Genomic DNA, 461,373 nt, shown 5'->3' on the forward strand with positions numbered 1-461,373 from the left:
AGCGCGCAACGTCAGCACCCTCCGGTTCGGTCGCACCACGCGACACAACACCCTGGCGCGGGGTGGAGCAGCCGAGCGAACAAGCGCAAGCGCCGTTCGCAACTTAAGAACTCCGGGCTGCGCCGCAGCCCGGACACGGTTGGCGCGGGGTGGAGCAGCCCGGTAGCTCGTCAGGCTCATAACCTGAAGGTCACAGGTTCAAATCCTGTCCCCGCAACCAAAATCAGCCCGCTATGTCAACGACATGGCGGGCTTTTTGCGCTTAGCCAACGTTGCGTGAGAACGCACGTCAGCACGATGTCAGCATAGCTTGTGTGCTGTGAAGCGCCTTCACGGCCCTCGCAGGTAACGAACTTCGTCCCGTCCGTCTGCGTCACCGTTGTGAACACGGGGCGGCGAAGCGGTGTCCCGACCGTGTATTATTTTTCGTTCCAGCTATCGTTGGCGCGCGTGGCGTAGAGCCCCGCTGGCAGCTTGCCGTTGTCCCAGCCGCCAAGCCCGCGCAGGCTGGTGAGGTGGATAGGCTCACTGCGGAACGGGATAAGGCCGTCAAAGCGCTGGAGCCGTTCGCAAAGGCAGCTCGCATCAAGCTGTGCAGAGACTGGCGTGATGACCAGCGCAATGCTCAGGCCGACGTGAGCGTGCACATCATCTTTGGGCATATCGCGCCGCCGAAACGGTTCTCGCCTCGATCCGCTCACGCCCGGAGCCCAGCCACGGTGAGCGTTCCTGATCCGCCTTCGTTCGCCCAGAATCGTGCCAGGCGATATGCCCGGGAGCTGCGGCCCTCGACGTCGGCGCAGATGAAGGCCAGGCGGACGCCGGCGGCGTCGAGGACGCGAAGGCCGCCGGGATGGACTCGTAGGACAAGGGCGGTGGGAAGCGGCGGGGCATGCGTTTAGTGTTCCATCTGTAGGCGGTGAGGATGAGATGGCGGCCGTAGATAAATTCCTCGAATCTTGTGTGAAGTACGCGGTCGCATCAACGGCGACCCCCGATGACGTTGAGCTCCTGCTGATCCGCGCACGGAAGTTGCTGGAGCATGCAGAGCTTGAATCGGAGTATCCGACCGTCAAGTTTTTTGGAAATTGGTGTGCGCATCCCAAATTGAGGACCGTCGATGACTGCACAGGCAGATTGCAGCTCGTGATTGATCAAATAGAGCAGGCCGCATCAGTTGATCCTATCGGAGGTTCGGACTGCGAATCAGCATTAAGGTCCGCATTGGGTGGCGGAGCTCTAATCCTGGAATTGAAGAGCTTAGTGAAAAGATTTGGCGACGGTATGTTAAGTCGCGCGTTCGACAGCCGACTTGAAGTCCCGACCGAGTTCACCGGAATGCTTCTGAAAGCTATTCAGCGCTCTGAATTAATTTTGCCTTCCGCTAAATTTCAGGCAGCGGTGGATCGTACAATCAGTGTAGGCAGCCGAATCGTGGTTCAATCCGCTATTGTAAAGAAGAACGAGAGTTCTCTCCGTGACGACAACCTGCATCTCTTTATCATGTTGCGTTTTGCGCAGCGTCCAATTCCTGATGGTTCGATAGAGCTAATCGTACCGATTTTCTGATAGCATTGACCACTCGCCATCTCGGCTCCGGCCCAAAACGCAAAAAGCCCGCCGCGGCCGGAGCCGGGCGTTTTGCTGGGTGATTTGGCGAGCGATATCGGTGTAGGTCGATCCGGCATCCGTCGACCGCTGCCACCGGTATCGGATCTGAGTCGGCTTCACCGCCTGCGTAAACTGCGGCAGCACAACGCGGATGATGTCGCCGACCGTCTTGCCGTTACCGGCATTGGTTTAAACGCCCGCACTGGGCACGACCTCGATGGTCGGCACGCATGATTCTGGAAATTTGAACAACCGGTGCCTTGCCCAATCGCGCGATCACCCCGCCAGCCGAGAATCAGTTACGCCTCGAAACCGGCCGATTGGGTTGAAACTGAAGCGAACGCTGATGGCATATTTGGAATATCGCCCGCTTAAAACGTTGTACCACTACACCTCGGTAGCCGGGTTCAGCGGAATAATCGCATCAGGGTACTCACGCTGTCTTATATGCGCGCTCCGCCGCGCCCGATCACAGTCTGATCAACTCGAACCCCCGACATCCTCGGTGTAAACGGCACGCCCTGTTGGGGCGATCGTCCAAACGCGTTGCCGCTCCTCGAACAGCGAGGAACGCGTTTACACCTGTTCACGGTGATTTAGGTGGGTTTCTGGTGGATCCACCAGATATTTGACCGTCTTGCTGCGCCAAGGAACCTGCTCTTCCCCAAGTAGTTACATCGGCGGTTACGGTGGGGCAGTGTATGACACGAAAACTCGGGTTTGCGCTTTTGGTTATTGGAGAGCTGCTTTTTTTCACGATGGTCCTTCTGCTCTCAGGGCCTTTCTGACCTGCTAATCGGGGCGTAACTCCTGTCCCTACAACCTTCGCCATTACCGCCGCAATCCGCCGCGCTGCGTCCCGGGTGAGGTCGCCGGCACGGAGGCGCTGTTAAGCCTTGCAAGACTAAGTCGTTAACGTCGCCAGCCCCGGTACTATCCGCCTGATTGCATAGACGAAGGCAACACTTAGCACGAAGGCCGCTACGACTCCTGGAAGCGGGGCGCGGTCGATCAACGGTCGGGCTGCTGTCAGGAACAGCGGGTGACAGAAGTAGACACCGAGCATGCATTGGGAAACCGAATCCAAATTAAGGCGCGGCGGCCAAAAACGTTCTATCATCAGCGCAAGCAACACCATTGACAGTCCGATTACATAAGTGATGCCCACGCCAGTGAATCGAAAGGCGGGTCCGGCAACAAGGGCGACCACCGGAACTACGTACAAGAACCGGGCAACCGGGCTAGAAAAGCTCAGCCCCAGCAAGCCTCCAAGCAAAAGCGCCGGAATAGAATGAAGATATTGGCTGAGTGGGGGGCCAGCTTCTATCGACCACGGTCGCCATGTTGGGACCGCGGTCATCATCACTCCTGCTGCTGCGGCCAGACCGTATGCCAGCCAATCGTCGGGGAGTGGTTTTACCATTGGAAGAGCCAGCAAAGCTGCGGCAGCCCACGGTACGTACCAGAGGTGAGGACTTGGCCCGGTCAGCAGCTTCTCAACTGCATTGTCGCCGAACGGAAAAATCTCGCGCCCCCTCGCCAGATTAATCGCCGCAAATATGACGAACCAGAATAACCAGGGCACGATTAGCTGTGTGAGTATTCTGCCAGGCTGCGCCGGTCGATTGCGGTTCGGACCGAACTCAAAAAACGCCGTTAGGGAGAGAAAGACGATCAGACCGGAATATGCTAGATCGTGCCCAGGGATATTTGAGTGAAACCAGACGATCATAAATGCAGCCCATATCCTGAGTGCTTCTATTGCTTGAGACCTTCGCATACTTGTTGCTCTGTAAGCGTGGCGGCGTGGCTGTAAGCATCCAGCACACGGTGTGGGCGTCCCCAATTCACCACTGCGGCAACGTGCATATCAAGAGATCTCACGACTTAGTTCGATTTTGCCCATTAACAGCTAAACAGTCGCCAGACGGACGCCGGCGGCATCGAGCACGCGGAAGCCGCCCGGGATGGGGTGGACTAACCAGGGTGGCGGGAAGCGGCGGGTCACGTCGCAGGCGAACTAATCGCGGCATCGGTGCACGTGAGGTGTATTCTTGGCTTTGGGAGCGGATCAACGGCGTGGGCTCATGGGTAGAGAATCCTTGGGTAGCTGCGATCCTATTCACGGTCGAGCGCGCCAACTTTGACGCGAGGGCCGCTGCATGACCCGCACTCCCGCCGAGATCGCCGAAGCCGGCCGCCACCTGCGCGCGCTGATGACGCCATGTACGAGGGCCGCTCCGTCCGGAATCCGGAGGAGTTCAAGGCCGACTTGGCTGCCCTGCAGGTCGCCTGCGAGGTGCTGGAGCACCGCCAAGGTGATCTCGAGGAGCGGCGCACATGACGACCGCCCTCGCCATCCTGGCCGTCATCGCTGCTGCCACCTTAGCGGCCTAGGCTGTGTTCCGGCGCCACGTACCGCACTGCCCCTGCGACGCCTGTATGACCGTCTTCCATGGTGGAAGCCGCTTCTATGATCGGTAGCCCCCTCACGGCTGAGCCGCAGCAGAGTATTTCTGATGCCCCTTCGTGCGCCCCGCAACGTGCCAGGTGACGTGCCCGTGGAGGGCGCGGCTTGCCGGATAGGTCTCACCCCCGACGAGTTCGCCGGCAACACGCTCAGCGCAAGCAATGCGCTGTTCGAGACCTATGCACCCGCGGACGTGACGTCCCTCGCCGACGTCGCTGACGCTCGCCGGAGGGGCCGCAACAAACTGCGCGACGGGAACGAATAAGGCGCAAAAAAGTCTAAACCGTCGGTCGAGTTTAGACCCGCGGCGGTTTGGGGCCGAGACAACGACAATCATTTATCTGGCGAAAGTGGTGGGAGAGACGGGGCTCGAACCCGCGACCTCCGGCGTGACAGGCGGGCGTTACAACCTCCGCTTCTGACGAGGGTGGCGACGTGGCCGAGATCACGGTGTAGAGGGTAGATCCTTTAAGGATGCAGGCACATTGGTGCTTCGGTAGAATACCTAGTGCCGACCCGACCCTTCGCAGGGGCTCTCGAGCACTAACGACCCTAACTGGCCAGAACAACGTGAGGCAAAATGGTGATACTCCCGCGCCGCGACTGGATCCCCCTGGCCAAAATGTTCCCCTTTGTCCAGGGCGCACCTGCATCTCAGGGTAATTTACATGCGCTCGGAGAAAGCATTTTCAAAGAGTATGCAACTGCTCTGGTGCAGGTTGGGGCGTCAATCAAGGCCGACGAAGTCATAATCGAGTTTCCGCTCAGTTCAACGCTGAGGATCCGCAGGATGGGCGATCCCGTCTTCCAAATCGACGACAGGTTTGACAAAAAATTTCGCGTGATTGGTACGACCCCCGAAGAGCTAAGGGAAACCAAGAACACAATCGGCTTTGCACAATATTGCCCAGATCAGAGTCAGGCGCAAACATTAGCTGGCCAGCTTTGGGCGCAGTGGAACTACGAACTTCAGCGGTGTGTGCGTGACTTGCAATGGGCAGTTTTGTGCCGGCAATCGCCAACTGGCTGTTTTCGACTTTTACCCCCAGACAGTTGGGCTCATTTCGAACTCACTGATTTACGGTCTGGTACGTTGCGCGCGTCATCGGGCGAACTCGCCTATTCGACCCATTTTGTGCCGCTTAGATGGCCCGAAGAGCTGGCCGTTATAGCCGAAGAGCTCGCAATCTTTGGTTCGCCCGAAATATCAGCGACGGATGAGCTACCGACAGGGCCGAAGGAGGAGCCGAACGATGGCACCCCGCAACCTGCGGCGGCCGGCATATTGGACCCCGCGGCTGTGAAACAACACCATACGTCGAGAGAAGAGAAGGAATATACGCCCCGTCTGACCGCCTACATGGTCGAAAATGAGCCGGTCCTTTCCAAGAAGAAGATCCGCGAGCTAACCGGGGGTGACCGCCTATCGAACGCTGCATTTGAGCGATCTTGGGATGCTGCAAACAAGGCTACATGTAAGGGCTTCTCCTCTCCGGGAAGGAGGCCGAGCCGTGGCGATTTTGGTGCTGGAGCTCAATCGCAAGAGACCAATTCGCCGGCCAACGAAAAATGAAATCGAATCCCCAATAATCGGCCGTGGGCTATTAAAGGTAATTTTCAGCCGGTACCTCCAGAGCGCTTGAGCAGTTCGCTCGTGCCTAACGGAGGTCGCTTATGGACCGGAATACAGAACGGGCGGCTGACCGCCTTCTGAACGAAAGCGAAGTTGCGCAGCTGCTTGGCGTGAGCAGGAGCTGGCTGGCAAAAAGTCGGCTTATCGGGTCGGGGCCACGCTTTATTAAGTTGGGCCGCTCCGTCCGCTATCACGCTTCGGCCATCGCAGATTACGTGCGCTCCCGCTCCCGAACGTCGACCTCCCAGCTGTACTGAGTAATAATGAGCACGTACGCGGGGTATCGCGTGTGCCAGTGTAACAGCAGTCCATAAGAAAACGCGACGCGAAACGAATATATTTTCCCAAATATAATGATTAGTACAAAGCACAGATATACATATAGCCTGTACACGTGCCACATAATACCGTAAACGATGTACGGGAATGCTGGTCCACGACCGTCAACGCCCGTGCAGATGGAGGACATCCTAATGGCCATTCGGTGTAAGAGGTCTCCAGCTCAGTTCGAGCTATTTCCCTCAAGCGAGCTCATTAAAGCGAGCCGCGACGGCTTGGAGCCGGTGGTCGCCCCTATGGCGGAGATGCGCATGGAGGTCACTCCGGTCACGTCTGAAATGGCTGAACCGCTCCCAGTTGATGCCGCGCTGGGCGGAGACGAGCCGGCTGTCGCGATCCGGCCCGGGGAGATGCACGAGTTGAGCTTCGCCGGTGCGATCGAGCTCCTCGCAGCGGCGGAGAGCCCGTCCAAACAAACGCGCGGGCATTGGATCACATCGCTGCGCTCGATTGGACGCTACCTGGACAGCCCGCTGAGTACGATACCTGCTCGGTGGATCGCCGTGCGGATTCGAGTCGACAAGCTTCATTTCACGCCGCTCGGATGCGCTCGGCAGACGCTGGCGAACCATCGGTCAAATGTCAGAGCTGCGCTGAAATGGCTAGCCGGTGAACATGAACTCCCAACTCGAGGTGCCCCGTTGATCCCAGAGTGGAAGCGAATTTGGGATTCCATACCTGATCGCCCCACTCGCGGCGCACTGTCCACTTTGTTTCGTTTCTGTTCAGCCCGGCGAATTGCGCCTGAGGCGGTGACCGAGACCGTCCTCGATCAGGTGATGCGCTACCGCGCTGAGACAACAGCATTGGATGCGTCTGACAAAGCACGTAGAAAGATGGTGCGCCTCTGGAACCAAGCGCGCGAAAGAATTGACGGTTGGCCTGAGGTTACCTTGGGTGAGCCCGCTCTAGTCAGACACCAGGGGCCGAGCTGGGATGAATTCCCTCAGTCGATCCGTGCCGAGATCGAAGGTTACTTGGCTGGTCTGACGCGTGTGCGAAAAGACGAAGCCGGCCGTCGGCGCAAACCCGCAGCAGCCACCACCATCAGAGTGGAACGTGCCCGTATTGTAGCAGCCATTCGGAAAGCGGTGATGCTCGGCGAACCTATACATGAGCTCGTCTCCTTTGCAGCCCTACTCACGCCAAGGCGGGCACGGTTGATCCTTGAGGCTTATGCCGGGCGAGAGGTCGGCAAAACGCCGGTGTACGCCATCGATCTCGCGCGAATGTTCTACAAGCTCGCCCATGCCTCGACGCATGTGGCACCGTCTCATCGTGACGAACTGAAGGAGATATGGAGCTTACTGCAGGAGGAGCGCGTTGGAGGGCTCACGCCTAAGAACCGGGAAATCGTGCGCCTCGTGCGTAGCGACAAATTTGTCAGAGATCTAAACAGCCTGCCCCGTAGTCTGATGACAAGAGCGCGCGCTGCGAAGAGCCACGCTCCAGTCAAAGCGGCTGCCCTCGCGCAAGTCGCAGTCGCCATCGAAATTCTGCGTTTCGCCCCCGTTCGTATGCGTAATCTATGCTCGATCGTGATCGGAACGAATTACGTCAAGCCGGCTGGGCCGGGGGAACCCGCTCTCATCACCTTTCCGCATTACGACGTGAAAAATCGGGTCAATCTCGATTTCCCGCTTACGCCGGAGACTACGGCCTTCATCGATGAGTACATTCATGAATATCGCCCTGTGCTGCTGCGCGGTCAGAACGGGGACGCCCTCTTTCCTGGCGGGGGTGACTCGGAATGCAAGTCCACAACAACATTGTCACAGCAGATCACAGACATAATCTTCAAGGAGATTGGACGTCAAATAACTCCGCATCAATTTCGACATATCGCAGGGGCTCTGATCCTTCGCGCGCTTCCCGGCAACTATGAATTCGTCCGCCGCGTCCTGGGCCACAAGAACGTGCAAACGACCATGAATTTCTACGTTGGGCTCGAAACGGCCGAGGCGAACGCTCGGTTCTCGCGGCTAGTGTCCTCGCTTCTAACCTAACAGGGGGGCACGCCATGAGCCGCAGCAATACCCACGCCAATACGTCGCTCCCGTTTGACTGCTGGCCGTGTAGAGACCGGGATCAATGGCTTCGCGCCTGTGAACCTCGAATCCGTCTTGAAAGGGGAGGGCGGCTTGGTCATCTCGCTCGCGTCTCGCGCCAGGACCTCGAACGTCGCTATGGATATTTCCTGTCGTTCGTCCAGCGATCCGAGCCGCTTTCCGATCACTTGACCCCAGCGGCCTACGTTACCCCGGCCCGTGTGCAGGCATACTTTGAACATCTGCAGAGATGCGTTTCCAGCGTCACCTTGGCTGGGAATATCAGGAAGCTCCATAGTGCGGCCAAGGCGCTGGATCCTAGCCAAGACTTCGGATGGCTGGCTGAACTTGCGCTCGATCTCGAGTTTATAGCCGAGCCAAAGGACAAGCGCGCTCGGATTCGGGAATCTCACGTGCTTGTAGAGGCAGGTTTGAGCCTGTTTCAAGGAGCGCTTCTTACACGTCCCAGTATCGTCAACGCGAGGATGGCGCGCGACGGCCTTATGATCGCCTTGCTTGCTCATTGTCCCATTCGCCTCAAAAACTTCGCGAACCTCACAATCACCCGTAGTTTTCGGCGCGAAGGAGAGCACTGGACGATCATTCTCGCGGCGAAAGATACGAAATCACGGCGTGCTGATGAACGGCCCGTTCCGACCGATTTAACGCCCTACATAGAAAGTTATCTGGAACGTTTCCGGCCACTACTTTTAGGCAGTCTGCTGGAAGAGGAGCGCGGGACTGACCCAGGCGCGTTGTGGATCTCCCGACAGACAGGCCGGCGTATGAGCTACAGTGGAGTGGAAAGGGCCATCATCGCGCGAACGCAAGAAGCGCTTGGGATTGCGGTCAGTCCGCATTTATTCCGTTGCGCAGCCGCTTCAACGCTTGCAGTACACGCCGGGCAAGACCCGCATCTGGCCAGTGCGCTGCTGCAGCATACTGACGCTAGGATCACTGAGATGCATTACAATCGGGCCTCTTCCGTCCATGCAGTTCAGGCATACGCCCGTCTGATCCAGGATCTCAGGTAATCTCAATTCCGCGCGCCAAGAAAGGTCGGCCGCGCCAGAGTGCCCGAAGGCCCGCTCATGACCCTTAGCCGACATCAGCTCGCCGGGTCGATTTGCTGCACGACTAGGTTGAGCAATGCAAGATAGCAGGTTCGCTAATCAGTTTCCATTAGCGCATCCGCATTAACGGACCATGGGTAAGTCGCGCCCTTGTGGCCGGGCCGCGATCAACGAACATTGCTTTGACGCGAAGTGTTCGCCGAATGCACGCGGGAATGCAGACCCGAGTTCGTTCGAACCTGAGGGCATGGCCATGACGAGAACGCCCGCGGCCCGAGAGCACGCCAGCCTTGAAGCGGCGGGCTCCAGCGCATCTCTGAGCGTTGCACAGCTGCACCGGCTTGCCCGGTTGCAGTTACGGGCACAGCGCCCCGCAGATGCTGTCAGCGTGTTGGACGAGGCTCTCGGGAAGCAGGATCTGCCCGGCCTTCGCCTGCTGCGAGCTGAAGCGCTCCTCGGGTGTCGTCAGCCGGATGCGGCAGCGCGCGAACTCGATCGCGTGCTGGCCGCGCCGCTCCTGAGCGACCGTGACCTCTGCAGGTGGGCGGAATTGTCGCCGCTGCGAGAAACCGCGCCGGACCGCGTTGTCGCTGCGCTCGGGGCCCGGGCGCGCCAGCCGGGTTGCGCGTGGACGGTGCGCCTTTGGTTCGCCCGGGCGCTACACGCCGCGAACAGATCGGTGGAAGCCGCTGAGGAACTTCGTTCCTGCCTGTCTTCAGATCCGGAACAGGCCTGGATCTGGTACGAGCTCGGGGCTGTTTTGCGCCACCTCGGCGAGCAGACTAAATCGCAGGCCGCGCTAAATAAGGCTCGATGGCTCGCCCCGGAAGAGGCGCGTATCCTGCGCATCGCCGGGCAGAACCATCGCCACACGCGCGATGACGAGCCGTTTGGCTACGCTCAGCGGGCGGAAACACGCCTTGCTTGCTATAGCGCGGCCGAGCGAGTGGAAGTGCTTTATGCAAGCGCCAAGGCGCTCGAGGATGTGGGTGATCTCGGGCCGGCTTTTGATCGCTATGCGGCGGCCGGGCGTGCGCAGAAGCAACTCACGCCATGGCCTGAAGCAATCGAACGGCGGCGCCTCGATTTCCTCAAAAGCGTCGTGACGCGCCACTACATCGCGGCCAACCGAGACAACGGCCTGGCGACAACCAAACCAATCTTCGTGTTTGGAATGCCTCGTTCCGGCACCAGCCTCACCGAGGAGATTATTGCGCGGCATTCAAACGCGTATGGAGCCGGGGAAACGCCGCTGGCGGCAGAAGCGCTGCATGGCGTCATGCTGGCCGGCAGGAGATTGGCGACCACCGGCGAGCCGCTTTCGCGGACCGACGCCAGCTTTGAAGAACGAGGTCGACGCTATTTATCTGGCGTCGAACGGATCGCCGGGCTGGGACCGTCGCGCATCGTCGACAAGATGCCTGGAAACTACGCTTGGCTCGGCCTGATCGACCTCATGCTACCGGGCAGCTTCTTCGTGCATTGCCGCCGCCACCCCGCTGACGTTTGCCTCTCAGCCTACAAGCTCTACTTTGGAGGCCAGCTACCCTACAGCTATGACCTGCGGGATCTTGCGCGCGCGTACAAATTATACAGCGAGACCATGGCGGTCTGGGACCAAGTGCTGCCTCCAGGTCGCATCATCGACGTTTGGTACGAGGATCTCGTAGAGAACCCCGATCTGGAAGCCGAGAGGCTGGTCGGCAGCCTTGGTCTTGAACAAACGGGAGACTGTCTGCGCCCGACACAGACGCCGCGCAGCATCCGCACGGCGAGCGCCACCCAGGCGCGGGAGCCCATTTACAAGCACGCCATGGGGCGCTGGCGCCAGGTTAAGGGCTACATAGAGCCCCTTCTGGATGAACTCGGGGACGAGATCGCCACCTACGAACGAGAGGCTGCGCGGCGCCGATGTGCGCCCGGGTTCAAGCGGGCGGACTGATCATGATCTCGTTCGTGAACTTTCTGCTCGGGCGCGTTCCGATCCGGGTCGTCGTTCTGGACGACCGAAGCGGGGCCGACGACGGCCCCGCGGCGACCCTTCGATGCGAGAATGACATCGCGGTGGTCGGGCGCTCCGGGCCAGGCCGGCACATCGTCGAGCTCATCAGAAAGGTGCGGCCGGACGTCGTCGTGGTTGACCTCACGGCGCCCGGCGCGCGCCTGGCCACGATCGCCCGGCTGGCGGCCAGTTGCCCCGAAGCGTCGGTGCTGTTGTTGGCGCCCGCGATCGGTCCGGAACATATGGAGGCCGCGTACCAACTCGGCATCGGAGGCTGCCTGCTGGACAACAGCAAAGCCGAAGATCTCGGCAAGGCCATTCGGCGGATCGCCCGTGGCGAGCAGGCTAACGACGCCTAGGTCAATGAAGGCGGGCCGGCCGGTCCGAAGCGATGTCTGGGCAGGCGAGGAACTCGCCCCTGAACACCGCCCGAACGGTGGCGGCGAGTTCGACCGCGCTCATGCCCTTCTGTAGGTAGCCGCCGGCGCCCATCTGCACCGCCATCTGGATCTGATCCGGGTCCGCCACGACCGTCAGGAGCAGAATGGTGACTTCAGGACAGGTCGAAGCGAGGCCAGCGACCACCGCTAGCCCGCCTCCGGGCATGTTCATGTCGAGGACGACCACGTCGGGCCGCAGGTGCGACACCATCGCGAGAGCATCCCGCGCGGTCCCGCACTGGCCGATGACCTCGATGTCGGGCTCGGCTCCCAGAACTTCGGCTACGCCTTCGCGAAACGGCTCGTGGTCGTCCACAATGACCACGCGGATCAGGGGAAACCTCATGCTTCAGCCTCACCTTCCAGGGGCATGACGGCAGTCAACCGCGTTCCGCGGGTTCCGATGCGGCCGACCGTGAGCGAGCCGCCCAGGCTGTCGACCCGTTGCCGGATGCCTGCAAGTCCAAGACGGCTGCCCGCCCTGACCGCATCTTCGTCGGAGATGCCGGGGCCGTCGTCCTCGACCACGACTGTCACGTGACCCTCGTCCGCCGCAATCAACACGCGCTGACCCGCCCCGTCGGCATGCCGATAGGCGTTGCTCAGGCCCTCCTGGACAATGCGGCAGAGGCATGTTTTCAGAAACGCGGGCATTTCCGTCGGAACACCCGTGATGGAAAAATCAACCGCCGTCCCGGTTCGACGTTGATGGGCGTCGACGATGAAGCGGAACGCATCCGCGGGAGGAAGATCGCGGATTTCAGGCATCATGAGCCCGGAGCAGACGTTACGGACTTCGTTGAGCGCGTCTTTCAGCACGTTCTGGATGGATTTGACGTCCTGATCCTGGGGTTTCAGTCGCAACAGGGCTAGGCTGATCAACTGGGCGGGCCCATCGTGCAGGTCCGATCCGAGCCGGTTGAGCAAGCGCTCGTTGTCCTCCGCGGCGCGGCGGGCAGCGCGCTGCCGGTCGCCGCGAAGCTTCTCGTTGTCTTGCAGCAGGGTGGACAGCTGGCTGACGCGCGCACGCAAGTCGGTGCGTTGCTCCTCGATGAGCCGGCTTCCGCGCGCCACGATCCAAAACAGCGCCCACATCATGAACAGCGCCGCGCCCGCTGTCATCAGCCAAGTAGAGATGCGAGCGGCGCGCGTCTCGGCGTCAATCGCTTCGGCGTTCTCGTAGAACTCGGCAACCGCCATCACGCGTCCGGCAGAATCGTGAACCGGTGCGTAGATCTCGAGCAACGGCATCCCAAGTTGCCTCTCGAAGACGCTCTCCGGATCGTCGAGGTCGTCGAATTCCCAGGATAACTGCCCCTTGAACGCCGCGGCGAGAGGGCCCGTTTCGACAAAGACCTGGCCTTCGGCCTCATGGTGGCTGCTGTAGAGGATTCTTCCGCCAGGGGCCCAGATCTTGAGCGCGACGACTCCGCGCTGCGCTCCTGCGGTTTCCTTGGCCGCGTCGAGATTGCGGCGGTCGATGTCGGACAAAATACCATTGGCGGTGTATCCAAGTAAATGCGGCGCGATAACACTGTTCATGTAAACGGCCGCGGATGCGGTCGAGGCGTGGATGACGCCGGCCTCGATCGTCCGTGTAACCCACGCTCCCAGAGCAAGCATCCCGAGCAATGTAACCGCGAGATTGACCAGGATGAACTGGCGGACGAGGGTCAATGACCGCCATTGCGTCTGCAACAGGCACCGCCATGTTATCGTTCCAGAGGTGGCCCTTGCTAGCCAAGATTGCATCTGGCGGCTTTCTTCACAACTCAGATATCGGGCTAGCGCCGTTGTTGCAGCGCAGCAATTACTTGTCGATAAGTGATAGATGCTCTCTGGCTCTCACGCTTCTACCTCTTACGATGTATCACTGTCCTTAACGACCTTAGCAGTCGTCGTGTTGATAACGTTTAAAAATGATGTATCGTCAAATGTAATCTGAACTGCTCGTCAAGCTGGAACCCCATCCGGAAGATGAGCGGGGAAACCGGGCGAAAGTCCCGGCAGACACCCATGAGGGCAGGGGAGCGGGGGCGCCATGTCTGAAGTTCTGGACTTTGCCAATCGGCAACTCCACGAGGACAATGGTGCGCGGCAGGCCGCGTTCGCATTCGACTCTTTGATTGATCCATCGCCCCAGCTCACTTTGTCCTTCGAACTCCAGGCGCTCGAAAAAACGCTCCGGGCCGCGCTGATTGTCGTGGACGAACAGGGCACCATCCGTGGGTTGACGAAGCGCGCCGGAGCCCTGCTGGTCGGCCGGCTCGGCTTCGACCTTCGGGACGGGCGCTTACGCCTCGAGCGCGCTTCGTTGCAGCGCCGGTTCGTAGAGTTGCTCGCAACGATGCGAACAGTCGACCCTGACGCCCCCCTGACCGTGCTCGGCGTACCGGATAGCGACGGGCGGGTCCGCTACGCGCTCAAAGTCATGCCGCTGGCCGGTCTTAACGGCGGCGGGGCCGCGCTTCTGGCCATCAGCGACCTGTTGAACGAGAACAATGTCGCTAGGCGTACAGTCGCGACGTTATTTGGATTGTCGGAGCGCGAAGCCGAACTGGCCGACTACTTCTCACGAGGCCTGAGAATAGACGAGATTGCCCGTGAGATGGGCGTCACGCCCAATACTGCGCGTGTGCATCTTCGGAGCGTCTTCAACAAAAGCGGATGCTCCAGCCAAGTTGAGCTCGCACGTCTCATCGCCTTCATCCCTTGAGCGACCGACCCGGGGATTCGGGTCATTGCGGCGCCGGCCGCGCGCTGGGCCACGCACTAGCACGCGAGCCGCGCCACGACTTCGATTAATCGATTCAGATTAGCTGAACTGCATTAACACGCGACAGGTAAGTGAAAGTGTTGCTCCGATAATGAATTAACGCTCTATTCATTTTCTGAGTAACGCAAGCAACAGTGCCAGCTGAACGAAAGCCGTCACTGAAGCAGATAAGCCACCGCCGCGTAACAGCGGGCAGACCTTCATTGACGTCGCCGGCGCTCTCTGTGCGTCGGAACGAACCTCGCGGCCCTTCGCGAGGGTCGACGGAGCGCGATGGTCCGCAGGACGCGCCACTGCCGGGTCCTCCCGGTTCCCACACCTTGCCTGAGAAGCCTTTTCGACCCCCCACATCCGCCCGCACGAACTCACACCCAAGCGGTACAAGCCGAGTTCAAGCAGACGCCGCAGGATGAACACAGTCAGGGAGCGCATCATGCCGACGATCAAGCCCTTCGAAATCACCCTGAACGACGTCAACTTCCTGCTCGATCAACTGCGCCGGACAATCAAGGTCGTCGGCTATGACGCGCAGGGGCGGCCGATCTACGGGACCGAAGACGGCGCCGGCGTCCACCAGCTCGGCATTTTCGGAAGCTTCGATCCGCTGACCGTCACCGTAACGGGCCTGGATGGCCTGGTTGCGCCGGTTTATCTGGGCGCCCGCGATGCGGCGGGCCTGCGCGTGCTGTCGGGCATTTTCAACAACCTGACGGGATCGACCGGCGCTCCGGGCGCCTGGCTTTGGGGTTCGGCGGAAGACCCGTTCCCGCGTCTGACACAGGCTGAATACGACCACTATATCGACCAGGTCACCAGCAACCCGGCTTTGGACACCTACAAAGCCATGCATCCGACCTACGTTGCGGTCGCCGACAACGCCGCGGGCTACGCGGACCAGATGGCGACTGTGATCGACTACACGCCGCGGATGATCACCCAGACGATCAGCACTTCATTCAGCGGAGCCGAAGCCGCTGTCGGGGTTGGCGCCGCGAGCGTCTCGGCCAGCGCAGCCGGGTCGACCGTCTTCGGTTCGGGCGAGCTTCTGATCGTCTCGATCGGCGGCAAACAAACCGTGTTCGAGTTCGTCTCCGGCGCGGCGCCGGCCGCCAACGGGGACCTCGTTTTCGTGAGCTCGGACGGAACAGTCGCGGACGTGCTGGCGCGCATCCAGGACGGCCTGCGAGCTCACAACCTCGACCCGAACGCCACGGTCGGTCTTGACCAGAGCGGCGCGCACGTGCAGGTCCAGCTCAGCGATCCCAGCCTAGGCGACCTGACGATCGGCGACTACGCCGGCTTGGGGCTGGGCGGCTCGTTCAGCCCCGCGCTCGACGCCTCGAGCGCGCTGCTGCGCGCCGGGGTGGCCACGGACACGTTCCACGAGACGATCACCAATCGCGACGGCAGCACCGAAGCGGTGAGCGAGACAATCGTCCGCAACCAGAACACGCTCCCCGGAGATCCGTCCACGAGCGGTATTTTCACCCTGTTCGGCCAGTTCTTCGACCACGGCCTCGATTTCATCGACAAGGGAGGGCAGGGCTCCAAGGTCATCATTCCGCTGGCGGTCACCGACCCGTTGTACCGGGCGCCCGGGGCCAACGGACCCGCCGATCCCGGCGTCACCACCATGACGATTTCGCGGGCCACGCCGGACGGCTACACGGTCCTGGACGGCCACGGCCGCCAGCTCTCCATCGCCGGACAGGACCGAATCTGGGGCACGGCCGACGACCTCAAGGCGCCCGGCGCAGATGGCGTCTACGGGACCGCCGACGACGTGCAAGGCGCGATGACCCGGCCGGCCGCGACGGTCTACACCAATCATACCTCGCCCTATATCGATCAGAGCCAGAGCTACGGCTCCGACGAGCAGATCACCAGCCTGCTGCGCGAATGGGTGAAGGATCCGAACACCGGAACCTGGCGGCCCGGCGCCCAGCTGTTCGATGGGCACAAAACGGTCGCGTATGCGAGCTCGACCTTCAACGAGCTTGGGAGCGCGACCGATGGAACAGGCCGCGGCCTCACGAACCGGACCGTTCCGACGCTCAACGAGCTGCGCCAGCATGTGATCGACACAGGGCGCGACGCGATCACGTGGGACGACGTGAACAATTACCGCGAGCGCGACGCCTCCGGCAAAGTGCTGGACGGGGACGCGGCCCGCACAGGCGTGCAAGCCGTCTATACCGGGCAGGCCCTGCTTCTCGACATGAACCCGGAGTTCGACGCCGCGCATCTGCGGCCGTCCGACAATGCAATGGTCGCCACCAGCGTGAACGCCGCCATCGACGCGCTCAGCGCATCGTTGGGGGCTGCAGGGACGCTGTCGTGGGTTGGGGACGTTCTGACCCTGCACCTTACCCAGCCGGTCGGTCCCATGCCGGTCGGAACCTATACGGGCGCCTACGCGATGGCGCCTTGGGTCAATTTCGCTAATTTCAGCATCACCGCGCCGGATGGCGCGCTCTACGAGGCCACCAGCCAGATCCTGCTGGCTTCCGTGGGCGCGCACTACGTCGCGGGCGACGGGCGCGCCAACGAGAACTTCGGTCTTACGTCCCTCCACCACGTCTTTCACGAGAACCACAACGTTCAGCTTGTGAACCTGGAGAGCGAGATCCTGCAGGGCGACGTCCATGCGCGCCATGGCTTCCAGGAGCTCGTCGTCGCGGCTCCCAACGCGGCTGTTTCGGGAGGCGCGCACATCGTCGGCCCCCATTACGAAGACGCGCTCGGCAATACGGTTGCGGCGAACGCGGCGGGCGCGACCCTCGTGGCGTCGCATTTCGAGGACGCGAACGGCAACTACAGCACGGCGTCCGGCGCGATCGCTTGGGACCAGGACAAGCTGTTTAACGCCACCAAAGTCATCAACGAAATGGAGTACCAGCACGTCGCCATCGACCAGTATGCACGTCTGGTGACCCCCGACCTGCCAGAGTTCGTGACCTACGATTCCACGATCAACGCCGACATTTCGCTCGAATACGCCCAGGCGGCGTTCCGCTTCGGTCATTCGCAGCTGCGCGAAACGGTGGACACCATTGACCCGAACGGCGTCGTGACGAAGTTCGCCCTCGAGGGCGCCTTCCTCAACCCGGACCAGTTCGCCAAAGTGGGCGCCGCCGACATCCTGCGTGGCATGTCGGAGCAGGTCTCCAACGAGGTCGACGAATTCGTGACGCCGGCCATGCAGCAGGCGCTGCTCGGCCAATCTCTCGACCTTGCGGCCATCAACATCGCGCGCGGTCGTGACCTCGGCGTGCCAACGCTTAACGAAGCCCGCAAGATGCTGCACGACGCCCTTGTGGCTGAGCGGCAGGCAGACCCGACTACGCCGCATCACTCGAACCTTATCGTGGACGCGCTAAATCCCTACACGAGCTGGGCCGACTTCGGTTCGCAGATGATCCACCCGGATTCTCTGGTGAACTTCATCGCCGCCTACGCGTTCGACGGCGACCTGGGGAAAGCCGAGGCATTGATCGGCCTGCAGGCTGGGACGATCGCCAACGGCGACCCACAAGCAGAGGGCTTCCAGCTCCAAGACGCGATCGAATTCCTCAACAACAGCTATCACGGAACGAACGACGCTCTCCTCAAAGGGCAGGCTGCGTTCAACGATATCGACCTCTGGATTGGCGGCCTCGCCGAGGTCCACGTCTTCGGCGGCCAGCTAGGCTCGACCTTTAACGCCGTCTTCGAAGACCAGATGGAACGGTTGATGGACGGTGATCGGTTCTACTACATCTATCGCCTGCAGAACGCGCTGGCGATCGACACAGATCTCGGCCACGCGGTGATCGACGAGCAGTTCAAGGACATCATCGAGCGCACCACGGGCGTCCTACACTTGAACGGCGACGTGATGGGCTACGCCGACAGCTATATCGAGCTCGGCAAGACCTTCGTAGCTGGTCAAAATCTTTTGGCCTACAAGGGCGAGCAGATCCACAACGTCACCGGCGCGCTTGTTACTGCCAACCAGGGCGACATCAAGTACGAAGACGTGGGCGGCGTATGGACGCCGATCAAGGCGACGGCGGAGTCAGCCCATAACTATGGCGGCCTCATCGCAGCCTATGCGGCTGCGCATCCGGGCGCTCCTGTCGGCATCTATTCCGGCCCCGGCGCCGGGATTGCCGGCAACGGCTCGATCGTGACCAAGTCGAACGCAGATCTCGGTTTTGTCGACCATCAATACATGCTCGATATCCGGCCGAACCTCGGGGAGAATGACGACGGCACGGCTAATCAAGGATTCGACTCTCACGAAGTCCTCTCGGGCACCGACTACGACGACTACATCCAGACCGGAAACGGCGACGACACGGACTACGGCGACAAGGGCAACGACATCCTTGACGGCCAGGGCGGCGCGGATCACCTCTACGGCGGCGACGGGCAAGACGTGCTCTACGGCGGCGATATCTCCGACTTCCTGGACGGGGGCGCCGGAGACGACATCGTCTATGCGGGCACGAGCTCGGGCGCGACCGACATCGTGATCGGCGGAGCCGGCAACGACAAGCTCTATGGCGAAGCCGGCATCGATGAACTTCACGGCGACGACGGCGACGACTACATCGACGCGGGCGGCGACACCGATCTCGCCTATGGCGACGCCGGTAACGACATCATGTTCGGCGGGGATGGACCGGACGAACTGCGCGGCGGAACCGGCAGCGACATTCTGAGCGGCGGCTCCGGCGCCGACGTCCTGAAGGGCGAGTCCGGCGACGACATCATGATGCCGGGGATCGGCCAGAGCGCACAGCAGGGCGACAGCGACGAAGCGTTGGGCGATGTCGGCTTTGATCTGGTGTCGTTCCAGGATCTCAACGTCGCGTTCGACGTGCCGGCCGACCTGCGCAACCAGAACCTAACCGCGGCCGGCGGCGCCGCGCCCTTCAACCCGTTCAACGTGCTCATCGCCGACACTGAGGGGCTCGTCGGCACCAAGTTCGACGACAAAATTATCGGCGACGACAATGCGAACTGGTTGATTGGCGGGAGCGGAAGCGACACCTTCGATACGCGCATTCCGGACACAACCGGCAGCATCGGGGGCGGTGGCAACGACGTCTTCATCGGCGACAGCCTCCGGCTCGATACGCTGATCGGCAAGTATGCCGGTTACACGGATGGCGCATTCGACGCCAACGGCAACGCGATCCATGGTTATCTGGGAACGCTTACGGGCGGCCTGCTGGACAGCGCCGCCCTGAAGGATGCGCAAGGGGCTCCGGTCTTTGAGAAGCACTTCACCGAACTACTTCAGACGAAGGCCTTCCAGGATTTCACCCTTGGCCAGGACACCGGGACCAAGGGTCTGGCCGATACGGTGAACTTCACCGGCAAATGGAGCGAGTACACGATCGCGGCCGTGACCTACAACGCAGGCAACTCGGACGGCCAAGTGGTCGCCTACAAAATCACGGACAATGGCGGCCTGGTGGACGACGGCCAGGGCAACCAGATCGCCCGGACGAATGACGGCGTTGATCTCGTGATCGGGGTCGAATACCTGCAGTTCAGCGACAGGACGGTCTCGCTCGTCAACAGTGCGCCGGTGCTGGACCTGCACGCATTCGACACGTCCGACGTGCGCGACAGCTTCTCGACGGCGAGCTACGCGAACCAGAACGGCTCCGCCAACTGGGCGACGAACTGGGCCGAGACCGGCGACCCGACCACTGGGAACATCGCCAACACAGGCCAGATCAGGGTGGCCAGCAACGCGCTTGAATTCAACGACGGCGGCGCCGGAGCCTCGATCCAGCGCAGCGTCAACCTGGCCGGCGCCACCTCGGCGACGCTCACCTTCGATGTCAACCAGCCCTTCGCCAACAGGTTGGGTGCCAACGAGTCGGTGGCGGTCCAGTTCGCAGCCGACGGCACGAACTTCTCGACCGTGCAGACGATCTCCGGGACGACGCCCGGCGGGGCGATCTCGCCGATAGCGCTGGTCGGACCCTTTACGGCCAACGCCGCGGTCAGGTTCGCTGTTACGGGCGGAAACAGCAGCGGTGGCGTCGTCCGGGTCGACAACATTGACGTGGCCTGGACCAAGCCAGCGGATGACGGAGGCTCCAAGGACTACGCCGTGACCTTCACGGAGGGTGGCTCACCGGTTGCGATCGCCCTCAATCCCAGCATCGTTGATGACGGCACGGTGATCCATTCGGCCAAGGTCGTGCTCACCAACATGCAGGTGGGTGACGCCTTCAACCCTCACGCGATTCAAGGCGACAACATCACGGTCACAACCGACAACTCGGTCGCGGGCCAGATCACGCTGAACCTGACAGGGGACGACACGCTCGCCCACTACCAGGCCCAGCTCGCCGCCGTCACGTTCAGTAACGGCTCCAACAGCCCCAGCGCGGTGGACCGCGTAATCCATGTCAGTGTCAATGACGGACTGCTCGACAGCAACGTCGCAACCACGACGGTTCACGTCACGCCGGTCAATGATGCTCCGGTAGCCGGGGCCGACCGGATCATCTCGAATATCGGGAACGTCGCGAATGGCATCGTCGTGCCCGACTGGGCGCTGCTCGCCAACGACAGCGACACAGACGGTCCGAACCCGCTGGTGATTTCGGGAACGAGCAATGCCAACAGCCTCACGGCGGCGCATGGGGCGTCATCTGTGACGATCACCGACACCGGCTTGACGGGCGGCAATCCTAATGGTGGCTCGTTCAGCTACACGATCACGGACGGTGGAACAGCCCCGAACTCGGCGACTGCGGCCGTGACCCTCACCCAGCAGGTCGGCGCGACGCTGACCGGCACCAACAACAATGACGTCCTCATGGACAGCGGCACGGCTCACACCATCTCCGGCGGCCGCGGAGACGACATCGTCTTCGCCGGCGCTGGCGACGACACGATAACGTGGACTGCGTCGGGATCTGTCACGCACATCGGCCCACTCACGATCCCGCTCGTCGGCGTTGATGGTCACGATTACATCGACGGCGGGTTGGGAACAGACACCTTCGTTCTCAACTCCACGGTCACTGGTAATGACCCGACGGCTCAGGCTAACGCGAATGTGGCGGAAGTCTTCGACATCTACACCCGGGCGGCTGCCGGGACGCAGTTCGGCGTGTTGAACGCGGCCACGGAAATCGTGGTGACCCGCAATGGCGTGGTCGCGGCGGAGCTGGCCAATGTTGAGGAGCTGAGGATCAATACAGGCCAAGGTCTCGACACCGTCAACATACACGGCAACTTCGACCCGACGCACTTGGCCACATCGACGATTACGGTGAACGATGCGGACGGAGGCGACACCGTCAACATCGCCGAACTCAGCTCCAGTCACCGAATCGTCTTCAACACGAACGTCAACGGGCACGTGGTCGGCGACCTCCGCCCGCAGGACGTGGTCAACACCTCGGAATCGCCCAACGGCGGCAGCGGCGAGCCAACTGGCTCGAACGGCGGCTCGGACGGCGGTTCGGGGGACGACGAACACGCGGCAGGCGGCGGTCAGACCGGCGGCGGCCAAACGGGCGGCCAATCCGGCGGCGATCACGCCGGCGGCGCGGACGACGGCTCCGCCGGTGCCGTAGCGGCCCTGCTGGGCACGGCCGAGGCCGACCTCCTGGTGGCCCGCGGCGACTCGGGAACCGTCATGGGCCTAGGCGGCGACGACCTCATCGTCGGCACAGGCGGCGCCGATGTCATCCAGGCTGGCGCAGGCGACGACCTAGTCCGGGCCGGAGTGGGCGACGACGTGGTCATGGGCGGCGCTGGTAACGACGATCTTTTCGGCGGCGCGGGCAAGGACCTCGTCATCGGCGACGCCGGCGACGACAGGCTGTTCGGCGACGTAGGGGACGACGTGCTAGAAGGCGGCGCAGGTCACGACGTGGTCTATGCGGGAGCGGGCAATGACCGCATCATCGCGCAGGCCGGAGACGGCGACGACATCTACTGGGGCGAGGCGGGCAACGACAGTCTCGATTTCTCGGCGGTGGCGGCCAACCTCAAGGTCGACCTTGGCTCGGGCGTCGACCAACATGGCGGCGTGATCAGCGCGTCCGGCGAAGTCGACACCATCTTCGGCTTTGAGAACTTCATCGGCGGTTCGGGCAACGACGTTATCGTGGCGAACGCTGCCGTGAACGTCCTGGATGGCGGAGGCGGCCAGAACACCTTTGTGTTCCATGCGGTCGCGGACGCCAGCGGCGACGTGATCAAGGGCTTCCAGCCGGGCGACGTGATTGACCTGTCGGGCATCGACGCAAATGCGGGGGTCGCCGGCAAGCAATCCTTCGTTCTGTTCGCGGGAACGACGTTCACGTCGGCTGGCCAGGTGATTCTGACGCACGAGACAGTGAACGGCGAGGACCACACGGTCTTGGCCGGAAGCACGACCGGCGGGCCGGAAGCCGACTTTAAGATCACGCTGGTCGGCGACCATGCGCTGACGGCCGCCAACTTCCACAACGCGCCCTGACGACCCGTGGCGGGGGTTCTTGGCCCCCGCCCATCCCCGTCGGCTCTTTGGAGCTTCCCCGTCTCTCTCTCCCGGATGAGCCTTATGGCCACTCAGCGCAATCGCAAGACGACGGAACCCGCCGAGCTTGCCAAGCAGGTCGGCAGCGTCCGCGGCGTCATCCTGGTGCTCTTCGCCGTGTCGGGCGTCATCAACCTGCTCGCCCTGACGGGTTCGCTCTACATGCTGCAAATCTACGATCGTGCCATCCCGAGCGCGAGCATTCCGACCTTGGCCGCGCTCTCGCTGCTGGCGATCGGCCTGTATCTCTTTCAAGGCGTCTTCGACACGCTCCGCAGTCAAATCCTCGTGCGTCTGGGCGCCCGGGTCGACGCCCGCTTGGCCCCCCTTGCGCACCAAGTCGTCATCGAGATGACGCGATACGGCCACTCCGCCGCTGAAGCCCAGGAGCGCGGCCGCGACGTCGACACCCTTCGCAGCTTCCTGTCGGGTTCGGCGCCCATCGCGCTCTTCGATGTTCCGTGGATCCCGATCTTTCTCGGATTCGTGTACCTGCTCCATCCATGGCTGGGCTTGTTGACCATCGGCGGCGCGCTGGTCCTCTGCACCATGACGCTGCTGACGGAACTCCTGACGCGCTCGTCGACGGCCAAGCTTCACAAAACCGCCGTCCGGCGGAACTCCCTCGTAGACGCGCATGCGCGCAACGCCGACATACTCAAGGCGATGGGCATCGCCGGCCACGCCGTCTCGCGCTTCGGCGAAGCCAATGCCGAGCACCTGAGGGTGCAAACGCGCACCAGCGACATCGTTGGGACTTTTGGGGCATTGTCCAAGGTCACCCGCATGATGCTGCAATCGGCGTTGCTGGGGTTGGGCGCGTATCTCACCATCAAGGGCGAACTCTCAGCGGGCAGTATTATCGCGTGCTCAGTGTCCTCGGCGCGCGCGCTGGCGCCGGTCGACCTCGCCATCGGTAACTGGAAGCTCATCGCCGCCGCCCGGCGGAGCTTCCGCCGCCTTAAGCATACGCTCGCTGCCGCGGAGGAGACCGACAAACGGTTGATCTTGCCGGCCCCCCACAAGACCCTCCAAGTCCAGAACATGACCGTGGTGGCGCCGGGGGCCGGCGCGGTGCTGGTCAGCGACGTCACCTTCGAAATGAAAGCGGGCCAGGTTTTCGGGCTGGTAGGCCCAAGCGGCGGCGGCAAGACATCGCTCGCGAAGGGGTTGGTGGGAGTGTGGCCGCTGCTACGCGGCCAAGTCCGCCTCGATGGCGCCGATCTTGACCAGTGGAGGAGCGACATCCTCGGCCCGCAGATCGGCTACCTCCCTCAGGAAGTCTGCATGCTGGAGGGAACCATCGCGGAAAACATCGGCCGCTTCGATCCGCATGCGGCCGACGCCGCAATCGTCGCGGCGGCCGAGGCTGCCGGCGTACACGCCATGATCACGGAGCTTCCGGAAGGCTACCAGACGGAGCTCGGCCCGAACGGCATGGCTTTGTCGGCCGGACAGCGCCAACGCATCGGCTTGGCGCGCGCCCTGTATGGGAAGCCCTTTCTGGTCGTCCTTGATGAACCGAACTCCAACCTCGACTCGGACGGCGAGGCCGCTCTCGGCGACGCCATCGACGGCCTCAAGGAGCGGGGTGCGGTGGTGATCGTCATCGCGCATCGGCCGCGCGTGCTGCAGTCCGTCGATCTCGTGGGTGTGGTTCGCGGCGGAAAGCTGGCCGCTTTCGGTCCACGCGACGAGATCATCAAGGAGACCTCGAACTCCATCCCGTTCCGGCAGCCTGCTCGGCGTCAGGCTGTGGCGACGATCTGAGGGAGGCGGCGATGACGGATGAACTCAGGCTAGGCATCCCGAACGACGCGGCAGCGTCAGCGCCCAAGCGGAAGTTCGACTACGAGGATCAGCGATCTACGATGCGCCTGACGATCCTCCCGGCCGTGGCGCTTGCCTGGTTGGCCCTGCTGAAGTCGATCTTCGGCCCCGAAGCCGAGAAGGATCATCATCCGTCCCCGCATGGAGCCTCGCAGCCGTCCGGACAGGCGGCGGCGGGCGACGACCCGGACCATTCGACCGGGCCCGCGCCGAAACTCGCGGCGGCGCCGGCCGCACTGGAGCCCGTCCAAGTGACCGCCGTGAGCCTTTCGTCCTTCGGCGGCGAGAACTTTGCGCCACCCCCCGATCTGCGGCTTGTTCGCACCGGCGGCTTCGCCTCGGCGGCAAGCCTGCCGTTCCTTGCGCCGGTTCGCGGCCTCACTGCCGCCGGCAACGACAACGCAGCCGCGCTTGACCGGAATAGCGGGGGAGGCGGCGTCGCTTCGCCGTCGGCGGGGATTCCGTCCCCGCGCGGCGGCTCCGATCGCCCCTCGGGCGGCGGCCCGAGCCAGACCGCCCCCCATCCGGGAGGTGGGGACGGATCGGGCGCGCCTGTCGGATCGTCCGTTGGCGGAGCGACGGGCTCAGGCTCGACCGGCGGCTCGTCGGGTGGCGGGACCGGCTCGTCCGGCAGCTCCGGAGGCCATGCGGCCAACCAGCGCCCGGTGATCGCCGGGCCGGTCTATCTGGATGACGGCTGTGTCAACCATATTTCGCTCATCGGTCTGGCGAGCCTGCTGGGCCACGCCATCGATCCCGACGGGGACGTTCTGCATGTGGCCCAATTGGAGGCGAGCGCGGGCTCCCTGGCTACGGTCGACGCCGAGACATGGGTTTACACCCCCGAGCCCGGCCAGGACGGGACAATCACGTTCACCTACGCAGTGAGCGACGGCGTCGACGCCGCGGGGGCGACCGCCTTCCTGTCGCTCGCACAGGTAGGCAACGGCGAACTCGCCGGCACGGACGACTCCGACGTGTTTATCGGAACGCCGCAAGCCGATGTGATCGACGCCCGCGCGGGCGATGACATCGTCTACGGGCGGGAGGGAGCGGACGTGGTCTACGCCGGAGCTGGCTCGGACCACGTCGCAGGCGGCGGCGGCGCGGACGTGCTCTGGGGCGGGGCGGGCGACGACGTGCTGATGGGCGGGGACGGCGACGATATCCTGTACGGCGAAGGCGGAAACGACGTCCTGATTGGCGACGCCGGAAACGACATCCTGTTCGGCGGCGACGGAGCCGACCAGCTGTTCGGTGGCGACGGCCATGACCAACTCGATGGTGGTTCGGGCGACGATCGCCTCGACGGCGGGGAAGGGGCCGACCTTTTGCTCGGCGGCGACGGAAACGATCAGCTCGCCGGCGGCGCCGGGGCCGACACTCTGGATGGCGGCGCGGGGAACAATGTCATTGCGGGCGGAGCCGGCGACGACGTGATCCTGGTCGTTGCGCAGAACGGACGCGACATCGTCGACGGAGGCGACGGCGCGGACACGCTGCGGCTTGACGCGCTGGACGGCCGGGTGACCGTCGACCTCGTCGCGGGCCTGCTGCTCGCCGACGGGGCCATCAGGGTCGAAGTCGCGTCCGTGGAGAACATCGACTGTGGCGGAGGGCCGACTGTCGTGATCGCGAACGACGTCGTCAACGTCATCGGAGGAGGGCAGGGCGCTGATTTCTTTCGGTTCGACACGCTCGAGGCGCTGACCAACCACGGCGCGGGCTCCGACACTATCGAGCGTTTCGACGTCGGCGATCGCATCGATTTATCGCGCCTCCTGTCGTTCGACGACGACCACCCGCACGCTCTTCTGACGTTCGGCGGGCTTGCCGGAGCGGAGTTGCAGCCCCTTGACACCGTCACGTTCCGCTTCGAGGCCGGGCCGGACCAGGACGAGCAAACCGTTGTGGAGGCGCGCCTGGAGGACGACTCGGGACCCAGCTTCGCACTGCTCCTGCAAGGCCACCACGATCTCACCGCCGCGAGCTTCGTCCTCGACCAGGACGATGTCGCCCGCATCGTATTGGTGGAAGCCAACCATCAATCCACATCGCCTGGAGCCTGAGCCATGGGTCACACTCCAAAAATGAAGCACAGCGGCGAGCCCGGAGGGCTCCGCTCCAGAGTGGTGGTGGCGGGCGTGACCGCGCTTACGCTCACATTCGGCTTTGGAGCCTGGGCCTACCACGCGCCCATGGGCGGAGCTGTGATTGCGCAGGGCAAGGTCGCGGTGCGGTCGCAGGTCAAGCTCATCCAGCATCGGGACGGCGGCATTGTGTCCGAGATCCTGGTGCAGAACGGCGACTACGTGCATTCCGGCGACGTGCTGATCCGCCTTGACGAAACGCAGACCCGCGCCGAACTCGGCGTGTTGCAGACCCAGATCGCCGAGGCGCTCGGCCGCAAGGCTCGCCTCACTGCGGAGCGCGACGGCGATGACGCCGTCGTGTTCGACGTGAGCCTTGCGTCCGCCACCAACGGTGCAGCCGTGATGAGCGGCGAAAGCCGCCTGTTTCGTGAAAACCGCTCCGTTCGTGAAGCGCGCCGGGAGCAGCTGAGCGCTCAGATCGAGCAGTTAGAAGAGCAGATTCGGGGCATGGCGGCGCAGCAAGCCTCCAATGAATCCGAGCGTATTATAGTCAAGGAGGACCTTGCCAGGCTGGCTCCCTTGTACGAGCGTAAGTTCATCGAGATCGCAAAGCTGCGCGCAACGGAGCGCGACCTCGTGAAAGTTGAGGGGCTAAAGGGCGAGATCTCCGCCAATATCGCGCGCGTGAGAAGCCAGATCAGCGAGACGCGGATCAAGGTGATCGAGCTGGACCAGCAGGTCAGGACCGACTCGCAGCGTGACCTGCGCGATCTCGAAGGCCGCATCAACGAGTTGAGCGAGCGCCTGATCGCAGCGCGGGACAAGCTGTCGCGCATGAGCCTGACGGCGCCCTGCAACGGCTACGTCAACGACCTTAGCGTCCACACCATCAACGGTGTGGTTTCGCCCAAGGAAAACCTCATGACCATCGTGCCAGACGACACTGAGCTGGTCGTCGAGGCGCGGCTCGCGCCGGCGGACATCGATCAAGTCGCCGTGGGCCAGCTGGCGCGCATGCGGTTCACCGCCTTCAACCAGCGCACGACGCCAGAAGTTCAGGGCGCTGTCGCGACGATCGGAGCGGCCTCAACCGCGGATCCGGCCACGGGCCAGTCGTATTACCTGAGCACAATTGCGCTGAAGGACAACCTGCGCACGGTCGAAAACCGGCCGGTGGTGCCCGGCATGCCGGTCGAGGTCTTCCTGTCCACGGGCGAGCGGTCAGCCCTGTCTTACCTCATCAAGCCCTTTTCGGACCAGATGGCGCGCGCCATGCGTGAGCGCTGAATCATGAACTACCGACGGCGATCGCCGCGACGCATTGAGAATAGGGGAGCGATACGGTGAGGAAGATCCTTCTCATGGGCTTGCCCGGATCGGGCAAGACGACGCTGGCGAACGCGCTGGCACCAAGGCTCAACGCGGTTCACTTCAACGCCGACGCGGTGCGCCAGGAGATCAACAAGGACCTTGGCTTTTCGGTCGGCGACAGGATCGAGCAGGCGCGGCGGATGGGCTGGCTCTGCGATCAGGTTGTTAAGGCCGGCGGCTACGCCATCGCGGATTTCGTGTGCCCGACGGCCGGAGCTCGCGAGGCGTTCCAGGTGGGCGGAGACGCAACGATCGTGTGGCTGGATCGCATTTCGAAGAGCCGCTACGCGGATACAAACCAGTTGTTTGAGGCACCGCATCCCCATCACGTGCGCGTCTCCGCCGACGGAACCCCCGAGCACTGGGCAGAGGTGATAGTCCGCATGCTGAGGCCCGTTTTTGACCCGCAGAAACCGACCGCGCTTTTCGTGGGGCGATATCAGCCGTTCCATGAGGGTCATCGCCGGCTGATCGAGGAAGGTCTGCGACGCGTGGGCCAGGTTTGCATCGCCGTTCGGGCCACCCACGGGACCTCGATCAAAGACCCGCACGATTTCGAATACATTCGCGCTCGCATCGAACACGGCCTTCGAGCCTACGAGGGCCGCTTTGTCGTTATGCCCGTACCGAACGTTTCGCACATCTTCTATGGACGAGACGTTGGCTACCAAATCGAGCGGCTCGAGCTTGACGCTGTTACGGAAGCGATATCTGCAACACAGATTCGGTTGCGAGAAGCGACCAGATCGCCCTTGGAATGCTTTCTGGGCAACGCTTAGCGAGATCTGCGTCACACGGACGATCCCCTGAATGAGAAGCCAGACACCCGGCGCCTTTTCGGCGTAAGTCGCGCCCGGGCGAGCAAGCAGGGTTCGCGCGTGGCGCAAAACCGACTGCAATGGACGCCTGCTGGTGACCCACAGCGGATTTTCGTAAATGATCGCTCGAGCCGCGCAACAAACGACTTACCGCTAGCCAGCGTTGAGGCGGGACTGTTCTTGCCCTCCGCAGCAAGAGGTCAGACGTTCGGATCGTGTCGGGTAAGCCGATCATTTCGGTGACTTAGGCATCTTGAACCAAGGCACCCCACGGGACCGTCCCGCACAATTGGCTCCTAGTACCCGACGGGCATCGTGGCACCAACGACCGGTGCGGCAGTTGCGCGCCGGTTGGTCCGTGCAAAATCTACCGATGGTCGTTGCATTCTGATTTTCGCCTGCTTTAACCCGTCGGCAAACTCGCCGATTGGTCTAGGAAGTCCGCATCAGTTAACCTCAGACTCACGCGTATGATTGGACCAGCGTCCGAGATCTCGTCCCAGCAAGTGGAACAGATGGCCGAACTCTTGGAGTGTACGGACGAGCAGATCTTCGCCGCGGTCGATGGAGCGTCGCGCCTGGCGAAAGGCACGCAATTCACGCCGATCGTGTCCAAGGCATCTGGGAAGATCTGGAAGGCTTCATCCGCGAGGTGCGGGCTGGCGCTTGAGCGCACCGGCCGCGGCTGTATGCGCCCACTGCGATCTAGCTGGTAAAGCTTTCCAGGTCTGCCGGCACGTCGCCAACTCGGATTAACACGACGGCGTCGTCGAACTCGCCGATCGAAGGATCGCCCGATCGGGAGAACGCTACAGCCCCTCCGTGCTTCTTTGACAGCGCGTTCGCAGCTTGCATTGCGGCGCCCGGGCTCTGGAACTCGGCGGCCTCGCCGGCGGCCAACTCGCCTTCCGCGTCGCGCGTGAATGGCAGCGCGACGTAGTAAGTCACGCGCTTGCCGGCCGCCGCCGAGTCGGCCCGCTCCTCGGTCTTTTTAACCATCGCTCTCCGCTCTGCTCAGTCCCGGACCGAACGACTCCCACCACCTTCAGTCGTGTAGTGTGGCTTGGCCCAAAATCGGCGGTGGTCGCCTGTCAGGACGCTGGAGAGGTTGTCCAAAAGGGTCAGCAACTCACGGCAGGCGTTCGCTCCCTCAGAGCCGATCGGAGCGCGCGTGAGCGCCCGGACAGCTGCTGAGCGGCACTCCTCCACCGCCCGGAGGAGCTCATCGGTCTCTGCTTTCGATAGCGCGCTCCGCCGTGTCCTCAAGGCCGCCCCACGATCCGGATTTGGCGGCCGCGAACGAAGCCGGCCGAGACACTTGCCTCGCGATCGTCGGCCAAGGTCGCTAGGTCCTCCAGCAGCGCCTTGATCGCAGCCCGGGTGTCGCCTCCGAACTCCGCCATAATCGCGTCGACGTCAGCCTCTGTGGGATATGTCGGCACTGCGGGCGGCGTGGCGGGGGTCGACATCGAGTCGCTCTCTGAGTTGGAACAAAAAAAGAACATCAGGCGGGCGGCCGGGAGTCAATGACGTGGTAATATGAACAGTAGCGGTTGTGGAAATCAGCCCTGCTAGATGCCGACCAATGCAGCTAGCCGCACCAGAAAGAAAGATGCATTTACGGTATCAAGCGCCGCAGGTGGAAGCCGCCTCACCTCTGGCCTGTGGGGCGCGAACTTAGTCATCTCCCGCCAGACTGCCGCTACGAAGCAGCAAGAGTAGGATGAGCAAGCTCCGGTGGCGCTGATCAGGCAAATAGGAACATCCCCGTCGAGCAAGGCTGGCGACCCTAAGCCGGATGAAAGGGCTGCGAGTCCGGTTCATACCCGAGGAGCAAAAGTTCTCTCGGCGCCAAGCACCGTTCAGTCTGCGGCCAGTTTGGTCCGGCGATCCGCGCAGCCGACTTCTGCTTGGCGCTCTCGCAGATTTGGCCCGCACTCTTCGCTAGGTCGAACCCCGCCTTGACTAGTCGATCGTAAGATTTGCCAAAGGAGGGGTGGAAGAGGCTCGTGAACTCCCGAGCCATTCTTCACTTTTTCGGTGCGGGCAGCGATCTACCAACGTTAGGCGGCAGCTAGGAAAGTCGGCGCGTCCGATCGGTGAGTTCGATTTCTTCGACGATCTTGAGCACCATGCCGAGACGCGCAACATCACTTGCAGTCATCTCGTCGGCAGGTCGTCCGGCGACCGTGGCGATGTAGTTATGAAACGAGTTCACGATCTTGGTGATCGCCTGAAGCCGCTTGCTCTCTGATTGAAGAGCCCTGGGCAAATCGAACGACTGCTTCGCATCTCCAAGCAAGACGCGGCTTAGGCTGTCGAGGATTGCTGTGTCCGACTGTGCCGGTCGAGCGCTCGACTGGATCGACGCTCCATTCTGCACTTGCTCGGGCTTTATCGTGCTCACATCGTTCATCGCTTTACCTCGGTGGACAAGTCACCCGTAGTGACCGGTCCAGAATGTTAGCGACAAGGTCCGGTTCAGAAAACTATAAGCTTAAAAAATGATTAATAAGATTGCTCCAAACACGCTGTCGTGTCCTTGATAGCAGCTTAACTCGGCACGCTGGTACGTTTAGGCGAGTAAACGCCACAGGCCCTAACGCTTGTTCCCCGGCCAGTTAGCACACGCTCGCCGTAGGCGCCATTAGGCCCACAACGCTGGTGTTCCCCGCAATCCACAGGGCCTGCATCTTGCAGCGCCCTTGCATCTCAGGCGTAGTCTTTCTCCGATCGGAAGTGAGCCAGAGGTCGACGATGAACATCCAAACCACTGCAGTGGTGGATTGCGGGAAAATCGCAGAGGTTGCCAGGCTCGTCGGATTGCTTATCGATCAAGGCGTCTTGGATCGAGTGAACGCGCTTCAGTATTTTGATCGCGCCGCGGCCGCAGCATTAGACAGCGATGTCGGCCCATACGGATCCTTTGCATTGCAAGCGGTATCAGACCTACTGCGCGGCGCTTCTGAAATCAGTTGCGCTAACTGAACTGTCGGCCGTCAGTTTTACATCGTTCACCGATTAATAAAACCGTGAGCGCAACCAACCGGAGACGTGGCAGTTCAGCCTCCAGCATATCAGTGCTTATGGGAGGAATTTATGAAAGCCATTCTGTCGGCAGCAGCGCTCTGCGCCCTTATCCTTCCCGGCCCCGCCTCGGCCCAAAATAGCGGTGTGGCCGCTGGCGCAACCACGGGCGCCGTAGGCGGTGCGATCGTTGGCGGACCCGTTGGCGCGGTCGTGGGCGGCGTTGCCGGCGCAATCGTTGGTGGCACACTCGACACCGCCGATCGCCCCAGGGTTCAGGAATACGTCGTCCAGCAACGCCGTCCCTCGGTCGTCTACGATCAGGATGTTGCGGTCGGGAGCGCTCTTCCCCAGACTGTCGAGACTTACGAGGTGCCTGACACGGTCGTGACCACCACGAAACAGCGGACCGGATGGCACTACGCGGTAGTGAATAACCGGACCGTGATCGTGGATAATAAGACCCGCAAGATCATCGAAGTTCTGAACTGACAGTCGAGCGGGGCGAACAGTGCGGCTCGCCCCGCTCGATTCCCGAGCAGCTGTCGGTCGCTATTCGATAAGCTGGGGCACCATCTACCGGCGTGCTCGGCAACGGCTTAAGAAGCTTTCTTCGGCCGACCGCGCTTGGCGGGCGCCGTGACCGGCTCAGCTGCCTGGCGGCGGTTGACCCCGAGCGCCATCGACTTGGCCCGCCGCCGACCGTGCTGCCGCGAAGTTCGGCGCGACCATCGGGTAATCGTTCGGCAGCCCCCACTTGACGCGGCAGTCGGCCGGGCTCAGGCCGTACTTGGTCATCAGGTGGCGCTTCAGCCGGGTTACTCTTTTTTCTCCTCTCGTAAGAACTCCTTCCCTAAAGCGGTTGCTTTGATCCGGACAGTACCTAATAGCTCTGCAGCTCCTCGGCGTATTTCGAAGACTAACGGGAACTCGGACCCGGAGAATATACCTCCGCCCTCCTCGACCATTCAGCCACTAGGACCCTGAGGGACCGGATCTTCCCGCAGACCTCTGCCGACAACCATGAGGGTGTTGTCTAGCAGCGGCCGCTGCAGCCGCAAGGCCTCCTCGGCCGGCGCTGTTAGCCAGGCTTCCCACTCTTCCGACGTGGTCAAGATCGCCGGCATGGCCTTCGGGTGGACGGCTCCGACCTCGGCGTTGGCATCCGTGGTCAGAAACCCGAACAGCTCGTGCGGCCCCTCGATCGGGTTGGCCTTGGTGCCCCGCACGCCATGCCAGCCCGTCCAGATCCCTGCAAAGAACGCCAGCGGCCGGCTCTCATCAAAGGCGAACCAAGTCGGCGTCTTTCGCGGCTTTGTGTCCTCGTACTCGCAGAAGGATGTGAACGGGACCAAACAGCGGTTGGCCTGCTTCAGCCAGGCGCGCCAGTGCGGGCTCTTCGTGTTCCGGATGTTGGTCACGGGCTGGCCGCCATAGGCCGGCGGGCAGGGCATGCCCCAGCGCAGCGTAGCGAGCTCGCGCGCACCGTCTGGCGCATTGCGCACCACCGGCGCCATCTGGTCAGGAAAGATGCCCGGCAAGCTCGGTAGGTTACCCGTGCTGTCGCGCAGCGCCCGAGTGAGCTCCAGGATCGCGGCCTGGTTCTTGGTCATGCTGTAGAGATTGCACATGACCCGCAATGTAGCCGCCGCCGCGCTTTCCGCGCTACCCAGCGCACAACCACAATCAACCGAGCTTGCCGGCTCCGCTTGATTGTTATCTGCTCGCATCGCGTCGGAGAGGGCCGACAATGCGCAGCCCATGTGAGATCCTCAAAGAAGCTTGGGATGAAGACCTTCCGGCAGCTGAAATGCTTGACCTAGTCTCAGAACAGCTTCGACGATGTGGCGGGGAGGTCGATCGTTCAGACTGGGCGGGGCTTTCTCAATCCGAAAAACTCGCGCGGTTGAGGATAGCGTTGCACAGCCTCGAACAGACGAACCTCCAATAAAGATCGGTTGTGGCTGCTCGCGGCCCAAAAGCTAAGCTTAGACATCAGATCTCTTAGACTATCTTCCCTTCGGCTCGGGCGGCGTTAAAGCATTGGTCCTTTTTAGACGTTTTCGGCTTCTCGGACCCGGCTAGCTGTTTCGGCTGTGTCTCGGCAGGCGTCGCCTTCTCAGCCTCAACGCTACACTAAGGCACTAATCAACGTGACGACGTTGCTCGGCCGCTTCGCGGTCGGCTCCGCGACGACGGTGGCGCAAGCCTGCTTGGGTTTCAGCATCTCGACAACCGTCGTCCAGCGCCGGCCGACTTTGTATTCGGCTGGTTACCTCGCAATCCCCGCTAACCGGGCGAACTGAAAGTCCGCCTCCGGGGAGGAGCTAAGGTCTGGGCGCTGCGCGAGCTGGCCTGCCTGAACGAGCGGTCAAAACGCATTTCAGCCCCTTGGCTGTTGCCGCGTCGTGTGTTCCCAGAACGACGGGTTGCCAAACGCGGCGCGCAAATGTGTGACGAGCGCCTTGATCTTGCTGGAGGTGGCCCTGTCAAGCGGGTGCGCGACAAACAGCTCGGCGCCCTGCGGGGCAGCGCCGGCGTCGATCACGACCAGTCGTCCGGCCGTCAGGTCCTCGTGCACCATGAAGCTGGGGAGGAGAGCGATACCGAGCCCTGCGAGGGCGGCGCTGCGCATCATCAGGCCGTTGTTGAGGCGCAGCGCCGTGCGAGGCCTGATTACGGTGGCGCCGTCCGGTCCCTCAAAGCGCCAGTCGGCCCCGCGGCGGCTGTAGAGGATCGCCCGGTGGACGGAGAGGTCCTCCAGGCAGGCCACCGGCCCCGCCTCTGCGAGATAGTCGGGCGAGGCCACGAGATGGCGCATGCTTGACGCCAACCGGTGCGCGATGAGGCGCCTGTCGAGCACAGGCCCGTGCCGGACCACCGCGTCGAAGCCGTCGGCCGCGGGGTCGACGAAGTGGTCGTCGAGTTCGAGCGAGAGTTCGATGCGGGGATGCTGGCGCATGAACGCGAACAGCGGCTCGGCAAGGCGCAGGGCACCGAAACTTACCGGGGCAGACAGGCGCAGCGGGCCAATGAGTTCGCTGCCCTGCTGAGCCAGCTCGGCGACCGCGTCCTCCGCATCTGAGAGCAGCCGCCGCGCTCTGGCCAGGAAGATGCGGCCGTTCTCGGTCAGGGTCGATCGACGGGTGGTGCGCTGGACGAGCTGCGCGCCGAGCGTCTGCTCCAGTTCTGCGAGACGTTCGCTCACGACCGACTTGGCGAGCCCGAGGCGCTGGGCGGCGGCCGTGATCGAGCCGGCTTCCGCGACGCAAACAAAGGCGGACACACAATCAAGCTTCAGCACTGTTCGGCCTTTCCGAACGCCAGGATCGCCGCACGACGGCTACCGCAGACGATGGCGGAGGCGCAGCTTGGTGTCGAGCGTCACCCCCAGCTCCCGGAGCCCCTCATGCACGCCCTGATCATGCTGACACTGGCCGCCCTTGCGGGCAGCACTCTCCTGGTCTCGCCGGCCGCGGCGCAGCCCGCGCCATTCCCATCGGATTTCACGACGGGCGACATCCCGACCAACGGCACGACCTTACACGTCAGGACAGGAGGGCAGGGACCTGCCGTCGTGCTCCTGCACGGCTATGGCGAGACCGGCGACATGTGGGGCGAGCTTGCGGCCGATCTTGCGCGCGACCATCGCGTGATTGTGCCGGACCTGCGCGGCATGGGCCGCTCAGCCAAGCCAATGGCCGGCTATGACAAGAAGACCCAGGGCGAGGACCTGGCCGGCGTGCTGCGCGAGCTTGGCGTGGATCGCATCGACCTCGTCACGCACGATATTGGCAACATGGTCGGATACGCCTACGCGGCGCAGCATCGCGATCGAGTGAGCCGATTCGTGCTGATCGACGCGCCGTTGCCCGGGGTGGGACCCTGGGAGGAGATCCTCAAAAACCCGCTGCTCTGGCATTTCCGCTTCGGGGGTCCCGACATGGAGCGCCTCGTAGCCGGGCGTGAGCGGATCTATCTCGACCGGTTCTGGAACGAGTTTTCCGCCCATCCAGATCGCTTCAGCGAGGGATCGCGGGCCCACTACGCCGCCCTTTATGCCGCCCCCGGCGCGATGCATGCGGGGTTCGCTCAGTTCGCCGCGTTTGATCAGGATGCAGTCGACAACAAGGCCTTCGTTGCTCAAGGCAAGCTTGACATGCCGGTCCTCGCGGTCGGCGGCGAGAAGTCGTTTGGTCTCGCGATGGCGCAGGTTATGGCTTTCGCGGCCAGCCGGGTGACGGGCGATGTTGTTCCCGATGCAGGCCACTGGATTATGGAAGAAAACCCCAAGGCGACAGTAGCGCTTGTCAGCGCCTTCCTGCGCAAAAACCCCTGACGCGGGCTGCCGCGAAGGCCGCGCAGCGCTTCCTGAGCGGCCCGGCCGGCTCACGATCGCCTTCGATCGATTACGAGAAAAGGTGTGTGGGCCGACGAAGTACACGAAGGCGAGCGCGGGGCGTACCATCAAGCTTAGAGGGTGCGATCTCGTTCGGCTCCGCGCCGCTGACGTGGCGACCGGTGGAGCAGTTAGACCTCGGTCGACCGTCATCCAGCAGAAGACGGGCCGTCCCGTGCCGTTCGAATAAACTGGATCAACCAGGGCCGCGCTCGCAGCATGTCTTGTGGCTCGGCGTCCCGGGTCCGGAGATTGGCTTTGGCCCAGCCGAAGCCGAGTCACGGGAGCTAATCTGTTTGGATCTGCAGCGCCGAGCCTATCTGTCGGCCGGCACGATTTAGAACATCACGAACGGGGGAGTCCGCAAGATGTGCATAGCGCAAAGTTGTTTGTGACTGGCTATGCCCTAGCAGCTTTCCGATAATCGGAAGACTTGCACCATTTCCTGCAGCGAGAGCAGCAAACGAATGGCGAAGGTCGTGTATTCGGATGCCAGTTAAGCCGGCGTACCGCACCACAGTCCGCCACGGCCGGTTCAAGTCGGCTCGAGGCCGCCCGGCAATCGCACCGGGGATGACGTATGAGCCGTGACGCGGCAGCTTCTCCAGTATCCTCACGGCGGGAGCAGGCAGCAGAACGTGCTTGCGACCTGTTTTCCCGAAGACGGTAAAAAGACCACGCTGCAGGTCGATATTGCTCCATTCAGCATGCAGGATTTCACGAAGGCGAGCGCCTGACAGAAGTAGCAAGCGTAGAGCCGCCGCAGCAAAGGGATCGATCCGCACAGTTGGGGCGGATTTTGGGACATGTTTGCTGGTGGGCTTGGTCGCATCGATGCGCATCGGCACGCCCGTGGTCTCTGCGACACTTATAGCTTGTCCCAAGCGAACAATTTCATCGAGGCCAAGATAGCGCTCACGCTTGGTCTCTTTGAATGCGCGGACCCCGCTACATGGGTTTGTTCCGGTTAGCCTGAATTGGGCAGCCGCTGCACGCCAAAGCGTTCCAATCAACTCGACAACCCTGTTAGCAGTCGACGGCCGGGTTCTGCCGATTAGTTGGTGCAAATGTCCAACATCCCGCTCTGTCAGGTTATCGATCCTGACACTTCCCAAGCTGGGCGCGATATGCACTCGCAAGTATGAGCGGTAGTTGGCCACTGTGCGAGGCCGAAGCTTAGCTTTTTCCGGGTGAGCTTTTGCCATTGCGGCCGCGTCGTTGAGAAACACGTCTGCGAAGGCGGACAACGTGGGCATAGTCCGAGCGATCGCTCGGTCACGAGCGGGATCCTCTCCCATTCGCACACGAGATTGGAGTTCCTGTGCTGCCTGCCGGGCAACGGTTGGCGTGAACATTCCATGCCGCCCTATCGACATCCGTCGCCAGGGTGCGTTCCGCGATCGGCCGGCCCGGTACTCGAAGAGGTAGGTCAAAGATCCGTCGCGGTTTAGCCGGACGACGAAGCCTTTCAAGGTGTCGTCTCTCAAGCTTCCGGGCTGAGCCGATGCAATCAGGATGTCGACAGTTCGCTTCGATATGGTCGGCATGTCTCGTTCCGCAACAGCGACAGCAGCACGGTGTCAGCACCGCACTTTCGCGGTCAGTCTAAGCGGAGGAACGGCGGAGGCAAGAAAATCTAAGAGTGACAAAGAATTATGAACATCTGGCTATCTCGGGGAATGGCCCGGAATGTCGGACATTCATACTCATAACCTGAAGGTCACAGGTTCAAATCCTGTCCCCGCAACCACCTTTACCGAACGCCGCAACGGCTCATCCAACGCCGCCCTTCCCGGGGCGGCGTTTGTGTTTGTAGCTACCGCCACCATGCTGGCGATCTCGCCAATGAGCTCGATCTCAACTCCGCCGCCCTCGCGCGGGTGGATGACGACGTTCTCGATCAGGCTTCGCAGGATATCGAACGCTTCGGCTCGCGTCTCCTCGCGATGCAGCGCCTCGTGCAAGGACGCCACCTTCAGCCGGTAGACCTCGGCGAGGTTGGGGTGGAGCCGCACAGGATTGGGGGCAGGCGCAGCGAGCTGCCGGGCGATGTCAGCCTTCTCGGCTTCCAGCGCGTCGAGCCGGGCTTGCAGGCCGGGGGCGCGGAAGCCCTCCGCCAAGGCCGTGATTAGTCCGTCGAGCAGCCTGTCTACCTCAAGCTGGCGCCTCTCCAGGCGCGTCCGCTGGGCGGAGTCGTGGGCGCGTCCACGGTTGAGCTCTTCGGTCACAGCAGCGATGAACTCGGCCACAAGCTCCGGCCGCATCAGGTTGTGCTGCAGCGCCTCGATCACAATTCCCTCGAGGGAGGTGCGCCGTACACTCTCCTTGTTGGTGCAGAGGCCGTGGCGGGTCGCCCGGGCGCAGCGCAGGTAGTCTCGCCCGACAGCCGCCAGCGCATGGCCGCAGCAGCCGCAGGTGACGAGCCCCGTTAGGATGTGCCTCGGGCGGCGCTTCTCCCAGAACCGGCTTTCCCGAACGGCTTGGCTCGCGTCCGAGGCCGTGATGTCGGTGAGGCGCTGGGCGATGGCCTGCCAGAGTTCATCGGGCACGATGCGGAGCTCGGGTACGGGCTCGACAATCCACTGGCTGGGCGGGTTTGGCCGAGAGATCCGCTTACCCGTCGCGGGGTCCTTCACGAACTTCTGGCGGTTCCAGACCAGCCTCCCGGCATAGAGTTCGTTGCGCAGAATGCCGGTTCCCCGTGCAGCGTGCCCTCGGATTGTCGTGTCGAGCCAAGGGCCGCCATTTGGACCTGCTACGCCTGCTTCATTCAGGCTCCGCGCGATCGCTCTGGGCGAGGCGCCATGGGCAAACTTCTCGAAGATGCGGACGACCACGTCCGCTTCGGCTGCGTCGATGACTCGGCCCCCGCGAATAGGCTCGCCCCGGGCGTCGCTCTCCTTCACGACCTGGTAGCCGAAGCATCTGCCACCGGCCGAACGCTTCTGCTCGACGCGCCCCCGCAGCCCGCGATGGGTCTTGGCTGCAAGATCCTTCAGGAAGAGCGCGTTCATCGTGCCCTTGAGGCCGACATGCAACTCGCTGATCTCGCCCTCCGCGACCGTGAACAACTTCACGCTCGCAAACGTCAGGGCCTTGAACAGCGCGGCCACGTCTTCCTGGTCGCGTGACAGGCGATCCAGAGCCTCGGCGACCACGATGTCAACGATGCCGCTGCGAACATCTGCGAGGAGCCGCTGATACTCAGGCCGGAAACGGCTCGAGCCGCTCTGCGCTCGATCCGAATACGCGGATGAAACCGTCCAGCCGCGGTCGTCGATGAAGGCTCGGCACAAGCTGATCTGGTCGGCGATCGACCTTTCGCTTTGATTGTCTGACGAATAGCGGGCGTATATCGCTGCGCGCATTTGGAAGTCCCAGTGACGACTCATCGTGCGCTACTGCCGATGGGAGATGACGCTCCAGTCCGGATTGCCAGATCCCAAACCTGATTGAGCCTTTAACAGACCGCCCGGTTCTGGCAGCAGCAGGTTCAGGCATTTTGGCTCTCACCAACCAAGGCGGGATATGGCCAGACCGAAAATTCCGAGCAAGGCAGCAACAATAATTCCAGCTACAACCTGAATTTTGATTTCGCGCCACCACGCGCGCTTTGTCGGCGGCGCCGGCGTGCCGGAACCAGCGTTCAGGTTTCCGTGCCCTTCGACGCTCCCGACGTCTTCTAGATTGGCCAAGCTGCCTCCCGCCAGATTGGTGTTGTTTGAGAGGTTGACGTTGCCAGAACGCCGGATCCGGTACATGTCGCTCATGGCTTACCCTTTGTTGTCGAGGTCGAGCGAAGGTACCTTGCTATCTCAGAAGGCCTAATTCGCAGCTCGTCATGCGCCGTGAAGTTTCCGACATGATCAGCCACGACAACAGGCTCCTCGCTTTCGTAAGTGTTTCTTCGAAGAAGAACATTTCGGCTGTCTAAGAAATGGTTGGCAGAGCCAGGGCCAAACGTGCAGTCTTCGACTACAACCAGTCCTGCGCCGTGAGCTCGCGGCCCATCCGCGCTCATCTGGATTGATCCAAAGGGGAGGGCGGCAGCCTCGTTTCTCAATAGCTCGTTCACTTGCGAAGGTTTTTCTTTCATCAGCAGGCCTCGCTTTTGCCCATCCGATTCGCCGAGCCCTCATCACGACGGAGCGGAACACCCGTCCGCCATTCATCGGGCGTCGCTGATTGTCACGGCGTCGTTCACACCGAGAACAGCGACTCAAGCACGTTCTGATATTTACGTGCGCTTTGGATAGCACGGGCCTGATTGTAGTGCTTCTCGGCAACGGCATCGTTGTTGCCCAACACGGTCGCAACATCCCGCACATTTCCGGGACTGTCGACGGCGATCGCCGTCGCGCCTGCGTCGCGGAACCAGTGGGGCGGGATCTCGGCCCCGAACGCATCCTTGGTCCGCTTTCGGATGCGATAGTGCAGGGGAACTTCATTCATTGGCTCGCCCTGCCGCGAGATCCAGATGCGGTTAGTTGGCATCGGAACTTTGCGGCTATCCACGCTAAGAAGGACCGGCCGATGGCGCGACAGGTACAAGGTAACGGCCTCGGCCAGATCGTCAGGTAAGGCGAAGTGCCGATCCCGCTTGGACTTCATCTCGGCCCCCGGGAACTGAAGGCCCATCACAGATCCGTCATGCGTGAAATGGCCGAGGGTAAGCCCGGCGAGATTGCGCAACCGGAGCAGACGTCGAACGAGCAATACGACGCACAGCCCATCCCTGAAGCTGGTCGCCCGTTGAAGCGGGGTGGAACTGTCGTTTTCAGCCGCTCGGATCAGCGACCAGCCAAGTTCCTCGAGCTCGCGTGCGCTGCGCAGCCGGGCCAGCTTGTTGCGGACCGGCTTCGGCCTGCGGCGCACACGCGCGCGAATGTCTCTAAGCCAATTCCAATTCTGATCTGGGTCCAGCACCCGGCACGCGTCGTAAAGCTCCTGCACCCGGCACAAAACAGTGTAGTCGGCCTTCTTTTTCGTCCGCAGATCGGTGATGTAGGCGACGACCAGCTTTGGATGAACCAATCGGCCGGGGGCCCTATCCACCTCCGCGCCCGTGCTCGAGAGCCATCGCAAAAAGTAGCCCCAGCCCTTGATCGTCTTGCGCCGGGTGGATGGCCGCCAGAGTGCGCCTTCGCCGCCCGCCGATCCGAGGTCGTCCTCGCCGCAGGCTCTCTGCCAGGCTGCCTGATGCTGTCCCGGCCATTCGCGGAGCTTGAGCCCTAAAATGCGCTTGCTCATGGCGCGTCCTCCTGCCGGTAGGAGTCGAGCAACGCGTCGTAGCGCCGGAATGCGTCCTCCTGCTCAATGGCGCAGTAGAAGCTCACCGTCGTGCGGATAGATTTGTGCCCCAGCAGCACGCGCACAGTCTCGAACTCCCCCGGATGCTGGCGGAGGAAAATATATGCGGCAAGGTGCCGGAATAGATGAGCGTTCATCTCAAGCCCGATCGTTTCTGCCAGGGCAGTTTGGACTGCCAATCCAATATAGGCCGGCGATTTTGACCCAGCCCGTCGCGGCCTGCTCCTGGAAAGAGGCAGGGCGTTTCGACTTCGGTCAGCAGCGGACGGTATCGGGCCATATACAGGTCAAGCAGTTCGATCAGCCAGCCTGGGAGGGGAAACTCAAGATCCTTGTCGTTCTTCACCTCGTGGGCCGGGAGCACGATGTGCACAGCCCCCTGTCGTCCGGACCGCGACCAGCTGAGGTGCCGGTCGAGCCGCAGGCTAGCGAGGTTTTTTTCTCGCATCGGCGCGACGAGCAGGATGCCGATCGCCAGCGCCCGTTCCATCCGGGTTGCGTCGACTGCATTCGGTGGCCGCAGCCTTGCTTCCGCCATCAGGTCTCGCGGCACCGCGACTAAGCGCGCCATGTTGGCAGTATCCTTGAACTGCCGCAGGCGGCGCTTGTTCGTCTCGGTCATGCCGCTGCCGCGCGGGCGTACCTTGCCGGCCATGCGCCGCAACTGCTCCAGCTCGGCCTCAGGCCGATTGCGCCGCCGTGCGACAAGCCGCAGCGCTGCAGCGATGTTGGCCATCTGCCCGCTCTTTTTCACGCCGTGCCGCTCGCGCAGCCGCCTGAGAATGGCCCGCGCGGCGGTCGGCTGAGCGAGGTCTTCCAGACCTCGGATGCTGTGCACCGGCGTCCCTGCTTCCACCAACGCGGTCGCGGCCTGCAGCAGCTGCGCTCGCCGGTTGCGGACCGAGAACCGGCTCATCTCTTCGGTGTCAGACTCGTCGAGCAAGTCTGGTTCGGCGAGCGTGTCGAGAAGACCCTCCAGCTCCTGCCGGAACGAGGCCGGCATTTCATCCAGGGTCAGGGCGCGGTACCGGAGGGTTTTGGGGACCGGGAGTTCCGCTTCGGGCCAACCGGCGATCGCGCCCCGGCTCTTGTTCCAGGCCTTGGCGACCTCGCGATGCGCCTGCTTGGGGCGGTCAACTTTGCTCGCAATCAGATGTGACCCGAAGCTGTGGAAGAGCTCCGGGTCGACGCTCTCCGGATCGCGATTTTGCCGATCACAGAACGCAGCGAACTGCCTCAGGAAACAGCGGTCATACCGGTTTCGCACATTGGCGAGGAGATCCTCCCACGTATCGCTCAGAGGCGCCTTGCTGCGCTTGCGCGGGCGCGCTTGCAATCCGGCGAGCTGCAGGGCGCTGTCGAGCAGCTTGCAAAGATGCCTCCACTCGCGCGCCGTCAGGGCGACGTGGCGGTGGTCGATGCTCGCCATGCGGTTGCGCAGCGCCAGCGGGTCTGCGGCGATAGTCTCGGCCGGTTGGCCGAGCATGCTGGCGAGCTGGTCAACAGCCCGGCAGCAGTCCTGGGCGCGCTGGTTCGACACCCGCTTGGAGGCGAGCACCGCGCCTCGCACATCGGCCAGGGTGAGCGGGCGGAATCGGCTTGGAGAGGGAGGCTGCTGCATGGGGGCGTTGTCCTGCGTTTCGCGGCGGTTGTCGGTCGCCATCTTGCAGGTCGAGTTCACGACGGATTGACTGTCTGAGTGCTGCCCATTGTCGTGGGCCCCGGGTGGGCAGGCCACCTCTTGTTCAAAAAGGTCCCGCTGAGCTGGGCGGAGCTCCGCTGACTCACGTGCCCTCTTCGGGCCGGCGTCTTGACGCGTCTTTTTTGCGTTCTTCGTGTTCGTCACGAGGCGCTCCTGCGATGTCCAGTTGATGGTCCTTGATGGCGGATCGAGCCAGCAGACGGGCGAGGCTGCGGAGTGCTTCACCTGCGAAGGAGCTGCGCCGTACGGCTTTGCGTTTCGCACGGCGGATGGCATCCACGGTGGATCCTCAAAATGATGAGCGGTAACACCCCTATAACTGACCCACAGTGGCGAGTCCAGAGGAAGTATAAGTGACATTACGCCACTAACGACCGACCCGTAAGTCAGCAGTCGCACAGAAGCGACCTTGTGAGAGCGTGCTAAAATACACATAATATAAAGATTGAAGACTAGGAATACAGAATCTAAGCAGAACGCAATCCTGAGAAGTAATAGGATCGTACATTCGGGTATGGTCCGTATACGCGCCTAACCAGAGAGATGCGCCTGCAACAGACGTCAGGGGAGATCGTAGGGGACGGTGAACTGGGGGGTGGTAGTCGAGCGAGTGCGCAAGGCGGAGCGGCGTCCGACTCCGTCGCGTGTGGATTGGATGAAGCCATATTGGCGCCCGAGCACCGGCGGGTGGCACATCCGTCGAACCGTGAGCGCAACTGCAGGTGCGCTCGCGCGCTTCATTCACTCCCGGTTCAGCCGCGCAATCCTCTGATCGATGCCGGGAACTCTGAGCTGGTCCGTGGAGCATCCCGTACCTGGAGTATGCGTCGTGCCCCGATCGCCGCTGAAGACCCTGGCCCCGTTTCTTATGCTCGCCGTTGCCCTAGCTTCAGGCGTCGGCGCGCCTCCGGCCGCTGCCCAACAGACTGAGAAGCGCATTGCACTCGTCCTCGGCAACGCAGCCTACCCGGCTGGGGCCCTGTCCTTTCCCGCCAACGATGCCGGGCTGATGGCGCAGACCCTGCAAGCGTCTGGGTTCGACGTCGTCGGCGCCCGGGACCTCGACGGGGACGGATTGCGCAAGGCGCTGCGCGATTTCGTCGACAAGGCCTCGCAGTCGGGGCCGGAGACGGTGGCCGCCGTCTATTTCTCTGGCTATGGGCTGCAATTCGAGGGCGAGAACTATCTTGTTCCCGTCGACGCGCAGATCGCCCGTGCCGGCGACGTTCCCATCCAGGCGATCCGGGTCGCCGACCTGCTGCGCCCGCTCGCGTCGGTGCCCTTGAAGGCGCGTATCGTGGTCCTCGACGCCGCCCGCGAGAACCCCTTCGCCCGCTCCGGTCCGCCCCTGGCCGGGGGACTCGCTTTGATGGATGCCGATCCCGGCATGCTGGTCGCGTTCAACGCCGCGCCCGGCAGCGTCGCCCCGCCGCTCCAAGACGCCTACGGCCCTTATGCCCGGGCCCTGGCCGAGATGATCCGCGAGGGCGGGCTACCGCTTGCCGATGTCTTCGACCGAGCGCGCCTGCGCACGAGCGAACTCACACAGGGTGCGGTGGTGCCGTGGGATGCGGACCGCGTCACCGCGCCGTTCCTGTTCCTCGAACGGACCGCCGACGCGCCGGTGCCGAAATCGGCCGCGGACCTGTCGCGCCTGCGCGACGGGCCGATCCGCGATCTCGACGCTCGCGACGCCTACCAGGCGGCGCTCGGCCGCGACACAATCCAAGCCTATCAAGACTTCCTCGCCGCTTATCCTCAGGACCCGATGGCGCGGCGCATTCGACCGCTGCTAGCGGCGCGGCGGGAGGCGCTGATCTGGCGCCGGACGTCGCAGGTCGGGACAACGCGAGCCTACTGGTCCTATCTGCGGCGCTATCCGCGCGGTCCGCATGCCGGCGAAGCCGAACGGCGGCTCGGGCGGCTCGCCGCGGCCCTGCAACCGCCGCCCGGCTTCGAGGTGCTGGACTATGACGTGCCCCCACCGCCGCCGGACGAGTTCGTGTATTTCGAGCGCCCGGTGCTGATGTTCGCAGACCCCGTCTACGACCTGCCGCCGCCTCCGCCACTGGCCTATCTGGAGCCGATCCCGGCCTATTTCGTGGACCTGCCGCCGCCACCACCTCCGGTCGAGTACTACGTGCTTCCGCAGCCGATCTACGAGCCCGTGCCGGTGTACGTGGAGCGGCCCGCCTACGTCGCGCCGCCGCCGCTGAACCTGATCACCTACAACATCCACAACACGGTCATCGTAAACCCGCAGGCTAACACGATCGTGGTGCGCTCGCAGGCCGGCGAACCGCTGCTGCCTTGGGCCGGAGCTGAGGCTGTGGGCATCGTGCCGCGGACGGCGCAAGCCGCTCCCGCCACCTCGGGAGCAGGACAGGGGCAGCCAAAGGTCCCTATGCCGGGCGCGCCGGCCGCCTCCGGGGCCGCAACGGGCATCGGCCCAGGGGCCGCCGCCGTTGCCGGCGCGGCCGTGGCTGCCGGAGCCGCAGCTGCCGCCATGCGGGTGGCCTTGCCGCCCTCGGTCGCCGCCAAGGCCCCACGGCCCGAGGCTCCAACGCCCGCGGCACTGGTACCACAGGGCGGAGCCGGCCCGCAGCCGGCGGCGCAAGTTTCGGGCGGGGTCCGACCCGGAACGCCCGGCGGGCTACCAGGTACGCCCAGTCTGGGTGCGCCCCTGCGAGGTGCCCCCATGTCCGGCCAGCCTCTGGTTCCCCGCCAGCCTGTCACTCCGGGCCAATCACCTGTTCCAGGCCAAGCTGCAACTCCCTCCCAAGGCCAGCATGCCCTGCCCTCGGCCCTGCCGCCCCTGCCGGGCCGGCCTGGCGGTAGCCCTGATGCCCTGGCCAGCCCCGGCCGCCTCGGCTCGGCCGGTTTGCGAGGCCAGAGGGCTAGGCCGGGCCCCGCCAACATGGCGCCGGCGGCGCCCTCGCTCGGGGCCGCATCAAACGGCGCTGCGCTGCAGCCTCTAGCAGGTGCCTCACAACCCGCTCCCGCCGTTCTAAGAGGGCGTCAGGCAGTCTCCACAGGTCTGGGCGGCCGGTTCGCGCCACCCGTGGGCAGGCCCAGCCAGGCCGACATCGCCCCGTCGCGCCGCAGGCCTGCGACCGCGACTGCTCCGCAGGAGCGGGTCGCAGCGCCGCCCTCTCAGCAGCGCGGACCGGCCGGAAGTCTCGCACCCGTGCTGCGTGCGCCGGCCCCGCCCCGGGCCGAGCCGCCGCCTTTGCGGCAGCTCCCGCCGTTTGCCCGGTCCGAGCGGCCAGCCCCGGCGCAGATGCGGGCACCGCCGCCGCAGATAGTTGCGCCCCGGCCTGCCGCTCCGCCCCCGCCCCAGGTCCGTGCCCCCGCGCCGCCGCAGATGCGGGGTCCTGCTCCCCCGCTGCAAATGCGGGCGCCCGGGCCGCCACCGCAGTTGCGGACGCCTTCACCGCCTCCGCAGGTCCGCAGCCCCGCGCCGCGCCAAACGGAATCGAGGGGTCCTGCCAGCCGGCCACCCTGTGGCGGCCCCGGCCAGCCGTCATGCCATTAGGCCGGGAGCGCCGCGGTTGACCTTGCGCGTGCTTGGTGAAACCCGCCCCGCAGCGCGGGACGAGTCCTCGACCCGGCCGCTCGTTTGAGAGCGGGGTTCTACATGAATCCGGCGCGCGGGAGTGAGTGCGCTTCCATCGGCGAAAGCGGTGGTCTGATAGGGCGCTCGGGGCTTGGGGGCTGGCGCGCAGCTGCCAGCGGCTCGTGGTGCTCGACGCACGCGTTGGCGCGCTGTATGACTCTCGCCAACTTCGCACTCGCCCCTTAGGACACCTAACTTTCGCCGTGCGCCATTTCGGAGCAGACTGGGACATTGAAACCCCAAGGAGGGGATCATGAAAGCGTCGGCTCTGAGCTTTCAGGCGGCTGTGCTGCTGGTGCTGGTTGGAATGGGCTGGGGTATAGTCATGGCAGCTGCTGGCGACCATTCAACCATGCCAGCACATGCGCACCTCAACCTGCTCGGTTGGGTGTCTTTGTTTCTGTTCGGGATCTTCTACCACCTCCATCCGGCGCTAGACCGGAACCGGCTTGCGCAAGTGCAAGTATGGGGCTGGATTGCAGCAACTGTGGTCATGACCATCGGAGTCGCGCTGGTTCACACCGGAAGGTCGGCCGGAAACCCGATCGCTGCGGTCTCAAGCTTGGCCATTTTTGCCGACATGCTGCTGTTCGCGTATCTGGTTTGGCAGCGAGACAAATTCGGCTCGACATCGCCGGCGCTGGCGCCCGCGGAATAATCTGCGGTCGGACCTCACGTCTGTCTGGCGAAAGGGGGCGGGACGCACATAATCCCGCCCACTGCGCTCAGTTCAGGACTTCGATGACCCTACGAGTCCGATTGTCCACGATCACAGTCCGATTGTTCACCACGGCATAGTGCCAGCCCGACCGCTGCTTGGTCGTGGTCACGACGGTGTCGGGCACCTCGTAGGTCTCGACGGTCTGCGGGAGAGCTGTCCCGACCACGACCTCCTGATCGTAAGCGACTGACGGCCGGCGCTGCTCAACGACATACTGCTGGACGCGGGGGCGGTCGGCGGTATCGAGCGTGCCGCCCACGATCGCGCCAGCGACGCCACCCACGGCCGCCCCAACTGGACCGCCAACGATAGCGCCGCCCACTGCGCCCGTCGTCGCACCAGCTGCAACGCCGCTGTTCTGGGCCAATGCGGCGCCAGGGATGATAAAGGCGCAGAGCGCCGCTACAGACAAGATGGCTTTCATGACTTCCTCCCATTGCACTATGTGCCTAGGCTGAATGCCCGCTGGGCAGGATCGTTGCGCTCACGCTTCGAATTAAGGGCGCAAGGTGGATAAACGGACGATGAACAGTGTTTTCGGCTGCTGTTCAGGCTCGCTGGGTTATCAGGCTTACAGCGGAGGATTTACAATGGCGCTGAAATCTCTAGCGAGTGCTGCTCTGGTTGCCCTGACGTTGGCATCGAGCGCATTCGGCACATCGACAGAAGCTGCCGCGCGGAACGGTCGAAATGCGGCGCTCTTTGGAGGACTTGCAGCCGGTGCTCTTGTGGGGAGCGCGTTTGCAGGCAGCAGCAGAGCTTATGCCACGCCTGCTTATGGCGCTCCGGCATATGGCTACTACGGCCGGCCCGCCTACTATGCCGCCCCTGTTTATGCGCCGTCCTGCTACCGGGAGCGGCAGCCCGTATATGACGACTGGGGCGATCTTGCTGGCTATCGCGTGGTTAGGGTCTGCGATTGAAGACCCTTCGTTTGACCTCTTCGGCCTGGCGGTCCTTGGCGCTGATCCAGCTTATGGGCTGGATTAGTCCGCCGGGGGCTGTCTACGCCCAAGCGAACGCGACTCCCGAAGTCCGCGAACTCTCGCAATATCTGATACGGGAGAACATCGCGGGGACCTACTGCAGCGAGAGTGCAACCGGGCCGATGCCCGGGTTCACGAGAGACGCAACCGAACAGGCTTGCCAACATGTCCGTCAGGAAAGCCTGCGTGGGTCGGGCGCAAGCGGGGCCGCGGGGATTCCACGGCAAGATTGATCAGGTTAAGCCATGGATCCCAGTCCATATCGGCTCGCCATCTAGAATGACTTAGAAGCGCCGCGGCGACCAGCCTCGCCGCGGATCTTTCACTCTACGTGGTAGCAGGCAGATCACATCCCCGGCATAATGGCGATGTCGCGCACCTGCATCGTGCCGACGCCCTCGATCTTGCCGTGGGCGGTGGCCTTGCCGGTGGCGAGGTCGACCCGGTAGAGCGTGTCGGCGGCCATCAGCCAGCCTTCGCTCTTGCCGGCCGAGTCGGTGACGATGTCGAAGGCCGCCTTGTCGGCCGCGACGCCGAGCTTGCCGACCGCGCCGAGCACGCCGTCGTTCGGGGGAGCCTGCTTCACCAGCGCGCCGATCGTGCCGTCGATGTCGTACAGGGTGGTCTCCTTGGCGCCCTTCATGGAGTTGGTGTAGGCGCCGGCCACGATCTTGGGCGTCTCGCCCTTGTGCATGTCGGCCTCGGCGAACTTCAGGTCGCCGTCCTTGGTGACCTTGCCGTCCTCGACGTTGATGCGCAGGTTGGCGCCGTTGGAGCCGATCACGCGCAGGCGGTCGGCGACCGGGTTGAAGTCGACGGTCATCATCACGTTGGCGGGCAGCGGCATGTCGAGCTTCGACTTGGCGGTCGGCTTTCCGGTCTTGGTGTCGATGGTCCAGATCTGGCCGTCCGAGGCGAGGCCGTAGAGCATGCCGTCGGCGGGGCGCACGTCGATGCCGAGCAGGTTGGCACCCTCCACCTTCACGGTGCCGGTGACCTTCTTGGCGGCAATATCTACCATCGCGAGGGTGTTTTCGCCGATCAGGGCAACGGCGGTCTGGGCCTGAGCGGCGCCAGAGAAGGCCGCGGTGGCGAGAAGCGCAGCGAACAGCGTCTTGGTTGTCATCGTGTTTCTCCCGTTGTCTCCGGCTTATTCACCGGGCTGACGGAGCGGGTACACCCCGGCTTTGGCGGCGGATGCAGCGCGCCGGGAGTTTATTTCGCACTCACATTTCTTGCGGAGCACAAGCTCGGGCGGGAAGTGCCATAACCGAACAACCGAACACCTAAAGGGGCGCTGTTCCGTGCAGCCACGGTAGGCGGTACTGGCCGCCGCGAGCCTGAAGATCGCTGACGATCAAACCTGAGACCGGCATCAGCGTTGGCTTAGCTACCAAAAACGCGTGAAGCCTTGAAACGAAATGAGCCCGCCGGTGCGCTGTCGGCGGGCTCAATACGCGCAGGTACACTGGAGGGGACTTTCCTGCAGGGCCAAATATGGCCTGGCATCGTTAATGTTCAGCTACTACGCGTCCCGGCGCTCCGACCGGGAACTTGCGCCCATGCCAGCCGTCTTATCCGAAAGGAGAACGGCAATGCGCGCAGCTTTGGTTCTGGTGGGTTTGCTTCTGATCCCCGTGACGGCGCGGGCCGCGAGCTTTGACGGGAACTGGTCAGTGTTGCTCAGCACAGACAAGGGAGCCTGCGACAAGGCTTATCGCTTCCCGGTGACAGTTGTGGACGGAAAGCTCACCTACGCGGGCCAGTCTGGCGCGACCGCTCAGGGTGGGATTACCGGCTCGGGCAAGGTATCGGCCACGTTTACGCAGGGACCGGATACGCTTTCGGCCACAGGCTCGCTGAGCGAGTTCGCGTTGCGGAAATCCCGCACATTGACGCTCGGATCCGCCGCCGCATGGAGCGCGCCGTGGAACTGCTGATTGCCGCCCTGGACGCGATTGATGCCCACGGCGAGGACCTAGAGGAAGGCGGCGACATGGAGCCCAACTTGGCTGGCTTTCACATGGCCACCACGCTAGACGTGCTCGACTGCGAGCTGGACGAGGCCGCGCGGTTCTATTGACGGAACCCCGAGCCGCCCGAGCTCGTTATCGGGTCAAGTTTGGATTGATCATCCATGTATCGACCAGCCCCGCAGCATGCCCCCGCTGCGGGGCTTTCCCTTTTACTGACACCCCACTCGTCGCGCCAACGCCGTTTTCATGACCTATGAGCAAGCGATTATCGTTTCGCGACCTCAATGGATGTTCCCGCCGCATGATGACGCTGAATATCAGGCTCTTTGATCTCCTGAATGCGTCGGCTGACGCTTCCTCCATCGTCGTCGCCTGGGCGAAGCTGATCGCCTCGGGGTTAGTCTTCGCGGTCGCCATCCTCCTGACGGCGTTGTGGGTGTGGGGCGATCCTCGGCGACGCGGCGGCTTGGCAGCCACTGCGATCGCTGCCGCGCTGGCGCTGGTCTCAAATCAGATTGTGGGTCTGCTCTGGTATGAACCGCGCCCATTTATGGTCGGACTTGGCCGCACTCTGATGGCGCATGTGCCGGAAAATTCGTTTCCAAGCGACCACACTACCTTCATGCTGACAGTGGGCTTCGCGCTGATCGCAACGCGAGCCGCCCCAACCTGGGGCAAGGTGGTCAGTGGCATGGGCGTGTTGGTGGCCTGGTCGCGCATCTACCTCGGCGTTCACTTCCCCATCGACATGCTGGCGTCTGCGCTGATCGCATGCCTCTTTGGCGGGGTCTCCGTCCTGCTGTTGCGGCCGGTTCACCGCTGGATCCTGCCCATCGCCACGCCGCTTTATGAGGCTTCGTTGCGCGTACTGCACCTGCCGCCCCGCATGTTTCCGCGGTCGTCATCGGGATCATGACACCCTTCACTGCAACGCCAAATCCGACAATCAGAAAAGCGATCCCGCGATCCATCTGGGCGCTCGGGTTCGTTTCCATGTTCATGGACATCTCGTCCGAGATGATCCACGCGCTACTGCCCATCTACATGGTGTCGGTGCTCGGCACGTCAGCCGTTGCGGTTGGTCTCATCGAGGGTATCGCCGAGGCGACAGCTAGCATCACCAAGTTGTTCTCCGGAGCGCTCTCGGACTGGCTTGGGCGTCGCAAGCTCCTGGCCGCGATTGGGTACGGACTGGCCGCCATCACTAAGCCGGTCTTCCCAGTGGCTCCGGATCTTAGCTGGCTCGTCGCGGCTCGCTTTATTGATCGGATCGGCAAGGGAATAAGGGGTGCGCCGCGGGATGCCCTTGTCGCCGACCTCGCGCCACCCGAACTCCGCGGCGCGAGTTTTGGCTTGCGCCAGTCGCTCGACACCGTAGGGGCCTTTGCCGGGCCTCTTCTGGCCATTGGCTTGATGTGGCTGACCGGAAATCATTTTCATTTCGTGTTCTGGGCCGCTGTCGTTCCCGCCTTAGTGTCGGTCGGCGTACTGCTTTTTGCAGTAAGGGAGCCTGACCGGCCGCCGGGAACACGCCAAGCCCGCATGCCTTTGCAGCGTGAAGAATTGCGGAGGTTAGGCCCTGCCTATTGGTGGGTGATTGCGATCGCAACAATGTTCACGCTCGCCCGCTTCAGCGAAGCCTTCCTCATTCTGCGTGCCCAATCGATCGGCCTGCCGGTGACGTTGGTTCCGATCGTGCTGGTGCTCATGAGTTTCGCCTACTCGATTTCGGCCTATCCCATTGGCGTTTTGGCTGACCGCATGGATCGGGTGACGATCCTGCTCCTTGGAATGGCCCTCTTGGTCCTTGCTGACTTAGGCTTGGCATTTACCACAACGCTCCTGGGCGTTGGCGTTGGCGTCATGCTGTGGGGCCTGCACATGGGATTCACCCAAGGGCTTTTTGCGACCCTCGTTGCCGACAGCGCGCCTGCAAGCCTGCGCGGTACGGCGTTCGGGATGTTCAATCTGGTGACTGGCCTTGCAATGTTCCTCGCCAGCCTGATTGCGGGAGTGTTCTGGGATACAGCGGGCCCGGAAGGGACATTTCTCGCCGGAGCTGGGTTTGCGTCCCTGACGATCATTGGCCTGATCGCCTTTGGTGGCAGGCTAAGGTAGCGGGCGGGAGTCGACGTCCCGCCCGCCTGATCTCAGTTCAGGACTTCGATCACCTTGCGAGTGCGGTTGTCCACGATCACGGTCCGATTGTTCACGACGGCGTAGTGCCACCCTGTCCGCTGCTTGGTCGTAGTCACGACGGTGTCGGGCACCTCGTAGGTCTCGACGGTCTGCGGGAGGGCCGTCCCGACCACGACCTCCTGATCGTAGGCGACTGACGGCCGATGCTGCTGAACGACATACTGCTGGACGCGAGGGCGATCAGCCGTATCGAGTGTGCCGCCCACGATCGCGCCAGCAACGCCACCCACGGCCGCCCCGACTGGACCGCCAACGATCGCACCACCCACTGCGCCCGTCGTCGCACCAGCTGCGACGCCGCTGTTCTGGGCCAAAGCGGCGCCAGGAATAATAAAGGCGCAAAGCGCCGCTGCGGACAGAATGGCTTTCATGACTTCCTCCCATTGCACACTGATGTGCTGGAGGCTGAATGCCCTGATGCGTTTTTTGTTGCGCTCACGCTTTGAATTGGCGGGGCGAGGTTAAAGGCGTCGCCTTCCAGGCAGCCAGCGGCGGCTAGAAGGGGCAACGGTCCACGCCCCAAATGATTGGTAGACCGGGTAGGTTCAGCCTCGGAGGCGCGACGCTATGGCTTGGGAGAACGTTTGGAAGGGAAAGATCGCTGATCGCGATGTAACAGTTGACGTGGAAGACGGCGACCGCAGTTTGCGCGTCACGGCCGTATCTTCGGAGGCACCTTCGGAAAACGCCAAAAAGGCAGAACCAAACCTGATCGAGATCTTCCCCGCCTCGCCAGACGAAGCCATGGAAGAGCTTCTGCTCGACATGCAGTTCGATGACGAAGCAGCAGCTGAAATCATGTCCAAGATCCCGCCTGGCCTGTGGTCTGAGCACGCCAACGTGCAGGAAACACCTGCAGTAGGGTGACCAGACAAGGAGCATCGCTATGGCTGACCAGACCGCGAAAGGCGCTCAGACCGGGAATAGCTGGAATCCGGGTAGCGAGAGCCACCTCGCTTATCTCGCCGGGGTGTACGGGATTACAGCCGCCGAAGCTGAGGTGCTGTTCAAAGAGCACGGCTCCAACCGCAAGGTGCTGGATATAGCCGCTGCGAAGCTCACGGGCCGACCATTCAAAAATTCACGAAAGAGGGGCCGGGTGTCGCCCACTCAGACAGAGGAGAGAATGGCGGCCACCGACGAAGCTGCCCGTTCAATGATCGAGAGCGAACGCCACACGATCGCGGCAAGAACCCAGGCTCTTCGAGAGAAGAGATTGAGCCGGCCGTAATGAAATTGGTCAAAGGAATTATGAGAAAGGCTCTCCCATCTTTTAGCGGGGGGGCTAAGGGTGCCTTGAGCCGCTCCCGAGCGTAGTGATCCATGGAAACAAGCCTCTGCCCACGGCAAATCATCGGAGCTTGAATCAAAGCTCTCACGAAATGCTTCGTTCGCGGTCGCGTGCTTTTGGCAAGCGTCGTAGAATGTGAGTCCCTCTACCTCGGCGACGAATTCAACCACAGGCTAGGAGGCGATTTTAGCGGAACGCCCTAGTGGGGCCACACCTCCTCGCAACTCGGCGTTTCGCTCCTCAAGAGCAACTTTGATATGGCGAATCAAATCGCCGACGGCTTTCTCAATCGCCTGCCGCCGGATGCCGGCGTCGTCAGCAGTAACCAAGCACTCGAAAGACAGACGACAAGCCTCGGCATGCACGAGGTTGGACGGTGTGGTGGTCTCGGGCAGCCGCTTATCAAGCCATTGTTTCAGAAACTTCTGTGCAAGGCTGGTCACCTCTGGCCGCGGCTTCGTCACGTTCAACTCCATCTAATACTGATCACATCCCCGCCGCGACCGGCCTGTTTGCAGCGGAAGGACCGGCTCGGGCAGCCTTGGCCACCTGATCTCGGACTTACTCTGGATGAAACCCCGCGGACCGGGGCTGGGGTTGCGAGGCAGCCGGAGCCTTGTCTTTCATAAGCGGAATAGCGAAAAACAATGCAGCTAAGCCGGCAAGAACTGCACCCGCAATGGTCCATCTCCTCGTCGACCGAGCAATGACCTCGGTTCTAACGGCTTCCTCCGCTAGGAACGCATAAAGGGCGATCGTAGCCCCGGGTTCATTCGATGGAGTGACTGGCTCGTCCATCCAGAGGACCCTCTATGCAGCGCAGCCGCCGTTTGGGCCCGACATCTAGCCCAGGAAGCCATCCGCTTAACAGCGCTGGGATCCGGCAGCACGCAAATGCAGCGGCCGCCGGCGTCCGAGCCAGCGGCCGCCTCGCATCAGAACTTGTAGTTCAGGCCGACGCGGACGACGCCCGCATCGTTGTTCTTGCGCGTGGAAACGATCACACGATCTCCGGCGCCGTTGAACACCTCGGTGTTGTTGTGGTTGCCGCGATCGATGTTGACGTAGAGACCTTCGATCTTGGCCGTCCAGTTCGGGGTGAAGGCGTATTCCACGCCGCCGCCGAGGGTCCATCCGGCTTTCACATCGCTGTTCCGACGGAAGAAGTCATTTCCACCGAAGCCCGCATAGGCCAACCCGCCTGTCACGTAGATCAGGGCGCGGTCAACCGCGTAACCGATACGGCCGCGGACGGTCCCGAAAACGTTGTTCGAGTTGGAACGGCCGACCCCGACCGGGTTTCCGAACGCGTCGACGTAGACGACGCCGACGTTGCGATGATTGCGGCCGATATCGGCATAATCGATGTCGGCTTCAACGCCGGCCACGATCTGTCCGAACTGCCAGTTGTAGCCAGCCTGGACGCCGCCGATGAAGCCGGACGTGTCACCATTGCTGGTTGATGTCGTCACGCCCGTGACGGTGTTCACGAAGGTGGTGCTCTGGTTTTTGGCGAAAGCGCCACCCGCGTTCAGACCGATGTAGAAACCGGTCCAGGTGAACACCGGAGCGTAGACGATCGGCGCCATTGGAGCGCCCTTCGAGGTGGGGAGGTCGGCAGCAAAGGCGCTTGAAGCGGCGACAAGGCCAGCTGCCGCAAGAGTCAGGGATCGCATCATGAGGAGGCTCCTAAGGGTAGGGGCGTCAATCTGCGCCCGCTTTCCAAGTGTGGCTAGCGTAAAAAAGCAACACTCGCGTATTCATGCCGCCGTATGCGGCGGCATGCTTGCCAACCGCGCAGAAATTGCCGACACTTCCGTCTGTCTTCTTCCGGCTTGAGCCCCTGAGGAGGATAAGACGGCCGCCGTTTCGCATCCGGCGGCCGTTTTGTTTGGGATTTCGTATAGTTCATGTCTTGGATATTGGGAAAAAGTATAATCGCGAAGCCACCAATTGCCGGCAAAGCTGCAAGTGAAGTTTGCGGCAGCCACGATCCAAGTCGCGGCAATCTGTCTGACGGGAGCCCTGCTGACTGGGCAATCTCGTCTGGTCGACCCTGCAGCTTGAGAAAATTTGTATCGGGCAGAAAGATCCGGACTCTCAGAATGTTGCGCCGTCGGTTCGATCGCCCGTCGAGGGCGCGTAAAGCTGTAAGATCATCGCGGCTTCATGTAATCACGCGTCAGCGGCAACGATCCCGCCGTCTTGGCGATCTGGATCTGGAAGACCACCAGCCCTTCGTACAGGAAGGCGCACTCGGCCGCCGCGAGATAGAATTCCCACATGCGGCAAAACCGTTCGTCGTACAGCGCCGCCGCGTCGGCGCGTCGAGCCTGGAAGCGTCTGGCCCATTCCCGCAGCGTCAACGCGTAGTGCTTGCGCAGAACCTCGACATCGGTGACGACCAGTCCGGCCTTCTCGATGTGCGGAATGATCTCGGATAGCGAAGGAATGTCGCCGCCCGGAAAGATGTACTTGTCGAGCCAGGGCGTGACGAAGCCCGGAGCATCCGACGAGCCGATAGTGTGCAGCAGCATCACGCCGTCTGGCGCCAACAGCTCGGCGACCTGCCGGAAGAACACTCCGTAGAACCCGACGCCGACATGCTCGAACATGCCGACCGACGTGATGCGGTCGAAGCGCTCCTTCAAATCGCGATAGTCTTCCAGCCGAAACTGCGCCCGGTCGCCGAGGCCGAGTTGCGCAGCGCGCGCTCGCGCGACGGCCAGTTGCTCGCTGGACAGGGTGACGCCGAGCACATCCGGCTTCCTGGCGTCCTGCGCCAGCGTTAGGGCCGAGCCTCCCCAACCTGAGCCGATGTCGAGCACGCGCATGCCGGGGCCGAGATCGAGCTTGGCGACGATGCGGCGCTTCTTTTCGGCCTGCGCCTCCTCGAGGGTGGCGGAAGGATGGGGAAAATACGCGCAGCTGTATTGCAGATCGTCATCGAGGAAGAGGCGGAAGAGCCGTGCATCGAGGTCGTAGTGATGGGCGACGTTGGTGCGAGAGCGCCGGCGAACGTTGTTTCGCGCCAGGCGGCGCAGCCGAAAGCGAGCGAAGTCGACCGCCCGCATCAACAAAGGGGGCGAGCCGGATTCCGCGTTGGCGTATATCACGCCGAGGAGGTCCCGGATCGACCCCTCTTCCAGAGCGAGCCGTTCGGACATGTAAAGTTCGCCGAAGCGCAGATCGGGATCAATCATGAAGGCCCATTGCGCCCGCGCGTCGGCGAAGCGAAAGGCGACCGCTGGCCCCGAACCATCGCCAAAACGCTCGCTGCGTCCCGACGCGAAGGTCACGGTGAGGGCGCCGGAGCGTATGGATTTGCGAAGCGCGGATGCGAGGATGGTTTCCATGATTGGGGTCCAAGCCGAATTCGACGACGGCGGCGCGCCGGCGTCAGTCTCCCGCCACCGCGCGGGTGACGCTGATGCCGAGCTTCTTCACGCGATGCCAAAGGCTGCGTTCGGTGATGCCCAGGATCTCGGCCGCCCGGACCTGCACGCCGTCGGTCTGCTTCAGGGCGGCGATGATGCGCTGGCGCTCGAACCGGGCGCATTCGTCGTCGAGGTCCATCGGAAAGACGATGTCGCCGCGCGAGCCGCTGGGGCCTTGGGTTTGCCCGATATAGGGCGGCAGATCCGACGCCTCGATCACGTCGCGCCTCGCCGAAAGCACCGATCGCTCGACGCAGTTCTGCAGCTCGCGGATGTTGCCCGGCCAGGGATAGGCGCACAACGCGCGAACAGCGTCCGGCGAGAAGCTAAGTCCCTTCTTACCGAGCGCCGGGCCGAACTCCGCGACGAAGCGGTCGAGAAACAGGGGGATGTCCTCCCGCCGATCGCGCAGCGCCGGCAGCGGAATGGCGAAGACGTTCAGGCGATAGAAGAGATCGCCTCGGAATTGGCCCGCGGCCACCATCTTCTCGAGATCGCGGTTCGTCGCCGCGATGATGCGCACGTCGGTGGTCTTGCTCAGGGTTGATCCGACAGGCTCGTAGACGTGGTCCTGCAATACCCGCAGAATCTTGGCCTGCAGGGCGAGCGGCATGTCGCCGATTTCGTCCAGAAACAGCGTCCCGTTGTCCGCCTGCCCGAAGCGGCCGACCCGGTTCGCGACCGCGCCCGTGAAGCTGCCCTTCACGTGGCCGAAGAACTCGCTTTCCAGCAACGCCTCGGGAACCGCCGCGCAGTTGACGGCCACGAACGGGCCGGCGCTGCGCGGACTGTTGAAATGGATGGCCCGCGCCACGACTTCCTTGCCGGTGCCGCTCTCGCCCGTCAGCAGGACGGTGGTCTTGGCGGCGCAGACTTCGCTGATGGATCGGAGAACCGTCTGGAACGCGGGCGACACGCCGACCAGGGTGTCGAACCGATGCCGCCCCTCCAGTTCCTCGCGCAGGCGGGCGTTGTCGCGCAGGGCGTCCTGCAGGCGGAGCGCGTTGGAGAGCGTCGCCGTCAGGTCGTCCAGTTCGATAGGCTTGTCGATGTAGTCGAACGCGCCTTCCTTGATCACCGCGACGGCGTCGCGCACGCTGCTATAGGCCGTCATGATCACGAGCGGGATCTTATGGCCGCGCCGCGACATTTCGGCGAGGAGTTCGCGCCCGCCCATCCCGGGCATGCGCAGGTCGCACAGCACCAGGTCGACGGGGTCGCGGTCCAGCGTCTGCAGCGCCGCCGCCCCGCTCGAGGCCGTTAAGGCGCGGTAGCCCATCTGCTCCAGCATTCCCGCCAACACGTCGAGAAGCTTCGGCTCGTCATCGACGATGAGGATGGAGTGGGTCATGCGGGCGCCGCGTCATGTTCGGTTGCGGTGGGAAAATTCAGCTCGAACACCGCACCTGTGGGGCCGCCCTTGTAGGCGACGGCTCCGCCATGCGTCTCCATCACGGCGAAGACCTTGGCGAGGCCCAGCCCCGTTCCGGTGGCTTTCGACGTGACGAAGGGGTCGAACAGGCGCGGCGTGATGTCGGCCGGCACGCCGGGGCCGTTGTCGGTGAACACCAGCTTCACCGAGGCGCTATCCTGGCTCTGGCGGATCGAGAGCTTGCCGCCGCCCGAAAGCGCGTCCAGGGCGTTGAGGATGAGGTTCAGCACGGCGTCGTAGATCTGCCCCGGGTCGCCGCGCACCACAGCGTCGGGCGCGTCGTCGATCAACGAGATCGTCACTCCGCGGCGCTCGGCCACTTGCTGCACGAACGCGATCGCGCGCTCGACGACGTCGGCCGGCTTCAGCAGAACGGCGGCCTGGGGTGTCTTGGCGAAGGACAGGAAGTCGCGGATGAGCGCATCGATGCGGCGCACTTCCTCCACCACATAGCCGAGGCGCCGAACCTCCGCCTCGTTGAGGCTCGTCGAGCGTTGCAGGAGCTCGGCCGTGGTCTTGATGATGCCGAGCGGATTGCGCACTTCATGCGCGAGCCCCGCCGCGACCTCGCCCAGCGTCGACAGGCGCTCCTGGCGGCGCAACCGCGCCTCAACGTCGCGAAGGCGCGAGAGTTCGCGCGTCATCTTGTTGAACGCGTCCGACAGCTCCGCGACCTCGTCGCGGCCCGCCACCGTGACCTGCTGCTCGAAATCGCCGGCCGAAACGGCGCGCACGCCGTTCGCCAGCTTCAGCAGCGGGCGCACGAGCTGGCGCGACAAAACGAGGGCGCCCAGCACAGCCAGCGCCGAGCCGACGATGAAGATGGCGACGAAGATGTTGGTCCTGTTCACCCAGCCGGCGATGCCGATGTCGGACCGAAGCCCGCAGAAGATCACGCCCAGCAATTGCTGCTTCCCGTCGAGCAACGGCGTGTAAACGCCCATGAAGCGGCCGCCCTCGGCCGCGCGCCTGAATACGTATGGCTCACCCTTCACGAGCGCCTCGGCGAGGGCCGGCCGCAAGGGCCTGTCGACCTGTGCGCCAAGAGCTGACGAGTAGAATTGCACCAGGCTGTCCCCCTGACGGTAGTACAGCCGCATCTCGAAGGACTTCAGCGCGTTGATGTTGCCGATGTAGTTCTCGTCGATAAAAATTCCGAGCATCAGGTAGAAGCGAGACCCGCTGCGTTCGAACGGCCGCAGCGCCCCGGCCATCAGCATCGGCCTGCCGTTGATCCGCACCGTGTAGAGGTTGGCCTCGGCGCCGATCGGGGCCTCCTCCAGGCCAGAGACCTGGCGCGAGGCGAAGACCGCCTTCTTGTCGGCGCCATAGACCACCAGGACGTCGTAGCCGAGAGCGTCCATCAGCTTCTGAACGCTGGACGGCAGGGCCGTGGCGGAACCGTCCGCGACGGTATCGATGCTGCCCTGTTCGATAATGCTGTCGGCGATGCCCATCGCCTCCCGGCGCTCGTCCAACATGTTGCCAAAAAAGAAGCGGGACGTTTCATAGAGCCAGACTTGCAAGCTCGACTCGAAGGTGTTGACCACGAGCTGGGTGGCCAGCTCCGTGGCGACCAGCATGGGCGCGACGCTGACCAGCATGAAGGCGATGATCATCTTCAGCCGGATGGATCGAAAGCGCCCGAAGCTGCGCACCTCAATCGTCCTCCGTGCCGAGCAGGACGATGCCGGCGATGATGATCGCGACGCCTGCCCAGCGGAGCGCGCCCACATGCTCCCCAAACAGCACGGCCGAGGCGGCCGTCACGCTGACATACACGATCGAGGTGAGCGGGAAGCCGAGGCTGAGCGGCATGCGATCCAGGATCGTCATCCAGGCGGCGAAGGATCCAAGATAGCCGATGACGCCGATCCATGCCCAGCCATTGGCTGCGGCGGCCCAAAGCCAAGCCTCCGGCGGCATGCCCTCCATGGCCGAGCCGGCCGCCTTGAGGGCGACCTGCGCGAGGGTTTCGCACACCACGAGGAACGTCCAGGCGACTCCAGCCAGGATCGACGGCCTATGGCCGCCAGCCTCGATGCGCTGGTTCATGTCTGGCGCTCCATGAGGCTCGCGATGGCCGGATCGAAACGGTCGAGCCTCACGATCCGCGCCACCACGCGAAGGCAGGCGTTGATGACGCGATTGCGGTGCCGGAACAGCAGCCAGTTTGGCGACAGCCTGCAACCCAGCCTCAATTTGGAGACATAGAACGCCTGTCCGCTTTGATACGTCGGAATGCCGCGCTTCGCGCAGTACTCGATGTTCTCTATCCAGCTGATAAAATAGAGATTGTAGCGTCGCGCTGCCGGGTAGTGCATGCCGATGTACTTGTCGACGAGGTGGGTCGGCGTCTCGATCAACAAGTTGAACGCAACCAGCGCGTCTCCGGCCCAATACAGTACGATCGTGGCGTTGGGCATGTGGCGCAGCACCGCCGCGAAGTAGTTCGGCGGCAGGTGCTCGAATTGCAGGTCGCTATGCGCGACCGTCTCGGCGTAAAGCGCGCCAACGGCCTCGACTACGTCGTCGACGCATTGGCGCCGTTCCACCCGGAGGTCTTCGCGTACGCGCATCTTGCGGCGGAGGTCCTTGCGCGTAGCACGGCTCAGCGTCGCCAGATATCCGTCGAGGCCGCCGGCCGGCATGTCCAGCATGCCGGTGGGCAGGCCAGGGATCGGCTGGTAGCCGCGTTCGTCCGTGATCCGTCGCCAGAGCGGCATGTCGCGCTCGCCGGCGTCCTTGACGGCCATCAGCCCGCAACCTTCGGCGTCCGCCATGGCCTCGAAGGCGTCCAGCATCAGCGCCAGCAACTCCGGCTGACGCTCGGGCGGCGCCGTCGGCGCAAAGCCGATGTGGCAACGCTCCGCGACCGGTGACCCCAGGGCCGCGAGCCGCAACGTCATCAGCCAGGGCAGCGCGCGGCTGAGCATGCGGGTGATGCGCTTCAACCCGCCCTGTACGGTGGTATCGAGTTCGTAGCGGGTGAGAAACGCCGGAACCACGGCCAGCACCTCGCCCTGGTCGCGTAGAACGACGTATCGCCAGTCGAAGCCTGGCGGCCCTGCCTCTTCCACGGCGCGATAGAAGGCCCAGGTCTCGGCTTCGCCCGGGAAGCAGCGATCCCAGTCTTCGCGAGCGACCGCCGCGATGGACCGTTCTATCGTGGTGGTCGCGGAGGGTCGCCTCATCGCCCTTGCACCCGACGCAGCGGGATGGAGCCATGCCGAGCCGCCTGATGGGGCGCGTGGCGCCCCAGGAAGCCCAGCGAGTGTTCGATCAGCCGGCCCTTGTCCAGATCCAGCGTCACCATATGGTAGCTGTCATCCAGAATGATCTTCTCGACATTGCCGCCGAGGCGGCTCGCCAGGTAATCGGCATTGCGGAGGCTCGTCATGTCGTCCTCGCGCGCATGAACCACCAGCGTAGGCGTCCGTATGGCGGGCAGCGCCTTCTTCACGCGCGCGATCAGCTGGTGCAATTGAACGAGGCTGCCGCCCGGAGTGGCCGCGTTCCCCGCAGCCGCGCTGTCGCCCTGCTGCATGGAGCGCATCAGGCGCCCACGCAGACGGTCGTCCTTGATTCCGTAGGGCGCGCTTTCGACAAAGCGGATCCATCGCGAGAACCCCAAGGCAAGCGCTGGCTTCAGGAAAACGCGCGTGCGCGGAATGGCCCAGCCATCGTAAAACAACGTGGTTGAGTACAGGAGTAGCCCCGCGACCTCGCCCGGCCGGTCGTGCGCGAGCTTGAGCGACAGCAGCGCTCCCATGGAAAGTCCGCCCACGAATACGGTCTGATGGCGCTCGCGAAGCCGGTCGAACGCCCGTTCGACGCTCCGGCTCCAGTCGCGCCAGCCGGTGCGCAGCAGGTCGTCCTCGGAACCGCAGTGGCCCGCAAGCTGCACGACATGCACCGTGTATCCCCGCCGCGCAAAGGCCTTAGCGACGCTGCGCATTTCGGAGGGCGTGCCGGTGAGCCCATGGATGAGCAGCACGGCGGTGGGGCCGCCCTCGAGTGTGAAGCTGTTGTCGTTCATGTGGTTAATCCGTTCCGGCGCTGACGCACACCAGCGCCACCCCTAGGGTGATGACGGCGGCTCCGAGCCAGCGCCTGCCGGAGACGCGCTCGCCCAGAACGAGGCGGCTGGTGGCCAGCACGCCGCAATAGGCCAGCGCGGCCACCGGAAAGGCAACGCTGAGCGGCGCCATGGAGAGCACCGCCACCCACAGCAGGAGTTCGACCCCGTATGCGGCGACACCGGCGAGCGTCGCCGGACTAGTGACGACCCTGCGCCAAAGCGGTCCCTCAGCGCTGACGAGCCCCAGCTTGAAGGCCGTTTGGCCGGCCACATCCAGAACGATCGTCAGACCCAGCAGAAGTGCGAGGATGGGGCTCACAACACGTGCTCCAGCAGGTCGAGCAGCCGTGCATTAACAACGGCGTTGATGGCCGTGGAAGCGGGCGGACGCCGTGGCTGGTCGAGCAGCGACTCTGTCCATTTCATCGGGTGACGATGTTGGGCGGGCGAGTAATCACCACAGATGTCAACGCCGGCCATTCTCCGCTCGATCGCGAGGCGAGATATAGCGCGTTCAAGGAATGCGAGTGGAAGCGCCCCTTGGTCCCAGTTGGTTGCTGCGTGTTCCGGCGCGAGGACGTCCTTGTCGATGGTGAGCCAAACAGATTTTGTCGGAATGGCTTCAAAGATCTCTCTAATCGCGAGATCCCAATCCTCATTGACCATGTTGCGCCAGTGAAGGCGACCATGCTCGACCACATGACCAGGGATTGGCTTAGCGGGGTCGCTCAGTTCCGTGGGTGAATGGTACCATGGATGGATCTCCAGGCGGCCTGAGCGGAGCGCACGCAAGTTGCAGCCAGCCTTGTCGAGGTTGGCCAAATCTCCGCTACAGCACCCGATAGTCACCACGCGTACAACGTGCGGCATGGCCAAGACCGCATTAACCCATGAGCCACAATGGCGACGGGGAAAGGTCCAGGCCCAGTCGGGGTGGTTGTCGAAGTGCACGACCGTGAGCGGCTCGCCGCGGCGCTCGAGCAACGCCGCCGTGAGATGGTGGTAGTCGCCCGAGCCGAGCAGGAAGATTTCCGGCGCGTCCGCGGGGGCCGGCAATCTCGCCTTGAAGGCTTCAAAGTCGGGCTTCCAAGCCCAGAGCCGCAGCGCTCTCCCCAGGTCGCGCATCTCGAGCGTCGTGGCTGATCCGGCGTGCAGCCGGGCGAGCACGGGAGCCTGCTCCAGCGCGGACCCGTCGAGGTCCAGAATCGTCACCGTCGGCGGCGGAGCGGCGCGGTGGAAGAGTTGTGGGCGCATCACGACGCTGCCCTCATCCGCCACTGCGCGAAATGCGCCTCCAAGGCGCGTCCGAGATCGTCGAAGCTGGTGAAGGCTACGTGCGGCAGGCCGAGATTTCCGCAATGGCGCAGCAGCGGCGACGGCGCCTCGGCGCCTTGCTTGGCGAAGACAAGGTCCGCACGCTCTGCCACGCACATGTCCGACCGCCCGTCGCCGATCACCACCGTGTAGCGCACCGGGGCCGAGCCGCCGGACCAGCATTTGCAATGCGCCGCGCCATTCAGGCATCGCGCGTCGGCGAACGGCGTCGCGAGCGACCAGCGGCCGTCCTCGCCGCGCAACAGCCGATTGGCCCGGATGGGAAGGTCCAGGCGGCGTTTGCCCAGGATGCGTCGGATGGCGTAGTCCAGCCCGTCGCTGACGATCTCCAGCCGAAGACCCATGCGGGCGCAGCCTCGGGCGAACGCGACGAAGCCGGGCTCCACGTCGATCCGGTCGAGCAGATCGTCCAACTCGCTCCAGCCGCAGCGCATCAGCGCGACCTGCCGGCGCATGCACTCACCCGAGCCGATCGCGCCCGAGCGCCACAGCTCCTCGACGTGCAGCCATTCCGGAGCGGCAAGTTTTGACAGAACAAGATCGGTGACGTCTTGCGCCGTGATCGTGCCGTCGAAATCGCACAGCACGCGGACGCCGGGGCAGGGCGATCCGGAAGGTTGGTTAATGACCATACAGGCTCCATGGCAACCCACGTGCCAACTTACCCGAACCCGAAAGTGACTGTTCTAACTGTGGAAATAAATTGGATTTGCAGCAGGGCACGCGTCGGACCTCCAAATTTTGGAGGTCACTCCCAATAACCGTGCTCGGATCGAGAGACGGAACGAACTAGAATGCCGACCACCGCTCCTTTGCGCGAGCGCCTGATAACCTGTGCGTTTCGAGATGTCCGTGGGTCACCGTCACCTCCTGCCGTTGCTCGCCTGCTGGATGATGAGCGCGCCCGCCTGGGCGGCTGATACGCCGGCGGTGACGAGTCCGCAGCCGGCGGCGGAGTGGATCGTCACGCTGGGCGTCTCGGCGGCTGTCGCCCCGCGCTACGATGGGGCCTCCTTGTATGGCCCCTATGCGCTGCCCTCGTTCAGCATCCGCCGATCCGATGAGGCCGCCGGCTTCTCGGCTCCGGACGACGGATTCGACTACACGCTTCTGAGCGGCGAACGCTGGGCGATCGGCCCGGTGCTGAACCTCAGAGGTGGACGCTACCTTGCCTCGGATCGGCGGCTTTATGGCCTGCGCGACGTGCCCTGGACGGTCGAGGCCGGCGTCTTCGCCGAAGTCTGGCCGATCCAGAACCGGCTGCGGACGCGTCTCGAGATCCGGCACGGGTTCCGCGGCCGGGCTGACGGTTTCGTCGGCGACCTGTCGGTCGACTGGGTGGAGAAGTTCGGGAGGTTCACGTTGTCGGGAGGGCCGCGGATGTCGTTCGCGGACGCCGACTACATGGACGCCAATTTCGGCGTGCTCCCCACGGAGGCGGCCGCGAACATGCGCGTTCGGGCGTTCGATCCCGGCCCGGGCGTCAAGTCGCTGGGGCTCGCGGCCGCCTTGAGCTACGCGTGGTCCGATACGTGGACCACGACGGCATACGCCCGCTACGACCGCCTCGTACGCGACGCAGCCGCGAGCCCGATCGTGCGACGCTTCGGGTCGCGCGATCAGTTCACGATTGGAACCGAGCTGACGTTTTCCTTCGCGGTCGGCCGGTGAGCCGGCGCAGCCTCACACGCGCCGGCTGAGCTCCGCGGCGACGTCGCGAGCCGCGTCGAGCGTCGCCTCGATGTCCGCGGTCGTGTGCGCGGACGAGACGAACAGGTTTTCGTAGGCGCCCGGGTGAAACAGGACGCCGCGAGCCAGCATGCCGCGCCACCACAGGTCGAAGAGACCCTGATCGGCGAAGCGCTCGGCGTCGCGATAATTCCGGATCGCATGCGTGGTGAACCACACCTGCATCAATGGACCGATCCCGACGACCCGGGCCGGGAGGGCCGCGGCGTCGAACACTGCCTGGAGGCCGTGGCGCAGTTGATCCGACACGGCGTCGAGGTCGCCGTAGAAACGGGGCCGCGCGAGAATGTCGAGCGTCGCGTTCGCGGCCGCGACCGCGATGCCGTTGGCCGTGTAGGTGCCCGCCATGGAGACCCGGCCGTCGCTGACGAGCGCCATGATCTCGCGTCGACCGCCCAGCGCGGCAACCGGAAACCCGCCGCCGAGCCCCTTGGCGAATACGGACAGGTCCGGCGTGACGCGCAAGCGCTCCTGCGCTCCCCCCAGCGCCAGCCGGAAGCCGGTGATGACCTCGTCGAAGATCAGGAGCGCGCCGGCCTCCCGGGTGGCCTCCCGCATGGCTTCGAGGTAGCCGGGCTCAGGAAGGATGCACCCCGTGTTGCACATCACCGGTTCGGTGAGCACCGCCGCGATCTCGTGTCCCTGGGTCTTCAACACCGCCCGCAGAACCTCGGGATCGTTCCAGGGGAGTATGATGAGGTTCTGTTCGACGCCTGCCGGCAACCCGGGCCCTTGGGCGACGGGACGCGGGCTCGAATCCGGCCCGGCGGCCGGGATGCTGGGGTGCTTGCTCCAGTACACGCCGTCGGAAAACCCGTGATACATGCCCTCGAAGCGCACGATCTTGCGCCGCCCCGTGAAGGCGCGCGCCAGCCGGGTGGCGTAGAGCACCGCCTCGGTGCCGGTGTTGCACAGCCGCACCTGCTCCACGGAGGGAACCGCCGCCACGATCTTGTCGGCCAGGGTTGCCTCATCGGCGGTCGGCAGCGCAAACACGGTTCCGCGCGTTTCGATGAAGTCGACCACCGCCCGCGTGACCTCCGGCGGCCGGTGGCCGAGGATCATCGGGCCGAGACCCAGCAGGTAGTCGGTGTAGACGTTGCCGTCGACGTCTTCGAGCTGAGATCCCGAACCCTTCGCGACAAACAGCGGGTAGGGCGTCCATCCCGACCAGGTGGCCCGCGCGGTGCTGTTCACCCCGCCGGGGATGACCTTGGCGGCGGCGTCGAAGAGCGCACCGCTGATGGCCGTGCGGGGGTGCTTGGGTACGAAGTTCATGAGCGTCTCTCAGCAGTCGACCAATCCGGGACGGCCAAGGCGCAAAAGTATCCAGCGCAGTTGGCCATCGGGTTAGGGACCACTTGGCAATCCCCATGCCACGCGGCGCTAATCAGAAATCCTTCGCTGGTGGAACGACATAGTTACCTTACGTGTGTTTGCAGCTTCGCCCGGAACATCAAATTTTGTAGCCGCCATCAAAGCACGGCGTACTCCGGTTCGGCGGGCCTATATACAAATTCCCAACATTGTGTCGGCGCAAATACTGTTTACGTAGGTGCATCGCTTTGCGAGCTTGGTGGTCGTTGGACTCAAGACTCACACGAACTAGTCCGCGCGTTTTTCGCGGAACTCCCTCCAAGGACCCCGCCTTTGCAAAACACGGCTCGAACCTTGCACCGCGCGTTGTTCTGCGCCGGCCTGCTGGCCGCGACGCTTTCGGCGGGCCCAACCCGCGCCGCGCCCCCGGACCCGATAGTCGGTGTGTGGGAGCAGGTTGACGAGGATGGCGACGTCGGCGCCCTCATCGCTTTGAAGGAGCGTGGCGGCACCATCGAGGGCGTGATCGTGAAGCTCTTTCCGGCCCCGGGGGAGCCTCCAAATCCGGTCTGCTCCGCCTGTTTGGGCGCCCTGCACAACGCCCCGCTCCTTGGCCTGACGGTCGTCGACGGTCTCCGGCGCACCAAGGAGCGCTACGAGGGCGGCTCCATCCTGGATCCCGATACGGGCGAAACCTACCAACTCACCGCCGTGCTCGCAGCGGGAAACCGCTCACTGCAGGTCCATGCCTACCGGGGCGTTTCGCTGCTGGGCCGAACGCAGCAATGGCGGCGCGCCGCGAACCAGCCGCGATCTTAGTGGCGGACCAGCGGTCTCGTCAGCGATTGAGACAAACCAAGATGGTCATCGGCCACGGGCGCGCTTTGCAACGGTACTGGTATGGCTTGAGTGAGGCAGCATTTTACAACGTCGAGTGCGCGTTGCATCACCAATACAAGATCGATCATTGATAGCATCACGGGCCCGCAGCACGCCATTTCTACTTGGCATTTCATATGCCTTGATTCACATCTTGATGGAAACAAGAACTGCACCTGCCGCGATGAGCGCTACACCAAGCCAGTTTAGCGCAGCCAGACGCTCGCCAAGGCAGGAAGCTCCTAGCACGACTGTGAACACGATGCTGAGCTTGTCAATGGGTGCGACCCGGGCGGCATAGGAGCGACATTGGACCCCGGTCTACATCGACTTCCATGTCGATGATCTTGAGGCTGCCTGGGCTAAGGTGCCTGATGTTAGCGGCAAGTGCGAGCAGAAGTTCGAGGTCCTGCGACCGCGTTTGCAGCGACCCCTAGCGATCCCTTCGGCAATGCGTTCTGCATTATTGGACGACAAACCGGCGAGTAGCGCGCCAGTTCGCCTTCTCCCACGTTCACTTGGGCCGCTTTGGTGCACTGGTTGCCCACCTCATGCAGGCGATCATGCGATACGGGATTCGACTTCCCTGCTTCGAGGCAAGAGCGCCACGAACGAAACGACCCCGCTGCGGCAGCGCTAAGTAGCGAGGAATGAACCGTTTTCAACCCGTTGGGGCCGATCCAATTACCAAGATTCTAAGGGGACCGTCAGGATGCCACTGAAGAGCAGGAGCACGCTGAGGGCAAGACCGATGGTGGAGTACAGGAGCACCGGAAAGAAACCGCGGGCCTCTGCAGCACGCTCAGCGTCAGTCGTGGTGATCTGGACAAATGCAATCGTGGAACCCACGGCGTTAGCGCGCATGGCGTCCTCCTTGTGCTGAAGATTAAGCGCGCGCCTCCTTCGCTAAGTGAGCACCTTAAAAATCGCGAATATCGGATGTCTACTCAGGCGATCTGCACTCCTCCACGTCACCAGGCCGTTTTGGGGCGCACAGAACGAAGCAGATCAAACGCGCCAAATCCCCAAGTGCCGCTAATTGGAAAGCTCGTTGATTCAGGCGAGCGGTTGATCCTCGACCACTGCTTGTGCGCTCTGTGGTGTCAAATGATGGCGCAGTCGCGTGCAGGTCGCCCGCATGTCACGATGAAAGTTTCAGGCCTACACCTTCGCGGAATCGTGGATGTTGTGCCTCGGGCTTGCCTATGTCGGCGCCAAGGCTCGGCGAACGCTGGGATTAGGACCCGACGCTTCGGGCCTGGTTCTATCGTTGCGATGCCGCCATCCTGACGTTTGTCGTGGATTCAACAGCTTGGCTGATCTGGCGCCGGCTCAAGCGCCGCTAGTATGACGCCCGTCGTCCAACTCGCCTCGTTTTTGCAGGCGTGCTGCTACCCATGCGCAAAGAAGCGCCCATGCGGAGCCGACGCACCAGCCGGCAAGGACGTCGGTTGGCCAATGCACCCCGAGCGCGACGCGGCTGATACCGACTAGGATTGTCAACGTGACCCCAATGGTTAGGTAGTAGCCTTTTAGCACCGGACGCGGCTCGATCCTGGCAAGCAGCGCCGCGATGGTCAGGTAGGTCACCGCGGCGAGCATCGCGTGGCCGCTTGGAAAGCTCGCCGTAAAGACCTGCGGCGCGCCTGGGATCAAGCCCGGTCGAGCGCGCTCAAACAGCATTTTGAGAACGGTGCTTAGGATTTGCCCGCCTACAACTGAACCGAGGACCAGGGCGACCGCACGCCAGTTGCGGGCCATGGTGAGAAAGCCAACGACCGCGATCGTAACAATCGCCAGCACCACGGTGCTGCCCAGGCTTGTCAGATCCCGCAGCATTTCGGGCAGCCATGCAGGCCCAAGCAGCAGGCCGGGATCCGCTGGTTGGCGCAGCAAAAGGATCAGTCGGCGGTCGAACGCACCTGTGTCGCCCTCCATTACTTCCTCGGCCAACAGCCCGAACATGAGGACTAGGCCCGCGATGGCCAGCAGGGTGAGAAGCCAGCGCGCCTCACGCCGGATCATGCCGGCCTCCCGCTTGCTAGCGCCGATCCAATGTCGTGATGCTCGGAGCCAACACCGGCGTGGAAGCGTTTCCCCAGCATCACTTCATCCGTTGGCGCGAACGCCCCAAGTCTTCTCACCGATTGTTCGTTCAACGTCGCCTCCACTTACATGATCGAAGCTCATCGAATGGCAGTTCCACCCTTTCACGCTCGCCCGCCGCAGGTCCCCTCCGTCATCGAACTCAGGCTCGCGTCGACCGGTTCAGACAAAGTAGCTCGCCAACGCCGCTTTACTGGGATGAAACCCACCGATACGTTGACGGTCCTGCCCCTGTTGGGCCGCGGAAGGCCTGAGAACAAAGGCCATTTGAGGGAGGCTTACATGCGCAATCCCACCGGGGCCATTCTGGCCATGCTCTTAGCTTCGCCTGCATGGGCCTACGACGGATGGCATCTCGAAAAAGCGATCCCCGTTGCGAGCGGAACCGCGGCTTTCGACTACATCACCTTCGATGCTCAGGGTCAGCGCGTATTCGTCGGCCATCGCAAAGATGGCTTGCAAGTCGTTGATGTAAAGACTGGGGCGTTGCTGGCGACCGTTCCAGGCACACCCGCGGCAAGTTCTAACGGTGCCGTGTTGATCCCAGAGCTGGACCTCGGCGTATCAAATAATGAAAACGGTACTCTGACCCCGTTCAAGCTGTCGACGCTTCAAGTGGGCGAACCGGTCAAACTAGGCGAAGAACTCGATACCAGCCATTATGACCCGTACACGAAACGCTTGTTCGTTAATATGTCTGCGGATGCATCGGGATCCGAAATAGCCGTGCTCGAGACCCCGTCGCTTCGCAAAATCGGATCAATCAAGCTTGCCAGCAAGAAGCTCGAACATGCCGCCTTCGATGAAGCCGGAACGATGTTCTTGGCAGCCCGTGATCTCGACCTCGTCTATCGCATCGACACGACGGCGATGACAGCCACGGCGCAGTGGCCGACGACCAACTGCGGTCAGGCCAACAGTACGGCGTACGACGTCGCCAACAAGCGCCTGTTTGTCGCCTGCCGTGGCAACGACAAGATCAAGCCATCGTTGATCGTCATTGATGCGGGGACCGGCGCCGTGGGCTTTAAGGCCGAGATCGGCGGCGGTAACGATGGTCTCGTGTTTGACCCAAAAACCAAAAGGATCTTCGCGGCAAACGGGCTCAGCGCCAATCTCAATGTTTTTGAGCAGGTCAGCGCCGATGATTATAGGCCCGTGGAAGCGCTAGGCACACGAGCGATGGTCAAGGTGCTTGCCTATGACCCCGAGGAGCAGAAACTTTATTCAATGACTGCCGAAGGGGCTGCCGATTTTAGTAAAAAGATCAACACAGCGGTGAGTCCCTTCTATCCAAATACATTCAGACCGAACACCTTCTCGGTTTTAATCTACTCAAAGTGATCGGGGTCTCGACTGAACCGCGAGCGCAACGATGTCGGCGGTCAGACGTGGGTAGAGCACCCCAAACGGGCAAATGTCTGCTCCGGAGTCACGAGCGGTCTTTCAGTTTGCACCTACTCTGAATCCTCAGCGCCGTTCGGTTAAGGTGGTTGCGCGTCCCCGCAACCAAAATCCGCAAATTCGACAAAAAACGCCGCCCCCAAAGGGCGGCGTTCTGCGTCGGGACGATCACAAACCACCCCTGGCGCTCCCTTGCAGGTTTGCTGTAATCGCCACCGGCCTGCGTCGGTCCATTGGCGACACGCGCGATCATGCTACCCGGCATCTCGCCCGCGCTGATCTTAGGAACAAGCTTGGAAGGCGAGCTGCTGGCCGTCGAAACCAAAGCCGCCGCTGGGCGACCCGCGCTTCAGAAAAAGCGTCGCAGATGTGACATGACGCTCGCGCGGACATTGTCGATGTGCTCGCGCATGGCGTCTTGCGCGCGCGATGCGTCCCGCGCCGTGATGGCGTCGATGATGGCCAGATGCTCGCGCACCCCCGGTTCGAACCGCTCGGGAACCCGCCCCATGTCGAAGATCCTCGTCTTCTTGCGGAGATCTTCGATCAGTTCAGCGAGCAGGCGCGACCCGGCCAGACCCGCGATGATCAGGTGGAGCCGGTCGTCCACCGCGACATGTTCGGCGGGCGTTGGCTCGACGCCGTCTCGAAATTCGGCGATGCGGGCCGCTACTGCGCTCAATTCGGGAGATCCGCCGGTCTGGGCGGCGCGGCCTGCGGCCTCCACCTCGAGAAGCCGCCTGATATGCAGGACCTCGATGAAGTCGTCGACCGAGAGCCGACGGACGACCGGGGTCGCGCCGGCGCTGCGGAGCACCAGTCCTTCGGTCATCAGGCGCATGGTTGCTTCGCGCACAGGCGTGCGCGAAACGCCGAGGCGCTCTGCAAGCTTCTTTTCCTGCAACGACGCGCCGGCGGGCAACTCGCCATTGAGGATCATGTCGCGGAGCCGCTCATAGGTCGTGTGACCCAGCGTCGAGATCGTGCCCTGATCGGCGGTCACCCATCCACTCCGCTTTTGAGGGCGTCCGTGCATCGCAGAAGCGCGCGCTTGCGCCGCCCTGTTCTGCACCTACCCCAACCTTGGCTTTCCCTCTCGCCATCCCGAGTGTATACACACTGTATGTCGAAGTCACGCAGGCTCGGCTGCAAGACGGCGGGTCTGCAAGGCGCTGAAGCCGAAGCGGAAGGGCGCGTGTTGCGGCGGCCATGCATCCGGAGTCCATGATGGCCGACATGCTTTACGACACCGTGATCCGCAACGGCGTCATCGCAACCGCCACTGACGTGTTCAAGGCCGATCTCGCCATTACGGGCGAAACGATCGCAGCCATTGGCGCGACGCTTCCGCCGGGCCGGCGGGAGATCGACGCGACCAACAGGCTGGTCCTTCCAGGCGGCGTCGACGTGCACTGCCATATCGAACAGTTGTCCGGCGGCGGCCTCATGAACGCCGACAGTTTCGAGAGCGCTACGCGCTCGGCCGCTTTCGGCGGCACCACGTCGGTGATTTCGTTTGCGGCCCAGCACCGCGGCGCGAGGCTCAGCACAGTCGTGGAGGACTATGCGGCGCTGGCCCGGCGCGGGGCGGTGATCGACTACGGTTTCCATCTCATGGTCGCCAATCCGGACCAGCAGACCGTTGAGCATGACCTGCCGGCGCTGATCGAGGCCGGGCACCGCTCCGTCAAGGTTTTCATGACCTACGACGCGGTCCAGGTGAGTGACCAGCAGCTTCTTGACGTCATGCTGGCGGCGCGCGGCGCCGGGGCGCTCGTCTGCGTGCACGCTGAAAATCACGGCGTCTTGAAATGGATGAGCGAGCGGCTGGTCGCCCGCGGCTATGTTCTGCCGAAATTCCACGCCGTGAGCCATCCGCGTGCGGCCGAGGTCGAGGCCTTCCATCGCCTGATCGCCTTCTCGGAGTTGCTCGACCAGCCGATCATGATCTTTCACGTCTCCACTGCTGAGGGCGCGGCCGTGATCCGCGACGCGCGTGGACGCGGGGTGAAGATCTTCGCCGAGACCTGCCCGCATTACCTGCTGATGACGGCGCAGGATCTCGACCGGCCGGGGCTTGAAGGGGCCAAGTGGATCTGTTCGCCGCCCCAGCGCACGGCCGCCGACCAGGAGGCGCTCTGGCGAGCGCTGGCCCTCGGCGACCTGCAGGTCCTGTCGTCCGATCACGCTCCTTATCGTTTCGATTCGAGCGGAAAGCTCAGCGCTGGCGACAACCCGACGTTCAAGCAGATGGCCAACGGCATGCCGGGCCTGGAACTGCGGCAGCCGCTCCTGTTTGACGCCATGGTGTCGCAAGGGCGCATGGGGCTCAGCAAGTTCGTCGAACTCACCGCGACGGCTCCGGCCCGGATCTATGATCTTCCGGGTAAAGGCTCGCTGGCGATCGGGGCGGACGCCGACGTCGCGATCTGGAATCCCGAGCGTCGCGTCACGCTCGCAAACGACCTGCACGACAATGCGGGCTACAATCCCTTCGAGGGCCGCACCGTCACGGGCTGGCCCGAAACCGTGTTGCGGCGAGGCGAGGTGATCGTCGCGGAGGGCGTCATCAACGCCGCGCCGGGCTCGGGACGTCTCCTGCTGCGGCCCGCGGGCGAAGCCACACGGCCCACCGGCCGGCTGTCGGCGGAATTCGATCCCGCACGGAATTTCGGCGCCGATCTCTACTGAGGCAGCGGCTTGGAGCGCTCCGCCATGAGCAACACGATCTACGTCATCAATCCAAATTCCTCGACCACCGTCACCGACGCGATCGACCGGGCTTTGGAGCCGCTGCGCACGCCGCAAGGGCCGGCGATCGCCTGCCTGACCTTGCCGGATGGCCCGGCCGGGATCCAAAGCCAGCGCGACGTGGACGGCGTCATCGGGCCGCTTCTGCGGCGAGCCGGCGACCTCGAAGAGGAGGCGGCGGCTTTCGTGATCGCCTGCTTCAGCGATCCAGGCCTCCACGCCTTGCGCGAGCAGAGCCGGCGCCCGGTCTTCGGCATCGCGGAAGCCGGCGTGTTGACGGCGCTCACCCTGGGGCAGCGATTTGGCGTCATCGCAATCCTGCCGACCTCGATCCCCCGGCACCTGCGCTACTTCGGCGCGATGGGGGTGATGGGCCGCTTCGCCGGCGACCTCTCGATCGGGCTGGGCGTGGCGGAACTGGCCGACGAGGCGCGGACCTACGAACGCATGAGCGCCACGGGCCGCGCGCTGCGGGACGCCCACGGCGCCGACGTGATCGTGATGGGCTGCGCCGGCATGGCTCGTTATCGCCGGCGGCTGCAGGATGAGCTTGGCGTCCCGGTCGTGGAGCCGACGCAGGCCGCGACCGCCATGGCGCTCGGTCGCGTTCTTTTGGGCGATCGCTAGACGCCGTCACCATGCTCGAGATTGGAATCCGATGCCTTTGATCACCGAAGCGGCAGCAGGCGTGTTCGTGATCGCCGTCACTCCGTTCACCCCGCAGGGCGCGATCGATTACGCCAGCCTGGACTCGATGGTGGACTTCTACCTCGAGAAGGGCGCAAGCGGCCTGACCTTGCTGGGCATGATGGGCGAAGCTCCGAAACTGACCGGCGCTGAATCGCTCGCCGTGGTGAAGCGCGTGCTGGCGCGCGTGGGCGGGACCACGCCCATCGTGGTGGGCGTCTCGGCGCCCGGCTTCGCGCCGATGCAGGAGCTCGGCAGCCAGGTGATGGACGCCGGGGCGGCGGGCGTGATGGTGGCGCCGCCGTCCAGCGTCAGAACCGATGACCAGGTCTACTCCTACTTCGAGACGGCGGCCGCGATGCTCGGCGACACGCCCTTCGTGTTGCAGGACTATCCGCTTGCGACCGGCGTGCAGATCTCGACGGCCGTGATCAACCGCATCGTGCAGGCTCTGCCCACCTGCGTGATGCTCAAGCATGAAGACTGGCCGGGGCTGAACAAGATCGGCGCCCTGCGCGCCGCCAGCGATCGGGGCGAGGCGCGCCGGATTTCGATCCTGTGCGGCAATGGTGGGATCTTCCTGCCGGAGGAACTGAGCCGTGGCGCCGACGGCGCGATGACGGGTTTCGCCTACCCGGAGATGATGGTCGAGGTCTGCAAGGCGCATGCGGCCGGCGACGTCGAGCGGGCCCACGACTTGTTCGACGCTTACCTGCCGCTGGCCCGCTACGAGCTGCAGCCGGGGCTGGGTCTGCAGATCAGGAAGCACATCCTGGCGCGCCGCGGCGTGATTGCGTCCGCAGCCTTGCGAGCGCCGGCCGGCCGACTTTCGCCCGGTGATCTCGCCGACATTGAGCGCCTGATCGCGCGCCAGGAGCGCAAGCTGGCCGAGCTGGGCTGAAGCGTCAGCCCATGAGACCGGCCGACGCTCAGAGCGGGGGGAGGGCGCGGATGTCGACGACGCCGTCGCGGCGCATGCTCCAGCCGGGATGACGGCCGCGCAGGCCGATGACCCGGCGATGATTGTAAAGATAGAGCCAGGGCGGGTCCTGCTGGAGCAGCCGGTAGCATTGCCGATACAGCTTTTCGCGCGCCTCGGCGGACACCGTCCCGCGCGCGACGTCGATCAGGCGTTCCACAGCCGGGTTGGAATATCCCTCCCACCAGGAGCCGCGGACGCGGGAATCGATCTTCTCGTGCAGCACCCGAAAGACGCTCATCGGGCTCGAGTCGAACACGCAGACATCATGGATCGCCTTGAGCCTCACCTGGTTGGCGTAATGCACGCGATCGGGCTCGATATGGCGCTTGAAGCGAACGCCCAGCGGGGAGAGCTGCTCTTCCACGGCATCCGCCAGGGCCTGTGCTTCGTCGGGCAGTCGCGTCGGGCAGTACAGGTTCAGGGTGAGGCCGTCCCCATGACCGGCCGCGGCCAGAAGCCGGCGCGCTTCGGCAAGGTCCTGCGTAAAGGGGGGCGCGTCCGGGTCGGCGCCGTAATGCGCCGGGCTCACGAAACCATGCAGGGGCTGCCCGGCGCCGCCGAGCACGTCGTCCACTAGAGCCTGGCGGTCAATCGCCAGATTCAGCGCGAGGCGGACGCGAGGGTCGCTGGCCGGTCCTGAGGCTGCGTTGAACATCATGATCAGCGCGGTCGGAGCCAGGTGCTCTTGAACCGTGAACGACGACGCCGGGAGCTCAGACAAGGCCGAGCGTGGCAGGCCGTTGGCGATGTCGACCTGTCCGGTCCTGAGCGCCTCGGCGCGGCTGGCCGCTGTTTCGCCCCTCACCCATGTGACGCCATCAAAGGTCGGCTTGCCGTCGAAATGGCCCGGATTGGCGCGCAACTCGATGCGCTCGCCCGGATGGTAGGCGTGGAGCCGGTAGGGGCCGGTGCCGACCGCGCGGCGCGCAAGGTCGTCCCCCGCGGCCTCCACGGCGCGCGGCGAGACGATGTGCCCGTAGGCCAGGATGTCGAACAGATCGGCGATGGGCTGCGCCAGCGTCAGCGCCACCTCGTAGCGGCCGAGAACCTCCACCTGCAGCCCGGCGAGATACTGCGCATAGACGCCCGGCGCCCCCAGCGTCGCCCCCATGTCGGGGCGGGCCATGCGCAGCAGCGCGTAGCGGACCGCCTTGGCGTCACAGGGCTCGCCGTCATGGAACAGCACGCCTTCGCGGAGGCGGAATTGGTAGCGGCGCGCGTCCTCTGAGACGGTCCACTCCGTGGCGAGCGACGGCCCGTAGCCGCCATCCGGGGTGCGCCGGACCAGCGTGTCGAAGAGCGCGCCGAACACCGTGAGGATGTCGTTGGCGTCCGTGCATGCATGGGGGTCGTCCAGCGCGACCCGGCCCTGGCTGATCGTGATGGTGGTCATGCGTTGGCCTCCAGGGTGGGCGCGATTGCGGTTGCGTCGTGCAGGTGGCAGGCGACGGCCTGTCCGTCGCCCTGCTGCCGCAACACGGGACGCTCGGCGGCGCAGCGATCGAAGGCGAGAGGGCAGCGTGTGCGAAAGCAGCAGCCGGAGGGCAGGTGAAAGGCGCTCGGCACCTCGCCCCTGATCTCCTCCGCGGCCGCCGCGAGGGGCGCGCCGAGCACGGGCGCGGCCGCCAGCAACGCACGCGTATACGGGTGTTTGGGCGTGTCGAAGATCGCTTCCGTCGACCCGGTCTCGACCATGAAGCCGAGATACATCACGCCGATCCGATCGCTGATGTGCCGCACTACCGACAGGTCATGCGTGATGAACAGGTAGGAAAAGTTCATCTCGTCCTTCAGATCCATCATCAGGTTCAGGATCTGGGCCTGGATCGAGACATCCAGAGCCGAGACAGGCTCGTCCGCGATGATCAGCTCGGGCTCCACGGAAAGCGCACGCGCGATGCCGATGCGCTGGCGCTGGCCGCCCGAGAACTGATGCGGGTAGCGGTCCGCATGCTCAGGCCCGAGGCCCACCTTGGCGAGCAGCGCAAGGGCCCGGTCCTTCGCGTCCCGCACCTTGCCGGGCGCGTTCTCGAGAAAGGGCTCCATCACGATGTCGCAGACCCGTTGCCGCGGGTTCAGCGAGGCGTAGGGGTCCTGGAAGATCATCTGCATCTTGCTGCGGATCGGCCGCATCCGGGCAAAGTCATGGCCCGTGATGTCTTCTCCGTCGAGGACGATGCGTCCGCCCGTCGGCTGGTGGAGCTTGATGACCGTTTTCGCAAGCGTGGATTTCCCGCATCCGCTTTCGCCGACGATGCCGAGCACCTCGCCACGGCCGATCGACAGGCTCACCCCGTTCACCGCATGGACGATGCGGCGGGGCGCCGACAAGCGACCGTCTCGCCAGCGCAGCCGGTCGAAAAAGCCGCCGCTTGCGTCGAAGCGTTGCTGGAGATCATGAACCTGGAGTAGCGGGGCCATTAGAGCTTCGCCTCCAGCGGGAAGTGGCAGGCCGCGGCGTGGCCGGGCGCGAACTCGGCCAGCACTGGCTCGACTTCCCGGCATAGCGGCTGAGCGGCGCTGCAGCGCGGCGCGAACGCGCAGCCGGGCGGCAGGGCGCGGATGTTTGGGACTGAACCGGGGATCTGGTGCAGCCGCCGGCGCGATCGGTCGTCATGCGGAATCGAGTCGAGCAGCCCGCGCGTGTAGTGGTGCGCCGGCCTGCGGATCAAGCGCGCCGTCGGCCCCCGCTCGACGATGCGGCCGCAATACAGCACCACAACCTTGTCGGCCATCTGCGACACGGCCGCGAGATCGTGTGTGATCAGGATGAGCGACGCCCGGGTCTGCTCCACCTGCCGCTTCATCAGCCGCAGCAACTGCGCCTGGATCGTGACGTCGAGCGCAGTGGTCGGCTCGTCGGCGATGAGCAGGCGAGGGCCGGCGATCATCGCGATCGCGATCACGACGCGCTGGCGCATGCCGCCCGAAAACTGGTGAGGGTAGCTGTCGAGACGCTCCTCGGGCTGCGGGATGCCGACGTCGCGCAGCATCTCGACGCAGCGCGCCCGCCTTTGGCCCGCCGGCATGTCGGTATGGAGCCGCAGCATTTCTTCCAGCTGGTTGCCCACCGTGTACAGCGGGTTCAGCGCCGTCATCGGGTCCTGGAAGATCATCGCGATGCGCTTGCCGCGCACGCCGCGCATCCGGGCCTCGTCGAGCCGCAGCAGGTCCTGCCCCTCGAAGCGGATTTCGCCCGCCTCGATGCGGCCGGGCGGGTCGATCAGCCCCATGATCGAAAACCCGATCATGGACTTGCCGCCGCCTGACTCGCCGACCAGCCCGAGGATCTCGCCCAAAGCCAGGTCGAAGCTGACGCCATCGACCGCCTTCACCACCCCGGCGAAGGTGTGGAAATAGGTTTTCAGCCCGGTGACGGACAGCAACGGCGTGGCCGTCGGCTCGGCGGACGGGAGCGGGGTCATCGTCATTTCAGGCGCGGGTTGAGCTCGTCGCGAAGGAAATCGCCGAGCAGGTTGATGCCGAAGACGATCAGCATGATGAACAGGCCTGGGAACACCGAGATCCACCACAGCCCGGAGAACAGCACGTCGAAGCCGTTCTTGATGAGCAGGCCGAGGGAAGGTTCGGTGATCGGCACCCCGACGCCCAGAAACGACAGGGACGCCTCGATCAGGATGAACGTGCCGACCTGGATCGTCGCCACGACGATCAGGGGCGTCAGCACGTTGGGCAGGACGTGGCGCAGGATGATCTTGCGGTTCGGCAGGCCCGACACGCGGGCGGCCTGGACATATTCCTTTTGCGATTCCCGCAGGGTCGAGCCCCGCACGATGCGCGCATACACCACCCAGCCCACCGAGATCAGCGCGATCAGAACCTTGTCGGCGCCGGTTCCGAACGCCGACATCAGGAAGAGGGCCGTCAGCACCGACGGAAACGACAGCTGGATATCGGCGATCCGCATGATGACGCTATCGAGCTTGCCGCCGTAAAAGCCCGCCAGGAGGCCCAGCGCAGCGCCGAGCACGCACGAGCCCAGCATGGCCGTGAACCCGATGAACAGCGATATGCGGCTGCCGTAGACGATGCTGGCGAGGACGTCGCGACCCTGGCCGTCGGTTCCGAGCAAGTATTGCGGCACGCCGCCCTCGAGCCAGACAGGCGGCTTGAACGAGTCCATGAGTTCGAGCTGCGCGACGTCGTAGGGATCCTGCGCGACAAGCCAGGGGCCGATCGACACCATGACGACAAACATCGCCACGATGGCCGCGCCGATCATGGCCGAGCGGTTGTGCCGGAAACTGTGGAAGAGCTCCGACGCGGCAAAGCGCTTCATGACCCCTGGAACGGTGTTCATCGGGCGGGCTTCACTTGACCTTGATGCGCGGATCAATGACCGCATACAGGATGTCGACGACGAAGTTGACGACCACGAACATGAACGCGACGAACATCAGGTAGACGACGATCACCGGCCGATCGCCACGGTAGATCGAGTCGACCAGCAGCTTGCCTATGCCGGGCCATGCGAAGATCGTCTCGGTCAGCGTCGCGAACGCGATGAGGTCGCCCATCATCAGCCCGAACACGGTCACCAGCGGGATCAGCGCATTCTTGAGCCCGTGCTTGAACAGCACGCCGCGCCGGTCCGCCCCCTTGGCGCGCGCGAACTTGATGTAGTCCTGCTTCATGACCTCCATCATCTCGGCGCGGATGATGCGGATCAGGATCGCGAGCGTGCCGACCGAGAGCGTCAGCGCCGGCAGGATGAGATGGCGAAAGCCTTCCCAGCTCAGGAAGCTCACGCGCAGGCCAAACAGCTCCTGGGTCGGTCCCCGCCCCGAGGAGGGAACGAGCTGCAGCTTCACGGCGAAAACGTAGATCAGCACCATGCCAAGCCAGAAGCCCGGCAGCGAGATGCCGACCAGCGAGCCAGCCATCACGGCATGGCTGCTGGCCCGCTCCGGGCTCGCGCCGGCGTAGACGCCGAGCGGGATGGCGACCACGAGGGCGATCGCCATGGCGAGGATGACGATCTCGAGCGTGGCCGGCAGCCGTTCCAGGATCAGCTGCATGGCGGGCTGGCGGAACACGAAGGAGCGCCCGAAATCGCCCCGGACGAGGCTCGACAGGAAATGGCCGTATTGGACGAGATGGCTGTCGTTCAGGCCGAGCAGCCGGCGCGCCTGGGCGATCTGCTCCTCGGTCGCATCCAGCGGCACCATCATGTAGGTGGGGTCGCCCGTGAAGCTCATCATCACGAAAACGAGCACGGACACGGCCCAGAGGACCACGACGATCTGGATCAATCGCTTGGTGAAGTAGCCGAACACGATTGAGTACTCACGGGAGTGGCCGAACGGGCGGCGGCGGCGAACGGCGGGCCAATGCGGCCCGCCGGAAGACGATCAGATCACCGGCGAAACGACGTCAGTTTACGTCCATCTCGTAGGCCCAGATGAACTTGTCCATCCGCGGCACGACCTTGACGTTCTTCTTCGCCGCGTAAATGTCCTGCTCGTAATGGAGCGGGATCATCGGGATTTCGCGGGCCGCCACTTGGGTGGCTTCCTTCAGAAACGCGTCACGCTGCTTGATGTCGGCGGTGGCGTCGGCCTTGTCGATCCAGCTGTCGAATTCGTCGTTCGCAAAGGAGCCGCGGTTCGCCTGGCCGAACCCGGGCTTCTTGCCCCGGCTGTACATCAGCGTGCTGTACATGTTCCCGGCGTCGCCTGAAGGCGTGTCCCACCCGCTCATGATGAAGCTCGACTTGTCCGACGGCACGCGAATGTAGCCGAAGAAGTTCGAGCGCGGCATCAGGTTGAGATTGAGCTTCACGTTGATGCGCGCCAGCATGCCGGCCAGCGCCTGCGCGATTGCGCCGTCGTTGACGTAGCGGTTGTTGGTGGTGTCGAGGGTCATCGCAAACCCTTTCTCGAAGCCCGCCTCCTTCATCAGCGCCTTCGCCTTCTCGACGTCGAAGGGATAGAGCTTGCGGAAGTCGAGACCGGGCACGTAGCCCAGGTGCGACGAGGGAACGTACTGCTCGCTGGGCGTCGCGAAGCCATTCATCACCACCGTCTTGATCGCCTCGACGTTGATGGCGCGCACCAGCGCTTCGCGCACCCTGCGGTCGCGCATCGGGTTGGTCGGCAAGTCGATCGTCGGCGACTTCTCGCGCGTGTCGATCGCGATCACCATGTTGAGCAGGCTGGGCCGCGTGACGACGTCGTAGGCTGCGTTGGCCTTCACGCTGGCGACGTCGCGCACCGACAGGTCCTGGATCACGTCGACGCCGCCCGTCAGCAGCGCTGCGGTGCGGGTGGCCGGGTTGGTGATCGGCTTGAACGTGACGGTGTCGATCTTCGGCTTTCCGCGCCAGTAATCGGCATGAGCCGTCATCGAGAGGCGGTCTTCCTTGACCCATTCGGCGAGCTTGTAGGGACCGGTGCCCATGGGCTTCAGGCCCATCTGCTCGTCGCCCATCGCCTTGGTGTACTTCTCGTTGACGATCAGCACCTCCGCCAGCGCCATGTGCAGCACCGCATAGGGCTTGGGCGTCTTGATCTCCACCGTGTAATCATCGATGGCGCGTGACGAGGCGATGTTGGCGACGAGGTTCGACATCAGCGCCTTCTTCAGGCGCTCGAACGTGTAGACCACGTCGGAAGCCTTGAGTTCGTCGCCGTTGTGAAACTTGACGCCCTTACGCAGCTTGAACACCCAGGTGGTGTCGTCCACGATCTGCCAGCTTTCCGCCAGCCCGGGCTCGAAGCCGAGCTCCGGCGTCCGCGACACCAGCGGGTCGTAGAAGTGGTAGAACATGATGTTGCCGGTGAGCTCGTTGGCCGCGTGCGGATCGAGGATCACGGCGTCCGCGGTCAGCGCTATCGTGAGGGACTTGCCCTGCGCGTGAGCGGCTCCGGAAAGCGCCACGCCGCTCATCAGGGCGAGGGCGAAAAGATTGCGGCGCGTCAAGCCCGCGAGGCCGTTCTTCATCATCTTATCGCTCCCCTGCGCATGGTTCGGACGTAGTCAGTGGCCCGCTCACTCGAGCGCGGACTGGATCTCGAGCTGGTACCCTTCCGGGTCGTCGAATACGAAGGCGCGGATCTTGAGTTGGGCGTTGCTGCGCGGTTCGCGCAGGCCGGAAGGTCCGACGCCCAGGATGTAAGCGTACCACGCGTCGACGTCGGCCACGCGCATGCAAATCTGCACCGGCTTGATGTCGTTGGCGCGATGGCTGCCGCGGCTTTCGTCGACCAGCCCGATATAGCCGTTGGCCGTGACCTTGTAGATTTTCGACCAACCCTGGTCGATCTCCAGCGTGAGGCCGATCACGTCTTCGTAGAAGCGCATCGCGGCGGCTAGATCACGATAATAAAGAAAGGTGATCAGCTTTTCAGTCGCCGAGTGGGGCGGCCGGTCGGAATTTGTCATCGGTCAGCCCTTCTTCGTCGGAGCGAAGCGTCCAGAGCCCAAGCTCGTTGATTATGCCGACGGTATACAACACGTATTCCGTGTCAAGGCGAGGTCGTTGCAATCGCTCCGGAGCCGGCCGGGCCTGGCCAAAGAAACGCGTGAGAATACAGCGCACAACACGCGTCACACGAATTGTCGGGGCGTTGAACCTGCTATAGCGTCAACGACACAGCGGGGTGTTCAAGCCCTCTGCAGGGAGGATCTTCATGAAGAATATCAAGCCGTTCAGGCTGGTCGCAGGCCTTGGCGTGGCGCTCGGTTTGGGGCTGTTGGCATCCGCGCCCGCGCAGGCGCAAGCCACGCTCGACGCCGTCAAAAAGCGCGGCAAGGTCTTGTGCGGCGTCTCGCCCGTTGCGGCCGGGTTCTCCTTCGCGGATGACAAGGGCGTGCGGCGCGGGTTCGACCAGGACGTCTGCCGCGCGGTGTCGGCCGCGGTATTCGGCGATCCGGACAAGGTCGAGTCAGTGCCTCTCAGCACCAATGTGCGCTTCCAGGGGCTGCAGTCCGGCGAGGTCGACCTTCTCTCGCGCCAGACCACATGGACCTTCTCGCGCGACAATTCGCTCGGGCTCGATTTTGGACCGATCGTCTTCTACGACGGCCAGGGCATCATGGTTCCGGCCAAGCTCAACGTGAAGAGCGCGGGCGAACTCGGAAGCGCCGTGGTCTGCGTGCTGCCCGGCACCACCACGCAGCAAAACCTCGAAGACTACTTCCGGCCTCGGAACATCAAGTACGAGGCGGTCGTTTTCGAGAATTCGGACGAGTGGCGGAACGCCTACTTCACCGGCCGCTGCGACGCGATCACGACCGACCGCTCCGACCTCGCGTCCGTGCGCGCGGTGGCGCCCAATCCCAAGGATCACGTCATCCTGCCCGAGACGATCTCCAAGGAGCCGCTGGCGCCTGTCGTCCGGCAGAACGACGCGAACTGGCGCGACATCGTCACCTGGTCGTTCTTCGCCATGGTGGCGGCGGAAGAGTTGAAGATCACGCGCGCCAATGTCGACACCTTCCTGACCAGCAAGGATCCGGAGGTGCAGCGTTTGCTGGGCGTCAGCGGAGACCTCGGCAAGATGCTCGGGCTCGATGCGAAGTGGGCCTACAACGTGATCAAAGGCGTCGGCAACTATGCCGAGATGTTTGACCGCAACGTGGGACCCGACACCCCGATCGGTCTCACGCGCGGACCCAACAAGCTCTGGACCGAAGGCGGCCTGCTGTATTCGCCGCCGTTCCGGTAAGCCGTCCCGGAAGGCCTGATCAGGCCTTTGCGATCAAGCGGGCAGGCGGCACACATGCCGCCTGCCGTCCCGTCCTGTCCATCCCCGCCCTGATGAGCCGAGCGAGCACGCCGCGATGACGCGACTGTTCTACGACCTGCGTGTGCGCGCCATCCTGTACCAGGTGCTGGCGGTCGCGTTCGTCGCCAGCGTGGCGTGGTACTTGGCCGCGAACGTGTCGCAAAAGCTCGCTGAGCAGAACATCGTCACCGGCTTTGGCTTCCTGAGCCGCGAAGCCGGCTTTGTGATCAGTCCGAGCTTCATCGACTACAAGCCCACTGACAGTTTCGCCCGGGCGTTGCTGACCGGCATACTCAACACGATCTTCGTGTCTGCGCTCGCCGTTGTGTTCGCGACCATCCTCGGACTCATCGTCGGCGTCGCACGCCTGTCGGGCAATCCGTTGCTGAGGGCGCTGGCCTTCGTTTATGTCGAGGCGCTGCGCAACGTTCCGCTGCTGCTGTATCTTTTCCTTTGGTACGGGCTGATCGTCAATTTGCTGCCGCCCGTGCGTGAGGCCATCGAGCTGATGCCGCATGTGTTCGTCTCGAACAGCGGCGTCACCATCCCGGCGATGAACTGGACGCCGTCGCACACCAAGGTGCTGCTGGCTCTCATGGCCGGCGTGGTCCTGGCGATGACGGTCCGGCGGCGCATGGTCGCTCAGCGTGTCTCCACCGGCGTGGAGCGACGCATGTGGCCCTGGGTGCTGCTCGCCTTGCTGGGGCCGGCTCTTGTCGCCCTGCTGCTGTTTCGGCCCGAGATCACGATCGAGTACCCGGAGAAGGGGCGGTTCCGGCTCGCCGGCGGCGCGCATCTCAAGCCTGAGTTCACCGCTCTTCTGCTGGGCCTGACCCTCTCGGCCTCTGCGGGCATCGCCGAGACGGTGCGCTCCGGCATTCTCTCCGTGGGCAGGGGACAGTGGGACGCCACGAAGTCGCTCGGGCTGGATCGCGGCATGGCCCTGCGCCTCGTGGTTCTGCCGCAGGCGCTGCGGGTGATCATCCCGCCGCTGACCAGCGCCTATCTCAGCCTGTTCAAGAACTCCTCGCTCGCGACCGCCATCGGCTATCCCGACCTCGTCCTCGTGACCAACACGACCATGAACCAGACCGGTCAGGCGGTGGAAGGGATCGCGATCATGATGTTGGTCTACCTCAGCATTTCGATCACGATCTCGCTCTTCATGAACTGGTACAACGCCCGCGTCGCGCTGAAGGAGCGTTGAGCCATGTCGCAGACCGAACTCATGGCGACCGCGCCGCCGCCCAGGCCCGGCTTCTTTCAACGCTCCGTTCAGCCGCTCTTCGGCACGCCGCTCAACGCGGTGATCACGATCGTCTGCCTTTGGCTGTTCTGGATTGTCGCCAAGGCCGCCTGGGGATGGGCGGTGACGCGCGCCGTCGCGGAAGGTGGCGGCGCAATCTGCCGCGCCGGAAGCGGGATCTGCCTGCCGTTCCTGGCCGCCAAAGCGCGTTTCATGATCTTCGGCGTCTACCCCTATGACGAGCACTGGCGTCCTGCCCTCGCGATGTTGGTGTTCTTTGTCGCGATCGGCGTCTCGATGATCCCGCGGTTCTGGGGGCGTTGGCTCCTGGCCGTCTGGGCGTTCGCTCTGGTCGCCGGCATGGTGCTGATCGCCGGCGGCGCCTTCGGGCTGCGGCCGATCCCCACGACTCAGTGGAGCGGGCTGCCGCTCTCCTTCATTCTCACCGCCGTGGGGTTGGCGCTGGGTTTTCCGCTCGGCGTTGTGCTCGCGCTGGCGCGAGCGTCGAAGCTGCCGGCCATCCGCGTCATCGCGGTGTTCTTTATCGAGGTCATCCGCGGCGTGCCGCTGATCTCGATCCTGTTCATGGCCACCGTGATGCTGCCGTTGTTCATGCCGACCGGCGTGACCGTCGACAAGCTGCTCCGCGCCCAGGTCGCGATCATCATCTTTGCGGGCGCCTATATCGCGGAAGCGGTGCGGGGCGGGCTCCAGGCCATTCCGCGCGGCCAGTACGAGGCTGCGGCGTCTCTGGGCCTGCACTACTGGCAGGCGATGCGGCTCATCGTGCTGCCGCCGGCCCTGAAGATTGTCATCCCGCCGCTGGTCAACATCTCGATCGGCTTCTTCCAGGACACGACACTCGTGACGATCATCGGCCTGCTCGACTTCCTGTCGACGGTCCGCACCGCGATGCTGGACCCGGAATGGGTCGGCGCCGCCGTGCTGGAAGGCTATCTGTTCGCGGCCACGATCTACCTCGTGTTCTCGTACGGAATGGGAGCCTACAGCCGCTATCTCGAGCGCAGGCTGAGAACGGGGTTCGACTAGCGCCGCCCTTTGCGTCGCCGGCTGGATCAGCCGGCTCGCGCCGCCCGGATTTCCTTGGCGAAATCCATGGCCTGGTAGGTCCAGTAGGTCATCTGCGCAACAGCGGCGCCGACCGGGCCGCCGGCCCAGTTCAGCCCGAACGGCGCGAAAAGCTTGTAGCGGTCGCTTGCGCCCAGGATGCCTTCGGCGACGACCCGCCCGCCGACGGCGGTCGTATTGAGGCCATGCCCGCCAAAGCCGAAGCAGTGCCAGACGTTTGGCGTGGTTTGCCCGATCATCGGCATGAGGTGGCGGGCATACGCCATCAGCCCCGACCAGGCTGCGTCGACGCCGATCCCCGCGAGGCTCGGATAGGTCGACACCATGGTGGCCCGCAGCATCTCGGCCAATCGCGCCGGCTCGCTCGTGCGCGTCGTGATGCGCCCGCCCCAAAGGAGCCTGCGACCACCATCCACGATGCGGTAGTAGTCGCCAGCGCGCCGGTTATCGCTGATCGCGTAGGGCACGCCGATGACCTCGGCGATCCGCTCCGGGGCAGGCTCCGTCAGCAGCACATAGGTGGCGATCGGCAGCATCGCACGGCGCAAGCGCGGCGACACGTCCCCCGTATAGCCTCCCGTCGCGAACACCACGTCACGCGCCTGGATCCGCCCGCCGGACGTCTGCAGCACCTTGGTCGCGCCATCCAGGTCTGCGCCGGTCACCGGCGAGCCTTCGAAGATCCGCGCGCCCAGCGCTTCGCAACCGGAAGCCAGGGACAGCGCATAATCGAGCGGATGAAAATGGAACGCCTGCGGATCGAACAGCGCTTCGTGATACTTGGTCGATCGGAGCACGCCGCGAACCTGCTCGCGATCACGTAATTCCAGCGCGTAGCCGAAGTCGCGGGCCATCTGCTCCTGCCGCGCCTTCAGGGCCGGGGCGGCGGCATGGCGCATCACGCTCAGCTTGCCGTAGGTCGCGACATTGTCGGTCGAGCCCAAAGCGGAGAGGCTGTCCTCGACGATCCGGACGCCTTCGATCGAGAGCCGATACAACTCGTGCGCCGCCTCCCGGCCGGCCATCAGCGCGATATGGGAGAGGCTCGTGGCGTAGCCAGGCCCGACGAAGCCGCCATTGCGGCCCGACGCTCCCCAGCCGATGCGCTGGGCCTCCAGAATGGCGACGCTCCGACCGGCGCGGACCAGTTCGATCGCGGCGGTCAGCCCCGCAAGCCCGCCCCCAACGATCGCCACGTCGACGTCGACGACCCCGGTCAAACGCGGCCGCAACGACGACGGACGACGCGTGCGGGAGTAGTAGGAATCAATGTATTCGGTCATAACACCACTATAGGTGCACATTGGCCGTCTCAGCCATGGGCGCCGCTGCGGGCGTGGGCTTGAAGCTCAGGGCCGAGCCCATGGCGAGCCGCCGCGGGCGTCCCGCAGGGCGGCGCCGCACTGGGTCTTTTCACACCATCGAACAACGGAACTCCGATGAGCGAAACCGCCGGCGTCACTGTTTTCCGCAACTGCGATTGGCTGGTCGCCTGGGACGGGGCGGCCAAATCCCACGTCTATCTGCGCGGCGCCGATTTCGCGTTTTCGGGTCAGGACATCGTGCATGTCGGCAAGGGCTATGACGGGCCGGCCGCGGAGGAGATCGACGCTCGCGACCTGATGATCATTCCCGGCTTCGTGGACGTTCACAGCCATCCCGGGCACGAACCCGGCTGGAAGGGGATGCTCGAGGAGCTGGGTTCGCCCAAGCTCGGCCAGAGCTCGCTGTACGAGTTCATGCCGGTGTTCCAGGTCGGCAAGGAATACACGCGCCCGTGCCTGCGCGTAGCCGTGTCCGAACTTCTGAAAAGCGGCGTGACGACGATCTGCGATCTCGGCCGCCCGCGCGAGACCTGGGCGGATGAATATGCCGAGACCGGTATCCGCGCCGTGCTGTGGGGCATGTTCCGATCCGGACCGTGGAAGACCACGAACGGCCACTCGGTCGAGTACGATCTCGATTTCGTCGCCGGCGACAAGGCCCTGAAGGACGCCATCGAGATCGCCGACAAGGCGTCACGGCATCCGTCGGGTCGGATCACGGGCTTCTTCGGTCCGGCGCAGATCGACACGTGCTCCGAGGGGCAGATCCGCGACGCCCTTGCGGCCGCCCGCGAGCGGAACCAGCCCATCCAGATCCACGCGGCTCAGAGCATCGTCGAATTCCAGGAGATCGTGCGTCGCTATGGGGCGACGCCCGTGGAGTGGCTCGACCGCATCGGCGCGCTGGGGCCCGATACGATCATCGGGCACTGCATCTTCCTCAACGATCACCCGTGGATCCACTATCCCCACGCCAACGACTTCGAGATGCTGCGCGACTCCGGCGCCATGGTGGCCCATTGCCCTGTCGTGTTCGCGAGGCGCGGCATCGCGCTCAACACGCTGTCGCGCTATGTGAAGGCCGGCATCCGCTGCGGCATCGGCACGGACAGCTTCCCGCACAACATGCTCGATGAAATGCGCATGGCCTGTTACGCGGGACGCATCATCGGCGGCAGCTTCACCGCCTCGACGACGCACGACGTGTTCATGGGGGCGACCGCCACCGGCGCGGACATGATCCGCCGGCCCGACCTCGGCCGGCTGGCGCCGGGTTGCAAGGCGGATTTTTCCGTCGTCGACATGCGCAACCCTTACATGCAGCCCGATTACGAGCCGATCCGCAGCCTCGTGTACTCGGCCAACGACCGGGCCATCCGGGACGTCTATGTCGATGGCCGCCAAGTGGTGAAGGCGGGCGAAGTCATGCATTTCGACATCGCCGAGGACATCGAGCTGCTCCGGCGGGCTCAAGGAGAGGCGATCGCGGCGGCTCCCGGCCACGACTGGGCCGGCCGAAGGCTCGATCAGCTGAGCCCGCGCGTGTTCCCGATCAGGGACTGAGCGGCAGGGACAAGGGCGCCAGCTTCGCCAGCGGCCGGCGCTGCGGGTCGCCCCGCTCCGCCGCCCGGCAGGCGCGCTTCTGCGCATCCTGCAGCTGGCGGACCGCGCCCTCGACGTCCATCGTCAGCACGCGGTGGTCTCGCACCACCGGCTGCCCGTCGATGAAGACGTCGCGCACGGCGCGCTCGGCGGCGCAGTGAATGAGGTTGCGAAGCGGATCGTGCACCGGCTGCATCGTTGGCTGGTCGAGATCGACCAACACGAGATCGGCCTTGGCGCCAACCGCGATGCGGCCGATGTCCTCGCGGCCGAGCGCCCGCGCGCCGCCCGTGGTGGCGATGTCGAACAGGGTTCCGGTATCCAGATCGAAAACCGATCCCGCCGCAACGCGCGAGCAGATCAGGGCTTCGCGCATCTCTTCCAGCATGTTGAACGGATAGCTGTCGGTGCCGAGCCCGACATTCACGCCGGCGCGGCGATACCCGCCGAGCGTTTGCAGCGTCATCCCGGAGCGCGCGAACGTCACCGGGCAGTGGGCGACATTTGTGCCCGAGCGGGCCAGTCTGGCGAGGTCGTCGCGCGTGCGCTGGCGCGTCCAGCCGTGGTGATCCAGGAAAATGCAGTGCCCGATGATGAGATCCGGGCCGAGCAACCCCAGCCGCTCCATCATCTGTGGCGCGGTCTCACCGGTGCGGCGCAGCAGCTCTTCGTGCTCGGCCATGGTCTGCGCGCCGTGGATGGTGATGCGGGCGCCTCTGTCGCGCGCCGCCGCCACGGCTTCCTGCAGCAGCGCCTCCGAACAGGTCTCGATCTGAGAGGGGGCGACGACGCCATCGAGCCGACCGGAGGGATGGGCCTTGGCCTGATCCACCAGGTTCAGCGCCTCCTCGTAGCGGGCCCGCCCGCGAGCCATGTCCCACTCGAAGTCCAGCCGGTGACTTCCTTCCATCCGCCAGGCCGCCTCGCGGAAGCCCGGCGCGAGCCAGGCCCGGATGCCGCTCTGAGCGGCGAGCGACAGCCAGTGCGGATGGAAGCCCGCGATGTCGAGGCAGCTGGACACGCCCGAGCGCAGCAGGTCGGCCAGCATCACGATCTGGCAAGCGTCCTTGGCGTCGGCGTCTGCATCGATCAGCGCCGAAAACTCATAGAGCGCATTGCCCCACAGCGCGGCCGTCCCGACATCCTCAAACAGGCCCTTGGCGATCGGCTCGTCGCCTGAATGGCAGTGAATATTGACGAGTCCCGGCATGACCATGCTGCGCCGGCCGTCGATGACTGCATCGGCCTGACCCGCATAGGCGGAGCCGACATGGGTGATCGTCCCGTCACAGAAAGCGACGTCGACGCCCTGCCGGTAGCGATGCTCGGTCTCTCCGTCGGCGCGGGTGACGGCCCAGGCGCAATTGCGAATAACGGTGACGGGACCGGGCATGCTGGTTGCTCTCGAAGGGTTTCAGGGCGCGGGCGACCTTCGGCGAAGCTGCGGCTCCAAGTCAATTGCGGCCGTCGCCAGGGCAGGTGAGGGACCGGGCGCATCCATCGCCGTCTGGCGCGCCATCATTGTTGGATGCGCTCCAGCGTCCATATGGCGACTCGCGACGGGGCCGGCAGAACGGACGCGTTGCTCTCCGTCGCCCGAGATCTCGCTGTTCGGTTGGAGATGGCTCCCGCCTGTCGGGAATTGCCGGCGTGAGAACGCGCGGTGAAGTTCTGCGTCATCATCTCATCCGCACAGCGTCCGCGTGCTCCGGATTTCCGGACGTTCGAGCCCTGACGGCCAGACGATCCGAGAGCAGACGGCGCCGCTGCCTCATCATGACCTTTTTCGTCCGCAAACCTTGCGTTGATTCGGGAGGAATATTCGTCCGTTAATGGTGGGGGTATGATGAAGGATCTTAGCGGTTACAAGCTGACGTTCAGCGACGATTTCAACAGCCGCAGCATTTCTCAGACCGGCGCGGCGACGAAGTGGTCGGACATCCGGCCAGAGTGGCGGTATGACGCCAATTCGGACATCGGCTTCGGCAGGTCGTCCTTCTTGGACGCAGCCTCGGGCTATGATCCGTTCAAGGTCGCCAACGGCGTGCTGACCATCACGGCGCAGCCGGACAAGACGCCCTACGGTTATCCGGGCAGCTGGGAATCCGGCTTGATCCACACGCGGGGCGAGTTCGCGCAGACCTACGGCTATTTCGAGATGCGGGCGGACATGTCCGACGTGAAGGGCGCCTGGGACGCGTTCTGGCTCATGCCCGTCACGCCGGCCAACAACAAGCCCGGCTGGCAGGAACTCGACATCGTCGAGCACTACGGCAAGTACACGCCGGGCGTTTATAGCTGGATTCATACCACCGATTACCACCCCAACCCCAACGAGACGCTGCAGGTCTTCAGCAATCACCCCGACCAGACGCAGGGTTTCCATACCTACGGGATGGACTGGAACGACAAGACGATCGGCTTCTACTATGACGGCCAACTGATGGGGACGCGGGCGACGCCCAGCGACATGCATGGCCCGATGTACCTCCTGGCGAACCTCGCCGTGGAGGATGGCGCCGACCCGGCCGGTCCGCCGCTCCATATGCAGATCGACTATATCCGCGCCTATTCCAACAACCCGAACGCGACGCCCGAGACGCCGCCCACGTCTCAAGTTCCAACTGAAGGCGCCGACAAGCTTTCCGGACAAGGCGGCAACGATGTCATCGACGGAAAGGGAGGTGATGACGTCATCAACGGCATGGGCGGGAACGACACAATCTTGGGCGCTGGCGGCGCGGACACGCTGTGGGGTAACGAAGGCAACGACTCATTGAACGGGGGAGGTGGCAGCGACGTCATGTATGGTGGCGTCGGCAACGACACCTACATCGTTCATGACGTCGGCGACAAAGTCGTTGAACTCGCGAACGAAGGGTTCGATTTGGTTCGGAGCGGCGTCACGTACTCGTTGGCCGCGAATGTGGAGCGACTCGAGATCATCTACGCGGCCAACGCGGATGGATATGGGAATACGCTGGACAACCAGCTGACCGGCAACGCCGCCGCCAACCAGCTGCACGGCGGCGCCGGCGCCGATATGCTGGACGGGAAGGGCGGCGCCGACGTGCTCTTCGGGGACGCCGGCAACGACATCTTCCGGTTCTCCACTGCGCCGGCTGCGGGCAACGTCGACACGATCGCGGATTTCGCAAACGCGGCCGGCAACAACGACACGATCCATCTCGAGAACGCGATCTTCACCGCGCTTACCAAGGCGGGCGTGCTCTCGGCGGCGTCGTTCGCCGCAAACGCGGCCGGCGTCGCCCAGGACGCCAACGACTTCGTGGTCTACGAGACCGACACCGGCAAGCTCTTCTACGACAGCAACGGTTCGGCCGCGGGCGGGGCGGTGCAGATCGCCACGCTTGCCAATCACCCCGCGCTGACGGCCGGCGACTTCTGGATCGTCTGACGGTGCGACGCGATCGGCGCCCCGCGCGCCGGTCGCCTTTCGGCTGCGGCCAGCCCTACCGACCCTGCGGCGGACATCGCGCCTCCGCGGTGGCGATGCGCACCGGCTCCGTATAACCCTTCAGCGGGACGGCCCCGAGGTCGCGAAAGCGCGTGCGCGCCAGCGTGGCCAGCACGGCCGGGTCCGTCCCGGGCGCGGCCCGCGCCTGCTCGAGCGTTTCGGCCGCGATCACGATCGGGACGCCGTGCGGGTTGCACAGGCCCTCCAGCCGGGCCGCGAGGTTCATGGGGTCGCCGATGGCGCTGAAGTTCGTCTTCTGCTTGGAGCCGTAGTCCCCTACGAAGGCGAGCCCGCTCGCCACCGCGGCCTTGAAGCGCAGCCCCTCGCCGCCGTCTTCGCCCGGCAGCGCGTCCTGCTCGATCAGCTCGATCGCGGCCGCCACCGCCCGGGCGGCGTGGTCCGGCTGTTCGCCCACCCCGTTCCAGAACGCGATCACGGCGTCGCCGTCGAACTTGTCCAGCGTCGCCCCGTAGCGGTCCAGCACCGCCTGCGCGGCCGCAAACTTGGCGTTCAAGGCCTGGATAATGGCGGTCGGCTGCCGTCGGCGGCTCTCGCAGAACTGGATGAAACCGCGCAGGTCCGCGACCAGCACCGAGATCGGCCGCTCCTCGCCGCCCACCACGTCGTCCCGCCGCAGCGCCGCCGCCACCACCTTGGCGGGCAGGTAGCGGCCAAACGAGCGCCGCAGGTCGGCCAACGCCAGGTCGCGCCGCACCGCCAGCGTCATTGCGCCCATGAACCCCGCCGCGCTCACCAGCATCAGCGTGTGCCCGAGCGGCAACCACAGGCCCAACCCGCGGACGGCCAGCGCGGCGACGCCCAGAAACGCCGCCGCGAGCCCGACGATCGCGGCGACCACCCCGGCAAACGCCACCGCGGTGGTGGAGAACAGCGTCGGCCGCTCGGCCGGCATCCGGGCCAGCCGGCGGCTCAAGCCCAGAAACACCAGCACGGCGGCCGCCGCCATCAGTCCGCTCGCGGCCGCCCGCGCCGGCGGGTCCGCCAGGCGTGGCGTGCGCGCCGACGCGGCGCTCTCCACTGCGGCCGCCTGCACGAGCACGCCCGGCGCCACGTTGCGGTCGCCGAAATCGAGCGTCAGCCCGGCCGGTGCGCACGGGTCCGCCGGCGCGGCGGCGGCAGGCTGGCGCATGAACCGGTCCGGCCCGCGCCGCAGGTCCTCGCCCACGATGCCGGTTCCGATCAGCACCACGCGGTTGCGGAGAGAGGCCTGCAGCCGCCCCAACCCGTCCGCGGACGCCAGACAGCTCTCGAAGCGCCGCACCGTGATCACCGGCGCGGTGCGCAGCGGCGCGCCCGGAAACAAGAGCACGCGGCTCTGCTCGCGCACGCTGAGGTCGTCGTCGTCGTTCGCCGCGAGGCGGTCCGCGAAGCCGGCCTGGATCTCGCCCGTCGCCAGCCGCAGCCGCGTCGCCACGCTGCGCACCACGCCGTCCTCCTCCGCCTGGAGGTCCACAACCCCGACGCCGCCCGGCCCGACAAGGTCGCGATAAGCCTGCGCCGGTCGCACGGTCGGGTAGGAGCCGATCACGACCCGGTCGGTCTCGCGTTCCAGCAGGGCCCGCAGCGGAGCGTCGAAGCTGCGCAGGTCCGCGCCCGCGATCGCGAGGTCCGCCGGGTCGAGCGCCAGCACGAGATCAAAGCCCACCTTGCGCGCGCCCAGGTCCAGCGCCCGGCGGCCGAGCTCGGCCAGCTGTCGATGCTGCAGCGCGCGCGGCGCCAGCGACCAGGGCGGCCCGTCCAGCGTCTCCTGGTCGATCAGCAGCACCACGGCGTTGGGCCACGCGCTGGCGGCGTCCGGGTGTTGCAGCAGCGCGGCCGAGAGGTCGTAGAGCGGCGCGTTCGGCCCTGAAAGAGGCGAGAACGGTCCAGAGAAACCGCTCCAGCCGCCTATCGCCGCGCAAGCCGCCACGAGGGCAAAGCAGGCTGCCGACGAGAGCGCGCGCTGTCGCCAGAAGGGCTTGCCGAGCGCCGCGCCTGTGGTCATGGAACGCTGGCGCCTCCTATTTCGGCGAGGCCGGCGGCCGCACCGATCGCAACAGCACGCCGCCCGTTTCGCTGGGGGAGGCCGGCGGCGCGCATGCTCCCATGGGGGCGATCCGCGGCCCGTCGCCATCGGCGTCGATGCCGCCCTGGCCGACATGCACGGCGCCCGCGCCCTCCACCCGGAACGTCTTGCTGGCGCCTTCGTGGCAGAACGCGAAGCCTTCCCGGGCGCGCAGCACCACCATCGCGCCCGCCGGAAGGGTTTGCATCAACGCCATGGGGGCGAGGCGGCCATCGGCCAGCACCTGAGGCTTTCCCCGGAGCGCCGAGACATAGCCGGCCGGCTGCTCCTGCGCGCAGGCCGCGCCAGGCGCGACCAGGCCCGCCGCCAGAAGCGCCAGGCCGGCCAGCGGCGGGCCATGTCCAGACCATCTCGAGCCAATCATGCAGCCCTCCTGCGGCGACGCGTTCGGCGACCAAGCGAGAGCGCCAGCATAGCGCAGACAGCAGCCCGTGCGGTGCCGAAAGACACGCTGTAGTTGCAGGCCGACCGTGTGCGCCCGCGCACGTCGCGGGCCGTCGACGAATTGCCGGGGTTCCGGTTCGCGCTTACGCTTTCGGCTCCGCAAGACGCGCCCCGTCGCGCCTGCGATGCGGGCTGGATGTGATGGCGATGATCAGGATCCCATCGCGGAGCGCCGGCGCCACGGTCGCTCTCGTCTGGTTGATGTTTCTGGCGCTCGCATGCGGTTCCGCGATGGCGGACCGGCGCGTCGCGCTCGTGATGGGCAACGCCCACTACGGCAAGATCAACCGGCTCGAAAACCCGCTCAACGATGCGCCCGACCTCGCCGAGGCGCTGCGCAAGCTCGGCTTCCACGTCATCCTGCGCACGGACGCCGACAAGGGCGGCTTCGACCGGGCCCTTTCGGAATTCGCCCGCAAGGCCGCCGGCGCCGATGCGGCGCTGTTCTACTACGCCGGCCATGGCATCCAGTACCAGCGCCAGAACTACCTGCTGCCGATCGACATCGAGGTTGAGGACTACAACGACGTCGAGTTCCAGGCCGTCAATGTGGCCCGTGTCATGTCGGCGCTGGAGCGCTCCAGCGGCGTCAAGATCATCGTGCTGGACGCCTGCCGGGACAACCCGCTCGATCGTCGTCTTACCCAGGCGAGCCGCGCCGTCTCGGCCTCGCGCGGGCTCGCCCGGATCGATCGCACCGAGGGGCTGGTGATCGCCTACGCGACCGCGCCCGACCAGGTCGCGCAGGATGGCCGCGGCCGCAACAGCCCCTTCACGGAAGCGCTGATCCGCCGTTTGGCCGAGCCTGGGCTGGAGATCGCCACGCTGTTCCGCCGCGTCACGCAGGACGTGTATGAGCGCACGGAGGGCCGCCAGCGGCCCGAAGTGTCGATCTCGCTGCTGGGCGACTATTTCCTGAATGGCGGCGAAACCGACGCGCTCGCCTGGGCGCGGGTGCGCGAGTCGTCCGATGCGGCCGAATTCCAGGCGTTCAAGGCCCGCTATCCCAATTCGCCCTTCGCCCGCGAGGCGCAATACCGCCTCGACATGCTGGACCGCTTCCGCAAGGTCGAGGAACAGCGCGTCGCGTTCGAGCAGGAGCGGGCCCGCGAGCGCGAGCGCGCCCAGCGAGAAGCCCAGGAGCAGGACCGCGTCCGACTCGAGGCGCAGCGCCGCATCTTCGCCCGACTGGAAGCCGACGCCGCCCGGGACGCCGAGCGGCGCGCCGCGGAGCGCCGCGAGGAGGCCCGCCTCGAAGCCGAGCGGCAGGCCGCCGAGAAACGTGAGGCCGAGCGCCAGAGCGCCGAAAAGCAGGATGCGGCGCGCGAGGCCGAAAAGCTCGCCGTGCAGCGGCGCATTGAAGCCGAGCGGGTTGCGGCCGCTCGGCGCGAGGCCGAGCGTGTCGCCGCCGAGGACCTCGCCCGCCGCGAGGCCGCACAGCGAGAGGCCGACCGTCGCGAGGTGGAGCGCATCGCCGCCCAGAAGCGCCTCGACGCCGAGCGCCAGCGGGCCGCCGACGCCGAAGCCGATCGCCAGGAGGCGCTGCGCATAGCCGAGCAGAGCAAGGAGGCTCTGCGCCGCGAAGTCGAGCAGCTTGCCGCCCGCCGCCGGCAGGACGGCGACCGCGTCGCCGACATTGGCGCCGCGCCGGTCGCGCTGGCCGATCCTGCGCCCGGCCTCTCCCGCCGCTTCGACGCCGGCCTCACGGAGGCGGAGCGCCGCGAAGTCGAGCAACGCGCGGCCGAGCGCCGCCAGGCCCTTGAGGCAGACCGACGCGAACTCGCCCGCCTCACCGAGCTGCGCAAACACGCAACCCCGCGTGAAGCGCGCCGCCTCGACGCCGCCATCCGCAAACTCCAGTCCGCCCTCGCGGCCCGCGACAAGCCCGCTACGGCCCAGACGCCCTGAGCGCTTGCTTGGCGCGGGAGCGGCGCCCGCCGCCCGAGATCCTCGCCGTCATTGCGAGCCGGAGGCGAAGCAATCCAGCCTAAGGGCCCGGCATCAGGCTGGATTGCTTCGCTGTCGCTCGCAATGACGGGGAGAGTGGCGCCAACAACCCGGCGCCCCGGGGCCGAACCCACCGACAATCACGGCTCCCGCGCAACCCGCATGCCGTTGGTGTAGAAGCGCACGTCGAAGTCGTATTTGTAGCGCGAGGCGGAGCGCACGTAGCGTTGGTCGGTGTTGAAGGAGCCGCCCCGCAGCACGCGTTCGGGGCAGCGGGGGCGGGTCCAGGCGGAGCCGTCGGCGGGCGCGCCCTTGTAGCTGTCGTTCCAGCAGTCCTCGACCCATTCTGCGACGTTGCCGGCCATGTCGAAAAGCCCGAACGCATTCGCCGGGAAGCTGCCGACCGGCGCGGCCGCGGCGGCGGGTTCGGGGTTGCAGCCCCCGCACTGGGCGCGGCCCTTTTCCATGGCGACGCCCCACGGATAAGCCGTGGCGCCGCCGGCTCGGGCTGCGTATTCCCACTCGCTCTCGGTCGGCAGACGATAGGTCTTGCCGGTCTTGCGAGACAGCCAGGCGACATATTGCTGCGCGTCGTTCCAGTCGAGGTTCGACACCGGACGATTGCCGCGCCCGGCGCCACGATCCGGCGGCGCATAGGAGCAGCCGCCATCGGCCACGCACGCGTCCCACTCGGCGAAGGTTACCTCGTGCACCCCGAGCAGAAACGGCTTGCGGATCGTGACCGCGTGCACAGGACCCTCGAACGGGAACAGCTCGGTCGATCCCATCGAGAATGACCCCGGCTGGATCGTCGCCAACGGGGGGCAGCCGTCGCAATCCTGCACCACCGCGGGCGCGGGTTGGCGGCCTGGCGCTGCGGGCGCGGCCTGGCGCGGCGGGTCGCCTTGGCCGGGCTTTTCGACCTGCGCGGGCTTGTCGACCTGGCGAGGCGCCGCCGCGGGAGCGCGCGAGGGCGCGGAGGGCGCGGCAGGCGCCGCGGCCGCGCCTTCCAGCTCGCGCAACCTGGCCCGGGCCTGCGCGGCGAACCGGCCGTTCGGGTAGGCGTCCAGGTAGGTCCGGAAATCCGCCGCCACGTCCGCGCCCCGGATGGAGTTCCAGAACCGCGTTTCGAGCGTGTCGTCCGGCGCCGGCGCCGCGCGGGGCGCTTCGGCCGGCCTGCGCGCCTGGGCGTCGGCGCGGTCGCACCCAATCCAAAGCAACGCTGCGGACGCGCCGAGGACGCCGCGCAGGATCAGGACCGCGAGACCGGCTCTAACGCACATAGACCGTGATCTTTTTGGAGAGAACGGGCGGCGTGTGGGGGATGTGGTCATGGTCGCCCACGACGAGCTGCAGCGTGTGCGGCCCCGGCGGCAAGGTGAGCAGCACTTCCGTCTGGCCGTTGCCGAGGTGGATGTGGTTGTAGTCCGACGGGATCGGCCGTGTGAGGTCCAGGGGCTCGGCGTCCACCAGCAGGTGGTGATGGCCGGTGTTCGCCTTCGTGACGCCAGCGGGAGCCACGCCCATCTCCTTGAGCCCGATGCGCACCGTGAATCGCTGTGGAACATGGATGCCGTCCAGCGGGTAGTGGAAATAAACGGCCGCGCCGGGCGGGGAGGCCGTGCCGGCGGCCGCGACCACGGCGCTCAACCCAAGCCCGGCGAGCAGGCCCAGAAGCGCGACAATCCTTCGTCCCATCGCGGTCATCGCCATGCTCCCTCAGCGCCGGCGCTTCTTGGACGCAGCTTTGGCCGCGCCCCCCTTGCGGGGCGCCATGACGGTCACTTCGATCCGCTCCGTCATCACGGGCGGATCGAACGGCACGTGCTGCGCGTCCGCGAGAATGAGCTGCAGCGTGTGCCTGCCCGGCGCGAGCGAGATCTTCTTCTCGGTCTGCCCGTTGCCGAAATGCAGGTGCGCCGGATCATTCGGGATCGGCTGGTCGAGCGGCGGCGTCTCGACGTCGACCAGCAGGTGATGGTGGCCGGTGTTGGCCTTGGCGACGCCGGCGGGCGCCACGCCCATGTTGCGCAGGCCGAACCGCACGGTGGTGTTCGGGTAGATGGTCGCGCCTTTGGGCGGATAGATGAAATACACGGCCGCGTCGGGCGGCGCCGGAGTGCGGGTGGGAGCGCCGGCGCCCGAAGTCGCCTGAGCGAGCCCCGGGGCCGCCTGTGCGACCGCGGGGGCCGCGGGCCGGTCGGGCGCGCGCGGCTCCTCGGCGACGACGCGGATCGCCTTGGAGAACACCGGCGGATCGTGCGGCACGTGCTCGTGGTCGGCCAGCGCGAGTTGCAGCGTGTGGGGACCGGGCGACAGCGTCACCTCGGCCGAAGATTGCGCCTTGCCGAAATGCAGGTGGTTGGGATCGTTCGGGATTTCGCGATCGACGTCGGGCGGCGGAGCGTCGATGATCAGGTGGTGATGCCCGGTCGCGGGCGCGCTCGTGCCGGCGGGCGCAAGCGTGATCCCGGCCACCCCGAAGCGGATGGTGGCGCGCGTCGGGATTACGGCGCCGTCGTCGAGCCCCTCGAAGAACACGGTCGCGCCGGGCGGGGAAGGCGTGCGGGCCCGCTCCACCGTGGCGGCGTCGACGCGGACGTGCAGCACTTCCGACATCACGGGCGGATCGTGCGGCGCGTGGTCCTGGTCGCCGAGCACGAGTTGCAACGTGTGCTCGGCGGCCGGCAGGATGATCTCGGCTTCGGTCTGGCCACGGCCGAAATGCAGGTGATTTGGATCGCTCGGAATCGGCTGGTCGGGCGCCGGCGGGGGAGCGTCGATCACCAGGTGGTGGTGGCCGGTGTTCGGCCGCGCAACGCCGGCCGGCGCGATCTCCATCTTGTCGATGCCGAACCGCACGGTTAAACGCGACGGCACGGTCGCGCCGTCCTTGAGGTCGACAAAGAAAACCCGCGCCTCCGGCGGCGAGGCTTTGCGCTGCGGCTGCTGGGCGTCGGCCGAACGCGCCGCGAGGGCGGCCAGCAAGGCGACGAGCATGCGAAGGGACGCGTGGGTGAGCATCGCCGACCTCCGATGGCCGCAGGACACAAAATGCTCGTCTGGGTTGAAAGTTAACAAGCCCGGACGGGCGAAACAAGGCAAGCTTGAGCGTGTGGTCCCGCGCCCATTCTGCTCCGGGCCGGCAGAACCAGGTGTGAGGTTGCGCACATGCGCGCCTTGGTTGCAGCGTCAGGGCTCGGGCGGGGCGTCGGCGTTGCGCGCCTCCAGCAGCCGCCGCTCCACCTCGGCGGTCCGCTGGATCTGCGCCTGCAGCAGCCGCAACCCGAAATCCGGATACTCCAGCACCAGTTCGGTGAGGACGTCGCGGCGGATGCGCAGGGCGCGCACGGGCGTGTTGGCGGTCACGGTGGCGTTGCGGCGGCCGCGGGTGAGCGCGCCCATCTCGCCCACGATCGCGCCCGGCTCAGTGACGCCCAGGCGCAGCGCGCCCGCGTCCCCCTGGATCCACACGGTCGCGTCCCCGGACAGGAGCACGAGCGCGTCGTGCGCCTCGTCGCCCTGGCGCATGAGCACATGCCCGGGCGCGAACGCCACGCGCTCGCCCGTGAACGCGAGCAGCTTCAGGCGCGCGGTCTCGAGCGAGGCGAGCATGGGCACGGCGCGCAGCGCGCGCACCTCCTCGCTCATGGCCTCCGGGCGGGCGGGCGCCGGCGCGCTCTCGCGCGCGCCCGCGCGGACGCGGGCGCGGCCGGTCCCGAGCTCCACCGCCTGCGTGAAGCCCGCGCGCTCCACGCCCGGACCGCACGCCGCCACCAGCGTGCGCCCGTGCATGAAGGCGCGGATGGCCGCGAGCGCCTGCGCGCCGCGCACATCCCCGTAGGCCTGCAGCGCGCCGTCGAGCACGAGCACGGCCGGGCGCTTGAGCAGGCAGCGCCCGAGCGCCAGCGCGGCCCGCTGGGTCGCGTAGAGCTCGCGCCCGCCCGGCCCCACGGGCTGGTCCAGGCCCACGTCGAGCACGACGCGCGTCAGCCCCGTCTGCGCGAGCGCGCCCTCCAGCGCCTCCGCGAGCCGCTCGCCCGCCGAGGGCGCCTCCGAGACCACGCGCCCGAACAACAAATTGTCCCGCAAACTCGCCCCGGGCGTGTAGGCCGCGGGGTCGTAGACCGGGAGGGTGACGCCCGCCGCCGCGGCGGCTTCGGCGACGGCGGGTCGCGCCGCCAGGATGCGGGCCCGCAGGGCGTCGTCGAGCAGGCCCAGCCGGTGCACAGGCTCGCAGTAGCGCAGCGCGAGCGTCAGAAAGTTCAGCCGGTCCTCGGATGTGGCGCGCCCCAGCCCATGCCGCTCCAGCGCACGGCGGTGCCCGTCCAGCGCCTCGGCCGACATGAAGGCGAAGCGCTGCACCACGAGGCTCTGCGGCCCGAAATCGGCGAAGATCTCCACCATCGTGGCCGCAAACCCGCGCCCGATCGCCTCCAGGGCGTCCCCCAGCTCCAGCCGGTAGAGCGTGACGGCCAGAAATGGCGCGGCCTCCGCAGCCGCCTCCGGCTCGGGCAGGGGCCCGAACAGCAGGTTCTCGCGGATCGACAGGCGCTCGCCATAGCGTTCGGGGTCGAAGCTCTCCACCAGGTCGGAAGCGTTGGCGGCCGCCAGCGCCTCCGCCAGCGCGTCCCGCGCGGCGACGATCCGGGCCGCCAGATCGGGTTCTGCGGCCGGGTCGATCCTGGCCGCGAGCCCGGCCCGGCGCATGTCGGCCTCCAGGTCCACCACCCGCACCACCCGCAGCACCGCCTCGCCGAGCTCCTCGAGCGAGCTCACGCCGGCTGCGTCCAGGTCGAGCCATTGCGCGTCCCCGCCGCGGCGCAGCCCGTAGAGCAGGTTGTCCCGAAAGCTCCCGGCGAACACGGCCGGGTCCGGCCCCGCATAGGCGAACAGCCGGCCCAGCGTGGCGTCGTCCATCTGGTCGAGCCGGTTGTCGCCGTAGGAGACGTGGCCGGATGCCGGCTGGCGCCGTCCCGCCAACGCGGATGCGAGCGCGCTGGCGAGTTCGTGCGGCCCGAACAGCGCCGCATGGTCCCCGGGAGCGATGCTGAGCGAGACCTTCTCGGAGCCGGGTTCGCCCGGCGAGCCGCCAAGCTCCACCGCAACGGCCGACAACACCGCGCCGGCGGGCTCGGCGGGCGTGAGTGCGCCCGTCGCCGCGGGGGCGTCCAGCGCCGGGAACTGCTCCACGACCTGCTGGAACTTCACCTCCACGTCCATGCGCTGCTGATCCCAGTCGATCAGCTCCTTCACGGGCGGGGGCAGGTCGCGATAGGCCGCGATCACGGCGACGAGCTGGCCGATGGCGAGTTCGCCGTGCAGCGCGAAATAGCCGCCCAGCGAGTAGAACAGGAATGGCGTCGCCTGCGCGAGCAGGTTGTTGGCGAACTTGGCTGCGAACTTGCGCCCGTAGAGGCGGTAGCGGATCGAAAACAGCTCCTCGAGCCGGCCGGCGATGCGGCTCATCTCGTAGGGCGCGGCGCCGTGGTTGCGGACTTCGTCGAGCCCATCCACCACCTCGCCGATGCGCCCTGCGAGCGCGCGTGACTGCAGCTGCCGCATCCGCCCGAGGCGCAGCTGCTCGCGCCGTAGCCGCGGGATGATCACCGCCTGCACGCCCACGAGCGCGCCGGCGCAGACGCCCAGCGGCAGGCTCTGGATGAGAATAAACGCCAGCGCGGTCGCGGCCTGCCCGAACAGGAAGATGGGCTGGATAAAGGCGTCGCCCACGAACCCGCCGACGGGCTCCACCTCGTCCTTGATGATGGTGGCCGCCTCGGAGGCGCTGATGCGCCGTCCCGCGTCGGGCGTGCGGGCCACAAGCGCGGCGAAGAGCTCGAAGCGCAGACGCTGCAGCACGCGTTCGCCCAGCGCACCCTTGCGCATGTTGATGACGTATTTGAAGGCGCCGTTCACCAGCACCAGAGCGAGGAACAGTCCAGACAGGGCGAACAGGTAGGAGGTGCGGTCGAACTCGATTCCGGGAAACAGAACCGCGCCGCTCCAGGGCGATACGATGCGAAACAGGGGCGCGGTGGCGGACGACTGAAACGCCCGGCCCTGGATGGCGTCGGTGACGATCAACTTCGGCACGTCCAGCGACGCGTAGTAGAACGGCATCGAGAGCAGCACGACCGCCAGCACGCGCAACTGCTCGCCGCGGCTGCAGCGCCAGATATAGGCGAACAGACGCTCGCGCTGGGGAGTGGCCGGCTGCACCGTGATCGCCCTGATTCGCCCCGACCGCCGCTCGGGCGCCGGTGCGTCGAGATTAACCGCGGCGGCGGGCGAGCGCCATGTCCAGGCCGTGTAATGACGCACAGCGCGCGGTTTAGTTAAACCCCGGCACGCGCGAGGCCCATGCCCCCGGACGCCACGCGTCCCTTTTGCTGTGCCGATCCGCACAGACCAGGATCAACAAACCCTCGATTGATCCGGCTCTTCCCGAGGGATGTCCGGAGATGCGATGCGGGCGGCAGGAATTAGCTTGGCTGGCGTGCTCATCGTCGTCGTCGCCCGCTTCATCACGGCGGTTCGTGGGCTTTGGGACGGCGTCGCGCCGACCGACGAGCAGCGGATCTATTTCGCCAACCACGCCAGTCACGGCGATTTCGTCCTGATCTGGACGGTGCTGCCGCGACGGATGCGCTTTGCGACCCGACCGGTCGCCGGCAGCGACTACTGGCTCAAGTCTCGCCTGCGGTGGTTTATCGGGTGCGACGTATTTAACGCAGTACTAATCGACCGCGAGCGCGTCAGCCGCGCCAACGACCCGATCCGGATAATGACCGACGTATTGGACCAGGGATTGTCGCTCATCGTCTTCCCCGAAGGCACCCGCAACGCGACCGAGGCGCGGCTCCTGCCGTTCAAGAGCGGGCTCTATCACCTCGCAAAGGCTCGCACGGACGTGCCGCTGGTCCCGGTCTGGATCGACAACCTCAACCGGGTGATGCCGAAAGGCGAGTTCGTGCCCATTCCGCTGATCTGCACGGTGACGTTCGGAGCCCCCCTCCGGCTGGCCGCCGCGGAACGAAAGCAGGATTTTCTGGCCCGCGCCGAACAGGCGCTGCTCGCCCTGTCGCCAAAGGCGACCGCGCCATGACGATGCCGCATCGTGACCTCCTCGTCGTGCTCGCCAGCCTTCTCGCCGTTCTGATCGTGGCGTCCGCGATCGGCTACGCGCTCCATCGCAGGTTGTCGCCGGACGGCCAGAACGCCGTGGTCGAGAACCTGAACGACCGGATCCGGGCCTGGTGGATCATGGTCGTCCTCATGGGTCTGGCGTTGATCGGCGGCAAGACAGGCGTGACGCTCCTGTTCGCGTTCTGCTCCTTCGCGGCTCTGCGCGAGTTCATCACGCTCACCAACACGCGCCGCGCCGATCATTGGGCGCTGGCCGCCGCGTTCTTCATCGTGCTGCCGGTGCAGTATTATCTGGTCTGGATCGACTGGTATGGGCTCTACGCGATCTTCATCCCGGTCTATGCCTTCCTGCTGATGCCGATCATCGCGGCGCTGCGCGGCGACACGGACCATTATCTCGTGCGCATCGCCGAGGTGCAGTGGGCTCAGATGATCTGCGTCTTCTGCACCTCGCACGTCCCGGCGCTGCTGACTTTGCAGATCCCCGGCTACGAGGGGCGCAACGTCCTCCTGATCGCGTTCCTGGTGATCGTCGTGCAGATGAGCGACGTCCTCCAGTACATCTGGGGCAAACTTCTGGGCCGCACCAAGATCGCCCCGCGCCTGTCGCCCTCCAAGACTGTGGAAGGGTTTGTCGGCGGCGCGCTCAGCGCCACGCTCATCGGCGCGGCGCTGGCGTGGATGACGCCGTTCCGGCCGCTGGAGGCCGCCTTCCTGTCGCTCGTGATCGTGCTGATGGGCTTCTTCGGCGGACTCGTGATGTCGGCGATCAAGCGCGATCGCGGCGTCAAGGACTGGGGCCACCTGATCGCCGGCCATGGCGGCTTCATCGACCGGCTCGACTCCGTGGTGTTTTCCGCCCCGATCTTCTTTCATCTCGTCCGTTACGGCTGGTCGGCCACATGACCACATCGCGCCGCGGCCTGATGGACAGCAGCGTCGTGCATGTCGCTTTCGCATTCTTGGCGATGGGCGGCTGGGCGGCTTTCGCCAACCGGGCCCATCCGACGCCGACGTGGCTGCAGGCAGGCTTGATCCAGGGCGCGCTGTCGGCCGCCATCACCCTGCTGCTGAAACGCGCGATCGAGCGGTTGGCCGATTGGTTCGAAGGGCCTGTCGGGCTCGTCGCCCCGCCGCTGGTCGCCTTGATCGTCTCGGCCTGCGCGCTGACCACGCTTCACGCGCTGGGCAGCACGCCCGAGATCGCGCGCACGATCGCCTTGCCGCTCACCGTTTCGACGAGCTACGCGGCGCTCTACAACCTCGCGCTCTGGCGCGCAAAGAGGGCCTGACCGGTGGCGGTGGACAACAACAGGAGACCCCTCGCAAGCCGGAACTCTGGCTGGGCCCGAGCCGTCGCGCGGCGCCTGAGCGCCGCATCCATTACCCCGAACCAGATCTCGGTCGCCAGCATCGCGATGGCGGCGGTCGCCGGCGCAGCGTTCAGCCTGACCGGCTTTGTCCAGCCGTGGCCGCGCGCCGGGTTGCTCTTGGTTGCGGCGCTGTTTTGCCAGTTCCGGCTCCTCTGCAACCTGTTCGACGGCATGGTGGCGATCGAGGGCGGCAAGCAGGCGCCCGACGGACCGTTCTGGAACGAATTTCCCGATCGGGTCGCCGACATCCTGATCCTGGTCGGCGCCGGCTACGGCGCCGGCGCTCCGGCCCTCGGTTGGGCTGCGGCCGCCATGGCGGTGCTCACCGCCTACACGCGCGAACTCGGCCGGGCCTGCGGGCTTCCGGCCGATTTCTCGGGTCCGATGGCCAAGCAGCACCGCATGGCGACAATCACGGCAGCCGCGATGCTTTCGCTGTTTGAGCCGCTCTGGCTCGGGCGGGGAGGGGTTCTGGTCGTCGCCCTGGGAGTGATCGCGGTTGGTGCGGCGATCACGGTCGCCAGGCGGGCCAACAACACCGTGCTGGCGCTTCGCGGGCGCTGACGGCCAGCTCGCTTCATACACCCTCGATCCCCTCATCCTGAGGAGCAGACCCGCTTGGGTCTGCGTCTCGAAGGACGAGGGACTCCAGCCTGCACGACGGATCAGCCTCCTGGACCCCCTCGTCCTTCGAGACACATCGCCAAGGGGCGATGTTCCTCAGGATGAGGGGTGTTGAGGATTTGAATGACCGGGCAGGGGCGGCGATTGTCCGTGCTCAAAGAGCCAACACCGTGGTGCTCCAGCTTCGCAGCCAGCAGCTTACGGCTATCTAGCTTCATACACCTTCGATCCCCTCATCCTGAGGAGCAGACCCGCTTGGGTCTGCGTCTCGAAGGACGAGGGACTCCAGCCTGCACGACGGCATCAGCCTTCTGGACCCCTCGTCCTTCGAGACACATCGCCAAGAGGCGATGTTCCTCAGGATGAGGGTGTTGAGAAACGGTCAGGCTCTCACAAAAACGCCGCCCAGGAGGGCGGCGTTTTGCGTCGATGTCAGCCGTGCAGGCGCGCAGACGCCCGCCCGGACGATCTCACTTCTTCGTCTTGCTGCCGATTTCCTCGTCCCAGCGACGGAAGGCCACCACCATCTTGTCCGGCGTCAGCGGCAGCTCGATCGGGTTGTCGGCGATCAGCTTGGCGTATTCCGGCCGGCCGAACTCGCGGATCACGTCCTGGCTCTTTTGCGGCGCCAGCTCGAGGCCGACATTGCGGACCGCCGGACCGGGATAGAGGTAGCCCTCGTCATACGCGAAGGCCTGGATCTTGGGCTGCAGGATGAAGTTCATCATGTCCAGCAGCACCGCGAAGCGGTCGGCCGGCACGCCCTTCGGCACCGTCATGAAGAACGCGTCCGACACCCAGTGGAAGCCCTTCAGCGTCGCGATGGCGGCGGATTTCGGCACGATCCCGAGCGCACGCGGATTGATGTCCCACCCGGTGGTCGAGATGATGATGTCGCGCGAGCCCTCGCCGAACTCCTTCATGGTCGCGCCGGTGCCGGTCGGATAGTACTCGACGTACTTGTTGAGCTCCTTGAGGTAGGCCCAGGTCTTCTCCCAGCCGTTCACCGGGTCGGCCGGGTCCTTGTCGCCCAAGAGGTAGGGCAGGCCCATCATGAAGGTGCGGCCCGGGCCCGAATTGGCCGGCCGCGCATACATGAAGCGGTTGGGATTGGCCTTCGCCCATTCCAGCAGTTCCTCGGCCGAGCCCGGCGGCTTGGCGACGCGCTCGGGCGCGTATTCGAGCAGCGGGCCGGACGGGTAGTAGGCGCACACGACCGCAAAGCCCTGGCCCTGCGCCTTGAACAGCCGCAGCGCGGCGGGCTCGTAATTCGCTTCGATGCCCGGGAACGACGCCTCGTGCTCCGGAAACAGTTTGGTCCAGAGGCCTTGGTCGAGGCCGGCCGCGAGCCCGTCGCTGCCGGTCAGGATCAGGTCGAGATCGCTCTTGCCGGCGTTCTGCTGCGCCTTGATCTTGGCTGCGAGCTCGGGCGCAGGGGCCTTCACATAGGTGATGCGCGAAACGACCTCGGGCTTCGCGGCCTTGTAGGCGTCGAACCCCGGCTGCAGCAGCGCGAGCGCGCCGCCAACGTCCATGATGGTGATCGCCACCGGCGATGTCGGCAGCGCCGGCCCGGCCGCCCGCGCGCCGGTGGCGAGCAGCGCCGAACCCGCGATGCCTCCAAGGACGTCGCGCCGTGAAAATGGCCCCTGCATGATGGTGATCCCTCCCGTTAAGATTGGCAGTGTGTGGCAGTCCCAGGCCGTGATCTAGCCCCCGACCACGACCGATCCGTTCAACCGAACCTCGTCGACCGCGAGCGTCGGCGACCATGTCACTTCGCTTGGCGGCTCCACGACGCCATGTCGGCGCATCGCCGGCGCGAGCAGCGTGCGCGGATGGGTCGACGCCATCGCGACCGCCTGCTCGGGCGTCGCCAACCCCCAGCGCACGACATTGCGGACGGCGCCGTCGAGCGTCAGGCAGGAGCCCGCCAGATAAGGCGTGCCAGGCTGGCTCACGCGGCCGTCAGCTGTTTTTTCCACCGTCATGCCAGCGAAGGGGTAGAGCCCGGGTGGCGAGGCCGCGGCCGCAACCGCGTCCGTGACCAGGATGGAGCGCTCTAGCCCCTTGGCGCGCAGCATGACCTTCAGGGCCGCGGGCGCGAGGTGCACGCCGTCGGCGATGAAATCCGCCCAGAGCCGGTCCTCGGCCAGTTGCGCCACGATGGGGTTGTCGAACTTGTGCTGCTGGTGGGCGACGCCGTTGCCCAGATGCGTGGACAGCGTGGCGCCGGCCTCGGCCGCCTGCGCGACCTCGGCGGCCGTGGCGTTGCTGTGCCCGATCGCGACCACGATCCCGGCGTCGCAGGCCCAGCGCGTGAAAGCGTTGTCGGGGTCGCGCTCCGGCGCGACCGTCACGAGCAGGATGGGGCGGCTCAGGCTGGCCTGCAGCGACTGGACCAGAGTGGGGTCTGGCGGCGTCATCGCGGCGGCCGGGTGACAACCCTTGTAGCCGTCCGCCGGGTTCAGGAAGGGGCCCTCGAGATGGTAGCCGAGCGCCATCGCGGGCCCGAGCCGGCTCCTCGCAACGGCGGCGTCCAGCGCGGCGAAGCGCTCCGCGAGTTCGTGAGGATGCGCCGTGATGATGGTGGGCAGGCACGCGGTGACGCCGGTGGCCAGCATGGCCTCCAGCGCATGGTCCAGCGCCTCCGGGGTGAGCGCGGCGTCGTTGAAGTCGACGCCCGCGAAACCGTTCACCTGGATGTCGAGGAGCCCTTGCGAGCGCATGGTCAGGCTCGCCGCGGCGGGAACCCGGACGAGAGCTCGGCCGCGGCGGGAGGGTCAAGATACGCAACCGTATCGGGGTGGCGCTGCAGGATGGAGGCCGGCACATCCGGCGTGACCGGGCCCTCCAGCGCGCCGCGCACGGCCGCGGCCTTGCGCGCGTCCAGCACGGTCAGGACGATGAGGCGGCTCTTGAGGATCTGCCGGATGCTCATCGACACCGCCTGCGGGGGCACGTCCTCCAGCGTCGGGAACCAGCCCTCGCCGAATTGCTGGCGGCGGCAGGCCTCGTCCAGATCCACCACGATATAGGGCTGCTCGGTCTCGAAATCGGCGGGCGGGTCGTTGAACGCGAGGTGGCCGTTCTCGCCGATGCCCGCGAAGCACACGTCGATCGGCGCGGCGGCGACCAGCCCGGCCAGCCGCGCCAACTCGGCCTCGATCGCAGGCGACTCGCCGTCGACGAAGTGGAACGCCCCCAGCGTCGGCAGCCGCCCGGTGAAGCGCTCGCGCAGGTAGCCGCGGAAGCTCGCGGGGTGGCTCTCCGGCAGTCCGATATACTCGTCGAGGTGGAAGCCCGTCACCTTCGCCCAGTCGATGTCCGGCTCGCGCACCAGCGCATCCAGCATCTCGAACTGGCTTGCGCCGGTGGCCACGATCACGCGGGCCTCGCCGCGATCGCGGATCGCGGCCCGGATGGCCGCGGCGCCGGTGCGCGCGGCCTCTTGCCCCGCGAGAAGCTTGGATGGGGCGATATAGACTTTCAAACGACGGCTCCCTTCGGAAAGGAGCCATGACGGCTCGTTTGAACCCGTCCTGTCAACCGCGCCGCCGCGCATGGCCCCCCTGCGGCGGCTGCCTCCTTTTGCGCCACGACCAGGCCGTGTTGGGGGCGCAATTGCATCGTGAAGATGTTAAACGACTAATCGGAAAAATTGTGGTCGTGGACGGCGCCCCTCGCGCCGCGCCCGCTGCGTCATCTTCAAGGAAGCGTCGCAGCCCCGCTCAGAGGCCGCGCGTCGGTTTGTCCGCCAGGAGACGGTTTTTGAACGACAGGGCGGAAGACCCTTTCAACAAGGCGGCGAGGCTCGCCGCGTTGCGCCGGTACGGCATCCTGGACACCCCTCCCGAAGAAGCCTTCGCGAGCGTCTGCCAGGTTGCGTCGCGGGTGTGCGACGCACCGATCGCGGTCGTGAACCTGATCGACGATGAGCGCCAGTTCTTCAAGGCCGAGATCGGCCTTGGCGTGCGCGAGACGCCCGTCGACGTTTCCATTTGCGCCCACGCGATCCTGCAGCGCGACCTTTTCGTCGTGCCGGACACGACCAGGGATCCGCGCTTCGCCTGCAACCCCCTCGTCACCGGCAACCCGCACCTGCGGTTCTACGCCGGCGCCCTTCTGGAAACGCCCGAGGGCGTGGCGATCGGCACCATGTGCGTGCTGGACTACAAGCCGAGGCCTGCGGGGTTAACGGCCGAGCAGGCCGAGGTGCTTCGCGCCCTGGCCCGGCAGGTCATGAGCCTTCTCGAGCAGCGCCGCCTGATCGCCTCGCTGGCGGAGCGCGAGGCCGAGCTGGAGCGCCTGCACCGGATCGCCCGCATCGGCGCACTCCATGTGGACCTGCGCGACGGCTTCAAGAACCAGCGGTCGCCCGAGTACCTTCAGATCCACGGGCTGCGCCCCGAAGATGCGGACGAGAGCCACGCTGATTGGGTGCGACGCATTCATCCGGATGATCGCGCCCAGGTCGAGCAGGCCTTTGTCGACGCGGTTCGCGGCCAGAACACCGAATACGAAGCCGAATATCGCATCATCCGACCCAGCGATGGCGAGGTTCGTTGGATCGCGGCGAGCGCCACCATCGAGCGGGACGCGAATGGCCGGGCTCAGCGCCTTGTCGGCGTCCACCGCGACGTGACGGATCGCAAGCAGGCGGAAACCGCGAACGCGCAGCTCGCCGCGATCGTGTCTTCGTCCGTGCATGCGATCTTCAGCATCTCGGCGACCGAACGGCGGATTCAGACCTGGAACCAGTCGGCCACCGACCTCTTCGGCTACACGGCCGCGGAGGCGATCGGCGCGCCCGTGAGCCTGCTTGTTCCGGATGACGGCCTCACGGCGTCCGAGAACGAAACCGGCGTGTTCGACCTGGCGATGCGGCACGGGCACATTGACCTGGAGACCGTGCGCCGGCGCAAGGACGGCAGCCTCGTGGAGGTGGCGGCCAGCGCGGTTCGGATGCAAGGCGCCGATGGGCGGGTGCTCGGCGTCTCGGTGATCTTCCGCGACATTACCCTGCAAAAAGAGCAGGAGCGCGCCTTGCGGGCCAGCGAGGAGCGCCTGCACCTCGCGCTTGACGCATCCGAGAGGATCGGCACCTGCGTGTGGGAGATCCAGGCTGATCGCGTGGTCGCGGACGCCCGTTTTTCCCGCTTCTTCGGCGTCGAGGAGGCGCAAGGGGCCGCCGGGATCCCGACCCAGGCCGTGTTCGACGCCATCCACGACGAGGACCGGGCGCGGGTGATGCGCGAACTCGCGGCGGCCGTCGAAAAAGCCTCGAGCTACGAAACCGAATACCGGGTGACCCAGAAGGACGGAAGCGTGCGCTGGGTCGCGGCCCGCGGCCGCTGCCAGCCCGACGCCTCCGGACGGGCCATGCGCTGTCCCGGAACGGTGGTAGACATCACGGACCGCAAGCAGGCCGAGGAAGCCCGCGAGCTGCTGACGCGCGAGCTGAGCCACCGGATCAAGAACATCTTCACGGTGGTGAACGGCCTCGTCACGCTTTCGTCGCGTGGCCGTCCCGAGGCGCAGAACTTCGCCGCGGGCCTGCGGGACCGGCTCTTCGCACTCGCCCAGGCCCACGAGTATGTTCGGCCTCACAGCCCGGAAAGCGCCTCCACGATCGGCGGCGAGACGATGTTCGGCCTGCTCCGTCTCCTGTTCGCGCCTTACCTCCAGGAGGGGCACGCCCGCGTGGAGATCCACGGCGACGACGTCGCGATCAACGAGAAGAGCGCGACGGCGCTCGCGTTGATCCTGCACGAGCAGGCCACCAACGCCATGAAATATGGCTGCCTCAGCGTCGAGACCGGGCGCGTTCTCGTCACGGGGAGGATCCAGGACGGCGTTTACCGGCTCACCTGGCGGGAGGTCGGCGGTCCCCCGGTCGCAGGCGCGCCCCAGCACACGGGCTTCGGCACCGTCCTGGCCGCACGCAGCGCCGCCGGCCAACTCGGCGGCGAGCTGCGTCACGACTGGGCCAGCGACGGGCTCGAGGTGGTTTTCTCCGCGCCGATCGCCAATCTCGGCTGAAGGCGCTACCGCGCCCCCGACGCCCGCGGATTGACCTGGAAGAACTCGATGTCGCTCGCCTCGCCGGCGCGCGGCGCGATCGTCTGTCGCGGCGCGGGCCGGGGTCGGACGGCCCGCGCGGGCTTGCCGTTTTGCGCGCCGGGCGCCGCCGCGGCGGCGTTCGCGGGCGGAGCAGCCGGTCGATCCAGGCGGCCGAGGCGGACTGTCACCGACACGATCTTCTGCCTGACCGGGTCGTAGGAGCACTCATAGCTCACCCGCACCCATTCCTTTTGCGGGCTCTGGAAGCGGATGGAGTCGCCCCTGTAGCGGATGGCCGGGTGCTCGGCGTCCGGTGTGTCGCCTTGCTGGAAGATGCCGCCGAAAGGCCTGTGCAGCCAATCGAAGTCTATTGGCGCCTGCGCCTCGATCTGGGGCGCGCAGGCCTGGGCCGCCCTGTCGTTGAAGGCTCGCACGCAAGTGGCGTCGCAATCCGGGCGGGCGGGGGAGGGGCCTGTGGAAGCGGCGGGCGGAGACGCGGGAGCAGGAGCAGGAGCCGGAGGCGTCTGGGCGAGCGCCGCGCCCGACGCTGACGCCCAGACCCACGCGAAAACGGAAACAAACGCGAGCCGGCGGCTGGGCCGGACAGTGTGAGGCGAGCGCATCGGCGGAGGTCCCTGGAGTTTCGCAGCCGTCATGGCGGCTCTGACAGCGGGCGGAGCGGCGATTTGACCTGGTCGACCCTGACGCCGTCCCGGCGCGCGCCCGCATGTGCGCCGTCCTGCGTCTTCTCGCGGTGGGCCTGGCTTGGTCGCCCGCTTTCCGGCCCGGCGGCCTTGAGCAGCGCGTCCGGTATGCGGCCGGGTGCGACGGGTTGTTCGGAGGTCGGCTGAAGCCGCTGGTCCTCTGCCCGGTCGAGGCAGTCGCGCAGCGCAAGCGGCTCGGTCAGACGCGTGCAGTCATGCGCCGTGCCGGGCTTGGCCTGGGCGAGAACGATCGCGCCAGGAACCGGTCCAAGACCTTGTGCGGACGCGGGTGGGCAGTGCTGGAAGCCGAACGCCGCGAGGGCGAGACAAAGATGCGAGGCGCGGCGCAGCACGAAGGTCCTCCCGGAAACTGGGCGCAGCCTATGAATGAAGGCGTTAAGCCGCAAGAGCCAAGTCTTTCAAGTCCTAACCAAGCGAACGTACTCAAAGTCGATTCGGGAATGCTGCAGCGCACAACAGAAATACTGTCTATATGGTAAAAATGCAGAAAAGACGACATTAATCAATTAAAGCGGGTTGGGACGGACAACGCTTATCGAAAACTGTAGACAATTTTCTTTGCCAGTCATGACAATTGCAAACGACGAACAATTTCTAGTCATTCGCGGTAGTTCGAACGTATTAGATGTTAAAAATAGCCTAACAAAACGTATTGCCAGACAAATCCAACTCTCCTAGCGTCATTAAGTTGCCGTTAAATTCATCCGTTGGGCTCAGGGCTGCGGGGAAGGCGCGCAACAAGAGAACGACGCGTCACGCGTCGCGTTGGTGATCAGGGAAGGGTTAGTCCTATGTCTAGGAAGTATTTGCTCGTAACGACCAGCCTCGCCGCCTCGCTCCTGGCGACGGCCGCCATGGCGGACAACAACACGGTTTATCTTAATCAGACCGCCGACTCGCAGAGCGCCACGATCAGCCAGAGCGGCAACGGCAACGCCGTCGGCGCCAACGGCCAGGCCTTCGGCCAGGGCGGCGGTTCGGGCAACACCCTCACGGTCAATCAGACGAATACCGGCAACTCGATCGGCGTCGCCACGAGCGGCTACCAGTCGGGCAACAATAACCTCGCCAATGCGTACCAGGATGGCGTCGGCAGCCGCATCGAGATCAAGCAGAGCGGCAGCAACAACGGCCAGCACGGGACGACGACGGGGTGGGACTGGACCAATTCGTCCGATTATGCTCGCCTTGCTCAGGATAGCTCCGCTAACGGCAGCGTGATCGAACTCACCCAGAACGGAAACGGCAATGCGTTCGACGTTGGCCAGGGCGGCGCGTCGAATGGCGTCTCGGTGACCCAGACCGGCACCCTCGGCCAGACCTTCGTGCGCCAGAACGTCGGCCAGGCCGGCTTCCATAACAGCTCGGTCGTGGTCAACCAGGATACGAGCAACAGCATCAACTACGTCAACGTCAATGCGCAGATTGGCAATAACCTGCTGATCAACATCGCGCAGTCCGGCGGCCTGCAAGGAGCGGGCGTCGACCAGTACGGCACGGGAAGCTCCTTCGTGTCGAACCAGAGCGGACTCGGCAACCTGATCGGCTACACTGGACCCAACCTGCTGCTCGGAACCGACCATGTGGTCACGCAGTACGGTGACGGCAACCAGATCTTCAATTACCAGTCAGGAAACTACAACGTCGCCAACGGCGGCCAGAACGGCAATTCGCTGTTCCTGTCGAACACCCAAGGCGGCAGCGGAAATTCGCTGCAGTTCAACCAGACCTACTCCAACAACCGCGCCTATAACGCCCAGTACGGCACGAACGGCTCCGTCTCCGTCACCCAGACGGGCGGCGACGGCAACATGTTCAACAGCGTGCAGCACGGCAATGCGCTTGGCGCTTCGGTGACCGCTTATCAGAACGGCACGATCAACCAGATCATGACCACCCAGTATGATGGCGCCAACACGGCTCTGCTGAGCCAGACCGGCTACAACAACAGCATCACGGGCACGCAGAACAACTCCGCCTTCGGCCTCGCCAACGTGGCGAACGTGACGCAGTCCAACTCGAACAACGTCGCCAACTACAACCAGAACGGATCGGGCAACCTCGCCACGATCACGCAGCACTAACAGCCTCGGAGGAGGGCGGGTCCAGGATCCGCCCTCCTTTTTCGTCGGGTTTCTCGGTCGGAGAACGTCGATGCCAGTGCTCGCCGCGCCGCCGCCCCCGATCGTTACATGCGCGATCGAGCGGAAAACTGTGGATCAAGGATTGCTTTTCCAGGGCGTCCTGAGAGCCGCAAGCCCGGTGGAGGGCTCGTATCTCCTGACGGTGATCAAGACCAGCGCGTCCGGATCAGCCAATCTCAAGCAAAAGGGAACGTTTTCGGCTTCAGCAGGCCAAATCGTGCCGCTCGGTCGCATCGGCCTTAACCAAGAAACAGAAGTATCGATTGATGTTCGTCTGACGCTTGACATAGCAGGCCAAGAAATAGTTTGCTCACAATACACGGGCGGAAACGAATGATAAAGATCAATCAAAAGCTGGCTTGGGCGGCTGGTCTTGTCACGTCGATGGTGGCGATGGCTGATTGCGCCTCCGCGCAAGTCTATGTGGACCAGATCCAGCCGACGTCGCGGTCCGGCGCCCGGTCTTCCACCCATGTCTATGCGCCAGCGCCGACCTACGAGGCCGGCCACTTCGGCTCCGCCGCTCCGTTGTCCGCTGTCCAGTCGGGGCAGGATGGAGCGTCGATTGGCGCCGCCCAGCGTTCAACCGTTCAGCAGACCGGGACCCGCAACACCGCCGCAGTGGTCACCTCCGGCGAAGGCAATGTCACCAGCCAGGTCCAGAACGGGCGCGACAACATCTCGAACCTTTCGGCCACGGGTGCGCAGAACACCCTCGCCACAGTCCAGAACGGCGCAGGCAACAGCGCCAGCGTCGCCGTCGCGGGCAACAACAACTCGATCTCGAATACGCAGATCGGGGCGGGGTCCAGCTACACGCTCCAGCATGTCGGCAACGGTCAGTCGATCGCGGTCACGCAGGTCAGGTAATCGCAATGACACGCCATTTTTTCAAAACCTGCGGCTCGGCCGTTCTTCTGGCGGCGTTGCTGGCCAGCGCGCCCTCGCATGCGGGCAGCCTCGTCTATCAGCCGGCGAACCCGAACTTCGGCGGCAGCCCGCTGAACGGGTCCTACCTGAACTCGCAGGGCGCGCTGCAGAATTCCGAGATCCAGCGCAAGCAGTCGCTGCGCAGTCAGGCGACGGCAGCCGGCGCCTTGGGGGCCCAGACCCCCGGGCAGATCTTCGCCCGTCAGTTGCAGAGCCAGCTCTACGGTTCGCTGGCCAACAAGATCACGCAAGCCATCTTCGGCGAAGGCGCCCAGCAGTCCGGCACCTTCGCGTTCGAGGGCACCACGATCAACTTTGTGCGCGTTGGCCCGAACGTGCAGCTCACCATCAATGATGGGCAGAGCGTCACCACCATCACGGTGCCGGCGGGCATCTGATCGTCTCCAAGCAATGCAGAGCCGTCATGGGCGCGTGCAGCGGCGCGCCCAAGGGGTTCTTTGGCCAGGAACAAGTACGAATGCGCGTTTTGAGTGGGGCCATCGTTGTCGCCGTCGCGGCTTTCCTGGGCGGCTGCGCCGCGCCGGGCATGCCGGACGTTCTGGAGCAGGCGCCGACGCTGACGCCGAAAACGGCCGTGCGTCTCAGCCTCGAGCAGTTGCCGGCTCCGGACCGCAAGGTCTATGTGGCGCTTTATGCCTTTCCGGACCTGACCGGCCAGAACAAGCCGAGCGACACCATCGCCGAATACTCGCGCGCCGTGACTCAGGGCGGCGTCGCCTTCGCGGTGGACGCCTTCCGTCGCGCCGGCAAGGGCGCGTGGTTTTCCATCGTGGAGCGCAGCGGGTTGCCGAACCTCCTGCAGGAGCGCCAGCTCATCCGCGCGACGCGCCAGGAGTTCGAGGGGCAGGGCGCACGGCCGCTGCCGCCCATCAAGTTTGCCGGCCTGATCGTGGAAGGCGGCATCCTGGCCTATGACGCCAACACGATGACCGGGGGGGCGGGCGCGCGCTACCTGGGAGTCGGCGGCGACGTGAAGTACCGCCGCGACATGGTGACGGTCGGCATGCGCATCGTCTCGGTGCAGTCGGGCGAGGTGTTGAATTCCGTGACCACCACCAAGACGATCTATTCGATCGGGATCAGCGGCAGCGCCTACAAGTTCGTGGCCTTGAACAAGCTGTTCGAGGCCGAGGCGGGCGTCACCCGCAGTGAGCCGACCCAGTTCGCGGTGCGCCAGGCGATCGACCTCGCCGTCTACGCGACCGTGATCGAAGGCGCGCGGCAGGGCCTGTGGCGCTTCCAGGACCGCGCCGCCGGCGCGCGGCTGATCGAGGACTACCAGCGTGAGAACGGCCTGACGGACGGCGCTGACGAGGTCGTCGCGGCGGCGGGCTGATCACGCAGTTCTCTGCCCGGCGTCGCCAGCCTTCGGCTGCTCGGCCAGCAGGGGGGCGAGTTCAATGCTGCTCGGGAACGACGGCACGGTGCCGGGGCGCGTCACCGCGATGGCGGCGGCGGCGGTCGCGGCCCTGATGGCGCGGTCCGGAGCGGCGCCGCGGCAGAGCGCGCCCACGAAGACGCCGACAAAGACGTCGCCGGCGCCGGCCGTGTCCACGGCCTTCACGCGTGGCGCGGCCACCGGCGTCAGCACGCCGTCCCGCGCCATCACGGCGCCGTCCCGGCCGAGCGTCACGATCGCGATGCGCCCCGGCGCGAGCGCGGCTGCGGCCGATCGGGCGTCCGCCCCGGTGACCTGGGCGGCCTCCACGGCGTTGGCGATCACGATGTCGAACAGCGCAAGCGCCTCGGCCATGTCCCACGCGATCGGGGCCGTGTTGAGCGCCGTTCGCGCCCCGCGTTCCCGCCCGAGGCGGGCCGCCGCCATCGTGACCTCGCGCGTGAGGTTGCCCTGCAGCAGCAGGATGTCGCCCGCCCGGAGATCGTCCAGCGCCGCGATGGCGTCAGCTTCCGCCAGGCCACGCGCCGCGGCGGCGCTGCTCACGATCATGTTTTCGCCGCCGGCCGCGACCCAGATGGCAGAGTAGTCCGTGGGCGCGGCGCTTTCCATCCAGCGCGCCGCCAGCCCCGGCTCGGCCGCGGCGGCCGCGGCCAAGACGGCGGCGTCGGCGTCCCGGCCGAGCGGCGCGACCAGCACGGTTGCAGCCCCTGTGCGTGCGCACGCGACGGCCTGGTTCAGGCCCTTGCCGCCAGGGCAACGGAGCAGGCTGTCGGCGAGCAGCGTTTCGCCAGGCGCGGGCAGGCGCGGGATGGTCTGGATGCAATCCAGCGTCGCATTGCCGAGAACGAAGACGCGGCTCACCCGCGCGCCTCGCGCACGACCTGCATGAAGGATTTCACGCGCGCCAGGTCCACCTCGTTCCACCAGCCGCCCTCGTGCTTCAGCGCGCTGGCGACGATCACGGCGTCCGCGAACCCCAGGATGGCCGCGACATTGTCCGGGTTGACGCCGCTGCCCACCATCACGGGCAGCGAGCTCGCGTCGCGCACGGTTTCGAGCTCGTCCAGCCTGGCGCTGTCGCCCGTGCGCTGGCCGGTGACGATCACCGCGTCGGCGTCAAAGAACTGGGCGTCGCGTGTGAGTTCGGTGAGCGAGCGATCCGCCATGATGGCGTGCGAGCCGTGTTTGACGTGCACGTCGGCGAACACCGCGATGTCGCGCGCCCGCAGGGTGTTGCGGTAACGCGCCGCGAGGCCGGCCTTGCCCTCCATGAAGCCCTCGTTGGACACATAGGCGTTGGCCCACTGGTTGACGCGCACGAAGCTGGCGCCCGAAGCCTTGGCGACCGCGATGGCCTGCACGGCCGCGTTGGCGAGCACGTTGACGCCCACCGTCAGCCCGGCGGCGCGGCGCACCCGGTCGGTCATCACCGCCATGGCGGCGGCGGTCTCGGGGCCGAGCTCCTCGGGCTTGCTGAACGGGATGTCGCCGTGGTTCTCGACGATCAGGCCGTCGACGCCGCCCTCGGCGTAGCGCTGCGCCTCCGCGCAGGCGTGCTCGTAGATGCGCTCCACGGGCTCGCCGTCATAATTAGGCGCGCCTGGCAGCGGCAGGGCGTGGATCACGCCGATCACGGCCTTGCGGCGGCCGAAGAGCCGCTCGACCACGTTGGATTTCGGCTTGAAGACGGACTGGGACAACGCAGGCTCCGGGGTGAGGCGAGGGGATCGGGCTGGGGTTCAAGCGATGACTTGATTGGGCGATGACGCCGGGTCGGACGCGAGCGCCACGGCCTGCTCGGACAGGCCGACGCCGGCCAACGCGGCCAATTCGGCCGCGGCGGGGCGGATTTCCTGCGCGCCGAAGCTGGTGCCGGCGAGCGAGCCGGCCGCGCAGGCGACGCGCGCGCAAAGAAGCGGAGCGCAGTCGTGAAGCCACAGCGCCAGGAACGCGCCCACGAAGGCGTCGCCCGCGCCGGTCTTGTCCAACATGGCGACGTCCGGCGCCGGGGCGCGCCGGGCGCCCGCCTGGCGGGTCACCACCGCCGCGCCCTGGGCGCCCAGGGTCAGCGTCACGACCTGCGGCCACGCGCCTGCCGGAGCGTTGGCGGCGCGCGCAGCGAGCCACGCGAGCGCGTCGTCGGGAGTCTCGGGGCAGCCCGGAAGGGCCGCCAGCGTCTCGCGATGCAAGAACAAGGCGTCCACGCTCGCAAACAGCTTCTCGGCGTTGGCGGCGGTCCAGTCCGGCGGCAAGCCGGTCGCCTGAACGCTGGTGCGGAACCCCTTGCGCCGCGCCTCACGCAGCGCCTCGATCTGGATGGGGGCCTGGAAGCCTTCGAGATGGAGGCACCACCTGAGGCCGTCCGTCTCGGTTTCGTCGACGAAGCGCCGGACGTCGACCTCGGCCAGGCTGGAGGGCTCGTTCACGATGGTGCGGCGGCCGTCCGCCTCCACGAGCACCAGCGCGCGGTCGAGCCGCCCCTGACGGCGCTCGCGCGAGGCGATGAGGTCCACCCTCCGGGCCGCGAGCTCCGCCGCCGCCCAGTCGCTCTCCTGGTCGGCCCCGATGGACGTGATGATGGACGCCGCCACCGGCCACGGCCCGCCCACCCCCGCCGCAATCGCCGCCACGTTCGCGGCGGGGCCGCCGATGGATTTGAGGATGCCGCGCGCCTGCAGGCGCTCCTCGCGCTCGGGCAGGCGCGGGATGCGCGCCACGTAGTCCACGCTCACATACCCGACCGTGGTCAGGCGCGGGACGCTGGCGTCGGCGCGCGGGGCCGAGCGCTTGCGCGCCGTGAGCGAGCGCGCCGTCTCGGCGGGCGCATAGTCGAGCGCCCGGATGGCGGCGAGCACCCGGTCGCGCGTCTGCGGGCGCACGTACACGCGCGCGTTCAGCACGTGCGACACGGTCGCCTTGCTCACGCCCGCGTGGCGCGCCACGTCCGAGATGGTGGGCGGGCCGCCGCTCACGCCGGCGCATCCGGGCTAGCCGCGCGCCCTTCGGCGCGGGCGGCGCGCAGCAGCGCCATGCGGGTCTGGAAGGCGGGCGAGGGCGCGCCCTCGGGAGCGGGGGCGGTCTCGGGCCCGAGCTCGGCGGCGCGGATGCAGGCGGCGAAGCGCGCGCCGTCCGCAAAGGCGTCGAGCGGGGGCTCGGCCGCCCGGCAGGCCGCGACCGCATGAGGGCAGCGCGATGCGAACCGGCACCCGGGCTCGCGCCCATAGGGGCTCGGCGGCTCGCCCGTCGCCTCGGCGCGCTCGCGCCGCCCCGCCGCATGCGGCCGCGGCGAGGCGGCCAGGAGCATGCGCGTATAGGGATGGCGCGGCGCGCCCAGCACGGCGGCGGCCGGCCCCGTCTCCACGAGCCTGCCCGCATAGAGCACGCCCACATGCGATGCGAGATGCCGCACCACCGCCATGTCGTGGGAAATGAACACATAGGCGACGCCCAGGCGGGCGCTGAGGTCGGCGAGAAGGTTGACGACCTGCGCCTGCACGGAGAGGTCGAGCGCCGAAACCGGCTCGTCGCAGACGATCAGCTCCGGCTCCACGGCGAGCGCCCGCGCGATGGCGACGCGCTGGCGCTGGCCGCCCGAAAAGGCGTGCGGGTGGCGGTCGGCGTGCGCGGCCGAGAGGCCGACCATCTCCAGCAGCTCCACGACGCGGTCCTTGACCGACCCGGCCGGCCGCAGGCCGTGGAGCCGGATGGGCGCAGCGATGGCGTCGCCGACGCGAACGCGCGGGTCCAGCGACGCGAACGGGTCCTGGAAGATCATTTGAGCCCGGCGACGGAAGCCGCGCAGGGCGGCCGGCCCCAAGGCGCGCACGTCCTGCCCGTCGAACAGGATCTCGCCCGAATCGGCCTCCGTGAGCCGCAGCAACATGCGGCCGATGGTGGTCTTGCCCGATCCGCTCTCGCCGACGAGCCCGAACACCTCGCCCCGGCCCACCGTGAAGCCGACGTCCTTCACGACCTGCGCTTCGCGCGGCGCGCGCAGGAAGCCGCCGCCGGAGCGGTAGATCTTGTTGAGCCCACGAACTTCGAGCAGCGGCGCGGTCATGCGACGTTCCGTTCCAGCGGGGCGCGCCAGCACGCGACCGCATGGCCGGGCGCCAGCTCGGCCAGTGGCGGGTAGGCGGCCCGGCACTTTTCCACCGCAAACGGGCAGCGCGGCGCGAAGCGGCAGCCGGTCGGCATCTGCCCGGCCGCGGGCGGCTGGCCGTCGATCGCGGTCAGGGGCCTGCCGACATCCTCTTCGCGCGGCAGGGCTGCCAGAAGCGAGAGCGTGTAAGGGTGCTGGGGATCGGCGAAGAGGTCGGCGCGGCTGCCGCTCTCGACGATGCGGCCCGCATACATCACCGCGATCCGGTCGGCGATCTCGGCCACAAGCGCGAGATTGTGCGTGATGAACAGCACCGCCGCGCCCAGTTCGGCGCGCAATTCGTCCAGCAGATGGAGGATCTGGCTTTGGATGGTCACGTCGAGCGCCGTGGTGGGCTCGTCGGCGATCAGGAGGGCAGGGCGGCAGATCAGCGCCATCGCGATCATCACGCGCTGCCGCATGCCGCCGGACAGCTGGTGCGGATAGGCGTCGAGCCGCGCCTCGGGATCGGGGATCTTCACCCGACGCAGCATCGCGAGCGCAACTTCGCGCGCCTCCTTGCGGCCGAGGCCGCGATGCGCCTCCAGGATCTCGGTCATCTGGTCGCCGACCGACATCACCGGGTTCAACGAGGTCATCGGCTCCTGGAACACCATCGCGATGCGGTCGCCCCGCAGCCGGTTCATGGCTTCTTCGGACGCGCTCGCGAGGTCTTGCCCATCGAACGCGAAGCGATCGGCGGTCAGGCGCGCTCCGGGCGGCAGGAGGCGCATGACCGAGAGGGCCGTGAGGCTCTTGCCTGAACCTGATTCGCCGACGAGGCACAGCAGCTCGCCCGGCTCCATCGCGAGGTCGACGCCGTCCACGATGGCTGGGCCGCCGAAGCCCACTCGGAGGCCATGGACGTCCAGAATGCGACCGCGGCCGGCCGCCGGCCGGGGCGCATCGTTTGTGAGGTGGAGGGCGGAGCTGTCCGGCGCCATGCGGGCAAGTTTCTCGCGCTTGAAGTGCATCGACCGCATTGACATCCGCGGTTGCATTTTCGAGTATCAGAACCATTGAACCGGTTCAAGGGCGCATCGAACACCATGGGACGCTACCTTCTGGGACGGCTCGCCAGCCTTCTCCCCATTCTGTTCGGGACGTCGCTGGTCGCCTTCCTGCTGATCAGGCTCGTGCCGGGCGATCCCGCGGTGGCGCTGCTCGGCATGGAGGCGGACGACGCCGCCATCGCGGCGCTCCGGGCGAAGCTCGCGCTCGATCAGCCGCTGTGGATGCAGTATTTTTCCTGGGCGGCGGCGCTCCTGAAAGGCGACTTCGGCCGCTCCATCCAGGGAGGCCGCGAGGTGCTGCCGCTCCTGGCCTCGGCGCTGGGCCCCACGGCGCTTTTGTCCGCCGCCGCGCTCGCGATCTCGCTCGTGATCGCGATTCCGGCCGGCGTGATCGCGGCCACCCGCCGCAACACGGCGGCCGACTACGTGGCGTCCTTCGTGGCCCTGTGCGGCCTGTCGCTGCCGAGCTTCTGGCTCGGCATCCTGCTGATCCTGACCTTCTCGATCACATTCCCGATCCTGCCCGCCTCCGGCTACGTGTCGCCGCTGGCCGACATGGGCGGCTTCCTTCGCTCGCTGGTGCTGCCGGCGCTCACGCTGGGGGCCGCGCTGGCGGCCTCCACGATGCGCATGACGCGCGCCTCCATGCTGGAGGTGCTGCGCGCCGACTATGTGCGCACCGCCCGCGCCAAGGGCATCGCACCTTCGCGCGTGATCTGGCGGCACGCCTTCGGCAATGCGCAGATCCCCATCGTGACGCTGCTCGGGATCCAGATGGGGCAGCTGCTCGGCGGCGTCGTCATCACCGAGACCGTGTTCGCGTGGCCGGGCATCGGAAAGCTCACCGTGGACGCCATCTTCGCCCGCGACTACCCGGTGGTGCAGGGCGCGGTGTTGCTCACCGCGACGCTGTTCGTGCTGATCAATCTGGCGACCGACCTCATCTACACGCTGATCGACCCGCGCATGAGGGTCGCATGAGCGCGGCCGTGATGGAGCCCACGGTCGCGACGCGGCGCGCCTCGCTGGGCCGGGCGCTCGCGCAGGACCCGCGCGCCACGCTCGGAGCCGCGCTGGTGCTGCTCGCCGTGGTGCTGGCCGTCGCCGCGCCCGTCTTGGCGCCGTTCGACCCCGAACTGCCGGACTTCACCGCCATCCTGTCGGGGCCATCGGCCACGCACTGGTTCGGCACCGACGACCTCGGCCGGGATGTGCTGTCGCGCATCATCTACGGCGCGCGGGCCTCCATTCTGGTCGGCGTGTTCAGTGTGGTGGGCGCGTTGATCGTCGGGGCCGTGGCCGGGCTGGCGGCCGGCTTTTTCGGCGGTTGGACCGATACGCTGATCATGCGCGTCATGGACGTCGTGTTCGCGTTTCCGAGCATTCTCCTGGCGCTCGCCATCACGGCCGTGCTCGGCCCGAGCCTGCAGAACGCCATCCTGGCCATCGCGGTCGTGAACCTGCCGGTGTTCGCCCGCATCGCGCGGGCGCAGACCATGGTGGTGCGCGAGCTCGAATATGTGGACGCGCAGCGGGCCCTTGGATTCGGGCCGTGGGCTATCTTGGCGCGGACGATCGCGCCCAACATCGCCGCGCCGCTGATCGTGCAGGGCTCGCTGCTGTTCGCGTCCGCGATCATCACCGAATCCTACCTGTCCTTTCTGGGCCTCGGCGTGCAGCCGCCGGCCCCGACCTGGGGCAGCATGCTGCGCAACGCCATCGGCTTCCTCGACATGGGCCCATGGCTCGCCTGGTTCCCGGGGCTCGCGATCTTTGTCGTGGTGCTCGGCTTCAATCTGCTCGGCGACGGCCTGCGCGATCGCTTCGATCCGCGCGAGGTTCGCTGAACCGCTTTCACACTGGTCTGGAGGGACTTGACGATGCTGAGACGTACATTTTGCGCCGGAATGGGCGCGATCCTGGCGATAGGGCTGGCGCAGCCGGCGGCCGCGCAGGACAAGAAGGCGCTCACGGTCGGCATCGTGTCGGACCCGGTGACGCTCGACCCGGCCCAGATGGCGTCGTTCTTCGAGCTGTCGGTGCAGTACAACATCCACGAGCCGCTCGTGCACATGACGCCCGATCTGAAGATCGAGCCGGGCCTCGCCAGCGTCGCCACGCCCGACCCTCTGACCTACGTGTTCACGCTGAAGCCGAATCTCACCTTCCATGACGGTGCGCCGATCGACGCCGCCGCCGTAAAGGCGAACTTCGACCGCATGCTCGACCCGGCCGTGGGATCGCCCCGCCGCAGCGAACTCGGGCCGGTCGACTCGGTGGAGGTCACCGGACCGCTCGCCGTCACGATCAAGCTGAAGTCCGCCTATGCGCCCTTCCTGCAGGTGCTGGCCAACCGCGCCGGCATGATGGTGTCGCCGGCCGCCCTGAAGTCGCTCGGGGCGGACTTCGCCACCAAGGCGGTGGGGGCGGGCCCCTACAAGGTCGTGAGCTGGACCAAAAATTCCGAGCTCGTGCTGGAGCGCTTTCCCGGCTATTGGCGCGGCCCGGCCCCGATCGAGCGTGTCGTGTTCCGGCCCATGGCCGACGAGACCGTGCGGGTGACGAACCTGCGCTCCGGCACCGTGCAGCTCGTCGACGGCGTGCCGGCCCAGACGGTCGGCCAGCTCACCCGCGAAGCCTCGCTCAGCGTTAAGCAGACCGACGGGCTCGGCTTCAACGCCTTTTCGTTCAACACCACGCGGTCGCCGTTCAACGACGTCAAGGTGCGCCGCGCCTTCGCGATGGCGATCGACCCCACGGCCGTGCAGAAGGCCGTGTATTTCGGCACGGGCGCGCCCGCCTACGGGCCGATCCCGCCCTCCATCGGCTGGGCCTATGACAAGAGCGCGCCGCGTCCGAAGGCCGACCCGGCCGCCGCCAAGAAGCTGCTGGCCGACGCCGGCGTGACGGCGCCGGTCGCGGTTTCGATCACGGTCACGAACTCGCCCGCGCAGGTGCGCACCGCCGAGGTGCTGCAGGCGCTCGCCAACCAGGCCGGGTTCAAGGTGGACGTGAAGCAGATCGACGCCACGAGCCTGATCACGGTGTTGCGCCAGAAGGACTTCGACCTGTGCATGTCGCCCTGGTCGGGCCGGTCCGATCCGGACGGCAACATGTTCAACTACTTCACCAAGACAGGCCCCAACAACTTCGCCGGCTACAGCAGCGACGCCGTCACCGACCTGCTCGTGAAGGCCCGCGGCGTTCCCAGCCAGGACGAGCGCGCAAAGCTCTACAACGAGGCCGAGAAGCAGATCGCCGCCGATGCGCCGATGCTGTTTTTGACCTTCCCGGCCACCATCCAGGCCTCCGTCGCGGGGCTCGACTGGATGCAATACCCCGACGGCGCCCTGCGGCTGCAGTTCGCCAAGTTCAAGTAAGCGCTACCGACCAAGAGTTTTTCCGGCCCGCCCCTGCGAGCGGGCCGGAGAGGCCTGTCCGATCGAGGAACCATGTCCACGAAAAAGATCCTTCTCGCCGGCGAAAGCTGGACCTCCACGGCCGTTCACATCAAGGGCTGGGACCAGTTCGCCTCCGTGACGCACCATCGCGGCGCGGACCCGTTCATGGCCGCGCTGTCGGGCGGCGACTACGAATTCGAGTACATGCCCTGCCACATCGCGGCCGAGCAGTTTCCCTCCACGCCCGAGGCGTTCGACGCCTATGACGCCGTGATCCTGTCCGACATCGGCGCCAACACCCTGCTGCTGCCGCCGGACGTTTGGATCCACTCGCGCCGCTTCCCGAACCGCCTGAAGCTGCTGCGCGACTATGTGCGCCGCGGCGGCGGGCTCGTGATGGTGGGGGGCTACCTCAGCTTCCAGGGCATCAACGGCGCGGCCCGCTTCCGCGGCACGGCCGTCGAGGAGGTCCTGCCGGTTTCGATCCACCCCTATGACGACCGCATCGAGATGCCCGAAGGCGTCGACCCGGTGGTGACGGGAGCAGGCGCCGGCCACCCGGCGCTGGGCAACGTCTCGGGCGGGCTGCCTTACGTGCTGGGCGTCAACGAGGTCGTCGCCAAGCCCGACGCGCAGGTGCTGCTGGCGCTCCCGGACGGGGAGGGCGGCCACCCGCTGCTGGCGGTCGGCCACTACGGCGAAGGCCGTACGGCCGCCTGGACCACCGACATCGGCCCGCACTGGCTCCCCAACGAGTTCCTCGCCTGGGACGGCTTCCGCCCGCTCTGGACGGGCCTGCTGGACTGGCTCTGCGCCGGGAAACGGTAACGCCCTTGGGCGGGCCTCCCAGCGCCCCTCATCCTGAGGAGCATCGCCTCCTGGCGATGCGTCTCGAAGGACGAGGGTCTCCAGAGCGCACCACCTGTCAGCCTCTTGGACCCCCTCGTCCTTCGAGACGCAGGCCCAAGACGGCCTGCTCCTCAGGATGAGGGAATTGTTGGTTTTGCCGACGGGCTGACTGGTCGCCCTCGAGGCTTTGCCGGAGGTCTCGCCGCCATCCCTCCACCGTCATCCCCGGGCTTGCCCCGGGGATCCACGCGCTGGGCTCCCGCGTGGATGGCCGGGGCAAGCTTGGCCATGACGGCGAGGGGTGGTTAGTGCAGGGATAATGCGGTTGGAGTTGGCTGCAACGCCGATGCCACCCGCCTGTCATTGCGAGCGCAGCGAAGCAATGCAGCCTAAAAGCCGGGCCGTTAGACTGGATTGCTTCGCCTCTGGCTCGCAATAACGGCGGGTAAAGCCCGCTTCAGTCGTTAGCGGCCTGGATGGCCGCGATCACGGCGGCGGTGACGTCGGCCGTGCGGGCCTTGCCGCCGAGGTCGGGCGTGTGGAACTGCGGGTTGGCGGTGACGCGCTCGATGGCGGTCATGAGCCTGCCCGCCGCCTCCGGCTCGCCGAGATGCTCCAGCATCATCACGAGCGACCAGAACGTGCCGATCGGGTTGGCGACGCCCTTGCCCATGATGTCAAAGGCCGAGCCGTGGATGGGCTCGAACATCGACGGGAACACGCGCTCGGGGTTCAGGTTGGCGGTCGGCGCGATGCCCAGCGACCCCGCCAGCGCGGCCGCGAGATCCGACAGGATGTCGGCGTGGAGGTTGGTCGCCACGATGGTGTCGAGCGTCTCGGGCTTGATCACCATGCGCATCGTCATGGCGTCCACCAGCATCTTGTCCCAGGTGACGTCCGGGAAGCCGGCCGCCACTTCCGTGGCGATGTCGTCCCACATTACCATGCCGTGGCGCTGGGCGTTGGACTTGGTCACCACCGTGAGCAGCTTGCGCGGCCGCGAGCGGGCGAGCTCGAACGCGAAGCGGATGATGCGCTCCACGCCCGCGCGGGTGAGGATGGAGACGTCGGTCGCGACCTCGAGCGGCAGCCCCTTGTGGACGCGCCCGCCGACGCCGGCGTACTCGCCCTCCGAGTTCTCGCGCACGATCACCCAATCGAGCTCCGGGCCCTCCACCTTGCGCAGCGGGCTGGTGATGCCGGGCAGGATGCGGGTCGGCCGGACATTGGCGTACTGGTCGAAGGGCTGGCAGATGGCGAGCCGCAGTCCCCACAGCGTGATGTGGTCCGGGATCTCCGGATGGCCGGCCGAGCCGAACAGGATCGCGTCGTGGTTGCGGATCTGCTCGCGGCCGTCGGCCGGCATCATCGCGCCGTGGCGCTTGTAGTATTCGCCGCCCCAGTCGAAATGGTCCACCGCGAAGCCGAACGTGCCGTAGCGCTGCGCCAGCGCGTTCATGACCTCGACGCCGGCCGCGATCACCTCCGTGCCGATGCCGTCGCCCGGGATGGCCGCGATCGAATAGGTCTTCATGGTGAAACTCCGGGGGAGGGTGCGGCCGCGGCCGTGCGCGAGGGACGGGCGGAGCTTAGTGACGCGCGCGGCGAGAGGCTAGGCGTGTTCGGCGAACCCGCGCCGTCAGGGCCGGCACAGCACGAAGCCGGTGAAGCTCTTCGCGCGGTCGGCGAGGTCGGCCGGACGCAAGGCGGGCGCATCGGCCTGCGGGCGCTCGAGCTGGATGCCCTGCGCGTCCGCGAAGGCGCTCGCCACGCCGGACTTGATCGCGAAATTGACGTTCTGGGGGATGTCGTCGATCGCGGCCGCGAGCTTCACGGCGTCCAGCTTGGCCACCACGACGCCCACCACCGCGCCGGTTTCGTCCAAAAGCGGCCCGCCGCTGTTGCCGGGCTGAACCGGCGCGGACACCTGCAGCATGCGGCTGTCGTCCTTCAGGCCCGCCAGCGCGGTCACGTTGCCGAGCGTGAAGTTGCCGCCCGTGGTCAGCAGCCCGGTGAGCGGAAAGCCAAAGGCCGCGACCTGTTCGCCGAGGCGGATGCCGCCTCGCACGCTTGCGAAGCTGGCGGGCTTCATCTCGGCCTTGACCAGCGCGAGATCGTTGGCCTGGTCCTTGGCGACCACCCGCGCCGGGATCTCGCGCGCCTCGCCGAGCGAGACGGCCAGCGATCCGCAGCCGTCCACCACATGGGCGTTGGTGATGAGGTGGCCGTCCCCGGTCACGAAGAAACCGGAGCCGCTCGACGGCCCCTTGCGAGGCGGGGGCGGCGCGACGGGAGCGGCTGGCGGCGGCTTGGCGGCCATGATGATCGGCGCCGGCGTGGGCGGAGCCCGGTTGAGGCCAAGAGACGCGGCGCGGAACAGGTCCGACATCAAGGTCGAGAGCCGATCCCCGTACACGCCCTCCGACGGCGCCCATGTGACGTTGAAGCCGAGGATGCCGCCCCGGAAGGCGTGAAACCGCGCATAGGAGCCAAGCTCGCCCTGGCCGGACGACACGACGAAGAAGTCGTTGCGGAGCACCTTGTAGTTCACGGTCGCGGGCGGCCGCACCGCGCCCACCACGGCCCCGTAGGCAGCCGGCAGGCTCAGCGTCGGGTAGAAGTCGTAGCTGATGCGCAGCGAGCCGTCTTGTCGCTGTAGGACCACGCCCGAATCCGTGTATCGCCGGACGAGCCCGAGCCCCTCCGGCGTCCAAAGCGGGGCGCCTGCAACGGGGTGGTTCAGGGCCCGCAGACCCCACCGTTGCAGCACGGGCGCGGCGCGCGAGCGCAGCGCCGACCAGTCGTCGCCCAGGATCATGCCGGTCGGCGCAAGCTGGTTGGCCCGCTGGAAGGTCTGGATCGCATCATAGAGCCGCTGGCTGAACTGGTCCGTGCTGACGGCTGGCCACGCTCCGGCGGCGATCATCTGCATCTGCAGGTCAAAGCGCTCGGCGTCAGAAAGCCGGTTGAAGGCCGCCTTGGCGTCGTTGAACGGCAGGGGACCGGCTGCGGCGGCGCCTGCTGCGCCGATCGGCAACGAAACGGCCGGCGCGAGATAGCCGGCCTTGACCAGATGATCCCGCAGCGCGATCGGGAACGGGATCCGCCGAAGGCTCTCGGCCGGGCACTTCGCCACGGGCTCGCCCGTCACGCATTCCTGCGGCCCGAAGTCACTGGCCCGGTCATACGAGCCGAGCATCCGCGACCAGGCTTCCTCGTGCTCGCCGAGCCGCGCCTTGGCGGCGACCCAGCCCGCCAGGAAGCCGTTGCTGCGCCACAGCTCGGGGTTCTCGCCGGCGCGCCGCTCCATCCACCTCAGGTCGGAGCGAAGATGGTCGCGAAAGCGCGGGTCGGTCGTGACGTCCCGGAGAACGCCGTTGTCGAGCCGGTGGATCATGTCCGGCGCAAAGGAGCCCGCATAGGAATCAAACGCATAGAGAAAGCTGTTGTCGACGCCGATCATCTCGGCGGCGCCGTCGCCATCGAGGTCCTCGAACGCAAAGCCGTCTCCGTCGAGCGTCGGAGCGTCGATGCTGCGCCAGCGTCCATCAGCCGCCTGCGACAGGATCTTGGTCACCGTGCAGCAATGCGCGCCGCCCCAGAAGTAGCTGAACACGACCTGCGGCCTCGGCGAACTCCGGTCCAGCGTCACGAGCTTGGCGGCGGAATGGATCTGCTCCGACGCGTTCTCGTCGATGCGAGCCGTGATGGCGGTTGCGCCGGCGATGCGCACGGCCGCGGTCGGGATGCGATCGGAACCCTGGCCCGGAACGCTGTCCAGAACCACCGTGAGGTCGCCGCGCTGCAGGGATACCGGCGTCAGTCCGTCGAGCTTGGCCCGCGCGAGGATCGGGACCGGCGGCGCCGTCCAGATCGTCTCCAGATAGGCGTCGCCGCGCGACAGATAGAGGTCGTTCGGCAACCGCCAACTATCACCGAGCTGGCGCTTGGCCTGGTCCAGCGGGCCAGCGATCGGCCCCGCGATCACGGCCAGCCATCCGTTGGCCGACCGCGCCACCCTGACGCCCGGGATCTCGCGGCCGAACCGGCGGGCCATGTCGATCGCCTCGTCGGGCGCCTGCCGCGAGGCCAGCACGGCCCAGCGATCCTTTCCGGTCAGCGTCAACGGGCCGGCGACCGCCCCGGACGCGCACAACAGGACGGCGGCGACAACTCCCACGATCACGCGACGCATCAATCGGTAAGCTCCCCTGCACCGAAGCAAGACTTACCGCCGAGAGACGCTCAATTCCTAGCAACGCTTGCGTTTGAGATTACTGCGCGGCTAACGGGAATGCTGCGAGCGAACCGGCGATGCCGCTGGCCGACACGTCCCTGACGGTGGCGACGGGTTTGCGCGCCGAGTTGACCGGCTTCTCCGGCTCACCCTGGGGCCAAAGTTCCACCACGATGCGCGGATGGTGTTCGCAGCCAGCCGGCGCGTGAGCGCCGGCGCGGCTTCGGCCCGCGCGGGAGCGCTGAATGTTTCTCCCGCTTGGCGCGGGCATGGGAATTAGTTTGATGACGGATCGTCGAGAATGATGACGCTGAAAAGAGCTCTACCCAGCCTTCCGCTGGCTCTCCTGTTTCTGGGACTACCGCCGGCGCTTGCCGAAACGCCGGACCGGGGCCGCCTCGACGCCGCGGCGCGCGCCTTTATGGAGCGCACGAGCGCACCCGGCCTCGCAATCGGGGTGGTTACCCCGGCGGGCGCGCAGGTGCTTTCCTACGGGGTGGCCTCGAAGGAGACCGGCGCGCCGGTCGACGAGCGCACCGTTTTCGAGGTCGGATCGATCAGCAAGACGTTCACGGTGACGCTGGCCAGCTACGCCGCGGAGATCGGGGCGCTGAAGTGGGACGCTTCACCTGGCCAATACATCCCCGAACTCAAGGCGACGGCCCTTGATCAGGTATCACTCCGAAACCTCGCGACGCACACCACCGGCGGCATGCCGCTGCAACTGCCCGACGAGGTGAAGACCGACGCGGGCCTCATGGACTACTTTCGCAAGTGGAGCCCGCCTTCGCGGCCCGGAAGCGTGCGCACCTACGCCAATCCGAGCATCGGTCTCCTCGGCGTCGTGACGTCGCGTGCGCTCAAGGGCCCATTCGCGCAGGTAATGCGAGAGCACGTCACGGGGCCGCTCGGGCTTCAACACACCTTCTACGACGTGCCGGCGGCCGAGCAGCAGCACTATGCTCAGGGCTATACGCGGGACGGCAAGCCCACCAGGGTCTCGATGGCTCCTCTGGCCACGGAAGCCTATGGCGTGCGAACCACCGCGAGCGATCTGTTGCGTTTCGTGGCGGCGCATCTCGGGCTGGTCGATGCGTCTCCGGTATTGAAGCGCGCCTTGTCGGCCACGCAGGTTGGCCAGTTCCAGGCCGGGCCCATGACACAGGCGTCGATTTGGGAGTGGTATCCGCTTCCGGTTTCCGATGAGGACCTGGCGGTGGGGAACGGCGACCCCATGGTGCTCAAGCCCAGCCAGGTCACGCGCCTGGATCCGCCGCGGGCGCCGCCGGCCGATAGTCTCGTCACCAAGACCGGGGCAACCAACGGCTTCGGCGCCTACGTGGCGTTTGTTCCCGGTCGCCAGGTCGGGATCGTCATCATGGCGAACCGCAACCATCCCACGGCCGCGCGGCTAGACCTCGCCAAGCAGGTCTTCGCGGCGCTGAATGTGCAGGGACTTCCTGCTCGGTAGACGCATCGACAGGTGGACAGGCAGACCACCGGCGCCGACGCGGCAGCCGGTGGTTCAGCGCGTTCACGCGGTTGCCTCGAAACACTCAGATCCTCTCCGCCCGGGGCCGCAACGAAGGGCCGCCGCCCGGCGGACGCCCACTCACGCTCAGCCGGGTGGGGTACGGTCGACCCGATCTGGCGTGTCCGACAGTTCCTCCAGGATCGGGCACACCGGCCTCGCATCCCCATGGCAATGCCCGGCCAGATGCCTCAACGTGTCAGCCATGCTCCGCAGTTCGGCGATCTTCCGCTCGAGTTCGGCGACATGCTCCAGCGCGACGGCCTTGACGTCGGCGCTGGCCCGGCTCTTGTCGCGCCAGAGCTGGAGGAGCTCGCTGGTCTTGTCCATCGAGAAACCAAGGGAGCGGGCGCGCTTGATGAAACGGAGCGTGTGGACTCCTTCTGTCCCGTAGACGCGGTATCCGGCCTCCGTGCGGACGGCCGGCGCGACGAGCCCGATTGATTCGTAGTAGCGCACCATCTTGGCAGACAGACCGGCGGCGGCGGCAGCTTGGCCTATGTTCATCGCGTCCTCCGTCGTTCGAATGTACCCCTCATAAAGGTTCCCATCGTGGGAAGGTCAAGGTCCGCCCTGCGTGACTGGCCCGGCGTCGGACGCTCACCGGAAGACGCTTGACCTTCCTACGGTGGGAAGGTCCACGGTTCGCGCACACCTCACGAAGGAGCGACGCCGTGTGCGGATGTGGATGCGGGATGACGGCCAATTCGAAGGCGGCGATGACGCACGTGGGAGCCGAGGTCGTTCGCGTGAGAGACATGCGGTGCGGGCGCTGCGTCGCCGCGATCACGGGTGCGATCCAGGCGAAATGGCCGTTTGCCGCCGTGAGGGCAGACCTCGCCGGCGAGACGATTTCGGTTTCCGGAATGGAGGTCGGCGCCGACCTGCGGGGCGTGATCCGGGCCGCCGGCTATACGCCCGCAGGCTGACCGTTGTGGCGTGGGCCTGCTTGGCGGGCCCGCGCGGATGTGAGACAACCAGCCCCTTCGAACCCCGTTGCTTCGAGCCCCATGACGAGCTTCGCGACATTGCTGCTGACGATCGCGCTGGCGCTGTACCCGCTGTCTGGCGGTCGTGCGATGGCGACCGGAGCGCCTCATGCGCAGGCGGTGGCGGCGCAGGCGAAAGCCGCGGTCCAGGGCGCCGATGCGCACGTGCGCCATGGCGGCGGCGATCATCGGGAGTCGTCCGCTGTCAACGCCGACGCAGCCGCCGTTCATGTTCATGCCTCGCCCGAGGATCACGGCTTGCAGCACGCGGCGGAGAGCCCGTGCTCCGGGGATCACGGCTCGTCGAGTTGCTGCAGCGTAAGCTGCCACGCCATGGCGCCTCTCGCGGGGGCCGCCGTTCCTGCCCAACGGCATGTCGTCATGCTCATCGGCGTCGCCACCTTGCCGATGCCGCACGGCGTCGGGTTCGACGGGCTCCTGCGTCCCCCAAGACCGGCCTGACCGCCCGCGGGCGACAAGCCCGCTCGCCGGGCCCCTTGCGGGCCCTCGGTCTTCCTCGACGTCCTGAACCATCACCGTGCCACTGAGCCCGGAGGTGGAGGCGTCCTGTCCGGTACCACCATGCCAAGACTGTCGCCTATCATGCTGGCGGCGATGGGCCTTGCGGGCTGCGCGCCCGCTCCGCCGGCCTATCTGGCCGCGCCCATGATCGCCACGCCCTCCGTCCGTCCAGTGCGGGCCGACCCGGTCACGGCCGGCTTAGGACGCTTCGAGATCGTCGAGCCGAAGGGCTGGGACGCGCTGAACCGGAACGTCACGCCGAAGGGAGGCTCACATGCGCCGTGAGCCTCGGACCCTGGCCCGGGCGATCGGCGCCGGCGGTCTTTCCCTGCTGTTGGCCGGATGCGTCAGCGCCGGCCCTGATGGCGGCCTCGGCGTCGTCGACGCCGTCGCCCGCAACGAGCTTGGCCGCGGTGTCGTGAAGGTCTCCACCGACGCCGAAGCCGCCGTAGCCGCCCAGGGCGTCTGGGCGGCGCTGAAGCGCCCGCTGACGGCCGACGCCGCCGTCGGTGTCGCACTCGCAAGCAACCGCGCGCTGCAGGCGGCTTACAACGAGCTTGGCGTCTCCGAGGCGGCTTTTCTGCAGGCCAGCCTGCCTCCCAATCCAAAGATCGGCCTGTCCCGCCTCGGCGGAGGCCTTGAGCTCGAACTCGAGCGCAGCCTGCTCGTCAGCCTCTATGCGCTGGCGACCCTGCCGGTCCGGCGCGAGATCGCGGGCGACCAGTTGCGCGCCGCGCAGATGCGGGCGGCCGATGCGACCCTGAAGCTCGCCACGGATGTTCGCCGCCAGTACTGGCGGGCCGTTGCGGCGAACCAGCAGGCGGCGACGCTCCAGCAAGCCAAGGTCACCACGGACGCGGCCGCCGAACTCGCCCGCAAGCTTGGTGAGTCCGGCGGTATGAACAAGCTCGACCAAGCCCGGGAATACGCGCTCGCGGCCGAGCTCGACTCGCAGCTCGCCCGAGCTCGGCTCGCGCAGCGTCTTGAACGTGAGCGCCTGACCCGGCTCCTCGGCCTGTGGGGGCCGGAGATCGATTTCCGGCTCCCGTCCGCCTTGCCGCCTCTGCCCAAGTCCGTCCGCTCAGCAACCGACGTTGAAGCGCGGGCGCTCGCCCGACGCGTCGACCTGCAAGCGGCCAGGCTGGACCTCGAGAGTCTCGGCAAGTCTCTCGGGCTCACCCAGGCCACCCGCTTCACGACCGACCTGGAGCTTGCCGGCAACAGCAAGTACGACCGCCAGAAGACAGTCACGGAAGACGGCGGGATCGCGAAGGAGAAGCTCAACCGCCGAGGCCTCGCGATCGAGTTCGAGATCCCGCTCTTCGACTTCGGCCAAGCCCGCACGATCGACGCCGAGCAGCGCTACATGCGGGCGGCCAACCTGCTCGCGGCCAAGGCCGTCAACGTCCGCTCCGAAGCGCGCGAGGCCGCGATGGCCTGCCGAGGAACCTGGGACATCGCCCGGCATTACGAGGCCACGGTGCTGCCCCTGCGCAAGCAGATCCAGGACGAGGCGCTGCTCCAGTACAGCGGAATGCTCGTCGACGTTTCCAGCCTTATCGCCGACGTGCGGGCCCGGATTCTCGCCCAGGCCCAGGCAATCGACGCCCGCCGGGACTTCTGGATCGCCGAGGCCGAGTTGCGCGCGGCCCTCGCCGGCGGCGGAGCGGGAGCCTCGTCCGGCTCCGCGTCAGCATCGCCGGCCGGCGCCGAACAGGCTGCCGCCCATTGAACCCGAGAGAGATCGCCATGGACATCTCCCGCAGAAACGTCATTCGGGCCGGCAGCGGCCTCGTCCTCACAGGGGCCACGATGGTCAGCGGCCGCGCCCAGGCCGCCGCAATCCCCGAGGCGCCGACCACGGGAGACGCGACGACGCAGCAGCCCGTCGCGCCGACCTCGGGGCCGGACTACCAGCCCGTGGTCACCCTGAACGGCTGGACGCTACCCTGGCGCATGAACGGCGACTGGAAGGAGTTCCACCTCGTCGCCGAGCCCGTGGTCCGCGAATTGGCGCCCGGCATGAAGGCCCACCTGTGGGGCTACAACGGCCAGTCCCCCGGCCCGACCATCGAGGCGGTGGAAGGGGACAAGGTCCGCATCTTCGTCACCAACAAGCTGCCGGAAAACACGGCCGTGCACTGGCACGGGCAGCGCCTGCCCAACGGGATGGATGGCGTGGGCGGACTCACGCAACCGCATATCCCGCCCGGCAGGACCTTTGTCTACGAGTTCCAGCTGCGCCGCAGCGGCACCTTCATGTACCACCCGCATTCCGACGAGATGGTGCAGATGGCCATGGGCATGATGGGGCTCTTCATCGTGCACCCGCGCGACCCCGCCTTTCGCCGTGTCGACCGCGACTTCGCATTCCTGCTGAACGCGTTCGACATCGAGGCCGGAAGCTACGTACCGAAGGTCAACACCATGCTGGAGTTCAATCTCTGGTGCTGGAACAGCCGTGTCTTCCCCGGCATCGACCCGCTCGTCGTGGGCAAGGGCGATAAGGTGCGGATCCGCTTCGGCAACCTCACCATGACCAACCACCCGGTCCACCTGCACGGCTACGAATTCAAAGTCTCGGGGACGGATGGCGGCTGGGTGCCCGAGGCGGCCGCCTGGCCCGAGGTGTCCGTCGACTGCGCGGTCGGGCAGATGCGCTCGTTCGACTTCGTCGCCGACGAGCCGGGCGACTGGGCGATCCACTGCCACAAGTCGCACCACACGATGAACGCCATGGGCCATGCCGTGAAGACCTACATCGGCGTCGACAAGAAGGAGATCGCGCAACGGCTCAAGAAGCTCGTGCCCGGCTACATGCCGATGGGCTCGAACGGCATGGGCGAGATGGGCGCGATGGAAATGCCGCTGCCCGACAACACGCTGCCGATGATGACCGGCTTCGCCCAGTTCGGGCCCGTCGAGATGGGCGGCATGTTCTCGGTCGTGAAGGTCCGGGAAGGCCTCGCGAAGGGCGACTACAAGGATCCCGGCTGGTTCAAGAACCCGGCCGGCGCCGTAGCCTATGAGTTCAAGGGGCAACTGCCGGAGCCCGTGCGGTCCGGCAAGCAGGCCGGCGCCAAGGGCGCCGTGGAGTTCTCCGCCGTCGATCCGCGCACCAGGCCGGCCGGCGGCGGCCACGACCAGCACTGACAAGACCAGTCAACCAGACCCGCGGAGATCGATCGTGACAAAGCATATCCTGGCGGCCGCATCTTTGAGCGCGGCGCTCCTGGCCGGAACGGCCGCATGGGCCGGCGGCGGGCAGCCCGGCCACCATCATCCCGCCGGCGCTTTCGGGCGCCCGGGCGATCCCAAGAAGCCGGCCCGCGTTGTCAATGTCGTTATGAAGGACGGGGAGACCATGGCCTTCGTGCCGAACCGCATCGAGGTGCGAAAGGGCGAGCAGGTCCGCTTCAAGCTCCGGAACGACGGAGCGTTGGACCACGAGATGGTGCTCGCCACCCTCGAGATGAACCTGAAGCACGCCGAGGAGATGAAGAAGAACCCCGACATGGAGCACGACGATCCCAACGCCAAGCGCGTGGCGCCCGCCAAGACCTCGGAGATCCTCTGGCGTTTCGACAAGGCCGGCGCCTTCGACTTCTCGTGCCTCATTCCCGGTCACCGCGAAGCGGGCATGACCGGGTCCGTGATCGTCAAGTGAACAGGAGATTGTCCATGGCCGCCATCAAGACCACCCGCACCGTCCTCGCAGCCGCGGCCGCGCTCGGCGTCGCGCTCGCGCCCGCCCTGGCCCAGGAAACCCCCAAGGTGAAGGGCGCGGTCGAGAAGATCGACGAGAGCGCCGAGAAGATCACGCTGAACCACGCGCCCATCCCGAACCTCGACATGGGCGAGATGAAGATGGTCTTCAAGGCGGGCGACAAGGCCATGCTCAAGCAGGTCAAGAAAGGCGACAAGGTGCTCTTCACCGCTGACCGGGTGAACGGACAGCTGACCATCACCTCCATCGCCAAGTCGAAATAGGGCGCTCCGGGCGTGCTGCCGGACCGGCCGGCGGCGCGTTCCCGGGCCGTGGAACGGGTTGACCTTCCCATCATGGGAAGGTGCAGGGTGGCGCAAGCAACTGGAGGACCAACGATGAGCGACGCTCGCGACCACCACCGCCACGCCCACGACCATGCCGGAAACGACCACTCGGCGCATGCGCACGGCCCCGCCTGCAACCACCCGGAACACGCGCACCATGACCACGCCGCCACAGCGCCGCGGCCGGGTATCGTGAAGGACCCGGTCTGCGGCATGGATGTGGACCCCACGACGGCCAAACATCGGGCGGAGCACCAGGGCCGCCCCTATTTCTTCTGCTCGGCCGGGTGCCGGACGAAGTTCGAGTCTGACCCGGCCAGGTATCTTTCGCCCGCCTCGGTGCAACCGGCCGAGCCCGCGCCCGAGGGCGCGATCTACACCTGCCCAATGCACCCGGAGGTCCGGCAGGTCGGGCCGGGCAGCTGCCCGATCTGCGGCATGGCGCTCGAGCCCGTGGTGGCGACGGCCGACGCTGGCCCGAACCCCGAGCTCGCCGACATGACCCGGCGCTTCTGGATCGGGCTCGCCCTGGCGCTGCCGGTCTTCGCGATGGAGATGGGCGGGCACCTCTTCGGCCTCGATCACATGATCGCGCCGCAGGTCTCGAACTGGGTCCAGCTCGCGTTGGCGACGCCCGTGGTGCTCTGGGCGGGCTGGCCGTTCTTCGAGCGGGGCTGGCATTCGGTGGCGCACCGCAGCCTGAACATGTTCACGCTGATCGCCATGGGGACCGGGATCGCCTGGGTATATTCCGTTGTCGCGACCCTCGTCCCGGATGTCTTCCCGCTTGCTTTCCGGGAGCATGGCGCGGTCGCGGTCTATTTCGAGGCGGCCGCCGTCATCACCGTCCTTGTCCTGCTCGGCCAGGTGCTGGAGCTCAGGGCCCGCGAGAGCACGAGCGGCGCGATCCGCGCGCTGCTCGACCTCGCGCCCAAGACCGCGCGACGGATCCGGCCCGACGGCGCGGACGAGGAAGTCGAGCTCGACCAGATCGGCGTCGGCGACCGCCTGCGCGTGCGGCCGGGCGACAAGGTCCCGGTTGACGGAACGGTCGTGGAGGGCCGCAGCGCCGTGGACGAGTCCATGGTGACCGGCGAATCCATGCCCGTCACCAAGACCGCGGGCGACAAGGCCATCGGCGGCGCGGTGAACCAGAGCGGAGCGCTGGTGATCGAGGCCGAGAAGGTCGGACGCGACACGATGCTGTCGCAGATCGTCCAGCTCGTCGCCGACGCGCAGCGCAGCCGCGCCCCGATCCAGCGGCTGGCGGACCAGGTTTCCGGCTGGTTCGTGCCGGCCGTCATCGCGGCCGCCGTCCTCGCCTTCGCCGCCTGGGCGATCTGGGGGCCGGAGCCGCGCCTCGCCTTCGGGCTGGTCGCCGCCGTCTCGGTCCTGATCATCGCCTGCCCCTGCGCGCTCGGCCTCGCCACGCCCATGTCGATCATGGTCGGCGTCGGGCGTGGCGCGCAGGCCGGCGTGCTGATCCGGAACGCCGAGGCGCTCGAACGCATGGAGACGATCGACACGATCGTCGTCGACAAGACCGGAACGCTCACCGAGGGCAAGCCGGCGGTGACCGCCATCGTCCCGGCGCAGGGCTTCGACGAGGCTGAGATCCTGCGGCTCGCCGCCAGCGTGGAACGGGCGAGCGAGCATCCCCTCGCGCAGGCCATCGTTCGCGCGGCCGACGAGCGCGGGATCGCGACCCTGCCTGTCTCCGACTTCGACTCGCCGGTCGGTCGCGGCGCGATCGGCAAGGTGGACGGACACACCGTCGCTCTCGGCAACGCGGCCTTCATGGCGGAGAGCGGCGTGGACGTCTCGGCGCTCGCCGAAATGGCGGACGAATTGCGGGCCGACGGCGCCACGGCCATCTTCGTCGGCGTGGACGGCCAGTTGGCGGGCACGCTCGCCATCGCCGATCCGGTGAAGTCCTCCACTCCCGAGGCGCTCGCCGCCTTGCGCAAGGAAGGCGTTCGCATTGTCATGCTCACGGGCGACAACCGGACAACCGCGCAGGCCGTGGCCAGGCGGCTCGGCATTGCCGATGTCGAGGCCGAGGTGCTGCCGGAGCAGAAGAGCGCGGTGGTGAAGCGCTACCGCGACCAGGGCCGCGCGGTGGCCATGGCAGGGGACGGCGTCAACGATGCGCCGGCCCTCGCGGCGGCCGACGTAGGCATCGCAATGGGGACTGGGACCGATGTCGCGATGGAGAGCGCCGGCGTGACGCTGCTCAAGGGGGATCTCACCGGCATCGTGCGTGCGCGGCGCCTTTCGCGGGCGGTGATGCGCAACATTCGCCAGAACCTGTTCTTTGCCTTCGCCTACAACGCGGCCGGCGTGCCGATCGCGGCCGGGGTGCTTTATCCGACCTTCGGCATCCTGCTCTCGCCCATCATCGCGGCCGCCGCGATGGCCCTGTCCTCGGTGAGCGTCATCGGGAATGCCGTTAGGCTCCGCTCGGTGAAGCTCTGAACCGGGTCGTGCGCCCTTCCAAGGAGATCTCGACATGCCTGTCACTCGTCGCAACGCCCTGGCGGCGATCGGATCCGTGGTCCTGGCTTCGCCCTCATGGGCGCAGGGACGGCCGCCCATGCTGGTCCACAAGGACCCGAACTGCGGTTGCTGCGCGGGATGGGTGAAGCATGTCCGGGCCGCCGGCTTCACCGTCGATGTGCGGGAAACGGCCACCCTCGACGCGGTGAAGGCGCGGCTCGGCATCCCGGAGCCTCTCGCATCGTGCCACACCGCCGAGATTGGCGGCTACCTCGTGGAGGGACATGTGCCCGCGGCGGAAATCCTCAGGCTGCTCGCCGAGCGACCGCGGGCGCTCGGCCTCGCCGTACCGGACATGCCGTTGGGCTCCCCAGGAATGGAGGCGCCCGGCGCGAAGCCGGACGCCTACCAGGTGATCCTGTTCGGACCGGGCCAGCACGTCTACGCCCGCTACAGAGGCGCCGAGCGGATCTGAAAGTCTGGCCGGTCGCCCTTACTTTCAAGGGAGGCTATCCATCGTGGCGCGGATCGATGCGCTCTTCGCCAAGACCGCCGAAGGCGAAGCGGCGCGGGCCGGCCTAGACACGTTCCGCCGCGCGCTCCTCAAGGCCGCAGTCACGGGCGAGCCGACGGAGGATTGGCGGGAGGCGCGTAAAGGCGGTGAGACTGGGCACGATCTCCTTGCGCTCGTTGCCGCCGAACTTGGTTTCAGAAAGGCGTTTAGGGCTAGCGGCTGACGCGACCACTCCGAGTCGTTCGACACCTTTGACCCTCCGGCCTTGCCCTATGGCTGGGTTTGCGCGCCTCTGGTCAGATCTGTGAACTGAATACTGACAGTGACCATAATCCCCAAAAGCGAGTGCCAGTGGGCATGCTGCATCCAACAGCACAGAATGTGAGGCGAAGCCAAGGAAAGATTGATGCATGTAGCTTCGTTAGTGCTCATAATTACAAAGAAACATCTACACGGCACAAGCCAGTATTCGGTTATGGCGGCGTTAAAGACGCGATTAATCTAAATAATCAGTGAAATCGGCATTGTAAAACGAACTTGGGCGTTTACCAAAATTCTGAAGTCGACGCCATCGATCTCGATCCAGAGATTAATCGGTCCCGAATTCTCGCCTGAACGCCAAACTACAACAGCCTGTAAAGAAAATAGCCAGCGCGAAGCTCCGCATCGCTTGCCGCGCCACAACGCCGTTAACGAGCAAGCGTTAGGCGATAAATCTTGTACCCCGTATCATCCTTTTTCATTAAGTTTGAAACGTATGGATGGTTATGAAACGCGCAAATCTCATGTCAGATTTCATCCGTGGCGTGTGCGTGATGGACGATCAATATGTTCTCGATTGCTGTCGTTGATGATCACCCGCTTCTCGTGGAAGGCATTGCGGCGTTGATGGTCCGCAAAGGCGGTTTCTCCATAGCGGAGACTGGTTCCTGCGCCGCCGATATCGAGGCGATCGCCCTCCGGTTGCAGCCTGACGCGATGATTGTAGACCTCAACATGCCGGGCGAGGTTTTTGGCGCAATCAAACGTGTCGTGGACGCTGCGCCCGGCGTTAAGATCATTGTTTTCACCGCGTCGACCAGCGCCGACGACGCCGTTAGGGCGCTCGATTCTGGTGCTAGCGCCTATGTCTTGAAGGGAAGTCCGGCGCAGGAGGTCATTGAAGCGATCGCCTCGGCGACGCGAGGGGAGATTTACATTACTCCCTCGTTCTCCACGCGGGTCATCGGCGCACTTCAAAATCGCACGCGGGAGAGGCGTGAGGAAAGCGCGCGCCTGACAGTGCGGGAGGACCAGATCGTCCGCCTGCTGCTATGCGGCAAGCAGAACCGCGAGATCGCCATTGCGCTCAGCTTGAGCGAGAAAACGGTCAAAGGGTACATGAGCAATCTGATGCAGAAGCTCAATGCGCGAAATCGCCTCGAGGTGGTGATCGCGGCGCAGAGGTTGAGCCTTGCACCGGGGACACAAACCCCGGCTCCCCAGCCGGCGCCTGTCCGCGACCTCGTCGCGTCCTGAAGTTAGCTCAACGGTTCAATGGCAATCGGGCCACAACCCTGACGCCGCCCTCTTGACGGTCGTTGATGCTGATTGACCCGCGCAGCGCGCGCACGCGGGTCTCCATGCCTCTCAAGCCCAGCCTGGATCCGCCAAGCTTCGCGTTTGGCTGCACCGCCGGCCCAAGGCCTTCATCCTCCACGACGACCGTGAGCGTCTCACCTTCAACAAGGGCCGAAACGGATTGGCCCCGCCCTCCGGCATGCTTGTAGCCATTGGTGAGGGCTTCCTGCACCACGCGGTAGCAACAAACGCGCACGGCGGTCGGCGCGGGGGGGCCGAGCGGGGGAATGTCGCGCTTCACGCGCGTGCCCGTTTGCTGCTCGTGCCGAGCGATTGCGAGTTCGATGGTGCCGGCGGTCGTCAGGTCCTCGACCTCGGGCAGCACCAGGCCGGCCGAAAGGTTGCGCAACTCCACTAACGCTTGCTGGATCAAGCTCGAAAGATCCCCGCGGGTGTCGGCCAAGGCGCGGCGCAGGGATGCTTCGTCAGGCTGATCCGCGTCCGGCAGTTTCAGCATCATGAGGCTGAGGATCTGTATGGGGCCATCGTGAATATCCGCCCCGATATTGGATAGGTAGTTCTCGTTGAGAAGCGCAGCGTTTCGGCGCTCGCGATCGGCGCGCCGTCGTAGGACGTCGTTGCGTTTGGCCAGTCCGGCTGCTCGCGCCAGATTCGTTTCAAGCAACGCCTGCTGGGACGCGATCATTCGACTGGCTCGCTTCACGATCACATGCAGCAGGACGACGATGACGAGCGCCACATTCAGGATGAGCAGCCAAGTCGTATAGCGGACGCTGGCAATCTCCTGGTTCAGAGACTCGCTATACTCATAAAACTCTCCGATCGCCGCCACTTCGCGCGTGCGTGGAGCGTAGATTGGTGCATAAACCTCGATCAGCAACGAATTTGGCGGAGATGGAGCACTTCCAGAGTGGTCGTCGTCGTTTGTATCGACGATGACCTGGCCATCCCGCACGCGCCTCAGATCGGCCTCATCGAGGCGCGACGGCGGATCCGAAGGGTTGGTGCTGAAAATTAGCCGGCCGTCGCGGCTCCACAGTTTGATCTTGGCCACGCGGCGTCCGAGCTTCGTGTCCGTGAGCAGATTCCTGATCTTTTCGCCGCTCTCGGGCGAGAGCCCGGTCTCGGGATCGACGCCATCGATGAAGGGCGCCAACAGGCTCTCCAGGTAGGTGGCGCCCGTTTCGGCCATGGCTTGGGTCCATCCGGCTCGGACGCGCTTCTCCACCCAGTACCCCAGCGTCAACATCGAGAGTCCCACGGCCGCGGTGGCCGCCAGGAAGAACTGGCGTTCGATGCTGAGCGAATTCCAAGTCCTGAGAGCCCGGGCCACCGGCGGCACGGACCAAAGTCGGTGTCGCGCTGCGTCCAAAGACCTGTCGTCGGCGCCCCCATTGGGCCCGAACTTTTGCACGACTTTCACATCTACAAGATCCGACATGTCGGACGGAATAATGTGAAGACAGGCATTAAGTTTCGGTGAAGTTCACAAAGTCTTCGCGAGCTCGCCGTGACTGCAACGAGCCCACTAGTCACTTCGGACTATGTCTCGAAACTACAAGGCGTGAATGCCGCGGCCAGGACGCGAAGTTCGGTCCAGCCGATGGCCCACACCGACGGAGGGGGAACAAGCGATGGTCAGCCTCATCAAGCACGATCTGGAATTCATCCTGAAGCAGATCCTGATCGCCGAGCAGAACGCGACGCACATCGAGAATGGCCAGATCGTCGCCGGCACTCCGTTGACCGATCTGATCGAGGATCCGCATCTGCCGTATGGCCTGCGGTACGTCGATGGACGGAACAACAACATCGTTCCTGGGCGCGAGAACTATGGCGCGGCCGACCAGACGATGCCCCATCTGCTCGACCCGGTGTACCAGACTGCCGACCCCTCGATCGACATTGACGGTCCCGGGCCCGCCCAGGGCGGCCAGCCCACGAGCTACGCGCAGAACAGCGGCTACGTCTTCGACGCCGACCCGCGCATCATCTCCAACCTGATCGTCGACGAGACGCTGGACAATCCGGCCGCGATCAGCGCGGCGCTGCTCCAGGCCGGCTATTCCGGCGCGGCGGTCACGACGGCGTTGAGCCAGGTCATGACCCGCTACGCCGATTACAAGGCGTCTGTCGTGGGCGCCGATGACGCGGCCAAAGCCGCCGCCTTCACGGCGCTCAAGGCCGACCTGAACGCCACGTTCCAACTGGAATTCGATGGAACGTCGCTCGTCCTGCCGAACGTGTCCCCGGACGAGGGACTGTCCGCGCCGTTCAACTCGTGGTTCACCCTCTTCGGTCAGTTTTTCGATCACGGCCTGGACCTGATCAGCAAGGGCCAGAACGGCACCGTGTTCATCCCGCTTCAGCCGGATGACCCGCTCTATGTGCCGGGCGGCCACTCGAACTTCATGGTTCTGACCCGCGCGACGAACCAGCCCGGCCCCGACGGCGTGATCGGCACCGCCGACGACGTCAAGGAACACGTCAACACCACCACGCCCTGGATCGACCAGAACCAGACCTACACGTCGCATCCGTCGCATCAGGTCTTTCTGCGTGAATATGCGCTGGTGAACGGGCAGCCGCTGGCGACAGGCAGGCTGCTGGACAGCGCCAAGGGAGGGCCGGCGACCTGGGCGGATACCAAGCTGCAGGCCCGCGAAATGCTGGGCATCGACCTGACCGACGCCGACGTCGGCAATGTGCCGCTCCTGGCCACCGACGAGTATGGCGAGTTCCTGCGGGGACCGAACGGCTTCGCGCTGGTGGTGATGCGCACGGGAGCCGGCGCCGACGGTATCTCGGGCAACGCCGACGATACGACGACGCTGGTCGAGGGCAATCCTGCCGCTCCCATTAGCCTCGCGAACGCGGTGCGCACCGGTCACGGCTTCATCGACGACATCGCCCACAGCGCCGTGCCGGTGATCGCGAATGGCGTGCTCATGGCCGATGCGGATTCGGATACCGGCAACGCCATCGTCCCGGACGCCCAGGGTCGCAACCCCGTCTACGACAACGAATTGCTGGACCGCCACTTCATTACCGGCGATGGCCGCGGCAACGAGAATATCGGGCTCACGGCCGTCCACCATGTGTTTCATGCGGAGCACAACCGTCTGGTTGATCAAGTCAAGCAGGTGGCGCTTGACAGCGGAGACCTCGCATTCCTGAACGAGTGGCTGCTCGTCGACGTCGCCGCGATGCCGACGGCCGACCAACTCGCCTCGCTTCGATGGGACGGCGAGCGCCTGTTCCAGGCTGCCCGTTTCACCACCGAGATGCAGTACCAGCACCTCGTCTTCGAGGAGTTTGCCCGCAAGGTTCAGCCGGCGGTCGATCTGTTCGTGTTCAATTCCAATACGGACATCAACCCTGCGATCGTCTCGGAATTCGCGAACGTCGTGTACCGCTTCGGGCATTCGATGCTCACGGAATCGATCGCCCGCATCAATCCAGACGGCTCCAGCGACGACATCGACCTGTTCGAAGGCTTCCTGAATCCAATCGCCTTCGACGAGATCGACGCGAACGCGGGCGCAGCCGCGATCATCCAAGGCATGACGCGCCAGACCGGCAACGAGATCGACGAGTTCGTCACCAATGTTTTGCGCAACCAGCTTATCGGGCTGCCGCTCGACCTGCCGGCGCTCAACATCGCCCGGGGTCGCGACACCGGCGTACCCGGGCTGAATGCCGCGCGCGAAACCTTCTACGCCCAATCCGGCAGCCAGTGGATGAAGCCCTATGAGAGCTGGGTGGACTTCGCCCAGAACCTCAAGAACCCCGCGTCGGTGATCAACTTCATCGCCGCCTACGGCACCCACGCCTCGATCGTCTCAGCCGCCACCCTGGAGGCGAAGCGCGACGCAGCCATGGATCTTGTGCTCGGCGGAGGCGCGATCTCGGACGCGGACCGCCTCGCGTTCCTGAGGAGCTCCGCGGCGACCAGCGGCGTGAACGCGATCGACTTCTGGATCGGCGGCCTCGCCGAGAAGGTGATGCCCTTCGGCGGGATGCTCGGCTCGAGCTTCATGTACGTCTTCGAGGCGCAGATGGAGAACCTGCAGAACAATGACAGGCTCTACTATCTGACGCGCACGCAGGGCTTGAACCTGCTGAATGAGCTGGAGGCCAATTCCTTCGCGTCGCTCGTCAAGCTGAACACCGACGTAGGCCAGAGCGGCATGCACGTGCCGGCGGACCTTTTCGCCCGCGTGGACCATATCCTCGAGGTGAACCAACAGTTCCAGCTTGAGGATGACCCGACCGGACAGGATCCCGTGCTGGACGCCATGTTCCCCAAAGTGGAGCGCGGCGACCATTTCATTCGCTTCCATGGCGGTGAACACGTCGTGCTCGGCGGAACGAACGAGAACGACACGCTGATCGGCGACGACGGCGACGACGCCCTGTGGGGCGACGGCGGCGATGACGTTCTGGACGGCGGCGCAGGTGTGAACCGCATTCACGGCGGCGCCGGCAACGACATCATTACCGATGGCGGGGACATCAGCTTCCTGCATGGCGAGGAAGGCGACGATGTGATCTCCGCCGGCCGTGGCGCTGGCGAACTGATCTTCGCCGGCCCGGGCCAGGACGTCGTGATCCTTGGTGACGACGGCAAGGAAGCGTTCGGCGGAACAGGGGACGACTTCATCCTGGGCGGCTCGGGCGCGGACGTGCTCTTCGGCAACGAGGGCGACGACTGGCTCGAGGGTGGCGATGGCTTCGACGTCACCGCGGGCGATAACTCCGAGCTGTTTTTCAACAGCTCCGTGATCGGCCACGACGTGATGTTCGCCGGCCAGAACGAGCATGATTTCGACGGCGAGTCCGGCGACGACATCATGGTCCAGGGCGAAAGCGTCATGCGCAACGAGGGCATGTTCGGCTTCGACTGGGTCACCCACAAGGGTAACGCTCTCGCGGCGGACATCGACCTCGGCCGGCCGATCTTCACCACGGACCAGCTCGACATCCTTCGCAACCGCTACGACCAGGTCGAAGGCGCTTCCGGCTGGAACAAGGACGACGTGATCATCGGCGACGACCGGACCGGCGGCGCTCCGGACGTGGTGAACGGCGCGCCCGTGCCTCCGGGGCAGAACGAGACCACCTTGGCCATGCACGAGCTGACCCAGGCTGGCGTCAACCGGATCGCTGGTCTGCGCAACGTCGTCGGTGGGGTGGATGGAACCGACCCCAACGCAATCGTCTATGCGGAAGGCAATATCCTGCTCGGCGGCGGCGGCAGCGATCGCCTTCAAGGCAAAGGCGGCGACGACATCCTCGACGGCGACTCCTGGCTCAATGTGCGCATCAGCATCGTGGACGAGCAGGGCCAGCAACTCGCCACCGTCGACAGCATCGCGGCGACGGTCACCGGCGCTCTCATTCCCGAGTGGAATGGCCGCACCCTCCAGAGCCTCATGCTGTCTCGCGACATCGTTCCGGGCCAGATGCGGATCGTGCGCGAGATCCTGGACGGCGACGCCTCCAACGCGAGCATCGACACCGCCATCTTCAGCGGCGCGCGGGCGGACTACACGATCACGCGCAACGCGGATGGGACCGTCACCGTAGCCCATACGGGTTTCGTCGCAGGCGCGGATCCGCTCGTGACGACATCGGACGGCATTGACCGGCTGCGCAATATCGAGCTTGCCGAATTCGCGGGCGGCGAATTGCTCGCTCTTACCAACGTCGCCGCGGCGGGCCAGCCTGTGATCAGCGACACGACGCCCACCGAAGGGCGCCAGCTGACGGCCAACATCAACGACATCAGCGACCTGAACGGGCTGCCGGCGACCTTCAACTACCAATGGCAGGTCTCATCGACGGGCGCGGCCGGGACCTGGACGAACATCGCCAACGCAACGGGTGCGAACTTCACCCCGGCTCAGGCGCAGGTCGGTCAGTTCCTGCGCGTGGCCGTCAGCTTCACTGACGGCATGGGCTACGCCGAACAGACGTTCTCTGCCCCAACGGCCGTTGTCGGCGATCTCATCAACGGCAACGCCGCCGGCACGACCCTGAATGGCACGCTCGGCGCCGACATCATCAATGGCGGCGGCGGCAACGACACCCTCAACGGCGCGGGGGGCGACGACACCCTCTCGGGAGACGCGGGCGCGGACGCCGTCAATGGCGGCGCTGGCGACGACACGATCGTCTGGAACGCCTCGCTGCTGGTGCTCAACGATGGCCGGGACGCCATCGATGGCGGCGTGGAAGGTCCGGTCGGCGACACCTTCATCGTCAATGGCGACCTGCTGCGGACGGAAACGTTCAGGATCTACACGCGGGCTGCCGCCCAGGCTGCGGGCATCCCTTCCGCCGTCGGCACGGAAATCGTCGTCACGCGCACGATCACCAATTTCGGCGTCGCCAGCACGGCGGTGATCGCGGAACTGCGCGAGATCGAGGAGATCCAGGTCAATACCCTCCTGGTGTCTGCAACCAACCCGCCGACCGGCGGGGCGTCGGCGGGCGATACGATCGCGGTGATCGGCGACTTCTCGACCACCAGCCTGAAGCTGAACACGATCACCATCAACGGGTCGGCTCAGGACGACACGATCGACATCAGCGCGCTGAGCTCGGCGCACCGGATCGTGTTCACGTCCAATGGCGGGCACGATACGATCGTGGGCGTGCTGCGGCCGCAGGATATCGTCCAGCTGGCTCCTGGGGCCGCGATCGAAGACTACGCGGCCACGCAGAACGCGAACGGAACGACGACGCTCAGCAACGGCTCCCACTCGATCACTTACGCATCGTCCGGCTCCCCGACATTCGAGGAGACGCCGGCCGAGAACGGATCGGGCGGTGGGCAGGGAGGCGGCGGATCTCCCGGCGCTTCGTCCGGCTTCACGCTCACGGCGAGCGATCTGGCCGGCCTGAAAGCCATCGTCACCGGGCTGGCCGACGAGGAAAGCGAAGGCGTGGTTGGCGTGCGCGATCTCAGCGGACACGGCAACAACGTCGCAAATCCGGACTTTGGCGCAGCCGACGAGCCGTTCATCCGCATCACGGATGCGCACTATGGCGACTTCGACGCCGCAACGGGCAACTATGCCCTGAATCCGATCTTCCAGGGGCTCGATCCCCGGGCGATCAGCAACGTGCTGGGTTCGCAGGAAGCCGATCTTCCGAAAAACGCGGCCGGCCAGAACACCTTCTTCATGGCCTTCGGCCAGTACGTCGACCACGGGCTCGACTTCCTTCCCAAGGGCGGGAACGGCGTGATCGAAATCGGCGGACCGGGCGCCGTGCGGGCTCCCGGCGCCGACAACCCGGCGGACCTCACCCGCGGAACGGTGGCGGATATCGTCGACGGCGCTCCCCAGCACACGAACCTGACGTCGCCCTACGTGGACCAGAACCAGGCCTACGGCTCGAACGAGCTCGTTGGCCAGTTCCTTCGCGAGGGAGACGGCCATGGCGGCATCGGCGCAAAGCTCCTGGCGGGGCAACCCGATCCCTCGAACCCTGCCTTCAACCTGCTGCCCACCTTGCGAGAGCTGATCCAGCACCATTGGGAGAACAACACCGTCTTCCACTCCACCGCTCTGTCCGGCGGGCAGATGGCGTTCCGGGACGCATTCCCGGGTCTGGTCGGGCTCGACGGCGCCATTGACGCCACGAAGGTCGCCCCGATGGCGGCCAATTTCCTGGGCACGGGCCATTCCCTGCTGCTCGACAGCAATCCCTTTGTCAGCCTTCTCGACCACTACGTGGCTGGCGATGGGCGGGCGAACGAGAATGTGGCGCTAACCGCGGTCCACACGATCTGGGCGCGGAACCACAACTTCCACGTCGAGAACCTGCAGGCTGCCGGGTTCGACGGGACGCCGGAAGAATTGTTCCAGGCCGCGAAGGTCATCAACGAGGCGGAATACCAGCGGGTGGTCTTCACGGAGTTCGCCGACGCGCTGCTCGGCGGGATCAAGGGTGACGGCGATCACGGCCACAGCGAATACAATCCCGACGCGAGCGCCAGCATCTCGCACGAGTTCGCGGCGGCGGCCTATCGCTTCGGCCACTCGCTGATCTCGCAGACGATCACAGTGCTGGACGCCAGCGGCCAGCCCAAGCAGGTCGCGTTGTTCGACGCCTTCCTGAACCCGACCGACGACGCCGCGGCCTTTACTGTCCCGCTCTCGGCGCTGCAGGCGCAGGGATACACGCCCCAGCCTGGCTACGAGCAAATGGGTGTGAACAGCATCGTCGGCGGCACAGTGCTGCAGCAGGCCGAAGAGGTCGATTTCAACGTCGTGAACGCGATCCGCAACGATCTCGTGCGCATCAACGCCGACCTGTTCGCATTCAACGTGGCGCGGGGCCGCGATGTCGGCCTCGGGACGCTGAACCAGGTCCGCGCCGACCTGAACGCCTCGCAGAACCCCTACGTGCAGGAGGCGCGCGGCTTTGCCGGCGACCTCAGCCCCTACGCGTCCTGGGACGATTTCCAGGCGCGCAACGGCCTCAGCGACGCGGTGCTGAGCCAATTCAAGCAGGCCTACCCGGATCTGGTGCTGAACAGCCCGGCGGAGATCGAGGCGTTCCAGGCCGCCAACCCGGACATCGCCCTGGTTGACGGCCACATCGTGAAAGGCATCGACCGGGTGGACCTCTGGGTCGGCGGCCTCGCCGAAGCGCACATCAACGACGGCGTGGTCGGCCAGACCTTCTGGGTCGTTCTGCACGAGCAGTTCGACCGCTTGCAGGAAGCAGACCGGTTTTACTATCTCGACCGGCTCGACAACTTCGAATTCTACGAAAATATCGTCGATGGCCAGAACTTCTCCGACATCATCGCTCGCAACACGGGCCTGACCAACTTGCCGGAGAACGTCTTCGAGGTCAGCGACGAGGATGATGGCGGGGTCGGCCAGGGCGACGGCGGCAGCCTGCCGGGCGGCGATCAGGGCGGCGACGGCGACAACGATGGCGGCGGCTCTTCGGGCGAAGAGGACGACGGCGAGACCGGGGAATCCGATGGCGGCGGCCAGAGTGGCGGCGGCGGAACCGGCGAGGAAGAGACCGACGAGGACGAGACTGACGACAACGACACTGACGACGACGAGACCGAGAATTCGGGCGGCTCGGGCGAAGATCAGGAGGATGACGACGACGACCAGGACAGCGAGGGCGAATCCGGCGGCCCCGGCGGCTCGGGCGGCCCAGGCGGCTCGGGCGGGCAGGGAAGTGGCTGCGGAAACCACGACGACGATCAAGAAGGGCCGCCTCCGGCCACGAATGGGGCGCGTGGGTTGCGCACCGGCGCCGCGCAGCCGGACCTGCTGGTGGGCGCCTCCTCCGCCGATGACATCATCGGCATGGGCGGTGACGACGTCCTGATCGGCGACGGGGGCGACGACGCGATCTCGGGCGGCGACGGGGCTGACTTCGTCAACGCCGGCGATGGCCGCGACGTGGTGTTCGCCGGAGCTGGCGACGACCAGGTGTTCGGCGGCTCGGGGGCGGACATGCTCTATGGCGACGCCGGAGCTGATCGCATCTTTGGCCAGGATGGAGCCGACCTCATCACGGCCGGAGAGGGCGCCGACACGGTGTTCGGCGGCGCCGGCGACGACGTGCTCGTCGGTGCGCCCGGCGATGGCGACGACCTCTACTACGGAGACGACGGCGACGGCGGAACCGGTGTGGACACGCTGGATCTCTCGGCCATCACCGCCAACCTCCGTGTGGATCTCGGCGGCGGACTCAACGGCCGGGGCACCGCCTCGAGCGCTCAGTCCGGGGTGGACACGCTCTGGAGCATCGAGAACGTCGCCACCGGCTCAGGCCAGGACACCATCACGGCGAGCGACGCCGAGAACGTGATGGAAGGCGGCGGCGGCGCGGACACGTTCCGGTTCACAAGCGCCGCCTCCGCGGACGGCGACACGATCGTCGATTTCGAACCAGGCGACCGGCTCGACTTCAGCGGCGTCGACGCGAATGCGGGCGTCTCTGGCAATCAGGCTTTCGCCTTGGCCAGCGGCGCGGCGTTCACGGCGGCGGGGCAGCTGATCGTGTCCCATGAGACCCGCGACGACGGCGAGTTCACGGTCATTCACGGCAATGTGGATGCGGATCTCCAGGAGGACTTCCGCCTGGAACTGAAGGGCGTCCATACGCTCAACGGATCTAACGTCACGCTCTGACGACGAGACGGGCGGCTCCACGGGCCGCCCGTCGCTCTCACCAACGGGGGGTGATGCGCCATGAACCAGTCGAAAACGCTCCGCGATGCGAGGCGCAGGGATGCGGCTCAACTCACCAAGGGCTTCCGGTCAGTCTTCCTGTACCTGTTCGCCATATCCGGCGTCATCAACGTCCTGGCGCTGACTGGCTCCTTTTACATGCTGCAAGTCTACGACCGGGCGCTGACCAGCGGCAGCGTCCAGACGCTCGCGGCCTTGTCCGTCCTGGCGATCGGCCTGTACCTCTTCCAGGGCGGCTTCGACATCATCCGCTCGCAGGTGCTGGTGCGGGTGGGCGCCCGTCTCGACCAGGCCATTGCGCCGATCGCCCACCGGGTGGCGATCGACATGCCCCGTTATGGCTTCTCCACCTCGGAAGCCCTGGAAAGGGGACGCGACGTGGACACGGTCCGCGGCTTCCTGGCGGGACAGGGGCCCGCCGCGCTCTTCGATCTGCCCTGGATCCCGATCTATCTCGCGTTTGTCTACGCGCTCCATCCCTGGCTCGGCGCTCTCACCTTCGCGGGGGCGTTCGTGCTGACCTTGCTGACGCTGGCCGGAGAAATCGGCTGCCGTCGCCTCAACGCCACCACCCGGCAGACCGGCATCGCGCGCAACAACGTGGCCGAGTGCAATGCCCGCAACGCCGAAGTCCTCAAGGCGATGGGCTTCGCCAGCCGGGCTGTCGCCCGCTTTGACGCCGCCAACCAGGAGCACCTCTCCGTACAGACACGCGCCAGCGACGTGAGCGGCAGCTTTGCGGCCATCTCGCGCGTGCTGCGCATGGTGCTGCAATCCGCGATCCTGGGAATGGGCGCCTACCTCACCATCAAGGGCGAGCTTTCGGCCGGCGCGATCATCGCGGCCTCGGTCGCGTCGGCGCGAGCGCTGGCTCCGGTCGACCTTGCGATCGGCAACTGGAAGGGGTTCGTCGCGGCCCGCGCCGCCTTCGCCCGCCTGCGAGACACCGTTGTGGCGCTGACCAAGTCGGCCGAGCCGCTCCAGTTGCCGACGCCGCACCGTTCGCTCAGGGTCGAGAAGCTGACCGTCGCGGCCCCCAGCACCGGCCAGGTGCTTCTCAGCGACGTGTCGTTCGAGCTTCCCGCCGGCTCCGCGCTGGGCGTCATCGGGCCGAGCGGGGGCGGGAAGACGACGCTCGCTCGCGCGCTCACGGGGGTATGGTCCCCCCTGCGCGGCGCTGTGCGCCTCGATGGCGCCGAGCTTGCGCAATGGCCCGAGGACAGCCTGGGCCGGTCGGTCGGCTACCTGCCGCAGGACGTCAGCCTGATGGACGCGACCGTGGCGGAAAACATCGCTCGGCTCGACCATGATGCTGACCCGAAGGCCATCGTGGCCGCGGCGGCCGCCGCCAATGTGCACGAACTCATTGTGCAATTGCCTGAAGGCTATCAGACGGCTTTGGGTGTCCAGGGCGCCGCGTTGTCTGCGGGCCAGCGCCAGCGGATCGGGCTTGCCCGTGCGCTCTACGGCGATCCCTTCCTGGTCGTCATGGACGAGCCTAACTCCAATCAGGATGGCGAAGGCGAAGCCGCCCTCACGACGGCCATTGAGGCCGTCAAGGCGCGCGGCGGCGTGGCGGTCGTGATCGCGCATCGTCCGAGCGCCCTGACGGCGGTCGACTTCATCGCCGTGATCAAGGGCGGAAAGCTCGTCACCTTCGGTCCCAAGAACGAGATCCTGGGTGCAGCGGCTCCGCGTCCGGTGCGCTCCAACACGCAGCCTTTCGCCCGCCCGGTCTCCCCAGACATGATGCAGGTGCCGGCATGATCACGATCCTAGGCTTTGGACGAAAGATCGCTCCAGAACGTGCGCCCGGCGAGATCTATCGCGCCCTGCACGAAGAGCCGCAGGCGTCGCGCGCCGCGGGCGTGTTCGCGCTCGCGCTGGCGGCTGCGACACTCTACGTGCGCAGCCTGATGGGCGAAGCGGCCGCCAAGCCGATCCCGCCCGAGGCGCCGCAGGACGCAGACCAACCCGGCTCTTCTCCGACGCCCGCTGAGGGAGATGAGGAGGCGCCGGATCAGGCGCCACGGGTGGGCTCGTCGTCGCCGCCGCCCGAAGAAGCTCCTTTGGAAACGCTTGCTCCTGACGGCCCGGCCTTCGACTTCGGGAAGCTTGACCCGGCGCCGACGACGCCAGGATCTTGGGAAGCCGCAATGAGGCGGAGCGCCCTGAACGACAACGGCTCGGTCCTCCCCACGCAATCCGAGGCGTCCAGGCTCGGCGCCGAGCAACCATCAAGGGCTGGCGCGGGGGGAGGGGGAAGTGGCGGAGAAGGCGGGGCGAGTTCTGGTAGCGTTTCGGGCGGAAGCGGGGACGCTTCCGCTGGCCCCCCCGGCCAGCCCACATCGCGCAACCGCGCTCCACAGGTGAACTCGCCCGTCCGGTTGGCCGACATCGGGGGATGTCAGACGGTGCTGATTACGGCCGCAGCGTTGCTTGCCGGCGCCACGGACGCGGACGGCGACACCCTGACCGTGCGGGCGCTCGCGGCATCGGGCGGACGCATCGATCCGGTAGAGGGCGGTTGGCTGTTCACGCCGGAGGCTGGTTCGTTCGGCCCCGTGACGTTGAGCTACGACATCAGCGACGGCGTGGCTCGCACCCCACAGCTCGCGCGGTTCGAAGTCCTCGAATTCATCGAGTTCGTCGGCGATGCGGGCGAGAACATCCTCGTCGGCAGCGTCTGCGCCGACCGGATCGACGCGCGGTCCGGGGACGACCTGGTTGATGCGAGGGGAGGCTCCGACATCGTGCTCGGCGATCTCGGAGCGGACCACATCGTCGCCGGCGCCGGTAACGACACGGTCGACGGCGGCTCCGGGGATGACCTCATCTTCGGAGGCGACGGCGACGACGTGCTCTCCGGGGGAAATGGCGCTGATCGGATCTATGGCGAAGCCGGCGCCGACATTCTTCAGGGGGGCGCCGGAAACGATGTGCTTGACGGCGGCGGCGGCGACGACCAGCTCGATGGCGGCTCCGGCGACGATGAACTGCTCGGCGGCTCTGGCGACGACGTGCTGGCTGGCGGCGAGGGGAATGACAGCCTGTCCGGCGCCAGCGGCCTCGACATGCTGGAAGGCGGCGGGGGAGCCGACACTCTCGACGGCGGCGACGGCGACGACATTCTGCTCGCTGGCGAGGGACAGGACATCGTGGTGGGGGCTGCCGGAGCCGACCGCCTGTTCGGGGGAGACGGCGCAGACAACTTGGACGGCGGCTCTGGCGACGACGTGATCGACGGCGGCGCCGGGGACGACACTCTCGCGGGCGGAGATGGCCGGGATGTCCTGATCGGAGCCGCCGGAGCCGACTCCATCGATGGCGGCAAAGGCGATGACGTCGTGATCCTGCGCCTCGACGGTGATCATGACACCGCGGACGGCGGCGACGGCCTTGATACGCTCGATTTTTCTGGCGCAACCGTGGCCGTGACGGTGGACCTGGCGCATGGCAGGTCTTCTTCCGGATCCGGTTCCGGGAACGACGACGTGGTGCTCAGCTTCGAGGTTGTGGTTGGTGGCTCCGGGGATGACCTGTTTATCGCGGGCGAGCTGTCAGTCACCCTCGAGGGCGGTTCGGGCGACGACGAATTTCGTTTTGACGGGCTGCGCGACGCCGGGGCACGGCCGTTGATCCATCAAATCCGCGATCTGGAAGCAGGCGATCGCATCGTGATCGACCAGTACCAGTTTCGTGAATTTCTGGAACAGCTCGACGATCAGGCCGGACTCGCAAGGTCGGAAGAGAACGAGGATCGCAAGTTTGTCCTGGCCTACGGCGAGCAGGATGACGCGAACCGGCCCTTCCGTTTCCGGCAGGAAACCAGCGGGCCCAGTGAGAAAACCTATCTCGACGTCTTCGCCGACAACGGCGTGGACCACACGTTCACCGTCGAGATGAATGGCGTTCACAAGCTCTACTACGTTTGACGCCGCGTCATGCACGCGAGTGGGGGATAGTCATGACCGTTTCTGGAGCCTCAAAAAGTCCTCGCCGCTCTCGTTTTCGCTTAGCGCCCCACGTTCTTGCCGGCGCGGCGTTGTCCGCGGCGCTGATCGCAGGTTGCGGCGGCTGGGCGGCGGCTGCGAAGCTGAACGGCGCTGTCGTCGGCCAAGGGGCCGTGAAGGTCGACCAGAACCTGAAGGAGGTGCAGCACCGCGACGGCGGCATCATACAGGCGATCCTGGTGCGGCCGGGAGATCAGGTTCGCGAGGGACAAGTGCTGTTTCGCCTCGAGGATGTTCAGACGCGCGCGGAACTGACCATCACCCTCTCGCAACTTGCCGAACATCTTGGACGGCGCGCTCGGCTGTTGGCCGAGCGCGACAACCTGGACGAGGTGACCTTTCCCCCCGCGCTACTGACGATGGGTGGAGATGCGAGCCAGATCATGCAGGGCGAGGCTCGCCTTTTCGAAGGATCGAAAGCCAATCGCGACAGCCGCAAGGAACAGCTGCAGATCTCGATAGTCCAGTCGGGCGAAGAGATCAGGGGCCTGCAGGCTCGGCAGTCAGCCAAGTCCGAGGAGCTGCGGCTCGTTGAGCTCGAGCGGAACAAGGTCCTCAGCCTGTTCGAAAAAGGGCTGATCGAGGGTACGCGGGTCCACAACGTCAACCGCGAATGGGCCCGCCTGTTGGGCGAGGCCGGCGAACTGGAGGCCTCGCTGGCGCGCGCGAAGCTGCGCATCAGCGACGCGAAGCTGCAGATCATCGCCGTCGATCAGACGGCGAAGACCGAAGCGCAACGAGAATTGCGGCTGGTGGAAGCCAAGCTGACCGAACTGGTCGAGAGGCGGTCCGCCCATGAGGACCGGCTCACCCGCATGGAGATCCGGGCGCCCGTGGCGGGCATGATCAACGAGCTGTTCGTCTTCACGGTGGGCGGCGTGATTACACCAGCCGCCCGGCTCGCGACCATCGTTCCGGATGGCGCGAAGCTGATGGTCGAGATCAGGATCCCGCCCGCAGATATCGACCAGGTCCGCGCCGGCCAGCCGGCGCGCCTGCGTTTCTCCGCCTTTGCGCGCAACACGACGCCCGAGTTGCCGGGCTCGCTGGCCCATGTTTCGCCCGCCACGTCGCGCGATCCGTCCACCGGGGCCACCTATTACGTCGGCGATGTCAGCATCGACGACCTGACGCAGCTTGGCGATCGCCGGTTGCAGCCAGGCATGCCCGTGGAGGTGTTCGTCGTCACGGAGGAACGGACAGCGCTGTCCTACCTGCTGAAGCCGTTCATGGATCACGCCGCGCGCATGTTCCGCGAACGATGATCGATCGTGAGCATATCTGCAGTGGTGGCGTAAGTAGAAGCTTGTGGAAGGGAGTCGGCTGGAGCGTGCAGCGTTAGCTCGCTCGCAAGCGCCGTCTTGCAGATCCCGCAACTCGGCGATGACAGCAGTGTCGGGTTGCGATCGGCGCGGCTTTCCGTTGGCGCGGGGCCGGCACTACGCCGAGGGGGCGGAACTGGTCACAGCGGCGGGCCGTAGCCAGACCACGTGAGGATCAGCGGGTCCGTCGAGGTTGTCTCTCTCGAACAGCGCCTGGACGTAGTCAGACAGCGTCGATTTTTATGCCGCGCGAAAAATATCGATAAAACAGTTTACGCGCCGCACATAAGCGATATGCTGCCCCTGTTCTGCAGGATGGTAACCGGAAGCAATCCGGCCGGTTGCAGGACAGGAAATGCAATCGAGGTGCACGCCATGACCTTTCTCTCGCTGATCAAAGGAGCGCTCGCGGGCGCTTGCCTGACTGGAGCGCTAATCGCGCCCGCCGTCGCGCAGACCACCAAGGTGAGGGTCGCGCTGGGTGACACAATTTCGGTTGAAACGCTCGCCTATGTGGTCGCGCTGGAGCGCGCCAAGGATCGCGGCGTCGACTATGAGCTGACCTCGTTCGCCAAGGAGGACCTCGCGATCCAAGCGGTCGTGAACGGGCAGGCGGATCTCGGGATCGGGACGCCCTATGCGGTTGCGCAGAAGTCCAAGGCGCCGTTGCGCGGCGTATTCCAGGTGACCCGCCTCGTGTTCTTCCCGGTCGCCGAGAAGTCTATCAAGACTTGGAAGGATCTCGACGGCCAACCGATGACGTTTCATGCGCGCGGCACCGGCACAGAAGCGATCGGCAACATTCTTGCCGAGCGCAACGGCATCAAGTTTGGCCAGCGCAACTACGTCGCGGGTTCGGAAAATCGCGTGATCGCGATGATGAACGGCCAGATCAAGGCGACAATCCTGGACCTCGCCAACAAGAACCTGCTGATGAGCAAGGCCGGCGACCGATTCACCGTTCTGCCGGGCTTGGACGAGAAGGCGAGCGACGAGATCCTGTTCGTGAAGTCCGACTGGATGGCGCAGAACGCCCAGAAGGTCGACGTGATCGTCGAGGAGTTCGCACGGTTCTGGAGCGAGCTGGCGGCCAATCCGGCGGTCGCCGACCAGGAGCGGCAGAAGCGCGGCCTGCTCAAGGACGTGCCCAAGGAGTTGCTCGCCGACGTCACCAAGTTCTACGCCGAGGCGGTGCAGAACGGCGTGTTCGACAAGACCGGCGGCAGCCCGACGGCCATCAAGGCCGACTTCGTGTTCTACACCCAGGCCGGGCAGATGACCGGCAAGCCGGAAGAGCTCAAGGTCGAGGACTTCTGGGATTTCGGACCCCTGGAGCGGGCTCGCAAGAAGATCGGCAGCTGAGCCGGCCTCCCGCCGCTCGGCCGCGCGAATGCGGCCGGGCGTCCCCGCTGTCAGCGTTCTGACCGCCAACCTGTTCCTCGAGCCAGCCGGTATCGCCGTATGACGCCGACGACCCGTGAGTTCGTTCCCGCCGCCGTCCCGTTGGGCAGGCCCGCTTCTTCGCCGCATTCGCTTCAAACGCTGGCGAGCAACCCCTACGCGCTTCGCATCGTGTCCTTCGCCATTGTGGCGCTCGCCTGGGAGTGGGCCGGACGCGTTCCCGTAAGCCCATCTTTCCCGACATTTGGCGAGACCGCGGCTGCGCTGTTTTCCATGCTCGCCGACGGCTCGCTGCCCGCCGCTTTCGCGAACACGCTTGTTCCTCTGGCGATCGGCATCGCGCTGTCGTCCGTGGTCGGCGTCGCGATCGGCGTCGCGATGGGGCTGAACGAGAAGGTCGAGTGGTTCGGCGTGCCGATCTTCATCGTCCTCCAGGCCGCGCCGCTGGCCGCGCTCGTGCCCCTGCTGGTGCTCGCCTACGGCATCGGGGTGACCACCAAGGTGTTCGTGGTCTGCATCATGGCGATGCCCGTGATCGTGCTGAACTCGTTCAAGGCGGTGCGGCACACGCCGCACTCGCTGATCGAGATGGGCCGCAGCTTCATGGCCAATCGGCCGCAGCTGATCGGCAAGATCATCCTTCGTTCGGCGACGCCGGTGATCTTCGCCGGGCTGAGGCTGGGCACTGCCGCCGGCTTCGTCGGCGCGATCCTGGCCGAGCTGCTGGTGACCCCCACGGGCGTGGGCGACATCATCACCTACAGCCAATCCACCGCTGACTACCCGCGGATGTACGCCGCCATTGCGGGCGTCATCATCGTTTCTGTGCTGTTCATCGAGGGCCTGGGATGGGTCGAGCAGCGCTTCCTCCGGCCCGAGAAGCGGAGCGCATCATGATCGGGTTGCAAGCACAAACAGCCGCGCCGCCGCTGGCGGCCGACGCCGCCCCCATCGTGGAGGTGCGCGGACTATCAAAGATCTACCCGGGCGGCGTGGAAGCGCTGAACGACATCAGCCTCAGCTTCCCGGAAGGCGAACTGACCACGCTGCTCGGACCCTCGGGCTGCGGCAAGACCACCCTGCTGAAGATCATCGCGGGGCTGCTCCAGCCCACCGGCGGCGAGGTGCGGGTGCGGGGCAGGGCGGTGACGGGCCCCGGCCCGGAGCGCTCCTTCGTGTTCCAGGACTTCGCCCTGATGCCGTGGGCGACCGTGATCCGCAACGCCGCCTTCGGGCTCGAGCTGCGCGGCGTCCCGCGCTCCGAGCGCGAGGCGGTGGCGGAGAAATACATCGCGTCGGTCGGCCTGAAAGGCTTCGAGACGAAATACCCGCACGAGCTTTCGGGCGGCATGCGCCAGCGCGTCGGCCTCGCCCGGGCGCTCGCCGTCAACGCCGACATCGTCATGATGGACGAGCCGTTCTCGGCCGTGGACGAGCAGACGCGCCGGCAGTTCCAGGAGGACATGCTCCGGCTCGTCGCCCAGGAGCGCAAGACGTTCCTGTTCGTCACGCACAGCATCGAGGAGGCGGTCTACGTCTCCAATCGGATCGTGCTGCTGTCGCGCCGCCCGAGCCGCGTGTCGGAGATCATCGACGTCAACCTGCCGCGCGATTCCGAGCCTGACCAGATCCGCCGCCATCCCGCCTATCTCGATACCGTCGAGGGGATCTGGCAGACCCTGAAGCGCTACCTGGACTGAGGCAGGCGATGATCATCAACGGAACGCGCGTCCCGGCCGTCTTCTCGCTCCTGATTTGGGCTGTGTTGTGGGAGATCGTCGGGCGCCTTGGCCTCACGATCCTGATCCCTCCGCTCTCCACCACGATCGAGAAGCTCGTCGAGATTGTTGGCACGCCGGGTTTCTGGGACGCGCTGGGGCTGACGCTGAAGACCTTTGTGATCGGGAGCGTGATCTCGATCCTGGCGGGCATTCCGATCGGCATCCTTATGGGTCGCCTGCCTGTGCTGGACCGCTTGCTGCTGCCCTGGGTCAACACCTTCATCAGCGCGCCCTTGTCGGCGCTGGTGCCGGTCGTCATGGCGCTGTTCGGCTTCGGCGAAACGACGATCATCCTGACCGTGGTGCTCTTCGCCATCTGGATCATCATCCTGGATGCGCGGGCCGGAGCGCACGCAATCTCGCCGTCGCTGGTCGAGATGGCCCGCGTTTATGGCGCGACCAACTGGCAGGCCTTCAGCAAGATCTTCGTTCTGTCGGCAATGCCCGAAATCCTCACTGGAGTGCGGCTTGGGCTGTTGCGCGCCGTGAAGGGCGTGATCATCGGCCAGCTCCTGGTGTCGGTCGTCGGCTTCGGCCGACTGTTCGAGATCTACTCGTCGAATTTCCTCATGGAGCATATGTGGGCGCTCCTGCTCGTGCTCTTCGCGCTCGCTTCCGCCATCGACACGGCCTTCGGGCTCATCGAGCGGCGAGTCGAACACTTCGCTTCTTCCCGCAATTGACCACAACGACGGAGCCTGTCGTGCAGTACGTGATTTCGCCTCCTCCCGTTCCGACCCTGCCGGTAGCCGGGTCCGACCAGCAGTTCCCGGTGCGCCGGATCTACTGCATTGGCCGCAACTATGCCGAGCACGCCATCGAGATGGGCCATGACCCGAATAAGGAGCCGCCGTTCTTCTTCCAGAAGAACCCGGACAACATCGAGCTCAGCGGTGAATTTCCGTATCCGCCCAAGAGCAGCGACGTTCATTTCGAGATCGAGCTCGTGGTGGCGCTGAAGAGCGGCGGCGCGAACATCCCGGTCGACCAGGCGATGAACCACGTGTTCGGCTACGCGGTCGGATTGGACATGACCCGTCGCGACCTTCAGGGCGAAGCCAAGAAGCTCGGTCGGCCATGGGAGATCGGCAAGGCGTTCGAGCGCTCAGCGCCCTGTGGGCCGCTCGTGCCGGCTGACCGCGTCGGCCCGCTGACGCAGGGTGCGGTGACGCTGGAGGTCAATGGCGAGCTGCGGCAGAAGGGCGATATCAACCAGATGATCTGGAAGATCCCCGAGATGATCTCGTACCTGTCCGACTACTTCACGCTGGCTCCGGGCGACCTGATCATGTCCGGCACCCCGGCGGGCGTGGGGGCGGTGAAGAAGGGCGACCGGATGCGCGGCGTCGTCGAGGGCGTGGGCGATATCACCGTCACGGTGGTGTAAGCCGCGTCGGGCCGGAGCGCTCGTCGCTTCGGCCCGCAGCCGCCGGGCCGCTAGGGCAGGGCGGGATCGCGCAGGCGGGACCGGATTGGGTCGAAAGCCGCGCTACGCAAGGTCTTGTTCGACGATCGACTGGGTCTTCCGGTAGTGGTTCTGCAGCAGCCCGACCGCGCGCTCCACGTCGCCCTCGACCGTGGCGTCCAGAATGGCGCGATGTTCGTCAGGCCCCTGCCGCTGCGGATAGACCCGGGCGGCCGCCAGCTTGCGATAGCGATCGGCTTGGTCGCGCATCTCGGCGCAGAACGCCAGGAGCCATGCCGAGCCGCAATTCGAAATGAGTGCGTGATGGAAAGCCCGGTGCCGCTCTTCCCACTCCGGATTGAACGTGTATGCGCCGTCGTCGAGCGACCGCTTGGTGCGGGACAGGCGATGGAAGGCCAGCACCAGCGCCTCTTCCCATTCGGTGGAGCGGTTGGCGATCGACTCCCGCAGTGCAATCGACTCCAGCCAGCAGCGGGTCTTCACCAGTTCGGCGAATTGCTCCCGACTCACCGGCGCCACCAGGAACCCGCGCTGGTCGCGCCGCACGACGAGGCCATCCTGCGACAAACGGTTGAGCGCTTCCCGAACCGGGCTGGCTCCGATGCCGTAGCGCTCGCAGACGAACTCGATCCGAAGCTTCAGACCAGGAGCGAGCGAACCCGACAGGATGTCGTCGCGGATGCGCTCATACACGGTGGTGGCCGTGGTCCGGATGATGGCTTGATGATTCATGACCAGGTGCTTCTTGGCTCAGCGTCCGAGACTTGCATAGCACGCCGGGCTGCCGCCCGAAATATCGAGATTTCCGGATCATTGGCTGGTTTATGATTTTTTCCTGGCCAAAGACGCGCTGGCCTCGCACGGCGGCCAGACAGCGGAAATGTGGCTGAACCAATTCAACCAATGGCCGTGTTTAATAGTCTAATTGGTTGACACGGCGCACCCCGCAAAGGGACACTGGCGCCAACGAGGCTGGGAGGATCGACATGAAGCTCGCGACCGTGTCGCACGAGGGCGCAACCTTGCCGGTCGCCCTGGATCCAGAGCGCGGGCAGATGACGCCGCTTGGCGTGGGCTCCATGCTCGAATGGATTCAGGCGTCGTCCGCCGGTGGAGCCAAAGCGCCTGCCGGCCAGCCCCTCGCTTTGACGGGCGCTCGGCTGTTGGCGCCGCTTGTGCCCCCTCGCAACATCTTCTGCGTCGGTAAGAACTACCGGGAGCACGCCCGGGAATTCGCGCAGAGCGGTTTCGAGGCCGGCGCCGTGCAGGGCGCCGAGATCGACGCCTTCCCGGCTGTCTTCACCAAGCCCGCGAGCTGCATCGTTGGCCCGGACGATCCCGTCGACCTGCATGCCGGCGTCACCAGCATGGTGGATTACGAGGTCGAACTGGCGGTGATCATCGGCCGGGGTGGGCGCGACATTTCCCGCGCCCGGGCCTTCGACCACATCTTCGGCTACACGATCATCAACGACGTGACGGCGCGTGATCGACAGCGAAACCACAAGCAGTGGTTCCTCGGCAAGGCGCTCGACGGCTTCTGCCCGATGGGTCCCTGGATCGTCACGCGCGACGAGATCGACGCCGAGAACGTCGAGGTGAGCTGCTGGGTCAACGGCGAGCTCCGCCAGCACGCCAATACGCGTGACCTGATCTTTGACATTCCTGGCCTGATCGAGACGCTCTCGGCCGGCATGACGCTGCTGCCCGGCGACATCATCTCGACGGGTACGCCGGCCGGCGTTGGCATCGGGCTGAAACCACCCCGCTTTTTGCAGAGCGGAGACGTCGTCCGGATGAGCATCCAGGGCATCGGCGAGCTGAGCAACAGGTTCAAATAGTTCGGAGGCGACATGCAGGACGGGATGGCGAAGAACGTGCGCAGGCTCGGCCAGCTCGACATTCCGGGCGGCGGGCAGGTCGTGATGGACGGCAAGGGATACGCATATGTGGGCCACATGAAGCCGCCCTACGGGACGAGCATCATCGACGTCTCCAACCCTTCCGACCCCCGCATCGTCTCGCAAATCCGGCTCGACGACGACCGCTCCCATACACACAAGGTGCGGGTCGCGGGCGACATCATGATCACCAATGTGGAGCAGAACGAGCGGCACCCGAAACGCCGCGCCGCCCGCTTGCGCGCACTGGAGCAGCGCTGGCTCGCGGAGCGAGGCGCGCCGGCTTCCGACGCGGAGCTTGCAGCCGAACTCAGGCTTAAGCCCGAGAGCCTGCCGGCGCTGCGCAAGATCGAACCGCAGCCCTACCATGACGGCGGCTTCAAGATCTGGGACATCTCGAACCGAGCCCAGCCCCGGTTCCTGGCCTATCAGCGCACCTTCGGGTTCGGCGTCCATCGCTTCGATATGGACGAGAACTACGCCTACATCTCCACCGAGATGGAGGGATATCGCGGCAATATCCTCGTCATCTACGACATCCGGAATCCGGAGCGCCCCGCGGAGGTGTCACGCTGGTGGATGCCGGGCCAGCATGAGGCGGGTGGCGAGACGCCGTTCTGGCGCGGCGAGAGCAACCGCCTTCACCACGCCATGCGGGCCGGCGACGAGCTCTGGGCGGCGGTCTGGTATGCGGGCGTGCGCCGGATCGACATCTCGGACATCCGCAATCCCCGGACGGTGGCCGAGTTCAACTACCATCCGCCAACCCCGGAGCCGACCCACACGATCCTGCCGGCGCTGACGCCGATCGGGGGACGGCGGATCGCCGTGGGGGTGGACGAGGAGCATGATCACACGCCCGGCCAGCCGCACGCACATTTGTGGATCTTCGACGTGTCGGACGGCGAATTCAGGCCAATTTCGACGTTCCACGTCTCCGAACTGGACAGCCCCTATGCGCGGGAGGGGCGCTTTGGCGCGCACCAGTTTCAGGAGCATATCGACGGCACGTTGCTGTTCTGCGCGTGGTTCTCCGGCGGCCTGCGGGTCGTGGACATCGCCAATCCGGAGGAACCGCGCGAGGTGGGGCATTTCATCCCGGAGCCCCGAGCCGGACAGAGCAGCCCCCAGACCAACGACGTCGACGTGGACGCCAGCGGCGTGGTGACGCTGATCGACCGCAACCAGGGCTTCGACGTGCTGGCGTATGAGGGTTGAGCGGAGGGGCGGCGGCGGCCGCCTCACTCCTCTTCGGCGCGGCCGAGCAGGTTTCGCCCGACGCTGGTGAGATGCGCCCGCATGGCCTGGCCGGCGCGCGCGACGTCGCGATCCTCGATGGCGGCCACAATGGCCTCGTGTTCGGCGAAGCTGTGGTGGTCCTCGCTCGGGCGCTGAGGCGAGGCGCGCAGCCGGCCCCAGTTCACGGCCTGGCGCACTGCGCTGAGCGTATCCAGCAGGCTGAGCAGCAGCGTGTTCTGCGTCGCCGCGCCGATCACGCGGTGCAGACGGGTGTCGAAGCTCTCATATTGACGCCAGGTCTGGGCCTGCCGGCACTTGCGCAGCAGGCTGTGCATCTCTGAAATCTGCGCCGGCGTCGCGTTCAGAGCTGCAAGGCGGGCGATTTCGGGCTCGATGGCGAGGCGGGTCCGCATGACCTCGGCCGGATTGGTGAGGCGAGCCATGCTGGCGACATCGGCGGCCGGATCGGCCGGCCGGGCGCCCAGGAAGGTGCCCTTGCCGACATGGCGCCAGAGTTGGCCCTCAGCCTCGAGCTTGGCGAGCGCCTTGCGCAGCTCGGCGCGCGTGACGCCCAGCGCCTGCGCCATCTCGCGCTCGGGAGGCACGCGGCCATCATCGAGCGTGTCGGCCTGTGTGAGAAAGGCCCGGATGCGCGGCAACACGTCGGACGGGCGGGCCTCTGAAGGGGCCCGTTTCGCGCCGGCATCGTCCATGTCCTCGGCGACGCTCATCTGGTCTCTCTTTTCGTGTATCCGGCGCTGTGAACCTGCCGGATCAGATCCCAAGCCCGCGTAGCTGTTTTTCGGGATACCGGGTTCCCGCCGCCGCCCCTGGCGGGAAGGCGGCGTTCAACGCCGAAAGCTCGTTTTCGTCAAGCCCGAGCTCGATGGCGTCGACATTCTGCCGCAACCACGTGCGCCGCTTGGTGCCCGGAATCGGGATGATGTCGTCGCCCTGGGCGAGCAACCAGGCCAGCGCGACCTGCGCGGGTTGGCGGCCGCGCCGCGCCGCGACCTGCTCGATCGGGCCGAGCAGCGCCAGGTTCTGCTCGAAATTGCCGTCCTGGAACCGCGGATGGGCGTGGCGCCGGTCAGTCGGGATGAGGTCGTCGCGGGACCGGAAGGAGCCGGTGAGAAAGCCCCGACCAAGCGGGCTGTAGGCCACCAGGGCGATTCCGAGCTCCCGCAGGCACGGCAGGATCTCGCGCTCGGCGTCGCGGGTCCACAGCGAGTATTCCATCTGAACGGCCGCGAGCGGGTGCGTCGCATGGGCCCGCCGGATGGTGTCGACGCCGGCTTCGCAGAGGCCGATTTGCCGGACCTTGCCGCTCTCCACCAGCCGCGCCATGGCCCCGACGGTGTCCTCGATCGGCACGGCGGGATCGATCCGGTGCTGGTAGTAGAGGTCGATCACGTCGGTGTTGAGCCGGCGCAGGCTGGCGTCGCACGCCACTGCGACGTATTCGGGCCTGCCGTTCACGCCGCCGCGCTCGCCGTTCGGGCCGCGGATATTGCCGAACTTGCTCGCGATCATCGCCTCGCCCCGACGCCGGCCCAGCGCCGCGCCGAGAAGCTCCTCGTTGCGGCCGGCCCCATAAGCGTCGGAGGTGTCGAACAGCGTGACGCCGAGATCGAGCGCAAGCCCAATGGTGGCCGTCGACTCGGCGTCGTCTGGCGTGCCGTAGTCCGAGGTCATGCCGGAACAGCCGAGCCCGATCGCCGATACGGCGGGGCCGGACAGGCCGAGGCGTCGCGTGAGCATCGGGCTTCCTCCTGCGTAATCTGATCATCAAACCAATGTCAGCCAAGTGCAACCAATTTCTCTTTTGTAGACTTTGGTTGACAGGGGGAGGGTGACGGGAAATGATCTCGTCAAAATCAATAAGCCTCGCGGGGAGTGAAGCCGCCCATGAGCGTCGCCGATCATGCCGGACAGGGACAGGACGGCTCCGCCTCGCGGGGCCAACTCGCCGCTATCCCGACCCTGAAGGGCGGCGGGCGGCGCGGGCTGAGGCTCGAACATGTCGTCATGGTGCTTGGCGTGGCGCTGCTCGCCATCTTGGTGGTGCTACCGCTCGCGACGCTGATGAAGAGCAGCATCTGGGGCGAGGACAGCCCGACGCTGGAGCACTTCCGCGAGGCGCTGGAGGGCCGGCTCTATCTGACCGCGCTCTGGAATTCGCTCGTGCTGGGCTTCTGGACCGGGCTGTTCAGCGTTGTGATCGGGGTTCCGCTCGCCTGGGCGGTGAGCCGCACCGACGTGCCCGGCAAGAAGCTGATCAAATTCACGGCCAGCGTCGCTTATCTGTCCCCGCCGTTTCTGGTCGCCATCGCGTATGTGAACCTGTTCAGCCCCAATGCGGGGCTCGTGAACGTGTTTTTCCGCGACGTCGCCGGAATGCCGTTCCTGACCGTCAACGTGTTCACGATGACCGGCCTGGTGCTCGTCACTGTGCTGCACACGTTTCCGTTCGTGTACCTGCTCGCCTCCAGCGCCTTGCAGTCGGTGGACGCTTCCTATGAGGAAGCGGCGCAGATCCTGGGTGCGGGCAAGTTCCGCACCGCGCTGCTGATCACCGCCCCGCTGGTCGCGCCCGCGATCCTCTCCGGCGTACTGCTGGCCTTCGTCAACGCCATCGCGCTGTTTGGATCGCAAGCCATCATCGGCCTGCCCGGTCGCATCGTGACGCTTCCGACGCGGATCTACTCGCTGTTCGACTATCCCCCGCAATACGGCTTGGCGTCGGCGCTTTCCCTGATGTTCGTGCTGATCACCGTTGCGGCGCTCTTTTTCCAGCGAAGCTATCTCGCGAAGCGGTCCTTCGTGACGCTGGGCGGCAAGGGCTCGCGGCCGCAACTGATCACGCTCGGGCCGCTGCGCTGGGCCGTGCTGGGCTTTTGCATCGTCATCTTCATCCTGGCGGTGGTGCTGCCCTATGGCACGCTGCTGGCCGTGTCGTTCTCCAAGTCCTGGGGCCTGAACTTCTGGAAGGGCCTGACGCTCGCGAATTACCGGTTCGTGCTGTTCGAATACGACATCACCCGCCGCGCGATCATGAACAGCCTGCTGCTTGCTGTGCTGGCGTCAACCATCGCGGTGCTGCTGGGCTCGGTGATCAGCTGGATCGACCTGCGCACCAAGGTTCCGGGCCGCCGCCTGCTCGACTACATCGCGCTGGTCCCGCTCGGGCTGCCCGGCATCGTGATGGCTGTGGCGCTGATCCAGTTCTGGCTGGCGCTGCCCTTCGCGCTCTATGGCACCCTGGGCATTCTGCTGCTGGCCTATGTGGGGCGCTACATCCCGCTCGGGGTCCGGGCCGCCAATACAGCCTTGCGGCAGATCGATCCGTCGCTGGAAGAAAGCGCCCGCATTCTTGGCGCCGGGTGGGGCGTGACCATGCGCGAGATCACGCTGCCGCTGATGGGCCCGGGCCTGTTCGCCGGCTGGCTGCTGGTGTTCGTGCCCGTCGTGCAGGAGCTCAGCGCATCGATCCTGCTGTTCAGCTCGAGCTCCATCACGCTCGCGGTGGCGATCTACAACCTCTACGAGACCGGGTACACGGAGCCCGTTTCGGCTCTCGCCCTTGTCAACATGATCATCATCGGAGCGGCGATCTGGCTGGCCAGCCGGGTTGGGCAGGGGCGCTTCGGCGCCCGCAGCGAAGCCGCCGCGCAAGGTGCGTGACAGCAACGCCCGGCCTGCGGCCGGGCCTCGGGAGCCGAGCATGGCAGGGATTACCATCCGCAACTTGACGAAGAGCTACACGGGCGACGCCGCCGCGGCGGCGCTGACCGACTTGTCGCTCGACATCGCCGACAACCAGTTCGTGACGCTGCTGGGTCCGAGCGGCTGCGGCAAGACCACCACGCTGCGCGCCATCGCGGGCTACATCACGCCCGATCGCGGCACGATCCACGTCGACGGGCGGCTGGTGTCGTCGCCGGGGTCCGTTGTCCCGCCCGACTCGCGCGGCATGGGCATGGTGTTCCAGAACTACGCCGTGTGGCCCCACAAGACGGTGTTCGAGAACGTCGTCTTCGGTCTCAAGATCCGCAAGATGTCGACCGCGGACGCCCGCGACCGGGTCGCGCGGGCGCTGGACCTCGTCAACATGACCGGGCTCGAGGGGCGCTACCCCAACGAGCTCAGCGGCGGCCAGCAGCAGCGCGTGGCGCTCGCCCGCAGCCTCGTGGTCGAGCCCGAGATCCTGTTGCTGGACGAACCGCTGTCGAACCTCGACGCCAAGCTGCGGGAGCGCATGCGCGTGGAGCTGAAGCAACTGCAGCGGCGCACCGGCATCACGTTCATTTACGTTACACACGATCAGGCCGAGGCGCTGGCGCTCTCCGACCAGATTGCCGTGATGCACGGGGGCAAGCTGCAGCAGTTCGGCACGCCCTTCGAGGTCTACGCCAAGCCGTCCAACAGGGTCGTGGCGGATTTCATGGGGCTGGTGAACATCGTCCCGGCGCAGCTCGACGCCGTGGCGGGCGGTCGGGGTCACATTGCGGGGCCGCACCTGGCGCTCGAACTCCCGGTGCCCGACTGGGCGAAGGCCGGTGATGACATCGAACTCGCAATCCGTCCCGAAAACATCGAGATCAATACCCGGGGCGCGGACTCTGCCGCCGCGGTCGCAACCGTCACCGAGCGGACGTTTCTCGGCAACATCAACGAATATTACGCGACCCTGAACTCCGGGCAGGTGCTGCGGGTGCAGACCCATCCGCTGCAGCAGTTCGCCGTGGGAGACACGGTTGCGGTCACCATCGACGCGAGCCAGTGCAGCATCTTCATGCGCGCCGGCGCGCCCGCCTCAACATCTCGCGTGCAGGGATAAGTCATGGCCATCGAAGAGACCGTCGCCGGAGTGGAGCACTGGACCAAGAAGGGCGACGTGAACCTGTTCCTCTGGGAGAAACGCGCGGTGACGCCGGGTGCGCCCCGGGGCACCGTGCTGTTTGTCCACGGTTCATCGATGGCGTCGCAGCCCACATTCGACCTGAAGGTTGAGGGTCGCCCGGACTCCTCCGTGATGGACTGGTTCGCCAAGCAGGGCTTCGACACGTGGTGCGTCGACATGGAGGGCTATGGCCGGTCCGACAAGAACCGCCCGATCAACTCGGATATCGCCAACGGAGCCGACGACCTTGGCGCAGCCAGCGACTACATCCTGAAGACCCGCAACTGCGGCCCAATGCTGGTCTACGGCATCTCGTCCGGCGCGTTGCGTGCCGCGGCTTTCGCAGAGCGGCATCCGGACCGGGTCAAGCGGCTTGCCCTGGACGCGTTCGTGTGGACCGGGGAGGGGGCCCCGACCTTGGTCGAGCGGCGCAAGAAATTGCCGGAGTTCCAGGCCAAGAACCGGCGGCCGATCGACAGGGCCTTCGTCCACAGCATCTTCAACCGCGATCATCCGGACACGGCCGAGCCGAAGGTCGTGGAGGCGTTCGCGGACGCGATTTTGTCTCTGGACGACAGCGTGCCGACCGGCACCTATGTGGACATGTGCTCGCGGCTGCCGGTGGTCGACCCCGAGAAGATCACGGTTCCGACCATCGTGATGCGCGGCGAGTTCGACGGCATCGCCGGCATGGACGACCTGTTGGCCTTCTTCAAGAAACTGCCGAACGCCGACAAGTGCTTTTCGGTGATGGCCGGCATCTCGCACGCGTCGTTCCAGCAGAAAAACTACCTGATGGCCTACCAGATCCTGTTCAACTTCTTCACCCAGCCCGAACCCGTTTACCGGGGCGATCATCACTGACTGCCACCGCCTGAGCGCCTCGAAGAAGGGCGCCGCCGCCGACAAGGGAGGATGCCGTGACCCGTTCAAGCCGTAGATCCGTGCTCGCAGGCGCCGTTGCGCTGAGCCTCGCCATGATGGCGCCCGCCGCTTACGCGGCCGACGTCGACATGGCGGCCGCCAAGAAGGAAGGCAAGGTCGTCTGGTACACGTCGACGCCGATCGAGACGGCGCAGAAGATCGCCAACCTGTTCGAAGCCAAGCATGGCATCAAGGTGGAGCTGTTTCGCTCGGGCGGATCAGCCATCCTGCGCCGGTTCCAGCAGGAGATGCAGGCGGGTCGCATCGCGTGCGACGTGCTGACCACGTCGGATCCGGCTGCGTCCGAGCAGTTCGCCCGCAAGGGCGTGTTCGTGGCGTTCAAGCCCACCGACTTCGACAAGGTGCCCAAGGAGGCGCGCAACGAGGACGGCTACTTCGTGGCCCAGCGCCTCAACATGATGACGATCTACATGCGCTCGGACAAGGTTGCGCCGGCCGACCAGCCGAAGACCTGGGCGCAGTTGGTCGATCCCAAATACAAGGGCAAGCTGGTCACGACCGACCCGTCCTTCACGTCGCTCCAGCTTTCCGTGATCGGCATGATGTCGAAGAAGCTGGGCTGGGATTATTTCGAGAAGCTCCGCCAGAACGACATCATGATCGTGCAGGGCAACCAGCAGGTCTCCGACAACATCAAGCGGGCGGAGCGCGTGATCGCGGTGGGAGCCAGCGATTCCTACGCGGCTGACGACCGCAAGGATGGGCATCCCATCCTGACCGTGTATCCCGAGGACGGCACCTTCATGATCCCGTCCCCGACCGCGGTGGTGAAGGGTTCACCGAACCCGAACGCCGCAAAGGCCTTCGCCGACTTCATGTTGACGATGGAGGTGCAGAGCCTGTTTCCGGGCGACGGCGGCTACGCGGCGCGTCTCGACGTGCCGGCCCCTGACGGCAGCCCGCCTCTCTCGAGCCTGAAGATCTCGGCGGTCGACTATGATTTCATCGAGAAGGAAGGCCAGCGGATCAAGAAGAAGTTCACCGAGGTCTTCCAGTAGGAGCTGAGCACATGTCCATGACGACGCGTCGCCTCGGGACCCTCGAGGTCTCCGCCATCGGGCTCGGCTGCATGAGCATGACGCCGATCTATGGGGCGCCGGATGAAGGCGAGGCCATCGCAACGCTGCACCGGGCCGCCGAGCTCGGTGTGACGCTCGTCGATAGCTCGGATGCCTACGCTTTCGGCAAGAACGAGGAGCTGGTGGGCCGCGCGATAAAAGGGCGGCGCGACCGCTACGTCGTCGCGACGAAGTTCGGCAATGTTCGCCATCCAGACGGCAAGCAGGAGGTCGTGGGTCGGCCGGACTACGTGCCGCAGGCCTGCGAGGCGAGCCTGAAGCGTCTGGGGGTCGACGTCATCGACCTCTACTACATCCACCGCATCGACACCTCGGTGCCGATCGAGGAGACCGTTGGCGCGATGGCGCGCCTTGTCGAGCAGGGCAAGGTGCGCCACCTCGGCATCTCGGAAGCCGCCCCGCAGACGCTGCGGCGCGCCCACGCGACCCACCCCATGGCGGCGCTCCAGACCGAGTACTCGCTCTGGACGCGCGACGTGGAAAGCGAGCTGCTTCCGATTTGCATGGAGCTTGGCATCGGCTTCGTCGCCTATAGCCCGCTGGGGAGGGGCTTCCTCACCGGGACGGTTCCGACGCTCGACGTGCTTGGGCCGACTGACCGGCGCCGCGACATGCCGCGCTTTCAGGGTGACAACATCGGCCACAACCTGCAGCTCGTGAATAAGCTGCAGGAGCTTGCGCGGAACGAGAACTGCACGCCGGCCCAACTGGCCATCGCCTGGCTGCTCTCCCGGCGTCCCCTCGTGGTTCCTCTACCGGGCACGAAACAGCGCCGCTGGCTGGAGGAAAACGTCAAGGCCGTTGCGTTGGCGCCCTCAGCCGAAACGCTCGCCGCCCTGGACTCGGCGTTTCCGGCGGGAGCCGCAAAGGGAACCCGGTACCCGGAGCCGCAAATGAAGCGGGTTGGCCTCTGATTCCCCGATGATGTGCTATGCAGCATCGCTATACCGCAGTGCAGCATTCTGCGGTATAGGCCTCCGTCTCACGGCCAAGCGCCGTGCGCGGAGATTGGACGATGACGTTTTACACCCTGCATCGCCGCAGCGAGCTGCGCAGCGATTTCGTCGCCCGCCTGCTCGCGGGCCTGCGCGCTGCCTCCGCCAGGTTCGCCAAGGGCTCGCCCGAGCCTTCGCCGACGCCAGCGGCGCACGACCTCGGCTCGCTGCAAGCCTTTGCGATGATGCTAAGGAACTAAAACCTCACCGGCCGGCCGCAGCCGGTATCGATACTCCCACCGCGCCCAAAATGAAGCCGGCGCGCCCGCCGCGTCGGCGCTCATCGGCTTCGTCTTGGACGTCCCGGGGGCCATCAGCTGAGTTCGCGTCCGGAAATCGTTTGATTTCGGAGTGCGCGTGATGGCGAGCAAGCGTCCCGCGACGGGCGAAGGCGCATTCGAGGGGCCCGAACACGCGGAACTGCCGCCATGCGCCGGAGGCCTCGGCCCGCTGCGGCTGAAGTGCGAAGGCAGCTTCTTTGTTGGCATGGGGGCGCGGACGGTCGATGCTCCGTATTACGGACGTACCGGGCTGGCCGGCCCCGGCGAAATCTCCGTCGGGCAGATGTATGTGCATTACCGCTGCCCGGAGGTCGCCACACGCCCGCCGATCGTTCTCATCCACGGTTCGAACCACACCGGCGCAACCTTCGAGACGACGCCGGATGGCCGGGAAGGTTGGGCGACCCTGTTCGTGCGGCTGGGGCATCCGGTCTATGTCGTGGACCAGGTCGGCCGCGGTCGCTCAGGCTTCGATCCGACGCCCTTGAACGAAGCGATCGATCAGCGCGATCTGTCGCTCACGCACAAAGCGCCGCTATACGCCCGTGCAGGCGCATGGGTGAACTTCCGTTTCGGGCCTCGATATCCTGAACCCTTCCCAAACACTCAGTTTCCGCTCGATCATCTCGACCACTACATGGCTCAGCTCGTGCCCAATGCGGAAGAACTCGCGGCAGGCCGCTCGGGCGAGGCCACCATCGACGCATTGGTCAGTTTGCTCGAGCGTGTTGGACCCGCTGTCCTGATCACACACTCCCAGGCCGGACTTTATGGGTTAGAGGTGGCGAGGCGCTGTCGGGATGGCGTTCTGGCGCTGGTCAGTATCGAGGGTGGCTGCGCTCCGATCGATGAGGCGACGGCAACAGCGATGCGGGAGATCCCCTTTCTCTCCCTTTGGGGCGACAACAGCAGCGGCGCGGCTGGCGCAAATGGCGACGCCCGCCGCAACGACGCGCAAAATCTCGCGTTCACACTCGCCGCGGCGGGAGGCGACGCGACGCACAATGTTCTTCCTGACCACGGCGTGTTCGGCAACACGCACATGTTGATGATGGACCGAAACAACAGCGACCTCGCCGACTTCCTGTCCGCCTGGATAGTGCGGGCGACCTGACATTCGGTCGAGTCGCTGATCTATTCACGTCCGTTTCTCACGACGCTCCCGCGCGTGATTCGAAACTCTCGATCCGTTTTGAAAACGACAAGCGATTTCGGCAGGCCGATGCGAAAACGCCAACCGCGGCCGTGCCGCTCGAAGGGTGTGTCCCACTCATATGGCAAAACGGGGCGCGGGACTCCCACCCAAATCTGAAAGCGCAGGATTTTGGTTGTTACTAGCCGGAAATTGGCTGGGGGACCTGGATTCGAACCAAGATTAACGGAGTCAGAGTCCGCTGTTCTACCGTTGAACTATCCCCCAACGGGCTTCGCCGGAGAGCGCGGGGCGCGGTGGCGAGCGGCGTGTGAATAGCCGAGGGGGAGGGGGTTGGCAACCCCTACGGCGGCGAAATGGGCGGCGATTTCCGGGCGGCTGGATCTAGACGCTGGCGAAGCGGTCGAGATCGGCCGCGAGGCGCTTGGCGAGTTGCGCCGCAGGGGGGCTCATCTGGCGGGCGGCCGGCGTGAGGAGGCCGATGCGCAGCTGGTTGACGCCGGGCGACGTGAACGGGCGCCACACCAGGTCGCCGTGCTCGATCTCGTGCAGGAAGCCGAGGCGGGTGAAGAACGCGATTCCCATGTTCAGCATCACGCAGAGCTTCAGCATCTGGATCGAGTTCGACAGCACCTTGGGGGCGATCGAGGCGCGGAATGCGATGTAGTCGGGATCCGCCTCGGCCGCTCGGGGCAGGGGGCCGGGCTGGGTGAAGATGTTGAAGGGCCGGGTTTCCTCAAACTCGATTTGCAGCCGGTTCGCGAGCGGGTGGTCGGGCCGCATCACGACGCCGATGGGCGCCGCAACCTCGGCGAGAAAGCGCACGGTCGGGGGAATTTGGGCGGTTACGAAGGTGAAGCCCATGTCGGCGTCACCGGCCGCCACCGCCTGCGGGATGTCGGCGGGCTGCAGCGCCAGCGCCGAATAGCTCACGGCCGGGAAATCAGCCCGAAACCGCACCAGCGCGCGGGGCAGGAAATCCACGAGCAGCGAATCCAGCGCCGCCACCGAGACATGGCCCGAGCGCGCCTCGCGCAGGTCGTCGATGTCGGCGCGCAGGCGGTCGAAATCGTGCAGCGTGCTGGTGACGTGCCGCAGCAGCAACTCGCCCGCCACCGTGAGCCGCATTCCGCCCGGCAGGCGATCGAACAGCGGCGTGCCGAGCTCGTCCTCAAGCTTCAGGATCTGCCGGTTCAGCGCGCTGGCGGCGACGTTGAGCGAAATCGCGGCCTTGCGGATCGAGCCGACGCGGGTGACTTCACGAAAATAAAACAGCGCTGCGGCGTGCACGACGGTCCCGATGGCGTCTGCGCCGACCTGGCGCGCGGGCTCAGTGTAGCGGGACCTGCGACGGGCGCGCTACAGCATGTCGAGCGGCCGTTTGCGGCGCGGGGGCGGATAATCGCGGTCCAGCGCCGCGCAATCCTCCGCGTCGAGCTCGAGGTCGGCCGCGGCCCGGTTCTGGCGAACGTGCTCCAGCGTTCCGGCCTTGGGGATCGCGATCACGTCGTCGCGGCGCAGCACCCAGGCGAGCGCCACCTGGTAGGGCTTCACGCCGTGCTTGCGGGCGACGGATTGCAGCGCGCCGGTCTGGGGCAGCGAGCCCTGCTCGATCGGGCTGTACGCCATGGTGGGAATGCGCTTCTCGGCCAGACGCGGCATGAGCTCGAATTCCGGCCCGCGCCGCACGAGATTGTAGAGGATCTGGTTGGTCTGGCAGCGCGCGCCGCCCGCCTCCATCAGCTCCTCCATGTCCGACGTGTCGAAGTTGCTGACGCCCCAGCCGCGGATCTTGCCGGCGGCCTGGAGGTCCTCGAACCCCGCGATCGTCTCCTCGAGCGGAACGTCGCCGGGCCAGTGCAGCAGATACAGGTCGAGATAGTCGGTGTTGAGCCGTTTCAAGCTATTTTCGCATGCCCGCGCCATGGCCTTGCGGCCGGCGTTTTGCGGGTAAACCTTGCTGACCAGGAACACGTCCTTACGCACGCCCTGGAGCGCCTGCGAGAGCAACTGCTCGGTCCGGCCCTCGCCATACATCTCGGCCGTGTCGACCAGCGTCATGCCGAGCTCCACGCCGAGCTGGACTGACTCGATCTCCGAGCGCCGCCGTTCGGGCTTCTCGCCCATCCGCCAGGTGCCCATGCCAAGGCTCGGAACCGTTGTTCCGTCCGGGAGCACGAGAGTGCGGATCATCGAGACCTCCGATCGTGAACGCGCCGCCGCCGCGAGCACGTGAAACTGAAACGGGTCAACTCCAACCGTCCGCCAAAGTTGCCCGATTCCGCGCCCGAGAAGCGAAGCGATGTTCCGCTATCCCGGATTTCGATGAGGCCGAGCGCTTGTGTCGGATCTATGGACGCGCGCGGCCAAGTCCAAGTCTCCGGACTGGATATGCCCGTCGAAATTGCGGGCGGGACGGAACGACACCGCGGCTCTCCGGTTTGCAGACGCACAGCAATGGAGGCCTTCTCATGAGCGACATCGCGCAGTCTTTTTCCAGCGACACGAGCGCACCCACCAATGTGGGCGGGGCGGAGCGGGCGCTGTCCACCATCGGCGGCGCGCTGATCGTCATCGACGGATTGCGCAGCGGCAGCACCTGGGGCGCGTTGCGGGCGCTGGTGGGAGCGGTTCTGATAGCCCGCGGCGTCGGCGGCCACTGCCCCGCCTATGCGGCGCTCGGCATGAACACCGCCGAGGACGATACGCAGGCGAAGCGCCTCGGCGGACAGATCTGAGGGCGCTATGAGCTTTTTTATGACGAGCCCGTTGTTCACCAACGGGCAGGCGATCCCCGCACGGTTCACCCGCAACGGGGAAAACATCTCGCCGCCGCTGGTCATCCAGGGCGCGCCCGAGGGCACGCGCAGCTTCGCGCTGCTCGTGGAGGACTCGGACGCCGAGGGGTTCGTCCATTGGGCGGCATTCGATTTCACCGCCGAGCACCTGCTTGAGGGAGCCGGTGCGATCGAGCCGCAGATGCGGCCGCCCGGCCTCAAGCATGCGCTGAACGGCTTCGGCCGCGCGGCCTATGACGGCCCGCAGCCGCCCGGCGAGGACAGCGTACACAACTATTACTTTCGCCTTTTGGCGCTGCCGGTTGAAACGCTGGGATCCGCGGAGGGCTGCGACGCCAGGGAGATGTGGCGCGAGGCGCGGGCCAAGCGGTTGGCGGAGGTCGATCTGATCGGCCTCTACATGGGCACGCCGCTCTAGAAGCCTGCGATTTCGTCGTATTTCGGCGTCCGCAGGCATGGACGAACGCCGATGACCCTGTAATCTCGCTTCGACGCCGGCAAAAAGGCGCGAAGCGAAGAACAGGGAGTTGAAGATGACGGAGTTTTCCCGGCGCGGTCTGGCGCGCCTGGCCGCGGGGCTGTCGATCGTGGCGATCGGCGCCACCGCCGCGCTCGCGCAGGGCCCGACCTTCTTCCGCATCGGCACCGGCGGCACCGCCGGCACCTATTATCCGGTGGGCGGCATGATCGCCAACGCGGTATCCAGCCCGCCGAACCTGATCCTCACCGCGCAGGCGTCCAACGGCTCCGTCGCCAACATCAACGGCGTCGTGAGCGGCCAGCTTGAATCGGGCTTTACGCAAGCGGACGTCGCCGCCTGGGCCTATACGGGCACGGGGCTGTTCGAGGGCAAGCCCAAGGCCGAGGACCTGCGCCTCATCGCCAATCTGTACCCTGAGAGCATCCACTTCGTGGCCGCCAAGAGCGCCAACGTGAAGTCGATCGCCGACCTCAAGGGCAAGCGCGTTTCGCTGGACGAGCCGGGCTCCGGCACGCTGGTTGACGCCCGCATCATCCTCAAGGCGTTCGGCCTGACCGAAGCCGACATCAAGCCCGAATACGTGAAGCCGAACCAGGCCGCCGACAAGATGCGCGACGGCTCGCTGGACGCCTTCGTGTTCGTGGGCGGCTACCCGACCAGCGCCATCGCGGAGCTCGCCGCCACGGGCGGCGGCGTCGACATCATCCCGATCATGGGGCCGCAGGTCGACGAGTTGCGCAAGCAGTACAGCTTCTTCGCCGAGGACGAGATTCCGGCCGGGACCTACAAGGGCGCGGACGCCGCCAAGACGCTGGCGGTCGGCGCGCAGTGGGTCACCTCCGCCAAGGTGTCGGCCGACACCGTTTACGCGATCACCAAGGCGCTCTGGGCCGACAAGACCCGCGCGGCGCTCGACGCCGGCCACGCGAAGGGAAAGATGATCCGCAAGGAAACGGCGCTGGCCGGCGCGGGCGTGCCGCTGCATCCGGGCGCCGAGAAGTTCTACAAGGAAGTCGGGCTGATCAAGTAAGCTCGTCTGAAGGCGGCACGAAGCCAGCCGTCCTGCCCGGGCTCGTCCCGGGCGGGACGCTCGAGAGATCGTGCATCGCCGCTACGGTTTGGCGGCCGACAATCTGCAATCCCCCATCGCGGCAAGAGGATCTGCCTTGACGACCCAAGCCATGAGCAGCCATCCCGCCGTTCTTGAAGACGATCCGCTGAAGCTCGAGGAGAAGTTCGACCCGGAAATCCATTTCCGGCCGCTGCTGCCCGCCACTGCGGTTCTCGTGGCGGGGCTGCTCTTCACGCTGTCCTGCTTCCACTACTACACGGCGGGCTTTGGCCTGCTGGCCGAGACGACGCACCGCGGCGTCCACATGGCCTTCGTGATCGGGCTCATTTTCCTGGTCTTCGCCGCCCGGGGTAGGGACCAGGACCGCATCGCCCCGCATGCGTGGTTCCGGCCCGGCGGTATCCTGCTGATCGACTGGGCCCTGGCGCTCGCGGCCGCGGCGGCAAGCCTCTACGTGCCGTGGATTTTCCACGACCTCGCGTTCCGGGTCGGCAACCCCACCACGATGGACGTCGTGATGGGCACGGTGCTGATCGTCGTGCTGTTGGAGGCGACCCGCCGTTCGGTCGGCATCGCGCTGCCGCTGATTGCGGTCGGAATGATGATCTACGGCTATTTCGGCCCCACGATGCCGGGCATCTTCAAGCATCCGGGCGCGACCTGGAGCGGGCTTGTCAACCACCTCTATCTCACCAGCCAGGGCGTCTATGGCGTCGCGCTCGGCGTTGTGGCGACCTACGTGTTCCACTACGTCCTGTTCGGCGTGCTGGCGACGCGCATCGGCCTCGGCAAGCTCTTCATCGATCTCGCGTCCTGGCTGGCGGGCGGCTTCGCGGGCGGGCCAGCCAAGGTGGCGATCTTCGGCTCGGCGCTGTTTGGGATGATTTCCGGCTCCTCCATCGCCAACACCGTGACGGTGGGTTCGCTCACCATTCCGGCCATGATCCGGATGGGGTACCCCAAGCACTTTGCCGCGGCGGTGGAATCTACGGCCTCCACGGGCGGCCAGATCACGCCGCCCATCATGGGCGCGGCCGCGTTCCTGATGATCGAGTTCCTGGGCGTGAGCTACTCGACCATCATCCTGGCCGCGATCGTGCCGGCCTTCATGCATTTCTTCGGCGTGTTCTGCCAGGTCCACTTCGAGGCCAAGAAGAAGGGCATGCGCGGCCTGACACGCGAGGAGCTGCCCGACCCCGTCCAGACCATCCGCGAGGGCTGGCAGACCGTGATGCCGCTCGCCGTGCTGCTGCTGGTGCTGTTCAGCGGCTACACGCCATACCTGGCGGCGTTCTGGGGCATCACCGCCTGCATGATCGTGGGCGTCGGCCGCTCGCCGCTGATCACGCTCGGCAGCTTCGCCGCCATCGTGGCCGCCACGGCGGCCGGGCTGCTCACCAAGTGGATCTTCATCGGCCCGATGGCGGCCGCCGTCGCGGCGCTGCTCGTCTGGTCCTGGCTGAACGGCCCGGAGCGGCGCGCCCGCGTGGCCGACATCGGCGACGCCTTCGTGGTCGGGGCCAAATACGCCATCTCGGTCGGCGCGGCCTCCGCCACGGTCGGCGTCATCGTGGGCGTGATCACGCTCACGGGCGTCGGCTTCAAGATCTCCTGGATGGTCACCCAGATGGCGGGGCAGATGGGCGACGCCGTGCTGTCCGTGCTGCCCGCCGGCCTGTTCACCCCGCAGGGCGCGACGCTGTTCTTCACCCTGGTGCTGACCGCGATCGTCTGTATCCTGCTCGGCTGCGGCGTACCCACCACGGCGACCTACATCATCATGGTGACGGTGGCCGCGCCGACGCTTGGCATGCTGGGCGTGGCGCCGATCGTGGCGCATTTCTTCGTGTTCTACTATGGCGTGCTCGCCGACGTAACGCCGCCGGTCGCGCTCGCCGCCTACGCGGGCGCGAGCATGGCGGGGGCGGACCCGTTCAAGACCGGCAACACGGCATTCCGGCTGGCGCTCGGCAAGGCGCTGGTGCCGTTCGTGTTCGTGTACGGCCCCGCGATGCTGATCGTCACGCAGGGTTTCACCTGGACGGATTTCGCCATCACGACCTTCGGCTGCATGGCCGGCATCGTGATGCTCTCGGCGGCGTTCAGCGCCTATATGTTCGCGCCGCTGCGCGGCTGGGAGCGCATCCTGCTCGTGGCCGCCGCCATGCCGACGGTGGCCCCGGGCCTGCCCTCCACGCTGGTCGGCCTCGCGATGGCGAGCCCGGTGCTGCTGCTGCAGTTGCGCAAGCGCTCGACCGCCGCCGCCGCGGTAGCCGCCTAGCGGCGCAGAACGAGAACGTTGCCGGCCAGCACCAGCACGAGCCCCATGGCGGCCGGCAGCGTCCAGACATAGCCCTCGAACACGGTCGAGATCGCCAACGCGAAGACCGGGAACATCACCGTGGAGTAGCCGGCCCGGGCAGCGCCGATGCGGCCGAGCAGGGTAAGGTAGGCCGCGAACGCGACCACGGACGCCACCACGGCGAGCCAGACGAGGCCGCCCAGATAGGGCAGGGTCCACTCGATCACGAAGGCGTCGCCCTTGATCCAGGCGAAGAGCCCCAGCGCGGCCGAGCCGTAGAGCATGCCCCAGGCCGAGGCCGGTATCACGGCCACGCCCTGCCGCTGCACCCAGCTCGACAGCATGTTGCCCGAGCAGAAGAACAGGGTGCCCAGGATGCAAAGGCCAAAGCCGATCTGCGCCGACGCGCCGAAATCGGCGCTGAGCAGCCGCGGCGCGAACATCAGGAACACGCCGCCGAGCCCGAGCGCGGCCCCGGCCGCCACCCGCGGCTCGATGCGCTGGCCCAGGATCGGCCAGGCGAGCAGCATGTTGAACAGCGACGCGGTGGAGAACACCACGGCGAGCAGGCCGGAGGGCGTGGAAAGCCCGCCATAGTAGAAACTCAGGAAGTTGCAGCCGAACAGCAAGAGCCCGAGCCCGGCGAAGCGCACATGCATGGCGGCCGGATAGGCGAGGCGCGCGCCGCTGGCCCGGGCCCAGACGAACATGATCGCGCTCGCCAAGGCGAAGCGCCACATCACGGACACTTCCGGGCTGACGACGCCAAGCTGGTAGCGGATCGCGATCCAGCTCGTCGACCAGGCGAACACGACGGCCGCGTAGAGGCCGAGATCGAAGCGCGACAGGGCCAGCCGCGTTCGGGGCTGGGCTGCGGGAGGCGGCGCGGAAGCGCCAAGCGGGGCGGCGGTGGTCGGAGCTGAACTCATGGCGGCGCAATCTATCGGCGCCGGGGCGCGCTGACTAAGCATAGCTTCTGATGCGTCCCATGCGCGCCCGTGATGCAGGCGCGCCTCAGGCGGAATCGGGTTGCGGCGTGTGCCGGGATGGGGTGTGCTCGCCCGCCATGGACGAGCTATCCGATCTCCCCCAGGACGAAGAGCTGCAGCAGCCGGACCCGGTCGAAGCCGCGTTGAGGCCCGTCGCCACACTCACGGCCACGCAGGCGCGCCGGATCGCGCTCGCCGCCCAGGGTTTCGCGCGACCGCGGCCCGACGAGGCCACGCGCACGCATTTCGACGCCATGACGGCCCGGCTCGGCCTGTTGCAGATCGATTCGGTGAACGTGCTCGCGCGCGCCCATCACATGCCGGCCTATTCGCGGCTGGGCCCCTACGACGTCGGGATGCTGGACCAGGCCGCCTATGGCGGGCGGCGTCGCAAGCTGTTCGAATATTGGGGCCACGAGGCCTCGCTGATCCGCTGCGAGCACCAGCCCTTGCTGCGGTGGCGCATGGCCAGGGCCGAGCGCGGGGAGGGGACCTACACGGGCATCGCCCGCTACGGCCGGGAGCATCCCGACGCCGTGAAGGCCGTGTTGCGCGAGGTTGAAAAGCGAGGCAGACTCGCCGCACGCGACCTCGGCGAAGAGCGGGGCGCCGGAACGTGGTGGGGATGGAGCGACACCAAGCGGGCGCTGGAGTGGCTGTTCTGGGCCGGCCTGGTCACCACCGCGACGCGGCGCGGCAATTTCGAGCGCGTCTACGATCTCACCGAGCGCGTTCTGCCGCGCAAGGCGCTGGACGCGCCGACGCCGAGCGAGCCGGACGCGCATCGCGAACTCCTGCGCATCGCCGCCCGGGCGCTCGGCGTCGCGACCTCGCAGGACCTGCGGGACTATTTCCGCCTTGGCCCGTCAGCCTCCGCACGCCTTCCCGAACTGGTCGAGGAAGGCGCGCTGCTGCCGGTCGCCGTGAAGGGCTGGAAACAGCCGGCCTATCTTTCATCCGACGCCCGCAAACCGCGCGCCGTGGCCGCGCAGGCCGTCGTTTCGCCGTTCGATCCGCTGCTCTGGCACCGAAGCCGCACCGAGCGGCTGTTCGGCGTCCGTTACCGCATCGAGATCTACACGCCCGCGCACAAGCGCGAGCACGGCTACTACGTGCTTCCCTTTCTGCTCGGCGACCGCATCGTCGGCAGGTTCGACCTCAAGGCCGATCGGGCCGCCAAGCGCCTCATCGTGCAATCCGCCCACCTGGAGGCGGGCCAGCAACCCGGCCCCGTCGCGGAAGCGGCCGCCGACGAGCTCCACCGGCTGGCCGCCTGGCTCGGGCTGTCCACCATCGAGGTAAAGCCCAAGGGCGACCTTGCAGCCCACATCGCGCTCTGACCGGATTGCAACTTTCCCCAACCGGCCTCGTTGGACGGCGAACAGGAGGCTGCATGAACGCGCTTCTCGGCGCTTCGGTGATCCCGTTCGAGGACCTGCTCTGGCGGCTCGGCGCGGCCGCGCTGTTCGGCATGCTGCTCGGGATCGACCGCGAAATCCGCGGCAAGTCCGCGGGCATCCGCACGCACATGCTGGTGGCGCTCAGCTCCGCGACCACCATGCTGATCGCGCTCGAGCTGTTCGAGGAGTTGTCCGGCGCGGGCAAGAGCCCGGATCCGACCCGCGCCATCCAAGGCCTCGCCCAGGCGATCGGCTTCATCTGCGCCGGCGTGATCTTCGTGGCCCGCGGCAATGTCCGGGGCCTCACCACGGCGGCCAGCCTGTGGATGACGAGCTCGGTCGGCATGGCGGCGGGCGCGGGCATGAACCGCATCGCGGTGACGGCCGTGGTGCTGGCTCTGCTGATCCTCACGGTGCTCTGGGTCGTCACGCGGGCCTTCGAACCCTGGCGAAAAGCTGACGGCGGCGACCGGGACGACTGATCCGCGCCCTTGACCGACGCAGCGACGGCTTGTCTCTTTGCGGACATCGGATCGCAAGGGGGCGCGGATGACGGAGCGGACGGCCACGGTGGGCGAGGAGCCCCGCGGCGAACTCACGGTGCGCACCATCGCGATGCCGAGCGACACCAACGCCAATGGCGACATCTTCGGCGGCTGGGTGATGTCACAGATGGACCAGGCCGGCGGCATCGCGGGCGTGGAGCGCGCTCAGGGGCGGGTCGTCACCGTCGCGGTGGAAGCTATGACGTTCATCCGTCCGGTGGCGGTCGGCGATGTGCTGTGCGTCTACACGGCGGTGGACAGCGTCGGCCGCACGTCCATGAAGATCCACATCGAGGCCTGGGCGCGGCGCTTCCAGACGCGCGTACGCGAAAAGGTGACGGACGCGACCTTCACCTTCGTGGCCATCGACGACGACGGCAAGCCGCGCACGGTGCCGCCCGTCTGATCAGTAAGGCAGCCCGACATAGTTCTCCGCCAGCGCGGTCCGGGCGGCGCGGGAGCCTTCCAGATAGATGAATTCCGCCTCCTGCATGCGCCGGTCAAAGGAGTTCTGGTCGGCGAAGCGATGCAGCAGCGAGGTCATCCACCAGGAAAAGCGCTCGGCCTTCCAGATGCGGGCCAGCGCACGCGCCGAGTAGCCGTCGAGGCCGGCGCTCGAGCGTTCGCCATAGTGCTCGGCGAACCCCTGTGCGAGATAATGCACGTCGCTGGCCGCAAGGTTCAGGCCCTTCGCCCCGGTCGGCGGGACGATATGCGCCGCGTCGCCGGCCAGAAACAGCCGCCCGAAGCGCAGGGGCTCGGCCACGAAGCTGCGCAGCGGGGCGATGGACTTCTCGATTGATGGCCCGGTCACCACATGCGCGGCCGCCTCCGGATCGAGCCGGGCCCGCAATTCGTCCCAGAACCGCTCGTCCGACCACGCGGACAGGTCTTCATCCGCGCCGCACTGGACGTAGTAGCGGCTTCGCGTGGGAGAACGCATGGAGCAGAGCGCGAAGCCCCGGTCATGCCCGGCATAGATCAGTTCGTGCGAGCAGGGCGGCACGTCCGCCAGCACGCCGAGCCAGCCGAACGGGTAGACGCGTTCAAACGTCTGCAGGCTCCCCTCCGGCAAGCTCGCCCGGCTCGGGCCGTGAAAGCCGTCGCAGCCCGCGATGAAATCGCATGCGAGCTCCTGCGCCCGCCCGCTTTCCGTCCAGGTGACGCGCGGGCACGCGCCGTCGAAATCGTGCAACGCGACGTCGTCGGCCTCGTAGATTGTCACAAGGCCCGCGGCCTCCCGCGCCGCCATGAGATCGCGCGTCACCTCCGTCTGGCCATAGACGGTGACCACCTTGCCGACGAGGTCCTTCAGGTCGATCCGCAAGCGCCGGTTCGCGAAGCCCAGCGCGAACCCCTCATGCGACAGCCCTTCGGCCCGCAGGCGCGCATCCACGCCGGCTTCGGCGAGCAGGTTCACGGTGCCCTGTTCCAGCACGCCGGCGCGGATGCGCGACAGCACGTAGTCCTTTGACTTGCGCTCCAGGATGACCGTTTCGACGCCCGCCTTGTGCAGCAGCTGCCCCAGCAAGAGCCCGGCCGGGCCTGAGCCGATGATCGCGACCTGTGTGCGCATGGTTGTCCTTGCCTCGACGCATGGCGCCGGCGGATGGCTCAATTCTCGGCAAAGTGCAGCCCGTCGCGTCGCCGCGCAAGGGATCAGCCTGCCAACTCCCCCCGATACGGTGAACGAGCGCCCCTGGACGACAGCGGCGGAGCTTTTGGGCGGGTTCTCGCATTGCACGCGGGCGCGCTATGATGGCCGCCTTGTAAACCTGAGGAGTGCCGCTCGTGCCGCGCTATATCATCCTGGACAACGTCACCGGCTCCATCGTCGCCGATACGCTCGATCTGGACGGCGCCCCGCGCGAGGAGGATCCGCTGGAAGCGGTGAAGCGCTTCGACGGGCTGACCCTGGAAGACAAGCGCAGCTATGCGCTGGAGCATCCGACCGCCGCCCTGAACGAAGCCGTTGGCTACATCGTCTATGTCGCGCCGGACGACTATCCCAAGATCAAGGACGGCCAGGACCAGGACGTCATCGACGCGATGATCGCGGCCTGCGAGCCCGTGGCCTTCGTGGAAGTCCGGGAACTCTGACCTAACGCTGCAATCTCTCCAGCCTCATTGATCGCCCGCAATGCGCTCCGCTGCGATTGCGGCCAGCATCCTCCCCGGAAACCTGACCAAATGGGGAGGGCGCCATGGCGTTCAAGGATATTCTCGTGGAGTTGGCGGCCGGTCGTGGCGGCGACGCCACCCGGGCCTTCGCGCTGGGGCTGGGCGCGTCCACCCAGGCGCATGTCACCGGGGTCGCTCCGATCGGCGACATGGACGCCGGCTACCTCCTGGCCGAAGCCGGGGCGGTGATGCTCTCCCGGTCGCTCGCCGAATCAACCGAACGGGCCAATGCCCTGCGGTCGAGCTTCGAGGCCGACGCGGCCGCGGCCGGCGTGCGCGCCGAAAGCCTGAACCTGAAGCTTTCCGCCCAGCACGGCGACAGGGTGGCGGCTCAACTCGCCCGCCATTTCGACATGACGATCGTGAGCCAGCCCCAGGACGACAAGGCGCCGGACGAGCCCTCCATTCTGGAAGCCGCGCTGTTCGGCTCGGGCCGGCCCGTGCTGATCGTGCCGTATATCCACCGGGACCCGCCGCGGCTCGATCGCGCCGTGCTGGCGTGGGACGGCAGCCGCGAGGCGACGCTCGCTCTCGCCGGCGCGCTGCCGCTGCTGGTCAGGGCCGCGAAGGTCGAGATCGTGACGATCAACCGCGACAGGCACGTGGACTTCCCGGGCTTCAACATCGCCCGCCATTTGGCCCGGCACGGGGTCAACGCCGAGCTGAAGCGCGTGACGACCGAACTCGATGTCGGCAACGCGCTGCTGTCGCATGCAGTGGACACGCGCGCGGACCTCCTCGTGATGGGCGGCTACGCTCACTCCCGTTTCCGCGAGTTGGTGTTTGGCGGCGCGACCCGCACGGTGCTGGAAAGCATGACGCTGCCGGTCGTGATGGCGCACTGACCACCCTCCGGATTGCACCGGATTGCGGAAGCCGCCGATCAGGCGTTCCGTTCTCGTAAGGTCGCCATGTCGCTTCACGCCGCCAGCCAGCTTCGTCGTCCCGCCCGCAAAGGGTGGCGGGCGCTTGCGTCGTCGCCCGCCGCGATCGCCTGCGCGGCGATTGGCGGCCTGACGCTTCTCGCCTGGGCAGCCCTGCTTGGGGAGGCGCTGCGCGGCGGCGGCTTGCTCGACGCCTTCGTGGGCGCGATCTGCCGCCCCGTCGCGCTAGACGGTCTCGGCGTCTGGAGCGCGGCCGGATCCTTCGCGTGGTCCGCTGGCCTCTGGATGGCGATGGCGGTCGCCATGATGCTGCCAACCGCCGCGCCCTTGGCGCTGGCCTATGCGCAGATCGCCACAGATCGCCAAGCACAGGGGCGCGAGAGCCCATCGCCCGCCATCCTCGTCGCCGGTTATCTGAGCGTCTGGATATTGGTCGCGCTTGGCGCGGCGCTGCTCCAGACGGCCGTAGCCTGGGGGTGGCCACGGCTCGGCGTGCCGCCGCAGGCCGCCGGCGTTCTGGCTGGCTTCGCAATCGGCGCGGCGGGGCTCTATCAGTTCAGCGAACTCAAGCTGCGCTGCCTGGACTTTTGCCGCCTTCCCGCGGCGTGCCTGGACGGCAGGGTGACCCATCGCCGGGCGGACGTGTTCCGCCTCGGGCTGGAACAGGGCCGCGCGTGCCTCGGCTGTTGCGGCGCGACCATGGCGCTGATGCTGCTCGCCGGCGCGATGAACCTGCTCTGGATGAGCCTCCTCGCGCTCCTCAGCACGGTCGAGAAGCTGACCAGCGGCACGGCCGCGCCGCGCCTGATCGGCGTCGGGCTCGTGCTCGCCGGGCTCGCCGCCGCGGTCGGCGCCGTGGGCGTCGAGCCTCTCTGGCGCGCGCTGGCGGCCCGCTGACCAGCTCCCCCGGACCATACACAACCGTGCGCAACTCGCGGTAAGCTCTGGCCAGACCGCCCACGGTGATGTTTTATCCCGGCAGGTTCATTCCCGCCCGGCGGGATGGAACCGTCCCTCCGGGCCGCCCGTTCGCGTCGGTCCAACTCGGATCGGTGTAGACGCGTGGAAACGGAAGAACCCGTAAGCAATCGGCCAAAGCGAAGCTTTGCGGAGCGCCTTCCCGCGTATTTCGTCCATTTTTTCACCGCCTCGGGCGGCGCTCTGGCGTTTCTCGCCCTGCTGGCCGCAATTGACAAGGACTTCTCCCGCGCCTTTCTCTGGCTCGGCGTCGCCCTGATCGTCGACGGCGTGGACGGCACGATCGCCCGCGCCTTGCACGTCCGCGACCGGCTTCCGAACATTTCGGGCGACGTGCTCGATCTGGTGATCGATTTCACAACCTACGTGTTCGTGCCGGCCGCCATCCTGGTGTTTTGCGGGTTCTGGTCGCGCGAGATCGCCATCGTCTGGGCGATCGTCATCATCGTGTCGGCGGCGCTGTATTTCGCCGACCTGCGCATGAAGACGCCGGACAACTGGTTCGCGGGCTTCCCGGCTGTCTGGAACGTGATCGTCTTCTATCTGGTCGTCTATCACCCGCCGGTCTGGACGGCCTCCGCCATCATCCTGGCGGCCGCGGTCGGGCAGGCGCTCCCCATCGTGTTCGTTCATCCGTTCCGGGTGCGGCAGTTGAAGCCGCTCACGCTGCTGATGGCTGCCGTGTGGGCCGTCGCCGGCTTCGTGACCATCGCCGAAGACCTGCTGCCGGATCGCCTTACGCATGCGGTGCTGTTGATTTGCGCCGCCTATTTCACCTGCCTGGGACTGGTGCGACGTCGGCCCAAGGGGCTCGCCGACACCGCCTGAGGCGCTTATCCAAGGAGTTGACGCACGATGCTGGACTGGCTGACGGACCCCGCCGGCTGGGCGGCCCTGCTGACCCTCACCGCCATGGAAATCGTTCTGGGCATCGACAATGTCGTGTTCATTTCGGTGCTGGTGGCGCGCCTGCCGGAGGACCAGGCCAAGCGCGCGCGCGGCATCGGCCTGCTTCTGGCGCTGGTGTTCCGGGTCCTGCTGCTCTCGGTGCTCACCTGGATCATCGGCCTGACCAAGCCGGTGCTGACGGTTTTCAGCCTGTCGCTCTCGTGGCGTGACCTTATCCTGCTGGGCGGCGGCGCCTTCCTGGTCGCCAAGGCGACGCATGAGATCCACGCCGGCCTCGAAGGCGATCACGACGCCGACGGCAAGGCGAACGCCCCCAAGGCGTTCGTGGGCGCCATCGTGCAGATCGCCGTGGTCGACCTCGTGTTCTCCATCGACTCGATCGTCACGGCCATCGGCATGGCCGACAACCTGTCGATCATGGTCACGGCCGTGCTGCTCTCGATGCTGGTGATGTATGTGGCGTCCGGGCCGGTTTCGGCCTTCATCGCCGCGCACCCGACCACCAAGATGCTGGCGCTGTCGTTCCTGATCCTGATCGGAGCCTCGCTCTGCGCCGAGGCCACAGGCTTCCACCTGCCGCGCGGCTACATCTACGCCGCCATGGCCTTCTCGGCTTGCGTGGAGTTCATCAACATCACGGCCTCGCGCCGCATGAAGCGCCGCCGGGCCACCGCCAAGGCCGCGAATCCGCCGCCGGACGCGTGACCGGTCAGGCAGCCTCGGCTGGTTCGTCGGCGGTCGGCGGGCGCGTCGCGTCCGCGACCGTGTCCACATAGGTCACCAGCGGCTCGCCGGCGCCGTGCTCGATCAGCACCTCCCGCACAACGGGCGGCGCCCCGGCCGCGAACACGCGCGCGCCGGAGCGGCCGGCCTTTTTGGCGAAGCTTGCCAGCGACTTCGCCGCCGTGGCGTCGGCGAACGGAACGCGGCTCATGTCGAGCACGAACACGCGCGGCGTCTGGCCGATGCGGTCCAGCACCGCAGCCACCTCGGACGCCGCGCCAAAAAACAGCGGCCCGGCGATCCGGTAAACGAGCACGTCGGGGTCCTTGCCCGGCCCCTCGTAGTCCCCGCGCGGCGACGCCGTGTCGGCCTCGTCGGCATCGATGAGGCGGGTATGCGTCTCCACTTCGACGAGCTCGGCCATGCGGTGCATGAACAGGATCGCGCCCATCACGACGCCCACCGCGATCGCCTCGGTGAGATCGCGGAAAACCGTCAGGAAAAACGTCGCCAGCAGCACGGCGGAATCGCCGCGCGACGTGCGCAGGATGGCGGCGAATTCGGCCCGCTCGGCCATGTTCCACGACACCACGGCCAGCACCGCCGCCAGCGCGGCGAGCGGGATGAAGGCCGCCAGCGGCGCCGCCACCAGCATCAGGGCGAGCAGCACGAGGGCATGGATCACGCCCGCGATCGGCCCATGCGCGCCGGCGCGGACATTGGTCGCCGTGCGCGCGATGGTGCCGGTGGCGCAAATGCCGCCAAACAGGGCCGAGCCCATATTGGCGAAACCCTGCGCCACCAGCTCGCAGCTCGAGCGATGCCGACGCCCCGTCATGCCGTCAGCCACCACGGCCGACAGCAGCGACTCGATGCCGCCTAGCACCGCGAAGGTGAGGGCGTCCGGAAAAGCTGCGGAGATTTTCTCGAGCGACAGCGGCGGCAGGGACGGCAGCGGCAGCGTGCTCGGGATGCCGCCGAACTTCGAGCCGATGGTTGCGACCGGATGGCCGAGCCGCGCCAGGAGCGCCGCCAGCAGCGACGCAAACGCGATCGCGAGCAGGAAGCCAGGCCAGTGCGGCCGCAGGCGCCGCAGCGCCAGAATGAGCCCAATTGACCCCGCCGCGATCACGACCGCCGCGGGCGTCACCGTTCCGCTCGCCGCCGCGATCGCTTCGAGCTTGGGAATGAAGGCCGCGGGCTCGCGGCCGGGCAGCGTGAGGCCGAACAGGTCCGTGAGCTGGCTGGCGAAAATGATCACCGCGATGCCGCTGGTGAAGCCCACCGTGACGGGGTGCGGGATATACTTGATGTAGGCGCCGAGCCGCATGAAGCCCATGACGGCCAGCAGCACGCCCGCGATGAGAGTCGACAGCAGAAAGCCGTCGAAGCCCTGCCGCTCGATGCTGGCCGCCACCACGACAATAAACGCGCCTGCCGGCCCGCCGATCTGAAAGCGGCTGCCGCCCAGCAGCGAGATCAGCAGCCCGCCCACGATGGCGGTGAACAGCCCCCGGTCCGGCGTGGTTCCGCTCGCCTTGGCGATCGCCATGGAGAGGGGAAGCGCCACCATCGCGACGGTTGCGCCCGCAATGGCGTCGGCGCGGAGCTCGCGGGCGCCGTAACCTTCCCGCAAAACGGAAACGATCTTGGGCGTGAACAGCTCGGCGAAGGACGGCGAGCGGCGGCGAAGGGGTTGATGCATGGCTGCGACCGAATAGAACCGGCGAACGCCGTCGGCGGCGCAAGCGCACAAAATACACGCGCGACTTGTGAAATGAGCATGCCAGACTCGAAGCCGGTTGCCGAGTCAGGGCATCTCCGTAAGATGCCCGCATTATTGGGAGGATTCTGATGGTCAAGGCCATTCGCGTGCACAAGGTCGGCGGCCCCGAGGCTCTGTCCTACGAGGACGTCGAGCTTCCGGCGGCTGGGCCTGGCGAGGTCCGCGTCAAGCACCGGGCCATCGGCCTGAACTACATCGACGTCTATGACCGCTCGGGCGTGTACCCCGCCCAGACGCCCTTCATTCCGGGCAGCGAGGCATCCGGCGACGTGGTCGCGGTGGGCGAGGGCGTCACCGAGTTCAAGGTCGGCGACCGCGTCGCCTACACGGCGCGGCTTGGCGGCTATGCGGAGGAGCGCAATGTCGCCGCCAAGGTGTTGGTGAAGCTGCCCGACGCGATCGACTACGAAACAGGCGCCGGCATGATGCTGAAAGGGCTGACGGCCCAGTATCTGCTCCGCCGCACCTACAAGGTGCAGAAGGGCGACACGATCCTGTTCCACGCGGCCGCGGGCGGCGTCGGCATGATCGCCTGCCAGTGGGCCAACCATCTCGGCGCGACCGTGATCGGCACCGTGGGCAGCGCCGACAAGGCGAAGCTCGCCAAGGACAACGGCTGCCACCACACCATCCTGTACCGGGACGAGGATTTCGTCGCGCGCGTGGCCGAGATCACGGGCGGCAAGAAGTGCCAGGTCGTCTATGACGGCGTCGGCAAGCAGACTTTCCCGGGCTCGCTGGATTGCCTGCGCCCGCTCGGCATGTTCGTGAGCTTTGGCAGCTCGTCGGGCGCCATCGAGGCCTTCAACATCGGCATCCTGGCCCAGAAGGGCTCGCTGTTCGCCACGCGGCCTACGCTCTTCACCTACACGGCTGAGCGCGCCGACCTCTTGGCCATGTGCGACGACCTCTTCGCCGTGATCGCGTCCGGCGCCGTAAAGATCCCGGTGACGCAGCGTTTCGCCCTGAAGGACGCCGCCGAGGCGCATCGCGCGTTGGAGGGTCGCGACACCACGGGCGTGACGATCCTGACGCCTTAAGCGTCCACCGGCGGGGTCGGGCGCCCAGGATGGCGCCCGACCTGCATACGAACTCTCGAGCGGGTGGGGCGCAGCGCACAATGGCGGGGGCATCGGGGCGGGAAGACCAGCGCGACGGGCCGCCGCTCGTCAGCCTGCGCGGAATCGTGAAGCGGTTCGGCACGCTGACCGCCAACGACCATGTGGATCTCGACATCAGGGCCGGCGAGATCCACGCCTTGCTGGGCGAGAACGGCGCCGGCAAGTCGACGCTGGTGAAGATCCTGTTCGGCCTCCTCCAGCCCAACGAGGGCGAGATCCGCTGGCAGGGCCAGCCGGTGACGCTGGCCAACCCGGAGGACGCCGGCCGGCTCGGCATCGGCATGGTGTTCCAGCACTTCTCGCTGTTCGACAACCTGACGGTGGCGGAAAACATTGCGGTGGCGCTGCCCAAGGGGGAGGACATGCGGTCCATTGCGGCCCGCATCGCGTCTGTCGGAGAGCGCTATGGGCTGGCGCTGGAGCCCGGCCGCCCGGTCTGGACGCTCTCGGCCGGCGAGCGCCAGCGCATCGAGATCGTGCGGGCGCTCCTGCGCGAGCCGCGCCTGCTGATCCTGGACGAACCCACCTCGGTGCTCACGCCGCAGGAGGCCGACACCCTCTTCGTCACGCTGGAAAAGCTCGCGGCCGGCGGCTGCGGCCTCCTTTACATCACCCACCGGCTCGAGGAAGTGAAGCGGCTGTGCAGCGGCGCCACCGTGATGCGGGCCGGCAAGGTCGTGGCCGCCTGCGATCCGCGCCAGGAGAGCGTGCGCCGTCTCGCCAGCCTGATGGTCGGCTCGGAGGTGATGGAGGTCCGCGCCGCCGCCGCGCACCAGCTCGGGCCGGTGCGCTTCGAGCTGAACAAGCTGTCGCTTGCGCCGGACGAGATCCACGGCGTCGCCCTGAAGGGCGTCGACCTCGCTGTGCGGGGCGGCGAGATCGTCGGCGTCGCAGGCGTGGCCGGCAACGGCCAGGCCGAGCTCTTCGCCGCCATGTCGGGCGAGTCGCGCGCCGAAAAGGCCGGCGCGGTGCGCATCGACGGCGCCGATGCGGGCCGCGACGACATCGACGCGCGGCGCCGGCGCAAGGCGGCCTTCGTGCCGGAAGAGCGCAACGGCCACGCCGCCGCGCCCAGGCTGACGTTGTCCGAAAATGTCGTCCTGTCGAGGCACGCCACCGGCGGCGTAGCCCGCCACGGCCTCGTCGACGCCAGCGCCGCCAAGGCGGTCGCGGCCGAGATCAGCCGCGTTTTCGACGTCCGGAAGGGCAGGGTGGACCCGCCCGCCGGCACGCTCTCGGGGGGCAACCTGCAGAAGTTCGTGGTCGGCCGCGAGATCCTGCGGGAGCCCGGCGTGCTGATCGTCAATCAGCCCACCTGGGGCGTCGACGCCGGCGCGGCGGCCACCATTCGGCAGGCGCTGATCGATCTTGCGGCGCGCGGCGCGGCCGTGGTGGTGATCAGCCAGGACCTCGACGAGATCTTCGCCATCGCGGACCGCATCGCGGTGATCCATGACGGCCATCTCTCGGCGACCTACCCGGCGCGCGAGATCGATCGCGAGAAGATCGGCCTGCTGATGGCCGGCACGGCCGAGGAGCGCCCCCATGCGGCTTGAACTCGTCCCGCGCGGGGACGTCTCGCCCTGGGCGCGCGTGCTCGCGCCGGTGGCGGCCGTGATCGCAGCCGTGCTGATCGGCGGCGTGGTGATCGCCGTCATGGGCCGCTCGCCGGCCGCCGCCTTCCAGGTCTATTTCGTCGACACGCTGTCGGAGAGCTGGGGCCTGCAGGAGATGGCCGTGAAGGCCACGCCGCTGCTGATCATCGCGGTCGGGCTCTCCTTCTGTTTCCGGGCCAGCCTGTGGAACATCGGCGCGGAGGGCCAGTTCATCATCGGCGCGCTGGTCGGCTCCATTCTGCCGCTCTACACTGCGGGCTCGGGCGCGGGGTTCTGGGTCATCCCGCTGGCGCTCGTGATGGGCGCATTGGGCGGGCTCGCCTACGCGATGATCCCGGCGCTTCTGCGCGTGACGTTCGGCGTCAGCGAGATCCTGTCCAGCCTGATGCTGGTCTACGTCGCCGACCTCGTGCTCGACTACCTGGTGCGCGGCCCGTGGCGCGACCCGAAGGGCTTCAACTTCCCGCAGACGGTGAACTTCGACGCCACGCTGCCCTTCTTGGCCGACGGCGGCCGGCTGCATGCCGGCGTGCTGCTGGGGCCCGTGCTGGTGCTGGTCGCCTGGTTCGTGATCAGCCGCACCTTGTTCGGCTTCGGCGTCCGCGTGGCCGGCGAAGCCCCCAAGGCGGCGCGCTTCGCTGGCTTCGACGCCAACCGCATGGTGCTTGCCGCCTTCGCGATCTCGGGCGCAGCGGCCGGTCTCGCGGGCGTGCTGGAGGTGCTGGGCCAGATCGGGCAGCTCAAGCCCGGCATCTCGTCCGGCTACGGGTTCACGGCCATCACGGTGGCGTTCCTCGGCCGCCTGCATCCGCTCGGCATGGTGTTCGGCGCGCTCGTGGTGGCGTTGACGGTGATCGGCGGCGAAAGCGCCCAGATCGCCCTGAAGCTGCCGCTCGATCTCACCCGCACCTTCCAGGGCGTGCTCCTGATGTGCGTGCTCGCCGCCGACGCGCTGGTGTCCTACCGCGTGCGGATCGTCACGATGGCGAGGGCTTGACATGGACATCTGGCAAGCGGTCCTCATTACGGTGATTACGGCGGCGACGCCGCTGCTGATCGCCGCCCTGGGCGAGTTGGTGGTGGAACGCGCCGGCGTGCTCAATCTCGGCATCGAGGGCATGATGGCGGTGGGAGCCGCCTGCGGATTTGCGGCCGCCACGTTGAGCGGCTCCTCGGCGCTCGGCGTGCTGGCCGCCATCGCGGCCGGCGTCGCGCTCTCGGCCGTTTTTGCGCTGCTGACGCTGGGTCTCGCAACCAACCAGGTCGCGACCGGGCTTGCGCTCACCATCGTGGGCCTTGGCCTGTCCGGGCTGATCGGCGCCGGCTTCGTCGGCACAAGCCGCGAGGCGATCCCGGCCATTCGCATCCCGGGCCTCACGGAGCTTCCGGGCGTCGGGCGCCTGCTCTTCGGCCAGGACCCATTCGTGTATCTCTCGCTCGCGCTGGCGATCGCGGTGCTGTGGTTCCTGGGCCGCAGCCGGGCAGGACTCACGCTGCGCTCCATCGGCGAGAACCACACCTCCGCGCACTGGCTCGGCCTGCCGGTCATGCAGGTTCGGCTTCTCGCCATCCTGTTCGGCGGCGGCTGCGCCGGGCTCGCGGGCGCCTATCTGTCACTCGTCTACACGCCCTTCTGGTCGCCCGGCATGACGGCCGGCCGCGGCTGGATTGCGCTGGCGCTCGTGGTCTTTGCCTCCTGGAAGCCGCTGCGCGTGCTGTTCGGCGCCTACCTTTTCGGCGGCGCGACCGTGCTCCAACTGCACGCACAGGCGGCCTCGCTCGGCTTCCCCTCGCAGGTGATGTCGGCTTTCCCTTACGTGGCCACCATCGTGGCGCTCGTGATCATGTCGGCCGGGCGGCGGAAGGCCGCCGCCGCGCCGGGGTCGCTGGGGACGTCCTTCGTGCCGGATCGCTGATCCGATTGATGTTTTCGGGGAAGACCGGGTCGGGTACGGTTCAACCTGCTTATTGATTACCCGGGGAGTGGAGACGAGAATGCGCACATTGTTCAAGGTCGCCGGCGCGATCGCGGCCGGGCTGGCCACGCCGGCCGCCGCCGCCGACAAGCTGAAGGTCGGCTTCATTTATGTCGGCCCGATCGGCGATTTCGGTTACAGCTACCAGCACAACCAGGGCCGCCTCGCGGTCGAGAAGGCGCTCGGCGACAAGGTCGAGACCACTTTCCTGGAGAACGTGCCGGAAGCCGACTCCGAGCGCTCCATCGAGCAGCTCGCCCGCACCGGCCACAAGCTGATCTTCACGACCTCCTTCGGCTTCATGGAGCCGACCGTCAAGGTGGCTAAAAAGTACCCGAACGTGCTGTTCGAGCACGCCACCGGCTACAAGCGCGACAAGAACCTGGCGACCTATTCGGCCAAGTTCCACGAAGGCCGTTACGTGCAGGGCGTGATCGCCGGCAAGCTGACGAAGTCCAACACCATCGGCTACGTCGCCTCGTTCCCGATCCCCGAGGTCGTGTCCGGCATCAACGCCTTCATGCTGGGCGCGCAGTCCGTGAACCCGGCCATCAAGGTCAAGATCGTCTGGGCCAACACCTGGTTCGACCCCGGCAAGGAAGCCGACGCCGCCAAGGCGCTGCTCGACCAGGGCGCGGACATCATCACCCAGCACACCGACAGCCCGGCTCCGCTGCAGCAAGCCGAGGCCCGCGGCAAGCTCGCCTTCGGGCAGGCGTCCGACATGATCCGCTTCGCCCCCAAGGCGACGCTGACCTCCATCGTCGACAACTGGAACGACTACTACGTGGCCCGCGTGAAGGCGGCGCTGGACGGAACCTGGAAGTCCGAGGACACCTGGGGCGGCTTCGCGGCCAACATGGTCAACATGGCCCCCTTCACCAACATGCCCGACGACGTCAAGAAGCTGGCCACGGACACGGAAGCCGCCATCAAGTCCGGCGCGCTGAACCCGTTCAAGTGCCCGGTCGTCGACCAGGACGGCAAGACGGTGGAGTGCAAGGGCGGCGCGAACCTCTCCGACGAGCAGGTGCTCGGCATGGCCTTTTACGTGAAGGGCATCGACGACAAGCTGCCGAAGTAAGGCGGGCACGTCATCGCGGAACGCGAAAGGGCGGCCGAGAGGCCGCCCTTATGTTGTTCCGATAGGCGGCGAGCGCTTTAAACCGCCACCCCGTGCAGGTCATAGGCGTCCGCCCGCTCGACCTTCACGGTGACGATGTCGCCGGAGCGCAGCGGCCGGCGGCTCGCCACATAGACGTTTCCGTCGATCTCCGGCGCGTCCCACTGGGAGCGGCCCTTGGAGACGGTTGGGCCGGGCTGGTCGATGATGACCTTGATCCGCCGCCCGACGCGCGAGGCGATGCGCTTGGCGCTGACCGCCTGCTGGCGCGCCATGAAACGGTCCCACCGCGACTGCTTCACCTCATCTGGCACGACCGGAAGGCCGAGGTCATTGGCGGTCGCGCCCGTCACGGGCTCGTATTTAAAGCAGCCGACGCGCTCCATCTTGGCTTCGTCCAGGAAGCTCAGCAGCGTCTCGAAGTCTTCCTCGGTCTCGCCCGGGAATCCGACGATAAAGGTGGACCGGATGGCGAGGTCCGGGCAGATTTCGCGCCAGGCGCGGATGCGCTCCAGCGTCTTGTCCTGGTTGCCAGGGCGGCGCATGGCCTTAAGCACCGTCGGGGAGGCGTGCTGAAACGGAATGTCGAGATAGGGCAGAACCTTGCCCTCCGCCATCAGCGGAATGACCTCGTCCACATGCGGATAGGGATAGACGTAGTGCAGCCGCACCCATGCGCCGAGCTCTCCCAATTCCTTGGCGAGATCGTAGAAGCGGGTGCGCACCTCGCGGCCCTGCCAGGGGCTCGGCGCGTAGCGCATGTCGACGCCGTACGCGGAGGTATCCTGCGAAACGACCAGCAGCTCCTCGACGCCCGCTTTCACGAGCTTTTCCGCCTCGCGCAGCACGTCGCCGACTGGCCGCGAGGCAAGGTCGCCGCGCAGCTTGGGAATGATGCAGAAGGTGCAGCGATTGTTGCAACCCTCTGAAATCTTGAGATAAGCGTAATGGCGCGGCGTCAGCTTGACGCCTTGGGGCGGCACCAGGTCCATGAAGGGGTCGTGCGCCGGCGGCACCGCCTCGTGCACGGCGTTGACCACGCTCTCGTAGGCCTGCGGCCCCGTGATCGCCAGCACGCCCGGATGCGCCGCCCGGATCTGCTCGGGCTCGGCGCCCATGCAGCCGGTCACGATCACCTTGCCGTTCTTGGCCAGGGCGTCGCCGATGGAGGCCAGCGACTCAGCCTTGGCGCTGTCCAGGAAACCGCACGTATTGACGATGACGGCGTCCGCGCCTTCGTGCGTCTTCACCAGCTCGTAGCCCTCGGCCCGTAGCTGCGTGATGATCCGCTCGCTGTCCACCAGCGCCTTGGGGCAGCCGAGCGAGACGAAGGAAATGCGGGGCTGAGCCGTCATGTCGGTCCGCGATGTTGGAAAAGGGATGGGCCGGCATCGCGTCGCGCGGCCGGCCCTCGGGCGTTCTCATACTCCCGCGCGGCTCTCGCGGCAAGGCGGACGCGCCGCGCCGCCAAAACGGTGAAGCTCGGCGACGATGTGCGCTGGCGCACATGCAGATCTCGCCGTGATGGATTGAACACGGTTCTCATCTTCTGACGAGAACCAAGGCTTAGTTTCTTGACCGTGGGCGCAACTGTCAGAAAAGTGCAAAACAAAGCGGCACAGCTGGTGCGCGTGTCAGGCGCGTGTATCCGATTGTGTCAGCCAGCTCTTCCGGCTTTGCTGTTGAAGCCAGGCCGGGCGCTTTCGGGGTGGTGAACATGTTGCGTGGGGCTGTCACCCTGCTTGGCGCTGGTCTCGTTTTGTTTGGCGATCTCGAAGGCGCCAATGCCCAGCAACCGGCTCCGCGGCAGGCGTCCGCGCTCGGGTCCATCGTGGCCAACAAGGGCGGCGAGGAGCTCCGCTTCGTGCGCGAGGAGGGCTGGCGTCCGGCCGAGGTCAGGCAGGACCTGCTTGGCGGCGACACGCTGCGCACCAACACCATCGGCAATCTCGGCATCCTGTTCTCCGACCAGACGCAGATCCGCGTCGGCCCGCGCTCCACGCTGGTGCTCAACGACATCGCGTCCGGCGACAAGCCCACAACGGTGGAGCTCCCCTCCGGAAATGTCTGGGCCCGCGCGGCCCGTGGCGGCACGGGCGTGGTCGTGAAAACGCCGGCGGCGGCCGCCACCATCCGGGGCACGGACTGGTCGCTCTCGGTGGAGGGCAACCGCACCTCGCTGATCGTGCTCGAAGGCGTCGTCGAGTTGTCCAACCCGCAGGGCTCCGTCACGGTGCGCCAGGGCGAGGGTGCGGTGGCGACGCTCGGCTCCGCCCCCACAAAGATCATTCTGGTGCAGCGCAAGGAGCGGGAGCAGATGCTCCTTCACCTGAACCTGCGCGACGCCTTCAACTGGATGCCGGCGACGCCTCTGCAGGGCCCGGCGCTCCGGGCCGAGCGAACCCGCATTGCCGCGACCCCGCCCGAGTGGCGCACCGCCGAGCAATGGCTCACGCTCGCGGAGGTTTCCCTCGGCCGCGACACCCGCCAGAACGCCGCGCTGGCGCTGGACCAGGCAAAAGCGCGCGGCCTTTCGGGCGGTCAGCGTGCGCGCGCCACATTGGTGGAAGCTTCGCTTGCCGCCATGGGCCGGCGCTGGGCCGAGGCGGCCCGGCTGTTCAAGGCCGCCGAAACGGGCGTCTCCGGCCGGCGACGCGTCACGGCCGCGTACGGCGCCTACATCGCGGGCTCGCTCGCCGATCCACGCAAGCGCCTGCCGGAGCCGCGCATCGACTCGCGCGACGGCTACGGCGCGATGGTGCGGGCCTTCCTGTCCGGCTTCACCAAGGACTTGCAGGAGGCAGCCCGCCAGGGCGAGGCGGCCGAGCGCGACCATCCCGACGATCCGCTGCTCACCGCCTTCTCGGCCCAGGTCGCCTATGCGCTCGACCGCCGCGACGGCATGCGGGCGCGCGTCGACAAGCTCGCCAGGCTCGATCCCGACGATCCGCTGGTCCTGCTCACGCGCGCTATGCTGAAAGGCGACGTGGACAGCGACCTCGAAGGCGCCCAGAAGGACTTGGAGCGCGCCGCCGCCGAAGCGCCGGGCGACGCCCAGGTCTGGAACGCGCTCGGCCTCGTCCATGACGCCCGCGACGCGCCGCTCGAATCCGAGGCCGCCTTCCGCCGCGCTATCGCGGTCGATCCCGACGATCCGGTCGCGTACGCCAATCTGGCCATCCTGCTGCTCGACCAGAGCCGCGTGGACGAGGCCGCCGTCCTGGTCGACAAGGCGCTGGAGATCGATCCGTCGCTCTCGGCCGGGTACACCGCCAAGGGGCGCGTGTTGCTGCAGCGCGGGGACAGCAAGAAGGCGATCGAATATTTCCTGGCCGGCACGGCCGCGAATCCGTCCTACGGCAACGGCGTGCTGGCCGCCGCCGTTGGCTACTACATGGACGGGCAGGTCGATCTGGCCCTCCAGCAGTTCGACGCCGCGGACCGGCTCGACCCCAACGACCCCATCACGTCGCTGTTTCGCACCGCCATCGCGATCGACCAGTACCAGGCCGACGACGCCATCGAAAACGCCCGCGAATCCGTGCGCCGCTTCCGGGCGCGCGGTGGCTACTACTCGCCCTTGGCGGTCACCAAGTCGGGCGGTTCCTACATGGCGGACGCCTACAGGCTGATCGGGCTGGATGGCTGGGCGCGCTTCTATGGCGACCGGGTTTTTGATCCCTTCACGGCCAGCGGCTATTTCGACGCCGCAAACGCCCGAACGCTGCCCTCCATCGCCAACACTGTGCCGGACTTGCGTAACGAGGCGTCCAGCGCCGACCCGCAGGCGATGAGCCTCATCATGCAGGGGTTGTTGTTCGATCCGCTCGCGGTGGCAGGCCGGGCAGGGCGCATCGATGTTATTCGCCGGCCCTTCCTCGATACCGAGGTGACGGCCGGCTCGTTCTCGCGCGACGGGCGTACGGGGTTCCTGTCCGGCGTCACCGTGCAGGGTTTCTCGAATCTGCCGTTCCCGACCTCGTTCGTGGCCGCCGCCAACAGCTTGCGCACGCCGGGGCCGCGGGCCCGCGAATGGGACACCGGCCGCAGCGCCAGCGTCTTCGTCGGCGCGACGCCGACGCCGCAGGACCATGTCGTCGGCTTCGCAAGCTTCGCCGCGCAGGACCCGCGCTTCGATTCCAGGCTGCAGGGCCCGAACGGCCGGCAGGTCGACTCGGCCGCGACTGGCCAGGTGGCGCTGGAGTGGAGCCACACGTTCTCCCGCCGGAACGTCGTCAATGTCGCTGCCTTTGGCGGCTCGACGAAGACCACCGCCGGAGCGACGGTCAACACCGAGATAGACCTGTTTCGGGTCGGTTTTCCGCTCCCGGCCGTTTTGGCTGACGTGCAGCGTCGCCGAACGTCCTACGGAACGCTGGCCGTGAATCACACGATCGGCGCGGACGACTTCACGCTGCGCTACGGATTTGAGGGAACGACGGGCCGGATCACCGGGTATGAGACCGTCGATGGCCGCTTCGACTTTTTCGGGCTGGCGACCGTCGGGCTCACCGGCGCATCGCGCGAAAACGCCAGCTTCCGTTCCGGCTTGGCCTATGCGGACGCCTTCTGGCGGCCGTCCGACCGCTTCGAAATGCAGGCAGGCCTCTATGGCCGCGCCACCACCACGCAGGCGCGTGGCGCAGGCGACGTGGTCGGCAACACGTTCTTCGGCTCGCCGCTGGACCGCCCGTTCGTGGACCGGGACCGCCGGCTCGCGGCGCCGCGCATCGGCTTTGCGTTATCGCCGATCGAGGGCCATTGGCTTCGCGCCGCCTACCGGCAGGACATGGACCCGCCGACCACTCTCACGCTCAGCCCGGTCAACACGGTCGGGCTGTTTCCCCAGGCGCTGCCCACCAGCGTCGGCAGCCGCACCGACTCGGCGATCGCCCGCTGGGACGCAGAGTGGACGAAACGCTTCTTCACGGCCGTCGAATACCAGCGCCAGAAGGTGACGGACCTCAGCTTCGACATCCCTTATTCGCAGAACACGCTGGGCGTGGAACGCGCGCGGATCGATCGCGTGACCGCCACCGCGAACCTCTGGCTCGGCTACGGCGTGGGCGTTTTCGCCTCGGTGGGCGGGGCTGACAGCGAGGTGACGCGCGGTTTCGGAACGGGCCTGCCCGTGCCCTTCGTGCCCGAGCGCTTCGCCCGCGCGGGCGTCACCTTCGTTCATCCGTCCCGGATCAAGTTCACGCTGGCCGAAACGGTCGTGAGCCGCCGGCGCGGCGACCTCGCGGGCACGCGGCTGGACGACTTCGCCACCACGGATGCGACACTGAGCTGGGAAACCCAGGACCGGCATCTGCAGGTGGGCGTCGGCGTGTTCAACATCTTCGACGAAAAGGCCGAACGCGTCAGCGGCGTGGTGGGCGCGCGCCGCACGATCACGGCGACCGCCACGGCGCGGTTCTAGCGATGGTCCGATCCCGCCTGCCGCTGCAGCGGATCCTGCGTCGGCGGGCCGGACCCGAGGGCGCGGGCCGCCCGCATCTACTGGCGCTCGCGCTGGCGGCCGCCCTTGGCCTCCTCTTCCTGCTGGAGCCGTTCCGGCTCGTTGAAAATCGGCTGTTCGACATCCTGTCCACGGTCGCGCCGCCCATGCCGGAGGAGCCCGGCGTGGTGATCGTCGCCATCGACGAGCCGTCCTTCGCCGAACTCGGTCAACGCTGGCCCTGGCCGCGCGCGCTGCACGGAAAGCTGATCCGGACGCTGCGGGAGGCCGGCGCCAAGGCGGTCGCGGTCGACATCCTGTTCGCCGAACCATCCGGCGCGCAGGACGACCAGGCGCTCGCGGCTTCCATTGGACCGGACGTGGTGCTTTCGGCCGAGGAGGCCGTGATCGCCATGCCGCAAGGAGTGCAGACGAGCCGCGTCGAGCCCTTGCAGGCGCTGCTCGACGCCGGCGCGCGCTCCGGCTCCACCTCAGTCGACCTCGACGCCGACGCTTACCTGCGCCGCCTTCCCGAAACGCCGGACAGCTTCGCCGCCAGAGCGCTCGAGGCCGCCGGGTTTCGCCCCGTGACGCCGCAGGAGGGCGCGCTGATCCAGTATTTCGGACCGGCGCGGACCTATCCGACCATCTCCTACTACCAGGCGCTGGAGCCGGAGCGCTTCCTGCCGCCCGGGCGCCTGCGCGGCAAGACCGTGTTCGTCGGCCTCAGCCTCAGCCACTCTGCGACCGCCAACAGCGGCGCGAGCGACGCGTTTCCAACCGCCTACACGGTCCGTGACAAGACGCTGACGTCGGGCGTGGAGGTGCAGGCCACGCTCTACGACAATCTGCGCACCGGCCTGTTTGTGACGCCGCTGCCTTGGGCGATGACCTTTCTGGCGGGGCTCGCCTTCGCGGCCGCGGCCTCGCTCGTGTCCGGCCAGCGCAGTTCGTGGCGCACGGCCCTGATCGCGGCCGTGTGGTTCCCGGCGATCGTGGCGCTCTCCTGGGTGTTGCTGCGCCATGGCCGCGTCTGGGCGCCGCCCGCCCTGCCGCTCGCGACCTCGCTGGCCGCCTTCGCGAGCCGGGTCGGCCTCGACTATGCGCGCGAACGCCGGTTGCGCCGCGCGGTCTCGGACGCCTTCTCGCGCTATCTTTCGCCCGCCATGGTGGACGAACTGTCGCGCAACCCGCAGGCGCTGCGGCTCGGCGGCGAGCGCCGGACGCTCACCATCCTGTTCTGCGACGTGCGCGGCTTTACGGAAATCTCTGAACGCCTGCGCGAGCAGCCCGAGCGCCTGACGAGCCTCATCAACCGGTTGCTGGAGCCGCTGTCCGCCGCCGTGCTGGAACAGGGCGGCACCATCGACAAATATATCGGCGATTGCGTAATGGCGTTCTGGAATGCGCCGCTCGCCAGCCCGAACCACGCCGTCCGCGCCGTGCGGGCCGGAGAGAGCATGCTGCGCGCCGTGGATGAGCTCAACGCCGTGCTGCTGGCCGAGGAGGGGCCCGGGGCGCCCCGCTTCGCCGTGGGCGTCGGGGTCAATACGGGCGATTGCGTGGTCGGCAATTTCGGCTCGCCCTGGAGGTTCGACTACTCGGTCCTGGGCGATCCCGTGAACCTGGCGTCGCGCATCGAGGGTCTGTCCAAGGCGTTCGGGGCGCCGCTGCTGGTCGGCGAGGAAACCGCCAAAGCGGCGGCCGCCGACTTCGTTTTCATCGAGCTCGATCGCATCGCCGTGAAGGGCCGGCAGGAGCTGTCGCCCATCCTGGCCGTGGTGGGCGAGCGCACCGTGCTCGGGCCGGCGGCCGACGCCTTCGTGCGCGATCATGCCCGCCTTCTGGACGCCATGCGGACCGGCGAATGGCGCGAGGCGCTGGCCCTGGCCACGCGGCTGCGCGGCGAACACGCCCATCTCGCCGGCTATTTCGACCGGATCGAGGCGCGCGTGCTCTCAGATTTCGGCGGGGAAGCCTGAGGCTTTAGCCCGGCGGAATGGTGGCGACCATGGACGGACGCGCCGCGAAGGTCTCGTACCAGGCCGCGAGCCGATCGTTGCCGTTGCGCCAGGCCATGTCGCCGAAGCGGAAATCGAGGTAGCCCAGCGCGCAACCGACCGAGATTGAGCCGATGGTGATCTCGCCCGTGAGCTCCTCGATCCAGCGTTCCTCGAGCTGCGCCACCGAGGCCACGATCTTGCCTTTGGCGCCGTTCAGCCACGCGTCCCAGCGCAGCGCCTCCGGGCGCATCGTGGTCTCGTAACGGGCGAGAAGCGCCGCGTCCGTCATCTCGTCCGCGAGGGACTGGAGGCTGAGCGCCGTCCAGCGCGCCTTGCCGGCGGGCGGGAACAGCTTGGGGCCATTGATGGCGTCGATGTATTCGGCGATCACGCGGCTGTCGAACACCGCCGAACCGTCGTCGAGGACGAGCGTCGGCACTTTTCCGGCCGGGTTCTGCGCCACGATCTCCCGGTTGGGATTGACAGGGCTCGCCTGAGCCGGAACCAGCGTCAGCTGGTCGAAGAGCCCGCGTTCATGCGCGACGATGACGACCTTGCGCACGAAGGGGGAGGTCGCCGCAGAATAGAGTTTCATGGATGTCCCGAGTTCCCGAGGAAAGCGGGCGCATTCTCACGGGTTTGCGCACAAAGTAAATCGCCGCCAAGCAATTCGGCGGCGCTCCCCGCGGCGTGGCCGGGACGCTCAATGCATCGAGCAGAGATCCGCCAGCACGATGTCGGTCATCCGCTCGTGCAAATGCGTCAGACGGCGCTCGAAGGCCAGCCGCTCGCGCTTGCGCTCTTCCTCGAGACGCCTGCGCATCTGGCCGCGCGTCGTCTCGGGCCCGTCGAGACGCGCGAGGCGGGCGCGTTCCTGCTGGTAGCGCAACTCGATGTCGGCCAACCGGCCGAGCGTCTCCTGCACCTTCGGCAGGAGGTCGGCGGGGTAAAAGATGGCTTCCTTGGCGGCGCGCTCGGGGCCGCACGGCATGATCCGCGTCATTGGTGGCCTCCACGATTCTCCCTGTTTGAGCAGAGTACCGTGCGACTGTGACGCTGGAAAGACACGAACGCATTTTATTGCGAAATCGTAAGCCCCGACATCTTGACAGAATTGAAACGTTCAAAATCGAACGAGCGTTCCAAGCCAGAGCGGCGCGGCGCGCTTGTCGACCGTTTCGGCCGTTTCAGGCCCGTTCAGGCTCTGTCGGAGGCGCGATACTCGGCTGCCCGGAGCAGATCGAGCGGCCGCCAGGGCTTCGGCAAAAACGTCACGGCGTCGTCGGGCCGACGCGGCGGCTGCCGCCCGGAGGTGACGATCACCCGGACCCAGGGCCAATGCTCGGCGCAGCGCTGCCCGAGCGTGAAGCCGTCGAGGTCGCCCGGCGTATTCACGTCCGTGAACAGGATGGCGATTTCCTCGGGACGCGAGCGCATGTAGTTCCACGCCTCGTCGGCGCGCTCGAATTCCTGGACCCGCAACTCGGCCTCTTCAAACAACGTCGCGGCGAGCGAACGAAGGTCTGCTTCGTCCTCGACGACAACGATGGTGTTCGGACGGATTGCGCGTCCCATGGTGCATCTCCTGTGCTTGTCCAGAGGTGAGGCAACGGGTCGCGGCACGGGTTGTTCCCGAGATGCTGAACTTTTCCAGCAGCTTCAAAGAAGCGAGGATTCAGCTCGGATTCGCCGCTCCGGCGGGCGTTTGGACCCGCTGAAAGATTGGCGTCACCCGCGCGAGAACGGCGACCGGGATATGGCATGCGATCATGTGCCCGTCCGGCGCCGCCTGCTCGGGCGGCGGCGTCTCGTCGCAGACCGGGCCGAGCTTGCGCGGGCAGCGGGCCGCGAAGCGGCACCCGAGCGGCACGTTAATCGGGCTCGGCGGTTCGCCCTCGAGCCGCAGATGCTTCTGCTTGACGGTGGGGTCAGGCACCGGCACGGCGGCCAGCAGCGCCTCCGTGTAGGGATGATAGGGCGGGGAGAAGATGGACGAGACCGGCCCCATCTCCATCACCCGGCCGAGATACATCACCACCACCCTGTCGGCGAGGTGGCGCACCAGCGCCAGGTCGTGGCTGATGAAAACGATGGTCGCCCCGTTGCGCGCCTGGATCTGCAAGAGCAGGTTTACGATCGCGGCCTGCACGGAAACATCCAGCGCCGAAACCGGTTCGTCCGCGACGAGAAGCTTCGGGTCGCCCGCAAACGCGCGCGCGATGGCCACGCGCTGCTTCTGCCCGCCCGAGAGCCGGCCCGGTCGCTGGCGCGCGAGATGCGGCGAGAGCCGCACCATGCCGAAAAGCTCCTTCACCCTGGCGTCGAGGTCCTTGCGCGACTGGGCGATGCCGAACTTCTTCAGGGCGCGGCCGATCGAGAAGCCGGCCGTATGCGACGGGTTGAGCGTGGCGTCCGGGTTCTGGAACACCATCTGGACGGCGGCGAGCTGCTCCAGCGTGCGCTTGTGGGCGGGCATGCGCGACAGGTCGTCGCCGAGCACCATGAGCTTGCCAGCACTGGCGTCCTGCAGCCCCGCGAGAATACGCGCGAAGGTGGACTTGCCGGAGCCCGACTCGCCCACGATGGCGAGGATCTCGCCTTTGTTGGCTTGGAACGACAGATCCTCGTTGGCGATCAGCTGGCGCGAGGAGCCGAAGCCCATGAAGGCGTTGCCGAGGTCGTAGACCTTGGACAGGTCGGCGGAGCGCATCACCTGCTCGACGCCCGGCGTCGCCGGGGCGACATGCTCGGCGTCGGTCTTTTCGAACTGGTCGAGCTCGCGCCAGCGCACGCAGCGTACGCCATGGCCTGGCCCGGCGGGCTCTTCCGGAATGGGCGCGACGCCGCAGCGCGGCGCGTCAAAGCCGGCGCAACGGGGACCGAAGCTGCAACCCCGCGGCCGGCCCGCGAGGGAAGGGGGCTGCCCTGGTATCGGCAGGAAGGTGGTCGTGTGCTTGTCCGTGTCGAGCCGCGGCACGCAGGCCAGCAGACGGCGCGTATAGGGGTGGCGCGGGTTGGCGAAGAGCTCGTGAACGGGCGCCTCTTCGACGAGGTCGCCCAGGTACATCACACCCACCCGGTCGCAGACCTTCGCGATCACGCCGAGGTTGTGGGAAATGTAGAGCAGCGTGGTGCCGTACTTCTCTCGCAGCTCATTCACGAGGTCGAGCACGGCCGCCTCGACGGTGACGTCGAGCCCGGTGGTTGGCTCGTCCAGCAGCAGCAGCTTCGGGTTCGCGAGCAGCGCCATCGCGATCACGACGCGCTGCTTCTGCCCGCCGGAGAGCTGGTGCGGATAGCGGTCCAGCACGGCGTCGGGATCGGGCAGGTGCACGTCGGTCAGGATCTGCCTGGCTTTGGCTCGCGCCGTCTTGGCGTCGACGCCTTCGTGCAGCATCGGCACTTCGATCAGCTGCTTGCCGATCGTCAGGGTTGGATTAAGCGCCGCGTTCGGGTCCTGGTAGACGATGGAGCAGCCGCGGCCGCGGATCCTGGCCAGCGAGGCGGGGTCTGCCGCCGAGACGTCCGCCCCGTCGAACACGATGCGCCCGTTTGCGATGCGCCCCGTGGGGCCGAGATAGCCCATGATGGCCATCAGCAGGGTCGACTTGCCGCAACCGGACTCGCCCACGAGACCGTAGCTTTCGCCGGCCCGGATGGTGATCGACAGGTCCGGGATGGCGGTGACCGCCCCGACCGACGAGACGTACTCGACCTTGACGTGGTCGAGCACGAGGAGGCCGTCGGGTGCGGGCGGGGCGCTCATCTCAATCCCTCAGCGACAGTTCGCGCACGCCGTCGGCGAGCAGGTTGAAGCCCAAAATCAGGCTCACGATCGCGATGGACGGAAACAGCGACATGTGCGGGCGCACGGAGATCATGGCCGTGCCCTCCTTCACCATCGTGCCCCAGTCGGGATCAGGCGGCGGAAGGCCGAGCCCGAGAAAGCCCAGGATGCCGATGGTGATGATGGTGTAGCCGACCCGCAGGCAGAAATCGGTGATCAGCGGGCCCCGGCAGTTCGGCAGCAGCTCGATGAACATGATGTAAAGCGCGCTCTCGCGCCGCAGCTGCGCGGCCGCGATGTAGTCGAGGTGGCGCTGCTCCAGCGTCAGCCCGCGCACGATGCGGGCGATGCCGGGCGCCGCCGTGAGCACCACCGCGAGCACGATGTTGAGCGCCGACGGGCCGATGTTCGCGATCAGGATCACATAGAGAATGATGATCGGGAACGAGAGGATGATGTCTGAGATGCGGCTGATGATTGTGTCGACCTTACCGCCGTAGTAACCCGCCGCCAGTCCGAGCGGGCAGCCGACCAGATAAGCGGCGAGCGCTGCGAGAGGCGCCACGCTCAGCACGGTCCGGGCGCCCCAGATCAGGCGCGAGAGAATGTCGCGGCCCTTGAAGTCCGTGCCTAGCCAGTGCCGCGCCGACGGCCGCGGATCGGCCAGAGCCATCAGGTCCTGCTTGTTGGGTGGATCGAGCGGCAGCAGCGGCGCCAGCGTCGCCAGCGCCACCCAGAATATGATCAACCCGAGCCCGACCATGGCGACGCGCGACTGCGGCAGCCGCCGCAGGAGGCTTGGCGGCGCCTTGTCGACCGGCGCGGTGAGCGGCGCTGCGGCGGCGTTGTCGATGGTCGCGCTCATGCCAGCCTGATCTGCGGATTGAGAACGGCGTAGCCGACATCGCTGACCAGTTGGGTCAGGATCGCGATGGTGAGCGCGATGAGGGTGGCGGCTTCGATGAGGGCGATGTCGCCGAACAGCGACGCGTCCAGGATCATCCGCCCGAAGCCCGGATAGGCGAAGACCATCTCGGTCACCACCACGCCGGAGATCAGGAAGTTGATCTGCAGCAGGATAACGGTGAACGGCGCGATCATGGCGTTCCGGACGGCGTGCCTCACCACCACGTCGCGCATCGGCAGGCCTTTGAGGACGGCGGTGCGGATGTAGGCCTTGTTCATGACCTCGGCCATGGAGCCGCGCACCATGCGCACCACATAGCCGGCGTCATACAGAACCAGAACCGTCACGGGCAGGATCATCTGGCTCCAGATCGGCCATCCGCCGCCCGAATCCAGCGGGCTGGTGCCGGGCAACCAGCCAAGCGTGACGACGAAGAAGGCCACCAGGAACACGCCCGAGGCGAACTCGGGCACCGAAGTGGCGATGATGCCGAAAACCGAGATGGTCCGGTCGAGCCCGCTGCCCTCGCGCATGCCGGCCAGCACGCCGAACAGCAGCGACAGCGGCACGATCAGCGCGAACGCGATGCCGGCCAGCGCGGCGGTCGCCTTCAGCCGCGACCAGATCACGTCATTGACCGGCGCCTTGTAGAGCGTCGAATAGCCGAAATTGCCGAAATACTTGTCGCCGCGCGGGTCCTTGAATTGCAGCCCCAGCGCCGGGTCCTGCAGCGGATCGGCCTTGAGGCCGAGCAGCACGCCGAGCCAGCGCGTGTAGCGCACCGCGAGCGGGTCCTGCAGGCCGAGTTTCTCGTAGAGGATATCGACCTGGCTCTGAAGCGCGAACGGCCCAAGCGTCTTGCGGGCCACGTTGGAGGGCGAGAACTCCGTAACGGCGAACACCAGGAAGGATGCCGCGAACAGCGTCAGGATCAGGCTCGCCCCGCGCTTGATGATGTAGCCGCCCAAACCGCCTCCTGTGCCCGCATCCGGGTCGAAAGGCGGCGGCCGGAACAACCCGGCCGCCGCCGTTGAGGCGTCAGGCGTCGACCGAGAGCTTCCAGGCGAACATGTAGTTCGTCGGATGCATGGAGAAGCCCTTCACGCGCTTGTCCATGAACGTGAAGGTGGAGCGGAACACCGGCTGCACCAGCGGTCCGTCCTCCTGCATGATCGTCTCGAGCTTGGCGACCAGTTCCTTGCGCTTGGTCATGTCGAGCGTGCCCTCGGCTTCAGTCAGGATCGCGTCGAAATCTTTGTTGGAGTAGCCGGACTCGTTCCACGGCACGCCGGTGCGGTAGGCGAGGCCAAGGCACATGATGGCGAGCGGCCGGTGGTACCAGATGGTGGTGCCCATCGGGACCTTGGTCCACACGTCCCAATAGGCAGCCCCCGGCATCGGGGTCAGCTTGACCGTGATCCCGGCTTCCTTCCACATCTCCACGCAGGCCTCGGCCTGGCTCTGGAACCAGGCGTGGTCGTTGGGAACGATGAGCTCGGAGGACACGCCGTTCGGGAATCCGGCCTCGGCCAGCAGCTTCTTGGCGCCCGCGACGTCGCGCTTCATCGGCGGGATCTGGGCGTAGTCGGGGTGGGCGGGCGAGCAATGGTGGTGCTCGGCCGCAACGCCGAGGCCGCGCAGCGCCACCTTCAGCACCACCTCGGGGTCGATCGCCATGCGCATGGCCTTGCGGACCTTCGGATTGTCGAAGGGCTTCTGGTCGCAGCGCATGCGGATCACGCCGGTCTCGGCGGTGGGCACGTCATAGAAGTTCAGGTGCGGCAGCGCCTTCAAGGCGTCGTACTGACCCGGATCCGCGAAAACGAGGCCGTGGATCTGTTTGGACGCCAGGGCCGCGATCGCCGCGCTGGCGTCATCGCCAACGTCGATCTGCTCCATGGTGTCGATGCCGACGGCGCCGCCCCAGTAATCCTTGCGTGCCTTCAGCACGGCCTTCTTGCCGAGCTCGAATTCAGTGAGCGTAAACGGGCCGGTGCCCAGCGAGCCAACCTCGAACACACCCTTTGAATCCGGATGCATGATCGCCATCGGGTAATGGAACAGGTGCTCGGGCACGGCCACCTGCGGGGTCTTGCAGTTCAGCCGGACCGTGTAGTCGTCCACCTTCTCAATGGCCTTGTCGGACCAGATCTTGGTGCTCGCCTTGCCGTCCACCGTGACGTCGTCGAGCATGTAGCCCTTCATCAGGCCGATCATCGAGGAGCCGACCGCCGGCTCCAGCACGCGTTTCAGGTTCCAGATCACGTGGTCGGCGGTGAAGTCCTGCCCGTTGGACCACTTCACGCCCTTGCGGACGTTGAACGTCCAGGTCTTGAGGTCCGGGCTCACCGTCCACTTCTCGAACAGGTAGGGCTGTGTCACGCCCTTCTCATCCGTGAAGGTAAGATACTCGAGGACCTGCCGCGACACGTTGGAGTCGTAGCCGCCCCACGAATAGGTGTGCGGGCTCTTGATCTCCTTGACGCGCGTGCCGATGCGCAAGAGGCCGCCCTTGGCGCCCTGCGCCTTGGCGGGCGTCGCCATCGGAACGCCGGCCATCGCATAGGCGGATGCGGCCGAGATGCCTACGAGGCAGGCATGGCGGATGAACTCCCGCCGGTCCATGCGCCCGTCCGCGAGCTGTTTCGTCAATGTTTTCAGATGCGGATTGTCGCGATCGTCCGTCATGTCCCGCCCTCCCGGCGTGGCTGAGCCACGGTTGCATCGACGTCCCTGACGACTGTCGCGCTTCAGGCGAGGGCCCGCAATGGCCGAAACGTGGAGTTCGCAGACTGGCCGCCGTGTTGCGCGACCAACGCGCCTTCCGTTCGCTTCGCTTCGCTCTCCCGCCGTGAAGCCCGACTGATCGCTTCGGGTCGAGCGCTTCGCGCCGGCGCCGTTCCCGTGGTCGCCGGGCGCATGAGCGCCATCGCGACCATGATGCGGCGGCGGGCGCATGGGCCGCCAAGTCCACATGCGACACTAACCTGATCAGGGCCGACATCGCCCTCCGGATGCCGCCGCGCTTCGCACGAGCAAGCGGCTTCGGCGGAACCATAAGGTTGGCATCCCCGTTCTTCTGCAACCTGAAGCTTGGGAGACCAGCATGGACAGCGATCGGATCAAGGGGGCCTTCAATCAGGCCAAGGGAAAGGTCAAGGAAGCCGCCGGCGAACTGACAGGCGACGCGAAGCTGAACGCCGAAGGCAAGGCTGACCAGATCAAGGGCAAGCTCCAGAACGCGGCCGGCGGCGTCAAGGACGCCGTGCGTGACGCCGACGCCAAGTCCCGGGGGATCTGACCATGATCCGTTGGGCCATCATTTTTCTCGTTGTCGCCCTGATTGCTGCGGCGCTCGGCTTCGGCGGCGTCGCGGGCACCGCCATGGAGGGCGCCAAGCTCCTGTTCTACGTGGCGATCGTCCTGTTCGTGATCTCGGCCGTGGTCGGCCTGATGCGCGGACGCAGGCCAACCATTTAGCCTCTGATTTCCAAAGAGACCGCGCGGCGCCCTCCGGGGCGCCGCTTGCGTTTGGGCCCGAGCGCGCCGCCCGGGAACGTTCCCGGATCAAACCCCGTTGGCCGGGTCCAAGCCATAGGCTGGAGATGCGGGAAGGCACGATGGCGTCTGGGCATACAGCGAAACCGGCAGTCTACGCCGCCCTATTCGGCAATCTCGCGATTGCGGTGGTGAAGTTCATCGCCGCGGGATGGACCGGCAGCTCGTCGATGTTGAGCGAGGCCGTGCATTCGCTGGTCGACACGCTGAACGAGGTGCTGCTGCTCTACGGCATCCACCGCTCAGGCAAGAAGCCCGATCCGGAGCATCCGCTCGGCCACGGGCGCGAGCTCTATTTCTGGAGCTTCGTGGTCGCGCTGCTGGTCTTCGCGGTTGGGGCCGGCGTGTCGGTGTACGAGGGCGTCATCCACATTCAAGACCCCGAACCGAACGAATCGCCACTTGTCAGCTACGGCGTGCTCGGGCTCTCGCTGTTCTTCGAGGGCATCTCCTGGACGGTGGCCTACCGCCAGTTTCGCGGCAGCAACCCGGATCGAAGCGTGTTCAGCGCCATTAGGCGGAGCAAGGACCCGGCGACTTTCACTGTGTTGCTGGAAGACAGCGCCGCCATGCTGGGGCTCGTCATCGCGCTTGCGGCCACCTTCGCCGCCGACCGGGTCGGCGCCCCGGAACTCGACGGCGTCGGATCCCTAGCCATCGGCGGCCTCCTGGCCGCGACGGCCCTGTTGCTGGCCCGCGAAACCAAGGGTCTCCTGATCGGCGAGGCCGCCGATCCGCAAACCAGCGAACTCATCCTGCGGATCGCTCGCGAACAACCCGGCGTGGTGAACGCCAACGGCGTTTTGACGACGCATCTTGCGCCGGACCAGATCACGGCTTCGCTGAGCGTGGAATTCGACGACGATCTGCGCACGCCCGACATCGAGCGGGCCGTGGACTCGATCGAGAAAAGGGTCAGGGCCGAGAACCCGGCCATCACGACCTTGTTCGTAAAGCCTCAAACGGCGGGCAGTTTCGCGCGGGCGAGGCGGGTCCGGTTCGGGTTGCCCGAGCCGGAAGCGGGCGGGCCAGCGTCGCGTTCAGCTTGAGTGGGCAGCCCGCCCGGCCGGCGCAGGGCGCTCGGCCGGGTTGGTCGCGGCTGATCAGCCGGCGTAGTCGCCGAACTTGCGCGAAATTTCACGCTCGAGGTCGTCCGTGAGGCGGCCGCCATTCAGCTGGATGTAGTTGGCGACGACCTGCTCGGCCTGACGGCGGCGGGAAGCCTTGATGCCTTCAATGATCATGGACAGCAGTCCCGCGCGGGGCTGCCGATCCGAACCCACATGCGCGAGGGCGTTGAGGGCGAGAGCCGAGTTGGCCATTGGGTCATCTCCTGTTGTGAGATCCCCGAGCGCTTCCTGTTCTAGACGTTGCAATTGGAATACACCCTTTGCTGCACTGCAACATCGGTGTTTTCAACAGCCCGGCCATGACCTCGCTGCATGCGTCCGGCGACGAATCATCAAGCTCCATCAACGTCCTGGAGCAGGATGCTGAATTTTTGGGCGATTGTGCCCCAATCTGCATTTTCTCTTCGCAACAGGGCGCCGCGCCGCTACGGTCCCGTCGTCTGAGGGGGATTTGTGACAATGGTCGGTTCGCTGGAGGCGCGGCTCGCGCGCGCAGTCGAGGTCGCCCGCGAAGCCGGCGTCGTGTTGCGCGAACGCTTCGGACATCGCGAGGCGCGCGCCTACGTGATGAAGGGCAGCCAGGATTTCCTCACGGAGGTCGACGGAGAGATCGAGACCCTGGTCTCGGGGCTGCTGCAAACGAGCTTCCCCGACGACGGGATCATCGGCGAGGAGCATGGCGCCACGGGCCGTCTCGATGGCGTGTGGGTGATCGACCCCATCGACGGCACCTCCAACTTCGCCCGCGGCATCGCGCATTTCTGCATCTCGATCGCGTATGTGGCGGGCGGCGAACCCGTCGTCGGCGTCATCTACGACCCCATCAAGGACGATCTCTTCGCCGCCGCGACCGGCCTGGGCGCGACGCTGAACGGCGAACGCATGCAGGTGTCCGCGGCGACCGACATCCGCGCCGCTTCGATCGAATGCGGCTGGAGCATGCGCCGCCCGGTCGCCGACTACATCGCACTGTGCGGCCGGGTCATGGAGCGCGGCGGCGGGCTCTACCGCTGCGGCTCGGGCGCGCTTGGCGTCGCCTATGTGGCGGCCGGCCGGCTCGACGCCTATGTGGAACTGCACATCAACGCTTGGGACGTGCTGGCCGGCGTCGTGCTGGTGCGCGAGGCCGGCGGCGTCACCAACGACTTCATGGGGGAGGGCGGTCTTCTCGGGGGCGCGCCGATCCTTGCTTGCGCGCTTGGCCTCGCGGCGGTTCTCCAGGACATCACCGGCCTGCGGCTCCCTGTCCACGACTAGAAAGCGCCAGCAACTGCAACCACAGTTGACGCGCCGCTCTCGCTCGGCGCAAACTCCTTTAAAATAATGGGTTTCGGGAGGAATTTGACATGTTTCTGACACGCCGCGCGCTGGGCGTCGCCTTTTCGGCTGGCTTCTCGATTGTTCTGGCCGGCCCGGTTGCGGCGCAGGGACAGCTCACCGTCTACTGCTCCGTGCAGGAGGAATGGTGCCGTCCGATGATGGCCGCCTTCGAGAAGGAGACAGGGATCAAGGTCTCGATGACCCGCAAGAGCTCCGGCGAGACCTACGCGCAGGTCAAGGCCGAGTCGGCCAATCCGCGCGGCGACGTCTGGTGGGGCGGCACGGGCGATCCCCACATGCAGGCCGCCGAGGAAGGCCTTACCGAGGAATACAAGTCGCCCAAGCTCACCGAGCTGAACGACTGGGCCGTTCGCCAGTGGGAGGGCTCCAAGGGCCGCACCGTTGGCATCTATTCGGGCGCGCTCGGCTTCGCCTACAACACCAAGCTGATCGCCGAGAAAAAGCTGCCCGAGCCGAAGTGCTGGGCCGACCTGCTGGATCCCAAGCTGAAGGATGAGGTGCAGGTCGCCGACCCGAACTCGTCGGGTACGTCCTACACGATGCTGGCCACCATGGTGCAGATCATGGGCGAGCAGAAGGCGTTCGAATACCTCAAGGCCTTGCACAAGAACATCAACCAGTACACCAAGTCCGGCGCCGCGCCAGCCAAGGCGACGAGCCTCGGCGAGACCACGGTCGGCATCGCGTTCCTGCATGACCACGTGATGATGATCGTTGACGGCGCGCCCATGAAGGCGGTCGCACCCTGCGAAGGCACCGGCTACGAGATCGGCTCGATGTCGATCATCAAGGGGGCGAAGAACATGGACAACGCCAAGAAGTTCTACGACTGGGCGCTGACCCCGGCCGCCCAGGCCCTGGCGGCGCCGGCGAAGTCCTTCCAGGTGCCCTCCAACAAGGCGACGCCCATCCCCCCGCAGGCGCCCAAGCTGGCCGACATCAAGTTGATCAACTTCGATTTCGCCAAATACGGCTCCTCCGACGAGCGCAAGCGCCTGCTTGCCAAGTGGGACGCCGAAGTGAAAAACCTGCCGAAGTGAAAGCCGGACCGGGAGCGGCCCGCGCGGGCCTGACCACCACCCTGTGAAGGTTCACGCATGACGGCCATAACGGAAGCGGCGGGCGGCTCCTCTCGCCCCCGCTCGGCGGGCGAAGGGCGCGGCAAACGCCGCACGGGCGCGGAGTCCGTACGCAGCGGCCCCTTGCTGCTCGCCGCCTGGATCGCCTACGCGCTCCTGCCCTGGTACTGGCTCGATTTCCAGGCGCCCGCCGGAATGGCCGGCTATCCCCTTGGCCCGGCGGGCAGCGGGCTCGCGCTCGCTCTGTCCGGCAAGGCCTGGTGGCTCGCCCCCATTCTGATCCCGCTCATCGTCGCCACCGTGGCCTGGCGCACGGCCGACCCGCTGCGGCGCAACGGCCTCCTCGTGTTCGCCGGCGCTCTTGGGCTCTGGGCGGTCCTGAAGCAGGGCTTCGTGGTTGGCCTCAAGGGCTGGAATTTTGCCTGGGTGGCCGCCCTCATGGGCGGGCCGGGGCCCAGCCAGGCAGGCTTTGGCCTCGGAGCAGGCCTGCTGCTGCTCTGCTTCCTGCTGCTGATGTGCCAGGGCCTCGCGGGCCGCGGCTGGTGCCGGGGCGACGCTTTCATCGTCAGCGCGGTCGGGATCGTGGTGGCGCTGATCCTGCTGTTCGTGTTCTTCCCGGTGTCAACCATCCTGGCCAGCGCCTTCCAGGACAATGCCGGCCATCTCGACTTCGCGCTTTTCGTCGCCAAGATCACCGACCAGTCCATCTGGGGGCTGGACTGCGTCACAGGGCGACTGCGCTGCGGCGTCGCCTGGAACACGCTGTTTCTTGGTGTTTTGGTGGGCGTCGCCACGACGGCGCTGGGCCTAGCCTTCGCGCTGATCGCGACCCGCACCGATTTCCGGCTCAAGGGCGCGCTGCGCATTCTCTCCATCCTGCCCATCATCACGCCGCCCTTCGTGATCGGCCTGGCGCTGATCCTGCTGTTCGGACGCTCCGGCGCGGTGACGGCCTGGCTGTCCGAATGGTTCGGCATCCCGCGCTCGCGCTGGATCTACGGCCTGCCGGGCATCTTCCTCGCCCAGGCGCTCGCCTTCACGCCCATCGCCTACATGGTGCTGGTGGGCGTCGTGCAGGGCATCGCGCCCTCGCTCGAGGAGGCGTCCCAGACGCTGCGCGCCAGCCGCTGGACCACCTTCCGCACCGTCACGCTGCCGCTGCTGCGGCCGGGCCTCGCCAACGCGTTTCTGCTCGGCTTCGTCGAGAGCCTCGCGGATTTCGGCAACCCGCTTGTGCTCGGCGGCAACTTCGAGGTGCTCTCCACCAAGATCTTCTTCGCCGTGGTGGGCTCCGCAACCGACCAGGGGAGGGCCGCGGTGCTCTCCCTCGTGCTGCTCGCCTTCACGCTGCTCGCCTTCTGGGCCCAGCAGATGTGGATCGGCAAGAAGGTTTACGTCACGGTGGGCGGCAAGGGCGACGCCGGCCTCCCGCTGCCTTTGCCGAAGCGGGTCGCTGTCGCCTGTTACGCCACGGCGCTGCCCTGGGCGCTGTTCACCGCCTCCGTCTATGTGCTGATCCTGGTCGGAGGCTTCGTCCGCAGCCTCGGGCGCGACTACACGATCACGCTGGATCACTACCTCTCGGGCTTCCGCATCGAGCAGGGCGCTGGCGGCCTCGTGTTTTCGGGCGGCGCCTGGGACTCGTTTTTCGCGACCCTGGAGGTCGCCGCGATGGCTGCGCCGCTGACGGCCGTGATCGGACTCCTGACCGGCTACCTCCTGACCCGCCAGCGCTTCGCCGGGCTGCGCGCCTTCGAGTTCAGCACCATGCTGAGCTTCGCCATCCCCGGCACCGTGATCGGCGTCAGCTACATCCTGGCGTTCAACGTGCCGCCGTTCGAACTCACAGGCACGGCGCTGATCCTCGTGATCTGCTTCGTGTTCCGCAACATGCCGGTGGGCGTGCGCTCGGCCGTCGCCACCCTGAGCCAGATCGACAAGTCCCTGGACGAGGCCTCGCTCACGCTGGGCGCCCGCTCCTGGACCACGCTGCGGCTCGTCGTGCTGCCGCTGCTGCGACCCGCCATCCTGGCCACGCTGGTCTATTCCTTCGTGCGCGCCATGACGGCGGTGAGCGCCGTAATCTTCCTGGTCTCGGCCAAGTACAACATGGCGACCACCTACATCGTCGGGCGTGTCGAGGCCGGCGAGTTCGGCATCGCGATCGCGTATGCGTCGGTGCTGATCGTCGTGATGCTGGTCGCGATCCTCGGCTTCGACCGGCTCGTCGGAAAGCGCAAGCTCGGCCGCCGCGAGGCGCCTCCCGTCACGGTCGCGGCCGGCGGCTGAACCCCAAGGACCCATCCGCATGTCCAAGGCTCCGGCCTCCGTCACCTTCCGCAACGTCAGCAAGCGCTACGGCCTCGTCACGGCCGTGGACGACGTGAGCTTCACGATCGAGCCCGGCACGCTGGTTACGCTGCTCGGCCCGTCGGGTTGCGGAAAAACGACGACGCTGCGTCTCATCGCCGGGCTCGAGATGGCGAGCGAGGGCGAGATCCTGATCGGCGGCGCCGACGTCACCCGCCTGTCGGCGGCGGATCGCGACGTCAGCATGGTGTTCCAGTCCTACGCGCTCTTCCCGCACATGAGCGTGATCGAGAACGTCGCGTATGGGCCCACCGTCCAAGGCCTTCCGAAAGCGCGGGCCCGCGAGATGGCGGCCGAGAAGATCGCCGTGGTCGGCCTCGCCGGGCTGGAGAATCGCTCCCCGTCCGAGCTCTCCGGCGGCCAGCAGCAGCGCGTCGCCGTCGCGCGCGCGCTGGTGCTGGAGCCGCAGGTGCTGCTGTTCGACGAGCCGCTCTCCAACCTCGACGCCAAGCTGCGCCGCCGCGTCCGCGAGGACATCCGCGCCCTCCAGCAGGACCTCAACCTCACTGTCGCGTATGTCACGCACGACCAGGAAGAGGCGCTGGCGGTGTCGGACCGCATCATCGTGATGTCCAACGCCCGCATCGCCCAAACCGGGACGCCCCGCGAGCTCTACGAGCAGCCGGCGGACCTCTTCGTGGCCGATTTCATCGGCGACGCCAACATCCTTGACGGCGTGCTCGAGGAAGAGCGCGGCGACCGCGGCCTCGTTCGGCTCGGCTCCATCCAGCTTGAACTCGCGCGGCGCGGCGCAAAGAAAGGCCCCGTGAAGCTCGCGGTGCGCCCTGATGCGCTCGCGATCACGACCGTGGCCAACGGCCGCGCGAGCGTCGAGGGGGTGATCGAGCACAGCTCCTATCTGGGGCGCAGCCTGGAATATCGGGTGTCGAGCCCTCTGGGCGAGCTCTTCGTGGTCGACAACGGCCGTGCCGCCGTGCACGCGCCGGGCTCGAAGATCCAGGTGGGGTTCTCGGAAAGCGGCATTGTGGTGCTGCCGAACTGATCGAAGAAGCGTCGCTCAGCCTGCTTCCTGCGCCCGCGCCACTGCGGCCAGGAACGCGGCCCCATAGCGGTCGAGCTTGGCTTCGCCCACGCCCTGCACGGCCGCGAGTTCCGCCCGGTTCCGCGGCCTGATCGTCGCCATGTCGCGCAGCGTCGCGTCGTGGAACACCACATAGGGCGGCACGCCCTGTTCGCGAGCGATGCGCATGCGCTCGGTCCGAAGCGCCTCGAACACCTTCTGCGCATCCTCGTCGAGATTGGCGACGGCGGCTGCGCGCTGCGACTTCTGCGTGATCCGCTCGGCCTTGAACACCTGGTCCTTGCGCATCTGCACCGGGCGCTCGCCCTTCAGGATGGCGCGAGCCGAATCGCCCAGCGTCAGCGCCCCATAGGCGTCGTGATCCACCACGATGGCCCCCATGGCGGCGAGCTGCCGGATCACCGACTGCCAGACCTTCTCGTCGAGGTCGGCCCCGACGCCGAAGGTCTTGATCTGGTCGTGCCCGGCGCGCACCACCTTCTCGGACGCGATCCCGCGCAGGACCTCGATCACATAGGCCGCGCCATAGCGCTCGCCGGTGCGGTAGATGGCCGAGAGCGCCTTCTGGGCCGCTTCCAGCCCGTCCCAAGTCTCCACCGGGTTGAGGCAGTTGTCGCAATTGCCGCACGAGCCCGGGTGGCTCTCGCCGAAATGCGCCAGGATGGCCTGGCGGCGGCAACCCGCCGTCTCGCAGATGCCGAGCAGGGCCGAGAGCTTGGCCCGCTCCACCCGCTTCACCTCGGCCGGCGCCTCGCCCTCGTCGATCATACGTCCGCGCTGCACCACGTCCGCCATGCCGTAGGTCATCCAGGCGTCGGACGGCAGCCCATCGCGCCCGGCGCGGCCGGTCTCCTGGTAGTAGGCCTCGATGGAGCCCGGCAGATCGAGATGCGCTACGTAGCGCACGGAGGGCGAATCCACCCCCATCCCGAACGCGATGGTGGCGACCAGCGCCAGCCCCTCGTCCCGCAGAAACGCGTCCTGGTTGGCGTCCCGCACCGCCCGGTCCATGCCCGCATGGTAGGGCAGGGCGCGCACGCCGTGTTCGTTCAGATACTGGGCGATGTCCTCAACCTTCTTGCGGCTGAGGCAGTAGATGATGCCGGCGTCGCCGCGGTGGCGCTGGAGGAAGTCGAGCAACTGCCGCCGCGGGTTCTGCTTCGGCACGATGGAATAGCGGATGTTCGGCCGGTCGAAGCTCGTGGCGTAGACCGGAGCCTCCTCCAGCCGCAGCCGGCGGCGCAGATCCTCGCGCGTCTGCGGGTCGGCCGTAGCCGTGAGAGCCATGCGCGGCACGCCCGGGAAACGCTCGGCGAGCACCGAGAGCTGCATGTATTCGGGCCGGAAGTCGTGCCCCCACTGGCTGACGCAGTGCGCCTCGTCGATGGCGATCAGCGCGATGCGCCCGCGCGACAGGAAGTCCAGGAACGCGTCCGACACCAGCCGCTCCGGCGTCACGTACAGCAGCTTGAGCTTGCCCGAGAGGTAGTCCTGCCGCACTGCGTAGGCGTCGGCGGAGCTCAGCGTGGAATTCAGCGCCGCCGCCGCGACGCCGGCCTGCTTCAACGCCTCCACTTGGTCGCGCATCAATGCGATCAGAGGCGACACCACGATGCCGGTCCCCTCGCGGCATAGCGCCGGGACCTGGTAACACATGGACTTGCCGGCCCCGGTCGGGAACAGAACCACGGCGTCGCCGCCGCCCACGACCTGCCGGACGACCTTTTCCTGCCGTCCGCGGAAAGCCTTGTGGCCGAACCAGCGCTGCAGAACCTCGAGCGGCTCGTCAGCCACCGGCGAATCTCTTTTGCATGATGGCGCGACGCTGCCCCCGCACGGCTTCGCTTGCAAGCTGCGCCATGACGTACGGGCGGCTTTTCGGGGGAGTTGTGGGCCGGGCGCCCCGGCGCTACATGAAGGACCCGATCCCGATCCGAGCCGCCGATGACCCGAATTGTTCACCTGATCCGCCATGGCCAGTCCACGTTCAATCTCCACTACGAGACGACTGGCGAGGACCCCGGGCACATCGACGCACGATTGACGGAGCTCGGCCTCTCGCAGGTCGAGGAGGCGCGCCGCCGCATGGCCGAGGAGCCGGTCGACCTCGTGATCGCGTCGCCGCTGACCCGCGCCCTGCAGACCGCCCACGGCGTGTTCGGCGACCGGGACGTCCCCGTGCTGGTGACCTGCAAGCATCGTGAGCGGCTTGAAAGCAGCTGCGACGTCGGCCGCAGCCCCGCGCTGTTGGGCGCGGACTTCCCGCACTGGAGCTTCGACCACCTCGCGGATCCGTGGTGGCACGCCGGCGAACTCGACACCCGCGGCTTGCCATACGAGCCCGAGGACGTGTTCCAGGAGCGCGTCCGCCATTTCGCCGAATGGGTCGACGCGCGGCCCGAGACCGCCATCGCGGTTGTCGGCCATGGCACCTTTTTCCGGCATCTCACCGGCCGTTGGATGAACAATTGCGAGGTCGTTAGCGTGCGCGGCCCACTGGTCGGAGCCGCCGAAACCGTCGTTTGACGCGTGTGCTCGCGCACGCCGCTTGTGTGCGCGCCGCCATAGGGTGATGCTGTTTCGACCATCCGGAGGGTTACGCCATGTCCGACCCCCGCAGGCCCGGCCTCGACCACCGACTCAGTCTCCTGCTGTCGCACCCCTTTTTCGCGGCGCTCGACCCGCAGGACCTCGACCGCCTCGCCTCCTATGCGCGCACGCTGCATGTGGAGCGCGGATCGTTCTTGTTTCGAAAGGGCGACCCCGGCCAGAGCCTGTTCGTCGTGCTGCGCGGCCTGATCAAGATCGGCGTTCCCGCGCCGGATGGCCGCGAGCTGGTGCTCAACCTCATGCGTGTCGGCGACGTGCTGGGCGAAATCGCCCTGATCGACGGCGCCCCACGCTCGGCCGACGCCGTCGCGATGGTCGACACAGACCTCATGGTGGTGGAGCGGCGCGACTTCCTTCCCCTGGTCGAGGATCGGCCGCAGGTTGCGATGCGCATCATCAGCCTGCTGTGCCACCGGCTGCGCGCCACCAGCGAGCAGATCGAGGACGTCGCCTTTCTGGACGTGTCCAGCCGCCTCGCCAAGGCGCTGCTCCGGCTGTCGCCCGACGGCGGCTACATCGCGATCACGCAGCGCGAGCTCGGCCAGCTCATCGGCCTTTCGCGCGAGAGCACCAACAAGCAGTTGCAGGTCTGGCAGCGCCAGAAGCTCCTGCGGCTGGTGAAGGGCGGCGTCCACGTTCTCGACCTCAGCACAATCCAGGAGCTGGCCTCGTCCGTTGAACGGCGCCGCGAAACCCGTGAACTGCTTCCCGAGCACGCGTAGGCGATAGCACTTTCAAATACTGTGAAGCGGTCGCGGGCTAACCTGCGCCGCTCCAGCTTTGTTTTCCCGCAGCCGCGAAAAATGGCGTCTGAGAAATTACGGCCGATGAGGTTGAAAAATGGGCCATATGGTCGTAGATTAAGCCCATCGACATTTGGCCGGACGACTGGGCCGCATCGCCTGAACACGGGCGCACGCTGCGACAATCTCTCCAAACATCGACGAACCGGAGAACGGACGCTCTCGCGGCCGCGCCTCCACGTGCGTTTGCAGTTCAAGAAGGACGATCGAAAATGGCTACCGGAACCGTGAAGTGGTACAACGATCAAAAGGGCTACGGCTTCATTCAGCCGGATGAGGGTGGCAAGGACGTGTTCGTTCACGTGTCCGCCATCGAGCGCGCTGGCATGCGCGGCCTCGTCGAAGGCCAGAAGATCTCGTACGAGCTCGAGACGGACCGCCGCACCGGCAAGCAGTCCGCCGGCAACCTCCAGGCCGCGTAAGCGTTCCTGATGGGAGGCGGCAGTGGTCCCTGGGACCAAGCCGCCAGAGAATTTGGGGGAGCCGTTCCATGCGGAACGGCTTCTCGCTTTTTCGGGGCAGCCGCCCCGCCGGGGTGTGACGCCCCGACCCATGCAGGCGGGAGACGGCCGCAGCGCCGCCGAGACGACCCGCCCTCAACCCCTGAGGATTGATGGCTAAAGAAGAACTGATGGAATTCGAAGGTCAGGTCACCGAGATCCTGCCCGACGCCCGCTTCCGCGTCCGCCTCGAGAGCGGTCACGAATTGATTGCCTATACGGCGGGCAAGATGAAGAAATTCCGCATCAAGACCCTGACGGGCGATCGCGTGACCGTCGAGATGTCGCCCTACGACCTCGACAAGGGCCGGTTGATCTACCGCCACAAGGACGAGCGCCCGGCTGGAGCCGGCGGCGCGCGCCGACCGAATTTCCGCCGCCGCTGAGGCGTAGGCCTGTTTGCGACTGGCGTAGGCTCCGCACTGGGCCTCACGACCGGTCGCGCGTAGCCCATTTTCAAAGGAGCCGTTCCCATGCGCATCTTCATGTTCTCGTCCCAGACCAAGGACGGCCTGAACGCCTTCGCGGGCGATGCGGAGGGATCGAAGCTGCCGCAGCGTTACGCGCCCTGGGGCATCGTCGGCGTGCTGCAGGCCCGCCAGAACCCGCCGCATAACTTCTCGCGCCGGGCGATCGAAGCCGCGATCGGCGACTCGGGCTTTCAGCTCTGGCGCACCAAGGCCGGGACTGAAGCCGCGAACGCCGCAGCCGCGGCCCGCGAGGCGGCCGTCTGAGGAGTACGCATGCCCCACCAGAAGCGCTGGACCTTCGAGGCCGGCGCGATGGTGCCGGACTGGTTCATGCGGGGTGAAAACTGCGTCCTGACCTTCGGACGGGACGCCGAGATCGTCGAGATGGTGGAGGCCTACGCCCTCTATCCGATGCAGGACATCGACAAGGACGATTGCATGATCGTCGCCGAGGTCATCGATCGGCTGGCGGACGTCGAGGTCGAGCCCGTCCTTCCCATTGCCCCGCACACCCAGCCGCGCGCCCTGTCGCGCCACTGAGGCCAATTCGATTGCGCCGCCCCGTTCGGGAGAACGCGGGCGGCGTTTTCGTGAGCTCCCGTCGATATCCCGGTGTTTTGGCGGCGGCGACGCTGTCACCGTCGTGTCACAATGGCGTTGCGCCTCGATTCCCGCTCGGCGCCCCAGCGCCGGCGCACCGGATGACCCTGCCTGTCTTTTTCGCCGTTCTGGCCGCAGCGGCCCTGCATGCCGGCTGGAACGCGGTTCTCAAGATTCGCATCGAGCCCTTCCTCGCCATGGTGCTGATCACGGGCGCGGGCAGCCTGTTCGGGCTGATCGGCGTCGCGGTCGTCGGCTGGCCCATAGCGGCCGCATGGCCGATGCTGATCGCCTCCACGGCGATCCACTTCGGCTATCATTTGTTTCTGGTCGCGGCCTATTCGCGCGCCGACATGGGGATCGTCTACCCCATCGCGCGCGGCTCGGCGCCGTTGCTCACCGCCATCGTGTCGCTGTTCTGGCTGTCCGAACCCGTCTCGCCCCTGGGCATGGCGGGCGTCCTGGTGCTTGGCTGCGGCATCGCCAGCATCGCGATCGCGGGCCGCAAGAGCGCCGCCGACCCGCGAGCGCTCGGCTATGCGGCGCTCACCGCGGTGACGATCTGCCTCTACACGCTCACGGACGGAACCGGCGCGCGCGCTTCGGGTAACCCCCACGCCTACACGGCCGCGCTGTTCGTGCTGGACGGCGTCTGCCTCACCGTGCTGGCCCTCTGGCGGCGAGGGTGGCGTGGCCTCGCGCCGCTGTGGCGCTTCAAGGGCCCGGGTCTCGCCGGCGGGGCGATGTCCGTCGGCGCCTACTGGATCGCGATCTGGGCGATGACGATCGCCCCCATTCCGCTGGTGGCGGCCGTGCGCGAAACCAGCGTCCTGTTCGCGACGTTGATCGCGGTGGTGTGGCTGAAAGAACCGCTCAGCCGCAATCGCGTGTTGTCGGCGCTCCTGATCGTGGCCGGCCTGGCGTTGATCCGCCTGGCGTGACCGCGAAGCCCTAGCGGCAGCCCACTTCGCCACATTTGCGGAGCGCCGCGATCATCTGCGACGTCGTGCGGGGGCCCGGATAGCCGAACACTCCGAGCCCGCCGAGCACGAAGGTGGGCGTGGCGATGAAGCCCAGATTGGCCGCGAGCCGAAGTTGCCCGTCCACCTGCGCCTTGGCCTGCGGCGAAGCGGCCAGCCGGTCAAGGTCAGCCGCGGCCTTGCCGCTCGTCTCGGCCCCAATGCGAACCGCCTTGGCGCGGTCCGCCCGACCGGCTTCGGCGAACATGCGCTGGTGGAAGCGGCCGGCCACCTCGTCGCCCGCGAGGTTCTGAACCGCGGCCTCGACCGCCGCCGCATCCTTGGAGGCCGGCGAAAGGATCGGATTGCCGATCAGCAGCACCCGCAGGTCGGCATCCGTCTCCACCAGCGCGCCGATATCCTGCGCGGCCTTGCGGCACCAGGGGCAGTTGTAGTCGTAGAATTCGGCCAGCACGACATCAGGGCTGCTGGAGCCGAGCGTGATCCGGCCCGGCGTGGCGTCGATCTGGCTTACCAGTTCCACCGGCAAGCGGGCGTTGCCCACCGGCTGGCCCTCGTCGCCCTTCAGCTTGAGCCATTGGTTCTGGCCTTGCGCCGCAACGAGGCCGGGGATGGCCGCCAAGGTTGCGCCGACAAGAAAGCTTCTGCGGTCGAGGATCATCGAAGGGCTCACGAGAACGGGAGTTGGCGTCGTCGCAGGCCCGCAAGGCGAAACCGTGGCCGGACCGTCGCCCTTGTCCCTCAGGAACCGCGGCAGGGGCAAGGCATTGGTCTTGTGAACCAGGAGGCCCTCAATGGACGTGACTCGTGATGAACTCGACGGCCCGGCGCGCCTGCGTTTCTGCAAGATGAGCGAAGGCCTGCTCAAGCCGGAAGACTGGGAAGGCGCCCGCCAGTTCCCATCGCTGCGCGAAGCGCTGCACGTGGCCGCCAACGAGGAGGCGCCGCCCGGCACGGAGGCGTTCATCGTCACCAACGCGGGACGGACGCTGAAGCCCGAGCAGCTTGCCGTCACGTGGGACGCAATGCAGGGGCCCTGAGCCCCACGATCAGCCGTTGGCGCGTCGCCCCGCCGGGAAGGCGACGACATTGCCTCCGAGCAGTTCTGCCGCAACCGCGGGCGTGCGCTTGGGCAGGTCGGTCGCCAAGCGCTCGATGCCGTCGCGTGCCGCGTGCAGCATGGCGGTGAGGCGCTCGACGCGCGGCGCGGTGATCGGCCCGGTCGTGACCTCCTCGATAGCGAGGTCGACGAGCGCGGCGAGCCGCATGGCGATGTCTTCGTGCGTCAGCTTCATTCCAGCCCCCCAGAAATCACCCCGATCACAGGTGAGTCGGCCAGGGCTGTCGATGACGCGGGCGCCACAGGGCTGTTGCAAACTCAAGGTTGAGCCGAGCCCTCAGTCCACCGTCCATTCGGCGTCGCGACGGCTGTCCTGCGCGGCCGCCTGCGCGGCGAGGCGGATCGGCGTGTTCGCGGCCCCGAACAGGTCGTAGGAGCGGCGCTCGAGAATTTCGAAGAAGAAGCGGTTGCGGTAAGTCTCGGTGTAGATGTGAAAGAACTCGCCGTCGCCGGCGCGGTCATACAGGACCCCGAGGCCGCGCATCCGCTCCAGCAGCGCCGGATCGAGATCGAACCGGGAGGCGAGATCTTCATAGTAGTTGTCTGGAATATCGAGGAAGCGCATTCCACGAGCGCGTGCCTGCTCGACAAAGGCGAGGAGGTCCGTCGCCTCAAGGGCGATCTGCTGCACGCCTGCGCCGCCGAATTCCTCGATGAAACGGGAGACGCTGGTTGAGCCGCCATCCGCGATCGCGATCGGGATGCGCACGGCGCGATCTGGCGAGCTGACGACCCGACTATAGAACGCCCCATAAGGATCGAAGAGCTCCACTTGCGGTTCGTCCCGGAAGCCGAGCACCGCCTTGTAGAACAACGTCCAGGTCAGGAATTCCGAGCGCCGCACCACGTTGGAGAGGTGGTCGATCCGCGTGATCCCGCCCCCGGCCGCCGGGACCCCCTGAAGCTCGAAGTCCTGCGCCCAGAAATCCTGCCCTTTCTTCACGAAGTAGAGCAGGCTTCCTTCCACGCCACGCACAGCCGGGATGGTGGCTTCACCCGGCCCGACCCGGCCCGAATAGGCGCCTGCGCCAAGCGCCTCGGCCCGGTCCAGCGCCGTCGGCACGTTGTCAACATTGAGCGCGAGCGCGCAGACCGATGGGCCGTGGACGAGCGAGAACGAGTGGGCGAAACCCTCTTTCTCGCGGTTCAGCACGATATTGACGTCATTCTGGCGGTAGAGCGTGACGTCCTTGGAGCGATGGTGGCCGACGGGGCTGAAACCGAGGCCGGTCAGCACCTCGGCCAGCGGCTCGCTGTCGTCCTCGCCGGTCGCGAACTCCACGAAGGACACGCCGCGCACCACCGGCGCGGGCGGCAGCGTCGCAATCCCGGCGATCGGGCGTTCGCCCGCCGCGATCCGGCCGGCGTTGAGCCGCTCGCCCATGGTCTGGAGTGATCGCATGCCGTCGAGCGCCATGGCGGCCGCGCTGGCCCCCCGGAACTGGTCGTTGAAGATCTCGAGAGACACCGGGCCGCGATAGCCGGACTTCGCCACCGCCGCCATGTAGGCGTCGATCGGCAGATCGCCCTGGCCGGGGAAGCTGCGGTAATGCCGCCCGAGCGACAGCGGGTCCATCAGGATGTCGGGAGCGTCCGCAACCTGGACGAGCGCGATGCGGTCGCCCGGGACTTCGGCGATGAGGTCGAGCGGGTTCTTGCGCACGCAGGCGTGGAAGCTGTCCAGCACCAGCCCGCAATTGGTGCGGTCGGCTAGTTTCACCAATTCCCAGGCCTGCATCCACTCCTTGACGTGGCGCCCCCAGGCCAGGGCCTCGAACCCGATGCGCAGGCCGCGCTGCGCGGCCTCGTCGGCCAGGTTGGCGAGGTCCTCCGCCGAGCGCTCCGCATCCGGAAGGCAGTCAGGCGACGTATTGGAGCAGACGGAGAGGAGGGGGGCGCCGAGCTCCTCCATGAGGTCCAGCTTGCGCCGCGCCCGATCCATGTTGCGGGCGCGGGCGGGGTCCGGCATGCCCTCGAAATCGCGCATGGGCTGCAGCGCGATGATGGATACGCCGAGATCATCCGCCATGCGGCGCACGTCGCGCGGCTTGCCGCTGAAGAAGGTCAGGTCATTCTCGAAGATCTCGATGGCCCGGAAGCCTGCCCGCGCGGCGGCGGCCATCTTCACCTCCAGCGTGCCGCCCATGCACACCGTCGCGATCGACCATTTGAACATCGCCAAAATCTCCGAGATTTCGTATGGTGTCATACGAAAGCGCAGGCGTCTCTACAACTCGCTTTCGGCTTCGCGCGATGGGGAACGCATGGACACGGACATTGGCAGCGCACCCGAGAGCGGCGGCGGCACCCTGACCGAGATCATCCAGGACAGGATCCGCCAGGACATCATCCTCGGCGCATTGCAGCCTGCCGCCAAGCTGCGATTGGAGCACCTCAGCCGGGCTTATGGAGCCAGCGTCGGAACCTTGCGCGAATCACTCTCGCGACTGGCCGCCGACGGCCTCGTCGTGGCGGAAGGCCAGCGCGGCTTCGCGGTTCTGCCCGTGTCGCCCGAGGACCTGCGCGAGATCACCGAGATGCGCCAGCTCCTCGAATGCCACGCGTTGCGCCAGTCGATAGCCAAAGCGGACCTCGATTGGGAGGCGCGTGTCGTGGGGGCCTACCACAAGTTGTCCAAAGTCGAGGCGCAGGTGGAGGAGCGACCCGACGAGTTTGGCGACGTCTGGGAGCGCTACAACGAGGAATTTCACGCCGCCCTGATCTCCAACAGCTCCTCGCGTTGGCTGACCTTGTTCCACAAGGCCATGTACGACCACAGCAAACGCTACCGCATGCTGTCGCTGAAAACGCGCCCGTTCCCACGCTCGCAATCCGCGCAGGAGCATCGCCAACTCCTCGACGCCGCCCTGGAGCGCGACGTCCACCGAGCCGTGGACGTTCTCGCCCGCCACATCCTGAAAGGCGCCGAGATCACTGGGCTGACGCCAGACAGGGAGGGCGCCGCTCCGCGCAAGCGCCGGAAGGTCGGCTAAAGCCGCGCGAGCAGCGGTGCGGTTTGGAGCACGAAGCGCAGCTGCGCGTCCGTTTCGATCGCGCCGGGCCGCGCCGCGCGGACGCTCTGCACCGCCAAGGACGGCTCCATGCCGCTCTGGACCAGCAGCGTGGCCGCCATGGTTCCAGTGCGGCCCAGCCCGGCGGCGCAATGCATCGCCACCCGCCCGCCGGCGGCCAGCGTCGAGAGCAGATCCGGCGCGAGCCGCGACCAGGCCGCCAGCGTGGCGGCGTCCGGCGTCTCCATGTCGGGTATCGGCGCATGGCGCCATAGTAGCCCGGCGGATTCGGCCATGGCGGGCAGATCCGGCGCGCCAAGCCGCGCCCACTCGGCGCGTTTGGCCAGCGTCACCAGCCGGGTCGCGCCCCAATCGCGCAGAGCCCGCAGGTCAGCCGTCGCCGCGCCTGGTTCCGGCAGGGGGCGGCGACCGGGAAATGCCGTCATGGCGATCAATCCGCCGTCCGGCGTGGCGACGCAGTCGATCGGCGGAACGCGAGATGGCGGCATGCGGCGGCTCTGGGCGTCCGGCACGCTATCGCGCCGCAGCGGCCGCCGTCCAGCCGCGCAAAGTCGCCCTTCAGGACTGGTCGTGGCCGTCCTGGTCCATTTCCGGCGGGGTCGGGCTCGTGGTGACGAGGGGCTTCGACTCGGCCGCGAGGGTGGTCGCGTAAGCGTTGGCCTCTTGCGGCGAGGCGAACTCGCGGGCGGTGGCGCGCTCATAATGAGGCTGGCCTTCGCCACGCTCCAGAAAGTGCACAAAGTATCGCGTTTCGGCCGCGGGGCGGTCGCGCAGATCGGTCGTCATGAGGGAACCTCCTGCAAAGGCAACGCCCGCCGGCCGTCGCCGTTCCGCGCCATGGCGCCCGCTGCGGACACGCGCCGGCAATTGTCGGCCGCCGCGCCCCTATGCTAAACAACCGCCGCGCGGTTCCGTAGCTCAGCCGGATAGAGCAGCGGTTTCCTAAACCGAAGGTCGGAAGTTCGAGTCTTCCCGGGACCGCCAGCCATAGGCCTCCATCATGGTCGCGCCGAAAACCGCCGCCAGAACCAAGGCCGTCGCACCGATCCCGACGACGTTCAGGTAAAGCAGAACGCAAGGCGCCATCCAGGCGAACACGTAGATCGCCTTGAGGCCGGATGAAGGCCGCCCCGGCCCGTCGTCAAGCATGCGCCAGACTAGCACCCCGGACAGGGCGGTGAGGTCGTAGAAAAAGATGTAAGGCGTCATCAGCGGAGCTGCGGCCGCCGCGATCTGGATGCGCAGAACAGGACTGGATGTTTTGCGGAACGCAAGCACGGCAGCGCCAAGCGTCATGACGCTGACGAGAACCTGCGCCAGCCAGGCCATCGAGGAGCTTGCCCCCGAGCTTCGGAAGCTTGTGTAGACCGATCCCATCATCAGCGGGAAGAAACCCGTGAAACGTTCGAGCGCGTCCACAGTGTATCGGCTCGTGTCGGTCAGGTAGGCTCGCCAAGGCTCGATCCCGAACAGCGCGGCCGAGACGATCACGAGAACCAAGGCCACAAGCAGCGCCGCCGCGATGGCGCGCCACGCTCTCGCTACGATCATCAAGAACGGCGCAACCAGCGCGAGATGCGGCTTGATCGTGAGGAGTCCGAGGAGACCTCCAGCCCGCAACGGGCTTCTCGGCATGAGCTGGAAGGCTCCCAGAAGAAGAGCAGCGGTCAGGAAGCCGTTTTGCCCGCCAACGATATTGATCAGCGATGCAGGGCTGAACGCCAGGAGCATAGCGCCGCTCAGTCGGCGATTACGCGGTACCGGCGCGAGACCAACCGCCAGGTAGGCCAGAAGAGTCAGCCCTGACCAGAGTGCAAGCGCGATGAAATACGGCGGCGCGGCGAAGGGCGATAAAATCGCTAAGGCGCTGGGCGGATAGCTCCAATTATGGAAGGGCAGGGCGGAGCCGAAAAGATCGCTGATCGCGCCCAAATAGGCGGTCCGGTCGTAAACGGCATCCATTCGACCCGCGAAAGCGAGACGTGGCGCGGCCCACACGTTGATGAAGTCCCGGCCAATCGGGTGGCCCGTGACGTCGAGACCGTTCTGGCCTGGCCAGTAGAACCTTCGCACGAGGGGGAAGGCGACCACGATGCTGATGACCGCGAGGGAAGCAGCAGAAAGACGATAACTGGAATTGGGAGCGACCTGTTTGGCGGGTCGGAAAAGGGACGCAGGCATCAAGCGGATCTCACCTAGAAAAGCGGGATCCTGCGCCGCGCGATGCTAAGGAATTGAGAATTGGCAAAAAAGCGCCCCCGCGGCAGGGCCGGCGGGGGCGTCAAGACGAACCTGGAGTGTCTCGCCGGAGAACCCATTGCGCGACATCCCGATCGCACCACAAAGCTAGCCATCCGGCGAATCACAGATTGTTGCATTGCGAAACCGTCGCGGTCATGGCCGCAGGAACTCCGGCCGACGCGCCCTGATCTCGTCGATGTTGGCCACAGTACCGGCAAGGTGTTTGCGCATCGCGACTTCGGCTCCGGCCGGGTCCGCCTCGGCCACCGCACGCGCGATGGCGAGGTGATCGGCCAGGATGGCCTCTCCCTTGCCGGGGCTGGGAAGGTGGAGCCGCCGGAGGCGATCGAGGTGGCCGCTGCGGCTGCGCGCCAGCGCCCAGAGGTCCGGCGCGCCCGCAGCTTCGAAGAGTCGGCGATGAAAGGCTTCGTCCTCGGACGAGAAGCCGGCGAAGTCCTGAATGGCGAATAGCGCCCGCATCCGCGTGACGCTCTGGTCCAAGGCGCGCCCCAGGCCCGGGTCAGGCTGGCGCGCCGCGATACGGACGATCTCGGTCTCCAGCGCCCGCCGCAGGATGTGCGCCTGATGCGCGGCCGCGACGTCGATCCGGCTCACCACGGTGGCATGCTGGGGAAAGACCTCGACCAGCCCTTCCTCTTCGAGCCGCATCAACGCGTCCCGGACCGGCGTGGAGCTCACCCCGAAACGGCGCGCCAGTTCGGCGCGGGGCAGCGGCGCGCCGGGCGGCAGCGAAAGATCCATGATCCGGAGCCTCAGGCGTTCATACACCTGCGGGGCGGCTTGGCGGCCACGCTCCAGAACGGCGAAGTCGGGGAGGGCCGCATCGGCGGCGTCCTGCGCGGTCATCGCGAAACCATAGCATCAGGGTTGCCGCAGAACCACTGATGCATTAGTGCATGAAGGGCGCAACGACGCATCGGGAAACGCTCGACCGCTCGCCAGAAGGCCTGCCCTCCAGCCGTCCCGCTCCCCTCGACACGGCTACGCGCAGGATGCTCGCGATGACCCAGACACCCCGCAAGACCTACGAAGAGCTGCGCAGCGCGCGCTGGTTCGCGCCCGACAACCTGCGCGCCTTCGGGCACCGCTCCCGCCTGATGCAGATGGGCTACGCCCCGGCGGACTGGGTCGGCCGGCCGGTGATCGGCATCCTGAACACCTGGTCGGACTTGCAGCCCTGCCACGTGCATTTCAAGCAGCGCGTCGAGGATGTGAAGCGCGGCGTGCTCCAGGCCGGCGGCTTCCCGGTCGAGCTGCCCGCGCTGTCGCTCTCCGAGAGCGCCGTGAAGCCCACGACGATGCTCTACCGCAACATGCTCGCGATGGACGCCGAGGAGCTCATCCGCTCCCATCCCATCGACGGCGTCGTCCTGATGGGCGGCTGCGACAAGACCACGCCCGGCCTGCTGCTGGGCGCCACCAGCGCCGGCGTGCCGGCCATCTTCATGCCGGCCGGCCCCATGCTGCGCGGCAACTGGAAGGGCAAGATCCTGGGCTCGGGCTCCGACGCCTGGAAGTATTGGGACGAGCGCCGCGCCGGCACGATCACGGACGCCGACTGGGAGGCCATGGAGGGCGGCATCGCCCGCAGCTACGGCACCTGCATGACCATGGGCACGGCCTCGACGATGACGGCCATCGCGGAGGCGATCGGCATGACGCTGCCCAACGCCTCCTCGATCCCGGCCGCCGACGCCAACCACATCCGGCTCGCGTCGGACTGCGGCCGCCGGGTCGTCGAGATGGTGTGGGAGGACCTCACCCCGAAGAAGATCCAGACGCGCGAAGCCTTCGAGAACGGCATCGCGGTCGCGATGGCGATGGGCTGCTCCACCAACGCGATCATCCACCTGATCGCCCAGGCGCGCCGCGCCGACTGCGACATCGGCCTCGACGACTTCGAGAAGGCCAGCCGCAAGGTGCCGGTGATCGCCAATGTCCGGCCCAGCGGCGATACGTACCTGATGGAGGACTTCTTCTACGCCGGCGGCCTGCCGGCGCTGATGAACCGCATCACCCAGCACCTGCATCTCGATTGCATGACGGTGACCGGCAAGACCATGGGCGAGAACATCGCCGGAGCCGAGGTCTACAACGACGACGTGATCCGCACGGTGGAGACCGCCATCTACCAGGAGGGCGCGCTTGCGGTGCTGAAGGGCAACATCGCGCCCGACGGCTGCGTCATCAAGCCGAGCGCCTGCGCGCCGCAATATCTCAAGCACACCGGCCCCGCGCTGGTGTTCGACAGCTACCCGGAGATGAAGGACGCCATCGACCGCGACGACCTCGACGTCACGGCCGACCACATCCTGATCCTGCGCAACGCCGGCCCGCAGGGGGGCCCGGGCATGCCCGAATGGGGCATGCTCCCCATCCCCAAGAAGCTCGTGAAGCAGGGCGTGCGCGACATGCTGCGCATGTCGGACGCGCGCATGAGCGGCACCAGCTACGGCGCCTGCATCCTCCACGTCTCCCCCGAGAGCTACATTGGCGGCCCGCTCGCCTTCGTGCGCACCGGCGACATGATCTCGGTGGACGTCGACGCCCGCACCATCAACCTCGACATCAGCGATGACGAGATGGCGCGCCGCAAGGCCGCCTGGGTCGCGCCCGAGCCGCGCTATCATCGCGGCTATGGCTGGATGTTCTCCAAGCACATCAAGCAGGCCAACGAGGGCTGCGACCTCGACTTCCTGGAAACCGCCTTCGGCGCGCCCGTCGCCGAGCCCGACATCTACTGAGTGGAGCGCGTCATCATGAGCCTCAAGCCAGACACCCGCGAAAAGCTGAAAACCGTCAGCACCGCAACGATTTGCACGGCCTTGTTCAAGCGCGGCTTTCGCAATCAGTATATCCAGGACGTTCGCCCGCTGAACCCGAACGTCAAGCCGATGGTCGGCGAGGCCTACACGCTGCGCTACATCCCGGCGCGCGAGGACCTGAACCCGATCTCGGTGTTCCAGGACCGCGCCCACCCGCAGCGCAAGGCCGTGGAAGAATGCCCGCCCGGCGCGGTGTTCGTGATCGACAGCCGCAAGGATCCCCGCGCGGCCTCCGCAGGCTCGATCCTGGTGACCCGCCTGATGAAGCGCGGCGTCGCCGGCGTGGTGTCGGACGGCGGCTTCCGCGATAGCCCCGAGATCGCCGACCTCGACATCCCGACCTATCACAACCGCCCGGCCGCCCCGACCAACCTCACGGTGCACCAGGCGCTCGACATCAACGTCCCGATCGGCTGCGGCGACGCCCCGGTCTGGCCCGGCGACGTGATCGTGGGCGACCGCGAGGGCGTGGTCGTGATCCCGGCTCACATCGCCGACGAGATCGCCGACGAGGCTGTCGAGATGACGGCCTTCGAGGACTTCGTCACCGAGAAGGTCAACGAGGGCCGCTCCATCCTCGGCCTCTACCCGCCGACGGACGAACAGAGCAAGGTCGATTTTGCCGAGTGGCGGAAGGCCAAGGGGCGTTAACACCCGCCGATCCGGGTTTCCGGCCGGGGAGGGCGCGTCCCGCGTTCTTCGGCGGCGTGGCGCATGCGCCGCGCTGCCGATCTGACGCCCAGCCGCCTAGATGGATCGACAACGCGGCGATGCAGCGGCGCGCGCACGATTCGCGGCGACGGGTTGCGCCGCCGCCCGCATCGGCGCGTCATCGAGGGGCTCCCGCAGGACACGCTCGTGGGCCAGCAGGATGTCGGCGCGCACGATCTCCATCATGGCCTCGGCGTCGTCCGCCGCCGGAACGACGCGCGGCACGCGACACGCCGTGCCGCGCCGACAGCTGCGTGCCCGCCTGCAGGTCCCGCGGCCGCAACGCCGCCAGACGCCGCTTTGCGTGTTGATGGCGCGGAGGCACCGTTCCAGCTCGGCCTCGGCCTCGTCCGGCCCATACTCGGGCTCCTCGGCGGGGTCGGCGAACGCGGCGGTGGGTGAGGGCGGTCGGCGGGCGGGCATGGCGGATGGGCTCTCGCTTGGTGTGGGGAGTGGGTTGTGAAAGAGCAGGGCGCGCGAAAGCGGCTCCGCGTTGGCGCGCGAAGATCGGGCAAGCTGGTGGAGGGGCGCCGCGAGGCGCCGGCCCATCTAGGATTTTACGCGTAGGATTCGGACGGGCCGACGCCTCGCGACCGGCGATTTTGAACCTTCCCGACCCGCGCTCCGTCCTCGTGGCCGCACCTTTCGGGCCGCGACCGCGAGGGTGTTAAGGTGGCCGCGTCCACGGCCCCACCGTAGTGTGGGGCGGGCGGGCTGACTGCCGGACGTTGGGTCGGCCGAGGCTGTTACCCCTCGAACCCGCCGTCCGGCCGCTCCGGGAAGGCTTCCCGGGAGGGTGGGTCCGGTATCCCCACCCGCGCAGGCGCCGCGCCCCGACCCCGCAACGGACCGCTCCGGAAGCGCCCCCTCCCTGGGTCGAGAGTGGGCGAAGGGTGCGGGAAACAGGGCGGAATGTCAAGGATTATTTTCATATTGCGTGCGCGTTCCCTCTCCCGCAGGCGGGAGATGGACGCGCACGACCATGCAGCGCCTCGCCGTCATTGCGAGCGCAGCGAAGCAATCCAGGCGGTTGGGGTTGGCCCCGACGCCGGACGTCGCGCCCGGCATCAGCTGGATTGCTTCGCTGGCGCTCACAAAAACGGAGAGATGCAGGCGAGGCGGTGACCGTGACCCGTAACCTCTCACGTGAACTCTTGCGCCGCTCACGCCGTTCTGCTCCCAAACGGGGAGGATCGGCATGCAGGGCGCGCATCTCACGGGGGAAGTGGTCGAGACCGACATTCCGGCGCGGCTCGACAGGTTGCCGTGGGGGCGCTTCCACAAGCTCGTGATCGCGGCGCTTGGCGTTACCTGGATCCTGGATGGGCTGGAGGTGACGCTGGCCGGCTCCCTCGCGGGGGCGCTGAAGGAAAGCCCGACGCTTCACCTCACCAACACGGATATTGGCCTCGCCAGCAGCGCCTATCTGGCGGGCGCGGTGCTCGGCGCCTTGTTCTTCGGGTGGCTGACCGACCGCCTCGGGCGCAAGAAGCTCTTCTTCATAACGCTGTTTCTCTACCTGATCGCCACGGCCGCCAGCGCGTTTTCGTGGGACGTGTGGAGCTTCTGCTTTTTCCGGTTTCTCACCGGCGCGGGCATCGGTGGCGAGTACACGGCCATCAACTCCACCATCCAGGAGTTGTTGCCGGCGCGGGTGCGCGGCTGGAGCGACCTCGTCATCAATGGCAGTTTCTGGATCGGCGCGGCGCTGGGCGCGGCGGGATCGGTGGTGGTGCTGAACCCGGCGATCTTCGCGATCGATACAGGCTGGCGCGTGGCCTTCTTCATCGGGGCCGTGCTCGGTCTCGTGATCCTGTTCATGCGGTTCTGGATTCCCGAGAGTCCACGATGGCTGATGACGCATGGCCGCGCCCGGGAGGCGGAGGAGATCGTGGCCGGCATCGAGGCGCGGTTCCGCGCCGAGGGGCACGCGCTGGATGAGGGGCCGTTCCCCAGGAACAAGCTGCGCGCCCGCAGCCATACGCCGCTCTCGGAGGTGTTCACGGCGCTGTTCCACACCCATCGCAGCCGCGCCGTGGTGGGGTTGAGCCTGATGGCCGCCCAGGCGTTCTTCTACAACGCGATCTTCTTCACCTACGCGCTGGTGCTGACGGATTTCTACAACGTGCCGTCGGACCATATCGGGCTCTACATCCTGCCCTTCGCGGTCGGCAACTTCATGGGGCCGCTGCTGCTCGGGCGGATGTTCGACACCGTCGGCCGGCGGCCGATGATCGCGTTCACCTATGTGGCGTCCGGCGTGCTGCTGGCAGTCAGCGGCTACCTCTTCCAGCAGAACGTGCTCACGCCCGTGACGCTAACGCTGTGCTGGGTGGTGGTGTTCTTTTTCGCCTCGGCGGCGGCGAGCTCGGCCTATCTCACCGTCAGCGAGACCTTCCCGCTGGAAATCCGGGCGCTCGCCATCGCGGCCTTCTATGCGGTCGGGACGGGCGTCGGCGGCGTGGCCGGGCCGGCGGTGTTCGGCCATCTGGTGCAGACGGGATCGCGCTTGACGGTGTTCGCCGGCTACCTGTTCGGCTCCGTGCTGATGATCCTGGCGGCCGGGGTGGTGTGGAGATGGGGCGTCGCCGCGGAACGGAAGTCGCTGGAAGCCGTCGCGCGGCCGCTGGCCTTCGCCGACTGAAACGCTCGCCGGGCGGATGCGTTATTCCACCGACAACAACCTGACGGAGGTGAGCATGGGCGCCTTGCTCGACAAGGACATGGAATGGGCGATCGCCGAAACGGATCGCACCTGGGCCGAATACCGCGAGCATCTGCGCGCGCGGGCGATCCCGAACTCGTTCGGCGGCACGGACATCGATACGCCGGACCCCAGGCGTCTCGACAACCTGCGGGATGCTCACCGCCAGGCGCGCGAGCGGCTGGAGCAGATCCTGTCCAGCAGCGAACAGCGCTGAAGCGAGGGAGGCGGCCGGCGGCGGCCCGCCCGCTCAGTCCATCACTCCGAGCGCGTCCTCGGCGGGCGCGCTCATGCCGGATTTCAGCCCTTCGGCCATCGCACGCAGAGGCGCCATGGCCGACTCCGGCCGCACCGACCGGCCCGCGACCTTGCGCACCATCATGTGCACGGCGCTGAGCTTGCTGATGGCGGGCGGGGAGAGCTGGAAGGGATAGAGGTCCGGCATCCCCATGCTGCGGTTCATCAGGTTGAGCGCGAAGGCGAGGCGCATCCAGGCGCTCACCATCCGCTCGAAGCGCGGCTCCGTGTAGGCGTCGAAATCGATCGGGACTGCGCCGGCGCCGCCCGTCACGAAGATCTCCAGGCACGACGCCGTCTCGAGCGTGTCGACCATGTGGAAATAATGCGCCCAGGTCTCGGCGAAATCCTCCCACGGATGCGAACTCGCATAGGCGCTGATGAAGAAGTCCTGCCAGCGCTCGGGCGGACCGTCGCCATAGTAGCGCTGGAGGGCGAGGCCGTAGTCGGGCCTCTCGTCCCCGAAGGCGTCGCGGAACACGCCCAGCAACTCCGGGTCGCGCGTCATCACGCCCCAAAAGTAATGGGCGATCTCGTGCCTGAAATGGCCGAGCAGGGTGCGGTAGCTTTCACCCAGCGCCTCGCGCCGCCGCTCGCGCTCGACGTCGTCGGCTTCCGCGATGTTGACCGTGATCAGGCCGTTGCTGTGGCCGGTCATCACCGGCTTGGTAGGGTCGGGCGGGTCGGCCAGGAAGTCGAACACCAGCCCGTCCGGCGCCTCGTTGCGGGTTTCCGGGCGCAGCCCGAAGCGAAACAGCGAGTAGAACAGCCGGCGCTTCGCCACCTCGACGCGCTGCCAGCGCTCCTGGTTGCGACCGAGCGAAAGGTCCGGAATGGTGCGGTTGTAGCGGCAGGCCGCGCAAAACGCCTCGCCGGGTTCGGCCAGCCAGTTGCACCCGCCGCTCTGGGCGTTCACGCACCGGAACTCGCCGCGGCCCGGGGTTTCGGCCGGCACGAGCGCCATTGCGAGGTGGTCGAGCCCTTGCGGCGTCCCGCAGCTCTCGCACTGGGAGGTTTCAAATTGCAGCGGATGCCCGCAGACCGTGCAGGAAAAAAGCTTCATCGGTAATGTCCGGCTGGAGATCCAGAATACCTCGATCCCTGCGTGGCAACGGCCCGGCCTTCGTCAAGTTCCAGCTCAAAAAAGCGTCAACGCTCCGCACCCGGAACGAAGCCGCCGGTCCGGCGCTTGAATCGCCGAGTTGGAGCCCACCATGACACGTGTTTCCGCCGATGCCGCCCCGCTGGCGATCCCGCTCGACCTCGAGCCCATGGAGGCGAAGTCCGCCGATGAGCTGCCGCAGGGCGGCGACTGGCTGTTCGAGCCCAAATGGGACGGCTTTCGCTGCGTCGCGTTCCGCTGGGGCGACACCGTGGAGCTGCGGGCCAAGTCCGGCAAGCCTCTCACGCGGTACTTTCCGGAGGTGGTCGCCGGGCTGCGGGGATTGCCGGTGGACCGCTTTGTGGTGGACGGCGAGCTTGCGATCGCACAGGGCGACAGCCTCTCCTTCGACGCGCTGCAGATGCGGCTTCATCCGGCGGAGAGCCGCATTCGCAAGCTGGCGGCCGAAACGCCGGCCTTTCTGATCCTCTTCGATTGCCTTGCCGCGCCCGGCCACGACGACCTGCGCGGCGAGCCGCTCACGGTCCGTCGGAAGGCGCTGGAACGGTTCTACGCCGCCTGCGACGGATCGCCGGCGCTGCGCCTGTCGCCCTTCACGGCGGATCGCGACGAGGCGGTCGCCTGGCTCGACACGGTCGGCGCCGCGCTCGACGGCGTCGTGGCGAAGCGCCGGGACGACTGCTACCAGCCCGGCGAGCGGGCCATGATCAAGGTGAAGCGGCTGCGGACGGCGGACTGCGTGGTGGGCGGCTTTCGCTACGAGAGCAAGTCCCGCGAGGTGGGGTCGTTGCTGCTCGGCCTCTTTGACGCGCAGGGGCGTCTCAACCATGTCGGCTACACGTCGACAATCACCAATGCGGAACGCCCGGAGCTGACCCGCAAGCTCGAGGCGCTTGTGGGCCCGCCGGGCTTCACCGGCGACGCGCCGGGCGGCCCGAGCCGCTGGAGCACGGAGCGGTCAAGCGAGTGGAGCCCGCTCAGGAGCGAGCTCGTCGTGGAGGTCCGCTACGATCACGTCACGGGCGGGCGCTTCCGGCACGGCACGAAGCTGCTGCGCTGGCGGCCCGACAAGGCGCCGCGCCAGTGCACGAGCGAGCAGCTTGAGAGCGAGGCGCGGCCCGGGCGCCTGCTTGGCGCGATGATGGAGGCGGCCCATGGCTGACAAGCACGACATCGAGATCGCCGGCGTGCGCCTGTCGAGCCCCGACAAGGTGCTGTTTCCCGAGCAGGGCATCACCAAGCGCGAGCTGGCGGAGTACTACGTGGCGGTCGCCGACGCGATGCTGCCGCACATCCGCAATCGCCCGATCACGCTGGTGCGCTGCCCGGCGGGCCGGCAGAAGAAGTGCTTCTACCAGCGCCACGCCGGCTCGGGCGTGCCCGAGCAGCTCGGGCAGGTGGACATCCCGGGCTTCGAGGAGCCCTACCTCTATCTCCGCGACCTTCCGGGCCTGATCGCGATCGTCCAGATGGGCGTCCTGGAGCTGCACCCCTGGGGCGCGTGCAAGGATCGCCCGGATCGGCCGGACCGCATGATCTTCGACCTGGACCCTGGGGAGGGGCTGGCCTTCGCGGACGTTGCGCGGGCCGCGCTCGACCTGCGCGACCGGCTGGCGGCGCTGGGCATGCAGAGCTTCGCCAAGACCACGGGCGGCAAGGGCATCCATGTGGTCGTCCCGCTGGAGCGCCGGCACGACTGGCCGGCCGTGAAGCAGTTCGCCAAGCGCTTTTCGGACGAACTGGCGGCGGCCGAGCCCGACCGATTCCTGACCCGCATCTCAAAGGCCGAGCGCCACGGCAAGATCTTCATCGACTACCTGCGCAATGACCCGACCTCCACGGCCGTAGCGCCCTATTCGAGCCGCGCGCGAGCAGGAGCGCCGGTGTCCATGCCGCTCGACTGGGCGCAGGTGAACGCCAGGCTCGACCCGGCGGATTTTACCATCAGGACCGTGCCTGAGCTGATCCGCGCTCGTGGCGCCGATCCGTGGGCGGCCATCTCCGCCGTGAAGCAACGGCTGCCGGAGAGCACTGCGAAAGAGCAAGGCGCAAAACCTCGAAAGAGGAAGCCGAGCCGCGCGGTGGTAGGCCAACCGATCTAGGTTGTGATGGGGATATAAGGGGGGAAAAACGCGGACTAAGCTGTTTCTCGTCCTTGCCAGCCTCAAGGACGGTCCTCTCCCTGAGGACATGCGAAGCCCCAAAACCCTTCGGCGAGCGCTTGCTCAACAGCAAGCCTCGCCTTTTCTTTTGATGGCGGGCGCGTGCTGATTTTCGCTTTTTGCGCACGCCGGGATTGAACGATTCGCAGCGGGGGGCGTTGTCCACCGCACACGTTCTCCCTCCCGAGCGTGCGACTGCCTGGCCCTCGGCTTCCCGCCGGGGGCTTCTTTTTTGCTCAGGCCCGCAGCGCCGCTGTGTTGACGCGAGATTTCACCGCGACCGCGCTTGCGATCGTCGCCAGAAGGCCGCCCGCTATAAAGGCGAATGCCGCGCGGGGCGCGCCGTGGTCGATGAAGGCGCCGATCGCCAGCGGCGCGATGGTGGCGCCGATGTCGAGGCCCGAATACACGAAGCCAAACACCTTGCCGGTGGCGCCGGGCGGGGTGGCGCTGCGCACCAGCATGTCGCGCGACGGAATGGTCGCCCCGGTCAGGAAGCCGGCGGCCCCCAGCATGAGCAGCAGCGCCGGCCCGCCCAGCGCCACGAACCCGACCACGAGCGTGAGCGCGCCCGCGGCCAGCAGGCCCGCGCCGACGATGCGCTCATGGTTGGGCGTCCAGTCGGCCAGGTAGCCGCCCGCGAGCGACCCGATTGCGCTGCACACGAGATAGAAGGTGGTCGCCTGGGCGGCGAAAGCCAGCGTCGATCCTTGCGCCAGGGGCAGCAGGCTGGGCAGGAAGTTCTGCGAACCGATCTGCGCGATGGCGAGCAGGATGAAGTAGACGAGGCAGGCCAGGATGGGACCGGCGAGCAGGAGGCGCCAGTCGCTCTTTCCGCCGGCCGTCGACGCGACACGCTCCACGCGCAGGGTCTGGTGCGCGGCCGCGACCAGGGCCGCCAGAATGAGCCCGGCGACGCCGACCTGCACCAGCGCGGTGCGCCAGCCGAAGCCCTGCGCCAGCAGCAGCATGGTGACGGGCGCGCAGGCCCAGCCCAGCGTGCCCAGCACCGTGTGGACGCTGTAGGCGCGGCCGATGCGGCTGCGCGCGATGCGGCCCGTCAGAATGGCGTAATCCGCCGGGTGAAACACGCTGTTGCCCATGCCGGCCAGCGCGGCGGCGGGCAGGAGCCCCCAATAGCCCGGCACGAGCCCGGCGAGCGCCACCGCGCCGCCGCACAACGCGATGCCGAAGGGCAGCACGATCTGCGGGCCGATGCGGTCCACCGCGAAACCGGCCGCCACCTGGCAGATCCCGGACGCCGCAAAGAACGCCGCCATCACGGCGCCCAGCTCCGTGAAGCTGACGCCGAGGTCCTTCTGGATCAGCGGAAACAGGGGCGGCAGCACGAGCTGGAAGAAGTGGCTCGCGAAATGCGCCACGCCCACGAGGGACATCACGCGGACGTCGCGTCCGAGCGGGGCTGTGGCGTCGGTCATGCGATCTGCTCTTTCGGTGGGCGGTCTGGCTTTCCTACAGGCAAACGCGCCTTCGAGCCATGCAGGGCGCCGCAAGGCTGTGCTGCGGCGGCCCGCGATGCCCTTGCTCTTCATCAAGCGTCATCACACAGCCGAGACTTACTGGAATTTAACTTGGAAAACGATACTCGGGAGTTCATATCCCCTCGGCCATGAAACTCGCCGGTTCACTTTCAGCGACAGCCCTCAGACGCGCCCACATCGTGGATGCGGCGCTCAAGCTGTTTTCCGAAAGCGCCTATGACGCCGTTCAGATGGACGACGTGGCGCGCGCGGCCGGCGTCGCCAAGCCGACCCTCTATCGCTACTTCCACACCAAGGAAGACCTGTTCCTGGAAGGTCTCGAGAAGGCGCTCGGCGACCTCGAGACCGAAGCCGAGCAGGCGGCGGCGAGGGCCGGCACGGCCAAGGAGGGCCTCACCCTCGTCATCCGTTGCGTCATCGCGTCGCTGGGCCGCTGCACAGCCGCCATTCGCGCGTTTGACGGCGCGGACACACGGCTGGGCGAACGCGGCCGCGCGGTCATCCGACGGCGCGTGAAGCAGATCCGGACCACGCTCTCGACCCTGATCGCGCGCGGCGTCGCGAGCGGAGAGTTTCGCGACCTCGATCCCGACCTCGTCGCTTTGGCGCTTCTGGGCGCCATGCGGATGACGGCGGCCCACACCACGGCGCGGCAGCAGGCGGGCGCGGCCCGCTTGTTGGCCGACCTGATCGAAAACGGACTCGTCTCAGGCGAGCCGTCGCAAGACGCAGAAGCGGCGGACCGCTCCGACGACCTGATGGACATGACGGTGGAAACACGATGAGCCGAACCAGCCTCCTGATCACCACCGTCGCCGTCGTGGCCGCCGGCTACGGCGCCTGGCGCTACTACGGGCAGCCGGATCTCATGGCGCTGGCGCGCGGCGAAGGCCTGAAGCAGACGCAGGAGGCGAAAGCGCGCCCGCAACCCGCGGCCGCGCGGCAGGGTGGGGGAGGCGGCGCCGCTGTCGTCACGGCCGCGGCCGAGCAGATGGAATTTCCCATTCGCCGCCGTTCCATCGGCAACATCGAGCCCAACGCCACCGTGGTGGTGAAGTCTCGCGTCGACAGCCAGCTCCTGCAGCAGCACGTCAAGGACGGCCAGTTCGTGAAGGCGGGCGACAAGCTGTTCACGCTCGACGACAAGGAGCTGCGCGCCACCATCGCCAAGGACGAGGCCAACCTCGCCCGCGACCAGGCCAACCTGACGCGCGCCCAGACCGATCTCGCCCGCAAGCGCGAGCTGCTCGCCGCCAAGTCGGGCGCGCAGCAGCAGGTTGACCAGGCCGTGGCGGACGCCAAGGCGGCTGAGGCGCAACTCGCCGCCGACCAGGCGACGCTCGACACCGACAAGCTGCGGCTTTCCTACACGCAGATCACCGCGCCCATCGACGGCCGGCTCGGCGCCATCCAGGTGACGCCCGGCAATCTCGTGCGGGCTTCCGACAACAGCTCGTCCAGCAATGCGGGCCTCGTCACCATCACGCAGGTGAAGCCCGTCCGGGTGACGTTCTCGATGCCCGAGCGCGAGCTCACGGCCGTGCGCCAGGCCATGGCGTCCGCCACGCCGCCGAACGTGCGGGTGTTCCCGAGCGGCGGCAAGACGCCGCTGGCGAGCGGCCCGCTCACCTTCGTGGACAGCGGCGTCGACGTGGCCTCCGGCACCTTCACCTCCAAGGCGACCTTCGCCAACGAGGACCTGGCGCTGTGGCCGGGCCAGTATGTCGACGTCGAGATCGAGCTCGGCAAGCGGCCCGACACCGTGGTGCTGCCGACCGTTGCGCTGCAGCCGGGTCAGGACAGCCCCTACGTGTTCGTGGTGAAGCCCGACAGCACCGTGGAGCTCCGGCCCGTGAAGGTGGCGGCTTCGGACGGCGACCGCACTGCCTTGTCGGAGGGCGTGAAGGCCGGCGAGCGGGTCGTGATCGACGGGCAACTGCGGCTCGCGAACGGCGCCCGGGTGCGTGACACCACGGCAGCCCAGGCCCGCAACGACAAGGCCGGCGCCCCGTCGCCGGCGGCTCCGGCCGCCGAAGCGGCCCCCCAGGCGCAAGCCGGCGCGTCCCGTTCCTGACCGGCCCTCGCTGAAACAGCCCCCGAAACCCCCATCGAGGGACACACGACGTGAACATCTCGGAATTCTGCATCAAGCACCCGGTCGCCACGACGCTGATGTCGATCGCGATGGTGGCCGGCGGCCTGTTCGCCTACGGCTTTCTGCCGGTGGCGGCGCTGCCGCGCACCGAGTTCCCGGTGGTCAACGTCTCGGCCTCGCTGCCGGGCGCTTCTCCCGACACCATGGCGACCTCGGTCGCGACGCCGCTGATCAAGCAGTTCACCACCATTGCGGGCATCGACACCATCACGTCGTCGAGCGCGCAGGGGTCTACCTCCATCGCGATCCAGTTCAACCTGGACCGGAGCATCGACGCCGCAGCCGCCGACGTACAGGCCGCCATCGCGCGCACCCAGCGCCAGCTGCCGGCCGAGATGACCGAGCCGCCGAGCTACCGCAAGGTGAACCCGGCCGACGCGCCCATCCTGCTGATGTCGATCAAGAGCGACACGACTCCACTCTCCAAGCTCGACGCCTTCGCCCAGCAGGTCATCTCGCCCGCGCTCTCGACCATCGAGGGCGTCGCGCAGGTTCAGATCTACGGCTCGCAGAAATACGCCGTGCGCGTGCAGCTCGACCCCAACGCGCTCGCGTCGCGCGGCATCGGCGTCAACGAAGTGCAGGCCGCGATCACGGCGGCCAACGCCAACACGCCCGTGGGCTCGCTGCAGAACCCGGACCAGCGCCTCACCATCCAGGCCGAGACGCAGCTCGCCAATGCGGCGCAGTTCGGCAACATCATCATCTCGGTGCGCAACGGCCGCCCGGTGCGCCTGGGCGACGTCGCCAAGGTGATCGACTCAGTCGAGAACTTCCAGCAGGCGAGCTGGTATGACGGCACGCGCTCCATCGTGCTGGCCGTGCAGCGCCAGCCCGACGCCAACACCGTGGAGGTGGTGGATAGGGTCAAGGCGCTGCTGCCGACCTTCGAGAGCCAGCTCCCCGCCAACACGACGCTGCACACGCTGAACGACCGCTCGCTGTCGATCCGCCACGCCGTTGAGGACGTGAAGTTCACGCTGGGGCTCACCATCGTGCTCGTCATCATGGTGATCTTCATATTCCTACGCCGGATCTCGGCCACCCTCATCCCGAGCCTGGCGGTGCCGATCTCCATCGTGGCGACGCTCGGCGCGATGTACCTGTTCAATTTTTCGATCGATAACATCTCGCTGCTCGCGCTGACGCTGTCGGTGGGCCTCGTGGTCGACGACGCGATCGTGATGCTGGAGAACATCGTCCGGCACATGGAGGAGGAGGGGAAGGGCCCGCTGGAGGCCGCGCTCGACGGCAGCCGCGAGATCGGTCTCACCATCATCTCCATCACCTTGTCGCTCGTCGCCGTGTTTCTGCCCGTTCTGCTGATGGGCGGCGTGATCGGGCGCATCTTCAACGAGTTCGCCGTGGTGGTGACGGCCTCCATCGCGGCCTCGGCCTTCGTGTCGCTGACGCTCACGCCGATGCTGTGCTCCATCATGCTGAGCCGGCCGGAGCCCGGCCACGACTCGCGCAAGGGTCTCGGCGGCTGGCTGGAGCGCGGCTTCGACAAGTTCCTGGCGGGCTACGACTGGGGGCTTCGCCTCAGCCTGCGCCACCAGCCCGTGATGCTGCTGGTGTTCTTCGCCACGCTGGGCGGCACCGTGTGGCTGTTCACCGCCATCCCGAAGGGCTTTTTTCCGCAGGAGGACATCGGCCAGCTCAGCGTCACCACGGAGGCGCGGCAGGACATCTCGTTCGACGCCATGGTGCTGCTGCAGAAGGACGTGATGGCTGTGTTCCAGAAGTCGCCCTACGTGGCGCACGTGGCCTCCACGGCCGGCGTCGCCACAACGGGGGGCGGCGCGAACAGCGGCATGAATTCCGGCCGGCTCTTCGTGGAGCTGAAGAGCCAGGAGGAGCGCCCGCCGCTCTCGGTGATCATCCCGGAGCTGCGCCGCCAGCTCGCGCAGGTGCCCGGCATCACCACCTACATGACGCCGGTGCAGAACCTGAATATCGGCGGCCGGGCCTCCAAGAGCCAGTACCAGTTCGTGATGCAGGGACTGGACCAGAACGAGCTCTACAGCTGGTCGCAGAAGATGTCGGACGCCATGCAGAAGGACAGGTCCTTCGCGGACGTCTCCACCGACCTGCAGAACAACGCCCTGCAGGCGACCCTGAAGGTGGACCGCGACAAGGCCAATGCGCTCGGCGTGTCGTCCGACCAGCTGCGATCGACGCTGTATTCGGGCTTCGGCGCCCGGCAGGTCTCCACGATCTACACGGCGGGCGACAGCTACAGCGTGCTGATCGAGTTCGATCCCACCGTCGCGTGGACCTCCGACCGGCTGGACGTGATCCGCATCCGCGCCTCAAACGGCACGCTGGTGCCGCTGAGCGCCATCGCCCGGGTCGAGCGGACGGCCGGTCCGCTCACCGTGAACCAGCTTGGCCAGCTCACCGCCGTGACGCTGTCGTTCAACCTGCCGAACGGCGTGTCGCTGGGCGACGCGCTGACCCGGATCGACCAGATCAAGGGCGAGCTGAACATGCCGGCCACCATCGCGACCAGCTTCGCCGGCACCGCCAAGACCTTCCAGCAGTCGCTCGCCAACCAGGGAATCCTGCTCACGGCCGCGATCGTGACAATCTACATCGTGCTGGGCATCCTGTACGAGAGCTTCGTCCACCCGCTCACCATCCTGACGGGCCTGCCCTCGGCGGCGCTGGGCGCCTTGCTGACGCTGAAGCTCTTCGGCATGGACCTCAGCGTGATCGCGATGATCGGCCTCCTGATGCTGATCGGCATCGTGAAAAAGAACGCCATCATGATGATCGACGTGGCGCTCGTCATGCAGCGCGATGGCAAGTCGCCACGCGACGCGATCTACGAGGCCTGCTTGATGCGCTTCAGGCCCATCATGATGACCACCTTCGCGGCCATCATGGGCACGCTGCCGATCGCCGTCGGAGCAGGGGCGGGCGCGGAGCTGCGCCAGCCGCTCGGCGTCGCGGTGGTGGGCGGCCTCGTGGTGTCGCAGGCGCTGACGCTGTTCATCACGCCGGTGCTCTACCTCTACATGGACCGGCTCTCCAACGCGCTGACGGCGGCGGTAGGCTGGTTCCGCAAGCCTCGTTCCCGGAAGGAGCGTCCCGAGGACGTGCGCGCGCCGCAAGGGGGCGAGCGCCCTATGCCGGCCGAGTGATCGCGGCCCGCGCGGCGCGGAGAGGCGGGCGGCTCAGTCGAGCTTGACGTCGTCCTCGTCGTTGTCGTCGTCCTCGTCCCCGTCGTCGTCGACCGGGGCCGCCGGCCTGGCGGCCGCCTCGGCGGCGAGCGCCTGGTCGATCGCGCCGGCCAGCACCTCGGCCGGTTGCGCGCCCGACGCCGCGACGCGACCGGCGAAGATGAAGAAGGGCACGCCCTCCACGCCGACGTCCTGCGCCTGCCGGATCTCACGGTGCACCTCCGGGGCGGACTCGTCCGAACGCAGGAAGCTGGCGGCTTCCTCGCGGTCCATGCCGACCAGCGCGGCGCGGTCGGCCAGCACCTCGACGTCTCCGATGTCGAGCCCCTCGGTGAAGAAAGCGCTGAACAGCGATTCAACGAGCGCGTCCTGCACGCCCCATGTCCACGACCAGCGGATCAGCCGGTGCGCGTCCAGGGTGTTGGGCGAGCGCTGAATGGCGTCGAACGCGAACGGGATGTCCACCTCCTTGCCGACCTCGACCAGCCGCTGGTGCACGTCCGCGACCCGGTCGCCGAACTTGCGGGCCATGTAGGCCTTGCGATCATGCCCGCCGGCCGGGATCGTGGGATCGAGCTGGAACGGGCGCCAGCGCACCACAACCGGCTGCTCGGGGCGCAGCTCCAGCGCCTCGGCAAGGCGGCGCTTGCCGACATAGCACCACGGGCAGACGACATCCGAGATGACGTCGATGGTGAGCGGAGCGGGCTCCTGAGGCGCGGATGCGGCGGCGTCCGTCATGGCGGATCTCCGGAATGCGAAAGGTTGAAAAGGGTTGATCGCCGCAAATTAGCGCAATCGGGCGAAATGGCGACCCTCTCAGGCCGGGTCGAGGCTCACGATGCGGTCGCCGTCGAGCTTGGCGACGAGGCCGGGGTCCGCCCAGCCGGTCTCCGGCGAGCCGCCGCTGACCCCTTCGCCGCGCACCTGCAGGCGGCCGCGCTCCACGCGCGCCTCGGTGACGAGCGCCCCGTCGGTGGCGTCGGGCACGCGCAGCGATGCGAGCGACACGTCGGCGGCGCCGTCCTCGCGCCGGGGGCCCAGCAGCAGCGCAGTTTCGCGCAGGGCCAGCACGTCGATGATGGGCGACGCCTTTGCGCGGGGCCGCTCTCGTTGCTGCAGGCGCGCCGGCGCCCGATGGACGAGCACGGCGGAGCTGAGCGCCGCGCCGCCCAGCAGCTCGGCCTGATGCAGCCCTCGCTCCAACGCCGCCGGCGCGACCAGATGAGGACGCACCATCATGGAGAGCTGCTGCAGCAATCCGCCGGCGTCGAACGGGCCATGCAGGTGAAGCGTAGCGCCGGTGAGCAGCGCCGGAATCAGGCCGGTGGCCAGGCCCGCAAGCGTCAGGGGCGCGAGCGTGGTGAGAATCGGATCGGCGGCGCCGAGGTCGCCGCGCGTGACGACGCCCAGCGCGCTGGCGATCAGCATCTCCTGCGCGTGCGACCTCCAGACCGGACCGGTGGGAGTGAGGTCGAGGGTCAGCACCGGCCTGGGTCCCGGGCGGGCGTTCTCGAAGGCGTTCACGAAACCAGTGTCGCGGCTATGGATCAGCGCGTCTGAAAGCGGCGTCACTCCGGCGGGCAGCCGGTCGCCGAAGGCGAGCAGAAAGCGCGGCCCATCGGGGAGCATCGCGGCGGCGGCCCGCAACGCCTCGGCCGGCCGCACGTCCCCGACCGCGCCCACCGACACAATGGCGCGGGCGCCGAGCAGCTGAAGAGCCGCGGACAGGGCCTCGCGCGGCAGCCAGGTGGGCGTGAGGCACGGCGTCATTCCGGCCTTCAGAACCGCCAGAATGGCGAGCGGAGCTTCCACGGAAGCCCCCATCGCGACCGCGACCCGACTGCCGGGCTCCAGGCCGATCTCGTCGATGCGGTGCACGATGTTGTCGACGGCCTGCGCGGCCTCCGCGTAGGTGCGGCGCATGACGCGTCCGCCGCAGTCGAAGCCCGCGAAGGCGAGGGCCTGGCCGTTGAGGTTCGCGGTCGAAACGAAGAGGTCGACCAACGTCACGCCCGACCACGGCGCGGGCGCGGCGCTCTCGATCTCTTCGGCGTGGCTCACCCCGTCCCCCGGCTCGGCTCCTCAACTCAGGAGTGTGCAACAATCAAGGCGATTCCCGCCAGAGCGTATCCGGTAAAAAGCCGAACAAAGGCGCCGGCTCCGGCCGTTTCACCGCCGCCGAGCGCGCCACCCATTGGTCCGGCTGATTGAACAGCGGAATGACGTAGAAGCCGGACAAAAGCACCCGGTCGAGCGCCCGGACGGCGTCCACGAAGGTGTCGCGCTCCCGGGCGGCCAGCATCGCCTCGATGGCGGCGTCGATGGCGGGCGAGCGTGCGCCCGCATAATTGAGCGACCCCGGCCGGGCGGCCGACTGCGACCCCCAGCGGCCATACTGCTCGTTGCCCGGCGAGGGCGACGCGCCCCAGCTGTACTGGATCATGTCATAGTCGAAATCCGAGAGCCGTCGCCAGTACTGCACGTCGTCGACCAGACGCACCGCCATTGTGACGCCGATCCGCTGCAACGCGCTCGCGAAGTTGAGCGCGAGGCGCTCCTGCACCCGCGTGGAGGCCAAGAATTCGAACGCCAGCGGCTCTCCCGTGGCGGTCTGGCGCAACGCGCCGTCCCGCAAAACGTAGCCGGCCGAGGCCAGCAGCGCGAGCGCCTTGCGGGCATTGTCCCGGTCACGGCCCGAACCGTCGGCGCCGGCCGGTCGCCATCCGCCGTCGAGGATGTCCGGCCGCACCGCGCCCGGGAAGGGCGCGAGGATCGCCCGCTCTCCGGCGGACGCATCGCGGCCCGTCGAGGCGAGGTCCGAGCCCTCGAAATAGCTCGTGGTGCGCCGGTACACCCCGGCGAAGAGGTTGCGGTTCACCCAGTCGAAGTCGAACAGCAGCCCCAGCGCCTCGCGGACGCGCGGGTCGGCGAAGAATGGCCGGCGCGTGTTGAACACGAAAGCGTTCATGCCCTTGGGCGTGCGCACCGGGACAGGATCCTTCACCACGCGCCCGTCGCGCACGGCGGGAAAGTCGTAGCCGGTCGTCCAGCGGGTGGGGCTGTCCTCCGACCGCACGTCGTAGAGCCCGCCCTTGAACGCCTCGAACAGCGCGTTGGCGTCGCGGTAGTAGTCGAAGCGGATCTCGTCCGGATTGTAGAGCCCGCGCGAGATCGGCAGATCCTTGGCCCAGTAGTCGGGATTGCGGCGGTACGTGATGCTCTCGCCGGGCTTGGCCTGCGCGACCACATAGGGGCCCGTGCCCACCGGCGGCGCCAGCGTGGTCTGCTCGAAGGTCGCCGGATCGGTCGCGTGCTTCGGCAGCACCGGCATCAGGGCGAGGATCAGCGGCAGTTCGCGGTCCCCGCCGGCGTCGAGGTCGAACCGGATCGTGCGCCCGTCCACGGCCGTGGCGCGTGAGACCTTGCCGTACCAGCTTCGCAGGTTGGGCTTGCCCTTGGTTCTCAGAAGGTCCCAGGTGAACAGCACGTCCTCGGCCGTCACCGGCGCTCCGTCCGAGAAGCGCGCCTTCGGGTTGAGGCGAAAGATCACCCAGCTGCGATCGTCCGGCGTCTCGATGCTCTCGGCCACCAGGCCGTAGAGCGTGAAGGGCTCGTCGAAGGACCGCGCCATCAGGGCCTGGAACACGAGCCCGGTCGGCGGCGCGATGCCCTGGGCAGCGATGCCGCGCACCACATAGGGGTTCAGCGTGTCGAACGAGCCCTGGACGCCGAACACGATTCGCCCGCCCTTGGGCGCATCGGCGCGCACATAGGGCAGGGCGGCGAAGTCGGGCGGCAGGGCTGGCTCGCCATGCATCGCGATGCCGTGGCGAGGCTGCGCGTTTGCGCTTGCGACCGACGAGGCGACGAGAGCCAGGGCGCAAACCGCCGCCGTTGCGGCGTGGCGGGCAATGATTCGAAGCGATCTCACTCGTCGAAGATACCATGTCCGTTAGGGCATGATGCCTACCCAGATCGGCGATTTCGGCTGGAAAGCCGCGGGGTAAAGCGATATGAGGCAAGCGGCCTCGTCATTCTCACGCCTCATTCCGCGCCGATGCAGCGGGCGAGATCCGTGGGAGGGCAGGGGCCTTCCTGGTGTGCCTGGCCCTTTGCGGGCTGGACGTCCTTGTCGGGACGGCTGGGCGCGCTCTTTCGGTCTTCCGTCGGCGCCTGCCGTCGTCCCAGCCAATCGAGAAGGATTTATCCTGATGTCTTTCGACCGGTGGTCCGCTCTGCGCCCGAGCCGGATGGCGCTCCTCGCCGCCGCCTCGCTCTCCCTTTCCGCTCCGGCCTTCGCGCAGACGCAGCCGCGTCCGGCTGCTCCCAAGCCCGCAGCTCCCGCCCCGGCCCAGCCGGCCGCCCCGCAGGGCCAGGCCGCGCAGACCGGCCCGACCGTCGTGCAGGTGAAGCCCGAGCCGTCCCAGGCCGACTGGGTGAAGGTTTGCGGCAAGGACCCGCAGGCCGGCAAGGAGATCTGCTATACGACGCGCGACTTCGTGTCCGACCAGGGCCAGCCGGTGCTCGCCGTCGCGGTCTATGACGTGAAGGGCGACCCGAACAAGATCGTCCGCTTCCTGATGCCGCTCGGCCTGCTGCTGCAGCCCGGCATCCGCTACGCCGCCGACTCCGGCGCGCCGCAGGCCGGCAAATACGCGATCTGCTTCCCGAACGGCTGCTTCGCCGAAGGTCCCGTCAAGGAGGACGTGATCAACGGCATCAAGAAGGCCACCAACCTGAACATCAGCGTCCAGAACCAGTTTACCCGCGAGGTGACGTTCCAGGTGCCGATGGCGGGCTTCGGCAAGGCCTACGACGGCGCTCCGATCGACCCGGCGGTGCTCGAGCAGCAGCAGAAGCAGCTGCAGGAGCAGATGCAGAAGCAGGCCGACGAGATGCGCAAGAAGCTCGAGCAGCCCGGCGCGGCTCCGGCCCCCGGCGCAGCGCCCGCTCCGGCCCCGGCGGCTCCCAAGCCCTGATCGTAGAGGCTTTCGAATGCGAACGGGCGGTCCTCAGGGCCGCCCGTTTTGCGTTGGGAACTCCCCGGGCGCTAGCTCGCCGGGCGTTTGAGCGCTTGCGCGATGGCGGCCTCGATCAGTTCGGCGGCCGCCTGGGTGAGATGGGAGCCGTCCCAGAACGAGCGCGGATCGCGCGTCAGCCGCGTATCGCGCCGGAAATCGAGCAGGGTAACGTTGGAGCGAGACGCCGCCGCCGCGATGGCGTCCTTGCAGGCCGTTTCGGCGCGAGCGGCGGGCCGTCCCGGCCGGGGCCGGAACTTGGCGTAGACCGGCGTCACCACCAGCGCGACGGACGTCGTGGGCGGAATCGCGTCCAGCATGTCGCGCAGCACCGCCAGGCCCGGGAAAGGGCCCGGCTGCTCGGCCAGCGGCAAAGGTCCAGCGCCTTCCAGGTCCGGGCCGCGCCAGCGCCGGCCGATCTCGTAGTTCCAGTAACCGTCGCGGCCGGCCAGCACGGCGGGGTGCTCTGTCCCAAGCAGGGCCGCCACAGCGTCCTCCAGCACGTCGGCCCGGAAGGCGCCGCGGGCATAGGTCCAGAAGTCGGCCGCATAGAGCCAGAATGGGAAGGGGCCGCCCTGCAGACGGTTGCGGGCGTTGGGCCCGCTCCGGCAGGCATATTCGTCGAGCCCGATCACGATCGCCTTGGCCGGCTCGCGCCTGTGCCGCAGAAAATACGCGAGGACGGCCTTCTGCTCCGGCAGGCCTGACCCTGGGATCGCCAGCGACATGAACTTCGCGCCGGTCGCCGCATCCAGGCGCGCGGGGCTGAACAACTGAGCGTGCGAGTTCCCGATGATGGCTGCGTCGAAAGCGGGATCGCGCGCCCGGCTCGCATGCGCGGCGCGCGGCGCCTGCTCGCGCGTGAAGCCGAGGCCGACGCCCGGGACCCGCCCGGTGTCATATGGGTCGACGCACAGGATCAGCAGCGCCGCGCCTGACGCCGCGGCCACGGTCGTGATCGCCCAACTCCGCAGAACACCCCGCCAAGCGTTACCCATGCCACCGGTCCTAGGGCGTTGGGAGCCGCTCTTCAACGTCGGGGCCTTGCGAGCGCGCCCCGCGCCACGCCGCGCATGATGGGCGAGCCTGCTTCTTGGAACGCTTAAGCCCCAGCGTGTGTTGTTGGCTCTGCAGAGGAGAACGCGTCATGGGCTTGCTCGACAACATCCTGGGTGGATTGACCGGCGGCGGGCAGGGGCAGTCCTCCTTTCCGGGCTCGTCCAGCTCGCCGCTGACCAAGGCCTTGCTCATGCTCCTGGCCGCGAAGGCCTACCAGCATTACACGTCACGCCCGTCGCAGCCCGGTCTCGGCGGTCAAACGGGCGGCGGCCAGATTGGCGGCGGCTTTGATCCTGCTTCCGGCGGCATGGCCCCCAACGCGGCTCCGTCCGGCGGTCTTGGGGACATGCTGCGCGGCGGCGCAGGCGGCGGCCTTCTCGGCGGTCTTGCAGGCGGTGGCCTTGGCGGCCTGCTCGGCGGACTCGTCAGCGGCGGCGGGCTGAACTCGATCCTCGATCAGTTGCGCAACAGCGGCCACGGCGACGTCGCCAACTCATGGGTCGGAACAGGCCAGAACCAGCCGATTCATCCCGACCAGCTCCGCCAGGCGCTTGGCCCAGACACCGTCGACGAACTTGCCCAGAAGTCGGGCATGAGCAACGACGACGTCCTGCGCGAATTGTCCGAACAGCTACCGGCGGCGGTGGACCAGTTCACGCCCGACGGCCGCATTCCCACGCAGGAAGACGTCAATAGCCGCTGGGTTTGACCACCGCGCTTCGAGACCACCACGAAAGGCGACACCATGAGCATTCTTTGGACCATCCTGATCGGCTTCGTTGCGGGCGTGATCGCGAAATTTATCCATCCGGGCTCCAACGAACCGGCCGGCTTCATCATGACGGCCATCCTGGGCATCATCGGCGCGTTTGTGGCGACGTTCCTCGGCCAGGCGCTAGGCTGGTACCGGGCAGGCGAAGGCGCAGGCCTCGTCGGCGCGGTTGTGGGCGCGATCATCGTGCTCGTGATCTGGGGCATGGTCACCGGCCGCCGCAACACGACGCCGCTGGCCTGACGCGACAACCTGACCGATCTCTCGGCGACGCCGAAAGCCGGTCTTAACTCGCCGATGCGATGCTGGCTCCATGCAGCCGGCATCGCGCACCGCTCACGCTGACCCATCCCTCCCGGCCCGTATCGACTTCGTCGACTACGCCAAGGGCCTGTGCATCGTGATGGTCGTCATGATGCACACGACCCTGGGACTGGGCGAAGCACTCGGCCGCGAGGGCTTCATGCATACGGCCGTGGCGTTCGCCCGGCCGTTTCGCATGCCGGACTTCTTTCTGATCTCGGGCCTGTTTCTGTCGCGCGCGGTCGACCGGCCCTGGCGCGCCTATCTCGACTCCAAGGCGCTTCATTTCGCTTATTTCTATGCGCTCTGGGTGCTGATCCAGTTCGCCTTCAAGGCGCCGGCGGCGCTCTCGACCGGTGACGCCGCAACGCTGCGCGAATTCATGCTGGCGCCCGTCGAGCCATTCGGCACGCTCTGGTTCATCTACCTGCTGCCTGTTTTCTTCGTGCTCGGCAAGGCGTTGCGCGGCGTTCATCCGCTCGTGGTCTGGCTCGCGGCGGCGCTGCTCGAAACAGCCGGCGTCCATACGGGCTGGACCGTGATCGACGAGTTCGCGGGCCGGTGGGTATACTTCGTCACCGGCGCGGCGGCTGCTCCGGCCGTGTTCGCGCTGGCGCGGGCCGTCGTCGCGCATCGGCTGGTTGCGCTCGCCGCGTTGGCCGCCTGGGCGTCGCTCAACGCCTCGGCCGTGTTTACGCCGGCGCCGGCCATCGGCGAAGCCTCGCTCGCCAAGGCGCCCGGCCTGCGGCTGGCGCTCGGGCTCGTCGGCGCGGGCGCGGTGGTGACGGTTTCGGCCCTGCTCGCCAACTCCGGACAATGGCGGTGGCTGCGGACTCTGGGCGAGCGATCGATCGTGATCTACCTCGCGTTTTTCCTGCCGATGGCGGTCGGCCGCGCCGTCGCGGTCCGCCTGTTCCCGGAGGGGGACGCGGGCTGGCTGGCGCTGGGCGTATCGGCTTTTGCGGTGGCCGCGCCGGTGGCGCTGGATCTGCTCACCCGCGGCACGCGCTTCGGCTTTCTGTTCGCCCGCCCGGCCTGGGCCCGGCTCGATCGCGAGCCGCAGCCCCGGGTGCGTGCGCAGGGGGACCCCACGGCCGCGTGATGCCTCGTCAGGCGAGCATCTGCGTGTCGCCGCAGATCGAGATCGCCTGGCCCGAGATGGTGCGGCCGCGTGGGCTGGACAGGAACACGATCTGGTCGGCAAGTTGCTGCGGCGTCACGTATTCCTTGATGGACGTGTACGAGAACGCGATCGCCTCCATTTCCGCGCATCCTATGCCGCGCTGCTGCGCCTTGGCCTCCAGCACCCGGCGCTGGCGGTCGCCCGCCACGAGGCCCGGCAGAATGGCGTTGACCCTGACGCCGTCGCCGCCGAGCTCGATCGCGAGCGACTTGGTGAAGCCGATCACCCCCCACTTCGCGGCCGCATAGGGTGAGCGCATTGAAAAGCCGAGCCGCCCGGCCAGGGAGGACAGGTTCACGATCGAGCCGTTCTGGCTGCGCCGCAGATACGGGGCCGCCAGGCGGGCGCAGTTGAACTGGCCCGTGAGGCATACAGCGATGCAGCGGTCCCAATCTTCGGGATGGATCTCGTCGACCTTGCCGGTCGGCCCGGCGATCCCGGCGTTGTTCACCAGCGTGTCGAGGCCGCCGAGCGCTGCGAGCGCTTCGTCGAACAGACGCGCCACCGAGGCGCGGTCGGCCACGTCGCACACCGACCAGGTAAGGACCGGGTCGGTGGTCCTCAGCATGCCGAGGGCCGCCTCGTCGACGTCGCAGACATGCACGCGGGCGCCCTCGCGCACGAAGGCGCGCGCGATCTCGAGCCCGATGCCGCTGGCGCCCGCCGTCACCAGCACGCGCAAGCCGCTGATCCCTAGATCCATGGTGGTCCCTCCGCTTCGCGTTTCGGGGTTCAGGGCGCGAGCGCGCCCCGGCTGATGATGAAGTCTGCCGCGCCGGTGATGTCGGCCGCGATCGCCGCCCGGGCCGCCGCGCCGTCGCGAGCCCTGATGGCCGCCAGCGCGTCGGCATGAAACCGCAGGGCGCCGCCCTCGCGGAGGCGATCGGGACTGGCCCGCAGGTCGAGGTTGATCACGGGCCCGGCCTTCAGCCACAGGCCCCGAATGATCTCCACCAGCAACGGCGAACCCGCGGCCGCATAGACGGCGAAATGAAAATCTTTGTTGAGCCCGACCGTGAGCCCCGAATCCGGATCGGGGAGGGCGCTCTGGCGCCGAAAGGCCGCTTCCGCGGCTGCGATCTGCGCCAGATCGTCTTCGGTGCGCCGCGAGGCGGCCTGGGCCGCCGCATGTCCCTCGATGGAGATCCGGACATCGGCCAGTTCGCGGAACTGCGCTGCGCTCATCATCGGCACGCGGATGGCCCGGTTGGGCGTGACCTCCAGCGCCCGATCGGCGACCAGCCGGCTGACCGCCTCGCGAACCGGCATCATCGACACGCCGAGGGCCCCGGCGGCGCCGCGCAGCGACACTTTCTCGCCCGGCGCCATCCGGCCCGACACCAGAAGTTCGCTGAGCCGAGCGTAGGCCCGCTCGCCCAACGTCTGCCGGTCCAGCGGTTCGATCCGCTCGAGAGTATCCCGATTGTCCAAACGCATCCCTGGCTTTGGCGCCAGCCCCAAACAAGGCTGGACAAGCGTCGTCATCACCGGCAACCTAACTGTGATCACAGATCACGGCAAGGCGCGAGGGCTCCGCAGAGAGCCCGCCCCGGATCGGCTGGTCGAGGAAACGCGTCGACGAAATTGTCGCAGGAGGATCTTCACCATGGACACCCGTGTTCCGCTGTCACGCCGAGGCCTGCTCAAGTCCGCCGGTGGCGTCGCCGTCCTCGCCGGGATCGGCGCTCCCGCCATCGTGCGCGCCCAGAGCGAAGCGATCCGGATCGGCCATCTCACGCCCCGCACGGGATTTCTGGGCCCGTTGGGCGAGTATGGCGTCATGGCCATCGACCTCGCCGTCGAGGAGCTGAACGCGGCCGGCGGCATCAACGGCCGCAAGATCGAGCTTCTGAAGGAAGATTCGGTGAACCCGCAGACGGCCTCCACCAAGGCCGAAAGAATGATCGAGCGCGACAAGGTCGCGTGCATCATCGGCGAGATCTCGTCCGCCTCCTGCCTGACGATCGCGCAGGTCGCCCAGCGCAACAAGACGCTCTACGTCAACACCGGCGGCAACTCGGACGCGCTGCGCGGCGCCGACTGCAAGAAGTTCATGTTCCATGTCGAGTCGCAGAACTCGATGTATGTGAAGTCGGTCGGCCGGTCCTTTCTCTCGGCCGGGCTCGTGAAGGGCAAGTCCTGGTACTCGCTGACGGCGGACTACGCCTTCGGGCATGACCTGCTGAAGGTCGCCAAGCGCTTCATGGAGGGCAATGGCGGCAAGTTCTCGGGCGACGAACTCGTGCCGACGGACGCGACCGACTTCTCGGCCTACCTGCTGAAGATCCGCAGCGCCAAGCCGGACCTGGTGGTGTTGAACCTCGCCGGCAACCAGATCACCAACTTCCTGAAGCAATATGCCGAGTTCGGCCTCACTTTCCCGGTTGGCGGTTTCGGCTTTGACACAGCGCTCGCCTGGGCGGCCGGTAAGGGCAACTTCGTCGGCACGTGGCCGGTGGTCTGGCATCACCTGCTCGACACGCCCGGCACCAAGAGCTTCGTGGGCGCTTTCACCAAGAAATACGGCAAGCCGCCCGAGAACCAGGCCTGGGGCGACTACATCGCGATGAAGATCGTCGCCCAGAGCATGAACGAGTTGAAGACGCCCGACAGCGTCAAGCTCATCGAGCATTGGGAGAAGGGCGCGAAGTTCGACCTCCTGAAGACACGCCCGGGGTATTTCCGCGCCTCGGATCACCAGCTCATGCACGAGATGTACGCCGTCACGGCGCTGCCGGCGGACCAGGTGAAGAACCAGTGGGACATCTTCACCTCCACGGGCCCCGTGCCCGGACCGAACGAGGATCTCGAGGTGATCGCCTCCACCAAGGACGAGGCGGCCTGCACCTTCGCGTAAACGCGCGTCCGCGGGACGGCGGTCGGCGGATGCGCCCGCCGCCGGCCCGCCCGCCATGCGAGCACCACAGGGAACACGCCATTGACGCTCGTGCTCTTTCTCCAGCAGGTGCTGAACGGCCTTCTCGACGGCGTCTACTACCTGCTGATCGCGCTGGGGCTGTCGCTCATCTTCTCGCTGGGCGGGATCGTGAACCTTGCGCATGGCGCGTTCTACGCCATCGGGGCCTACCTCACGCTGGTGATGTCGCCCTATGTGGGCTTCGGCGGATCCCTGATCCTGTCGCCGGTCGCCGTGGCGTTGCTCGGTGTCGTCATCGAGCGGCTGCTGTTCCGGCGGTTCTACCGGTCCGACCCCATCCTGTCGCTGCTGCTCACCTTCGGGCTCGCGATGGTGGCCGAGCAGGCGCTGCGCATGATCTTCGGCGCCCCGCCGCTCAGCTACTCGATCCCGCAGGCCCTGCGCGGCCAGATCTTTCTTGGCGACTTCGTTTATTCCTACTACCGGACGGTGCTTCTCCTGATCGCGATCGGCTGCGTCGCCGCCCTCTGGGTCCTGCTGCACCGAACCGCCTTCGGCCGGGTGGTGCGCGCCGGCGTCCAGAATCCCGACATGGTGGGCGCCCTCGGCATTTCGCTGGAGCCCTACATGGCCGCCGTCGCGGCGCTCGGCATCGGCCTTGCGGGGCTCGCGGGCGTGCTGTTGGCCCCGATCTACGCCGTGCACCCCGCCATGGGCGCCGAGATCATTACGCCGGCCTTCGTGGTCGTGGTCATCGGCGGCCTCGGGTCCTTCTGGGGCGTCGTGCTGGCGGCGCTGCTGGTGGGGTTGGTCAAGGGCATGATGGCGGCGGTCGGCTACTCCGCCGGGTCCACGGCCGCGATCTATCTGCTCATGCTCCTGGTTCTGCTGTTCAGGCCGCGCGGCCTGCTCGGCGAGCGCATCACCCGGTTCGAGTGAGGCGCGCCATGACGAGTTCCTCATCCTCCACCCTGGCGCGCGTTCCGCTGCCGCTCGTCGCTGCCGCCGTCGCGCTGGTGCTGCTGCCGGCCGCCCTGATGGCGCTCGGGCTCACCATGACGTCGGCCACCGAGGTGGTCGTCTACGCCATGGCGTGCATGGCGCTGAACGTCCTGGTCGGCCACACAGGGCTCGTCTCCTTCGGCCACGGCGCCTGGTTCGGCCTCGGCGCTTACGCGGCCGGCCTCATCCAGCGCCACTGGATGCCGGGCGCGTTCTTCGGCCCGACGCTGCTGGCGCTGGCGCTGGTCGGCCTGCTGTCCGCCGCCTTCGGCTCGCTGATCCTGCGCAGGCGCGGCGTCTACTTCTCGCTGCTGACGCTCGCCCTGTCGGCCATGATGTATGTCGTCGCCTTTCGCTGGACCGAGGTGACGGGCGGCGAGAACGGGTTGGCGGGAATTACCCGGCCGAACTTCGCGGGCGTCGATCTTGAAGCCTCCGCACCGTATTACTGGTTCGTGGCGGCGCTCGCCTTCGCGGTTCTGGTCGGCCTCTGGCGCTTTCACCACTCACCCGTCGGCACGGTGCTGGTCGCGATCCGCGAGAACGAGCAGCGCGCTCGCTTCCTGGGCTACCCGACCAATCGCTACAAGCTTGCCGCCTTCGTGCTCTCGGCCGTGCTCACCGGTCTGGCGGGCGTGCTGCTGCTCTACAAAAATCGCATGACGTCGGCCGAGCCGATCTCGGTGACGTTCTCGGGCGAGCTTCTCGCCATGGTGGTCATCGGCGGCATGAGGAGCTTCCTGGGGCCCGCGATCGGTGCGCTCTTCTACATACTCTTCCGCGAATTCCTCTCGATTTACACCGAGAACTGGCTGTTCTGGTTCGGACTGGTCTTCGTCAGCTTCATCGTGTTCTCGCCGTCCGGGCTCGTGGGCGTCGCGGAGCGCCTGCTCGCGCCGTTCCGCAAGACCGTGGTCGAAGACGCCGCCATGTCGGCCCGGCGCACCGAAGAGATGCCGCTTCCGGACTCGTTGCGCCCGAAGGAGCACGTTGACGGCGTGGTCCTTGAGGCGACCGGCATCTCCAAGCGCTTCGGCGGCATCAACGCCGTGCGGGATGTCACGATTGCGATCCACGACCGCACCCTGCACGCCCTGATCGGCCCCAACGGAGCTGGCAAGACCACGGCGTTCAACCTGCTGTCGGGCATGTTCGCGCCCGACAAGGGAGACGTGCTGCTGCTCGGCCGCTCGGTGGTGGGCCGGTCGCCCGAAGCGATCGCGGCGGCCGGCATCGGGCGCTCGTTCCAGATCACGAACCTGTTCGCGGGGCTCTCCGTCGAGGAAAACCTGCGCATCGCCGTCCAGGCCCGGCACGCCGGCCGGTTCGGTTTCTGGAAGCCTGCCACCTCCCTTGCGGGGATTGGCGCTGAAACGCAGCAGATGGTGCGCTATCTGGGGGTCGCCGGCATCGAGCGCGCCGAGGCCGGATCGCTCTCCTATGGCGGGCAGCGTCTGCTGGACATGGGCCTCGCGCTCGCGACCGCGCCGCGCATCCTGCTGCTGGACGAACCCCTGGCCGGCCTCGCGGCGGCCGAGCGCCAGCGCATCGGGGCCATCATCAAGCGCATCTCCGCCGACCTGCCGGTGCTGCTGGTGGAGCACGACATCGACCGCGTGTTCCAGCTCGCCGACCATGTGACGGTGATGAACGACGGCGCCGTGCTGCTGGACGGCTCCGTGGAGGACGCCCGCACGAGCCCGCGCGTGCAGGAGGTCTATATCGGCTCGGGCGCGGCCAGCGTCGCTGCAAAGCCGCGCGAAACGGCCGCCGAAAAGGCGGAGCTGCTGACGCTGCGGAATGTCGACACGTTTTACGGCAAGAGCCACATCCTGCGGGACGTCTCGCTCACCGTGCATGAGCACGAGGTCGTCGCCTTGCTGGGCCGCAACGGCGCCGGCAAGTCGACGCTGCTGAAGACCCTCACGGGCATCGCGCCCGCGAAGTCCGGCTCCATTCGGCTCTCCGGCGCGGAACTCGTCGGCCGTCCCTCGGCCCAGACGGCGCGGCTCGGCGTCGGCTACGTGCCGCAGGGCAGGGGGCTCTTCGCCGGGATGACGGTGGCGCAGAACCTCGAGCTCGGCCGCCTGCGTCGCCAGACCGGCAACGGCGTCCATTGGGAGCTGGAGCGGATCTACGAGTATTTCCCGCGCATCCGCGAGCGGCTGGACAGCCCCGCCGATTATCTGTCCGGCGGCGAGCAGCAGATGGTGGCTGTCGCCCGGGCGCTCTCGGGCGACGTGCGGGTGCTCCTCCTGGATGAGCCCTTCGAAGGTCTCGCGCCCGCCGTGGTGGAGCAGCTCTTCGAGGCCTTCGACCGGCTCAGGCGCGAGGTCGCGATCATCATCGTCGACCACCACCTGGATCTGGCGCTGGCGCTGTCGGACTCCACCGTCGCGCTGGAACGCGGGCAGGTGATCCATACGGGTCCTTCCAAGGCGCTGCGAGACGATCTCGACCTGCGCCGCAAGGTGCTCTGGCTCTAAAACAAAGCTGAGGTTCGCGATGCCGAATGCTGCAAGCCCCGAAGTCGTCGCCATCGTGGGCGTCGGGCTCATCGGACGGGCGTGGGCGGCCATTTTCGCCCGCGCCGGATGGCAGGTGCGCCTCTGGGACCCGCACGCTCCGACGCTCGCGGCCGCCCCGGGGCTGATCCGCGAGGAACTTGGCAAGCTGGCCCGCCACGGGCTGGCGGACGACCCCGATGGGGCCGCGGCCCGCATCGCAGTGGGGGCCTCGCTGGCGGACGCGCTGGCGGGCGTCTCGTTCGTGCAGGAGAACGGGCCCGAGGTCGTCGAGCAGAAGCGGGCGATCTTCGCCGAGCTGGACCGGCTGGCGCCCCCGGACGCGATCCTGTGTTCCTCCACCTCCGCCATCGTGGCGTCCCGCTTCACCGAAGGGCTGCCCGGCCGCGCACGCTGCATTGTGGCGCATCCGGTGAACCCACCCCACCTCGTGCCCATCGTCGAGCTCTGCGGCGCGCCCTGGACTGCGCCCGAGACCGTGGAGCGCGCCCGCGCGGCATTCAGCGCGATCGGGCAGGTCCCGATCACGGTGCGGAAAGAGGTCGACGGCTTCATCCTCAACCGCCTGCAGGGCGCGCTGCTGGCCGAGGCGTTCCGGCTGGTGGGGGAGGGCTATGTGTCCGCGGAAGACCTCGACCACACGGTGAAGGACGGCCTCGGCCTGCGCTGGTCCTTCATGGGGCCGTTCGAGACCATCGAGCTGAACGCGCCCGGCGGCATTCCGGACTACTGCGCCCGCTACACGGGCTTCTACAAGGGGCTGGCGCACGACGCAGCCGGGCCCGAAGTTTACGAAAGCCCCAACATCGACCGGGTCGCGGCCGCGTGGCCGCACGCCGCTACGCCCGAGCGCGTCGCCGAACGCACGCGGTGGCGCAACGAGCGGCTGGCCGCGCTCGCGGCCCACAAGCGCGCCGCGCCCGACCCCGCCTGAATACCCCCGCCTCGAACGCGAGAACCGCCATGAGCCGCAAAGTCATCATCACCTGCGCCGTCACGGGCGCGATCCACACGCCCTCGATGTCGCCGGCGCTGCCGGTGACCCCGGAGGAGATCGCGGACGCCGCCATCGGGGCCGCGGAGGCGGGCGCGGCGATCGTGCATCTTCACGCGCGCAATCCGCAAACCGGTCAGCCCGACCAGACGCCCGAGGCTTTCGCGCCCTTCCTGAAGGTCATCAAGCAGCGCTCCAACTGCGTCATCAATCTGACGACCGGCGGCGCCCCGACCATGACCGTGCAGGAGCGGGTGCGCCCCGCCGCGACCTTCAAGCCGGAGGTGGCCTCGCTGAACATGGGCTCGATGAATTTCGGCCTGTTCGGCATGCTGGACCGCTTCAAGACCTTCAAGCACGAGTGGGAGCCGAAATACCTCGGCAACAAGGACATCCTGTTCCGCAACACCTACCAGGACATCGAATACGTCCTCACGACCTTGTCGGAGACGGGAACGCGCTTCGAGTTCGAGTGCTACGACACGTCTCACCTCTACAACCTGGCCTATTTCCTGGACCGCGGGCTCGTGAAGACGCCGCTCTTCGTCCAGACCGTTTTCGGCCTGATGGGCGGAACCGGAGCCCATCCGGAAGACGTCATCCACATGAAGCGGACGGCGGACCGGTTGTTCGGCGACAAGTACCGGTGGTCCGTGCTGGGCGCGGGGCGCCACCAATTGCCGATCGCCGCCATGGCGGCCGCCATGGGCGGAAACATCCGCGTCGGCCTGGAGGACTCGCTGTGGGCCGGCCCCGGCAAGCTGGCCCGGTCCAACGCCGAGCAGGTGACGTCGGCGCGGCGAATCATCGAGGGCCTCGGCCTGGAAGTCGCGACGCCGGACGAGGCGCGCGAAATCTTGTCGCTCAAAGGGGGCGACAAGGTCGACTTCTGACGCCGGATCGGCGCGGCGCTCAGCCCGAAGGCGGCTCGGCGAAATCTCCGAAAAGCCCTGGCTTTCGGCGTCGCGGCCGCCAAACTCCCGCAGCGCGGCCGCTGCGGGAGGCCGCGTGCAAACCCTTAGTTCCATGGATCGAAACGGGTTTTTAACTTGGATCAGCCATTTCCCTTGTAAGTTGTAGTTCAGCGGGAACATCCGCGGGGGTGGTAAGCCATGCGGCTGATCGTCGGCACAATTCTTGTCTTCGCCTGCGTCTTCGGCAGCTACGCGATGATGGGCGGCCATCTCGAGGTGCTGTGGCAGCCCTTCGAGTTCGTGATCATCCTCGGCGCGGCGATCGGCGCGTTCATCATCGGCAACCCCGCGCCGGTGCTGAAAGCCGTTCCCGCCATGCTCGGCACGCTGTTCAAGGGCCCCAAGTACAAGCAGGAATGCTACGTCGAACTGCTCGGGATGCAGTTCACCTTGTACAAGCTCGCGAAGCAGAAGGGCATGACGGCCATCGAGCCGCACATCGAAAACCCGAGCGAATCCTCCCTGTTCAACGCTTTCCCGACTTTTGCGGCCAACCATCATGCGGTGGAGTTCGTCTGCGATTACATGCGCATGGTGACCATGGGCGCGGACAACGCCTACGAGATCGAAGCCCTCATGGACGAGGAGCTCGAGACGCACCACCAGGAGCAGGAGCGCATCATCACGGCCATGCAGTCGCTCGCCGACGGCACGCCGGCGCTCGGCATCGTCGCGGCCGTGCTCGGCGTGATCAAGACCATGGGCGCCATCTCGGAGCCGCCGGAGGTGCTGGGCCACCTGATCGGCGGCGCGCTGGTCGGCACCTTCTTCGGGGTTTTCGTCGCATACGGCTTCTTCGCCCCCATGGCGGCCTCGCTCAAGAGCACCTTCGAGGCCGAGTCCAAGTACTACTCCTCCCTCAAGGCGGGCCTGCTCGCCCATATCGGCGGCCAGCCGCCCGTGATGTCGATCGAGTTCGCCCGCAAGGCGCTCTTCAGCGAGGTTCGCCCGACCTACAGCGAGGTGGAAGCCGCGACCGCCGATCTGCCCGCCGCCGCCTGATCCAAATTCCAGCAGGAACTCGATGGCCAATAATTCCATCCGGCCGATCATCGTCAAGAAGGTCAAGAAGTCTGCGCACGCGCACCATGGCGGCGCCTGGAAGATCGCCTACGCGGATTTCGTGACCGCCATGATGGCGTTCTTTTTGCTCATGTGGCTGATCAGCATGACCACGCAGGAGCAGAAGACCGGCCTCGCGAACTACTTCTCGCCGCCCAATGTCAGCCCCACCACCAGCGGTTCCGGCGGCATCCTGATGGGCTCCGCCATCGACAAGCCGGGCAGCAAGGCGTCGGACATTCGCGACGCGCCGGTGGGTGGAACGGGCCGCGTCAGCGACCGCGAGCCCAGCCCGCCGACCGCGCTCATCCGGGATCCCAGCCGCCCGATCGCCAGCGGGGCCAACCAGAGCGCGGCGGCGAGCATCCGCGAAGCGCTCCAGAAAATGCCCGAATACACCGAGCTGTCACGCAACATCGTGGTCGAGGCGACCAAGGAAGGCGTGAACGTCTCCCTCACGGACCAGGACGGCCGCTCGATGTTCCCCGAGGGCTCGGTCAACCCCTATGAGCGCACCCGTCTCGTGCTGGTGGCTCTGGCGCCCACACTGCGCCGGCTGAACAACCGCCTCTCCGTCACCGGCCATACGGCCGCGACGCGGCCGGGCGCGCAGGGCTCGGATTCCTGGAGCCTGAGCGCCGGGCGGGCCGTCTCGGTGCGCGAGATCCTGTCAAACGCGGGCTTCCCCAGCAACCGCTTCACCTCCGTGGCGGGGCGCGCCGACACCGAGCCGGTGTTCCCGGACAATCCCCACCTGGCGTCGAACCAGCGCCTGACAATCACGCTGATCAACGAAGCGCCGCCGATGCCCCCCGGCGCTTTCCGCTGACAACCAGGCGCCTCGGTCTGACGCGAGCGGGCGCGGATTCCTGGCCCGAAAGCCGTTGGAGGACGGACGCCCTTGCGCGACTGAGCCGCCGAACAAGCGCCATTCCGTTGGGTTGGGCGAATTTGTTCAGTTTCGATGCCGATAGCGAAGCTCTGCAACCGCTGATCGCAACCTGATGAGGCGCTCCTCGAGGTCCAATCCGACGAAGTCAGCCCCAACATCGATGTCGAACCGTTTGAGTTGTTCGGCCAACACCCGCAGTAGTTCGGGCTCGGAAGCCCCAGAGGTCAACGCCTCACCCAGAATCGCGCTTGGCTTTCGCATCATCACTCGCAATCTGAAAATGGCGCTCGAAAAAAGAAGCCTCGCAGACCTGGCGTTTGCGAGGCTTGGTGTTCAAGCGGCCTTGACGACGATTTTCGTCTCTTTCTGCGCTTCGGCGGTTTTTGGCAGCACGACCGTCAATACGCCTCGAGAGAACGTCGCTTCGATCTTTGAAGCATCGACGCCGTCCGGCAAGGGGAACGAGCGCTCGAAGCTGCCGAACCGGCGCTCCGAAACGTGATAGTCGCCCTGAGTCTCGTCCTTCTCAACGTGTTTCTCACCGCTGATGACGATCGAGCCATTCACGAGCCTGACCTCGACGGATTTCTCATCCAGACCAGGCAGTTCGGCCACGATTTGATAGTTCGCCGCATGCTCAATGAGATCCACAGCCGGCAAGACGCCTTTCACCTTCGACATCGTCGAGCTCAGCGACGGCTGTAGAAGGTGCTCAGGCCACCGCCAAAGAGCTCCTGCGCCCATCTGGTCGAAGAGGCGGTCAACGTCGGCGCGCAAGCGCTCGAAGGCCGTCCAGTCGCGCCGTCCAGAGATGGCGGACTTTTCCGCTTTCACCGGAAGCTTTGTGGGTTCGGTCATGATTATCCTCCGCTGCTTGAACGATAGTTCCCGGGGGATCGCCACGAAGACGCCTGCCGCCTATCGGGCGGCACGCACTCAACGCAGCCGCAAGACGTGTGAGCCTGGACCGAAGCGAAAAAACGGGCGCTGACCTGGATCAATTATGCCGGCGGGTTTGAAAGCAGAGGGACATGGCCGTCGCGAGGGGGCGGAACTGCCCGCTCTTGACGCGCATCAGTAAAGGCGACGCAGGCTCGCCTTATTGTCGGCCTGCCCGGTCAGCTCGTCGCGCAAAACCTTGGTGTCCCCGCTTTTCACTCACTTCCGGGGAAGGCGGGTGTCCGAGCCTCCATGATCGCCAAGATCCCGGCTCGGGAGAAGGGCGCCTGGTTCAAACCTCCGACGCGGTGAGACCCATGTCTGCCTCAAAGCACCGGCCATATGCGCCATTCGATTCGCTCGTGCTGGTTTGCGACGGGCGCAAATCGCTGTTCTTCCGAAATACCGGCTCCGCTGCTGCGCCGACGCTTCACCTGATGCAACGAAGCGACGCCGACCCTAATCCGCCGACACAGAAATGGGGCGCCGATCGACCCGGCCGCTCAGGCGCGGGGGACAGTCGTCGAACCGCCATGGGGCAGACCGACTGGCACGAAGAAGCCGAACGTCAATTCGCGATCGAGACAGCCGCGCTGCTGGATCAACTCGCGAATTCGTTCACCGCAAAGGCGGTCGTCATCATCGCGCCACCCCGGACGCTGTCAGTGTTGCGAGATCACGTTTCGCCGAACGTCAGGGCGATGCAAATGACCGATTGCGCCGCAGACCTCACGAAACATTCCGTACCCCAGATCGAGGAATGGCTGGCTGGGGAAGGCGCGACTTGACGACGAAGAGATGGCTTTTGGCGCCCAGGCGAGCCGCAATGGCCAGCCAGGCGAGAAAGCGGCTCAGAACAATCCTGACCAGCCCATGGAAGGGTGCAGGTCGGCTTCGCAATCCTGCCAAGGCGCCGGATCTGCTGGTGGGATCGTGATGGCGGACTGGCAGTATCGAAATTAGATGATAAGTTTGTATCAGTCGGTGTCGATCCCGATCGCTTAATCACCCGATAGGCGGACGAAACGAGGCAACGCGGCGACTAGTCTTTGCTAAGACACATTCACCGCGCTTGATCCGTATCAGGCTCTTGGGTCAGGGCAGAACGTATCGGTCCGACAAGTTCGGATCCCCTTACGCAGGCCTTCAAGCGGCTGAACATCTGGCCTATCTAAAACCCAGGAGAAACCAGGGCGACACAGCCATGGGGCAGGGCTCTACCAAACCGAGTCCGCAGTAATCGACGTCTGCTTTAGCAGGAAGCGGCAGCCAAATCCGCGCCGATCGGGATCAATTTTTACAACAACAACTCCGATCAAGCTAAGGACAACCTGCCATTCGTCAGGCGCCCTGTCGAGCTCTGCAGCAACATCTCGGAAGAGGGACGAAGCGCAGCCTTACCGCTGCGCTCAGACGAAGGCGTTGAACAAATTAATCATTCGAAGGAATGAAAGATCGAAGGCATCCGAGGTGGGCGCTCATGCGATTCATTCGCGCATCGATTATGTCTCATATTCTGCAGGTTACTCTAACTGCGATGTGAGCCCGCACGATACTGCCGCCGTCTGCTAGGAGCGACCGGATGAGCGTTTCGACGATGTCCCGCAACAGCCTTCTCATCTGGGCGACCTTTGGGATTGCGGTAGCTTTAGTCAACCCTGCACGAGAGATGCTAACGCAAGATGATAGCTGGGCTTATGCCCGGTCAGTCCTCTATCTACTAGAGACTGGCACGTACAAATTAGACAATTGGTCAGCGGCAAATAATCCCGTGCAGATATATATTGCCGCCGGGCTTTCTAGATTTTTCGGATACTCTCTAATCTTGCTTAATTTGTCCACGATTTTCTATTTTTGCTTACTTGCATTCTCATTTAAGCAGTTACTCGAAAATTCTGGAATTGAACCATCCAACGCAGCTTTGGTCACCTTGGGGTTGATGGCCAGCCCTCTCTTATTCGTACTCACATTCACGTTTATGACTGACATTCAGTTTCTGGCTTGGCTGTTTCTCGCGGTCTCGCTGTATTCGAAAGGGATGGCCGGTAGCCGGCCCTACCTATTAGCTGGCTCGGTAGCTGCAGCTGCCGCTGTAGGAACACGGCAATTTGGCGTCGCAATAGTCGGTGGATGGCTAGTCGCGCTTCTGTTGGCCGGTGCAGGGCGACGACTTGACCTGTCCAGATCAGCCTTAGCGATCACGCTGCCCTGCATTGCGGCAATATTACAGATAATTATTGGATTAAACGAGCCAAACGTCACACAGCTTTATCGCTTTGCAGAACAGCGTGCTTTCTTATCTCACTCAACCGGCGAGCTACTGCTTGAATTGGTCTGGCGCATATCGATATTCGTTCAGTATCTCGCTATTCTTTTGGTGCCAGTCGTCCCAATTATTGTGGGATTAATGTTTCGGGCTCATCTAAAGAAGCGCCTCAGGCCGGGGATGCTAATCGCGGCTCTCGCAACGGCCGGAGCAGTCCTGATCGGTTTATGTATTGACTCTAGGCTGACCGTTCGACCAGCAGCAGTAGGCAGCTTGCCATGGCAATCGCTGGGGCTATTCTGGATGTGGGATACGATCCTTGGCAGGGGGCGCTTACGCCAGATACTTGACCTCGCGGGTATCGTTGCCGTGGCGCCTTGCGCATGGCTCGCTTATGATCGCTTAGCGAACGTATGCGCTCGTTGGCCGGCCAAGCCACAATCGCTTCTTATAGCCGGGACAGCAGCAAGTTTATTCGTGCTGCAGGTCGGCTACATCCAATTCAATGACACATATGTCGTTACTTATGTCCCATTCGCTTTGCTGATGCTCGCCTCCGCATTGGCGGAATACGGACTCGACCGACGATGGTTTGCTGTCGGCTCCCTCTCATGCGTATGTTGCATCTTAGGTCTCTCGGCCTACCTCCGCGATAGCCATGACAAGCAGGAGTTAGCTTGGGCAGCGGCTGAGAAGCGCTTGCAGCAGGGTTTTACCGCTGAGCAGGTTGGTGGCCCAAGGCAATGGGCTGAATACCATGGAGCTTTTGATCGTTGGATAGCCGCTGGAATGCCTGGCATCAAGCCGCCGGCAGCACCCCCGGAACTCGGTGAAGATCGACTTCATGACCCTTTCTACTCTTGGTTGGAGACTAGAAAAAAGGGTGCTGATCCTTGACCCGGTTGTGCGCCGACTTGCTGAACGGGCTGCCAGCAAGGCCGTCGCCAAGCTACTGGCGCTATCGAGAGTTGATGCGATGATGCTGGGCCCCAGACACAGCGGGGTCCGCCACGTGCTTCGGCAAAGTCTGGCAAGGCATTATGCAGACCTTGGCTCGCCGACAACCCAGCGGAACAGAGCGGACTGGCGGAAGGGGTGTCCTTCGTAGTTACCGCTTAGAGCTCTACGATCGTGTCGCTTTTGGCCCACGAGAGAACAGTACCCCAGCGGCTACCCCAGACGCTCTGGGCAACTGCCGCCTTGTGCCTTTCAGGGCAAAAGCACGGGTCCGAGTCGCGTTGGACGCGCCAGAGATTTAGAGACCTAGGTCGTTGCCAGCGAAAATTTCCAATACTCTTTTCCTTATTTGCCGGGGGACAACGCTGATGGCCAGTGACCCTGTTCGCAGGGGCCGGAAATCGGATCCTTCGCAAGTAAACTAAGTGGCAACTGCGTTCGACCGGATCGCGATGAAGTTTCGTAGCTCGCGGCCGTTCGACACTGATATCGACATGTCCCAGATAATCTCTGCGTGCGAGGTAATGGCCAATGAGCGCAAAGCGGTTCGGCCTGCGAAGTTTCAGCGCCACTCCGACCCTTAATCGTCAGCTGATCGCATTGCAGATTCTTCATCACAGCCGGGTCTGTCATGTGCTCAGCGGCACACGTCAACAGGCCCGTTTTGGCTAAGCTTGGTATCAGCCCGTGGATGCAGGAGACGCGCCATGACCGTCGTGCTCAGGACAGACAGCGACAACTACGTGCATCAGCTTTGGGCTCAGGACCAGGCCGCTACGTGTGCGGTGGCGAGCATCTGGATGGCGCGGAACCAGGCCAAGCAGTCGACCGCCACCGAAGACGAGTGGAGCCTGGCCTGGCGACTATACAATCGGGTCGTGCTGAACTGCCCTTCGGATCTCATTCCATTTCCGCCAGCGCCGAGGACCTTCAACGCCAGTTCCTTCGCGAATGATGAGAAGACGTTCGCCAACAAGTTCTCGAATTTTGGAACGTTCATGCAGCAGGTTATCGACGCGCTCAAGCTGGACGGGCTCAAGGTGAATTCTTCAACTGCGTTCAGCAAAGGGACCCAGATCGACAAGTCGAAGCTTTCGGACACGACGCCGGCGATCGTTCTTCTGGGATGGTATAATGGCGCGAAGCGCAATGGTGGTCATTTCATCGTTGCTTCTCGGGTGACGAGCAAAGGATCGATTGTTTACCTGGATCCGTGGGGTGGACAGTTGAGCGAGGCCGGCACAGGTCCGCAGTACCAGACCACGGGCGTCTTCGAGCAGGTCACCTACATCTCGCGGTGATCGCCGGTTTCGAGAGACGAACCGGAGCCTCGGCGCGCAGGACGGCCAGCATCGACATGCTCCGTCCCCGCGGCTGCCTGGGTGCGGTGCGGTCTCGTTCTCCCCATCGCACACGCAATCGCGACAGCAATACGCCAGTGCGCCCAGAGCGCCCTTATGGCCGCTGCGGGCGCGGGGCCGCGACGCGGTCGCCCCGCGGCGATCGAGCGCGTGCGGGCCCACACAGACGCCAGGCAAGACATCGTGGAAAAAGAACTGTAGGCTCAGCGTGAGGTGGGTACGGGTATGTTTCACTGTACATACAGCACTGTATTCAAGCAGGCGCCCAGCGGGCGAAAGCTGGTCCGCCTCCGGTTCCACAAGAGGCCCTTCGTCTCGCGTCTCGCCGGTGTGAGGCTCACGCTGGCGGTGGCCGTTCTCAGCACGGTTGTATTTGGCGCGCCTCTCGGCGCTCAGGAGGCCGCCCTCAGCGAAAAGGCGCTCTGCGAGAGCTCGGCGGTTCAGCGCGAGAAGGCCGTGCCGGCTTGCACCCACCTGATCGAGGGAGCGGCCGACGCGCAGACGGCCGCGGGCTATCTCAACAACCGCGCCATTGCGTTCGCGCAAATCGGCATGACGGACGACGCGATCGCCGACCTTAACGCCGCGATCGCCAAGAACCCGGTTTTTGTGGACGCAATCAAGAACCGCGGGCTGCTGCTGGTCAGGAAGAACGAGCTCGATCGGGCCATCGCGGACTTTAACGCGGCGCTGAAGCTGGCTCCCACCCGCCTGGACATCGTCAACTTGCGCGGCGCGGCGCTGCAGTCAAAGCAGGAATTCAACCTTTCGGTTGCCGACTTCAACAAAATCTTGCTGAAAGAGCCGAAGAACTACGCAGCTCTCGTCAATCGTTCTTTGTCGTTCTACTATATGCGCAAGCTGGACGAGGCAATCAAGGATCTGAACGCCGCGATCGTCCTGCAGCCGGACGCGACGAAAGCTTACCAGAATCGCGCTCTTGCACTGAGCGACAAGGGCCGATACGCCGACGCGATCAGCGATGCGACCTACATCCTGTCCAAGACGCCCAACGACGTGGAAGCCTTGTCGGTGCGGGCTGACGCGTGGCGCTTGTCCGGCAATCTCGCGAAGGCGAAGGACGATGCGGATGCGGCGGTCGCGATCGCGCCCGACGACGCCCGCACGCGCAACGTGCGCGCGCTCGTGTTGCGCGACGGCGGCGACCTCGAAGGCGCGCTCGCGGATCTCGACGCCGCGATCCTGCAGGACCCGCGTTTTGACGTCGCTTTGGCCAACCGTGGAGACGTGCAGCAAAAGCTCGGCGCCAGCGAGCGCGCTCGCGCGGATCTCGACAAGGCGATTGCGATCAACCCGGGCAACCCTGTGGCTTTGGCCTATCGGGGCAATCTGTACCGCGAGCGGGGCGAATACGAGCTCGCGCTGGCGGACTATAACCGGACCCTGAAGGTCGTTCCGGACTTCGCCGAGGGGATCGTAGGCCGTGGGCTCGTGCATGAGGCGCGACACGAGATCGACCTTGCGAGGGCTGATTATCTCAAGGCGACCAAGTTGCCTTCGGCCCTGGACGGCGATCGTACGCGGCTGTCCCAGTCGGTTGCGCGCCAACGGCTTGAGGTCTTGGCGAAGCTCGAGGAAATCAAGCGCAACGAGGAAGCCGCCCAACTCACCATCAAGAAGTCGCCCGAGCCGGTGGCGGCCAGGCCAGATCCCGGTCGACGCGTGGCGCTTGTGATCGGAAACGGCGCATACCGCGACGTTCCCGCATTGCCGAACCCGAAGAGCGACGCCAATCTGGTCGCCGAAACGTTGAAGAGCATCGGCTTCCAGCTCGTTACGGTCCGGACAGACCAGGATCGTGCATCCATGCTGGCGGCGTTGCGGGATTTCGCCGCGGAGGCCGACAAGGCCGACTGGGCGATCATTTACTACGCCGGCCATGGCATTCAGCTGAACGGCGTAAACTACACGATCCCGACCGACGCTATGCTGAAGAACGACCGCGACGTTCCGGACGAAACCATCTCACTGGATCGCCTGCTCACCACCGTGGACGGCGCGAAGAAGCTCAAGCTCGTCATCCTGGACGCTTGCAGGGACAATCCGTTCGCGTCCCGCATGGCACGTACGGTCGCGACCCGCTCGGTTAGCCGCGGGCTCGCGCGCCTGGAGGATGTGCAAGGCGGTGTTCTGGTGGCTTACGCGGCGCGAGACGGGCAAGTGGCGAGCGACGGCAACCAGCGCAACTCGCCTTTCGTCCAGTCGCTCGTGCGCCGGATCCAGGAGCCCAACACGGAAATCAACATGGTGTTCAGGCGCGTCCGCGACGACGTTCTAAAGACGACGTCCGGCCGGCAGGAACCGTGGGTTTACGGGTCGCTCTCCGGTTCCGAATACTACTTCAAATGAACGGGCGGGTCGTTCGGCGACGCCGCCCGCGCATCGGCGCTCTTTGCGGGCTCATGATAACGGGCTTCGTCGCCGTTCTGGCCGGATGGCCGGCGCGGGCGAGCGCGCAAGGCTCCCCGTCGCTGCAGGGATCCGCGCAGACGCGCCCGTCCCCAAGGCCGGGGGCGCCGGACGGGATCGTGTACAAGATCGTCCGGGCCGGCGCGCCTCCGTCCTATCTGGTCGGCACGCTGCATCTGGGCGACGAGCGGGTCAAGTTGCCGCGCGTGGTCGAGCCTTTGCTGGGCGAAGTCAGGCTCGTTCTGCTGGAGCTGGATCCGAAACAAATGGACGGTTCTCCCGCAACGGCGAAACGCGTCGCCAGGGACCTAGCCGAAAGCGATCCCTCCCGCCGCGCCAAGGCTTTGCTGTCGCCAACCGATTTCTTGGCGCTCGGCAATTGGATGAAGGAACGCAACCTCCCGGCGCGGATGCTCGACGGCAAGCTGTCGGCGCTTGTACTGCTTCTGGATGGTCAGGACGGCAGCCGCGAAGCCGATAGGGGAGCCGGCCTCGACGCTCAGTTGGCCGAGCTGTCGGCCAGCCGAAACCTTCCGGTCGGCGGGCTCGAGACGATCGTCGAAACCGTGCGGGCGCTCGACGACGTGCCCCCGCAGGTGCTGGCGGAGGTCCTGATGCGGATGATGGCGACACGTGATCAGCATCTGCGGATCCGCGAACGTACCGTTCAGTATTACGAAGCCGGCGATGACGGCGGCCTTTATGCATGGATGCGGCAGCCGTCATACCTGTCGGAAACGCCGCCGCTGGGTCTTCCACCTGCGTTTCTCGAAGCGATCCTGGAGCGGCGGACAGCCATCTTCGCCGCGCGAGCCTTGCCCGAACTGGATAAAGGCGGCGTGCTGATCGCAGTCGGAGCGGCGCACCTGGCGGGACCCCATGGGCTGGTGGAGTTGCTGGGACGAGGCGGTTTCAACGTGCGGCGCCTCGGACGCTAGCGCAGGCTGCAGGCCCATTGGCGAAGTATGGGCGCCATGGCGTTTTTGCAGCATTGCTGCGCCTTGCTGCAGATGAGGTTATCACCCAGGCGGCCGCGTCCGGTCGCCCGCCCCGGGCTCCGCCTCGTCGCTTGCAACCGAGATCATTAGCGCCGTGACGTTGTCCCGGGCGCCGTTGCGCAAGGCTTCTGCGACGAGTTCGTCCGGCCCGGAGCCTTTCGCGATCAGCGCGGCCAGGTCATGCGACGGGAGGGCTCCGTGCAGGCCGTCCGAACACAGGATCACGGTGTCGCCGGGCTCCAGCAATCCGGCCACCTTGTCCAGCTGCAGCGCATCGGCGGCCCCGACCGCCCGGGTGATCACGTTGGCTTTGGGATGACGCGGCGCGTCTTCGAGCGGGATCATGCCCGCATCCACCATGTCCTGAACGAGGCTGTGGTCCCGCGTGAGGCGGGTCACCTCGCCGTCACGGCAAAGATAAGCGCGCGAGTCGCCGGCCCACAGGCAGGCGAAGTGGTTGCCCCGCGCCATTGCGGCCACCACCGTGCTCGCCATCGTGACCGGCGACCCGTCAGGGTTGACGGCGGCGCGCAATCGTTCGTGCACGGCGTCCAGCCGCAGCCTCACCTGGGCCAGCAGTTCGGCCGCCGAGAGCCCCTGCGGCATGTCCTGCAGCGCCTCGACGATCGCAGCCGAAGCGACGTCGCCCGCGCCGTGACCGCCGGCGCCGTCGGCGACCGCCCACAGGCCGATGTCGGACCGCTCCAGATAGGCGTCCTCGTTTCGGGTCCTGACCCGGCCTGGATGGGTTGCGCCACGGGAGTTGAACCGAAGCGTCATGACGCCCTCGCGATCATGCCCGGGAAGGCGGACGGAGCGGGCAGGCCCGCGTCGGAAAGACGGCTTCGGCCGGGCGACCACCATCCCGGCGCGGGCGCGGGCTCGGGCGGCCATGCGCCGGCATCGTCCCATGGGAGCAATTCGTCGATCAGGGCGTCGGCCCGAATCCGGAGGCGGGAGGCGAGGCTCACGCGCTCGGCCATGTCTTCGTACCACAGGGGCGGAGCGGCGGGTTCATCCGGGCCGGCGAGACGCACCACCGCGAGCGGGAACAGGCGGTCGACCCAGTCGCGGCTCGGCGCAAGCACCCCTTCGACGATAGCGACGCCTTCAGCGCCCGCGATCCTGAAGCGCCACACGGGAGCCTGCTCCCAGACATCGTGCAGGTCAGTCCCGAAGGCGTCCTTCACGGCCGCCATGGCGTCCTGCAACCACCGGTCCCACGCCGCAACGAACGCGTCCGGGACATTGCGTCGGACGAAATCCCCATGCGCCGGGATCTTGCCGTAGAAGCCGATCATCGCGCCGGTTCTCCTCGAGCGGCCGCTTGAAGCCGGGCAGATCGGCCCAGCTCTCGGGGCTAGGACGGGAACTGCGGGCAGCGGAACTCCGAAAGCTCCCGCAGCCCGAACGGGTTGACCACCGAGTTGGTGCGCAGAACGAATTCGGCGCTGCGTTCACCTTGCTGGTAAAGGAGGCGCTGCTGGTCCGGCGTGCGCCCGGCCGACAACTTGCCCCGGTAGACGAATTTCAGCGCCGCCCAGGGCCCATCCGTTGAAATCGGGTTCGCGGTCGGGGGATCGAACGTCAGGATCACCGGATTGCGGGCCGGCCATTGGAGTTGCACCGGTCGGGCCAGGTTGGGGCCGGGCAGGATCTGCGTCTTGGCGCCTTCCACCTCCAGGGTCGCGCCCTTGGCGGCGGCGTCTGTCCCGAGCGGGATCATGTCGAACCGCAATCCTTGGCCGCCTGCCGCGCCTCCGGGAAAGAAGGCGTCCCGAATGGCCCGGGCGCGCTCGAATTGGGCGATGTCGCCTCCGGACACGGGGGCGGGCGCTCCGCCGGCGCCGACCGTCCGCCAGGGTTTCTGACTTGCGTCGACGTATTTGGCCAACATCTGATCGAAAAACTGGTCGAACCCGCCGCCGGGGCCAAAAAGCCGGGTGAAGTCGTCGACCGGCATGTCGGGCGCGCCGGGATTGCGGCTGAACGGAAAGCGCGTTTCGACCTGCCGGCAGAATGGCGCGAGCTTTTGCCGCCAGGCGGCCGTAATCGCCGATTTGGCGCCGCCTTCTCGCAGTTGAGACGTGGACTGAGCTACGACGGTGAGCCAACGCGACAGCGGCTCGGGCGCGTTGCGCGCGTCGGACGACAGTCGTTGAAGCGGGTCGGGGCCCGCGGGCGGCGGCGGCGGAACGGAGCCGGGCGTCACATTGGCCAGCGGAGCCACCACGCCGTAGACGTCGCGCAGGAGCGCCAGGTTGGCGTCCAGCGGCGCGCCCGCGGCGGCGCGCAGCGCCCGGAAACGATCCTCCACGATCTGGCCCACAACCGCGGTGGGCGAGGGGCCGGCGGCGGCCCCTACCGCGCTGGCGAGGCGGCCGGCGCTGCTGGACGCGGCCGCCGCGTCTGCGCCTTTGTCGCCACCCGCGCCAGGCGCTCCGGCCGCGCCGCCGAGCGCGTTTTGCGCTGCGCCCTGGAGGCTCCCGGCCACGCCGGGAAGCGGCACGCTTGGCGACAACTGCCGGGCAATGCCCTGTATCAGGTCGCGGATCGGCGAATTGGGAGCGCCGAGCACGTTCAGCCCTTCCGACGCCTGCTGGAGCGACTTGAACGGAAGCAGCCCCACGTCGCCGATCACCCGTTGCCAAGCCTTGCTGTAGTCGTCCGCGTAGAGCCGCAGAATGGCGCCTTCGAGCTGCCTCGGGTCGGTCAGCAGAGCTGCCGTCTGGGTCTGCCCGATGATCCAGCTTTCGGACGCGGCCTCCGCGACCGCGCCGGGAAGGCGGGATAAAAAGACGCGATTGAGGCCCTCGATGGTGTAGAGGCCCGGAACCGAAACGTCTTCCAGCCGAACACCGGAGCGAGCCGTGAACCAACGCTGGCCCGCTGCGCCGATCACGTCCGCGGCCCGCCAGGGCGCGGCCGAGCCGTTCGACAATCGCAGGCGCCCGTAGATCCTTTCCGGCAGGGGCAGCTTGGAGAAAACGATCCGAGCTTCCTCGACGAGCGCCGTATCCGGCGCATAGCGGGGGAAATCGCCCTGCAGCAGCGTGTCGAGATGTGCGGCGAGGCTGGCGCGGGCAGGCGCGCCGACCGCGCCGGGCACGGCCTGCTCCCAATCGAGCCGCATCCATTCCTTCAGAAGCGCCCTGTCGATGATGGGAGCCTGCCGGGTCAACATCAGGTAGGCGCGCGTCGCCTCGTAGAGGTAGTCGGGCCGCTGCATGGCACCGCGCATCTGACCTTCCAGCCGGGCCAGGAGGCGCGGCAGGAGCACGCGCTCCAAAACGTGCCGATAGGCGGTCTGCGCCGCGGACAGGAGCTTGTCGGACTGGCCAAGGCCGAAGTTGCTTGTGCTCGCCCCCTCGGCGATCGACGTCTGCAGGTCGCGCACGCTGTCGAGATAAGGCAAAGCGGCTTGCGCCCGGTCGCGCTCGGACACGGGATCGAAAGTCAGCGACGCCGCCTTGTCCTCCGCGGCTTGCACGGCAGCCGCGAGGGCTTCGGCCTGTCGCGCCTCGGTGCGGGCAATTGAAACGCCCCAGCCGCCGGCGCCCGCGATCAGCAAAACGGCTGCGGACCACGCCAGCGCCTGCAGGGCCCATCTCCGGCGTTCGCGCGAACGGTCGCGCGCCGCCAGCCGCGCCTCGTTGAACACCACCTCGCGAAGCAGTCGGCCAAGGAAGTAGCTGCGTCCGGCTTGCGCCCGCACGGCTTTGGGACGCCTCGCATCCAGCCCGAAGGTGCGCGATAGAACGCCCGTCAGCCGATCGATCGGCGTTCCTTCCTGGGTGCCGGACGTGAAATAGACACCGCGTAGGAACGGAGCCTGCTCGAGCTGCGACCCTCCAAAAGCGCTTCGCAAGAACGGCTCGATCGCCGGGGCCAGCGAGGCGAACTGCGCAGGAAAGCCTGCGATCCTGGCCCGCTGCTCGGGGCCGCGTTCCGCCTGCAGGCGCTCCAGCACGCGATCCTGAAGACGAGCCACCAGGGCGGAGAACTCTTCCGCGAAGCGGCCGACATGGCCGGCCGGGGCAGCGGTCTCGGGAAACGTCATGCCCCAGACCTGGCTGCGCGTTTCCTTGTTCAAGTCGTCAAAGAACTCTGCAAAGCCGACCACGAGGTCGGTCTTGCTAACCAGGAAATATACCGGGAGACGCTGGTCGAGTTTTTGCTCCAGCTCGCTGATGCGGCGACGGACCGCGCGGGCGTTCTCGTCTCGGGCCGCTTCGTCGAGCTGGCTGAGCATGTCGGCCCCGAACGCCACGATCACGCCGTTCAGCGGCTGACGGGGCCGCTCCCGACGCAACAAGTCGAGAAATCGCTCCCACCCGGCCCGATCGGCGGCTTGGTCGCTGTCCTGCGTCGTGTACCTTCCCGCCGTGTCGATCAGCACGGCTTGCTCGGAAATCCACCAATCGCAATTGCGCGTGCCGCCTACTCCCTTGACCCGGCCGGCCGCCAGCGGGAACTCCAGGCCGGAGTTCTGGATGGCGGTGGTTTTGCCGGCTCCGGGCGGGCCAATGATCACATACCAGGGTCGTTCATAGAGATAGCCGCCCCGGTTGCCGGCCGCGCTCTTCATCGCGCCGAGCGCCTCCGTGAGCTGGCGCGAGATCGCGGCGTCCTCTTCGGACGCCGCGACCGCCTTGTGGCCCGGCCCGTCCGCGATCGACGTGGCCGCGACCCCGGACACGAGGGCCGCATCGCGACGCGATCGCCGCCAGGTGACGAGCGCCACGATCACAATCCACAGCAGCGGCGGCACGGCCGCCAGCCCCCACTGAACGATTGCGCGGTCGGTGCCGAGCAACACGGGCGCGAAGAACCACAGCAGGCCTGCGATCAGCAGCGCGCCCGCCAGGCTGCAAAGGCCGGCGACGGTGACGACCGTGGCAATAAGGGAGCGCATCAACGGGACCCCTCGGTGGACAACACGATTTCGATGCGCCGATTTTCCTCACGCCCTTCGGGAGTGGCGTTCGAGGCGATCTTTTCGGTGTCGGCCCGGCCCTCGGAGCTGAACCGCGTAGGAACGCGCGTGACCCGCGCCAGGATGTCGGCGGCCGCCTTCGCGCGGGCGGCGGACAGGTGGAAGTTTGACGGGTAACGCACGGTCCGGATCGGCACGTTGTCGGTGTGCCCGAGAACCTGCACGTGGCCCGGCTCCGTTTGCAGGGCGACGCCGATGCGGGTCATCAGCGTGAGGAACCGGGATTCGACGTCGGCGCTGCCGGACGCGAACATGCCGCGCCCACGCACGCGCACCAGGACGCGTTGCGGATCGCCCTCCACGGTGACCAGGCCTTCCTGCACCTCCGGCTCCAGGAAGCGCTTGATGCGTGCGGTCGCGCCATTGTCGGGCGGCGGTGGCGGGGGCGGCGGCGGCGGCGCAACCGGCAGGGGCCGCTCTATCGCGGGCAGCCCCCCGGGCGGCATTGCGGCGATGCGCTGCTGAACGGCGTCGCCCTCCGCGTTTACCCGGTCGGAGAGGTAGATGTATCCAAAGCCGATCACCGAGGCCGCCAGGGCGGCCGGAAGCCAGAGCGGCACGTGCCGGCCCAGGGCGCGATGGGGCGCATCGACGCCCTTCCAATGGGGCGACAGCTCCCGCTCCCAGGAGCCGCGAAGCTGAACCAGAAGCTGGTACAGGCCCTCGCGAATGCGGTCGAGCTCCGCGTGGCCGTTGCGAGCCAGCCGGTACTGGCCTTGAAGTCCGAGCGAAAGGCACAGATAGGCCACTTCAAGCGCCTGTTTATAGCGGCCAGGAGTCTCCTGCATCTTGCCGAGCAGCACGAAGAAGCGCTCGCCGCCCTTGACGTCCTGGTGATAGGTCGACGCGAGGGTGCGCAGAGGCCATGACCCGTTCTGGCCCCAGGGCGTCGCCAGCGCCACGTCGTCGATCGACACGCACAGGATGTAGTGTGCGGCCTTGGTCTGCTCGTCCGAAAGGCCGAGCTCCTTGCATTCCGCCTGAAAGGCCTGAACGGCGCGCATCGCCCGCTGCAACAGCTCGTCCGGATGCTGGACCGATGTCTCCTGGGGGCCAGCGCCAACCCGGGCCAGCAGGTCGAGAAGCGGGGCGGCGGCGGCCGCCATCGGCGACAAGCCGATGCGCGGCACGCTCTCGGCCGAGTCGGACGAGGTCGTCTGAAAGGCCGTGGTGTCCTGCGGGCGCGGTTGTTCGGCGAGCGGCGGACGCGACGCCCGCGCGGCGGCGGGCGTGAGGCCTTGCACGACCGTGCGATCGCTGTCGTCCGGTTCGCTGAACGGGTTATCGCTCATGCGCGGATGGCCCACAGTTGCATGCCGAGGTTCGGGAAATCACCCGACACATGGATGCCGAAGCCGCCTGCGTTCAGCATCTTCTGCCAATAGGGACTACCCCGATCGAGCTCGAAATAGGCGGCGCCCGCGTTGAACGGTATCTGCTTCGGGGCCACCGGCAGGGCCCGCAGCACGACGCCCGGCACGGCCACGTTGACGAGCTGCTTGATCTCCTCGACCGCGCCGACCTTGACCTGGTTCGGGAAAACGCGACGCAGCTGCTCGCCCGGGATGTCGGCCGCCACGACGAGCACGAATTGCGCGGAGCGCAACAGGTTGCGATCCATCACCGCGCCTGTGTGGAAACCCCAGCCACGGTCCTTGAGGTCGATCTTGGTCGCCTTGGTGACGATGTCGCTGCCGAGGTAGCGGCGCAGGTCCGAGATGACCGGCGTGAAGCTGCGCTGCAGGTCGTTATGCCGATAGGACGGATAGGACGTCGCCCGCTTGTCGGTCGCGTAGAAGGTGGCGAGTTCGCCCGCGAGCCGGGCGAGCGCCGTGTAGAGCGTCTCCGGGTGCACGTTGCCCGAGTCGGCCCAGTGGGCGATCACGGGCTGCCAACCATTCAGGATGCTGAGCAGCAGGAAATCGCCGACGTCGGCCGTGCCGTGCACGCCGGGTTGTCCCATGCGCTGGGCCAGCACGTCGGCGCGCTGGGTCAGCATGCCCACCAGCTCGCTGACGAAGTTCGACAGCACGGAAGCAGCCGAAATCTGCAGGCATGGCGGAATGAAGAGCTCGTCGAGCTGGGCGCGCCGGTCGGCCGGCACCTCGGCGATGCGCGTCAATCCCAGGCAGCTGTAGCCGGTCAGGTCCTCGGTCGCGAGCATCAGCCGCAAGCGGGGACGGCCAACCCCGATTTCGGCCGGGATCGTGCTGTCCGAATGGGTGTCGAAAGCCTCGAAGGACCGCAGGCTGTAGCGCGCCCGCACGGCGTCCTGGCCGTCCTCGGTGGCGGTCACCTCGGGCCGGCCGTCCTGGTACAACGGCAGCGCGAGGTGGACGACGACGTTGCGCAGGCCCTCGGGCAGATCGAGCGGCAGAGGGGGATCGGCGGTTTCGGGGATCGAGAACGGGGTGCCGTCCTCCATGATGCCAGAGGCCGCCGAGAGCGCGAAACGGCCGGAGACCAGCAGGTTGCGATCGACCGCGAGCTCGGTGACGCCCCAGGGATGAGCCCGCAACGGCGCGGCGCGCGCTTGCAGCAGGTGCGCCATGTGACGGTCCTGCTGCTGGAAATGCTGGGCCCGGAGGAACATACCCTCCTGCCAGACGACCTTGTCGCGCCACACCATCGTCGTTCTTCGCCTTTCTGCTGCCCCGGCCGGCCCGGAACAAGCCGGTCACCGCCCGCGCTTGTCGGTTGTTTCCTCGTAAGCGCGTGCGAACGCCTTGCCGAAGGCGCTGTCGAAATCATCGTTGAAGTCGTCCACCAGCGTGGCGTGATGCTTCTTGTAATTGTCCCAGAGCCGCTTCTCGCGGGATCCGGGCAAGAGCCCGCCAGCAGGCGTTTCCGCCTCGATCACGGCTGGCGCCATGCGCTCCAGCAGCGAGCGGGCGGCGGCCTGGGTCGCCTCCAGGGTGGCGACCTGGTGACGGATCAGGTCGTCCAGCGTTTCCTGGACAGCCGCCAGAGCGGGCGTTTTTGGATCGAGCAACGCCGCAAGCGCCTGTTCGTCCGTGGCGGCGAACTTCACCGGGTTGTTGCGGCTGGCGTGCATCACGGTTTGCTGGATCCGGAATTCCTGTTTGACGCTGTTGCGCGCGATCAACAGGTCGCGCACGCCGGCCGTGAGACTGCGCAGCAGCGCTCCCGCGGTGCGCAGCGCCTCGGCCGGATCGGCGATCGCGCGCTCCGAGAGTTCGCCGGAAAGCTCGGCGCCGGCGAGCAGGTCGCCGAGGTCGCCGCCGGGCGACGCCGCGAACGCGCGAGCCGCGGGAGGCGTTACGCCGGCCGGGGCGGGTTGTGGGACTGGAGCGCTGAGCGGCACGGGGCTGTCAGGCGCGGGCGCGAAATCGAGATCAAGCGGCGATGCGGCGCGGAGCTGCGCGGGCGGAAGCATCGGAACGGGTTTAGCCGCAGGTTCGTCGAGACTGAGGTCGAGATCGTCTGGAAAAGCGGCATTCGGAGACAGGACGGCGGGCGGCGTGAAAGCCTGGAACTCTTCCTGGGTCGGATCGCTCTGCAGCGCCGCCGGCGGCGCGGCCTCGTCTGGCCGGAAGAACGAGTGCTCGTCGAACGGGTTCGGCGCTGAAGCTAGGTCAACCGGTTCCGGCGCGAACGAAAACTCCGAAACCCCGGACGACGGCGGCGAACGGTGGACCGGCGCGGCCGGAGTCTGCAGCTCGATCTCATAAGGCCCCAGCCGCAGTCTGTCGCCGCTCTGGAGCGGGTAGACGTTGCCGCGACCCACCGGGTGCCGGGCGTCGTTCACGAAGGTACCGTTGGACGAGAGATCGCGCACTTGCCAGCCGCCATGGTGAAACTCCAGGACGCAGTGCTCCTTGGACAACGCGCGAAGCCCATCGGTGAGCCGCCAGTCGCAGCCGTCGCCCCGGCCCAGTTTGAACTCGCTGGACGTCACGCGGCGTTGTTCGGTGGGAACGGAATCCGGACAGCGCAACGTGGTCAGCACGAGCTCGGTCATGAGGTTCATCCGCCGATCAGGACGGTCGGATAGCCCATGACGAGCATTCCGCCGTGCACGCAAGGGTCGCCGATGCGCGCGGCCGGCAGCATGTTCACCAGCACGGTCATGCTGCCCATCACAATCATGTCGGGAGGCCCGACACAGAGGCACATGTCGGTCACGCGCGCCTGCGGGATCATGCCTGTGAAAACGTTGGACGACCCGGTGAGCACGGGTCCGCCCACATGCGGAATGGGCGGCAAGCCGGGCGTCGCCATGGGGCACAGATGCATGTCGGTGATGCGGGACGCGGGGGGCATTTAAATCTCCTCGGGCGCGATACGCCCGGCTCCGCCGCCCGCGATGTCGCTGGCCGACGTCAGGAAGCGCTTGAAGCGCTCATCCGCGCGCGCGGGGGCGCCGCGCACGGACGCCATCATGACCGCGCCGCCCACCGCGACGCCGGTGAGGTGATCGGCGGGAGGCACCGACGGCTGCCCCTCCGGCGCCATGCTGCCCCCGCTCCAGAAGGCCGCCACCGCGGCCCACGCCTCTGGCGAGCGGAACTGGGTGCGCTGGGCTGCGGCCCAAGCGGCCCGACGCGCAGCGTCGTCCTGCCTCTTTCGAACCCATGTCTCGGCGCACTCCAGGGCGTCCCGATCCTCTGGCGCAAGGGCGCTGTCCGGAACGCTACGCGCGCACATGCACGCCCACCAGACCGCCTCGCGTTTGGGCAGCGCGTGCGCCACGAGCCGCATGGCGTCCGCGTTGAGGCCGGCGGCCTGAAGGCGCAGGAGGGCCGCGGACGCGTTGTCGGCGCCGGCGACCGCATCGGCCGCGGCGGCCTGCAATTCGAGCCGCGGCAGGAGCGGCTCAAGAGGCACATCGAGTTTGCTTAGGGGCGTGCTCATCAGTTTAACATTAACAGGCCGCCGTTGATGATAACCATGGCGTCGCCTTTCTCCATCAACATCGGAGCCTGGGTCTGGTGCATCACCTGCGCCTGCTCGGTGATCATCAAACCCTTCAGGGTGATGCCCATCTGGTCGATCACGATGGTGTTCTCCCCCACCTTGAGGGTGATCGAAACCATCGCCTCCATGGTGATCTTGCCGAGCTCGCATTTAACCGACAGATCGCCCTTCTTCAGCGTCAACTTATCGTCGCTGTCCGTGATGGTGGTCGTGCGCTTGTTCTGGATGTCGCGCTGCTCGTCGTTCTCGATCTCGACCTTGAGGTCCTTCTGGGTATGGAGGAGGACCTCCTCTTCGCCCTTTTTGTCCTCGAACCTGAGGATGTTGGCGTCTTCGGCGCTGTCCGACTTGTAGCTCCGGGTGCGATAGCCGCTTTGCGAGCGGTTGGAACCCGGCTGGAAGGGCGGCTTGGCATCCTTGCCGTAGACCGATCCCACCACAACGGGCCGGTCCGGATCGCCATCCAGAAAGGCCACCATCACCTCGTCGCCGACCCGGGGCAGGAACCATGCGCCGCCCCACGCGCCCGCCGCGCCCTGCATCACGCGCACCCAGCAGGAGGACGAGTCGTCGTCCTTGCCGAGGCGGTCCCACCGGAACTTCACCTTGATCCGGCCGAACTCGTCGACATGGATCTTCTCGCCCGACGGACCCGTGACCTTGGCCGAGTAGACGCCCGCCATTTCGGGCCGCTCGTGCCGTGGCTCCGGCATCCAGACCCGCTCGGTCGACCGGATCTCCAGTTTGCCCACATAGGTCTCGACGCCGCCGGCCCCTGCAACTAGGCCCGATGTATCCTGCGCCTCGTGGCCGACCGCCGTCACGATATACTGTTTTGTTTCCTCGCTGCCGTCTTCAGCCTTCACGGCGATCGGCAGCCGCGCGCCGGCGGTCAGGCGATGGTCCTGCGTGTGCGCCGTGAAGCGCTCCGAGGCGGTTTCCAGCCAACCCATCAGAACCTTGGAATTGTCCAGCTCCGGGCGGGTCGACATGCCGCCGGGCCAGCGAAACACCTCGCCCGGCGCCCACATGGACGGCTCGCCCTCATAGACGCGCGTATCGGTCGCTTTCTTGATCACGACCGACGGCTGGCTGCGCTCCTTGTCCATGTCCTCCAGCTTGACGGAGGCCGATCGCGCCGCGTTGAACTGTCGCCAGCCGGCGAGGTCCCCGAACACGGGCGATTCGTGAGTGGCCGAGAGCTGCCCGCCCGAAAACGAGGGAAAGCCCGAACTCGTCGCGCTGATGAAGAGCTTGTGCGACGAGTCCGAGTGCTGGAAGTGATAGGCGAGCCCGTATTCCTCCAGCAGGCGCGACACGAAGTGCAGGTCCGTCTCGTTGAACTGCGTGCAATACGGGATGGGGGTCAATTCTGGCAGGATACCCCAGGACGCAGCCGGATGATCGTGCTCCTTCAGGACTGTATCCACGATCGCCTTGACGCTCTTGTCTTGAAAGATCCGGCAGTTCTTCTTGAGCCCCAGCTTCCAGATGCCGGGCGACACGACGAGGCGGTAGGTCATGCGCCGGGCTGCTCCCGGCCCTAGGCGGTGGAATTCGGTAACGACGCCGTGAAAGCAGCGCTCGACCGGCGTTCCGTCAATGTTGCGGACCACCTTCAGGGTGACTTCCTTGGCCAGCAGGTCGGATGGCTTCACCTTCGCGTCCCGACCGAGCACGTCGGCCTCGATGCGATAGGGCAGACCGATCTCCTCCTCGACCCGAAGGCCAATCAGGATCAACGCGCCCGAGCCCAACGGCGACGTGATCCTCAACAGGCGGGGTGCATCCATTCCGATCCGGTCCTTGTCACTGGCCGCCTTGCGGCGGACGCAAGCCGGGGAGCGCCGCGGGAGGCCACCTCCAAGAGGGGAGGGGCTGGATGCGTGCGTGTCCCCGGCTCACAGCAGAATGGTCAGTTGGTCGCCTTGGTAAGGTCGTAGATGACATGACCCGTCGTTTTGGCCGAAAACTTGTCGTCGATGTTGATGTATTCGCTGTCGAACTTCGAGAAATTGAGCGAAATCGACTCGGACGGGCGATCGCCGCCGCTGGACATGCTGTATCCGCTGACGAGCGTGTCGCTCAGGACGTATTTCTGGTAGGCGATGTGCTTGCCGTCCGCGTCCGTCTGCGTCATCTCGATCTTGACGGTCTGCGCCTTGCCGCCGATCGCCTCCTTGAGGGCCAGCGGTGACGCGACGTCGAAAGTCTTGGTGACGACGATCTCGGACACGCTCGGCGCCGTCGCCTCACGCTTGGATCCGCCGCCGGAGCCGACGCTGATACCGCGGCCGACGCCCCACTGGAAGCTGTGGAGCTCGATCCACTTCTCATAGCCCTTAGCGGTGACTTCGCCATTGAGGTCGCCATACTTCATATAGATAGCCATTGTGCCATTCCTGTTCCACAGAGGGTCGGCGAATACTTCGCCAGTTGGCCAATCAGCTCAGCTCGTAGACGAAACCGTCGCGGGACGGGTCGACCGCGATCCGAACCTTGGTGACTTTCGATTGATCTGCGAGTTTCTCGAGCAACAGGCCCGAGAGTTCCGGAAGCAGCGACCCGTTGATGATGTGGTCGATGTTCCTGGCCCCAGATTCGACTTCCCGGCACCGCGCCGCAATCGCGTCCGTGACGCCGTCGGCGATCTCGAGCGGAACGTCGTAAGTCTCGCGCATGCGACGGGATACGGACTTCAGCTTGAGGGCGCAGATCTTGCGAAGATTGTCATCGTGCAGCGGGTAGTAGACAACCACGTTGCAACGACCAAGAAATGCTGGCTTGAACACCTTGAGCAGGTCCGGCTGCAAGGCTTCGCGCAGTTGATCCGGCTCAGGCATGAGTTCGCTGTCGGCGCACAACTTGGCGATCGTGTCGGTTCCAGCGTTGCTGGTCATGATGATCACGCAATTGCGAAAGTCGATGTCGCGCCCCTCGCCGTCCTTCATCTGGCCTTTGTCAAAGACTTGGTAGAAGACGTCCTGCACGCCAGGATGCGCCTTCTCCATTTCGTCGAGCAGGATCACCGAGTACGGCCGGCGGCGCACCGCTTCGGTCAGCACGCCGCCTTCGCCGTAGCCGACGTAACCCGGAGGCGAACCCATCAGGAGCGAGACCTTATGCTCTTCCTTGAACTCGCTCATGTTGATGACCGTGAGGTTCTGCTCTCCGCCATAGAGCAGGTCGGCGAGCGCCAGGGCGGTCTCCGTTTTGCCGACGCCGGACGTTCCGGCCATCAGGAAGACCCCGATCGGCTTGCGGGGGTCGGTGAGGCCCGCCCGGCTGGTGCGGATCGCCTGGGCGATCGCCTCCATGGCATGGCCCTGGCCGATCACCCGGTCTTCAAGGCGATCGCGCATGGCCAGCACGGTGCGGATCTCGTCCGAAACCATCCGACCGACCGGGATGCCCGTCCAGGTCGCCACCACTTCGGCGATCGCCTGCCGGTCCACCTCGGGGTGAACCAGCGGTTCTTCGCCCTGGAGCGCGCGCAAGGCCGCAGACGCTTCGGTCATCTCCTGCTTAAAAGTCGCGGCGCCGGGATCATCGGCCGCGACCGTCTCGGCGCTCTGTCGCAATTCGCGGATTTTGGCAACGAGAGTTTTTTCCTCGGTCCAGCGGGCGTTCAGAGCTTCGAGTTCAGATTCCAGCTGCGCCTTCTCGGCGCCCAGACCATCGACGCGGGCGCCAAATTCGCCGCCCGCCGCAGTCTCGCGTCCGAGCGCCGCAAGCTCGGTCTCCACCATCGCGAGCCGGCGCTTGCGGTCCTCCACGGGCGGCGGAACCGCAGCCTGACTCATCGAGACGCGCGCGCAGGCGGTGTCGAGCAGGGATACGCCCTTGTCGGGTAGCTGCCGCGACGGGATGTAGCGGGCCGACAGTTTCACCGCCTCGGTGATCGCCTCGTCGAGCACGCGCACGCCGTGATGCTTCTCGAGCGTCGCCGCGAGGCCGCGCAGCATGGCGGCGGCGAGCGGTTCGGACGGCTCTTCCACCTTCACGACCTGGAATCGGCGGGTGAGCGCCGCGTCCTTCTCGAAGTACTTCTTGTATTCAGCCCAGGTCGTCGCCGCGACGCAGCGCAACTCGCCGCGCGCCAGCGCCGGCTTGAGCAGGTTGGCGGCGTCGTTCTGACCCGCCTGGCCGCCGGCGCCGATCAGGGTATGGGCTTCGTCGATGAACAGGATGATGGGTTGGGGCGATGACTTGACCGCGTCGATGACGCCCTTGAGGCGACTCTCGAATTCGCCCTTCACGCCCGCGCCGGCTTGCAGAAGGCCCAGGTCGAGCGAGACGAGCCGCACCTTTTTCAATGCGTCCGGCACGTCCTGGTCGACGATGCGCAGGGCGAGGCCTTCAACCACCGCGGTCTTGCCGACGCCAGCCTCGCCGGTAAGGATTGGATTGTTTTGACGCCGCCGCGTGAGGATGTCGATGACCTGGCGGATTTCGCTGTCGCGACCCAGGATTGGGTCGACCTTGCCCTTTCGGGCTTCCTCGGTAACGTCGGTGCAATAAAGGTCTAGGGGGCCGCCGCCGCGCGGGGCGCCCCCGGCAGGCGCGCCGGCATTCCCGGGCGAGCGGGTGGAAACCTGCGCGAGCTGTTGCTCTTCCTCGCTGCCCGACGCCCACGCGACCGCGTTCTGCCGAAGAGCGTCGCCCGAGACGCCAAACAGCGTCGGCGAACTGTCGCGCACCGTCCGCGACAGCGTTTCATCGCTGATCAGCGCGGCGATCAGGTAGGCGCTACGGATCTGGTTCTCGCCGGCCTCCAGCGAGGCCAGCAGCCAGGCCTCACGAAGCCAGGTCACGATGTCGGGGGATAGAGCCGGAGCGCGTGAGTTTCCGGTCTTCAGCCGATCAAGAGATCGATTAAGTTCTGACGATACTCGCCCAGCGTCGATATCTTGGTTGCGCAAAATCGTGGCGACGTCGCTGCCAGCCGTTTCAATTAGTTTTAAAAGAACATGCTCGATTTCGACATTGTAATGCGTTCGCGACAGCGTCAATCCGGCTGCCGCCTCGATCTGCCGTCGAGACATTTCAGTCAATCGTGTGACTAACGACTTAAGATTGACGGCAACCACGGGTTACACTCCATAGAAAATTGAAGTCATCCCATATCGTTCATACCACCCAGCGGAGGCTAGCGGCTGGCTGAATGTCTGTCCACTAATCCACTTTTCCGGCTTCCGGCGCTGTGCCGAACCTCACATCGCGAAACTGTCACCAATGCATACTGACCCAAAAAGTGTGTCGCAGGCCGGAGAAGAATACCATGTCGAACAAGACTTACGTCGTCAGGCTCGTCGACTGCATGCAAGGGCCGGGAGGTCTCAACGACGACGCTGGACCCGTTCTGGCGTCTTTGAAAGTTTGGTACGCGGCAGTTTGCCAAGATGCGTCTGCCAAGGGCGAAGCGTGGACTGCCGATGTCGCATGGATGAATAACCCGGCGTCTTCGAATGCTTCGCAAAACCCCGGCGACGGTTTAGTGTTTAATCTGATGCTGTTCTTTATTCCGTCGCCGCGAGAAAGTGTGATTAAGCTTAACGTCAACATGAAGGGCGTTCCGCTGCCTATGGACGACCGCACGGTTTGGGGTCTGACCTCGTCATCGGAAAAGAACAGCAAGACGCTGGTCGCCATCAGCGAGATCTATGTCGCACGGTGCCGCGCCGGCGGCGGAGACGCGGTGCTCAACATCGCCCGCATGGGGTTCCACGAAGGCATGCACAACCAGCTCGGCCTCGGCGACGGCATGCACCGCAGCGCGCGCGGCTTCAAAGCCGAGACGCCCGAAGGAAACTCCCCGCTGGCCGAAAACATCAAGGACATGGCGAGCAGGATCTCAACCCTGGTGCCGCAATGGCCCGAAGGTCTGCAGGCCTGGCGCAACAATCAGAACGATCCACTCGGGATCTGATCCAAGGAGCGTCGCAACACGCTGCGCTTTCAGAACGGGTGCGCCGAAAACCCGAACGCGCGGTTGGGATACAACGCCGGTTCCGGATGGCTATCTTTACGGCGTCTGATTTATGCCTTCTGCTGGCGCCGTCGCCAGGCCCGAGCGACGTGGGCGATAAGACTGATAAAATCGCAATCAAGCCGTCCAGAGCAGGTTCAAGCGCGACATGGCTTCTCTCCCCATCGATCTCGAAAGCCTTTTGGCTCCGCTTGCGACCGGTGACGACGGCGCGGGCGTCGACCTGCGTGGCGACTATTCGCCGACGTCCGTCTACCAGCGGCTGCGTGATGCGCGCGCCGAAGCGCGGGCCGGCGAACGCCGCCGCGATCGTGGCTTCGATGGCGAGGAGGGGCGGGCGGAGGCTGACCGGGATTTCATCGAAAGCTGGCGGACTGTGCTGACGCTCGGCGAACAGGTGCTCGCAGAGACGGCAAAAGACTTCGAGGTCGCTGCGTGGTTGACGGAGGCGCTGGTGCGCATCCACGGATTCGAGGGCCTCGAGGCCGGAGCGGGGCTGATCACGGGCCTGTGTCGCGACTTCTGGGAGAGCGGCTTCCCGCAGCCGGATGACGAAGGGTTGGAAGGCCGCGCGTTGCCGCTGGGCGGACTTTCTGGCGCAGGCGCGGACGGGACCATCATGCAGCCGCTGCGCATGCAACCGCTGTTCTTCCGCGGCGATCGGACGCCCGTCACGTTCTACATGATCAGCCGTGCAGTGCAGATCGCGTCGCTCGGCGATGACGACCGGGCCAAGGCTCTTTCGGCACCCGGGGCGGTCGGCCTCAGCGCGCTCGCGGAGGAAGCCGGCCGGGATCGCGATACCGTGCAGTACTGCGCGGCGGTTGTCGCCAATTGCTCGGCAGCCTGGCGGAGCATGGACGCCGCCCTGACGGAGCGCTTCGGCCGGGACGCTCCGTCCACCCGCAACGTCACCGTGATGCTGGAGCAGATCGGGGATGCAATCCGCCAGCTCGGCGGCGCCGTCGCCGAACCTGCTGCCGAGGCCGCCCCCGCCGAGCAGGGCGGCCCGATCTCGGCGGCCGCCCCGGCGGTCGCCGCAGCCGCCACAGGCGCAATCCGCACCCGCGAGGATGCGTTGCGCGAGCTGAACAAGATCGCCGATTATTTTCGCAGGACCGAGCCGCATTCGCCTCTCGCATATACGCTCGAGGAGGCGGTTCGACGTGGGCGCATGACCTTGGCGGAACTGCTCCAGGAGGTGCTGCCGAACGACGAGGCGCGGCAGACCATGCTGGCGCGGCTCGGCATGCGGTCGGAACAGACCTGACGGCCTTGTGCTTCCGGTCAGATGACGTCGAGCGCTCGCCAGGCAGGCGCCTTGTCGCGCAGGATGTCGGCGATGGCGGCTTCCAGGCCCGCCATGATTTCTGCGGCGGGCACTGCGCCGGCGGGCGGCAGTCTGGCCGCAATCAGCGCAGCGTCATCGTGGGTGGCGGGATCTTCAAGGAGGCGTTGCGCGACCGCAAGTTCCAGAGCGCTCGCGGGCGTCGCGCCGCCCAGCGCCAGACTGGCGAGGCCCAGTTGGGCGCGTCCGACCCCGTGGGGGGCGAATTCGCGCGCCGCGACAGCGTTGAACCGGTGCGCGGAATCGGAGGCGGTCGCCATCTCTGGGTCAGCTCCAGGATCGCGCCAGAGCGGCGCGGCCGTTCGGGAGCCAAGCAGCACCGCCAGCAGTTCGGAGGCCGTCAAGCCATCGCATCCCGGGAGGGTCCGCAGGGCCGCAATGGTTTTCGGCCCTGATGCGAGGCTTGCCCGGATCGGGGCGACCTGTGCGGACGACAGGGTCGCGACGCCGGCCTGGGTTGTAAACTCCATCTCGCCTTGCGCGTGCGTCACCGCCGCAACCCATAGCCCGTCCACGGCGCTTTCCCGATCGAGGGCTCGACGCCCGCGCATGTAGACGTCCCGCCGAAAGGCGCGCTGGACGCACAGGTCGAAAATGAGTTGGCGCTCCGCCTCGCTGCCCGCCTCGTCCCAGAGGGCGCGCTGGGCGGGGTCGAGGCTCATCTGCGGGAAGTTCTCGTCGACGGTGGCGCTGCCCACGAAATCACAGCGCGCCGACGCCATCGCGTCGGCCACGTCCTCGAAGAAGCTGGGCCGCCAGTGCTCGGTCTGGAACTCGTGGATCAGGTAACCGTCGCTGGCGCCAGGGGCGTCCCCGGTCAGGACCCGGCGCCAAGATGACGGCAGGAGGTGAGGCGCTCTGGCGGCGATGAGGCGCTCCGTCAACGCACGAGCCGCCTGGACGCCTTGCAGGGGATCGCCGGCCTTGCGGATCTCGCCTCGCGCCAGCCGGGCAAGCCCCATGGCGGCCGCTGCGCCCGGCAAGGCGTTGTACGACACCAGCGCGATGCCGCCGGCCTTCAACCGGCGCCGGATGATGCGTAGAATTCCGTCGCGCACCGGATCGGCCACCCATGACCAGACGCCATGCACCGTGATGACGTCGAATTCCGGCAAGGCGTCGATCGCGGCGTCGCCGCATTCGGCGAGGTCGGCCTCTATGAACCGCAAATTGGCGAGCCCGGCCTCCGCCGCCAGTCTTCGCGCTTCGGCGATTTGCGCCGGATTGTAGTCGATGCCGATCACGCTCGCATGCCGGTTCCCTGCCGCCAGCAGCGAAGCCGTGTAGCCCGTGCCGCAGCCGATCTCGGCGATCGCGAGCGGGGCCGCGGGATCGACGTCCCAGCGCGCGCCCGCGAGCGCGCACACGGCGCGCAGATGGGCGGGCGCCTGGAACCCGTGCCAGCTCGGCGGGTAGATGCGCGTCACCGGGTAGCCGCGCGACCAGCCTGGGAGACCGCTCATGCGCTGACGCTCCTCATGTCGGGGGCCACGGCGCGCAGGACGGCGTCCGGGCAGTCGCGGGTGCGTGGCCGGGGCGCCGTGCTCCAGCTGTCCCAACCCAACCGCCGGGGCTTCGCGTCTCCGCCGAGCGCCAGCGCTGGAACCTCGCCTGCGGCCAGCACGGGGTTGAGGGCGAAATCCTGCTCGAGGCCGATCTCGAGCCGGACAAGTTCGACCAAGCGCGTGTGCAAGGGCGCGCCCGGGAGAAGGCTCTCGAAACGCTTCAACGAAAGCGGGCCGAGGCGGATCACGAAACGGGCGGAGGCGTCCCACACCTGCGAGCCCGCCGTAGCGTCAACGCCGAGCTGCGTGAAGCGCCCCGCCGCATCGGCGCTCGGCAGTTGCGACTGCTCGCTCATCGGCAGCCTGATCCAGCCGCCCGTGAACTCGACGATCTCGACTTCCCCGCCGGTTTCGGCCGCCAGCAGCCCACGCAGCCGTTCCGTACTGCGGGAACGCCCGCCCAAGCCTCCCGCATGGAACAGCACCGCCTCCAGCGGCGTCGCGAGCGCGGCGGCAAGGTGCGGCGTTCCAAGGCCTACCACGGCCGACAGCACACTGTTGGTGAGCCTGGCATTGCGCGTAGGGCGGTATTTTGCTCCGGCCTTCACGAAAAGGCCGGTGAAACGACGTCCAAGAAGATCCAGGAAGGCGTGCAGGGCCGGCGAACGACGGCGGTCCTCGCCGTCAACTTGCGCGGTGTAGTGCCGCGGCAGCACGCCGCCAGGGCCAACGAGGCCGAAGGTCGGCGTCAGCAGCGCACCGCCATGCTGATCAACGATCGCGGCCTCGCCGACGGGCCAGCCCAGTCGCCCGGTGGTGACGTAGGAGAGTTCGGTGGGATCGCGACCATGCCCGAGCACCGCGACAGCCTGATCGAGGCTGAACCGACCCGGCTCGCGCGTGAGCTGCTCCAACGGCGTGAGTACGTTGCGCGGCATCGGAGGAGCTCGGAAGGGATCGGTCACAGCAGGATCCTGCTGCCCGTACGGGCAGGCCATGTGGCCACGCCGTTGCTTCTCCCTCGCACGAAGGCGGATGTCCGCACATAAGCGTTAACCGAGACCTGAAGCGCCAAGAAGCGCTCAAGAACGCTGCCCAGCAGGAAGAGGCCGCCGGCCGTCCAGGCCTGCGCGTCGAAGGTGAGCGACACATCGAGCCCGCGGGCGAAACTGCCGGGCCGCAACCCTGGCACGCGCGCGATGCCCGGCCGAGCGTCCACGGCGACGAGCCCCTCGAGCGCCAGTCGCGTTTCGGGCGTGTCCTTGAGGTCGTGCAGCCGCATGATTTCGCGCAGCGCGAGCACGCCCTGGGCTCCCCCGGTCACCCCGAGGTGGTTAAGCGCCAAATGCGACACCAGCCGCCAGCCGCTTCGCTCACGCAACTCTGGGCGCAGTGTCGGGGTCGCTGCCGACAGGCACTCGGCCGATGCCGCGGGCGCCGCCGGGTCGGCGATGCGCAAGGATTGCTGGCCGGCCGCGAAGGGAAGCAGATTGGGCAGGTCCCGATTGCAGCAAAGCGTATCGACGCTCAACACCTGGTCGGAGGGGCGGGCGGGATCGAATTGAGGATCCCGCAACAATAGCCTCGTTTCTGTGCCGCCTCCCCAAGGCGCCTTCTGCCGCATCGCGAGCCACGCCACGTCGCTCGCGCCCGGCGGTGCATCGTCCGCGCCGCCCACGCGCAGGCGGTGAAAGGGCGGCACCTCGCGCGGAAGCGGATTGTCGGAGCTGCTCACGCGCACACGCGTGACCGAGTGGATCTCCAGCGCGACCGGCTTGCGCGCATCAGGCGCAACGAGCCAGTCCGATTGCGTGCCGTCAAGCTGGATGGGCTCGGCGGACTTGGTGAACAAGTTCACGACGGGCGTGCAGCCCAGCACGAAGTTTTCCGCCGAAACGGCGCGTTCGAGTTCGGTGACCGAGCGCGATAAATAGAAGAACACCTCCAGCCGGTTGCTCTTGTGAACGAAAGATCGCGCCTCGATGCCCGACAGGTCAAGGTAGAGAAACTTTTCCGGAAAAGCGAAATACTCGGTCAGCAGGCGAAATCCCGAGAACGCGTGCTGTGGCGAGGGAATGGCCGCCTCATTGCGCTCGAAGCCCGCATGGGCGACGCACTCGCGCGACAGCAGGGTGGGATAGGGATCAGCGGGGCCGTCTGCCAAAGCCACCGAAAGCGTCGACGTGCACAATAGTTCAAGCAATTGCGCCGCGGGAAACGATCCGCGCAGGAAAAAGCGCAGCCGATCCAACCCGATATCCGCGAAGGTGAGGTCCGGAACCGTCGTGGTGAGTACGAGGCGCAGAACCGAAGCGGCCCGCGGCGCATGCGGATTGATTGGCGCGGTGAGCGGCAGGCCGGCCAGTTTGGCGTCGGTCACGGCGACCGGCCACAGCGTCGTGTCGTGACAGGTCTGGTAGCGCAGCGTCTCGCCGTGGACGGGTTCGGTGTCCAGCGCGGTGCCCCGCGGCACGCGGGACGGCCCCGTCGCCTCAGGCTTGGGCGTCAACCGCACGGTCATCATGGATGGCACCAGCGCGAGCGCGTGCGGGCACAGCAACTCCAGCAGGGCGTCGGAGATCTCGGGCAGCTCGTCATCGAGACGATGCTGAACGCGCGCCGCCAGAAAGGCGGCTCCCTGGAGCAGCCGCTCCACATGCGGGTCGTCCACGACCCCGTCTGGCGCCATGCGCAATTGCCCGGCGCGCTTCGGGTTCTCGCGCGCGAACTCGCCAGCCAGCTTCCGGATCGCCGCAAGTTCACGGTCGTAATAGGGGAGAAGCGCGTCCGACACCCTCAGGCCTCACGAACGACGATGTCGCGCGACACCGTTTCGAGGCGGGTTTCGAATGCGACGGGCTCAGGTATAGGATCAGCCCTGAGCACGGCGGTCACGCGCATGCGCAGCAGGTTCGACGTATCGTCTCGATCCTGCGAGAGCGCCACCGTAACGTCGGTGAGCCTGGGCTCGAAGCGCTGCAGCGTGCGTTCCACCTCGCGGACGAGTTCGTCGCGCAGCCCGGGAATCGAGTAGGCGCCCGACACCGGATCGGGAATGCCGTAGTTCAGGATCGAGCTCGGCAATTCGCGCAGGTGGGACGGCAATGGCCGGCGGCGACGCCGGGCATTGAGGAGCGCTTCGACGTCGCGACGAACGGCAGTGCGCAGCGCCTCCAACGCCTCGAAGCTGGACACGAAGGCCGCATCAGACGCGCCGCCTTCCGCCTCGCACAGCCGGGCCAGCAGGGGCAGGCGAGGCCTCGGCGCAGCGGAGCGCCGCTCGGAAGGGTTCAGCGACTGGCTCATGCGAAGGTCAACCTAGCGACTTCCGTCAGCCCGACCGCGTCGTCGCCAGCCAGCAGGGTTCGAAGCCCCCGGCCGCGCACCGGGCCGCGGGCAGGATCGCTCCAGTCAGTCTGGCGGCCGAGACGGAACGCATCGTCGGTTTCGGGCGCTGCGCCCAGATAAAGCGCGGGCATGAACACAATGCCGTCCGTACCGTCTTTCAGATCGATAGCGCAGCGCCGCCACGCGAGATCGCGTACCCGGCGCGGGGCGTCGAACTCCAGCGAGAGAACCCGTTCGACCGGCACCAGCATGTAGTCGCCGCCTGTCGTCAGCACTTCGAACTCGGCGGCGAAAAGGTCGTCAGCGTCCCGGAGATCGTCGACTTGCGTTTCCGTACCGTCCGCCAGCAGCATGGTGGCGGGCGCCCTCGGGCGCAGCGTCTCGACCGCCTCGGCGGCCACGATAGCGTCCTTGATTTCGGACGCTCTCAGCAGCACGCGCGCTTTCGCTGCGGCCTGCTGAGCGGGCGTAGCAGCGCCGCCCTGGTAGCGGGGCGCACGTCCCTCGCGCAGGGATTGCGCCCTCTGGACCTCGGCGCGCAGCAGCTTGCGAAATTCGAGCACCGCCGGATTGGGATCGTGCAGCGCCGCGGCGTCGAGCATCTTGTCGGCCCGTTCGGGATCGCCGATGAGCACCAGCACTTCGGCGAGTAGCCAGCGAGCGTCCGCGTCCGTAGGAGCCGCTTTGACGGCGGCGGTCGCCGCATCCAGGGCTGCCTTCAGGTCTCCGGCCTTGAGAGCCTCGCCGATGGTGGTCATGCGGATGTCCCTTGCATTCAGGCGGCCGCCTGCCGCGACGTCAACTCGGTGGTGAAGCGAAACGAGGCTCCGATTTCATCCAGCTGATGGTGAGGTTTGAGGTGGATGACGCAGCCATATTGCCCGGGCCGGCCAGCAAGCTCGAACACGTCGACTTTCGCGTCCTGGAGCGGGAAGCGAGCATTGGCGTCCAGGCCCCCGGCTCCGACGCCGCTGATGTAGCCGCCAAGCCACCGGCTGAGCCGCATTTCGATGTCGCTCGGGTCGAGTGCGCTGCCCACCATGTCCCGGCCCATCAGCTTCACGAAATGGGCGAAGCGGCTGACGCAAAGGAGGGTGTTGATCTGCGTGGACAGCCTCTGGTTAGCGTTCGCGACCGCCGTCGACATGCGGGGCGGCCGGTGCAGCGAGGGCAGGGCGCCAAAGCAGGCTTCCGGCAGCCCTTCCAGGGCCGACAGCGGGATCAGCCCGGCTTCGCTGAGCTGCGTCTCCTGCTCATCCGTGAGGGCAATCTCGAGCGGCGCGCGGGAGGGTCTGCCCCCGGCGTCCGAGGGGAGGGGCTCCGCCGGGAGGTCGTCCAGCACGCCGCCTTGAGCGTCCTCGCTGATTTCCGCGCCGCGCACGGCCGCCGGCCAGGAGTTGCGCTCGAAGGCCCGGATCGCCACGGCGGCGAAGCCATAGACCGGGCTCATCCAAACGCGCTCGCGGGCGCTTGGCGCGTAGGACCGGAACCGGAACTGATCCGCCCTGCAGCCGTCGTCGGGCCACGGCGGGCGGGCCAGCATCCGGGGCAGGGCGAGGCCGATGAAACGCAGGTCGTCGCCCAACCCCATCCCGCGCCAGCGCGTGTAGTCGGCGCTGCGGAACACGGTCGAGAGATCGACGCTGGACGATGCGTCTGAAAACTCGTCCAGACCCAGCAACTCCGGCGCGGCCGCCAGCATCACGGGCGCGAAGGCCGCGGCGGCGACGCCGGCCAGACGCACCAACGCGCCGACGTCATCGGTCGGATGGGCGGCGCTCGGCCGGTGCCTGACCTCGTAATCCGCCGCAATCAGCCCGAAGGGCTCGCCGCCGGCCATGCCGAACTCTTCCTCATAGATCTTGCGGAATAGATGGCTCTGGTCGAACTCCAGCGCGCGCTCGAGGTCGCGGCAGATTTCGCTCCAGCGCGCGTGCATGATGCGCACGCGCACGCGCGGGCCTGGAGGAGCGCGCCCAACCAGCCAATCCACCCCCCGCCAGGAGCCTTCCAGGCGGGTGAACCGGGGGTGTTGCATCACGGCGTCGAGCTGCCTCGACAGCATCGCGTCGATCGCCGCAATGTCGCGGTCAATCGCGGCCCGCAGGATCCCGATCCGCTCTGACTGTTCGGCCAGCTGCTCCAGCCATTCCTCGCCGAACCAACGCCGCAACGTCTCGGCGAGGCTTGAGGACGCCACGACCTCCGCGAGCTCGGCCGCCGCTTGCGTATGCCCCAGGAAACGGCCTTCGAGAACGGCAAGGCGAAGGGTCACGGCATCGCCCCCTGGCGCTTCGGCTCAGGCCTTCTGAGGGATTCTCGCTACCATGCGCATGGAAGTCGTCAGCTCTTCCATCTGCAGCCAGGGACGCATGTGCGCGACCGCATTGTAGGATCCAGGCGATCCAGGGATCTCCTTGACCTCCACCTTGGCCTCGCGCAGCGGGAACTTGGCCCGATCGGATCCCATGGGATCGACGTAGTTCTGGATCCACCGGTTCAGCCACAACTCGCAGTCCTCGGCCTCCATGAAGGAGCCAATCTTGTCGCGCGCCATGACCTTCAGGAAGTGCGCGAAACGCGCAGTCGCCATCATGTACGGCAAGCGCGCCGAAATGGCCGCGTTGGCGGTCGCCTCCGGCCTGTCATACTTCTTGGGCTTCTGGGTGGTCTGCGCGCCGAAGAACACCGCGTAGTCCTGGTTTTTGTAGTGCAGCAGCGGCAGGAAACCGAGCTTTGACAGCTCCGCCTCGCGCCGATCCGTGATGCCGATTTCGGTCGGGCACTGCAGGTCGCGGTCGCCGTCGTCGGACACAAAAGTGTAGGTGGGCAGGTTGCTGACCTTGCCGCCGTTCTCGGCGCCGCGGATCGAAGTGCAGAAGCCGGTCTGCGCGAACGAGTCGGTCATGCGCGCGCCCATCACGTAGGCGGCGTTCATCCAGCAGAAGTTGTCGTGCGCCATCGGGGCGTCGGAACCGCTGGCGGCCTTGGGGGCCTCCTCATAGGCGAACTCGTCGATCGCCTTGGTGTTAGCGCCATAAGGCAGCCTGGCGATGACGCGGGGCATGACGAGCGAAACGAAGCGCGAGTCCTCCGTGTCGCGGAAGCTGCGCCATTTGATGTATTCGGCCGTCTCGAAAATCTTCTCGAGGTCGCGCGGCTTGCTGAGCTCGCGCCAGTCATTGAAGCCGAACATGCCCGAGCCTACGCCCGAGATGAAAGGCGCGAACGAGGCCGCCGCCACGTTGGAGACGAGCCGGAGCGTCTCGACGTCATCGGGATGGTGCGTCCACTCGTAGTCGCCGATCAGCGTCCCGTAGGGCTCTCCGCCAGGCGTGCCGAACTCGTTTTCGTAGATCTTCTTAAACAGCTGGCTCTGGTCGAACTCGATCGCCTTTTGCAGGTCGCGCGCCAGCTCCTTTTTGGAGATCTGCATCATGCGAATTTTCAGCGAGGAACTCGTTTCGCTGTTCATCACCAAGTAGTTCAGGCCGCGCCAGCTTCCTTCGAGCTTCAGGAAGCGCTCGTGATGCATGATAGCGTTGAGCTGGTCGGACAGCTTGCGGTCGATCTCGGCGACCGCGCGTTTGATCGTGAGGGTGAGGTTGCGGTCAAACGTGACCGTGCCCTTGAGCGCCTCCTCGGTGAGGGCCCGGATGAGCTCCTCGGTCCGGTCGCGTTCGGTCTGCCGCGTCGCGCCTATCACCTGGTCAAGCAGGCTGACCTCGGTCGTAACGCCAGAGGCCGCCGCCGTCGCTTGGGTCTCGGTCGCCATGGCTCACTCCGTTGGCTTGTCGCTGCCCAGTTCCGCCCGGATGGCGTCGAGTTTGGATTTGTCCTGCAGGATGTCTTCCAGCAGTCGCTCGAGTTCCTCGGATACCCCCGCCTTGCTTTCCAGATCGCGGAGCCGGCTGCGCGTCTCCATCAGGGCCTTCAGGGCGGGCACCTGCGCGGCGACCCGCGCGGGGTCGAAGTCATCGATCGATTTGAACTTCAAGTTGACGGACATATCGGTGCCGTCGCCCGCGAGCGTATTCTCGACCTTAATGTTAAGGCCGGGTGCAATGCGCGCCATGACGTCGTTGAAGTTGTCGCGGTCGATCTGAACGAACTTCCTTTCCGCCAAAGACTTGAGGGGCTCGGTCGGGTCGCCTGCATAGTCACCGAGCACTCCCACGACGAACGGAAGCTCCTTGATGATTTGGGCGCCTTCGGTCTCCACTTCATAAGTGATGTGCACACGTGGCTTACGAACGCGTTGAAGCTTTTGGTGGACGCTGTCCATGGCTTCCTCGAACGTTGTTGACCCGATGGGAATGATGGATATTTAGAGATATCGAGCCGTGACCCGATGCCATTCCTGCATCATTCGTTTTATTGCGGATATGGTCAAGCTCACAGTCCTTTCGGATTCCTCCGCTGATCATCAAACGGCGTTTCGAAAATCGGTCGTCGGAGGGCTGGAGCTCGACATCAAGGTTGAGTTCGCTAATCTCACCCGCACGCGTATAATCGCCGCGCTGGTACCCGTTCGAGGGGGGATGATGGCCCGCGGCGTCTCCTTGCATGTGCTCGTAGCGATGGCCATCGCGGCCACCGCCGCCGGGCTCGCGTCGACGCGGAGCGCCAGCGCGCAGGACAGAGTGGTGCGGGCGTTCGAGAACGGCTCCACATTCGACAGCGTCGGACTGCTCGAAGGCGGCGATGAAACCGAGGTCGATGGACCGCAGGCGCTCGTGTCTGATTCCAACGGCGCCTTGTTCTTGCTGGACCAGAACAATGGGCGGGTGCTGACGTTTGATCCGACCAAGTCGCAGGCGGATACGCGGTCGCTCGAACTGCCGTCCGATATGCGCCCCTCCGACCTCGTCATCATCAACGAGAACCTTCTGGTCTGGGACGACGGTCCCCGGGCGCTGACGACCAGCGGCGACCCCGGTGAACGGGTTCGCAGCCTCAACGTGAGCCGTGCGGCAATCTTGGATCCGGAACTCGCCGCCGACGCTTTCGCGCAAATGGGGACCGGCGAGGAGGATCCCTCGGTGGACCCGCTGGCGGTTACGCGCGCCGCGCCGGTGCAAAAGCCCCGCCTCGTGGCGACGCGCGGCTCCGGCGAGGTGCAGGTCGTCTCCGAGCCGCTGAGCAAGTCCGCGCTGCGGTTCGTCGTCCGGCCCCGATCCGGCGGCGCGCCGCTCGTGGCCGCGGTGGTGCGGGCCGGCGACCGCCTTGGCGCGGTGGACCTTTTGGAGATCGACGCCAAGAAGCGCATGTTTCTGCTGGCCGAAAACGTCCCTGAGGAACTCAACCGCGGCGCCGCCGCCGTGGTGCTGCGTTACGGCTCGGACGGACAGCTCCAGGGCATGTACGAGCTGCCGCTGGCGCAGAGCGTCGCACTGTCGCGCCGGTTCATCGCCATCACGCCCGACGGGACGGTGTTCTTCCTGCGCACCAAGGACAAGGGCGTCGAGGTCGTCGAGGTCGGCTTCAAGCCGACGGCCGCCAACGCGGTGATCGCCGTCAAGGGCGCGGCGATCGTCGAGCAGAGGACCTACAAGGGCATCAGCGCCGCCGTGCGGCGGCCCACCCGCCGGCAGGTGATCGAGACGGCCATCAACTACGAGACCTTTCGCTGGCGCGTGACGCCAGCCAGCTACGGACGCGACCCCGACCGTGGCTGCAGCGGCTTCAACCGCATTCGGCGCCCGGGATACATCAACGGGCGGCTGGGCCAGGAAGTCGTCGGAGTTCCGTATTGCTGGGGCTGCTTCGGCAATCTCAGCCAGATCAGCAGCCGCATGGTGCGCGGCGACCTCGCCGGCAATGTGTGCACGCGCGACACGCCGCGAGCCGACGTGGTGGGCGTGGACTGCTCGGCTTTCGTGAGCGCCGCCTGGGGGCTGTCCTCGCATTTCACCACGCTGGCGATTCCCAGCATCGCGTCGCCGCTGAGCGACCCATGGGACCTGAAACCTGGCGACGCCCTCAACAAGCCGGGATCGCACGTCATGCTGTTTCTCCGCTTCACGCCCGATCGCAAGGCCGAGGTGATCGAGGCGACGCCCGGGAGGTGCAATGGCCGGGTCTGCCGGGGCGTCTATCCGCTCTCCGCCATGCTGGCGCGCGGCTATGTGCCGATGCGATACCGGGGCATCGCGGCCGAGGTCGCCGCCGTCGAGCCCACAAAGGCGGATTCGCCCAGGAAGCCGGACAGCCGCCCCGTCCGGGCGCAGAAGCCCTGATGGGCCGGCCAGCCCTCATGAGCGCGGCATGTGGCCGCGCCGCCCTGGCCGCCGCGCTGCTGGCTGTCGCGTCGACGGCGTGGGCCAACGACAGCAGCTACGAACTCGCGGTCGGCGGCCTGACCTTCACGACAACGTCCGATGTGCGGCTCAACACAGAAATCCTGTCGATTTCCCCCGAGAAGGTTCAGGTCAACTATCGTTTCGTGAACCAGGCGCCCACCCCCGTGGAATTGCAGATCGCTTTCCCACTGCCTGACATCGACCTGAGCGATCAGGATGCGATCCTGGACGTCCCGGCGCCGGGCTCGCCCAATTTCGTAGGGTTCAAGACCCTGGTCGACGGCGCACCGGTTCCGTTCGAGGTCTACCAGCGCGCGTTTCTCAACGGCAAGGACGTGACCGCCCGGGTGACGGAGGCGGGGCTGCCCCTGCTCGCCATCGGCCGCCAGATGGAGAACTTCCGGGCCCGCCTCAACGCCCTTCCGGCGCCGCGCCGCAAGGCGTTGCTGGACGCAGGCGTCGTTCTGGAACAAGGAGCGGACGCCGAGCAGAAGCCGATCTTTGCGCCGGGCTGGACGGTGAAGACGTCGTTCACGCGCAAGCAGGTGTTCCCGCCCGGCCAGGTTGTCGCGGTGGATCACAGCTACGCGACCAGCGTCGGCTTCAGCATGGACACGGTTCTGCGCAAGGCGCTGCGCACCAAGCAGCCGCTTGAGGCGATCGTGAAGCAGCGCATCGACGAGTTCTGCGTCGCGGACGACTTCCTGCGCGGCGTCGACAAAATCGCGGGCGAGGCGGATGCGAACGTGGCCGAGCTGCGCGAGCGGCGCATCAGCTACGTGCTGCTGACGGGCAAGAACTGGGCAGGCCCCATCCGGGATTTCAAGCTCGTCTTGGACAAGGGCGCGCCGGACCGGCTCATAAGCCTGTGCATGGACAAGATCACCAAGACGTCGCCGACCACTTTTGAATTCCGGGCCGCAAACTATGTCCCGGAACGCAACCTGAAGATCCTGCTGATCAGTCGGGGCGGATCATGAACGCCAGACATCAACGCGTGGCCCGGGAGTAGCCTCGATGTCGGTGGACGATGCGCGAACCGTAGTCACGCCCAACGTCATGCCGTCCGGCACGCGGCTGAACGACATCTACGAGATTGACGCGCTGATCGCGATGGGCGGGATGGGGCAGGTCTATCGCGGCCACGCGATCGAGACCGGAGATCCCGTGGCGATCAAGATGATCCGCACGGACCTGATCGAAAACGAAACCGCACTGGCGCTGTTTCGGCGCGAGGCCGCAGCCCTGCATCAACTGCACCACGAGGCGATCGTCCGCTACTTCGTTTTCTCGATCGACCGGCAGCTCCAGCGCGCCTATCTGGCGATGGAGTTCGTCAACGGCGAGCCGCTTGGCACATTCGTGCAGACCCGCAAGCTCGATGCCGTAAGCGCGCTTGCGCTGATGCGACGGGTCGCGGATGGCCTTGCGGCCGCCCATCGCGCCGGGATCGTTCACCGCGACATCTCCCCCGACAACATCATCATCCCGGACGGCGACGTCCGTCGGGCGCGCATCATTGACTTCGGCATCGCCAAGAACAGCCTGGCCGAGGGCACCGTTGTGGGCGACACCTTCGTGGGCAAGTATCGCTACGCCTCGCCCGAGCAGTTCGGCGACTTTGGCGGACGGGTGACAGGCAAAACCGACATCTACAGCCTCGGACTTGTGTTGGCCGGATGTTTGCTCGGCAAGCCGCTCAACATGGGCCAGAGCCTCTCCGAAGCGGTGGCCCAGCGTCGGGTCGAGCCAGACCTGTCAGGCGTCGACGCGACGATCCGGCCGCTGCTGGCCTGGATGACGCAGCCCGACCCTTCAGATCGGCCCGCCGACATGGCGGCGGTCGCGAACTGGTCGCCTGGCGTTGCGCCCCGCGCCGCGCCCCAGAAGCGGGACGTGGCCGTTTCATCTCCGAAGCATGGGCGCGGCGGGCTTCTGGCCGGCCTTTCGGCCCTGGCGGTTGTCGCCGGGGCGGGCGCACTGTTGTGGTGGTGGCTCCAGCCAGCTCGCACGGACGTCGCGGGCGCGGTCACGACCGCCGAGCGATATGCGCTGGATTTCGATGGCGGCCCCTGCGTGCTCTTGTCCGTGACCGATCCGGCGTCCCAGACTTTCGCGGTGGACGCCTACGGCGCCCGCGTCGAGCCGTTTGAAACCTTCGACAAGAATTTCACGGACGTCTTCAAGGCCGATGCAAAGATTGACCTGCGGCAAATCACGGCCGCGCAGTGTCCGGCGGTCACCCTGCTAGCCGGGCTCAAGACTCCCAAGGCCGAGCGGGCCGACCTTAAGATCAGCGCCGCCCGGGTCGCGGACGGTGGCGCCCTGACGGCCTGGGTTACCTCACGCCAGCCATGGGCCGCGCTGCTGCGCGTGGACGAAAACGGTTCCGTCTCGGTTCTGGACAGCGGCTTCGGCAAAAACGGCCGGGCGTTGCAGGTCCCTGCGCGTCGCGTGAAGGAGCCTCCGGGCCAGCCGCAACTGCTTGTCGCGCTCGCGGCTGACACGCCGATCGAGACCGTGCGTTCCATGCGACCTGACCAGTCGGCCGAGAGCGTCTTCACCGCCATCGCGAAGGACCCGGCGGCACGCAAGGCCGGGCTAACCGGAAGCCTGGCGTATTTCAAGGTCCAGTAACGAGGCCCAATGTTGCACACTCCGCCATCATCGGTTCAGTCCTGCGCGGCGCTGCTCCTCGCCGCCCTGATGCTGCTTGGCCGGCCTGTGTGGGCGGCGGACGCGAAACCGGGCGGAGTCCCCGCGAACGGAGCGTTGCGGGGGCTGGTAATCGGCGTCAACGCCTACAAGGCGGCGGCTCCGCTGCGGGGCGCCGTCGCGGACGCCCAGGACCTCTCCGCGGCTCTCCGGAGCGCCGGCGCGCACGACGTGGTCCTGCTGGCCGACCGCGAAGCGACGCGGGTGGTCGCGCTCGAGGCTCTCGCCGGAGTGACGGGCCGGGCCAGGGCCGGCGATCTGGTCGTGATTGCGTTCGCGGGTCTGGCCAGTCTGGGGCCACAGCACGGCAGGGTGCCGCGCTCGACTGGGCTGGAAACCGCTTATGTGCTGGCTGGGTACGACCCGGCCGACGAGCGTGGCCGGGACGAAAAGCTAATCGACACGGAGTTCAGCCACGTCGTTCACCAGATCGAGGCGAAGGGAGCCCGCGCCTTGCTGGTGCTCGACGCCTGCGGGGAAACCAGCGCCGTCCGGGAGGCCGATCCACGAGGCAACCCGCTGGTGATGCGCGGCCTCCCTCCCACGCAAACGCCGGATAGGCTCGCGCCGGTGTCGGACGACGATGACGCCAGGGCGACGCCTGGGCCGTTTGCACGCTCCACCGTGATGCTCGCGTGCGACGAGGGGTCGAGCGCGCCCGAAGTGACACCGCCTGGCGGCGAGGGTTGGCGAGGAGCGCTGAGCTACGCGGTCGCGCGCTCCTTCGAGGGGCACGGGGATCTGAACCAGGATGGGGTCATCAGCGGCGATGAGTTCGTCGGCTACGTCCGCCAGGTCGCCTATCAGCTGTCGGCGCAGCGTCAGATCGTGCTGACGTTCGAGCCCTCCGGAACCGCCCAAGCCGATGGGTTCGCGGAGGCGTCCTCCCGCGCCATCGTCGCCGTTCCCAAAGGGTCATCAACGGCAGGCGCACCCGGGACCGGGAACGCGAACCCGCCCACCGGTCCGCTCGCCGCAGCAAAGCAACCTCCTTCGATCGCCACGCTGCGGATGGCGTCCACGGGAGACGCCAGCCTGCTGCCGAACCTCAGCAGTTCCGCGGTGCTGATCAAGACGGTGTCTTTGCGTGAGAATCCCGAGCTCATCTGGGATCCGGTCACCGGGGACGTGCTGGCGGGGTCGGACGTGATCGCCAGCCGGCTGTCGGCCGAACGATTGCGTGGGGCGGTGGAGCGCACCGTCGCGGTTCGCAAGCTGAAGCAGCTCTCGGTCGCCGCGCCCGAAAGCGTGCGCGTGCTGCCGAACGACAAGCTGCACTATCGCGGATCCTTGTTGTCAGTCCGGATCGACGCCGGAACGCGGACCAGCGTCGTGGTGTTCAACATCGCGGGTGATGGCACAGTCCAGTTGTTGTTTCCGCGCAGCCGCGATCCGCGGCGGGCTCCCATGCCGTTCGAATTGCCCAAGATCGAGGCTTTGCCGCCATTCGGGGCCGACACCGTCGTGGTGGTGGCCTCCGAAGAGCCCTTGAGCGGTTTGGAGCAGGCGATCGCTAGCCTAGACAACCGGCAAAGGCCGATACAAGCCGCCGAACTGGTGGAACGGCTGATGCCCGCCGCATCGCGGCTGGGGCTTGTGTCCCTGTTCACCGCCCCCTGACAAACCGTCCGTGATTGAGGAGGACGCCCATGCACTCCGTCTCTATCCGTTACACGCTGCTCACCGCCACCATCGTGCTTGGCGCCGCGCAAGCGCGGGCGGCTTCCCAGGAGCCGGGCGCGTCGCGCTCGATCCGCGTCATCGAGCACGCGCCCGGCTCCGGAACGGACGCGCGCCCGCCCGCCGACACGCTCGACCCGGGCGCGCAGTCCGCTCCTGGGCCGGACGGCGCCAAGCTTGAACCGCGGTCTTCGACGCCGACGAACACGGCGCTTCCGGGACCCCAGGAGCCGCAACCCGGCAATCCGCCGACCAGCACCGCCGGGCTGCCCGGGCCTGGCCAAACTCCGGCAAAGCCGAGTTCTCCGCCGATGGTCACCCCGACGCCGACCCTGCCGTCATCCGCGGTCGTTGTGCATTTTCAGGGCAAGAACCGGTTCGCGATGGGGGATAACATCCAAGTGCAGGTGCGGTCGCAAACGTCGGGTTACCTGGTGCTTGTGGATGTCGGCTCGGACGGGCGCATCACGCAGATCTATCCCAACATCTACACCATGGCTGCGAACGGCGCGGACCCGGCGAACGGCAACGCCATTAAGGCCGGCGAACTGGTGATCGTCCCTGACGCGCAATCGCCGCTCGCCAACTTCGACTTCGTGGCCGGGCCGCCGCTTGGCGAGGGCAAGCTCTTCGCCATCGTGAGCGATAAGCCGGTGCAGTACATCGACCTTCCGGACCTGCCGGCGGAGATCAAGGGCGACCAGGTTGCGAGCTATGTTCAGGAAACGACACGCAGCCTGAGGATCACCAGTGCGGGGGACGGGCCGCTGCTCGACCCTCGCTGGTCGTTCGGCGTCGCCAGCTACGTGATCGGGCCGCAACGCGCGCAGGCCGGACAATGACCCACGCGGCGGTCGAAACATCGTCCGCCTGAAAAGGACTGGAAACGCAAAAGGCGCCGTCCGGGGACGACGCCTTGCATCTGCGACCCGCGGTCGGGCCGATCACCACTGGTAGCGAACGCCCAGCTTGCCGGCGAGGCCGAACAGGCGCTCGCCACCATAGACGTCCGTCTCGGCGTAGCTCGACCAGCCGCCGCCATGCGCGACGGTGAGCTTCAGCGAGCCCTGGCCGCGCACGAGGCCTTCATCATTCAGCACTTGGGCGCCCGGGCCCGCGATGCCATTCTGGATGAAGCCGCCCGACAATGCGACGTTGGAGTAGATCAGGCCGGTGAGCGCCAGGGTGGCGGGAGCCGACCCGAGCAGGAACTCCGTGCCCACGCGCGCGCCGCCCTGGATGCGCACCAAATCGCCGTCCGCCAGTCCGAGCGCCGAAGCGCCGCCGTTATAGCCCTGATGCACCCACTGGATGCCGGCGGTGGGCTCGATCCACCAGGTCGCGCTCATCGGGAAACGATAGTTCACGTTTCCGACCAGCGACGTTTGCACCACATTGGCTGAGCCGGAACCCGCGTACGGGAAGATCGCCGTGTAGAGCCAATTGTTGGCGCCGTTGCCGTTGCCGAGCGCATTGCTGCCCGAAAACGCAAGCGCGTCGTTGAAGCTGATCCCCAGATCGTAGAAAGCCACCTTGGCGGACGCGTCGGCGCTGAACCCGCCGTTGAAGTAGGTGCCATAGAGGCCGACCGTCGGCCCCTTGAGCGTCGCCTTAAATCGGCTGAAGCCATTCGGAACCGTGTTTAGGTCGCCGGACAGGATCTGCGTCCTGACAACCGTGTGCGAGTCGGAATAGCCCGCCAAAACGCCGCCGATAAAGCCGTCGTCGGCGTTATACAAGCCGCGGGTCGTCATATCGACGCCGGCGAGAAGACCCCCGGTGCGGCTTTCGCTCTTGGCGGTGATGTAGAGAGACGTCGTCACCAGGCCGGTGCCGCCGTTGACGTCATTGTACGTGATGCTGCTCGCGCCCGTGCCGGTGCGGCGCTCGTAGTTGCCGTAAGCCTGGGCCCACGCGCCGTAACGGGGAGCGGACAGGAGGACCGGCGCGGGAGTCGTCTCGACGACGACACTCGGCCTTGGGGCCGGAACGCGCCGGCCAGCGACTGGCTTGGCCTTCGCGCGCGGCGCCGCAACCCGCGCCACCGGGGCGGCCGCGGCAGGTTGACGACGGATGCAAGCGCCGTCGATCCGCACAAGACCGCTCGGGCACGTCTCGACCTCGGTGCGACGGCGCTCGCGGATGGTTTCGCTTACGACGGCGTTCTCCTGCGTGGTCACCGACTGCGTCAGGTCGCTGAGAGCTTGGCTCGCCAGCGCGGCACCCGAGAACGCGCCGACCCCGGTCTGATCGTTAGTGCAGGTGCCGCTCGTATAGTTGATCGACGTTCCAACGCCGCCAGGCGAGACGTTGCCGGGCAGGACGGGAAGCTGGCTCGTGGACGCCGGGCAATAGACGCTCTGCGCGAAGCTGCCCGATGTTCCGGCCAGGATTCCGCCTGCGACCAGCGCCACATAGGACACAGCGCGAAAAAGGTGGTTGGACATGCGGCCCCCGCTCACTACCCGTTATCGGGGCACGATGACACACCCGGCCGTGTTCGGCTGTGACGAAGTTGCAACAACCATACGGCGAACTTCGATAGATCATCAGCTTTGCAAAGCCTTTTTCGCGTCCGCGTGTCCGTCCGCCAGTGGCGGTGAAAGTTGATGCAGGCGTCAAATCTTTAGTTCGGCTTTCGCGCTGTTCTTGCCGGGCGACCGTGATGCAGCCTATCTCTCTATGCCGAATGGATGATGCAGGCGGGGGGCGTAGTTTGATTGCGGGCGGGACGAAAACCAGACGGTTCGGTTCTGTCGGTGTCTTGATTGTCGCCCGACGAGCGGCCCAAAAACGGCCGGCTGACTGGGTCTTGTACGTCGCAAGAAGCTGAAGACTTGATGCTAGGCGCGATATACGCTGTCGAGGGCGTTGTGAGGTGCTTTTTTACACATCGCAGGGCATGGCCGAAATCTAGTTAGCTGGTTAGTTTGGGAAGGCGGATCAATCGTCCGTCGTGTCGGAGACGGGGACGATGCCTGCACTGCCGAGCGGCCTGTCCATCGAAGCCGCCATCGACGCAGAACTGAAGCACAATCCCGCGGTGCGCGACGGCCTAAGCGCCTATGCGGGGCTGGCCAGCGGCTTCCGGCTGAAGAAAGACGCCGTAGCGCTGCTCGCCGGCGTCCTGAGCCACGCGGCGGCGACGTATCGCGCGGCCGGCAACCGGGACGCCGACCTGGTGACTTTCGACGACGGCGCCGCCAACTTCCTGTTCGACGTCAAACAAGGCCGCACCGTGCTCTGCTGGGGCGTGACAGTCAGCGTCGGAGCGAACACGCGCGACGACGCGTATCACGGCGGCTTCCCCCGCGCCGGGGACGGGCTGGATAAGGGGCACGCCTGGGCGCACAAGCAGGGTGGTCGCGAAGGCGGGCCGAATTACTTTCGGCAGGCCCGCAGCCTCAATCAGGGGCGTTCGCGCAACGGCAAGCTGTGGCGCATTATCGAGACCTATCTGGGCGCTAACGCCGGGTTGCCGGCCTTCGTCGGGCTCCGCTACGCGGCACCCAATAAGACCGATCAGCCGGACGAAATTGTGTACGGCCTAATCACGGCTGGACAGCAGTTCCGCGTCGTCGTGTTCCCGAACGCTTAGCGGGGACGACGAGCCTCCCAGTCTCTGTCGAGCTTATGTGATCACCAACCGCGAGGGTTTATTTATGGCAATGTTCCCAGACCGTGACGGCGACTACATGCTGACGGAGCCCGGCTCCTACGTGGTTGGCGCCAACAAGGACGTTGTGCGCATCATTATGCACCAGACCTGGGCTTACCAATCCATCACCGACCAGGCTCCCATCAATTACCGGGTCTGGACCAGCGGCACGCGCGAGGGGCGCAAGAAGCACCCGCAATTCGGAGTGTCGGCGCACTTCACCGTTGAGGCGGACGGCCGAATCTTCCAGCACGTCGACACAAAGGACGGCGCCAAGGGGACGAGCGCCTACGCGTACAACGCCGTGCACATCGAGTTCGCGTCCCGCGACGAGCCTCTCACGGACGACCAACTACATTACGGAGCTGGCCTGATGGCTTGGATCGCCTCCGAGCACCCCAATTTGCGGCTCGTGGTGGTTGGCGAGAGCAATAAACATCCTGGCGACAAGAAGCAGGCTGGCATCACGTGTCACAGCTTCGTGGAGCTCGTTGGCAAGGCCGCGCATCCAAAGTTGACCTGCCCGGGCCCCAAAATAGTCGATCAGATGAACACGATCGCGGTGCTGGCCTCCGTGAGAGCCGCCCTTGTTTGATGTCGAAACTTACACGTGTTGATGCCGATCTTGTGGCTGACTGCTGGCACGAATTAATAATCTGTTTGCACATTTGCTTCCGGCACATATACCGTAAGCGGGTCATAGAAACTGACCTCGCGAATCTCAGATAGCATTCGTCGGGAAGCGGCGTTGCCTTCCTACTTAGGCTGGCATCCAAAGGGGTCCGTTCGGCAGGAGCTTGGCCAGCTTCCTGAGGTTCTGTGCGGCTGCGGCCAGTTGGAACTCGTCTCGGGCTCCATGCGGGCCGCGAAGCCGCAATCGGTCGAGCCTCAAGATGCGCTTCAGGTGCCCAAACAGCATCTCCACCTTCTTCCGCTGCCGGCGTGAGGTGACGTACTCGTCAGTGGTGGCGATGGCCCGCGCCATGTCGCGGGCCCCTTCGTGCATTGAGCGTGGGATCTTGCGGGCCGGTGTGTTGGGGCAGCACCGAGGCTTCATGGAGCAGGCGTCACAGTCGTGCTTGCTGGCGCGGTAGCGCATCATGCCCTCCTTCGGCCAGCGGACGGGGGTTCCGGTAGGTTCTCTGTCGCTGCCGCAACAGATTGCCGGCGAGGCAAACATAGACGTCCTGCTGGTAGTCGTAGGCGAACTCCGAGCGGCTGAAGGTGCCGTCCTGCCGCTCCGACTTGTCGAAGACCGGGATGTGAGGCTCGATCCCGCGCTCGTGGACCAGCCAGGTGAGAATCTCGGCCGAGCCGTATGCGCTGTCTGCGGCGAGCCGGGCCGGCAGAGGTCGAAGCGGTCCTGGGTGCGCTCGATCATGGTGCGATCCGCGCCGACCTCGGCTTGCCGGATCGCGCGGCTGGCTTCCACATCGACGATGACGGCGTGCCTTGAGGTCGATGAGGTAGTTGGCCGCGTAGGCGAAGAAGGCGTGTCCCTTCAGTGCGCCGGTCCATTGTGCCGCCGGATCGGACTTGGACACGAACTTCGGCTTCACCTCTGAGGCGGCGCCCCAAGCCGCTTCGTCGAGCGTGTCCAGGTACTCTCAGACTGAACGCCTCGTCTCGCCAAGAGCCGTCCAGTCCACCGTCTCGCATCCTTCGGCGGAACGCTGCCTGTTCGCGTCCGCCTTGATCAAGCTGGCGTCGACGGCGAAGCCTTCGCCGCTGACGAGGCCCTCGTCCATGCAGCGCCGGACGGTCGCCTCGAAGAGCTCGCGGAGAAGGTCGCTGTCGCGGAAGCGGCCGTGACGGTTCTTCGAGAAGGGTCGAGTGGTCCGGCACGGCGCCGTCCAGGCCTAGGCGGCAGAACCAGCGATAGGCCAGGTTGAGGTGGACCTCCTCGCAGAGCCGGCGCTCGGAGCGAATGCCGAAGCAGTAGCCCACCAGCAGCATCCGAATCATCCGCTCCGGGTCCATCGAGGGCCGGCCCATCTCGCTGTAGAACGGCCGCAGGCGGGCGCGAATGCCAGACAGATCGACGAACCGGTCGATGCTGCGGATCAGGTGATCGGCCGGGACATGGCGCTCCAGGCTGAACTCGTAGAACAGCGCTTCTTGATGAGCCACCGTCCGCTCGCCCATCATCGCATCACCTCCCGACCCAACGACGACTGAATCAGGACTTCACACTCGCTGCATCGCCGACTTTTTCAACGAAATCGGCGCGAAGCGGACCTTGCGCGCAGTTCGGAATTGATGCCGGTGCCGCGCCCCCGTGCTTCTTGCACGTGTCGAGGCAGCGTTGCAGACTTCAAGGCAACTGCGCATCGCGAGGAGCCGGAGGACGAGCGACGGCCGGAATATAGTCCTCAAAATCCTCGTCGTCGAAGAAGACCGTGCGGCCCAGTTCCGCCGAACGATACAGCGCCATCAACATGCGCACAACTTCGACGCCGTCGACGAAAGTCTCCATCGGGGCAACTCCCTTTCGGAAGGCCTCGACGAAATGGCGGTTTTCAAGCGTGTAGCCGTAGACTCCGGCTTCATCCTCGAGCACGGGCATCAGGCCCTGTTCGGCGTTCTGTTTCTCGACAAGGTCTTCGCCGGCGTTACCCGTGACCGCGCGCGACATGAACACCTTGAGGCCGGAGCCAAGGGAATTGAACTCCATGGCGTATTCCGGACCCAGCAATTCCAGCGTGATGCGCAGGCCGGCGCCCACATAGGCCCAGGACGTCGTCGCCTCGATGATCAGTTCATTCCCTTCGGCGTCCTGGAGGGTGATGAGCCCGCGGGCGAAGTCCTCCGCCGGGCGGCGGCCATAGTCCACTCCGGCGCCCATCGAAGCCTTCAGGCGCTCCGCATAGGCCGGCCGCGTCCATTTCAGGTTCGCCACCGTGGCGCTCGCCGAAACGAGCTTCAGCGCGTCGCGCGGTTCTCCCGGCGCGGCGAGCATGAAGCGGGCGACCTCCACGCTGTGGCACATCATGTCGGACAGCACGCCGCCGCCCTGCAACTCACCCCGCCAGAACCAGGGCTCGTGCGGGCCGCTATGCTCCTCGGTGGCACGGGCGATATAGGGGCGGCCGGTCGTCGGCACAGCCCGCCGCCAGATGATGTCGCGCCCTCGCAGAACGGCAGTCGAGAACAGCTGGTTCTCCAGGTAGCCGTGCAGCAACCCGCAATCCTCGATCAGGGCGAGCATACGCCGCGCCTCGCGCAGGGTTCGGGCCAGGGGCTTCTCGCAGGCCACGGCCCGAAGTCCCGTCGCGCCCTGCTTCACAAGGCGGTGGATTTCGGTCATGGCCTCGATGCGGGCGTGGTTGGGATTGACCAGCCACACGGCGTCCACCTGGCCGGAGGTGAGCATCTCCTCGATGCTCGGGAACGCGACGCAGGCGCCGAGTTCCTGCTCGCGCGCCTTGGCCGCGAAGGCGTCCCGCCGTCCGGGGCTGGGGGCGTAGACTCCCGTGACCTCCACGTTGCGGACGCCCACCAGAGACGCGAGATGGAAATTCGCCATGAACCCGGCTCCGATGAAGCCGATCCGGAGCGTGGGAAGCTGCTCGCGTGACACCGTCGTCTTCTCCTCTGTGCGTTGTCCGGCGGCCGTGGATCGGCGTTCAGTCCTGCGGGTTCAGGGCGTCGTTCAAGGCGTCGCCGAGCATGTTGAACCCGATCACGACGACCACGATCGCCAACCCCGGCCAGACCGCCATCCAGGGCGCCTCGACCAGGAACTGCCGAGCCGAGTCGAGCATGCTCCCCCAGGACGGCGCTGGCGGAAGCTGGCCGAGGCCGAGGAATGCGAGGCTGGCCTCGGCCAGAACCGCGATGGCGGTCGTCAGCGCCGCCTGCACAATGATCGGCGGCAAGATGTTCGGCAGGATATAGGCGGTCAGGATCTTGGGGTGGGACAGCCCGACGGACCACGCCGCGCTGACGTAATCCTCCTGCCGCACGGCCAGCGTCTGCCCTCGCGCGAGCCGGACGAAGACTGGCATCGCCGAGATGCCGATGGCGATCATGGCGTTTTGCAGACTCGGGCCGAGAAACGCGGCGAGCGCGATGGCCAGCACCAGAAACGGGCAGGCCAGCAGGGCGTCGGTCAAACGCGAGATCACGATGTCGGCGACGCCGCCGAAATAGCCTGCGATCATGCCGAACGGCAGGCCGATCACCAGCGCGATGCCGACGGACAGGAAGCCTGCCGCCAGAGACGCGCGCGCGCCGTAGATCACGCGCGACAGCACGTCCCGTCCGAGATCGTCCGTTCCGAACCAATGCGCCGCCGAAGGCGCCTGCCGAATGGCCATCCAGTCGGAGGCGTTCGGATCATAGGGCGCCAACGCGGGCGCGAGCAGGGCGGCGAGCACGAAACCGAAGATGATGAAGCCGCCCAGAATGGCGGCGGGCTCACGGATGAGGCGCCCGGCGGCGGTCTTGCGTCCCAACCAGCCTCGGCCGACGGACGCCGCGGCGACCTCCGGTGCGCTCATGTGCGGATCCTGGGGTTCAGGGCCGCATAGGCGAGATCCGCCAGGAGGCTCAGGAGGAGAAAGAACGCGGCCGCGCACATCACCACGGCCTGAACCACCGCGTAATCACGGCCGAACACGCCGTCGACGATCATTTTGCCGAAACCCGGGATGCCGAACACCTGCTCGGTCAGCACGGCGCCCGAGAGAAGCTGGCCGAGTTGGAGCGTCGCCAGCGTGACCACGGGAATGAGGCCGTTCCGAAGGGCGTGCCGGACCACCACCGTGCGCTCGGGAAGCCCTTTCGCCCTTGCGGTTCGCACGAAGTCCTGGCGCAGGACCGTCAGCATCGAGCTTCGCGTGTGGCGCATGATGATGGCCGCCGACGACGAGCCCAGCACGATGCTGGGCAGCAGCATGGTCTTGAGGTTGCCCCAGGGACTCTCGAAAAAGGGCGTGTAACCTCCCGACGGCAGCAAGCCCATCGTGACCGAAAACAGGAGGATCAGCATGATCCCGAACCAGAAGCTCGGGATGGAAAGGCCGGCCAGCCCGAGCACGCCGACGAGGTAGTCCACGATCGTGCCGCGGTTCAGCGCCGCCGCGACGCCGGCCGGCACCCCGATCCCCAACGCAATGAGCATGGACAGAATCGAGAGCTCAATGGTGACCGGAAGCTTGTCGGCCACCATCGCGCCGATCGGCAGGCCGGTGCGCACCGAGGTCCCCAGGTCGCCCGACGCGAAGGCCTTCAGCCAGATCCAGTACTGGACCAGCAAGGGCTGGTCGAACTGGTACTTCTGACGAAGAAACGCGATGACCTCCGGGCTGCGGTCCTCGCCCGCGAGGGCCAAGGCCGGATCGCCCGGCAGCAGCTTCTGCAAGCCGAAGACGAGCACCGAGACCAGGAGCAGGGTGGGGATCGCCACCGCGAGCCTGCCGGCCAGGAATCGCAACATCTCGGATCCTTGGAAACGGAAGCGGGGCGGCCTCGTGGCCGCCCCGGCGCATCAGGAGGCGGGCTTGACGCCCTTCAGGCGCAACAGTCCGTCCGGGTACACGACGACGCCGTCCACCTTGGCGCGCGCGGCGAAGAACCAGTTGGGGTGGTAGATCGGGATGGTCGGGAGATCGGCCAGGTAGATGCCAGTCGCCTTGTCGTAAAGCTGCTTGCGCTTAGCGATGTCGCCCTCGGCCCGCGCAGCGTTGAGCACTCCCTCCAGGTCCTTGTTGCAGTATTTGTTGAAGTTCTGGCCGCCATTGCAGGCGAAGAACGCGTAGAGCGTCGGGTCCGGATCGGCGCGGCCGCTCCAGTTTCCGATGTACATCTCGAAATTGCCCGCCAGGTAGCGCTGAATCGCGGTGGCGGTTTCGAGCGGCAGGAGCTTCACGTCGAAGCCCGCCTCCTTGGCCATCGACTGGACGATCTGCGCCACGCGCGCGTCCGTAAGGGCGTTCTCAAAGGTAATCTCGACTGGAACCGTCGTCGCCCCAACTTCGGCCATCAGCTTCTTCGCGGCCGCAACGTCGCGCGCGGGCGCTGGATGGCTTTTGGGATAGAATGGGTCCGAGGGCGGGATCATCTGGTTGTCGGCCGTATACTCGCCGTTGAACGCGACCCTGTTGATGACGTTGCGGTCGATCGACAGCTCGAAGGCCCGGCGCAGGCGCGCGTCCTTCTGCAATGGCGAATTCGCCTTCTCGGGCTCGCCGACCTTGACCATCAGGTGAGAGACCGCGAGCCCGGGCGCGCTGTGCAGCTTCAGGTTCTTGTCGTCGCGAACGGTCTTGAGGTCGGTCGGCGCGATGCGCTCGGCGATATCCAGGTCCCCGGCCCGCACGCGCGCCAGCCGGACGGTGGAGTCCGGGATGTAGGAATAGAGGACCTCGTCGTAGCCGTAGCGGGCCGCATCCCAGTAGGAGGCGTCCTTCTGCAGCCGGATCAGATCGCGCGACTTGCGTTCGACGAACTTGTACGGGCCGACGCAGACGGGATTAGCGGAGAAGTCCTCTTTGGCCCCGGCGACCGGCGACACCATCATGCCGGCCCGGTCGCTCAGCACCGAAAGTAGCGGCGCGAAAGGCTCCTTGAGGTTGAGCCGGACCTGGTCCGGCGCCAGCACGTCCACGGACGCGACCGCAGCCAGTTCGGCCTTCCGGCGCGAATCCTTCATGGTCTGCATGCGGTCGATGTTGAACTTCACCGCCGCCGCGTCGAAGGGCGTTCCATCCTGAAAGGAAACGCCCTTGCGCAACGTGAACACGACCGACTTCTGGTCGTCCGCGAAGGTCCATTTCTCGGCGAGCTGAGGAACGATGCTCAAATCCTGCCCAATGTCGACGAGCTTGTCGCACATCGCGGCGAAAACGAAACGGCCGATATAGGTGCCGCTCGTGGCCGGGTCGAGCGCGTCGGGATCGTCCTGGATGCCGACCCGCAAGGTTGTCGCATGGGCGCTTGAGAGAGCGAGGAGCGGCGCCACCGCTAAGGCTGCGAACAGGGACCGGCGCAAGCGCATGAGATTGTTCCTCCCGTCCGCCATGTTGGACGTCGGCGGTCGTCTTTCGATGTGTTATGGATGCATGCGTGAGGTCCTTTGTAAAGGAGCCTGACGAATGTAGATCTTAGGGCGTCTCGCAACGGCAGTAGCGAGGCTTGCGGGCAAGCTCTAGGTTGACATCGCAAGGCGATCAGTTCCAGTTTGTCCGTCACCTTGACGAATTGGGTTCGCATGACAGACGCGATCACAACACCGCTGGCGCGCCAAATGTCGGTTCGCGCGGTTATGGAGGCGCTGATGCGGTCCGGCCCGATCTCGCGGGCCGAATTGGCGCGCGCCACGGGCTTGTCGAAGCAGACGGCGTCCGAAGTGGTCCGCGATCTGGAGGCGAATGGCTGGATCCGTGAACGGGGCCAGACACAGGGCCTCGTCGGGCGCAGCGCCACGACCTATGAACTAGACGCCGGACGCGCCTATGTGCTGGGCGTCGATCTTGGTGGCACCAAGGTGCACGTGGCGCTCGCCGACCTGTCCGGCGCCATCGCGGCGGAGGAAGTGGACGCGACGGACCGGCGTGGCGGCCATCATGTCATCGAGCAGATTGCGGCGCTCACCCGCAGCGCGGCGGCTCGCGCCGGAGCCGACCCTCGACGGATCCGTTACGGCGCCATGGGCAGCCCCGGCGTGTTCCAGCCCGGGTCCGGCCGCATCATCATCGCACCCAACATCCCGGACCTGGACCAGATCGACGTCGTCAAGGCCCTGCGCGTATCGCTGGGCTTCGGCGTCGCGGTCGAGAACGACGTCAATCTGGCGGCGGTGGGCGAGCGCTGGCGGGGATGCTGCCGGGAGGCCGCCACTTTTGCGTTCGTGGCGCTCGGCACGGGCATCGGCATGGGTCTGATGGCCGACGGCAAGCTCATCCGCGGCGCTCGCGGGGCGGCGGGCGAGATCGCGTACCTACCCCTGGGCGGCGACCCCTTCGACTCGCGCGGGTATCGCCTGGGCACGCTGGAGAACGCCATCGGGAGCGTCGCCATCATGGAGCGCTATCGGGGCCTGGGCGGACAGGGCGCCGAGGACGTGCGTGGCGTTTTCGATCGCCTGGTCGACGGCGACGCGGCGGCGCGAACCACGATGGACGAGGTGGCCCGCGTGCTCGCGCAGGCCCTCATGGCCATCCGGGCCATTCTGGACCCGGAGCTGGTTGTGCTGGGTGGCAGCATCGGAGCGCGACCGGAACTGGTGGAGCGCGTGCGCGCGCTTCTGAACGGGTTCATGGCGGAGCCGCTTCGGGTCGAGGCCAGCCCGTTGGGCGGCCGCGCCGCGCTGATGGGCGCGGTGGGAACGGCCCTGTCCACCCTGTACGACTCGGTTTTCGGGATGACGGACCTTCCTGGGGAGCAGGCGCGGACCGCCGGCGTCGAAACGGCGGCCTGATCAGGCGGAGCAACGACCATGCGCGATTTCATGAAGCCGGGCCGGTCCGTGGCCATCGCCGAGAACGGCATGGCGGCGACGTCGCATCCGGCCGCCACGCTGGCCGCGCTGGAGATCCTGAAGGCCGGCGGCAACGCCTTCGACGCCGCGATTGCGGCGGTCGCCCTGCAGGGCGTCATCGATCCGCACATGACGGGGATCGGCGGCGACTGCTTCGTCATGTTCAAGCCCGCGGGCGGCGCCCCTGTCGCGCTCAACGGTTCGGGCCGGGCGCCCGGCCGGGCGGACGCCGCATGGTTCCTCGATCGCGACATGGACGTAATCCCGGACGGGTCGGCCCATGCGGTCACGATCCCCGGCGCCGTCGACGCCTGGCTCCGCCTCTCGGCCGACCATGGCCGCATGAGCATCGGCGAGGTCTTCGCTCCGGCCATCGCGGCCGCCGAGAACGGCTACGTTGTGACGCCGCGCGTGGCGCTCGACTGGGCGCGATACGCCGGCCGGGTCGCGGCCCACGCGGCGGCGGCCGAGATGTTTCTGCCCGGCGGGCAGGCTCCCGTCGCGGGCGACAGGATGGCCGCCCCGGCCTTGGGCGGAACCCTGCGCCGGATCGCCCGGGAGGGCCGCTCCGCATTCTACGAAGGCGAGGCGGCGGAGGAAATGACCGCCGTGCTGAACGCCGCTGGCGGCCTCCACGCAGCCGAAGACTTCGCCGCGCAGGTCTCCGACTATGGCGAACCGATCCGCGCCGCCTATCGCGGCTACGACCTGCTGGAATGTCCGCCGAACGGCCAGGGCCTCGCGGCCCTGCTGATCACCCGCATTCTGGACGGGTTCGATCTCGCGGGTTCGGCCCTGAGCGAGGCCGACCGTATCCACCTTCTGGCGGAAGCCACCAAGGCGGCCTACGGATGGCGCGATCTGCTGGTCGCTGACCCGGCGCATCATCGCGTCGACATCGCCGAGATCCTGTCGGAGCGCTCGATCGCGCGCCTGCGGGCATGCATCAAGCTGGACCGGGCCGCCGAGGCCGGCGCCTTCGACGGTCCGGCCCACCGTGACACGGTCTTCGTCACCGTGGTCGACCGGGACCGCAACGCGGTCTCCTTCATCAACTCCCTGTTCTTCGCCTTCGGCAGCAGCATTTACGCTCCCCGGTCGGGCGTCCTACTGCAGAACCGGGGCGCGGGCTTCAGGCTGGACCCCACGCACCCCAACTGCATCGCGCCGGGCAAACGGCCGATGCACACCATCATCCCCGGCATGCTGATGCGCGACGGCGAGGGCGTGATGTCCTTCGGCGTCATGGGCGGACAGTATCAGGCCGCCGGTCACGCCCACATCGTCTCGCGCGTGGTCGATTTCGGGGATGATCCGCAGAGCGCCTCCGACCGGCCCCGGAGCTTCTGCTTCGACGGCGTGCTGTCGCTGGAGCCCACGATCCCGGACGCCGTGCGGGCGGATCTGGCCGCGCGCGGGCACAAAACCGCATGGGCCGACGAACCGCTGGGCGGGTGCCAGGCCATCTGGATCGACCATCGCAGGGGCGTGCTTCTCGGCGGCACGGACCACCGCAAGGACGGCGTCGCGCTCGGCTATTGAGCCTGTCGAGCCCAAGGAGTGCATCGCGTGACCGAGCCCCTGCTTTCCGTCGATGGCCTCACTCTGGCTCTGCCCGAAGATGCGGACCGCCCCAACGCGGTCACGGACGTGTCCTTCTCGGTCGCGCGCGGCGAGATCGTTTGCCTCGTGGGCGAGTCGGGGTCGGGCAAGTCGATCTGCGCCCAGACCCTGATGGGACTGCTGCCGCCGGCCATCCGGCGGGCCGGCGGCGCCATCGATTTCGAGGGCCTCGACCTTCTGGCGCTTGAACCGGAGGCGTGGCGAACGCTGCGGGGCCGCCGGATCGCGATGATCTTCCAGGAGCCCATGACGGCGCTGAACCCGGTCATGCGCATTGGCGACCAGATCGCCGAAACGTTCGAGGCGCATGGCGTGGGCACGCCTGCGGAGAGACGCGAACGGGCTCTCGCTCTCGCCGGCGAGGTGGGCCTGCCCGATCCCGCCCGCATCCTGCAGGCCTATCCGCACGAGATTTCCGGAGGCCAGAGGCAGCGGGCGATGATCGCCATGGCGCTGGCGCTCGAGCCGGCCTTGCTGGTCGCCGACGAGCCGACCACGGCGCTGGACGTGACCACCCAGGCGCAAATCCTGAAACTCATCCGTGAGCTCCAGCGTCGCCGGCGGATGGGCGTCGTCTTCATCACGCATGATTTTGGCGTAGTGCGCGAGATCGCCGACACCGTGGTGGTTCTCGAAAAGGGCAGGGTGGTGGAGAGCGGCTCGGCCGAAGAGGTGCTGACGCAGCCGCGTCACCCCTATACGCGCGCGCTTCTCGACGCCATTCCGTCGCTCGATCCCGCCGGCTCGACGCGTGCTGAAGACCAGATCGTCTGCGATGTCGCCGGTTTGACGAAAACCTACGCCAGCCGGTCAGGACTGTTCGGGGATACCCGGGTCGTTCATGCGGTGAAAGATGTGAGCTTCCACATCCGCCGTGGCGAGACGCTCGGGCTGGTCGGCGAATCCGGGTCCGGCAAGTCGACGGTCGCGCGCCTTGTGATGCGCTTGCTTGATCCGGATCGCGGAGACATTCGGATCGGCGGCGCCGACCTGGCGGGCGCAAGCGGCTCCGCCCTGCGGACCGCGCGGCGTCGCGTGCAGATGGTGTTCCAGGATCCTTTCGCGTCCCTCAATCCCAGGCGCAGGATCGGGCTGAGCATCGCGGATGGGCCGATCGCCAGCGGAACGCCCAGAGCCGTCGCCTTGGAGGAGGCGCGGGCCCTGCTGGAACTCGTCGGCCTCGATCCGCGCGCCGCGAACCGGTATCCGCACGAATTCTCGGGCGGCCAGCGCCAGCGCATCGGCATCGCGAGGGCGCTGGCGCTCAAGCCTGACCTGATCGTGGCAGACGAACCTGTTTCGGCGCTGGACGTCTCGGTGCAAAAGCACGTGCTCGGGCTGCTCGACGATATCAAGACGCGGCTGCGGCTCTCGATGCTGTTCATCACGCACGACCTGCACGTCGCCGCTCAGGTCTGCGACCGAATTGCGGTTATGCGTCGGGGCGAGATCGTGGAGGTGCGCCTGGCGAGCGAACTCTTTGCGTCCCCCGAGCACCCCTACACGCGCGAGCTACTCGCAGCTGCTCTGAGTTTGCCCCCTCGATTGCAATAAAGTCGGAGTGGTGCATTCGTAAAGCCGACCAAGCCACTGTTTTGGGGCTGCTCTTGCGTCATAGTAGCATCTAAGGCTTTCGCTCCACCACCCCAAGCGGCGGATCGCAGCAGCACTCAGCTGCAAACCACGCGCGAGTGTGAGATCGGCTTGGCGAACGAAAGTAAAGCGCGATTTGAAAAGCGCTAAATCGGAAAAATTCGTGGGCCGGATTACCGCCGCACGTGCGCAGGAGCACCGGGAGGACCCAAAGGGATCGGGCGCGAAGGGCGAGCGCGAGCGCAGCGCGGGGCGTGGGCGGGCGCGGGCGTGGTTGCCCGCGTCATTGCGCACGCGTGAGCCCGTGCCAATGTACGGGCCTCCCTGTAGCTAGCCCACTTGGTCGCCCCGACCTGGCGTCAGGGGCTGGGCGCGGTGGCTATGTGCTGAGGGTCGAGGCGACGGTAGACGGTCCAACCACCGTGCGTGGCCTCGTCCTCCTGCTAGGCGAAGAAGCGAGCCTCGGCTGCTCTGACACAAAGGATTGCATGCTCCGCGCCTCCGCAGCATCAAACCGGACGAGATGTCGGCGTGACGCCGACACTCGCCGGTCAGACGCGTAGGGAACGCCCACCATGCGTTCCCGATGCGCGGCCAGTTGAAGGGAGGCATTAGGCGCGAGCGGTTGAGGTCGAGCCAGTCCGGTTGATGCTCGCCCTACAGCCCCAATCCAACTCCCGTCTAGCGGGCCCAAAGTACCCGCGCGCATACGCGAGCTGGACTGCGTCAGTTGTTCGAAGCCTTATGGGACATTTACTGCAGTGGCTGTGCAAACAGTCCCCTTAGGGGAACCCCCGGTCTTCCAACCGGGGTGTTCCAACGCCCCCGGGGTATAAGGGGTGTGTGTGGACAGGGTGTCGGAACGGGGTTGGAAGGGTGTTGGAATAGAGGTTGGAAGGGCGTTGGAAGCGCTAAAGCCCGACCTCAACGAGCCGGCTGCGCCGTCGTGATGGCGGGCCGCTCTCCTCAAGACTGATCCTGCCAGCGTTGAACAGGCGCTCCATGGCGGCCGCGAAGTGCTTCTTGTTCCTGCCGCCCCGATCCGGGTTTTCGGCGAACAGCTTCGGCGCGTACGTGGAGCATGTCTTGGATGTGACATCCCGGTTTTGCTGGGCGAACTGGCTCAGCAGACGGAGAAAGATCGCATCGGTTTCAGCGTCGTAGCCGATCCCATTCGAACCGGGCAGGCCCGTTTCAAGCCGGAACCGGCCGTCTACCCAACGCAAGTGGATCTCGCCGCCCGCACGGCCGTAGTTGGCTTTCATTGTGCGAAGTACGCGTGCATCCGGGTCTGGCTCGGATCCGTTGGCCTTCACGCGATCGACGTAAAGGCGGCTCCGGACGCTATTAGACCAGGAGGTGGATCCGCTCAGGCCCGTTCCGTTCTGCATGCCACTTATTGACGGATGGGCTAGAAGCACGACTGCCAGATCGTATTCTACGGCGAGCGCTCGCAGCATGGCGATAAAGCCTCGTACGGCTGAGCGGTTGATCTCTTCGGGGAACAGATCGGCCGCCGTATCTAGGACGACCAGCGCCGGCCTTAACCGTTCGACCTCCGCTGTTAGCGCGCCCCAAAGCGGAGTGGGCCGGGGCTTGCCCGAAAGGTCGTTCACGGGCACCGCTAATGCTGTGCCCGATGCGCCTGCTGCGGCTTGCTCAACAAGCGAGACCAGCTCGAGCCGAGCGAGGTCACGGTCTGAGAACCCTCGACCACGCACTATGTCTTCCAGTCGCCGGTTCAACTCGTCTTGCTCATCTTCAGCGGACACAAAGAGGGCCGGCCCGGGGCGGGGCTCGCAAGTAAGCCAATCCGTGCCAGTGACACTCGCAACCGCCAGTTGCAGGCTCAGAAGGCTTTTGCCTGTTCCGCCGTCTCCGCCGAGCAAAGTGACCTGGCGCATGGGGACCAATCCCTCGGCGTACCACTCGCGCGGTGGAGCGGGCTGAGACAACAGCGAGGCCGCGGTAACCGGGCGCAACTTTAGGAGCGGCTCAGGCGCAATCGGGCCGCGCTGGCCCGGCTGCTCAAACCTTGATGCTGCCGCCTCATAGCGCACTGCTTGGATCTCGGCGTCTGCGCCGGCTCGGAAGCTCATCACGCCACCGCCGGCATCAGAATTGTTGAACGCCCGACAACATGACGCGTGAGCCGGACAAGCGCGGCCCAATCCTCGCGATCCTGGGCCGCAACGGGCGCGTGCTCAGCCCCGCATATCCCGGCGGCCGCTGCTTCCGTGAGCGGCACGGTGCCGACGCAGCCCGCCTTGATGCAGGTCAGGGGCGTTCGGTGCAGCCGAAGCGGCTTTCCCCGGTGGCACGTTCCGGGGTTCACTACCCGCGCCCGTGCTGCGGCAGGTTTGGGGAACGAGAAGCCGATCGCTCGGTCCGTGTCCGGCACATGCAGTGCACAGGACTGGTAGAGGCCAAGCCGCTCCCGTCCGTTTGGTCCATGGTCCACGACACCGGTCACCAGGACCGCGCCACAGCGCTCGGTAGGCGCACCGAGGCCATGTTCGCCGGGGTAGTAGCTCTGCAAGCAAAGACGGCGGCCAGGGCGGCTTGCGAACCACTCGCCATCGTCGTCGCGACTCATCTCGTTGTAAGCCTCATCGATCTGTTCGGCACCGTTGAGCTCGCCCATTCGCTCTCGCTTACAAATCGCGCGAACTGCAATCGCTTCTGACCGGTCCAGAACGTCCGGCCTGTCTGCAACAGGCGAATTTTGGCGGAAAAAAATTCCTACAAGGTAGCGGCCGAGTTGGTCGACATCCCGGCGATATATGCGCTCTTCCGCCTCGCTGCGGTCTCCCCAGTAGTCGAACTGATGTAGCCGGTACCTAGCGTTGAGACGGTCCCGATCCAGCACCAGAACCGCCCCAAGCTGCTCTCCATCGTCACGCTCCATTGAGGCCCAATAACGCGCAGTCTCAATTGAGCGCGAGAAACACACGGTCGGAGATCCAACACGGCTGTATCGCAGCACGCCGGATTTCAGCACCGCATTGGGAAACCTAGTTCCATGAAAGAGAAGTGAGCGCATTCATGAGCCTCGGTTTTAGCAGCTTCAATCGCGTGAGCGACTTGCCAATGCTCTGGTTTGACTGCGGAGATGGCCCAAGGTGCATGTGGTGCTGACACTCCCACCGCCCCTATGTGGCTCCGGCACTTACCGCAGCGGTGAGCCGCATCGTCCCACGGGAGACCCCGTCAACTGAGTCCAGCAGGCTGGGCGCAGAGATGCTGCCGATCATGTCCGTTTGGGGCAGGTAAGCCGATTGCTTCCGGCCTTGGGGGCGAGCTGCGGGAGCCTCGCAAGAAAATTCAGATAATCCTGCCGAAGGATGATCGTAAGGCGACCAGCCTTCCGGGCCGGCAGTTCGCCCTTGTTGATCCTGTCGTAGAGGGCCGTCTTGCTAAACGGGCCGAGTTCGACGACCTCGGCGATCGTCAACACAGGCTTTTCCATTGTTCTCGCTCCAAGGTTCAGCGAAGCGCTTGTGCGTTCGTGGCTGAACGTTGGAGATGGTGACACTGCAGGTCACTGGCGATTTCAGAAAATTATTTTCGCAAAAGCGGAGTTAGTCAGGAGCCTTCTTTCTCACTCATCGCCATAGCGTTGTTCATGAGCTCGACAGCTTCCTGCCTCGTGAGCATTGTGAATGACGCCGGAGGCACCAATCTGAACGCATCCATTACGGCGTATACAGTGCTGGCCTCTGGCGCTTTCAGCCCGCTGGCTTCATGGGTCGCGCTGAGGAACTCGAAGAACGATCCTGTGTCGCTCTTTTTCAGAGGCAAATTTCTAATCGTCCAAACGTGCATGAGGTTTGGCCAGAGCCAACCGGACAGTGGCCCACGTTGCCCGCCGGGAAGAATGCAGTAGTCCTCGTTGCAGGCCTCCTCCAGCAGGTGTTTGTTCTTGCTGGCATCGACGTAACATTTCTCCAGCTTGCGAAGGGTTGTAAGCAGGTCAAGCTCACTATCCGGAAATATAACATCTTCGACGTCGCATCCGTCCGGATGATAGAAGAAGTCCTTTAACAGCAGTGTTCGTGTCTTTCGAATGGACGCTGCGATCGTGCGGTATCGCCGGCCTAGTGTCGTCGGCGTTTCGCGCGGGCGGTCTATTGCGATCCGCTGGTAGGACTTGATAAGCCGCGATGCATCGGCCGCGAGCTCGTCGCAGACGGCTATATCGATGCCCTCCAGCCGGCTCTTCAGCAAACGTCGAAGCTCCTCTTCCACACGCGCTTCGACTTTCGATCCCCTTGCAAGATCGTCGCGGCTATCCATGGCGCGCCTGCCTAGCAGGGACGGCAACCACGTTGCCGCTTGTCGCGGGCGTCAGGTATGTCGCCCACGCGTCCATCAACTTGCGACGTTTCTCCAGCGCATCGCCCCGGCGATAGGCCTGCTCGACTTTCGAACCGACCGCATGGGCCAGGGCCTGTTCGGCGACTTCTCGCGGGACGGAAGTCTCTTCACCCGCCCAGTCCCGGAACGAGCTTCTGAAGCCGTGCACAGTGGCGTTTTCGACCTTGAGTCGGCGAAGCACCATCTCCAGGGCCATGACGCTGAGTCCCTTGCCGCGAAGCTGGCCCGGAAAAACGAAGCCACCGGTGGTCCGGAGGAGCGCCATTTCCTCAAGTATCCGGACCGCCGGGGTGGAGAGGGGAACGCGATGCTCCCGACCGGCCTTCATGCGGCCGGCCGGCACAGTCCAGACCTTGCGCTCTAGATCAATCTCAGGCCAGGTCGCGCCCATGGTCTCGCCCGACCTGGCGGCTGTAAGTACGGTAAACTCCAAGGCCCGCGCGGAGGAGCCCTTCATCTCGCGTACAAGCTCCAGGAATGCCGGGACCTCGGCGTATGCCATCGCGGCGTGGTGCCCACGCGAGAGCTTGGGACGTTTAGGCAATAGGTGGTCTAGGTGGTTGCGCCACTGTGCCGGGTTCGGGCCTGAGCGATGTCCTCGGACAGTGGCCGCGGTGAGCACGGCCTCTATGCGTCCCCTTACCCTTGAGGCGGTCTCGGGTTTGGTAAGCCAAATCGGTTTCAGTGCCGCGAGCACGTCCTCAGTGGTTATCTTGTTCACCGGCAAAGGTCGTAGGGCAACTGCGTACTCCCGCAGCGTCATTTTCCATTGCGCCCGGTGTTTCTCATTCCGCCAGGATCCCTCATGGGCCTGGATGAGCGCGTCGGCAGCTTTTCCAAAGGTCGGGACAGTAGTTCGTTGGGCACGTTTTTCGGCAAGAGGGTCCCCGCCGCGCGCGAGTATCTCGCGCGCCTCGGCAGCCTGCTGCCGGGCTGACGCGAGAGGCAACGAGTTCAGGCCACCAAGGCCCATCTCGCGTTGCCTCCCGTCCTTTTTGAATATGAAGAGCCACGATTTGGCGCCCGAAGGACTGATTTGAAGATAGAGCCCGCCCCCGTCCGACAGCCTCCCGGACTTGCGCGCGGTCGCGACAGCCCGGGCCGAGAGCTTGTTAAGTGAAATAGCCATTCGCCGCTCTGCCCGACCCCAGCGCATACCCCAGCGCGTAAGGCGGATAGTAGCGAACATACCCGAACGTAGACAAGCACTATGGACCGGGAATGACTTGCGCTATCGGCGATTGATCGAACGGTGCCGGAGGTCAGCAGGCCTCGGCGGAAGATAAACTGGCGGAAGGGGTGGGATTCGAACCCACGGTGAACTTGCGCCCACGGCGGTTTTCAAGACCGCTGCCTTAAACCACTCGGCCACCCTTCCGCAGGCTCTGGGCCGTGCGCGCGCCATCCATGCCGTGGCGGGCTCGCCTTGGCAAGAGTCGCGAGGGGCGGGGCGCGATCGTTTTCCGCAGCCGCATTGAAACCGACGCGCGGGGGCGTCCGTATCGGGACTGTCGAAACCGAGCGCGGAGAGTGGAATGCAACGCAAGCACGTGATCGGGGCAGCGATGGCGGCGGTCGTCCTGACAGGGCAGGGCGCCGCGCTGGCGAGCGGCCCCAAGCTGAATGGAGCCGACCTGGAGAAGGCCGTCGCGGGCAAGCGCGTCTTCCTGGCGGTGCCGCTCGGAGGCGAATTCCCGTTGTTCTACCGAGCCGACGGACGCGTCGACGGATCCGGCGAGGCGGTAGGGCTGGGGCGCTTCCTGAAGCCGAACGACAGCGGTCGCTGGTGGGTCTCGGGCGAGAAGCTCTGCCAGAAGTGGCAGAACTGGTATGACGGCCGCACCTTCTGCTTCACGCTCTCGCGGCAGGGGCCGGACAAACTGGCCTGGGTGCGTGACGACGGCACGTCCGGCGTGGCCCGCGTTGGCAACTGAGTGTGGCTCCCGAACAACCCGGCCCGACAATCCACGTCCTGGCCACGGCGAGCCGGCCTGCCGACACATTTCCGCCTTGATCGAGCGCCGAATTGGTGGCTGCTTTCGGACGATTTCATGGCGAAGCTTGACCGACGCCGTGCGGACGGGGATTGTTAAGCCTGCCTGATTCAGGTGGGCCTAAATTAATCCTTCGTTCATCGTCCCGCGTCAGAAATCGATCTGGCGCGATCGGAGGCGGATGCCCAGGGCAGGGCGAGCCGTAACGAACGCGCGGCGTACAGGCGTTTTGAGGGGGTAGTCCATGGACACGCACCGGATCTCCGACCAAGAGACCGCCGTATCCGAATCATCCCCCACGTCCGTCGTTGTGCCATCACCTTCGAGCTTGCAGCGAGGCCTTCGCGTTTGCGCCGCGGTCGCGGCTGGCCTGCTCGTGGCGAACTGCTCGTCCTCATCGCCCACCCGCACCGCCAAGGGCGGCATCGATCCCAAATATGGTGTGTCCGCCAGCCCGCGCGTGGTCGCCGATGGCGAGCCGGTGCCGAAGGGCGGCGGCCGCGATCTGGTCGGCAAGCCTTACGTTGTCGCCGGCCGCCTCTACACGCCGCGCGAGATGCCGAACTACTCAGCCGTCGGCACTGCCTCGTGGTACGGCTCGGCCTTCCATGGCCGGCGCACCGCCAACGGCGAAGTGTTCGACCGCATGTCGATTTCCGCCGCGCATCCGACGATGCCGCTGCCGAGCTACATCCGCGTCACCAACATGGACAACGGCTATTCGATGATCGCCCGCGTCAATGACCGCGGGCCTTATCATGGCAGCCGCCTGATCGACGTGTCGCAGCGCGTGGCGGAGTCGCTGCGGTTCAAGCACATCGGCACGGCCCGGGTCCGGGTGGATTACGTCGGCCGCGCCTCCCTGGCCGGCAGCGACGACCAGAAGCTCGCGATGACGCTGCGCTCGGACGGACTCCCGGCCCAGCTGCGCGGCGCCGACACCATGGTGGCGAGCGCCGAGCCGGCCGTTCTGCCGCGCCCCTCCGTGGCGCGCGCGCTTCCGGCGGACGACGAGGAAGAGGGCGTTCCGGCCATCGTCGCCAAGGCGTCTCCGGCGCCCGCCGTCGCCGCGCCCCGCACCGCTCCGGTGTCGACGCCCATCCAGGCGGTCGCGGCCCTGCCGCTCGGCAAGCCGGCCCCGGGCGTGCCGCTGCCGCCGGATCGCCCCTTCGACCTCGGCACAATCCCGAACGCCGCCAAGCCCGTGCCGGCCCCGGCGCCCCGCACGGCGCAGCGCGCGCCCGGAACGGTGACGGCCGGCCTGTTCTATGCGCAGCCCGACGCGGTGACCTCGTCGTTTCGCAAGGACGACCCGATGGCCCGCCTGATCCAGCAGAACTTCGTTCCGCTGCGCGCCGCCGCCAGCTTCTGAACCGTCTCCAACGGTCGTTGATTTCCGACCGTCGCCCGCCCATGGTGGGTGCGTTGGCAGGCGGATGACGACATGATGCATCGCGATTTTCGAGCGGGTTTGCGGCGGCTTCGGCTCGCCGTCGGGATCGCGGCTGGCCTTGTTGCCCTTGCGCTCGCGCCGGCTCCTGCCTGCGCCCAGGCGCAGGGTTTCCAGAGCACCGCCCCCTACGCCATCCTGATGGACTACGACACCGGCGCGGTTCTTTACGAGAAGGCCGCCGACGACCTCATGGTCCCGGCCAGCATGGCCAAGCTGATGACCCTCGAAATCCTGTTCAAGGAGATGGCTGAGGGCAAGGTGAAGCCGGACGATGAGTTCCTGATTTCCGAGGGCGCCTGGCGCCGCGGCGGCGGCCCGTCCGGCGGCTCCTCCATGTTCGCCCAGCTCAACAGCAAGGTGAAGGTCTCCGACCTGATTCCCGGCATCGCGGTGCAGTCCGGCAACGACGCCGCCATCGCGGTGGCCGAGGGCCTCGCGGGCAGCGAGGGCGCCTTCGCGACCCGGATGACGACGCGGGCCCGCGAACTCGGGTTGCAGAAATCCACTTTCGCCAATGCGACCGGCATCCCCGATCCGGACCAGCGCGTCACCGCACGTGAACTGGCGCTCCTGGCCCGCCACATTATCCGGACCTACCCGGAGCAGTACAAGGTATTCGCCCAGCGCGAGTTCACCTGGAACAAGATTCGCCAGCAGAACCGCAATCCGCTGCTCACGCTCGACGTCGGCGCGGATGGGCTGAAGACCGGAAATGTCGGCGAATCCGGCTTCGGGCTGGTCGGCTCCGCCGTGCAGAACGGCCAACGCCTGATCACAGTCCTGAACGGCCTCAAGACGAGCAAGGACCGCTCGGAGGAAGCGCGCCGCATCCTCAATTGGGGCTTCCGCTCCTTCGAGATGAAGGAGGTCTTCCCGGCCGGCGCGGCCATCGGCGAGGCGAAAGTGTTCGGTGGCGAGCCGGGCGAAGTGAAGCTCGTCGCCAAGGGGCCCGTGCGGGTGCTCGTTCCGCGTACCGGCAACGAGCGCTTGAGCGGCAAGGTCGTCTACCAGGGCCCGCTGCGTCCGCCCGTGAGCGCCGGCCAGGAGGTTGGGCGTTTGCGCATCAACCGCGGCGACATCCAGGTGCTGGACCTGCCGCTCTACGCCGACGAGGACGCCCAGCCGGGCAAGCTCACCAAGCGGGCGTTCGATTCGGCGACCGAACTGGCTGTCGGCTTCGTGCGGAGCAAGTTTCAGAAGTCCGGTTCATGACCCGGGCGCCCCTGCCGCGCGGCCGCTTCATCACCCTCGAGGGCGGGGAGGGTGCCGGAAAGTCCACGCAGGTCCGTCGGCTGGTGGCCGCGCTGGCGCAACGCGGCGTAAGCGCTGTCGCCACCCGGGAGCCGGGCGGCTCGCCCCGGGCCGAGGACATTCGCGCGGTTCTGCTTGCCGGCTCGGCCGAGCGCCTCGCGCCGCTGGCCGAGACGCTGCTGTTCGCCGCCGCCCGCGCCGACCATCTGGAGAAGACGATCCGGCCGGCGCTGGCGCGGTCGCAATGGGTGATCTGCGATCGCTTCGCCGATTCCACCCGCGCCTACCAGGGCGCCCTTGGCGGGGTGGACGCCGCGACGGTGACGACTCTAGAGCGGATCGCCGTGGGCGACACCAACCCGGATCTCACCCTCATCCTCGACCTGCCGGCCGACATTGGCCTGGCGCGCGCCGCCCACCGTCGTGGCGGAGGTGAGGTCGACCGGTTCGAGCAGGAATCGCTCGCGTTTCATCAAAAGCTCCGAGAGGCGTTTCTGGCTATCGCGGCGGCCGAGCCAGAGCGCTGCGTCGTGATCGACGCCTCCGGCGACGAAGGCCAGGTCGCGGCTGGCGTCATGACAGCCATCGAGCCGCTGTTGCGCTGATCGCCTTCCATCGCGCCGGCCGCTGTGCTCTGACACTCCCATCGACCTAACGAGAGACCCCGCACCGTGGCGCAGGACGACGATATCGCCGAAGTCGACCGGCTCGCGAACGCGCCGCATCCGCGCTTTGGGCAGGCGCTGATCGGTCAGGACGCCGCCGAGGCTGCGTTTCTGGACGCTTATCGGGGCGGGCGGTTTCCACATGCGTGGATTCTGGGCGGCCCCGAGGGCGTCGGCAAAGCGACATTCGCGTATCGGGCGGCGCGGTTCGTGCTGGCCCACCCGGACCAGCGATCGCCGGCGGTGATGGGCGCGGCCGATCTTTCCGTGCCGCCTGACGAAGGCGTGTTTCGCCGGGTGGCCGCGCTGGCCCACACGAGTCTCTTCGTGGTGCGCCGCCAACTCAACCCCGAGAAGAAGACCATGCCGACCGTGATCCCGGTGGATCTGGTGCGCAAGGCGGTGAACTTCTTCGGCTCGACGGCGGGCGAAGGCGGCTGGCGCGTCTGCATCGTCGACTGCGCCGAGGATTTGAACATCCAGGGAGCAAACGCGCTGTTGAAGGTGATCGAGGAGCCCCCGCCGCGCTCCCTGTTTCTCCTTGTGTCGCACATGCCGGGCCGGCTGCTGCCCACCATTCGCTCGCGGTGCCGAATGCTGCGCTTTCGCACGCTGGCGCCCGACGAGGTGAGCCGCGCCGTGGTGGCCGCCGCCGGCGCTGACGCGCCCGACCAGCACCTCGCCGAACGCGCGGCCGCGCTCTCTGGCGGCACGGTCCGCGGCGCGTTCAAGATCATGGACGAAAGCGCGCTCGCGATCGTGGAGCACATCCGCAAGGCGCTGGAGCGGCTCCCCGACGTGGACTGGAAGGACGTTCACGCCATTGCGGACGGCCTCGCGGGGCGCGCGAACGACGCCGCTTACGAGACCGCGATCGAGACGATTTTCGCATGGCTCGGCGAGCAGGCCACGGCTCGGGCCGAGGAGGGCCCCCGTCGCCTTGCGCCCCTTGCGGAGGTATGGGACAAGGCGACGCGCACGGTGAGAGAGACGGACAGCTACAATCTGGACCGCCGGGCGCTCGTTCTGACCCTGTTCGCGGACCTCTCGGACGCGCTGCGCGCTTCCCGCGCGGCATGAAAGGTTCGCCGCCCGACCCTGAGGCCGCGATGCCCGCCAAGCCGCATTTCTACATTACGACGGCAATCTCCTATCCGAACGGCGCGCCGCATATCGGCCACGCCTACGAGCTGATCGCCACCGACGCCATTGCGCGCTACAAGCGGCTCGACGGCTTCGACGTGTTCTTCCTGACCGGCACGGACGAGCACGGCCAGAAGATGCTGCAAACGGCCGCCCGCGAGGGCATCTCGGCGCAGGAGTTGGCGGACCGCAACGCCGCCGTGTTCCGCCGCATGGCGACGGCGCTGAACGCCTCCAACGACGACTTCATCCGCACCACGGAACAACGCCACCATCGCACCTGCCAGGAAATCTGGAAGCGCATGGAGGCCAATGGCGACATCTACCTCGCCAAGTATTCCGGCTGGTACTCGGTCCGCGACGAGGCCTATTACGCCGAATCGGAAACCACGGAAGGCGGCGACGGCGTGCGCCGCGGCCCGACCGGGACGCCCGTCGAATGGGTCGAGGAGGAGAGTTACTTTTTCCGCCTCTCCGCCTATCAGGACAAGCTGCTCGCCCTCTACGAGAGCCAGCCCGACTTCGTGTCGCCGGACGAGCGCCGTAACGAGATCGTCAGCTTCGTGAAAGGCGGCCTCAAGGACCTGTCGGTCAGCCGCACGGCCTTCGATTGGGGCATCCCGGTGCCGGGCGACCCCAAGCACGTGATGTATGTGTGGGTCGACGCGCTGACCAACTACGTCACGGCGACCGGCTATCCGGACGAGACGGAGCGCTCGCATTTCTGGCCCGCCGACGTGCATGTGATCGGCAAGGACATCGTGCGGTTTCACGCGGTGTATTGGCCGGCCTTTCTCTTGTCGGCCGGCTGGCCGCTGCCCAAGCGCGTCTTCGGCCACGGCTTTCTGTTTAATCGCGGGGAGAAGATGTCGAAGTCGGTCGGCAACGTGATCGACCCCTTCACGCTCGCCGAGCACTACGGCGTCGACCAGCTGCGCTACTTCTTCCTCCGCGAGGTGCCGTTCGGGCAGGACGGCAACTACTCGCACGAGGCGATCGTCAACCGCATCAACGCCGACCTCGCCAACGATCTGGGCAACCTGGCGCAGCGCTCGCTGTCCATGATCGCCAAGAACCTGGAGGGCGTCGTGCCGGCCCCCGGCGCCTATTCGGACGCCGACAAGGCGCTGCTCGCGGCCGCCTATGCGCTACCCGCCAAGGCTCGCGACGCGATGGGGGCGATGGCCCTGCACACCATCCTGGCCGACATCTGGCGGGTGGTGGGCGACGCCAACCGGTACTTTGCCAGTGAAGAGCCCTGGGTGAAGCGCAAGAGCGATCCCGAGCGCTTCGCGACGGTGCTCTATGTGACCGCCGAGACGCTGCGCTCCGTCGCCATCATGGCGCAGCCCGTGATCCCGACCGCGGCCGCAGCGTTGCTGGATCTGCTCGGCGTCGCCGGCGACGCGCGCAGCTTCGCGCAAGTCGGGGAGGGGGCTCGTATCGCACCCGGCGCTGTTCTGCCCGCGCCGGCCCCCATCTTTCCGCGTTATGTAGAACCTGAATGATCGCCTGCAACGCATTGTCACGATTATAGGTTATCTCTCCACCATGCTCGTCGACAGCCACTGCCACCTGGATTTCCCCGACTTCGCCCCCGAGCTCGACGCCGTGGTGGCCCGGGCCCGCGCGGCGGGCGTCGGGACGATGCTGACGATCTCGACACGCGTGCGGCAGGTCGACCGCTACCGCGCCATCGCCGAAACCTACCCGGAAGTCTTCTTCACCGTCGGCACCCATCCGCATCAGGCGGCCGAGGAGCCGGACGTTCCCCAGAATGAGATCGTGGCGCTCGCAGCCCATCCGCGTTGCGTCGGCATCGGCGAAGCCGGGCTGGACTACCACTACGGCTACAGCCCGAAGGACGTGTCCGTGCGCGTGTTTCGCACCCATATCGGCGCGGCGCGCCAAACCGGGCTGCCGCTGGTGATTCACGCGCGCGATGCGGACGAGGACATGATCGCCATCCTGGAGGACGAGATGGGGAAGGGCGCCTTCAAGGCGGTCCTCCACTGCTTTTCCTCCGGCGCCGAGCTGGCCCGCGTGGGCGTGCGGCTGGGGCTCTATGTATCGTTCTCGGGGATCCTGACCTTCAAGCGCTCGGAGGACATCCGGGCCATCGCGGCGGAGGTCCCGATGGACCGCCTGCTGGTGGAAACCGACGCGCCGTTCCTAGCTCCGCTGCCACATCGCGGCAAGCGCAACGAGCCCGCCTTCGTGGCGCACACCAACGCCGTTTTGGCGGAGGTGAAGGGCGTGTCGCCGGACGCCATGGCGCAGGCCACCACGGACAACTTCTTTCGCCTGTTCGCCAAGGCCGCCCGACTAAGCCAGGCGGCCAGCGCCGCATGACGATGCGCTTCACCATCCTGGGCTGCGGATCGTCCGGCGGCGTGCCGCGCGTTGGCTCGGGCTGGGGCGCGTGCGATCCCGCCAACCCGCGCAACCGTCGCCGGCGCTGCTCCATGCTGGTCGAGAAGCTTGCCCAAAGGGCGGCCACGCGCGTCCTGGTGGACACGACTCCGGACTGCCGCGAGCAGCTCCTGGACGCCGATGTGAATCACCTAGACGCCGTGCTCTACACACACGACCATGCCGACCACACGCACGGCATCGACGACGTGCGGCCGCTCGTAATTCATATGCGCCGCGTGCTGCCGGTGTTCATGGACGAAACCACCGCGCACCTGATGAAGCAGCGCTTCGGCTATTGCTTCTCGTCGCCCGAAGGCAGCGGCTATCCGCCGATCGTGCGCGAGTTCCGCATCACGCCCGGCCATGCCGTCAAGGTCGACGGCGCAGCCGGCGAGCTCGCCGCGACGCCTATACCGGTCCATCACGGCCCCAACTACGACGCGCTCGGATTCCGCTTCGGCGACGTGGCGTACACGCCTGACGTGAATGCGATTCCCGACGCGAGCGTGCCGTTGCTGGAGGGCCTGGACCTCTGGATCATCGACGCGTTGCGCCACACGCCGCACCCGACGCATTTTTCGCTCGGCGAAGCGCTGGACTGGATCGCCCGGATGAAGCCGAAGCGCGCCGTGGTGACGAACCTCCACACGGATCTCGACTACGAGGCGCTGCGCCGCGATCTGCCGGCCAATGTCGAACCGGCCTATGACGGCATGGTGCTGGACGCCTGACTGCGCCGGGGCCTCCTCACGCTGGATTAGGTTCCATAATATATCTTATGCGAATCACATACAGGCGGCAGGCGTCCTGTTCCCGCTTCCGCCACAGCGCCGCGACATGCTCCAGACACCGCGCGGCGGAACGCTTTCGTCGTGTCCGCGTCGACGCAGCGCCACCCTGCTCCGGAGCCCCGCCATGCTGACGCTCGATGGATCCTGCCGCTGCGGCGCCGTGCGCTTCTCCATGCGCTCGCACGCGCCGCAGCCTTACCAGCTCTGCTACTGCTCGATATGCCGCAAGACGGCCGGCGGCGGCGGCTTTGCGATCAACCTGTCGGCTGACGCCAAAAGCCTCACCGTGGAAGGCGCGGACGCGATCGCGGTGTTTCGCGCCGAGATCGCCGACGACGGCGATTGCCGGACGAGCTCCGGCGAGCGCAACTTCTGCACGCGATGCGGCACGGCGTTATGGCTCTATGATCCGACCTGGCCGGAGCTGATCCACCCCTTCGCGTCGGCCATCGATTCCGAGCTGCCGGTTCCGCCGGCGCGCACCCACATCATGCTGCGGTTCAAGGCGTCGTGGGTCACGCCGGATCTTGGCCCGGATGACGAGAGCTTCGACCTGTACCCGGCGCAATCCATCGAGGACTGGCATCGCGGCCGCGGTCTTTGGCTCGACTGAGCCGCGGATCGCGGCCGCGCATCCTCAGGGACGCGCCTCCAGCACCATGTTGAACGGCGTCGTCGCCGCCGCCCGCACCCGGCCGAAGCCGCCGCTTCGGATCACCTCCGCGAGCCGCCTTTCGCCGGCCTGGGCGCCGAGCGCCAGACCGACGTCCTGGGATTTAGAAGCCGGCGTGCACAGCATGGTGGACGCCGCATAATAGATCCTGCCGACCGGGTTGAGATTGTCCTCCACCTTGTCGCCCGCCATCGGCTCCACGATCATCCAGGTTCCATCCGCCGCCATGCTGCTCCTCGCATGCCGCGCCGCGCCCACGGGGTCGCCCATGTCGTGCAGGCAATCGAAGAACGTGATGAGGTCGTAGTTCATGGCCGGGTAACTCCGTGCATCCGCGACCGCGAACTCGCACTGCCCGGCGACGCCGGCCTCCATTGCGGCTGCCCGCGCCTGCTCGATCGACCCGTCATGGTAGTCGAAGCCGAAGAAGCGGGAATTTGGGAAAGCCTGCGCCATGATGATCGTGGACGCGCCATGACCGCAGCCCACGTCGGCGACGCGTGCGCCCCGGCGCAGTTTCTCGACCACGCCCTCGAGCGCCGGCAGCCACTCATCGACGAGATGATGACGGTAGCTCGTCTTGAAGAAGCGCTCGGTGCCGCGGAAGAGGCACTGGCTGTGGTCGTGCCATCCGACCCCCCTGCCCGACTTGAACGCCGCCGTGATCTTCGGCTCGTCGCGGTACATCGCCGACGCGATGTCGAAGGCGCCGGCCATGAACGCCGGGCTGTTTTCGTCGGCCAGAACGGCGGCCTGCTCGGGCGACAAAGTATAGCGCTCCGTTTTGGGGTCGTAGTTCATGTAGCCGGACGCCGCCATGGCGGAGAGCCATTCGCGGACGTAGCGCTCATCCGTTTGCGTGCGCAGCGCAAGCTGCTGGGGGCCGATCGGCCCGGCGTTCGCCATGGCCTTGTAGAGGCCGAGCTTGTCGCCCATCAGCACGAGCGCCCCGCTGAACACGGCCCCCATGTCGCCGAGCATCTTGCCCACGAAGGCGTTCAGCCGGTCGCCGTCGAGCGGTGCGGCCGCCGGCGGCGCAGCCTCGGTCGGGGCGGCTGGATTGGCCCCGGGCATGATCGCGGCTGGGTTCAACATCGCACCGTTGGGCGCGGGAGAGCTCGAGGGAGTTTGGGGTTGCATGACGATCCTCCAGATGCGGCGCGTTCGGTGGACGCGTCCGCCAGCTATGGAAAGGATGTCGTGAGCGCCGCCGGCGCACTGCAGTCGCCCGATACGACACTCGCGGCTTTAAGCCCCGGCGACCAGGATCGACGCCGGACCGCAGCACAATACCACTCCTCAGGCGGCTGTGACGTCGCCATGGCGGCGTGACAAGCGTCCATAGGGGCATTTCGGCGCGCGCTGTGCGGCGTCGCACGCTCTTGACCGGGATCATGGCGGCGCGGGACAAGGTGGACGACACGCACGAGCCCACCGCAGCGGCGGCGCGTGGGGCGTTTGAGGCTCACGAGGTCGAGATGGCTGATAAGCAGGCTCATACCCCCCTCCCCGAACAGGTCGACATCGCGGTGATCGGCGGCGGCGCCGTGGGGCTCGCGGCTGCGATCGCCCTGTCACGCCAGGGCTGGGACGTCGCGCTGGTCGGCCCCCCGGCGGGCCGCCGGGATGGCCGCACCGTCGCGCTGATGGAGGGCTCGCTCCGGATCCTGGACGATCTCGGCGTCTGGAGCGCCCTCGCCCCTATCGCCTCTCCGCTCGCCACTCTGACGATCATCGACGATACGGGCGGCCTTTTCCGAGCGCCGCCCGTCAGCTTCCATGCCGGCGAACTCGGCCTCGACGCTTTCGGGCAGAACATCGAGGTAGCGTCGCTCACCGAGGCCCTGTCGGACGCCGCCGACCGGCGGCCCGGCCTCACGCGAGTCGACGCGCTGGCGACCCGCGTGAGCCTGGGAGCCGATGGCGGCGAAGTCACGTTGGCGACGGGCGGGACGCTGCGCGCCAGCCTTCTCGTGGGCGCCGAGGGCCGCGAATCCCTCGTGCGCGACGCCGCCGGGATCGACGCTCGCCGCTGGAGCTACCCCCAGACCGCCCTCACCGCCATCCTGGCGCATGATCGCCCCCATCACGACGCCTCGACGGAGTTTCACACTCGTCAGGGGCCGTTTACCCTTGTCCCTATGCAGGAAAACCGATCGAGCCTCGTCTGGCTCGTGGAGCCCGCCCGAGCCGAGCAGTTGGCGGCTTTGGACGACGAAGATTTTGCCGCCGTCGTCGAGCGGCAGGCGCAATCCATGCTCGGGCGCATGCGGGTCGACGGGCCGCGAGGCGCCGTGCCGATGAGCGGCCTGTCGGTCAGCCGCTTCACGGGCGAACGTTGCGCCGTGATCGGCGAAGCCGCGCACGTGTTCCCGCCCATTGGCGCACAGGGCCTCAATCTCGGGTTCCGTGACGTCGCGGCGCTCGCCAAGGCGACTGGCCCGGTGGGAAGCGATCCGGGCGCCGCTGCCCGCCTGGCGAGCTTTGATCGCGCGCGCCGGCTCGACGTGGCGACCCGTACGGCCGCCGTGGATGCGCTCAACCGCTCGCTGCTGGCCGGCTTCCTGCCCGTCGACATGGCGCGCGGGCTTGGCCTGATGGCGCTGTTGGCGATTGGCCCCCTGCGGCGATTCGCAATGCGGCAGGGCCTTGGCCTGAATGCCTAGGCATATATACTTAAGTCGTATCGGGTAGGAATATTGAGCTCTGGCGGGTTAGTCGGCGCTGCAAGGCGCAAGCTCACGGGAAGAGATCAAACGGAATGCGGTCCTCAGCAATGAGCACCAGCAGCGTCGTCACAGTGACCACGGAGGCAAGCGTGCCGAGCAGGATGGCCGTGGAGGCCCGCTCCACGTAGGTTTTGTACTGGTTCGCAATCACGAAAACATTCAGGGCTGGCGGCAATGACGCCATCAGGACGGCCGTGAACATCCACTCGCGGCTGAAGTTGCCGATCCAAGACAGGATCACCCACGCGGCCAGCGGGTGGATGATGAGCTTGATTACCAGCAGGGCCGGCGCCTCCACGGGCAGCCGCTTCACCGGCCGCAGCGCCACAGTGACGCCCATGGTGAACAGCGCGCACGGGGCGGCCGCGTTCTTAAGGAAAGTCAGCATCGTGTCGAGCCAGACCGGCGGCTCGAAATGCGCGTAGGCGGCTCCGATGGCCACCGCGGTCGCGATGTTGAACGGGTGCGTCACCACGCGCTTCACCACGTACCAGGCGGTCTGCGGCAGGTTCATCTCGCCCTTGCCGCCCAGGGCCATCAGGAACGGCACGAGCGTGAACAGGAGGATGTTGTCGAACACGAAGATCAGCGCCGTGGGGACGATGGCCCCCTGCCCCAGCGCCGCGATGGTGAGGCCCGGGCCCATGTAGCCCACATTGGCGTAGCCGCCCGCAACGCCCTGCACGGCAGACTGCCGAAAGTCGCCGCGCGTTGTCAGCATTCCAACGCTGAACGCCAACGAGAACGCCAGAAACGTCGAGGCCGTCGTGCCGAGGACATAGGGCCAGTTCGACAACTGCTCCAAAGGCGCGGCCGAGATCAGCTTGAAGAACAAGCCGGGCAACGCGAGATAGACGATGAAAAAGTTCATCCACTGCAGCCCGGCCTCCGGATATCGGAGGAGCTTGCCGCAGAAATAACCAAGGAAGATCAGCCCGAAGAACGGCAGCGCAAGGGAGACGACGCTCGACACCTAGGCTCCTTGTCGACGGACGGATCGGTCGCCATTGGCTCTACGGCGCAGCATGCGCGATGGCAACATCCCTGGCCACGACCCTGCCCCATGCAGCCCCTCGTCGACTGCGCATCTGCGCCTGGCGAACCGCTGATCCCCAGTCAAACAGATGTCGCGCTTTCGGGAACGGCGCCGCCGTGCTAGCCCCAGCGCATTGCGGCGAGGCGAAGACGTGCGGGCTGATGAACGGGCGGTGCGGGACGGTGCGCTCAGCGGACGGATGCTGGGACCGTTCGGGATTCTGACGCGGCTCGAATATTGGGGCTTCCGGATCGTCGCCGCCCTTTTCGGCGCGCTGCCAGTGGATGTCGCCTCCAGCTTGTCGGGGTGGATCTGGCGCACGGTCGCGCCGCATCTTCGCCGCCATGCGCGGGCCGAGCGCAATCTCGCAGCATCCATGCCCGAGCTGAGCGCCGAGGAACGCGCCGCCGTGCTCGATCAGATGTGGGACGGGCTGGGCCGAACCTTCGCGGAGGCGTTTCACCTGCGAACCATCCAGAGCGATCCGTCCCGCATCGTGCTCGACCTGTCGCCCGAGGTGCTGGAGGCGGTGCGCTCGCCACGCGGCTGCGTGCTCGCCTGCCCGCACATGGGCAACTGGGAGGTCGCCAGCATCGGCGCCCTGCGGGCGGGCGGACGCGTCGCGGGCGTCTACCAGCGACTGAAGAACCCGCTCGTCGACCGCTACGTGACCGGGCTGCGGGAGCCCTACTATCCGCAGGGGCTTTTTACCAAGGGCAACGACGCCGTTCTGAAGCTGCGGCGAGTCTTGCGCCAAGGCCACGGAGTGGCGCTTCTGGCCGACTTGCGGGAGATGCGCGGGGTCGCTGTGCCGTTTTTCGGGCGCCCTGCCCCGTCCACCCCATTTCCGGCGTTTCTGGCCTGCTCAATGGGCGCGCCGCTCGTCGCCGGACGCGTAGTCCGCCTGGGCGGCGCACGGTTCAGGATCACCGGAGAACTATTGCCGGTGCAGGCGACGGGCGATCGGGACGCCGACATCGAGGCAACCACGGCCGCGATCCACGCCTGCTTCGAGCGCTTTATTCGCGAGAACCCCGGCCAGTGGATGTGGGCGCACCGTCGCTGGGGCTAGCGGGCGCAGCTTCCTCCGCCCTACGGCGGATCGCCGGGGCTCGACGCGTCTGCTTTTGCACTGCACAATGATCGTCGTTCAACGGAGAACGCCATGAAGCTCGCGCGCAATTTCTACCGCCCTCTCGCGATTGGCGCGCCCGAGCCCTTCCGCGAACTGCCGGTTCGGCTGGAGCGGATGATCCACTTCGTGCCGCCGCACATCGAGAAGGTGCGGAACAAGGTTCCCGAGCTGGCGCGGACCGTGGACGTCGTGCTTGGCAACCTGGAGGACGCCATTCCGCTCGACGCCAAGGAGGCCGCGCGGGAAGGTTTCATCGCCATGGCCAAGGCGACGGATTTTGGCCGGACCGGCCTTTGGACCCGCATCAACGCCCTGAACAGCCCGTGGGTCCTGGACGACCTGACCCGGATCGTCGCCGAAATCGGCGACAAGCTCGATGTCGTCATGGCTCCCAAGATCGAGGGCGCCTGGGACATTCACTATCTCGACCAGTTGCTCGCGCAGCTCGAGGCGCGGCATCAAGTCAAGAAGCCCATCCTGATCCACGCCATTCTGGAAACCGCCGAGGGCGTGAAGAATGTCGAGGACATCGCCTCTGCGTCGCCGCGCATGTACGGCATGAGCCTCGGACCGGCCGATCTCGCGGCCTCGCGCGCCATGAAAACGACGCGCGTCGGCGGCGGCCACCCGGACTACAAGGTGATCTCCGACCCCGTGGAGGGCGAGGCCCGGGCGGTCGCCCAGCAGGACCTCTGGCACTACACGATCGCCAAGATGGTGGATGCTTGTGCGGCCAACGGGTTGAAAGCCTTCTACGGCCCCTTCGGCGACTTCGCGGACGGCGATGCCTGCGAGGCCCAGTTCCGCAACGCGTTCCTGCTCGGCTGCGCCGGCGCGTGGACGCTGCATCCCTCCCAGATCGACATCGCCAAGCGGGTGTTCAGCCCGGACGTCGCGGAGGTAAAATTCGCCAAGCGCATCCTCGACGCCATGCCGGACGGCAGCGGCGCGGTGATGATCGACGGCAAAATGCAGGACGACGCCACTTGGAAGCAGGCGAAGGTCATCGTCGACCTCGCCCGCACGGTGGCGGCCGGAGACGCCGAAATGGCGGCGGCCTACGGACTATGACGACCTTGCGGCGTGCGATCGATCGTCGTTTGAATTGACGTTGATGACGCCCCCGCGTATCGGATTGCGGTCATGAAAGAGAAGCAGGCGAAGTACGGGCTCGGACAGGTGGTCAAGCACAGGCTTTACCCCTTCCGCGGCATCATCTTCGATGTCGATCCGAGTTTCTCGAACACCGACGAGTGGTACGAGTCGATCCCTGAGGACGTGCGTCCGTCCAAGGACCAGCCTTTCTATCATCTCTTTGCCGAGAACGCCGAAACCGAGTACGTCGCCTACGTGTCGGAGCAAAACCTGCTGCCCGACACATCCGGCGAGCCGATCCGGCATCCGCAGGTCGACGAGGTTTTCATCCGCGACCCGAATGGCGAATACCGCACCCGCTCGCACAGCGTGAACTGAGCCGCATCGTCCCGCCAGATCGAACCGGCTGGCGGGACAACGACGCTCGGGCAAGAGAGTTAGAGGTTTTCGGCTTCCTCGCTCGGGTCCGATGACGGGCGAGGACGCATGCCGCGTTTGAACAAACGCCCCAGCCCGCGCCGCGGGCGTTTCGGCGCGTCCGGATCGTGCATTTCCGCGCCCGTCGGCTTACGCGCCAACTCCACCGTGCGGTCGTGGAACTCCGCCAGCGACGGCCGATGCCCGACGCTGAGCAGCATGGCGTCCGAGAGCTCGCTGCGGAACAGCGACATCATGGTGTCCTGGCTCGCTTCGTCGAGCGCTGAGGTGGCTTCGTCCAGGATGATGATCTCGGGCTTGTGCACGAGCAGCCGCGCGAAGGCGAGGCGCTGCTGCTCGCCGCCGGAGAGCAGCTTGTCCCACCGCTCCTCCTCGTCGAGCCGGTTGGCGATCTGCCGCAGGCCGCATCGATGCAGAGCGTCGACGAGGTCCTGGTCCGACCGGCTGGTTTCGCCCTCGGGATAGAGCAGCGCCGCCCGCAATGTCCCGTTCGGCACGTAGGGCTTCTGCGGCACGAACATCACGCGTGCGCCCTTGGGCAGCAGCACCTCGCCCGAGCCCCAGGGCCAGAGCCCCGCGACGGCGCGGATCAGGGTCGACTTGCCGGTGCCCGACTCGCCCTTGATCAGGACCTTCTCGCCTGGCCCGAACACAGCCTCGGCCTCGTTGATCACCACCCGGCCATTGTGCTGCGCCACCGAAAGGCCGTGCAGGTGCAGGTTCTCGTCCGGGCTCTCGCCGATCGTGATCCGCTCTTCGGTTTCCTGCGCGCGTCCCATCGCCTTCAGGGTGCGCCACAGCGCGACGACGCGGCTTGCCGAGGCGTTCCACTCGGCCAGACGGATGTAGTTTTCAACGAGCCAGTTGAACGCGAGCTGCACCTGCACGAACGCGGCCGCGATCTGCATGAGTTGGCCAAGCGACATCTGGCCTGACAGGTATTTCGGCGCGCCGAGCAGCAGCGGCACCACGGGCGCCAAAATGGTGTTGCCGTGGATGATGAAGGTCATCAACGCCTGCTGGCGGACGACGTGCTTCCAGCGGGCCAGGACCTCGCCCAGCGTGCGGCCGATGCCGCGCTCCTCGTCCTCCTCGCCGCCGATCAGCGCGATGCTCTCAGAGTTCTCGCGCACCCGCACCAACTCGAAGCGGATCTGCGCCTCCGCGGCGTTCTTGCTCTCCGTGTAGCGGATCAGCGGCCGGCCCAGGAACACCATCGTGCCCGAGGTCAGGATGCCGTAGGCGGCCGCGCAGGCGACGAAATAGCCCGGGATCGTGATGCCGAACGCCTCGATGGACCCGCCCGCCGTCCACAACACGCCGACGAACACGGCCGCCATCAGAACCGCGTTGGAGAGCCCGATCGCGAAATCGACGATCGGCTCGGTGGCGATCTTCACGTCATCGGTCATGCGGAACTCGGGGCCGTCCACCTCCGGCGCGGCGATGCTCATCTGGTAGAAGCGCCGGCCCTCGAGCCAGAGGCTCGCCAGGTAGGCGGTCAGCCAGCGCCGCCAGCGCGCCTGCAGCGACAGGCGGCAGAACACTTGCGCGACCATCGCGGTCACGGCCGCCACCGCGAGGCCGGCGAACAGCATGATGGCGTGCGTCACCCGGGCGCCGTCTCGCGCATCCAGGGCGTCGAAAAAGTACTTGTTCCAGAGATTGATGCCGTACTGCACGGCGATGTTGAGAATGATCAGCGCCCCGATCGCGCCGGTCAGGATCCAGGCCTGCCGACGCGCGTCGCCACGCCAGAAGCCGGACGCCATGGTCCAGAACTCACGGGCCGAGGCGCGGGGTGGCTCGGCCAGCTCGCTCGTAAAAAGCGCCGGATGGGCGTCGACTTCTGCTTCAGACATACGTGCGCCGCTCCAGGTGCGCTTCAGGTTCAGCAGCAACGCCGAAGCTGACGCGAGCGTTCACTGGCGCCGGGCGTGAAAATGTCAATTTGGTGAAAAATACGCCACGGGTCTGGCCAGCGGCGCCTCAGGGCAGGTTTTCCCGAAAGAACACTTCGGTTCGGGGTGGATCCACCCCATGCAGCGGGTCGCGCCCCGCGCGCAGATTGGCGAAGACGTTCACACAGCTCATCATGGCGGCTTGCGGGTTCTGGGTGATCACCGCGTCCATGGCGCCGTCGATCAGCAGCGCCCGGGTCTCGCCCGTGAGGCCGTGGCCGATAAACACGATTTCCTGCTCGCGGCGCGCCTCCTTGAGCGCCCGCGCGACGCCTTCGGGGCCTCCGCCGATATTGTAGATGCCCGCGAGGTCGGGGTGGCGCGCCAGCAGCATCTTGGTCTGACGGTAGTTCTTGTTCTCGTCGTCGTGCCCCTCGCGCAGGCCTACGACCTCGAACTCGGGATACATTTCCTCGAAGATGTGGAGAAACCCCATCTCGCGTTCTTCATGCGCCCGGTAGCTCAGGCTGCCGGCGATCATCGCCACTTTGCCGGGCGTCTTGATGAGCCGCGCCATCAGGTAGCCCGCCGTGCGGCCCACGGAGCGATTGTCGAGGCCCACATAGGCCACTCGCCTTGAGCTCGCGATGTCGGAGATCAGCGTCACGGTCGGCTTGCGCTGGTCCGCCAACCCGTTCACGGCCTCCCGCACGGCGGGATGCTCAAGAGCCATGAAGGCCACGCCGTCCGCCCGGCGGCCATGCTGGCGCAGGCTTTGGGCCAGCAACTCGGGATTGAAGCTGCGGATAGTCTCCACCTGGCAGCGCACGTTCATGGCCGCGAGCTGGTTCTGCGCGCCCTTGATCATCTGGCCCAGCATGGACAGGAAGCGGTTGGTGCCGGCCGGCAGCACGAACACGAGCCGCAGCGGCTTCAGTCCCGCACCGACGAGTTCCTCATCAGGCAGGTAGTCGAGTTCAGCCGCGGCCTTCAGTACGCGCTGGATGGTCGCGGGCCGGACGCCAGGGCGCCGGTTGAGCACGCGGTCCACCGTGGCGGTGCTGGCGCCCGCAAGCCTTGCGATGTCCGGAATGCGGGCCGCCCTGCCCCCGCGAGAGCGCCGCTCATCCGCATCCGGACCGTCGACCTCAACTTCAAAAGCGCGCTCATCCATCATCGATCACATCAAAATCAATCAGGATTGCAGTTTGACGTGCTTTGTCCGCGCTGGCTACATCGAACGCACAATAAACATCGAACGCATCAAATTCGATCACGGGAGAAACGTCATGACTGGGCTCACCCGCCGTACGCTGCTGCAGACGCTTTCGGCCGTTCCGGCCGCCGGCTTCGTCGCCGGAATGCCCGCGATCGCTCGCGCAGCGGAGTTCTCCTTCAAATACGGCAACAATCTCCCGCTCACCCACCCGCTGAACGTGCGCTCCCAAGAGGCGGCCGACCGCATCGCCAAGGAGACCAACGGCCGGGTCGAGATCAAGATCTTCCCCAATAACCAGCTCGGCGGCGACACCGACATGCTCGCGCAGGTGCGCAGCGGCGGCATTACGTTCTTCACCCCGTCCGCGCTCGTGATCGCCACGCTGGTGCCGGTGGCGGCCATCAACGCGGTGGGCTTCGCCTTTGCGGACTACAACCAGGTCTGGGCCGCCATGGATGGCAAGCTCGGCCAGCACGTGCGCGACGCCATCGGTAAGGTCGGCCTCCACGCCTTCGAGAAGATGTGGGACAACGGCTTCCGCCAGATGACCACGGGCGCCAAGCAGATCCAGTCAGCCGCCGACATGGATGGGCTGAAGATCCGCGTGCCCGTGAGCCCGCTCTCCATCTCGATGTTCAAGGCGCTGGGCGCCTCGCCCACCAGCCTGCAGTTCAGCGAGGTCTATTCCTCGCTGCAGACCCGCATCGTGGATGCGCAGGAAAACCCGCTGCCGATCATCCAGGTTGCGAAGCTCTATGAAGTCCAGAAGTTCTGCGCGACCAGCAACCACATCTGGGATGGCTTCTGGTTCATCGCCCATGGCCGCTCCTGGGCCGGCCTGCCGCCCGACCTGCAGAAGATTGTCGCGACCGCGATCAACGAGGCGGGCGTCAAGCAGCGCGAGGACATCAAGGGCCTGAACGAGACCGTGCAGGCCGACCTCCAGGCCAAGGGCCTTGCTTTCAATCACCCCGCCCCGGAGAGCTTCCGCGCCAAGCTGCGCGACAACGGCTTCTACGCGGAGTGGAAGGGCCGCTTCGGCGACGACGCCTGGGCGCTGCTGGAAAGCGCAGTCGGCAAGCTCGCCTGATACACCCCCCACGCACCGAGGAGCATTCCATGTCCGCGCATGGAGCCGACTATGGGGCGGCGCCCGCCGCCGTCCCGACGACGCGCCCTGCCCGCTTGGCAGAAGCTGTCGAGCGTGGCCTCGGAACGCTGGTTGAAAGCGCCGCCGCGGCGCTCCTCGTGCTGGAGATCGGCATCCTGCTGGCGGGCGTGCTGGCCCGCTATGTCTTTCACAGGCCGCTGGTTTGGTCGGACGAGCTCGCGTCCATCCTGTTTCTCTGGCTGTCCATGCTGGGCGCCGTCGTGGCGCTCAGGCGCGGCGAGCACATGCGGATGACCGGGCTGGTGAGCCGAGTCGGCCGCAAGGCGCGCGAGCTCCTGGAGACGCTCGCCATCACGGCGTCACTCGCCTTCCTCGTGCTGGTGATCCATCCGGCGATGGAATACGCGCAGGATGAAGCCTTCATCGTCACGCCCGCGCTGGAGATCAGCAACGCCTGGCGCGCATCGGCCCTGCCGGTGGGCCTCGGCTTGATGCTCGTAGCCGGCGCGGCGCGCCTGCTGCGGCTCGGTTCTCTTCGGACGACCGCGACTGCGCTCGCCATCACGGTCGGGCTGATTGCCCTGTTCTGGGTCGCCGGCCCGGTGTTCAAGCCGCTCGGGCAGGCCAACCTCGTGATCTTCTTTGTCGGCGTGGTGGCCGCCAACGTGTTCGCCGGCGTGCCCATTGCGTTCTCGTTCGGCCTGGCCACCTTCGGCTACCTGGCGCTCAGCACCTCGACGCCGCTGCCCGTGCTGGTGGGCCGGCTCGACGAGGGCATGTCGCACCTGATCCTGCTGGCGGTGCCGCTGTTCATCTTTCTCGGCGCGCTGATCGAGATGACCGGCATGGCGCGCGCCATGATCCAGTTCCTCGCCGGCCTGCTCGGCCACGTGCGCGGCGGCCTTTCCTATGTGCTGATCGGCGCGATGTATCTCGTATCGGGCATCTCGGGCTCCAAGATCGCGGACATGGCCGCCATTGCGCCGGTGCTGTTTCCCGAAATGCGCAAGCGCGGAGCGCCTCCCGGCGATCTCGTCGCGCTCCTTTCGGCGACCGGCGCGCAAACCGAGACGATCCCGCCCTCCATCGTGCTGATCACGATCGGCTCGGTCACGGGCGTCTCCATCGCGGCCCTGTTCACCGGCGGCATGTTGCCGGCCCTCGTGCTCGGCGCATGCCTGTGCTTCGTCGTTTGGCGCCGATACCGCCACGAGGACCTGAGCCACGTGCGGCGGCCGGCCGGCAAGGAACTCGCCCGCCTCCTGGTGATCGCCCTGCCCGCGATCCTGCTGCCTTTCGTGATCCGGGCCGCCGTTGTGGAAGGCGTCGCCACCGCCACGGAAGTCTCCACCATTGGCATCGTCTACGCCGCGCTGGCGGGGCTCCTGATCTACCGGCGCTTCGAGTGGCGCCGCCTGCGCCCGATGCTGGTGGAGACCGCCTCGCTTACCGGAGCCATCATCCTTATCGTCGGCTGCGCCACCGGTATGGCCTGGGGGCTGACCCAGTCCGGCTTCTCGCAGGACCTCGCCCGGCTGATGGGCGCCATCCCGGGCGGCGCCTACGGGTTCCTGGCCATCTCCATCGTCGCCTTCGTGATCCTCGGCAGCGTGCTGGAGGGCATCCCCGCCATCGTGCTGTTCGGGCCGCTGCTGTTTCCGATCGCCAAGCAGGCCGGCGTGCACGAGGTGCACTACGCCATGGTGGTGATCTTCGCCATGGGCATCGGCCTTTTCGCCCCGCCCTTTGGCGTCGGCTACTACGGCGCCTGCGCGATCTCCAAGGTGAACCCGGACGAAGGCCTTCGCTACGTCTGGGGCTACGTGGCGGCCCTGCTGGTCGGCCTCGTGATCGTGGCCGCCTTCCCGTGGCTCTCCACCGGCTTCCTTAAATTCTGACCCTCTCAAGCAGGAGCTCATCATGAGCCGCTTTTTCGGCGAGATCCGCCAAGCCGGTTATGTCGTCCCCGACATCGAGGCCGCCATGGACTACTGGAGCCGGGTGCTCGGCATCGGGCCCTGGTTCTACAATCCGCGCGTCCCGATCGTGAACTACACCTACCGCGGCGAGCCCTACGAGGTTCACAACTCGGTGGCGCTGGCCAATTCCGGCCCGCTTCAGATGGAGCTGATCCAGACCCGCAACGACGCGCCCTCGATGTATCGCGACTTTCTCCGCGCCGGGAACACCGGCCTGCAGCACGTCGCCTACTGGACGGAAGACTACGACGACGACCTGGCGCGCCTGACCAAACAGGGTTTCAAGGCGGTGATGAGCGGCGAGGTCGGCGAGCGCGGACGTTTCGTGTATTTCGATACCGAGTACCACCCTGGCACTGTGATCGAGCTCTCGGAAGTGGCCGGCCCCAAGGGCAAGATGTTCAAGATGATCCGGGAAGCGTCCGAGGGCTGGGACGGCAAGGACCCGGTGCGCCCCTTCCCCGACCTGTCGAAGCTCTGAGCCGCTACGATGAGCGACGACCGGATCCGCGCCACATACCTCATCGAGACGCCGCTCGACCCCGCCCGCGTGGCGGACGTGATGGCGGGCGAGCAATCCAGCGGCACCTTCACGCGGGTTCATGGCGAGACGGACGCCCTGCGGGCCCGCACCCGCGCCACGGTGGAGCGGATCGAGGAACTGGAACCGGCGAGCACGCCGAGCCTGCCCAACAGCTGGCTGGGGCGGCAAGGTCGGGCTGGCCCGTGGCGGCGCGCCCGGATCGACATCGCCTACCCGACCGCGAATGTCGGCGCCAATCTGCCGACGCTTGCCGCCACGGTGGCCGGCAACCTGTTCGACCTCGGCGAGGTCACGGGTATGCGGCTGGAGAGCCTGCGCGTGCCGCCGCGCTACCGGGCGCTCTTTGACCGACCCGCCCAAGGCGTGCCCGGAACGCGGCGGCTGACCGGCGTCGCAGAAGGACCGCTGGTCGGCTCCATTATCAAGCCCAATGTCGGGCTTTCGCCCGACGAAACGGCCGCGCTCGTCGCGCAGCTCTGCGACGCCGGGCTCGATTTCATCAAGGACGACGAGATCTGCGCCGATCCGGCCCATGCCCCCTTGGCGAAGCGCGTGCCGGCCGTGATGGCGGCCGTGCGGGCGCACCAGGACCGGACCGGCAAGCGCGTCATGGTGGCGTTCAACATCACGGACGAAACCGACGCCATGCTGCGCCACGCCGACCTCGTGGCGCGCGAAGGCGGTACCTGCGTGATGGCCAGCCTGAACTGGTGCGGCTTCTCGGCCCTCCAGACGCTGCGCCGGAGCACCGGGCTGGCGCTCCACGGTCACCGCAACGGCTTTGGCGCGCTGTCGCGCGCGCCGCTGCTCGGCATCGGCTTCGACGCCTACCAGGCGCTCTGGCGCCTCGCCGGCGTCGACCACATGCACGTCCATGGGCTGCAGGGAAAGTTCGCCCAGGCGGACGAGGAAGTGGTCGAGAGCGCCCGGGCCTGCCTGCAGCCGCTGGCTGACGGCGCGGACGACGCCGTGATGCCGGCCTTCTCGTCCGGCCAATGGGCCGGCACGGTTCCGGCCACCTGGGCGGCGGTTCGAAACCCCGACCTCCTGTTCATGTCCGGCGGCGGCGTCATGGCGCATCCAGATGGTCCGGCTGCCGGAGTGGCCAGCATTCGCCAGGCCTGGGAGGCCGTGCAGGCGGGCGAGACGCTGGCGGACGCCGCCCGCTCGCGGCCAGAGCTCGCGCGGGCGCTGGCGTTCTTCGGAGCCAAGGCGTGAGCGCGCCGCGCCTCGTCTGGTATGGGGACGACTTCACGGGCGCGACCGACACGCTGGCGACGCTGGCCGGCTTCGGCCTGCGCGCGCTGCTCTTCCTGGACGTCCCCTCCCCGGAGCGGCTTGCGGCCGCCGGCCCACTGGACGCCATCGGCGTCGCGGGCGCGGCTCGCGCCATGGGGCCGGACGAGATGGCGACCGAGCTCGCGCCGGTGGGCGCCTTTTTTGCCAGAAGCGGCGCGCGGGTGTTGCACTACAAATGCTGCTCCACCTTCGACAGCGCCCCGCATGTGGGCAGCATCGGGGCCGCCTTGCGGGCGCTGCGGCCGCATGCTCCCAATCCGCTTGTCTCCATCCTGGGCGGGCAGCCGAGCCTCGGCCGCTATTGCGTGTTCGGCAACCTTTTCGCCCGCTCTGGCGCGGACGGCCCCGCGCACCGCATCGACCGGCATCCCACCATGGCGCGCCACCCGGTGACACCGATGGGCGAAGCCGACCTCGCCCGCCATCTTGCCGCGCAGGGGCTGGAGCGCATGGGGCGGATCGAGTATCCGGCCTACGCCGCCGGGGTGGAGGCGCTCGGGCGCGGTCTCAACGCGGCAGCCGCCGGCCATCCCGACGGCATGCTGCTGGACGTGTCCTGCCCGCATGATCTCGCCATCATCGGCCCGGCGCTCTGGGCGGCGGCCGAGGGCGCCCCGCTGCTGGCCGTAGGGGCAAGCAGCGTCGCACAGGCGCTCGCGGCGGCCTGGGGTGCGCAGGCCGTCGGCGCCACGCCGCTCGGCCCGGCAGCCGGCCCGGTATTCGTGCTCGCGGGCAGCCTCTCCCCGGTCACCAGGCGGCAAGTGGAGGCCGCACGAAACTATGAGAAGGTCTGCGTCGACGCCGGAAGCCTGGTGGGCAGCGACGCCTATCGCGATCGCGTGCTGGCGCAGGTCGCGGCGTTGCTGGGCGCGGGCCGCAACGTGCTCGCCGTTTCGGCCCCCCAGGAGGGTGGAACTCAATCCGTCACCCTTGAGCCGACAGCCGTTGCGGCATCGAGCGCACGCTTCGTCGCTGACCTTATTGCGCGCGCGCCGGTTCGGCGGCTCGGCGTAGCGGGCGGCGACACATCGAGCCAGGCCGTGAAGGCGCTCCGGCCTTGGGCGCTCCAGCACATCGCCACGATGCCGCCGGGCGTCGCCGTGTGCCGGGCGCGGTTCGATGAGCCTACGCTCGATGGCCTCGAGCTGATGCTCAAGGGCGGCCAGATGGGGGCCGAGACCCTGTTCGACGATTTCGTCAGCGGTTAATGCGAGGGGCCGCGGAGCCTGCGAAGGCGGCAGGCTATTCACGCGACGTCATTGTCAACGAAAAACGCTGCTCAGTCAGGAACCGTGCGCTCCCCATTCAGTTTAATCGCCGACAGATCAGCGAACGCGATCACTACTGAAATACTTGGGAGCACCTGACGATGCGAAACGTCCTGACTGGTATCGTGGACGTCTGCCGCGTATTGGCCTTGTTGATCCTGGCGGTATGCGCCGTCGGGTTGGGCTACCTCGCAGTCGTCACCCGCCTGCCGCCAAGCGCCGCGCCGCTCGCTCAGGCCGACAAGATCGGCCCAACCTATTCCCGCGCGCCCGCGCCTCTCGCGACGGCCGCGCTCCGCTCCACCACGACCGTCGACAAGGACGCTCCCAGGCAGGTCTCGGCGGCTACGCCGATCTCCACGGCCGCAGCAACGTCGCAGCAGCCTCCTGCTGCCCCGCGCGCCGCCGCCGAGGCGCGCGTTCAGACCGCCAATCTCGAGACCGGCACGCTTAACGACGCCTCCGACGAACTGTCGCAGCCGGTCGCGCCGAGCCGCCGGACGTCCAACAAGCGCACCGCGGGCGCGGCCGGCTGCGAATATTTCCGCAGCTTCGACCCGGCCACGCAGACCTACCGCGCTTACGACGGCCGCATCCGCGAGTGCCGCGTCCGCTGAGGATTACATCCGTGGAGAGACACGGTCAGGCCGATCGGGCCTGACCGCTTGTGCGAGTCAGACCACCACCACGTGAACATGCACGGTGGGCTTCTTTCCCCACGCCTCGCCGACAGCTCCGCGCACGGCGCGCTCGACGGCGTTCTCGACCAGGTCGGCGTCCCGACGCCGCTGCTTTGGCAAGCTGCGCAGCACGTTCACGATCGCATCGTCGATCACGTCCTCGAAGGGCTCGCCCGTGCGGGTCTTCTGCGGCAGGCCGGTGATCTCGAAGCCCGGATCGCCGACAAGATCACCACGACCGTCGATCGCGATCGCAACCGAGACGACGCCCGCGAAAGACAGGCGCCGGCGTTCCTGGACGGTGGATTCGCCCGCGCTGATCAGCAGGTCGCCATCCTTGAACAGCCGGCCGTATGGAACCTCGTCGACGACGCCGGCCTTGCCGGGGCCGAGCAGCACCATGTCGCCGTCCTTGGCCACCACGACCTGCGGCACGTTCAGCGAGCGGGCCAGCTTGGCGTGCTCGTCGAGGTGCAGCGGCTCCCCGTGCACCGGCACGGCGACCTGCGGGCGAACCCACGAGTACATCCGCTCCAGCTCGCCGCGGCGGGGATGCCCGGACACATGCACCATGTGCGTGCGGTCGGTGATTACCTCGACGCCGCTGCGGATCAGCGAGTTTACGATGCGGCCGACGGCCTTCTCGTTGCCCGGAATGGTCCGTGACGACAGGATCACGAGGTCGCCCGACGCCAGCGCGACGTCCGGATGCTGGTCCTCGGCCACGCGCGCCAGCGCGGCGCGGGGCTCGCCCTGGCTGCCGGTGAGCAGCGCCACGACCTTGTCGCGCGGCAGGTAGCCATAGGCGTCCGTGCCGCGGAAGGGCGGCAGGCCGTCGAGGTAGCCGCATTCGGTCGCGACCTGGATCACGCGATCCATGGCGCGGCCGATCGCAATGCATTCGCGGCCGTTGGCCAGCGCAGCCTCGGCGACGGCGCGGATGCGCGCCACGTTGGACGCGAAGGTGGTGACCGCCACGCGGTTCTTGGCAGCCCCGATGATCTCGGTGAGAGACTTGCCGACGTCGGCTTCCGACGGGCTCTCGCCGCCGCGCACCACGTTGGTGCTGTCGCAGATCAGCGCGAGCACGCCCTCGTCGCCAAGTTCGCGCAGCCGCTTCTCGTCCGTGATCCAGCTCGCGCCCGGCGTGGGATCGATCTTCCAGTCGCCCGTGTGCAGCGCCACGCCGGCCGGCGTGCGGATCGCCAGCGCGCAGGACTCGGGGATGGAATGCGCCATCCCGATGATCTCGATCGCGAACGGCCCGAGATTGATCGTGCCGCCCCGGTCGACGACCGTCATCGGCACCTTCCGGCCCTGATCGTTGAAGCGCCGGACCTCGAGCAGGTTCGCGGCGAAGCGGGTCGCGAACACGGGAACCTGCAGCCGCGGCCACAGGTCCGTCAGCGCGCCGATGTGGTCCTCGTGCGCGTGCGTGATGATGATGCCGAGCAGGTCCTTGCGGTTCTGCTCCAGGAAGCGGATGTCCGGCATCAGGAGGTCGATGCCCGGCAGGTCATCGCCCGCGAAGGCGACCCCGCAATCCACCATGATCCATTTGCGGCGGCCCTTCGGCCCGAAGCCGTAAAGGGCGGCGTTCATGCCGATCTCGCCCAAACCGCCCAAAGGCACGAAGACGAGTTCGTCGTCGCCCAACGCCATTATGCAACTCTCCGGTTCATTGAAATTCATTCTGCAGGGCTGTCAGGAAGACATCGCCCGCCTCGATCGCAACCCTACGTGTCCCCTCGTCGAGGAGCAAACGACCATCCGGGTCGAGGTCCACGAAGATGCCGCGCCGGTCGCCGTCGGGACGGCGCACCGTGATGGCTTCGCCAAGCCCGCCCGCGCGCTCAAGCCATTCGCGGCGGATGAGCTGGAAGCCTCGGCCGGCGTCCCAGCGAGCCAGCGTCTCGGCCATCGTGTCAGACAATGCCGCGAACAATGGCGAGACACCCACGGGCAGGCCCTTGGCGCCCAGATTGGTCGCCGGATAGGGCGTGTCGGCGGGGTTGTGAGCTGCGTTGACCCCAATCCCGATCACGACCGTCAGGTCTCCGCCGGGCGCCATGGAGCCTTCCACGAGGATGCCGGCCAGCTTGGCGCGATCCAGCAGCAGGTCATTCGGCCACTTCAGCGCCAGCCTGCCGGGCGACAACGCCGACACGGCCGAGACCGCCCGATGCAGCGCGACGCCGGCCACGAAGCCGATTTGCGGCGCCAGGGCCGGCTGGCACGGCGTGCGCAGGAGGAGGCTGCAATAGAGGTTGCCGGGCGGAGAGGACCAGACCCGGCCATTGCGGCCCCTGCCCTGCCCCTGCTCGCGCGCCACGATCCACAACCGGCCGTGGTCGCCGGCGCGGCCGCGGGCCATGGCTTCGTCGTTGGTGGACCCGAGGCTTTCGAAGGCCTCGACCCGGTAACGGGATGCTTGCGCGGTCCGGCCCAGTTGCACGTCAGAACAGCGACTTGGCGGCGGCCGTGGCGGCCGAGACCAGCGGCGCCGGCCAAAGCCAGAACAGCAGGATGAAGGCGCCAGACAGCCCGGAGACGATCTTCAGCGTCGGCGCCATCGGCTCGAAAGCCACGGCCGGCTCGTCGAAATACATGATCTTGACGATGCGCAGATAGTAGTAGGTGCTCACCACGCTGGTCAGCACGCCGATCACCGCCAGCGTGTAGAGATGTGCATTCACGGCTGCCGCGAACACGTACCATTTGGCGAAAAAGCCCGCGAGCGGCGGGATTCCGGCCAGCGAAAACATCAGCATCGCGAACACGAAAGCCGTGCCCGGGGCCGTGCGGCCCAGACCGGCGAGATCCTCGATGGTTTCCACATAACCGTCGGCGCGGCGCATGGACAGGATCACGGCGAAGGTTCCCAAGGTCATGACGAGGTAGATCGCCATGTAGATGGCGACGCCCTGCACGCCGTCCGTGGTGCCCGCAGCGAGGCCGACAAGCGCGAAACCCATGTGGCCGATCGACGAATAGGCCATCAGGCGCTTGATGTTGCGCTGGCCGATGGCCGCGAAGGCGCCCAGCGCCATGGAGGCGATCGCCACGAAGACGATGATCTGCTGCCATTGGGACAGGATGCCGGGAAACGCCGTGATCACGACGCGCACGGCCAGCGCCATGGCGGCCATTTTGGGGGCGGCGGCGAAGAAGGCCGTCACAGGCGTAGGCGCGCCCTCGTAAACGTCCGGCGTCCACATGTGAAACGGCACGGCAGAGATCTTGAAGCACAGGCCCGCCATCACGAACACGAGGCCGAACACCACGCCGGTGGAGCCGTTGTCCTTCAGTGCGGCCGCGATGCCGCCAAACGAGACCGAACCCGTGAAGCCATAGACCAGCGACGCGCCGTAGAGCAGCATCCCGGACGAGAGCGCCCCCAGCACGAAATATTTCAGGCCTGCCTCGGTGGCGCGGACATTGTCCCGGTGAAAGGCCGCGACGACGTAGAGCGCGAGGCTCATCAACTCGAGGCCGAGATAAAGCGCAATCAGATCGCCGGCCGAGATCATCATCATCATGCCGATCGTCGAGAGAACGATCAGGATGGGATACTCGAACCGCTGCACGCGCTCGTCGCGCCAGTAATCGATCGACATCACGAGCGCCACGGCGGAGCCGATGATGGCCGCGATCTTCATGAACTTGGCGAAGTCGTCCTGCACGAAGGAGCCGTTGAACGTCACGGCGCGGCCGGTGCGGGTCATCACCAGGACGCCGACCACGACAAGCAGCGCCAGCGCCAAGCCGTTGATCAACCCGACGGACCGATCGCCCCGGATGGCTCCAAGCAGCACCAGGGCGAGCGCCCCGATGGCCAGGATGATCTCCGGCAGCGCGAGGCCCAATGCCGGAACGGCGGCTGTCAATCCAGGCATCGAACGGTCCTCAGTGCGCCAGGGCGGCGGTTTTCGCAGCGGCGCCGAGCGCAGCCTGCGTGGTCTTAAGCAGGGAGTCTGTGGAAGCCGCGAAGGCGTCCAGCACGGGGGCCGGATGCACGCCGTAGTAGATCGTCAGCAGGATCAGCGGAACAAGCAGGCCGAGCTCGCGCGGCGACAGGTCTAGCATGCCCTTCAGGCTCGGCTTCTCGAAGGGGCCGAACATCACGCGGGCGAACAGCCAGAGCGCATAGCAGGCCGACAGGATCACGCCCGTGGTGGCGATGAACGCCACCCAGGTGTTGGCCCGGAACGCGCCCAGCAGCGTCAGGAACTCGCCGACGAAGCCCGAGGTGCCCGGCAGGCCGACATTCGCCATGGTGAACACCATGAAGGCGACGGCGTAGCGCGGCATACGGTCGGTCAGGCCGCCATAGGCCGCGATGTCGCGGGTGTGCATGCGGTCGTAGACGACGCCGACGCACAGGAACAGCGCGCCCGACACGATGCCGTGGCTCACCATCTGGAACATCGCGCCCTGGATGCCCTGCGGCGTAAGCGTGAATAGCCCCATGGTGACGAAGCCCATATGCGCCACGGACGAATAAGCGATGAGCTTCTTCATGTCCTCCTGCATGAGGGCGACCAGCGACGTGTAGACGATCGCGATCACCGACAGCGCGAAGACGAAGGGCGCGAAATACAGCGACGCATCCGGGAACATCGGGATCGAGAACCGGATGAAGCCATAGCCGCCCATCTTCAGCAGGATTGCGGCGAGGATCACCGAACCGGCCGTCGGCGCCTCGACGTGCGCGTCGGGGAGCCAGGTGTGCACCGGCCACATCGGCATCTTCACCGCGAAGGAGGCGAAGAAGGCGAGCCACAACCAGTACTGCATGCCGTGCGGGAACTTGTGCGCCAGCAGCGTCGGGATGTCGGTGGTGCCCGCGTCCCAGTACATCGCCATGATGGCGACCAGCATCAGCAGCGAGCCGAGCAGCGTATAGAGAAAGAACTTGAAGCTGGCGTAGATGCGCCGCTTGCCGCCCCAGATGCCGATGATCAGGAACATCGGGATCAGGCCGGCCTCGAAGAAGACGTAGAACAGCACAAGGTCGAGCGACGCGAAGACGCCGATCATCAGCGTCTCCAGCACCAGGAAGGCGATGAAGTATTCCTTGATGCGTTTCTCGACCGAGACCCACGACGCCACGATGCAGAACGGCATCAGGAACGTGGTCAGCATCACGAACGGCATCGAGAAGCCGTCCACGCCGAGCTTGAAGCGGATCGTCTCGGAGAGCCAGGAGCCGTCTTCCACCAGCTGAAAAGCCGGGTTGGCGATGTCGAAGCGCCCCCAGGCCACCAGCGACAGCAGGAAGGTCGCGACCGTCGCGAGCAGCGAGATCCAGCGGATATTCTTCTGGCCGGCTTCCGTGTCGTCGCGCGTGATCAGGACGAACAGCGCGCCGGCGAGCGGCAGGACGAGGAGGCCCGTGAGCAGGTGGGACATCATCTCAGTGGGCTCCGCCGAACATGTACCAGGTGATCAGCGCGGCGACGCCGATCAGCATCGCGAAGGCGTAGTGGTAGACATAGCCGGTCTGCAGCCGCACGACCGCGTTGGTGACGTCGACCACGCGGGCGGACACGCCGTCCGGGCCCATGCCGTCGATCACCAGGCCGTCGCCCTTCTTCCACAGGAAGCGACCGAGCCACTTGGCCGGGCGCACGAAGATGACGTCGTAGAGCTCGTCGAAGTACCACTTGTTGAGCAGGAAGCGATACAGCGTGGGCTGGCTCTCGGCGAGTTGGCGCGGCAGGTAGGGCTTCTGCACGTAGAAGATGTACGCGACCACGAAGCCGATGATCATCTCCACCGTGGGCGAATACTTCACCCAGCCCGGAACCTCGTGGATCGCATGCAGGATGTGATTGTCGGGGCCGGTATGCACGGCTCCCTTCCAGAACTCCTCATACGCATGCCCGAAGAAGAAGCTCTCGAAGGCGAGGCCGGCGAACAGAGCGCCGACGCCCAGCACGCCGAGCGGGATCAGCATGCTCAGCGGCGACTCGTGCGGCTCATGGTGGCCGTGCCCATGGTCGCCCGCATGGGCGTGCGAACCGTGGCTGTCGTCCTCGGATTCCACGTGGCCGCTCGCATGGGCGTCGTGCCCGTGCGCGGTGTCCCAGCGCGGCTGGCCCATGAAGGTGAGGAAGAACAAGCGCCAGGAGTAGAACGAGGTCAGCCCTGCCGTGATCGACAGCAGGATGAACGCGTAGGCGTTGCCATAGGTATGCGTCGCGTAGGACGACTCGATGATGGCGTCCTTGGAGAAATAACCGGCCGTGAGCGGGAAGCCAGTCAGCGCCAGCGTGCCGACGGCGAACATCGCGGTGGTGAACGGGATCTTGCGCGCCAGGCCGCCCATGTGGCGAATGTCCTGCTCGTGATGCATCGCGTGGATCACCGAGCCGGCGCCAAGGAACAGCAGCGCCTTGAAGAACGCGTGCGTGAACAGGTGGAAGATGCCGGCCCCATAGGCGCCCGCGCCGAGCGCCACGAACATGTAGCCGAGCTGCGAGCAGGTCGAATAGGCGATCACGCGCTTGATGTCGTTCTGCACGAGCCCGATCGTGCCGGCGAAGAACGCCGTGGTGGCGCCGACGAACAGCACAGCCGACATGGCGACCGGAGACGTCTCGAACAGCGGCGACAGGCGCGCCACCATGAACACGCCGGCCGTCACCATTGTGGCGGCGTGGATCAGCGCCGACACGGGCGTCGGGCCCTCCATGGCGTCCGGCAGCCAGGTGTGCAGCAGGAACTGCGCCGACTTGCCCATCGCGCCCATGAACAGGAGCAGGCACGCGATCGTCATCGCGTTCCAGTCATAGCCGATGAAGTGGAACGTGCCCTTGGCGATCTCCTCCACCTTGGGGAAGATCTCCGAGAACGCCACCGAGCCCGTCAGCACGAAGACGAGGAAGATGCCGAGCGCGAAGCCGAAGTCGCCGACGCGGTTGACGATGAAGGCTTTCATGGCGGCCGCGACGGCCGAAGGCTTGTTGTACCAGAAGCCGATCAGCAGGTAGGAGGCGAGGCCCACGCCCTCCCAGCCAAAGAACATCTGCACCAGGTTGTCGGCCGTCACGAGCATCAGCATCGCGAAGGTGAACAGCGACAGGTAGGCGAAGAAGCGCGGCCGGTGCGGATCCTCGTGCATGTAGCCGATGGAGTAGAGGTGAACCAGCGACGAGACGCTGTTCACCACCACCAGCATCACGACCGTGAGCGTGTCGACCCGGAAGGCCCAGTCGACCTTGAGGTCGCCCGAGACCATCCACTGGGCGACCTGAACGCGCGTTTCGCCATGGCCGAGGCCGACCTGGAAGAACGCCACCCAGGAGAGCAGCGCCGCCGCCATCAGAAAGGCGGTGGTGACGATCTCGCTGGCGCGCGCGCCAATAATGCGGCCGAAGAGGCCCGCGATGAGGAAGCCGACGAGCGGCAGGAAGACGATGGCCTGATACATGTCCGTTTCCCGTCGGGGGACTTACCCCGAGTCAGCCCTTCATCATGTTGATGTCCTCAACCGCGATGGTGCCGCGGTTGCGGAAATAGACGACGAGGATCGCCAGCCCGATGGCGGCTTCGGCCGCCGCCACGGTGAGGATCAAAAGCGCGAAGACCTGGCCGACGAGGTCGCCGCCGAAGGTCGAGAAGGCCACCAGGTTGATGTTGACGCCGAGCAGGATGAGCTCGACCGACATCAGGATCACGATGACGTTCTTGCGGTTGATGAAGATGCCGAACACGCCCAGCGTGAACAGCATGGCGGCGACGGTCAGGTAGTGCCCGAGTCCGATGATCATCGTCTAGCCCTCAAACGCCCTGCCCGAACGGCACTTTCTTGATCTCGACCGCATCCTGCGGCGTACGGGCGACCTGCCGTGAGATGTCCTGGCGCTTCACGCCGGGCTTGTGGCGCAGCGTGAGCACGATGGCCCCGATCATCGCCACCAGCAGGATCAGGCCCGACGCCTGGAAGAAGTAGAGATATTGCGTATAGAGCACGCGCCCGAGCGCTTCCGTGTTGCTCACCAGCGCATCGGCCGAAGGCGCAGCCGTGACCGGCACCTTCAGCGCCCCCGGCTGCACCAGATAGGTGGTCACCACCAGCACGAGCTCGATCAGCAGCATCAGCGCCACGACCGCGCCGAAGGGCAGGTAGCTCAGGAAGCCTTGCCGCAACTCGGCGAAGTCCACGTCCAGCATCATGACGACGAACAGGAAGAGCACCGCCACCGCGCCGACATAAACGACCACAAGGATCATCGCCAGGAACTCGGCGCCCATCAGCAGGAAGAGCCCAGCCGCGTTCACAAAGGCGAGGATCAGGAACAGCACCGAATGAACCGGGTTCTTCGACGAGATCACCATCAGGGCCGACGCCAGGGTGATGCCCGCGAAGAGGTAGAAGAAGAAGGCGGCCGCCATCGTGCAGGTCCTCACCGGCCGTCGGGCGACGGCCTCGTCTGATCCTCGGAACCAAGCCATCCGGCCCGGATCTCAGTGCGGAGAACGGCCGAACACGGCCATCCTGGAACTCTTGGCGTCGGCAAGGACGCCGCGCCGTCTATAGACGCCGATTCCCGGAGCGACAACCCAACTTCGGACTGCCTCCGGCCAACGGCGCTCAGCGATACGGCGCGTCCTGCGCGATGTTGCGCGCAATCTCGCGCTCCCACCGGGCTCCGTTATCGAGCAGCCGTTCCTTGTCGTAGAACAGCTCCTCGCGGGTCTCGGTGGAGAACTCCATGTTCGGGCCTTCGACGATGGCGTCCACCGGGCAGGCTTCCTGGCAAAAGCCGCAATAGATGCACTTCGTCATGTCGATGTCGTAGCGGGTCGTGCGCCGCGTGCCGTCGTTGCGGCGCGGGCCGGCCTCGATGGTGATCGCCTGCGCCGGGCAGATCGCCTCGCACAGCTTGCACGCAATGCAGCGCTCCTCGCCGTTTGGATAGCGGCGCAGCGCATGCTCGCCCCGGAAGCGCGGCGAGATCTGGCCGCGCTCATAGGGATAATTCAGCGTCGGCTTCGGCTTGAAGAAGTAGCGCATGGACAGCACGAACGCGTCCAGGAACTCCTTCAGGATCAAAGACTTTGCAGCCTGGGCGAATGCCATTCGGGTCTCTCCCGGCGCTCTCGCGCCGTTTGCATTTGATCGGCGCTCGCGCGCCATCTCGTCACCACGCCGTTCAGGACCCCTGCCCTGCCGGCGCGCCATTCAGCGTCCCGCGATCGTCAACCCCAGCAGGTATCCGATCACCGGGAAAAACAGCACGGTCCCGATGAAGAGCACGATGCGCAGAATGCGCAACTTGCGTTCGAAGACCGCCTTTTGCTCCGCGCTGCTGGAATCGTCCAGCTTGCGAAGCCTTCCCTCCACCACGCCGCTGACGACGCGATAGTCGACATAGCCAAGCGCCAGTCCGACCCCGGCCCCGATCAGGCCCGCGACGGACGGCTCCATCTCAGTGCCCCGGCGCCCAGCCGGTGAACTGCAGCACGCCGGCCACGATCACCACCATGGCGAGCGAAATCGGCAGGAACACCTTCCAGCCAAGGCGCATCAACTGGTCGTACCGGTAGCGAGGCACGAACGCCTTCACCATGGCGATCAGGAAGAACATGAACGATGCTTTGAGCACGAACCAGATCACGCCCGGGATCCAGGTGAAGGGCGCGAACGGGATCGGCGACAGCCAGCCTCCAAGGAACAGGATCGTCATCAGCGCGCACATGGTCATGATGGCCACGTACTCGCCCAGCATGAACAGCAGGTACGGCGTCGACGAATACTCGACCATGAAGCCGGCCACGAGCTCGGACTCGGCTTCCACCAGGTCGAAAGGCGGCCGGTTCGTCTCGGCCATCGCCGAGATAAAGAAGATCACGAACATCGGCAGCAGCGGCAGCCAGTACCAGCCGAACAGGCCCGCGCGGGTGTCCTGCGCGTTGACGATGTCGGTGAGGTTCAGCGACCCGACGCAGAGCAGCACCGTGATGATCACGAAGCCGATCGAGACCTCGTAGGACACCATCTGGGCCGCCGAGCGCAACGCCGACAGGAACGGGTACTTCGAGTTCGACGCCCAGCCGCCCATGATGACGCCGTAGACGCCCAGCGACGAGATCGCGAAGAGGTAGAGGATGCCGACATTGATGTCGGCCAGCGCCCAGCCGTCGCTGAGCGGGATCACGGCCCAGGCCGAGAGCGCCAGCAGCGTGGTGACGAACGGCGCCAGGAGGAAAATGCCCTTGTTGGCGCCGGACGGGATCACCGGCTCCTTCAGGGCGAACTTCAGCAGGTCCGCGAAGGACTGCATCAACCCCCAGGGACCCACCACGTTGGGACCGCGCCGCAGCTGCACGGCCGCCCAGACCTTGCGGTCGCCATAAAGCGCGAAGGCGATGAACACCAGGAGGCAAACGATGAGCAAGAGGCTCTTGCCCAGCATCAGCAGCACGGAAAGGAAGAGATCCATCGTCCTGTTCCTTACTCGGCCGCGACGGCGACGCCGCCCTGAGCCAGCGCCGAGCACTCGGCCATCACGGCCGACGCGCGCGCGATCGGATTGGTGAGATAGAGGTCCGTCACGGCGCGGCGGAACGGCGCCTTGTCGGTCGTCCCGGCGGCGTTCGCCAGCCCGGACAGTCCGGCGAAATCCGCCGGCGTGATGCGGTCGATGGCGGCCATGTGCGGGTAGTCGGCAAAAAGCTTCGCCCGCAGTTGCGGCAGCGAGTCGAACGGCAGGCGCTGGCCGAGCACGTCCGACAGGGCGCGCAGGATGGCCCAGTCTTCCTTGGCGTCGCCAAGGGGGAAGCTCGCGCGGGCGCCGAGCTGAACCCGGCCTTCGGTGTTGACGTATGTCCCGCTCTTTTCCGTGTAGGCCGCGCCCGGCAGGATCACGTCGGCGCGATGCGCGCCGCGATCGCCATGCGTGCCCTGGTAGATCACGAACGCGCCCGGGGCGACGTCGATCTCGTCCGCGCCGAGCAGGAAGGCGACGTCGAGCGCGCCAGGAGCCGCCATCGCAAGAGCGTCGAGGCTGCCGTCACCCGGCACGAGGCCGAGATCGAGCGCGCCGACGCGGGCGGCGGCCGTGTGGAGCACGCTGAAGCCGTTCCATTCGGCCGTGACAGCGCCCACCGCCTGCGCCAGCTTAGCGGCGAGCGCCAGGATGGCCTCGCCGTCCGGACGCATCAACGCGCCCTGCCCGACGATGATCAGCGGCTTCTTGGCGTTTTTCAGCGCGTCCGCGAAGCCGACCGAGCCGTCGAGCACGCCTGCCAGCGTCTCGGCGCCGGCGCCGAGCACCTGCACGTCATAGGTGAGGTCGACCGGCTCGCCGATCAGCCCGACCGGCAGCGGCGCCATGCGCCAGCGCTTGCGGATTCGGGCGTTGAGCACCGGCGCCTCGCGCCGCGGATCCGTGCCGACCAGCAGAACCGCGTCCGCCTCCTCGATGCCCATCACGGTGCTGTTGAACAGGTAGGACGCGCGCCCGAACTTCGGGTGCAGCTTGGTCCCGTCCTGCCGGCCGTCGATGTTGGCGACGCCCAGCGAGGCGGCGAGCAGCTTCAGCGCGTACATCTCCTCAACGGAGGCGAGATCGCCCGCGATGAAGCCGACGCGCTTGGGATCGGCGCCCTTCAGCCTGGCCGCGACGGCCTGGAAGGCCTCGCCCCAGGACGCCGGCCGCAACTGGCCGTTGACCCGCACATAGGGCTTGTCGAGGCGCTGCGTCTTCAGGCCGTCCCAGATGAAGCGGGTCTTGTCGGAGATCCACTCCTCGTTCACGGCCTCGTTGAGCCGCGGCAGGATGCGCATGACCTCGCGGCCGCGCGCGTCGACCCGGATGGCCGAGCCGAGCGCGTCCATGACGTCGATGGACTCGGTCTTGGACAGCTCCCACGGCCGGGCCTTGAAGGCGTAGGGCTTGGACGTCAGCGCGCCAACCGGGCAAAGATCGATGACGTTGCCCTGCAATTCGGACTGCATGGCGCTTTCGAGGTAGGAGGTGATCTCCATGTCCTCGCCGCGGCCGATGGCGCCGAGATCCGGTACGCCCGCGACCTCGGTGGAGAAGCGGACGCAGCGCGTGCACTGGATGCAGCGGTTCATCTGCGTCTTTACGAGCGGGCCGATATACTTATCCTCGACCGCGCGCTTGTTCTCGGCGAAACGGGACGTGTCGACGCCGTAGGCCATCGCCTGGTCCTGCAGGTCGCACTCGCCGCCCTGGTCGCAGATCGGGCAATCCAGCGGGTGGTTGATGAGGAGGAACTCCATCACCCCCTCGCGCGCCTTCTTCACCATCGGCGACTTCGTGGAGATCACTGGCGGCTCGCCGTTCGGGCCCGGCCGGCAGTCGCGCACGGCCCAGGCGCACGACGCGACAGGCTTCGGCCCGCCCTTCACCTCGACGAGGCACATGCGGCAGTTGCCGGCGATCGAGAGCCGCTCATGGAAGCAGAAGCGCGGGATCTCGGCGCCGGCTTCCTCGCACGCCTGCAACAGCGTGTACTCAGCCGGAACGTCGAGCTCGATGCCGTCGACGATGATCTTGGTCATCGATGCACTCTTTCTTATTCCGCCGCCACGCCGAAATTGCGGACAGGCTCGCTGTGCGGGTTGGCGGCGTACTGGTCGATACGCGCCTCGATCTCGTGGCGGAAATGAGCGATCAGGCCCTGCACCGGCCAGGCCGCCGCATCGCCGAGCGCGCAGATGGTGTGGCCCTCGACCTGCTTGGTCACTTCCAGCAGCATGTCGATCTCGCGCTTCTGGGCGCGACCCTCGGCCATGCGGGTCAGCACGCGCCACATCCAGCCCGTGCCCTCGCGGCACGGCGTGCACTGGCCGCAGCTCTCGTGCTTGTAGAAGTAGCTGATGCGCGCGATCGCCCGGACGATGTCGGTCGACTTGTCCATCACGATCACGGCCGCGGTGCCAAGGCCCGACTTCAGCTTCGACAGGCTGTCGAAGTCCATCGGCGTGTCGATGATCTGGTCGGCCGGCACCATGCGGACGGACGAGCCGCCCGGGATCACGGCCTTCAGATTGTCCCAGCCGCCCCGAATGCCGCCGCAATGGCGGTCGATCAGCTCGCGGAAGGTCAGGCCGAGCTCTTCCTCGACGTTGCAGGGCTTGTTGACGTGCCCCGACACGCAGAAGAGCTTGGTGCCAACGTTGTTGGGCCGGCCGATGCCCGCGAACCAGGCCGCGCCGCGGCGCAGGATGGTACCCGCAACCGCGATCGACTCGACGTTGTTCACGGTCGTCGGGCAGCCATAAAGGCCCATATTGGCCGGGAACGGCGGCTTCAGCCGCGGCATGCCCTTCTTGCCTTCCAGGCTCTCCAGCAGCGCGGTTTCCTCGCCGCAGATGTAAGCGCCGGCGCCATGGTGGACGTAGATGTCGAACGGCCAGCCATGGACGTTGTCCTGGCCGACCAGACGCGCCTCGTAGGCCTCGTCCACGGCGCGCTGCAGCGCCTCGCGCTCGGCGATATACTCGCCGCGCAGGTAGACGTAGCAGGCGTTGGCGCCCATCGCGAAGGAGGCGATCAGGCAGCCTTCGACCAAAAGATGCGGGTCATGCCGCATGATCTCCCGGTCCTTGCAGGTGCCAGGCTCGGATTCGTCGGCGTTGACAACGAGGTAGCTTGGGCGCCCGTCAGACACCTTGGGCATGAACGACCATTTCAGGCCGGTCGGGAAGCCCGCGCCGCCGCGGCCGCGCAGGCCCGACTTCTTCATTTCGTCGACGATCCAGTCCCGGCCCTTCTCGAGCAGGAACTTGGTGCCGTCCCACGCGCCGCGCATCTGCGCGGCCTTCAGGCCGGGAGACTGGAGGCCGTAGAGGTTGGTGAAAATGCGATCGCGATCAGCCAGCATGTCCGCTCACCCCTTCGCCGGTTCGTCGCCGGCGGGCTTCTTGGCGTCGCCCTGGTTCGGGTTGGCCGTGTACGACGACGCCTTGTCGAGCGTGGGCGCTTTCGGGCGCGTCGACGTTGGCTCGTCGGAGGTCGACTTGGTGGCGTCGCCGGCCTTGGCCTTGTCGGCGGGAGACACCGCGTCCTTGCCTTCGGCGACCCGATGCGCCGGCGTGTCCGTCACGTTGCGACCAGCCGTGTCGTCGCTGGGCTTGCCGGGCTTCGGGTTGGCGGCGGCTTCCGCCGCGATCGCCTGGTCGGAAGCAGCCTTCTTTTCGGCGGCGTCCTTTTCGGCGGCGGCCGCCTTGGCCTTCGCCTCTTCTTCCTCGAAGCGCTTGCGCCACGCGCCCACGGCCGAGCCGTCATACAGCGCCGGATCGGTCAGCGTCGTCACGCCGCCCTCGGGCTCGGACGTGTGCCGGCTGTTCTGCGGACCCTTCTTCACGGGCCGGCCGGCGGCCAGATCGTCGAGCAGCTTGTTGAAGCTCTCGGGCGTCAGGTCCTCGTAGTAGTCGTTGTTGATCTGCACCATCGGGGCGTTGCAGCAGGCGCCAAGGCACTCGACCTCCAGCCAGGAGAACTGGCCGTCGGGGGTGACGTGGCGCTGGTCGCCGATGCGGTCGTGGCAGACCTTGATGATGTCCTCGGCCCCGCGCAGGCGGCACGGCGTCGTCCCGCACAGCTGGATGAAGTGCTTCCCGACCGGCTCCAGGTTGAACATCGTGTAGAAGGTCGCGACCTCGAGCACGCGGATATACGGCATGCCGAGCATCTGGCCGACATACTCGATCGCCGCCTTGGAGATCCAGTAGTCGTGCTGCTCCTGCGCGCGCCACAGCAGCGGGATCACGGCCGAGGCCTGCCGGCCCTCCGGATACTTCGCGATCACGCCCTGCGCCCAAGCCAGGTTCTCCGGCGTGAAGGCGAAGCTCTCGGGCTGCTCTGCGGCTAGTCTTCTGACTGACATGACGTCCTCATACCCGCACGAACCGCGCGGCGGCGCGTGCGCAAACGATCACCGATCCACCTCGCCGAACACGATGTCGAGCGATCCCAAAATCGCCGACACGTCGGCCAGCATGTGGCCGCGGTTCATGTGGTCCATGGCCTGGAGATGGGCGAAGCCCGGAGCGCGGATCTTGCAGCGATATGGCTTGTTGGTGCCGTCCGCCACCAGATAGACGCCGAACTCGCCCTTGGGCGCCTCAACGGCGGCGTAGATCTCGCCCTCGGGCACCCGGAAGCCTTCGGTGTAGAGCTTGAAGTGATGGATCAGCGCTTCCATGGAGCGCTTCATCTCGCCGCGCTTGGGCGGCGCGATCTTGCCGTCCAGCGTCGCGATGGGCCCCTGCCCGGCCGGCTCGCGCAGCTTGGCGACGCACTGCTTCATGATGCGCACGGACTGGCGCATCTCTTCCATGCGGATCACCTGGCGATCGTAGTTGTCGCCGTTGCGCCCGACCGGGATGTCGAACTCCATCTCCTCGTAGCACTCGTAGGGCTGCGCCTTGCGCAGGTCCCACGCGGCGCCCGAGCCGCGCACCATGACGCCCGAGAAGCCCCAGGCCCAGCACTCGTCCAGCGTGACGACGCCGATGTCGACGTTGCGCTGCTTGAAGATGCGGTTGCCGATGAACAGCGCGTCGAGATCGTCGAGCACCTTCAGAAACGGATCGCAGAACGCCTCGATGTCGTCGACCAGCTCCGGCGGCAGGTCGGCATGGACGCCGCCCGGCCGGAAATAGGCCGCATGCATGCGCGACCCGGAGGCGCGCTCGTAGAAGATCATCAGCTTCTCGCGCTCCTCGAAGCCCCACAGCGGCGGGGTGAGCGCGCCCACGTCCATGGCCTGCGTGGTGACATTGAGAAGATGCGACAGGAGCCGCCCAATTTCCGAGTAGAGCACCCGGATGAGCTGCGCGCGGCGCGGGACCGTTATGCCAAGGAGCTTCTCCACCGCCAGGCAGAAGGCGTGCTCCTGGTTCATCGGCGCGACGTAGTCGAGCCGGTCGAAATACGGGACCGACTGCAGGTAAGTCTTGGACTCGATCAGCTTCTCGGTGCCGCGATGCAGCAGCCCGATATGCGGGTCGACGCGCTCGACCACTTCGCCGTCGAGTTCCAGCACAAGGCGCAGCACGCCGTGCGCGGCCGGATGCTGCGGCCCGAAGTTGATCGAGAAGTTGCGGATGGCGGTTTCAGTCATGACCTATCGCCTCACGCCTTGGCCTTTTCGTCGCCCGGGAGCACGTAGTCGGCGCCCTCCCACGGCGACAGGAAGTCGAAGCTGCGGAATTCCTGCGTGAGCTTGACGGGCTCGTACACCACGCGCTTCTGCTCTTCGTCCCAACGAACCTCCACGAAACCGGTGGTCGGGAAGTCCTTGCGCAGCGGATGCCCCTCGAACCCGTAGTCGGTGAGGATGCGGCGCAAGTCGGGATGGCCGGAGAACAATATGCCGTAGAGGTCGTAGGCCTCGCGCTCGAACCAGTTCGAGGCCGGGAAGACCTCGATCGTGGATGGCACAGGCGTCACCTCGTCCGTCTGCACCTTGACGCGCACGCGCGTGTTCAGCCGCGGGGACAGCAGGTGGTAGACGACGTCAAAGCGCTTTTCGCGCGCCGGATAGTCGACGCCGCAAAGGTCGATGAAGCAGATGAAGCCGAATTGCGGGTCCTCGCGCAGCCGGCGCAGCACCGAGACGATCTGCGAGGCCTCGGCCTCAATCGACAGGTCGCCGAACGACACGCTCGTCCCAGTCACCGCGCCGGGAAGCGCGCCCTGAATGGCGTCGCCAAGCTGTTTCAGCGTCTCGTCCGTATGGACTGGCATGAGAACTGGCTTTCTTCGGTCAGTTTGCGCGGGAGCCGCGCTTGGAATTCGGACAGGCCGGGCAGGAAACGAACGGGCCGCGGCCCGCTCGCGCTTAGCGTTCGATGGTGCCGGTGCGGCGGATCTTTTTTTGCAGCAGCAGCACGCCGTAGAGCAGCGCCTCGGCGGTGGGCGGGCAGCCCGGCACGTAGACGTCGATCGGCACGATGCGGTCGCAGCCGCGGACCACAGAATAGGAGTAATGGTAGTAGCCGCCGCCATTGGCGCAGCTGCCCATCGAGATCACGTAGCGCGGCTCCGGCATCTGGTCGTAGACCTTGCGCAGCGCGGGAGCCATCTTGTTGGTCAGCGTGCCGGCCACGATCATGACGTCCGACTGGCGCGGCGAGGCGCGCGGCGCGAAGCCGAAGCGCTCCACGTCGTAGCGCGGCATCGACATCTGCATCATCTCGACAGCGCAGCAGGCGAGACCAAACGTCATCCACATCAGCGAGCCCGTTCGGGCCCACTGGATGAGATCATCCGTGGCGGTGACGATGAAACCCTTGTCTGCGAGCTCGGCGTTCACGTCCGAGAAGAACGGATCATTGTGCCCGACCGGCTTGCCGGTGTTGGGATCAATGATGCCCTTCGGGGCCGGAGCGACGAGAGCGCCCTCGTTGGTGAGGGTCAATCCCATTCCAGGGCTCCTTTTCTCCACTCGTAGACGAAGCCGATCGTGAGGACGCCGAGGAAGATCATCATCGACCAGAAACCGAACAGCCCAACTTCCCGGAAGGCGACCGCCCACGGGAACAGGAACGCCACCTCCAGGTCGAAGATGATGAACAGGATCGACACGAGGTAGAACCGTACGTCGAACTTCATGCGGGCGTCGTCGAACGCGTTGAAGCCGCACTCGTAGGCCGACAGCTTCTCGGGATCCGGGTTCTGGTAGGCGATAATGAAGGGCGCCACGAGCAGCGCCCCGGCGATCACCAGCGACACGCCGATGAACAGCACGAGCGGCAGATATTCGACCAGATAGGCGGGCATGGCGTCTCCGCGCGGGCGGCGAAACTCGAACGATATTCCCGAAAGCCGGACGGCTTTTAGGGGTCGACGCAACCACAAGAGGTCGGGCGGGTCGTAAAATCGCCGAAGATCAGCGTCCCGCCCCTCCAAGGAGGGTCGCGCGGAGGCTTATCGCAGCGCATCGGGAACCGCAAGACACAAGGGGGTCGCACCGGCTTCGCCGTTGGTCGCGACTGCGACGGGAGCGCAATCGACCTCGACCGAGAACCCCCGATCCGTATAGTTGCGTCGGCAACCAACGGGAAATGCTCAGTTATGTCCAACACCATCGATCTTCAAGGCCGCGCGGCGGCCGTCACCGGAGGCGCGCAGGGCATCGGCTACGCGGTGGCCGCCCGGTTGCTCGAATCAGGCGCCTTGGTGGCGTTGTGGGATCGGGACGAAGCGCTTCTCGCCGAAGCCGCCTCCTCTCTGGCCGACAAGGGCCGGCTGATCACGGTCGCGTACGAGCAAACCGACCCGGATTCCTGCCTTGCGGCGGCCCGCAAGACCGAGGCCGAGTTCGGACGGCTCGACATTCTGGTGAACAACGCCGGCATCGCGGGCCAGAATGCGCCCGTGGCCGACTACCCGATCGAAGAGTGGCGCCGCGTCATCGACATCGACCTCAACGGCGTCTTCTACTGCTGCAGGGCCGTGACGCCCGGCATGGTGGCGCGCGGCTATGGGCGCATCGTCAACGTGGCGTCCATCGCCGGAAAGGAAGGCAACCCCAATGCGTCCGCGTATTCGGCCGCCAAGGCGGGCGTGATCGCGCTCACGAAGTCCCTCGGCAAGGAACTCGCCTCCCACGACATCGCGGTGAACTGCGTGACCCCGGCCGCCGCCAAGACGCGCATATTCGACCAGATGAAGCAGGAGCATATCGACTACATGCTCTCGCGCATCCCGCGCGGCCGGTTCCTGATGGTCGACGAAGCAGCCGCAATGATCGCCTGGCTCGTATCGCCGGACAATTCTTTCACCACCGGCGCCGTGTTCGACCTCTCGGGCGGACGCGCGACCTACTGAGCTCAGCCGGCGGCCGCAGCGGCTTCCCAGGAGTCATGCTGCGGCCCTTCCTCGACCGGCGCCGGAGCCGGGTTCAGCAGCATGCTCTGCGACCGCACGATCTTGGGCGCGATCCGCTCATCCATCTGCGGCTGGTTCTGATCGTCAAAGAAGTGGCCGATGCGCTCCCATAGCATCTTGGGCGAAAACGGCTTGCGCAGCACGTGGTAGACCTGCCTCTCGGCCGCCGAATCCACCACCCGGCGCGTGGGTCGCTCCGTGGTGACGATCACTGGCACGCTCGTTTCACGCACCCGCGTCGGATCGCGCAAGATGTCCAGGATCTCGACTGTAGAGAACTCCGGAAGCTCCCACTGCATGATGATCAGGCCGGGCTTGATCTCGCCCAGCCGCTCCAGCGCTTCGTAGCCGGTCGAAGCCTCGACAACCTGCCGCATGCCGACTGACATCAACATGTTCCTGACGATCCGGCGAACGAACGGGCTTTCGTCCGCGACGAGCACAGTGACGCTGGCATACAGCGGAGCCTTGATCATCTCGACGCACCAAACCCTAACTCGACACACGCTTCACACTAGATGTGAAGCGTTGAGGATTCAGTAAACGCCTGCCAGAGGCCCAAAAATACAGCGCCAGGTTGCGCGAAATAAGGTACTTTACTTTGAGTTGCTAAATCAAATTAGAAGCTCAACTGCACCTTCATCGCCCGGGTGCGATCGCCGGCAAGGTCAAACGCTTCAACTGCCGATTGGAACGGCAACGTTGCGCTGATCAGCGGCTTCACGTCGATCAGGCCGGCGCCCATGAGGCGCACCGCCAGCTCGAACTCATGGTCGAACCGGAAGGTGCCGCGCAACTGCAGCTCCTTCGCCACGATGGTGTTGATAGGCAGGCTCATGTCGCCGCCGAGCCCGACCTGCACGATCACGGCTCCCGGGCGCAGGATGTCGAGCGCGCCGACAAGCGCCGGCTGGGCTCCCGACGCCTCGAACAGCACGTCGAACGTTCCCTTGTTGGCCTTGAACGGCTCGAGTTCATGGCCTTCTCGCGCAACGTTAACGGTGCGGGAGGCGCCCAGCGAGCGGGCGAGCTCCAGCGGTTTGTCGGCCATGTCGGTGACGAGGATTTCGGACGCGCCGCCGAGGCGCGCGACCAGCAGGCACAGTGCGCCGATGGGCCCCGCGCCTGTGATGAGCACACGCTTGCCGAGCAGCGGCCCGGCCTGGACGCCAGCGTGCAGGCACACCGCGAGCGGCTCCGCCATTGCGGCTTCGCCGAGGCTGACCGAGTCGGCCACCGGCACGGCCTGGGAAGCGTCGATCGTCACATATTCACGGAAGCCGCCCTGCACGTGCGGAAACCGCATGGCGCTGCCCATGAAGCGCATGTCGGTGCAGTGCTGCCGCATGCCGCGCTGGCAGTAGTCGCAACGGCCGCAAGGCCGGCTGGGGTTCACGGCCACGCGCGCGCCGATCGCCAGGTGCGAAACGCCCTCCCCCAGTTCGGCGACGACGCCCGAAATCTCATGGCCGAGCGCCATGGGCTCCTTGACGCGCACCAAGCCGAACCCGCCGTGATGATAATAATGGAGGTCCGACCCGCAGATGCCGCCGGCCTTGATGGCCACGCGCACCTCGTTGGGGCCGGGCGCCGGCGCCTCGGCGATCGAGTCCACCCGCAGGTCCATGGGCGCATGAATGACGACGGCGCGCATCTGATCTCTCCTGAACGGCCCCAAGGTGGCGGGCGGTGTTTGACGTCATCTAAACCGGTTTGCAAGGCGACGGTGAGGAGAAAAGCCGTGCGTCAGCTCGCCCTCGCCTCGACCAGCGCCTTGTCGATCATGCAGTGAACGCCTTTGTGCTGGTTCACGGTTTGGGTGATGCGCAGGTCCGCCGCGAGGCTGCACAACGCATAGGCCTGCTCGCGCGTGATCCCCGTGCGGTCGACGATCCAGGCGATCATGTCGCGCAGCGCCTTCTCGGCGCAGCGGTCGAGGTCGGGATCCATGCCGAACGTCATCAGGCGCGTCGGTGTTTCGGCGCGCGGATAGGTCCAGCCGAGATCCTTGCGCAAATGCAGTTCGAGCGTCCCTTGGAGCGCGGTCTCGATGGCCGTGACATTGACCTCGCCATCGCCCTGAACGCCGTGCCCATCTCCACACGAGAACATGGCTCCATCCACGAAGACCGGGAGATAAAGCGTCGAGCCTGCGACCAGCTCCTTGTTGTCCAGATTACCCCCGAAGGCGCGCGGGATGATGGACGTGCAACGGCCCCATTCCGGCGGCGGCGCGACGCCCATGACGCCGAAGAAGGGCTTCAGCGGGATATCCAGCCCCCAGGGCAGCCGCCCGACCATGCGCTCCGCGTCGAGCGGGATGTTCATGTAGTGATAGGCGGGAAAGTCATCCGGCAACGTGCCCGAGAGCGGCCGGTTGTAGTTGAAGCCCCAATCCTGCCGGAGCTGGACGTCGAGGATCCGGACTTCCAGCACGTCGCCGACCTTGGCGCCCTGCACGGCGATCGGACCGGTTATGATGTGCCCTGACGTCGGGCCCGTCTGCGCCGCGTGTAGGGCGAGAAGCTCAGGCGGTACGTGGAAGCCGGTCGGCGGCAACACGTCCGGCCCGCCGCTGAGGCTGTCCACTGTCACGCGGTCGCCGCTCGCGATGGTAAGGACCGGCGCGTTGCGGGCGTCGAACCATCCCCAGCAGCAGGTTTCGAGCGATGCGTGGAGCGTGTGGTCGGTCATCGGCGGTCCCTCTTGATGGAGCGGGATCATGCAGCCGCTCCCGACCAGGGTCGAGCCCTGCGGGAGCAGAACAGGTCCGCAAATGCCCTGCACGCGGAAGTCGTTTTTGACAGTGTCGCAACGGCTTGCATAATCCAGGCTTCAATGGGCGATACGGGGACATTTCTGATGCAGCTTTGGAAAAAGACGGCGTCGCTGGCGCTTGCCTTGGCCTTGTTGGGTTCCGCCAGCGCCCTTGCGCAGACGCCCAAGAAGGGCGGCGTGGCCCAGGTGATCGTCACCCCTGAGCCCCCGATGTTGATGCAGGGCCTCAACCAGACCGGCCCCACAAACATGATCGCCGGCAACATCTACGAATCGATGTTGCGCTTCGACGACAAGCTCCAGCCCATGCCGTCATTGGCCAAGAGCTGGAAGGTGTCGGAGGATTCCAAAGTCTTCACCTTCACGCTGCAGGACGAAGTGAAGTGGCACGACGGCAAGCCGTTCTCGGCCGACGACGTGGTGTTCACGCTCGACAAGTTCCTGCGGGAGGTGCACCCGCGCTGGCGCCCCATCGTCAACAATCAGGTCGAGAAGATCGAGAAGACAGACGACAAGACCGTCGTCATCACGATGAAGCAGCCCTTCGGCCCGCTGCTTTTCGCCATGGAGGTCGCTTCCGCGCCCATCATCCCGAAGCACCTCTACGAGGGCACGGACTACAAGAACAATCCGAACAACAACACGCCGATCGGCACCGGCCCGTTCAAGTTCAAGGAATGGAAGAAGGGCTCCTACATCCAGCTGGTCCGCAACCCGGATTACTACCTGAAGGACAAGCCGGCGCTGGACGAGGTCTATTACCCGTTCATTCCGGACGCCGCGGCCCGCGCAGTCGCGTACGAGACCGGCAAGGTCGATGTGCTGACCGGCGGCGCGGTGGACATCTTCGACGTCCCGCGGCTGGCCAAGCTGCCCAACACCTGCATGACCACCAAGGGCTGGGAAATGTTTGCCCCCCACGCGTGGATCACCCCCAACGTGCGCAATGGCATTCTGGGCAGCAAGGAATTCCGTCAGGCGATGATGTACGCCATCGACCGGGATTTCGGGAAAGACGTCGTCTGGAACGGCTTCGGCAAGATCCCGACCGGGCCTATCTCGTCCAAGACCAAGTTCTACTCGGATAACGTGAAGAAGTACTCCTACGACCCAAAGAAGGCGAAGGAGCTCGTCAAGGCGTCTGGCTACAAGGGCGAGACCATCAAGTTCCTGGGCCTGCCCTATGGCGAGACGTGGACGCGCTGGGCCGAGGCGATCAAGCAGAACTTTGCTGATGTCGGCATCAACATGGAGATTGTGACGACGGACGTCCCCGGCTGGGTGCAGAAGACCAGCAACTGGGACTTCGACCTTACCTTCAACTTCCTCTACCAGCTCGGCGACCCGGCCATCGGCGTCAGCCGCTCCTACGTGTCGGGCAACATTGCCAAGGGCAACCCGTTCGGCAATGTGGGCGGCTACTCCAACCCGGAGGCCGACAAGCTCTTCGCCGACGCCGCCGTCGCGCCGACGCCCGAGAAGCGCCAGGAGCTCTACACCAAGGTGCAGCAGGTGCTGGCCGAGGACCTGCCCGTTCTGTGGCTGCTCGAGCTCGAATACCCGACCATCTATCGCTGCAACATCAAGAACCTGGTCACCACCGGCATTGGCGTGAATGACGGCTTCCGCGACGCCTGGAAGGAGTAGGCGCGCTTTCGCGGGCTCTGCGCATCTCTATCCCGCGCGGCGGGGAAGATGTCGGCGCCAGCCGACAGAGGGGGCGGTCGTGCTCCGCGAACGACGCCGCGCACCCCCCGCCCCTCCCTGCCCTCCCCCGCTGCGCGGGAGAGGGTTCCGCCTGCCACACGTCGCGGCGGTGAGAAGGATGTTTGATTGATGGGCATGGCCCGGTTCCTGGCGTCGCGATTGCTGAAGGGCGTCGTCGTGCTCTTCGCCATCGCGGTGCTGAACTTCTTTCTCATCCGCGCCGCGCCGGGCGATCCCGCGGCCGTGATGGCGGGCGAGGCCGGCGCCGCGGATGCGCAATTCCTGCAGCAGCTGCGCGAGCAGTTCGGGCTCGATCGCTCCATTCCTTATCAACTGGGCGTCTACCTGAAGGGCTACGCCACGCTCGACCTAGGCTACAGCTATCGCCAGCAGCGCAGCGTCGCGGCCGTGGTCGGGGAGCGCCTGCCCGCCACGCTGCTGCTCACGGGCGCGGCCTTCATCATCTCGCTGGCGCTCGGCAGCCTGCTCGGCATCTTGGCCGCGGCGCGCGCCGGGCGGTGGTCAGACAGCCTGATCACCACGGCCGCGCTGGTGTTCTACGCCACGCCATTGTTCTGGATCGCGCTGATGAGCCAGATCGTGTTCGCGCTGAAGCTCGGCTGGGTGCCCAATGTGGGCTACGAGACCATCGGGGCCCACTACACGGGCCTCGCCCGTGCGCTCGACATCGCCAGCCATCTCGTTCTGCCGGCGCTGACGCTGGGCCTCTTCTTCACCGCCCTCTACGCCCGCATGATGCGCGCCAGCATGCTGGAGATCGCCGGGGCGGACTTCATCAAGACGGCCCGCGCCAAGGGGCTGCGCCCCTCGGTGATCACCCGCCGCCACATCGCCCGCAACGCCATCCTGCCGATTGTGACGCTCGCCGGCCTGCAGGCCGGACAGCTCGTAGGCGGCGCGGTGCTGACCGAGACCGTTTTCGCCTGGCCGGGAATCGGCCGCCTCATGTTCGAGGCGCTGGTGCAGCGCGACTACGCGGTGCTGCTCGGCGTCTTTTTTGTCTGCTCCGCCATGGTGGTGCTGTTCAACATCGTGACGGACCTCGTCTACCGGGTCGCCGACCCGCGCATCGAGGCCGCCTGATGGGCTTCATGTCTCGGTTCGCCGCAAACAAGGGCGCGCTGGTCGGCCTCGTTCTGCTGATCGCGCTGCTCGCGTTCGCAGTGCTCGGCCCCTGGCTCTACCCCACCTCGCCCTGGCGCATGGTGGCGCGGCCCTTCACCGCGCCCTTTGTCACCGACCGCTTCCTCCTTGGCACCGACACGCTAGGCCGCGACGTTGCGGCCGGGCTTGTCCACGGCACCCGAATCTCCATCCTGATCGGCTTCGTGTCCACCCTTGTGGCGCTCCTCATCGGCGTGCCTCTGGGCGCGCTGGCCGGCTATTTCGGCGGCTGGATCGACGACGCGCTGATGCGCATCACCGAATTCTTCCAGACCATCCCGAGCTTCGCGCTCGCCATCGTGCTCGTCGCCGTGCTGCAGCCCTCGATCTATTCCATCGTGCTCGCCATCGGCATCGTCAGCTGGCCGCCGGTGGCGCGCCTCGTGCGGGGCGAGGTGCTGTCGCTGCGGACGCGCGAATACGTCCAAGCCGCCATCACGGTCGGGCAATCGACGCTGCGCATCATCTTCAGCCAGGTGCTGCCCAACACAGTCGCGCCCATCATCGTGATGGCGTCCCTGATGGTCGCGAGCGCCATCTTGCTGGAATCGTCCCTTTCCTTTCTGGGCCTCGGCGATCCAAACCTGATGACCTGGGGCTACATGGTGGGCGCCGGCCGCACCCGCCTGATGGACGCGTGGTGGATAAGCTTCTTCCCCGGCGTGGCGATCTTCCTCACGGTGCTGGCGCTCAATCTTGTTGGCGAAGGGCTCAACGATGCGCTCAACCCGCGCCTGTCGCGAGGCCGCGAGTGAGCCAGCGCCCCGTTCTCGACATCCGCGGCCTCACGCTCGCCCTGCCCGCTCTGGCGGACCGCCCGTACGCCGTGAGCGGCCTCGATCTCGCAATCGCGCCCGGCGAGCTGCTGTGCGTCGTCGGCGAGTCCGGGTCCGGCAAGTCCATGGCCGCCCATGCCGTGATGGGCCTCTTGCCCCGGGCCGTGAAGCCGGTCGCCGGCCAGGTGCTCCTCAACGGGCGCGACCTGCTGGCGCTGGACGACGCCGCCATGCGGGACGTTCGCGGGCGGGAGGTCGGCATGATCTTCCAGGAGCCCATGACGTCGCTGAACCCCGTCATGAGGGTCGGGGACCAGATCGCCGAAACGCTCGAGGCGCACCGCATCGGCGACGGTGCGAGCCGGATGCGACGCGCCGTGGAGCTCATGACCGAGGTGGGCCTGCCCGACCCGGCTCGCATGGCCCGTGCGTTCCCGCATCAGCTGTCCGGCGGTCAACGCCAGCGCGTGATGATCGCCATGGCGCTGGCGCTCCAGCCAAAGCTTTTGATCGCCGACGAACCCACGACCGCGCTCGACGTCACCACACAGGCGCAGATCCTGAAACTGGTCGATGCGCTCCGCCGCGACCACGGCACGGCCGTGTTGTTCATCACCCATGATTTCGGCGTCGTCGCCGAGATCGCGGACCGGATCGCGGTGCTGCAGCATGGCGTCGTGGTGGAGCAAGGCCCGGCCGACGCCGTGCTGGGCGATCCCCGGCACGACTACACCAGACGGCTGCTCGCGGCCGTGCCGTCGCTGACGCCGCCCCCTCCCCGGCCCCGCGCCGAAGGCGAACCCGTCCTGTCGGTGAAGGGCCTGGGCAAGATCTACCAACGGCGCAGCCTTTTCGGCGCGGGGCGGGTCGTGCAGGCGGCGTCGGACGTCTCTTTCTCCATCGCCCGCGGCGAGACGCTCGGGCTGGTGGGCGAGTCCGGCTCCGGCAAGTCCACGGTCGGCCGCTGCTGCTTGCGGCTGATCGAGCCCGACGCCGGCGAGATCCGCATCGACGAGCTCGACATCACGGCCCTGTCGGCGCGCGCCTTCCGGCCGCACCGCAAGCGCATCCAAATGGTGTTCCAGGACCCTTTCGCGTCGCTGAACCCGCGCCGCACGGTGGGCCGCATCATCGCCGAGGGGCCGGTGGCGCAGGGCGTCGAGCCAAAGGCAGCGCTGGAGCGGGCCCGCGAATTGCTGGCCCTTGTCGGCCTGACGCCGGGCGCCATCGACCGCTACCCGCATGAATTCTCCGGCGGCCAGCGCCAGCGCATCGGCATCGCCCGCGCCCTGGCGCTCGATCCCGAGATCCTGGTCGCCGACGAGGCGGTCTCGGCGCTGGACGTCTCCGTGCAGGCGCAGATCCTCGACCTCATCCAGGACCTGAAGAAACGGCTCGGCCTCGCCATCCTGTTCGTCACCCATGACCTGCGCGTCGCCGCCCAGATCTGCGACCGGATCGCCGTGATGCAGCGCGGCGAGATCGTCGAGATGGGCGACACCGCCACGCTCTTCGCCGCGCCGAAGCACCCTTACACCCAGCAACTCCTCGCCGCCGTGCCCGGCGCCCGCAGGCTCAAGGCGCCGTGATGTGGACAAACATCTCCGAACCACTCTCCCGTCATTGCGAGCGAAGCGAAGCAATCCAGACGCTGGGCGTCAGGCCGGACGCCTGGATTGTTTGTCGCTTCGCTCCCCGCAATGCCGGGAGAAAGCCGGCCGCCAAAGGACCAAACCCATGCCGCTCGACCCCGCCCTGCGTGACCGCATCATCGCCGCCGTGGACGCCGGCTTTTCCGAGCAGGTCGCCTATACGCAAGATCTGATCCGCTTCCCGTCGCTGCGCGGCGAGGAGCAGGCCATCCAGGATTTCGTGTTCCGCGCCATGCGCGACCGAGGCCTGGCGATGGACCGCTTCGCCATGGACGAGGCGGCCATCACGGCCCATCCGGGCGGCGCGCCGTTCAGCGCCGAGCATTCGCAAGCGCCCATCGTGGTCGGCATCCACCGGCCGCGAAACGAGGCCGGCCGCTCGCTGATCCTGCAGGCGCATGTGGACGTGGTGCCGACAGGCCCCGCCGACATGTGGAGCCGCCCACCTTTCGAACCCGCCATCCAGGGCGACTGGGTCTATGGCCGCGGCGGCGCAGACATGAAGGCCGGCCATGCCGCCAACCTGTTCTGCCTCGACGCGCTGCGCCGCATCGGCCTGCAGCCGGCGGCCACCGTCTATGTGCAGTCCGTCGTGGAGGAGGAGTCCACCGGCAACGGCGCCCTGATGACGCATCTGCGCGGCTACAAGGCGGACGCCGTGCTCATCCCCGAGCCGGAGGAGGAGATGCTGGTGCGCGCCAACACGGGCGTGCTCTGGTTCCAGGTGGAGGTGCGCGGCGTGCCCGTTCATGTGCGCGAGATGGGCGCGGGCGCCAACGCCATCGACGCCGCCTATCGGATCATCGCCGACCTGCGCGGGCTTGAGGAAGAGTGGAACGCCCGCAAGGCGGGCCGGCCCCACTTCGAGAACGAGGAGCATCCGATCAACCTCAACATCGGCAAGATCGAGGGCGGCGACTGGGCCTCCTCGGTGCCCTGCTGGTGCCGCATCGACTGCCGCGTCTCGATCTATCCGGGCACGAGCGCCGACGAGGCCGCCCGCGAGATCCGCGAGCGCATCGGCGCCTTCGCGCGGTCCGACCGGTTCCTGGCCAACAACCCGCCGAGCGTGGACTTCAACGGCTTCCATGCGGAAGGTTATGTGCTGGAGCCCGGCTCCGACGCCGAGACCGTGCTGGGCCACGCGCACGAGGCCGCGACCGGTTCGGCCCTGAAGAGCTTCATGACCGCCGGCTATCTCGACACCCGCGTCTATGCGCTCTACGACCGCATCCCGGCGCTTTGCTACGGCCCGAAGTCGGAAAACATCCACGGCGTCGACGAGCGCGTCAGCCTGGCGTCGCTGAAGCGCATCACCGCCACGATGGCGCTGTTCGTCGCCGAATGGTGCGGCGTCGAGTCCATTGCGACATCCGCAGGCGCGAGAGGCTGAGCCATGAAGGCGTTCTTTCATCCCGCGCAGCGCCTGCACGAGCCCCGGCAGTTCATGCGCTCAGGCGTGATCAGCGACCCGAAGGACGTCGCCGACCGCGTCGCGCCGCTGCTCGCCGCGCTGGGCCGCCATGGCGTGTCGGTCACGGAGCCTGCGGACTACGGCGTTAAGCTCGCCCTTTCGGTGCACTCCCCCGCCTACGTGGAGTTCCTCCGCTCGGCCTTTGAACGCTGGTCGGCGCTGCCCAACGCCGGTCCCGAGGTGCTGCCCAACGTATTCCCCTACTGGAACGGCGATCCCGGCCGCGCGGGCCGCCCACCCTGCCCGTCCCCGTCAATCATCGCGCAGGCAGGGTGGTACATGGGCGACCTCGCGGTCCCGATCGGACCGCACACATGGCGCTCGGCGCTCGCGTCCACGCACACGGCCGTTGCCGCAGCGGACGCGGCGCTGGACGGCGAGCGCTACGCCTATGCGCTGTGCCGCCCCTCCGGGCACCACAGCCGCGGCGATCGCGCCAGCGGCTTTTGCTACCTCAACAACTCCGCCATCGCGGCCGAGCGGCTGCGCGGCCGCTACGGCAAGGTCGCAGTGCTGGACGTCGACGCCCATCACGGCGACGGAACGCAAGAGATCTTCTATCGCCGTGATGACGTCCTGACCGTCTCCGTGCACGTCGATCCGCAGGGCTACTACCCCTTCTTCACTGGCTACGAGCATGAAACCGGGCACGGCGCTGGCGAGGGTTTCAATCGCAACCTGCCGCTCGCGGTAGGCTCCGGAGACGCGGCGTTCCTTGCCGCGGTCGACGCCGGCATCAAGGCCGTCACGACGTTCGGCGCCCAGGCGCTGGTCCTTGCCCTCGGCTATGACGGCCACAAGGACGACCCGATCACCGCATTGACGCTGACCACCGGCGTCTACCGCGCGATCGGCGAGCGAATCGCTCCGCTCGGGCTCCCCACCGTGGTCGTCCAGGAAGGCGGCTACCAGGTATCGGTGATTGGCGATTGCCTCGACGCGTTTCTGGCCGGCCTCTCGGCCTAGCCACGCATCGCTCGCCAAACGCGCTCGGCCGTCGCCGGCATGTCGATATGCTCGACGCCGAAGGGCCGCAGCGCGTCCACGACTGCGTTGATCACGGCCTGCGGCGCCGCGATGGCGCCGGCCTGCCCCGACCCCTTGGCCCCGATCGGGTTCGCGTCGGTCGGGATCTCGACGAAGCGGATGTCGAGCCAGGGCAGATCGCCACCGCGAGGCATTGCGTAGTCCATAAAGGTGGCGCTCAGGATCTGGCCGCCGTCACGCTCGTAAAGCGCTTCTTCCATCAAAGCCTGCCCAATGCCCTGCGCGACTCCGCCATGGATCTGGCCCTCGGCCAGCAGCGGGTTCAGCAGCACGCCGTAGTCGTCCACGGCCGTGTAGCGCGCCAGTGTGACCGCGCCGCTGTTACGGTCGACCTCGACCTCCGCGATGTGGCAGCCATTCGGAAATGTGTAGCGATCGCACCGGTTGTCGCCGTGCCCTTCCAGGGTCTCGTCCTGTCCCGCTTCGACGAGAGCCCGCGCGACGCCGCTAAGATCGACCGTCCCGCTCACGCCTTCCGGCGTCAGGGCGGTGAAAGCCCCATCCGAGTAGGCGACCGCCGCCTCGTCCGCCTGCAGCAGGCGCGCCGCGATCGGCAGGGCTCGGCGCAGGAGATCCTCGGCGGCCAGCAGCAGCGCCGTCCCGCCCATGTGGACCGAGCGTGCGCCGCCATGTCCGCCGCCGCGCGGAACGGTTCGGGTGTCGCCCTGCACGAAGCGAAACCGGTCGTGCGGCAGCCCCAGCCTGTCCGCCACGAGCTGGACGAAGCTCGTTTCGTGCCCCTGCCCGTTGGACTGCGTGCCGATCGCGACCTCGATCGCGTCCGGCCTGACGCGCAGCCAGGCTTCCTCGTCCGGTTGCCCGCGGGACGTTTCGAGGAAACAGCCGACGCCGAAGCCCCTGAGCTTGCCGCTAGCTGCCGACTGCGCCTTGCGCGCGTCGAAGCCGGCGCGGTCTGCGGCGAGCAGCGCCCGCTCAAGGTTCTCGGCGAATTCGCCGCAATCGATCGTAAACCCGAGCGCGTTGCGGTGCGGAAAGGCGCGGATGAAGTTGCGCCGGCGCAGGTCCGCCGCATCGACGCCCAGCCGCCCTGCCGCGATGTCGATCAGCCGCTCCAGCAGGTAGTTCGCCTCCGGCTTGCCGGCGCCCCGATAGGCGTCCACTGGCGCGGTGTTGGTGAAGGCGCCCCGCACGTCCATGGTGACGGCAGGAATGTCATAGAGCCCGCCCATCGCGGGCGTCGGCGCCGTGGTGGCCGCGCCGGGACCGAGCGAGCTCACATAGGCGCCCAGATTGGCGACGGTCTCGACCGAGAGGGCCAGAAATCGCCCATCCGCGTCTAGCGCAAGCCGGGCGCGGGTGTGGTTGTCGCGCCCGTGCGCGCCGCTGGTGAACTCCTCCGTCCGATCCGCGACCCACCGGATCGGCGCCCGCAGCCGCCGCGCGGCCCATAGCAGTAGCGGGTATTCCGGATAGGTGACGTTCTTCATCCCGAACCCGCCGCCGACGTCCGGGCAGACGAGATCCACCCGGTCCGGCGCAACGCCCAGCACGGTCGCGGTCTCCCGGCGGATCTGGTGCACGGACGCGCCGCTGAGTTCGAGAAGAAAACGGTCGCCGGCCTCGTCCCAGCGCGCGATCGCTGCGCGCGGCTCCATGGCGGCGGCGGCGACGCGGTTGTTGACGAGGTCGAGCTCGACGACATGCGCCGCGGCGTCGAACTGAAGGCGCGTCGCGGCGAAATCGCCTCGCCGGTAATGAAAGGCGCGATTGCCCTGAGCTTCGGCCCACAGCGCGGGCGCATCGGGCGAAAGCGCCTCGGTGGGATCGGTGACCGCCGGCAGCGTCTCGTAGTTGACCACGATCTGCTCGAGGGCATCCACGGCGGCACGGCGCGTGTTCGCGACCACCAGCGCGACCGGGTCGCCGACATGCCGCACACGCCCAAGGCAGAGCGGCGGCCGTGGCGGCACGACGAGGCCGGCTGCTTCGTCGAGCGTCAGCGAGCACGGCAGATGGCCCACGCCGTCGCGGGCGAGGTCCTCGCCGGTGAAGATCGCCCGCACGCCGGCGACCTGCAGGGCGTCCGCTGCGTCGACGCTGCGGATGTCGGCATGCGCATGCGGCGAGCGCAGCACGACGGCGACGAGCTGGCCGTTCGCCGGGGCGTCGTCGAGATAGCGCCCCTGCCCTGTCAGGAACCGCTCGTCCTCGACGCGGCGCAGCGAACGAGGATCGCGCGCCGCCGCCGTGAGCACGTCCCTGCCCTCGCGGGTCAATGCGCCGGCTGGCGCTTGGCGCGCGTCACCATCTGGGTCGGGTTGACGAAGCGCAGCGCGATCACGAGCCAGATCAGCGTCGTCACCATGTAGACCACCGCCATGGCGTCGATGGACTGCACGGCCCGCACGCCCGCCGCGAACACCGCATAGTAGAGCGCCACCACGAGCGTCTGGCTGGTCGGCCCCGCCGTCAGGAAGGTCAGTTCGAACATCGCGATGGTGCGCACCAGCACGAGCAGTAGCGAGGCCAGGATGCCGGGCATCAGCAGCGGCAGGAGCACGTAGATGAACATCTTGAACGTGCCCGCGCCAAACACCCGCGCGGCGGCTTCCACGCGCGGATCGATCTGCTCGATGAACGGGATCATCACCAGGATCACGAAGGGGACGGTCGGGACCAGATTGGCCAGGATCACGCCCGCCATCGTGCCGCCAACGCCCGACTGGTAGAGCACCGTCGCAAGTGGGATGCCGAACGTCACAGGCGGCACCAGCAGCGGCAACAGGAACAGCAGCATCAGCGCCTTCTTGCCCGGGAACTCCCGCCGCGCCATCGCATAGGCGGCCGGAACGCCGAGCAGGCCCGACAGCATCACCACCGCGCCGACGATCTGGAACGTCACCAGCAGCACGTCGTGGAGCTGGAACTCCTCCCAGGCGGAGACATACCACCGCGTCGTGTAGCCGCTCGGCAGCCACGAACGCAGCCAGCGGGTCGCGAAGGAGCTCGTGACCACGGCCGCGATGATGCCGAGCAGGTTGATGATGAAGAAGATCACGGTGGTCCACACCGCGATGATCCAGAGACGCGAACCGACCGAGCGCAGGGCCGAAGGACCGGTCGTCGCCGCAGACGCGGACGGGAGGGAAACGGCGGTCATCGGGTCAGCCTTTCGCGCCGGCGGCCGGGCCGCGATAGAACAGGTTGCGGGCCGCCAGCACGGCCACGACCACGACCAGCTGCACCGCGCCCATGATCATCGCGATCGCGGAGGCCATGCTGTAGTCGTACTCCTCGAAGGCCGCTTGGTAGGCCGCGATCGAGATCACGCGCGTTGGCCCGGCGGGCGCGCCGAGAAGCACCGCGGAGGGAAACACCGAATAGGCCTGCACAAAGGAGAGGCAGAAGGTGATCGCCAACCCGGGCACCAGCAACGGCAGGAAGATATGCCGGAACCGCTCGGCCGCCCGCGCGCCCAGCGTCGCGGCCGCCTGTTCGAGGCCGGGGTCGATGCCCGTCACATAGGACAGCGTCAGCAGAAAGGTGAACGGGAAGCCGGTGATCAGCAGGGACAGGAACACGCCCCAGTAATTGTGCACGAGCTTGATCTGCGACACGTTGAACAGACCGGTGGACGTGAGCGCCCGCACGAACCAGCCCTGCGGGCCGAAATAGTTCAGCATGCCCTCGGCCACCAGCACGGTGCCGAGCGTGATCGGCAGCACCAGGATGGTGGTCAGCAGCCGCTGATGCCGCATCAGCCTCACCCGGAACGCGACCGGCACGGCCAGGAACAGGTTCATCAGCGTCACCGGCACGGCCAGCGCCAGGGTCGTGTAGATCGTGTCATACAGGAACGGATCGGCGAAGAACTTGCCGTAGTTGCCCAGCAGCGTGCCGTCCTTGGGCCGGAACGACAGCCACAGCCCATAGCCGAACGGGTAGACGAACAAGGCGATCAGCACGATCGCGGCGGGCAGCACGAGCAGCGTCACGCCGTCGAGGCCGCGGGCGGACAGGCGCGTGCTGAGGGGAATGGCGGGGGTCGCCATGCTCAAGCTCCCGGATACACGAGGACGCGATGCGGCTCGGCCCCGAGCCGCACGGCGGCTCCCGGCGCGAGGCGCTGCTCGGAGCGGAAGAAGAGTTCGTCCCCCGTCTTGGAGCGCGCCTGGCCAAAGAAGTCGCGGCCGCGATACTCGATGGCTTCCACCACGGTGTCGATGCCGTGTGCGTCGGGCGCCACCGGCACCATGTCGTCCGGCCGGACCGCCGCGATGGCGGTGTCGCCCGTGAGCGCCTCCTGGACCACGCCGTCCAGCGTCGTGCCGGCCACCGTCAGCTGCACCCTGTTGCCATCACGCGCCTGCACGCGGCCGTTGATGCGGTTGCGGAAGCCCATGAACTCGGCGACGTCGAGATGCGCCGGCCGGGCGTAGAGATCCTCCGGCGCGCCGACCTGCCGGATGGCGCCGTCGCGCAGCACGACAATTCGGTCAGCCAGCGACAGCGCCTCGTCCTGGTCATGCGTGACATAGATCGTGATACAGCCGAGGCTCTGGTGAATGCGACGGATTTCCTGGCGCATCTCGAGGCGCAGCTTGGCGTCGAGGTTGGACAGCGGCTCGTCCATCAGCACCAGCGGCGGATCGATCGCGATGGCGCGCGCGATCGCGACGCGCTGTTGCTGGCCGCCCGAGAGCTGGCCCGGCAGCTTGTGCGCCTGGGTGTCGAGCCGAACGGTCCGGATCGCCTCCTCGACGCGCGGCGCCGCCTCGTTCTTCGGGATGCCGCGCATCTTCAGGCCGAAGCCGATGTTGTTGCGCACTGTCATATGCGGAAACAGCGCGTAGTTCTGGAAGACCATTCCGAAGCCGCGATCCTCGGTCGGCAGCGTGTCGATGCGCCTGTCGTCCAGCATGATCTGCCCGCGCGTGGTGGGCAAAAGCCCCGCGATACAGTTCAGCGCCGTGGACTTGCCGCAGCCGGACGGGCCCAGCAACGCCACGAACTCCCCGCGCTTGATCTCGAGCGTCAGGTCGCGCAACGCGTTGACGACGCCGAAGTCGCGGCTGACGCCTTCGAGGCGCAAGGATTTAAAGGAGGACAGCAGGGTCATGGGGGTCTCGACTGAGGGCCCTCCGCAAGGCGGCGAGCGGGAGCGCGATGGTCGGTCAGATGTTGTGGGCGTCGGCCGTCGGCCGATGGCGGCCCGGCTTGAACCAGAGCGCCGGCGTAGCAGCCGAGTCCCGGGTGTGACCGCGAGACAGGGGCCGCGGGCGAACCCGCGACCTCTGCCGCTTACTTCTTACTTCGTCTTCTTGGAGCCGATCTCTTCGTCCCACCGGCGGAACGCCGCCACCATGGGCTCGGGCTCGAGCGGCAGCTCGAGCGGCACCTCGGCGATCAGCTTCTCGTATTCGGGACGGCCGAATTCCTTGATGGCGGCCTGGCTCTCGGCCGGGGCCATCGAGAGCGGGACGTCCTTCACGGCAGGGCCCGGATAGAAGTAGCCCTCGTCGTAGGTATAGGCCTGCGCTTCCTTGCCGAGCATGAACTTCATGACATCGAGCAGGACCGCGACCTTCTCGTTGGACAGGCCCTTCGGCACCACCATGTAGTGCGCGTCGATCACCCAGCGGAAGTTCTTCAGCGTGGTGATCTTGGCTTCCTTCGGGACGACGCCGAGGACGCGCGGGTTGATGTCCCAGCCGGTGGTGGACACGATGATGTCGCGGGTGCCTTCGCCCAGCTCCTTCATGGTCGCGCCGGTGCCGGTCGGGTAGTACTCGATGTTCTGGCCGAGTTCCTTGAGATAGGCCCAGGTCTTGTCCCAGCCCTTCATGGGATCCTTGGGATTGCTGTCGCCCAGGATGTAGGGAAGGCCCATCATGAAGGTGCGGCCCGGGCCCGAATTGGCCGGACGGGCGTAGAGGAACTTGTTCGGATTTTGCTTGGTGAAGGCGAGCAGCTCCTCCACCGAGGTCGGCGCCGTCTTCACCTTGTCGGGCATGTATTCGAGCAGAGGGCCGGACGGGTAGTAGGCGCAAACGACGCCCTGCCCTCGGGCCAGCGTCTGCATCATGGCCGCGCCCTTGAGGTAGATGTCGTCGAGCTTGGGCAGCGCGGCGGCGTGCTGGCCGAGCAGGTCAAGCCAGAGGCCCTGCTGGATGCCGGCCGCGAGCGCGTCGGTGCCCGTCAGCACCATGTCGATGTCGAGGCGGCCGGCGTCCTGCTGAGCCTTGATCTTGCCCGGCAACTCGGGCGCGGGCGCCTTCGTGAAGGTGAACTTGGAGACGACGTTCGGCTTGGCCTTGCGGTAGGCCTCAAAGGCCTTCTGGGTCAGCGCCAGGTTGCCGGCCACGTCTACGATGTTGAGCGTGACGGGATCCTTGGGCATCGCGAGCTGCGCGAATGCACGGTTGGTCCCCAGCGTGGCGAGGCCCGCCGCTGCGCCCATCAGCCCGCGGCGCGAGAGCTTGAACTCTGTCATTCTTGTCGTCCTCCCATCAGATCGGGCGCGGAGCTTGGAGCCGCCCTCGTCGCCGTTCGGCGTACTTTCGCGAATTCGATCGATTTAACAAGCTTAGATTGCGGCGCCGGCTGTAGGTGAAGCGAGATTTCCGTAGTTTAGCAGCTTTCGGGAAAGCCGCAGCGGAGTGGCCGACGCCACAGCCGCAAGACTAGGAGCCTTCGCCCCCTGCTGTCACGCCGCCTCTTGAGCGTTAAAGCCGCCCTGCGGGCCGTCAGGCCGCCTTGCGGGTCTCGGCGATGCGGGTGAGGTCGCGCAAGATCCGGGTCGCGCCCTTCAGCCGCTCATCGAGCTCGTCGAAGTCGCGGATGATCACGATCTTCATGTCCGGCCGCACCTTGGCCAGCGACCCTTGCTCGCCGATGAAGCGCACCAGCCCTTCCGGATTGGCGAAGGCGTTGTCGCGGAAGCTCAGGATCAGCCCCTTCGGGCCGGCGTCCACCTTCTCGACATTCGCGCGGCGGCATAACGCCTTGATGGCCACGATGGCGAGCAACTGCTTTACCTCGTCCGGCAACGGCCCGAAGCGGTCGATCATCTCGGCCCCGAAGCCCTCGATGTCCTGGTCGTTGTCCAGCATCGACAGGCGCTTGTAGAGCCCGAGCCGCAGATGCAGATCCGGCACGTAGTGCTCGGGGATCATCACGGGCGCGCCCATGGTGATCGACGGCGACCACTGGCCCTCCACCGCATCCTCGTCCGAAATGCCGGCCTTGAGCTGCGCGACGGCGTCCTCCAGCATCTGCTGGTAGAGTTCGTAGCCCACTTCCTTGATGTGGCCCGACTGCTCGTCGCCAAGCAGGTTGCCGGCGCCGCGGATGTCGAGGTCGTGGCTGGCGAGCTGGAATCCGGCCCCCAGCGTATCCAGCGACTGCAGCACCTTCAGCCGCCGCTCGGCCTGCACCGTCATGGTCTTGTTGGCCGGCACGGTGAACAGCGCATAGGCGCGCGTCTTGCCGCGACCGACACGGCCGCGCAGCTGATAGAGCTGGCCGAGGCCGAACATGTCGGCCCGATGCACGATCAGCGTGTTGGCGGCCGGGATGTCGAGGCCGGATTCGACGATCGCGGTGGACAGCAGGATGTCGTACTTGCCCTCGTAGAAGGCTGTCATCACGTCTTCCAGCTCGGTCGCGGCGAGCTGCCCATGCGCCACCGCGACCTTCGCCTCCGGCACCTCGGCGGCCAAAAAGGCGCGCGCCTCCGCGATGTCCTCGATGCGGGGACAGACATAGAAGCTCTGGCCGCCTCGATAGCGTTCGCGCAGCAGGGCTTCGCGCACGATCAGCGGATCGAACGGCGTCACGAAGGTTCGCACCGCGAGACGGTCCACCGGCGGCGTCGCGATGATCGAGAGCTCCCGGACGCCCGTCAGCGCCAGCTGCAGCGTGCGCGGGATCGGCGTCGCCGAGAGCGTGAGCACGTGGACCTCGGCGCGCAAATCCTTCAGCCGCTCCTTGTGGCCCACGCCGAAATGCTGCTCCTCGTCGACGATCAGCAGCGCAAGATCCTTGAAGGTGATCGCCTTGCCGAGCAGCGCGTGGGTGCCGACCACGATGTCGATGGTCCCATCCGCGAGCCCGGCCTTCACGGCCTTCAGCTCGGCGGCGGGCACGAAGCGCGACGCCTGCGCGACCTTGATCGGCAGCCCGTGGAAGCGCTCCGAAAAGGTCTTGTGGTGCTGGCGCGCCAGAAGCGTGGTCGGCACCACCACGGCGACCTGCCGTCCCGCCATCGCGGCCGCGAAGGCGGCGCGCAGCGCCACCTCGGTCTTGCCAAAGCCGACGTCGCCGCAGATCAGGCGATCCATCGGGCGGCCGGAGCTCAAGTCGTCCAGCACCGAGTCGATGGCGTTCTGCTGGTCCTCGGTCTCGTCATACGGGAAGCGGGCCGCGAACTCGTCATAGACGCCGTCCGGCGGCGCCAGTCGGGGCGCTTCCTTCAGGGCGCGCGCCGCCGCAATCTTGATCAGCGCATGCGCCATCTCGCGAATGCGCTGCTTCAGCTTGGCCTTGCGGGCCTGCCAGTTGCCGCCGCCGAGGCGATCGAGCGCCACCTCGGTGTCCTCCGAGCCGTAGCGCGACAGGAGCTCGATGTTCTCCACCGGCAGGAACAGCTTGGTGTCGCCCGCGTAGTGGATCTCGAGGCAATCATGAGGAGCGCCTGCGGCGTCGATTGACTTCAACCCAACGAACCGGCCGATGCCGTGGTCGACATGCACCACGAGATCGCCCTGCGTCAGGCTGGCCACCTCGGCCAGCATGTCCTGCGGGCGCTTGGAGCGGCGCGCCTTGCGGACGAGCCGATCGCCCAGAATGTCCTGCTCGGCCACCACTGCGATGTCGCCGGCTTCGAAACCCGCCTCCATGCCCCACACCGCGAGGCTCGGCACGTTGCGCGGATGCGCCATGGCGTGCGCGAGCACCTGCACGGAGACCGCGCCCTTCAGGCCGTGGTCGCCCAGCACATGCGCCAGCCGCTCGCGCGAGCCGTCGGACCACGCCGACAGGATCACGCGCTTGCCGTCGCCCTGCAGCGCCCGGATATGCGCCACGGCGGCGTCGAACACGTTGGAAGCGCCGCTCTCGCCCTCCTGGGCGCGCTCGGCCGAGAAGGACCGGCCCTGGCGGGCGCCCAAGTCGATCACCGCCCTGCCCGCGCCTTCCGGCTGGGCGAACGGCGTCAGGCGCGCCACCGGCGCGGCCGCGATGCGCTCGGCCCACTCCTCGGGCGTGAGATAGAGCATCTCGGGCGGCAGGGGCTTGTAGGGCGCGCCGGGAGCTCCGCCCTTGTCCATCACGGTCTTGCGGGCGTCATAGTAGTCCTGGATCTGCGACAGCCGCTCGCCGATGGCGTCGTCGACATTGTGGTCCAGCACCAGCGGCGCGTTGGCGAAATAGTCGAACAGCGTGTCCAGGCGCTCGTGGAACAGCGGCAGCCAGTGTTCGAGCCCGGGATGGCGGCGGCCTTCGCTCACCGCCTCGTAGAGCATGTCGTCGCGCGTCGCCGTGCCGAAGCGCGCGAGGTAGCCCTGCCGAAACCGCTTGATGTTCTCGGTGGTGAGCTGCACCTCGCTCATCGGCACGAGGTCGAGGGAGCGAAGCTGCCCGGTCGTGCGCTGCGTCTCGGGATCGAAGGCGCGAATGGACTCCAGCGTGTCGCCAAAGAAATCGAGGCGCACGGGCGCGGGCAGGCCCGGGGCATAAAGGTCGACGATCCCGCCGCGCACGGCGTATTCACCCGTCTCCCGCACCGTGGAGGTGCGCAGGAAGCCGTTGGTCTCCAGCCATCCTGCCAGAGCCGTGGTGTCCACCATGTTGCCCGGCGCGGCCGAGAAGCTCTCGGTCGCGACCTTCCGCCGCTCGGCGGCGCGCTGCAGGACCGAGTTCACCGTGGTGGTGAGGATACGCGGCTTGGCCTCGCCCGAGCGAGACCGCGCCAGCCTGGCCAGCACCGTCATGCGCTTGGCCGCCACGGCGGCGTTGGGCGACACACGGTCATAGGGCTGACAATCCCAGGCCGGCAGAGACAGTATCTCGAGTTCCGGCGCCACGAAGGCGAGACCGGCCTCCACCATCGCTTGGCGCTGACCGTCGCGCGCCACGAACACCAGCACGGCCGGGCGTTCCGGGCCCGTTCGCGCGAGCGTGCGCGCAAGATCCGCCACCACGATCGCGTCGAACCCGTCCGGCACGGAGGACAGGATCACGCTCTGGCCGGAGCCGATCAGGTCGGCTATCCGGTCGTTGGTGCGCTGGGGTTTGGCCATGTTCATCCCAAATGCAAAACGGCCCGGGCCCCGTTTCGGGTCCAAGTTCAAGGATCAGGAGCGCTGGCTAGCGCATCCATTCAGGCGAGGCAAATAGGGCGACGTCGCTCCGATCGCCAGCCGCCGCGAGATCTGTCGACGACATGCGGCGCCAAAACCCGGGATGAACGTTGTTGTTCGACGCCGGACCTGGCCGGAGCCGTCGCAACGCATCGGATCATCACCAAACAGGCAGCTAGACCTTGAGCATCGAAGATATAAAGGCGCCCGACTTTCCGTTTCTGTTCACAGACAGCGAGACCGGACGAATGATCTCCGATTTCGGCTGGTCAGCAACGCCGCTCGGTCCATTGCGCCATTGGCCACAGAGCCTGCGCACGGCGGTGGGAATCGTGCTTCGCTCGCCCGTGCCCATGGTGCTGCTGTGGGGTCCGGAAGGCGTCATGCTTTACAATGACGCTTATTCGTTGTTCGCCGGGAAGCGGCACCCGCGCCTCCTCGGCTCCAACGTGCGCGAGGGCTGGCCCGAGGTCGCGGACTTCAACGACAATGTGATGCGGGTCGGCATGGCGGGAGGCACGCTGGCTTACCGCGACCAGGAACTGACGCTGTACCGCAAGGGCCGCCCCGAACAGGTCTGGATGAATCTGGACTATTCTCCCGTGCCGGATGAAACCGGCAGCCCGGGCGGCGTTCTGGCGGTCGTGGTCGAGACCACCGAGCGCGTGATGGCCGAGCGGCGGCTCGCCAGCGAGGGCGAGCGCCTGAAAGCCCTGTTCGCCCAGGCGCCCGGCTTCATCCACGTGCTTCAAGGGCCGGATCACGTCTTCGACTTCGTCAATGACGCGTTCTTCCACCTTGTCGGCGGTGAGCGTGAGGTCATCGGCAAACCACTGCGGGAAGCGTTCCCCGAACTCAGCGACCAGGGCTTTTTCGAGATCATCGACGACGTCTACGCCAGCGGCGAACCCTATGTCGGGCGGACGATGCCGGTTTTGTTGAAAAGCGGTTCGACCGAACGCGCGGACGAGCGATACGTTGACATCGTCTACCAACCGATCCGAGACGACCGCGGCCGCGTGACCGGAATTTTTGGACAAGGAACGGACGTCACCAGCCTGGTATGGGCCGAGCATGCCGTGCAGGGGCGCGAAAAGGAATTTCAACGCCTCGCCGACGCGCTGCCCGTTCTCGTGTCCTACATGGATCGCGCTCCGGAGCTTCGCTATCGCTTCGTGAACCGGATCTACGAAGACTGGTTTCCCCATCGCCGTGACGAAATCGAGGGCCGTCTCGTCCGCGAGGTCGTCGGCGAGACCGCCTTCGCCAAGGTGAAGCCCTGGATCGATCGCGCTTTGGCGGGAGAAACGGTCAGCTTCGAACAACAGATGCCCTACCAGACCGGAGGGGCTCGTCACGTGCAGGTCGAGTATGTGCCGCGCTTCGACCCGTCTGGGCGGACAGAAGGACTCTACGCGCTCGTCCAAGACATCACCGAGCAGAAGGAAGCGGAAGCCGCCCTGCGCGAGAACGAGGCCCGACTCCTGTTTCTCGATACCCTGGGCAAGCAGACGGCCAAGAGCGCCGACGCGGACGTCATCCTCGGCGTCACGACGCGGATGCTGGGAGAGCACCTCGGCGTCTCGGTCTGCGCCTATGCGGACATGGAGCCCGACCAGGACCACTTCACCATCCGGGGCGACTGGAGCGCCCCCGGCTCGCCGAGCATCGTCGGCTACTACAGCCTTTCGGCGTTCGGCAAGCTCGCGGTCGACAACCTGCACGACGGAAAGCCGCTGGTCCTCAGCGATATCGCGAGCGAATTGCCGCCAGAGGAAGCCGCCACCTTTCTGCAGATCGGCCTGGCCGCAACCATCTGCATGCCGCTCGTCAAGGAAGGCCGCCTCACCGCCCTGATGGCCATTCACGACAAGGTTCCGAGGCTTTGGGCGGCCAACGATCTCGCGTTGTTGGCGGAAGTCACCGAACGATCCTGGGCGCATATCGAGCGCGTCCGGTCGGATGCCTCCGCACGACTGAGCGAACGCCGCTTTCGCGAGGAGTTGGAGGCCAAGGTCGCGGAGCGCACCGCCGCCCTGCAGCAAAGCGAGCGGAACATCCGCACTGTGCTGGAAACGTCGCACCTCTATCTCGGGCTGCTCTCCCCCGAAGGCGTGGTGCAGTATGTGAACTCGACATCGCTCGCGGGCATCGGCGCGAAGCTGAGCGACGTCGCAGGCGCTCCCTATTGGGAAACGCCGTGGTTCTCGGGCACGCCCGGCGCGCCCGAGATCGTCCGCGAAACCGTGAAGCGGGTCGCCCGGGGCTCTGCCGAAAGCGCCGACCTTGTTTTGAACCTGCCCGCGGGACCGCGCTCATTCGAGTTCACGATGCGGCCTGTAATGAGCCGCACCGGCGAGGTCATCGCGCTCGTTCCCGAGGCGGTGGACACCACCGCGCGCGTGCACGCCGAAAAGGCGTTGCAGCACGCCCAGAAGATGGAGGCGATAGGCAACCTCACGGGCGGGGTCGCGCACGATTTCAACAATCTCCTCATGGCGGTTTATGGCAGCCTTGAGTTGCTGCGCAAACGCATGCCCAAGGAACCGCAGCTGTTGCGGCTTCTCGACAACGCGCTCGAGGCCGCCCGCCGCGGCGGCTCGTTGACCAAGCACATGCTGGCCTTCGCCCGGCGTCAGGACCTGCAATCCGAAAAGGTCGATCCGGAGCAGTTTTTGGGCGGCATGATGGATCTGCTGCAGCATTCGTTGGGGCCGATGATCGCGATCGAGACGCGTTTCGCCCAGCCGCTGCCCACCATCGTCACCGACCCCAACCAGCTCGCCTCGGCGTTGCTGAACCTTGCGGTCAACGCCCGCGACGCCATGAGCGGACAGGGCCGGATCACCATTGCGGGGCGCGAGGAGACCGCGGCCATCGGCGACGGCTCCCGACTGAGGCCCGGCCGTTACGTGCGCATCAGCGTTTCGGACAGCGGCGAAGGCATGGACGAGGCGACGCTGAAACGCGCGACCGAGCCGTTCTTCACTACCAAGGGGGTCGGCAAAGGCACCGGGCTCGGCCTCTCAATGGTGCATGGCTTCGCCGCGCAATCCGGCGGCACGCTGATGCTGCGCAGCGAGCCTGGCGCGGGCGCCACCGCTGAGATCTGGCTGCCCGCCTTCGCGGACGGCGAAGCGGATGCGTTGAACAAAAGGGCGCTCGACCGAGCTGGCGGCCCGGCGCCGTCGCCGAGCCAGGAGCGGCTCACGATTCTGGCGGTCGACGACGACCCGCTGGTTCTGATGAACACGGTCGAGATGCTGGAAGACCTCGGGCACGAGGTCAGGTCGGCTAAGTCAGGCAGCGAAGCCCTCGAGATCATGGAAGGCTTCGCGTTCGACCTGCTGATCACTGACCACGCCATGCCGCACATGACCGGCGCGCAACTTGTCAGCGCCGTCCGGGAGCGGCGCCCCGATTTGCCCGTGATCCTCGCGACCGGCTACGCCGAATTGCCGGCGGACGTCGATCCGACCATGCTCCGGCTAGCCAAGCCGTTTCTGCAATCCGAGCTGGCCGACGCCGCCGCGCGGGCGATGGCCGGGCGTGCGCGCTCGCACGCCTGACCGCCGCGCACGGCTCAAACGTCGATGCCGGCGCGCTTGGCGGCGGCTCGGATATGCGCCGTCATGGCCGCGGCCGCCTCGTCGCCGCGGCCGTGGCGCAAGAGCTCCAGAATGGCGCGGTGCTCCGCCACCGTGTCCTCGAGCCCGGTCCCGGCCGTCATCGGAAGGCTCTGGCTCGCCACCATCACCTCGCGCACGCTGCGATACATCGAGGCGATCAGCGGGTTGCCGGACAACTCCAGCATGGTGTCGTGAAATGCAGCGTCGGCAGTCGCCATGCCGTCGATGTCGCCCGCCCGGCACGCCTGCGCGAGCGTCTCGACGGTCGCGGCCAACCGCCGGATGCCCTCTTCGTCCACCCGGGCGGCGGCCAGCGAAGCCGCCTGAGCTTCCAGCGCGAGCCGCGCCTCATAGGCGTCTCGCGCGGACGCCCGGTGCGAGTAGGGCCAGAGCGTCCGCCGCGCGCCCTCGGTCGACACGAAGACGCCGCGCCCGGGCTGCACCTGGATCAGGCCCTGCGCCTCCAGAACCGAGAAGGCCTCGCGCAGCGACGCCCGGCTCACGCCGAAGTGCTCGGACAGATCGCGCTGGGACGGCAGCTGGGCTCCAGGCCCGAGCTCGCCGTCGAGGATCGACCGTTGCAACGCCGCCGCGATGGACCGCGGAACGGGCTCACGCGAGGGGGCGGTCGCTGTCCAGGACGCCGGAAACGAAGCGCCGGTCTCTGTCTCGTGCCTGATCGTCGTATCGGCGTCGCTCATGCGCGAACCTGCTGCCCAAAACTGCGCCCGACGACGCACCATCTATGGGCTTGACGGTGCAGGCCAACGCCGACATCGTCAAGCGGTCTGGCCGGTCTGACCAGTTCCGGCGAGCAGTCCACACTGGAGGGAGAATTCGGATGCGCAACATTTTGCGGGGCGCCTTGACGGTGGCGGCGCTCGCCCTGGGGCTGGGCGGAGCCCAGGCTCAGAGCATCAAGGTCGGAGCCAACATCGGCAACGTGCCCTGGGAATTCCAGGACGCGAAGGGCGAGATCGTCGGCTTCGAGATCGACCTGATGAAAGAGGTCGGCAAGCGGATCGGCCAAAAGGTCGAGTTCGTGAACATTCCGTTCAACGGCCTGTTCGCGGCCGTGCAGTCGGGCCAGATCGACGCCGCAGTGTCGTCGATCACGATCACCAAGAAGCGCCTGGAGAGCGTCTCCTTTGCGCAGCCCTACTACGACAGCGACCAGTCCCTCACGGTCGTGAAGGCGAGCGGCGCCAAGACCCTCGCCGACATGGCCGGCAAGACGATCGGCGTCGACACCGGCTCCACGGGCGACATGTGGGCCACCGAGAACATGGCCAAGTCCAAGTTCAAGGACATCCGCCGCTATGAGGGCCTGAACCCGGCCATGCTCGACCTCGCGGCCGGCCGTATCGACGGCTACATCTCCGACATCCCGGCGCTGCTGTACTACGTCAAGGACAAGCCGCAGTTCGCCGTGATCGAACGGATCAAGACCACCGAGCAGTACTCGGTGATGACCGCCAAGAACTCCCCCATCCTCGCCAAGGTCAACGACGCGATCACGGCGATGAAGAAGGACGGCGCCATGGCGGCTATCCACAAGACCTGGTTCGGAACGGACCCGGACGCCGGCATGGCGACAGCCACCGTGCTGGATCTGCCGAAGCTCTGATTCTGCGTCTCGCCGCCGCGTGCTGGCACGCGGCGGCTTCTTCCCGCGCGGTTCGCATCTCTGGCGGCCGTGCAGCGCTCCGGGCCCCATGTCGATTTTCGAGACGTTCCTCAACTACAAGGTCTTCGTCGCAACCTTGCCGCTGATCCTTAGCGGCTTGTCGACGACGCTGCTGCTGGGCGTGACCAGCATCGTGATCGGCCTCGCTTTGGGGCTGGTGCTCGCCCTGGCGCGGCTCTACGCCGCCCGGCCGTGGCGCTGGCTGGCGATCGCCTATATCGACCTCTTTCGCGCCATCCCGATCCTGGTTCTGCTGATCGTCGTCTACTACGCCCTGCCCTTCGCGGGCCTGAGGCTGCCGGCCTTTGGCGCCGCCGTGACGGCCATCTCCATGGTGGCGGCCGCCTACAGCGCCGAGATCTTCCGCGCCGGGATCGAGGCGGTTCCGGTCGGCCAGTTCGAGGCTGCCCGCGCGCTCGGGCTACGGCCGTGGCTGGTGATGTCCAAGGTGGTGCTGCCGCAGGCTGTCAGCATCGTGGTGCCGCCGATGACGTCCAACGCCATCAACGTCATGAAGGACACCGCGCTGGCCTCCGTGGTGGCGATGCCCGACCTGCTGAAGCAGGCCACCCAGGCGCAGGCTCTGGCCGCCAATCCGACGCCGCTGATCGCGGCGGCGGGCGTCTACATCCTCATCCTGCTGCCGCTGGTGCGGCTCGTCGCCCACATGGAGAAGACATGGACGCCGGCCCGACGCTGACGCTCACGGCCGAACCCCTGGATGGGGTGGCCTTCGAAGCCTTTGGCCGCGTCATCGACCGGCAGCCGGGAAAACCCGTCAACGAAGGGCGCGGCGTTCGGATCGAGATGGGCGCCACGCTCGGCCACGACACCGCCGCGGCCGGCCAGAGCGTCGCCCTGTACCGGCTGGACGCTTCGGCATGGCCGGTGCCGGTCGCGATGTTTGAACGCCACCCGCGCAGCGAGCAACTCTTCGCCCCCGTCGACGGCGGTTCCTACCTGGTGGTCGTGACGCCGGACGGCCCCGACGGCGGCCCCGACGTCGCGCAGGCCCGCGCCTTTCTGGGGCGACCCGACCAGCATGTGGTCTATGGCAAAGGCGTCTGGCACTTTCCCATGGTGGCGCTGCTGGAGCGTGGCTCCTTCCTGATGGCCATGTGGGAATCCGGCGGCGACGACGACTGCCAGAGCTGCGTGATCCCGAACCCCATCCAAGTCATCCTTCCCCCGTCCTGACCCAGTTGCGAGCCGCCATGACCGCCAATCTCGATCTCGATCTCGTCCGCTCCCATTTCCCGGCTCTCGCGCTGGACGACTGGGCCTATCTCGACAACGCAGGCGGATCGCAGGTGCTTGGCGTCGTGGCGCGCCGGGTGGCGGACTACATGCTCACCACCAGCGTCCAGACCGGCGCGAGCTACCCGGCCTCGGTGCGCGCCTCCGAGCGTCTGGCCGAAGCACGGCGTCGCATCGCAACCCTGATCGGCGCGCCGCGGCCCGAGGAGGTCGTGCTCGGACCCTCCACCACCGTCCTGATGCGCTTCCTCGCGACCGCCATGGCGAGCCAGTTCAGCCCGGGCGACGAGATCGTGGTCACCGACTTCGACCATGAGTCCAACATTGGGCCGTGGCTGATGCTGCGCGACCAGGGCGTCGTGATCCGCACTTGGCACGCGAACGCCGAAACCGGCGAGATTGATCTCGCCGACCTCGACGCGCTTCTCAATCCGAAGACGCGGCTCGTCTGCGTGACGCACGCGTCCAACATCCTGGGGGCCATCAACCCTATCCCGGCCATCGCCGAAAAGGTCCACGCCGCCGGCGCCCGGCTTTGCGTGGATGCCGTCGCGTATGCGCCGCACCGGGCCGTGGACGTCGCCGCGCTGGGCGCGGATTACTATGTGTTCTCGTTTTACAAGGTTTACGGCCCGCACTTCGCTGTGCTGTGGGGGCGGCACGAGCATCTGCTGGAGCTCGACGGGCTCTACCACTACTTCTACGGCAAGGCCGTGGTGCCCGGGAAGCTCGAGCCCGGCAACACCAACTACGAGCTCGCCTGGGGCAGCGCCGGCATCGTCGACTATCTGGAGGAGATCGGCGGCGCGCCGGGCCGCGCGGGCGTTGTGGCGGCCTTCGACCAGATTGCCGCCCATGAGGAGCGGCTGTCCGCCCGCGTGCTCGACTGGCTGAATTCCCGCAACGACGTTCGCATCGTCGGCCCGCGCACGGCCGATCGCGCGGTGCGGGTGCCCACCATCGCGTTCAAGGTGGACGGGCGCCGCTCGGACGAGGTTGTTCGCGCCGTCGAGGCGGACCACATCGGCATCCGCTTCGGCGACTTCCACTCCCGTCGGCTGATCGAGCGCCTGAACCTGCAGGACGACGGCGGCGTCGTGCGCGTCTCCATGGTGCACTACAACACGCTCGAGGAAGCCGATCGCCTCATCGCAGCCCTCGACAAGGTGCTGTGAGCCCGCGGCGATAGCGGAAAGGTGATGCGGGACTGCGTCATCATGCGCCGGAACGGACCCTACAATGATCGATTGAGCACATAGCCTCACGCCGGGGCGCACGAGGCCGCATCCGCATGTCTTCGCCTGTTCAACTCGTCTCGCTGTCCACCGCCATCCCCCCGCATGAGATCCTTCAGGCCGACGCCGCACGGGCGGCGGCCGAGCAGTTCGCGGATCGGTTCAAGGATTTCGGACGCCTGGCGCGCGTGTTCGAGAGCGCAGGCATCCGCAAGCGCCACGCCGTTCGTCCGCTCGAGTGGTACGCCGCCGATCTCGGCTGGCCGGAGCGAACCGCGGCCTATCTCGAAGGCGCGCAGGACCTTTTCGTCGACGTCGCCACCAAGGCGCTGGACATGGCCGGGATCACGGCCGCCGAGGTCGACACCGTGGTGACTGTCTCGTCGACCGGCATCGCAACGCCCAGCCTCGAAGCGCGAGCCTCCGCCCGCATGGGCTTCCGGCCGAATATCGAGCGCGTGCCCGTCTTCGGCCTGGGATGCGCCGGGGGCGTTTCCGGGCTCGGCCTCGCAGGCCGGCTCGCCAAGGCCCGGCCCGGCAGCGTCGTCCTCCTTGTCGTGATCGAGATCTGCACCCTCGCATTCCGTCACGATGTGCTCAGCAGCGCCAACATCGTCGCCACCGCCCTGTTCGGCGACGGAGCCGCCGCCTGCGTGCTGCGCACCGGCGATGCTGGATTGGCCACGATCGAGCATTCCGCCCAGCACACCTGGCCGGACACGCTCGACATCATGGGCTGGTCCGTGGATCCCCAGGGCCTCGGCGTCATATTCGACCGGGCCATCCCGCCCTTTGCCGAAGAGAACCTCGCGCCGGCGGTCGCCGGCATGCTGGCCAGCGGCGGCCTCGCCATGCACGACGTTGACCGCTTCGTCTGCCACCCGGGCGGCGTGAAGGTGATCCAGGCGCTGGAGCGCGCGCTGGACTTGGGCCAGGGCGCGCTGGACCATGAGCGCGACATCCTGCGCGAATACGGCAACATGTCGGCCCCGACGGCGCTCTTCGTGCTGCAGAAGACCGCGCAGGCGGGCCTACCGAACCGCAGCCTGCTCACCGCCATGGGGCCGGGCTTTTCGGCCAGCAGCGTCTCGTTGCGGCGCGCCGCATGACTGGAGCGGCGCTGCTGCTCGCGCTTGTCACGGCCGAGCGCCTGGGCGAACTGGTGCTCGCGCGGCGTAACACCGCCGGCCTGCTGGCGCGCGGCGGCGTTGAAATCGCGCCCGGCCATTACCCTCTGGTAGTGGCGTTGCACGCCGCCTGGCTCGCCTATCTCTGGACGGCCGGCCTTAACCAGCCTGTCCAGATTGGCTGGCTGGCCGTCTTTGGCCTGCTGCAGATCCTGCGCGCCTGGGTGCTGCTGACGCTGGGCAGCCGCTGGACGACGCGCATTCTCGTCGTGCCAGGCGAAACGCTTGTCGCCTCCGGTCCTTACCGCATCCTGCCGCATCCCAACTACGCAGTCGTGATCGGCGAGATCGCGGTTTTGCCGCTATGCTTGGGGCTGACAGGAGCAGCCATCGTGTTTTCACTCCTCAACGCGGCCGTGCTGACGATCCGCATCCGCGCCGAGAACGCAGCCCTGGCGGAGCTACGCCGTGACGGCCGCGTCTGAACCAGCGCCCGCCGTCGCGGGATGTCGCATCTGGTCGGGTTTCGCCGCCATGTGCGCCGGCATGTTCATGGCCATCCTGGACGTGCAGGTGGTCGCCACCTCGCTGCCGACGATCCGCGCCGCGCTGGACATGTCGGAGGACCAGGTCAGCTGGATCCAGACCGCCTACCTGATCGCCGAAATCGTCGCGATCCCGCTTACGGGCCTGCTCACCCGCGTCCTGAGCATGCGCTGGCTCTTCGTGACCTCGGTCTCGATCTTCACGCTCGCATCCGCGGGCTGCGCGGCGAGCGGCTCCTACGAGGCTCTGATCGCCTGGCGCGTCCTGCAGGGGTTCGCGGGCGGGACGCTGATTCCCGCCGTATTCACCGCCGTCTTCCTGCTGTTTCCGCTCAAGCATCAAACGATCGCGACGACGCTGGCCGGCGTTCTCGCCGTGCTCGCGCCGACGCTCGGCCCGGTGGTTGGCGGCTGGATCACGGACGCCTATTCGTGGCGCTGGCTGTTCCTGATCAACGTCGCGCCCGGCGTGGCGGCGGCGCTGGTCGGGGCCGCGACGCTGCCGCGCGACGATGCCGACCTTGCGTCCGCGAGGACGATCGACGCGCTCGGCGTAGCGCTGCTGGCCGCCAGCCTCGCCGCGCTGGAGATCGGCCTCAAGGAGGCGCCCGGCCGGGGGTGGACATCGGGGGTCGTGCTCGGATTGCTGGCCACGAGTCTCGTCTGTGGGGCGGCGTTCGCGGGGCGCATGCTGCGGTCGCGCTCGCCTGTCGTGAACCTGCGCGCCTTTGCGTCGCTGCGGTTCACGGTCGCCTGCGCGCTCAGCTTCGTGCTCGGCGTCGGCTTGTTCGGGTCGGTTTACCTGATGCCGTTCTTTCTCGGTTTCGTGCGCGGCCACGATGCGCTCGCGATTGGGAAGACGATGCTGGTGACCGGCCTCGCCCAGCTCGTCGCCGCCCCCGTGGCGGTGATGCTCGAAAAACGCGCCGACCCCCGCGCACTGAGCGCCTTCGGCTTCGCGTTGTTCGGCGCCGGGCTCGCGATGAGCGCCTTCCAGACCCCCGAAACCGATTTCGCCGGGATGCTGTGGCCGCAGGTCGTGCGCGGGCTGGCGATCATGTTTTGCCTTCTGCCGCCGACCCGGCTGGCGCTGGGGCACCTGCCGCCGGCCGAAGTCCCGGACGCGAGCGGTTTGTTCAACCTGATGCGGAACCTCGGCGGCGCGATCGGCCTCGCGCTGATCGACACGGTGATTTTCGGCCGCTTGCCCGCGCTGGCCACCAGCCTCACCACGAAGCTTCAGGCTGGCGACGCAGCCACGGCCGCCTTCGTGGGCATCCCGCCCGGCCTCCTCAACCCCGCCCAGGCCCCGCCGCCAGGCGCGCTCGCGATGCTGGAGCCGCTTGTGCGCCGCGCCGCCATGACCACGGCGATCAACGAGGCGTGGGCCGTGCTCGCGGCTCTCACGCTTGCAGGCCTGCTGTGTCTTGTGATCCTCGCCCTGCCGCGACGCCGCTCGCAACCCAGCCTGCGCTAGCCGGCGCTTTCCTCGGGATCGTCCAGGTAAACGAGACCCGCTTTGGCGAGCCCTTCGCGCATGCCGTAGATGTCGAGCCCCAACTCGCCGGCAGCGAGCCGCGCACGCTTGCTCTCCTCGTTGGCGAGGCGCGCGTCGGCGAGGTCGGCGGCCCGCACGGCGTCCTCCATCGGGACGACCACGACGCCGTCGTCGTCGGCCACGATCACGTCGCCCGGGCTCACCAGGGCTCCGGCGCAAACCACCGGGATATTGACGCTGCCGGGCGTCGCCTTCACGGTTCCGCGCGCCGAGATCGCCTTTGACCACACCGGAAAGCCCATCTCCTTCAGGGTCAGGATGTCGCGGCAGCCGGCGTCGATGATCAGGCCCGCCACGCCCCTCGCCTTCAGCGAGGTCGCGAGGAGGTCGCCGAACATGCCGTCGGTGCTGTCGGCCGCCAGCGCCACCACCATCACGTCGCCGGGCCTGCACTGTTCCACGGCGACATGGATCATCCAGTTGTCGCCGGGCTGAGAGAGCACCGTCACGGCCGATCCCGAAACGGCGCCGCCCTGCCAGACGGGGCGGAGATAGGGCTTCATCAGCCCGATCCGGCCCATGGCCTCGTGCACGGTGGCGACGCCGGCCACACCCAGGCGGCGCACCGCGTCCACGTCTGCGCGGCGGTTGCGGCGATAAACAACGGGCTTCATGCCAGCGTCTCCACCACCATCGGAAATAGGCGCTGGTAAGCCTCGCCATACTGCATGCTGCGGCCGGAGTTGCGCCCGCCCTGCATGCCGCGGTTCAGCGCCACCCGGGTGTAGTAGTCCCAGAGGTGCTTTTGCGCCGCCAACACCTCAAAGGCGCTCCGCTTTTGCTCCCAGACATCGTCGATGTTGAGAATGACGTTCGGCTTGTAGTCGCACTGCTCCGGCTGGTGCGGCTCAAACAGGAACACGGGCGGCGCCGCATAGGACAGGTCCGGCGACGGCTTGTGCCCGGCCGCCTGCGCGATGATCCGCGCCTCCTGCGCGAGGCGGGTCGCCTCGGGATGATCGACATTGTAGGGGTCGGCCAGCGAATGCGTGAGCACGAAGGCAGGCTTCACCGTGCGGTAGATGTCTATCAGCCGATCCAGCATCTCGGGCGTGGAGCGCAGCGGGTAGTCGCCCGCGTCCATGAACTCGATTTCGGCCCCGAGAATTGACGCGGCCTTCTCGGCCTCGGCCCGGCGCTGCGCCTTCACGTCGGCCAACGCCGCGCCGGCTGTTTTCCACGCCCACTGGCTCTCGCCGCGCTCCCCGTAGGACAGGCACACAATCACCATGCGCATGCCCTGCCGGGCATGCAGCGCGATCGCGCCCCCGGCGCGCCAGACGAAATCGCCCGGATGGGCGGTGACTACGAGTCCCGCGCCGGTGCGGCTGGGAAGCGACGATGCGGCCAAGCGTATTCTCCTCAGGACCTGGGTGCGGGAAGCGAACGGGCGGACCCGGACAAGCTTTCCGGCAGGAAAGCCTCGCCGTCGAAGAGCTTGCGCGCGGTGCGCAGCAATCCCGCGCGCTCGACCCGCGGCTCGGCTGGCGTGCCGCCGACGATCACGCGGACCGTGAACTCGCCGGTCGGATGCTCCACGGACAGGATCTTCTCCCGTCCGTCCGGGATCATGGCGACCCCGGCGGCGGGCGAGCCGGGCAGGATGCACGCCGTCGCCACCGTCACGGCCGCGAAGACCCCAATGGAGGCGTGGCATTCGTGCGGGATGAAACTGCGCGTGCAGACATGCCCACCGGCGCGCGGCGGCGAAACCAGAGTGATCTTGGGGACGACCTTGGGTCCGACATCGCCGAGATTCATCAGCGGCCCCGCCGCGAGGCGGATCTCCTCCAACCGCGCTTTCAGCGCATCGTCCTTGTCGAGCTCTTCGCGGCTTTCGTACCCGGTGCGATCGACAGAGCGCGCGTCGATAACAATCACCGGCATGCCGTTGTCGATCAGGGTCACATCCACGCCCGCGACACGGTCGGCGACATGGCCGGTGGGCAGGAGACTGCCGCAAACCGAGCCTGCGGCGTCGAGAAAGTCGATCGGGATCGGCGCCGCCGAGCCCGGGACGCCGTCGATCCGGGCATCGCCGCCATAACGCACCCGGCCGCCGGGCGTCTGTACCTGCAGCTCCGCGATTGTGCCGGTGTTGAGCGTCCGAACCCTGACGGTGGTGACGCCATCACGCGCTGCGACTAATCCCCGCTCGATCGCGAAGGGCGCCGTTCCGGCCAGGATGTTGCCGCAGTTGGGCGTGGTGTCGACGGACGGCTTGTCGACGCCGACCTGGGCAAACAGAAAATCGACGTCGCAGGCCGGATCGCCCGACCGGCTGATCACCGCAACCTTGCTGGTCAACGGATGCGCGCCGCCGAGCCCGTCGATCTGACGTGGGTCTGGCGAACCCATGAGGGCCAGCAGCCAGGCGTCGCGTTCGACTGGATTGTCAGGCAGGTCGGCGGCGAGGAAGTAGGCTCCCTTGGAAGTCCCTCCCCGCATCAGCATGCACCTTACGCCGTGCTGCATCGTCCAGTTCTCGTATGGCATGGCGCCATGCTGGCGCGCGGAACGGCATGAAACAAATGACAAGATCGCGGGCTTTAACGAATCGAATTCATCGCTTGGCGACCTGCTCGTGCCGCTCGGCTACCGCTTGGCAGAGGCCGGGCTCGAGCCCAAGCGCCGCCAGCATCTCGCCCGCCTCGCGCATCTCGGCCGCGCGCCGGACGCCATGGCGCTCCACTCTCGCGCGCATCGTGACGGCGAGGGCCGGCCAGTCGATCGACGGAAAGCTCTGGCCCAGGCTGGAGAAGACCTCGTCCTGAACGCGCCACGCCGCCGAGGCGTCGGCGCAATCGATGATCAGCGCCTCGAGCCCTTTGATCATGATGCTGCGGCAAAGCTTCATGGCCGAAGCCCGGCCATGCTCCACGGCGACCGGGCGAATGTTCATGCCCAACGGATTGAGCAGCGCGGCCGCCCGCTCGGCCGCGGGGCCGCCGCCCAGGATCGAAACCGCCAGGCGCGGCTCGGCGACGGGCGCCATCACGGCCCCCTCCACGTAATCGGCCCCGCCGGCCTGCACGATTTCCGCGGCGCGGCGTTTGGTCGACGGCGACGCGGAGTTGAGGTCGAGGAAGATCTGGCCCGGCCGCAGAAACGGAGCCGCCGCGCGCGCCACCTCCTCGACGGCGTCCGCCGTCACGGCCGAGAACACGACGTCGCCGGCGCCCGCCGCATTCGCGAGCGTGTCGGCAGGCGTGACGCCGTCATGCGTCATCCGTTCCAGCATGGCGGCGAGCCTGGCCGGATCGTCAAGGAGGATGTCGTAGGCGAGGATGCGGCCAACGCCGTTCCGCAGCAGATCGCGCGAAAAGGTGCTTCCCACCTCCCCATAGCCGATAAACGAAACACTCAGTCCCATGCGCGTCTCCCGTTTCGGGGACACGGTGCCTTGCCGCCCTGCGCCGGCTCAAATGACAAGAACGCCGCCTCTCCTGAGAACGGCTCATTAATCCGCCGAGCGGCGCCCCTCGGCTTTCAGCCGGCGCTTGATCAGCGCCACCAGCGCGGATGCGGCCGGCGAGAGCGGCAGCCCCTTTTTGGAGATCACGCCCAGCGTGCGCGAGATACCGGGGTTGCGCAGCGTAACGGCCCTGACGCCCGGCGCGTCGGTTCCCTCGATGGACAGGCGCGGCAGGATCGCGATCCCGAGCCCTTCGGCCACGAGGCTCACCGCCGTGGCGACATGCTGGCACTCGTAGCGCCACGTCATCTGCTCGCGCCGGCTGCCGAGCGCGTCGTCGATCAGCGCCCTGTTGCCGGTCTGAGGGCTGATCCGCACCAGCGGCGTGCCTTCCAGTTGCGACCAATCGATCGCGGCTTCGGTCGCGAGCGGATGGCCGACCGGGCACACGGCTACGAACGGCTCCTTCAGCAGCGGCGCGATCTCGAGGTCCCAGCGGTTGGCCGACACGATCGTGATGCCGAATTCGGCGCGCCCGGCCTGCACGTGCTCGGCGATTTCGCTGGCCGAATTGTCGTGCACCTGCACGGTGAGCCCGGGCCACTCGGCCTGGAACTCATGCAACACCCGCGGCAGGTAGTGAATCGCGATGGTGGGCAAACAACCGACCGCAAGCCGCTCCTGCCGGTCCTTCCCCTGCCGGCGGAGCTCCGCGAAGCTGATGGCGATCTCCTCCATCAGCCGCCGCGCCTTGGGCAGCAGGTCCTGCCCGGCCGGCGTCAGCGAGACCTGCCTGGTCGTGCGGGCGAGGAGCTTCAGCCCGAGGTCGTCCTCGAGCTTCTTCATGCGGTGGCTCAGCGCCGTTTGCGACAGGTTGAGATGCGCAGCCGCAAGGTTGAAACTGCCGCGGTCCGCGATGCTCAGAAAGGCTTCGAGCCCCAGGAAGTCGACACGCATCGGCTATTCCACCCTGCGCATTGGTGCGCCCGTTTCAGCAATCGGGTGAAACATTCAATTTGATTGCAGCCGAAAGCAATGGCCATTTCGGCAGGACGGAGAAACACGATGACCGAACCGCGCCATGACCTCGCCCATCTCGGCCATGTCGAGTTGCTCACCGCCAAGCCGGACGAGAGCCTGCGGTTCTTCGTCGACGTCATGGGAATGACGGAGAGCGGCCGCGACCGCGACAGCGTCTACCTGCGCGGCTGGGACGACTACGAGTTCCACACGCTGAAGCTCACCGCCAGCCACACCTCCGGCGTCGGCCACGTGGCGTTCCGCACCTGGAGCCCCGAGGCGCTGGACCGCCGCATCCACGAGCTGGAGGCCATGGGGGCGGGCCTCGGCTGGGTCGACGGCGACCTCGGCCACGGCAGGGCCTATCGGGCCCGCAACGCCGACGGACACGTCTTCGAGCTCTACTACGACACGCGCTGGTACGAGCCGCCGCCCGAGCTGCGCCCGGCGCTCAAGAACCAGGCCCAGCGCTATCCGGCCCGCGGTTGCAATGTGCGTCGGATCGACCACCTTAACCTGCTGGTGGTCGATGTCGCCGAGACGCGGCATTTTCTGGAGCGCGGCATGGGCATGCGCACCACCGAGATGATCGTGCTCGACAGCGGCGTCGAGGCCGGCGCCTGGGTGACCTGCACCAACAAGACCTATGACATCGCCTTCACCAAGGACCACACCGGCACGCCCGGCCGCTTCCACCATGTCACCTACGCGGTCGATAGCCGCGAGGACATCCTGCGCGCGGCCGACATCTTCCTGGAGCACGGCGTCCACATCGAGACCGGCCCGCACAAGCACGCCGTGCAGCAGACCTTCTTCCTCTATGTCTACGAGCCGGGCGGCAACCGCGTCGAGATCGCCTGTGCGGGCGCCCGCCTGATGCTCGCGCCGGACTGGAAGCCCATAATCTGGACCCAGGCCGAGCGCGCCAAGGGCCAGGCCTGGGGGCTGAAGACAGTGGAGTCCTTCCACACGCACGGCACGCCACCGGTCGCCTAGATCGCGCGTCCGTGATCAGCCGGGGCTGAAACTTCGCCTATTGAGGCCCCGTAACTCCCACAGGCCCCCACCAGGGGCCGCAGGGAGACAAAAGCCATGCGCAAGTTCAACACGATCCTCTTCGCCGCAACCTCGGCGCTATGCCTCACGGTCGCGGGCGCCGCGATGGCGCGCACCGTCATGGTTGGCGGCGCGGCCATGTACCCTTCCAAGACGATCGTCGACAACGCCGTCAATTCCAAGGATCACACCACCCTTGTGGCGGCCGTGAAGGCCGCCGGCCTCGTCGACACGCTGCAGGGCCCGGGCCCGTTCACGGTGTTCGCGCCTACCAACGCGGCCTTCAAGAAGCTGCCTGCCGGCACGGTGGAGGGCCTCGTCCAGCCGCAGAACAAGGCGACGCTCACCAAGGTGCTGACCTACCACGTGGTTCCGGGCCGCTACACGGCGGCCGACCTGATGCAGCTCGTCAAAAAAGGCGGCGGACAGGCGATGCTGAAGACCGCCGAAGGCGAGAACCTCACGATCCAGCCCGGCCGCAGCGGAAAGACCTTGTTCGTCACCGACAGCAAGGGCGATCAGGCGCGGATCACCATCGCGAACGTGATGCAGTCCAATGGCGTGATCCACGTGGTCGACACGGTTCTGATGCCCTGACGGGCGCCGAGAGCCTGAACGGCAAAAGCCCCGGAGCAATCCGGGGCCTTTTGCTGTAGCGCGTCAGGGTTTGATCAGGCGTCGGCCAAGAGCGGCGCAGCGGCGGCCATCTCCAGAAACAAGGCTAGCGCCGCGAGGTCCAGGATCGCCCACCACATCGTTGTCCCCCCGCGCCCACCAACGCATTTAAGGTTTATAGTGTCATAATTCCATAAAGCGCCAGTAAGTCGAATTACTGAGATTGCCGCGCGATACACTGTACTGTTGCCAACTGGCGTAGAAGACGAGGCCGAAACGTCTTAGACCTTCATTTATCTAATGTTGATTTGATGTTTTCAAAGACTGTAATCTCTAACGTGAGCGCGCCCCCGTTTTGCGCAAGCCGGCCCAAGCAGGCGTTCGCCGCCATCCACGCTTGATTGTCGGCCGCCCAGGCGGCTCCTATGTACATCCAGATGGGCACAAAGCGCCGACTGCAATCCCGCCGTCCAGACTGGAGTTCTCCCATGGCTGACATGCCGACCGGCCTCGAACTGCGCTCCCTGGTCACCGACCACGGCGAACTCAGGATCACGCTCGACCCCGTCGACGTCGGCGAGCCCGGACCGGGCGAAGTCATCGTCCGCGTCGAAGCGACGCCGCTCAACCCTTCGGACCTCGGCCTGCTGCTCGGCCCGGCCGACTCCGCCACGCTGGCCCGCAACGAAGCCGGCGAACGCCCGGTCCTGTCGGCGAAGATCCCGCCGCAGTTCATGCCCGCCGTCGCCGGACGAGTCGGGCAGGCGCTCCCGGTCGGGAACGAGGGCGCCGGAACGGTGCTGCGGGCCGGCCCCGACGTGCAGCATCTGGTCGGCCGCAAGCTCGCGATGATCGGCGGCGGCATGTACGCCACGCTCCGGCGGCTTCCGGCGCGCGATTGCATCGTGCTTCCCGAGGACGTGACGGCGGCCGAAGGGGCGTCCCTGTTCGTGAACCCGCTCACCGCGCTCGGCTTCGTCGAGACCATGCGGATGGAAGGCCACACGGGCCTGGTGCATACGGCCGCGGCGTCCAACCTGGGGCAGATGCTCGTGCGCATTTGCCTGGCCGACAACGTCCCGCTGGTGAACGTCGTCCGCAGCGAGGCCCAGGCGGCGTTGCTGCGCGGGATCGGGGCGACGCATGTCGTCGACAGCAGCGCCCCTGGCTTCGAGGCGAAGCTCGTGGACGCAATCGCGGCGACCGGCGCGACGCTGGGCTTCGACGCGATCGGCGGTGGCGAGATGGCGGGCCAGATCCTGAACGCCATGGAGACCGTCGCGTCCCGCGCCCTGCCGTCCTACAGCCGCTACGGCTCCAACACGCACAAGCAGGTCTACATCTACGGATCGCTCGCCGGCGGGCCGTTGGTCCTGCGGCGCAATTTCGGCTTCACCTGGGGTGTGGGCGGTTGGCTCCTGTTCAATTTCCTGCGCCGGGCGACGCCCGAGCAGACGCAGCGCATGCGCCAGCGCATCGTCGACGAGATCAGGACCACCTTCGCGAGCCGCTACACGCAGACGGTCAGCCTCTCGGACCTGCTGGATCCCGCGGTCGTCGCCAAGGCGCAGCGCAAGGAGACCGGCGCCAAATACCTCATCGATCCGAGCCTCTAGGCGTCTACGCCGGCGCGTCGCCTTCGCCGGAGCGCTCCCGAAAGGGCGCAAGCCGGCCGGCGATGAATTCCACGAACTGCCGGGCGATCCCCGACCGGCTGCGCTGCGCCGACCAGATGCACGAGATGTCGAGGTGCACGTCCGGCCGGAAGGCCCGCACGGCGACGCCGCGGCCGTCATATTCGGCGGCCGTGAACGGGTCGACGATGCTCAAGCCCGCGCCGGCCGCCACCATCGCGCAGGCGATCATCGAGAGCGGGGTTTCGGCCCGGGTGTGGCGGGACACGCGGGCCTGCGCGAACACGGCGTCGGTGCGGTAGCGAAGCTGCGTGCTGTTTTCCAGCGACACGAACTGCTCGCCCGCGAAATCCTCCGGCCGCAGCACTGTCCTGGCGGCGAGGCGGTGCCACGCCGGAAGAACCGCGACGGCCGGGGCCGAGATCAGGGGCTCGATGTCCAGGTGCCCCGACTCGATCGGGGCCTGCACGAAGCCCACCTCACAAAAGCCGGACGCCACCCATTCGGCGACCTGGGACGATATGCTGCCATAGAGCGCCACGTCGAGTTGGGGCCTCTCGGCCATGAACGCGCCCACGGCGCGCGGCATGAAGCCGACGTTGAAGGCTGGCAGCGCCGCGATGCGCAGCGTTCCGACGCGGCCTTCGCGAATGTCGCGGGCGGCCCGAGCGATGCCGTCGAGCCCGACGAATTGCCGTTCGACCTCGCGATAGAGCGCCAGCGCCTCCTCGGTTGGAACGAGCCGTGATCCGCGCCGCACGAAAAGCGGCATGCCGAGGCTGCGCTGGAAATCATGCACCAGCCGCGTGACCGCTGGCTGCGTGACGTTGAGCGCCTGGGCGGCGCCCGTCACGCTCCCCATCACAATCACGGCCCGGAACGCCTCGATCTGTCTCGGGTTCAGCATGCCTCGCCCATAACATTTCGTTATAGGCTGCTGCAATCATTCGATTTGACCCTCGGCTAGCGCGCCGTCCAAGCTGGCGACAGTTGCCGGGCCAGTGTTCTTGGCCATGGGGAGGGTCTCATGAAGTTGATGTTTGCAGGTCTGCTGCTAGCTTCCACCGCGTTGGCGTCGAGCCAGGCGCTCGCGCAGCAAAAGACGCTCTATGTCGCCGGATACGGTGGGTCATACGAGCAGACCATGCGCAAGGAGATCATCCCGCCCTTCGAGGCCAAGAGCGGCGTAAAAGTCGAGTACGTGGCTGGCAACTCCACGGACACGCTTGCCAAGCTGCAGGCGCAGAAGGGCGCCCAGCAGATCGACGCCATCATCGTGGACGACGGCCCAGCTTATCAGGCCGTATCCCTCGGCTTCTGCGGCGAGTTGGCGCCCGGGGATGTCTACAAGGACGTTGCGCCGGTGATGAAGTTCTCGTCCAACAAGGCCGTCGGCATCGGCATGGTGGCGACCGGCTTCATGGTCAACAAGAAGGCCTTTGAAGGCAACAAGTGGCCGATCCCGACCTCCTGGGCCGACCTGAAGGATCCCAAGTTCAAGCAGAAGATCGTGATCCCGCCGATCAACAACACCTACGGCCTGCACGCGCTGATCGCAGAAGCGCAGCTCGCGGGCGGCGGCGAGAAGGACATCGAGCCCGGCTTCAAGGCGTTCAAGTCCGAGATCAACGCCAACGTGCTCGCCTACGAGCCCTCCCCGGCCAAGATGACCGAGCTGTTCCAGAACGGCCAGGCGGTGTTCGCCGTGTGGGGCTCGGGCCGCGTGAAGGCCTTCGCGGACACCGGCTTCCCGGTGGAGTTCATCTACCCCAAGGAAGGCGGCTACGCGCTCGGCACCGCGGCCTGCCCGGTGGCCGGATCCAAGAACGAGAAAGAGGCCAACGCCTTCCTGCAGCACCTGCTCTCGCCCGAAATCCAGGTAACGCTCGCCAAGGGCGCTGGCACGGGCCCGGCCAACATGACCGTGAAGCTCGCGGCCGAGGACCAGAAGGGCCTGCCTTACGGCGATCTCGCCAAGACCCTGAAGGCGGTCGACTGGGACACCGCGAACGCCAAGCGCGAGGAGTGGACCAAACGCTGGAATCGCGAGATCGAGCGGTAGGACCACACCCCCCCTCATTGCGATGCGCAGCAATGAAGCAATCCATGCCGGGTGTAGAACTCTGTCTCCAAAACAGAGCATCGCCCCGGCGCCTCGGTTGCTTCGCTGTCGGCTCGCGAGGACGAGCGCCGCCCAATCGGACGAACCGCCCATGCCCTACATCGCTCTCGAACGCCTGACCAAGCGCTACGGCGACCATCTCGCCGTGGACGCTCTCGATCTCGCGGTCGAGAAGGGCGAGTTCATCTCGCTGCTGGGACCGTCCGGCTGCGGCAAGACCACGACCCTGCAGATGATCGCCGGCTTCGTGGAGCCGACCGGCGGGCGCGTGATGCTGGACGGCGTCGACCTCGGGGCCATGAAGCCGAACCGGCGCGGCCTCGGGATCGTGTTCCAGAGCTACGCGCTGTTTCCGCACATGACCGCGGCCGAGAACGTCGCGTTCGGGCTCGAGATGCGCGACGTGCCGCGCGCCGAGCGCGAGAAGCGCGTGGCCGAGACGCTGGCGTTGGTGGGGCTTTCGGGCTTCGCCGACCGTTATCCCAAGCGCATGTCGGGCGGGCAGCAGCAGCGCGTCGCGCTGGCCCGCGCGCTGGTGATCAAACCCGCCATCCTGCTGCTGGACGAACCCCTCTCCAACCTCGACGCCAAGCTGCGCGAGGAAATGCAGATCGAGCTGCGCTCGATCCAGCGGATCAGCGGCGCCACCACCATCCTGGTCACGCATGACCAGGCCGAGGCCATGGCGCTGTCCGACCGCATCGTGCTGATGAACAAGGGCCGGGTGGAACAGATCGCCCGCCCGGACGAGGCCTATGCGCGCCCGGCTTCCGCCTTCGTGGCCAACTTCCTGGGCAAGACCAACCTCCTGAACGGAGCAATCGAAAGCACTCCGCAGGGCCCGGTGCTGGTCGTCGGCGGCCTGCGCCTTCCCGCCCCGGCCGGCGCCGGATCGGGCCCGCAATCGGTGGCGGTGCGGCCGGAGCGCATCGCCTTCGCGTCAGGGACGGCGGGCGTGTCAGGCCGGGTGACCATGCGAGTGTTCCAGGGGCTGCACTGGTTGCTGCAGGTCGACAGCGAGGCCGGGCCGCTCACGCTGGTGCGCCCCAATGACGGCTCGCCAGTCCCCGCCGAAGGCGAGACGGTCGCCCTCACCTTCTCGACGCAGGACTTCGCCCTGCTGCCGGCCGGGGACGCGCCGTGAGCGAGCGTCCGAAAGCTGCGCCCTACCTGCTGGCCGGGCCGACCGCTCTGGTCTTTCTCGGGCTGGTGCTCATCCCGCTCGCCATGACGGTGCTGCTCTCCTTCTACGACTGGGGCCAGTACAAGGGCATCGTGCCGGAGTGGACGCTGAAGAACTGGCGCGAGATGGTCGCGGATGATTACTTCGCCAGCGTCTTCCTGCGCACCTTCCGCATCGCCATCCTGGTCACGCTGGCCTGCGTGGCGATCGGCGTCCCCGAGGCCTACATCCTCAACCGCCTGAGCCCGGGCTGGCGCAGCGTGTCGCTGCTCGCCATCCTGGGGCCGCTGCTCGTGTCCGTGGTGGCGCGCACGCTGGGCTGGGCGCTGCTGTTCGGCTCCACCGGCGTGGTCAACCAGGGCCTGATGAAGCTCGGCCTCATCGCCGCGCCCCTGCCCTTCATGTTCACCGAAACGGGTGTGATTGTCACGCTCACGCACGTGCTCGCGCCGTTCATGGTGCTGGCCGTCTGGGCCGCGCTGCAGCGGCTCGATCCGCAGGTCGAGAACGCCGCCGGCTCGCTCGGCGCCTCGGCGTTCACGACGTGGCGCCGCGTGATCCTGCCCCAGATCGTGCCGGGCGTCCTGTCTGGGTCTGTGATCGTTTTCGCGCTCGCGGCCAGCGCCTTCGCGTCGCCCGCCATAATCGGCGGCCGACGGCTCAAGGTGGCCGCCACCCTGGCGTATGACGAGTTCCTGAACACCCTCAACTGGCCCCTCGGCGCAGCCGTCGCGACGCTGCTGCTGGTCGCGCTCGTGGCCATCATCGTGGGCTCGAACCGGCTGATCGAACGCCGCTATGCGCAGGTGTTCGAGTGAGCCGCAACGGTTCCTTGGCCACGGCCTTCCACCTCCTGTTCGTCACCTTCATGCTGGCGCCGCTCGCCATTGTGTGCGCGGTCGCATTCACGCCCGAGGGCTACCTGTCCTTGCCGACGAATGGCTTCAGCCTGCGCTGGTTCCGGCAGATCCTGGCCTATCCGGAATTCCTGCGGGCGTTCTGGGCCAGCCTCTGGCTCGCGGCCCTCTCGTCCACCATCGCGATCGCGCTGTCGGTGCCGGCCGCTCTCGCCATCGCGCGCTACCGGTTCCCCGGCCGCGAGGCGCTGACGGCGCTGTTCCTGTCGCCCCTGATGGTGCCGCACGTGGTGCTCGGCATCGCGTTTCTGCGGTTCTTCACGCAGGTCGGGCTGGCGGGCACCTTCACCGGGCTGGTGCTCAGCCACGTGATCGTCGTGATCCCCTTCGCGCTACGCCTCGTGCTGGCGGCGTCCTACGGCATCGACGCGCGCATCGAGCATGCCGCCGTGTCGCTGGGGGCCAGTCCGATGACGGTGTTCCGCCGCGTCACCATCCCGCTCATCCTGCCCGGCGTCGTGTCCGGCTGGATGCTGGCCTTCATCAACTCCTTCGACGAAGTCACCATGACGGTCTTCGTCGCCTCGCCCGCCACCGTCACGCTGCCGGTGCGCATGTTCCTCTACATCCAGGACAACATTGACCCGCTGATCGCCTCCGTTTCGGCCTGCCTCATCGCCCTCACGGCCGTGATGCTGCTCGTGCTGGACCGCATCTTCGGGCTCGATCGTCTTTTCGTCGGAGCCGGAAAGGGCTGACCTGCCGTGTCCCTCACCACCCCCCAATCGGAGCCTGACGTCGTCGTCATCGGCGGCGGCCTCGTCGGCGGCGCCATGGCGTATGGCCTGGCCCGCGCCGGCGCGCGCGTCTGCGTCCTCGATGAAGGCGATCTCGCGCTGCGCGCCTCGCGCGGCAATTTCGCGCTGGTCTGGGTCCAGTCCAAGGGCATGGGGATGCCCGAATATGCCGCCTGGTCGAAGCGCTCGGCCGACGCCTGGCATGAACTCGCCGCCCTGCTGCGCGACGAGACCGCGATCGACGTCGCCCACAGCCAGCCCGGCGGCTTCACGCTGTGCCTGTCGGACGCCGAACTCCAGCAGCGCGTCGACGGCATGACGCGCCTGCACAACCAGATCAACATGGTTGAATACGGCTACGAGGTTCTCGACCACGCCGAAACAAAGCGGCGGCTCCCCGATATCGGCAAGGACGTGGCCGGCTCGATCTACAGCCCCATCGACGGCCACGTGAATTCGCTGCGCCTGTTCCGAGCGCTGCACGAGGCGCTCCAGCGCCGCGGCTCGGACTACCGGCCCAACTGCGCCGTGGAGGCGATCACGCCCGAGAATGGCGGCTTCCGCATCACCGGCCCCTGGGGCGAGATCCGCGCGCCCAAAGTGGTGCTCGCCGCCGGCCTCGGCAACGCCCGGCTCGCCCCCATGGTGGGTCTCGACGCGCCCGTGCGGCCCAGCAAGGGCCAGGTGATCGTCACCGAGAAGACCGCTCCCTTCCTGCACAATCCCATGGTGACGGTGCGCCAGACCGACGAGGGCGGCGTGATGATAGGCGACAGCCAGGAAGACCTCGGCTTCGACACCGTCGTCACCCAACCCATCATTTCGCTCATGGCCGAGCGCGCCGTTCGCATGTTTCCGCGCCTGGCGGGGCTCAATGTCGTGCGCACCTGGTCGGCGCTCCGGGTCATGAGCCCGGACGGCTTCCCGATCTACGAGCAGTCCACCGCTCACCCGGGCGCCTTCGTGACCACCTGCCACTCGGGCGTGACGCTCGCCGCCAACCATGTGCTGACGCTTGCGCCCGCCATTCTGGCCGGCGCCCTGCCGGACGTGGTCGCGCCCTTCAACGCCCGGAGGTTCAATGTTCCGGCCCATGCTTGATCCCGGCGCGCCGGCGGGCGCCCCTTTGCGCTTCACCTTCGACGGCGTCGTCATGACGGCCCGCGCCGGCGACACTGTCGCGGCGGCGTTGCTCGCCAACGGCGTCGCGGTGAACCGCGAGACCCCCGTCTCGGGCGCCCCGCGCGGCGCCTATTGCATGATGGGCGTCTGCTTCGAGTGCCTGGTCGTGATCGACGGCGTCGGCAACCGGCAGGGCTGCCTCGTCCCGCTGGAGGACGGCATGCGCATCGAAACGCAGCATGGCGCTCGCCAGGCCGAGTTCCGCGAGGGGATCGAGGCATGAACCGCATCGACGACGTCGCCGCCCTGCGCGATGCTTATGACCTCGCTGTCGTGGGCGCCGGCCCGGCCGGCCTGGCGGCCGCCGCCACGGCGAGCGAACTGGGCCTCTCGGTTCTCCTCGCCGACGAGAACCCCACCCCCGGCGGCCAGATCTATCGCAGCGTCACCACGACCCCGATCCAGCGCCGCGCCGTGCTGGGCGAGGACTACTGGGCCGGACAGGCCGTGGTGGACCGGTGCGAGCGCAGCTCCGCAGATTATGCCGCCCGCACCACGGTGTGGACCGTCGGCCGGACGGAGCTGGTCGCCGGCGGCGAAGGCTTCGAGGTCGGCGTCTCGGCCGGCGGGCAGGCCCGGCTCGTGGACGCGCGGCGCGTCATCCTGGCGACAGGCGCGCTGGAGCGACCCATGCCGATCCCCGGCTGGACGCTGCCCGGCGTCATGACTGCAGGTGCCGCCCAGATCGCATTGAAGAGCTCGGGCCTTGTGCCGGAGGGCCGTGTCGTGCTCGCCGGCTGCGGCCCCCTGCTCTACCTGCTGGCTTCACAGCTCGAGGCCGCCGGCGCGAACATCGTCGCCGTGCTGGACACGAGCGATCGCCGCCACGCGCTGGCGGCCGCCGCCGCGGTTCCGGACTTTCTCCGGTCTCCCTATCTCGCGAAGGGCCTGCGCCTCGTGCTGAACGTCCGCCGCAAGCTGCGCTTCCGCGGCGGCGTCACCGGCCTGCGCGCGGAGGGCGACGGCCGTGTCCAGCGCGTCGTGGTGGAGCGCGGCGCCGCGCGCGAAACGCTCGCCTGCGACATGCTGCTGCTGCACCAGGGCGTGATCCCCAATCCCAACATGACCAGCGCGGTCGGCTGCGAGCAGGCCTGGGACGACGAGCAGCGCTGCTGGACGCCCAGGCTCGACGCCTGGTTCGGCGCGAGCGTGCCGGGGATCGCCATCGCGGGCGACGGCGCCGGGATCGGCGGCGCCGAGAGCGCGGCCTTGCGCGGCGAGGTTGCGGCGCTGGACGCAGCGCACCGCATCGGCCGCATCGACGAAGCCGAACGCGACCGCCGCGCCGCGCCGGTCCGCTCCGCGCTGCAGAAGTCGATGCGCGGCCGCCGCTTTCTCGACCTCATGTATCGGCCCGCCCCGGCCTTCCTGGCGCCGCAGGACCCATCCACGATTGTCTGCCGCTGCGAGGAAGTCACGGCCGGCCAGCTTCGCGAGACCACGCGCAGGCTCGGCGTCCAGGGCCCTAACCAGATGAAGACCTTCCTGCGCTGCGGCATGGGGCCCTGCCAGGGCCGCCTCTGCGGCTCTACCGTCACCGAGATCATCGCCGAGGTGCGCGGCGTCAGCCCCGCCGAAGTCGGCGCCTACCGGCTGCGCCCTCCCGTGAAGCCCATCACGCTGGGCGAACTGGCCAACCTCCCCAAAACCGACGCCGCCATCAAGGCCGTCTGCCGCTGACCCCCAAAGGACACCATCAATGACCATCAAGCGCGCCATCCGCACCCCCATCATGCACCGCGTCGTCGAGGCGAACGGCCTCGTTTTCGTCGGCGGCACGATCGCGGACGACACCACCGCCTCCATGGGCGGCCAAACCGAGCAGATCCTAGCCAAGATCGACGGCTACCTGGCCGAAGCCGGAACGGACCGCACCCGGCTGGTCGCGGCCACGATCTTCGTGACCGATCTCGGCAAGAAGAAAGAAATGGACGCCGCATGGACCGCCTGGCTCACGCCCGAGACCCTGCCTGTGCGCGCCACAGTGGGCGTAGCGGATCTGGGCGGCGGCGCCCTGATCGAGATCGTGGTCACGGCCGCCAAGGCCTGAGCCTCGTGGCCTCGGCGCCAGGGAGGCACTATAACGACTGATCAACTCCTGGAGGCGTCGATGGGCTCGCGCACGCTCGTGTTCTACGGATCCTACCGCTCGGACCGGGCAGGCATCCGGCTCGCCGACTACATCGTCCGGGGCCTCGCGGCGCGCGGCGACGACGTCGAGTTCATCGACGCCAAAGCCGTGGGCCTGCCCATGCTCGACCGCATGTACAAGGAATATCCCGCCGGCGAGGCGCCTGCCGCCATGGAGGAGCTCGCCGGGAAAATCCGCGCCGCCGACGCCTTTGTGTTCGTGACCGGCGAGTACAATTGGGGCGTCCAGCCCGGCCTCAAGAACCTCACCGACCACTTTCTCGAGGAGTGGTTCTGGCGGCCGGCCGCCGTCGCCAGCTATTCGGCTGGCCGCCTCTCCGGCGCGCGCTCGAACTCCGCCTGGCACGCCACGCTGTCCGAGATGGGCATGGTGGTGATCTCGAGCAGCCTCACGGTCGGGCCGATCGGCGAGACGCTGGACGAGCAGGGCCAGCCCACCGGCAAGGCCGGCCAGTCTCTCGACCGCGCCTTCGGACGTTTCGCGGATGATCTCGACTGGTGGACCGAGGCCGCCCGCGCGCAGCGCGAACGCCGCAAGCCGCCCTACTGACTCGCGTCGCCGCAGGCGAACAAAACGCCCTCAGAGATCGTCGAGCATCAGATCCGGGTGCGTCGACAGCAGCCCCTGCGCGGTGTCGAGCACGATGCTCAGATGCTCCGCCAGCATCGACTCGGCCTGCGCGGGATCACGCGCCAGAACCGCGGCCAGAATGGCGCGATGCTGGGCGACCAGCAGCGCCACCGGCGTGACGTTGGGCAGGCTCAGGAAGCGGATGCGGTCGAACTGCGCCTTCTGGTTCTCGACCACGGACCAGAGGTCCCCGAGCCCCAACGCGTTCGCGATGGTTCGGTGAAACGCGTCATCCGCGTCGGTGAAGCGCTCGGCGTCGCCGGCCGCTTCTTCCTGCGCGGCGATCGCGGCTTCAAGCACGCTCACGGTCTGGTCGGAAATGCCCTGCTCGGCCGCCTCGCGAATGATCGCGAGCTCGAGCGCATTGCGGACAAAGCGCGCACGCTTCACGGCGCGCAGCGAGATGCGCGTCACGAAGGTGCCGCGCTGCGGCAGCACGTGGATCAAGCCATCGTCCACCAGCCGGACAATGGCTTCGCGCACGGGCGTCCTGCTGGTCATGAACCGCAAGCCGAGGTCTTTTTCGGAGAGTTGCTCGCCCGGGCGAAGCCGCAGGCGGATGATGTCGCGGCGGACTGTCGCGTAGATCTCGGAGGCGCTGGCGGGCTCATGACCCGGTCTGAACAGCAGAGCCTTGCCTGACACTGTTTCCCCCGCGCGGCGTTCGCCATTTTCTTGACAGAACCTGACTAGCATACAAGTATGCCGGACACCAGACGAGCTATGCTCGCCGTGCGTGAACGCAATCAAAAGCGCTGCCGAAGCAGCACATCCCGGGAGGACGACCTTGGCATCCATGATGAACCGCGCCGTGGCGCTGATCGCCCTGAGCTGGATCGCGGCCACGCCCGTCCAGGCCCAGGAGACCGTTCCCACCAACAGCCCGCGCGTGCAGGCCATTCAGAAAGCGGGCGCCCTGCGAGTCGGCGTCCTCGCCAATCCGCCGTGGCTGGTCGAGAACACCACCGGCGGCGGCGAGCAGTGGTCCGGCCCCGGCTGGACGCTCGCCAAGGAATACGCTCGCCTGCTCGGCGTGAAACTGCAGCCCGTGCCGGTCTCGCACGAGACCAAGGTCCCGGTGCTGGCCGCCAACCAGGTCGACATGACCATCTCGCCGCTTTCGGTCACGCCGCAGCGCCTCCAGGTGATCGATTTCATCACCTATGCGTCGACGAGCCTGTGCGTCTTCGGCCGCGCCGATAATCCGAAGGTGGCCAACGCCAAGAGCATCGACGAGTTCAACCAGGAAGGCGTCGTCGTCGCCTACTATACGGGCGGCGGCGAGGAGCATTGGGTGAAGACCCGCTTCCCCAAGGCGACCCTGCGCGGCGTCTCCACGGCCGGCACCGCCGCTCCCGTGGAAGAAATCATGGCCAAGCGCGCCGACATCACGCCCATCAACCGCATCCCTTGGGTTGCGCTGAACAAGAAGGTGAAGGGCCTGAAGGCCTTGCCGGAAGGCAACAACTGCCAGGACAGCAAGGAAATGGGCACCGACATCGGATCCGCCATCGACAAGAACCAGCCGGAATTCCTCGCCTGGCTCAAGGCCGTCGAGGCCCGGATGCAGAAAGACCTCACGGCCGAAGAAACGGCCATGATCGAGAAGATGTAATTCACAGCTTCTGCGCCGTCGGCTTGCGGCCGGCGGCGCGCGCCCCGAGCTGAAAAAGTCCCCATGGATCTCGACTTCTCACCGCTCCTGGACAGCTGGCGCTTTCTCGCGTCCGGCCTCGGCCTGACGCTGGCGCTGTCGGCGGCCGCCGTGCTGTGCAGTTTCGCGGCCGGCCTTCTCGTGGCGCTGGGCCGTCTCTACGGGCCGCGCTGGCTAAGCGTGATCCTCGTCTTCTACATCGACTCGATGCGGGCCATTCCGGTCTTTGTCGTTCTGGTCTGGATCTATTTCGCGGTGCCGATCCTCACCGGCCACACCTTCGCGCCGTTCTGGGCGGCGCTCACCGGCATCACCATCCACGTCGCCGCCTATGTGGCCGAGGTGGTGCGCGCCGGGCTCACCTCGATCCGCCGCGGCCAGGCGCAGGCCGGCTACGCGCTCGGCATGTCCACCGCGCAGGTGCTGCGCGTCATCCTGCTGCCGCAGGCGATCGTCCGCATGATGCCGGCCTTCGGCTCCATCGTGTCGGTCACCATCAAGGACACCGCCATCGCGGCCGTGATCGCGGTGCCGGAACTGATGCGCCAGGCCGAGACGCTGGCTGGCCAGACCTATCGACCCATCGAGATCTTCACGGCCGTGATGCTCATCTATTTCGTGATCATTTTCCCGATCACCCGGCTCATCGACCGCTTCTATGGTCGCGTCGCGCATCTGGGCCGGTCATGAACCTGGATTGGTCCATCGTCTGGAGCAGCCGCTGGCTGTTGCTGGAAGGCGCAGCCCTCACGGTGCTGCTCACCGCCCTGACCATGCTGATCTCGGTGCCGGGCGGCATCCTGCTCGCCCTGATGCGCGGGTCGCGCTTCAAGCCGGTGTCGCTGTTCGCCACGGGCTTCGTGGAGCTCTTCCGCAACCTGCCGCTGCTGCTGCTGGTCTACTGGGCTTTCTACGTGATGCCGGTGCTCACCGGCCTCGCCTTGTCGCCTTTTGTCACTGGCCTCACGGCGCTCTGCCTCAACGTTTCGGCCTATAATTCCGAGACCTTCCGGTCCGGCATCGCATCCATCCGCAAGGGCCAGGGCGAGGCCGGACTGGCGCTGGGCATGAGCCGCGCGCAGGTTTTCGGCGAGATCATCCTGCCGCAGGCCTGGCGGCGCGTGCTGCCCGTGCTGGCGAGCACCTGGGTTTCGCTCTTCAAGGACACGTCGCTGGTGTCCGTGATCGCGGTGGGCGAACTCGCCCATACGGCCATGCAGATCCGCTCGCAGAGCTTCCGCGTGCTGGAGATGTTGACCGCCATGGCGGCGATCTACTGGCTGATGGGCTACCCGCAGGCCAAGCTCGTCGACTGGATTCATCGCAAGTACGGAGTGCGGGAATGACCGCCCAGCCACGCAAGAACGCCGACCGCGCGCCCATGCTCGTCTACAAGGACGTGCGCAAGCGCTACGGCTCGTTCACGGCGCTGGACGGCGTCAGCCTGCACGTGAACCCCGGCGAGGTCGTGTGCCTCATCGGCCCGTCAGGCTCGGGCAAGTCGACCCTCCTGCGCTGCACCAACGGACTGGAGACGCTGGACGGCGGCGAGGTGCTGTTCGAGGGCAAGCCGCTGCCCAAGAGCGACGTCGAGATGCGCGGCGTACGCCAGCGCATGGGCATGGTGTTCCAGAATTTCGAGCTGTTCCCGCACAAGACCGCGCTGGAGAACGTCGCCACTGGCCTGATCACGGTCAAGAAGATGCCCGCCGACGAAGCCAACCGCCGCGCGATGGCGCTGATGGCCAAGGTCGGGCTCTCCGACAAAACCGCCAACTATCCCTCCAACCTCTCCGGCGGTCAGCAACAGCGCGTCGCCATCGCGCGTGCGCTCGCCATGGAGCCGCACGTGATGCTGTTCGACGAGCCCACCTCGGCGCTCGACCCCGAGACGGTGGGCGAGGTGCTGAACGTCATGCGCCAGCTCGCCCTGGAGGGCATGACGATGATCGTCGTCACCCACGAGATGAGCTTCGCGCGCCGCGTCGCCAGCTGGGTGGTGGTGTTCGAGAAGGGCAAGCTGCTCGAAGAAGGCCCGCCTACGCAGATCTTCGACGCGCCCCTGAAGGAGCGCACGCGCGACTTCCTCAGCCATCTCGGCTGGGACGGCTGACGCCGCCCTAGTAGGTCGCCCGCCCGCCCGAGATGTCGAACACGCCGCCCGTCGAGAACGAGCAATCGTCCGTGCACAGCCAGGCGACCAGCCGCGCCACTTCGTCGACCTCGACGAAACGCCCGGCCGGGATGCGGCCCTCGATCTCGGCCCGGCGCTCGGGCGAAATCAACTTCGCCATCGCAGTCTCGGCCGCCGCCGGCGTCACCGCCGTGACGACGATCTTTTCCCGCGCGGTTTCCTTGGCGAGCGTTTTGGTGAGCGCCAGCAGCGCCGCCTTGGAGGCCGCATAGGCCCCGGCGAGCGGCATGCCCTCCTTGCCCTGGATCGACGACATGTTGACCACGTGCCCGCGCATCGGCGCCGCCTCCTGCGCCAGCATGCGCCCCACCACGGCGCGCGCGACCAGGTAGGAGCCCACGAGGTTGACGTCCAGCACACGCCGGAAGTCTGCCGGCGACGTCTCCCAGATGGGCTTCACCTCGCCCAGTACGCCCGCATTGTTGACCAGCGCGTCGATGCGCCCGCCCTCCGCCACGGCGGAAACGGCGCGCTCTACCTGCGGTTCGTCGGTGATGTCCACCACACGGGCCGACACGCGCTTGCCGCCCAGTTCCGCGCAGGCGGCAGCAAGCGCCGGCTCCTGCAGGTCCCAGAGCTCCACCGAGGCGCCGCCCGCCAGCAGCGCCCGCGCGATGCCGACGCCGAAGCCTCCGGCCCCGCCGGTCACGATGGCGCGCTTGCCCGCCAGGTCATAGGCGTTCATCGGCTCAGCCCGCCGTCCAGGGCGTCTTGAGGCGGCAATATTCCAGCCGGTAGACGCCCACGACCGGCTCGCCCCGCACGGCGTCGCCGAGCGCCGCGAGCGCCGCATCCACACCGGCCCGCACATCCGCGGCCCCGCACCCCTCCACCAGCACGGCCCGCTCGGGCGCGGCCAGGATGTCGGTCCGGTCCCGGCTCTCCGCCGTGCGCTCGCCGCTGGCAGACGCGTCCGTCAGGCACAGATGCGCTCCCGTCACCCGCGGCAGCGCGGCGACGCGCGGCAGGACCTCCTCGGCGAGCAGGCGCTCCACCTGCGCCCGCCGCTCGTCCGCGATGTCGAAGCGCAGCGTCGCCAACATGCCGCCCTGCCCCGGGCCAAAGCTGGCGCGCACCCGCGTCAGCGCCCGGGAAGTGTTGCGGAACGCCTGCGTGGCCGATTTCGTCCAGGGCGTTGGCGCATTAAGGCGCTGGAGGTAGTCCTGCCCCACCAGCACCTGCGGGGTGTCGGTCTCGTAGAGCGTGAAGAACTCCGGCGCGGTCGCGGCGTCGTCCCGGATATAGCGTCGGCCGCGGCGGAACCCGGGCGTCCCGACGCGCTCGGGCATGTGCTCGCCCAGGTGCCACGCGTAGAACTCGTCCCGGCCCTCCGGGGCGATGTCGTTCCAGATCAGCACCGCGCCTTCACCCGCCAGCATCGGCGTCCTCCCTCACTGGCTTTCGCGTCACGAGCCGCTCTTGGCTGCGAACTCGTTGGTGAAGAATGCGTCCGCGGCCTTGTCCGTCTGCAGGTCCTGGTACTGTTTCATCAGGTCCACGGTGTCCTGCCAGTCCTTGAGCGCGAACTGGCCCATGGGCAGGGACTTGGACGCCTCGGAGGTCATCAGGCCGATGCCGGCCTTCAGCTGCGCCATCGCGAGATCGGCCTCCATGTCGGCCTTCACCTTCTGCCCGGCCTTGATCGAAGCCTCCGGCTCCTTCACGGCGGCCTGGAAGCTGCGCACGGTCGCCTTCACGAAGCGCCGCACGAGGTCCGGGTTCGCCTTCAACGTCTCCTCGTTGGCCACGATCGTGAGACCGACCGTGTTGACGCCGTTGGCCGCGTAGCCGAAATCCACCAGCGGCACGCCTTGCCGGGGCAGCGTGATCGACTGGTTGTCGAGGCCCGCCATCAGGCCCTCGGCCTTCTTCTCGGCAACCGCCACCATCTTGCCCGCGCCCTCGACGCGCAGCACCTTCACCTTGGCGGCGTCGACGCCGTTGCGGGCGAACAGCGCCGGCAGGAGCTGCAGGCCGGCCTCGCCGGGCGCGCTCGCGACCGTCTTGCCCTCGAAATCCTTCAACGTCTTGATGCCCGAATCCGCACGCGCCGACAGCGCATAGGGCGACGAGTTCGTCACCGCCATCACGGCCCGCACCGGCGCGCCTTTGGTGACGCCCGCCACCACCGACCCGCCGTCCGCCAGCCCGAAGGTGTCGCCCTTGGCTCCCACGGTCTGCACCGCCCGCACCGAGCCCTGGCCCTCGCCGATGGTGAGGTCGATGCCCTCGTCCTTGTAGTAGCCCCGCTCCACGCCGAGATAGAACGGCGTGTGGAAGCCATATGCGATCCAGTTCAGCCGAAACGTGACCTTGTCCTGCGCGGCCGCGGGTGCGGCCGTGAGCAGCGTGGCGGCCAGCAGGCCCAGAATGGTTGAGCGCTTCATGTGATCCTCCCCTTGTTGTTGGTCACGGATTGCCGGACAGCTCCGGCTCCGTGTTTCGGCGCGAGACGTGCCACGGGATGGCGATGCGCTCGACGGCCTCAACGGCCGCATAAAGCGCCAGGCCCATGATGCTGATCACCAGGATGGTGGCGAACGCCATGGGGGTGTCGAGATTGTTGGAATAGCCCACCAGCAGATAGCCGAGCCCCCGGTCGGAGGCGACGAACTCTGCCACCAGCGCGCCGGTCGCCGACAGCGCGGCAGACACCTTGAAGCCGGTGAATAGCGTCGGCAGCGCATGCGGCAGCTGCACCTTCCAGAAAATGCGCCCCGGACCCGCGCCGGTCGCGCGGGCAAGGTCGATGATGTCGGTGTCCACCGAGCGGAACGCCGAAACGGCGCTCACGACGATCGGGAAGAACGACAGCAAAAAAACCAGCAAGACCTTGGGGAGCAGCCCGTAGCCGAACCAGATCAGAAACAGCGGCGCCACGGCGATCTTCGGCACGATCTGCAGAAACACGATCACCGGGTAGAGCGTCTCGCGAAAGCTCTGCGAGAACGCCACCAGCAAGGCCAGCAGCACGCCCACCGCCACGGCCAGCACATAGCCGATCAGCATCGGCTGCAGCGTCGCGAGCGCCCCGTCCAGGATGGTCGGCATGCGGGCGAACATCTGCGTCATCACGACGGACGGCTTTGGCAGGATGTAGGGCTTCACGCCCAGCGCCAGCACGGCGAATTCCCAAATGGCGAAGATCGCCGCGAAAGTGGCGACAACTTTCCAATGGTCGAGCACGATCCGGCGCACGGCGCCCATCCGGCATCCTCCCTGCCCCGCTGTGCCGCGGGATCGATGACGGTGGCGAGTTGACGCCGACCCGTCGGACTTCCTACATTGAACATCGTTCCACAAAGAACGGGGTTCGGCAATATGCGGGTTGTAAAGTCGCAGCTGCACAGCGCGCTCGACCTGATCGAGGCGCTCTCGCGCTCATCGGCGCCCTGCGGCGTGTCCGATCTTGCGGGCCAGCTCAACCTGCCGAAAAGCGGCGTGCACCGCTTGCTGGGCCAACTCGTCGAAAAGGGCTGGGCCGAGCAGGACCCGGTAACCCAGCGCTACCGCCTGTCGCTGCGCTTCGCCCTGATGGGCAAGCGCATGCTGGCCGAAGCGCGGATCGAGGACATCTGCCAGCCCATTCTGGACGCCGTCGCGCGCGAGACCGGCGAGCTGGTGCGGCTCTCCTGCGTGCAAGACCGGCGCCTCGCATGGCTGGGCTCGGCCCAGGGCGCGCCGCCCGGCCTCATGTATGCGCCATCGATGACGGGCCGCATCCCCCTTCACGCCACCGCCAACGGCAAGGCCTGGCTCTCGACGCTGCCCGAGAAAGAGGCTGTCGGCATCCTTCTGCAGGAAGGCCTGACCGACACCGGCGCGAGCGGCCCCAACGCCATCCGCGATCTCGACGGTCTGGTGAGCGACCTGCGCCGCACCCGCGAAAGCGGCTGGGCCATCGCACTGGAGGAAGCCGAGGCCGGCATCGTCGCCATCGCGGCCCCGATCCTGCCCGATGGCGAAACCGCGATCGGCGCGGTCAGCGTCGCCGGACCGGTGCAACGCATTCCGCCGGAGCGTCACGAGCGGCTCGCAGATCGCGTCCGCGCGGCGGCGGCCGAGCTCGCCGAACGCTGGCCCATTCCTGTTCTGTCCCCCTCGGCCCGGAGAACCGCCTGATGTCGATCAGCCTGCGCAATGTCGGCAAGACCTACCGCCGCGGCGGCATGGCCACGCATGCGCTCGACCGCGTCGATCTCGACATCGCCGAAGGCGAGTTCGTCGCCATCGTGGGCCCGTCCGGTTGCGGAAAATCCACGCTGCTGCGGCTTTTGTCCGGGCTGCTGCCGGCGAGCACGGGCGAGATCCTGGTCAACGGCGCCCCGGTCACGAAGCCGAGCGGCGAAATGGGCATCGTGTTTCAGGCTCCGGTGCTGCTGGATTGGCGCAGCGTGCGCGACAATCTCCTGTTCCAGGTCGAGATGCGGGGCCTGAAGAAGGCCGACTACACGGCCCGCGCGGACGATCTTCTGCGCCGCGTCGGCCTGGCGGAATTCGCCGACCGTTATCCCTACGAGTTGTCCGGCGGCATGCGGCAGCGATGCGCCATCGCGCGATCGCTGATCCATGATCCCGTGATGCTGATCATGGACGAGCCTTTCGGCGCGCTCGACGCGCTGACCCGCGAGCAGATGCGGCTCGATCTCGAGGCGCTCTGGATGGCGACACGCAAGACCGTGCTGTTCATCACGCACTCCATTGATGAAGCCGTGCTGCTCTCGGACCGCGTGGTCGTAATGAGCCCCCGCCCCGGCCGCATCGAGCGGATCATCCCGGTCGCGATGCCGCGACCGCGTGGCCTCGAGGGTCGCAAGAGCCCCGAATTCATGCGCATCTCGGACGAGATCACCGACATCTTCCTGTCGCGCGGCGTCCTCACCGCTGGCGTCGGGGCCGGGCCGTGAGCAGCCTCGGCGACGAGGCGAGGCCGGTCTTCGACGAGGTCGCGGCCGTTCTCGACGCCATCCCGCCCCCGCGTCTGGACGCCATCGTGGAAGCAATCGCGGCCGCAGGGACCTGCGCGCTTTACGGCCAGGGCCGCACAGGCCTCGTCATGCAGGCGTTCGCGATGCGGCTGCACCATCTCGGCGTCGCCGCGCATGTCGTCGGGGCCATGAACGCCCCGCCGCTCGGGCCGGGCGATCTCTTCCTGGTCAACGCCGCCAAAGGCGACCTTCCGACCGGTCTCGCGCTGATCGCCTCCGCCCGGCGCGCCGGCGCGCGGATCGCGCTGTTCACGGCGGCGGTGGACAGCGACGCGGCGCGCACGGCCGACCATGTCGTCCCGATCCCGGCCGGAATGGGCGGAGCCGCCACGCCGTCCAGGCTGGCGATGGGCGGAACCTACGAGTTTGCTTTGTTGACCGTGACGGAGCTGATCGTGCTGCGCTTGATGAAGCGCCTCCACGTAACGGAAGCCGCCATGTGGTCGCGCCACGCCAACCTGCTGTAAACGGGGTCGCGCGCCACAACAACGCTGACGGGCTGAAGGGTGTTCACCAGAACGACAACAGCCGTCCAGCGCCCCAGGCCAGGAAGCCGACCCAGCACACCACCGCAACCACGCAGGTCCCGCCCAGCGACACAGCCACGACGGTGTCGCTCACCTCCACGGGCGTGCGGTCATCGTCTTTCGCGGCGGAGAGCAGGTCGGCGCGGATCATGGCGAGGTGGGCCCTGTGAGATGGGCGGGTGGTCCGATCGTGCGCCGACCCTATTAACGCAGACTTAACGAATCAACGGCGCATTGCTGGCCCATTCGAGCTAACCCTTTCGCTCCACCGCCGGGCGTACTTAGGTTCAAAAGCAACTTTCCCGTAACTTGCATTCGGCGCCGGGACTCCGGCAATTTTAATCATGTTCGCGACAATCCAGCGTTCGGATTAATCCAGATTGAATCTGATTTGATTTCACTTCGCGTATAAAGCATGGATGTCATCGCTGAATTGAAGCGATGTTTTCGTCCCAGCGTCTTGGGGGACCTATGTGGTACGCGATACTGGATCTCCTCAGCCTCGCTATCTTTGTCGAGATCGCCGCGCGTGCGCCGCTCGTCGAGGAGTGGTGACCGGCCGCTCACGCCATAATGGCTCCGAAGGGCCGTCTCATTCCCGTGGATAACGCAAAGGCGCGAGCGGATAGCCGCCCGCCCCCTCGGGCGAGCGGCGTTGTTTAACGCACCGATTAATGGGCCGACGGGTAATCGCTGTAGCCCTTGGGTCCCGGCGTATAGAACAGCTTGTCGTTGGGCGCCGCCAGCGGCGTCCCATCCCTCAGGCGCTCCACCAGATCCGGATTGGCGATAAAGGGCCGGCCGAACACAACGGCTTGGATCAACCCGGACTGCAACGCGGCTTCGCCCGTTTCGGCCGTGTAGCCGCCCGCCGCCAGCATCGGCCCCTTGATGCGGGCGCGCAGCGCCTGCAGGGCCGCATCGGGATCGCCCGCGTTGTTCAGCGCCGCCGCGAACGAGTCGGCCTTCATCACGTGCACATAGGCCATGTCGGCCGTCGGAAGCGCGTCAAGGAGCGCAAGATGCGTCTCCAGCGGGTTCGCGTCCACGAGGTCGTTGAACATGTGGCCGGGCGAGATGCGGATGCCCGTCCGGTCCGCCCCGATCGCGGCCGCGACCGCCTGGGTGGTCTCCACCACGAAGCGGATGCGCCCGCTTACCGAGGAGCCGTAGCCGTCCGCGCGCTGGTTGGTGTTGCTGCTCAGGAACTGGTTCAGCAGGTAGCCATTGGCGGCGTGCAGCTCGACGCCGTCGAAGCCGGCCGCGATCGCGTTGCGGGCCGCCTGCGCAAACTCCTCGATCAGCCCCGGCAGTTCGGCCGTCTCGAACGCGCGCGGCGCCGGATAGGGCTGCATCTGCTTCTGGTCGGTCCACATCGTGCCGGCCGGCGTGACGGCGGAGGGCGCCACGGGCTCGTCCGGGATCTGGCGGTTCAACGAATGCGCGATCCGGCCCGCATGCATGATCTGCAGCACGATCTTGCCGCCGCGCGCATGCACGGCGTCGGTGACCTGCTTCCAGGCCGCGATCTGCTCGGGCGTATGGATGCCGGGCGTGCGGCAATAGCCCTGGCCGGCGAAGCTGGGCTGCGTGCCTTCGGCGATGATGAGGCCCGCCGAGGCGCGCTGGGCGTAATAATCCACCACGTGAGGCTGGGGCACGCCCATGGCGTCGGCGCGCTGGCGCGTCAGCGGGGCCATCACGATGGAGTTCGCCAGGCGCAAGGCGCCGAGTTGCGTGGGCTTGAACAGAAGAGTCATGTGGGAAATCCGGTTTCGTGAGCACGACAGCGTCACGCACCGCATCTATGCGCTTCGCGGAAGGTTTGTAGGTGGCCGCGATGACGATGCCGTGATGGCCGCGGTTCCGCTTGGCGGCGCGAGCCATATTGACGGCCGCGTTTCCCATTCGGCCCCAGACCTGATACTAATCCCATGAGCCTTGCGGCCGACGTCTGGTCGGCAGCCTTGGCGTGATTTCGAGCGTGTGCGCTTGCCAGGGCCGCCCAGGCGAACCAACCGGCCGCAGCAAGCGCCGCCACCCCGCGCATCACGCGCATGAACGATTTGGAGCACCATGACTGCCTTCAAGGCGCCGCGTCTGCAGGACCGGCTCAAGCAGGCCGATTCAGCCCGCCAGGCGGCGGCGGCCGCCTTCCGCGAGCGCGCGGCCGCGAGCGGCCCGGCGCAGGCCGAGCGGATGGAAAAGCAACGCGCCGTGACGGAGGCCCGCGAGGCCCGCGCGGCCGAGAGGGCCGCCCGCAAGGCGGTCGAACAGGCCGAGCGCCAGCAGGCCCAGGCCGCCGAGGCGGAAGCCAAGCGCGCCGCGGCGGAAGCCAAGGTTCTGGCCGACGCCGAGCAGGCTGCGGCGCAGAAGGCCGAGCGCGACCGGCGCTACGCCGCGCGCAAAGCCCGCTCAAAATGATTTCGGGGTCACGCCGGCAAGCCGAGAGAGGGATCTCATGAACACCAAGAACAGCTCCCCGCAGGACGCCAAGCAGAGGGCGGGTCGCGCCTTCGAGAAGGCGGCGCAGCGCAAGAGCGAGAGCGACGTGCGGGTCGAGGAGCAGCGCAAGGCTGATCTGTCGCTCGCCGCCAAGATCAAGGGCCTGCGCGAGCTGCGCATGCAGCGCGACGCCGCCCAGGCCGAGGAAGCCGCCAACGCTCCCCCGCCCGTGAAGGTGGTGAAGAGCCGCAAGAAGGCGCCGGTCGCCGAGTAAGGCTCCGACCGGATTGGCCCTCGCGGGCTGGCCGCCGGCGGCTTCGCCGTCGGCAACGCTCAAGCTCCGCCATGAAAGAAGCCGCCTCTCCGGGGCGGCTTTTCTCGTTTCCGGGGAGACAGTTGCGCGCTTTGCGCCTTGCAGGCCAGGAGACTTCAACGATCGTCGGGCGGGTAGGAACCAAGTGGCGAACTGGTTTGTTTGCAAGCGTGCGCTGACGCCCGAAGCGCCCTGTGCAGGACCAACCGTGCCGCAACCCTCTCCCCGTACGCCCACCGGAATCGAAGGGCTCGACGCCATCCTGGGCGGTGGCCTCACGGCGGACCGCCTCTATCTGGTGGAGGGCACTCCCGGCACCGGCAAGACCACCCTGGCTCTGCAGTTCCTGCTCGAGGGCCACCGCCTGGGCGAGCGCGGCCTCTACGTCACCCTGTCCGAGACCGCCAGCGAGCTGCGCGCCGTCGCGGTGACGCATGGCTGGAACCTTGATGGCGTCGAACTTGTGGAGCTGGTGCCCGAGCTGGAGCTGGAGCCCGACTACGAGCAGACGCTCCTGCACCCATCCGAGGTCGAGCTGGGCGAAACCGTCCGCGGCGTCATGGAGCGGTTCGAGCAGTTCAAGCCCAAGCGGCTGGTGCTCGATAGCCTCTCCGAGCTGCGCCTTCTGGCGCAAAACCCGCTTCGGTACCGCCGCCAAATCCTGGCGCTGAAGCAGTTCTTCGCCACCCGCTCCTGCACCGTGCTGGTGCTGGACGACCGAACGTCGCAGCCGGGCGACCTCCAACTCCACAGCATCGCGCACGGGGTGATCTCGCTCGACCAGTCCGCCACCGGATTCGGCGCCGAGCGGCGGCGCCTGCGCATCATCAAGATGCGCGGCCTCAGCTACAGCGGCGGCTACCACGACTTCGCCATCCGCACCGGCGGAATGGCGGTTTACCCCCGCATGGTGGCGTCGGAGCACCCCGGCGCGGCGCCGCAGCAAAAGGTCACGACCAGCGTCCCGGAGCTCGACCACCTGCTCGGCGGCGGCCTCGTCGCCGGAACCACCACGCTGCTCAGCGGTCCCGCCGGCGTCGGAAAAACCACGGTGGCGGTGCGCTGCATGGTCTCGGCCCTGCAGCAGGGCCACAAGGCCATGTATTTCCTGTTCGACGAGCGCCTGCCCACCCTGCTGGTGCGTTCCGCCGACCTCGGCATGGACCTACAACCCTTTCTGGACAGCGGCGCGCTCACGATCCGGCAGATCGACCCGGCCGAGCTGTCGCCTGGCGAGTTCGCGGTGTCGGTCCGCCGTTCCGTGGAGAACGGCGCCAGGGTGGTGCTGGTCGACAGCCTGAACGCCTACCTGCAGGCGATGCCCGAGGAGCGGCACCTGACCCTGCAGATGCACGAGCTCCTGACCTATCTCGGCCAGCAGGGGGTGCTCACCATCATGATCCTCGGCCAGCATGGCCTCGTCGGCGACATCCGCTCCGACATCGACCTCAGCTACCTCGCCGACACCGTGCTGCTCCTGCGCTTCTTCGAGGCCGACGGCGAGGTCCGCAAGGCCATCTCAGTGATCAAGACCCGCACCACCGACCATGAGCGCACCATCCGCGAATTCGTGGTGGACCGTCGTGGGCTGAGCGTGGGCGAACCGCTGCGCCAGTTTGCGGGCGTGCTCAGCGGCGCTCCAGAGTATCGCGGCGATCCCGGCCCCCTGCTCGGCCCGAACGCCCAGGCGGTCTCGCATGCCCTCGGCCAAGGCGCCAACGGCGTCGACGATGAGTGACGCCCGCGTCCTGGTCCTCGCTCCGATTGGCCGAGACGCCGCCGTGGCCGTTGCGCTGCTGGGCCGCAACGGCCTGGCGGCCGACGCCGTCGAGGACCTTCCCGAACTCACCCGCGAACTCGCCCAAGGCGCCGGCGCGGCCGTGATCGCCGAGGAGGCGCTGTCGGGCGACGGCCTCGACGACCTCGTCAGCTGGCTCGACGGCCAGCCCCCGTGGTCGGATTTCCCCCTCATCGTGCTCGCCAATGGCCACAAGGGCGTGCGCTCGCCGCGCGCCTTCGAGCGGCTGGACCGCCTGCGCAACGTCGTGCTGCTGGAGCGCCCGCTGCATGCTGAGAGCATGGTGCGAGCCGTGCGCTCAGCCCTCAACGCCCGCCGCCGCCAATACGAGGCGCGCGACCACCTCGCCCGTTCGCGCGAGGAATTGGAGCGCCTCGTGATCGAGCGCACCCGCGAACGCGAGGAGGCGCTGGCGCTGCTGCACGAAGCCCAGAAGATGGAGACCATCGGCCAGCTGACCGGCGGCGTGGCGCATGATTTCAACAACCTGCTTACGCCCGTGATGGGCAGCCTCGACCTGCTGCGTCGGCGGATCGGCCCTGACGACGCCCGCTCGCAGCGCCTCGTCGAGACCGCCCTGCAGGCGAGCGGCCGGGCCGCCACGCTGGTGCAGCGCCTTCTCGCCTTCGCGCGCCGGCAGGATCTGCAGCCCCGCGCCGTGGACGTCGGCGAGCTGCTCGCCGGCATGGAGGACCTGGTCCGCCGCTCCATCGGCCCCACGGTCGAGGTGGTGGTGCGCGCGCAATCCGATCTCCCGTCCGCCCGCGTCGATCCCGGCCAGCTTGAGCTCGCCATCCTCAATCTGGCGATCAACGCCCGCGACGCCATGCCGACCGGCGGCGTGCTCACAATCGAGGCGTCGATCTGCGCCAATGACGACCCCCACCCCGCCCGCGTGCCCGCCGGCTCCTATGTCCGGATCTCCGTGTCCGACACGGGCGAAGGCATGGACGAGGCGACGCTGCGCCGCGCCGTGGAGCCGTTCTTTTCAACCAAGGGCCTCGGCAAGGGCACCGGCCTCGGGCTCTCCATGGTGCACGGCATGGCGGCGCAGTCGGGCGGCGACCTGCAACTCGCAAGCACCCCGTTGGTAGGCACCCGCGCTGATCTGCTGCTGCCCGTTGCGGATGAAGTCGCCGCGCCAGCTGAAAAAAACCACTACGACGCCGTCGCGCCGGCCCGTTCCGGCACGGTTCTGCTGGTGGACGACGAGGACCTCGTGCGCCGGGGCACCGCCGAAATGCTGATCGACCTCGGCTACTCGGTGATCCAGGCCGGCTCGGGGGCCGAGGCGCTGCGCGTGCTGCGGGCCAAGGACACGGCAGTCGACATGCTGGTGAGCGACTACCTGATGCCGGCCATGAACGGCGCCGATCTCGTGATGGAAGCCGCCAAGCTGCGCCCGGGTATCGCGGCGCTGCTCATTACCGGTTACGCCAACCTCACCCAGGGCCTCGGCAACGAGTTGCCCCGCCTCGCCAAGCCCTTCCGCCAGGCCGAACTCGCGGCCCGCATTGCCGAGCTCCTTGCGGGGAAATCCAGCGAGGCCCCCATGGCCGCGCAGGCGAGCGCCTAGAGCGCCATCCCACCGGATAACCCGCGCGCAACCTCCGCTTTGTCGACGGCCTCGACCGACGCGGCGCGACCGCGCTGGAAAGCGTCGGCCCCGCGGGAGCGCGCGCCCTGCCGTCGTGAAGCATGGGCGACGGCCGCTCGCGCGTTGCGAATCCCCCGGCCCGCGACCTGGTGCGCCTATTTTACCCGTGTCGCGCCCATGCACATCCGGGTAGAAGCGGGCGGCCGCGCGAGCGGATTCGAGGTCCAGGCATGAAGTTTTCCGCCCTCACCCTTTTGCGCCAGGCGCTCAGCGGCAACACCGGCTGGCCCGAGCAATGGCGCTCCCCGGAGCCGAAGGCGAGCTACGACGCCGTGATCGTCGGCGCCGGCGGCCACGGGCTGGCGACGGCCTACTACATGGCCAAGGAACACGGCATGCGTAACATCGCCGTGGTCGAGAAGGGCTGGCTTGGCGGCGGCAACACCGGGCGCAACACCACCATCATCCGCTCCAACTATCTGTGGGAAGAGAGCCAGGGCCTCTACGAGCACGCGCTGAAGCTCTGGGAAGGGCTGTCGCAGGAACTCAACTACAACGTCATGTACTCGCCCCGCGGCGTCATGATGCTGGCCCACAACACGCACGACGTGCAGGTCTTCAAGCGCCACGTCCATGCCAACCGCCTGCAGGGCATCGATAACGAGTGGCTGACGCCCGAGCAGGCGAAGGACTTCTGCCCGCTGCTGAACATATCGAAGGACATCCGTTACCCCATCGTCGGCGCCGCCCTGCAACGGCGCGGCGGCACCGCCCGGCATGACGCCGTGGCGTGGGGCTACGCCCGCGGCGCCTCCGCGATGGGCGTCGACATCATCCAGAACTGCGAGGTCACGGGCATCGACCGCGACCCGAGCGGCGCGGTGTCGGGCCTTCAAACGAGCCGCGGTCCGATCAGGACGAAGCGCGTCGGCGTGGTCGCGGCCGGCCACACCAGCGTGGTGATGGGCATGGCGGGCGTGCGCATGCCGCTGGAGAGCTACCCCCTGCAGGCGCTCGTGTCAGAGCCCGTGAAGCCGGCCATGTCCTGCGTGGTGATGAGCAACACCATCCACGCCTACATGTCGCAATCCGACAAGGGCGAGATGGTGATCGGCGCCGGCACGGACGCCTACACGTCCTATTCGCAGACCGGCGGGCTCCACATCTCGTCGCACACGCTGGACGCCATCTGCGAGCTGTTCCCGCCCGTGCGGCGCCTGCGCATGCTGCGCAACTGGGGTGGCATCGTCGACGTCACGCCGGATCGCTCGCCCATCATCGGCAAGACCCCCGTGCCGGGGCTGTTCGTGAATTGCGGCTGGGGCACCGGCGGCTTCAAGGCGACCCCGGGCTCCGGCAACGTCTTCGCCCACACGGTCGCGACCGGCGAGCCTCACCCCATCAACGCCGGCTTCACGCTGGACCGCTTCCGCACCGGCCGGCTCATCGACGAAGCCGCCGCCGCCGCCGTGGCGCACTGAAAGACCCGTTCATGCTGCTGATCCGTTGCCCGGTCTGCGAGATGGACCGCCCCGAACTCGAGTTCCGCTATGGCGGCGAGGCCCATGTGGCGCGCCCGCTGGACCCCTCGTCGGTCTCCGACCAGGACTGGGCCGAGTACCTCTATTTCCGCTCCAACCCGAGGGGCGTCCACGCCGAGCGCTGGCGCCATACCTCCGGCTGCGGCCGCTTCTTCAACGCCATCCGGCACACCGTGACCGACCGCATCCTGGCCACCTACAAGGCCGGCGAACCGAAGCCCGACCTCGCGACGCTCACCGGGGAGACCGGGCGATGATGGCGCTCACGCGCGAGGCGCGCACCCTCCCCGTGCTTGCGAGCAGCGCAGCCACAAAGCAGTCGACGGGGACGAGCTTGCATCCCTCCACCGTCATCCCCGGGCTCGTCCCGGGGATCCACGCGCTGGGCTCCGGCGTGGATGGCCGGGGCAAGCCCGGCCATGACGGCGAAGAGCCGGGCCAACAGATCCACAAAGGCCTCCGCGCATGACCCAGCCTTTCCGCACCGCCGCGGGCGGGCATGTCGACCGGGCGCGCGCCATCCCGTTCACGTTCGACGGCAAGAGCTACACCGGCCATGCCGGCGATACGCTCGCGTCCGCGCTGCTGGCCAATGGCGTCGCCCTCATGGGCCGCTCGTTCAAGTATCACCGCCCGCGCGGCGTGCTGGGCGCTGGAGCCGAGGAGCCCAACGCGCTGGTGAGCGTGTCGCGCGGCGGCGGGCGTTTTACGCCCAACCTGCGCGCCACCCAGGTTGAGCTCTATGAAGGCCTCGTCGCCGAGAGCCAGAACCGCTGGCCATCGCTCGCGGTGGACGTCGGCGAAGTCAACAATCTCGTTCCGCCGGGCGTGTTTAGCGCCGGTTTCTACTACAAGACATTCATGGCGCCGGCCGGAGCCTGGAAAGGCGTCTACGAGCCGTTCATCCGCAAGGCGGCGGGGCTCGGGGTCGTGCCCCGGGAGCCGGATCCCGACCACTACACCCACCGCTACGCCTTTTGCGACGTGCTCGTGGTGGGCGCCGGCGCGGCCGGGCTCGCGGCGGCGCTGGCCGCCTCCGAGGGCGGCGCGCGCGTCATCGTCGCGGACGAGAACCCCGCCATGGGCGGCGGGCTGCTCGACGAGCCCGATCTCGCCATCGACGGCCAGCCCGCCGCCGCATGGGCGGCGCAAGCCGTGGCCACGCTGGTGGCCCGAACCAACGTGACCCTGCTCACCCGCACCCAGGCTTTCGGCTACTACGCCCAGAATTTCGTTGGCCTCGCCCAGCGCCTGACCGACCATCTCGCCGCCCTGCCCGCCCATGCGCCGCGCGAGCGGATGTGGAAGCTGCGCGCCGGCCGGGTCGTGTTGGCGACCGGCGCCATCGAGCAGCCGCTGGTTTTCCCGGACAATGACCGGCCCGGGATCATGCTGGCGGGCGCGGCGCGGACCTACCTCAACCGCTATGGCGTGAAACCCGGCGACCATGCCGTGGTGTTCACCGTGGATGACAGCGGCTACGCCGCCGCGCTCGACCTCGCCCGCGCGGGCGTCGCCATCGCGGCTGTCGTGGACGTGCGGCCCGAGCCGGGCGAGGCCGCCGCGCTCGCCGCAAACGCGGCGGCGCTGCGGGTGCTGAGCGCGTCGGTGATTACCGGAACGAGCGGTCGCCTGCGCGTGTCGGGCGCCGAGATCGGCAAGGTGGGCCCGGACGGAACGGTGCGTCCCGTGGAGCGCATCGCTTGCGATTGCGTGCTGATGGCCGGCGGCTGGGTTCCGGCCGTGCACCTGTTCTCGCAATCACGCGGCAAGCTGCGCTTTGACGACGCGCGCGGGATCTACCTGCCGGGCGAACCCGCGCAGGCGCAGCTTTCCGTCGGCGCCTGCAACGGCGCCTTCGGGATCGCGGCGGCGTTGGCCGAAGGCTTCGCGGCCGGCGGCGCAGGTGCGGCTCCGGCCGTCTCGGGCGAGATCGCACCCATGGGCGGCGGCTTCCAGGGTGCCGTCCCGCACCACCGCGATCCGCAAAAGGTGAAGGCCTTCGTCGACTTCCAGAACGACGTCACCGCCAAGGACATCCGGCTCGCCGTGCGGGAAGGCTTTCGCTCCATCGAGCACGTGAAGCGCTACACCACCAACGGCATGGCGACGGACCAGGGCAAGACGTCCAACATGAACGGGCTGGCGATCGCGGCCGGCGCGCTGGACAAGCCCGTGCCGCAGGTGGGCCTCACCACCTTCCGGGCGCCCTACACGCCCGTGACCTTCGGCAGCTTCGCGGGCCACTCGCGCGACCACCTGTTCGACCCTGTCCGCAAAACCGCGACGCACGCCTGGGCGCAGGCCAACGGCGCGGTGTTCGAGGACGTCGGGCTCTGGAAGCGCGCCTGGTATTTTCCCAAACCGGGCGAGACCATGCACGCCGCCGTGGCGCGCGAGTGCCGCACTGTGCGCGACACCGGCGGCGTCTTCGACGCCTCCACGCTGGGCAAGATCGAGGTGGTCGGCCCGGACGCGGCCGAGTTCATGAACCGGCTCTACACCAACCCGTGGACCAAGCTGGAGCCCGGCCGCTGCCGCTACGGCCTGATGCTGAACGAGCAGGGCTTCGTGATCGACGACGGCGTGATCGGCCGCCTCGCGCCTGACCGCTTCCACGTCACCACCACGACGGGCGGCGCGCCGCGCGTGCTCGCCCACATGGAGGACTACCTCCAGACCGAGTTCACCGACCTCAAGGTCTGGCTCACCTCCACCACCGAGCAGTGGGCCGTGATCGCCGTGCAGGGCCCCAACGCCCGGCGCGTGCTGCAGCCTCTGGTGGACGGGATCGACATCTCGCGCGAAGCCATGCCGCACATGAGCCTGCGCGAGGGCCGCATCTGCGGCGTGCCCACGCGGCTGTTCCGCGTGAGCTTCACGGGCGAGCTCGGCTTCGAGGTCAACGTGCCGGCCGACCATGGCCTCGCGGCCTGGGAGGCGATCTGGGCCGAGAGCCAGCGCTACGGCATGGCCGCCTATGGCACCGAGAGCATGCACGTGCTGCGCGCCGAGAAGGGCTTCATCATCGTCGGCCAGGAGACGGACGGCACCGTGACGCCCAACGACCTTGGCCTCGACTGGGCGATCGGCAAGCTGAAGCCCGACTTCGTCGGCAAGCGCTCGCTGACCCGGCCCGACATGCTGAAAGCCGACCGCAAGCAGCTCGTCGGCCTGCTCACGGCCGACCCGGCCGCCGTGCTGGAGGAAGGCGCGCAGATCACCGCCGAGGCGACGCCCATCCGCGGCCGTCCGGCGCTGGGCCACGTGACGTCGTCCTATGCGAGCCCGGCCGCCGGCCGCTCCATCGCGATGGCGTTGGTCGCGGGCGGACGCGCCCGCATGGGCGAAACGGTGTTCATCCCCATGCCGGCCGGCCCGATCGCCGCCCAGGTGTGCGAGCCCATCTTCCACGACAAGGACGGGAGCCGCCTCGATGGCTGATCATTCCGCCGCTGCACGGCGTGCCTCGCCCTTCGCCGAGTTCCCGGCCGACTGGGGCCCGACGGTCGCCGGCCTGCGCCTGTCCGAAGGCGGCCCCGCCGCCCGCTTCATCCTGCGCGGGACGGACGCTGTCGCGGTGGCATCGGGCGCCTTCGGCGTCGCGATCCCGACCACGCCGCTGCGCGCCGCCGCCGGCGCGGGCCGCGCCGCGCTCTGGCTCGGCCCGGACGAATGGCTGCTGCTCGGCCCCGCCGGAGAGGCGGACGCCCTTGCGGCGTCGCTGGCCGCGGCGCTCGCCGACGTCCCGCACAGCCTCGTGGACGTCTCGCATCGCCAGACCGGCCTCGTGCTGGAAGGCCCCGGCGCGGCGCTGGCGCTGAACGCCGCCGTGCCGCTGGACCTGTCGCTCGCGGCCTTTCCCGTGGGCATGGCGGCGCGCACCATCTTCGAAAAGGCCGAGATCGTGCTGTGGCGCACCGATCCGGAGCGCTTCCACGTGGAAGTCTGGCGCTCCTTCGCGCCCTATGTGCGCGAGCTGCTCGACATCGTCCGGCGCGAGAACGCCGTGGCGTAGCGCTCAGTCGCCCGGCGCCAGCCCCGCCCACGGCCGCGCGGCCGCGTCGCGCTCGCGAAACCGCGCGATGGCGGGTCGCTCGGCCAGCGTCAGGTCGATGTCGTCCCAGCCGTTAAGAAGCTGCGTCTTCCACACCGGGTCGATCGCGAAAGCCACGACGAGGTTGCCGGCCGTCACGGTCTGCGCCGCGAGGTCGACGCGCAGCGCCCGCCCGTCCTCCACCCAGGCCGAGCCCAGCAGCGCCTCGGCGTCCTCCTCGGACACCCGCGCCGGCAGGAGCCCGTTCTTCACCGCGTTGGACGCGAAGATGTCGCCGAAACTCGGCGCGATCACGCAGCGCACGCCAAAATCCGCCAGCGCATAGACGGCCGCCTCGCGCGACGAGCCGCAGCCGAAATTGCGCCGCGCCACCAGCACGGCCGCGCCCGCCCGGCGCGGATCGTCCAGCGGATTGGCGACCGGCCCCTCCGGCCCTTCCCGCATGTCGTGCAGCAAAAACGGCCCGTACCCCTCCGAGCGCGGTCGCTTCATGAACCGCGCCGGGATCAGCTGGTCGGTGTCCACATTGGCCAGCGCCAGCGGAATGGCAGGCGTTTCCAGCGAGTCGAACGGCTTCATCCCACGACCTCCCGCCCGGCCAAAAGCGCGCGCGCATCCGTCAGCCGCCCCGTCACTGCGGCGGCCGCCACCATGGCGGGCGACATCAGGTGCGTGCGCGATCCCGGCCCCTGCCGGCCTTTGAAGTTGCGGTTGGTCGTGGAGGCGCAGCGCTCGCCCGCCGGCACGATGTCGCCGTTCATGCCCACGCACATGGAGCAGCCGGATTCCACCCATTCGAGCCCGGCCTCGCGGAAGATGCGGTCGAGTCCCTCCTCCTCGGCCTGGCGCTTCACGGCCGAGGAACCCGGCGACACCAGCCCCGGCGCGGCCGCCTTGCGTCCGGCCAGCACGGCCGCGGCGGCGCGCAGGTCCTCGATGCGGCTGTTGGTGCACGAGCCGATGAACACGCGGTCGATGCGGATCTCGTCCAGCCGCATGCCGGCGCGCAGATCCATATAGGCCAGCGCGTCGCGCACCGCCTGGGCCCGCCCCTCGTCGGCGATGCGCGCGGGGTCGGGCACGGTGGCGTCGATGGGCGCGGCGTGCTCGGGGCTCACCCCCCATGTCACCGTCGGGGCGATCTCGACGCCCGAAAACGAAGCCTCCCGGTCGAACGCCGCGTCCGGGTCGCTCGCCAGCTCGCGCCAGTCCTCGGCGGCGGCGTCGAACGCCGCCCCCTGCGGCGCGAAGGGTCGCCCGCGCAGCCACGCGAAGGTCGTCTCGTCCGGCGCCACCAGCCCCAGCCGGCCGCCCGATTCGATGGACAGGTTGCACAGCGTCATGCGCCCCTCCATCGAGAGCGCCCGCACGGCCGAGCCCGCATATTCGATTGCGCAGCCCTGCGCCCCGTCCGCGCCGATGCGCGCGATGATGGTCAGCGCCACGTCCTTGGCGGTGATCCCGGGCCCGAGTGGCCCGTCCACGACGATGCGCATTCGGTGCGGCCGCTTTTGCCAGAGCGTCTGCGTCATCAGCACATGCGCGACCTCGGACGCCCCGATGCCGAACGCGAAGGCCCCGAAGGCGCCGTGCGTGGAGGTGTGGCTGTCGCCGCACACCACCGTCAGCCCGGGCAGCGTCAAGCCCTGCTCCGGGATGGCGACATGCACGATGCCCTGGCGCGGATCCCGCAGCCCGATCAGCCGAAGGCCGTGCCGGGCCGTGTTGGCCGACAACTGGTCCAGCATGCGGGCGATCTCCGGATTGGCGACGCTTCCGTCCCGCCCGCGCGTCGGCGCGTAGTGGTCCGCGATGCCGAACGTCAGCTCCGGATGCGCCACGCCGGCGCCACGCTTCGCCAGCTGGTCGAACGCGTGGAAGCTGCCCTCGTGCAAGAGGTGCCGGTCGATCCACAGCAGCGAGGTCCCGTCCTCGCGCGTCGTGATCGCGTGCGCGTCCCACAGCTTGTCAATGATGGTCCTGTTTTCGGGGGGGGTCCTGGCCACTGCAGCTGCCTTTTTCACCGCCACGACGCTGCCCGCCAAACGGGCTTGACGGCTCCATGTTGTATCATACTGTAGACAATTAGAAGTCCTATCGTGAGGCGATCTTGGCTGGCGTGGACGTGCCCAAGGCCCGGCAGGTTTATCTGGTGCTGCGCGAGCGGATCGCCAGCGGCGGCCTGCATTCGGGCGATGTCCTGCCGGGCGAGCAGGCGCTCGCGGCCGAGCACAACGTCTCGCGCATCACAGTCCGCAAGGCGCTGGCCGAGCTTGAGCGCGAGGGCATGGTGGACCGCCGCCGCGGCGCCGGCACCTTCGTGCGCCTCGCCGCCGCCCCCAAGCCCGTTGTCGCCGACATCGCGGACGTGCTCAGCAACCTCGTCGCGATGGGTCGCGGCACGGACGTTCGCCTCCTCGCCTTTGGGTACGGCGAACCGGCCTCGGCCGTCGCCGAGGCGCTGCGGCTCGCGCCCGGCGAACGCGCGCAGCGCTCCGTGCGGGTGCGCATGGTGGACGGCGAGCCCTTTTCTCACCTCACCACGCACGTGCCCGAACGCATCGGCGTCACCTATTCGGAAGCGGAGCTCGCCTCCCGCCCCCTGCTCGCCTTGCTGGAGCGCTCGGGCGTCGAGGTCGACCGCGCCACGCAGGAGATCGGCGCCGTGCTGGCGACGCCCGACGTGGCGGCGGCGCTGAACATCGACATTGGCTCCGCCCTGATCGCGCTGACACGCGTCGTCTACGACGCCGAAGGCCGCGGCGTGGAGCATCTGGCCGCGCTCTACCGGCCGGATCGCTACGCGTTCCGCATGGATCTGGAGCGCACCGGCGCCGACGACGGCCGGCGCTGGTCGCCCGCCACGGGCGAGCATCAATCAACGAAGCGGAGCCGAAGCGCCCGCAAGCACGAGGGGAAGGCACAATGACAAAGCTGATTACGGGCGTCACACGACGCGATGCGCTCAAGGCCGGCGCCGCCTTCGCGGGCGTTCTTGCGATGCCTGGCCTCGTGCGCGCCCAGGCCGCCGCCGTGAAGGTTGGCGTGCTGCAGCCGCTCACCGGGGCGCTTGCCTTCGACGGACAGGCCGGCCAACTCGGCGCCGAGCTCGCCATCAAGGCCATCAACGCGGCCGGCGGCATCAAGTCGCTCGGCGGCGCCAAGCTCGAGGCTGTGATCGGCGACGCGCGTTCCACTCCGGAGGGCGGCACCAGCGAGGTCGAGCGTCTCGCGGCCGAAAACGTCAGCGCCATCGTGGGCGGCTTCGCGAGCCCCATCTGCCTCGCCGCCACGCAGGCGGCCTCGCGCTACGACCTGCCCTACATCGTCGACGTCGGAGTCAACGACCAGATCGTCAGCCGTGGCCTCAAGAACACGTTCCGCTTCGCGCCCGGCTCCTCCATCGTCAGCGCCCAGGCGCTTGACAACCTGGTGAAGCTCAACGATGCGGCCGGAAAGCCCATCAAGACCGTGCTGCTGGTGCATGAGGACGGTTTGTTCGGCTCAGGCCTCGCCAAGCTCCTGCAGGCCGAGTTGCCCAAGCGCGGCTTCGAGGTGATCGACACCATCTCGCACCCGACGCCGGCGCGCGACATGTCCAACATCGCGCTGCAGATCAAGGCCAAGAACCCGGATCTCGTGATCCCGTCGAGCTACTACGGCGAGTTCGTGCTGCTCGCCCGCACCATGCAGCAGCAGCGCATCAAGCCCAAGGGCATCTACGCGGTGCTGAACGGCGCCGCCTCCAACTTCCGCTTCGTCAAGGAATTCCCTGACGCGGCTCAATACGTGATCGACACCAACCACTGGTACGACCCGCGCAACGCCGTCGCCATCGCCCTCAAGAAGGAGGTCGACGGCATGGGCAAGTTCTTCACCTACAACGTGGCGCTGAACTACTCGGCCATGCTGCTCCTCGCCGACGCCATCGAGCGCGCCGGCTCGGCCGACCGCGCCAAGATCATCGCCGCGCTGGAAACCTCGAGCTTCGACAAGCACATCATGCCGTATGGGCCGACCAAGTTCGTGAACGGCCAGAACACCGGCGCGGCCCCGGTGAACACCCAGGTCCAGGGCGGCGACATCAAGGTGATCTTCCCCGAGAAGTTCGCCGACGCAAAGGCGGTGTTCCCCGTCCCGGCGTAGCGAGCCCTCCCCGTCAATGCGAGGAGCGAAGCGACGAAGCAATCCAGGCGCCGGGCAAGGGCTCGGCGCCTCCTGGCCCACCATCAGCTGGATTGCATCGCTTCGCTCGCGATGACGGCGGGGAAAACCCCCTCTCCGCGCCGATCGGCGAAGAGCGATAACGACCACACCCCTCGCCGTCATTGCGGGGAGCGAAGCGACGAAGCAATCCAGGCGCCGGGCAAGGGCTCGGCGCCTCCCGGCCCAGCATCCGCTGGATTGCTTCGCTCCGCTCGCGATGACGGCAGGGGATCTGAAAGCCGACACACAGGACACGCATGTTTTCGCCCGATATCGTCATCGCCGCCGTGCTAAACGGGCTCCTCACGGGGGCCGTCTACGCCCTCGTGTCGGTGGCGCTGACGCTGGTCTATGGCGTGCTGCACATCATCAACTTCGCGCATGGGGCGATCCTGACGGCCGCCATGTTCGCGGCGTTCTTCGCCCACCAGGCCGGGATCGACCCGCTGCTCTCCGTGCTGTTCATCGCGCCTGCGTTCTTCGCCCTCGGCTACGCCGTGCAGCGCTGGATCATCGGGCCGGCCAGCCATGGCGACGACCGCAACATCCTGCTCGTCACGCTGGGTCTCTCCATCGTGATCGAGAACGTCCTGCTGGCCGCCTTCCGCTCCGATACGCGCAGCATCGACGTGCCGTACGGGTTTTCGGTCGTTGACCTCGGCTTCGTGTTCCTGCCGATGCCGCGCGTGATCGCCTTCGGGGTCACCTGCGTGGTGGCGGCCCTGCTCTGGGCGCTGCTGACCCGCACGGACACTGGCAAGGCCATCCGGGCGGTCGCCAAGGAAAAGCTCGGCGCCTCGCTGGTCGGAATCGACGTCACCCACATCTACGCCGTCACGTTCGGCATCGGGGCGGCGTGCCTCGCCGTCGCGGCCTGCGTGCTGCTGCCGAGCTACTACGTCAATCCACGTGTCGGCACGGCTTACGTCCTCGTCGCCTTTACGGTGGTCGTGCTGGGCGGCATGGGCTCGGTGCCGGGCGCGATGATTGGCGGGCTCCTGATCGGCGTGGTCGAGAGCCTGTCGGGCCTCTATTTCGGTGAGAGCCTCGGCCAGCTCGGCATCTTCCTGATCTTCATCCTGGTGCTGCTGGTGCGACCCACGGGCCTGTTCGGAGCCCGCGCATGACCGGCCCAGTAAACACGAGCCCACGGACCTCGCTGTTGGCCGCCTACGGCCCCATCCTGGCCGTGGCGCTTGTTCTGGCGCTGCTGCCGTTGGCCACCACCGCCAACACGGTGCTGAACGCCATGGTGCTGGCGCTGCTGATCGCGCTCGCCGGACAGGGCTGGAACATCCTGGGTGGCTATGGCGGGCAGTTCTCGTTCGGCCACGCCGTGTTTTTCGGCACGGGCGCTTATGCGGTGGCGCTGCTGCAGAGCCGGCTCGGCCTCAACGCCTATCTGGCGTTCGGAGCCGCGGTGGCGATCGGCGCGGCCGTCGGGGCCGCTATCGGTTTTCTGTCCTTCCGCTCGGGCCTGCGCGGTTCCTACTTTGCGCTCGTGACGCTCGCCTTTGCGGAAGTGTTCCGCATCGTCGCCAACGCGTCGCCCTGGACGGGCGGCGCCTCCGGCGCGCTGATCAAGCTCGATATGCGGCCCGAGAACTTCCAGTTCGCCAGCCGGGCCACCTTCTTCTGGATCGCGCTCGCGCTCGTCACGGCCGCGCTGGTCGCCACGCGGATGATGGAGCGCTCGCGATTCGGCGCTTATCTGGTCGCCATCCGCGAAAACGAGGACGCCGCCAAGGCGCTGGGCGTGAACACGTTCCGGGTAAAGCTGCAGGCCATCACGGCGTCGGCCGCCGTCACGGCCGCGGCGGGGGCTTTCTACGCGCAATATTTCCTCTTCGTGGACGCCAACATCGCCTTCGGGACCTGGATCTCGGTGGAAGCGCTGCTCGTTCCCATCGTGGGCGGGCTCGGCACGGTGTTCGGACCCTTGATAGGCGCGCTGGCGCTGCACGGGCTGGCGGAAGCCACCAAGGCGCTGGCCGGGCGCCTGCCCGGGGCCGACCTGGCGCTTTACGGCGCGCTCCTGGTGCTCGCCATCGCGTTCGCGCCCAACGGAGTGCAGGGGCTGTTCAACCGCCTCAAGGGCGGCTTCTCGACCCGGAGAGCCGCATGAGCGAGCCCCTGCTCCGGGTCGAGGCCGTGTCGAAGCGCTTCGGCGGGTTGCTCGCCGTGGACGCCGCCTCGCTTGTCGTCGAGGCCGGCGGCATCACCGGGTTGATCGGGCCCAACGGCGCCGGCAAGACAACGCTGTTCACGCTGGTGTCGGGCTTCGAGAAGCCAACAACGGGCCGCATCCTGTTCAAGGGCCGCGACGTCGGCGCGCTCGCGCCGCATGAGCGCGCCGCGCTGGGCGTCGCCCGGACCTTTCAGATCGTGCAGCCCTTCGCCGGCCTGAGCGTGCGCGAGAACATCGCGGTGGGCGCCCATCTGCGCCACCCCCGGCGCGACGACGCGCTCGGCAAGGCAGAAGCCGTGGCAGAGCGGGTCGGCCTCGCCGACCGGCTCGACGCGCCGGCCTCCGGCCTCACCGTGGTGGGTCGCAAGCGGCTGGAGCTCGCGCGGGCGCTCGCGACAGAGCCCGAACTGCTGCTGCTCGACGAGGTGCTGGCCGGCCTCAACCCCTCCGAGGTCCGCGACATCGTCCCCATCATCCGCGACCTGCGCCACAGCGGCGTCACCATCCTGATGGTGGAGCACGTGATGCAGGCCGTGATGAGCCTTTGCGACACCGTCTATGTGCTCGCCCAGGGCCGCATGATCGCCGAAGGCCCGCCCGCCGCCGTGACGCGCGATCCCGCCGTGATTGAAGCCTATCTCGGCCACGGCGCCGCCGCTCGCCTCGCCGCCCGGGAAGCCGCCCATGGATGAGGTGCTGCTTTCCGTGCGCGGGCTCGTGGCCGGGTATGGCCAGACGCAGGTGTTGCGCGGGCTGGACCTCGACGTCGCGCCCGGCGAGATCGTCGCCGTGCTGGGGTCCAACGGCGTCGGCAAGACGACGCTCAACAAGGCGCTGTCCGGCGTCGTGCGCGTCGGGGCCGGCGAGATCCGCTTCGGCGGCGAGCGCATCGACGCGCTGGCGCCGCCCGCCATCGTGGCGGCGGGGCTGATTCACGTGCCGGAGGGCCGGCGCATTTTTCCGGACATGAGCGTCCAGGAGAACCTCGAGCTCGGCTCCTTCCGTCGCGGCAAGCCCAACCGGGCCGCCAACCTGGAGCGCGTCTACGCCACCTTCCCGCGCCTGCGCGAACGGCGCGGCCAGAGCGCCGGGACGCTGTCGGGCGGCGAGCAGCAGATGCTCGCCATCGGCCGCGGCATGATGGGAGAGCCGCGGCTGCTGATCCTGGACGAGCCCTCGCTCGGCCTCTCGCCGCTGCTCGTGGAGGAGATGTTCGCGCTGATCGGCCGCCTCAACGCCGACGGCCTCGCGATCCTTCTCGTGGAGCAGAACGTGATGCAGTCGCTCGCCGTCGCGACGCGGGCCCACGTGCTCGAAAACGGCCGGATCGTACTCTCCGGAACGGGAGCCGAGCTGGCGCAAAATCCTGATCTTGAAAAAGCTTACCTGGGAATGTGACCATGACGGATGAACCCGCGCCGTCCCTCAAGGGCCGGCTCGCCCGCGGCGGCATCGTGGTCGCGCCCGGCGTCTACGACGCGCTGACGGCTTCGCTTGCCACCGACGCCGGCTTCGACGCGCTGTACCTCTCGGGCGCGGCGATCGCCTACACCAAGCTCGGCCAGCCCGACATCGGCCTCGTCTCCATGAGCGAGGTGGCCGACACGCTGGCGCATGTCTGCGAGCGGGTGCGCACGCCCGTGATCGTGGACGCCGACACCGGCTACGGCAACGCCCTCAACGTCCAGCGCACCGTGCGCCTGTTCGAGCGCGCCGGCGCGGCCGCGATCCAGCTGGAAGACCAGACCTTTCCCAAGCGCTGCGGCCACCTCGCCGACAAGGGCCTGGTCTCCACCGGCGAGATGGTGGGCAAGATCAAGGCCGCCGTGGACGCCCGCGCCTCGGCCGACACGCTGGTCATCGCCCGCACGGACGCAGTGGCGGTGGAGGGCTTCGACGCCGCCATCGCGCGCGCGGGGGCCTATGCGGACGCCGGCGCCGACATGCTGTTCGTCGAGGCCCCGCGCACCCGCGACCAGCTCGGCGCCGTCACGCAGGCGCTCGGCGGCCGCGCGCCGCTCATGGCCAACATGGTGGAGGGCGGCCAGACGCCCATCCTGTCCGGCCCCGAGCTGGAGGCGCTGGGCTTCGCGCTGGTGATCTTCCCCGGCGCCATCGTGCGGGCGCTGGCCCGCGCCGCGCAGGACTTCTACGGCGTTCTGCGCCGCGACGGCACCACGGACGCCTTTCGCGACCGCATGTTTGACTTCGCGGCCATCAACGGGATCGTCGGCACCGACGCGACGCTCGCCCGCGGCCGCCGCTACGAGGACCCGGCATGACGCTCGATCCCGTCACGCTCGCGGTGCTGAAGGGCCGGCTGGAGCAGATTGCCGACGAAATGGACGCGACGCTCTACCGCTCGGCCTTCAACCCGATCATCGCCGAAGCCCGCGACGCCTGCCACGGGCTCTACCATCCCGAGACCGGCGCGACGCTGGTGCAGGGCACGACGGGCCTGCCGATCTTCGTCGGAGCCATGGCGTTCGCCGTGAAGGCCGTGATTGACAAGGTCGCGCGCGAGGGCGGGCTCCAGGAGGGCGACACCTTTCTGTTCAACGACCCCTACGACGGCGGCACCCACCTCAACGATTTCCGCCTCGTCCGGCCGGTGTTCCGCCGCGGCGAACTCTTCTGCTGGCTCGCCTCCGTCGGCCACTGGCTCGACATCGGCGGCAACGTGCCGGGCGGTTTCAACGCCCGCGCCACCGAGAGCTTCCAGGAGGGCGTGCGCTTCCCGCCCGTGAAGCTGATCGCGGCCGGCCGCATGAACCACGACATCCTCGCCATCCTGGCCGCCAACAGCCGCGTGCCGCGCTCCAACGAGGGCGACCTCAACGGCCAGCTCAACGCGCTGGATCTCGGCGAGCGCCGCCTCGCCGGCCTGCTGGACGAATACGGCGAGGACACGGTGGACGCCGCCTTCGCGGCCTTTACCCAGCGCGCCGAGGCGCTGATGCGCGAGAACATCGCCGCCCTGCCGGACGGGACGATCAGCTTCGAGGATTATCTCGACAACGACGGCGTCACCGACGAACGCCTCACGATCGCGCTCGACCTCACCATCGCGGGCGACCGCATGACGCTGGATTTCTCCCGCTCCTCGCCGGCCTGCGCCGGCCCGCTCAACATCGCGCGCTCCACCGCGGTGGCGTGCTGCTACGTCGCCCTGAAGCACGTGTTTCCGGACGTGCCCGCCAACGCCGGCTGCATGGCCCCGATCAGCTTCGTGATCCCGGACACGACCCTGCTTGGCGTCAGCGCCCCCAAGCCGGTGGGCGGCTACACCGAAACCATCCTGCGCGTCATCGGCGTCGTGTTCGGCGCGCTCGCAAAGGTCATGCCCGACCGCGCCACCGCAGCCCCCTTCGGCACCATCAACGCGCTGTCGCTGGCGGGCCATCGCCAGAATGGCGCGCGCTGGGTCATGTTCTCGTTTTTCGGCGGCGGCCTTGGCGGCAATCCGGAAACGGATGGCCTCAACCACGGCAATAACCCGATCTCGATGGCCACCATCCCGCCGGCCGAAATCCTGGAAGCCTCCTACCCGGTCCTCTTCACCCAATGGGCGCTGCGCCCTGACAGCGCCGGCGCGGGCCTGCATCGCGGCGGCCTCGGCGCGGTCTACGAGATCGAGGCGCTGGCGCCCTCCGGCGCGGACGTGTTTCTGCTGGGCGAGCGCGGCCGCTTTGCGCCCTTCGGCGTCAATGGCGGCGGCCCCGCCGCGCTGAACCGGTTCTGCTGGCAGACCGCAGACGGCGAAGCCTCCCCGCCCCTCGCCTCCAAGGTCACGGACGTGAAGATCGCCCAGGGCCAACGCGTGCGCCTCGAAACGCCCGGCGGCGGCGGCTGGGGCGATCCCGTCGCCCGCGCCCCCGCCCTGGTCGCCCGCGACGTGCGCCTCGGCTACCTCTCGGCCGACGCGGCCCGCGCCGACTACCGCGTCAGCGTCTCCCCCGCCGGCGACCTGGACGCCGCCGCCACCGAGACGCTCCGCGCCGGGGGCGCCGCATGATGGCGTCCTTCCACAGATGCTTCGCCCCTCCACCGTCATCCCCGGGCTTGACCCGGGGATCCACGCGCTGGGCGTCGGCGTGGATGGCCGGGACGAGCCCGGCCATGACGGCTGAAAGCGCACGCCTCGCCTGCATTTCGTCATCGGAGCCCGCCCTCCCTCCACCGTCATCCCCGGGCTTGACCCGGGGATCCACGCGCTGGGCGTCGGCGTGGACGGCCGGGACGAGCCCGGCCATGACGGACAGTGTGCAGACAACACGGAAAGCATCCCGATGACCGCCCCCACGACCCCGCGCGGCGCCATTGTGGGCGTCGATGTCGGTGGCACCTTCACCGACCTGTTTTATTTCGACGAGGCCGCGCGCCGCTTCGCCACCGCGAAAGCGCCGTCCAACCGGGGCGACGAAGCCGTGGGCTTCATCGACGGCCTGCGGCGGCTGGGGCCGGTGGCGGCGCTCGGCTCCATCGTGCATGGCACCACGGTCGGCACCAACGCGCTGCTGGAAAGAAAGGGCGCGCGCATTGGGGTCATCACGACACGCGGTTTCCGCGACGTGCTGGAGATGCGCCGCCGCGACCGGCCGCGCACCTGGGGCTTGTGGGGCGATTTCACCCCCGTGGCCGACCGCGACATGCGCATGGAGGTCGACGAACGCACACTCGCGGACGGGACCATCCGCGAGGCGCTCGACCCCGCGCAGGTCCGCGACGTCGCCCGGGCGCTGCTCGCCAAGGGCGCGCAGGCTGTCGCAGTGGTGTTCATCAACGCCTACGCCAACCCGGGCAACGAGCGCATGGCTGCCGCGGCCTTGCGGGAGATCTGGCCCAACGACGACATCTCGATCTCGTCCGAGATCCTGCCCGAGATTCGCGAATTTGAGCGCACCTCCACGACGGCGCTGAACGCCTACCTGCAGCCGGTCGTCGGCTCCTACCTCGGCAAGCTCAAGGACGCGCTGGCGGCGGACGGCTTCACCGGCCAGTTCCACATCGTCCAGAGCAATGGTGGCGTCATGTCCACCGCCACGGCGCGGCGGCTGCCGGTGCGCACGGCGCTTTCGGGCCCGGCGGCCGGCGTCATCGCGGCCGCCGCCATCGCGCGCGCGGCCGGCTTCCCCAACGTCATCACGGGCGATCTCGGCGGCACCTCCTTCGACGTGTCGCTGATCGCGGGCGGCGAATCTACGCTCGCGGCCCAGACCACCATCGATTTCGGCATGGTGGTGCGCACGCCCATGATCGAGATCACCACCATCGGGGCGGGCGGCGGCTCCATCGCGCAGGTGGACAAGGGCGGTCTCCTGCAGGTCGGCCCCGAGAGCGCCGGCTCACGGCCGGGCCCCGTCTGCTACGGCCAGGGCAACACGCGCCCCACCCTGACCGACGCCAACGTGGTGCTCGGCCGGATCAACGCCGAGCGGCCCATCGGCGGCAAGCTGGAGCGGCTGGACGTGGAGGCCGCCCGCGCCGCCATCCTGGAGCATGTCGGCGCGCCGCTCGGGCTCGGCGTGATGGAGGCGGCCGAAGCCGTGCTGCGCATCGCCAACGCCCGGCTGGCCGGCGCAATCCGGCTCGTCTCCATCGAGCGCGGGCACGATCCCGGCCGGTTCGCCATCATGCCTTTCGGCGGCGGCGGCGCGCTGCATGCGGGCGCGCTGATCGGAGAAGTCGGCCTCTCGGGCGCGGTTGTGCCGCGCTTCCCGGGCATCACCAGCGCGCTGGGCTGCGTGATTGCCGACCTGCGGCACGACCAGGTTCTCACCGTCAATCTCGACCTCGCCGGCCTCGACGCCGCCGCGCTCGACGCCCGCATGGTGGACGCCGGCCGCGAGGCGCGCGCCGTGGTGGACGACGCCGGCATCGCGGTGGAGCGCGTCGACGTGCTCTACGAACTCGATATGCACTACCAGGGCCAGACCCACACGGTGTCGGTCCCTCTCCCGGTCACGCTGCGCGACGGCGCGACCGGCGTGTCCGAAACCATCGTGCGCAAAGCGTTCGAGGCGGCCTACCAGAAGCAGTTCAGCCGCCTTCTGCCAGGCATCCCCGTCCGCATCGTCTCGCTGCGCACGGCGGCGGTCGGCCGCCGCCCTCCCTTCGACCTCGCCGCGCTGGCGCCGGACCCCGGCCTGACGCTGGAGGGCGCCGGCCGCGGCTCCCGCCCGGTCTGGTTCGCGGGCGGCTGGCGCGACGCCGCCATCTGGTCGCGCCTCGACCTGCCGGTCGGCGCCGTGATCGAGGGCCCGGCCGTGCTGGAGCAGCCCGACGCCACCACGGTGCTTGACCCGGGGCTGAGCGCCAAGGTGGATGCCCTCGGCAACCTGATCATCGCGAGAGGCTGACCATGGCCGAAGCCCCCGTCCCGCTCGCCCGCACGGCCCTCCTCATCTGCGACCTGCAGAACGACTTCATCCACCCGCAGGGGGCCTATGGTCGCGCGGGCCAGACCGCGCCCGAGATCGCGGCCGTGCCGGGCCGTGTGAAGCCGCTGGCCGACCTCATGCGCCGGGAGGGCGGCTGGATCGTCCAGACGCAATTCACGCTCGTGCCGGCCAAGGGCGGCGAACCCATGATCAGCCCGCACCTGCGCGAGCTTCGCCCCTTTCTGCGCAAGGGCGATTTCGAGCCGGGCGCCTGGGGCCACGCGCTGGTGGACGACCTCGCCCCGGCCGACCTAAGCGTCGAGAAGATCGCCTACTCGGCCTTCTACATGACCCGCCTCGAATGGGTGCTGCGCAAGGCCGGAATCGAGAAGCTCTATGTCTGCGGCATCGTCACCAATGGCGGCGTCGCCTCCACGGTCCGCGACGCTCACGTGCGGGACTTCTCCACTGTCGTCCTCTCAGACGGTTGCGCGGCCTTCTCGCAAGCCGTCCACGACACCGCGATAGAGGCGCTCCGCCCCGTCTGCCGCGTGGCCACGATCGCGGAGGTGATTGCGGAGATGGAGGGCGCATGAGCGCCTTCGCCCGGCCTTGCCCCCACCTCAACCCCCTCATCTTGAGGAGCAGGCCCGCTTGGGCCTGCGTCTCGAAGGACGAAGGGCTCCAGAAGGCGCCATCGTCTTCATCCAACCAGGTTGGTCCGCCGCCTCTCCACCGTCATCCCCGGGCTCGTCCCGGGGATCCACGCGCTGGACTCACGCGTGGATGGCCGGGGCAAGCCCGGCCATGACGGAGAGAACCAACCCATTGAACGCGAGTGTTCAGGCGCAACTCTCTCCGCCGCGGCGCGGGAAACGATTCCGCCGCAAGCCCTTGCCCGGTCTAGGAGCGCGCTCATGAGCCGGGTTGAACCAGCCTCCGGCGTCACCTTCGACGCCTATGCGCCCGTGTTGATCGTCGGCGCCGGCGCGGCGGGGCTGTGCGCCGCCCTCGCGGCCACGGAAGCCGGCGCGGACGTGGTGGTGCTGGAGCGCGATCCGCTGCCGCGCGGGTCGACGGCCTTGTCGGCGGGGCTCATCCCGGCGCCTGGCACGAGGTTCCAGCGCCAGCATGGCATTGAGGACAGCGCCGAAGTCTTCGCCGCCGACATCCAGCGCAAGAACGGCCACGAGGCCGATCCGGCCTACGTCGCCGCCGTGGCCGAAGCCGCCGCGCCCGCGATCGAGTGGTTGGCGGACCGCTACGCCCTGCCCTTCTCGCTGGTGCACGACTTCGACTATCCGGGTCACTCGGCCCGCCGCATGCACGGCCTGCCGAGCCGCTCCGGCGCGGAACTGGTCGACCGTCTGCGCGAGGCGGCCGAGGGGGCCGGCGTCCCGATCCTCGCCGACGCAACTGTCACGACCTTGTTCGCCGACCCGGATGGCGCGGTGCGCGGGGTTGCGCTGGAGAGGCCGAACGGAACAACCGAGCGCATCGGCTGCGAGATGCTGGTGCTCGCGTGCAACGGCTATGGCGGCAATCCCGAGCTGGTG

Annotated in this window: 398 protein-coding genes, 4 tRNA genes and 5 pseudogenes (1 of these 407 only partly in view); 230 read left to right on the plus strand and 177 right to left on the minus strand. The window is 66.7% G+C overall.

All coding sequences use genetic code 11. From position 1 onward, the window contains the following. Positions 1-143: 143 nt before the first annotated feature. Positions 144-220, plus strand: a tRNA-Met gene (locus tag IEV99_RS10440). A gap of 199 nt (positions 221-419) precedes the next feature. Here IEV99_RS10440 and IEV99_RS10445 read toward each other — a convergent pair. After that, positions 420-662 (minus strand): hypothetical protein, encoded by a 243-nt coding sequence (locus IEV99_RS10445; protein WP_188517748.1) that lies wholly within the window; start codon positions 660-662, stop codon positions 420-422. 268 nt (positions 663-930) lie between these two features. Here IEV99_RS10445 and IEV99_RS10450 point away from each other — a divergent pair, with 268 nt between their 5' ends. Then, a complete protein-coding gene (locus tag IEV99_RS10450) occupies positions 931-1,569 on the plus strand; it encodes a hypothetical protein (protein WP_188517749.1) in 639 nt (212 codons plus the stop codon). 946 nt (positions 1,570-2,515) lie between these two features. On the opposite strand, the gene IEV99_RS10455 is transcribed toward IEV99_RS10450, so the two are convergent. Then, on the minus strand, positions 2,516-3,391 hold the full coding sequence (locus tag IEV99_RS10455; RefSeq protein WP_371875784.1) for an acyltransferase family protein: 876 nt from the start codon (positions 3,389-3,391) through the stop codon (positions 2,516-2,518). A gap of 1,270 nt (positions 3,392-4,661) precedes the next feature. On the opposite strand from IEV99_RS10455, the gene IEV99_RS10460 reads away from it, so the two are divergent. The 6 genes from IEV99_RS10460 to IEV99_RS10485 all read left to right on the plus strand — a co-directional run bounded on the left by IEV99_RS10460 (position 4,662) and on the right by IEV99_RS10485 (position 11,535). Then, positions 4,662-5,654, plus strand: a complete 993-nt coding sequence (locus IEV99_RS10460) for a hypothetical protein (protein ID WP_188517751.1) — start codon at positions 4,662-4,664, stop codon at positions 5,652-5,654. Between the two features lie 101 nt (positions 5,655-5,755). Continuing rightward, the gene (locus tag IEV99_RS23960) at positions 5,756-5,971 is read left to right on the plus strand and encodes a helix-turn-helix transcriptional regulator (RefSeq protein ID WP_188517752.1); all 216 of its coding nucleotides are present in this window, start codon (positions 5,756-5,758) and stop codon (positions 5,969-5,971) included. A gap of 333 nt (positions 5,972-6,304) precedes the next feature. Next, positions 6,305-8,059 (plus strand): site-specific integrase, encoded by a 1,755-nt coding sequence (locus IEV99_RS10470; RefSeq protein WP_188517753.1) that lies wholly within the window; start codon positions 6,305-6,307, stop codon positions 8,057-8,059. A 14-nt stretch (positions 8,060-8,073) separates the two neighbouring features. Beyond that, on the plus strand, positions 8,074-9,135 hold the full coding sequence (locus IEV99_RS10475) for a tyrosine-type recombinase/integrase (protein WP_188517754.1): 1,062 nt from the start codon (positions 8,074-8,076) through the stop codon (positions 9,133-9,135). Between the two features lie 430 nt (positions 9,136-9,565). Continuing rightward, positions 9,566-11,116, plus strand: a complete 1,551-nt coding sequence (locus IEV99_RS10480; RefSeq protein WP_188517755.1) for a tetratricopeptide repeat-containing sulfotransferase family protein — start codon at positions 9,566-9,568, stop codon at positions 11,114-11,116. Positions 11,117-11,118: 2 nt separating this feature from the next. Next, positions 11,119-11,535: a response regulator gene (locus IEV99_RS10485; RefSeq protein WP_188517756.1), complete on the plus strand. Its 417-nt coding sequence runs from the start codon at positions 11,119-11,121 to the stop codon at positions 11,533-11,535. A 1-nt stretch (position 11,536) separates the two neighbouring features. On the opposite strand, the gene IEV99_RS10490 is transcribed toward IEV99_RS10485, so the two are convergent. Both IEV99_RS10490 and IEV99_RS10495 read right to left on the minus strand, forming a co-directional pair. Next, positions 11,537-11,962, minus strand: coding sequence for a response regulator (locus IEV99_RS10490; RefSeq protein ID WP_188517757.1), 426 nt, complete (start codon positions 11,960-11,962; stop codon positions 11,537-11,539). After that, positions 11,959-13,314, minus strand: coding sequence for a sensor histidine kinase (locus tag IEV99_RS10495; RefSeq protein ID WP_188517758.1), 1,356 nt, complete (start codon positions 13,312-13,314; stop codon positions 11,959-11,961). The genes IEV99_RS10490 and IEV99_RS10495 overlap by 4 nt, the downstream gene beginning before the upstream one ends. Positions 13,315-13,657: 343 nt before the next feature. Here IEV99_RS10495 and IEV99_RS10500 point away from each other — a divergent pair, with 343 nt between their 5' ends. The 6 genes from IEV99_RS10500 to IEV99_RS10525 all read left to right on the plus strand — a co-directional run bounded on the left by IEV99_RS10500 (position 13,658) and on the right by IEV99_RS10525 (position 29,010). After that, a complete protein-coding gene (locus tag IEV99_RS10500; RefSeq protein WP_188517759.1) occupies positions 13,658-14,332 on the plus strand; it encodes a helix-turn-helix transcriptional regulator in 675 nt (224 codons plus the stop codon). 493 nt (positions 14,333-14,825) lie between these two features. After that, positions 14,826-22,877: a peroxidase family protein gene (locus IEV99_RS10505; RefSeq protein WP_188517760.1), complete on the plus strand. Its 8,052-nt coding sequence runs from the start codon at positions 14,826-14,828 to the stop codon at positions 22,875-22,877. Positions 22,878-22,961: 84 nt separating this feature from the next. Then, on the plus strand, positions 22,962-24,707 hold the full coding sequence (locus tag IEV99_RS10510; protein WP_188517761.1) for a type I secretion system permease/ATPase: 1,746 nt from the start codon (positions 22,962-22,964) through the stop codon (positions 24,705-24,707). A gap of 11 nt (positions 24,708-24,718) precedes the next feature. Continuing rightward, positions 24,719-26,836, plus strand: a complete 2,118-nt coding sequence (locus tag IEV99_RS10515; protein ID WP_188517762.1) for a calcium-binding protein — start codon at positions 24,719-24,721, stop codon at positions 26,834-26,836. A 21-nt stretch (positions 26,837-26,857) separates the two neighbouring features. Beyond that, entirely contained in the window at positions 26,858-28,147 is a 1,290-nt protein-coding gene (locus IEV99_RS10520) for an HlyD family type I secretion periplasmic adaptor subunit (protein WP_244643950.1), read from the plus strand. Positions 28,148-28,203: 56 nt separating this feature from the next. Beyond that, positions 28,204-29,010, plus strand: a complete 807-nt coding sequence (locus IEV99_RS10525) for an adenylyl-sulfate kinase (protein WP_244643800.1) — start codon at positions 28,204-28,206, stop codon at positions 29,008-29,010. A 744-nt stretch (positions 29,011-29,754) separates the two neighbouring features. Here the strand turns inward: IEV99_RS10525 and IEV99_RS10530 are convergent. From IEV99_RS10530 to IEV99_RS10540, 3 genes are all read right to left on the minus strand, one after another. After that, positions 29,755-30,048, minus strand: a complete 294-nt coding sequence (locus tag IEV99_RS10530; protein WP_188517764.1) for a hypothetical protein — start codon at positions 30,046-30,048, stop codon at positions 29,755-29,757. 263 nt (positions 30,049-30,311) lie between these two features. Then, positions 30,312-30,518 carry a hypothetical protein gene (locus IEV99_RS10535; RefSeq protein ID WP_188517765.1) on the minus strand — a complete coding sequence of 69 codons (207 nt, stop codon included), beginning with the start codon at positions 30,516-30,518 and terminating at the stop codon, positions 30,312-30,314. Between the two features lie 605 nt (positions 30,519-31,123). Continuing rightward, entirely contained in the window at positions 31,124-31,465 is a 342-nt protein-coding gene (locus IEV99_RS10540; protein ID WP_188517766.1) for a hypothetical protein, read from the minus strand. A 341-nt stretch (positions 31,466-31,806) separates the two neighbouring features. On the opposite strand from IEV99_RS10540, the gene IEV99_RS10545 reads away from it, so the two are divergent. Next, a complete protein-coding gene (locus tag IEV99_RS10545) occupies positions 31,807-32,037 on the plus strand; it encodes a hypothetical protein (protein ID WP_188517767.1) in 231 nt (76 codons plus the stop codon). Between the two features lie 111 nt (positions 32,038-32,148). Then, positions 32,149-32,568, plus strand: a complete 420-nt coding sequence (locus IEV99_RS10550) for a DUF1236 domain-containing protein (protein WP_188517768.1) — start codon at positions 32,149-32,151, stop codon at positions 32,566-32,568. A gap of 156 nt (positions 32,569-32,724) precedes the next feature. On the opposite strand, the gene IEV99_RS10555 is transcribed toward IEV99_RS10550, so the two are convergent. The 3 genes from IEV99_RS10555 to IEV99_RS10565 all read right to left on the minus strand — a co-directional run bounded on the left by IEV99_RS10555 (position 32,725) and on the right by IEV99_RS10565 (position 35,380). Then, positions 32,725-32,874, minus strand: a complete 150-nt coding sequence (locus tag IEV99_RS10555) for a MucR family transcriptional regulator (protein WP_371875785.1) — start codon at positions 32,872-32,874, stop codon at positions 32,725-32,727. Positions 32,875-33,044: 170 nt separating this feature from the next. Beyond that, on the minus strand, positions 33,045-33,707 hold the full coding sequence (locus IEV99_RS10560; RefSeq protein ID WP_188519610.1) for an SOS response-associated peptidase: 663 nt from the start codon (positions 33,705-33,707) through the stop codon (positions 33,045-33,047). Between the two features lie 752 nt (positions 33,708-34,459). Then, the gene (locus IEV99_RS10565) at positions 34,460-35,380 is read right to left on the minus strand and encodes a LysR family transcriptional regulator (protein WP_188517769.1); all 921 of its coding nucleotides are present in this window, start codon (positions 35,378-35,380) and stop codon (positions 34,460-34,462) included. Positions 35,381-35,485: 105 nt separating this feature from the next. Between IEV99_RS10565 and IEV99_RS10570 the strand changes: the two genes are divergently transcribed. Both IEV99_RS10570 and IEV99_RS24020 read left to right on the plus strand, forming a co-directional pair. Beyond that, positions 35,486-36,415 carry an alpha/beta fold hydrolase gene (locus IEV99_RS10570; RefSeq protein WP_244643802.1) on the plus strand — a complete coding sequence of 310 codons (930 nt, stop codon included), beginning with the start codon at positions 35,486-35,488 and terminating at the stop codon, positions 36,413-36,415. Between the two features lie 130 nt (positions 36,416-36,545). After that, positions 36,546-36,752, plus strand: a pseudogene (locus tag IEV99_RS24020) (site-specific integrase); the annotation flags it as partial. A gap of 10 nt (positions 36,753-36,762) precedes the next feature. Here the strand turns inward: IEV99_RS24020 and IEV99_RS23735 are convergent. The 7 genes and pseudogenes from IEV99_RS23735 to IEV99_RS10600 all read right to left on the minus strand — a co-directional run bounded on the left by IEV99_RS23735 (position 36,763) and on the right by IEV99_RS10600 (position 43,448). Continuing rightward, the gene (locus IEV99_RS23735) at positions 36,763-37,317 is read right to left on the minus strand and encodes a tyrosine-type recombinase/integrase (RefSeq protein WP_244643951.1); all 555 of its coding nucleotides are present in this window, start codon (positions 37,315-37,317) and stop codon (positions 36,763-36,765) included. Between the two features lie 123 nt (positions 37,318-37,440). Then, a pseudogene (locus IEV99_RS23965) lies at positions 37,441-38,022 on the minus strand (integrase arm-type DNA-binding domain-containing protein); the annotation flags it as partial. 159 nt (positions 38,023-38,181) lie between these two features. Next, positions 38,182-39,843: a recombinase family protein gene (locus IEV99_RS10580; protein WP_188517771.1), complete on the minus strand. Its 1,662-nt coding sequence runs from the start codon at positions 39,841-39,843 to the stop codon at positions 38,182-38,184. 141 nt (positions 39,844-39,984) lie between these two features. Further along, positions 39,985-40,245 (minus strand): hypothetical protein, encoded by a 261-nt coding sequence (locus IEV99_RS10585; protein WP_188517772.1) that lies wholly within the window; start codon positions 40,243-40,245, stop codon positions 39,985-39,987. Positions 40,246-40,675: 430 nt separating this feature from the next. Continuing rightward, positions 40,676-41,725: a tyrosine-type recombinase/integrase gene (locus tag IEV99_RS10590; RefSeq protein WP_188517773.1), complete on the minus strand. Its 1,050-nt coding sequence runs from the start codon at positions 41,723-41,725 to the stop codon at positions 40,676-40,678. After that, positions 41,722-41,922 carry a site-specific integrase gene (locus tag IEV99_RS10595; RefSeq protein WP_188517774.1) on the minus strand — a complete coding sequence of 67 codons (201 nt, stop codon included), beginning with the start codon at positions 41,920-41,922 and terminating at the stop codon, positions 41,722-41,724. Before IEV99_RS10595 ends, IEV99_RS10590 begins: the two co-directional genes overlap by 4 nt. Next, positions 41,919-43,448: a hypothetical protein gene (locus IEV99_RS10600; RefSeq protein WP_188517775.1), complete on the minus strand. Its 1,530-nt coding sequence runs from the start codon at positions 43,446-43,448 to the stop codon at positions 41,919-41,921. Before IEV99_RS10600 ends, IEV99_RS10595 begins: the two co-directional genes overlap by 4 nt. Before the next feature lie 907 nt (positions 43,449-44,355). Here IEV99_RS10600 and IEV99_RS10605 point away from each other — a divergent pair. Both IEV99_RS10605 and IEV99_RS10610 read left to right on the plus strand, forming a co-directional pair. After that, complete coding sequence (locus IEV99_RS10605) at positions 44,356-47,022, plus strand: caspase family protein (protein ID WP_188519612.1); 2,667 nt, start codon at positions 44,356-44,358, stop codon at positions 47,020-47,022. Positions 47,023-47,356: 334 nt separating this feature from the next. Next, a complete protein-coding gene (locus tag IEV99_RS10610; protein ID WP_188517776.1) occupies positions 47,357-47,761 on the plus strand; it encodes a hypothetical protein in 405 nt (134 codons plus the stop codon). A 67-nt stretch (positions 47,762-47,828) separates the two neighbouring features. Here the strand turns inward: IEV99_RS10610 and IEV99_RS10615 are convergent, their stop codons facing one another. Next, complete coding sequence (locus IEV99_RS10615) at positions 47,829-48,248, minus strand: DUF1236 domain-containing protein (protein ID WP_188517777.1); 420 nt, start codon at positions 48,246-48,248, stop codon at positions 47,829-47,831. Between the two features lie 100 nt (positions 48,249-48,348). Here IEV99_RS10615 and IEV99_RS10620 point away from each other — a divergent pair, with 100 nt between their 5' ends. After that, on the plus strand, positions 48,349-48,747 hold the full coding sequence (locus IEV99_RS10620) for a hypothetical protein (RefSeq protein WP_308469363.1): 399 nt from the start codon (positions 48,349-48,351) through the stop codon (positions 48,745-48,747). A gap of 409 nt (positions 48,748-49,156) precedes the next feature. Here the strand turns inward: IEV99_RS10620 and IEV99_RS10625 are convergent, their stop codons facing one another. Continuing rightward, entirely contained in the window at positions 49,157-49,936 is a 780-nt protein-coding gene (locus tag IEV99_RS10625) for a DUF4394 domain-containing protein (RefSeq protein ID WP_188517778.1), read from the minus strand. 469 nt (positions 49,937-50,405) lie between these two features. Here IEV99_RS10625 and IEV99_RS10630 point away from each other — a divergent pair, with 469 nt between their 5' ends. The 4 genes from IEV99_RS10630 (at position 50,406) to IEV99_RS10645 (ending at position 52,904) form a co-directional block, all read left to right on the plus strand. Then, a complete protein-coding gene (locus IEV99_RS10630) occupies positions 50,406-50,750 on the plus strand; it encodes a hypothetical protein (protein WP_188517779.1) in 345 nt (114 codons plus the stop codon). Beyond that, positions 50,738-50,893 carry a hypothetical protein gene (locus tag IEV99_RS10635; RefSeq protein ID WP_188517780.1) on the plus strand — a complete coding sequence of 52 codons (156 nt, stop codon included), beginning with the start codon at positions 50,738-50,740 and terminating at the stop codon, positions 50,891-50,893. The genes IEV99_RS10630 and IEV99_RS10635 overlap by 13 nt, the downstream gene beginning before the upstream one ends. Positions 50,894-51,087: 194 nt before the next feature. Beyond that, positions 51,088-51,702, plus strand: coding sequence for an undecaprenyl-diphosphatase (locus IEV99_RS10640; RefSeq protein WP_188517781.1), 615 nt, complete (start codon positions 51,088-51,090; stop codon positions 51,700-51,702). Further along, positions 51,699-52,904 carry an MFS transporter gene (locus tag IEV99_RS10645; protein WP_308469364.1) on the plus strand — a complete coding sequence of 402 codons (1,206 nt, stop codon included), beginning with the start codon at positions 51,699-51,701 and terminating at the stop codon, positions 52,902-52,904. The genes IEV99_RS10640 and IEV99_RS10645 overlap by 4 nt, the downstream gene beginning before the upstream one ends. Positions 52,905-52,936: 32 nt before the next feature. Here IEV99_RS10645 and IEV99_RS23910 read toward each other — a convergent pair whose 3' ends face one another. Continuing rightward, on the minus strand, positions 52,937-53,098 hold the full coding sequence (locus tag IEV99_RS23910; protein WP_308469365.1) for a DUF1236 domain-containing protein: 162 nt from the start codon (positions 53,096-53,098) through the stop codon (positions 52,937-52,939). Between the two features lie 30 nt (positions 53,099-53,128). Here IEV99_RS23910 and IEV99_RS23915 point away from each other — a divergent pair, with 30 nt between their 5' ends. The 3 genes from IEV99_RS23915 to IEV99_RS10660 all read left to right on the plus strand — a co-directional run bounded on the left by IEV99_RS23915 (position 53,129) and on the right by IEV99_RS10660 (position 54,216). Beyond that, positions 53,129-53,431, plus strand: coding sequence for a hypothetical protein (locus tag IEV99_RS23915; RefSeq protein WP_308469366.1), 303 nt, complete (start codon positions 53,129-53,131; stop codon positions 53,429-53,431). A gap of 121 nt (positions 53,432-53,552) precedes the next feature. Next, entirely contained in the window at positions 53,553-53,852 is a 300-nt protein-coding gene (locus IEV99_RS10655) for a hypothetical protein (RefSeq protein WP_188517784.1), read from the plus strand. Positions 53,853-53,871: 19 nt separating this feature from the next. Further along, on the plus strand, positions 53,872-54,216 hold the full coding sequence (locus IEV99_RS10660; RefSeq protein WP_188517785.1) for a hypothetical protein: 345 nt from the start codon (positions 53,872-53,874) through the stop codon (positions 54,214-54,216). Between the two features lie 233 nt (positions 54,217-54,449). Here IEV99_RS10660 and IEV99_RS10665 read toward each other — a convergent pair whose 3' ends face one another. From IEV99_RS10665 to IEV99_RS10715, 11 genes are all read right to left on the minus strand, one after another. After that, positions 54,450-54,752 carry a DUF768 domain-containing protein gene (locus IEV99_RS10665; protein WP_194483069.1) on the minus strand — a complete coding sequence of 101 codons (303 nt, stop codon included), beginning with the start codon at positions 54,750-54,752 and terminating at the stop codon, positions 54,450-54,452. A 459-nt stretch (positions 54,753-55,211) separates the two neighbouring features. Beyond that, positions 55,212-55,955, minus strand: a complete 744-nt coding sequence (locus IEV99_RS10670) for an outer membrane protein (protein WP_308469367.1) — start codon at positions 55,953-55,955, stop codon at positions 55,212-55,214. A gap of 477 nt (positions 55,956-56,432) precedes the next feature. Next, complete coding sequence (locus tag IEV99_RS10675; protein WP_188517787.1) at positions 56,433-57,632, minus strand: SAM-dependent methyltransferase; 1,200 nt, start codon at positions 57,630-57,632, stop codon at positions 56,433-56,435. A gap of 43 nt (positions 57,633-57,675) precedes the next feature. Beyond that, positions 57,676-59,064, minus strand: coding sequence for a sigma-54-dependent transcriptional regulator (locus IEV99_RS10680; RefSeq protein WP_188517788.1), 1,389 nt, complete (start codon positions 59,062-59,064; stop codon positions 57,676-57,678). After that, entirely contained in the window at positions 59,061-60,803 is a 1,743-nt protein-coding gene (locus tag IEV99_RS10685) for a sensor histidine kinase (RefSeq protein ID WP_188517789.1), read from the minus strand. Before IEV99_RS10685 ends, IEV99_RS10680 begins: the two co-directional genes overlap by 4 nt. A gap of 1 nt (position 60,804) precedes the next feature. Next, a complete protein-coding gene (locus IEV99_RS10690) occupies positions 60,805-61,200 on the minus strand; it encodes a DMT family transporter (RefSeq protein ID WP_188517790.1) in 396 nt (131 codons plus the stop codon). After that, on the minus strand, positions 61,197-62,339 hold the full coding sequence (locus IEV99_RS10695; protein WP_188517791.1) for a GNAT family N-acetyltransferase: 1,143 nt from the start codon (positions 62,337-62,339) through the stop codon (positions 61,197-61,199). The genes IEV99_RS10690 and IEV99_RS10695 overlap by 4 nt, the downstream gene beginning before the upstream one ends. Beyond that, complete coding sequence (locus IEV99_RS10700; RefSeq protein ID WP_188517792.1) at positions 62,336-63,184, minus strand: alpha/beta hydrolase; 849 nt, start codon at positions 63,182-63,184, stop codon at positions 62,336-62,338. Before IEV99_RS10700 ends, IEV99_RS10695 begins: the two co-directional genes overlap by 4 nt. Before the next feature lie 4 nt (positions 63,185-63,188). Beyond that, positions 63,189-63,545, minus strand: coding sequence for a DMT family transporter (locus tag IEV99_RS10705; RefSeq protein ID WP_188517793.1), 357 nt, complete (start codon positions 63,543-63,545; stop codon positions 63,189-63,191). Beyond that, positions 63,542-64,480 carry an arginase family protein gene (locus tag IEV99_RS10710; RefSeq protein WP_210318654.1) on the minus strand — a complete coding sequence of 313 codons (939 nt, stop codon included), beginning with the start codon at positions 64,478-64,480 and terminating at the stop codon, positions 63,542-63,544. The genes IEV99_RS10705 and IEV99_RS10710 overlap by 4 nt, the downstream gene beginning before the upstream one ends. Continuing rightward, positions 64,480-65,148, minus strand: a complete 669-nt coding sequence (locus IEV99_RS10715; protein ID WP_188517795.1) for an HAD-IB family phosphatase — start codon at positions 65,146-65,148, stop codon at positions 64,480-64,482. The genes IEV99_RS10710 and IEV99_RS10715 overlap by 1 nt, the downstream gene beginning before the upstream one ends. A 265-nt stretch (positions 65,149-65,413) precedes the next feature. On the opposite strand from IEV99_RS10715, the gene IEV99_RS10720 reads away from it, so the two are divergent. Beyond that, positions 65,414-66,232: a MipA/OmpV family protein gene (locus tag IEV99_RS10720; protein ID WP_188517796.1), complete on the plus strand. Its 819-nt coding sequence runs from the start codon at positions 65,414-65,416 to the stop codon at positions 66,230-66,232. A gap of 12 nt (positions 66,233-66,244) precedes the next feature. On the opposite strand, the gene IEV99_RS10725 is transcribed toward IEV99_RS10720, so the two are convergent. Further along, complete coding sequence (locus tag IEV99_RS10725) at positions 66,245-67,588, minus strand: aspartate aminotransferase family protein (RefSeq protein WP_188517797.1); 1,344 nt, start codon at positions 67,586-67,588, stop codon at positions 66,245-66,247. A 393-nt stretch (positions 67,589-67,981) separates the two neighbouring features. Here IEV99_RS10725 and IEV99_RS10730 point away from each other — a divergent pair, with 393 nt between their 5' ends. Next, positions 67,982-68,446 (plus strand): DUF2147 domain-containing protein, encoded by a 465-nt coding sequence (locus IEV99_RS10730; protein WP_188517798.1) that lies wholly within the window; start codon positions 67,982-67,984, stop codon positions 68,444-68,446. Between the two features lie 207 nt (positions 68,447-68,653). On the opposite strand, the pseudogene IEV99_RS10735 reads toward IEV99_RS10730, so the two are convergent. Both IEV99_RS10735 and IEV99_RS10740 read right to left on the minus strand, forming a co-directional pair. After that, positions 68,654-68,803: pseudogene (locus IEV99_RS10735) on the minus strand (EamA family transporter); the annotation flags it as partial. 1,035 nt (positions 68,804-69,838) lie between these two features. Continuing rightward, entirely contained in the window at positions 69,839-70,531 is a 693-nt protein-coding gene (locus IEV99_RS10740; RefSeq protein WP_188517799.1) for a phosphatase PAP2 family protein, read from the minus strand. Between the two features lie 363 nt (positions 70,532-70,894). On the opposite strand from IEV99_RS10740, the gene IEV99_RS10745 reads away from it, so the two are divergent. Beyond that, positions 70,895-71,956 carry a YncE family protein gene (locus IEV99_RS10745; RefSeq protein WP_188517800.1) on the plus strand — a complete coding sequence of 354 codons (1,062 nt, stop codon included), beginning with the start codon at positions 70,895-70,897 and terminating at the stop codon, positions 71,954-71,956. A 409-nt stretch (positions 71,957-72,365) separates the two neighbouring features. Here the strand turns inward: IEV99_RS10745 and IEV99_RS10750 are convergent, their stop codons facing one another. After that, positions 72,366-73,088, minus strand: a complete 723-nt coding sequence (locus IEV99_RS10750; RefSeq protein WP_210318655.1) for a GntR family transcriptional regulator — start codon at positions 73,086-73,088, stop codon at positions 72,366-72,368. Between the two features lie 155 nt (positions 73,089-73,243). Here IEV99_RS10750 and hydA point away from each other — a divergent pair, with 155 nt between their 5' ends. The 3 genes from hydA to IEV99_RS10765 are packed head-to-tail and all read left to right on the plus strand — an operon-like array spanning position 73,244 to position 76,355. Beyond that, the gene (hydA, locus tag IEV99_RS10755; RefSeq protein WP_188517801.1) at positions 73,244-74,707 is read left to right on the plus strand and encodes a dihydropyrimidinase; all 1,464 of its coding nucleotides are present in this window, start codon (positions 73,244-73,246) and stop codon (positions 74,705-74,707) included. 24 nt (positions 74,708-74,731) lie between these two features. Continuing rightward, complete coding sequence (locus IEV99_RS10760; RefSeq protein ID WP_188517802.1) at positions 74,732-75,394, plus strand: aspartate/glutamate racemase family protein; 663 nt, start codon at positions 74,732-74,734, stop codon at positions 75,392-75,394. A 31-nt stretch (positions 75,395-75,425) separates the two neighbouring features. Further along, positions 75,426-76,355 (plus strand): dihydrodipicolinate synthase family protein, encoded by a 930-nt coding sequence (locus IEV99_RS10765; protein ID WP_188517803.1) that lies wholly within the window; start codon positions 75,426-75,428, stop codon positions 76,353-76,355. A 28-nt stretch (positions 76,356-76,383) separates the two neighbouring features. Here IEV99_RS10765 and IEV99_RS10770 read toward each other — a convergent pair whose 3' ends face one another. The 7 genes from IEV99_RS10770 to IEV99_RS10800 form a co-directional block, all read right to left on the minus strand. Further along, positions 76,384-77,829, minus strand: a complete 1,446-nt coding sequence (locus IEV99_RS10770; RefSeq protein ID WP_188517804.1) for an ABC transporter substrate-binding protein — start codon at positions 77,827-77,829, stop codon at positions 76,384-76,386. Continuing rightward, positions 77,826-78,857, minus strand: coding sequence for an ABC transporter ATP-binding protein (locus IEV99_RS10775; RefSeq protein ID WP_188517805.1), 1,032 nt, complete (start codon positions 78,855-78,857; stop codon positions 77,826-77,828). The genes IEV99_RS10770 and IEV99_RS10775 overlap by 4 nt, the downstream gene beginning before the upstream one ends. Beyond that, positions 78,857-79,861, minus strand: a complete 1,005-nt coding sequence (locus IEV99_RS10780) for an ABC transporter ATP-binding protein (protein WP_210318656.1) — start codon at positions 79,859-79,861, stop codon at positions 78,857-78,859. Before IEV99_RS10780 ends, IEV99_RS10775 begins: the two co-directional genes overlap by 1 nt. A gap of 2 nt (positions 79,862-79,863) precedes the next feature. Further along, the gene (locus tag IEV99_RS10785) at positions 79,864-80,757 is read right to left on the minus strand and encodes an ABC transporter permease (RefSeq protein ID WP_244643803.1); all 894 of its coding nucleotides are present in this window, start codon (positions 80,755-80,757) and stop codon (positions 79,864-79,866) included. Positions 80,758-80,767: 10 nt separating this feature from the next. Next, a complete protein-coding gene (locus tag IEV99_RS10790; protein WP_244643805.1) occupies positions 80,768-81,733 on the minus strand; it encodes an ABC transporter permease in 966 nt (321 codons plus the stop codon). Between the two features lie 97 nt (positions 81,734-81,830). Beyond that, on the minus strand, positions 81,831-83,402 hold the full coding sequence (locus tag IEV99_RS10795; protein ID WP_210318657.1) for an ABC transporter substrate-binding protein: 1,572 nt from the start codon (positions 83,400-83,402) through the stop codon (positions 81,831-81,833). 45 nt (positions 83,403-83,447) lie between these two features. Further along, on the minus strand, positions 83,448-83,840 hold the full coding sequence (locus IEV99_RS10800) for a VOC family protein (RefSeq protein ID WP_188517807.1): 393 nt from the start codon (positions 83,838-83,840) through the stop codon (positions 83,448-83,450). A gap of 248 nt (positions 83,841-84,088) precedes the next feature. Between IEV99_RS10800 and IEV99_RS10805 the strand changes: the two genes are divergently transcribed. From IEV99_RS10805 to IEV99_RS10815, 3 genes are all read left to right on the plus strand, one after another. Further along, entirely contained in the window at positions 84,089-85,126 is a 1,038-nt protein-coding gene (locus tag IEV99_RS10805; protein WP_188517808.1) for an amino acid ABC transporter substrate-binding protein, read from the plus strand. A 115-nt stretch (positions 85,127-85,241) separates the two neighbouring features. Continuing rightward, the gene (locus IEV99_RS10810; RefSeq protein ID WP_188517809.1) at positions 85,242-86,393 is read left to right on the plus strand and encodes an amino acid ABC transporter permease; all 1,152 of its coding nucleotides are present in this window, start codon (positions 85,242-85,244) and stop codon (positions 86,391-86,393) included. 3 nt (positions 86,394-86,396) lie between these two features. Further along, complete coding sequence (locus tag IEV99_RS10815) at positions 86,397-87,482, plus strand: amino acid ABC transporter permease (protein WP_188517810.1); 1,086 nt, start codon at positions 86,397-86,399, stop codon at positions 87,480-87,482. 26 nt (positions 87,483-87,508) lie between these two features. On the opposite strand, the gene IEV99_RS10820 is transcribed toward IEV99_RS10815, so the two are convergent. Next, entirely contained in the window at positions 87,509-88,804 is a 1,296-nt protein-coding gene (locus tag IEV99_RS10820) for an NAD(P)/FAD-dependent oxidoreductase (RefSeq protein WP_188517811.1), read from the minus strand. Between the two features lie 156 nt (positions 88,805-88,960). Here IEV99_RS10820 and IEV99_RS10825 point away from each other — a divergent pair, with 156 nt between their 5' ends. After that, positions 88,961-90,409, plus strand: a complete 1,449-nt coding sequence (locus IEV99_RS10825; RefSeq protein WP_188517812.1) for an amidohydrolase family protein — start codon at positions 88,961-88,963, stop codon at positions 90,407-90,409. Here IEV99_RS10825 and IEV99_RS10830 read toward each other — a convergent pair. Continuing rightward, positions 90,399-91,841, minus strand: a complete 1,443-nt coding sequence (locus tag IEV99_RS10830; protein ID WP_188517813.1) for an amidohydrolase family protein — start codon at positions 91,839-91,841, stop codon at positions 90,399-90,401. The genes IEV99_RS10825 and IEV99_RS10830 overlap by 11 nt on opposite strands. 453 nt (positions 91,842-92,294) lie before the next feature. Between IEV99_RS10830 and IEV99_RS10835 the strand changes: the two genes are divergently transcribed. Further along, on the plus strand, positions 92,295-93,866 hold the full coding sequence (locus tag IEV99_RS10835; RefSeq protein WP_188517814.1) for a family 16 glycosylhydrolase: 1,572 nt from the start codon (positions 92,295-92,297) through the stop codon (positions 93,864-93,866). A 55-nt stretch (positions 93,867-93,921) separates the two neighbouring features. Here IEV99_RS10835 and IEV99_RS10840 read toward each other — a convergent pair whose 3' ends face one another. Continuing rightward, entirely contained in the window at positions 93,922-95,931 is a 2,010-nt protein-coding gene (locus IEV99_RS10840) for a CHASE2 domain-containing protein (protein WP_188517815.1), read from the minus strand. Between the two features lie 16 nt (positions 95,932-95,947). Continuing rightward, on the minus strand, positions 95,948-96,376 hold the full coding sequence (locus tag IEV99_RS10845; protein ID WP_188517816.1) for a hypothetical protein: 429 nt from the start codon (positions 96,374-96,376) through the stop codon (positions 95,948-95,950). Positions 96,377-96,603: 227 nt separating this feature from the next. On the opposite strand from IEV99_RS10845, the gene IEV99_RS10850 reads away from it, so the two are divergent. Continuing rightward, complete coding sequence (locus tag IEV99_RS10850; RefSeq protein WP_188517817.1) at positions 96,604-98,364, plus strand: caspase family protein; 1,761 nt, start codon at positions 96,604-96,606, stop codon at positions 98,362-98,364. Positions 98,365-98,543: 179 nt separating this feature from the next. Here the strand turns inward: IEV99_RS10850 and IEV99_RS10855 are convergent, their stop codons facing one another. The 4 genes from IEV99_RS10855 to IEV99_RS10880 form a co-directional block, all read right to left on the minus strand. Next, on the minus strand, positions 98,544-99,686 hold the full coding sequence (locus IEV99_RS10855; protein ID WP_188517818.1) for a formylglycine-generating enzyme family protein: 1,143 nt from the start codon (positions 99,684-99,686) through the stop codon (positions 98,544-98,546). Continuing rightward, a complete protein-coding gene (locus IEV99_RS10860) occupies positions 99,676-100,110 on the minus strand; it encodes a DUF4399 domain-containing protein (RefSeq protein WP_244643807.1) in 435 nt (144 codons plus the stop codon). Before IEV99_RS10860 ends, IEV99_RS10855 begins: the two co-directional genes overlap by 11 nt. Before the next feature lie 12 nt (positions 100,111-100,122). Further along, the gene (locus IEV99_RS23740) at positions 100,123-101,427 is read right to left on the minus strand and encodes a DUF4399 domain-containing protein (protein WP_244643808.1); all 1,305 of its coding nucleotides are present in this window, start codon (positions 101,425-101,427) and stop codon (positions 100,123-100,125) included. Between the two features lie 168 nt (positions 101,428-101,595). Next, positions 101,596-104,625, minus strand: a complete 3,030-nt coding sequence (locus IEV99_RS10880) for a cyclic nucleotide-binding domain-containing protein (RefSeq protein WP_188517819.1) — start codon at positions 104,623-104,625, stop codon at positions 101,596-101,598. Positions 104,626-104,893: 268 nt separating this feature from the next. Here IEV99_RS10880 and IEV99_RS10885 point away from each other — a divergent pair, with 268 nt between their 5' ends. Genes IEV99_RS10885 through IEV99_RS10900 form a run of 4 tightly spaced genes read left to right on the plus strand, consistent with a single transcriptional unit; the run spans position 104,894 to position 107,489 of the window. After that, positions 104,894-105,511: a lysophospholipid acyltransferase family protein gene (locus tag IEV99_RS10885; protein WP_371875786.1), complete on the plus strand. Its 618-nt coding sequence runs from the start codon at positions 104,894-104,896 to the stop codon at positions 105,509-105,511. Further along, positions 105,508-106,458: a phosphatidate cytidylyltransferase gene (locus IEV99_RS10890; protein WP_188517821.1), complete on the plus strand. Its 951-nt coding sequence runs from the start codon at positions 105,508-105,510 to the stop codon at positions 106,456-106,458. Before IEV99_RS10885 ends, IEV99_RS10890 begins: the two co-directional genes overlap by 4 nt. Continuing rightward, the gene (locus IEV99_RS10895; protein ID WP_188517822.1) at positions 106,455-106,844 is read left to right on the plus strand and encodes a hypothetical protein; all 390 of its coding nucleotides are present in this window, start codon (positions 106,455-106,457) and stop codon (positions 106,842-106,844) included. Before IEV99_RS10890 ends, IEV99_RS10895 begins: the two co-directional genes overlap by 4 nt. A gap of 3 nt (positions 106,845-106,847) precedes the next feature. Next, entirely contained in the window at positions 106,848-107,489 is a 642-nt protein-coding gene (locus IEV99_RS10900; protein ID WP_188517823.1) for a CDP-alcohol phosphatidyltransferase family protein, read from the plus strand. A gap of 530 nt (positions 107,490-108,019) precedes the next feature. Here the strand turns inward: IEV99_RS10900 and IEV99_RS10905 are convergent. Genes IEV99_RS10905 through IEV99_RS10915 form a run of 3 tightly spaced genes read right to left on the minus strand, consistent with a single transcriptional unit; the run spans position 108,020 to position 111,042 of the window. Beyond that, positions 108,020-109,204 (minus strand): extracellular solute-binding protein, encoded by a 1,185-nt coding sequence (locus IEV99_RS10905; protein ID WP_188517824.1) that lies wholly within the window; start codon positions 109,202-109,204, stop codon positions 108,020-108,022. A gap of 54 nt (positions 109,205-109,258) precedes the next feature. Further along, the gene (locus IEV99_RS10910) at positions 109,259-110,278 is read right to left on the minus strand and encodes an N-acetylglucosamine-6-phosphate deacetylase (RefSeq protein ID WP_188517825.1); all 1,020 of its coding nucleotides are present in this window, start codon (positions 110,276-110,278) and stop codon (positions 109,259-109,261) included. A 2-nt stretch (positions 110,279-110,280) separates the two neighbouring features. Beyond that, a complete protein-coding gene (locus tag IEV99_RS10915; protein ID WP_244643809.1) occupies positions 110,281-111,042 on the minus strand; it encodes a glucosamine-6-phosphate deaminase in 762 nt (253 codons plus the stop codon). A gap of 278 nt (positions 111,043-111,320) precedes the next feature. Here IEV99_RS10915 and IEV99_RS10920 point away from each other — a divergent pair, with 278 nt between their 5' ends. Beyond that, positions 111,321-113,591 carry a PAS domain-containing protein gene (locus IEV99_RS10920; protein WP_188517827.1) on the plus strand — a complete coding sequence of 757 codons (2,271 nt, stop codon included), beginning with the start codon at positions 111,321-111,323 and terminating at the stop codon, positions 113,589-113,591. A gap of 5 nt (positions 113,592-113,596) precedes the next feature. Here IEV99_RS10920 and IEV99_RS10925 read toward each other — a convergent pair whose 3' ends face one another. Both IEV99_RS10925 and IEV99_RS10930 read right to left on the minus strand, forming a co-directional pair. Next, a complete protein-coding gene (locus IEV99_RS10925; RefSeq protein ID WP_188517828.1) occupies positions 113,597-114,046 on the minus strand; it encodes a hypothetical protein in 450 nt (149 codons plus the stop codon). Positions 114,047-114,264: 218 nt separating this feature from the next. Beyond that, on the minus strand, positions 114,265-114,669 hold the full coding sequence (locus IEV99_RS10930) for a hypothetical protein (protein ID WP_188517829.1): 405 nt from the start codon (positions 114,667-114,669) through the stop codon (positions 114,265-114,267). A 459-nt stretch (positions 114,670-115,128) separates the two neighbouring features. Here IEV99_RS10930 and IEV99_RS10935 point away from each other — a divergent pair, with 459 nt between their 5' ends. The 5 genes from IEV99_RS10935 (at position 115,129) to IEV99_RS10955 (ending at position 118,768) form a co-directional block, all read left to right on the plus strand. Next, positions 115,129-116,421, plus strand: coding sequence for a beta strand repeat-containing protein (locus IEV99_RS10935; RefSeq protein ID WP_188517830.1), 1,293 nt, complete (start codon positions 115,129-115,131; stop codon positions 116,419-116,421). Between the two features lie 70 nt (positions 116,422-116,491). After that, complete coding sequence (csgH, locus tag IEV99_RS10940) at positions 116,492-116,818, plus strand: curli-like amyloid fiber formation chaperone CsgH (RefSeq protein WP_188517831.1); 327 nt, start codon at positions 116,492-116,494, stop codon at positions 116,816-116,818. Next, positions 116,815-117,351 (plus strand): hypothetical protein, encoded by a 537-nt coding sequence (locus IEV99_RS10945; protein ID WP_188517832.1) that lies wholly within the window; start codon positions 116,815-116,817, stop codon positions 117,349-117,351. The genes csgH and IEV99_RS10945 overlap by 4 nt, the downstream gene beginning before the upstream one ends. A gap of 5 nt (positions 117,352-117,356) precedes the next feature. Then, complete coding sequence (locus tag IEV99_RS10950) at positions 117,357-117,809, plus strand: curli assembly protein CsgF (protein WP_188517833.1); 453 nt, start codon at positions 117,357-117,359, stop codon at positions 117,807-117,809. 80 nt (positions 117,810-117,889) lie between these two features. Then, on the plus strand, positions 117,890-118,768 hold the full coding sequence (locus IEV99_RS10955; RefSeq protein WP_188517834.1) for a CsgG/HfaB family protein: 879 nt from the start codon (positions 117,890-117,892) through the stop codon (positions 118,766-118,768). On the opposite strand, the gene IEV99_RS10960 is transcribed toward IEV99_RS10955, so the two are convergent. The 5 genes from IEV99_RS10960 to IEV99_RS10980 are packed head-to-tail and all read right to left on the minus strand — an operon-like array spanning position 118,769 to position 123,955. Beyond that, positions 118,769-119,692, minus strand: coding sequence for a PfkB family carbohydrate kinase (locus IEV99_RS10960; RefSeq protein WP_188517835.1), 924 nt, complete (start codon positions 119,690-119,692; stop codon positions 118,769-118,771). Then, a complete protein-coding gene (locus tag IEV99_RS10965) occupies positions 119,689-120,531 on the minus strand; it encodes a BtpA/SgcQ family protein (protein ID WP_188517836.1) in 843 nt (280 codons plus the stop codon). The genes IEV99_RS10960 and IEV99_RS10965 overlap by 4 nt, the downstream gene beginning before the upstream one ends. A gap of 39 nt (positions 120,532-120,570) precedes the next feature. Next, positions 120,571-121,803, minus strand: coding sequence for a PfkB family carbohydrate kinase (locus tag IEV99_RS10970; protein WP_188517837.1), 1,233 nt, complete (start codon positions 121,801-121,803; stop codon positions 120,571-120,573). After that, on the minus strand, positions 121,800-122,891 hold the full coding sequence (locus tag IEV99_RS10975; RefSeq protein ID WP_188517838.1) for an ABC transporter ATP-binding protein: 1,092 nt from the start codon (positions 122,889-122,891) through the stop codon (positions 121,800-121,802). The genes IEV99_RS10970 and IEV99_RS10975 overlap by 4 nt, the downstream gene beginning before the upstream one ends. Continuing rightward, a complete protein-coding gene (locus tag IEV99_RS10980) occupies positions 122,888-123,955 on the minus strand; it encodes an ABC transporter ATP-binding protein (protein ID WP_188517839.1) in 1,068 nt (355 codons plus the stop codon). The genes IEV99_RS10975 and IEV99_RS10980 overlap by 4 nt, the downstream gene beginning before the upstream one ends. A 66-nt stretch (positions 123,956-124,021) precedes the next feature. On the opposite strand from IEV99_RS10980, the gene IEV99_RS10985 reads away from it, so the two are divergent. From IEV99_RS10985 to IEV99_RS11000, 4 genes are all read left to right on the plus strand, one after another. Then, positions 124,022-124,966, plus strand: a complete 945-nt coding sequence (locus IEV99_RS10985) for an ABC transporter permease (protein ID WP_188517840.1) — start codon at positions 124,022-124,024, stop codon at positions 124,964-124,966. Continuing rightward, entirely contained in the window at positions 124,963-125,832 is an 870-nt protein-coding gene (locus tag IEV99_RS10990) for an ABC transporter permease (RefSeq protein ID WP_188517841.1), read from the plus strand. The genes IEV99_RS10985 and IEV99_RS10990 overlap by 4 nt, the downstream gene beginning before the upstream one ends. A gap of 33 nt (positions 125,833-125,865) precedes the next feature. Further along, on the plus strand, positions 125,866-127,365 hold the full coding sequence (locus IEV99_RS10995; protein WP_188517842.1) for an ABC transporter substrate-binding protein: 1,500 nt from the start codon (positions 125,866-125,868) through the stop codon (positions 127,363-127,365). Positions 127,366-127,437: 72 nt separating this feature from the next. After that, complete coding sequence (locus IEV99_RS11000; RefSeq protein WP_188517843.1) at positions 127,438-128,214, plus strand: glutamine amidotransferase; 777 nt, start codon at positions 127,438-127,440, stop codon at positions 128,212-128,214. Between the two features lie 478 nt (positions 128,215-128,692). Here IEV99_RS11000 and IEV99_RS11005 read toward each other — a convergent pair whose 3' ends face one another. Next, positions 128,693-129,769 carry a tartrate dehydrogenase gene (locus IEV99_RS11005; protein ID WP_188517844.1) on the minus strand — a complete coding sequence of 359 codons (1,077 nt, stop codon included), beginning with the start codon at positions 129,767-129,769 and terminating at the stop codon, positions 128,693-128,695. A gap of 105 nt (positions 129,770-129,874) precedes the next feature. After that, positions 129,875-132,430, minus strand: coding sequence for a serine protease (locus IEV99_RS11010; protein ID WP_188517845.1), 2,556 nt, complete (start codon positions 132,428-132,430; stop codon positions 129,875-129,877). A gap of 343 nt (positions 132,431-132,773) precedes the next feature. On the opposite strand from IEV99_RS11010, the gene ampC reads away from it, so the two are divergent. Continuing rightward, the gene (gene ampC, locus IEV99_RS11015; protein WP_188517846.1) at positions 132,774-133,943 is read left to right on the plus strand and encodes a class C beta-lactamase; all 1,170 of its coding nucleotides are present in this window, start codon (positions 132,774-132,776) and stop codon (positions 133,941-133,943) included. Between the two features lie 147 nt (positions 133,944-134,090). Here ampC and cueR read toward each other — a convergent pair whose 3' ends face one another. Beyond that, positions 134,091-134,510, minus strand: coding sequence for a Cu(I)-responsive transcriptional regulator (cueR, locus tag IEV99_RS11020; protein WP_188517847.1), 420 nt, complete (start codon positions 134,508-134,510; stop codon positions 134,091-134,093). Between the two features lie 188 nt (positions 134,511-134,698). On the opposite strand from cueR, the gene IEV99_RS11025 reads away from it, so the two are divergent. The 11 genes from IEV99_RS11025 to IEV99_RS11075 all read left to right on the plus strand — a co-directional run bounded on the left by IEV99_RS11025 (position 134,699) and on the right by IEV99_RS11075 (position 144,095). Next, complete coding sequence (locus IEV99_RS11025; protein WP_188517848.1) at positions 134,699-134,932, plus strand: heavy-metal-associated domain-containing protein; 234 nt, start codon at positions 134,699-134,701, stop codon at positions 134,930-134,932. Positions 134,933-135,013: 81 nt separating this feature from the next. Further along, complete coding sequence (locus IEV99_RS11030) at positions 135,014-135,454, plus strand: hypothetical protein (RefSeq protein ID WP_188517849.1); 441 nt, start codon at positions 135,014-135,016, stop codon at positions 135,452-135,454. Between the two features lie 120 nt (positions 135,455-135,574). After that, positions 135,575-135,799: a hypothetical protein gene (locus IEV99_RS11035; protein ID WP_188517850.1), complete on the plus strand. Its 225-nt coding sequence runs from the start codon at positions 135,575-135,577 to the stop codon at positions 135,797-135,799. Continuing rightward, on the plus strand, positions 135,789-137,246 hold the full coding sequence (locus IEV99_RS11040) for a TolC family protein (protein ID WP_188517851.1): 1,458 nt from the start codon (positions 135,789-135,791) through the stop codon (positions 137,244-137,246). The genes IEV99_RS11035 and IEV99_RS11040 overlap by 11 nt, the downstream gene beginning before the upstream one ends. Positions 137,247-137,263: 17 nt before the next feature. Next, on the plus strand, positions 137,264-138,667 hold the full coding sequence (locus IEV99_RS11045; protein ID WP_188517852.1) for a multicopper oxidase family protein: 1,404 nt from the start codon (positions 137,264-137,266) through the stop codon (positions 138,665-138,667). Between the two features lie 34 nt (positions 138,668-138,701). Further along, the gene (locus IEV99_RS11050; protein ID WP_188519774.1) at positions 138,702-139,181 is read left to right on the plus strand and encodes a cupredoxin domain-containing protein; all 480 of its coding nucleotides are present in this window, start codon (positions 138,702-138,704) and stop codon (positions 139,179-139,181) included. 14 nt (positions 139,182-139,195) lie between these two features. After that, entirely contained in the window at positions 139,196-139,504 is a 309-nt protein-coding gene (locus IEV99_RS11055; RefSeq protein ID WP_188517853.1) for a copper-binding protein, read from the plus strand. A gap of 114 nt (positions 139,505-139,618) precedes the next feature. Beyond that, positions 139,619-142,042, plus strand: a complete 2,424-nt coding sequence (locus IEV99_RS11060; protein ID WP_210318658.1) for a heavy metal translocating P-type ATPase — start codon at positions 139,619-139,621, stop codon at positions 142,040-142,042. Positions 142,043-142,076: 34 nt separating this feature from the next. Then, positions 142,077-142,538, plus strand: a complete 462-nt coding sequence (locus IEV99_RS11065) for a DUF411 domain-containing protein (RefSeq protein ID WP_188517855.1) — start codon at positions 142,077-142,079, stop codon at positions 142,536-142,538. A 43-nt stretch (positions 142,539-142,581) separates the two neighbouring features. Further along, positions 142,582-142,800 carry a hypothetical protein gene (locus IEV99_RS11070; protein WP_188517856.1) on the plus strand — a complete coding sequence of 73 codons (219 nt, stop codon included), beginning with the start codon at positions 142,582-142,584 and terminating at the stop codon, positions 142,798-142,800. Positions 142,801-143,405: 605 nt separating this feature from the next. Then, complete coding sequence (locus tag IEV99_RS11075) at positions 143,406-144,095, plus strand: LuxR C-terminal-related transcriptional regulator (RefSeq protein ID WP_244643811.1); 690 nt, start codon at positions 143,406-143,408, stop codon at positions 144,093-144,095. Positions 144,096-144,102: 7 nt separating this feature from the next. Here IEV99_RS11075 and IEV99_RS11080 read toward each other — a convergent pair whose 3' ends face one another. Next, the gene (locus IEV99_RS11080; RefSeq protein ID WP_188517857.1) at positions 144,103-145,350 is read right to left on the minus strand and encodes a sensor histidine kinase; all 1,248 of its coding nucleotides are present in this window, start codon (positions 145,348-145,350) and stop codon (positions 144,103-144,105) included. 442 nt (positions 145,351-145,792) lie between these two features. On the opposite strand from IEV99_RS11080, the gene IEV99_RS11085 reads away from it, so the two are divergent. From IEV99_RS11085 to IEV99_RS11125, 9 genes are all read left to right on the plus strand, one after another. Then, entirely contained in the window at positions 145,793-154,336 is an 8,544-nt protein-coding gene (locus IEV99_RS11085) for a peroxidase family protein (RefSeq protein WP_188517858.1), read from the plus strand. Positions 154,337-154,396: 60 nt separating this feature from the next. Then, a complete protein-coding gene (locus tag IEV99_RS11090; protein ID WP_188517859.1) occupies positions 154,397-156,163 on the plus strand; it encodes a type I secretion system permease/ATPase in 1,767 nt (588 codons plus the stop codon). Further along, positions 156,160-158,331, plus strand: coding sequence for a cadherin-like domain-containing protein (locus IEV99_RS11095; protein ID WP_188517860.1), 2,172 nt, complete (start codon positions 156,160-156,162; stop codon positions 158,329-158,331). The genes IEV99_RS11090 and IEV99_RS11095 overlap by 4 nt, the downstream gene beginning before the upstream one ends. 32 nt (positions 158,332-158,363) lie before the next feature. After that, positions 158,364-159,674: an HlyD family type I secretion periplasmic adaptor subunit gene (locus IEV99_RS11100; protein ID WP_188517861.1), complete on the plus strand. Its 1,311-nt coding sequence runs from the start codon at positions 158,364-158,366 to the stop codon at positions 159,672-159,674. Positions 159,675-160,106: 432 nt separating this feature from the next. Further along, positions 160,107-161,093 carry an ABC transporter substrate-binding protein gene (locus IEV99_RS11105; RefSeq protein WP_188517862.1) on the plus strand — a complete coding sequence of 329 codons (987 nt, stop codon included), beginning with the start codon at positions 160,107-160,109 and terminating at the stop codon, positions 161,091-161,093. Between the two features lie 99 nt (positions 161,094-161,192). Further along, the gene (locus IEV99_RS11110) at positions 161,193-162,029 is read left to right on the plus strand and encodes an ABC transporter permease (RefSeq protein ID WP_188517863.1); all 837 of its coding nucleotides are present in this window, start codon (positions 161,193-161,195) and stop codon (positions 162,027-162,029) included. Continuing rightward, positions 162,026-162,832, plus strand: coding sequence for an ABC transporter ATP-binding protein (locus tag IEV99_RS11115; RefSeq protein WP_188517864.1), 807 nt, complete (start codon positions 162,026-162,028; stop codon positions 162,830-162,832). Before IEV99_RS11110 ends, IEV99_RS11115 begins: the two co-directional genes overlap by 4 nt. Positions 162,833-162,840: 8 nt before the next feature. Then, the gene (locus IEV99_RS11120; protein WP_188517865.1) at positions 162,841-163,596 is read left to right on the plus strand and encodes an ABC transporter permease; all 756 of its coding nucleotides are present in this window, start codon (positions 162,841-162,843) and stop codon (positions 163,594-163,596) included. Positions 163,597-163,616: 20 nt separating this feature from the next. Beyond that, positions 163,617-164,300: a fumarylacetoacetate hydrolase family protein gene (locus IEV99_RS11125; protein ID WP_244643812.1), complete on the plus strand. Its 684-nt coding sequence runs from the start codon at positions 163,617-163,619 to the stop codon at positions 164,298-164,300. Positions 164,301-164,402: 102 nt separating this feature from the next. On the opposite strand, the gene IEV99_RS11130 is transcribed toward IEV99_RS11125, so the two are convergent. Beyond that, the gene (locus tag IEV99_RS11130) at positions 164,403-165,071 is read right to left on the minus strand and encodes a GntR family transcriptional regulator (protein WP_188517867.1); all 669 of its coding nucleotides are present in this window, start codon (positions 165,069-165,071) and stop codon (positions 164,403-164,405) included. 254 nt (positions 165,072-165,325) lie between these two features. Between IEV99_RS11130 and IEV99_RS11135 the strand changes: the two genes are divergently transcribed. Both IEV99_RS11135 and IEV99_RS11140 read left to right on the plus strand, forming a co-directional pair. Then, positions 165,326-166,180, plus strand: a complete 855-nt coding sequence (locus IEV99_RS11135; protein ID WP_188517868.1) for a fumarylacetoacetate hydrolase family protein — start codon at positions 165,326-165,328, stop codon at positions 166,178-166,180. 12 nt (positions 166,181-166,192) lie between these two features. Continuing rightward, on the plus strand, positions 166,193-167,458 hold the full coding sequence (locus IEV99_RS11140; protein WP_188517869.1) for an LVIVD repeat-containing protein: 1,266 nt from the start codon (positions 166,193-166,195) through the stop codon (positions 167,456-167,458). A 23-nt stretch (positions 167,459-167,481) separates the two neighbouring features. Here IEV99_RS11140 and IEV99_RS11145 read toward each other — a convergent pair whose 3' ends face one another. Together IEV99_RS11145 and IEV99_RS11150 are read right to left on the minus strand one after the other, a co-directional pair. Further along, the gene (locus tag IEV99_RS11145) at positions 167,482-168,210 is read right to left on the minus strand and encodes a FadR/GntR family transcriptional regulator (RefSeq protein ID WP_371875787.1); all 729 of its coding nucleotides are present in this window, start codon (positions 168,208-168,210) and stop codon (positions 167,482-167,484) included. Positions 168,211-168,253: 43 nt separating this feature from the next. After that, positions 168,254-169,240, minus strand: a complete 987-nt coding sequence (locus IEV99_RS11150; protein ID WP_188517870.1) for an aldo/keto reductase — start codon at positions 169,238-169,240, stop codon at positions 168,254-168,256. Between the two features lie 147 nt (positions 169,241-169,387). On the opposite strand from IEV99_RS11150, the gene IEV99_RS11155 reads away from it, so the two are divergent. The 7 genes from IEV99_RS11155 (at position 169,388) to IEV99_RS11185 (ending at position 176,796) form a co-directional block, all read left to right on the plus strand. Beyond that, on the plus strand, positions 169,388-171,163 hold the full coding sequence (locus IEV99_RS11155) for an ABC transporter permease (RefSeq protein ID WP_188517871.1): 1,776 nt from the start codon (positions 169,388-169,390) through the stop codon (positions 171,161-171,163). 40 nt (positions 171,164-171,203) lie between these two features. Beyond that, positions 171,204-172,319, plus strand: a complete 1,116-nt coding sequence (locus IEV99_RS11160) for an ABC transporter ATP-binding protein (protein WP_188517872.1) — start codon at positions 171,204-171,206, stop codon at positions 172,317-172,319. A gap of 3 nt (positions 172,320-172,322) precedes the next feature. After that, positions 172,323-173,246: an alpha/beta fold hydrolase gene (locus IEV99_RS11165; protein ID WP_188517873.1), complete on the plus strand. Its 924-nt coding sequence runs from the start codon at positions 172,323-172,325 to the stop codon at positions 173,244-173,246. Between the two features lie 56 nt (positions 173,247-173,302). Beyond that, the gene (locus tag IEV99_RS11170; RefSeq protein WP_188517874.1) at positions 173,303-174,325 is read left to right on the plus strand and encodes an ABC transporter substrate-binding protein; all 1,023 of its coding nucleotides are present in this window, start codon (positions 173,303-173,305) and stop codon (positions 174,323-174,325) included. Positions 174,326-174,342: 17 nt separating this feature from the next. Further along, positions 174,343-175,320, plus strand: a complete 978-nt coding sequence (locus tag IEV99_RS11175) for an aldo/keto reductase (RefSeq protein WP_188519624.1) — start codon at positions 174,343-174,345, stop codon at positions 175,318-175,320. A 101-nt stretch (positions 175,321-175,421) separates the two neighbouring features. Further along, positions 175,422-175,601, plus strand: coding sequence for a hypothetical protein (locus IEV99_RS11180; protein ID WP_188517875.1), 180 nt, complete (start codon positions 175,422-175,424; stop codon positions 175,599-175,601). 160 nt (positions 175,602-175,761) lie between these two features. After that, complete coding sequence (locus tag IEV99_RS11185; protein ID WP_188517876.1) at positions 175,762-176,796, plus strand: alpha/beta hydrolase family protein; 1,035 nt, start codon at positions 175,762-175,764, stop codon at positions 176,794-176,796. A gap of 232 nt (positions 176,797-177,028) precedes the next feature. On the opposite strand, the gene IEV99_RS11190 is transcribed toward IEV99_RS11185, so the two are convergent. From IEV99_RS11190 to IEV99_RS11200, 3 genes are all read right to left on the minus strand, one after another. Beyond that, positions 177,029-177,102, minus strand: a tRNA-Gln gene (locus IEV99_RS11190). Positions 177,103-177,219: 117 nt separating this feature from the next. Then, complete coding sequence (locus tag IEV99_RS11195; protein ID WP_188517877.1) at positions 177,220-178,125, minus strand: LysR family transcriptional regulator; 906 nt, start codon at positions 178,123-178,125, stop codon at positions 177,220-177,222. A gap of 69 nt (positions 178,126-178,194) precedes the next feature. Then, positions 178,195-179,028, minus strand: coding sequence for an aldo/keto reductase (locus IEV99_RS11200; protein ID WP_188517878.1), 834 nt, complete (start codon positions 179,026-179,028; stop codon positions 178,195-178,197). A gap of 278 nt (positions 179,029-179,306) precedes the next feature. On the opposite strand from IEV99_RS11200, the gene IEV99_RS11205 reads away from it, so the two are divergent. The 4 genes from IEV99_RS11205 (at position 179,307) to IEV99_RS11220 (ending at position 183,467) form a co-directional block, all read left to right on the plus strand. After that, positions 179,307-179,573: a YgaP family membrane protein gene (locus tag IEV99_RS11205; RefSeq protein ID WP_188517879.1), complete on the plus strand. Its 267-nt coding sequence runs from the start codon at positions 179,307-179,309 to the stop codon at positions 179,571-179,573. A gap of 19 nt (positions 179,574-179,592) precedes the next feature. Continuing rightward, positions 179,593-180,051, plus strand: a complete 459-nt coding sequence (locus IEV99_RS11210) for a YbhB/YbcL family Raf kinase inhibitor-like protein (RefSeq protein WP_244643819.1) — start codon at positions 179,593-179,595, stop codon at positions 180,049-180,051. A 115-nt stretch (positions 180,052-180,166) separates the two neighbouring features. Continuing rightward, positions 180,167-181,144, plus strand: coding sequence for a TAXI family TRAP transporter solute-binding subunit (locus IEV99_RS11215; protein WP_188517881.1), 978 nt, complete (start codon positions 180,167-180,169; stop codon positions 181,142-181,144). Between the two features lie 151 nt (positions 181,145-181,295). After that, positions 181,296-183,467: a TRAP transporter permease gene (locus tag IEV99_RS11220; RefSeq protein ID WP_188517882.1), complete on the plus strand. Its 2,172-nt coding sequence runs from the start codon at positions 181,296-181,298 to the stop codon at positions 183,465-183,467. Here IEV99_RS11220 and IEV99_RS11225 read toward each other — a convergent pair. After that, positions 183,464-184,417 (minus strand): DMT family transporter, encoded by a 954-nt coding sequence (locus tag IEV99_RS11225; RefSeq protein WP_188517883.1) that lies wholly within the window; start codon positions 184,415-184,417, stop codon positions 183,464-183,466. The genes IEV99_RS11220 and IEV99_RS11225 overlap by 4 nt on opposite strands. A gap of 59 nt (positions 184,418-184,476) precedes the next feature. Here IEV99_RS11225 and IEV99_RS11230 point away from each other — a divergent pair, with 59 nt between their 5' ends. The 3 genes from IEV99_RS11230 (at position 184,477) to IEV99_RS11240 (ending at position 186,828) form a co-directional block, all read left to right on the plus strand. Next, positions 184,477-185,817 carry a winged helix-turn-helix domain-containing protein gene (locus tag IEV99_RS11230; protein WP_244643820.1) on the plus strand — a complete coding sequence of 447 codons (1,341 nt, stop codon included), beginning with the start codon at positions 184,477-184,479 and terminating at the stop codon, positions 185,815-185,817. Positions 185,818-185,870: 53 nt separating this feature from the next. Further along, a complete protein-coding gene (locus IEV99_RS11235) occupies positions 185,871-186,359 on the plus strand; it encodes an MgtC/SapB family protein (RefSeq protein ID WP_188517884.1) in 489 nt (162 codons plus the stop codon). 67 nt (positions 186,360-186,426) lie between these two features. After that, positions 186,427-186,828 (plus strand): acyl-CoA thioesterase, encoded by a 402-nt coding sequence (locus IEV99_RS11240; protein ID WP_188517885.1) that lies wholly within the window; start codon positions 186,427-186,429, stop codon positions 186,826-186,828. Here IEV99_RS11240 and pobA read toward each other — a convergent pair whose 3' ends face one another. Beyond that, entirely contained in the window at positions 186,829-187,998 is a 1,170-nt protein-coding gene (pobA, locus tag IEV99_RS11245) for a 4-hydroxybenzoate 3-monooxygenase (RefSeq protein WP_188517886.1), read from the minus strand. A 215-nt stretch (positions 187,999-188,213) separates the two neighbouring features. On the opposite strand from pobA, the gene IEV99_RS11250 reads away from it, so the two are divergent. The 5 genes from IEV99_RS11250 to IEV99_RS11270 all read left to right on the plus strand — a co-directional run bounded on the left by IEV99_RS11250 (position 188,214) and on the right by IEV99_RS11270 (position 192,079). Next, positions 188,214-188,522: a hypothetical protein gene (locus IEV99_RS11250; protein ID WP_188517887.1), complete on the plus strand. Its 309-nt coding sequence runs from the start codon at positions 188,214-188,216 to the stop codon at positions 188,520-188,522. Positions 188,523-188,626: 104 nt separating this feature from the next. Continuing rightward, a complete protein-coding gene (locus IEV99_RS11255) occupies positions 188,627-189,448 on the plus strand; it encodes a universal stress protein (RefSeq protein ID WP_188517888.1) in 822 nt (273 codons plus the stop codon). Positions 189,449-189,514: 66 nt separating this feature from the next. Beyond that, positions 189,515-190,384 carry a DUF2182 domain-containing protein gene (locus IEV99_RS11260; RefSeq protein ID WP_188517889.1) on the plus strand — a complete coding sequence of 290 codons (870 nt, stop codon included), beginning with the start codon at positions 189,515-189,517 and terminating at the stop codon, positions 190,382-190,384. 165 nt (positions 190,385-190,549) lie between these two features. Beyond that, positions 190,550-191,293 carry a CDP-alcohol phosphatidyltransferase family protein gene (locus IEV99_RS11265; protein WP_188517890.1) on the plus strand — a complete coding sequence of 248 codons (744 nt, stop codon included), beginning with the start codon at positions 190,550-190,552 and terminating at the stop codon, positions 191,291-191,293. Between the two features lie 27 nt (positions 191,294-191,320). After that, the gene (locus tag IEV99_RS11270; protein ID WP_188517891.1) at positions 191,321-192,079 is read left to right on the plus strand and encodes a TerC family protein; all 759 of its coding nucleotides are present in this window, start codon (positions 191,321-191,323) and stop codon (positions 192,077-192,079) included. Between the two features lie 4 nt (positions 192,080-192,083). Here the strand turns inward: IEV99_RS11270 and IEV99_RS11275 are convergent, their stop codons facing one another. After that, on the minus strand, positions 192,084-193,802 hold the full coding sequence (locus IEV99_RS11275) for a SulP family inorganic anion transporter (RefSeq protein ID WP_188517892.1): 1,719 nt from the start codon (positions 193,800-193,802) through the stop codon (positions 192,084-192,086). Between the two features lie 149 nt (positions 193,803-193,951). On the opposite strand from IEV99_RS11275, the gene IEV99_RS11280 reads away from it, so the two are divergent. The 5 genes from IEV99_RS11280 to IEV99_RS11300 all read left to right on the plus strand — a co-directional run bounded on the left by IEV99_RS11280 (position 193,952) and on the right by IEV99_RS11300 (position 199,680). Further along, entirely contained in the window at positions 193,952-194,923 is a 972-nt protein-coding gene (locus IEV99_RS11280) for a quinone oxidoreductase family protein (protein ID WP_188517893.1), read from the plus strand. Positions 194,924-195,003: 80 nt separating this feature from the next. Next, a complete protein-coding gene (locus tag IEV99_RS11285) occupies positions 195,004-196,560 on the plus strand; it encodes an ABC transporter ATP-binding protein (protein WP_244643821.1) in 1,557 nt (518 codons plus the stop codon). Further along, positions 196,550-197,617: an ABC transporter permease gene (locus tag IEV99_RS11290; protein WP_188517895.1), complete on the plus strand. Its 1,068-nt coding sequence runs from the start codon at positions 196,550-196,552 to the stop codon at positions 197,615-197,617. The genes IEV99_RS11285 and IEV99_RS11290 overlap by 11 nt, the downstream gene beginning before the upstream one ends. A gap of 1 nt (position 197,618) precedes the next feature. Then, a complete protein-coding gene (locus IEV99_RS11295; protein WP_188517896.1) occupies positions 197,619-198,536 on the plus strand; it encodes an ABC transporter permease in 918 nt (305 codons plus the stop codon). 79 nt (positions 198,537-198,615) lie between these two features. Further along, complete coding sequence (locus IEV99_RS11300; protein ID WP_188517897.1) at positions 198,616-199,680, plus strand: BMP family ABC transporter substrate-binding protein; 1,065 nt, start codon at positions 198,616-198,618, stop codon at positions 199,678-199,680. A 77-nt stretch (positions 199,681-199,757) separates the two neighbouring features. Here the strand turns inward: IEV99_RS11300 and rimO are convergent, their stop codons facing one another. Then, positions 199,758-201,074 carry a 30S ribosomal protein S12 methylthiotransferase RimO gene (gene rimO / locus IEV99_RS11305; protein ID WP_188517898.1) on the minus strand — a complete coding sequence of 439 codons (1,317 nt, stop codon included), beginning with the start codon at positions 201,072-201,074 and terminating at the stop codon, positions 199,758-199,760. Between the two features lie 362 nt (positions 201,075-201,436). Between rimO and IEV99_RS11310 the strand changes: the two genes are divergently transcribed. Beyond that, positions 201,437-205,141: a tetratricopeptide repeat protein gene (locus IEV99_RS11310; RefSeq protein WP_188517899.1), complete on the plus strand. Its 3,705-nt coding sequence runs from the start codon at positions 201,437-201,439 to the stop codon at positions 205,139-205,141. A 2-nt stretch (positions 205,142-205,143) separates the two neighbouring features. After that, positions 205,144-207,141, plus strand: coding sequence for a CHASE2 domain-containing protein (locus IEV99_RS11315; protein WP_188517900.1), 1,998 nt, complete (start codon positions 205,144-205,146; stop codon positions 207,139-207,141). Between the two features lie 4 nt (positions 207,142-207,145). On the opposite strand, the gene IEV99_RS11320 is transcribed toward IEV99_RS11315, so the two are convergent. From IEV99_RS11320 to IEV99_RS11350, 7 genes are all read right to left on the minus strand, one after another. After that, complete coding sequence (locus IEV99_RS11320) at positions 207,146-207,757, minus strand: glutathione S-transferase (RefSeq protein WP_188517901.1); 612 nt, start codon at positions 207,755-207,757, stop codon at positions 207,146-207,148. Between the two features lie 108 nt (positions 207,758-207,865). Then, positions 207,866-208,165, minus strand: a complete 300-nt coding sequence (locus tag IEV99_RS11325) for a hypothetical protein (RefSeq protein ID WP_188517902.1) — start codon at positions 208,163-208,165, stop codon at positions 207,866-207,868. 194 nt (positions 208,166-208,359) lie between these two features. After that, on the minus strand, positions 208,360-208,737 hold the full coding sequence (locus IEV99_RS11330; protein ID WP_188517903.1) for a response regulator: 378 nt from the start codon (positions 208,735-208,737) through the stop codon (positions 208,360-208,362). Positions 208,738-208,837: 100 nt separating this feature from the next. Then, positions 208,838-210,928 (minus strand): ABC transporter ATP-binding protein, encoded by a 2,091-nt coding sequence (locus IEV99_RS11335; RefSeq protein ID WP_188517904.1) that lies wholly within the window; start codon positions 210,926-210,928, stop codon positions 208,838-208,840. Position 210,929: 1 nt separating this feature from the next. Next, the gene (locus tag IEV99_RS11340; protein WP_188517905.1) at positions 210,930-211,814 is read right to left on the minus strand and encodes an ABC transporter permease; all 885 of its coding nucleotides are present in this window, start codon (positions 211,812-211,814) and stop codon (positions 210,930-210,932) included. Continuing rightward, positions 211,811-212,824, minus strand: a complete 1,014-nt coding sequence (locus IEV99_RS11345; RefSeq protein ID WP_188517906.1) for an ABC transporter permease — start codon at positions 212,822-212,824, stop codon at positions 211,811-211,813. The genes IEV99_RS11340 and IEV99_RS11345 overlap by 4 nt, the downstream gene beginning before the upstream one ends. A gap of 70 nt (positions 212,825-212,894) precedes the next feature. After that, on the minus strand, positions 212,895-214,544 hold the full coding sequence (locus tag IEV99_RS11350) for an ABC transporter substrate-binding protein (RefSeq protein WP_188517907.1): 1,650 nt from the start codon (positions 214,542-214,544) through the stop codon (positions 212,895-212,897). A gap of 418 nt (positions 214,545-214,962) precedes the next feature. Between IEV99_RS11350 and IEV99_RS11355 the strand changes: the two genes are divergently transcribed. The 3 genes from IEV99_RS11355 (at position 214,963) to IEV99_RS11365 (ending at position 216,463) form a co-directional block, all read left to right on the plus strand. Further along, entirely contained in the window at positions 214,963-215,157 is a 195-nt protein-coding gene (locus tag IEV99_RS11355; protein WP_188517908.1) for a CsbD family protein, read from the plus strand. 2 nt (positions 215,158-215,159) lie between these two features. Then, complete coding sequence (locus IEV99_RS11360; RefSeq protein WP_188517909.1) at positions 215,160-215,336, plus strand: DUF1328 domain-containing protein; 177 nt, start codon at positions 215,160-215,162, stop codon at positions 215,334-215,336. 140 nt (positions 215,337-215,476) lie between these two features. After that, positions 215,477-216,463: a cation diffusion facilitator family transporter gene (locus tag IEV99_RS11365; protein ID WP_188517910.1), complete on the plus strand. Its 987-nt coding sequence runs from the start codon at positions 215,477-215,479 to the stop codon at positions 216,461-216,463. Between the two features lie 54 nt (positions 216,464-216,517). On the opposite strand, the gene IEV99_RS11370 is transcribed toward IEV99_RS11365, so the two are convergent. After that, the gene (locus IEV99_RS11370; protein WP_188517911.1) at positions 216,518-216,736 is read right to left on the minus strand and encodes a hypothetical protein; all 219 of its coding nucleotides are present in this window, start codon (positions 216,734-216,736) and stop codon (positions 216,518-216,520) included. A 267-nt stretch (positions 216,737-217,003) separates the two neighbouring features. Here IEV99_RS11370 and IEV99_RS11375 point away from each other — a divergent pair, with 267 nt between their 5' ends. From IEV99_RS11375 to IEV99_RS11390, 4 genes are all read left to right on the plus strand, one after another. Continuing rightward, positions 217,004-217,801 (plus strand): inositol monophosphatase family protein, encoded by a 798-nt coding sequence (locus tag IEV99_RS11375; protein ID WP_188517912.1) that lies wholly within the window; start codon positions 217,004-217,006, stop codon positions 217,799-217,801. Positions 217,802-217,890: 89 nt separating this feature from the next. Then, entirely contained in the window at positions 217,891-218,925 is a 1,035-nt protein-coding gene (locus IEV99_RS11380) for an ABC transporter substrate-binding protein (RefSeq protein ID WP_188517913.1), read from the plus strand. A 57-nt stretch (positions 218,926-218,982) separates the two neighbouring features. Then, positions 218,983-221,253, plus strand: coding sequence for an ABC transporter permease (locus IEV99_RS11385; protein ID WP_188517914.1), 2,271 nt, complete (start codon positions 218,983-218,985; stop codon positions 221,251-221,253). A 19-nt stretch (positions 221,254-221,272) separates the two neighbouring features. Continuing rightward, on the plus strand, positions 221,273-222,337 hold the full coding sequence (locus IEV99_RS11390; protein ID WP_188517915.1) for an ABC transporter ATP-binding protein: 1,065 nt from the start codon (positions 221,273-221,275) through the stop codon (positions 222,335-222,337). 15 nt (positions 222,338-222,352) lie between these two features. Here the strand turns inward: IEV99_RS11390 and recQ are convergent, their stop codons facing one another. Continuing rightward, on the minus strand, positions 222,353-224,170 hold the full coding sequence (gene recQ / locus IEV99_RS11395) for a DNA helicase RecQ (protein ID WP_244643822.1): 1,818 nt from the start codon (positions 224,168-224,170) through the stop codon (positions 222,353-222,355). Between the two features lie 150 nt (positions 224,171-224,320). Here recQ and IEV99_RS11400 point away from each other — a divergent pair, with 150 nt between their 5' ends. The 7 genes from IEV99_RS11400 (at position 224,321) to IEV99_RS11430 (ending at position 228,300) form a co-directional block, all read left to right on the plus strand. Continuing rightward, positions 224,321-224,902 carry a histidine phosphatase family protein gene (locus tag IEV99_RS11400; RefSeq protein WP_188517917.1) on the plus strand — a complete coding sequence of 194 codons (582 nt, stop codon included), beginning with the start codon at positions 224,321-224,323 and terminating at the stop codon, positions 224,900-224,902. A 77-nt stretch (positions 224,903-224,979) separates the two neighbouring features. Next, positions 224,980-225,708 carry a Crp/Fnr family transcriptional regulator gene (locus tag IEV99_RS11405; protein WP_188517918.1) on the plus strand — a complete coding sequence of 243 codons (729 nt, stop codon included), beginning with the start codon at positions 224,980-224,982 and terminating at the stop codon, positions 225,706-225,708. A 293-nt stretch (positions 225,709-226,001) separates the two neighbouring features. Next, a complete protein-coding gene (locus tag IEV99_RS11410) occupies positions 226,002-226,211 on the plus strand; it encodes a cold-shock protein (RefSeq protein ID WP_188517919.1) in 210 nt (69 codons plus the stop codon). A gap of 191 nt (positions 226,212-226,402) precedes the next feature. Then, the gene (gene infA, locus IEV99_RS11415; protein WP_188517920.1) at positions 226,403-226,675 is read left to right on the plus strand and encodes a translation initiation factor IF-1; all 273 of its coding nucleotides are present in this window, start codon (positions 226,403-226,405) and stop codon (positions 226,673-226,675) included. 87 nt (positions 226,676-226,762) lie between these two features. Further along, a complete protein-coding gene (locus tag IEV99_RS11420) occupies positions 226,763-227,023 on the plus strand; it encodes a hypothetical protein (RefSeq protein WP_188517921.1) in 261 nt (86 codons plus the stop codon). A gap of 9 nt (positions 227,024-227,032) precedes the next feature. Beyond that, positions 227,033-227,299, plus strand: coding sequence for a hypothetical protein (locus IEV99_RS11425; protein ID WP_188517922.1), 267 nt, complete (start codon positions 227,033-227,035; stop codon positions 227,297-227,299). A 161-nt stretch (positions 227,300-227,460) separates the two neighbouring features. Beyond that, positions 227,461-228,300, plus strand: a complete 840-nt coding sequence (locus IEV99_RS11430; RefSeq protein WP_188517923.1) for an EamA family transporter — start codon at positions 227,461-227,463, stop codon at positions 228,298-228,300. A 10-nt stretch (positions 228,301-228,310) separates the two neighbouring features. Here IEV99_RS11430 and IEV99_RS11435 read toward each other — a convergent pair whose 3' ends face one another. After that, complete coding sequence (locus IEV99_RS11435; protein ID WP_188517924.1) at positions 228,311-229,000, minus strand: DsbA family protein; 690 nt, start codon at positions 228,998-229,000, stop codon at positions 228,311-228,313. A 133-nt stretch (positions 229,001-229,133) separates the two neighbouring features. On the opposite strand from IEV99_RS11435, the gene IEV99_RS11440 reads away from it, so the two are divergent. Then, positions 229,134-229,379, plus strand: a complete 246-nt coding sequence (locus IEV99_RS11440) for a hypothetical protein (protein ID WP_188517925.1) — start codon at positions 229,134-229,136, stop codon at positions 229,377-229,379. Positions 229,380-229,388: 9 nt separating this feature from the next. On the opposite strand, the gene IEV99_RS11445 is transcribed toward IEV99_RS11440, so the two are convergent. Continuing rightward, a complete protein-coding gene (locus tag IEV99_RS11445; RefSeq protein WP_188517926.1) occupies positions 229,389-229,634 on the minus strand; it encodes a hypothetical protein in 246 nt (81 codons plus the stop codon). Between the two features lie 102 nt (positions 229,635-229,736). Next, positions 229,737-231,635: a bifunctional sugar phosphate isomerase/epimerase/4-hydroxyphenylpyruvate dioxygenase family protein gene (locus tag IEV99_RS11450; protein WP_188517927.1), complete on the minus strand. Its 1,899-nt coding sequence runs from the start codon at positions 231,633-231,635 to the stop codon at positions 229,737-229,739. Between the two features lie 88 nt (positions 231,636-231,723). On the opposite strand from IEV99_RS11450, the gene IEV99_RS11455 reads away from it, so the two are divergent. Continuing rightward, on the plus strand, positions 231,724-232,452 hold the full coding sequence (locus IEV99_RS11455; RefSeq protein ID WP_188517928.1) for a GntR family transcriptional regulator: 729 nt from the start codon (positions 231,724-231,726) through the stop codon (positions 232,450-232,452). On the opposite strand, the gene IEV99_RS11460 is transcribed toward IEV99_RS11455, so the two are convergent. Further along, the gene (locus tag IEV99_RS11460) at positions 232,449-232,979 is read right to left on the minus strand and encodes a phosphatase domain-containing putative toxin (RefSeq protein WP_188517929.1); all 531 of its coding nucleotides are present in this window, start codon (positions 232,977-232,979) and stop codon (positions 232,449-232,451) included. The genes IEV99_RS11455 and IEV99_RS11460 overlap by 4 nt on opposite strands. A 70-nt stretch (positions 232,980-233,049) precedes the next feature. Beyond that, on the minus strand, positions 233,050-233,277 hold the full coding sequence (locus IEV99_RS11465) for a hypothetical protein (RefSeq protein ID WP_188517930.1): 228 nt from the start codon (positions 233,275-233,277) through the stop codon (positions 233,050-233,052). A gap of 121 nt (positions 233,278-233,398) precedes the next feature. Here IEV99_RS11465 and IEV99_RS11470 point away from each other — a divergent pair. Next, positions 233,399-233,475, plus strand: a tRNA-Arg gene (locus IEV99_RS11470). Here IEV99_RS11470 and IEV99_RS23970 read toward each other — a convergent pair. Both IEV99_RS23970 and IEV99_RS11480 read right to left on the minus strand, forming a co-directional pair. Beyond that, positions 233,434-234,672, minus strand: coding sequence for a glycosyltransferase family 87 protein (locus IEV99_RS23970; RefSeq protein ID WP_188519626.1), 1,239 nt, complete (start codon positions 234,670-234,672; stop codon positions 233,434-233,436). The two genes, IEV99_RS11470 and IEV99_RS23970, sit on opposite strands and share 42 nt — an antisense overlap. A gap of 213 nt (positions 234,673-234,885) precedes the next feature. After that, positions 234,886-235,599, minus strand: a complete 714-nt coding sequence (locus tag IEV99_RS11480) for a GntR family transcriptional regulator (protein ID WP_188517931.1) — start codon at positions 235,597-235,599, stop codon at positions 234,886-234,888. A gap of 155 nt (positions 235,600-235,754) precedes the next feature. Here IEV99_RS11480 and araD point away from each other — a divergent pair, with 155 nt between their 5' ends. Then, positions 235,755-237,497, plus strand: coding sequence for an L-arabinonate dehydratase (gene araD, locus IEV99_RS11485; RefSeq protein WP_188517932.1), 1,743 nt, complete (start codon positions 235,755-235,757; stop codon positions 237,495-237,497). Positions 237,498-237,512: 15 nt separating this feature from the next. Then, entirely contained in the window at positions 237,513-238,229 is a 717-nt protein-coding gene (locus IEV99_RS11490; RefSeq protein ID WP_188517933.1) for a ribonuclease activity regulator RraA, read from the plus strand. 96 nt (positions 238,230-238,325) lie between these two features. Here IEV99_RS11490 and IEV99_RS11495 read toward each other — a convergent pair whose 3' ends face one another. Next, positions 238,326-238,712, minus strand: coding sequence for a hypothetical protein (locus IEV99_RS11495; protein ID WP_188517934.1), 387 nt, complete (start codon positions 238,710-238,712; stop codon positions 238,326-238,328). Positions 238,713-239,487: 775 nt separating this feature from the next. On the opposite strand from IEV99_RS11495, the gene IEV99_RS11500 reads away from it, so the two are divergent. Both IEV99_RS11500 and IEV99_RS11505 read left to right on the plus strand, forming a co-directional pair. Beyond that, positions 239,488-240,933, plus strand: coding sequence for an MFS transporter (locus IEV99_RS11500; protein WP_188517935.1), 1,446 nt, complete (start codon positions 239,488-239,490; stop codon positions 240,931-240,933). 16 nt (positions 240,934-240,949) lie between these two features. Continuing rightward, entirely contained in the window at positions 240,950-241,210 is a 261-nt protein-coding gene (locus IEV99_RS11505) for a hypothetical protein (protein WP_188517936.1), read from the plus strand. A 33-nt stretch (positions 241,211-241,243) separates the two neighbouring features. Here IEV99_RS11505 and IEV99_RS11510 read toward each other — a convergent pair whose 3' ends face one another. Then, on the minus strand, positions 241,244-242,353 hold the full coding sequence (locus IEV99_RS11510) for a zinc-binding metallopeptidase family protein (RefSeq protein WP_188517937.1): 1,110 nt from the start codon (positions 242,351-242,353) through the stop codon (positions 241,244-241,246). A gap of 151 nt (positions 242,354-242,504) precedes the next feature. Between IEV99_RS11510 and IEV99_RS11515 the strand changes: the two genes are divergently transcribed. Both IEV99_RS11515 and ligD read left to right on the plus strand, forming a co-directional pair. Continuing rightward, positions 242,505-243,575 carry an ATP-dependent DNA ligase gene (locus tag IEV99_RS11515; RefSeq protein ID WP_188517938.1) on the plus strand — a complete coding sequence of 357 codons (1,071 nt, stop codon included), beginning with the start codon at positions 242,505-242,507 and terminating at the stop codon, positions 243,573-243,575. After that, a complete protein-coding gene (gene ligD / locus IEV99_RS11520; protein WP_188517939.1) occupies positions 243,568-244,515 on the plus strand; it encodes a non-homologous end-joining DNA ligase in 948 nt (315 codons plus the stop codon). The genes IEV99_RS11515 and ligD overlap by 8 nt, the downstream gene beginning before the upstream one ends. Before the next feature lie 296 nt (positions 244,516-244,811). On the opposite strand, the gene IEV99_RS11525 is transcribed toward ligD, so the two are convergent. After that, a complete protein-coding gene (locus tag IEV99_RS11525) occupies positions 244,812-246,014 on the minus strand; it encodes an MFS transporter (RefSeq protein WP_188517940.1) in 1,203 nt (400 codons plus the stop codon). A gap of 242 nt (positions 246,015-246,256) precedes the next feature. On the opposite strand from IEV99_RS11525, the gene IEV99_RS11530 reads away from it, so the two are divergent. The 3 genes from IEV99_RS11530 to IEV99_RS11540 are packed head-to-tail and all read left to right on the plus strand — an operon-like array spanning position 246,257 to position 251,378. Next, positions 246,257-246,862, plus strand: coding sequence for a TetR/AcrR family transcriptional regulator (locus IEV99_RS11530; protein ID WP_188517941.1), 606 nt, complete (start codon positions 246,257-246,259; stop codon positions 246,860-246,862). Next, complete coding sequence (locus IEV99_RS11535) at positions 246,859-248,151, plus strand: efflux RND transporter periplasmic adaptor subunit (RefSeq protein WP_188517942.1); 1,293 nt, start codon at positions 246,859-246,861, stop codon at positions 248,149-248,151. Before IEV99_RS11530 ends, IEV99_RS11535 begins: the two co-directional genes overlap by 4 nt. Positions 248,152-248,201: 50 nt before the next feature. Further along, the gene (locus IEV99_RS11540; RefSeq protein WP_188517943.1) at positions 248,202-251,378 is read left to right on the plus strand and encodes an efflux RND transporter permease subunit; all 3,177 of its coding nucleotides are present in this window, start codon (positions 248,202-248,204) and stop codon (positions 251,376-251,378) included. Positions 251,379-251,411: 33 nt separating this feature from the next. Here IEV99_RS11540 and IEV99_RS11545 read toward each other — a convergent pair whose 3' ends face one another. The 3 genes from IEV99_RS11545 to IEV99_RS11555 form a co-directional block, all read right to left on the minus strand. Continuing rightward, complete coding sequence (locus IEV99_RS11545; RefSeq protein WP_188517944.1) at positions 251,412-252,158, minus strand: DsbA family oxidoreductase; 747 nt, start codon at positions 252,156-252,158, stop codon at positions 251,412-251,414. Positions 252,159-252,236: 78 nt separating this feature from the next. Further along, a complete protein-coding gene (locus IEV99_RS11550) occupies positions 252,237-253,481 on the minus strand; it encodes an AMP-binding protein (protein ID WP_188517945.1) in 1,245 nt (414 codons plus the stop codon). Between the two features lie 43 nt (positions 253,482-253,524). Then, positions 253,525-255,351, minus strand: coding sequence for an extracellular solute-binding protein (locus tag IEV99_RS11555; RefSeq protein ID WP_244643824.1), 1,827 nt, complete (start codon positions 255,349-255,351; stop codon positions 253,525-253,527). 280 nt (positions 255,352-255,631) lie between these two features. Here IEV99_RS11555 and IEV99_RS11560 point away from each other — a divergent pair, with 280 nt between their 5' ends. Beyond that, positions 255,632-256,399, plus strand: a complete 768-nt coding sequence (locus tag IEV99_RS11560) for an invasion associated locus B family protein (RefSeq protein ID WP_188517946.1) — start codon at positions 255,632-255,634, stop codon at positions 256,397-256,399. Positions 256,400-256,470: 71 nt separating this feature from the next. Here IEV99_RS11560 and IEV99_RS11565 read toward each other — a convergent pair whose 3' ends face one another. Beyond that, a complete protein-coding gene (locus IEV99_RS11565; RefSeq protein WP_188517947.1) occupies positions 256,471-257,436 on the minus strand; it encodes a hypothetical protein in 966 nt (321 codons plus the stop codon). Positions 257,437-257,591: 155 nt separating this feature from the next. Between IEV99_RS11565 and IEV99_RS11570 the strand changes: the two genes are divergently transcribed. The 3 genes from IEV99_RS11570 to IEV99_RS11580 all read left to right on the plus strand — a co-directional run bounded on the left by IEV99_RS11570 (position 257,592) and on the right by IEV99_RS11580 (position 259,674). Further along, positions 257,592-258,206: a YidB family protein gene (locus IEV99_RS11570; RefSeq protein WP_443092860.1), complete on the plus strand. Its 615-nt coding sequence runs from the start codon at positions 257,592-257,594 to the stop codon at positions 258,204-258,206. A gap of 36 nt (positions 258,207-258,242) precedes the next feature. Further along, on the plus strand, positions 258,243-258,512 hold the full coding sequence (locus IEV99_RS11575) for a GlsB/YeaQ/YmgE family stress response membrane protein (RefSeq protein ID WP_188517949.1): 270 nt from the start codon (positions 258,243-258,245) through the stop codon (positions 258,510-258,512). A 70-nt stretch (positions 258,513-258,582) separates the two neighbouring features. Then, complete coding sequence (locus IEV99_RS11580) at positions 258,583-259,674, plus strand: acyltransferase family protein (protein WP_188517950.1); 1,092 nt, start codon at positions 258,583-258,585, stop codon at positions 259,672-259,674. Between the two features lie 7 nt (positions 259,675-259,681). Here the strand turns inward: IEV99_RS11580 and IEV99_RS11585 are convergent, their stop codons facing one another. Next, the gene (locus IEV99_RS11585; RefSeq protein WP_188517951.1) at positions 259,682-260,458 is read right to left on the minus strand and encodes an SDR family oxidoreductase; all 777 of its coding nucleotides are present in this window, start codon (positions 260,456-260,458) and stop codon (positions 259,682-259,684) included. A 29-nt stretch (positions 260,459-260,487) separates the two neighbouring features. After that, a complete protein-coding gene (locus IEV99_RS11590) occupies positions 260,488-261,240 on the minus strand; it encodes a GntR family transcriptional regulator (protein ID WP_371875807.1) in 753 nt (250 codons plus the stop codon). A gap of 121 nt (positions 261,241-261,361) precedes the next feature. On the opposite strand from IEV99_RS11590, the gene IEV99_RS11595 reads away from it, so the two are divergent. From IEV99_RS11595 to IEV99_RS11625, 7 genes are all read left to right on the plus strand, one after another. Next, positions 261,362-262,612: an ABC transporter substrate-binding protein gene (locus IEV99_RS11595; protein WP_188517953.1), complete on the plus strand. Its 1,251-nt coding sequence runs from the start codon at positions 261,362-261,364 to the stop codon at positions 262,610-262,612. An 81-nt stretch (positions 262,613-262,693) separates the two neighbouring features. After that, the gene (locus IEV99_RS11600; RefSeq protein ID WP_188517954.1) at positions 262,694-263,572 is read left to right on the plus strand and encodes a branched-chain amino acid ABC transporter permease; all 879 of its coding nucleotides are present in this window, start codon (positions 262,694-262,696) and stop codon (positions 263,570-263,572) included. A gap of 8 nt (positions 263,573-263,580) precedes the next feature. After that, positions 263,581-266,121 carry a branched-chain amino acid ABC transporter ATP-binding protein/permease gene (locus IEV99_RS11605; RefSeq protein WP_188517955.1) on the plus strand — a complete coding sequence of 847 codons (2,541 nt, stop codon included), beginning with the start codon at positions 263,581-263,583 and terminating at the stop codon, positions 266,119-266,121. A 19-nt stretch (positions 266,122-266,140) separates the two neighbouring features. Then, complete coding sequence (locus tag IEV99_RS11610; RefSeq protein WP_188517956.1) at positions 266,141-267,094, plus strand: 3-hydroxyacyl-CoA dehydrogenase; 954 nt, start codon at positions 266,141-266,143, stop codon at positions 267,092-267,094. Positions 267,095-267,123: 29 nt separating this feature from the next. Continuing rightward, complete coding sequence (kce, locus tag IEV99_RS11615) at positions 267,124-268,047, plus strand: 3,5-dioxohexanoate:acetyl-CoA acetone transferase (RefSeq protein ID WP_188517957.1); 924 nt, start codon at positions 267,124-267,126, stop codon at positions 268,045-268,047. Positions 268,048-268,266: 219 nt separating this feature from the next. Next, complete coding sequence (motA, locus tag IEV99_RS11620; protein ID WP_188517958.1) at positions 268,267-269,130, plus strand: flagellar motor stator protein MotA; 864 nt, start codon at positions 268,267-268,269, stop codon at positions 269,128-269,130. A gap of 22 nt (positions 269,131-269,152) precedes the next feature. After that, the gene (locus IEV99_RS11625; RefSeq protein ID WP_244643825.1) at positions 269,153-270,019 is read left to right on the plus strand and encodes a flagellar motor protein MotB; all 867 of its coding nucleotides are present in this window, start codon (positions 269,153-269,155) and stop codon (positions 270,017-270,019) included. Between the two features lie 396 nt (positions 270,020-270,415). Here the strand turns inward: IEV99_RS11625 and IEV99_RS11630 are convergent, their stop codons facing one another. After that, positions 270,416-270,940 (minus strand): Hsp20/alpha crystallin family protein, encoded by a 525-nt coding sequence (locus tag IEV99_RS11630; protein WP_188517959.1) that lies wholly within the window; start codon positions 270,938-270,940, stop codon positions 270,416-270,418. A 398-nt stretch (positions 270,941-271,338) separates the two neighbouring features. Between IEV99_RS11630 and IEV99_RS11635 the strand changes: the two genes are divergently transcribed. The 5 genes from IEV99_RS11635 to IEV99_RS11655 all read left to right on the plus strand — a co-directional run bounded on the left by IEV99_RS11635 (position 271,339) and on the right by IEV99_RS11655 (position 278,973). Further along, a complete protein-coding gene (locus IEV99_RS11635; protein WP_188517960.1) occupies positions 271,339-271,809 on the plus strand; it encodes a host attachment protein in 471 nt (156 codons plus the stop codon). 794 nt (positions 271,810-272,603) lie between these two features. Beyond that, positions 272,604-274,184 (plus strand): hypothetical protein, encoded by a 1,581-nt coding sequence (locus tag IEV99_RS11640; RefSeq protein ID WP_188517961.1) that lies wholly within the window; start codon positions 272,604-272,606, stop codon positions 274,182-274,184. Positions 274,185-274,951: 767 nt separating this feature from the next. Next, entirely contained in the window at positions 274,952-275,545 is a 594-nt protein-coding gene (locus tag IEV99_RS11645; protein WP_188517962.1) for a hypothetical protein, read from the plus strand. Between the two features lie 408 nt (positions 275,546-275,953). Further along, on the plus strand, positions 275,954-277,975 hold the full coding sequence (locus tag IEV99_RS11650) for a caspase family protein (RefSeq protein WP_188517963.1): 2,022 nt from the start codon (positions 275,954-275,956) through the stop codon (positions 277,973-277,975). 179 nt (positions 277,976-278,154) lie between these two features. Continuing rightward, positions 278,155-278,973, plus strand: coding sequence for a TraB/GumN family protein (locus IEV99_RS11655; protein ID WP_188517964.1), 819 nt, complete (start codon positions 278,155-278,157; stop codon positions 278,971-278,973). A gap of 81 nt (positions 278,974-279,054) precedes the next feature. Here IEV99_RS11655 and IEV99_RS11660 read toward each other — a convergent pair whose 3' ends face one another. The 11 genes from IEV99_RS11660 to tssH all read right to left on the minus strand — a co-directional run bounded on the left by IEV99_RS11660 (position 279,055) and on the right by tssH (position 294,057). Beyond that, entirely contained in the window at positions 279,055-279,813 is a 759-nt protein-coding gene (locus IEV99_RS11660) for a PP2C family protein-serine/threonine phosphatase (protein ID WP_188517965.1), read from the minus strand. Then, positions 279,810-280,334, minus strand: a complete 525-nt coding sequence (gene tagF, locus IEV99_RS11665) for a type VI secretion system-associated protein TagF (RefSeq protein WP_188517966.1) — start codon at positions 280,332-280,334, stop codon at positions 279,810-279,812. The genes IEV99_RS11660 and tagF overlap by 4 nt, the downstream gene beginning before the upstream one ends. Before the next feature lie 59 nt (positions 280,335-280,393). After that, the gene (gene tssM, locus IEV99_RS11670) at positions 280,394-283,948 is read right to left on the minus strand and encodes a type VI secretion system membrane subunit TssM (protein ID WP_188517967.1); all 3,555 of its coding nucleotides are present in this window, start codon (positions 283,946-283,948) and stop codon (positions 280,394-280,396) included. Next, complete coding sequence (gene tssL / locus IEV99_RS11675) at positions 283,948-285,321, minus strand: type VI secretion system protein TssL, long form (protein WP_188517968.1); 1,374 nt, start codon at positions 285,319-285,321, stop codon at positions 283,948-283,950. The genes tssM and tssL overlap by 1 nt, the downstream gene beginning before the upstream one ends. Next, positions 285,318-286,658 carry a type VI secretion system baseplate subunit TssK gene (gene tssK / locus IEV99_RS11680; protein ID WP_188517969.1) on the minus strand — a complete coding sequence of 447 codons (1,341 nt, stop codon included), beginning with the start codon at positions 286,656-286,658 and terminating at the stop codon, positions 285,318-285,320. Before tssK ends, tssL begins: the two co-directional genes overlap by 4 nt. Positions 286,659-286,706: 48 nt before the next feature. Further along, positions 286,707-288,011 (minus strand): type VI secretion system-associated FHA domain protein TagH, encoded by a 1,305-nt coding sequence (gene tagH, locus IEV99_RS11685; RefSeq protein ID WP_188517970.1) that lies wholly within the window; start codon positions 288,009-288,011, stop codon positions 286,707-286,709. A gap of 5 nt (positions 288,012-288,016) precedes the next feature. After that, the gene (locus IEV99_RS11690) at positions 288,017-288,313 is read right to left on the minus strand and encodes a PAAR domain-containing protein (RefSeq protein WP_188517971.1); all 297 of its coding nucleotides are present in this window, start codon (positions 288,311-288,313) and stop codon (positions 288,017-288,019) included. Further along, positions 288,314-288,904, minus strand: coding sequence for a DUF6931 family protein (locus IEV99_RS11695; RefSeq protein WP_188517972.1), 591 nt, complete (start codon positions 288,902-288,904; stop codon positions 288,314-288,316). It lies immediately after the preceding gene. Then, entirely contained in the window at positions 288,904-290,760 is a 1,857-nt protein-coding gene (locus IEV99_RS11700; protein WP_188517973.1) for a type VI secretion system Vgr family protein, read from the minus strand. The genes IEV99_RS11695 and IEV99_RS11700 overlap by 1 nt, the downstream gene beginning before the upstream one ends. A 122-nt stretch (positions 290,761-290,882) precedes the next feature. Next, the gene (locus IEV99_RS11705; RefSeq protein WP_188517974.1) at positions 290,883-291,359 is read right to left on the minus strand and encodes an Hcp family type VI secretion system effector; all 477 of its coding nucleotides are present in this window, start codon (positions 291,357-291,359) and stop codon (positions 290,883-290,885) included. A gap of 52 nt (positions 291,360-291,411) precedes the next feature. Beyond that, positions 291,412-294,057 (minus strand): type VI secretion system ATPase TssH, encoded by a 2,646-nt coding sequence (gene tssH, locus IEV99_RS11710; RefSeq protein WP_188517975.1) that lies wholly within the window; start codon positions 294,055-294,057, stop codon positions 291,412-291,414. Positions 294,058-294,248: 191 nt separating this feature from the next. Here tssH and IEV99_RS11715 point away from each other — a divergent pair, with 191 nt between their 5' ends. Together IEV99_RS11715 and tssA are read left to right on the plus strand one after the other, a co-directional pair. Further along, positions 294,249-294,896, plus strand: a complete 648-nt coding sequence (locus IEV99_RS11715; protein ID WP_188517976.1) for a hypothetical protein — start codon at positions 294,249-294,251, stop codon at positions 294,894-294,896. A 208-nt stretch (positions 294,897-295,104) separates the two neighbouring features. Then, positions 295,105-296,226, plus strand: coding sequence for a type VI secretion system protein TssA (gene tssA / locus IEV99_RS11720; RefSeq protein WP_188517977.1), 1,122 nt, complete (start codon positions 295,105-295,107; stop codon positions 296,224-296,226). Between the two features lie 17 nt (positions 296,227-296,243). On the opposite strand, the gene IEV99_RS11725 is transcribed toward tssA, so the two are convergent. Genes IEV99_RS11725 through tssB form a run of 8 tightly spaced genes read right to left on the minus strand, consistent with a single transcriptional unit; the run spans position 296,244 to position 305,442 of the window. After that, a complete protein-coding gene (locus tag IEV99_RS11725; RefSeq protein WP_188517978.1) occupies positions 296,244-297,767 on the minus strand; it encodes a class I SAM-dependent methyltransferase in 1,524 nt (507 codons plus the stop codon). Further along, positions 297,764-298,747 (minus strand): type VI secretion system baseplate subunit TssG, encoded by a 984-nt coding sequence (gene tssG / locus IEV99_RS11730; protein WP_188517979.1) that lies wholly within the window; start codon positions 298,745-298,747, stop codon positions 297,764-297,766. The genes IEV99_RS11725 and tssG overlap by 4 nt, the downstream gene beginning before the upstream one ends. Before the next feature lie 23 nt (positions 298,748-298,770). Next, a complete protein-coding gene (tssF, locus tag IEV99_RS11735; protein WP_188517980.1) occupies positions 298,771-300,603 on the minus strand; it encodes a type VI secretion system baseplate subunit TssF in 1,833 nt (610 codons plus the stop codon). A gap of 2 nt (positions 300,604-300,605) precedes the next feature. After that, positions 300,606-301,115 (minus strand): type VI secretion system baseplate subunit TssE, encoded by a 510-nt coding sequence (gene tssE / locus IEV99_RS11740; RefSeq protein WP_188517981.1) that lies wholly within the window; start codon positions 301,113-301,115, stop codon positions 300,606-300,608. Further along, a complete protein-coding gene (locus IEV99_RS11745; protein WP_188517982.1) occupies positions 301,112-301,915 on the minus strand; it encodes a type VI secretion system accessory protein TagJ in 804 nt (267 codons plus the stop codon). Before IEV99_RS11745 ends, tssE begins: the two co-directional genes overlap by 4 nt. 17 nt (positions 301,916-301,932) lie before the next feature. After that, positions 301,933-303,432 (minus strand): type VI secretion system contractile sheath large subunit, encoded by a 1,500-nt coding sequence (gene tssC, locus IEV99_RS11750; RefSeq protein WP_188517983.1) that lies wholly within the window; start codon positions 303,430-303,432, stop codon positions 301,933-301,935. A 24-nt stretch (positions 303,433-303,456) separates the two neighbouring features. Further along, on the minus strand, positions 303,457-304,932 hold the full coding sequence (gene tssC, locus IEV99_RS11755; protein ID WP_188517984.1) for a type VI secretion system contractile sheath large subunit: 1,476 nt from the start codon (positions 304,930-304,932) through the stop codon (positions 303,457-303,459). Between the two features lie 3 nt (positions 304,933-304,935). Continuing rightward, positions 304,936-305,442: a type VI secretion system contractile sheath small subunit gene (gene tssB / locus IEV99_RS11760; RefSeq protein WP_188517985.1), complete on the minus strand. Its 507-nt coding sequence runs from the start codon at positions 305,440-305,442 to the stop codon at positions 304,936-304,938. A gap of 259 nt (positions 305,443-305,701) precedes the next feature. On the opposite strand from tssB, the gene IEV99_RS11765 reads away from it, so the two are divergent. From IEV99_RS11765 to IEV99_RS11785, 5 genes are all read left to right on the plus strand, one after another. Beyond that, entirely contained in the window at positions 305,702-307,396 is a 1,695-nt protein-coding gene (locus IEV99_RS11765) for a hypothetical protein (protein WP_188517986.1), read from the plus strand. A gap of 17 nt (positions 307,397-307,413) precedes the next feature. Further along, positions 307,414-308,439, plus strand: coding sequence for a DUF4424 domain-containing protein (locus IEV99_RS11770; RefSeq protein WP_188517987.1), 1,026 nt, complete (start codon positions 307,414-307,416; stop codon positions 308,437-308,439). Between the two features lie 37 nt (positions 308,440-308,476). Continuing rightward, positions 308,477-310,096, plus strand: a complete 1,620-nt coding sequence (locus IEV99_RS11775) for a serine/threonine-protein kinase (protein WP_188517988.1) — start codon at positions 308,477-308,479, stop codon at positions 310,094-310,096. A gap of 69 nt (positions 310,097-310,165) precedes the next feature. After that, a complete protein-coding gene (locus tag IEV99_RS11780; RefSeq protein ID WP_244643954.1) occupies positions 310,166-311,794 on the plus strand; it encodes a caspase family protein in 1,629 nt (542 codons plus the stop codon). Between the two features lie 29 nt (positions 311,795-311,823). Next, positions 311,824-312,696: a DUF4384 domain-containing protein gene (locus tag IEV99_RS11785; RefSeq protein ID WP_188517990.1), complete on the plus strand. Its 873-nt coding sequence runs from the start codon at positions 311,824-311,826 to the stop codon at positions 312,694-312,696. 102 nt (positions 312,697-312,798) lie between these two features. On the opposite strand, the gene IEV99_RS11790 is transcribed toward IEV99_RS11785, so the two are convergent. After that, positions 312,799-314,301, minus strand: a complete 1,503-nt coding sequence (locus tag IEV99_RS11790) for an autotransporter outer membrane beta-barrel domain-containing protein (protein ID WP_188517991.1) — start codon at positions 314,299-314,301, stop codon at positions 312,799-312,801. Between the two features lie 527 nt (positions 314,302-314,828). Between IEV99_RS11790 and IEV99_RS11795 the strand changes: the two genes are divergently transcribed. Next, positions 314,829-315,452 (plus strand): hypothetical protein, encoded by a 624-nt coding sequence (locus tag IEV99_RS11795; RefSeq protein WP_188517992.1) that lies wholly within the window; start codon positions 314,829-314,831, stop codon positions 315,450-315,452. A gap of 64 nt (positions 315,453-315,516) precedes the next feature. Further along, positions 315,517-316,107 carry a peptidoglycan recognition protein family protein gene (locus IEV99_RS11800; protein WP_188517993.1) on the plus strand — a complete coding sequence of 197 codons (591 nt, stop codon included), beginning with the start codon at positions 315,517-315,519 and terminating at the stop codon, positions 316,105-316,107. Between the two features lie 165 nt (positions 316,108-316,272). Here the strand turns inward: IEV99_RS11800 and IEV99_RS11805 are convergent. The 5 genes and pseudogenes from IEV99_RS11805 to IEV99_RS11825 form a co-directional block, all read right to left on the minus strand. Further along, a pseudogene (locus IEV99_RS11805) lies at positions 316,273-317,660 on the minus strand (transposase). A gap of 166 nt (positions 317,661-317,826) precedes the next feature. Then, positions 317,827-319,092, minus strand: a complete 1,266-nt coding sequence (locus tag IEV99_RS11810) for a Gfo/Idh/MocA family protein (protein ID WP_280514662.1) — start codon at positions 319,090-319,092, stop codon at positions 317,827-317,829. A gap of 46 nt (positions 319,093-319,138) precedes the next feature. Then, entirely contained in the window at positions 319,139-320,014 is an 876-nt protein-coding gene (locus tag IEV99_RS11815; protein WP_188517994.1) for an ABC transporter permease, read from the minus strand. Next, positions 320,011-320,952 carry an ABC transporter permease gene (locus IEV99_RS11820; RefSeq protein WP_188517995.1) on the minus strand — a complete coding sequence of 314 codons (942 nt, stop codon included), beginning with the start codon at positions 320,950-320,952 and terminating at the stop codon, positions 320,011-320,013. Before IEV99_RS11820 ends, IEV99_RS11815 begins: the two co-directional genes overlap by 4 nt. Before the next feature lie 51 nt (positions 320,953-321,003). Then, on the minus strand, positions 321,004-322,512 hold the full coding sequence (locus IEV99_RS11825; RefSeq protein WP_188517996.1) for an ABC transporter substrate-binding protein: 1,509 nt from the start codon (positions 322,510-322,512) through the stop codon (positions 321,004-321,006). A 213-nt stretch (positions 322,513-322,725) separates the two neighbouring features. Between IEV99_RS11825 and IEV99_RS11830 the strand changes: the two genes are divergently transcribed. The 3 genes from IEV99_RS11830 to IEV99_RS11840 are packed head-to-tail and all read left to right on the plus strand — an operon-like array spanning position 322,726 to position 327,171. Further along, positions 322,726-323,934 (plus strand): ROK family transcriptional regulator, encoded by a 1,209-nt coding sequence (locus IEV99_RS11830; RefSeq protein WP_188517997.1) that lies wholly within the window; start codon positions 322,726-322,728, stop codon positions 323,932-323,934. 18 nt (positions 323,935-323,952) lie between these two features. Continuing rightward, entirely contained in the window at positions 323,953-325,536 is a 1,584-nt protein-coding gene (locus IEV99_RS11835) for a gamma-glutamyltransferase family protein (protein ID WP_188517998.1), read from the plus strand. 27 nt (positions 325,537-325,563) lie between these two features. Beyond that, positions 325,564-327,171, plus strand: coding sequence for an ABC transporter ATP-binding protein (locus IEV99_RS11840; RefSeq protein ID WP_188517999.1), 1,608 nt, complete (start codon positions 325,564-325,566; stop codon positions 327,169-327,171). Positions 327,172-328,121: 950 nt separating this feature from the next. On the opposite strand, the gene IEV99_RS11845 is transcribed toward IEV99_RS11840, so the two are convergent. The 6 genes from IEV99_RS11845 to IEV99_RS11870 all read right to left on the minus strand — a co-directional run bounded on the left by IEV99_RS11845 (position 328,122) and on the right by IEV99_RS11870 (position 332,965). Beyond that, positions 328,122-329,309, minus strand: a complete 1,188-nt coding sequence (locus IEV99_RS11845) for an AAA family ATPase (RefSeq protein ID WP_188518000.1) — start codon at positions 329,307-329,309, stop codon at positions 328,122-328,124. Then, the gene (locus IEV99_RS11850) at positions 329,309-330,253 is read right to left on the minus strand and encodes a hypothetical protein (protein ID WP_188518001.1); all 945 of its coding nucleotides are present in this window, start codon (positions 330,251-330,253) and stop codon (positions 329,309-329,311) included. The genes IEV99_RS11845 and IEV99_RS11850 overlap by 1 nt, the downstream gene beginning before the upstream one ends. Before the next feature lie 207 nt (positions 330,254-330,460). Continuing rightward, on the minus strand, positions 330,461-330,679 hold the full coding sequence (locus IEV99_RS11855; protein WP_188518002.1) for a helix-turn-helix domain-containing protein: 219 nt from the start codon (positions 330,677-330,679) through the stop codon (positions 330,461-330,463). 116 nt (positions 330,680-330,795) lie between these two features. Next, positions 330,796-331,506 (minus strand): hypothetical protein, encoded by a 711-nt coding sequence (locus IEV99_RS11860; RefSeq protein WP_188518003.1) that lies wholly within the window; start codon positions 331,504-331,506, stop codon positions 330,796-330,798. Continuing rightward, positions 331,499-332,716, minus strand: a complete 1,218-nt coding sequence (locus IEV99_RS11865; RefSeq protein ID WP_188518004.1) for a tyrosine-type recombinase/integrase — start codon at positions 332,714-332,716, stop codon at positions 331,499-331,501. The genes IEV99_RS11860 and IEV99_RS11865 overlap by 8 nt, the downstream gene beginning before the upstream one ends. A 159-nt stretch (positions 332,717-332,875) precedes the next feature. Next, positions 332,876-332,965 (minus strand) — tRNA-Ser (locus IEV99_RS11870). A 157-nt stretch (positions 332,966-333,122) separates the two neighbouring features. Here IEV99_RS11870 and IEV99_RS11875 point away from each other — a divergent pair. The 9 genes from IEV99_RS11875 (at position 333,123) to IEV99_RS11915 (ending at position 341,912) form a co-directional block, all read left to right on the plus strand. After that, a complete protein-coding gene (locus tag IEV99_RS11875) occupies positions 333,123-333,521 on the plus strand; it encodes a hypothetical protein (protein WP_188518005.1) in 399 nt (132 codons plus the stop codon). Positions 333,522-333,909: 388 nt separating this feature from the next. Next, a complete protein-coding gene (locus IEV99_RS11880) occupies positions 333,910-334,953 on the plus strand; it encodes a septal ring lytic transglycosylase RlpA family protein (RefSeq protein WP_244643827.1) in 1,044 nt (347 codons plus the stop codon). A gap of 72 nt (positions 334,954-335,025) precedes the next feature. Next, positions 335,026-336,246, plus strand: coding sequence for a D-alanyl-D-alanine carboxypeptidase family protein (locus IEV99_RS11885; protein ID WP_188518007.1), 1,221 nt, complete (start codon positions 335,026-335,028; stop codon positions 336,244-336,246). After that, complete coding sequence (tmk, locus tag IEV99_RS11890; protein WP_188518008.1) at positions 336,243-336,890, plus strand: dTMP kinase; 648 nt, start codon at positions 336,243-336,245, stop codon at positions 336,888-336,890. The genes IEV99_RS11885 and tmk overlap by 4 nt, the downstream gene beginning before the upstream one ends. 66 nt (positions 336,891-336,956) lie before the next feature. Further along, positions 336,957-338,030: a DNA polymerase III subunit delta' gene (locus IEV99_RS11895; protein WP_188518009.1), complete on the plus strand. Its 1,074-nt coding sequence runs from the start codon at positions 336,957-336,959 to the stop codon at positions 338,028-338,030. Beyond that, positions 338,027-339,601 carry a methionine--tRNA ligase gene (gene metG, locus IEV99_RS11900; protein ID WP_308469369.1) on the plus strand — a complete coding sequence of 525 codons (1,575 nt, stop codon included), beginning with the start codon at positions 338,027-338,029 and terminating at the stop codon, positions 339,599-339,601. Before IEV99_RS11895 ends, metG begins: the two co-directional genes overlap by 4 nt. 43 nt (positions 339,602-339,644) lie before the next feature. Beyond that, a complete protein-coding gene (locus IEV99_RS11905; protein WP_188518011.1) occupies positions 339,645-340,445 on the plus strand; it encodes a TatD family hydrolase in 801 nt (266 codons plus the stop codon). Next, complete coding sequence (locus IEV99_RS11910; RefSeq protein WP_188518012.1) at positions 340,442-341,239, plus strand: MBL fold metallo-hydrolase; 798 nt, start codon at positions 340,442-340,444, stop codon at positions 341,237-341,239. The genes IEV99_RS11905 and IEV99_RS11910 overlap by 4 nt, the downstream gene beginning before the upstream one ends. A gap of 184 nt (positions 341,240-341,423) precedes the next feature. After that, on the plus strand, positions 341,424-341,912 hold the full coding sequence (locus tag IEV99_RS11915) for a GFA family protein (protein ID WP_188518013.1): 489 nt from the start codon (positions 341,424-341,426) through the stop codon (positions 341,910-341,912). 24 nt (positions 341,913-341,936) lie between these two features. Here IEV99_RS11915 and IEV99_RS11920 read toward each other — a convergent pair whose 3' ends face one another. Continuing rightward, on the minus strand, positions 341,937-343,046 hold the full coding sequence (locus tag IEV99_RS11920; protein WP_188519630.1) for a class I SAM-dependent methyltransferase: 1,110 nt from the start codon (positions 343,044-343,046) through the stop codon (positions 341,937-341,939). 404 nt (positions 343,047-343,450) lie between these two features. On the opposite strand from IEV99_RS11920, the gene IEV99_RS11925 reads away from it, so the two are divergent. Beyond that, positions 343,451-344,638, plus strand: a complete 1,188-nt coding sequence (locus IEV99_RS11925; protein WP_188519631.1) for a UbiH/UbiF family hydroxylase — start codon at positions 343,451-343,453, stop codon at positions 344,636-344,638. 73 nt (positions 344,639-344,711) lie between these two features. Here the strand turns inward: IEV99_RS11925 and IEV99_RS11930 are convergent, their stop codons facing one another. After that, the gene (locus tag IEV99_RS11930; protein ID WP_188518014.1) at positions 344,712-345,674 is read right to left on the minus strand and encodes an AEC family transporter; all 963 of its coding nucleotides are present in this window, start codon (positions 345,672-345,674) and stop codon (positions 344,712-344,714) included. A gap of 214 nt (positions 345,675-345,888) precedes the next feature. On the opposite strand from IEV99_RS11930, the gene IEV99_RS11935 reads away from it, so the two are divergent. The 3 genes from IEV99_RS11935 (at position 345,889) to hspQ (ending at position 348,345) form a co-directional block, all read left to right on the plus strand. Then, the gene (locus IEV99_RS11935; RefSeq protein WP_188518015.1) at positions 345,889-346,809 is read left to right on the plus strand and encodes a lysophospholipid acyltransferase family protein; all 921 of its coding nucleotides are present in this window, start codon (positions 345,889-345,891) and stop codon (positions 346,807-346,809) included. A gap of 93 nt (positions 346,810-346,902) precedes the next feature. After that, a complete protein-coding gene (locus tag IEV99_RS11940; RefSeq protein WP_188518016.1) occupies positions 346,903-347,943 on the plus strand; it encodes an HpcH/HpaI aldolase/citrate lyase family protein in 1,041 nt (346 codons plus the stop codon). A gap of 72 nt (positions 347,944-348,015) precedes the next feature. Further along, positions 348,016-348,345: a heat shock protein HspQ gene (gene hspQ / locus IEV99_RS11945; RefSeq protein WP_188518017.1), complete on the plus strand. Its 330-nt coding sequence runs from the start codon at positions 348,016-348,018 to the stop codon at positions 348,343-348,345. Between the two features lie 59 nt (positions 348,346-348,404). On the opposite strand, the gene IEV99_RS11950 is transcribed toward hspQ, so the two are convergent. Next, the gene (locus IEV99_RS11950; protein ID WP_188518018.1) at positions 348,405-350,267 is read right to left on the minus strand and encodes an ABC transporter ATP-binding protein/permease; all 1,863 of its coding nucleotides are present in this window, start codon (positions 350,265-350,267) and stop codon (positions 348,405-348,407) included. Between the two features lie 127 nt (positions 350,268-350,394). Beyond that, positions 350,395-351,483 carry a LacI family DNA-binding transcriptional regulator gene (locus IEV99_RS11955; protein WP_244643829.1) on the minus strand — a complete coding sequence of 363 codons (1,089 nt, stop codon included), beginning with the start codon at positions 351,481-351,483 and terminating at the stop codon, positions 350,395-350,397. A gap of 112 nt (positions 351,484-351,595) precedes the next feature. Between IEV99_RS11955 and IEV99_RS11960 the strand changes: the two genes are divergently transcribed. The 6 genes from IEV99_RS11960 (at position 351,596) to IEV99_RS11985 (ending at position 358,343) form a co-directional block, all read left to right on the plus strand. Continuing rightward, the gene (locus IEV99_RS11960) at positions 351,596-352,615 is read left to right on the plus strand and encodes a TRAP transporter substrate-binding protein (RefSeq protein ID WP_188518019.1); all 1,020 of its coding nucleotides are present in this window, start codon (positions 351,596-351,598) and stop codon (positions 352,613-352,615) included. Between the two features lie 29 nt (positions 352,616-352,644). Beyond that, positions 352,645-354,534, plus strand: a complete 1,890-nt coding sequence (locus IEV99_RS11965) for a TRAP transporter large permease (protein WP_188518020.1) — start codon at positions 352,645-352,647, stop codon at positions 354,532-354,534. Positions 354,535-354,556: 22 nt separating this feature from the next. Further along, positions 354,557-355,096: a VOC family protein gene (locus IEV99_RS11970; protein ID WP_188518021.1), complete on the plus strand. Its 540-nt coding sequence runs from the start codon at positions 354,557-354,559 to the stop codon at positions 355,094-355,096. A 9-nt stretch (positions 355,097-355,105) separates the two neighbouring features. Further along, positions 355,106-356,377 carry a ribulose-bisphosphate carboxylase large subunit family protein gene (locus IEV99_RS11975; RefSeq protein WP_188518022.1) on the plus strand — a complete coding sequence of 424 codons (1,272 nt, stop codon included), beginning with the start codon at positions 355,106-355,108 and terminating at the stop codon, positions 356,375-356,377. Then, on the plus strand, positions 356,374-357,666 hold the full coding sequence (locus IEV99_RS11980; RefSeq protein WP_188518023.1) for a four-carbon acid sugar kinase family protein: 1,293 nt from the start codon (positions 356,374-356,376) through the stop codon (positions 357,664-357,666). Before IEV99_RS11975 ends, IEV99_RS11980 begins: the two co-directional genes overlap by 4 nt. Positions 357,667-357,827: 161 nt before the next feature. Further along, positions 357,828-358,343, plus strand: a complete 516-nt coding sequence (locus tag IEV99_RS11985; RefSeq protein WP_188518024.1) for a BA14K family protein — start codon at positions 357,828-357,830, stop codon at positions 358,341-358,343. 57 nt (positions 358,344-358,400) lie between these two features. Here IEV99_RS11985 and IEV99_RS11990 read toward each other — a convergent pair whose 3' ends face one another. The 17 genes and pseudogenes from IEV99_RS11990 to IEV99_RS12070 form a co-directional block, all read right to left on the minus strand. After that, positions 358,401-360,068 carry a ribonuclease J gene (locus IEV99_RS11990; RefSeq protein ID WP_188518025.1) on the minus strand — a complete coding sequence of 556 codons (1,668 nt, stop codon included), beginning with the start codon at positions 360,066-360,068 and terminating at the stop codon, positions 358,401-358,403. A gap of 16 nt (positions 360,069-360,084) precedes the next feature. Beyond that, positions 360,085-360,861: a biotin--[acetyl-CoA-carboxylase] ligase gene (locus IEV99_RS11995; RefSeq protein WP_280514664.1), complete on the minus strand. Its 777-nt coding sequence runs from the start codon at positions 360,859-360,861 to the stop codon at positions 360,085-360,087. 1 nt (position 360,862) lies between these two features. Then, on the minus strand, positions 360,863-362,302 hold the full coding sequence (gene nuoN, locus IEV99_RS12000; protein ID WP_188518027.1) for an NADH-quinone oxidoreductase subunit NuoN: 1,440 nt from the start codon (positions 362,300-362,302) through the stop codon (positions 360,863-360,865). A gap of 10 nt (positions 362,303-362,312) precedes the next feature. Further along, positions 362,313-363,821: an NADH-quinone oxidoreductase subunit M gene (locus tag IEV99_RS12005; RefSeq protein ID WP_188518028.1), complete on the minus strand. Its 1,509-nt coding sequence runs from the start codon at positions 363,819-363,821 to the stop codon at positions 362,313-362,315. 1 nt (position 363,822) lies between these two features. Then, positions 363,823-365,841 carry an NADH-quinone oxidoreductase subunit L gene (gene nuoL, locus IEV99_RS12010; protein WP_188518029.1) on the minus strand — a complete coding sequence of 673 codons (2,019 nt, stop codon included), beginning with the start codon at positions 365,839-365,841 and terminating at the stop codon, positions 363,823-363,825. 31 nt (positions 365,842-365,872) lie between these two features. Continuing rightward, entirely contained in the window at positions 365,873-366,181 is a 309-nt protein-coding gene (gene nuoK, locus IEV99_RS12015; RefSeq protein WP_188518030.1) for an NADH-quinone oxidoreductase subunit NuoK, read from the minus strand. A 10-nt stretch (positions 366,182-366,191) separates the two neighbouring features. Beyond that, positions 366,192-366,806 carry an NADH-quinone oxidoreductase subunit J gene (locus tag IEV99_RS12020; RefSeq protein ID WP_188518031.1) on the minus strand — a complete coding sequence of 205 codons (615 nt, stop codon included), beginning with the start codon at positions 366,804-366,806 and terminating at the stop codon, positions 366,192-366,194. 199 nt (positions 366,807-367,005) lie between these two features. Beyond that, positions 367,006-367,494, minus strand: coding sequence for an NADH-quinone oxidoreductase subunit NuoI (nuoI, locus tag IEV99_RS12025; protein WP_188518032.1), 489 nt, complete (start codon positions 367,492-367,494; stop codon positions 367,006-367,008). A 102-nt stretch (positions 367,495-367,596) separates the two neighbouring features. Further along, positions 367,597-367,842, minus strand: a complete 246-nt coding sequence (locus IEV99_RS12030; protein WP_188518033.1) for a hypothetical protein — start codon at positions 367,840-367,842, stop codon at positions 367,597-367,599. Between the two features lies 1 nt (position 367,843). After that, positions 367,844-368,857: an NADH-quinone oxidoreductase subunit NuoH gene (gene nuoH, locus IEV99_RS12035; protein ID WP_188518034.1), complete on the minus strand. Its 1,014-nt coding sequence runs from the start codon at positions 368,855-368,857 to the stop codon at positions 367,844-367,846. A gap of 11 nt (positions 368,858-368,868) precedes the next feature. Continuing rightward, the gene (nuoG, locus tag IEV99_RS12040; protein WP_188518035.1) at positions 368,869-370,947 is read right to left on the minus strand and encodes an NADH-quinone oxidoreductase subunit NuoG; all 2,079 of its coding nucleotides are present in this window, start codon (positions 370,945-370,947) and stop codon (positions 368,869-368,871) included. 14 nt (positions 370,948-370,961) lie between these two features. After that, complete coding sequence (nuoF, locus tag IEV99_RS12045; RefSeq protein WP_188518036.1) at positions 370,962-372,272, minus strand: NADH-quinone oxidoreductase subunit NuoF; 1,311 nt, start codon at positions 372,270-372,272, stop codon at positions 370,962-370,964. 117 nt (positions 372,273-372,389) lie between these two features. Then, positions 372,390-373,277 (minus strand): annotated as a pseudogene (nuoE, locus tag IEV99_RS12050) (NADH-quinone oxidoreductase subunit NuoE); the annotation flags it as partial. Positions 373,278-373,325: 48 nt separating this feature from the next. After that, complete coding sequence (locus IEV99_RS12055) at positions 373,326-374,516, minus strand: NADH-quinone oxidoreductase subunit D (protein WP_188518038.1); 1,191 nt, start codon at positions 374,514-374,516, stop codon at positions 373,326-373,328. A gap of 11 nt (positions 374,517-374,527) precedes the next feature. After that, positions 374,528-375,142 carry an NADH-quinone oxidoreductase subunit C gene (locus IEV99_RS12060; RefSeq protein ID WP_188518039.1) on the minus strand — a complete coding sequence of 205 codons (615 nt, stop codon included), beginning with the start codon at positions 375,140-375,142 and terminating at the stop codon, positions 374,528-374,530. A 94-nt stretch (positions 375,143-375,236) separates the two neighbouring features. Next, a complete protein-coding gene (locus tag IEV99_RS12065) occupies positions 375,237-375,821 on the minus strand; it encodes a NuoB/complex I 20 kDa subunit family protein (protein WP_188518040.1) in 585 nt (194 codons plus the stop codon). After that, complete coding sequence (locus tag IEV99_RS12070; RefSeq protein WP_188518041.1) at positions 375,812-376,177, minus strand: NADH-quinone oxidoreductase subunit A; 366 nt, start codon at positions 376,175-376,177, stop codon at positions 375,812-375,814. Before IEV99_RS12070 ends, IEV99_RS12065 begins: the two co-directional genes overlap by 10 nt. 294 nt (positions 376,178-376,471) lie before the next feature. On the opposite strand from IEV99_RS12070, the gene IEV99_RS12075 reads away from it, so the two are divergent. Beyond that, positions 376,472-377,227: an SDR family NAD(P)-dependent oxidoreductase gene (locus tag IEV99_RS12075; protein ID WP_188518042.1), complete on the plus strand. Its 756-nt coding sequence runs from the start codon at positions 376,472-376,474 to the stop codon at positions 377,225-377,227. Between the two features lie 2 nt (positions 377,228-377,229). On the opposite strand, the gene IEV99_RS12080 is transcribed toward IEV99_RS12075, so the two are convergent. The 3 genes from IEV99_RS12080 to IEV99_RS12090 all read right to left on the minus strand — a co-directional run bounded on the left by IEV99_RS12080 (position 377,230) and on the right by IEV99_RS12090 (position 379,981). Further along, complete coding sequence (locus IEV99_RS12080) at positions 377,230-377,763, minus strand: response regulator (protein ID WP_188518043.1); 534 nt, start codon at positions 377,761-377,763, stop codon at positions 377,230-377,232. A 143-nt stretch (positions 377,764-377,906) separates the two neighbouring features. Then, the gene (locus IEV99_RS12085) at positions 377,907-378,941 is read right to left on the minus strand and encodes an L-idonate 5-dehydrogenase (protein ID WP_188518044.1); all 1,035 of its coding nucleotides are present in this window, start codon (positions 378,939-378,941) and stop codon (positions 377,907-377,909) included. Positions 378,942-379,033: 92 nt separating this feature from the next. Next, positions 379,034-379,981, minus strand: a complete 948-nt coding sequence (locus IEV99_RS12090; protein WP_188518045.1) for an acetamidase/formamidase family protein — start codon at positions 379,979-379,981, stop codon at positions 379,034-379,036. A 168-nt stretch (positions 379,982-380,149) separates the two neighbouring features. Between IEV99_RS12090 and IEV99_RS12095 the strand changes: the two genes are divergently transcribed. From IEV99_RS12095 to IEV99_RS12120, 6 genes are all read left to right on the plus strand, one after another. Beyond that, entirely contained in the window at positions 380,150-381,712 is a 1,563-nt protein-coding gene (locus IEV99_RS12095) for an ABC transporter substrate-binding protein (RefSeq protein WP_188518046.1), read from the plus strand. A gap of 195 nt (positions 381,713-381,907) precedes the next feature. Further along, positions 381,908-382,876, plus strand: a complete 969-nt coding sequence (locus tag IEV99_RS12100) for an ABC transporter permease (protein ID WP_188519633.1) — start codon at positions 381,908-381,910, stop codon at positions 382,874-382,876. Further along, positions 382,876-383,712 (plus strand): ABC transporter permease, encoded by an 837-nt coding sequence (locus IEV99_RS12105; protein ID WP_188518047.1) that lies wholly within the window; start codon positions 382,876-382,878, stop codon positions 383,710-383,712. Before IEV99_RS12100 ends, IEV99_RS12105 begins: the two co-directional genes overlap by 1 nt. Then, positions 383,709-385,322 carry an ABC transporter ATP-binding protein gene (locus IEV99_RS12110; protein WP_188518048.1) on the plus strand — a complete coding sequence of 538 codons (1,614 nt, stop codon included), beginning with the start codon at positions 383,709-383,711 and terminating at the stop codon, positions 385,320-385,322. Before IEV99_RS12105 ends, IEV99_RS12110 begins: the two co-directional genes overlap by 4 nt. 148 nt (positions 385,323-385,470) lie before the next feature. Further along, positions 385,471-386,778: an ArgE/DapE family deacylase gene (locus tag IEV99_RS12115; protein ID WP_188518049.1), complete on the plus strand. Its 1,308-nt coding sequence runs from the start codon at positions 385,471-385,473 to the stop codon at positions 386,776-386,778. 3 nt (positions 386,779-386,781) lie between these two features. Beyond that, on the plus strand, positions 386,782-387,825 hold the full coding sequence (locus IEV99_RS12120; protein WP_188518050.1) for a histone deacetylase family protein: 1,044 nt from the start codon (positions 386,782-386,784) through the stop codon (positions 387,823-387,825). Here IEV99_RS12120 and IEV99_RS12125 read toward each other — a convergent pair. The 6 genes from IEV99_RS12125 to mfd form a co-directional block, all read right to left on the minus strand. Beyond that, positions 387,822-390,122, minus strand: a complete 2,301-nt coding sequence (locus IEV99_RS12125; protein ID WP_188518051.1) for a xanthine dehydrogenase family protein molybdopterin-binding subunit — start codon at positions 390,120-390,122, stop codon at positions 387,822-387,824. The two genes, IEV99_RS12120 and IEV99_RS12125, sit on opposite strands and share 4 nt — an antisense overlap. Positions 390,123-390,139: 17 nt before the next feature. Next, positions 390,140-391,027 carry an ABC transporter permease gene (locus IEV99_RS12130; protein ID WP_188518052.1) on the minus strand — a complete coding sequence of 296 codons (888 nt, stop codon included), beginning with the start codon at positions 391,025-391,027 and terminating at the stop codon, positions 390,140-390,142. A gap of 4 nt (positions 391,028-391,031) precedes the next feature. Next, on the minus strand, positions 391,032-391,919 hold the full coding sequence (locus IEV99_RS12135; protein WP_188518053.1) for an ABC transporter permease: 888 nt from the start codon (positions 391,917-391,919) through the stop codon (positions 391,032-391,034). Positions 391,920-391,921: 2 nt separating this feature from the next. Then, positions 391,922-392,986, minus strand: coding sequence for an ABC transporter ATP-binding protein (locus IEV99_RS12140; RefSeq protein ID WP_188518054.1), 1,065 nt, complete (start codon positions 392,984-392,986; stop codon positions 391,922-391,924). A gap of 189 nt (positions 392,987-393,175) precedes the next feature. Next, positions 393,176-394,360 carry an ABC transporter substrate-binding protein gene (locus IEV99_RS12145; protein WP_188518055.1) on the minus strand — a complete coding sequence of 395 codons (1,185 nt, stop codon included), beginning with the start codon at positions 394,358-394,360 and terminating at the stop codon, positions 393,176-393,178. 253 nt (positions 394,361-394,613) lie between these two features. Then, complete coding sequence (gene mfd, locus IEV99_RS12150; RefSeq protein ID WP_244643834.1) at positions 394,614-398,168, minus strand: transcription-repair coupling factor; 3,555 nt, start codon at positions 398,166-398,168, stop codon at positions 394,614-394,616. Positions 398,169-398,476: 308 nt separating this feature from the next. On the opposite strand from mfd, the gene IEV99_RS12155 reads away from it, so the two are divergent. After that, positions 398,477-401,797: a PAS domain-containing protein gene (locus IEV99_RS12155; RefSeq protein WP_188518057.1), complete on the plus strand. Its 3,321-nt coding sequence runs from the start codon at positions 398,477-398,479 to the stop codon at positions 401,795-401,797. A 14-nt stretch (positions 401,798-401,811) separates the two neighbouring features. Here the strand turns inward: IEV99_RS12155 and IEV99_RS12160 are convergent, their stop codons facing one another. Continuing rightward, positions 401,812-402,558, minus strand: a complete 747-nt coding sequence (locus IEV99_RS12160; protein WP_188518058.1) for a FadR/GntR family transcriptional regulator — start codon at positions 402,556-402,558, stop codon at positions 401,812-401,814. Positions 402,559-402,698: 140 nt separating this feature from the next. On the opposite strand from IEV99_RS12160, the gene IEV99_RS12165 reads away from it, so the two are divergent. The 7 genes from IEV99_RS12165 (at position 402,699) to IEV99_RS12195 (ending at position 409,185) form a co-directional block, all read left to right on the plus strand. Continuing rightward, positions 402,699-403,484 carry a transporter substrate-binding domain-containing protein gene (locus IEV99_RS12165; protein ID WP_188518059.1) on the plus strand — a complete coding sequence of 262 codons (786 nt, stop codon included), beginning with the start codon at positions 402,699-402,701 and terminating at the stop codon, positions 403,482-403,484. Positions 403,485-403,572: 88 nt separating this feature from the next. After that, positions 403,573-404,244 carry an amino acid ABC transporter permease gene (locus IEV99_RS12170; protein WP_188518060.1) on the plus strand — a complete coding sequence of 224 codons (672 nt, stop codon included), beginning with the start codon at positions 403,573-403,575 and terminating at the stop codon, positions 404,242-404,244. Further along, positions 404,223-404,741, plus strand: a complete 519-nt coding sequence (locus IEV99_RS12175; RefSeq protein ID WP_188518061.1) for an ureidoglycolate lyase — start codon at positions 404,223-404,225, stop codon at positions 404,739-404,741. Before IEV99_RS12170 ends, IEV99_RS12175 begins: the two co-directional genes overlap by 22 nt. A 17-nt stretch (positions 404,742-404,758) precedes the next feature. Then, positions 404,759-405,976 (plus strand): cysteine desulfurase-like protein, encoded by a 1,218-nt coding sequence (locus IEV99_RS12180; protein ID WP_188518062.1) that lies wholly within the window; start codon positions 404,759-404,761, stop codon positions 405,974-405,976. Positions 405,977-406,092: 116 nt separating this feature from the next. Then, positions 406,093-407,145, plus strand: coding sequence for a type III polyketide synthase (locus IEV99_RS12185; protein WP_188518063.1), 1,053 nt, complete (start codon positions 406,093-406,095; stop codon positions 407,143-407,145). Beyond that, a complete protein-coding gene (locus tag IEV99_RS12190) occupies positions 407,142-407,648 on the plus strand; it encodes an isoprenylcysteine carboxyl methyltransferase family protein (protein WP_188518064.1) in 507 nt (168 codons plus the stop codon). The genes IEV99_RS12185 and IEV99_RS12190 overlap by 4 nt, the downstream gene beginning before the upstream one ends. Beyond that, positions 407,632-409,185, plus strand: a complete 1,554-nt coding sequence (locus tag IEV99_RS12195; RefSeq protein ID WP_188518065.1) for a DHA2 family efflux MFS transporter permease subunit — start codon at positions 407,632-407,634, stop codon at positions 409,183-409,185. Before IEV99_RS12190 ends, IEV99_RS12195 begins: the two co-directional genes overlap by 17 nt. Here the strand turns inward: IEV99_RS12195 and IEV99_RS12200 are convergent. The 5 genes from IEV99_RS12200 to IEV99_RS12220 all read right to left on the minus strand — a co-directional run bounded on the left by IEV99_RS12200 (position 409,182) and on the right by IEV99_RS12220 (position 413,638). Continuing rightward, a complete protein-coding gene (locus IEV99_RS12200; RefSeq protein WP_188518066.1) occupies positions 409,182-409,880 on the minus strand; it encodes a 4-carboxy-4-hydroxy-2-oxoadipate aldolase/oxaloacetate decarboxylase in 699 nt (232 codons plus the stop codon). The two genes, IEV99_RS12195 and IEV99_RS12200, sit on opposite strands and share 4 nt — an antisense overlap. Further along, positions 409,877-410,617, minus strand: coding sequence for a PIG-L deacetylase family protein (locus tag IEV99_RS12205; RefSeq protein WP_244643836.1), 741 nt, complete (start codon positions 410,615-410,617; stop codon positions 409,877-409,879). The genes IEV99_RS12200 and IEV99_RS12205 overlap by 4 nt, the downstream gene beginning before the upstream one ends. An 11-nt stretch (positions 410,618-410,628) precedes the next feature. Further along, positions 410,629-411,741 carry a 4-oxalomesaconate tautomerase gene (locus IEV99_RS12210; protein ID WP_188519635.1) on the minus strand — a complete coding sequence of 371 codons (1,113 nt, stop codon included), beginning with the start codon at positions 411,739-411,741 and terminating at the stop codon, positions 410,629-410,631. Between the two features lie 88 nt (positions 411,742-411,829). After that, positions 411,830-412,639 (minus strand): NAD(P)-dependent oxidoreductase, encoded by an 810-nt coding sequence (locus IEV99_RS12215; RefSeq protein ID WP_188518067.1) that lies wholly within the window; start codon positions 412,637-412,639, stop codon positions 411,830-411,832. 87 nt (positions 412,640-412,726) lie between these two features. After that, the gene (locus IEV99_RS12220; RefSeq protein WP_188518068.1) at positions 412,727-413,638 is read right to left on the minus strand and encodes a LysR family transcriptional regulator; all 912 of its coding nucleotides are present in this window, start codon (positions 413,636-413,638) and stop codon (positions 412,727-412,729) included. A 108-nt stretch (positions 413,639-413,746) separates the two neighbouring features. Here IEV99_RS12220 and IEV99_RS12225 point away from each other — a divergent pair, with 108 nt between their 5' ends. From IEV99_RS12225 to IEV99_RS12235, 3 genes are all read left to right on the plus strand, one after another. Continuing rightward, positions 413,747-414,697, plus strand: coding sequence for a catechol 2,3-dioxygenase (locus tag IEV99_RS12225; protein ID WP_188518069.1), 951 nt, complete (start codon positions 413,747-413,749; stop codon positions 414,695-414,697). 96 nt (positions 414,698-414,793) lie between these two features. Next, the gene (locus IEV99_RS12230) at positions 414,794-415,354 is read left to right on the plus strand and encodes a fasciclin domain-containing protein (protein WP_188518070.1); all 561 of its coding nucleotides are present in this window, start codon (positions 414,794-414,796) and stop codon (positions 415,352-415,354) included. A gap of 506 nt (positions 415,355-415,860) precedes the next feature. Then, positions 415,861-416,988 carry a zinc-binding dehydrogenase gene (locus IEV99_RS12235; RefSeq protein WP_188518071.1) on the plus strand — a complete coding sequence of 376 codons (1,128 nt, stop codon included), beginning with the start codon at positions 415,861-415,863 and terminating at the stop codon, positions 416,986-416,988. Between the two features lie 4 nt (positions 416,989-416,992). Here IEV99_RS12235 and IEV99_RS12240 read toward each other — a convergent pair whose 3' ends face one another. Continuing rightward, positions 416,993-417,913 (minus strand): LysR substrate-binding domain-containing protein, encoded by a 921-nt coding sequence (locus IEV99_RS12240; RefSeq protein ID WP_188518072.1) that lies wholly within the window; start codon positions 417,911-417,913, stop codon positions 416,993-416,995. A 129-nt stretch (positions 417,914-418,042) separates the two neighbouring features. Here IEV99_RS12240 and IEV99_RS12245 point away from each other — a divergent pair, with 129 nt between their 5' ends. The 9 genes from IEV99_RS12245 (at position 418,043) to IEV99_RS12285 (ending at position 425,848) form a co-directional block, all read left to right on the plus strand. After that, positions 418,043-419,068 (plus strand): ABC transporter substrate-binding protein, encoded by a 1,026-nt coding sequence (locus tag IEV99_RS12245; protein WP_244643956.1) that lies wholly within the window; start codon positions 418,043-418,045, stop codon positions 419,066-419,068. Between the two features lie 151 nt (positions 419,069-419,219). Continuing rightward, positions 419,220-420,272, plus strand: a complete 1,053-nt coding sequence (locus tag IEV99_RS12250; RefSeq protein ID WP_188518074.1) for an ABC transporter ATP-binding protein — start codon at positions 419,220-419,222, stop codon at positions 420,270-420,272. A 26-nt stretch (positions 420,273-420,298) separates the two neighbouring features. Continuing rightward, on the plus strand, positions 420,299-421,129 hold the full coding sequence (locus IEV99_RS12255; RefSeq protein ID WP_371875808.1) for an ABC transporter permease: 831 nt from the start codon (positions 420,299-420,301) through the stop codon (positions 421,127-421,129). Next, positions 421,126-421,926: an ABC transporter permease gene (locus IEV99_RS12260; protein ID WP_188518075.1), complete on the plus strand. Its 801-nt coding sequence runs from the start codon at positions 421,126-421,128 to the stop codon at positions 421,924-421,926. Before IEV99_RS12255 ends, IEV99_RS12260 begins: the two co-directional genes overlap by 4 nt. A gap of 6 nt (positions 421,927-421,932) precedes the next feature. Next, on the plus strand, positions 421,933-423,066 hold the full coding sequence (locus IEV99_RS12265; protein WP_188518076.1) for an NAD(P)/FAD-dependent oxidoreductase: 1,134 nt from the start codon (positions 421,933-421,935) through the stop codon (positions 423,064-423,066). Further along, entirely contained in the window at positions 423,047-423,370 is a 324-nt protein-coding gene (locus IEV99_RS12270) for a (2Fe-2S)-binding protein (protein ID WP_188518077.1), read from the plus strand. The genes IEV99_RS12265 and IEV99_RS12270 overlap by 20 nt, the downstream gene beginning before the upstream one ends. Continuing rightward, positions 423,367-424,827 carry an FAD/NAD(P)-dependent oxidoreductase gene (locus tag IEV99_RS12275; protein WP_188518078.1) on the plus strand — a complete coding sequence of 487 codons (1,461 nt, stop codon included), beginning with the start codon at positions 423,367-423,369 and terminating at the stop codon, positions 424,825-424,827. The genes IEV99_RS12270 and IEV99_RS12275 overlap by 4 nt, the downstream gene beginning before the upstream one ends. A gap of 19 nt (positions 424,828-424,846) precedes the next feature. Beyond that, positions 424,847-425,197, plus strand: a complete 351-nt coding sequence (locus IEV99_RS12280) for a RidA family protein (RefSeq protein ID WP_188518079.1) — start codon at positions 424,847-424,849, stop codon at positions 425,195-425,197. 60 nt (positions 425,198-425,257) lie between these two features. Continuing rightward, complete coding sequence (locus IEV99_RS12285) at positions 425,258-425,848, plus strand: NADPH-dependent FMN reductase (RefSeq protein ID WP_188518080.1); 591 nt, start codon at positions 425,258-425,260, stop codon at positions 425,846-425,848. Positions 425,849-425,878: 30 nt separating this feature from the next. On the opposite strand, the gene IEV99_RS12290 is transcribed toward IEV99_RS12285, so the two are convergent. After that, entirely contained in the window at positions 425,879-426,727 is an 849-nt protein-coding gene (locus tag IEV99_RS12290; protein WP_210318659.1) for a GntR family transcriptional regulator, read from the minus strand. Between IEV99_RS12290 and IEV99_RS12295 the strand changes: the two genes are divergently transcribed. From IEV99_RS12295 to IEV99_RS12310, 4 genes are all read left to right on the plus strand, one after another. Continuing rightward, positions 426,726-427,544, plus strand: coding sequence for a substrate-binding periplasmic protein (locus IEV99_RS12295; RefSeq protein WP_188519637.1), 819 nt, complete (start codon positions 426,726-426,728; stop codon positions 427,542-427,544). The two genes, IEV99_RS12290 and IEV99_RS12295, sit on opposite strands and share 2 nt — an antisense overlap. 63 nt (positions 427,545-427,607) lie before the next feature. Continuing rightward, positions 427,608-428,273, plus strand: coding sequence for an amino acid ABC transporter permease (locus IEV99_RS12300; protein ID WP_188518082.1), 666 nt, complete (start codon positions 427,608-427,610; stop codon positions 428,271-428,273). Next, positions 428,270-428,929, plus strand: a complete 660-nt coding sequence (locus IEV99_RS12305; protein WP_188518083.1) for an amino acid ABC transporter permease — start codon at positions 428,270-428,272, stop codon at positions 428,927-428,929. The genes IEV99_RS12300 and IEV99_RS12305 overlap by 4 nt, the downstream gene beginning before the upstream one ends. Positions 428,930-428,964: 35 nt before the next feature. Further along, positions 428,965-429,696, plus strand: coding sequence for an amino acid ABC transporter ATP-binding protein (locus IEV99_RS12310; RefSeq protein ID WP_188519638.1), 732 nt, complete (start codon positions 428,965-428,967; stop codon positions 429,694-429,696). Between the two features lie 7 nt (positions 429,697-429,703). Here IEV99_RS12310 and IEV99_RS12315 read toward each other — a convergent pair whose 3' ends face one another. From IEV99_RS12315 to IEV99_RS12330, 4 genes are read right to left on the minus strand one after another with little or no spacing between them, the layout of a single operon-like run. Continuing rightward, positions 429,704-430,462, minus strand: a complete 759-nt coding sequence (locus tag IEV99_RS12315) for an SDR family NAD(P)-dependent oxidoreductase (protein WP_188518084.1) — start codon at positions 430,460-430,462, stop codon at positions 429,704-429,706. Between the two features lie 4 nt (positions 430,463-430,466). Further along, a complete protein-coding gene (locus IEV99_RS12320; RefSeq protein ID WP_188518085.1) occupies positions 430,467-431,156 on the minus strand; it encodes a hypothetical protein in 690 nt (229 codons plus the stop codon). A gap of 27 nt (positions 431,157-431,183) precedes the next feature. Next, complete coding sequence (locus IEV99_RS12325; RefSeq protein ID WP_188518086.1) at positions 431,184-432,164, minus strand: ABC transporter substrate-binding protein; 981 nt, start codon at positions 432,162-432,164, stop codon at positions 431,184-431,186. A gap of 22 nt (positions 432,165-432,186) precedes the next feature. Then, positions 432,187-432,984, minus strand: coding sequence for an ABC transporter permease (locus IEV99_RS12330; RefSeq protein WP_188518087.1), 798 nt, complete (start codon positions 432,982-432,984; stop codon positions 432,187-432,189). Positions 432,985-433,098: 114 nt separating this feature from the next. On the opposite strand from IEV99_RS12330, the gene IEV99_RS12335 reads away from it, so the two are divergent. From IEV99_RS12335 to IEV99_RS12345, 3 genes are read left to right on the plus strand one after another with little or no spacing between them, the layout of a single operon-like run. Next, positions 433,099-433,899, plus strand: coding sequence for an IclR family transcriptional regulator (locus IEV99_RS12335; protein ID WP_188518088.1), 801 nt, complete (start codon positions 433,099-433,101; stop codon positions 433,897-433,899). Next, positions 433,899-434,684, plus strand: a complete 786-nt coding sequence (locus IEV99_RS12340; RefSeq protein ID WP_188518089.1) for an ABC transporter ATP-binding protein — start codon at positions 433,899-433,901, stop codon at positions 434,682-434,684. The genes IEV99_RS12335 and IEV99_RS12340 overlap by 1 nt, the downstream gene beginning before the upstream one ends. Next, positions 434,681-435,232 carry an SIS domain-containing protein gene (locus IEV99_RS12345; protein WP_188518090.1) on the plus strand — a complete coding sequence of 184 codons (552 nt, stop codon included), beginning with the start codon at positions 434,681-434,683 and terminating at the stop codon, positions 435,230-435,232. The genes IEV99_RS12340 and IEV99_RS12345 overlap by 4 nt, the downstream gene beginning before the upstream one ends. Positions 435,233-435,275: 43 nt before the next feature. Here IEV99_RS12345 and IEV99_RS12350 read toward each other — a convergent pair whose 3' ends face one another. Further along, a complete protein-coding gene (locus tag IEV99_RS12350; RefSeq protein WP_188518091.1) occupies positions 435,276-435,443 on the minus strand; it encodes a hypothetical protein in 168 nt (55 codons plus the stop codon). 520 nt (positions 435,444-435,963) lie between these two features. Next, on the minus strand, positions 435,964-437,052 hold the full coding sequence (locus tag IEV99_RS12355) for an alkene reductase (RefSeq protein ID WP_188518092.1): 1,089 nt from the start codon (positions 437,050-437,052) through the stop codon (positions 435,964-435,966). A 316-nt stretch (positions 437,053-437,368) separates the two neighbouring features. Between IEV99_RS12355 and IEV99_RS12360 the strand changes: the two genes are divergently transcribed. The 9 genes from IEV99_RS12360 (at position 437,369) to IEV99_RS12400 (ending at position 447,004) form a co-directional block, all read left to right on the plus strand. Beyond that, the gene (locus tag IEV99_RS12360) at positions 437,369-437,716 is read left to right on the plus strand and encodes a DUF6481 family protein (RefSeq protein ID WP_188518093.1); all 348 of its coding nucleotides are present in this window, start codon (positions 437,369-437,371) and stop codon (positions 437,714-437,716) included. 37 nt (positions 437,717-437,753) lie between these two features. Continuing rightward, on the plus strand, positions 437,754-438,011 hold the full coding sequence (locus IEV99_RS12365; protein WP_188518094.1) for a hypothetical protein: 258 nt from the start codon (positions 437,754-437,756) through the stop codon (positions 438,009-438,011). Between the two features lie 247 nt (positions 438,012-438,258). Then, entirely contained in the window at positions 438,259-439,788 is a 1,530-nt protein-coding gene (locus IEV99_RS12370; protein WP_188518095.1) for an ATPase domain-containing protein, read from the plus strand. Beyond that, on the plus strand, positions 439,781-441,424 hold the full coding sequence (locus IEV99_RS12375) for an ATP-binding protein (protein ID WP_210318661.1): 1,644 nt from the start codon (positions 439,781-439,783) through the stop codon (positions 441,422-441,424). Before IEV99_RS12370 ends, IEV99_RS12375 begins: the two co-directional genes overlap by 8 nt. A 251-nt stretch (positions 441,425-441,675) precedes the next feature. Next, complete coding sequence (locus IEV99_RS12380) at positions 441,676-442,926, plus strand: sarcosine oxidase subunit beta family protein (RefSeq protein WP_188518096.1); 1,251 nt, start codon at positions 441,676-441,678, stop codon at positions 442,924-442,926. An 11-nt stretch (positions 442,927-442,937) separates the two neighbouring features. Then, on the plus strand, positions 442,938-443,243 hold the full coding sequence (locus IEV99_RS12385) for a sarcosine oxidase subunit delta (protein WP_188518097.1): 306 nt from the start codon (positions 442,938-442,940) through the stop codon (positions 443,241-443,243). Beyond that, positions 443,240-443,455, plus strand: a complete 216-nt coding sequence (locus tag IEV99_RS12390; protein WP_188518098.1) for a hypothetical protein — start codon at positions 443,240-443,242, stop codon at positions 443,453-443,455. The genes IEV99_RS12385 and IEV99_RS12390 overlap by 4 nt, the downstream gene beginning before the upstream one ends. Then, positions 443,452-446,430, plus strand: a complete 2,979-nt coding sequence (locus IEV99_RS12395) for a sarcosine oxidase subunit alpha family protein (RefSeq protein WP_188518099.1) — start codon at positions 443,452-443,454, stop codon at positions 446,428-446,430. Before IEV99_RS12390 ends, IEV99_RS12395 begins: the two co-directional genes overlap by 4 nt. Continuing rightward, a complete protein-coding gene (locus IEV99_RS12400) occupies positions 446,423-447,004 on the plus strand; it encodes a sarcosine oxidase subunit gamma (RefSeq protein WP_188518100.1) in 582 nt (193 codons plus the stop codon). The genes IEV99_RS12395 and IEV99_RS12400 overlap by 8 nt, the downstream gene beginning before the upstream one ends. Positions 447,005-447,007: 3 nt before the next feature. Here IEV99_RS12400 and leuD read toward each other — a convergent pair whose 3' ends face one another. Further along, the gene (gene leuD / locus IEV99_RS12405; protein ID WP_188518101.1) at positions 447,008-447,622 is read right to left on the minus strand and encodes a 3-isopropylmalate dehydratase small subunit; all 615 of its coding nucleotides are present in this window, start codon (positions 447,620-447,622) and stop codon (positions 447,008-447,010) included. Further along, a complete protein-coding gene (leuC, locus tag IEV99_RS12410; RefSeq protein ID WP_188518102.1) occupies positions 447,619-449,049 on the minus strand; it encodes a 3-isopropylmalate dehydratase large subunit in 1,431 nt (476 codons plus the stop codon). Before leuC ends, leuD begins: the two co-directional genes overlap by 4 nt. A 113-nt stretch (positions 449,050-449,162) precedes the next feature. Between leuC and IEV99_RS12415 the strand changes: the two genes are divergently transcribed. From IEV99_RS12415 to IEV99_RS12465, 11 genes are all read left to right on the plus strand, one after another. Then, a complete protein-coding gene (locus IEV99_RS12415; RefSeq protein ID WP_244643958.1) occupies positions 449,163-449,972 on the plus strand; it encodes a GntR family transcriptional regulator in 810 nt (269 codons plus the stop codon). Then, the gene (locus IEV99_RS12420; protein WP_188518103.1) at positions 449,969-451,189 is read left to right on the plus strand and encodes an ABC transporter substrate-binding protein; all 1,221 of its coding nucleotides are present in this window, start codon (positions 449,969-449,971) and stop codon (positions 451,187-451,189) included. The genes IEV99_RS12415 and IEV99_RS12420 overlap by 4 nt, the downstream gene beginning before the upstream one ends. Before the next feature lie 317 nt (positions 451,190-451,506). Beyond that, positions 451,507-452,376, plus strand: coding sequence for a branched-chain amino acid ABC transporter permease (locus IEV99_RS12425; RefSeq protein ID WP_188518104.1), 870 nt, complete (start codon positions 451,507-451,509; stop codon positions 452,374-452,376). Beyond that, entirely contained in the window at positions 452,373-453,374 is a 1,002-nt protein-coding gene (locus tag IEV99_RS12430) for a branched-chain amino acid ABC transporter permease (RefSeq protein WP_188518105.1), read from the plus strand. The genes IEV99_RS12425 and IEV99_RS12430 overlap by 4 nt, the downstream gene beginning before the upstream one ends. Beyond that, positions 453,371-454,129: an ABC transporter ATP-binding protein gene (locus tag IEV99_RS12435; protein ID WP_371875788.1), complete on the plus strand. Its 759-nt coding sequence runs from the start codon at positions 453,371-453,373 to the stop codon at positions 454,127-454,129. The genes IEV99_RS12430 and IEV99_RS12435 overlap by 4 nt, the downstream gene beginning before the upstream one ends. 4 nt (positions 454,130-454,133) lie before the next feature. Then, the gene (locus IEV99_RS12440; protein ID WP_188519641.1) at positions 454,134-454,835 is read left to right on the plus strand and encodes an ABC transporter ATP-binding protein; all 702 of its coding nucleotides are present in this window, start codon (positions 454,134-454,136) and stop codon (positions 454,833-454,835) included. Between the two features lie 2 nt (positions 454,836-454,837). After that, the gene (locus IEV99_RS12445) at positions 454,838-455,719 is read left to right on the plus strand and encodes an isocitrate lyase/PEP mutase family protein (RefSeq protein WP_188518106.1); all 882 of its coding nucleotides are present in this window, start codon (positions 454,838-454,840) and stop codon (positions 455,717-455,719) included. Beyond that, a complete protein-coding gene (locus tag IEV99_RS12450) occupies positions 455,716-457,452 on the plus strand; it encodes a hydantoinase B/oxoprolinase family protein (RefSeq protein WP_188518107.1) in 1,737 nt (578 codons plus the stop codon). The genes IEV99_RS12445 and IEV99_RS12450 overlap by 4 nt, the downstream gene beginning before the upstream one ends. 274 nt (positions 457,453-457,726) lie before the next feature. Continuing rightward, positions 457,727-459,796 carry a hydantoinase/oxoprolinase family protein gene (locus IEV99_RS12455; protein ID WP_188518108.1) on the plus strand — a complete coding sequence of 690 codons (2,070 nt, stop codon included), beginning with the start codon at positions 457,727-457,729 and terminating at the stop codon, positions 459,794-459,796. Positions 459,797-459,798: 2 nt separating this feature from the next. Then, on the plus strand, positions 459,799-460,413 hold the full coding sequence (locus IEV99_RS12460) for a cysteine hydrolase family protein (protein ID WP_188518109.1): 615 nt from the start codon (positions 459,799-459,801) through the stop codon (positions 460,411-460,413). Positions 460,414-460,734: 321 nt separating this feature from the next. Then, positions 460,735-461,373: the start of an FAD-dependent oxidoreductase gene (locus IEV99_RS12465; RefSeq protein ID WP_188518110.1), read on the plus strand. Its footprint extends 771 nt past the window's final position; the window shows 639 of its 1,410 coding nt (coding positions 1-639); its start codon is at positions 460,735-460,737; its stop codon lies beyond the right edge, outside the window.

The organism is Alsobacter metallidurans (genome assembly GCF_014636935.1).
GTDB classification, from domain to species: Bacteria; Pseudomonadota; Alphaproteobacteria; order Rhizobiales; family Beijerinckiaceae; genus Alsobacter; species Alsobacter metallidurans.

Coding starts and splice junctions, on each gene's coding strand:
- IEV99_RS10445 (WP_188517748.1), bottom strand. CDS start 662: ATGCCCAAAGATGATGTGCACGCTCACGTCGGCCTGAGCATTGCGCTG.
- IEV99_RS10450 (WP_188517749.1), top strand. CDS start 931: ATGGCGGCCGTAGATAAATTCCTCGAATCTTGTGTGAAGTACGCGGTC.
- IEV99_RS10455 (WP_371875784.1), bottom strand. CDS start 3,391: ATGCGAAGGTCTCAAGCAATAGAAGCACTCAGGATATGGGCTGCATTT.
- IEV99_RS10460 (WP_188517751.1), top strand. CDS start 4,662: ATGGTGATACTCCCGCGCCGCGACTGGATCCCCCTGGCCAAAATGTTC.
- IEV99_RS23960 (WP_188517752.1), top strand. CDS start 5,756: ATGGACCGGAATACAGAACGGGCGGCTGACCGCCTTCTGAACGAAAGC.
- IEV99_RS10470 (WP_188517753.1), top strand. CDS start 6,305: ATGGAGGTCACTCCGGTCACGTCTGAAATGGCTGAACCGCTCCCAGTT.
- IEV99_RS10475 (WP_188517754.1), top strand. CDS start 8,074: ATGAGCCGCAGCAATACCCACGCCAATACGTCGCTCCCGTTTGACTGC.
- IEV99_RS10485 (WP_188517756.1), top strand. CDS start 11,119: ATGATCTCGTTCGTGAACTTTCTGCTCGGGCGCGTTCCGATCCGGGTC.
- IEV99_RS10490 (WP_188517757.1), bottom strand. CDS start 11,962: ATGAGGTTTCCCCTGATCCGCGTGGTCATTGTGGACGACCACGAGCCG.
- IEV99_RS10500 (WP_188517759.1), top strand. CDS start 13,658: ATGTCTGAAGTTCTGGACTTTGCCAATCGGCAACTCCACGAGGACAAT.
- IEV99_RS10505 (WP_188517760.1), top strand. CDS start 14,826: ATGCCGACGATCAAGCCCTTCGAAATCACCCTGAACGACGTCAACTTC.
- IEV99_RS10510 (WP_188517761.1), top strand. CDS start 22,962: ATGGCCACTCAGCGCAATCGCAAGACGACGGAACCCGCCGAGCTTGCC.
- IEV99_RS10515 (WP_188517762.1), top strand. CDS start 24,719: ATGACGGATGAACTCAGGCTAGGCATCCCGAACGACGCGGCAGCGTCA.
- IEV99_RS10520 (WP_244643950.1), top strand. CDS start 26,858: ATGAAGCACAGCGGCGAGCCCGGAGGGCTCCGCTCCAGAGTGGTGGTG.
- IEV99_RS10530 (WP_188517764.1), bottom strand. CDS start 30,048: ATGGTTAAAAAGACCGAGGAGCGGGCCGACTCGGCGGCGGCCGGCAAG.
- IEV99_RS10535 (WP_188517765.1), bottom strand. CDS start 30,518: ATGTCGACCCCCGCCACGCCGCCCGCAGTGCCGACATATCCCACAGAG.
- IEV99_RS10540 (WP_188517766.1), bottom strand. CDS start 31,465: ATGAACGATGTGAGCACGATAAAGCCCGAGCAAGTGCAGAATGGAGCG.
- IEV99_RS10545 (WP_188517767.1), top strand. CDS start 31,807: ATGAACATCCAAACCACTGCAGTGGTGGATTGCGGGAAAATCGCAGAG.
- IEV99_RS10550 (WP_188517768.1), top strand. CDS start 32,149: ATGAAAGCCATTCTGTCGGCAGCAGCGCTCTGCGCCCTTATCCTTCCC.
- IEV99_RS10555 (WP_371875785.1), bottom strand. CDS start 32,874: ATGACCAAGTACGGCCTGAGCCCGGCCGACTGCCGCGTCAAGTGGGGG.
- IEV99_RS10560 (WP_188519610.1), bottom strand. CDS start 33,707: ATGTGCAATCTCTACAGCATGACCAAGAACCAGGCCGCGATCCTGGAG.
- IEV99_RS10570 (WP_244643802.1), top strand. CDS start 35,486: ATGCACGCCCTGATCATGCTGACACTGGCCGCCCTTGCGGGCAGCACT.
- IEV99_RS23735 (WP_244643951.1), bottom strand. CDS start 37,317: ATGCGCATCGATGCGACCAAGCCCACCAGCAAACATGTCCCAAAATCC.
- IEV99_RS10580 (WP_188517771.1), bottom strand. CDS start 39,843: ATGCGCGCAGCGATATACGCCCGCTATTCGTCAGACAATCAAAGCGAA.
- IEV99_RS10585 (WP_188517772.1), bottom strand. CDS start 40,245: ATGAGCGACATGTACCGGATCCGGCGTTCTGGCAACGTCAACCTCTCA.
- IEV99_RS10590 (WP_188517773.1), bottom strand. CDS start 41,725: ATGAGCAAGCGCATTTTAGGGCTCAAGCTCCGCGAATGGCCGGGACAG.
- IEV99_RS10595 (WP_188517774.1), bottom strand. CDS start 41,922: ATGAACGCTCATCTATTCCGGCACCTTGCCGCATATATTTTCCTCCGC.
- IEV99_RS10600 (WP_188517775.1), bottom strand. CDS start 43,448: ATGGCGACCGACAACCGCCGCGAAACGCAGGACAACGCCCCCATGCAG.
- IEV99_RS10605 (WP_188519612.1), top strand. CDS start 44,356: ATGCTCGCCGTTGCCCTAGCTTCAGGCGTCGGCGCGCCTCCGGCCGCT.
- IEV99_RS10610 (WP_188517776.1), top strand. CDS start 47,357: ATGAAAGCGTCGGCTCTGAGCTTTCAGGCGGCTGTGCTGCTGGTGCTG.
- IEV99_RS10615 (WP_188517777.1), bottom strand. CDS start 48,248: ATGAAAGCCATCTTGTCTGTAGCGGCGCTCTGCGCCTTTATCATCCCT.
- IEV99_RS10620 (WP_308469363.1), top strand. CDS start 48,349: ATGAACAGTGTTTTCGGCTGCTGTTCAGGCTCGCTGGGTTATCAGGCT.
- IEV99_RS10625 (WP_188517778.1), bottom strand. CDS start 49,936: ATGACAACCAAGACGCTGTTCGCTGCGCTTCTCGCCACCGCGGCCTTC.
- IEV99_RS10630 (WP_188517779.1), top strand. CDS start 50,406: ATGCGCGCAGCTTTGGTTCTGGTGGGTTTGCTTCTGATCCCCGTGACG.
- IEV99_RS10640 (WP_188517781.1), top strand. CDS start 51,088: ATGATGACGCTGAATATCAGGCTCTTTGATCTCCTGAATGCGTCGGCT.
- IEV99_RS10645 (WP_308469364.1), top strand. CDS start 51,699: ATGACACCCTTCACTGCAACGCCAAATCCGACAATCAGAAAAGCGATC.
- IEV99_RS23915 (WP_308469366.1), top strand. CDS start 53,129: ATGCTGCTGAACGACATACTGCTGGACGCGAGGGCGATCAGCCGTATC.
- IEV99_RS10655 (WP_188517784.1), top strand. CDS start 53,553: ATGGCTTGGGAGAACGTTTGGAAGGGAAAGATCGCTGATCGCGATGTA.
- IEV99_RS10660 (WP_188517785.1), top strand. CDS start 53,872: ATGGCTGACCAGACCGCGAAAGGCGCTCAGACCGGGAATAGCTGGAAT.
- IEV99_RS10665 (WP_194483069.1), bottom strand. CDS start 54,752: ATGGAGTTGAACGTGACGAAGCCGCGGCCAGAGGTGACCAGCCTTGCA.
- IEV99_RS10670 (WP_308469367.1), bottom strand. CDS start 55,955: ATGATGCGATCCCTGACTCTTGCGGCAGCTGGCCTTGTCGCCGCTTCA.
- IEV99_RS10675 (WP_188517787.1), bottom strand. CDS start 57,632: ATGGAAACCATCCTCGCATCCGCGCTTCGCAAATCCATACGCTCCGGC.
- IEV99_RS10680 (WP_188517788.1), bottom strand. CDS start 59,064: ATGACCCACTCCATCCTCATCGTCGATGACGAGCCGAAGCTTCTCGAC.
- IEV99_RS10690 (WP_188517790.1), bottom strand. CDS start 61,200: ATGAACCAGCGCATCGAGGCTGGCGGCCATAGGCCGTCGATCCTGGCT.
- IEV99_RS10695 (WP_188517791.1), bottom strand. CDS start 62,339: ATGAGGCGACCCTCCGCGACCACCACGATAGAACGGTCCATCGCGGCG.
- IEV99_RS10700 (WP_188517792.1), bottom strand. CDS start 63,184: ATGAACGACAACAGCTTCACACTCGAGGGCGGCCCCACCGCCGTGCTG.
- IEV99_RS10710 (WP_210318654.1), bottom strand. CDS start 64,480: ATGCGCCCACAACTCTTCCACCGCGCCGCTCCGCCGCCGACGGTGACG.
- IEV99_RS10725 (WP_188517797.1), bottom strand. CDS start 67,588: ATGAACTTCGTACCCAAGCACCCCCGCACGGCCATCAGCGGTGCGCTC.
- IEV99_RS10740 (WP_188517799.1), bottom strand. CDS start 70,531: ATGATCCGGCGTGAGGCGCGCTGGCTTCTCACCCTGCTGGCCATCGCG.
- IEV99_RS10745 (WP_188517800.1), top strand. CDS start 70,895: ATGCGCAATCCCACCGGGGCCATTCTGGCCATGCTCTTAGCTTCGCCT.
- hydA (WP_188517801.1), top strand. CDS start 73,244: ATGGCCGACATGCTTTACGACACCGTGATCCGCAACGGCGTCATCGCA.
- IEV99_RS10760 (WP_188517802.1), top strand. CDS start 74,732: ATGAGCAACACGATCTACGTCATCAATCCAAATTCCTCGACCACCGTC.
- IEV99_RS10765 (WP_188517803.1), top strand. CDS start 75,426: ATGCCTTTGATCACCGAAGCGGCAGCAGGCGTGTTCGTGATCGCCGTC.
- IEV99_RS10770 (WP_188517804.1), bottom strand. CDS start 77,829: ATGACCACCATCACGATCAGCCAGGGCCGGGTCGCGCTGGACGACCCC.
- IEV99_RS10775 (WP_188517805.1), bottom strand. CDS start 78,857: ATGGCCCCGCTACTCCAGGTTCATGATCTCCAGCAACGCTTCGACGCA.
- IEV99_RS10780 (WP_210318656.1), bottom strand. CDS start 79,861: ATGACCCCGCTCCCGTCCGCCGAGCCGACGGCCACGCCGTTGCTGTCC.
- IEV99_RS10785 (WP_244643803.1), bottom strand. CDS start 80,757: ATGAACACCGTTCCAGGGGTCATGAAGCGCTTTGCCGCGTCGGAGCTC.
- IEV99_RS10795 (WP_210318657.1), bottom strand. CDS start 83,402: ATGATGAAGAACGGCCTCGCGGGCTTGACGCGCCGCAATCTTTTCGCC.
- IEV99_RS10800 (WP_188517807.1), bottom strand. CDS start 83,840: ATGACAAATTCCGACCGGCCGCCCCACTCGGCGACTGAAAAGCTGATC.
- IEV99_RS10805 (WP_188517808.1), top strand. CDS start 84,089: ATGAAGAATATCAAGCCGTTCAGGCTGGTCGCAGGCCTTGGCGTGGCG.
- IEV99_RS10810 (WP_188517809.1), top strand. CDS start 85,242: ATGACGCGACTGTTCTACGACCTGCGTGTGCGCGCCATCCTGTACCAG.
- IEV99_RS10815 (WP_188517810.1), top strand. CDS start 86,397: ATGTCGCAGACCGAACTCATGGCGACCGCGCCGCCGCCCAGGCCCGGC.
- IEV99_RS10820 (WP_188517811.1), bottom strand. CDS start 88,804: ATGACCGAATACATTGATTCCTACTACTCCCGCACGCGTCGTCCGTCG.
- IEV99_RS10825 (WP_188517812.1), top strand. CDS start 88,961: ATGAGCGAAACCGCCGGCGTCACTGTTTTCCGCAACTGCGATTGGCTG.
- IEV99_RS10830 (WP_188517813.1), bottom strand. CDS start 91,841: ATGCCCGGTCCCGTCACCGTTATTCGCAATTGCGCCTGGGCCGTCACC.
- IEV99_RS10835 (WP_188517814.1), top strand. CDS start 92,295: ATGAAGGATCTTAGCGGTTACAAGCTGACGTTCAGCGACGATTTCAAC.
- IEV99_RS10840 (WP_188517815.1), bottom strand. CDS start 95,931: ATGACCACAGGCGCGGCGCTCGGCAAGCCCTTCTGGCGACAGCGCGCG.
- IEV99_RS10845 (WP_188517816.1), bottom strand. CDS start 96,376: ATGATTGGCTCGAGATGGTCTGGACATGGCCCGCCGCTGGCCGGCCTG.
- IEV99_RS10850 (WP_188517817.1), top strand. CDS start 96,604: ATGATCAGGATCCCATCGCGGAGCGCCGGCGCCACGGTCGCTCTCGTC.
- IEV99_RS10855 (WP_188517818.1), bottom strand. CDS start 99,686: ATGTGCGTTAGAGCCGGTCTCGCGGTCCTGATCCTGCGCGGCGTCCTC.
- IEV99_RS10860 (WP_244643807.1), bottom strand. CDS start 100,110: ATGACCGCGATGGGACGAAGGATTGTCGCGCTTCTGGGCCTGCTCGCC.
- IEV99_RS23740 (WP_244643808.1), bottom strand. CDS start 101,427: ATGCTCACCCACGCGTCCCTTCGCATGCTCGTCGCCTTGCTGGCCGCC.
- IEV99_RS10890 (WP_188517821.1), top strand. CDS start 105,508: ATGACGATGCCGCATCGTGACCTCCTCGTCGTGCTCGCCAGCCTTCTC.
- IEV99_RS10895 (WP_188517822.1), top strand. CDS start 106,455: ATGACCACATCGCGCCGCGGCCTGATGGACAGCAGCGTCGTGCATGTC.
- IEV99_RS10905 (WP_188517824.1), bottom strand. CDS start 109,204: ATGCAGGGGCCATTTTCACGGCGCGACGTCCTTGGAGGCATCGCGGGT.
- IEV99_RS10910 (WP_188517825.1), bottom strand. CDS start 110,278: ATGCGCTCGCAAGGGCTCCTCGACATCCAGGTGAACGGTTTCGCGGGC.
- IEV99_RS10935 (WP_188517830.1), top strand. CDS start 115,129: ATGTCTAGGAAGTATTTGCTCGTAACGACCAGCCTCGCCGCCTCGCTC.
- csgH (WP_188517831.1), top strand. CDS start 116,492: ATGCCAGTGCTCGCCGCGCCGCCGCCCCCGATCGTTACATGCGCGATC.
- IEV99_RS10945 (WP_188517832.1), top strand. CDS start 116,815: ATGATAAAGATCAATCAAAAGCTGGCTTGGGCGGCTGGTCTTGTCACG.
- IEV99_RS10950 (WP_188517833.1), top strand. CDS start 117,357: ATGACACGCCATTTTTTCAAAACCTGCGGCTCGGCCGTTCTTCTGGCG.
- IEV99_RS10955 (WP_188517834.1), top strand. CDS start 117,890: ATGCGCGTTTTGAGTGGGGCCATCGTTGTCGCCGTCGCGGCTTTCCTG.
- IEV99_RS10975 (WP_188517838.1), bottom strand. CDS start 122,891: ATGACCGCGCCGCTGCTCGAAGTTCGTGGGCTCAACAAGATCTACCGC.
- IEV99_RS10980 (WP_188517839.1), bottom strand. CDS start 123,955: ATGCGGTCGATGCACTTCAAGCGCGAGAAACTTGCCCGCATGGCGCCG.
- IEV99_RS10985 (WP_188517840.1), top strand. CDS start 124,022: ATGGGACGCTACCTTCTGGGACGGCTCGCCAGCCTTCTCCCCATTCTG.
- IEV99_RS10990 (WP_188517841.1), top strand. CDS start 124,963: ATGAGCGCGGCCGTGATGGAGCCCACGGTCGCGACGCGGCGCGCCTCG.
- IEV99_RS10995 (WP_188517842.1), top strand. CDS start 125,866: ATGCTGAGACGTACATTTTGCGCCGGAATGGGCGCGATCCTGGCGATA.
- IEV99_RS11000 (WP_188517843.1), top strand. CDS start 127,438: ATGTCCACGAAAAAGATCCTTCTCGCCGGCGAAAGCTGGACCTCCACG.
- IEV99_RS11005 (WP_188517844.1), bottom strand. CDS start 129,769: ATGAAGACCTATTCGATCGCGGCCATCCCGGGCGACGGCATCGGCACG.
- IEV99_RS11010 (WP_188517845.1), bottom strand. CDS start 132,430: ATGCGTCGCGTGATCGTGGGAGTTGTCGCCGCCGTCCTGTTGTGCGCG.
- ampC (WP_188517846.1), top strand. CDS start 132,774: ATGATGACGCTGAAAAGAGCTCTACCCAGCCTTCCGCTGGCTCTCCTG.
- cueR (WP_188517847.1), bottom strand. CDS start 134,510: ATGAACATAGGCCAAGCTGCCGCCGCCGCCGGTCTGTCTGCCAAGATG.
- IEV99_RS11025 (WP_188517848.1), top strand. CDS start 134,699: ATGACGGCCAATTCGAAGGCGGCGATGACGCACGTGGGAGCCGAGGTC.
- IEV99_RS11030 (WP_188517849.1), top strand. CDS start 135,014: ATGACGAGCTTCGCGACATTGCTGCTGACGATCGCGCTGGCGCTGTAC.
- IEV99_RS11035 (WP_188517850.1), top strand. CDS start 135,575: ATGCCAAGACTGTCGCCTATCATGCTGGCGGCGATGGGCCTTGCGGGC.
- IEV99_RS11040 (WP_188517851.1), top strand. CDS start 135,789: ATGCGCCGTGAGCCTCGGACCCTGGCCCGGGCGATCGGCGCCGGCGGT.
- IEV99_RS11045 (WP_188517852.1), top strand. CDS start 137,264: ATGGACATCTCCCGCAGAAACGTCATTCGGGCCGGCAGCGGCCTCGTC.
- IEV99_RS11055 (WP_188517853.1), top strand. CDS start 139,196: ATGGCCGCCATCAAGACCACCCGCACCGTCCTCGCAGCCGCGGCCGCG.
- IEV99_RS11060 (WP_210318658.1), top strand. CDS start 139,619: ATGAGCGACGCTCGCGACCACCACCGCCACGCCCACGACCATGCCGGA.
- IEV99_RS11065 (WP_188517855.1), top strand. CDS start 142,077: ATGCCTGTCACTCGTCGCAACGCCCTGGCGGCGATCGGATCCGTGGTC.
- IEV99_RS11075 (WP_244643811.1), top strand. CDS start 143,406: ATGTTCTCGATTGCTGTCGTTGATGATCACCCGCTTCTCGTGGAAGGC.
- IEV99_RS11080 (WP_188517857.1), bottom strand. CDS start 145,350: ATGGCCGAAACGGGCGCCACCTACCTGGAGAGCCTGTTGGCGCCCTTC.
- IEV99_RS11085 (WP_188517858.1), top strand. CDS start 145,793: ATGGTCAGCCTCATCAAGCACGATCTGGAATTCATCCTGAAGCAGATC.
- IEV99_RS11090 (WP_188517859.1), top strand. CDS start 154,397: ATGAACCAGTCGAAAACGCTCCGCGATGCGAGGCGCAGGGATGCGGCT.
- IEV99_RS11095 (WP_188517860.1), top strand. CDS start 156,160: ATGATCACGATCCTAGGCTTTGGACGAAAGATCGCTCCAGAACGTGCG.
- IEV99_RS11100 (WP_188517861.1), top strand. CDS start 158,364: ATGACCGTTTCTGGAGCCTCAAAAAGTCCTCGCCGCTCTCGTTTTCGC.
- IEV99_RS11105 (WP_188517862.1), top strand. CDS start 160,107: ATGACCTTTCTCTCGCTGATCAAAGGAGCGCTCGCGGGCGCTTGCCTG.
- IEV99_RS11110 (WP_188517863.1), top strand. CDS start 161,193: ATGACGCCGACGACCCGTGAGTTCGTTCCCGCCGCCGTCCCGTTGGGC.
- IEV99_RS11115 (WP_188517864.1), top strand. CDS start 162,026: ATGATCGGGTTGCAAGCACAAACAGCCGCGCCGCCGCTGGCGGCCGAC.
- IEV99_RS11120 (WP_188517865.1), top strand. CDS start 162,841: ATGATCATCAACGGAACGCGCGTCCCGGCCGTCTTCTCGCTCCTGATT.
- IEV99_RS11130 (WP_188517867.1), bottom strand. CDS start 165,071: ATGAATCATCAAGCCATCATCCGGACCACGGCCACCACCGTGTATGAG.
- IEV99_RS11135 (WP_188517868.1), top strand. CDS start 165,326: ATGAAGCTCGCGACCGTGTCGCACGAGGGCGCAACCTTGCCGGTCGCC.
- IEV99_RS11140 (WP_188517869.1), top strand. CDS start 166,193: ATGCAGGACGGGATGGCGAAGAACGTGCGCAGGCTCGGCCAGCTCGAC.
- IEV99_RS11145 (WP_371875787.1), bottom strand. CDS start 168,210: ATGAGCGTCGCCGAGGACATGGACGATGCCGGCGCGAAACGGGCCCCT.
- IEV99_RS11150 (WP_188517870.1), bottom strand. CDS start 169,240: ATGCTCACGCGACGCCTCGGCCTGTCCGGCCCCGCCGTATCGGCGATC.
- IEV99_RS11155 (WP_188517871.1), top strand. CDS start 169,388: ATGAGCGTCGCCGATCATGCCGGACAGGGACAGGACGGCTCCGCCTCG.
- IEV99_RS11160 (WP_188517872.1), top strand. CDS start 171,204: ATGGCAGGGATTACCATCCGCAACTTGACGAAGAGCTACACGGGCGAC.
- IEV99_RS11165 (WP_188517873.1), top strand. CDS start 172,323: ATGGCCATCGAAGAGACCGTCGCCGGAGTGGAGCACTGGACCAAGAAG.
- IEV99_RS11175 (WP_188519624.1), top strand. CDS start 174,343: ATGACGACGCGTCGCCTCGGGACCCTCGAGGTCTCCGCCATCGGGCTC.
- IEV99_RS11180 (WP_188517875.1), top strand. CDS start 175,422: ATGACGTTTTACACCCTGCATCGCCGCAGCGAGCTGCGCAGCGATTTC.
- IEV99_RS11185 (WP_188517876.1), top strand. CDS start 175,762: ATGGCGAGCAAGCGTCCCGCGACGGGCGAAGGCGCATTCGAGGGGCCC.
- IEV99_RS11200 (WP_188517878.1), bottom strand. CDS start 179,028: ATGATCCGCACTCTCGTGCTCCCGGACGGAACAACGGTTCCGAGCCTT.
- IEV99_RS11205 (WP_188517879.1), top strand. CDS start 179,307: ATGAGCGACATCGCGCAGTCTTTTTCCAGCGACACGAGCGCACCCACC.
- IEV99_RS11210 (WP_244643819.1), top strand. CDS start 179,593: ATGACGAGCCCGTTGTTCACCAACGGGCAGGCGATCCCCGCACGGTTC.
- IEV99_RS11215 (WP_188517881.1), top strand. CDS start 180,167: ATGACGGAGTTTTCCCGGCGCGGTCTGGCGCGCCTGGCCGCGGGGCTG.
- IEV99_RS11220 (WP_188517882.1), top strand. CDS start 181,296: ATGAGCAGCCATCCCGCCGTTCTTGAAGACGATCCGCTGAAGCTCGAG.
- IEV99_RS11225 (WP_188517883.1), bottom strand. CDS start 184,417: ATGAGTTCAGCTCCGACCACCGCCGCCCCGCTTGGCGCTTCCGCGCCG.
- IEV99_RS11230 (WP_244643820.1), top strand. CDS start 184,477: ATGCGCGCCCGTGATGCAGGCGCGCCTCAGGCGGAATCGGGTTGCGGC.
- IEV99_RS11235 (WP_188517884.1), top strand. CDS start 185,871: ATGAACGCGCTTCTCGGCGCTTCGGTGATCCCGTTCGAGGACCTGCTC.
- IEV99_RS11240 (WP_188517885.1), top strand. CDS start 186,427: ATGACGGAGCGGACGGCCACGGTGGGCGAGGAGCCCCGCGGCGAACTC.
- pobA (WP_188517886.1), bottom strand. CDS start 187,998: ATGCGCACACAGGTCGCGATCATCGGCTCAGGCCCGGCCGGGCTCTTG.
- IEV99_RS11255 (WP_188517888.1), top strand. CDS start 188,627: ATGGCGTTCAAGGATATTCTCGTGGAGTTGGCGGCCGGTCGTGGCGGC.
- IEV99_RS11260 (WP_188517889.1), top strand. CDS start 189,515: ATGTCGCTTCACGCCGCCAGCCAGCTTCGTCGTCCCGCCCGCAAAGGG.
- IEV99_RS11270 (WP_188517891.1), top strand. CDS start 191,321: ATGCTGGACTGGCTGACGGACCCCGCCGGCTGGGCGGCCCTGCTGACC.
- IEV99_RS11275 (WP_188517892.1), bottom strand. CDS start 193,802: ATGCATCAACCCCTTCGCCGCCGCTCGCCGTCCTTCGCCGAGCTGTTC.
- IEV99_RS11280 (WP_188517893.1), top strand. CDS start 193,952: ATGGTCAAGGCCATTCGCGTGCACAAGGTCGGCGGCCCCGAGGCTCTG.
- IEV99_RS11285 (WP_244643821.1), top strand. CDS start 195,004: ATGGCGGGGGCATCGGGGCGGGAAGACCAGCGCGACGGGCCGCCGCTC.
- IEV99_RS11290 (WP_188517895.1), top strand. CDS start 196,550: ATGCGGCTTGAACTCGTCCCGCGCGGGGACGTCTCGCCCTGGGCGCGC.
- IEV99_RS11295 (WP_188517896.1), top strand. CDS start 197,619: ATGGACATCTGGCAAGCGGTCCTCATTACGGTGATTACGGCGGCGACG.
- IEV99_RS11300 (WP_188517897.1), top strand. CDS start 198,616: ATGCGCACATTGTTCAAGGTCGCCGGCGCGATCGCGGCCGGGCTGGCC.
- rimO (WP_188517898.1), bottom strand. CDS start 201,074: ATGACGGCTCAGCCCCGCATTTCCTTCGTCTCGCTCGGCTGCCCCAAG.
- IEV99_RS11310 (WP_188517899.1), top strand. CDS start 201,437: ATGTTGCGTGGGGCTGTCACCCTGCTTGGCGCTGGTCTCGTTTTGTTT.
- IEV99_RS11315 (WP_188517900.1), top strand. CDS start 205,144: ATGGTCCGATCCCGCCTGCCGCTGCAGCGGATCCTGCGTCGGCGGGCC.
- IEV99_RS11320 (WP_188517901.1), bottom strand. CDS start 207,757: ATGAAACTCTATTCTGCGGCGACCTCCCCCTTCGTGCGCAAGGTCGTC.
- IEV99_RS11325 (WP_188517902.1), bottom strand. CDS start 208,165: ATGACGCGGATCATGCCGTGCGGCCCCGAGCGCGCCGCCAAGGAAGCC.
- IEV99_RS11330 (WP_188517903.1), bottom strand. CDS start 208,737: ATGGGACGCGCAATCCGTCCGAACACCATCGTTGTCGTCGAGGACGAA.
- IEV99_RS11335 (WP_188517904.1), bottom strand. CDS start 210,928: ATGAGCGCCCCGCCCGCACCCGACGGCCTCCTCGTGCTCGACCACGTC.
- IEV99_RS11340 (WP_188517905.1), bottom strand. CDS start 211,814: ATGAGCGCGACCATCGACAACGCCGCCGCAGCGCCGCTCACCGCGCCG.
- IEV99_RS11350 (WP_188517907.1), bottom strand. CDS start 214,544: ATGACGGACGATCGCGACAATCCGCATCTGAAAACATTGACGAAACAG.
- IEV99_RS11355 (WP_188517908.1), top strand. CDS start 214,963: ATGGACAGCGATCGGATCAAGGGGGCCTTCAATCAGGCCAAGGGAAAG.
- IEV99_RS11360 (WP_188517909.1), top strand. CDS start 215,160: ATGATCCGTTGGGCCATCATTTTTCTCGTTGTCGCCCTGATTGCTGCG.
- IEV99_RS11365 (WP_188517910.1), top strand. CDS start 215,477: ATGGCGTCTGGGCATACAGCGAAACCGGCAGTCTACGCCGCCCTATTC.
- IEV99_RS11370 (WP_188517911.1), bottom strand. CDS start 216,736: ATGGCCAACTCGGCTCTCGCCCTCAACGCCCTCGCGCATGTGGGTTCG.
- IEV99_RS11375 (WP_188517912.1), top strand. CDS start 217,004: ATGGTCGGTTCGCTGGAGGCGCGGCTCGCGCGCGCAGTCGAGGTCGCC.
- IEV99_RS11380 (WP_188517913.1), top strand. CDS start 217,891: ATGTTTCTGACACGCCGCGCGCTGGGCGTCGCCTTTTCGGCTGGCTTC.
- IEV99_RS11385 (WP_188517914.1), top strand. CDS start 218,983: ATGACGGCCATAACGGAAGCGGCGGGCGGCTCCTCTCGCCCCCGCTCG.
- IEV99_RS11390 (WP_188517915.1), top strand. CDS start 221,273: ATGTCCAAGGCTCCGGCCTCCGTCACCTTCCGCAACGTCAGCAAGCGC.
- IEV99_RS11400 (WP_188517917.1), top strand. CDS start 224,321: ATGACCCGAATTGTTCACCTGATCCGCCATGGCCAGTCCACGTTCAAT.
- IEV99_RS11405 (WP_188517918.1), top strand. CDS start 224,980: ATGTCCGACCCCCGCAGGCCCGGCCTCGACCACCGACTCAGTCTCCTG.
- IEV99_RS11410 (WP_188517919.1), top strand. CDS start 226,002: ATGGCTACCGGAACCGTGAAGTGGTACAACGATCAAAAGGGCTACGGC.
- infA (WP_188517920.1), top strand. CDS start 226,403: ATGGCTAAAGAAGAACTGATGGAATTCGAAGGTCAGGTCACCGAGATC.
- IEV99_RS11420 (WP_188517921.1), top strand. CDS start 226,763: ATGCGCATCTTCATGTTCTCGTCCCAGACCAAGGACGGCCTGAACGCC.
- IEV99_RS11425 (WP_188517922.1), top strand. CDS start 227,033: ATGCCCCACCAGAAGCGCTGGACCTTCGAGGCCGGCGCGATGGTGCCG.
- IEV99_RS11430 (WP_188517923.1), top strand. CDS start 227,461: ATGACCCTGCCTGTCTTTTTCGCCGTTCTGGCCGCAGCGGCCCTGCAT.
- IEV99_RS11435 (WP_188517924.1), bottom strand. CDS start 229,000: ATGATCCTCGACCGCAGAAGCTTTCTTGTCGGCGCAACCTTGGCGGCC.
- IEV99_RS11440 (WP_188517925.1), top strand. CDS start 229,134: ATGGACGTGACTCGTGATGAACTCGACGGCCCGGCGCGCCTGCGTTTC.
- IEV99_RS11445 (WP_188517926.1), bottom strand. CDS start 229,634: ATGAAGCTGACGCACGAAGACATCGCCATGCGGCTCGCCGCGCTCGTC.
- IEV99_RS11450 (WP_188517927.1), bottom strand. CDS start 231,635: ATGTTCAAATGGTCGATCGCGACGGTGTGCATGGGCGGCACGCTGGAG.
- IEV99_RS11455 (WP_188517928.1), top strand. CDS start 231,724: ATGGACACGGACATTGGCAGCGCACCCGAGAGCGGCGGCGGCACCCTG.
- IEV99_RS11460 (WP_188517929.1), bottom strand. CDS start 232,979: ATGCCGCCATCTCGCGTTCCGCCGATCGACTGCGTCGCCACGCCGGAC.
- IEV99_RS11465 (WP_188517930.1), bottom strand. CDS start 233,277: ATGACGACCGATCTGCGCGACCGCCCCGCGGCCGAAACGCGATACTTT.
- IEV99_RS23970 (WP_188519626.1), bottom strand. CDS start 234,672: ATGCCTGCGTCCCTTTTCCGACCCGCCAAACAGGTCGCTCCCAATTCC.
- IEV99_RS11480 (WP_188517931.1), bottom strand. CDS start 235,599: ATGACCGCGCAGGACGCCGCCGATGCGGCCCTCCCCGACTTCGCCGTT.
- araD (WP_188517932.1), top strand. CDS start 235,755: ATGACCCAGACACCCCGCAAGACCTACGAAGAGCTGCGCAGCGCGCGC.
- IEV99_RS11490 (WP_188517933.1), top strand. CDS start 237,513: ATGAGCCTCAAGCCAGACACCCGCGAAAAGCTGAAAACCGTCAGCACC.
- IEV99_RS11495 (WP_188517934.1), bottom strand. CDS start 238,712: ATGCCCGCCCGCCGACCGCCCTCACCCACCGCCGCGTTCGCCGACCCC.
- IEV99_RS11500 (WP_188517935.1), top strand. CDS start 239,488: ATGCAGGGCGCGCATCTCACGGGGGAAGTGGTCGAGACCGACATTCCG.
- IEV99_RS11505 (WP_188517936.1), top strand. CDS start 240,950: ATGCGTTATTCCACCGACAACAACCTGACGGAGGTGAGCATGGGCGCC.
- IEV99_RS11510 (WP_188517937.1), bottom strand. CDS start 242,353: ATGAAGCTTTTTTCCTGCACGGTCTGCGGGCATCCGCTGCAATTTGAA.
- IEV99_RS11515 (WP_188517938.1), top strand. CDS start 242,505: ATGACACGTGTTTCCGCCGATGCCGCCCCGCTGGCGATCCCGCTCGAC.
- ligD (WP_188517939.1), top strand. CDS start 243,568: ATGGCTGACAAGCACGACATCGAGATCGCCGGCGTGCGCCTGTCGAGC.
- IEV99_RS11525 (WP_188517940.1), bottom strand. CDS start 246,014: ATGACCGACGCCACAGCCCCGCTCGGACGCGACGTCCGCGTGATGTCC.
- IEV99_RS11535 (WP_188517942.1), top strand. CDS start 246,859: ATGAGCCGAACCAGCCTCCTGATCACCACCGTCGCCGTCGTGGCCGCC.
- IEV99_RS11545 (WP_188517944.1), bottom strand. CDS start 252,158: ATGACGGACGCCGCCGCATCCGCGCCTCAGGAGCCCGCTCCGCTCACC.
- IEV99_RS11560 (WP_188517946.1), top strand. CDS start 255,632: ATGTCTTTCGACCGGTGGTCCGCTCTGCGCCCGAGCCGGATGGCGCTC.
- IEV99_RS11565 (WP_188517947.1), bottom strand. CDS start 257,436: ATGGGTAACGCTTGGCGGGGTGTTCTGCGGAGTTGGGCGATCACGACC.
- IEV99_RS11575 (WP_188517949.1), top strand. CDS start 258,243: ATGAGCATTCTTTGGACCATCCTGATCGGCTTCGTTGCGGGCGTGATC.
- IEV99_RS11580 (WP_188517950.1), top strand. CDS start 258,583: ATGCAGCCGGCATCGCGCACCGCTCACGCTGACCCATCCCTCCCGGCC.
- IEV99_RS11585 (WP_188517951.1), bottom strand. CDS start 260,458: ATGGATCTAGGGATCAGCGGCTTGCGCGTGCTGGTGACGGCGGGCGCC.
- IEV99_RS11590 (WP_371875807.1), bottom strand. CDS start 261,240: ATGACGACGCTTGTCCAGCCTTGTTTGGGGCTGGCGCCAAAGCCAGGG.
- IEV99_RS11595 (WP_188517953.1), top strand. CDS start 261,362: ATGGACACCCGTGTTCCGCTGTCACGCCGAGGCCTGCTCAAGTCCGCC.
- IEV99_RS11605 (WP_188517955.1), top strand. CDS start 263,581: ATGACGAGTTCCTCATCCTCCACCCTGGCGCGCGTTCCGCTGCCGCTC.
- IEV99_RS11610 (WP_188517956.1), top strand. CDS start 266,141: ATGCCGAATGCTGCAAGCCCCGAAGTCGTCGCCATCGTGGGCGTCGGG.
- kce (WP_188517957.1), top strand. CDS start 267,124: ATGAGCCGCAAAGTCATCATCACCTGCGCCGTCACGGGCGCGATCCAC.
- motA (WP_188517958.1), top strand. CDS start 268,267: ATGCGGCTGATCGTCGGCACAATTCTTGTCTTCGCCTGCGTCTTCGGC.
- IEV99_RS11625 (WP_244643825.1), top strand. CDS start 269,153: ATGGCCAATAATTCCATCCGGCCGATCATCGTCAAGAAGGTCAAGAAG.
- IEV99_RS11630 (WP_188517959.1), bottom strand. CDS start 270,940: ATGACCGAACCCACAAAGCTTCCGGTGAAAGCGGAAAAGTCCGCCATC.
- IEV99_RS11635 (WP_188517960.1), top strand. CDS start 271,339: ATGTCTGCCTCAAAGCACCGGCCATATGCGCCATTCGATTCGCTCGTG.
- IEV99_RS11640 (WP_188517961.1), top strand. CDS start 272,604: ATGAGCGTTTCGACGATGTCCCGCAACAGCCTTCTCATCTGGGCGACC.
- IEV99_RS11645 (WP_188517962.1), top strand. CDS start 274,952: ATGACCGTCGTGCTCAGGACAGACAGCGACAACTACGTGCATCAGCTT.
- IEV99_RS11660 (WP_188517965.1), bottom strand. CDS start 279,813: ATGACGCTTCGGTTCAACTCCCGTGGCGCAACCCATCCAGGCCGGGTC.
- tagF (WP_188517966.1), bottom strand. CDS start 280,334: ATGATCGGCTTCTACGGCAAGATCCCGGCGCATGGGGATTTCGTCCGA.
- tssM (WP_188517967.1), bottom strand. CDS start 283,948: ATGCGCTCCCTTATTGCCACGGTCGTCACCGTCGCCGGCCTTTGCAGC.
- tssL (WP_188517968.1), bottom strand. CDS start 285,321: ATGAGCGATAACCCGTTCAGCGAACCGGACGACAGCGATCGCACGGTC.
- tssK (WP_188517969.1), bottom strand. CDS start 286,658: ATGGTGTGGCGCGACAAGGTCGTCTGGCAGGAGGGTATGTTCCTCCGG.
- tagH (WP_188517970.1), bottom strand. CDS start 288,011: ATGACCGAGCTCGTGCTGACCACGTTGCGCTGTCCGGATTCCGTTCCC.
- IEV99_RS11690 (WP_188517971.1), bottom strand. CDS start 288,313: ATGCCCCCCGCGTCCCGCATCACCGACATGCATCTGTGCCCCATGGCG.
- IEV99_RS11695 (WP_188517972.1), bottom strand. CDS start 288,904: ATGAGCACGCCCCTAAGCAAACTCGATGTGCCTCTTGAGCCGCTCCTG.
- IEV99_RS11700 (WP_188517973.1), bottom strand. CDS start 290,760: ATGGATGCACCCCGCCTGTTGAGGATCACGTCGCCGTTGGGCTCGGGC.
- IEV99_RS11705 (WP_188517974.1), bottom strand. CDS start 291,359: ATGGCTATCTATATGAAGTATGGCGACCTCAATGGCGAAGTCACCGCT.
- IEV99_RS11715 (WP_188517976.1), top strand. CDS start 294,249: ATGTCGAACAAGACTTACGTCGTCAGGCTCGTCGACTGCATGCAAGGG.
- tssA (WP_188517977.1), top strand. CDS start 295,105: ATGGCTTCTCTCCCCATCGATCTCGAAAGCCTTTTGGCTCCGCTTGCG.
- IEV99_RS11725 (WP_188517978.1), bottom strand. CDS start 297,767: ATGAGCGGTCTCCCAGGCTGGTCGCGCGGCTACCCGGTGACGCGCATC.
- tssG (WP_188517979.1), bottom strand. CDS start 298,747: ATGCCGCGCAACGTACTCACGCCGTTGGAGCAGCTCACGCGCGAGCCG.
- tssE (WP_188517981.1), bottom strand. CDS start 301,115: ATGAGCCAGTCGCTGAACCCTTCCGAGCGGCGCTCCGCTGCGCCGAGG.
- IEV99_RS11745 (WP_188517982.1), bottom strand. CDS start 301,915: ATGACCACCATCGGCGAGGCTCTCAAGGCCGGAGACCTGAAGGCAGCC.
- tssC (WP_188517984.1), bottom strand. CDS start 304,932: ATGGCGACCGAGACCCAAGCGACGGCGGCGGCCTCTGGCGTTACGACC.
- tssB (WP_188517985.1), bottom strand. CDS start 305,442: ATGGACAGCGTCCACCAAAAGCTTCAACGCGTTCGTAAGCCACGTGTG.
- IEV99_RS11765 (WP_188517986.1), top strand. CDS start 305,702: ATGGCCCGCGGCGTCTCCTTGCATGTGCTCGTAGCGATGGCCATCGCG.
- IEV99_RS11770 (WP_188517987.1), top strand. CDS start 307,414: ATGAGCGCGGCATGTGGCCGCGCCGCCCTGGCCGCCGCGCTGCTGGCT.
- IEV99_RS11775 (WP_188517988.1), top strand. CDS start 308,477: ATGTCGGTGGACGATGCGCGAACCGTAGTCACGCCCAACGTCATGCCG.
- IEV99_RS11780 (WP_244643954.1), top strand. CDS start 310,166: ATGCTGCTTGGCCGGCCTGTGTGGGCGGCGGACGCGAAACCGGGCGGA.
- IEV99_RS11785 (WP_188517990.1), top strand. CDS start 311,824: ATGCACTCCGTCTCTATCCGTTACACGCTGCTCACCGCCACCATCGTG.
- IEV99_RS11790 (WP_188517991.1), bottom strand. CDS start 314,301: ATGTCCAACCACCTTTTTCGCGCTGTGTCCTATGTGGCGCTGGTCGCA.
- IEV99_RS11795 (WP_188517992.1), top strand. CDS start 314,829: ATGCCTGCACTGCCGAGCGGCCTGTCCATCGAAGCCGCCATCGACGCA.
- IEV99_RS11800 (WP_188517993.1), top strand. CDS start 315,517: ATGGCAATGTTCCCAGACCGTGACGGCGACTACATGCTGACGGAGCCC.
- IEV99_RS11815 (WP_188517994.1), bottom strand. CDS start 320,014: ATGAGCGCACCGGAGGTCGCCGCGGCGTCCGTCGGCCGAGGCTGGTTG.
- IEV99_RS11820 (WP_188517995.1), bottom strand. CDS start 320,952: ATGTTGCGATTCCTGGCCGGCAGGCTCGCGGTGGCGATCCCCACCCTG.
- IEV99_RS11825 (WP_188517996.1), bottom strand. CDS start 322,512: ATGCGCTTGCGCCGGTCCCTGTTCGCAGCCTTAGCGGTGGCGCCGCTC.
- IEV99_RS11830 (WP_188517997.1), top strand. CDS start 322,726: ATGACAGACGCGATCACAACACCGCTGGCGCGCCAAATGTCGGTTCGC.
- IEV99_RS11835 (WP_188517998.1), top strand. CDS start 323,953: ATGCGCGATTTCATGAAGCCGGGCCGGTCCGTGGCCATCGCCGAGAAC.
- IEV99_RS11845 (WP_188518000.1), bottom strand. CDS start 329,309: ATGAGCTTCCGAGCCGGCGCAGACGCCGAGATCCAAGCAGTGCGCTAT.
- IEV99_RS11850 (WP_188518001.1), bottom strand. CDS start 330,253: ATGCGCTCACTTCTCTTTCATGGAACTAGGTTTCCCAATGCGGTGCTG.
- IEV99_RS11855 (WP_188518002.1), bottom strand. CDS start 330,679: ATGGAAAAGCCTGTGTTGACGATCGCCGAGGTCGTCGAACTCGGCCCG.
- IEV99_RS11860 (WP_188518003.1), bottom strand. CDS start 331,506: ATGGATAGCCGCGACGATCTTGCAAGGGGATCGAAAGTCGAAGCGCGT.
- IEV99_RS11865 (WP_188518004.1), bottom strand. CDS start 332,716: ATGGCTATTTCACTTAACAAGCTCTCGGCCCGGGCTGTCGCGACCGCG.
- IEV99_RS11875 (WP_188518005.1), top strand. CDS start 333,123: ATGCAACGCAAGCACGTGATCGGGGCAGCGATGGCGGCGGTCGTCCTG.
- IEV99_RS11885 (WP_188518007.1), top strand. CDS start 335,026: ATGATGCATCGCGATTTTCGAGCGGGTTTGCGGCGGCTTCGGCTCGCC.
- tmk (WP_188518008.1), top strand. CDS start 336,243: ATGACCCGGGCGCCCCTGCCGCGCGGCCGCTTCATCACCCTCGAGGGC.
- metG (WP_308469369.1), top strand. CDS start 338,027: ATGAAAGGTTCGCCGCCCGACCCTGAGGCCGCGATGCCCGCCAAGCCG.
- IEV99_RS11905 (WP_188518011.1), top strand. CDS start 339,645: ATGCTCGTCGACAGCCACTGCCACCTGGATTTCCCCGACTTCGCCCCC.
- IEV99_RS11910 (WP_188518012.1), top strand. CDS start 340,442: ATGACGATGCGCTTCACCATCCTGGGCTGCGGATCGTCCGGCGGCGTG.
- IEV99_RS11915 (WP_188518013.1), top strand. CDS start 341,424: ATGCTGACGCTCGATGGATCCTGCCGCTGCGGCGCCGTGCGCTTCTCC.
- IEV99_RS11920 (WP_188519630.1), bottom strand. CDS start 343,046: ATGCCCGGGGCCAATCCAGCCGCCCCGACCGAGGCTGCGCCGCCGGCG.
- IEV99_RS11925 (WP_188519631.1), top strand. CDS start 343,451: ATGGCTGATAAGCAGGCTCATACCCCCCTCCCCGAACAGGTCGACATC.
- IEV99_RS11940 (WP_188518016.1), top strand. CDS start 346,903: ATGAAGCTCGCGCGCAATTTCTACCGCCCTCTCGCGATTGGCGCGCCC.
- hspQ (WP_188518017.1), top strand. CDS start 348,016: ATGAAAGAGAAGCAGGCGAAGTACGGGCTCGGACAGGTGGTCAAGCAC.
- IEV99_RS11950 (WP_188518018.1), bottom strand. CDS start 350,267: ATGTCTGAAGCAGAAGTCGACGCCCATCCGGCGCTTTTTACGAGCGAG.
- IEV99_RS11955 (WP_244643829.1), bottom strand. CDS start 351,483: ATGATGGATGAGCGCGCTTTTGAAGTTGAGGTCGACGGTCCGGATGCG.
- IEV99_RS11960 (WP_188518019.1), top strand. CDS start 351,596: ATGACTGGGCTCACCCGCCGTACGCTGCTGCAGACGCTTTCGGCCGTT.
- IEV99_RS11965 (WP_188518020.1), top strand. CDS start 352,645: ATGTCCGCGCATGGAGCCGACTATGGGGCGGCGCCCGCCGCCGTCCCG.
- IEV99_RS11970 (WP_188518021.1), top strand. CDS start 354,557: ATGAGCCGCTTTTTCGGCGAGATCCGCCAAGCCGGTTATGTCGTCCCC.
- IEV99_RS11975 (WP_188518022.1), top strand. CDS start 355,106: ATGAGCGACGACCGGATCCGCGCCACATACCTCATCGAGACGCCGCTC.
- IEV99_RS11985 (WP_188518024.1), top strand. CDS start 357,828: ATGCGAAACGTCCTGACTGGTATCGTGGACGTCTGCCGCGTATTGGCC.
- IEV99_RS11990 (WP_188518025.1), bottom strand. CDS start 360,068: ATGGCGTTGGGCGACGACGAACTCGTCTTCGTGCCTTTGGGCGGTTTG.
- nuoN (WP_188518027.1), bottom strand. CDS start 362,302: ATGCCTGGATTGACAGCCGCCGTTCCGGCATTGGGCCTCGCGCTGCCG.
- IEV99_RS12005 (WP_188518028.1), bottom strand. CDS start 363,821: ATGATGTCCCACCTGCTCACGGGCCTCCTCGTCCTGCCGCTCGCCGGC.
- nuoL (WP_188518029.1), bottom strand. CDS start 365,841: ATGTATCAGGCCATCGTCTTCCTGCCGCTCGTCGGCTTCCTCATCGCG.
- nuoK (WP_188518030.1), bottom strand. CDS start 366,181: ATGATCATCGGACTCGGGCACTACCTGACCGTCGCCGCCATGCTGTTC.
- IEV99_RS12020 (WP_188518031.1), bottom strand. CDS start 366,806: ATGGCGGCCGCCTTCTTCTTCTACCTCTTCGCGGGCATCACCCTGGCG.
- nuoI (WP_188518032.1), bottom strand. CDS start 367,494: ATGGCATTCGCCCAGGCTGCAAAGTCTTTGATCCTGAAGGAGTTCCTG.
- IEV99_RS12030 (WP_188518033.1), bottom strand. CDS start 367,842: ATGGAGCCGTCCGTCGCGGGCCTGATCGGGGCCGGGGTCGGACTGGCG.
- nuoH (WP_188518034.1), bottom strand. CDS start 368,857: ATGGATCTCTTCCTTTCCGTGCTGCTGATGCTGGGCAAGAGCCTCTTG.
- nuoG (WP_188518035.1), bottom strand. CDS start 370,947: ATGACCAAGATCATCGTCGACGGCATCGAGCTCGACGTTCCGGCTGAG.
- nuoF (WP_188518036.1), bottom strand. CDS start 372,272: ATGCTGGCTGATCGCGATCGCATTTTCACCAACCTCTACGGCCTCCAG.
- IEV99_RS12055 (WP_188518038.1), bottom strand. CDS start 374,516: ATGACTGAAACCGCCATCCGCAACTTCTCGATCAACTTCGGGCCGCAG.
- IEV99_RS12060 (WP_188518039.1), bottom strand. CDS start 375,142: ATGCCAGTCCATACGGACGAGACGCTGAAACAGCTTGGCGACGCCATT.
- IEV99_RS12065 (WP_188518040.1), bottom strand. CDS start 375,821: ATGGGATTGACCCTCACCAACGAGGGCGCTCTCGTCGCTCCGGCCCCG.
- IEV99_RS12070 (WP_188518041.1), bottom strand. CDS start 376,177: ATGCCCGCCTATCTGGTCGAATATCTGCCGCTCGTGCTGTTCATCGGC.
- IEV99_RS12075 (WP_188518042.1), top strand. CDS start 376,472: ATGTCCAACACCATCGATCTTCAAGGCCGCGCGGCGGCCGTCACCGGA.
- IEV99_RS12080 (WP_188518043.1), bottom strand. CDS start 377,763: ATGATCAAGGCTCCGCTGTATGCCAGCGTCACTGTGCTCGTCGCGGAC.
- IEV99_RS12085 (WP_188518044.1), bottom strand. CDS start 378,941: ATGCGCGCCGTCGTCATTCATGCGCCCATGGACCTGCGGGTGGACTCG.
- IEV99_RS12090 (WP_188518045.1), bottom strand. CDS start 379,981: ATGACCGACCACACGCTCCACGCATCGCTCGAAACCTGCTGCTGGGGA.
- IEV99_RS12095 (WP_188518046.1), top strand. CDS start 380,150: ATGCAGCTTTGGAAAAAGACGGCGTCGCTGGCGCTTGCCTTGGCCTTG.
- IEV99_RS12100 (WP_188519633.1), top strand. CDS start 381,908: ATGGCCCGGTTCCTGGCGTCGCGATTGCTGAAGGGCGTCGTCGTGCTC.
- IEV99_RS12105 (WP_188518047.1), top strand. CDS start 382,876: ATGGGCTTCATGTCTCGGTTCGCCGCAAACAAGGGCGCGCTGGTCGGC.
- IEV99_RS12115 (WP_188518049.1), top strand. CDS start 385,471: ATGCCGCTCGACCCCGCCCTGCGTGACCGCATCATCGCCGCCGTGGAC.
- IEV99_RS12120 (WP_188518050.1), top strand. CDS start 386,782: ATGAAGGCGTTCTTTCATCCCGCGCAGCGCCTGCACGAGCCCCGGCAG.
- IEV99_RS12130 (WP_188518052.1), bottom strand. CDS start 391,027: ATGACCGCCGTTTCCCTCCCGTCCGCGTCTGCGGCGACGACCGGTCCT.
- IEV99_RS12135 (WP_188518053.1), bottom strand. CDS start 391,919: ATGGCGACCCCCGCCATTCCCCTCAGCACGCGCCTGTCCGCCCGCGGC.
- IEV99_RS12140 (WP_188518054.1), bottom strand. CDS start 392,986: ATGACCCTGCTGTCCTCCTTTAAATCCTTGCGCCTCGAAGGCGTCAGC.
- IEV99_RS12145 (WP_188518055.1), bottom strand. CDS start 394,360: ATGACAGAGTTCAAGCTCTCGCGCCGCGGGCTGATGGGCGCAGCGGCG.
- mfd (WP_244643834.1), bottom strand. CDS start 398,168: ATGGCCAAACCCCAGCGCACCAACGACCGGATAGCCGACCTGATCGGC.
- IEV99_RS12155 (WP_188518057.1), top strand. CDS start 398,477: ATGATCTCCGATTTCGGCTGGTCAGCAACGCCGCTCGGTCCATTGCGC.
- IEV99_RS12160 (WP_188518058.1), bottom strand. CDS start 402,558: ATGAGCGACGCCGATACGACGATCAGGCACGAGACAGAGACCGGCGCT.
- IEV99_RS12165 (WP_188518059.1), top strand. CDS start 402,699: ATGCGCAACATTTTGCGGGGCGCCTTGACGGTGGCGGCGCTCGCCCTG.
- IEV99_RS12170 (WP_188518060.1), top strand. CDS start 403,573: ATGTCGATTTTCGAGACGTTCCTCAACTACAAGGTCTTCGTCGCAACC.
- IEV99_RS12175 (WP_188518061.1), top strand. CDS start 404,223: ATGGACGCCGGCCCGACGCTGACGCTCACGGCCGAACCCCTGGATGGG.
- IEV99_RS12180 (WP_188518062.1), top strand. CDS start 404,759: ATGACCGCCAATCTCGATCTCGATCTCGTCCGCTCCCATTTCCCGGCT.
- IEV99_RS12185 (WP_188518063.1), top strand. CDS start 406,093: ATGTCTTCGCCTGTTCAACTCGTCTCGCTGTCCACCGCCATCCCCCCG.
- IEV99_RS12190 (WP_188518064.1), top strand. CDS start 407,142: ATGACTGGAGCGGCGCTGCTGCTCGCGCTTGTCACGGCCGAGCGCCTG.
- IEV99_RS12200 (WP_188518066.1), bottom strand. CDS start 409,880: ATGAAGCCCGTTGTTTATCGCCGCAACCGCCGCGCAGACGTGGACGCG.
- IEV99_RS12210 (WP_188519635.1), bottom strand. CDS start 411,741: ATGCAGCACGGCGTAAGGTGCATGCTGATGCGGGGAGGGACTTCCAAG.
- IEV99_RS12215 (WP_188518067.1), bottom strand. CDS start 412,639: ATGGGACTGAGTGTTTCGTTTATCGGCTATGGGGAGGTGGGAAGCACC.
- IEV99_RS12220 (WP_188518068.1), bottom strand. CDS start 413,638: ATGCGTGTCGACTTCCTGGGGCTCGAAGCCTTTCTGAGCATCGCGGAC.
- IEV99_RS12225 (WP_188518069.1), top strand. CDS start 413,747: ATGACCGAACCGCGCCATGACCTCGCCCATCTCGGCCATGTCGAGTTG.
- IEV99_RS12230 (WP_188518070.1), top strand. CDS start 414,794: ATGCGCAAGTTCAACACGATCCTCTTCGCCGCAACCTCGGCGCTATGC.
- IEV99_RS12235 (WP_188518071.1), top strand. CDS start 415,861: ATGGCTGACATGCCGACCGGCCTCGAACTGCGCTCCCTGGTCACCGAC.
- IEV99_RS12240 (WP_188518072.1), bottom strand. CDS start 417,913: ATGCTGAACCCGAGACAGATCGAGGCGTTCCGGGCCGTGATTGTGATG.
- IEV99_RS12245 (WP_244643956.1), top strand. CDS start 418,043: ATGTTTGCAGGTCTGCTGCTAGCTTCCACCGCGTTGGCGTCGAGCCAG.
- IEV99_RS12250 (WP_188518074.1), top strand. CDS start 419,220: ATGCCCTACATCGCTCTCGAACGCCTGACCAAGCGCTACGGCGACCAT.
- IEV99_RS12270 (WP_188518077.1), top strand. CDS start 423,047: ATGTTCCGGCCCATGCTTGATCCCGGCGCGCCGGCGGGCGCCCCTTTG.
- IEV99_RS12275 (WP_188518078.1), top strand. CDS start 423,367: ATGAACCGCATCGACGACGTCGCCGCCCTGCGCGATGCTTATGACCTC.
- IEV99_RS12280 (WP_188518079.1), top strand. CDS start 424,847: ATGACCATCAAGCGCGCCATCCGCACCCCCATCATGCACCGCGTCGTC.
- IEV99_RS12285 (WP_188518080.1), top strand. CDS start 425,258: ATGGGCTCGCGCACGCTCGTGTTCTACGGATCCTACCGCTCGGACCGG.
- IEV99_RS12295 (WP_188519637.1), top strand. CDS start 426,726: ATGATGAACCGCGCCGTGGCGCTGATCGCCCTGAGCTGGATCGCGGCC.
- IEV99_RS12290 (WP_210318659.1), bottom strand. CDS start 426,727: ATGGATGCCAAGGTCGTCCTCCCGGGATGTGCTGCTTCGGCAGCGCTT.
- IEV99_RS12300 (WP_188518082.1), top strand. CDS start 427,608: ATGGATCTCGACTTCTCACCGCTCCTGGACAGCTGGCGCTTTCTCGCG.
- IEV99_RS12305 (WP_188518083.1), top strand. CDS start 428,270: ATGAACCTGGATTGGTCCATCGTCTGGAGCAGCCGCTGGCTGTTGCTG.
- IEV99_RS12310 (WP_188519638.1), top strand. CDS start 428,965: ATGCTCGTCTACAAGGACGTGCGCAAGCGCTACGGCTCGTTCACGGCG.
- IEV99_RS12315 (WP_188518084.1), bottom strand. CDS start 430,462: ATGAACGCCTATGACCTGGCGGGCAAGCGCGCCATCGTGACCGGCGGG.
- IEV99_RS12320 (WP_188518085.1), bottom strand. CDS start 431,156: ATGCTGGCGGGTGAAGGCGCGGTGCTGATCTGGAACGACATCGCCCCG.
- IEV99_RS12325 (WP_188518086.1), bottom strand. CDS start 432,164: ATGAAGCGCTCAACCATTCTGGGCCTGCTGGCCGCCACGCTGCTCACG.
- IEV99_RS12330 (WP_188518087.1), bottom strand. CDS start 432,984: ATGGGCGCCGTGCGCCGGATCGTGCTCGACCATTGGAAAGTTGTCGCC.
- IEV99_RS12335 (WP_188518088.1), top strand. CDS start 433,099: ATGCGGGTTGTAAAGTCGCAGCTGCACAGCGCGCTCGACCTGATCGAG.
- IEV99_RS12340 (WP_188518089.1), top strand. CDS start 433,899: ATGTCGATCAGCCTGCGCAATGTCGGCAAGACCTACCGCCGCGGCGGC.
- IEV99_RS12350 (WP_188518091.1), bottom strand. CDS start 435,443: ATGATCCGCGCCGACCTGCTCTCCGCCGCGAAAGACGATGACCGCACG.
- IEV99_RS12355 (WP_188518092.1), bottom strand. CDS start 437,052: ATGACTCTTCTGTTCAAGCCCACGCAACTCGGCGCCTTGCGCCTGGCG.
- IEV99_RS12360 (WP_188518093.1), top strand. CDS start 437,369: ATGACTGCCTTCAAGGCGCCGCGTCTGCAGGACCGGCTCAAGCAGGCC.
- IEV99_RS12365 (WP_188518094.1), top strand. CDS start 437,754: ATGAACACCAAGAACAGCTCCCCGCAGGACGCCAAGCAGAGGGCGGGT.
- IEV99_RS12375 (WP_210318661.1), top strand. CDS start 439,781: ATGAGTGACGCCCGCGTCCTGGTCCTCGCTCCGATTGGCCGAGACGCC.
- IEV99_RS12380 (WP_188518096.1), top strand. CDS start 441,676: ATGAAGTTTTCCGCCCTCACCCTTTTGCGCCAGGCGCTCAGCGGCAAC.
- IEV99_RS12385 (WP_188518097.1), top strand. CDS start 442,938: ATGCTGCTGATCCGTTGCCCGGTCTGCGAGATGGACCGCCCCGAACTC.
- IEV99_RS12390 (WP_188518098.1), top strand. CDS start 443,240: ATGATGGCGCTCACGCGCGAGGCGCGCACCCTCCCCGTGCTTGCGAGC.
- IEV99_RS12395 (WP_188518099.1), top strand. CDS start 443,452: ATGACCCAGCCTTTCCGCACCGCCGCGGGCGGGCATGTCGACCGGGCG.
- IEV99_RS12400 (WP_188518100.1), top strand. CDS start 446,423: ATGGCTGATCATTCCGCCGCTGCACGGCGTGCCTCGCCCTTCGCCGAG.
- leuD (WP_188518101.1), bottom strand. CDS start 447,622: ATGAAGCCGTTCGACTCGCTGGAAACGCCTGCCATTCCGCTGGCGCTG.
- IEV99_RS12420 (WP_188518103.1), top strand. CDS start 449,969: ATGACAAAGCTGATTACGGGCGTCACACGACGCGATGCGCTCAAGGCC.
- IEV99_RS12425 (WP_188518104.1), top strand. CDS start 451,507: ATGTTTTCGCCCGATATCGTCATCGCCGCCGTGCTAAACGGGCTCCTC.
- IEV99_RS12430 (WP_188518105.1), top strand. CDS start 452,373: ATGACCGGCCCAGTAAACACGAGCCCACGGACCTCGCTGTTGGCCGCC.
- IEV99_RS12435 (WP_371875788.1), top strand. CDS start 453,371: ATGAGCGAGCCCCTGCTCCGGGTCGAGGCCGTGTCGAAGCGCTTCGGC.
- IEV99_RS12445 (WP_188518106.1), top strand. CDS start 454,838: ATGACGGATGAACCCGCGCCGTCCCTCAAGGGCCGGCTCGCCCGCGGC.
- IEV99_RS12450 (WP_188518107.1), top strand. CDS start 455,716: ATGACGCTCGATCCCGTCACGCTCGCGGTGCTGAAGGGCCGGCTGGAG.
- IEV99_RS12455 (WP_188518108.1), top strand. CDS start 457,727: ATGACCGCCCCCACGACCCCGCGCGGCGCCATTGTGGGCGTCGATGTC.
- IEV99_RS12460 (WP_188518109.1), top strand. CDS start 459,799: ATGGCCGAAGCCCCCGTCCCGCTCGCCCGCACGGCCCTCCTCATCTGC.